Consider the following 453,064-nt stretch of genomic DNA (forward strand, 5'->3'; position numbering starts at 1 on the left):
GCGTGCGTCCGAGTACCTATTGTCCCATGCGATCGGGATTACGCTGAAAAATCGCGATCAGTACGGCGCTAAGCGCCATCATCGCGCCGAAAGCGAGTTTGCCCCACGGAAAATCGGGTGCCTTCCACAACAGCATGACCAGGGGAGCGACCGCGTTCATCGCCCCGTGGAAAATCACCGGCGCCCAGATCGAGCGCCCGCGATCGCGTAGCAGCGTCATGATCGGCGCCAGCAGCATGGTGGAGAGCGTGAAGAGAACAAGCGAGAACAGCATATGGCCGGGCGCGATATTGATTCCCCAGAAAACCATCACTGGCCAATGCCAGACGCCCCACGCAAAGCCGGTGGCGAGTGAGGAACGCCAGAACCCGAAACGCCGCCATTGCGCATAAAGATAGCCGCGCCAGCCTAACTCTTCGGGAATTGCAAACAGCGTGTAGGACGCGATGCTGGCTAGGAAGAGACCGGCAAAACCGAGATTGTGCACTTCCGTGAGGTGCTGCGGCGTGGCCTCGGCCTGTTGCGCGAGCTGTTCGAAACCAGCGAAGGAATAGGGCGACAGCGTTAGCATGGCGCCAATGCCGGCCGGCGCCAGGATAAAGGGCGCGACGAGCGCCACAAGCCACCACCAATTCGGCTGAAACTTAATCCCCAGCACTTCAACGCGCGCCCCTTTGTCAAACAGCGCCGCGCACACAATCGCGGAAAGAGCCGGGCTCAGCAAAAAGATCAGGGAGGCGGGGCCGCCGTGCATGATGTCGCGAACGCCGCTGAGCCACGCGATCGTGACGGGCGCCCAAGTCAGCGCAAGAATGAGCGCCAGGAATGCTCCGGCTTTTTTGGTTGCAGACACTTTAGTTCTCCCCACCCGCCTTTAGTTTTTCGATCTTGCGGCAACCCGATTTGATCCCCGCCTCGGCGTCCCGCCAAGCGTGGCCGAAAACCATCCGCGCCGCTCGCCGGCTTCCGTTGTTTGTCCGCGTGCCCGTGTTCGGCGCTTGATGCGACCAAACTGGACTGGGACTACTCAGCGTCTATCGACATTCGACCGCACTCTAGCTTGGCGAGTTCGAACCGCCTCCAATGCGGGATCACGTCCCTCGCGATAGGCCGCGAAGGTCCAGGGCACGACGATGTCGGGGTGGAGCGTGCGCACGCGCACCGGGTAGAGGTAGTTCAGCCAATAGCACGTATCCAAATTCCGACACGGGCCGTTATAGACATGGCGAGCGCGCGCGTACAGAACTGCAACGCGTGTGTTCGGCAAAGTATACATCCCAACCTCGGACCAGAAGTCCAGTCGGTCGCCGACGTCTTCGCCGACAATGATGATCTGGTTGCCGCCTTGATCCTTCAGCGCGGCGATCGTCGTGATCGCGGCCGAGAATGTCCAGGGCGAGGTCAGCACGTAGATGCGCGCACCGCGCGCAGCTTCGGGCAATGCGCGCGCGAACCCATATGTCCTCGTATAGTCGCCGCCATTATTCATCCGCATGTCGATGATGATGAAGGGCGGCTGCTTTTGTCGGACCTGAGTCAGTACACCATCGACAAATGTTTCAAGTCGCCGATCAATATTCTCCGTTAGCCGCACATAAAGGCCGTCATTGAAAGGGGCGGACCAGAACGTGGCGTCGCTGTTTTGCAGAGAAATCGGAAGTTCTCCGGTCGAAAGGCCGCGCATGTTAGAAACATGGTGTGGAAAGAGGAGCCGCGCCGTATCAAAAGGGAGCGGCGGGCGAACGCTCTGCTCTGCAACAAGACGACGCTCGAACGGCGTGCCATCGAGCAGAATGCCGGATATGACGATGCTGTCTTTGTTTTGCGCGATCCCAGCTGCTTCAAGCAGCGCGGGCGTTTCGAGCATGGGAGATAGCATGAGGCGGCGCCTGGCCGGCGTGCCGCCGCCCTGGTAGCGTAAAATGGCGGAATAAATGTCGTCGATCCCGCGACCTTCGATGCGGTCGATCTGCGCGCCAATTAGGTCGGCATTGTCCTCGTTCGCATAAAGAACGCGAAGTCCATCGGCAAAGAGATACATCCGCAGCGGAATTGACGGCACGCTAGGCGCTAAGGTCATCGATTGGGTGTGCGCATTGTCGGCCAGCGCGGCGATCTCGGAAACGCGGAGTATGAATTGCTCACGGCTCAACCCGCCCGCATCGGCGCGCAACCGCTCGGCCAACCGATGCGCCTGAGCGCGAGCGCGAGGCGAATAGGAGCGGTCATACTCTGGGAAATGTGTGAAATAAGCGGCGTCCGCAATCTGGCCGGCGCTCGCATTGGGTAAGCGCGCTGGCGCAGGCTGAGGCGGCGGATAATTGAAGCGCCGCTGCAGTTCAGACCGAAACGTTGCTTCGTCCATGCCGCGCACCATAACGGCAGGATCGGTAGCGCAAGCGCCAAGCATCGCGACGAGAAAAAGCACAATGATTCGCAATTTTTCTCTCCAGATCGAGGCTAATGGCTTGTCGCCCGCGCCCGCCTTTGCTCTATTGTGTCCTCCACTAGCCGCCTTGGACAGCATGGAGCGTCGCGCGCCAGGGATGTAGCGAACTTCGCAAGATCTGGCGAGTGCGTGGTGTTTCCTCATTGTGCGGGGCGCGCCTGCAAGGCGAACTCTTCACGGGCGCGATCCACGTCCGGCGAGCGGTACAGCGTTTCAGGGATCTCAGCCAACCTCGATGGATGCACCTGCGGCGTTAGTCCATAGAACTTTTGGAAACTCATAATCAGAGGCCGCCATTTATCGGGGTCAATGCGGTTGTCGAACCCGTCCATGAGAATATCCGCATGGACATGAACGCGGGTGACGCGCAGCTCGAAGGCGCCGACAAATCCACTCATCCCCTCCATATCCGCCATTACGGGGTGCTGCGCTACAAGGACCGCCTCAAGCTGCACCGGACATTCGGCTGCGCGCACGGCGTTCACCGTCTCCGCCGCGGTAGCGGTCATGCCAGCAGTCGTGAATTTATGCCGCTCGTGCGCATAACCCATATATTGCTTCACCGGCGGCACCGGATCGCTTCCCGTGAGCCGCGCAAGACGATCCACCGCGGCCGCCTGATGCACAGAGGGCAGATTGAGCACGCACTCACCGGTGCGGATCATGTTTTGCGGCGTCTTTGAATCCATGCCGAGACCGACAAAACAGCGCCAGCCCAGCCACCAGGCGGACGACATCGGTGCCAGATTATGTGACCCGTCTTCGTTTTGAGTGCTGATCAGCACCACGGGCGTACCTAAATACAAAATCGCAGGTTCAATTGTGACTGATTTCGTCGGCATAAGGTCTCCGGAGTCTTGCTGCGCACATGGATCTGCGCGGCTTCGCGAATGGAAACACTCCGGTTCTTATCTTGAAATTGGCGCGAGCCCCTACGCGACACAACCTCGGATTTGAAAGCAAAAAACGGAGTGCAGCACTAAGTCTGAGGCAATAAAATTCGCCCAACAGCCCTTTGCCCGACAAGACCCATGAGCACGACAAGCGAAAGTCGCGTCTCACTGAGAATTTGGAGCGATGCGACGATCTCCAACTCCGGGTGGGTCTGAGGCGCCAGCGCTGAACTTGATTAGAAAGTACGAGTCGGAATGCCACTCGTCAGGATCAGGATCAGGATTACGTCGGGGTTCAGGATGCAGAGGACGGACGTTGTGAACAGTCAAAACAAACAAGCTAGAGCGGTTCTCGCCGATACACGCTGGGCACGCATTGTCGCCCGCGACAAGACCGCCGACGGCGACTTCTGGTACTCAGTTAACACAACGGGCGTCTATTGCCGGCCCTCCTGCCCGTCGCGCGGCTGTAATCCCAAGAACGTCACCATTCACGACACTCTTGAAAGCGCGCAGCAGACCGGCTTCCGGGCCTGCAAGCGGTGCAAGCCCGACGGACCCGCCGCCGAGGTAGTGAACGCTGAGATCGTCACCAAGGCCTGTCGCATCATCGAGGCGAGCGAAACCGCGCCGTCGTTGACCGAACTCGCCAAAGCACTCGCACTTAGCCCCGGCTATTTTCACCGCATCTTCAAGGCACACACCGGCCTCACGCCAAAGAGCTATGCGGCCGCCGATCGCGCGAAGCGCGTGCGAGAGGCACTGGCCGGCGATAACAGCGTCACCGAGGCGATCTACGAGGCCGGCTTTAACTCGAACGGCCGCTTTTATGAAGCATCCAACGCCTTGCTCGGAATGACCCCTTCGAGCTTCCGCAAAGGCGGAGCGAAAGAGGATATCCGCTTCGCAATCGGCGAGACGACGCTCGGCTCCATCTTAGTTGCATTAAGCACCAAGGGCATTGCCGCCATCCTCCTCGGCGACGATCCCGATGCGCTGGTGCGCGACCTCCAGGATCGCTTTCCGAAGGCGACGCTGATCGGTGCCGATGCCAACTACGAGGCTATCGTCGCGAAAGTCGTCGGCTTCGTCGAGGCCCCGCAGGTCGGGCTCGATCTGCCGCTCGACGTGCGCGGCACGGCATTCCAGCAGCGAGTGTGGCAAGCACTGCGCGACATTCCGGTCGGGCAAACCTTATCCTACACCGATGTCGCCGAGCGCATCGGCGCACCGAGCGCGACGCGTGCGGTCGCGGGCGCATGCGCCGCAAACAAGCTGGCGATCGCGATCCCTTGCCATCGCGTCGTCCGTAACGACGCCGCTATCTCCGGCTACGCCTGGGGTGTCGAGCGCAAGCGCAAGCTCCTTGCCATGGAGAAGGCGCCATGACCATGACGCGCATCGAGGAGTTCGATTGGGCGGCAGTCACCTGCGACCTCGACCGGCAAGGCTGGGCGGTTCTGCCAAAGCTGCTGACGAAGGATCAGAGCGACGCCGTTGCCGACATGTATGGGGACACGCTCGCGTTCCGCAGCCACGTCGTCATGGCGCGGCACGGATTCGGGAAGGGTGAATACCGCTACTTCTCCTATCCCTTGCCCGACCTCGTGCAGGAGCTGAGAGCCGGGCTCTATCAACAACTCGCCCCCGTCGCGAACGCCTGGCACGAGCGCATGGGGATGGACGTGCGCTTCCCCGCTACCCATGCGGAATTCTTGGAGCGGTGCCACGCCACCGGGCAGCACCGCTCGACGCCGCTGCTGCTGCAATATGGCCCAGGCGACTATAACTGCCTTCATCAGGACCTCTACGGCGAGCATGTCTTCCCCTTGCAGGTGGCGACGCTGCTTTCCCAGCCGCATGAAGAGTTTGAGGGCGGAGAGTTCGTTCTAACCGAGCAGCGCCCGCGTATGCAGTCACGGCCCGCGGTAGTGCCGCTCGCCAAGGGCGACGCCGTGGTGTTCGCCGTCAATAGCCGGCCGCACCGTGGTACAAAGGGCGACTACCGGGTCATGCTGCGGCACGGTGTTAGCGAGTTGCGCTCTGGCCGCCGGCACACCGTAGGGATCATTTTCCATGATGCCACCTGAGGCGATGGTTTCGACGGAGCTGTTCGAGGAAGGGCGACGCGCCATGCCATTGCAACCAGGAGCCATGCTGCTGGGAAGCTTCGCCACCCCGGATGCGCATGCCCTGCTGGCCGATGTTCGCCGCATCGAGACCTCGACCCCCTTTCGTAACATGGTCACACCGGGTGGATGGCCGATGTCGGTCGCAATGACCAACTGCGGCAGCGTCGGTTGGGTGACGGACAGGACCGGCTACCGCTACGCTCCGCTCGATCCCCAGACAAGCAAGCCATGGCCAGCAATACCTGAAACGTTCCGGAGCCTCGCGGAGCGTGCGGCCGAAATAGCCGGCTATCCCGGATTTTTTCCCGACTCCTGCCTGGTGAATAGATACGAGCCCGGCTCCCGGCTCTCGCTCCACCAGGATCGTAACGAGCGCGACTTCGACGCGCCGATCGTCTCGGTGTCGCTGGGGCTGCCAGCGACGTTTCTGTGGGGCGGCGCGGCCCGTGGCGACAAGCCGATGCGAGTGCGCCTCTTTCACGGGGACGTGGTGGTCTGGGGTGGTCAGGCCAGGTTGACCTTCCACGGCGTCGATACGCTGCGCGGCGGCGACAGCCCGGCGGGCGAGTTTCGTTACAACTTGACCCTCCGGGTCGCCCGATGACGAACTGCGGAACGACCGTCAGAACAAAAAGGAGATGCAAGAAGTCGCATCCGGGACGTGGAGAATTTCCAGCGTCTAGTCTCGAACTTCCTCTCTGGCACTTCCGCTGCCGTCCGCAAACTGAGTAGACGATGTCATTCCACATTCTTCAGCTTCGCTACGTGATCGCAGCGGCAGATCATGGCAGCTTCTATCGAGCTGCCCGTGCGCTTGACGTCGAGCAGTCCACACTGAGCCGCGCCATCCTCAAACTTGAACGTGCCATCGGAATGCCAATCTTCGAGCGATCACGTGCGGGCGTTAGAGCCACTTTAGCCGGCACCGCCTTCATCCGCAGCGCAAAACCGATGCTTGCTAGCGCGGATAAACTTGTGACGATGATGCGAGCAGCCAGCCAAGGCCGCGCGGGTGGCCTGATAATTGGACATAACAGCTCCATCTCAGCTGGCAATCTCCGCGCAACGCTGATGAGTTGGGGCGATGCGCATCCTGATGTTGAACTGGAGTTCGTCGAAGCCGATCGCAGCGTGTTGCTCGCCGGACTCGACAGGGGCGAGATCGACATTGCTGTCCTGATAGGTGCGGTCAACCACGTGGACTTCCGCTGCGAGCCGTTTTGGAGCGAACGGATGCTCGTCGCACTGCCGGCATCCCATCCTCTCGCGGCACGCGACGTGGTCCATTGGACGGATCTTCGAGGAGAACGGTTTCTGTTGCCCGACGTCGATCCCGGCCCAGAAATACGAGACATGCTGCTGGGTCGTTTGGCGGTCTCTGGCGGCAAGCCCGACATCCGAATGCTCCAGGCCAGCCGCGAGACCGTTCTGAGCGTTATCGGCGGCGGCTCGGGCGTCAGTGTCGTTTGCGAGGGCTCGACTGGCGCGCGTTATCCAGATGTCGTCTATCGGCCGATAGACGGCGAACAGGGTCCGGCGCTCACCGGCTATTCCGGCTGCTGGCGCGACGACAATAGCAATCCGGCGCTGCGGCGTTTCCTTGGATTCATCAAGAATCGCTATGCGCTGTCTTTTGATTTTTCTCAGAAATTCCAGTAAATTAGACAGCCAGTTCTTGGAGTTAATCGTCATGTCGCAAGGCAAGACAATCATCGTCGTGCTCGTCACCTTGGTCATCGGCTTCGCAGGCGGATTCGTCTTGCGGCCGGTGATTTCTCCCATCCAGCAGACCGATACGATCGCTGCCACTACACCTGCGGCTCCGGTTTCGAGTGAGGCGCGCGGCACGCAGTATTTCGTAGCGCACACCGACGAGGCCCGTCAGGTCGTAGCGGGATGTCGCGACGGCTCGGTCCGTGGCGGCGAATGCGCTACCGCCGAGGAGGCGATCATCAGGGTGGAAGCAGCGGAGCGTCGGAAGCGGTTTCTCGGCAACTGACCCAAGCGGGCACGTTCAGTCTTTCGCGCCGCGCCGTCCGCGCGAGAAGCCTCGATCGCTCGCCATGAACCGGGCGAGCATCGGCGCAACCAGCTTCTCCGGTGTCACAGCTTCTCCGCCGGCCTCGGCTGCAAGCGCAGCGGCGTAAGCAGCAAGATCACGGTGAACTGACGCGGGCAGCTCCACTGTCAGCTTGACGGGCCGATCATCGGCGAGCGGCCCCAACTTCAACTTGGTCATCGCATTCCTCCGATGGGTTCGAGCACCAGGTCGCGGGTGATGACCACGCGCAGCGGATGGCCTGGCCGGATGGTGAGCGTCGGCTGAACATTGAGCTGCCGCCGCACAATCTGCTGGCCAGTCTGATTGATGGTGTCCTGACTGCCCCGCCGCAGAGCGCGGGTCAGGTCGTCCTCGCTGTCCGCGCCAAGCTCCGCCCCGACCCCGAGCAGCGTCGAGACGGCAGCCGCCTTGAGAAGATTGCCCCAATGCTGATTCACGCGATCCTGTAACCCCGCGAAGCCCGCACCGTCCGCGCCGGGCTGGCGCTCGAGAACGATCGAGCGGCCATCCGGCATGATGAGCCGATCCCAGGCAAGCAGCACGCGGGTCTGCCCGGCGGTGATCTCGCTGTCATATTCGCCGATCAGCCGGGCGCCTTGCGGGATTAGCAGGATGCGGCCCGTGGGGCTGTCATAGATGTTCTGCGTCACCTGCGCGGTGATCTGGCCGGGAAGATCGGAGCGGATGCCGGTGATGAGCGCAGCCGGGATGATGCTGCCGGCCTGCACGATGTTGGGCGAAGCTGGCGCTCGCAGGCGTTCGACGCTGATCGTTCGCTGGGACGACGCTTGCGCCATGAAGGCGCGCTTGGCGGCCTGGTCGCCTTGCGCTGTCTCGGTGGGCTGCGGAGGGGCGATAGCATCTGGCGCTCCCGCCGCGAGATTCGGCAGGGACGGCATTGCACTGGCCCCAGCGCTGCTGCCACCGAGGAATACGCCGCTCGTGCGGGCAGCGTCGCGCTCCTGCTGGGCGCGCTGGCGGGCGACTTCCTCGGCTTGTGCGCGTGGGTCAGGCTGCGCGCCGACCGGCGGCACGGGGACATTCTCGCCACGCTGCTGGGCGGCGGCGATGGGCCGGCCGAGATCGCCGGGGAGCGGCGGGCCGAGCTTGGGCGCCTGCGCATAATCGCGCGGCCCTGATGTGATGGTCTCGGCCGTGGCCCGGTTCTCGGTGTTGTAGAGTTCTCCCGCCTGTCGCTCGCCTGTGGGCTTGAGCGCGTAAATCAGCGAGCCGCCTATGCCGAGGCCGGCGGCGACGCCTATGACCGTCAACGCCTTGCGCGACAGACGCATGACGCGCGGCGGATCGCCTCGGAGCTGGAATGGCCTTGGATCGGCGGGGACCGCCTGCGGCGCGGCCGGTTCGGCGGGAGGAATATCGGTGCGATCGTTCACGGCCGCCGTTCCCGTCCATGGTTGCGCACGATGCGGACGCGCTGCTCGCTGCGCCGGTCGCCCAGGCGCAGTTCGACGGCGGCGAACAGGCGATCGACCACCATGTAGCGGCCCTGCACGCGATAATTCACCAGTTCGGCGTCGCCGGCCGCGCCAGTCACGAAGAGCGGCGGCATCTCACCCTGCGAGATCCCGGCCGGAAACTCGATGAACACCTGCCGGCCATCGTCGAAAGCCCGAACTGGCTTCCACGGCGCACGGTCGCCCTCGACACGGTATCGGAAATTGAGCGCGGACACGTCGATGCCGGACGCGACGGGCGCGGCCGAAGCTGCCGGCGCATTGGCGCTGCGCAGCGCAATGAGCTGGTCCTGCGGATAGACGAGCGCATCGGCGTGCCTCTTGTCGTGCAGCGTAATCATGTCGCCGGTGACATCCCAAGCCACCAGCGTCGAGCCCTGCTGCGCGCGCACGACTTGGAGCGAGGCGCGCGGGAGCGCGCCGCACTTTTCCCAGACATTGAGGATGAACGGCTTCGAGTGCGAGAGGACGATGACCTGCCCCACGGTGCCCGCGAGACGGTGAATTTCCTGCACGGTGTGCAGGGTGCGGTGCTCATCAAGGCTACTCATAGGATCGTCGATCACTGCAATCTTCTGCGCGAGCGCCTGGTCACGTTCGAGCGTGGCGAAGAAGAAGGCCAGCGCCAAGGTGTTGCGGTCGCCCGCACTCAGCGCGGTTCGGAAACTCGGTCCCTCGGCGGCGTTGAGCCCCACAGCGATATTGTTGATGAGCACGTTGTAGTTGGCGGCCGATCCGCCGCGATTGTTCACGGGGGCGACGTTGCCCAAGCGAAAGCCGGCGTTGAAACGACGCAGATAGTCGTTCACCGCGTCTTGGTAGGCCGGAAAGACGTTCTGGCGATATTGGTTCAGCGCCTCGCGGGCTTGGTCCCGCGCGGTCTCGGTCCGGCCCTTGTCGTCGCGCTCATCAACATAGGCGGTGCAGAGCGCGACGATGTCCGGCTGGTGCCGGGCCTCGACGGCGCGAAGCCGGGTCAGATCGCCGGCGAGCGCGGCGACGTTGGCCGCGCGCGCTTCTTCCTTGACGAGCGCCAGAGCATCGTTCGCCTGCACCAAGATAGCGGCGACGCGATCAAGGCCAACCCGCTGTTCCTCATAGGTCGCGACGGCGGCGCGCACGTCGTCGCCGAGCACCAAGGGCTCCAGCGGAGCGGCCTGCTTGGCTTTCAAACGCTCCATGATGCCGTCGCGGGCGGATTTCCAGGCGCGCGCAATTTCCGCGGTGTCGATCTGGATTGCGGGGACTTCGGTGAATGCCTGCCAAAATTCGCGGCGCTCGATCGCTTCGCGCACGGTGCGCTCGAAGGCGGCCGGCACGTCACCGGCATGGGTGGTCGTGAGGGCCTGGATGGCGTTGGCGATTTCGCGCTTCAAGTCGTTGTAGGCGTCTCCGAAATAGGCGCGGTAGTGCTCGATCACAGGGGAGCCGGCGAGATCCTGGGCGCAGAACGGACAGATCGCCGCGCCTGCCGCTGCGGCGTGGTCAGCGTGTGTCAGTCCGTCACCAATCCAGCGCTCCCCGCCACGGGCAAGCAGCGCGATATGGGCCTGCACCCGTTCGGCCGCAGCCTCTTCCAGACCCGGCAAATCGCGACCGAGAAGGCCGCCCAGGGCGTCGAGGTCAAATGTCGGCAAGGAGAGAGCTGGGAATATCGCCGCCGCCGCGACCGCCTCCGATGAACGGGCGGCGGCCAGTCGCTTTTCTGCGTCGGCCAATTCCCGGTCGAGATCGGGAATCGGCTGCAACGCGCAGAATGCTTCGGCGTCGAGTCCGCCGCGCCGCGCGGCGGGGATCGCATCGGCCTTGGCGCGGAGATCGCGGTTGTGCTGCTCGATCCGATCGACATGCGTCTGCACGGCGGCGTTCAGCGCGACACCTTGGCCCCCGACGATCAGCTCATGCAGGTTCTGGCGGAGGAGAAACCGGGCAGATTCTTCTTCTATCGGACTGATTCACTGGCATGTGCTGCCAAGAATGGTGTGATGCCAGCGAAAGACTCCATCTTGACAAAGTAATGTGATTTCCTTACATTCTGCGGGTGGAGGAGATTAGCCATGCCCGCGTTGCTCGAAGAGATCAGCACCATCACCGCCAAGGGCCAGACGACGATTCCGAAGTCCGTTCGCCAGGCGCTCGGCGTCGATTACGGCGGCAAGATCGCCTTTCGCGTCGATGAGCATGGGGTGTCGGTGCATCGCGCCGATGCCGAGCATGACGATCCGGCGATCGACAGCTTTCTGACGTTTCTGGCCGAGGACATTAAACGCCGGCCCGAGGCGTTGACCGCGCTCTCCCCGGCGCTCGCTGAACGCATCGCGACGCTAACCGAGGGCGTTAAGGTCGATCTCGATGCGCCGATCGACGGCGATGTCGATCTCTGATGACGGTCGTCAACGGGTGGCAGCTCATTGCCCACCCCCTGTTTCTCGATCAATTCGAGAAGCTGGGGGCGGTCGTCGCACTCCTGCGGGAGAAAGACCCGCGCGGCTGGCGCAAATCGGCCAATGCGAAGCTGCTGGAAGCGCTGCGCCAGCTCGTGTTCGAGATCATCCCGCAAGATCCCACGCGCCCGGAATATCGGCAGGGCGGCACGCTGGGGGACGACCGCAAGCACTGGTTCCGGGCGAAGTTCGGCGGTGGCCGGTTCCGGCTGTTCTTCCGCTACAGCACCAGCGCGAAGGTCATCGTCTTTGCCTGGGTGAACGACGAGACCACGTTGCGCACCTATGGATCGAAGTCGGACGCCTATGCGGTATTCCGCAAGATGCTCGACAAGGGCAATCCGCCCGACGATTGGGCAGCGTTGCTGACGGCTGCGAGCGAGTCGGAAGCGCAGGAGCGTTTGGGGGCGGCTTCGCCAGACCCGCCATGAGCCCTTATCTGCGCTACGCCCGGCCGGACCATTTGCGTCCTGCGCGGCCGCGCGGCAGCGTTGGGGCATGGTCCTGCCTCGCAAACGTCGTCCCCGCCACGCGCCGCGCGGCTGGTCGGAAGGTCTCGAAGACCTGCACGATTATATGCGCGCGCCGCCGAAGCGAGCCGCGCCCCGTGCGCGCGCCGTCAAGGATAACGGGCCGATCGTCGTCACGGACGACTGGCCCGAGCGGGTTCCGATCGGCGACACCGAGCTGCGCGCGATCGAAGGCCATTTGCGCAAGGAGCTGGACGACCTGTTCGGACCCTTGCCGTGAGATAAGGAGGATCACGCAATGACCGACGCCGCCCTTCGCGTCGAGGATACCCCGCCGGTCATGGCGACGGCCCGCGCCGCGCTCTATCTGCGCGTCTCTACCGGCCGCCAGGCCGAGAGCGATCTGTCGATTCCCGATCAGCGCCGCCAGATCGAAGGCTATTGCCTGTCGCGCGGCTGGGAGGTCACGGCCGAGTTCGTCGAGCCGGGCAACACCGCGACGGACGATCGTCGTCCCGCCTTCCAGGCGATGATCGACGCGGCGATGCAGAAGCCGTCGCCGTTCAACGTGATCCTCGTCCACAGCTTCTCGCGCTTCTTCCGCGATCAATTCCAGTTCGAGTTCTACGTCCGCAAGCTGGCGAAGAACGGCGTTCGGCTGATCTCGATCACGCAGGATTTGGGCGACGATCCGATGAGTGTGATGATGCGCCAGATCATGACGCTGTTCGACGAGTATCAGTCGAAGGAGAATGGCAAGCATACGCTGCGCGCCATGAACGAGAATGCCCGCCAGGGCTTTTGGAACGGCGCTCGCGCGCCGATCGGCTATAGGATCGTCGAGGCCGGGCAGCGCGGCGCGAAGGTCAAGAAGAAGCTGGAGATCGACCCGATCCAGGCCGAAACGGTGCGACGCATCTATCGCATGGCCCTGAATGGCGTCGATGATCGGGGGCCGATGGGGCTCAAAGCCATCGCAACTTGGCTCAACGAGAACAACCTCCGCACCCGCGACGGCGGGCGATGGGGTCTCGGCGCGGTGCATCAGGTGCTGACCCGCACGACCTATATCGGCCAGCATCGCTTTAACACGCGCGATCACAAGACCAGGACGTCGAAGCCCGAAAGCGAGCACGCCATTATGGAGGTGTCGGCGATCGTCACCGATGCGGAGTTCGAGGCTGTCCAGCGGTCGCTCAAGGCGCGCAGCCCCAAGATGATGCCGCCGATGGCGGTGGGCGGCCCGACGCTGCTGACGGGCATCTGCTTCTGCGCCTGCTGCGGCGGGGCGATGACCCTGCGCACAGGCACAAGCAGCGTCGGCCGCGAATATCGCTATTACACTTGTTCGACCAAAGCCCGGCAGGGCGCCAAGGGCTGCCCCGGCATCACCGTGCCGATGGATCGGCTGAATGAAGCCGTGATCGGCCATCTCGAATGGCGGCTGCTCGATCCGAAGCGGCTTGAAGACTTGATGGATCAAATTCTCGAACGTCGGGATCAATGGGCCAGTGAACGCCGGCTTCATGCCGCAGAGCTTGAGCGCCGGGCGACCGAGGCGGACGCCAAGCTCAGCCGGCTCTATGAGGCGATCGAGAATGGCGTGATCGACGTGAGCGACCCTTCGCTCAAGAATCGGATCGCCGAGCTGACGGCCACGCGCGACCAGGCCAGGGGCGATTCCGAGCGGGCGGTGGCGCATGTCGAGAAGATCGGCCCTGCGATCACGGCCGAGAGCCTCCGGGCTTTCGCGCTGGCGGCGCGCAGGAAGCTGCGCAACGACGACGGCTCATTCGCGCGCGATCATGTGCGGGCTGTCGCCCAGCGGGTCGAGGTGGTGAGCAAGACGGAGGTTCGCATCCGCGGCTTGCGAAGCGAGCTGCTCCGCACCCTCACCGCCGCCGCTGGCGTAGAGGCGGCGGTGCTAGGCGTTCGTAGTTTTGAACCGAAATGGCGCACCCGACGGGATTCGAACCCATGGCCCTCAGATTAGGAATCTGATGCTCTATCCTGCTGAGCTACGGGTGCCCGGTGACGGCTCTATGCTGCGTCGCAGGCGCGGTCAATTCTTCGCTTCGGGCGGCACGACCGGAAACAGCAGCGGAGCAACCTCCACGCCTTCCGATATGAGGGCGCGCGCTTCGTCGGGCGCCACTTCGCCGTGGATGCTGGCCCGATCCTTCTCACCATAATGCATAGCGCGGGCATGTTCGGCAAAGCCCCTGCCGACCCAGGTCGAATCTTCCAGAACCTTTGACTGCGCCTGGGCCAGCGCCTGCATCATCTCGCGCATCCGGACTTCGTCGCCCGCCATGGCTACCGGCGCGGTCGAGGTAGCAACTGGCGCTTCTGCCCTGCGGCTGTTTCCTTTGGCGGCAACAGCGGGCGCCATCAATGCCTTCGATACCTCCGCATCGCCGCACATGGGGCAGGACAGCAGGCCGCGAGCCACCTGATCCTCATAGTCCGCGCTCGATCCGAACCAGGCTTCGAACACATGGCCATGGGCGCCGCATTTGAGGTCGAAAACAATCACGAAATGGTCACGTCCGATGGAAGGTTACGCCGATTGGCAATCGCAGGCACGCGCCCGCGCACTTCCTCTACGCGCGACAGGTCGATCTCGGCAAGGGCTAGTCCCGCCTCCTCTCCCATGTCGAGCAAGACCTCACCCCAGGGATCGATGACCAGGCTATGGCCATAGGTTTCCCGTCCGTCCTCGTGGCTGCCGGTCTGCGCCGCCGCTACCACAAAGCACCCAGCTTCGATCGCACGGGCGCGCAGCAGGACATGCCAGTGCGCCTGCCCGGTCGGCACGGTAAAGGCGGCAGGCACCAGCAACATCGTGGCGCCCGCATTGGTCAGGGAACGATAAAGGTCGGGAAAGCGCATGTCGTAACAGACCGACAACCCCATCCTTGCCCAGGGCGTATCCACCGCCACCACCTCGTCCCCGGGCCGATATACCGATGATTCCCGCCAGCTTTCACCGGTCGCCAGATCGACATCGAACAGATGGATTTTGTCGTAGCGCGTCCGAATGCCGCCCCTGTCATCGATCATGAAGCTGCGGTTGACCCAACGGCCATCGCCGCCTTCTTCCTTGAGCGGCAAGGAACCAAGATGCACCCACAGTCCGTGCCGAGCCGCCGCCTCGCGAACGGCGTTCAGCACCGGATCGTCAGCCTCACTGCGCAGGGTATCCGCAGCCCGCGCCCGGTTCCGATCCAGATAACCCGCCATTTCGGGGGTAAAGAGCATATCCGCGCCCTGTTCGGCCGCGCGTCCCGCCATCTCGACGATGGCGGCCGCATTCGCGGCGGGGTCGATCCCGCTCGTCATCTGGAAGATCGCGGCCCGCATGGCGCTTACAGCCCCAGCAGCGGGTTCAGCTTGCCCTGACGATCCAGCGCCGCCATGTCGTCGCTGCCGCCTATATGCCTGCCGTCGATGAATATCTGCGGCACCGTGGTCCCGCCATTGGCGCGATCCAGCATTTCGCCGCGCTTCGGGCCGCCCATCGTGATGTCATATTCGTCGAAGGCCACGCCCTTGCCCTCCAGCAGCGCCTTTGCCCGCGCGCAATATCCGCACCATGCCTTCGTGTAGATTTCGACCTTCGCCATTCGATACTCCTTGGCGCTGAAATTGTGGCTGAACGGGGCTTTGTCAATCAGTCCCTTCCGCGCCTTCCGGCAAAGCCCGCGCCCAGCACAACAGATGAACGCTGGACGCCCCGCCACGTTTCAGCACCCGCGCGCAAGCCGCCGCAGTCGCGCCGCTGGTATGAACATCGTCGATCAGCAGCACCGCCTTGCCTTTGACGCCATGATCTTTCGCCAGTGCAAAGGCGCCCGCGACAGCCTTGGTCCGCTGCCGCGCATGCATGCCCCGCAGCGGCTGCGTCGCCCGGACGCGAAGCAGCGCATGCTTCTCTACCGCCAGCCCCGAAGCCCTGCCAAGATGATCCGCGATCAGCGCCACCTGATTGAAGCCCCGCCACCACAGGCGCCAGCGATGCAGCGGCACAGGCATGATCAACGGCGGTGCATCAAAGGCAGGCAAGCGCCGAGCCATATGCCGCGCGATCAGCCGCGCCAGACCGATGCGCCGCCCATATTTCAGCCGCAACGCTACCGTCCGCGCGACATCGCCATAGGCCAGCACCGCCCGCGCGCTGTCGAATGGCGGCGGATCGGCCAGGCAGGCACCGCACGCCGCGTCCCCGCCCCGATCATGCTCGAACGGCACGCCGCACCGCGCGCAGCATGGCTCGCCCAGAAAGCGCATCCCGCTCCAGCATGTGAGGCAAAAGGCATCGTCGGCATCAACGATGACGCCGCATCCAGGACAACGCGGCGGCAGTGCATAGTCGAGTGCCGGGCGAACGGCGCCCTTGAGAAGAGAGGCGAGATGCATGATCGCCCTTGTTCCCGCTCCGGCACCGATGCACAAGGCCCGCCATGACCCAGCCCGACATCTTCGACCGAACATTGCGCGCCAGGCGGCGGGACCGGATGATGCCGCACTTCGCGGAGCATGACTTTCTCTATCGCGCGATGCTGTACGAATTACTCGACCGGCTGGCGGATGTGCAACGTGACCTCCCCGAAGCCCTCGTCATCGGCTGCCCCGACGGCAGCGCCCGCGCCGCGCTCGAGGCCATGGGGAAGACAGTAATATGCAGCGACCCCGGCTTCGCAGCCGCGAGCGCGCAGGGCGGCGTGCAGGCGGAAGAGGATGCGCTCCCCTTCGCCGATGACAGTTTCGACCTCATCATCGCATGCGGCACACTGGACAGCGTGAACGACTTGCCCGGCGCGCTCATCCTCATGCGGCGCATCCTGCGGCCCGACGGCCTGCTGCTCGCGGCCTTTACCGGCGCAGGCACCCTGCCCCGTCTGCGCGCCGCACTGATGGCCGGAGAAGGCGACCGCCCCGCCCAGCACATCCATCCGCAAGTCGATGTGCGCGCGGCAGGCGACCTGCTCAGCCGCGCAGGCTTCGCCATGCCTGTGGCGGACAGCGAGACACTGACCGTACGCTATGGCGACATATTGCGCCTGATGCACGATCTGCGCGGCATGGGCGCGGGCAATGTTCTGGCGTCCCATCCCCCAGCCCTGCGCCGCGAGACACTGATCGAAGCAAGCCAGAACTTCGCCACCGCCGCCGATCCCGACGGCCGCACCGCCGAGGAAATGGCAATCCTGTATCTAAGTGGCTGGAAACCAGACCCCAGCCAGGCCAAGCCAGCCCGGCGAGGCAGCGCGACCGTGTCGCTGGCAGAAGCGCTCAAGCGGAAGGACTAGCCGCTCGTCCCTTTATCGGGTCGCGAACGGGGGGCAGCAAATTTTTGAAGCAGCCGCGTCGTTCTAAGCCGCCAGCCGCAGGAAAGGCACCGGCTCCGTCGATCGCAGCACAATCGGCTTGCCCTCCGAAGCCTCAAACAGCTCACCGTCCAAGATGACGCTGCTCCGGTCGCCCTCGATCCGGATGATATCGCCCTGTTCCAGATGCACGCCCTGCACCTGCGACTTGCCGACCCGCCGGGTGATGCTCGCCCACGCCAGCCGCAAAAGCGCGGCCAGGCTCTGGTCCACCGCCATCAGCTTCATGTTCCCGCGACGGCTGTCCCCCGCCTGCACGCCCAGCAGCAGCCGGTCGAGCGTCGTGACGATCAGCACGGCAAAGCGCCCCGCCAATTGCCCTTCCCGGATCAGCGAAATGCGCACCGGATGGCTGGATTGCGGCAGGAACCGCGCGCGAATGCCGAAAACCAACGACACCAGCACCGCTATCACGGTCAGGAAATGGCTAAGCCCATTGGACAGGCCAAGCGGATAAATCTGGTTACGGCAGTAAAGCATGTAATCGGCAAGCCCCGCGCCGCCCAGGAACATGCCCAGCACCGGCCGCGATTCCGCCCCTCCGTCGGACAACGCGATCAGCTCACGCGCCACGACATGATCGTCAACGCCCGCCTTGGCGATCTGAACGATCCGCTCCAGCGCCTTGATCGGATCGCCATGGATGCCAAGGTCGAGCGCGATCAAATTGGTCTTGCCATTGGGCAGCACCGCGATCGGCGGCACGCGGCCCTTGAAATGCTCACCCTGATACAGTTCCGTCAGCGCCGCCTGCACCGTCCCGTCGCCACCATTGATGACGATGACCACCGGATCGACGCGCGCGATGGTCTGCAACGCACGGCCGATCTGATCGACATGCTCCACCTCATAATGGAAGATGTCGGGATTGCTGGCGCAGTAGCTGCGCACGCGCGGAAGCGTCTGCCGGTTGCCCGTCGACTTGGGATTGGACAGAAGCGCGACCCGAACCATCAGAACTCACATATATTGAAGTTTAATGGTGATCCGCGTCACACCCGGACCAACCTTCACCGCGGCCTTTTCGACCGATGGCTTGCCCAGGTTGAAGATGCTGATCGACGGATTGTTGGAAAAACCGCCGCCATCGCGCGAAATGCTCGTCTTGCCATTGCCGTCCCGGTCGTGCCGAACCGCAATCGCATATCTGCCCGGTTCGGGCACCGGCATGCAGAATCGCATCCCGTCGCGGCCAGGGCGAACCGCCGTGTCGATCCGATTCAACCACGCACCCTTCGCCAGCCAGGCGCTTTTGGTCGCGGGATAGGATTGCACGCGGACCTTGCCCGTCGCGGCGGCAAAGCCCTGAACGTCGATCAGCAGCGCCGGACCCTTCGCGGACGGACCACAACGATCCAGCTCGTTCCCGATTTCCTGCCCGTGAGCCAAGGCCGGAATAGAGGCAAACACCGCCCCAGCCGACAAAAGGCCCATCGCAACTTTGAACATGACCATCCAACTCCGTGAAGCTATAGCCGCCCGATGAAACCGGACGGCGAGCCCCTGTTCGCCCCCGCGAACTTCATTTCCGTGACTCTGCTATGGGCGGGGTTTGCGGCCAAATCATGGTGATGGGACGACCACATAGAGAATGCTGACCGCCACCGACCGATATCTCGCCCGCCTGATAGCCTTGCCGATGCTCGGCACGCTGGTCATTTCCGCGATGCTGCTGGTGCTCGACAAGATGCTCAGCCTGTTCGACTTCGTGGCGGCGGAGGGCGGCCCCGTCAGCGTCGTGTGGCGGATGCTCGCCAACATGATGCCCGAATATCTGTCGCTTGGCATTCCGATCGGCCTGATGCTGGGCATATTGCTCGCATTCCGGAAGCTGGCCCTGTCATCGGAACTGGACGTCATGCGCGGCGTCGGCCTGTCCTACGGCCGCCTGCTGCGCGTCCCCTATATGTACGCGATCGCGCTCGCCCTCCTCAATTTCGGCATCGTCGGCTTCGTTCAGCCACTCTCCCGGCATGCCTATGAAGCGCTGCGCTTCGAACTGCGCTCGGGCGCGCTAGGCGCGTCGATCAAGGTGGGCGAGTTCACCAGCCTCGGCAAGCGCATGACCCTGCGCATCGAACGCAGCCTGGATGAGGGCCGCAATCTTCAGGGCATCTTCGTGCGCGCCATTGGAAAGGATGGTCAAACCGTCGCCGTCACCGCCGCGCAAGGCAGCTTCCTGGCCACGGACGATCCCGACACCATCATCTTCCGCCTGCGCGATGGGGTACTGGTCAACGACGCACCCAAATATAAGTCGCCGCGCATCCTTTCCTTCTCCAGCCACGATCTGCCGATCGACCTGCCGCAGATCGAGCGTTTCCGTGGACGTAGTGTCGATCGGGAAAAGACCATTCCCGAACTTGCCGTGATGGGTCATGACCCCGCGACGCCCGAAAAGCTGCGCTATGAAATCCGCTCCAACTTCCACTTCCGCTTGGTGGAGGTCGCGATGATGATGCTGCTACCGCTCGCGGCCCTCGCCTTTGCGATCCCACCCAAGCGCTCGACTTCGGCCCTCGGCGTCTTCCTCTCGATCGTCTTCATCGTGACCTATCACAAGATCAACGAATATGGCCAAGGCGTCGGCTCACTGGGCAAGGTTGATCCGATCATAGCGCTTTGGACGCCATTCCTGCTGACGGCCATACTGATCATGTGGATGTATCATGTCGTGGCGCACCGCCCGGGCGGCCAGCCGATAGGCGCCCTCGAATATGCCTTTGCAAAGCTCGGCAAGCAGATCGCGAAACTGCTTCGCTTCGGGCGAAAGCGGGTGACCACCGCGCAGGGAGCAGCCTGACCCATGCAATTCGATTTCTTCCCCTCGCCCCAGATCAGCTGGTACATGGCGCGCCTGTTCCTGACGCGGACCTTCGCCGTGCTGGCACTGCTGGTCGTCGTGCTGCAAACGCTCGACCTGCTGGGCGAATCAGGCGATATCCTGGCCTATGCCGGTAACGGCGATGCGCAGCTGTGGCATTATGTCGGCCTTCGCATACCGCAGATCATCGCGCGCTTCCTGCCCTTCTCGGTTCTTCTGGGCACGCTCATCATGCTCGCGGGCATGAACCAGAATAGCGAGATCGTATCGATGAAGGCGGCGGGCCTGTCCGCGCATCAGATATTGGCGCCGCTCATCGCCTCCGCTCTCGGCGTCGCCATCATCAGCTACGCCTTCAACGAACGCGTGGTAGCCCGCGCAACCGCATCGCTCAGCGCTTGGCAGGCCGTCGATTACGGCCCCATTCCCACCGACAGCGGCGTAAAGTCCAATCCCTGGGTCCGTGACGGCAACAACCTCGTCACCGCCGCGATCGTCGCGGGTCGAGGCAATAATGTGCAGCTACGCAAGGTCGAGATTTTCAACCGCCTCAACAACAGCCTGACAACCATCGTCCAGGCCCCCCGCGGCCATTATGACGCGGCGAGCAAGAGCTGGCTTCTGGAGGATGCCCGCCAGTTCGACGTTGCGCGGGGCACGGAACGGCAGGCTGGCACCGTCCGCTTCGGCCATGCGATCCGGCCCGACCAGTTTACCCTGGCAAAGGTCGATCCTGACGCGCTGACTTTCTCGGAACTGCGCGCCGCCATTGGTGATCTGCGCGATGCCGGACGTCCGACCGCAGAACTGGAGGGCAGCCTGTGGCACAAGCTGTCCGGCCCGCTTTCGGCCTTGCTGATGCCGATCCTGGGGTCCGTCGCCGCCTTCGGCCTTGCTCGCTCCGGCCAGTTGTTCGTGCGCGCAGTGATGGGGATGGCCCTCGGCTTTGCCTATTTCGTCGCGGACAATTTCTCGCTCGCCATGGGCAACCTCGGTGCTTACCCTCCCATCCTCGCGGCTTGGGCACCCTTCTTCCTGTTCTTGCTCGTAGGCGAGACCGTGCTGTTCAGGACAGAAGAATAGGCGTCGCCCTCATCCGTCATCCCAGCGTTGAAATGAGGCACGTGACTCATTTCAACTGGGATCTCAGGCCCAACGAGACGGCTCAGCGGCGAACCATCGTACTCCGCGCAATTTTCCCCACCAGCGGCCACATGCCCGCATAATTGCCGCGATGATAAGGCGAATCCTCGTCCAAGGCCGCGATCAACCGCGCATGTGCCTTGCCCAGCGCATGGTAGGGCACACTCGGCAGCAGATGGTGCAGCGCATGATAGCGCAGCCCCACCGGCGCCCAGATCGCGGCCAGCGGTGAAGGCGGCGGCACATTCACCGAATCCAGATATTGGGCCGTCACCGTCATCGCATCGCCCTCATTCTCCCAAAGATGCGCGACAAGCGTGCGCAGCTGGTTGATGACGGTCATGCCCGAATGCACGGCCATATAGACGAGCAATGGCTTCCATCCGAAGGCGAACACGCTGCCGATCAGGGCGAGTGCAAACAGCGAGGCTCCCGCCTCCTGCCAAAGCCAGCGGCGGCGAAACTCCCCTTCCGGCGCGCGGCGGCGATAGGCCGGGTTGATCGACAGCGCCGAAAACTCGGCGACAACCTTGCGCCGCAACGCGGGCACGAAGATGCTGAGCGGCGCCAACACGCCATAGCGCAGGATCAGGCCCACAGGCGCCAACGACGCGATCAGGATGAACAAAGGCAGCGACCACGGCTTCATCAACGCCAGCGGCAGATATTCCGGATCGTTCGCCGTCCCGTAGCGGGTGCGCGCATGATGCTGGGTATGCACATCCTCATACATGAAGGACGGGATCATCAGCGGAATGCCGACCAGCAGGTTCCACCCCAACCGGAAACCGGGAAGCGCGTACTTCCGAATATGGGTCAGCTCATGGATGAAGCTCGCCGCCCGATAAAGCGCCAGCATCGCCACCAGTCCGCACAACAGCGCCAACGCGAGATTGTTCGCCAGAATTGCCCCGGCAAGCGCCGCATAGCCGATCAGCGCCGACGCCAGCAGGTCCGGCCAGTAAATCCTAGGGTTCGCCACCGCAAATTCGCGCGACAGCTCCGCTGCGGCGCGCAGCATCGCGGCGTCATCCGGAATCGAGGCGCGCTTGACGGCCGCGCCCGCTATGATGGGATCATGCACAGTCATGCATGCGCTCCTAAATGGTAAATGCGCTGAAATCGTGGCAGCGGCATGACATATCCGCCTTGGTGCGTCATCAGGCGCGCACCGGATTGACAATCCCGTAACAAGCGCCGAACTGCTCCGATCCTTTAGCGAAAGCTCTGCCGTGGCTACTCCGAATCTGGTAATCACCCCCGTCACTTCCAAGGCCGACAAAAAGGCGTTCGTGGATCTGCCATGGCGCCTGTACGCCAATGACCCCAACTGGGTCCCGCCACTCAAGAGCGAAGTTTACGGCGTCATAGAGCCCAGCAAGAACCCCTATTTCGGCCATGCCGAGGCGCAATATTTCCTAGCCCGCCGCGACAATCGTGTCGTCGGCCGCATCTCTGCCCATGTCGATCATCTGGCACTCGCCCAGCCGGTCGAACAGGGCATGGGTCCGGGCACCGGCAATTTCGGCTTTTTCGAAGCGGAGGATGCCGAGACCGGCAAGGCGCTGATCGAAGCGGCGGAAAGCTGGCTCCGCGCCAAGGGCATGACCCGCGTGCTAGGCCCCATTTCGCTGTCGATCTGGGAAGAACCGGGTCTACTGATCGAAGGCCATGACCATCCGCCCACGGTGATGATGGGCCACAACAGCCCCGCCTATCAGGCGATGATCGAGGGCGCGGGCTACCAGCCCGTCAAGCAGCTCAAAACATATGAACTCGACATCACCATCCCGTTCCCCCCCCTCATCCAGCGGATCATATCCTCCGGCGAGAAGAGCGACCGCATCCGCATCCGCCAGGTGGACAAGTCGAAATTCGACGCCGAGGCGACGATCCTGCTCGGCATCCTCAACGACGCGTGGGGCAGGAATTGGGGCTTCGTCCCGATCACAGACGCCGAAGTCGCGCATACCGGCAAGAAGCTGAAGCCCATTGTGTTCGAAGACCTGATCATGATCGCCGAACTCGATGGCGAACCGGTCGCCTTCATGATGACCCTGCCCGACCTCAACGAAGCGACCGCGCCCTTGAACGGCTCGCTGCTGCCCTTCGGTTGGGCAAAGCTTCTCTGGTGGCTGCGCAAGCCGCAAGTCCGCACTATGCGCGTGCCCCTGATGGGCGTGGTCCAGCGGCTGCAATCGTCCCGCCTCGCCAGCCAACTCGCCTTCATGATGATCGAATATATCCGCCGCAACGCGGTCAGCCGCTATGGCGCGACGCGGGGTGAGATCGGCTGGGTGCTGGAGGACAATCAAGGTATGAACGCCATCGCCGAAGCCATCGATAGCAAGGTGAACAAGCTTTACCAGATCTACGAAAAGAACCTCGCCTGAAAGCCTAACCCGGTACGGCCACATCGATAGCGCCCGCCGCGACCTTCACCGTCGCGGGCGTCTTCGCGACCACCTCGCCGTCGATCGATATCCGCTGCCGAGGCTGCGTCTCAATCCGAAAAGATTGGCCCCGAAACTCCTCCGTCTGCGCATCCCTGTCACGCAGCTTGAAGAATTTAGCGTACCAGTCCCAGGCCAGCCGCGCATGGCTACGCCCCACCACCGCTTGAACCACAATCTCGCCGCTATCCACGTCAGCACGATCGGACAGTTCAACCCCGCCATGATAGGGGCCGTTTAATATCCGCACTTCCGTCGACCACATGCGCCGCTCAGTCTGGCCGTCATCGATCGTCAACCGGAACGCCCGGAACCCGACCGAACATTTCACCGCCCAGATCAGATAACCAACCCGCCCCAGATAGCGCTTCAGCTTATGCGGCACCGTTTTCCCGATCATCGGCGACAGCCCCAGCGAGGCCGCGTTGACGAAATAATCGTGATCGATCATCCCCAGGTCAATGCGCCGCCGCCTGCCCTGCGCAATCACCCGAACGGCCCCGTCCAGATCCAGCGGAATGCCCAGCGTCCTCGCAAAGCTGTTGGCCGTACCAAGCGGCAACACGCCAAAGACGCAATCCTTCCCCACCAACTCGTCCACTGTCCCGGACAAAGACCCATCGCCGCCACCCACGATGACCATCGGCGCCCCACTGCCCGCCGCCTCTCGCACCACATCCTGCAATCGCGCCGGATCGCGCACCGCATGGGCCGCAACCAAGCGCACCCCCGCCGCCTCCAGCTTCTCCCGCGCCTGTTGGAAAAGCGCCTCTCCCTTCCGGCTGTGAACATTGACGATCAGCGCCGCTTCGCGCGGCAGGGAGTTCGTTTCCATGCCCCAACAACTCGCCAGAACCCCATCGGCTCCTCACCGCAACAAATCCGCGTGAACAGTCGTTGGAAAGTCATGGCTCGCATCGCTCACCTGTCCGACATCCATTTCGGCGCCAACGATCCCAAAATAGTATCCGCCACCGAAGCCTGGCTGGAACGCAGCCAGCCCGACCTCGTCATCATCAGCGGCGATTTCACGCAGCGCGCCCGCGTCGATCAATTCCGCGCCGCCTCCGCCTGGCTCAATCGGCTACGCGCGGCGGGCATGCGCCTGCTCGTCATTCCGGGCAATCATGACGTGCCCCTTTATGATGTTTTCCGCCGCTTCGCCGCCCCCCTGGATCGCTACAAACGCTATATCAGCAATGAGCTTTGCCCCTGGTATGAGGATGAAAAGGTCGCGATCCTGGGCATCAACACCGCCCGTTCGCTGACGATCAAGGACGGGCGCATCAACCATGACCAGATGAAGATGATCGAAGAGCGCTTCGCCCCCGTTGCACCGGAAAAGACGCGCATCCTCGTCACACACCATCCCCTGTTCGCCATGCCCATCGGCAAGGGCGGCGAACTCAGCGAAGCCGTCGGGCGCCATGATGACGCGGTCGAAGCGGCGGCAGCAGCCGGAATCCACATCGCCCTCGCAGGCCATTTCCACCGCACCTATGCCGAAGCTGCGCAGAAGATGGTCGCCGACGCAGGCGGCGCGCTGGTCATTCAGGCGGGCACCGCCACATCGACCCGCCTCCGCAACGCCGAACCGCAAAGCTTCAACTGGCTCCACGTCCACCGCAACGACCGGATCGAACTGCAAGTCATCGTCTGGGACGGCGCCAGCTTTCAGCGCGGCCACCATGTCGAATATAGCCGGGACGCCGCCGGATGGCAGGCACATGAGCTGGACGACCCATCCGCGCAGCCCGGCATTCGCGTAGCCCAAGCCGCCCGCGCCTAGGCCTCAAGCTGTTCAGCCAATGGCAGGCGCAGCCAGTGCCAACGCATGATCGCGGATCGCCGCTGGCCATTCCGCGCAACACGCCTCGAATGCGGCCCTGTCCTTGGCATAAAGCGCGCGGATCGCCGCTTCATAGCCCGGCCGGTCGCCTGCCATCACCGTCAGGAAATGATAGGCAGCGTCCATTGCCGCGCGGGGACTGATCGATCCTGCCGAAGCCTTGCGCGCCTGCTCCACCAACTGCCGCAGCGTCGCCGACGCGCCGCCGGGCTGGGCCGCCAGCCATTCCCACTGACGCGGAAGCAGCGTGACCTCGCGCGATTGCACGCCCATTTTCGGACGGCCCGGCCCCCTCTGCTCTGGTACGGTGGACGCATGCAAGTCGATATCGACCTGACGCCCGGTGAGGTCGTCGAACAGCAAGACGGCCTGCGCATCGCCTCCCATGGCTTGCAGCGCCCGCCGCACTTCATCTTCTTCCCCTGCGGCAACCACATGCTCGCCTGCAAAAGCCGTAAGACAACGTGTCACATCGAATCTCCTTCGATGCGACAAATATTACCCGGATAATATCGAGTCAATTATCCCCGGGGTAATATTATTCCCTCAATTCAACCCATGTCGGCGCATGGTCGCTCGCCTTTTCCCGCCCGCGAAAATCCTTGTCCACTTGCGCGTCGATCAGGCGATCGGCCGCCGCCGGGCTCAGCAGCAGATGATCGATCCGGAAACCGGCGTCACGCGGCCAGGCGTTCATCTGATAATCCCAATAGGTCCACACCCCGCCCGCCGGGTGGCGGCTCGCAATCGCGTCGGTCCACCCGTCGCCCAGCAAGCGCCGGTACGCGGCCCGGCTTTCCGGCTGCATCAGCGCGTCGTCGGCCATGGCCTTCACCGAATAAACGTCCCGGTCGCGCGGGATGACATTATAGTCGCCTGCTAGAATGGCGGGCACTTCCTCCGCCCAAATCTCCGCCGCCCGGTCGCGCAGACGCTTCATCCAGCGCAGCTTGTAATCGAATTTCGGCCCCGGCTGCGGATTGCCATTGGGCAGGTAGATGCTGGCGACCCGGACGCCCTTCACATCGGCTTCGATATAGCGGCTATGTTCGTCCTCGGGCTCGCCCTCCAGCCCCCGGCGTACCTCGACCGGCGTCTCGCCGCGCGCCAGGATGGCAACGCCGTTAAAGCCCTTCTGCCCGTGCCAGATCGCCCCATAGCCGACATCCTCGATGTCCTTCAGCGGGAATGTCTCATCCGAAGTCTTGATTTCCTGAAGGCAGGCGACATCCGGCTGCGTCTCGCTCAGCCATTCCAGCAGGCGCGGCAATCGCGCCTTGATGCCGTTGATATTGAATGTCGCGATGCGCATGGGGCTGTTCTCCTCCCGCGCATCCCTAGAGAGAAGAGTCGCCCTTAGACAAGGTACGGCCCGTGATTAAATCGAAAAGCTCGACCCGCAACCGCAGCCAGCGGTGGCGTTGGGGTTCGTCACCTTGAACGCTGATCCGCCGAGGTCGGAAACAAAATCAACGGCGGCGCCCCGCACTAGATCCAGGCTCACATCATCGACGACCAGCGTTACGCCGTCCCGTTCGACGGCCACATCATCCGCCTCCACCGCATCGGCCAGTCCGAAACGATATTGAAAGCCTGAACATCCGCCACCCTCTACGGCCAGCCGCAGGATAGCGGGCTTGCCCTGCTTGGCGGCAATCGCGGCCACGCGGGCAGCGGCGGAAGGGGTAAGGTCGATGTCAGCCATGGCGCCTAGATAAGATCAAGCAAAAGGCTCGGCAACCCATCGGTGCCGAGCCTTTGCAAAGGATAAGCGGCGCAGCGCGGATTATTCCGCGTCATGCTCCTGCGCTTTCGTCGGGCCGCCCATGGCGATCGGCGGTTTCGTGTTCATCGCCACGAGAACATCGGGACCGACGACGAACGGCATCGGGTTGATCGCCTGGCCGTCCACGCGGACTTCATAATGCAGGTGGCTGCCGGTCGAACGCCCGGTCGATCCCATCAGGCCGATCAACTGGCCACGATGCACATAGCTGTTGGGAGCCGCGATCAGCTTCGACATATGGCCGTAACGGGTCTCAAGACCGCCGCCATGGGAAATCTGTACCAGATTGCCATAGCCGCTCGCCCAACCGGCGCGGCTCACAATGCCGTCTGCGGTCGCGTAGACGGGGGTTCCGACGGGGCCGGGAATATCGATGCCCTTGTGCATCCGCGCGCCGCCGTTGAACGGGTCGGAACGCACGCCAAAGTTGGACGTCAGCGACAGTCTTTCGACAGGCCGACCGGTCGGGATATTGTTGCTGGCCGCCTTTACGCCGCCGTCCAGCCGCTGAAGGCTGGAGAAAAGATTGGAAAAGCCCACATCTGCCGGGCCAAGCGCGCTGGTATTGATTTCCGTTGCATCGCCATAGGGATCGTCGGCGACCGCCTTGGCCTGCGCAGGCATTGCGGCGCACAATGCGCTCACTACGCCCATAGCCCCAATGGATTTACACGCAGACAGGAACCATCGCGCGCTACGCGCATTATTCGAACGAAGAAACAACATGCCGACCCCGACTTATCCTCCGGAGGCTTTTGAGCCTCTCGGCGCTCCCCGTGTTGACCAATTGCGACCTAAATCGCCACCCGCGTCATCAAAAGGACATTTCCCGCTTCATTGTGCAAGCGCGCCGTAAAAATCCAGCGTTAAACCGGCTTGTCGACGCGCCGAGTCGTTGAACGGCGGTTTCAGCGACCCGCGAAAATGGCGTTTTACAAGGATTTGGTAATGATTTGCGGGGGTCAGTCCCTCTCGGTTCGCCGCATGACCAAACCATCTTGTCCCGGCTCTGACATGGCGAATCTCGTCCGTCATAATGCGGCGCAACATGCGCGCGGATGCCTCGTCCCCTACGCCTTCAAACCGCGCGATCGTGGCGGGCGTGATATCCAGCGCACGGGCTTCCAGCACCATCGGAACGATGGCGAGCCGCGCCATGGCATCCCCTGCGGTTTCGGTCGCGGCCTGCCACAGCCCGTCATGGGCAGGCAGTTGGCCATAAAAGCTTCCCATCTGCCGCAGACGCCGGTCCAGCAGCGCGAAATGCATCGCCTCTTCCGCGCCGACCTGCATCCAGTCGTCGACGAAGGCTTGCGGAAACTCGTTCCCAAACCGGCCGATCAGGTCGAACGCCAGGTCGATCGCGACGAACTCGATATGCGCCAGGGCATGCAGCATGGCGGTCCGCGCCCGATCCGAACCGATCTTGCCGCGCTTGGGCATCTGATTGGCTGGCAGCAGGGCGGGAGCGTCGGGCCGCGCGGGCGTGTCGGGCATCGCGGCATCGAACCGATGCGCCAACCGGCCCTGCCTCCAGGCACGGGCCGCCGCGCGCGCAGCCATCAGCTTGTCCCGTGGCTCCGGCGTCATCAACACATGAGCGCAGGCCTGCCCCACACTATCAATCTCGATCGGCAAATTCAAAGCGCCTTCACGGCCTCCAGCACTTCGGCGGCATGGCCCTTCACCTTCACCTTGGGCCAGACGCGCAAAATCTTGCCCGTTCCATCCGCAAGGAAGGTCGCCCGTTCGATCCCCATATATTTCCGGCCATAGAGCGACTTTTCGACCCAGGTGCCGAAAGCCTCGCACGCCTCGCCCGGCTCGTCGGATGCGAGCGTCACGTTCAGGCCGTATTTGTCCGCAAATTTCTTGAGCTTCGCAGGCTTGTCCTTGGAAATGCCGACCACCGGCACGCCCAATGCCGCATAGTCTCCCGCCAGTTCGGTAAAGTCCTTGGCCTCATTGGTGCAGCCCGGCGTATCGGCCTTGGGGTAGAAATAGACGACGACCGGCTTCCCCTTGAACCGATCCAATGTGAAATCGACGCCGTCGGCATCCTTCAACGTCACGCTCGGCAGGGCATCACCGGCTTCCAGCATCTTCTTCCTCCGAATAGGGCGCGGACAGCGCTGCCCAGGCATCGCTCACCCTTTGCCGGGCCTGCGCATAGCTTTCAAGCAGCGCGTCCCAGCTTTCGACACCGCACGCGCGCGCAACGACGGGCCGGGTCGCTTCGGGCGGCTCGGTCGATTTGGGCGAAACCAGTCGCGATACGATCAGGAAACGTGTGATCAGATCATGCGCATCGATCAGGTCGGCTGGCAGATGACCCGCCTCGACCAGCTCGTCCAAAGCCGCGCGCAAGTCAGGACTGAACGCCATTTCATGCTTGAACTGCGACACGTGGATCAGGAACTCCAGATCCACCAGGCCCCCCGGCACCAGCTTGACGTCCAGCTCGCTGGCAGGCGGTTTGTGCGCGGCGATGTCGCGGCGCATCTTCACCGCCTGACGCGCCAGTTCCGGGAAATCGCGGGGCCGTTCCAAAGTCTCGGCCAATATCGCGCTCAAAGCAGCCCGTCCGTCTTGTGATCCGAAAACCGGCCGCGCGCGCGTCAGCGCAAGATGTTCCCAGGTCCACGCTTCCTCGCGTTGATATTTGGCGAAGCTGTCCAGACTGACCGCCAGCAACCCCTGCGCGCCCGAAGGCCGCAACCGCGTATCCACCTCATAAAGCGGCCCCGCCGCCGTCTGGACCGATAACGCATTGGTTATGCGTTGCCCCAGCCGGTTGAAATACTGCGTAGCCCCCAACGGCTTTCTTCCATCGGAATCCTTCATGAAATCGCCGGAAAAAAGATAGACCAGATCCAGATCCGAAGCATGCGTCAAAACGCCGCCGCCCAGTCGGCCAAGCGCAAGGATAAGCATCTCCCCACCCTGCACCCGTCCATGCACCGCTTCGAATTCCCGGACGGTCGCGCTCGCCAACGCCTCTATCGCCGCCTCCGCCACCCGCGAATAGCCACGCCCTGCTTCCAGCGGATCACCACCGCGAATGATCTGCGCACCCAGCGCAAAGCGCCGATCATTAACCCGCTGCCGCACCCGATCGAGCAGCGCCTGATAATCCTCGCCCACTTCCAGCTGCGCGAACTGAGCGGCCAATTGCTCCACGGCAGGCGGCGGATCAAAGGCAGACGTATCAATCAGCCCATCGAGCAGCTCAGCCCGCCTTCCCAACGCATCCGCCAGCGTCGGCGCATGACTGAGCAACTCCGCCATCAGCTCCGCAAGCCCCGGCCGCGCGGCAAGCAGCTTGAAGAAGTTGATCGCGCTCGGCAGCCTTCCGATCAAGTCATCAAGGCGGTTCAGCGCCCGTACCGGATCGGGCGCCGCCGCCAATGTGCGCATCAATCCCGGCAGCAAATCTTCCAGCGCTTCCCGCGAAGCCGTGCTGCGCAACGCCCTGATGCTGCCCGTGCGCCAGCGAGCGATCCGCGCAACCGGAGCCTGCGGATCAACAAAACCCATCTCGGCTAGCTGCGCCGCCAACCGGTCCTCATCATGCGAAAGCGACTCTGATTTTTCAGCAGGCGTCAGCTGATCATAATTGGCCCCCACCCATTCCACCTTCGGGCGCAGCAGTTCGATCAAGTCCCCGCCATTCTCCAGACCATGCAACCGCGCGACATTGTCCATCGCTTCGGCGGTCTTGGGCAGCTCATGCGTTTGCCGATCCTCGACCATCTGCAACCGATGCTCGATCGTGCGGAACAGCACATAGGCTTCGTCCAGCTTGCGCGACACTTCCGGATCAAAGACCCCTGCCGCCGCGAGTGCTCGGAGCGCCTCCCGCGTATTGCCCGATCTCAGCGCGGGATCCCGCCCACCATGGATCAACTGATGGGTCTGCGCGAAAAACTCGACCTCCCGAATGCCGCCGCGTCCCCGTTTCAGGTCATAGCCCGGCCCGAAAGCCTGACCTTGCGCATAATGGTCGCGAATTCGCCGCGATATGTCGGTGATCGCGTCGATCGCACCGAAATCCAGGCTCCGCCGCCAAACGAACGGACGGATCTGCTGCATGAAATAATCGCCTAGGCCAAGGTCGCCTGCCGCAGGACGCGCGCGGACGAAAGCGGCCTGCTCCCACCCCATCGCTGTCGATTCATAATAGCCGATTGCCGCCTCGACCGGCAGCGCAATGGGCGTGGCTTCGGGAGAGGGACGCAGCCGCAAGTCGACGCGAAAGACGTAGCCATCGCCGTCCCGCGCATTCAAAAGCTCGCTCACCCGCCTGCCGATCCGCACTGCCGCATCAGCCGGGTCTTCCCGCTCGCCATGCGGCAGGGTCGCCGGGTCATAGAGCAGGATAGGATCGATATCGGATGAGTAATTCAGCTCGCGGCTGCCATGCTTGCCCAATGCCAGCACGACAAACCCCTTCGGCTCCGCACCCGGATACCGCTCGGCAAAGGTGGCGCGCAGTGCTTCTTCCAAAGCCTGATCAGCAAAATCCGACAAGGTGCGCGTCACCCGATCCAGATCCCAGGCGCCCGACAAATCCGCCGCAGCCGTGACCAGCGCCAGTGCGCCCTTCCGCCGCCGCAGCGATCTGGCGATTCCCTCTTCCGCTCCCGACACGCCGTGTGCGGCCTTCAGCGCAGCCTCCACATCTCCGGCCGCCAATAGGTCAACCACTTCGGGAAACCTGTCCATCTGTCTGGCGAGGAAAGGCGAATGGGCACGCATCCGCGCCATTGCCGCCGTCCAGTCCGCCACCGCAATCTCTCCTGTCATACCCCAGCTATCGCCTGAGCCTGAAATGAATGCCAGAAACTTTTCCCGCTGCCGCCCGTTGTAGAAACATGGAAATGCAGCGTAAATCAGTGAGCCGATCTGGCAACGGGCGGAAGACCACTGATCGCAAGTTCCTGACAGTTGTCGTTCCTCAGCCCTATGAAGGCATCGGCAATGCGTTGCAGTCTACCTTCCGCGCCAAGCGTGATAGCTTGCCATCGGATATGATGGACCTGCTGAAAAAGCTGGACCGAAATTAGACCGGCTGCGCAGGATTTTATTTACCGAAAGCCCGTAGAAACAGCGCGTCTTTGGTTCAGGATGTGCCTGCATGCTCTACAAGGCTTTCGCCGCCATCACGTTGGTCAGCGCCCCAATAATCGTTCTGTTGGTTCAGGGCATCACGCCGCACCCTTCGGCGATACCATCAGCTCCGGTGGTTCAACCCATGGTTCCCCAGCCCCCGGTTCAACAGCCATTGCCCACCCAACAATCGGTCGTAGCGCCAGTGCCGATGGAGCAGACCCCTCCTGCCGTACCCTTTGGCCAGCCCATGCCGGAAGCGGGCAAGCCATTCCTCGCGCCAGGCAACGGCCTGCCCGGTGAACCGCCGACCGGCGCGGGCGAAGCCGGTAACAGCGATACTGCAACCAGTTCGGAAGCCCGCCCCCTCTGACAGCCTAAAGCGCTTTTTAGCCCGCCGCCCCGGCAAAAGCATCGCATTGCGCCGGGTCCCCGCTGTCCAGCCCCTTGCGCAGCCAGGTCATCCGCTGCTCGCTTGATCCATGGGTGAAGCTTTCCGGCACGGGACGCCGTCCTGCCGCCTTTTGCAATGTATCATCGCCGATGGATTGCGCGGCGGTCATGCCTTCTTCCAGATCGCCCGCTTCCATCAGCCCCGTGCGCTTCGCCCACACGCCTGCATAGCAATCCGCCTGCAGCTCGACGCGCACTTGCAGGGCATTACCTTGCTCTTCGCCCACACTGCGCTGACGCTGTTGCACCTGCCCCAACGTGCCTTCCAAATCCTGCACATGATGCCCGACCTCATGGGCGATCACATAGGCCTGGGCAAAGTCGCCCGGCGCGCCGAAGCGCTGGCGTAGTTCATTGAAAAAATCGGTATCCAGATACACCTTCTTGTCATTGGGGCAGTAAAAAGGACCCATTGCACTTTGCGCGGCGCCGCAGCCCGACGCGCCAGCCTGAGAGTAAAAGGACAGGACTGTCGGTTGATATTGCTGCCCCGATTGCTGGAAAATCTGGCCCCACACTTTCTCGGTCGATCCCAGCACTTTTAAAGACCAATGCTGAATTTCCGACAATTTCTGCGGATCGCGACTGACGGACGCATCCTGCTGCACGCCGCCTCCGCCACCGACCAAGCTCAGCGGATTGACGCCCATCACCATCAGGATGATGAGCGCGACGACGATCCCGCCGCAACCAAAACGGCTGCCGATGAATGGCAACAGCATGCCAAGGCCACCGCCCAGCCCGCCACCAAAGCCGCCACGGCCGCTTTGCACCTCGAAATTGGAGCTTTCCCGTTCGTCGTCCAACCGCATGACGCCCTCTCTTTCATCCCAAGCCTATCCGATCAGCGTGAAGGTTGGAACGGCTGCGATATAGAGTTGGTTGCTTTCATCTTATCGGATTGTTGCAGCACATTAAGTTGGCACCCGCGCGCTAGTCGTTATATTGCACTGCGACATGGCCGATATCGATCCTTCCATTCCGCGCCGGGCGAGCACGCCGCTCCCCTTGCCCCACGATGTTGCGCTGCTGCTTCAGGGCGGCGGCGCCCTTGGGTCTTTCCAGGCTGGGGTTTATCAGCGGCTCGATGAACTTGGCATCGATATAAGCTGGGTCGCGGGCATTTCGATCGGCGCGGTCAATGCCGCGATCATAGCGGGCAATCCGCCGCACCGCCGCATCAGCAGGATGAAGAAATTCTGGCTGACGGTTTCCGGCGGCCTTCCCAATATCGTCCTGCCCGAAATCGATCATATTCGGGAGGCCGCACATCTGATGGCAGCGGGAGCTGTTGCGACCTTCGGCGTGCCCGGCATGTTCCGCCCTCGCCTCTGGCCTTCCGTGATGATGCCCGAAGGCACGTCGGGGGCGATCAGCTTCTATGACAGCGCGCCCCTCAAGGAAACGCTCGACGCCTGTGTGGACTGGGATCTTCTGAACGACGGACCTGTCCGCCTCTCGGTCGGAGCGGTGGATGTAGAAAGCGGCAACTTCGCTTATTGGGACACGCGAGGCCCTGACGGGCGGACCCGCATCGACGCGCGCCACATCATGGCTTCCGGCGCGCTTCCCCCTGGCTTGCCCCCTGTGGAAATAGATGGGCGGCATTATTGGGACGGAGGTCTCGTTTCCAACACGCCCCTAGCGCACGTGCTGGAACATCAAAATGACGACATGCTCGTCTTTCAGGTCGATCTTTTCCCCGCCGAAGGTCCGATGCCGCGCCAGATGACGGACGTCTATTCCCGTGCCAAGGACATCCAATATTCCAGCCGGACGCGTCAGGTCACCGATCAATATCTACGCCTGCGCCGCGAACATAAGGCGATCAAGGCGCTGCTCGACAAACTGCCGCCGGACCTCAAGGACGCTGCCGACGCCCAGCGCCTGCGCGAATATCTCGACCGTGGCTCGGTCAACATCGTCCACCTCATCTACCGCAGTCGCGCCTGGGAAAGCGGCGCCCGCGACTTTGAATTTTCCCGTTCCACCATGCTGGACCATTGGAGCCAGGGCCGCGACGCCGTCGAAGAAGTGATGCACAAGGGCGACCTGATCGCTCGCAACATCACGAACGGCAAAAGCGCCGCCTTCGACCTCCAGGCGCCCGACACTCTCAAGGAGAAAAACGCATGACCAAGTCCCTCGCCGGAAAGACAGCGCTTATCACGGGCTCCACCTCCGGCATCGGCCTTGCTTATGCCAAGACCCTTGCTGCGGAGGGCGCGAACATCATCATCAACGGTTTCGGCGACAGCGCTGCGATTGAACAGGAACGGCAGGCGTTGGAGCAGGCGAGCGGCGCCAAGGCCCTCTACAGCGGGCACGACCTCACCAAGGCCGCCGAGATCGAAGCGATGATGCAGGAAGCGGCCAGCACATTCGGCGGCGTGGACATCCTCATCAACAATGCGGGCATGCAGCATGTCGCCCCGGTCGAGGATTTCCCGGTCGACAAATGGGACCTTATCATAGCGCTGAATCTGACCAGCGCCTTCCACACGTCCCGCCTCGCCATCCCTTATATGAAGTCGAAAAAGTGGGGGCGCATCATCCAGACGGCCAGCGCGCATTCGCTCACGGCGTCTCCTTTCAAGAGCGCCTATGTGACAGCCAAGCACGGCCTTGCCGGCTTCACCAAGACGCTGGGCCTCGAACTCGCAACATTCGGCATCACCGCCAACTGCATCTCACCCGGCTATGTCTGGACGCCGCTGGTCGAAAACCAGATTCCCGACACCATGAAGGCGCGCAATATGACGCGCGAGCAGGTGATGAATGATGTGCTGCTCGCTGGACAGCCGACCAAGCAATTCGTGACCGTCGATCAGGTTGCGGCCATGGCGCTGTTCCTGTGCAGTGATGCCGCGGCCAATATCACAGGCGCCAATATGAGTATCGACGGCGGCTGGACTGCCCAATAAGAGCTCGTTGCAATTTTACCACGCCGTTGAACCATCGGCCGGTTACCAGTGGGTCAACGGCAAGCAGGGCTGGCCGAACCGCAAGGACTGGATGTACGGCGTCGGCGTTGAAGTTGGCCCGAAGGACATCGGCCTTGGCGGCAACAGCGGCATTCGCCTGCGCTTCCAGACCGAAACCTATGATTTCGACAGCTTTCGTCCGACTGCGGGTGTGATCTTTCACTTCTGATCCCGTCGCGACAGATCATGACAGGCGCTCGTCCCTGAATGGACGGGCGCCTTTTCATATCTGCCACTTTCCTTGCGCCGCCAAATCTTCCTATGCTCCCATCCAACAGGGAGAATAGCCGATGCGTAACGCGTTAAGGGTCATCATGGCCGCTGCCACTCTTTCGTCTGCTGCCACGGCACAGACCGCCCCCGCTCCTGCATCTCCACAGGCACGGGAGATAGCCACCCAGATCGGCAGCGACATGAGCGACCTCATGACGCTTTACCGCGATCTCCATGCCCATCCCGAACTGTCGGAGCAGGAAACAGCGACCGCCGCAAAGCTTGCCCGCCGCCTCAAGGCGATGAAGTTCGAAGTCACCGAAAAGGTGGGCGGCACCGGCGTCGTCGCGGTCATGAAAAATGGCGAGGGACCGGTTCTCCTCATCCGCGCGGACATGGATGGCCTGCCCGTCACGGAGCAGACCGGCCTCCCCTTTGCCTCGAAAGTTCGTACCAAGACGGCTGAAGGCATCGAAACCGGTGTCATGCACGCCTGCGGCCACGACACGCACATGACGGCCTTTATCGAAACGGCCCAACTCCTGTCATCGAGGAAGGACGGCTGGCGCGGCACGCTGGTCATGATCCTCCAGCCAGCCGAGGAAGTCGGCCGGGGTGCGCGCATGATGCTGGACGGTGGTCTCTACACGCGCTTCCCCCGTCCCACACATGCCATCGCCTTCCATGACGCCGCCAATCTTCCTGCGGGCACGATCGGTTATACCCCCGGCTATGCGCTCGCCAATGTAGACAGCGTGGACATAGTCGTTCGAGGCACCGGCGGTCATGGCGCCTATCCTCAAACGGCCAAAGACCCCATCGTGCTCGGCGCACGGATCGTGGGGGCGCTGCAAACCCTCATCAGCCGCGAGCAAGACCCTCTGGACCCCGCAGTCGTCACGGTCGGCAGCTTCGTGGGCGGCGCCAAGCATAATATCATCCCCGATGAGGCGAAGCTGCTTCTCACCGTCCGCAGCTATTCCGACGAGACCCGCGAACGGCTGATCCACGGCATCGAACGTATCGCGCGGGGCGAGGCAATCGCGGCGGGCATTCCCGACGATCGGATGCCAATTGTCTCGGTAAAGGATGAATTCACGCCCGCCGCCTACAATCCGCCCGCCTTCGCCAACGAAATGGCCGAATTGCTCAAAGCGCATTTCCCCGAAGGACGCGTCATCGAAACGAAGCCGTCGATGGGCGGCGAGGATTTCGGCCGCTATTACCGGGCTGACAAAGGCATCAACAGCTTCATCTTCTGGGTCGGAGGAGTTCCCGCCGATCAGATGGCAAAAGCGGCCGCTGGCCAGTTCACCCTTCCCTCTCTTCACAGCCCCTTCTGGGCACCGGAGGCTGACAAGGTCATCGCCACGGCAAGCGAGGCCATGACGGTGCTCGCGTTGAACATATTGAAGCGATAAGCCGCAATAACCTCCCTCTGTCTCAACAGGATTCATGGCATGGCGGCAATCATAAGAACGGCTGTTGAGGACGATGCGCCTCACCTCGCGGCGATCTACGCCCCTTATGTTTTGAACACTGTAATCTCGTTCGAAAGCGTCCCTCCAGACGCTGAGGAATTCAGCTTTCGGATGGCCGATTGCTTAAAATATTACCCTTGGCTGATCGCCGAGGTGGATGGTCGGATAGTGGGATATGCCTATGCCGCCCCCCATAGCAGCCGGGCGGCCTATGATTGGTCGGCGAATATCTCCGTCTATCTGGCGGCTGATCATCATCGTCGCGGGATCGGGAGGCGTCTCTACGACATACTGGTCCAGATATTGCGGCATCAGGGCTATCACAGCCTCTTCGCGGGCATCACCCTTCCGAACAGTGCCAGCGTGGCCATTCACACTGCGTTGGGCATGAAAGAGGTGGGCATCTACAGGGAAGTCGGCTTCAAATTCGGTCAATGGCATGATGTGATGTGGATGGGGATGGCGATTTCCCCCTCTACCGAACCTGCTGGAAAGCCGACGCCTTTCCCCTTACTCGGCGATCTTCAGAACATTATTCCCGGCCTACAGCGCTAGGCGGGCCGGTGCCCTTTGCGCCACTTCGTCAGCAGATGACGGACCAGCATCATCGGCGGCATGCGCAGCCAGTGTGACCGGATGTAAAATGCAAAACGCAGCAGCTTGCGCCTTTCACGCCCCCAGCCGTCCCGAGCCAACAGACGCGCGATGAAAAGGCGGTCGCTCCATCTCGGGCGATAGTCCACCTGAATGGGCGAGCGAAGGGGCCGGACAGGAGTGCCAAACAGGAAGTTCGCCAGCCTCAGCGCGCGCAACACGACCGCATACAACTGATGCTCCGCCGCCCTTTCAAGCAAGCCAAGATCAAAATCCTGCTGGTTCTCCCCAAATTCGCGGCACAGGCAGTGGATATCCCACAGGTTGCGCAAACCACCCGCCAGATCGCCATCCGCAAACAAGTGCGCGGCGGAATGGCAGATCATATCCTCCGGCGACAAGACCGCTAACCGGTCAGTCACCTGCACCGCATCCGCCAGCATCGCCTCCGCGTTCGGCCTCGGCCGCGCGGTCAGCGGCAGGATCGTATGATGCACATCGATCATCCGGTCCCGCTCGCGATGGATCATCGGCGGCAGTTCATGCATCCATTGCCGGTAATAGGCGTCGTCATAGGCGTCTTCCTTGACCCACTCCCACCCCGCCGCGATCAACCTGTCCTCGACCTGCTTCAAACGGCCGCGCGGAACCAGGATATCGAGATCGCCGATAAACCTCCCCTCGCCTGCCTTGAAGCGAGAGGCCGCATAGGCAGTCCCCTTCAGCAGCAGCACCGGCTCTCCGAGCGCTTCAGCAGCCCGATCTGCTTCCCACAAAGCCTGCCGGGCTTCCCGCGCCGCATCCAGCCGAGCATCCGCCAGAATCGGCCGCACCGTGTCGGGCGCCGATCCTTCATCGATGACCATAGCCAGCGTTCCGATCAGCCGCTCAGCCCGAGCCGCCGCGATCAACGCATTCCACCCGACACTGTCCAGACACCTGACCGACTCCGGATCGCGTAGCGACCTGACCAAAAGCGCCGCGCTCATGCGAGTTCCCACAATCGCTCGACCATCGCGATGGCCTCGTCGCCCGAAGGAAAATCGATCGCCCGCGCGGGTACATGCTGAACGAACCGGGTTAGCGCACCGAACCCGGCCTCTCCCAATGCGACATAGTTGGTGGACGCCTGAGTAAGGCGCATGAAAACCTCACCCTGCCCCACCGGGCGAACGTCGGCGGCATGTCCGAAGCGCGGGAAAAGCAGCAGGGCGGGCTTTGCCGCTTCCGTCATCCGCCCGGCCGCATCGGGCCGAGGCATGAGGTGTCGAATGTCCCCCTTTGCCGTGCCAGCCATTAACGGCCCCATCCGCTGGGCCGAAACCTCACCCGTGATCACATCAATGGCACCGTTCTTGAGCGAAACGAGTCGAGGGAAAGGCAGTAATTCGCCGGTAGCCAGGTCCAGCAGAGCAAATTCATCACCCATGAGCCGCCAGCCACGTTCGCCAAGCTGGGCCGCGAGCGTCGACTTGCCCGACCCGGACTCCCCGGTCATCACAAGGGCGCGACCATCCTTCTCCACGCTCGACGCATGGAGCAGCAGGTGCCGCCGCCAACCCAGCGCCATTTGCAGGTTCATGCCCATTTCCGCCGCCAACAGCCCATGCGTCAAACTCATCGGCGCCGCGTCGGCCAGACCATGGTCGCCGGTGATGAAGATCGACGGCCTGACCCATCGCCGGACCATGCTCGTCGGCTCCAGCCGCACGGTGAAGTCGGCCACATCTTCCTTGGGCTGAGGATAGCCGTCGTACAGCCGCGCCAGCAATTCCAGCGGCTCTCGCCATGCTGAACCGATCCGAAATGACGCGGGGCCGATGGACAAGGAAAGCTGGTGCCTCATGAACAGCGCACCAGACCGAGCGCCGTCAGCCCTTCCAGATGAGTCTCGATCTCCGCAATCGCCTGCGCCCGCTCGCCCAGATCATAGTGGCGTTCCAGCCGCGCATACAGTTGCGCCGCTGTGGAGTCAGCTTCGTCATCCAGCGCCTCCAATATCTCTGGAGCAGGGCTGACCATCATATGCGTCTGGCCCGACGCGCGATGGTAAAGGACGATGATGTCCTCCAACACGCACGCGACGGCGTCCTTGTCTCTACGATAACGGCGTTCTGCGGTCACAAACTGCTCTCAAACTCACTGGCGGCGCTCCGCTGTAGCGCACAGGAGTAAGCAGGTGCCTAACGCGGCATTTGCAATGATGCGTAGCAGGTAAAGCCGCTGGTTCCGGACTGAAGGCGCCGGATATAGTTCAGATACGCCTGATTCTGCTCATAGCTTGTTCCCGGCAGCCTACCGCCGCGCAGAGCCTGCCGGACCTGCTCACCGCTATAGCTGCGCCCTTGCGCAGGCACGGCACCCGCGGTCCCTGCCGGTACAAGCTGGCCATTGGGCGCGATATATTTTCCCGCACGCGCCTGATCGGGAACCGGAATGGTGCAGTTCAGCACGGACGCGGCGGTGTTGGCCAGAGCCGGACGGATGGAAACAATCGCTGATGCAGCAACGGCGCCACCCATCAGCAACTGGCGGCGCGAAGGCGCGATCGAGTCGACGTCCCGCTCCGTGGCCTCTGAAGGCACGGAATCAGAAGCATGCTGTCCGGGCGATTGATCTTTCATACCGTCCTGATCCGCTATCGCGCTTGCCAAAGCGTAAAGAATCCACGCTATTGCGCCAGCCATTGCAGCAAAGCAGCCAATAATCCAGCGCGGTAACCATGAATCGACTGAGCATTTCCCAGATCACGGCGTCGCTCGCCATGCTGTTTCTGGCTACCGGAACCGCATTGCTGATGGGCGCGGCGCTCTCAGCCATCGCTCTTCCTGTGCTCGCGGGCATCGCCGTCCTGATCATCGCCGCCCAATCGCCCACGCCCCGCCCTGCCGCATCTCCCACGATCGAACCTGTCACCGACATATTAGAACATCCCGACTTCGCCGACATGATGGAGGCGATTGCGGACCCACTGATGCTGATCGAGCGGGGGCGTATCATTCGGGCCAACCGGGCGGCGCAACGCCTGCTCGGCGCCCATATCGAGGGTGAGGATGCTCGCATCGCCATCCGCCATCCCGCCGCCGCCGAGCGGCTTGCGAGCCTTGCGCCGATGAGCGAGGCCGTGATGCTGGAACTGGTGGGCCTCGGCACACGCGATCAACGCTGGCAGATGCGCATCGCACCGGTCGGCGATGACGCCGCAGTGCGTCGGCTGGTGCATCTTGCCGACCATAGCGGCGCCTATGCCGCCGAAAAGATGCGCGTCGATTTCGTGGCCAACGCCAGTCACGAGCTTCGCACGCCGCTCGCGGGAATTTTGGGCTTCATCGAAACGCTGGGTGATCCGGACCTTGGCCGCGACAATGATACGCGGCAACGCTTCCTGAAGATCATGGACGGTGAGGCGCGCCGAATGCAGCGGCTGATCGACGATCTCATTTCCCTGTCCCGCATCGAGGCGGAGAAATACCGCGTCCCTGACAGCCCCGTCGATCTTGGTTCCCTGGCTGCCGAGGTAGTGGGCGTTTTCCGGACGAGCCATGGAGACCGGGGTCGGGAAGTGGAGTTGGACGTCCCGCCCGGCCTGGCGGAAGTCGCGGGAGACAGGCCGCAACTGTCACAGCTGCTTCACAACCTGATCGGCAACTCGGTGAAATATGGAAAGGCCGGAACACCGATTCGCGTGAACCTGACGGAAGGCCCCGGCGGGATGACCCGGCTCGTCGTCGCTGACGAGGGCGAAGGGATCGGCCCGGATCACCTGCCCCGCCTGACCGAACGTTTCTACCGCGTCGATTCCGGGCGCAGCCGGGCCGTGGGTGGCACCGGCCTTGGCCTCGCCATCGTGAAGCATATCGTGGAGCGGCACCGTGGTCGGCTCGACATTGTAAGCGCGCCGGGAAAAGGGACCACGATCACGGTCCTGCTGCCGCCGATGCCCGCTGAAGAGAGGCTGTCAGTGTCCAAACATTGAATAAATTCTGCTCATCTTTTGAGCTTCCGGCCGCAATGTCATAAAAGTGCAATTGGACTGTCACAAAGGCGCGACGTACCGCGGCTACTGCGCGCCAAGGGGGGCAGGCGATTGCGAATCGCGGCCTTTGATAAAGGAGACTATCCGTGAAGCATTTCGCTCTGATGGCTGCTACCGCAGCGGCCGCTCTTACTCTTGCCGGTTGCGGCGACCAATCGGGCGGCAGCGCCGGTGGGACGCGTGACCAGATCCGCGCGGTCGGTTCCTCGACCGTTTATCCCTTCGCGACGGCGGTCGCCGAAATGTTCGTTCAGGGCAATCCCGGCATGAAGTCGCCGATCATCGAATCGACCGGCACCGGCGGCGGCATGAAGCTGTTCTGCGCGGGCGTCGGCGCACAGCATCCCGACATCGCCAATGCCTCGCGCCGCATGAAGAAGGCCGAGTTCGAGGACTGCCAGAAGAATGGCGTCAAGGACATCATCGAAGTCCAGGTGGGCGTCGATGGCCTCGCCTTCGCCGAGTCAAAGGATGGCCCGGGTTTCAAGCTGACGCCCAAGATCGTCTATGAAGCGCTCGCCGCCAACCCTTATGGCAAGGGTCCGAACAAGGCGGAAACCTGGAAGGACGTTGACCCGAGCCTGCCCGCAACCGCAATCAGCGTATTCGGTCCGCCTTCGACCAGCGGCACCCGCGATTCGCTAGCCGAACTGATCCTGACCAAGGGCTGCGAAACCGATCCGGCCATGAAGGCGCTCAAGGAAAAGAGCGAAGACGAGTTCAAGGCAACGTGCACCCGCATCCGCGAAGACGGCAAATATGTGGATTCTGGCGAAAACGACAATCTGATCGTCCAGAAACTCGCCGCGAACCCCAATGCTCTCGGCGTGTTCGGCTTCAGCTATCTTGAGGAAAACAAGGACAAGCTGAAGGACGTGTCGATCAACGGCGTCGAAGCGACCTATGAAACGGTATCGACCGGCAAATATCCGGGCGCTCGCCCCCTCTTCATCTATGTGAAGAAGGCGCACATGACCGCGATCCCGGGTCTTCAGGCCTATCTCAACACCTTCGCCGCAAACTGGGCACCCGACGGCGCGCTGACAAAGCGCGGCATGGTCGCTGCACCGGACGCTGTGCGCAAGGCGAGTGCCGAGACGATCAAGTCGCTGGCTGTTCTCGACGGTTCGCAGCTCAAGTAAGCGGAAAATATGACAGGTCCTGCAATCTTCCTGCTGCTGGCAGGCTTGGGCGCCATCGCCTGGGTCAGTGCCCGGACGCGCGCGCTGCGGCTGCAAACCGCCGCTCGCGCTTCGGGCCGCCGCGACGCCGTGCATAGCCTTCCTGGCTATCATGGCTGGTATGTCGCGCTCTGGACGCTCATCCCGGCGGCGATCTTTCTCGCCGTCTGGGCGAACGTCGCGCCCGGGCTCGTCACTCAGCAAGTGTTGAGCAGCCCGGCCGCGCACAGCCTGCCAGCAGATGATTTCTCGCGCTCGGCCATATTGGGCGAAGCGCGAGCGATCGCCAGCGGTTCGCAATCGGGAGCGTTCAACCCGATCTCGCAGGGCCTTGTCCAACCCTATAAGGACGCCATCGGCAAATATGGCATCGCGGGCGCAGCGCTCGCACTGGTGCTGGCCTTTGCCGGGGGCGCCTATGCCTTCACTCGCGTGCGGCCTGATTTTCGGGCGCGCACGCGGGTCGAACGGCTCGTGATGGCGGTGCTGCTTGTCGCATCACTCCTCGCGATCGTCACCACATTGGGCATCGTCGTGTCGCTGCTGTGGCAGAGCCTCCGCTTCTTCTCGATGGTGAACCCGTTCGATTTCCTCTTCGGCACCAAATGGAGCCCGCAATCGGCGGCACTCGGCTACGGCAATGACGATGCGTTCGGCGCTGTCCCGCTATTCTGGGGAACGATCTTCATCGGCGCGATCATCGCCATGGTCGTCGCCATCCCGCTCGGCCTGATGAGCGCCATTTATCTGACCCAATATGCCAGCCCCACGGTGCGCAAGTGGATGAAGCCCATCCTTGAGGTGCTCGCGGGCGTGCCAACCGTCGTCTACGGCTATTTCGCCGCATTGACAGTGGCCCCCGCATTGCGCGACCTCGCCGTGGCGATCGGTATCCAGGGCGCATCTTCGGAAAGCGCCTTGGCCGCTGGTCTGGTCATGGGCGTGATGATCATACCATTCGTATCCTCCATGGCGGACGACAGCATCGCGGCCGTGCCGCAATCCATGCGCGACGGCAGCCTCGCCATGGGCGCAACCACCAGCGAAACGATCCGCCGCGTACTGATCCCGGCCGCCCTTCCCGGCGTCGTCGGTGGCGTGCTGCTGGCCGTCAGCCGCGCCATCGGTGAGACGATGATCGTGGTGATGGCCGCCGGTCTGGCGGCGAACCTCACCCTGAACCCCTTCGCCAGCGTCACCACCGTGACGACGCAGATCGTTCAACTGCTGACCGGCGACCAGGAATTCGACAGCGCAAAGACGCTGGCGGCCTTCGCCCTCGGCCTCGTCCTCTTCGTGGTGACGCTGCTGCTCAACATCGTGGCCCTGCGGGTCGTGAAGAAATATCGCGAGGCTTACGAATAATGGCACCCGAACGCCTTCCCACCGACTGGAAGTCGGACGCGATGCGCAAGCGGATCGCCCGGCGCTATGCCTCCGAACGCCGCTTCAAGGCGGCTGGCCTTCTCGCCGTGGCACTGTCGGCCGCCTTTCTTGCCTTCCTTCTCTTCAACATGATGGGCAATGGCCTGCGCGGTTTCACGCGGACGGAAATAGCGGTCAAGATCGACTTCCCCGCGTCGCCGCTGCTGCTCGATCCGAATGCAATTACCGATCAGGCGCTTGCCAATGCGAACCTGCCGATGGTGACGGGCGACGTCGTGAAAAAGGCGCTGGGCGCGGATGCCGAGGAATGGGTGTCCCCCACTGCCTGGGTCGTTCTGCGTGACGCTATCAGGGCCGATCCCGGTATCCTTAGCCGCACCGAGACCATCAAACTGCCCGCATCGACCACCATCGATCTGGCGGCAAAGAGCGAGGGCTCGCCCGAGGCCGAAGCGGCTGTGGAGCGCCTCAACAAGGCAGGCCTGCTCACGACGGGCTTCAACATGAGCTTCCTGTCCGCCAGCGATGGCACCGACCCGACACAGGTCGGCATCTGGGGCGCGTTCAAGGGATCGCTTCTCACCATGCTGGTGACGCTGGTGCTCAGCTTCCCGATCGGCGTCGCGACAGCGGTCTATCTGGAAGAATATGCGCGCAAGAACTGGCTGACCGACATCATCGAAGTGTCGATCAACAATCTGGCCGCCGTCCCTTCGATCATCTTCGGCCTGCTGGGTCTATCGATCTTCCTCAATTTCCTGCACCTGCCGCGCTCGGCTGCACTGGTCGGCGGCATGACGCTGGCGCTCATGACCATGCCGGTCATTGTCATTGCGGGGCGCAACGCGATCAAGTCGGTGCCGCCCAGCATCCGCGACGCAGCGCTCGGCATCGGCGCTTCGCCCGTCCAGGTGGTCTTCCACCACGTCCTGCCGCTCGCCCTGCCCGGCATCCTCACCGGCACCATCATCGGCATGGCCCGCGCGCTCGGCGAAACCGCGCCGCTGCTGATGATCGGTATGCGCGCCTTCATCGCGACGCCGCCGGGCGGAATCACCGATCCGGCGACCGTCCTGCCGGTGCAGATTTTCCTGTGGTCCGACGAAGTCTCGAAGGGCTTTGTCGAAAAGACCTCCGCCGCCATCATCGTCCTGCTGGTCTTCCTGCTCGCGATGAACGGCCTCGCCATCTACCTGCGCAACAAGTTCGAAAAACGGTGGTAACAATGATGCACGAACCGCAAACACTGGTGCCCGCCACCCAAGTCAAGATGACCGCGCGCGACGTGAAGGTCTTCTATGGCGAAAAGCAGGCGATCAAAGGCGTCTCGATCGACGTCGACATGGACAATGTGACGGCCTTCATCGGCCCATCGGGCTGCGGCAAATCGACTTTTCTGCGGACGCTCAACCGCATGAACGACACCGTCGCTTCGGCCCGGGTCGAAGGCGCGATCACGCTCGACGGCGAGGACATCTACGCCCCCTCGATGGACGTGGTGCAACTACGTGCCCGCGTCGGCATGGTCTTTCAGAAGCCCAACCCTTTCCCCAAGTCGATCTATGAAAACATCGCCTACGGCCCGCGCATCCACGGCCTCGCCCATGCAAAGGCGGATCTTGACGTCATCGTGGAAAAATCGCTCCGCCGCGCTGGCCTTTGGGAAGAAGTGAAGGACCGCCTGCACGACAGCGGCACCGCGCTTTCGGGCGGCCAGCAGCAGCGCCTCTGCATCGGCCGCGCCATCGCGGTCGAGCCTGAAGTCATCCTGATGGACGAGCCCTGTTCGGCCCTCGACCCGATTGCCACCGCCAAGATCGAGGAACTGATCCACGAACTGCGCGGCCGCTACGCGATCGTCATCGTCACCCACAACATGCAACAGGCCGCCCGCGTTTCGCAGCGCACGGCCTTCTTCCATCTGGGCGAACTGGTCGAATATGGCGTGACGTCGGACATCTTCACCAATCCCCGCCAGGAACGCACCAAAGACTATATCACCGGTCGCTACGGCTGACCTGAGCGATTTCGAGCCAGATGGAACATCTGGCGGCTCGGAAATCGCGCAACAAGATCCAGCATCGATCAACGATCGATGCCCGCGGAGAGACGACATATGGCTGAACATACGATCAAGGCGTTCGACGAAGAAATCGACAAGCTGCGCGGCCTTATCGCCGAAATGGGCGGTCGTGCCGAAGCCGCCATCGAGAATGCGATGGTTGCCCTCCAGCGCCAGGACAAGACGCTCGCCGCGCAGGTGGTCGCCGACGACAAGCGCATCGACGCCATCGAGGCGGAAGTTGAAAAGCTGGTGATACAGGTCATCGCCCTGCGCGCCCCCATGGCCAACGACCTGCGCGACGTCATCGCCGCGCTGAAGATCGTCGGCGTGGTGGAACGCATTGGCGACTATGCCAAGAATATCGCAAAGCGCGTTCCCCTGATCGCCGCCAACCAGCGGACGCTGGAGCCCGTTTCGCTGCTGCCCTCAATGGGTCAGGTGGCGGCCGAAATGGTGCACGACGCGCTCAACGCCTTCGCCGCCCGCGACGCCGATCTGGCCACAGCCGTGATTGAGCGCGACACAGTGGTCGACGATTTCTACAACAGCGTCTTCCGCAGCCTCGTCACCTACATGGTCGAAAATCCCAAGACCATCAGCGAGTGCGCGCATCTGCTCTTCATCGCGAAGAACATCGAACGGATCGGCGACCACGCCACGAACGTCGCAGAGATGGTCTATTACGCCGCGACCGGCCAGATGGCCCCGGAACGCGAACGCGGCGGCACCCAGCCCCTGGAGGACTGAATATGGCGAGAGCCAAGATGCTTCTGGTTGAAGATGACGCGGCCCTCGCAGAACTTCTCATCTGGCATTTCAAGCGCGAGGATTTCGAGGTCGCCCACACCGTCGATGGCGAGGAAGCGCTGCTCCTCGCGCAGGAGAATGTGCCCGACATCGTCCTGCTCGACTGGATGGTCGAAAGCCTCTCCGGCATCGAAGTCTGCCGCCGCCTCCGCCGCATGAACGGCACGGCCAATGTGCCGATCATCATGCTGACAGCGCGCGGTGAGGAGGAAGATCGGGTTCGCGGCCTGGAAACCGGCGCCGACGATTATGTCACCAAGCCTTTCTCCCCCCGCGAACTGGTGGCGCGCGTTGGCGCAGTCCTCCGCCGCGTCCGCCCGGCGCTGGCTGGCGAGACTTTGACCTTCGCGGACGTCGAGATGGACACGGTCGGTCACAAGGTGCGTCGCGGCGGCCAGGTGATCCCCCTCGGCCCCACAGAATTTCGCCTGCTCAAGCATTTCCTTGAGCATCCCGGCTGGGTCTTCTCGCGCGAGCGGTTGCTCGACAGCGTCTGGGGTCAGGACAGCGACATCGAACTGCGCACGGTAGACGTCCACATCCGCCGTCTGCGCAAGGCAATCAACGCCGACGGCCAATATCGCGACATCATCCGTACCGTGCGTTCAGCCGGCTATGCTCTGGACACGGATGGGGTAGGATAAGGCCGAGCGTTCACATGCGTTCCCCCTCCCGTAAGCGGGAGGGGGCTAGGGGGTGGGCCAGCGCAACGATCGAGATGGTCTTACAAGCTCGTCACACTCACGCCTACCGCTAGCCCTCCACAGGCGTCCGAGCGACATTATCCAGGGCGTCTCAAGCCGCCTTGCGCGCCTTCACCAGCTTCTTCATCAACATGTCCCGCTTCAACCGCGACAGATGATCGATGAACAGCACGCCCTGCAAATGATCCATCTCGTGCTGCAAGCAGGTGGCCAGCAGGCCCTCCAACTGCTCCTCATGAATACGCCCTTCGCGATCCATCCAGCTCGCCCGGATCGTCGCGGGCCGCTCCACCTCGGCATATTGGTCCGGCACCGACAGGCAGCCCTCATTATAGACTGACAGGTCCGCCGAACCCTCCAAAATCTCCGGATTGATGAACACCATAGGCTTTTTCACCGAAGGCGCCCCTTCCTCGTCTGATTCGGGCTCCTGCAAATCCATCACCAGCACGCGCTTCGGAACGCCCACCTGGATCGCCGCAAGGCCTATGCCCGGGGCGTCATACATGGTCTCGAACATATCATCGATCAGGCGTTGCAGATCGTCATCGATCGCCTCCACCGGAGACGAAATGGTACGCAGGCGCGGGTCAGGCGCCTCAAGGATTGGAAGAATGGCCATGTGGTTAAAATAGCCGCAACGACGGGCTTTTTCAAGCGACCGCCAAATTCACCCAAGAGGCCGCCGCGCCCGCAAAGCCTGCGCCAATGTGCCCTCATCCAGATAATCGAGTTCACCGCCTACTGGTACACCATGGGCCAACTGCGTCAGCCGAACGGGAAAGCGCTCCAGCCGTTCTGCCAGATAATGCGCGGTGGTCTGCCCCTCCAGCGTGGCATTCATCGCCAGCACCACTTCATCAATGCCGCCCGCTTCGACTCGCGTCACCAGCGCATCGATGGAAAGGTCTTCCGGCCGTACCCCTTCCAGCGCCGACAATCGCCCACCTAATACATGAAAACGCCCCGGAAAAAGCCGCGACTTGTCGAGCGCCCACAGGTCCGCCACATCTTCCACCACGCACAGCGCGCGAGCGTCGCGGCGCGGGTCGGCACAAATGCCGCAGGGATCGACCGTATCGACATTGCCGCATAAACCGCAGGTAACCAGCCGGTCGTTCACCGCATCAAGCGCACGCAGCAGCGGTTCCAGCGCGCTTTCCCGCTTCTTCAGCAGGTGCAACACAGCACGCCGCGCCGAACGTGGGCCAAGGCCCGGCAGACGGGACAGCGCCTGCGTCAGCGCATCGATCTCGAGAGAAGCCATGGAACCGAGATAGGGGCTTGCAAGTCCGGGGTCAAAAGAGTTGAGAGGCGACTATGCGCATCATCTACATGGGAACCCCGGATTTCGCCGTGCCCGCCCTCGTGGCGCTGGCCAAGGTCGGGCACGAGATCGTGGCGGTATATAGCCAGCCACCCCGCCCCGCCGGGCGTGGGAAGGCGCTACGCCCCTCCCCCGTTCAGGCTCAGGCTGAGCAGATGGGCATCGAGGTTCGCACGCCAATTTCGCTCAAAGACGCGGAGGTGCAATCCGCCTTTGCCGCTCTCAATGCCGATGTCGCGGTGGTGGCCGCCTATGGCCTCATCCTGCCACGCGCTGTGCTGGACGCCCCCCGTTCCGGATGCCTCAACATCCACGCATCGCTCTTGCCTCGCTGGCGCGGCGCGGCACCGATCCAGCGCGCCATACTCTCGGGCGACAATGTGACCGGCGTCACGATCATGAACATGGAAGCGGGTCTCGACACCGGCCCGATGCGCGCCAAGCATGTGACGCCGATCGAGGATAAGACGGCTGGCGCGCTCACCGCAGAGCTGGCGAAGGCAGGCGCTGAATTGATGATCGAGGTCTTGGACGACCTCCCTGCACACCCGCCTGTGCCCCAACCAGAAGAGGGCGTCACCTACGCCGCCAAGGTCGACAAAAGCGAAGCCCGTCTCGACTTCACCCGCGACGCGCATCAGGTCGAACGGCAGATACGCGCCTTCAACCCCTTCCCCGGCGCATTCCTGGAATATCGCGGAGAACGCTTCCGCATCCTCGCCGCCCATGTCGAGGAGCATGAAGGTCCGCCCGGCGAACTGCTCGACAACAGCCTGCTCATCGGCTGCGGCCACGGCGCGATCCGGCCGACCCTGATCCAGCGCGCAGGCAAAGGCGCGATGTCGCCGGGCGAACTCCTCCGCGGCTACGACATGCCCGCAGGATCGCGCGTCGATGCCTAATCCCACTTCATCCTACAACCGTCATCCCGGCGAAAGCTGGGATCTCAGGAAACGGCATGCCACATGGCCCAAGATTCCAGCTTCCGCTGGGATGACGGCGCCAATATTTTCGCTGATATAACCCCCAATGACCCGCTTCGCCTTCACCGTAGAATTTGACGGCCGCCCTTTCATGGGCTGGCAACGGCAGGCGCACGGCCCCAGCGTCCAGCAGGCGCTGGAAGACGCCATCCATGCCGTGACTGGCGAGCGCTCCGTGATTCACGCAGCTGGCCGAACCGACGCCGGGGTCCACGGCCTTGCCATGCGCGCCCACGCCGACATCGAGAAGCCGATCGCGCCCTTCCGCCTGATGGAAGCGATGAACGCGCTCCTGCGCCCCGATCCCGTCGCAATCCTCGCCTGCGAAACCGTAGCCGATGACTGGCACGCCCGCTTTTCCTGCATCGGCCGCGCTTATGTCTACCGCATCGCCAACCGCCGCGCCCCGCTCACCTTCGAGAGCGGTCTGGTCTGGCGCGTCATCCAGCCGCTCGACACCGACGCCATGCAGGACGCGGCCCAACTGCTCGTCGGCCGCCACGACTTCACCACCTTCCGATCGGCCCATTGCCAGGCGGAAAGCCCGCTGAAGTCCCTCGACCGCCTCGACGTGCAGCGCGAAGGCGACCGCATCGCCATCCACGCCGAGGCGCGCTCCTTCCTCCACCACCAGGTGCGCTCGATGGTCGGTTGCCTGGCGTTGGTCGGCATGGGTCGCTGGTCGATCGAAGACATGCGCGCCGCCCGCGATGCAAAGGACAGAGCCGCGCTGGGCCTCAACGCGCCACCCGATGGGCTATATTTTGTTGAGGCGCGATACCCCGGCTGATGACCTAAAGCTGCGTCCGGAACGGCGTGAAATTCGTGCCCTCATCATAGACGTCCAGCCCCTCGGCCCGTTTCAGGCTGTTCACCACCAGATAGGTCAAAGGCGTTAAAACCGCTTCCCACGTCACCTTCAACATCCAGTTGGTGACCATCACCGTCAGCACCTGCGCATTGCTCCACACGCCAACAAAAGCCAGCGGATAGAAAAGCAGGCTGTCCACACCCTGCCCTACGATCGTAGACCCGATCGTCCGCATCCAAAGATGCTTGCCCTGCGTCAGCAGCTTCATCTTGGCCAGCACGAAACTGTTGGCAAACTCCCCCGCCCAGAATGCGGCCAGCGAGGCGAAGACGATGCGCCAGGTATTGCCGAAAACCGCTTCATAAGCCTTTTGGTCCGGCCAACCCTCCGCCGGAGGCAGCTTCACCACCACCCAGCTCATCAGCGCCATGAACAACATCGCGCCAAAGCCTGCCCAAACGCATCGGCGGGCGCGGGCATAGCCATAGACCTCCGTCAGCACGTCCCCCAGCACATAGCCGAGCGGAAAGAAAAGGATGCCAGCGCCGAAGGTGAACCCTCCAACCGTCGACAGCTTCGCCGCCCCGATCAGGTTCGACAGCAGCAATATGGCGACGAACGCCGCGATGAAGAAATCGAAATAGCGCATCGGCCGCCCAGAGAGCGCCTGCGCATCGATTTTCCGAACCCCCAAATCGGTCATGCGCCCTTGCATATCGGCCCGCCGCACAAATGCAATGGCAGGCATGATTGCGCGCGGGCACAAGCCCCGCTATCGAAGCGCCAATGCGGCCCCGTAGCTCAGCTGGATAGAGCATTCGCCTTCTAAGCGAATGGTCACAGGTTCGAATCCTGTCGGGGTCGCCATCTTCCCTTACAGACGCCAGCCGAGCAACAGCATCAGCAACCCGGCGATGAGTATCGCGACGGCCAGGAATCCCCAGCCAAAGTCGAGGCCGTTCCTATTCGCCATCGAGCGGACTGTCACCCGGCCGTCCTCGCATCAGCAAGTCGTCCGTCACGGTCATGGTGAAGATCGGGTCAGCATCAGCTGGCACTTCCGCGATCGCATCGACAAAGGCGGCGCGGGTCTCCGGTTCGTCATAGACCATCTTCTGGTCGAACGCGGCGCGCCAGGTCTCTTCGTCCGGCCACTCCGCATAGCCGACAAAGCGGCCTTCCCCATCAAGATGGAGCCGGGAGCCGAAGCTGCCATATCTTACGCGGATAAGGTCAGTCCCACGCCGCCACGCCGCCCGGAACTGATCTTCCTTCCCCGGATGCACCCGCCACCAATAGACCGCGACGAACATCGCACCTCTCCTTCATGAAGAGAATGATGCGAGAGCCGAGAGGTTGCGAACCAAGCGGAGAAAGCACGCCCCCTCCGTTCGGGCTGAGCTTGTCGAAGCCCTTTCCTTCGCATTTTCAGAAAAGGAAAGCCCTTCGACAGGCTCAGGGCGAACGGTGGAAGATGTCGTGAACCTTAAAGAACCGACTGCCCGGTCTTCTCCCAATCCGCCAGGAAGCCTGCAATTCCCTTGTCGGTCAGCACATGGTTGAACAGCGCCTTGATGACCGAAGGCGGCGCGGTCATCACGTCGGCGCCGATCTTCGCGCTTTCCAGCACATGGATAGGATGCCGAACGCTCGCCACCAGAATCTCGGTATCGAACGCGTAGTTATCGTAGATCAGGCGGATATCTTCGATCAGCTTCATGCCATCAAAGCCGTTATCGTCATGCCGCCCAACGAAAGGCGAAATGAAGCTCGCGCCCGCCTTGGCCGCCAGCAGCGCCTGATTGGCCGAGAAGCACAGCGTGACGTTCACCATCACGCCATCGCTGGTCAGCGCCTTGCAGGTCTTGAGGCCGTCGATGGTCAGCGGCACCTTGATGCAGACATTGTCCGCGATCTTCCGCAGGACGGCGGCTTCCTTCATCATCGTCTCATGGTCGAGCGCGACGACTTCGGCGGAAACCGGGCCATCAACGATGCCGCAAATTTCCTCGACCACTTCCACGAACTTGCGGCCTGATTTGTGGATCAGCGATGGATTGGTCGTCACGCCGTCGAGCAGGCCCGTGGCGGCAAGGTCGCGGATTTCGTTGGTGTCGGCGGTATCGACGAAGAACTTCATGGGTCTGCTCCGGGGCGGGATGTGCGAATCGGCTCCCCTTTAGCGGGTGATCCCCGGTTTAGCCATTATTGCCAGCGACAGGCTTTACGGAAACAGCTCCGTAACATTATGACGGCCGCACCTTTCCAAAGGACTGACCGATGCACCGCTATCTGCGCCCACGCCACATTTCGGGCGCACTCACCCTGTTGGCGGCATTCGCTGCTACGCCGGCCACCGCCGCAACGGAAGAATCGCAAGCCTGGATCACCGAATCGCTTGTCGTCACCGCCACCCCGGCGGACACGATCACGCTCGATCTCAGCCAGCGTTTCCGCCGCGATAGCTCCAATGGCGATCAGCAGACAGCCCGTATCCTGCTCGATCACCGCCTCGTCAAAGGCGTCCAGATCGGCGGCGGCATCGCCTACTTCCACTCTGGCCCGGAGCAGGAGCTACGCCTGTTCCAGCAGGCCACCTTCACGCGCGGCATCTTCCTGGCCCGCACCCGTATGGAACAGCGCTTCTTCGACACCGCCGACCGGGCAAGCTGGCGGCTGCGCCAACGGGTGCAGGCATCCATTCCGCTCGGCTCATCAAAAGCTCCTGTCCTGATCGCCGCGAACGAATTCTTCTTCCACCTCAACCGCGCCAAGCCCAGCGACAAGACCGGCCTCGCCGTCATGCGCCAGCAAATCGGCCTGCGCCAACCACTCAGCAAGTCGCTCGACGCGCAGCTGCTCTACATGCGCCAGCAGACCTTCCGCGACGACCGTCCGGATGCCGTAGCCCACATCCCCTGGCTGACGCTCAGCTGGAAAATCTGAACGCGCTGCCTTGCCTCTTGCCTCTCAGCCGATAGGGAGGGGCAGATGAGTTCGCGCGCCCGTGTCATCCTGCTGAACGCTGCCCTGGGGCCGCTCGACTATCGTGTGCCCCATGGCATGAACGTGCAGCCGGGCAGCATCATCGTAGCGCCGCTCGGCCCACGGCAAATAATCGGCGTGGTGTGGGATGAGGATAGCTTCCCCGATGTAGATAGCGTCGGCGACAACCGCCTGCGCAACATCGTGGAGCCAGTCGATGCACCCCCGATCCCTGAGAGCCTCCGCCGCCTGATCGAGTGGACGGCGGACTATTATCTCGCCCCTATCGCCTCGGTCCTGCGCATGACGCTGGCGTCCATGTCGGCGCTGGAGGGCGCCCGCACCGTCATCGAATATCGCGCGACCGGCGACCTGCCGGGCCAAGAACTTCAGGGGCGCATGACCGACCAACGCGCCCTGGCGATGGAGCGCATCGGCGATCGGCAGGGGCTGATCCGTGAACTGGCGCTGATCGGCGGGGTCAGCGATGCAGTTATCCGTGGCCTGGTGAAGGCAGGCGCGTTCGAAGCGGTGGAAGTCAGCATCGACACCCCGTTCCCCCGGCCTGACCCCGACCATGCACCGCCGCAACTATCCGACGGCCAGGCCAACGCCGCCGCCGAGTTCGTGGACGCAGTACGCCAACGCGACTTCGCCCCCTTCCTGCTCGACGGCGTCACCGGCTCCGGCAAGACCGAAGTCTATTTCGAAGCCATCGCCGCAGCCATCCGTGAAGGACGGCAAGTGCTGGTCCTCCTGCCCGAAATCGCCCTGACCGAACCCTTCCTCGAACGCTTCGAAAAGCGCTTCGGCACGGTGCCCATCAGCTGGCACAGCGGCCTGCGCCAATCCGAACGCCGTCGCGCCTGGCGCGCTATCGCATCAGGCGAAGCGGCCGTCGTCGTCGGCGCCCGCTCCGCCCTCTTCCTCCCCTATCCCAATCTCGGCCTCATCGTCGTCGATGAAGCACATGAGGCGAGCTTCAAGCAGGAAGACGGCGTCCATTACCACGCCCGCGACGTCGCGGTGATGCGCGGCCTCATGGAAAAATTCCCGGTCATCCTCGCGTCGGCCACGCCCGCCATCGAAACGCGGCATCAGGTCGAACTTGGCCGCTATCGCGAAATCAAGCTGCCTGCCCGCTTCGGCGGCGCGGAAATGCCTGGCATAGAGGGCATCAACCTCCTCACCGATCCGCCGGAACGCGGCCGCTGGATCGCCCCGCCCCTTATCAAGGCGATCGACGAGACGATGGAGAAGGGCGAACAGAGCCTCCTCTTTCTCAATCGCCGGGGCTACGCGCCGCTGACGCTGTGCCGCCATTGCGGCTATCGCTTCCAATGCCCCAATTGCACCGCCTGGATGGTCGAGCATCGCCTGACGAAGCGCCTCGCCTGCCATCATTGCGGCCACGTCATCCCCTCGCCCCGCTTCTGCCCGGAGTGCAAGGAAGAGGACAGCCTGGTCGCCTGCGGCCCCGGTGTCGAACGCATCGCGGACGAGGTAAAGGCGCTCTGGCCTCAGGCACGCACCGCCATCGTCACCTCTGACACGCTCTGGTCGCCCGCCAAGGCCGCCGAGTTCGTGAAGTCGGTCGAATCAGGCGCGGTCGACATCATCATCGGCACCCAGCTGGTGACGAAGGGCTATCACTTCCCCAACCTGACGCTGGTGGGGGTGATCGACGCCGACCTCGGCCTGGAAGGCGGCGACCTGCGCGCGTCCGAACGCACCTTCCAGCAAATCGTGCAGGTCGCAGGCCGCGCGGGCCGTGGGCAGAAACCGGGCCGCGTCTTCATCCAGACCCGGATGCCCGAAGCCGAAGTCATCAAGGCCCTCATCGCGGGCGATTCGGAACGCTTCTACGAGGTGGAGACGGAGAATCGCCGCCGCGCCAACGCCCCGCCCTTCGGCCGCTTCGCCGCTATCATCGTCTCCAGCGAGGATGCCGACGAAGCCGCGCAGGTCGCCCGCCTGATCGGCAAGTCCGCGCCGATGATAGACGGCATGCGCGTCTACGGCCCCGCCCCCGCGCCCCTCTCCGTCCTGCGCGGCCGCCACCGCCACCGCCTGCTGATCCACGCCAGCCGCCAGATCGACGTGCAGGCGGCAATCCGCGAGTGGCTGGACAACATCACCTGGAAGTCAGGAACGCGCGTTGCCGTGGATGTCGATCCATACAGCTTCATGTGATGGCCTGAACGCTTATGGAGAGCCCCTGCGTCAACATCTGCAAGCTGGACAAAGCAGGCCGCATCTGCACCGGCTGTGGCCGGACGGTTCAGGAAATCGCCCGCTGGCGCGGCATGAGCAAAGCGGAGCGACGCGCGATCATGGAACGGCTGAACCATTCCCCTCCCGCAAGCGGGAGGGGTTAGGGGTGGGCGCGAGCAAAGCGAGCTCCATGACTAGCCTTTGATGAACACCGCCAATGTTGCAGCCCCACCCCCGGCCCCTCCCGCTTGCGGGAGGGGAGAAGAAGGTCCGCAAGCCGCCACCCTCACTCGTCCCCACGCTCCCGCTCTAACAAAGCCTTTTTCCGCTCCAACCCATAGGCATAGCCACCAAGGCTACCATCGCTCCGCAACACCCGATGGCAGGGAATGACGACCGCCAACCCATTATCCCCGCAAGCCGTCCCCGCAGCCCGCACCGCCCCCGGCCTCCCAATCGCCGCCGCGATCTCGCCATAGCTCCGCGTCTCTCCCGCCGGAATCGCCCTCAACGCAGCCCAAACCGCTTGCTGGAAAGCCGTGCCATTCACATCCATCGGCAAATCCAAAGGCTCAGCCGGGTTCTCGATCAGCCGCACCACTTGCGCCGCCAGCGCATCCAGCAACGCATCTCCGGGCACGATTTCCGCCTTAGGAAAGCGCCACCGCAGATCGCCCTCATCCTCATCAAAGCTGATCCGGCAGAGCCCCTTGGCCGTCGCCGCGACCAGCACCGGCCCAAGGTTGCTCCCCACCACAACATATCGGATCGCAACGCCGCGCCCGCCATCCTTCCACGCACTCGGCGTCATGCCCAAATGCCGATCCGCATCGGCATAGGCCCGGCTCGGCGCACTATAGCCCGCATCATAAATCGCACTGGTTACGCTGCCCCCTCCCTCCAGAGCCGCCTTCAGCCGCTCGGCACGCAGCGATCGAGCATAAGCAGCAGGCGTCAGGCCCGTATCCCGCTTGAACAGCCGATGGAAATGATGCGGCGCATAGCCCGCATGCGCTGCCACCTCGTCCAACGAGGGCACCGCCTCGCACCCGGCAATGAAAGCCTTGGCCGCTTCAACCGCCAACCGATCCCGCCCGACCTCATCCGGCCGACAACGCAGACAAGCGCGAAAGCCCGCCGCCCTCGCGGAAGCAGGATCAGGCAAGAAGATCATATTCTCTCGCCGGGGATGCCGCGCCGCGCAGCTTGGCTTGCAATATATGCCGGTGGTCAGGACCGCGCCCACAAACTGCCCATCCACGTCCCGATCGCGCCGCAGGAACGCGTTCCAGCAGGCATCGTCATCCATCGGCAGCGGCGTCGAGGCGGAAACTTCGGTCATCTGGTTCATGCATATGGGATAACAGGCGCGATCGGGCCAGCCTTCCCGCCTCTTGCGCCCAAAGCATTTCCCGATTGCCTCAGCCAGACTTTACCATATGAATGCGCCGCACCATGGTCGAATTCTTCCGCCGCCTCTGCCTGTTGCTCGCCCTCGCCCTGCCCGCGACCGCGCGCGCCGAACAGCAGGACATCGCCGCCGCCGCGCGCGGCGTTGTCCGCATCGCCATCGTGGCGACGGACGGCAGTGAGGCTTATTTCGTCGGCCATGGCAGCGGCTTTGCCGTCGCGCCGGATAAGGTGCTGACCAATGCCCATGTCGTCGAACTGACCCGCGAGGAAAAAAACCTCGTCATCGGCGTCGTCCCTTCTGAAGGCCGCAAAAGCTATGGCGGCCGCGTCATCGCCTACTCCCCCGGCAACGATCTCGCGCTCATCCAGCTTGAGGAAGGCCACCTGCCGGTCAGCACCTTCTACGCCGGTGCCGTCAGCGATGGGCAGCATGTGACTGCGATCGGCTATCCCGGCACAGTCGATCGGGCGCAGGGCCTTGGCCTCAAGGAAATGGTAGAGCCGCTCGGCACGGTAAAGACCAGTGGCAACGTGTCGTCGGGCCGGTCAAGCCACAGCTTCGACACCATCCTCCACACCGCCCCCCTCGCCGCCGGCAACAGCGGCGGCCCGCTCGTCGACGATTGCGGCCGGGTGCTGGGCGTCAACAGCTTCGGGTCCATCTCGGACGGCAATGACGCGGAATTCGGTTTCGCCGTGTCCTGGCGAGAGGTCGCCTCTTTCCTCCGGCAGGCGGGCGTTTCCTCCCTGCGCACCGTCGTTCCCTGCCGCTCCATGGCCGAAGCCGAAGCCGCCGAAGCCGCCCTCACCCAGCGTGAAGCGCAACAGAGCGAACAGTCGGAGCGCGCCCGGGCCGACGCGCGCGAAGCCGCGCTGGGCAAGGCGCGCGACGCGGCGGAACGCGAAGTCATCTCTGGCCGCGAAAATGCGATGGCAGGCGCGGCCGTGCTTCTGGCGCTGGCGGTGCTTGGGCTCGGCGCGGGCGGCCTCTTCTACAGCCAGGGCCGCGAACGCCGCGCGACATGGTCGCTGGCGGGCGGCGGCCTGCTGCTGCTGGGCGCCTTCGCGCTGTTTCTGCTGCGGCCGAGCTTTTCCAGCGTGGATGAGCGCGTGAAACTGCCCGACGACGGCAGGGTGGCGGGCAACCATGCCTATGCGTGGGAAGGCGACAATGTCTGCGCGGTCGACCTCAACCGCAGCCGCCTCACCGTGTCGGAGGCCAACGACATTCCCTTCAACTGGACCGGCACCGGCTGCGCCAACGGCAACAGCCAATATGTCAGCGCAGGCAATGAATGGGAGCGCGCCACCGTCCCGGATTCGGGCAACTTCATCACCGTCAGCCGCTTCGACCCGGCGACCGGCACCTTGCGCGTCCAGCGCTGGCTGCCGGATGGCGATGCGATGGACAAGGCTCGCGCCTTGTTGAAGGACGGCCCGATCAAGGCGTGCGGAACCGATCCCGATCTGCTCGCCCGGATCGCCGCCGTGCGAAGCGATCTTGCGTCCCTGCTGCCCGCGCAACCCAACGAACGCCTGGTCTATCATTGCCGCAAGGGCCGCCTCGCTCCCCCCGACCCTGCAAACTGATCAAAATCGCGCGGCGGAAAGCGCCGTCCAATCGTCTCCGTTCCATCCTTGTGACGGAATCGCGTTCCATGACTTGCATAGTCATAAAGCCGCTGCTAACCGGCCGGGCGACAGGGGATCGGGACGGATAAGACCGCGCCCCTCTTTTTGCATGACCGGCAAATCAAGTGCCAGTGAACTCAATGGAGGACGGTAAGCGCGTGGAGACTACCGGCGGCATTCAGGCTAGCCTCAGCGGACGCTACGCGCTTGCGCTGTTCGATCTGGCTCGCGACGGCAACGCCCTCGACACCGTGGCGGCCAGCCTCGGTGCGATCAAGACGGCGATCGCCGAATCGGCTGATTTCAAAAGCCTCATCAACAATCCCGTGCTGAGCCGCGACGCGTCTGGAAAGACGATCGCAGCGGTGGCAGCATCCATCGGCATCGACGCGCTGACGACGAAGTTCCTTGGCGTCCTCGCCGCGAACCGCCGCCTGTCACAGCTGCCCGCCGTCATCCGCGCCTATGAAACGCTGCTATCGAATCACAAGGGCGAGGTGCGCGCGGAAGTAACCAGCGCGCATCCGCTCGATTCGAACCAGATCACCGCGCTTGCGCAAAACCTCCGCACCCGCGTCGGCCGCGACGTCGCGCTCGAAGCCAAGGTCGATCCCGCGATCCTGGGCGGGCTGGTCGTAAAGATCGGCAGCCAGATGATCGATTCCTCCATCCGCACCCGTTTGAATAGTCTCGCCCAGGCGATGAAAGGCTGAACATGGATATCAACGCCGCAGAAATTTCGAAGGTCATCAAGGACCAGATCGCCAATTTCGGCACCGAAGCGCAGGTGAGCGAAGTCGGTTCCGTGCTGACCGTGGGTGACGGCATCGCCCGCGTCCATGGGCTCGACAACGTCCAGGCGGGCGAAATGGTCGAGTTCGCCAATGGCGTGCAGGGCATGGCGCTCAACCTCGAAGCCGACAATGTCGGCGTCGTGATCTTCGGCTCTGACGCCGAAATCAAGGAAGGCGACACAGTCAAGCGTACCGGCACCATCGTGGACGTGCCCGTCGGCAAGGGCCTGCTGGGCCGCGTGGTCGATGGCCTCGGCAACCCGATCGATGGCAAGGGTCCGATCCAGTACACTGAGCGCAAGCGCGTTGAAGTGAAGGCTCCGGGCATCATCCCCCGCAAGTCGGTGCACGAGCCCGTGCAGACCGGCCTGAAGGCGATCGACGCCCTCGTCCCCGTCGGCCGTGGCCAGCGCGAACTGATCATTGGCGACCGTCAGACCGGCAAGACTGCTGTCGCGATCGATACCTTCATTAACCAGAAGGGCATCAACGCGGGCGACGATGAGGGCAAGAAGCTCTACTGCATCTACGTCGCGATCGGCCAGAAGCGCTCGACCGTTGCGCAGATCGTCAAGCAGCTCGAAGAAAATGGCGCGATGGAATATTCGATCGTCGTCGCCGCGACCGCTTCTGAGCCTGCTCCGCTCCAGTATCTGGCGCCCTACACCGGCGTCACCATGGGCGAATTCTTCCGCGACAACGGCATGCATGCCGTGATCGTCTATGACGACCTTTCCAAACAGGCCGTCGCCTATCGTCAGATGTCGCTGCTGCTGCGTCGTCCTCCGGGCCGCGAAGCCTATCCGGGCGACGTTTTCTATCTCCACAGCCGCCTGCTGGAGCGCGCTGCGAAGATGAACGACGCCAACGGCAATGGCTCGCTGACCGCGCTACCGATCATCGAAACGCAGGCGGGCGACGTGTCGGCCTATATTCCGACCAACGTGATCTCGATCACCGACGGCCAGATCTTCCTCGAAACCAATCTCTTCTATCAGGGCATCCGTCCGGCCATTAACGTGGGTCTGTCGGTGTCGCGCGTCGGTTCAGCCGCGCAGACCAAGGCGATGAAGAAGGTTTCGGGCTCGATCAAGCTGGAGCTGGCGCAGTACCGCGAAATGGCGGCCTTCGCCCAGTTCGGTTCGGACCTCGACGCTTCGACCCAGAAGCTGCTGAACCGTGGCGCGCGTCTGACCGAGTTGTTGAAGCAGGCCCAGTTCTCGCCCCTGCCCTTCGAAGAGCAGACCGCATCGATCTTCGCTGGCACCAACGGCTATCTCGACAGCGTGCCGGTCAAGGACGTCACGCGTTACGAAGAGCTGATGCTCGCCTATCTGCGCCACGACCATGCCGACGTGCTCGCCGCGATCCGCGACAGCAAGGACCTGGGCGACGAGCCCAAGGCCAAGCTGAAGGCCGCGCTCGACAGCTTCGGCAAGACCTTCGCCTAATATTTAGCCGTCACCCCAGCGAAAGCTGGGGTCTCAGGCCGGATAGGTCCGACCTGACGGCCTGAGATGCCAGCCGTCGCTGGCATGACGGAACAGGATTAAACGAGACGGTATATGGCCAGCCTCAAGGAACTGAAGATCCGCATCGGGTCGGTGAAATCGACCCAGAAGATCACCAAGGCGAAGCAGATGGTCGCCGCCGCGAAGTTGCGCAAGGCGCAGGCCGCCGCCGAAGCCGCGCGCCCCTATTCCAGCCGTCTGGAAGCCGTAGTCGCTTCGCTGGCGTCGAAGATCGCCGGCGGCTCGGGCGAAGGCGCCTCTCCGCTGCTCGCCGGCACCGGCAAGGATGACGTCCACCTGCTGGTCGTCGCCAACTCCGACCGTGGCCTTGCCGGCGCGTTCAACGCGAACATCGTCAAGGCCGCCCGCGCTAAGGCGGACGAGCTGATCCAGCAGGGCAAGACCGTCCGCTTCTACCTGATCGGCCGTAAGGGTCGTCCGGTCATCAACCGCACCTTCCCCGGCATGATTGTCGCGCAGTTTGAGACGACCGGTGCGAAGGAACCGGGCTACGCTCAGGCCGAAGCGGTCGCGCATGAGCTGACCGACATGTATCTGAACGGCAAGTTCGACGTAGCGCACCTCTTCTTCTCGCGCTTCAAATCGGCCCTCGCCCAGATTCCGACGGAGCAGCAGATCATCCCGGTCAAGATCCCCGAAGACGCGGATCGCAACGCTATCCCCGCGACGGTCGAATATGAACCAAGCGAAGAAGCGATCCTCGACGACCTGCTGCCGCGCAACATCACGGTGCAGATTTTCAAGGCGCTGCTGGAAAACAACGCGTCCGAACAGGGCGCATCGATGACCGCCATGGACAATGCGACCCGCAACGCAGGCGACCTCATCAACAAGCTCACCATTCAGTATAACCGCAGCCGCCAGGCCGCGATCACCACCGAACTGGTCGAAATCATCTCGGGCGCCGAAGCCCTCTAAGATCACGCACGCAAGGAAGCAGTCATGGCAACCACCAACAATGTAGGCCGCATCTCGCAGGTCATCGGCGCTGTCGTCGACGTGACCTTCCCCGATGCGCTCCCCGCGATTCTCTCGGCGCTGGAAACCAGCAACAACGGCAACCGCCTTGTTCTGGAAGTCGCCCAGCATCTGGGTGAAAACACCGTCCGCACCATCGCGATGGACTCGACCGACGGTCTGACCCGTGGTCAGGAAGTGACCGACACCGGCGCGCAGATCAGCGTTCCTGTCGGCCCGGCCACGCTCGGCCGCATCCTGAACGTCGTCGGCGAACCGATCGACGAGCGCGGCCCGGTAGCCACCACGCTGACCGCGCCAATTCACGCCAAAGCTCCTGAGTTCGTCGACCAGTCGACCGAAAGCTCGATCCTGGTCACCGGCATCAAGGTCATCGACCTTCTCGCTCCCTACGCAAAGGGCGGCAAGATCGGCCTGTTCGGCGGCGCGGGCGTTGGCAAGACGGTTCTCATTCAGGAACTGATCAACAACATCGCGAAGGGCCATGGCGGCACCTCGGTCTTCGCGGGCGTCGGTGAGCGTACCCGTGAAGGTAACGACCTTTATCACGAGTTCCTCGACGCGGGCGTTATCGCCAAGGATGCCGACGGCAACGCGATCAGCGAAGGCTCGAAGGTGGCTCTGGTTTACGGCCAGATGAACGAGCCCCCGGGCGCCCGCGCTCGCGTCGCCCTTTCGGGCCTGACTATCGCGGAATATTTCCGTGACCAGGAAGGCCAGGACGTGCTGTTCTTCGTCGACAACATCTTCCGCTTCACCCAGGCGGGCGCGGAAGTGTCCGCTCTGCTCGGCCGTATTCCTTCGGCCGTGGGCTATCAGCCGACCCTGTCGACCGACATGGGAGCGCTGCAGGAGCGCATCACCTCGACCAACAAGGGCTCGATCACCTCGGTGCAGGCCGTGTACGTCCCCGCGGACGACTTGACCGACCCGGCGCCCGCGACGTCGTTCGCGCACTTGGACGCTACCACCGTTCTCAACCGCGCCATTTCGGAACTCGGCATCTATCCGGCGGTCGATCCGCTGGATTCGACCAGCCGCGTTCTCGAACCCCGCACCGTGGGCCAGGAACATTACGACACGGCCCGCGCTGTCCAGTCGATCCTGCAGAAGTACAAGTCGCTTCAGGACATCATCGCGATCCTGGGCATGGACGAGCTGTCGGAAGAAGATAAGCTCACCGTCGCCCGCGCCCGCAAGATCCAGAAGTTCCTGTCGCAGCCCTTCCACGTCGCCGAAGTCTTCACCGGCATCTCGGGCAAGTTCGTCCAGATCGAAGACACGGTGAAGTCGTTCAAGGCCGTGGTCGAAGGCGAATATGACCATCTGCCCGAAAACGCCTTCTACATGGTCGGCGGCATCGACGAGGCCATCGAAAAGGCGAAGAAGCTGGCTGCGGAAGCGGCGTAAGCTTCACCATGTCCCCCTCCCGCAAGCGGGAGGGGTTAGGGGTGGGCCGCGAGCGGAGCGAGCCTCGGCCTATCCCGAAACGTTGCAGGCGATTGCTTGCGCAATCGCACCCACCCCCTGCCCCTCCCGCATGCGGGAGGGGGGAGAGTTATAGATGGCACTGCATTTCGAACTCGTGACCCCGGAAAAGCTCGTCCGCTCGGAAGAGGTCTATCAGGTCGTCGTCCCCGGCACCGATGGCGACTTCGGCGTGCTGGAAGGCCACGCGCCGTTCATGTCCACCGTTCGCGACGGCGCGATCCAGATTTTCGCGAGCGCGGGTGCCGCCCCCGAAATCATCCCCGTCCAGGGCGGCTTCGCTGAAGTCAACGAAAAGGGCCTGACCGTCCTCGCGGAGCATGCGGGCTGAAGCAGCCAAGGCAACCCCGCCAATAAATTAAAAGGCCGCCTCCCAGCAGGAGCGCGGCCTTTTCCCTATCTGGCACAGGCCCGCCACCGCCGGTCAGCAGGCCGCCCTCAGCACCATTAGCCATTTGTCAAAGTTTCCGCCTTATTCACCATTGCAGCCAATTCGGATCAGCCCGTTTCGGCAGGCGAATCCTACGGAATATCGCGGCGGAGAATTATGAGCGCGTTTGGACGGAAAAATGGACCTGCCGGCATCAAGCCGGGATTCGGTGTAGCCCGGCCAATGCAGGGCGGCGCCCCACGTGAGGAAGCACGAGGCGGCGACCAGTTCCCCCCGCTCGATATGGCTCCCCTGCCCGCCGCCGACAGCCCCATCGATCCGCTGTCCGCGCCCACCAGCCAGATGCAGCGCAACGCCGACGCATTGCAGCGCTTGTCCGATCGCGCCAACGCCGAACATGTAGCCGACACAGGCCCTCAAGGCTTCGAAGCCTCCGTCCACAAGATCAAGGAACAGGTCCTCCCCCGCCTGCTCGAACGCGTCGACCCCGAAGCCGCCGCGACGCTCAGCAAGGATGAACTGGCCGAGGAATTCCGCCCGATCATCATGGAGGTTCTGGCGGAGCTTAAACTCACCCTCAACCGGCGCGAGCAGTTCGCGCTGGAAAAGGTGCTGGTCGATGAACTGCTGGGCCTTGGCCCGCTAGAAGAGCTGCTGTCCGACCCGGAAGTGACCGACATCATGGTCAATGGCCCGGAGCAAACCTACATCGAAAAGAAGGGCAAGCTTCAGATCGCACCCATCAAATTCCGCGATGAAGAGCATCTGTTCCAGATCGCCCAGCGCATCGTGAACAAGGTCGGCCGCCGCGTCGATCAGACCACGCCGCTGGCCGACGCCCGCCTGCCCGACGGCAGCCGCGTCAACGTCATCGTGCCGCCGCTCTCGCTGCGCGGCACCGCCATCTCGATCCGTAAATTTTCCGCCAAACCGATCACCATCGACATGCTCGCCCAATGGGGTGCGATGAGCCCGAAGATGGCGACCGCGCTCAAGATCGCGGGCGCATCGCGGATGAACATCGTGATCTCGGGCGGCACCGGCTCGGGCAAGACCACCATGCTCAACGCCCTGTCGAAGATGATCGACCCGGGCGAGCGCGTCCTCACCATCGAGGACGCGGCCGAACTCCGTCTGCAACAGCCGCACTGGCTCCCCCTCGAAACCCGCCCGCCGAACCTTGAGGGCCAAGGCGCAATCACCATCGGCGATCTGGTCAAGAACGCCCTGCGTATGCGTCCTGACCGCATCATCTTGGGCGAAATTCGTGGCGCGGAGTGTTTCGACCTGCTCGCCGCAATGAACACGGGCCATGACGGCTCCATGTGCACGCTTCACAGCAACTCGCCCCGTGAATGCCTGGGGCGTATGGAAAACATGATCCTGATGGGCGACATCAAGATCCCGAAGGAAGCCATCTCCAAGCAGATCGCCGACTCCGTCGACCTCATCGTGCAGGTAAAGCGTCTGCGCGACGGTTCGCGCCGCGTCACCAACATCACTGAAGTCATCGGCATGGAGGGCGACGTCATCGTCACCCAGGAACTGTTCAAGTTCGAATATCATGACGAGGATGACAGCGGCAAGATCGTCGGCGAATACCGCTCCATGGGCCTGCGCCCCTACACGCTCGACAAGGCGCGCCAGTTCGGATTCGACCAGCCTTTCCTGGAAGCCTGCCTCTGATCTTGTCGGCAGGATAGCAGCGGAACGACCGACGCTACATTTTCCAAAGACGAGTCGATAATTATCATAGGGGTGGTTGCGTCATCCTGTCCGCCGGTTAAAGCGACCTGCGTGCAACCCCCTGCCCCCATCAGCCCGCCGGAAGAGCTTCCGCCACCACCATCGGCGCGTGACGAACATGCGCTGACAGGCATCGGCCTGCGTTTGCTGGCGATGTTGTTCATGGCGGTCATGTTTGCCCTCGGCAAGCTTGTCGGCACGCGAGGCGTCAGCTTGGTCGAGCTGATCTTCTACCGTCAGGCGCTTGCCCTGCCCCTTATCGTCACGTGGGTCGCGATGACCGATGGCCTTGCCTCGGTCCGCACGAACAGGCTGGGCGCGCATGTGAGCCGGACTGTCCTCGGCCTTACCGGCATGGTCCTCAATTTCGGCTCATATCTGCTTCTTCCCCTGACGGAAGCCACAGCGATCGGCTTCACCATGCCCATCTTCGCCACCCTGCTGTCGACCATCCTTTTACGCGAAGCGACCGGCCCCCACCGCTGGGCCGCCATCATGCTTGGCTTTGTCGGGATCATCGTCATGGTCCGCCCTGATGGCGCGCATTTCCCGCCGTTCGGCCTTGCCGTGGCGTTGTCCGCCGCCATCATCACGGCCTGCATCGGCTTGCTGTTGCGCGACCTTGGCCGCACCGAAAAGACAGGCGTCATCGTCTTCTGGTTCACCGTCCTGTCCGTGCCGCCGCTGGGAATCCTGATGCTGTTCGTCGGAAAGGCACATGACCCCATGACTTGGGTCATGCTCGTCGGCGTCGGGCTAACAGGCGGCATTGCGCAGCTCTGCATGACGGGCGCGCTACGCCACGCGCCTGTCTCCGTGGTGCTGCCGATGGATTACAGCACCATCATCTGGTCCACGCTGCTGGGCCTGTTGATCTGGGGCGAATGGCCGATGCACACCACCTGGGCAGGCGCAGCGCTCATCATCGCCAGCGGCCTCTACATTGCGTGGCGGGAGCATGTGCGCACCCGCCGTTTCGCTTCAGCCTAGCAATTCCGCGTCCAGGCTGATCTGCGCGTTCAGCAGTTTCGACACGGGGCAATTTTCCTTGGCCTTGGCGGCCAGCTCCTGAAATTTGGCGTCATCGGCACCGGGAATGGTCGCCTTCAGCGTCAGCCTGCTCGCCGTTATCGCAAAGCCGCTCTCCTGCTGCTCCAGCGTTACGACCGCGTTCGTTTCCATCTTCTCCGCCGTCAGCCCGGCCTCCCCCAAAATGAGAGATAGTGCCATGGTGAAGCAGGACGCATGGGCGGCGGCGATCAATTCTTCCGGATTGGACCCGGGCACCCCTTCGAACCGCATGGCATAGCCATAAGGATGCGCGTCCAAAGCGCCACTTTGCGTGGAAATCGCGCCCTTGCCTTCTTTCAGGCCGCCGCTCCATACCGCCGAACCACTGCGATTGATCTTCATATCATCCTCCTGCGTGAAGAGTGGGAACCCCGCTGATCCTGCTCGGTTTCATCGTCATAGCCTGATTCCTGTTCAGGAGGGTGACAATGACTGACTCGGTAGTGGAAAATCCCGGCGACCTGATCGCATCCGACCGGGTCGAAGGAACCGCCGTCTACAACCGCGAAGGCGAACGGTTGGGCCATATCTCCAACTTCATGGTGGAAAAGCGCAGCGGTCAGGTCCGTTACGCCCTGCTGTCCTTTGGCGGCTTTCTCGGCCTCGGCAATGATCACTACCCCATCCCATGGGCGATGCTGAATTATGACACGGGCAAGGGCGGCTATATCGTCGATCTGAGCAAGGAGATGCTGGACAGCGCCCCTCGTCATCTGGCGGACACGCGGCCGGAATATGACGAGGCCTATGGCCGCAACGTCTATTCCTATTACGGCCTCATATATCCTTGGTAACAGGCGAAGCTGTTGTCCTGACGACGCTCTTCCAATGCTGAACCTCAGACGAATCCAGTCGCCTAAATTTGGACACATTTGGTCGCTGAAGCATTGTCTACTTAAAGAATAGAATATACATCGCACATGTAATTGGACGAGGATCAAACCATGGACCGATTCGGACATCTGGGCGACGCGCGCAATCCTGTCGTGCTGACCATACCGGGTCTCAACAACAGCGGCCCCGGTCATTGGCAAACCCTTTGGGAGGGCATGCGCGGCGATTGCGAGCGTGTCGATCTGGGTAGTTGGGCCAGCCCAAACCGCAATGCATGGGTCACTCGACTTGATGCGGCGATCCGCGAAGTTGAAGGGCCGATCATCCTGGCGGCGCACAGCCTGGGTTGCCTCGCCGTCGCCTGGTGGGGGGCGTTGCAAAGCCAGGCTTATGGTTGGCCGGTGACCGGCGCATTGCTGGTCGCCCCGCCTGATTGCGACAGGATGGAAACGCCCGAAACGATCGGTGGCTTTGGGCCGACGCCGCGAGCACAGCTACCCTTCCCGTCGATCGTCGTCGCCAGCCGCAACGACCCCTATATCTTCTTCGAACGCGCCCACAGTATCGCCAAAAACTGGGGCAGCAGCTTTGTCGATGCAGGCTTTAGCGGACATATCAATGCTGAAGCCAATCTTGGCACATGGGATTTCGGCCAATCCCTGCTGGAGCGGCTGATCGACAACGCGCATGAACAGGCTTCGCTCATGCGGCAGATGCGGCCAGCCATTCCCCTTGCCCATCATCAACATGACCGCAAATTGGCGGCGATGCGGTTGATCGGCTGAATTTTAAAGGGGCGCGACAAGGCAAACTTGGGCGCCCTATATATTTGCTTTTTTGTCTATTGAATTAGTTGAGATAAAAGCGGGCCATGAGGTGCTTATGAGTGATAGCCGATCAACAGAACTAGCCCGCAATGGCCGCGCAGATGGCCAACGGGCGGACATTTCCGTCAGCATCGAAAAGGTTCGCGGCGTTCTTGAAGCACTGCGTTTCGGGTCGATCACATTGACCGTGCATGATGCGCGCGTCGTCCAGATCGACGTGACGGAAAAGACTCGTCTCACCGCCTGAAAAAAGCGGGGGCCTTTAAGGGTTGCAAAACCGAGCCGCCGGACAGGCGGTTAATGATAGGCGGCAGGGGGTGGGCCGCCAACTGTCCAATACCATTCCCAGACCATCGGTGTTGACCGGCCAACCGGAAACGCCGCGATCAACATTCACCGGACCTCCGGAAGGGGAATTTTTATGATTGCGCGTTCTTTGTTGCTCGCCGGTGTGGCGAGCGCATCCATCTTTGCGTCCAGCGTTCATGCCGAGGAAGTGCCTGTTCCAGCCGCCGACGCGGCCGAACAGCCCGCAAATCCTCGCGGCGACGTGATCATCGTCACTGCCCGCCGCCGCGCGGAAACGGCGCAGGAAGTGCCGCTGGCGATCTCCGTCATTCGTGGCGACAGCATCGAAGCGACCGGTAACTTCAACGTCGTGAAGCTCCAGCAGCTTGCGCCAACCTTGCAGGTCTACACGACCAATCCTCGTAACACCTCGGTCAATATCCGTGGTCTGGGTGTTCCGTTCGGCCTGACCAGCGACGGCTTTGAACAGGGCGTCGGCATCTATGTCGATGACGTGTACAATTCCCGCGTCGCCGCCGCGACCTTTGACTTTCTGGATGTGAACCAGGTCGAAGTGCTGCGTGGCCCCCAGGGTACGCTTTACGGCAAGAACACGACGGCTGGCGCGATCAACATCACGACCAACCAGCCGACCTTCGATTTTGAAGGCCGCGCGGAACTCAGCGTCGGCAACCTGAACTATCGCCAGGCAAAGGCCGCCATTTCCGGCCCACTCACCGACACGATCGCCGCCCGTCTCGCGGTCGCTGCGACCAGCCGCCGGGGCACGCTCTACAACGTCACTTCGCAGCGCTGGATCAACGAGCAGGACAATCTGGGCTTGCGCGGCCAGTTGCTGTTCCAACCCAATGACGATTTCAGCATCACGCTATCTGGCGACTATAGCGAGCAGGACCCGGAATGCTGCGGCACCACCTTCGTCCGCGTCGGCCGCACGCAGCGCCCGCTCACTCGTCAATATGATGCGCTGGCTGCCGCGCAGGGCTATGTCGTGCCCAGCCGCAATCCCTATGATCGCCTCACCGACCTCGACAGCAATCTGAACGCTGGCAACAAGATCGGCGGCGTTTCGGCGCGGGTGAAGTGGGATGTCGGCCCCGGCACGCTGACATCGGTCACAGCCTGGCGCTTCTGGGACTGGAAGCCGGAAAATGACCGTGACTTCACCGGCCTGCCGATTGTGTCCAAATCCCAGAACCCCTCGCAACAGAACCAGTACAGCCAGGAATTCCGCTACAATTACGAAAGCCAGAAGATCGACTTCGTCGTCGGCCTCTTCGGCTTCAAACAGCGGATCGACACACAGGGGACCGAGCAGCAGGGGGCAGCAGCCGCCAAGTGGAGCCTTGCACCCTCGGCCGATCCTTTGAATCCCGCCAACAACCCCGCGACGCTTGCCGGCCTCACCGCCAGCAACACGCAGTGGCTCAAGAGCGAGAGCGCCGCGCTGTTCGGCCAGCTTAGCTGGAAAGTCACCGATGCGCTGACGATCCAGCCCGGCCTCCGGCTCAACTATGACAAAAAGTCAGGCTTCTATCAGCGTGTCGTGACGAACGCGCAGGGTCAGACGATCAGTTGCACCACGCCACCGGCGCCCGGCACGATCGCGGGCACTTCCCAGCAGTGTGGCGTTTACCAGCCGCAGGTGAGCGCTCCGTCGGACAGCGCGTGGAACTTCACCTACGACTTCAACGTCAACTACAAGATCGCGCGGGACGTTCTCGCCTATGCGACCTACGCCAAGAGCTTCAAGACGCTGGGCATCAACCAGAACGGCTTACCGCTCAATCTGGACAATACGGTCAACTATGACGCCGCCACTGTGAAGCCAGAATCGGTCCAGCATTTCGAAGTCGGCCTCAAGACCCAGCTGTGGGATCGGCGCGCGACCTTCAACATCTCGGCTTTCCGCACCACGATCAAGGATTTCCAGGCGACCGTGAATGGCGGCCAATTCGGCACCGTGCGCGGTTATCTCGCCAACGCCGAAAAGGTCCGGTCACAGGGTATCGAGGCTGATTTCAAGGTGGTCGCGAGCGATCGTTTCACCGCTTATGCCAACGCGGCCTACACCGACGCCAAATATAAGAAGTTCACCAACGCACCTTGCCCGCCTGAATTGTCTGGTGGACCCTCGCAACCTTCTGGCGCCACGCCCGATTATTCGCAGCCGGGCGTTCCGGGCGCTGCGAGCCCTCGCCAGTGCGACATATCCGGCCAGGACCTGCCCGGCGTGTCGAAATGGGCCTTCTCCTTCGGCGCGGAATATAACATTCCGGTCACGCTGCTGGCGAAGGAAGGCCAGGTCTATCTCGGCGTTGACGGCAATTATCGCTCGCACTGGAACTCCAACGCCTCGCCGTCGCGCTATACGGACGTGAAGGGCTATGCCCTCACCAACTTCCGCGCTGGTTTCCGTGGTGAAGGGTTCGATGTCTTCGGCTGGGTCCGCAACGCCTTCGACGTCAACTATATCGAAAATCTGCAAGTCGCACCCGGCAACACGGGCCTCATCGCCGGTCAGGTTGGTGATCCGCGGACCTGGGGCGGAACGATCAAATTCTCGTTCTGATACCGTAACTTTATTCACCCCCTGCGGGAGCGGCACAGGCCTGCCGCTCCCGTTCTTTTTTGCAGGAGTCCGTCTTCCCAGCGAAAGCTGGGATCACGAATTAGCCCGATTTGCGCCCCCGGCCCCGCTGCTGTAGACCGCGCTGATGTCCACCACCTTCACGCTCGACACCTCCACCAGCCGCGCCAATCCCACGCCCGCGCCAATGAAGCGCCTGACCGTCCCCGCGATCCAGCGCCGGAAGGCTGAAGGCAAGACGGACGAGCCGCTGGTGATGCTGACCGCTTACACCGCCCGGCAGGCGCAGCTGCTCGATCCCCATTGCGACATGCTGCTGGTCGGCGATTCGCTCGGCCAGGTGATCTACGGCCTGCCCTCGACCCTTGCCGTCACGCTCGACATGATGATCGCCCATGGCGCCGCCGTCGTCCGGGGCAGCTATCACAGCCTCGTCCTCGTCGACATGCCCTTCGGCAGCTACGAAGCCTCCCCCGCCCATGCCTTCGCCAGCGCCAGCCGCGTCATGGCCGAAACCGGCTGCGCAGCCGTGAAGCTGGAAGGCGGTCAGGCTATGGCCGAAACCATCGCCTTCCTTACCCAGCGCGGCATCCCCGTCATGGCCCATGTCGGCCTCACCCCCCAGGCGGTCAACGCACTGGGCGGCTATGGCGCGCGCGGCAAAAGCCAGGAAGAACATGCCAAGATCATGGACGACGCCCGCGCCGTAGCGCAGGCCGGAGCCTTTGCCGTGGTGCTGGAAGGCGTGATGGAAGACCTCGCCGACGCCGTCACCGACAGCATCGACATCCCCGTCATCGGCATCGGCGCATCGGCCCATTGCGACGGTCAGGTGCTGGTCGCGGAGGACATGCTTGGCATGTTCGAACGTGTGCCGCGCTTCGTGAAACGGTACGAAAACATTGCCGAAACCATCAGCAATGCAGCCGAACGCTATGCCGCCGAAGTACGCAATCGCAGCTTTCCCACCGCAGATCAGGTCTATCGGCCTAAAAAGTGATTTGCGCTAAGCGCCACCGCCGCTATTGATCGCGCCTTCCGCGAGCTTTTTCTGACGCATATCTGGAGACCCACGTGGCCCTGACGCCGCAAAATAGCGAAGCATTCATGCGCGAGGTCGATGAGGCCGTGCGTCAGGACCAATTGCTGACCTTCTGGCAGCGCTTTGGCCGCTGGATCGTCGCGGCCGTGGTCATCGGCCTCGTTGCCTTTGCGGCATGGCTTTATTGGCAGCATTACAGCGCCACTCAATCGCAAGCCGTGTCCGAGGAAATGGACAAGGTCATCTCGGCCGCTGCGGGTGGCGGGACCCCGGATGCAAAGCAACTCGACACGCTGACCGACGCCAGTCAGCCCGGCTTCCGCGCGTCAGCCCTGCTCGTGAAGGCTGGTGTCGCCGCTCGCAAGGGCGACAACAAGGCTGCGATCGCCGCTTACAAGGCAATGGCAGCGGACAGCTCGCTTGATCAGCCCTATCGCGACCTCGCCCTTATCCGCCAGACCACGCTCGAGTTCGAAACGCTTCAGCCGCAACAGGTGGTCGATCGCCTCAAGCCCCTCGCCGTCGAAGGCGCGCCATGGTTCGGCAGCGCGGGCGAACTGGTCGCCATATCCTATATGAAGATGCGCAAGCCCGATCTTGCTGGCCCGCTGTTCGCAGCGATGGCAAAGGATGCCACCGTGCCTCAGTCGATCCGTTCACGCGCGCGACAGATGGCGGGCTTATTGGGCATAGATGCAGTCGAAACGCCGACCGTACCGGGACAGGGATGAAGATAAGCGCATGGGGATGCACAGCATGACGAAATTTGCGGGCACGCGCCGGGTCCTGACCGTCGCCGCGATGGTCGCGCTACTGGCGGGCTGCGGCGTCATCGGGGGCAAGAAGGGTGGACCCAAGACCCCCGTGGTCGGCAACCGCGTATCCATCCTGACGAACGAGCAAGGCGTCGAGGTCGATCCGACCCTGGCCGATGTGCCCGTGTCACTACCCGAAGCCTATGCCAACGACCAATGGTCGCAGCCGGGCGGCAACCCTGCCAAGGCGATGGGCAACCTTGCGCTGAGCACATCGCCCGCCACGGCCTGGACCAGCTCGATCGAAGGCAGCACGCCTCGCGCGCGCCTCGCCTCCTCACCCGTGATCGCCAACGGCAAGCTCTACGTCATTGACGCGGGCGCCCATGTCATCGCGTTCGACGCCACGACCGGCGCGAAGCTCTGGCAGACTGCCCTGCCCGCCGAAGGCAGCGGCCGCGCCTTGTTCGGCGGCGGCGTCAGCATCGTCGATGACAAGGTGTATGCGAGTACCGGCGTAGGCGACGTCGCTGCCCTCAGCGCCGCAAACGGCTCCATCCTGTGGAAGAAACGCCCCGGCGGGCCGCTCCGCGGCGCACCGACGCTTGCCAACGGCCATGTCTATGTCATGGGGCAGGACAATCAGATTTTCGCGCTCAACCAAAGCGATGGCGAAGTGCAGTGGACCGACAGCGGCACCTTGCAGGTGACCGGCGTGTTCGGCGTCGCCGCTCCCGCCGCCGCTCAGGGCACGGTGATCGCGGGCTATAGCTCGGGCGAGCTCACCGCCTACCGCTATGAAAATGGCCGCACGCTGTGGGGCGACGCCCTTTCGCGCACCAGCATATCGACAGCCGTCGCTTCCCTCACCGATATCGACGCCAATCCGGTGATCGACCGTGGCCGCGTCTTCGCCATTGGTCAGGGTGGCCGTATGGCCTCCTATGAACTGGTGAGCGGCCAGCGCCTGTGGGAAATCAATATCGCGGGCATCTCGACGCCGTGGGTCGCGGGCGAATGGGTATTCGTCGTGACCAGCGATGCCAAGCTGCTCTGCGTCGCCCGCGCGACCGGCAAGATTCGCTGGATCAGCCAGCTTCGTCGCTGGGAAAAGGAAAAGAAGAAGGCGAACACCATCCGTTGGACGGGTCCCGTTCTGGCAGGCGGCCGCCTGATCCTGGTATCCACCCATGGCGACCTCAACTATGTCGATCCGGCAACGGGCGCCGTTCAATCGGCGGTTGATATGGACAAGTCCATGTCGCTTTCCCCCGTTGTCGCCAACAACATGCTTTATATTCTTGCTGACAACGGCAAGCTGACGGCGCTTCGTTAACGCCCACGATAATGTTAGATAATCGTGCTCCTGCAAAGGCAGGAACCCAGTCGAAGCAGCGGAACTGGGCTCCTGCCTTTGCAGGAGCACCAGTGTTTTAAAGGAAACGGGCTATCATGCTGCCCACAGTTGCCATTGTAGGGCGGCCCAATGTGGGCAAGTCCACCCTCTTCAACCGGCTCGTCGGCAAGAAGCTCGCGCTGGTCGATGACCAGCCCGGCGTCACGCGCGATCGGCGGGAAGGGCAAGCGAACCTGCTCGGCGTCGATTTCACCATCATCGACACCGCCGGTTATGAGGACGAGGACCCCCAGACCCTCCCCGGCCGCATGCGAATGCAAACGCAGGCAGCGGTCGAAAGCGCCGACCTGGCGCTCTTCCTCGTGGACGCCCGTGCAGGCATCACCCCCCTCGACGAGGAAATCGGCCGCTGGCTGCGCGAAGGCGACGCCCCGGTCGTGCTGGTCGCCAACAAGGCGGAAGGCAGGCAGGGCGCGGACGGCGTCATGGAAGCATTCAGCCTGGGCCTGGGCGAGCCTGTCCCGCTCTCGGCCGAACATGGCCAGGGCATGGCCGACCTCTTCCAGGCGCTCCTTCCCTATATCGACCGTGAGGAAGAGGAAGAAGCAGAGGAAGGCGAACTAACCGAGGCGGACTTTGAAGCAGCCCCTCTAAAGCTGGCCATTGTGGGCCGTCCCAATGCGGGCAAATCGACGCTCATCAACCGCCTGCTCGGCGAAAACCGTCTGCTCACCGGCCCCGAAGCAGGCATTACTCGCGACAGTATCGCGGTGGACTGGACGTGGACAGACCCTCGCAATGAGGAGGCTGAACCCCGCCCCGTCCGCCTGATCGACACCGCTGGCATGCGCAAGCGCGCGAAGGTGCAGGACAAGCTCGAAAAGCTCGCGGTTTCGGACGGTCTGAACGCTGTGAACTTCGCCGAAGTCGTCGTGCTTCTGCTCGATTCCACGCGTGGGCTGGAAGCGCAGGACCTGCGCATCGCGGACAATGTTCTGGAGGAAGGTCGCGCCCTCGTCGTCGCGCTCAACAAATGGGACACGGTGGAACATGGCTCGGCCCTGTATCAGGGCATCAAGCAGGCGCTTTCCGATGGTCTGGCGCAGATACGCGGCGTGCCGATCATGACCGTATCCGGCGCGACCGGCAAGGGCTTGGACGACCTCATCCGCGTAGCCTTCGAAACGCGCACCGCCTGGTCACAGCGCGTTTCCACCGGCATTCTCAACCGCTGGTTCGAACGCGCGCTGGAAGCCAACCCGCCCCCTGCCCCCGGCGGCAAGCGGATCAAGCTGCGCTACATCACGCAGAACAAGACCCGTCCTCCCACCTTCGTGCTATTCGGCACGCGTTTGGACGAACTGCCGGAAAGCTATCGACGCTATCTCGTCAATGGCATTCGCAAGGAATTGGGCTTCGGCGCCGTGCCGGTGCGGCTGACGCTACGCAGCGCCAAAAATCCCTATGCCACCAAATGATCCCGTCCAAGTGAATGCCAGGGGAATGAAATGCCCCTGGCCCGCATTGCGCGCCGCCCGCGCGATGCGGTCGGCCAATGCGGTAACGGTCGAAGCGGACGACCCCAACGCCGCCCGCGAATTGGAGGCGCTTACCCGGCAGCATGGCTGGAATTTCTCCGCCGAGGCTGGCGATCGCTTTGAATTATCGCGTAAATCCTGACCCCACCCTTCTTCTGGCGCCTCCGCTTAACCTGCTGTTTACGCACGGCTTCTATTCTGAAGCGGAAACAGGGAGTGTGACAGGGTGTCGTATCAAGAGGCAGAACTGGTCAATCAGGCCGATCTGGCAAAGTCCCGGTCGGAACTGGGCAGCGCATTTCTCCGCATTCTCAGCTATTTTCGCGAGGATGGCGACAAGGCCATAAGCGCGATCGAGCAGGCGATCCGCGAACGCAATGCCATCGCACTTGTCACGCCCGCTCACACATTGAAAGGCGAATCGGCTCAATTTGGTGCCCATCGCTTGAGCAGCATGGCCGAACGCATCGAGATGGTCGCGCGCCGCTGCGTCGAAACACGCGAAGGACCTGACGAATTGATCGAGGTCGTCGTCAGTCTGCGGCCCTGCTTTACCGAGACAATGTCCCTCCTCGATCGCGACTCCAATCCGTTGGTCGCACGTCGCCCCGCCACATTCGGCCGCAGATCCGAACCACCGTCGCAGGGGTTCGGGCGAGTAGGCTGATCTGGGACGATATCTAGGTATTGAAATAAAACGGATCATCGCCCCATATCCGGGCAATGATCCGTTTTTCCGTTCTGGACCTCGTCCCCGTCATCGAAGGAAGCAACGTTGGCGAAGCCCTCGTCAACGCTGCGGCCTTCGCCGTTCATGCCGAACAACTCGGCTTTCATCGCTATTGGGTTGCCGAACATCACGGCATGCCGGGCATCGCGTCGGCCGCGACATCGGTGGTGCTGGCGCATATCGGACAGGCGACATCAACTATTCGCATAGGTTCCGGCGGCATCATGCTCCCCAACCATGCCCCCCTGCTGATAGCCGAACAGTTCGGTACGCTCGCAGCGCTTTTCCCCGGTCGAGTAGACCTTGGGCTAGGCCGCGCGCCCGGATCGGACCAGCGGGTAGCTCAAGCCATGCGCCGCACGCTTTCAGGCGGGCCGGATGAGTTCCCCCGCGACGTGCTGGAACTGCAGGCCTATTTTGCGGGTGACGGAAAGCTCGGCTTTCAGGCGACGCCCGGCGCTGGTGAAGATGTGCCACTCTGGATTCTCGGGTCCAGCCTCTACGGCGCTCAACTCGCCGCCGCGCTGGGCCTGCCCTATGCCTTCGCCTCTCATTTCGCTCCTGGCGCGCTTGAGGAAGCGATCGCGGTTTACCGTCGCGACTTCAGGCCATCGGCCCAGCTTGATCGCCCCTATGTGATGGCAGGCTATAATATATTCGCGGCGGACAGCATGGAAGAAGCGCGACTGCTCGCCACCTCCATGCAGCAGGCCTTCGTTCGTCTCCGCACGGGGCAGCCGGGCAAGTTGCAGCCACCCGTACCCGGCTATTTCGAACGCCTGCCACCCGGCGCGCAGGCGATGCTTTCGGATGTCCTAAGTGCCACGTCGATCGGCACACAGGACAAGGTCCAAGAGGATCTTGCCGCTTTCATAGAACGGACGGGTGTCGATGAATTGATCATCGGCGGTCAAATCCATGATTTCAGTGCCCGCAAGCGCAGCCTGGAAATCGCCATGGCCGCCGCCAAGGCGATTAGCTGACTGCCGAGGCTCCCTGCAAGCGTCCTCCACTCAGCACCTTGGCCAGTCCCGGCCAGGTACGGCTGAGGAGCGATCCCAACAGCAGGACCGCGATCAGGACCAGCAAGGGCTGGATCAGCAGATAAGCAGGATAGAAAGGCGAACCGAGCTTCCCGAACAAAACGCCCAGTAACGGCCCGCCCAGCCAGATCAGAATCAGATGCGAACAGAATAGCAGAAAGGCGAAAGGCTCGATCCTCAACAGCAGTCCCCGCACGGGGCTTCCCGCCAGCCCCCAGGACAACCGCCAGAAGCAGGTGGCCGCCGCAGCACGCACCGCAAGGTCAAGCAGGCCGACGCCGATGGCCGATCCCTGCGCCGCTTGCAGGGAAAAATGAAGCTGCACGGCCATCAGCAACAGGAAAGGCATGGCCGCTGCGGCCCAACCCAGTGCAGCGACCCGCTCCGCCAGCCCGGTTCGCCGGGCCATCATGCCCAGCACGAAGAAAAAAAGGATCGCTGGCCGCATCAGTACCGGCGGCCCCCATCCTGCAAGTTGAGCGACAGCTGCGACAGCAGCAACGCCAATCAGCATGCGATTGGGTAGGCGAAGCAGCAGCGGAGCAATGACCATGCACAGGAACAAGTCGCGCAGGAACGGCATCTGCACATTGATGTCCGGGTTCCGGGTGACGACGAACAGCTCCTGAAACAACCAGTCGAACGAGACCGGCACGGGCGCTGACAGGCCCAGCGACCAGGCCGCGCCGGATACCAGCAGGATGCCAAGGCCATTCCACAGGATCATCGGCAACAGGATCGTCCGCGCCTTTTGCAGTACATGACGGAACCAGTTCTGCGCGCGGGAGGATCCCGCCACCAGCCACCCCGAAATGACGCCCAGCAGCGGCACTGCGCTGCGCCCGAATATTTCCATGAGCAGCCAGCGCAGATTTTCCTGTGGAGTGCCGCGGGCGATTTCCAGGTCATGGCCGTTCAGCCCGGTCCAGGCATGCACATAGACCACGCCCAATATGCAGATCACCCGAGCTATGGAAATCGCATCGGATCGGCGCGCCGCATCGGCCGTCATCAACTGGGTCAAATGCATATCCTGATCTTACGGCAGTCAGCGGCCGATACGCATCGCGAACGATTCGCGCCATAGGAGCCGCCCGAACGCACGGCGGGATGTGGCGATAGCGGGGTTAACAGGGTCGCGCGATCGTCGGCACAAACGTCGGCGATAAGCCATTTCTTTACCTATGTACGGCTACACAGGCAGGCCGAATTCCGGCAGCGCGCGCCGGAAATCTGATTCAAGGGGGGTGTATGAGCCACATGCCGGGAGCTGCCGAATTCACGCACGGCCAAACGAAGCCTGCCGCAGCCAACGCCATGGGCGCGGTATTTCAGATAGCCGGTTCCAGTTCCAAGGTGCTGATCGACGCGGCCTCCATCGCAACCCTCGCACATGATAGCGACCCTTGCACGGCCATGGCGGGTCAAGTCGGCAGCCAGGTGAAAATGCGTGTCGGCAGTGCATGGCTCATCGCCAGCGTGCGCTCCATGGCGATGGATCGGCAGGACAGCGGCCTGATCATCGCTGACGTGGATTTTCTGGGCGAAGGTGACGAAGAACAGCTTACCGGCCGCATCCATCACTTCCGTCGCGGCGTCACCCGCTATCCTGCGCCGGGCACGGAAATTTTCCCCGTATCCAGCGCCGACATGCAGCAAATCTACGCCGCCGATGACCGGCCCCATGTGCAGATCGGCACCGTCTACCCCACGACAGACACACGTGCCGCCCTCTATGTCGATTCGATGCTGGGTAAACATTTCGCCCTGCTGGGTTCGACCGGTACGGGCAAATCCACCAGCGCCGCTCTCATTCTTCACCGCATTTGCGACCTGTCGCCCGAAGGCCATATCGTGATGGTCGATCCGCATGGCGAATATGGTGCGGCCTTTGCCCAGAATGGCGCGGTCTTCGACGTAGGCAACCTCGCGCTGCCCTACTGGCTGATGAATTTCGAAGAGCATTGCGAGGTTTTCGTCACCTCCGAAGGCTCCGATCGCACGGTCGATTGCGACATTCTGGCAAAATGCCTGCTCGCCGCGCGGCAGAAGAACCGGCTGGCGGAAAGCATCGGCAGGCTGACCGTCGATTCGCCGATCCCCTATTTGCTATCGGATCTCACCAACATCCTGCAAAATGAGATGGGGAAGTTGGACAAGGGCACGGGCGCCCTCCCCTATATGCGGCTCAAGACGAAGATCGACGAGATCAAGGCGGACCCGCGTTACAGCTTCATGTTCTCAGGCATGCTGGTCGCGGACACGATGCAGGAATTTCTGGCGAAGATTTTCCGCCTGCCGTCGGGCGGAAAGCCGATTTCGATCATCGACGTGTCGGCGATGCCGTCGGACATCACCTCTGTGGTGGTATCGGTACTGTCCCGCCTGGTCTTCGACTATGCCATCTGGGCGCGGGATGAGGCTCAGCGGCCGATCCTGCTCGTCTGTGAAGAAGCGCATCGCTATATTCCAAGCACGACCACCGGCACCGGTCAGGCCGTCCGCCGCATCCTGGAGCGCATAGCCAAGGAAGGCCGCAAATATGGCGTATCGCTCGGCCTCATCACGCAGCGGCCGTCAGACCTTGCCGAAGGCGTGCTGTCGCAGTGCGGCACCATCATTTCCATGCGCCTCAACAATGATCGCGACCAGGCATTCGTGAAGGCCGCCATGCCCGAAGGCGCGCGCGGCTTCCTCGACTCCATTCCCGCGCTGCGTAATCGAGAGGCGATCATCTGCGGTGAAGGTGTCGCAGTGCCCATCCGCGTCGCACTGGACAATCTGGAGGAGCATCGGCGGCCTGCGTCGGGCGATCCGAGCTTCACGGACCTTTGGCGTCAGTCCGGCGGAGAGGCAGACATTCTCGACCGCACCATCACCCGCTGGCGCAGCCAGGGAAGATAACCGTCAGCCCGCAGGCGCGAACCGGCCTGCGGGTTCGCTCTCCGCGCTGATGCTTTCCCGGCATTCTTCCTCATGGACGGGGACGAGCAGCGTCGCCTTGCGCCAGCCGCCCTGCAGATAGGCGAGACCCGCAATCAGAAGGGCCGATCCCGAACTCACAGGGAAGCTCAGCCACAGGGCATTGGCACCCAGATACGGATAGCCGAAATAATAAAAGCCGAGGCGGACGCCGAAAAGCGTGACGGTCAGGATCAACAGCGGCCTCACCACAACGCCATTCGCCCGCATCACCCCGAACAGGATCATCGTTGCGCCGAACAGCATATAACTCCAAGTCGCCAGCAACTGCATTTTCCAGGCCGCATCGATCGCAGCCCTGTTGTCGCCAAGGAAGAGCGAGAGCAGCGGCGCGTGAAACAACAGGATCACGCTAATCATCGCGCCTGTAATCAGCAGCAGATAACCCAGGCCATAGCCAGTAATCCGGCCAATCCGGTCCCAGCGGCCCGCGCCGATATTTTGCGCCGCCATGGCGCTGACCGCCGCACCCATGGCCATCGCAGGCATCTGCAAATAGGTCCATATCTGCTGCGCCGCGCCATAAGCCGCCGTAACGATTAGGCCTTCGCGGTTAACCAGACCGATGATCATCAGGCCAACCGCCGACATGACGATCATCTGAAGCCCCATCGGCAACCCTTTGCCCAGCAGGATACGCAGCTGGTCCGGAGCGGGGATCAGGTAGCGCAGCTCCCTCCCCCGCAAGCGCAGCGGCAGGTCCTTGGCATATACATAGAAGATCAGGCCAAGCAGGCTGGCGATGCCCGCCGCCGCCGTGGCCGCCGCCGATCCACCGATGCCCATTGCCGGAATCGGCCCCAGCCCAAGGATGAATACCGGGTTCAGCACCAGATCGATCCCGACGCTGACGAACATGAAGATCAACGGAGTGCGCGCGTCCCCCGCTCCCCGCAATCCCATCATCATCATGACGCTGATCAACGTTGCGGGCATCGCAATGAAAATCACGCGCAGATAGATCAGCGCCATGTCAAATGCTTCTGCAGGGGTTCCCAGCAGGTGCAACATAGCAGGCGATGCAACCCATCCGGCCGCAGCGACAACGGTGCCCAATATGGTGCAAAAGCCTGTCGCGGACCCGAAGGACCGGCGGGCGGCATCCATATCGCCCCGTCCCGCCGCCTGAGCGATCACCACGGTCGATGCCATGCCAAATCCGAACACGATGGAAAACATCAGGAACATGGTGATGTTCGCGTTGGCCGTGGCGGCAAGAGCCTGCGCGCCCAGAAAGCGGCCGACCCAGATCGCGTTGATTGATCCATTCAAAGACTGAAGCACGTTGGACGCCAGCGTCGGCACGGCAAAAACCAGCAAGGACGACGCGATAGGCCCGTTTACCAGGTCCCTTGTTTCACGCTTCCCTGCCGCCATTCCTGCCTCCCCCTAAGCGCTTCATCATTAACCGATCAGGCCAGACGATCCAGCGCTGCCGACAACCTTTCCGCCTCCGCGGTTTTCTCGGCATGATCTTCACGCGCCTTGGCCACCGCCTCTGGCTTGGCCTTTTCCACGAAACTCGGGTTGGAAAGACGCCCGGAAAGCGAATCCCGTTCCTTTTCCGCAGCGGCAAGGGCTTTTGCCAGCCTCGCCTTTTCCGCCGCGATGTCGATCACGCCCTCCAGCGGGAGGATGAAGGTCGCCTCATCGACAACGATCTGCGCCGCGCCACCAGCTACGCTATCGCCAAAGGACAGGCTCTCCACCCGCCCCAAACGCGCCAGGGCCGCGCCCTGCCGATCGATGCGGCGTCGTGTTTCTTCCGTCGCTTCGCTGACCACGACCTTCAGCTTTGCGCCCGGCGGCACGTTCAGTTCAGTCCGCGCCGTGCGCATCGCGCTGATCAAGCGGATCAACCAGTCAATCTCTGCCTGCGCCTCGCTATCGACCGCATAGAGCGCCTGCGGCCAGCGGGCGACGATCAATTCCGTCTCGCGCGTGCCGGTCAGGTTCCACAGCTCTTCGGTGATGAAGGGCATGAAGGGGTGGAGCATGACGAGGATCTGGTCGAACGCCCAGCCCGCGACCGCCTTTGTCTCCTCATCTATCGAACCTTTGGTGAGTTCGATGTACCAATCGCAAAACTGGTCCCAGACGAAATGATAGATGGCATTCGCGGCAGCGTCGAAGCGCAGCTCGGTCATGGAGGTGTCGATCGCCTGCACGGTCGCGACCGTCTCGGCAATGACCCAGCGATTGACCGGCGCAGCGGCGGCAGGCGCCTCATGGCTGGTCGATGCGGTAACGCCGTTGGATTGCAGGAAGCGCGCGGCGTTCCAAAGCTTGGTCGCGAAGTTGCGATACCCCTCAACCCGCTTCTCATCCATCTTCACGTCGCGGCCCTGGCTTTCCATGGCAGACATGAAGAAACGCAGCGCGTCGGCGCCGAACTTGTCGATCAGGCCCAGAGGATCGACGACATTGCCCTTGGACTTGGACATTTTCTGCCCGTCCGCCGCCCGCACCAACCCGTGGAGGTAGAGCTTGCGCCAAGGCACATCGCCCATGAACTCCATCCCCTGCATCGCCATGCGCGCATCCCAGAAAAACAGGATGTCGAAGCCGGAGATCAGCAGATCGTTGGGATAATGGCGCTGGAGCAAAGAGCCGGGACGAGGAACCAAGCCCCTCCCCTTCAGGGGAGGGGTTGGGGTGGGGGATTGCCCCAAGTGCTGCGTGTGATCGAGAGCCCCCACCCCCGGCCCCTCCCCTGAAGGGGAGGGGTGCGTGAGGTTATCCGGCCAGCCCAGCGTGCCGAAGGGCCAGAGCGCCGAGGAAAACCATGTGTCGAGCACATCGGGATCGCGAACCAGCCTTTTGTTGCCGGCAAGCGCCTGCGCTTCCTCCTCGCTTTCCGCGACATAGGGATTGCCATCCTCATCATACCAGGCGGGAATCTGATGCCCCCACCAAAGCTGGCGCGAGACGCACCAGGGCTGGATATTCTCCATCCAGTTGAAAAAAGTCTTCTCCCAGGTCTTGGGGACGATCTCGATCCGCCCGTCGCGCACGGCCTGCATAGGCGCTTGCGCCAGTTTCTCGGCATCGACATACCATTGGTCGGTCAGCCAGGGTTCGATCACCACGCCCGAACGATCGCCAAAAGGCGTCTGGATGGTGCGCGGCTCGAAATCGGCTTCGACCTCCTCGCCGTCCTTGTTCTTCGAAACATGCGGCACCAGCATGTCCAGCGCCTTCATTTCCGCCACGACCAGTTCGCGCGCGCCATCGACGCCATCGCGCTTAAAGCGATGCAGCCCCAAGAAGCGCTCCGGTATCAATCCATCCACCGTCTGCACGACATTGGCATCGGCATCGAACATGTTGAGCATCTCGGCAGCGCGGAAGCCCGCCCGCTTGCCCACCTCAAAATCGTTGAAGTCATGACCCGGCGTGATCTTGACCGCGCCAGACCCCAATTCCGGGTCGGCATAGTCGTCCGCGACCACCTTGAAGCGCCGCCCGGTGATCGGCTGGAGGATATCCTTGCCAATAACGTCCTTATAGCGCGGATCGTCAGGATGCACCGCCACCGCCATGTCGGCGAGCATCGTTTCGGGGCGGGTTGTCGCAACGACGATATGGTCCGCGCCGTTGGCCAGCTTCACGCCGTCCGCCAGCGGATAGCGGAAATGCCAGAAGCCGCCCTTCACTTCCTGCGTCTCGACCTCAAGGTCAGAAATCGCGGAGCGGAAACGCGGATCCCAATTCACCAGCCGCTTGTCGCGATAGAGCAGACCGCGCTCATGGAGTTCCACAAACACCTTGATGACGGCCTTCGAAAAGCCCTCATCCATGGTGAAGCGCTCATTGGCCCAGTCCATTGAGCAGCCAAGCCGCCGCAGCTGGCGCGTAATCGCGCCGCCGCTTTCGGCTTTCCACTCCCAAACCTTCTCAATGAACTGCTCGCGTGTATAGTTGGTTCGCTTGTCCTGCCGCGCCTCCATCTGCCGCTCGACCACCATCTGCGTCGCGATGCCCGCATGATCGGTGCCCACGACCCATAGCGCGTCCTTGCCACGCAGCCGTTCGTAGCGGATCACGATGTCCTGCAACGTATTATCGAGCGCATGGCCGATGTGCAGGCTGCCGGTCACATTCGGCGGCGGATTGACGATGGTGAAGGGTTCGGCGTCAGGGCGTTCCGGGCGGAACAAGCCCTTTTCTTCCCAATGGGCATACCAGCGGGACTCAATTTCGGCGGGGTCGAAGGTCTTGGGCAGTTCGGTCATGGAAAGGCGCCTTAAAGCCCCTTCCCTGACCATTCCAGCGCTTTTACCGCCTTGCAGGTGTCAACCGAGCCAATGCGCCATAAGTTGGAACGCGCAGAGCCTGCCAGATCAGCGGCCAGTGATGCGGGCAATTTCCTTTGCCACCATGTCTTCCACCAGCGCGGGAAGGCGGGCATCCAGCCATTCCTTCAACATCGGCTTCAACATGGACCGCACCAGACCGTCCAGCGTGTTATCCTCGCCGTCCTTAGGCGTTACCAGCATGGACGACAGCGCCGAAAGCGAATGCCGCGCGGCCACTTCGCTTTCAACCGAGAGGATTGAGTTTTCCTCCCCCGGCACTTCGACCTGCGTTGCACGGCCAGTCTTGTGGGCAGGCATCGGCTCCTCCGCTCCAACCTCGTCAGTCAGTTCCAGCACTTCCTCGACCGCAGGTTCGGCGGGTTCGGCGGCCTGCTTGGGTCCGGCATCGGCTTTGCCCCGGCGCGACACCGCCTGCGCAGCCTCCTCGCCTTCCTCAGCAATGATGCGCTTGATGGACGAAAGAATGTCCTCCATCGAGGGTTCCTTGCTCATGTCGCCCATGAATAACCCCTGTTAACCTTAAGGTTGTTGCGCCAAACCAGCAGGCACATTGGCATTTTGTGCAGGCGTGTCAACGGTTCTGGTCGCCTCTGGCTTGGGCGCGGGATCGAAATCCCAATCGAACCACTTGCCCTTGACCCGATCATAATTAACCATGGGATCATAAAGCGCGCCGGTTTCCAGGCTGAGGTCGTCCGCTTCCGCATGTCCCATAGCGGCCAGCAGGCTAAAGCCCGCAACATAGGCGTTGCGGCGCGCAGACACCAATTGCACCTTTGCGTTCAGCGCTTCCTGTTCCGCGTTCAATATGTCGAGGATGGTGCGGCTGCCGACAGAATTTTCCGCGCGCACACCTTCAAGCGACAGATTGGCCGCCTCGACCGCCTTCTGGTTGGATTCGATGCTTTGCAGCGATGCCTGCCAGCTCGCATAGGCTGATCGCGTTTGGGCGATGACGCCGCGCTCAACCTCAATCTCCTGCTCTATCGCCCGCGATTCGAGCGCTTGGTTCTGGCGCACCTGCGCACCGGGTCGGCCGCCCTGATAAAGCGGAAGGCGCAACGTCGCTCCCGCGACCACCTGCTTGTTCAGCTGTGACGGATCAGTCGGGTCGTCGAGCGATCCCAGATAATGGGTATAGCTGCCCTGCGCGAAACCGGATAGCGTCGGCAGGACGCCTGCCTTTGCCACCCGCACGTCATAACGAGCGGCTTCACGCGCCTTTTTCGCGGCGACAAGGTCGGGATTGTCGGCAAGGGCCACCTGCACCGCCGTTTCGGGCGTAGCAGGAAGGCCGGGAAGCGGCGGCGGCGGTTGCAGGTCATCCGGCGTGGCGCCGACCAGGGCGATGTAATTTTCGCGGCTGGTGATCAGGTTCGCCTGCGCCGTCTGAAGGTTGGATCGCGCCAGCGCGAGCCGCGATTCGGATTGGGCGACGTCTGTACGCGTCAGGTCGCCCACTTCGAATCGGTCGTTCGTTGCCTGCAAATTGACCCCGAGCGCGCTGACATTCGCCAGATTGAGCGACACGACCGCACTGTCGCGGATCACGTCCATATAGGCGGCGACAACCTGGGAGAAGATCGATGCCTCGGTCCCGCGCAGATTGGCCTGCCCGGCCTGCACGCGCACCTTGGCCGCCTTCACCCCGTTACGCACTGCGCCGCCCTGATAAATAGGGACATTCACCGTAGCCGTGCCGACGAGCGAACGATCAGGCGCGAGGAAGGAGCGCGCAGGCTTTACCAGCAACTCCTGATATTCGGTGGTGGTGCCGATATTGGGCCGTCCATCCGCCTTGCGGATCGGCACATTCTCATCCGTCGCCCGTTGCTGCGCCCGAGTGCCGGTGAGCGTGGGGTTTGAACGATAAGCCTGTGCCAGCGCACCTTGCAGGGTTTCCGCCTGCGCGATCCCAGCGTTGAGGAGCAGCAGAGCCGTGGCGGCTGAGTGCCGAAGAAACACCTGCTTTGCCGTCATGACTCCCCCAGCCGGTTAAAAGACGAAACGCTCCGGTGCAGCAAAACCGGGCAGGATGACCATCTCAAGATCGGTCAGGCTGACAAGACCCAGAATGCCGGAAACCACCCGCCCACTGCAAAGGCGTGTAACGCCGCGCTCGACAAGACCCGTCACCACGCGCGCGCCATCGGCAAGCTGCCCGACAAGCGTCGCGGGCACTTCCTGCACCGCGCCATCAATGAAGAGGACGTCGTAGGGCGCACCGTCGGGCGCTCCTGCTTGCAGCGGGCCGCGTACCACCGTGGCGCCATTACCTAACAATTGCGGACCATCTTCAGCCTCGACTGCCGTCACCTGGGCGCCAAGAGCGGCAAGAAGTGCCGCGCTATATCCCGTGGCCGCACCGATGAGCAGAACGCGATCGCCCTCCTCCACCTGCGCTTCCTTGAGCAGCCGTCCAGTGGCCAGCGGCGGATTGAGCGCGCGGCCGGAGGAAAGCGGAATCGACCGATCGACATAGGCCATCGCGCGCCGTTCAGCAGGCACGAAATCTTCCCGTGGCACGCGTGCCATCACGGCAATCACCCGTGGGTCATCGACATCGCTGGTGCGAAGCTGGCTTTCGACCATGGCGGCCCGCATCGATGAAAAATTCTGCTCGGTCACGATACTACCTCGATTGGCATAACTGTATTGGTATGGCAATACAGCGCTGACATTATCGGGACCTCTAGATCACGCGACAAGCAACGCCAAGCGGCTTTCCATGCCCGTGAACGATAATCTTGGGATCAGCGACCATGGCCGCGCTTGACTTTGCATCAAAAGCCGCACATTTGCGGCCACCCACGCCGAGGCCCGATGGCGGAGTGGTTACGCAGAGGACTGCAAATCCTTGCACGCCGGTTCGATTCCGGCTCGGGCCTCCAAATATTTCCGGCAACGCCTTGAAATTCCATTGATTTTTGGAAGCAATCGTCTGGCGCTCCCTCATTTGGGCCCTCATTTGATTGCGATTGGAGGCGAATGAGAGCGAACTGTGGCGGGAAGATCACTGCTGATAAATATTTGCGCAAAGATCTGATCCAGTCGCGGCGCGCCACGTCGCATCGCCATCAATCAGCGTGTCGCTGCTCCCGCTTCGTCAAATGCCAAAGTGGGCCTTTAGCAAAGGCTCAAGTGCGGCCCATGCTCCTGCTGCGCCCTGGACGGCGGCGGTTCCTGCCTGTGCAGCGCCGAATATTGCCTTGATCGTCCCGAGCTTACGCCCCTCAGGTTTGGCATTGGCCTGTTGCGATAGTGACGCGATTAACTCAAGAAGTTCATTCCGCGCGGCGGTGTTCGCTGCCTCATCGTGCAACACGGCGTTGGTCATTGAAGACAAGGCATCAGCAAGGGCGACATTCCCCTGTTCGACCATGGTTTTCATCTCGACCTGAATATCCTTGGCAGAGCCGAGGTTCAGTGCGCCCACGCTGCTGTTCGATATGGTGACATTCTGGTTGTTGTAGTGGATTGGGGGGATGGGAGCAGGCGGGATCGGCGTGATATTGCCCGCAATTCCGGTGATGCCCGCCATCTCCATTTCTGCTTGGTTCATAAGCGTCACGCTTTGAGCGAACACCATATACCGGCTTTGCTGCCATTGAAATTCGCAGCCGATGCAAACCGGCTTGTTTCCAAGCATCGTAATGGCGGGCTTACCACACTGGCTGCATGCGGGATCGTGATTCTGGGTCGTTGCCATTCCGGCACATTATCAGGGCGACGTGACACGCCAAGAGGCCAATGTAATGAGGTTCGGATCACACCTGATCCACCTGCAACGGTTACACACTACAACGGCTCATCATGGCGCGATCTGGGAAAGAGCCCCCAGGACAATAGGGACAATAGGGACAATAGATCGATGAAGCCAAAGGCAGACCCTAGCGCCTCAGTGGCATTGTCGTCGTGGATTCAAGAACAGCTTATTGGCCTTCAGTTCAAGCTGCCCACTGCGAAACGACTGGCCTTGGGGTGCTTCTCTGTCGTTTTGGAACACCACCGCGCGATAGCGATATTGGCCGATCGGGAAATGCATTCATCGGCATTCACGCTGCTACGACCCGCCTATGATGCATTAATGCGGGGGTATTGGTTTGAGGACCATGCCAGCGAAGAAGAGATCAAAAACGTGATGGGCGCTGGCGATCCGCCATCCACAAACAAAATCGTGGTGATGGTGGAGGGCCGTGGGCGAGTGCTTCCTCCCGGTTTTTCGGCTCGCCAACACAAGGCGGTCTGGGCCGCCCTATGCGACTTCACCCATGGCGGTATCAGGCAGATTGCCCGTCAGTTTTCTGCGGACGTGATCAAGCCAGCCTTCCCGGATCAGGAGGTCCGCCAGACATTATGGTATGCGGACACCTTCGCCTTTCTTGCTGGTGCAAGCGTAGCGGAAATTGGGGATCACGAGGCGGCTAAGCAGACGATCCTTGCCCGTGCAATGACAAGCGGTGCGGCATGAGGCTCACCCCGAACCAGCATTATGCCCTCGCCCAGCTTGGCAAATGGCGCGGTGATGGCCCAGTTACCGCCGCCTTCCTGGGCTGTAAAAAGACGCACTTGGACGCGCTGGTCAGCAAGGGCGCGGCGTTGGAAGCCGATCCGCCCGAAGACACCTTACCACTCATCAGAACCTCTTGGTATCGCATCACCGAGGCAGGGCGAGATTGGCTAGAGCGCCACCCCGACACGCCTCCTGCACCAGTCGAAGCATGGCGGCCGAAGCGGAAGAATAGAGTGTCAAAGCTCTGGGCTTCAAAGCGCGGCGGGTGACCGGAATGCGCCCGCTGTGGCTAACCATTAGGCCGTCGACAGCGCCAGGATCGATGCGATGAGCACAGCAAAGAGCAGAAAGCCGAAATCAGGCTTGGATGGGTCGCGATTGCGCGCGTCTTCAAGTTTGGAAGACCGGCCTGGATCATCAAGCGTTGGCACTGAAATCTCGTCCGCAGGCGGTGATTCGCAGCCGCAAGCGACGAGACGATCTCAGGCTGTCCTACACCCGATCCGCCATTTCGCACGCCTGCGCGACGAGTGGGCCGCTTCATCTCCGCGAAGTCACGAGCGATCCAAAAGCTGGCGCATTCTGCGTCGACACCGATCATATGCTTCGCCCACCGGCACTGAGCCGGGCGGGAGAAAAGTAATGCAGAACCAATTGTCTAAGCGTCAGAAGCTCTACCGACAGGGTCTCAGTGATAGGCAAATTGCTCGCATCCAGCGCGTCAGTGCGACGGCGGTGGGTTACTGGAGAAGACGGAGAGGTCTTCCGGCCAATGTGATGGCACAGAGGACCCCACACCCTGTTGGGCAGTGCCGCAGATTTCTCTACGACCTAGAGTGGCGGGACATGAGTATCGCGCAAGAGCAGCGTGTTTCGTCCGCAGCCGTGCGGGATTGGCGGAAGACCAACCACCTTCCAGCTAATCAGAACGATAGGTTGAAACGGAAGCGCGACCGCGTGCAGCAACTCCATGAACTGCAACATCGGATCATCAAAGCTGTCGGGACAGCCTTACCGCGCGACATTGCAGCCGATGCCGCCGCCGATCTGATGCTCGCCGTTGTCAGTGGCAGCGTGGCGGTCCGCGACATAGAGAAGCGAGCGCGATCGTTCGGCAACCGAGCGCTTCAGGAATTTGCAAACGCATACCTCTCGCGATCGCTGGATGAGGCAACTGCCGGGGACAGCGGCCTGCGACGGATGGATAGGCTGGTGGATGATTCATCCCGCTGTTGGCTGGAAGAGATGGGCGCTAGCTGGCACTGAAAGGCGGGGCGGAGGGATCCGCCCCATCCAATCGCCCCTATGGCTGCGCAGTAAGGCGACCTTTGAGCAACAGATCATTAATTGCGTGCGTTTATGATTCGCACCGGATACGGAGGGCGCATGGGCGTTCAACAGACCATTGAGAAAGATCCGCTTCTCGCTGGTTTCTACAGCGTACCGGACGCTGCGCGCCTACTTGGTGTGGGCAATACCGCAAAGCTGCGTGGGTGGATCAATGGTTGGCCCAGCAGCAAGACAGGACCGATTGTCGACCGCGACTTCAAGAGCGCGCCTACTGTCAGCTTCTTGGATTTGATGGAGCTGCGGTTCATTGAATATTTTCGTGCGCAGGGCGTATCTATGCCAACGCTGCGCCGCGCGGCCGAAATGGCGCGTAAGGACTGGAAAGTCTTGCATCCGTTTGCTCTGTCAAACGCGCACTATTTAACTGATCGCGTGAAGATCATCGCCCAGGCGGCGGACGAGGTAGGTGACAAGAAGACGTGGGAAATGGCGTCTGGACAATATCTCATGTGGGAAACCATCGAGGCTACGATTGCAAAGGGAGTTATGTTTGACCCTGCATCGCACCTTGCGGCCACATGGCGGCCACGCCCCGGCGATTTCCCAGACGTTGTGCTTGATCCAGCACGAGCTTTTGGACAGCCCGTAATCGACAGCGCAGGCATTCCCACTGAGGCCCTCTTCCGCCAGTGGAAGGCCGAGGAAGGAGATACTCCACGAGTGGCAAGGTGGTTCGGGGTGACTGACGAGCAGGTTCAGGCCGCCGTCGCGTTCGAGCTTGATCTGGCCAGTTGAGGATCAGGGCTGACGAGCACGTCGCGCAAGCGATCGTTGCGGCCATCAGGGACATTGCCCTGTCGCCCGGATGGGAACTGGATTCGGTCCGCAGCGCGGGACAGCAAGGTTCGTCCGATGTACATTGGATCACCTCGTTCATGCAGGATGGCGGCCATGCCATTCTCTCCGCAGATCGTGACTTTCTGGAAAATCCACCGCAAGTCGACGCCGTGTTCAGAACAGGAGCGAGGGTCATTCACCTTCCGCCAAAATGGGGGCAGGCGAAGGGGCGTCTCCAGGCCGCGCACATATTGATGTGGTGGGATCGCATCGAGAAATGTGTCGCTTCCATGCGTGAACGAGAATGCTATCGTCCACCTTGGAACGTCAACGAAACCGGGCAACTTCAGAAGGTCACAATTGACTTTCAGGCGGCACAGAAAAAGGTGAAGAAAGCGGCGCGAAAACCCCTGCTAGCTGATGCGCGAAGCGGGCGGAACTGAGTGATCCGCCGCGCGCCGCGCGGGGTAGGCGTCAGGCGGGACAGCCATTGGTCAGGGGAGACGCGGACTTTATGGGTAGGCACACGACGATCAGTGAAGCAGGTGCGCGGATCACCCATCTGATCGAGCGATGGAAACGAGGGGTATTCCTCATGCTGGCACTGGCGCTTTGCGCTGTTGGGTCAACGGTCGTCGTTGGAATACCCATGGCGATCATTGGCGCAGCCCTGAGCAGCCCGGCATGGTCAAGATGGCAGGCTATCGCGACCGTGGCGATGATCTTTGCCCTGCCCTTCTACCTTACCGCTGATGCCTTTTTGGACATGCTCGACGGGATTGTTAGGCGCGAGCGTGGAGATCGCAGGATGGAACGCCAGCGTAGATAGAGGGAAGCGAATGTCTTACGTCTGGGGAGCGCTCTGCCTCATATTCGTGATCATCTCCCTCAACGCGCTTGGCTTCTTGTTGCGGTCAATTTGGAAACGGAACTGGAAAGCGGCGGCCATCAGCGCCGCCTTTCCCGCACTGTTCGGCGGGCAGGCAGCCAGCTTCTACGAGGGCTCCCAAGGCGGGAAGGTGGCCGCAGAAGACCCTGAAGTACCCCGCTTTCGATAGTCAGATGAAAGGATGGGTCAATGATGTCACAATATTCCAAACGCGATGCCACGAGGTGGTCACATGAGGAGACGACAGGATTGGGAGTAACACGCCCCCTAGCCATGCGCCGGACGCAAGATGCTGAGCCCTAATCGCCTTGACGTTAGGCTTGAGTGTTTCGTCCCAGTCTTTGTGTGACTCGTCGATCGCTGCGATCGATTGCCTCAGTTTGTCGGGGTTTAGTTCTTCGGGCGCGCGCAGGATCATGTGAGCCCCTCGCAAGCGGTCAAAACGGGCTTTCGCGTACCCGGCTTTCAAAATCATCTCATTCTGGTGAGAGGCTAAACACACGCCCGCGCTGATCGCGCCGATCAGAAAGAAGACAACTGACCAAAACGCGACCTGCGACGAAAACCCTAGGGCGCGCGCCAGATCTCCGGAGCCGTTAAGCAGCCCCATCATTGCGACGATCGATGCGCCATTCAAGGCAACCAAACCAAACCGGATCTTGCTGGTTAGATCATCGCGCTGCTGGACCATCGCGGCCGCGTCAGCCGCCGATACCTCTCGCAGGTCAGATATGTAGACGCTAACCGAATCTATTGCAGCCTCGTTCGGTTTTCTCATCGTTGAAGTGCATTTCTAAGCAGCCGCCTCACTGCCTCAGCTCTTACCGGCTGATCTGCTTGAGCCTGAGCCCATTCATCCAGCGCCGCCAAGTCATCAGCCTGTAGGCGGACCCCTACCACGTGCCCCTTACCAGTAGGCTTCGGCCCGCGCCGTTTCTGTGTTAACGAAGTTTCTTGACCACTCATGAGAACCGCGTTAACACAGTAGCGACCTGAAGGAAAGGTTGCACCCTTTCCCCCAGGCCTAACCGCAACCCCTGCTGAAGAGGGATTGAAGCTATGTCCGAAGTATCAACTTCGCGGCGCGCTGTCATGCGCGCTCTCGCGATCCTGCCCGCCGTTATTGTTGCTCCGCAGACCGCGCAGGCTGCCGCGCAACTGGTTTGCGCACCGCAGACGCCCGTTAACGATGAGCGCTGGCGTGCGCTTCTTGCTGAGATGGCGCGCGCGAACGCCGCCCACAGCGAAGCGTTCGAAGCTTGGGACGCGGCAGAGACGCGCTATTATGAACTCAAGCCCGAAATGTGGAAGGCTATCCTGCGGCCCAACCGCATAGACGAGAACGGCGTCATATTCTTTGACCCGGACGTATACAATGCGGAGGTCGCGGCCTCTCGCAAAAAGCATCAGGAAGACGAAGCAGAGGCCCGCCGTATCTCTGGCTATGACCAGGCAGAGGCTTTCCAAAGCGCTGCACTCGACAGACTGACCGCATCGATCAAGGCGATCATCTCTTACCCGTCTCGCGATCCCGATATCATCGCGGCCAAGCTGCAACTCATCATCAGAGAGTACGGCGACGACAATGGAGACCTGGCCCCGCTGCTTTCCTCGATCACCGGGGAGGCCTGACCCATGCACACTGCGAACCACATTCAGGGGGCTTCGGCCCCCATCCCCGGCGCTTGCCTGTTCGATCCGGCTGCATGGCTGGCCCGCTATGTCGAACTGGGGGGCGGCTACACCGTCAACAATGACAGCGTGTGGCTGCACTGGTCGCTGACGATCACGGAAGCCGAACAGGCTGCCCTAGTCATCCACGAACGACCTTTGCGGAGCGACCTGGCAAAGCGGGAGGCGGTCAAATCCCTCCTGTTTGCCTCCAGCCCGATGGAGGCGCTGCCATGCTGAAGTACCGGCAGAACTATTCGGCCCTTGCCCATGCCCGAGCGCCGATCGAGCCCGACGCTGATCTGGAGTGGATCGACGCCTGCATTCGTGGCGAGGCTCCCGCAATGAGGGATGCCGAGCCGGAACCGTGCCATCAGGCGGCAAAGGCTCGGCTACCCAGCGCTAGGCCAACGCGGTCGACCAACTACGCCCCTCCAATTCTAATGGAAATTGAGCGGGCACTGAAGCGCACCGGCATGTCGGCAACCAGCTTCGGCAAAGAAGCGGTGGGTGACGGGCGGCTCGTTAGCGACCTGCGCAAGGGCCGCGATCCATCTTCCCGCGTTGCCGCGCGCGTCAGAGCGTTCATCCAGTCGGTTGAGAATGACCCCGCGACAATCAAGCCGAAGGCAGCGCCTGCCGACGACCTGTTGCCCTGCATCCATCGCGCTATGGGCGCACACGGCATGTCAGAGAGCCAGTTCGGCAAGCAGATGAGCAACGATCCGAACCTCCTGGTGCGGATCAGGTCTGGCGAGAACATCCGCTATGCAACACGGCAGAAGATCGTCGCCTTTCTGGCCAAGCTGGAAGGGAGGGCCTGATCATGGCAAGCAAAGCTCCACGGGTATCATCATACCAGCGCCGCCAAGGCCGGTTGCTGCGCCGCAGGGATAGGCGTCAGGCAAGCACCCGGCTGACACTTGCTGGCCTGCTATCGGTCATTCCAAGCCTTTCCCGCGCCGAGTTGGACAGCCTTGTGCAACAGATGATCGACCGCATGGACGACATGGACGGCGACACCGACCTGGAGCCCAACGGCGATGAGTTGGACGGCTCCTTGGGTGAGGACGATTTTTGCGACCATAACACCTACATGCCTGGCCCCGGGTGCCCCGTGAGTGATCCCGATTATGGTGGCGAGGAGCTTGGGGAGATCGATGACGGCGACATCGGCTTGTTCGCTGATCCTGAAGCCTACCGCGATCAGGTGCGCCGCATCAGACATAATCGCTGCATGCCCGTGAAGGGGCATTGGCGAGAGCGGGGCGTGATCAAAAGCCGCGTCCGATACCACAGGCTTTGTAGGCACCCCACTGTGCCAACGAAGCGGCATCTGCTGAAGCGAAAGCGAGGCGTTCCGCGCCACCCGCGTCACTAGCAACTTCTGCGCCCCGGCTCACAAGGATCGGGGCGCTTAGTTTAGGTCTTATTCGTTGCCCGAATAAATCTCCGGCTTCGACCCGCTTATGTGTTCGAACATCTTAGCTAGATCCTTGACCAGCCGCTCGGAAGCGGCCTCGTCGGAGGAGTCGTGGCTAAATATCCTCACCTGATTACCATCGCGCCGATCTTCAACTATGACGGTGAAGACCTTTTCCCCATTCGAATCGTCACGGAATCCGCGCCCCACTCGCCAGCCACTCTCAGTCATTTTGATGTTCTCCCCAAAGCGTAGGAACTTCGAAGGTCCTTTAGCTGATGCACGTTGCTTTGCCAGCCGCGATTGGAGGGACTCCTCGTGACGGCGTCCGGATTTTACCTGTCCCCGTCACTGCGCATTCGATTGCACCACCATCTTCGCAGCTTCCTGCATCCACGCTGGATCGCGATCGATCGCCGCCACGATCAGGCGCATGGCCGGAGTAGGGTTTGACACCCCCTGCTCCAGATCGCGGATCGTCCGCTGCCCAAGATTGTAGCGCTCGGCAAATCCCCGCTGCGTCAGCCGCAACCGGTTCCAGCGCAGATCATAGAGCCGGAGCGCGAACCCCGTCTTTCTCCGCGTAGGATCGAAGGTCCGCTGCTCATTCTCCATGATCTTCCTCCTTTTCGTTTGCACGCTTCCGGGCTCGCAAGATGCGCTCCCCGATGCTCAGTTCGATTGCCCCGCCGTCCGCGCCGGTCAGTTGCAGCGGCAGCAGCTTGGACGACAGCTTGTAAAACTCGGTCGGATTTTCCTGCGCCCAGCCCAGGAAATGGGCATTGTTGCCGCCATCCTTATCCTGGAGCCTCTCGAACACGTCTTCGATCGCGGCCTTCATCATGGCCGTTGTCTTGTTGGGGGTGCCCTTGGTGCGCCCGCCTGTTTTCGCGCGCGTCATCTACTTCCCTCTACTTTAGAGAGCCCGATCAGTCAGGCGCAGGCCAAATCCATGTTGGCCATCTGCTTAGCCACGGCGATGGCCTGTTCCCGAACACCGTCCACCTCGGCAGCATCCAGCATCTGCTCGATGATTAGGCTGGCATTCTCGACGTCGGCATCAGCCAGCAGATCGAGAATGGCAAGCGCATGTCCGGCTTTCTGCGCCCCCAGGTCTCGGTCTCCTGCCTGCAACACGAAGCTCGCTTGAAGGACCAGCACAGCAGCAAACTGTCGCAACCCCGCTTCCGAATGTTGGCACGCAGCTTGGCGCGCGAAGATCTCAGCCACGGTGAATTGCTGAACGGCCGTAAGAGACGGTTCCACCAGCGCCCGTTGCGATAATTCGACTTGCGCTGCAACGTCACCCCGGGCTGATCGCCGCAGCAGTTCGTTTTCAAACTCTTCATCCATGGTCAACTTCCTCCTTTGCAAGTATCACAAGCCCATGATCGGATGGGAACAGATCCTCGCCATCGCGCTTTCGACCGGCATCGCCGCCGCTTTGCGCGGCCATTGGGAGCGGAAGAAAGAGCGCGCCATCGCCGCAGATGCTGCCGCAGGAACAGATGCCAATCTGCGCCGGTGGAGACGATTGGACCTGTTCCTGATCGTCGGCTTGTTCGCCTTTTGCGCAATTGCTGGCGTCGCCGGGAACATCTGGCTCAGCCGCAATCTGCATATCGCGCCGCCTGAGATCAAAACCCACCAAGCAGATTGACGCCGCCAATGACAGCGGGAGCGCCAATAGCGCCGCCGAGCGCGCGCTTGTTGTAGATTACATCGCCAACTCTGCGGACCACCTCAGGCCGATCAGCGAGCATGCTGACGATCGCCCGCTGCCCTGTCTTTGTGCCTCCAAGGGCAGCCAGCCCAGCCAGCATGGCAAGGGTGCTGCCCCCGCCTGCCGCTGCGCCAGTCACGCCGCCCTCACTGCCCCCATAAGCTGCACCGCCGCCTGTGGCTGCTAGAGCCGCAGCAGGCAAAGCCAAGCGACCCGCCGTTCCACTGTCACCGACGCGACTGGGGAGCACATCCTGTCCTGCGGTCGCCAGCTCATAGAAGGGACGATCCGTGGTAGCTGCCCGACTTGCACCGCCAAACTTGTTCGTGTTCTGCGTAGCTGCGGTTAGAAGCTGCGACGGCATCACCACCGCATCGCCATCAGGGCCACGGAAATTGCGGGCGGCTTTCACTGCCTGATCGATGATGGCCTGATTGCGATAGATGCGGTTCCCCTGCTCCAGCGCGTCAACCGCTTCAGGTGCTTGACGGTGCACCATGCCGGTGAGCGCGTCCTCGACACCAGCCAGCGCATCGGAAAAGTCACCTGGGTGCATGGCAGCCATGCCTTGATTGTTTCCTGCGATCCGGAGCTGACGAACGGCATCCTGATAGTTGCGGCCGGACATCCCGCCACTGGCGTCAAAGTTGGGTCGAACGCGCGTGTTGACAACATAATCGAAGTCATCCGCTCTACCGGGAATCGATTGGCCACGCGAAGCTGCCGCTGCCATGTCGGACATGAGCGGCGCGTCGGCAGTCATGGACACGGCTTCAAGCGGCGCATAGGTGCGCGTCACAAGATCATCCAACTGCTCAGCTCCGCGCTCCCCGATGTTGGCGATTTGGGCACCCTCCGCCCCTTGGCGGAACATCGCACGGTTGAAGTCGACAAGTCCTTCTTCACGCCGATTGCCCACGATCCCGCCGATGATCGGGTATCCTGTTACCTGATCTTCCACCTGCTTGGCTGTTCTCCCGATCGCCTGACCGGCAGTGAGGCCTACGCCCTGCCCCCGAAGATAGCGAACAGCGGGATCGCTGATGCCGCGAACGACCCTTCCCGTTCCGCTCACAAGCCGCCGCCCAGCCTCTCCGCCTAGCAGGCCCGATATGCCACCGATGACAGCGCCCATACCGCCCTCACCTTCCTCCGCATTGCCATACCCCTGATATGCGCCGTAGGCGGTGTCAGCGATGCGCGACGCGCTGAGCGCAGAAAGGCCCGGAAGCGCACGCACCGCGCCAAATTCCAATGCGGCGGCAGCCGGGATGCCTCCGATCACTGAACCGGCGAAAGCGGCTCCAGGATATTGAGCCTTGAGCATTTCGAGGCGATCGGCACCTGCCGGATCGATGAGCCGCGTGGGCACCATTGCATTGCTGAAGCTGCCGATGAACGCACCGCCTGGTGTGGCCGCAGCGCCACCCAGCGCGCCCCCAGCGAATCCGCCATCCTCGAGCCCTGTCGCTTCTATGGGGAAGTTGGCACGCCCGCCCGCCCTGCGCGCTTCAATTGCCTTATCCAAGTCCGGACCGTAGGCAGGCCGTCCATATTTGCGCGCGATTGCATCCAATTCGTCGCGGCCCGCACCATTGTTGAACGCCCGCTGCGCCTCCTCCGCGATCAGCCGATCCTCTTCAGTAACAAACTGTCGGTCGCCACTAGGATCAGGAACGGCATCGCCCGGACCCGCAGGGCCGAGCGTCGAGGCAGGCATCCCGCCGTTGTCCAGCGGAATGATGTTGCCCGCTTCGTCCGGCCTGCCGCCGAGAATAGCGATCGAGCGAGCTTCCGCGTCATTCGCAAGCTGCTGAAGCCGCCGAATCTTGTCCAGGCGGGTCTGGTCCCTATCCCACGAGTCTGGGATGTAAGGACCAACAGCCATCTCGGCTTCCTTGACGCTGTTTAGCTGGCCACCTGTGAAGCCGAGCGCCTGCCCGACTAACCCCCGAACGGCCTGACCAGCCTTATCAAGCCGATCATTCGCAGTTGTGGGGAATAGGTCCTTCAGGCCCATCAGCCCCTTGGTCGATCCAGGGCCTTCCGTGTCGCGGTCCTGAATGTCCTGCACCAAGCGGCGGAGCTGCTGCGCGGTCTTATATCCGGCCACAGCCTCACCAAAGGCGGCGCTGGTCAGCTTTCGCCCGTTCGGCTTCGCTTCGGCAAGGTCCCGCTCCAGCTTGTCGTTCGCGAGCCGCTTACCGCGCAAATTTTCAGCATTGAGCGCCGGATCATATTCCGAGGCGGCTGCCTCATTCCGGCCCTTAGCGATCTTGCTGCCAAGCGTTGGATCAGGCGTGCCGATAGTGATTGCACCTGATCCGCTGTTTACCGGGCTCCAGACACCGCCGCGAAAAACAAGTTTCTGTCCGTTGGGGCCGGTGGCAGTCTGCCCTTCCTGATACTGCGCCATTATTTCAGTCCTTTCGTGCCGTTCCGGCCGAAGTAAGGGGCGTTGAGACCCCGCTGCTGAAGGTGAACATGCCCCCGGTGTATGAAGGCCTTGCCTTGCGGGAACATCTGACGAACCTCGCCTAGCAGTGCGGGCAGATCGGGGCCGTCGTAATCAACCGCATCTCCATCGACGTGCCAGCTGTTCGGCACACCGCCGACAAGTTGATTGCCTTGCACGGTGCGCCTGCCGCTGGTCATGCTGCCGTTGCGGAGCCTGGTCGGGGGACTAGCGAAAGGGACGCTGGCCAGAACCAGCGCCTCCTTCCGGCTTATCGACCGTGAACCCAGCTGGCAGTTCAGCGCTGGGCGGGGTGGTCGGCATTGGAATGCCGCCGATCGGCATTGGCATTCCGGTCATGGTGCCATCCCCGTTTTTTACCCACTGATACTCTGTCTTGGGCGTGGGATCCTTGAAGACGAGTTTGGGCTGGCCGTCTTGCCCGATCATATACTGGTCGCCGCTGTTGCTTTCGAAGTAGCGCGGCGAGAAGGTTTCAGGCCGCAAAGCCTTTTGGATCATGGCGCGCTTGTATTCGCGCTCAAGTTCATCATCGCCTTGTGCGCGCTGATCACGCATCGCAGCCATCGTAGCCGCGCCAAGAGGCGAGCCAGATGCCGCGCCGAGATAAGCGCCAAACTTTCCAATCGGATTCGTAGGGTTGATCAGTTCATTCGCGGCGGTGTTGATGCCGCCCATGATCCTGGTCAGCAGACTGGGGCCGTGAGAACCCGACGTTGGTTGGGGGAATTGCGATCGAGCCGCGCGTGGATCGGTCGCAGCTAGTTGGGTGAGTATCCCGGCCATGGGTGACCTCGAACAAGACAGGAAGGCCAACTTAGGGTTGCCTGTTGCCCGCCGTTCTTCGCTTCCGGCTGCGAGGGACACTTGAGGCAGTCCGCGCCTTCCCCTCTTCGGTCGGGGCTTCCGAGTGACCGTTGAGGCCGTCAGCGCCTAATAGGAAAGTGCCATATATCGGCACTGCGCGCAACCTATCCTGAAGCGATGCCAGCTATTTACAAGTATCCAAATCGCTGGAATTGAAGAACTAGGGGGATTTCATATGAGCCAAGCCACGACCGCAATTCTAGCGATAATCCTTCTATTGTCTCCGATTGCTGCGGTCGTCTTCGCAGTTCTGTGGCGTAAAGCTGCCATCCGCCACAAGGCCGCTGAAGCAGAGGCTGTCGCTGAAATTGATCGCCTCAAAGCGAGATTCGCCGGGATTACCGATGTAGACGCGGAAAAGGAGAGGGTTGAGACAGAGATTAGGTCGCTTGAAACCCAGACCACGGCGCTGCGCGATGGATATCAGGAGAAGAAGGAGGTCTATGACCGGCTCATGCGCGAGGTAGCGATTTTCGACGATCGGCTCGCCTTCGCTGAAATGGGAGTTTACGAGCCTCACTTCGATTACGGCGATAGCGACGCCTACAAGGCGGCTGTAGAAGCATGCCGGGAAAAGCAGAAGCGCATGATCTCCGAAAAGATTGCGGTCTTCTGCAATACGAACTGGAGCGTTGATGGCAGCCAGTCGAAGGGTCAGGTAATGACCAATCGGGGCATCAAGCTCACGTTACGGGCCTTCAACAATGAATGCGATGCGGCCATTGCCAACACGCGCTGGAACAATGTCAACGCGATGGAGAAACGGATCGTTCGGGCCTACGAACAGATCGACAAGCTGAACGCCTCCAACGCCATCTTCATCAGCAAAGATTTCTTGAGGCTGCGGCTAGAGGAACTGTACCTGACACACGAGTACCGGGAAAAGCAGAAGGCTGAGCGGGACGAAAAAGCTGAAGCTCTTCGCCTAGCGCGGGAAGAGCAGAAGCTCTTGCGGGATATGGAGGACGCTCAGGAAGAAGAAGCCCGGTACGCGCGCCTCCTGGAAAAAGCGAAAGCCGAGGCCGCAGCGGCGGTTGGACCCAAGCTGGAAGCATTCACGGCTCAGATCGAAATTCTGGAAAAAGATCTGGCGGAAGCCCACGCCAGATTTGAGCGCGCCCAAGCGATGGCGGAGCGGACGCGATCGGGGTATGTCTACATCATCTCCAACATTGGCTCCTTCGGCGAAGGCGTCGTGAAAATCGGCCTCACTCGTCGTCTGGACCCGATGGATCGCGTTCGGGAGTTGGGGGACGCCAGCGTGCCGTTCGTCTTTGACACCCATGCCATGATCTACAGCGACGATGCACCCGCGCTTGAACGTGCGCTCCATGCCGAATTTGAAAGTGCCCGGATCAACGCTCAGAATTTTCGTAAGGAGTTTTTCCGCGCGAACCTTGAGGATGTAGAGGAGGCGGTTCATCGGCTTGCGCCAGACGCTACATTCTTCAGAGATGTGGAGGCGCAGGAATTTCGCGAAACATTGGCGCGCCGAAACCAGATGCTCGTCAGCGAGGTGGAGTTGTTCCCAGCTGCCCTCTAGTGCAGGCGCTACCGCGACGCGTCTTCAGTCTGCTGGAAGACGCGCTGAACATCTAATCATTCTCGCCAGGCAGTCGCCACACAGGCGTGAAGGTTGCCGCGACCTGATCCAGGTAGCCGCTGGCAAAACGGCTCGTCCTGTCCGAGAAGCACCAACGGTAAGTGGCACAACTTTCGTCCATGGCGATAATCCGTCCACCATCCAATCGCCAGATCAAGCCGCCCAGATTGATCCCTTCTGCGCCACCGACAGGAAATCCGAACAGGTCGATCGTTGACCAGCCAAGAGCGGCGGCGCTCCTCCCAAAATCCGCGCTGAGGGTGTCGCAATCCCGAACAATGCGACGCCATCGGTCAGGAGCATAGCTCCCCAGAGGCCTATCGGGATCAAGGGAAGCCACTCCCCGGCCCCATTCGCTGAACAAATCTCGGGCCGATGATGGCGGGACATTAGAGACAATAGGGACATTAGCTCTGGTGGGGGGGCTATCGTCCCTAACGTCCCTATTGTCCCCGCCCCCTTTTTCCGTTCCCATGCTGTTGGCGAGGTCGAGCCAGCGTCCCATCACTTACCTCCGTGTACGGCAGGGTTGACTAGATAATCACCGCTCTTGCGACCTGCGGTCTCACCGTCTCGCCCGCCGACCTCGATCAGCCATCCGGCATCGCACAGGTATGACACAGCCTCGTCCATCGGTTGGGCGTTGCGCATCGTCGGCAGGTGACTCTTGTGGGGCGACCGCTTCAACTCGCGCTTGTTGATACGGTCCAGCTTGGTCTTCATGATATAGCGCGCGAGGATCGCGGCATTGCGTTCAACCAGCGGCAGAGAGGCGTCCCCATAAACGCGCTGCGCCATGGGCTTGGCATAGTCGTCCACCCATTCGGCAACCGCTGCGACTGTCTGCACGCTGATAGTTTCCGGCTCAGCGCCGCCGCGCGTCGCCCAGGCCATCAATTCGGCGGTGAGAGACAGTCGAAGAACCGCGCCCTCCAGCTTGCCGCAGAAGGACTTATACAGCGCAGCCGCATCCTCCATGCCCTCACTGTTGGACCGCCCCCAAACCTCGAACAGGTCTGACGCTTCCGGGGCCAGCGGGATGGTGATGGCGATGGGCTTGCCATCTGCGTCACGGCCCCACTCCAAGCCATCGAGGCGGCGATAGATCGCCTCCAGGCGGCTCACGTCCGCCAACTGTCGAGGGCGGCGGAACGGTACTGGATCAGGCCACGCCCACAAAAACCGGGCGACAAGACCATCGTCCACCGCGCCCAGCAGTGCACCCGCCATCTTCTCAGGCTGAATGCCGCCCAGCACCGACACGCCATTAAAGGGGATCGTCAGCGCCGTCTTGCTGCCCTTCCGGTCGATGACGAAAGGGCGACCGCCATAGGCTTCCAACCAAAATTCCCGACCGCCAGGCGAATAGCGGTCAAAGCTGGTGAGCCACCCCGCTAACTCGTCTCGGAAGTGCAGCGTGCCCATATGGTTGCTTGCGAGGATGGAGCCAACCGCTTCTGGCGTGGCGTCCATGATCATGGTGCGGCGGCGCTGCGGCTCCTCCGGTTCGACGGCAGCGGCGGGCATGGAGGGCGTGCCCATTCCATCCTTGTGGGCAGCTTCCACCGCCTTCTGCCAAGTTTGCTTCTCAACCTTCGCCCGCTCGACATCGGCGTAGTGGGCAAGCAGCCGGTTTTGATGGTCGAAGGCGTGGTCCGCCTCAATACCCCGCAACGGCGCGGTGATCGCGTCAAGTGCAGGCGACTTCTTTGCTGAAGGGTCCCCCACGGCACCTGCCCAAAGGATGCAAGGTTCTGACCATGGACTTTCCCGATAGGGGCGAACCCGCCGCTTGCCACCGATTAGACTGGCGCAGGCAGCCACAAAGCCGATGGCGGCATAATCCACCGGAGCGCCAGCACCCTCCGCTATATCGCTGACCAACTGCCAAGACTCCCCGAACATGTCGGCAGGCATCTGCGGAGCAGGACGGCGACCGGCCCGCAGCACGTCCACATCTGGCACCACTGGGAACGGCGCAACGCGCGCTCCACCGATCGCCGCACGGATCGCGGCGTCATCGCCCGCATCCGCAAAGTCCATTGCTACTTTACCCATTGTCATGTTCTCCCCGAGGCGGCAGCGCGACCCGCCCGCCGACAGCCAGGGCCGCAGCGGTCGCGGCTTCCAGGCCTACGTTCTTCTTGATTGTCGGATGGTCGATCAGGTGCGCGTCATCGTCGGCTAGGATCACCAGATCACAATCGGAGTAGCTTGCTTGCATCGCCAGCGCCGTGGCGGTCAGGTTCTTGGCAGAAAATGCTACTGCCACCGCGTATCCGGTTGCCCGCCGCGCCGCCGCACAGGTGGCGAAGCCTTCCCCGACCATCACCACAGCGTCAGGCTGACCGATCAAGCAAAACAGGCCAGATTGCCGCCCACCTTTGGCAAAGCGCTTCGACCCATCCGGCGCGATAGCTTGCAGGTTCCACAGTGCCCCTTCAGCATCGACCATCGGCACCAGCAGGCGATTACCCTCCTGTCGTAGCCCTTCGCCTGAAACCCGCTTGCGGATCAGATAAGGATGGAGGGGGTCAGCCCCTTTTGCATTGAGCCAGCGCACCCGGCACCGCTCCGCCGCACTCAGACGCTCAGCCGCCTTCGCGGCCTCCCGTTTCTGGCGGGCGGCTTCATGACGTTGACGCAACGCGCGCCGCTCAGCAGAAGGGAGGCGCTCGCCGCAGTGCGCCCGCCAATTTTCGCTGACCTGCAAGCGGTAATTGCCGAATGCTCCTGCTGGCCTGCCATCAAGATGCAGGACCGCCCAGCCATTGCGCTTGCCTGATCCGTCACCCTCACATGAGAAGCGGATCAGATCAGGGCCTAGGCGATCCGCGATAGGCTCTGCGGGACGCATCCCCGCCGCTTCCATGGCCGAGATGAAGGCCGCGACCGTGTCTTGTTCCATTGGAGCGGGACGATAAGGGCGTCGAGTTGGGTGGGAAAATTCCCTCATCTCTCAAACCCTCCCGCAACATGGGCTAGGATCGCAGCGGGAATATAGACCCCGGCTCTCCCATCCAATTCCTCCCTGTTCAGGCGGTGGGCGGCAGCAATTGCCACTTCCGCACATGAGAAGGTGGCGAAGTACCCCCAGCTATTACCGGAGCGGCTTTCATGCCCGATTTCGAAATGCTCGGGACCCTGCATCCAGATATGAATGGTCCCGCCTTCTGCTGGCTCCGGGAGCCCAGCGGATCGGAGGAAGGGGACGACCTCACCCATTGGCAACCTCCTTCGTGCGATAGGCGGGCAGAACCCACACGATGCTTGCGATGCCCGCATCGCTCTTGCGGCGCATACCGCTGTCCACGATCGCCTTCTTGATCCGCAGTTCACTTGTGCGAGGGCGGACGCGGAACCGCTCCCAGCCGAGCCGGGCAGCGATCTCGTCACCCGTCGCCCCTGCCTGGGCCACTTCGGCCAGAACGGTGAGGATTTGCTTCTGAAGATAAGGAACAGCGGGAGCGATGAAGTCCGCCGCTGCAATGGCGGTGTCTACGGGATAGGCCCCCGGATAATTAGGATAGTCAGCCATGTTCGACCTCCAATCCCGCGCGTTCCGCGAGTTGATGGAGCCATTTGGATTGAGCATCGCTCAGCGGCATGTCGCCATCCGCGCAAAGCTGGCCCAGAAATTGGCCGCTACGCCGCGTCAGGCGGGTCTGGCCGTCACGATGGGCGGTCAGAATGGCGAAAGCCATATCGGCGGGAACCATCATGCCGCGCCTCCTTCCGCCGTCTGATCGATGATCGCCCAGCCGTGCGCTGAATGGCGGGCATCGGCGCAAGCCTTGGCTCCGGCAAGGTTGCGAAATTCAAGACTGGGCCATGATATGGAACGAGGCGCAAAGCTGACCACGAAGCGGCCACCGATCGCGGCTTTGGTGATGATGATCTTATCAGGCATCGGCTTCCTCCCCGAAAAGAATGGAAGCGATCACGCGCGCATAAGGAACGGAAAGGCGATGGCGGTTGCGGAGAAGTTGCACCGGCCAGTCTGCGTCATTATACTGTGCGGAGATCATTGAACCAGATTGACGCCGCTCTGTCCCCACAGGGCGGCGTTTCTGTTTAGGGGTTTTCGGCTCCCCAGCCGTGGCCACCGGCATCAGGCAGCCACCTTGCCCTGATCTTCAAGGCGGCGGGCGACCAGCGCCTTGATGCTTGAGGTGGTGACGCGGGTGGCGCGTCCGATTTTGAAAGTTTCTAGCTCGCCAGCGGCGATCAGTTCATATCCCTTGGTGACGCCGACACCAATGCTGGCGAAGGCGACCTTTGGGGAGACGGCAAGAGGCTCCATGTGCTCAGTTCCTTTCGCTCATCGCTGCGGGGTGCAGCGAATGACAGCGAAAGAAAGCCGGAAGCTGCGGCGAATTACGGCCGACAACCGCCGCGAATTGCCGTGATATTAGTTCCCGGCGAGATGGTGGAATGTCTCATTGAAAGCAGCAACTGCATCTTGATAGGTCGTGCGCGGAAGGTCTCCACGCAGATGTTCGGGCAGTTCGTTCATCGCTATCTGATCTAGCTCCTTAAGAACCTCTTCGGTCCCGACTGCTGCAATCCCCGCTGCTGTATCATCGCGCCTGCTTACCCACACGGCCAACGCCACAGAAAACCGCGTCCACCCGGCCTTGTCTGGCCGACGCCCACCACCACCCCTTCGCGGCGGGTCCGTTGGTTCGCCGTCGATCGAAGCGTCTACGGCGGTGACTTTGGACTGCCCCTCAGGATCGGTTGTAGCCGCCAACGCTTCCCCGAAGATCGTACGGAAGTCGGCGGCAGCGCATTTGATACCTCTCAGCTTCACCCGGCGATTTCCGCGCTGCTCATTGGCATCCAAGGCGCTGCTCCGGTAGTCCACGTTGGGTTTGATTACGGATTGCCAGACCCAAACCGGCACTTGGTGCCCGTCATGAGTTGAGACGCTATCTCCGCTGAAGATCAGCGAGCGATCGGCTACTGCCCTGATCTCTCCATCCCGCAATGCGCTCAGCAACTTCTCCGAAGCATCCCATGGATAGGCATCGATCAGCGCTGCGTGACATTCCGATAGAGGCAGGAAGTCCCCGCCATCTGCTCCTTCTTCCATAACCCACTCCGCAGGTCGCTCCACCATTCAGAAAGAGAGGGCAACGCGGCGGAGTGTCGCGTCATTCGGGCCGTCGCCCTAGCCCCCTCTCCTTCAATCGCCCTTCCAGGCCAATTGAAGCTCCTAATCATCCGACTGCCAGGCGAACGACATTCGTCGGCACCGTCAGAAACTCTCCCCATGCGTCCAGCAAATCGCGCCGTAACTGGATGAATGTCGTCCGCTTGTAGGCAGCCACCACTTTGTCGGGGACGATGTGCGCCAGCGCCGCCTCTGCCACGGGATCAGGGATCGAAGGCATCCTTTCAGCAGCCCAGTCCCGGAAGGAGGACCGGAACCCATGCGGCACATACTCCAACCCCTTGTCGCGCATGATCTTGGAAATGGTCATGTCGCTCAGCGCCTGGCCCTTGCTGCCGGGGAAGACGGGCTTATCTGGATCCGCCCCGGTCAATTCCGCCGCGCGCTTGAGAACGGAAATCGCCTGATCATTGAGTGTGACGCTATGAGCCTTCGCCTTCCGCCCCTTCATGATCTCAGCGGGTCGGTTCCACAGCTTGCCGTCTAGGTCGATATGCGCCCATGTGGTTTTGCGGACCTCACCCGATCGCGCGGCAGTGAAGATCAGGAAACGGAGCGCCAGCTTGCCCATCGTCTCCGCATCGGCCTCCAGCCCAGCGACAAAGGCTGGCACCTCCTCAAAGGGCATCGCCGGGTAATTACCTCCGTTCGGACGCTCGCCCAGCATGAAGGACAAGGCGCGCAGCGGCGCTTCAGTCGAACGCCACCCTTCGCTGTTGGAATAGTTCAGGACTGCCGCGATCCGCTGGCGCAGCTTCCCTGCCGTTACGGGCATCGTCGTCCAGATCGGACCGAGGGCATCGCGCATAGCGGCGGCATCAATCTGATCCACCGGCTTTGCCCCGATGTGCGGATAAGCATGCTCCGTCAGGGAATTGATGAAGCGAGACGTGTGCGCCTTCGTCCAAGTGCCCGCCATGCTTTTCTTATAGGCCTCGGCGGCATCCTTGAATGTGCGACTGGCGCGGCGATCCTTGTCCCTCTCTGCCACTGGATCGCGCCCAGCCTTGGCGAGCCGCCGCAGAATGGCGGCCTTCTCGCGCGCCTCGGCTAAAGTGAGCAGCCGTCGCTCCAGAATAGGAATGTCATCAACCGGATCGCCGGATGTGATCTTTCTCGGTGCGAGATCAACCGAGCCCAAGCCAATATCACGGCGACTTCCGTCAAACTGGACACGCAGCAGCCAGGACCGACCGCCTGTAGGCCTCACCAGCAGGTAAAGCCCTTCGCCATCAGCGTGACGGCCCGGCTTCGCGTTCTTGACTGTGGTCGCTGTCAGCTTGCCCATGTGTCACCTCATTCGTTCCCTCATAATGAAGCGACTTTAGGCGAAGGTCAACGAACGCAAGCGGAACAGGTCGGACGATCATAAAGGGAACAGTGGCAGATTTCCGAAGAGTCGCGAAAGTGAGCGAAGGAAGGTTATAAGTTGGCTCGGGCCTCCAAAGCTGCCTCATCCTGCGATAAGGCGCCAGCCCACCAGAACCAGGATGATCGCCAGCAACGGCTGAAGCACGCGGTCTGATGCGCGCGTCGCCAGCAACGATCCGATGATGATGCCCGGGATCGACCCGATCAGCAGGTTGGCGAGCAGCATGCCGTTCACATTGCCGATCCAAAGATGGCCCAGCCCGGCGATCAGGGTAAGCGGCACGGCATGGACAATATCCGTCGCCACCAAACGTTGCAGCCGCATGCGGAGGGGATAGAGCGCAAGGAGCAAGGTCGCGCCGATCGCCCCCGCACCCACGGAGGTCAGTGTTACCATCGCCCCCAGCAGCGCACCCGCAGCAACCGTCAGCGGAGGCTGCCAACGCGTGAAGCGATCGGCGGTGCCAACGCGGCGGGCCAAGGCCCAACGGTGGAAATGTCCACGCAGCAGGGTTGCAACCGCCGTAATGATCAGGACGCCGCCCAGCGCGCTAGTGACAATGCCGCTCTTGATCTGCTGCACATGCGTCTGGGAAAGGATCAACAGCGTGATCAGCGCGGCGGGAAGGCTCCCCAGGCACAGGCGCTTCACCACCTGATAGTCCGGCCCGCCATCTGGCCCGCCGTGACGATGATGAATCGCACCGCCCACTGACTTGGTGATGGCCGCGAACCAGAGGTCGGTGCCGACCGCCGTCGCCGGCGCTACGCCGAACAGTAGGATGAGGATTGGCGCCATCAGCGACCCGCCGCCAACGCCAGTCATTCCGACCATGATTCCGACGAACAGGCCCGCTATTCCATGCAGCCAGTCCATAATTCCCCCACTTCCGCATTCAGTTCGCCGTTGCGCCATACGACGACGCCCATGATGCCGCCAAGCCCCGCGCAAAGTATTTTCTACCAAAATAATATAGAAAGCGACTCGAATGCGCCGTCCGGTTGCTCTCGACACCCCTTCCTTCGCCCGTCTAAAGAAGGGCGATGATGAAGCTATTCATAGGCAACAAGGCATATTCCAGCTGGTCTCTGCGCGGCTGGCTCGCCTGCAAGCTCAGCGGGTTGCCGTTCGAGGAAGTCGTGGTCCCGCTTTATGATGAAGCATGGGAAAAGCGGCGCGAAGGCGATGAATTCGCCCCTTCTTCAGGCAAGGTGCCCATATTGTGGGACGGCGACGACACCGTTGTCTGGGACAGCCTGGCGATTATCGAATATCTGAACGAGAAGGCTGGCGGCGACAAATTCTGGCCCACCGATACGGCGGCGCGGGCGATGGCCCGGTCCATGGCGGCGGAGATGCATTCCAGCTTCGCGGCGCTGCGGCGCGAGCACAGCATGAACATCCGCCAGATTTACGACGCCGTACCGCCCTCCGAGGCTGTCGCGCAGGACATCGCCCGCATCATGCAGCTATGGGCACAGGCCCGAGCTCGTTATGGTGGCGTGGGCGATTTCCTGTTCGGCGAATTTGGCGCGGTGGATGTGATGTTCGCCCCGGTCGTGACGCGCTTCATAACCTATCAGCTGCCCGTCGCACGTTTTGCCGAAGCCTATATGCAGGCGGTCGTCAATCATCCCTGGATGCAGGAATGGATCGGCGGCGCACAGGCTGAGGAATGGGTGATCGACCGATTCGAGGCGCCGCCGGTTTCCAATTGAGGCGTCGGCAGATTCGGTCTTGGAGGCCATTCCCTATCTCCTTCAGGGGTCTGCCAGAGGCGCATGACTCTGGCCGAGGTGCCGAGCGCAGCGAAGGCGGGAGAGGTGCCTGAAAGGCGAGATCGCTCACCTTCTCCCGCCCAAAACAAAAAAGGGCCGGCGGACTTGCGTCCCCGGCCCCTTTTTCATCCTGATCGATTAGATCAGCCGACGATTTCTTCGGGCTTGAAGAAATAGGCGATCTCGATCGCGGCATTTTCCTCGCTGTCCGAACCATGGACCGAGTTCGCTTCGATCGACTCGGCATAATCCTTGCGGATCGTGCCTTCGTCGGCGTTGGCCGGGTTGGTGGCGCCCATGATGTCGCGGTTGCGCTTCACGGCGTCTTCGCCTTCCAGAACCTGGACGACGACCGGGCCGGAAATCATGAAGGCAACCAGATCAGCGAAGAAAGGGCGTTCCTTGTGAACGGCATAGAAGCCTTCGGCCTGCTCGCGGCTCATGCGGATGCGCTTGGACGCGACGACGCGCAGGCCTGCTTCTTCCAGCTTCTTGGTCACGGCGCCGGTCAGGTTGCGGCGCGTGGCGTCAGGCTTGATGATCGAAAAGGTGCGGGTCACGGCCATGAGGCTCAAAAGCTCCGGATTGTTGGAATTGGCGCGCCCTTTAGACCGCGCCGCTCCGCACCGCAAGGGGGCGTGACCGCCCCACTCGCTCACGGACCCTGCACCCATTTCCCCTGCTCCTGCCGCCAGAAGCGGGGCGTCACCCCCTCCCGCTTCGACAGGGCGCGCCAGCTTTCTCGCGCACCGTCGACGGTCAGCGCGTCGAAAAAGTAGAAAGCCCGCTCGAAATCCAGCGCCTCTTCACGCCAGATGCCATCGGCTATGGCGACATGCCGGGCGCCGTTCGCAGGGCTGCAATCGTGCGCCAGAAGTACCGGCTGCATCGCCTCACTGCCCTCCCCCGCCCGACCGTGGGCAAGGAAGCTTTCCGGCGGCCCGTTCCACAGCCCGGCCGAAATGCGTTCAAGCTGCGCCTCGTCCTGCGCGACCACCAACAACCGTTCACCCAGGCCGAGTATGCGCGCGGCAATGGCGGGCAGCACCCGGTCCACAGGATCACGGCTAAGCTGGTAGAAATCGACCTGCATCAGCGCTCAAACTTGTCCGCCACCAGACGATCGATCAGGCGCACGCCATAGCCGGTCGCGCCCTTGTCCCAGGTTGCACCGGGCTTATCCGCCCAGACCATGCCCGCAATGTCGAGATGTGCCCACTTGACCCCATCATCGACGAATCGCTTGATGAACTGCGCGGCGGTGATCGATCCCGCATAGCGCGCACCCATATTCTTCATGTCGGCAATCGGGCTGTCGATTAGCTTGTTATAGGCATCGCCTAGCGGAAAGCGCCAAAGCTGGTCGCCTGCCGCCTTGCCAGCAGCGAGCAGATCCTCGGCAAGCCCTTCGTCATTGGCGAACAGTCCGGCATATTGATCGCCCAACGCCACGATCATCGCGCCGGTCAGTGTGGCAAGATCAATGACAACCTCGGGAGAATAGGTTTTCTGCGCCCAGGTGATGACGTCGCACAGCACCAGTCGACCTTCGGCATCGGTGTTGATGACCTCGATCGTCTGGCCCGACATGGAGGTCACGATGTCGCCGGGACGCTGCGCGTTGCCGTCCGGCATGTTTTCCACAAGGCCGCAAACGCCGATGACGCGTGCCTTCGCCTTGCGCCCCGCGAGCGCCTTCATCGCGCCCGCGACCGCGCCTGCGCCGCCCATGTCCCACTTCATGTCTTCCATGCCCGCGCCGGGCTTCAATGAAATGCCGCCGGTATCAAAGGTGACACCCTTGCCGACAAAGACGATGGGCTTGTCGCCCGCGCCGCCCGTGCCATCCCACTCCATCGCCAGCAGGCGTGGCTCGCGCACCGACCCCTGCGCAACGCCGAGCAATGCGCCCATGCCCAGTTCCGCCATCGCCGCCTTGTCGAGAACGGTGATCTTGACGCCCAGCTGTTCAAGATGACGGCAGCGTTCCACGAAGCTTTCCGGATACAGGATGTTCGCGGGTTCAGAGACCAGCTCGCGCGTGAAGGTGACGCCATCGGCCACCGCCGAAAGCCGCTGCCAATGCGCGTCCGCGTCATTCGCCACGACCGACAGCTTCATCAATGTGGGCTTCGTCTTTTCCGGCTGCCGGGTGCGGTAGGTATCTATCCGCCAGGCGCGCAGGGATGCGCCAAAGGCAAAATGGGCCGCCTTGTCGCCAGCCGCGCCGCCGAAAAATTCCACTGCGACATGGCTCGCCCCGCTCGTCAGCAGACGCGCGGTCAGCGCCGCGCCCGCTCGCTCATAATCCGCTTCGCTCCCGCTGCCGGTGCCGACCAGAACGATGCGCAGCACCTTGCCGCCCTCTTCGGCGAAGCTTTCAAAGCTTGCCCCCGCCTCACCCGTGAAGCGCGCCGCCGCCGCTCCCGCCGCCAGAGTAGGCGCCGCCGCGATCGGCAAGGCATCGAAACCGCCCTTGGGAACGGCAAAGACCAGCGTGTCGGCGTCGGGACGCACCGGGGTGAATGCGATTTCCATCAAGGGTCCTTCTTCTGCTTTTCTGATCGTGTGGCGCTAGGAACGCTCCATGCCAGATAATGTCGCTTGCCCCATCTGGCAAAGCCGTTCGACCGATTTCCCGTAAAAGAAGCGTGACGAAAGATTGCGGCGCGCGCAAAGCAATGCGATAGGCGGGCAACGAAGCGCCCCTGAAGAGGCACGATCCCCTTGCAGAATTTTTCCCGTTCCTCGCGTCTGAAACATATGCTGGCCGCAAGCGCGGCGCTCGCCTGCATGGGCGGGATGCCGCATGCCTTCGCACAGGAGTTGCAATCACCGCCGACGCCCGTCAGCGCGCCCGACGCTCCCGTGCCCGCGACCGACGAGCAAATCGGCTTTTCGGCCGATGCCCTGGAATATGACAATAATACGGAAATCGTGACGGCCACCGGCAACGTCCAGCTGCTCCGGCAAGGCAACCGGCTGCGCGCGGACAAGGTGGTGTGGAACCGGACCACGGGACAAGTGGAAGCGCGCGGCAATGTCTCGGCGACCGATCCCGAAGGCAATATCGCTTATGGCGACCGCTTCCAGGTGACCGACACGCTGAAGGACGGCACGGTCGAAAACATGCTGCTGGTGCTTCAGTCGGGCGGCCGATTGGCGGCCGTGCAGGGCGTTCGGGTGAACGGCGTCTATACGCTGCACAAGGCCGCCTATACCGGCTGCAGCGTAGTGGACAGCGACGGCTGCCCCAAGGAACCCACCTGGCAGATCAAGGCGGTAAAGGTCGTCTACGACCCCGTCGCCGCTCGCGTGCGATACCGTAACGCCAGCGTGGAAATATTCGGCCTGCCGCTCATTCCGCTGCCCGGCTTTTCACACCCGGTCGGCGACACGGGCGGCACCGGGCTGCTGGTGCCGAACCTCCGCTACGACCGGAACAATGGCGTCGAAGTCGCCCTGCCCTATTACATCAAGCTGGCGCCCAACCGCGACCTGACGATCACGCCGCACGTCTATTCCAAGACGCTGCCGATGCTGGAAACGAATTTCCGCCATCGCTGGGACCGTGGCGCCTATCAGATCACCGGATATGTCACCAATGCGCGGCGGATCGACGCGAGCAGTTCCCTGCCCGGCTCCACCGGCCCAGCGGGATCGGAAAAGGGCTTCCGCGGCTATGTCGATGCCAGCGGCGCTATGCAACTGACACCGGAATGGAGCGTCAACGGATCGCTCCGCGTGGCGAGCGACCGCACCTTCCTGCGCCGCTACGACATCAGTCGCGACGATCGGCTGCGTTCGACCCTGGGCGCCCAGCGCATCGGCGAGAACAGCTATTTCTCCATCGCGGGCTGGGCCGTCCAGACGCTGCGCCTCGGCGATCCGCAGGGGCAAACGCCGATCGCGCTGCCCGTGATCGACTATCGCCTGCGTCTGATGGACCCGCTGCTCGGCGGCCGGATTCAGTTTCAGGCGAACAGCCTCGCTATCACCCGCACCCACGGTCAGGATACGCAGCGCGCCTTCGCTGCCTTTGAATGGAACCTGCGCAAGCTGACGGGCATGGGTCAGGAGGTGAATTTCACCACCTATCTGCGCGGCGACGTCTATCACAGCAGTGACAATCTACAGAACAACATCGCCCGCTATGCCGGCGATCCCGGCTGGCAGGCGCGCGGCATCGCCGCAGCCGCGATCGATGTCCGCTGGCCCTTCATGGGTGAGGCGTTCGGCGGCGTGCAGCGGATCGCGCCCCGCGTGCAGATCGTAGCAGCGCCCCGGCTGGCAAATCTTTCGCTACCCAATGAAGACGCGCGCGCCATCGATCTGGAAGACAGCAACCTCTTCGCGCTCAATCGCTTCGCAGGCTATGACCGGTTCGAAGATTCGACCCGCATCACCTATGGTCTGGAATATAGCCTCTCCCTGCCAGGCTTTTCGCTGGAAAGCGTGGTCGGCCAAAGCTACCGCCTCAACAGTCGAGAAAGCATCCTGCCCGACGGCACCGGCCTTTCCGATCGCATGTCCGACATCGTCGGCCGCACGACCGTCCGTTTCCGGGATTTCGTCAGCCTCATCCACCGTTTCCGCCTGGACAAGGACGGGCTGGCGGTGCGCCGCAACGAAATCGACGCAACGATCGGCAGCCGCAAAACCTATGCCATGGTCGGCTATCTCCGGCTCAACCGGAACGCCGCGACGGGGCTTGAAGATTTGCAGGACCGCGAGGAACTGCGTTTCGGCGGCCGTGTGCAGTTTGCCCGCTTCTGGTCCGTTTTCGGGTCCACCGTCGTCGATCTGACCGACAGGAAAGAAGATCCGCTCAGCGTCTCCGACGGCTACGAACCCGTCCGTCACCGGCTCGGCATCGCTTATCAGGATGACTGCCTGACGCTGGGCCTGACGTGGCGTCGCGATTATCTGGCCGCCGGTGACGCGCGAAAGGGCAATAGCTTCCAACTACGGCTGGCTTTTCGGAATATCGGCATATAAGGATCAGCCTTCCCGTTCAGGACCGGTTCTGGCCGCTCAGGACCGGTTAAGGCGGACCGGCGCATCACGCGCTGGACCGTAATGGAGAGTTTTGTCGACGATGCAGCCTGTCGTTTCCCCGCCTTCCCGCCTTGGACAATCGCTTCGGACCAGCGCGCGCGCCCTGCTCCTGTCCTCTATCCTGTTGGGATCGATCGGCAGCCCTGTCGCCGCGCAGACCGTCAATGACGATGAAGGGGTTGCCGCGCAGCAGTTGAACCTGCCCAAGGACGTGACCGTCTTTGGCAAAAGCGATCCCAATGTCCGCAAGGCTACGGCCATCGTCAACGGCCGCATCATCACCGGCACCGATGTGGATCAGCGCCTGGCGCTCATCCTCGCGGCAAATGGCGGCAAGGTGTCGCCAGAGGAACGGGAGCGTCTGCGCGTGCAGGTGCTGCGCAACCTCATCGACGAGACGCTTCAGATTCAGGAAGCCGCCGCCCACGACATCAAGATCGACAAGTCGGAAATCGACCAGAGCTATGAACGTGTCGCGGCGAACTTCAAGCAGTCGCCCGCCCAGTTCGACCAATATCTGCGCACGCAGGGCAGCGCGCCCGCCAGCATCAGGCGCCAGATCGAAGGCGAGCTGGCGTGGAGCCGGCTGCTCCGCCGCAACATCCAGCCCTTCGTCAACGTTTCCGCCGATGAGGTGAAGTCGGTCGTCGATCGCATGAACGCGGCCAAGGGCAGCGACGAATATCGCATCGGTGAAATCTACCTGTCGGCAACGCCCGAAAATGAGGCGCAGATCGTCTCGAACGCCCGCAACATCATCGAACAGATCAAGCAGGGCGGCAGCTTCGCCGCCTACGCCCGGCAGTTTTCCGAAGCTTCGACGGCTGCTGTCGGCGGCGACCTCGGCTGGGTTCGCCCGGCGCAGTTGCCCGATGAACTGGCCAAGGCCGCCAATGAAATGCAGGTTGGGCAGCTCGCTGGTCCCATCCCCGTCCCGGGCGGCATCTCCGTCATCTATGTCATGGACAAGCGCAAGGTGCTGACCGCCGATCCACGCGACTCTCTGCTCAGCCTCAAGCAATTGTCGATCAGCTTCCCGCCCGGCACGACCAAGGAGCAGGCGAGTGCCAAGGCGGCCAGCTTCGCCGCGCAGATCAAGACGATCAAGGGATGCGGCCAGGCGAATGAACTGGGTGGCAAAATCGGCGCCGATGTCGTGGACAATGACAATGTGAAGGTGCGCGACCTGCCGCCGCAGTTGCAGGACATCCTCCTCGGCTTGCAAGTTGGTGAAGCGACCCCTCCCTTTGGCTCGGTCAATGACGGCGTGCGCGTTCTCGTCGTTTGCGGCCGCGATGAAGCCAGCAGCGCCGCCGCGCCGAACCCCGAACAGATCATGGCTCAGCTGGAGGAAGAACGGGTCAACAAACGCGCCCGCATCTATCTGCGTGACCTTCGCCGCGATGCCATCATCGACTATAACTGATCCAGCCTCGGCTCGACCGGAGCTGGCACCTTTTGCCGTCCCGCTGGGCGACCCGGCGGGGATCGGGCCGGAAATCGTAGCGAAAAGCTGGGTGATGCGCGAAGCACGCGGATTGCCCACTTTTTTCGCCGTGGGTGACGCGGCATCCTTGCGCCGGGTCTGGTCCGGCCCTGTTGCCCCCATCGCCACGCCGCAAGAGGCTGCGGCGCTGTTCGACACCGCGCTTCCCTGCCTCCAGGTTGCCGACGCCGGTGAAATCGTGCCGGGCTCCCCCAGCATAGACGGCGCGCGCACTGCGTTTCAGGCACTGGAAGCGGCAGTGGGCCTCGCCCGCACCGGATCGGCCGCCGGGATCGTCACCGCCCCTGTCGGCAAGGAGCAGCTTTACGGCGTCGGCTTCACCCATCCTGGCCAGACCGAATTCGTCGCCGAACGTTGCGGCGTAGCCCCCCACAATGCGGTGATGATGCTCGCCGGTCCTTCATTGAAGGTCGTTCCGGTCACCATCCATATTCCGCTGGCGGAGGTCGCCTCGGTCCTGACCATCGACCTGATCCGCGCCCGCGCCATGACCACGGTCAAAGGGCTACAGCGCAATTTCGGCATCCCGCGCCCACGCATCGTCGTCGCCGGACTCAACCCCCATGCGGGTGAGGGCGGCGCGCTGGGCCGGGAAGAAATCGAGATCATCAGCCCGGCGATCGAATCGCTGCGGGAAGAAGGCATGGACATTGTCGGCCCCCTTTCCGCCGATGGCCTGTTCCACGCCCGCGCCCGCGAAACATACGATGCGGTGCTGTGCATGTATCACGACCAGGCGCTGATCCCGCTCAAGACCCTGCATTTCGATGAGGGCGTAAACATCACGCTCGGCCTGCCGATCGTGCGCACCTCGCCCGACCATGGCACCGCCTTCGGCATTGCCGGAACGGACAGCGCAAACCCCGGCGCGATGATGGCCGCACTCAAGATGGCGGCCGAAGCTGCGCGATCGCGGTTGAGCCATGGGGGCTGATACACGGCGGGTCCTGCCGCCGTTGCGGGAAGTCATCGCTGCGCACGGCCTGCAAGCGAGCAAGGCGCTCGGCCAGAACTTCCTGCTTGATGAACAGTTGCTCGATCGCATTGCCGCCATCCCCGGGTCACTGAAAGATCAGCCCGCGTTTGAGGTCGGACCCGGCCCGGGCGGCCTGACCCGCGCGATCCTGCGAGCCGGAGCGCGGCTGGTCGCGGTCGAGCGGGATCACCGCTGCCTGCCCGCTCTAGCTGAATTGTCGGATGCCTTTCCCGGCCAGTTGCGCATCATATCCGGCGACGCCATGCAGGTGGACGCGCATGCCGAAGCTGGCGAACATGCCCACATCATAGCCAACCTGCCCTATAATGTCGGCACTGCCCTGCTGATCGGCTGGCTGTCTGTGGAATGGAACCCGCTGCCTTGGTGGTCCTCCCTGACGCTCATGTTCCAGATGGAAGTCGCCGAGCGCATCGTCGCGAAACCCGGTGGCGACCATTATGGCCGGTTGGCGGTCCTGTCCCAATCGCGCAGCGACGCCCGCATCGCCATGAAAGTTCACCGCAGCGCCTTCACCCCGCCGCCCAAGGTCATGTCCGCCGTGGTCCACATCACGCCCAAAGCAGCGCCAGAAGGCGTGCAGCTCAAACATCTCGAACGCCTCACCGCCGCCGCCTTCGGCCAACGCCGCAAGATGCTGCGCCAAAGCCTCAAAGGTCTACCGGGGGCGCTGGAGGCGCTGGATCAAGTAGGCATAGATTCCCAGCGACGAGCCGAAACGGTCAGCGTGGAGGAGTTTGTCGAACTGGCTCGGGTGATGGGAGCGCGCAGAGCCTAGGTCTGCTGTGGGCGGTCAGCGGACGTTGCGGGCACGTCCACCGGCGCGTTGCGGAAACACTAAAATGAGCAAAAGGATGGCGGCTGCTATAGCTGCGGTAGCCAACGGACGGCTGAACTCCAGACCACCCTTTGCGATAGGTTTGTCCAAAAAGTCGCCAACAGTCGCGCCTAAGGGACGAGTTAAGATGAATGCCGCCCAAAAGAGAAGCACGCGCGAAACCGAAGTCCAGACATATAAAGCGGCAACGAAAATGAGCAGCCCACCGAAGATCATCGCCGCGCCGCTATACCCAAGCGAGCCGTCAGCAACCCAGTCGCCGAGCGCAGTGCCGAGGGTCTGTGAAAAAGTGATGGTGATCCAATAGAAAGTTTCGACCCTGGCCGTTTCAACGCAATTGACGTCCACTGACCCCAAGGTGCGATGCCAACTGAACAGCGACGCAATCACTAACGAAAACAGAAGAAGTGATCCACCCGGATATCCGAGTCCCATGGATCGTGTCACATAGTCGGCAAACGTGGTCCCTGCGGTGGTTGAGGCAATGATTGTAGTCCAATAGAGCCACGGATTGAAACGCCGAGCCCTGATTTGCAGCCACACAAGCGCTACAAGTAGAAGACCGAAAATGGCGGTGCCGACAAGATAGCCATTCACACCGCCGCCGCCTGCATTCGGCGTCGTTTCGCCGAGCCAACTCATGCTGACAGCATCTCCGCCCGTTTCGCCAAGGGTTGTGGCGAACACCTTGATCACCCAAAAAATTAGGGTCGCAGCGGGGACTTTGCTGATCCCGGCACGGGGTGAATCAAGCATGCGTCATCTCACAGAACGTTATTGAGTCTCGACGATCTTAGGACAACACATTTTGTCCGCCAATGGCCGCTTGAATCTGGGCAACTTACCCGTCCCTATCCGGAACGCCACCTATGGAGCGCAGAGCCTCGCGATTAGCGCCGTCGATGGCTGGCGAGCGTGGATTTCAGTCATCCCCCCCCCCCCCCGCAAGCGGGAGGGGGCTAGGGGGTGGGCCAGCGCAACGCCCGACCTCATTCAACAGCACCCCAGCAGGCTCGCTCCGCTCGCGCCCCACCTTAACCCCTTCAAGACAGCCTCAAGGCGTCTCGGTCGTCGCCGCCTTCGGCACCACGACAGCATCTTTAGCACTCAGCACGGTCGCAGGCGGCCCCTTCTGGATCGCGGCGGCGAGCTTGCCGACGGCCGCGCAGTCCGACTTGCACGCGCTCTGCGCCTGGGCAAGATTTTCCTTTGCCTTGGCGATCGCACCCTTTTCGACCATCGCCTCGCCCTGCCCGACCAGCGCATGCACATCGTTCGGATCGAGCAGCAGCGCCTCGCGATAAAGGCGGATGGCCTTGCCCTGAAGGCCCTGCGCACGAGCTACTTCGGCCAGTTCGATGTAGGCCGAGCGATTGCGCGGATCGACCGCCAGCGCCGTTTCCAGCGCATCGTTCGCCGCATCGAAATGCCCCGCCCGACGCGCAGTGACGCCCGCCTGCTGCCATTCGATCGACAAAGGCGAAATCTGGGCATCCGGCCGCTGCGTCAGACCGGCGCTGGACACGGTGGTCAGCAGGACGGCAAGGGCGATCGAAGCAGGGGTAAAACGCATGCACAACTCCAGCCATGTTTCAGGCGTTGATTCTGCCCGAGTGTCGTCATTTTGGCAGGGCTTGTCCATCGCCTCTTTCATGCACCGCGCCGAAGCCGGGCGAAATAGAAACCGTCCGTCGCGTCATGGCCCGGCGTCAGCAAACGGCCATGACCATGCGCCCGCCCGGCCGCGATCGGGATCGCCTCAGCCATCCATCCCTCGTGGCGATCGAGAAGCGCCTCCACCTGCCCCGCCCCTTCCTGATCGGTCAGGGCGCAGGTCGCGTACACAAGCACCCCACCGGGCGCCACCAGCGGCGCCGCAAAGTCCAATATGCGCGCCTGTTCGCGCACCAGCCGTTCCAGCCGCGCGGGATTCAGGCGCCAGCGAGCCTCAGGATTGCGCCGCCAGGTCCCGGTCCCGGAACATGGCGCATCAACAAGCACGACCTCCGCTTGCCCCTGCAGGCTCTCCAGCCCCCGCGCCTCATGCCCCTGATCCAGCAGCAAAGTCTGAATGAAGGTCGCCCCTGCCCGCTCGGCTCGCGGGCTGAGCCGTGCGAGGCGCGAGCGGATCGTGTCCGCCGCGATCAGCGTCCCTTGTCCGGCCATCGCCGCCGCAAGCGCCAGCGTCTTGCCGCCCGCTCCCGCGCAGAGGTCGATGACGGTCATGCCGGGCGCAGCGCCGCAAGCCGCAGAGATGAGCTGGCTGCCCGCATCCTGCACCTCGACCAGCCCCTGCTTCCACGCATCGCTCTGTTCGACCGGCCAACCCTCCGGCAGGCGCAGCGCGTCAGGCAAGCCGTCGATCGGCACCGCTTCGGGAAATAGCGGCGCGGCATCCTCCGGCGTCGCTTTCAGCCGGTTCACCCGCAAATCCACAGGCGCCCGGCCCAGCAACTCCTCCTGCTCGACCGGCGCTGCAAACAGCGACTTGAGCCAAGCGGGCACGGCCCCCGCGATGGCACCCGCCTCATCGGCAACGATAGGCCCAGGCCCATGCGGCGATCCATCGAACAGGTCCGCGATATCCGACCTTTCCCGCGCCAGCCCAATCATCGCCGCACGGCCATTTTCCGGCCGTTCCGCAGCCCGGCGCACAGCATCATAAACATGATCGCGCACCGCCCGCCGGTCGCGCGAACCGGCATAGCGCCGTTCCTTGAAATAGCGTGCGATCAGCGTATCGGCAGCCGGTCCACCATCGCGCGCCGACGCTATGATGGCGTCGAGCAGCTCGATCGCGGCCTGAACACGCGCAGAGGGGGTCACCCCTTCCTACCCTCAGCGGGTGGGGTAGTTTGGCGCTTCCCGCGTGATGGTCACGTCATGGACATGGCTTTCGGACAGGCCCGCATTGGTGATCTGAACGAAGCGGGCGCGCTCCTGAAGATCTTTGATCGTGCGGCTGCCGGTGTAGCCCATCGCAGCCTTCACGCCGCCGACCAGCTGGTGGATCACATCCTTCGCAGGCCCCTTGAACGGCACCTGCCCCTCAATGCCTTCGGGCACCAGCTTCATCTGGTCCTTGATGTCCGCCTGAAAATAACGGTCGGCAGATCCCCGCGCCATCGCGCCGACGCTGCCCATACCGCGATAGCTCTTGTAAGCGCGACCCTGATAAAGGAAGGTTTCGCCCGGCGCTTCGGCCGTGCCCGCCAGCAGCGAACCGACCATGACGCAGCCCGCGCCCGCCGCCAGCGCCTTCGCCACATCGCCCGAGGTGCGAAGCCCGCCGTCAGCAATCACCGGGACGCCATGCTTTGCCGCTTCATTGGCGGAATCCATGACCGCGGTCAGCTGCGGCACGCCCACGCCCGCCACCACGCGCGTGGTGCAGATGGACCCAGGCCCGATCCCGACCTTCACGCAGTCGGCCCCGGCGTCGATCAAAGCCTTGGTCGCCTCAGCGGTCGCAACATTGCCCGCCACGACCTGAACATGGTTGGACAGACGCTTCACCGCCTCGACCGCAACCGCGACCTGCTTGCTATGGCCGTGCGCGGTGTCAATGACGATCAGGTCGCATTCGGCGTCGATCAGCGCCTCGCTGCGCTCCAGCCCCTTGTCGCCCACTGTCGTCGCCGCCGCCACACGCAGGCGGCCCGAACCGTCCTTGGTCGCCTGCGGATAGGTGACGGCCTTCTCGATATCCTTGACGGTGATGAGGCCAACGCAATGATAGTCATCATCGACCACCAGCAGCTTCTCGATCCGCCGCTGATGCAGCAGACGCTGCGCTTCATCCTGGCCCACGCCCGCCTTGACCGTGGCAAGATTTTCCCTGGTCATCAGTTCGCTGACGGGCTGATTGGGGTTTTCCGCAAAGCGCGTATCGCGGTGGGTCAGGATACCAGCCAGCTTGCCGGAGGCCTCGACCACCGGAATGCCGCTGATCTTGTGGCGAGCCATCAACATCTGCGCATCTGCGAGCGTAGCGTTAGGCGTGATCGTGATGGGATTGACCACCATGCCGCTTTCGAACCGCTTGACGGCACGCACCGCATCCGCCTGCTCTTCAACCGACAGGTTGCGGTGAAGGACGCCGATGCCGCCCAGCTGCGCCATGACGATCGCCATGTCGGCTTCCGTCACCGTGTCCATGGCGGAGGACAGGATCGGGATGTTCAGCTTGATCTGCTTGGTCACATAGGTGCTGGTGTCCGCCTGGCTGGGCAGCACATCGGACTCGCCGGGCTGCAACAGCACGTCGTCAAAGGTGAGGCCGAGGCGGATATCCATGTGAAAGCCACTTTCTATTTGCGCGATCTGGCGGGCATCGCTGGGGATTCGTGGCGGCCCATGTAACCATTAACCAGCGAAACGGCCAGACCTTAGGCGCATTTTGTTGCTGGGTGCGTCACACCTCCGAGGGACAGGCGCTTTTCAGGATTTGGCAGCGGCACCCACAAGCCGATCCAGCCATGCCTGCGCCTGCTTCGGCTCCCCGACCGCCTGGGAACTGACCGGGCCGCGCGACGCAAGAAACTCCTGTTGCAGCTCGAACGGCGGCATCAAAAGTTGCTCCCGCGCCTTGTCGATGGCTTCCCCGATTTCCGCCAACTGTTCGATGACCGGAGCGATCGCGGCGCGGCTTGCTCGGTCCTCCTTATGCCCGAACAGGCCCCATTTCCCCGAAGCGGTCACGCGCAATGCGTCGATGAGCTTGTCGGTATATTCCGCCTCCAGTTCCAGGCGGCGGGTGTCCAGGCGCTCCAGTCGGTCAGCTTTTGCCATGACGATCCCTATCTCACCATGGTTGGGAAGCAGCAAATAAAAAGGGCGCCGCCCGACGGCAGCGCCCCTTTCAAACCACAGACCGCAGATCAGATCCCGGCAGGCGAAGGATCGCCGAACGGCCCTTTGCGCTTGCGCGTCTTGGGGATGGACGAGCCCGCCGCAGGGACGACCGACGGCTTAATCGTCGTGCCATCGTCGCGGGTGATCTCACCCTTGTCGAGCAGCGTCTTGATCTCTTCACCCGACAGCGTCTCATATTCCAGCATGGCGTTGGCCAGCAGGTGCAGCTGGTCCTCATGACCCTTCAGCACTTCCTGCGCCCGCGTATAGCCCTGCTCGACCAGTCCACGAATTTCCTTGTCGATCAGCTTCGCCGTCTCGTCCGACATATGGACGCGCTGGCTCTGTGAGTAACCGAGGAAGGTTTCGCCCTGCTGCTCCTCATATTGCAGCGGCCCCAGCTTGTCCGACATGCCCCACTGAGTGACCATGTCGCGCGCGAGCTTTGTAGCATATTGGATGTCACCCGAAGCACCCGACGACACCTTGTCATAGCCGAAGATGATCTCCTCGGCGACGCGGCCACCCATGGCAACGGCCATGTTCGCGTGCATCTTGTCACGGTGATAGCTGTAGCTGTCCCGCTCCGGCAAGCGCATCACCATGCCCAGCGCACGGCCGCGCGGGATGATCGTCGCCTTGTGGATCGGGTCAGACGCCGGTTCATGAACCGCGACGATGGCATGGCCCGCCTCATGATAGGCGGTCATCTTTTTCTCGTCCTCGGTCATGACCATGGAGCGGCGCTCGCTGCCCATCATGACCTTGTCCTTGGCCGCCTCGAACTCGTCCATGGCAACCAGACGCTTGCCCCGCCGGGCGGCCATCAATGCCGCCTCGTTCACGAGGTTTGCAAGATCAGCACCGGAAAAGCCCGGCGTGCCACGCGCAATCGTGCGCGGATTAACGTCGGGCGCCAAAGGCACCTTCTTCATGTGGACGGCCAGAATCTTCTCGCGGCCTTCGATATCGGGGCGCGGCACCACGACCTGACGGTCGAAACGGCCTGGACGCAGCAGCGCGGGGTCCAGCACATCGGGGCGGTTGGTCGCCGCGACGATTATGATGCCCTCATTGGCTTCGAAACCGTCCATTTCGACCAGCAGCTGGTTCAGCGTCTGCTCGCGCTCGTCATTGCCGTTGCCCAGGCCCGCGCCACGATGGCGACCGACCGCGTCAATTTCATCGATGAAGACGATGCAGGGCGCGTTCTTCTTCGCCTGCTCGAACATGTCGCGGACACGGCTCGCGCCGACGCCTACGAACATTTCTACGAAGTCCGAACCCGAAATGGTGAAGAAAGGCACGCCCGCCTCACCCGCGATCGCACGCGCCAGCAACGTCTTACCGGTGCCCGGCGAACCAACCAGCAACGCGCCCTTGGGAATCTTGCCGCCCAGCCTTGCGAACTTGGTCGGGTCTTTCAGGAACTCGACGATTTCCTGCAATTCCTCGCGCGCTTCATCGATGCCCGCAACGTCATCAAACGTCACCTTGCCATGCTTTTCGGTCAGCAGCTTTGCCTTGGACTTGCCAAAGCCCATCGCACCGCCCGCGCCGCCGCCCTTCTGCATCTGACGCAGCACGAAGAAGGCGATGCCCAGGATCAGCAGGAACGGCAGCGACTGATACAGCATGATCTGCCAGAAGCTCGGCTGCTCCTCAGTCTGTCCGGAATATTTGACGTTATAATCGTCAAGCAGTCCGGTCAGCCCCGGATCATTCACGGGAACGGTGTTGAACCGCTGCCCGCTGCTCAGCGTGCCGGTAATCTTGTCGGTCGCGATCGCGACGTCCTTGACCTGCCCTTCCTGAACTTTCGAACGGAATTCGGAATAGGCGATGCCGCTACCCGCCTGCGAAGCGGAGCGGCTGTCGAACATCGAGACGAATAGCAGCAGAGCGACAATCACCCCCGCCCAAATCATCGCGCTCTTGATCCAGGGGTTACCCTGCGGGTCCTTCTCGTCGTTCATCATCACTCTCTTTCACCGGGCAAGATAGGATGCTCCGGCAAAATCGCAAGCTGGGTGCAACGGTCTGCTGACGTTATCCGCCCACGAACTGCGACAGGGCGATATAGGCCAGGATCATGGCCAGGCCCGCCGATACGCCGCACAGCAGATATCCGACATACAGCAGCAACGGCGGATGCGGGCGAGCCAGCTTCCGGTTACGTTGCGCCGCCGAAAGGATCACACTGGCGAGCACACCATAGGTCAACGCCGCAAATTCGAACATAAATGACTTTCCATGCCTGAGTGCCGACCCCAATACGCATGGAGGCTATTAAGGAAAGGTCATTGCGCTGCAACAATTCGACGGATCGAGGCGTCGGCGCGTTGATCCGTGGAACCTTTCCGTAACGATCAATTGAACGCTCGAAGTCGTTTCGACAGAGACTCATCATCGCGGCTATCGGTGGGCCTTCGCACCCGAGATCGATTCGGATTCAGCGTCGGGGTGGCGCCACGCTAACTCTCCAGACAGCGCCCCCTTTCAGCAATAATCCGCCAAGGCTCGCCTGCCCACCCCGCATTGCTACCGCAATGGCCCGGTCGAGCGTGTCGCCGCGCGGTTCCGCGCCGGGTTCCGCCTCGGCAATGATGCGCAGCAACAAACGCCGCAGCAGCTCCCGAGGCAAATCCGTGCGGGTCAGCAGCCAAGCCTCCCCTTCCTTGCGAACATGCGCCGCCGCGATATCCTCGACCGTCCAGTCCAGCGCTTCCTCACACTCCGCTAGCGCCGCCGCACTGCGGACGGCACTTTGCGGGTCGAGCCATTCGGCGCCCTTCAGATGCCGTCGAATCACTGCCCGATCAAATCGCGGATCGATGTTGGAAGGGTCGTTTACGAAGGGAAGCCCGCGCTCACCCGCATAGTCCAACAGTTGCGCGCGTCGCACGCCAAGCAGGGGCCGCAATACCCGCCCCTGCCGCGCGCGGATCCCGGCCAGACCATTGACGCCGGCGCCCCGGTTTAGCCGCATCAGCACGGTTTCCAGCTGATCATCGGCATGATGCGCGGTGAATATCCAGTCGATCCCGCGATCGACCCTCCATTGCTCCAGCGCCGCATAGCGTTGGGTCCTCGCCCACTGCTGGACATTGCCGGTAGGAGGCGTGACCGGATGCAGAACGGCATGCGCGACACCGTTGCCATGGCACCACTGCCCCACCATTGCGGCTTCTTCCGCGGACTCTGGCCTCAATCCATGATCAACGGTGGCCGCTTCCACCCTACCCGCGAAGGCATGTGCAGCCATGGCAAGCAAAGCCATGCTGTCGGGGCCGCCCGACACCGCCACGCCAAAACGCAGTGAGGCATCGTCCCCCACCAGCGCACCAACCGATAGCGTCAGCAGCGCTTCCAGGTCAGGCTGAGCCGAATGCGGCGCGGCCATGCGGGTGCCTTAGCTGCACTTCGCCTTGGCGCGGCCCTTGTCCATCATGCCGCGCTGGCTGGCCGACATGGTGGCGCCATAGACCTGTTCCAGCTCCGCATAGACCTTGCACGCGTCGGCGGGCTTCTTGAGCTGGATCAGCGCCTCACCCAGATAGGCAAGGCTGTCGGCAGCGCGATCCCCCTTGGGGCGCTTCTGATAATTGTCGTAAAAAGCGACCGAGGCCAACGCAGGCTTGCCATCATCCAGATAGGCCCGCCCCAGCAGGTTCGAAGCGCGGCTCGCGACCGAAGTCGTGCCATATTTATCCACCGTCGCCTTCAGCTGCGCCTGCGCCTCGGGATAGAATTTGGCATCCCACAGACGATAGCCATAGCTATAGGCGTCGGCCGCCGCATCGCCGGTCGCGGGCCGTTCGATCGCCGCCACGGCCGCCTTGCGCGCCTCGGTCGCGCCACCATTGGTGCCCGGTTTCGGCGCCGTCTGGGTTGCATTATCTGCGGGAACAACGGGGCGCACGGGCGGCGGAGCGACCACCTCCGCGCGGGTCTGCGCCTCGGCCTTATATTTGTTGAACGCCTCTTCCAGCTGACGGATCTTGAAGCTGTTTTCCTCAACCTGTCCGGTCATCGAGGCGAGCTGCGATTCCAGTGCCCCCACGCGCGCCGTCAGATCGGCGACGGGCGATGATGACGGCGTGCCGGGCGGGACGGTGGTCGTCACCGGACGGTTGATTTCCGCTTCCAGAGGAGTGCCTGCGGGAAAGACCTTGCGCTGTACCGCGCGCATTTCCTTTTCCAGCCGGTCAACACGCACATCCAGCGCCACATTCTGGGCGGCCGCTGCTGGCGCGAACGCAACCATAGCGGGCGCCCCCAGCAGCAGGGCGGTTGTCGCAAACAAGGCGTAACGCATGATGATCCCCGACTAAAACTTAAATTCACCGACGATACGGCCCACAAAGGCCGCGCTCCCCGCTCTTAACCATAAGGCCATATTCGCCGCCGTAAAGCGGCACGTGCGGCTCAAACAGGGATTGGCGACGCCTTAATCCGCCGTGGGTTGGACAGCTGGTGCGGGCTCCGCCGGGGTCGCAGGCACTACGCTCCCGGTCACGGGCCGCGCGGCGGGCGTTTGCACAGCCGATGGGGCAGCCACGGGGGCAGGCGACGCGGCCGGAGCAGCAGGCGCCAGAGCAGCCCGCGCCAGCAACGCCGCCGCCGAAACCGGCACATCGGAAATCGTGCGATCAGGTGCGCCAAGCGGTGCAATAGGCTTGCCACCGACCGTAACCGTCAACGCTTGCGGACGGCCGGTCAGGATCATGGGGTTGCGGGCAGTGGCAGGCAGGGTGAAGCTCTCACCCTTCTTCATGAGGCCATCCTTCAGCCGATCGCCAGCCTCGTCATAAATGCGCAACCACACATCGTCGTTGGCGGTGAACACAACCGTCTGCACCACCGGCGCGGCGGGACGCGCGCCCGGCGCCGGTTTCGCGGCAACGGCGGGCTCGGCCTGTTCGGCAGCGATCTCCTGCCCCGTCGGCGGGGTCAGCATCTGCGTACGCCAGATGGTGAAGCCAGCCACCAACACAATCACGATAGCCGCAGCCGTCCAGGCAAGGACGCGCGACGGCACACGGGCTGGATCGGCCGGTTCGAACGCCTCGTAACGATTGGCGCCCAGTTCGGAATTATGGACGGCATGGCGCACATCGGCGGCAATGGCCACCTCGTCCAGATCGACCGCGCGAGCATAGGCACGGGCAAAGCCGACCGCATAGGGAATACCCGGAAGCGCTGAATAGTCGTCCCGTTCGATCGCCTCCAACTGACGTTGCGCGATGCGCGTGCGCGTCGCCACGTCCTGGATCGACAGGCCATGCGCCTCGCGCGCCGCGCGCAGCTTTGCGCCGGGAGTGCCTAATTGCACGTCCGGCGCCGTCGCGCCGCTTTCCACTTCGGGTTGTTCTGCCATGCTGCTCCGCGATCTTATAAGCCGGTCTTGTCTCATTCCGGCACAGGGATTGTCAACGCCGCCGGGGTCGTGCCTGACCCATTTTCCGGTTCAATTCAGTTCGATGCCCCGCTCATCCGCCCATTGCGTCAGCGCGCCACGAATATCCACGATCCCGTCGTCCAGCAGCTTGCGCATCAACGCCTGCAATTCGGCGGCATCGATAGCCCGGATCATGGCCTTGACCGGACCAACCGACGCGGGCGTAATCGACAAACGCCGAACGCCCAGGCCAACCAGCGCCATCGCTTCCAGCGTCCGCCCACCCATTTCCCCACAGACGCCAACCGGCACCTGATATTCCTCGCAAGTCCGCACCACGCGGCTGAGGAAGCGCAAGATGGCGATGCTCAGCCAGTCATAACGTTCCGCCAGCTTGGGATGCGCCCGATCGGCCGCAAAGAGAAATTGCGTCAAATCGTTGGTGCCGATCGACAGGAAATCGAGCTTTGGCAGCAACAGGTCCAGAACCTCCGCCAGCGCAGGCACCTCCAGCATCGCGCCATAGCGTACCGCCGTCGGCACCTTCTTGCGCTGGGACAGCAGCCATTCGCGCTGATGCTCGACCAGCGCGCGCGCCTGCTCATACTCCCATGGCTCGGACACCATCGGGAACATGATGTTCAGCACCTTGCCCGCCGACGCTTCCAGCAACGCCCGCGCCTGCGCCTTCATCAACCCGTCGCGGTCCAGCGCCAGCCGCAGCGCGCGCCAGCCCATCGCCGGATTGTCCTCCAGCTCCTCATCCTCGTCACGCTGCATATATGGCAGCGCCTTGTCACCCCCGATATCGACGGTGCGGAAGATAACCGGCCGGTCGCCCGCCGCGTCCAGCACATCCTTGTAAAGCCGCTGCTGCTTTTCCCGCTGCGGCAAAGTCGCGGACACGAGGAACTGGAACTCCGTGCGGAACAGCCCGATGCCATCCGCGCCGACAAGGTCCAGCGCCTGCGCATCCTCACGCAGACCCGCATTCACCATCAACTCGATACGCTGCCCGTCCGCCGTCACCGACGGCAGATCGCGCATCGCGGCAAATTCGGCCCGGCGCTTCTGTGTGACGTGCAGCTTGTTCTCGAACGCCTCGTCCATGTCCGCCGTCGGACGGATCAACAGGTTGTTCGACACGACGTCCATCAGGATGAGGTCGCCCTCATTCACCTTATGCCGGATTTCACGAACGCGCCCCAACACCGGCACGCCCATGGCGCGCGCAACGATGGTGACATGCGCGGTCAGCGACCCTTCCTCCAGGATCACGCCTTTCAACCGCCGCCGATCATATTCCAGCAGTTCCGCCGGACCCAGATTACGCGCAATCAGGATGGCGTCCTGCCTGAGGCCCATGGTCGCAGCCGTACCCAGCTGGCCCGACACGATCCGCAACAGGCGGTTGGCCATGTCCTCCAGATCATGCATGCGATCCTGCAACAGGGCGTCATCGATCTGCCGCATGCGCATCCGGGTGCGCTGCTGCACGCGCTCGATCGCCGCCTCGGCGGTCAGGCCGCTGTCGATCGCCTCATTGATGCGCCGTATCCAGCCTTCGTCATAGGCGAACATCTTGTAGGTTTCGAGCACCTCCTGATGCTCGCCCTCCATCCCGAACTCGACAGCGCCCGTCATGCGGTCGATCTGTTCGCGCATCTTGGTGAAAGCGGAAATGACGCGCTGGCGCTCCGCCTCGGTATCCTCCGCGACCGTATGTTCGACATGAACACGCGGCTGGTGGAACACCGCATGACCCCGCGCCATGCCCATGACCAACTGCAAACCCTGCAACATGATCGTGCCGGTATCCTGCACCCGCGAATCCGCCGGACCGTCGTCCGCCAGTTCGGCATTGGCGATCAATTCAGACAGCACCATGGCAACCGTCTGTAACGCCTCAATCTCGACTTCTTCATAACGGCGCGGTTCCACATGCTGCACGCACAACACGCCGATCGCGCGCTCGCGCCGTACAATCGGCACACCTGCAAAGCTGTGGAACAATTCTTCGCCCGTTTCCGGCCGGTAGCTATAGTCGGGATGCGCCGCGGCTTCGTCCAGGTTCAGCGTTTCCACATTGGTGGCGATCAGGCCGACGAGTCCCTCGCCCATCGCCATACGGGTGACGTGGACGGCCTCCTGCTTCAAACCGCGCGTTGCGAACAGTTCCAGCAGCCCCTCGCGCACCAGATAGATGGAGCAAACCTCGCTCGACAGCGCCTGGCCGATAATGTCCACGACCTTGTTCAGCTTGGCCTGCGCGCTCGTTCGCGCAGCCATCACCTCCTGCAAACTGGTGAGGATGTGGCGGGCGGCTGCGGCGGGCGTCGTAGGCATGGTAAAGCGCTAACAGATCGCAGCCCCCCTTTCCAAGAGGAAGTCAGGGTTAATCTGGAGGGAGCCCCATCAAATCGTCAAAAAGGCAAGCACCGCCCCCCAAATCCTCCCCATCGCCAGAGGGGGAGGGGGACCGCCAAAGGTGGTGGAGGGGAAAATGCCCAACATCAGCCCACCCTCCCCGCCTCGCGACAGGGAGGAGGCCCCATCAAGCCGTCGCCGCCGAAGTCTCGCACAATTCCTTGAACTGCTGCGCCATCTGGTCCCACCCGGGATGAAACCCCATTTCCTCATGCCGCTTCAGCGCTTCCCCGCTCCAATGCCGCGCCGTCGCGGTAAAGCGAGTCCCCTCACCCTCTTGCGCAAAGCTCCAGATCGACGTCAGGAACGGCTCCTGCGGTATCCAGCCGGACGCGTAAGCATCGGTCGATACGACCCGTTCTCCGGGCACCACCTCAAGGAAAATGCCCTCCATCGGCCCGGTATCCTCGCCATCGGGACCGAACATGCGCACGGCGCTACGGCCACCAGCGCGCAAATCTTCCTCGATCACTTCGGCCCGCCACGGCTTGGGGCAAAACCATTGATCCTTCAGGTCAGTCCACACCTTCCACACGATCTCGCGCGGGGCGGCGATGTGACAGCTGACCGACAGCTCATGTTGCGCGCTGCTCATACCGTCGCTCCCTCGTAAGCCGCCTTCATTCGGGCAAGGTCCAGCTTCTGCATGGTCATCATCACCGCCATCATTGGCTGGATGCCGGGACCGCCCTTCCGGTGCATCTCCATCACCTCTTCGGGCACCAGCTGCCAGGACAGCCCATATTTGTCCTTCACCCACCCACAGGGACCGGGCGAGCCGCCATCGGCCGTCAGCACATCGAAATAGCGGTCCAGTTCCGCCTGATCCTCGCAGGAGACCGACAAGGACACCGCTTCGGTAAACGGAAATTTCGGCCCGCCGTTCAGGCCCTGATAGCTTTGCCCGAACAGGGTGAACTCCACCATCAGCACATCCCCTCCCTTGAAAGGCGCGGGGCTGGGAACATCATGAGGATAGCGGCTGATCGAATCCACCGATCCGCCAAAGACCGAGACATAGAAGCGCGCAGCTTCCTCGGCCTGTCCGTCGAACCACAGACAGGGTGAAATCTTGGACATCGTTCTTCTCCTTACGCTGCGGTCGAACGCATGCCGACCAGCGCGAACATAGCGCCTTGCGGGTCGGTAGCCTGGATGATCCACGCGCCGCCCGGCACTTCGGCAGGACCATTGAGCACAGTGCCGCCGCCCGACTTCACCTTCTCCACGCCCGCATCAATGTCGGGCACCACGAAGTAGAACAGCCATTGCGGCACGGGCATTTGCTCGGGCTTGCGCATCATGCCGCCCTCCATCGCGTTGAACTCGGTTCCGCCGGACATGGAGAAAAGCTGATAGCTTCCCATCGGCCCCATATCCATCGCCTCGCCCTTCCCCCAGCCGAACTGGGACGTGTAAAAAGCCAGGTCCGCGTCGAAATTGCCGCTGTAAAGCTCGTGCCAGCCGACATGGCCGTTCGCCATCGGCGGCGCGGCGTCCATGCCATCGGGGCTTGATCCCTTGAGCAGCATGAAGATCGCCCCGCCCGGATCGCTGATCACGGCAAAGCGGCCGACGCCGGGAATATCTTCCGGCGGCCGCTTCACGCTTGCCCCCGCGCCGCGCAAACGTTCGGCATCGGCATCGACATCAGCTGATCCAACATAGCCGCCCCACCAGGGGGACATGCCGCAATCCTTCGCTTCGGCCGGAATCCGCATGATGCCGCCTAGCGGCCCCGCACTGCCTGACACGACATTATAGGGGTCGTCCGTCCGCTCGCCGCCAAAGGGCTGCGCCGTCCAGCCTACAACGTCGCCGTAGAAGGCGATCGCTGCGTCAGGGTCGCTGGTCATCAGTTCATACCAGAAGAATTTACCGGTGAAATCGGTCATCATCCGTCTCCTCTAAAAGGAAGTTTCAGGCCTTTTGGTCGAGCATCACATCGAACCCGCCATAGATCATCCGCGCGCCGGAAAAGGGCTGTTCCCCATCTTCCTGCATGCGGGGATCGTTCATCACCTTTTCCTGCCCTGCATCCCGCGTTGCCTTGTCAGGCCATTCGATCCAGGAAAAGACGACGTCCTCGCCCTCTTCGGCGACCACGGACGTGCGGAAGTCATTGACCTTCCCTACAGGCACATCATTGCCCCAGCATTCCACCATGCGCAGCGCGCCATGCTCCAGGAAGATCGGCGCCGCGCGGGCCGCAAGCTCCTGATAGCGTTCCTTGTTGCCCTTGGGCACGGGAACCACGAAACCGTCGATATAGCTCATCATCTCTCTCCTTATATCTGTCAGGACGGAATCAGGCGGCCGTTACCGGCTTGTTGCCAGCCAGGGCTGCGTCCATATCCATCCACGCAAGTTCCCAGATATGGCCATCCAGATCGGCGAAATCGCGGCCGTACATGAAACCATGATCCTGCAACGGATTGGGTTCCGTCCCACCCGCCGCGAGCGCCCTGGCCATCGTGGCATCCACCGCCGCCCGGCTTTCCTCGCTGAGTGCGAGCAGCACCTGCGCCGTTTCATGCGCATTGGGAATGCGGCGCGCCGTGAAGCTGGAAAAGCGTTCATGCGTCAGCAGCATGACGTGGATCGTGTCGGAAAAGCTGACCATCTGCGCGCTGTCATCGGCAAAGTCATTGTTCCGCACGGCACCGACCGCTTCGTAAAAGGCGATGGAAGCGGACAAGTCCTTCACCGGCAGGTTGACGAAAATCATCTTGGGCGCGGGGGCATCGGGCATCACGCATCTCCTTGAGCTTCGCGGCAAGGAGCTATCGCTCTCGACTCACCGCCTTGAACTTTTTGGACCCATAGATTATCTTATGCAACACATAAGTTAGAAAAAATAACTAAGGACTCGCAATTGAAAAAGCGCGCCTATCAGGATGGCTGTGCAGTTGCCCATGCGCTGGACCTTGTCGGTGACCGCTGGGCCATGCCCATCATGCGGGAATTGATGCTGGGTCCCAAGCGCTTCACCGATCTGCGCGCCAGCCTGCCCGGAATCAGCGCCAATGTGCTGACGCAACGGCTGGAGGAACTGGAAGCCGCCAGCGTCCTCATCCGCCGCCGCCTGCCCCCACCCGCCGCCAGCCAGATTTACGAACTGACGCAATGGGGCCGCGAGTCGGAAATCCTTTTCCAAGTCCTCGGCCGCTGGGCCTGCCGCTCACCCACGATGCAGCCCGGCCAGCCCATGAGCAACGTCTCGGTCGTCCTGTCGATGCGCACGATGATCGACCGCAGCCGCATCGGCGATCTGGACGCCGTGATCGGCTTCCGCTTCGGCGAGGAAGAATTTCGCGCGCTGTTAAAGGACGGCGACTTCACCATCGATCGCGGCTTAACCCAGGATGCCGACGTGCTGTTCAGCGGCGATCAGAATGCCCTCGCCGCCGTCGTCTACGGCGCAACCAGCTTCAACGACGTCGCCGACGCGCTCCAGGTCCAGGGCGACCACGCGTTGGCGGAACGCTTCGTGCGCCTGTTCCCCCTGCCCGCCAAGGCCCCCGCGACCCACCCCTCCGCTTAGCGCGTAATCGGGAAAGGCGGCACATTCACGCGCGGCGCGGACGTCGCGCCCGGCACCAGCGCCTGCCCGCTTTCCTCACGCAACCTTGGCAGCGCGGGCGGCGGGACGAACCCCGCCCCAATCTCCGCAGGCGGCTTGGGCGGAGGCGGCAGAGGGGTGGGCGACACGATCACCGTCACAGTCCCGCCAAAGCGCGACTGCCACTCCGCCAGCCGCCGCAGATAGTCGGCATAGGCCTCGTAAAATGCCTGAAACGGCTGCTCAAGCGCGGTCAACGCCTCCGGAGCATAGCCCAGCAACTGGCTCGACGGCAGCGCAAGCACCTTCGCCCCGACCTCAATCGCCGCCTTGCAGAAGGTCGGCTGAACCGGCGGCAGCGAGAAGAAATTATAGACGACCGTATTCAGCAACTCGCGCGACTGAAGGCCCCCGCTCCCATAAGCGGCGGTGTAGTTGCGATCGACCGCAGCATTTGCGTCCCGAAGAACGTCCTTATGCACCCGCAATATCTGATTATATTGCACCCGCGCCGGTTCGTTCACGCCATGGCAGGACAGCGCGGCGACATTCAGCGCCATCCGGACATGCCAAAGCGCCGTATTGGCCGTCACCCCGCGATTGGGCGTCAGAAATTTGCCCTGCGGATCAACCTCGGGAATGCTCATATCCTCCACTGCGCCCATCGGCGGCAGCGGCTTGATCGTCCGAACGACGGGGGGTGGAGGCGTCGGCGGCGCCTTGGGCGTGGAGCAGCCTGCAACCAGCGCCAGGGCGCCCACCGAAGCAATTGTCCAGACGCGACATGAAACAGCACGCAGCGGCAACCCGATATTCCCCATGATAAATTGTCTGAGGAAAAACTCATGGCAAAGCCGCGCGTTCCTGGCGATCACCGCCCGGATCACTTCGTCCCTCAAGAGATTCGGCTCGTCCCGATATCGGGACCGGGCACGCCTCAGGCGCTGCGCCGCTCCAGCGCGACCGCCGCCTCGGCCATCAATTGCGTAATAATCTCCGCAACCGGCTCTTCCTTGGTGACCATGCCGACCGACTGGCCCGCCATCAGCGACCCGCCCTCGACATCACCGTCAATCACCGCGCGACGCAGGGCGCCTGCCCAATAATGTTCGATCTGCAACTGCGCCTCGCCCATATCGACGGAGCCGCTGTCGAGCAGGTTCGCAACTTCCCGCTGCTTGGCGGTGAAGGCTTCTGTCCCATTATTCTTGAGCGCGCGCACAGGGATGACGGGCAGGCGCGGGTCGATCTGGACACTCGCGATCGCATCACGAGCGGACGCGCGGAAGAAGGATTTCTTGAAATTCGGGTGCGCAATGCTCTCCGCCGCGCAGGCAAAACGGGTGCCCAGCTGCACGCCCGCCGCACCCATCTCCAGATAGCCCGCGATCAACTCGCCACGGCCAATCCCGCCAGCAACGAACACCGGAAGCTGCGCGGCCATTTCCGGCAGAATTTCCTGCGCCAGCACGCTGGTCGACACCGGGCCGATATGGCCCCCTGCTTCCATGCCCTCAATGACCAGCGCATCGACGCCGGAACGAACCAGCTTTTTCGCCAGGCTCAGCGCCGGAGCAAAGCAGATCAGCTTCGCACCCTTCGCCTTGATCGCCTCGATGCTGCCCTTGGGCGGCAGGCCACCTGCCAGCACCACATGGCCGACTTCATGACGGGCGCACACCTCGATCAGGTCGAACAACTGCGGATGCATGGTGATGAGGTTCACGCCGAAGGGCTTGTTCGTCAGCGCCTTGGTCGCCGCGATTTCCTTGTCGAGCAGCTCGGGCGTCATCGCGCCGCATGCGATCACGCCGAACCCGCCAGCATTGGAGATGGCCGCGACCAGGTTCCGCTCCGACACCCAACTCATCGCCCCGCACATGATCGCAACCTCGCAACCGAGAAATTCGGTGCCGCGAGCCATCAGGGAAGTGAGTTTGGCGTTGGTCATTAGGCAGGCCTTTGAATCAAACAGCCCCTCCCTTTTAAGGGAGGGGTTGGGGTGGGTGCGGCGCGCCAGCGCCGTTCCCTGCTATCTGTATAGGGCAGAGGCTCGCTAACGCTCGCACCCACCCCCCGACCCCTCCCTTAAAAGGGAGGGGAGATTAATGTGTCAAGCGACCGGCGCGTCCAGACCATAGGCCGTGTGCAGCACACGCACCGCCAGCTCCGTCTCATCCTCGTCGATCAGCACCGAAACCTTGATCTCGCTGGTTGAGATGGCGAGGATATTGATCCCACGCTCGGCCAGCGACTTGAACATGGTCGAAGCGACACCCGCATGGCTCTTCATGCCGACGCCCACGACGCTGATCTTCGCGACCTTCGTGTCAGGGATCACGCGGTTGAAACCGATCTCTTCCTTCTGGCTTTCCAGCACGTCCAGCGCGCGGGCCAGATCCGCGCCCGGCACGGTGAAGGTCACGTCCGTCTCACCCTTGTCGCGGCCGACATTCTGGATGATCATGTCGACGTTGATCGCCGCATCGGCCAGCGGGCCAAAGATGTGCGCCACCGCGCCCGGCCGATCCGGCACGCGGGTCAGGGTGATCTTCGCCTCATTCTTGTCATGGGCGATGCCGGTGATGAGCTGACGTTCCATCTTGTCTTCCTTGAGCTTGGCTTCCAGTTCCTCTTCGCTGACGATCAGCGTGCCGGGGAGGTCGGTCTGGGTGGGATCATCGAAGGAGGAAAGCACCTGCACGACCACGCCTTCCTTCATGGCGAGGCCGACCGAGCGGGTCTGGAGCACCTTGGCTCCGACCGAGGCCAGTTCCAGCATTTCCTCATAGGTGACGAGGTCGAGCTTGCGCGCCCGCGCCACGATACGCGGGTCGGTGGTGTAGACGCCATCGACGTCGGTATAAATGTCGCAACGGTCAGCCTTCAACGCCGCCGCCACGGCCACCGCCGAAGTGTCCGAACCACCACGGCCCAGGGTCGAGATGCGGCCATCCTCCATCATGCCCTGGAAACCGGGGATAACCGCCACGGTGCCGCCGCGCATGGACGAAAGCAGGTCGATCGTATCGATCTCACCAATTCGCGCCTTGGCATGGGCTTCGTTGGTGCGGATCGGCAGCTGCCAGCCGAGCCAGCTGCGCGCGTCCACGCCCATGGCCTTCAAAGTCATGGCGAGCAGACCGCTCGTAACCTGTTCGCCGCTCGCGACCACGACGTCATATTCGGCCGGATCGTAAAGCGCGGAGGCTTCCTTGCAGAAGCCCACCAGCCGGTCGGTCTCGCCCGCCATGGCCGACACGACGACTGCGACTTCATGACCCTGCTCGACGACATGTTTGACGCGCGCGGCCACGTTGCGAATTCGCTCCATCCCCGCCATGGAGGTGCCGCCGAATTTCATCACGATGCGCGCCATTTGCCTGTCGAACCTGTCTACTTAAAGAGAATATCCCCCTCCGGGGGAAAAACGGCGCCGCTATAGCAGCAGCGGCAAATATGGCAAGCAAGCCATCGGTGGAGCGGAACCCCGTGTCTTCACCACTCATTCCTTTCATGCAAAGAATGGAAGGAACAAGCCATGGACGGAATACTGTACGGGCTTATCACGATCGGAGGCCCAATTCTGTTCGCGGCCGTGCTGATCTATGTGATGATGAGCAATCGACGGCATAGAAGCCCCGAAGAATTGGCGAGGACGGAAGCGGCGACGCGCGACCTGCGCCGCCAGCTGGATGCCGAGGATAAATATCTCGACGGCGAAGGGCCGCCCCCGCGCAAGAAATAAATGCCCGTGGCGCGTCGGCGCGCAGCTTGGTAGTCAGGGCGCATGGCCAATTCAGCGACAAGCACGATCGACCCCCGCGAAGCCGCCCACTTCGGCGCGATGGCGGCCGACTGGTGGGATCCCAAGGGCAGCAGCGCCATGCTGCACAAACTCAATCCGGTAAGGCTGCGCTATATTCGCAGCGCCATCGATCGGCACTGGCTGTGCGAAGAAAGCAGCTTCCACCCGCTTGAAGGCAAATCTGCGCTGGATGTAGGATGCGGTGCGGGCCTGTTGTCCGAACCTCTGGCGCGGTTGGGCGCTGCCGTCACCGCGCTCGACGCGGCGGAAGAGAATATCGCCATCGCCCGCGCCCATGCGGACGGTCAGGGCCTCCTGATCGACTATCGCGCAACGCCGGTCGAACAGCTTAACGCCGGAAGCTTCGATCTCGTCACCTCCATGGAAGTCGTGGAACATGTCACCGACCCCGCCGCCTTCGTCCGTGCGCTGGCGGGCAAGCTCAGTCCCAACGGCCTGCTCATCATGTCCACGCCAAACCGCACCCCACTCTCACGCCTCGCGATGATCCGCATCGGCGAAGGGATCGGCGGCATTCCAAAGGGAACGCACGACTGGGACAAGTTCTTGACGCCCGATGAACTGACCGAGATGCTCGTCAAGGCCGGACTGGAGGTGACCGATGTCACCGGCCTCTCCTTCGATCCGCGCAAGGGCTTCACCCTCTCGTCCAACAAGGCCATCAACTATCTGCTGACCGCCCGCCACGCTGCGGGCTGACCCGCCCGGCAGACACTGCATTCATTTAAAGCTTCGTGCGTTTGATCTGAATTACTCACCCCCGTTCGGGCTGAGCTTGTCGAAGCCCTCTCCTTTCCAAAAGAGAAGTAGAGCCCTTCGACAGGCTCAGGGCGAACGGAAATAAGAGGCAGTGCCGATTTAAAGCCCGCACACTAAGAAGCGGCCGCCACCGGGCCTGGCGCCGACCGCTTCCCAGCCCCCCCGCTCAGGGGCTGTCTCGTCAGGCAGCTTGCGCCGCCTCTTCCGAAGCGGGCAGGCGGATAAGATAATCGAAGGCAGACAACGCCGCTATCGATCCTGCTCCCATGGCGATCACGATCTGCTTGTAGGGCACGGTCGTGCAATCGCCCGCAGCGAATATGCCTGGCTGACTCGTTTCGCCCCTGGCATCAATCTCGATCTCTCCGCGCGGCGACAGCGCGATCGCGTCCTTCAGCCATTCCGTGTTCGGGACCAGCCCGATCTGTACGAAAATGCCCTCCAGCTCGACATCATGCTCGGTGCCACTGTTACGGTCCTTGTAGGAAAGGCCCGTAACCCTGGTGCCGTCGCCGTCGACCTTGGTCGTGAGCGCCGAAGTGATGATCCGCACATTGGGCAGGCTGGCGAGCTTGCGCTGCAACACCGCGTCGGCGCGCAACTGGCTATCGAACTCGATCAGCGTCACATGGGCGACGATACCGGCGAGATCGATCGCCGCCTCGACACCACTGTTACCGCCACCGATCACCGCCACGCGCTTGCCCTTGAACAGCGGGCCATCGCAATGCGGGCAGTAGGCAACGCCCTTGTTGCGATATTCATCCTCGCCCGGCACGCCCATCTGCCGCCACCGCGCGCCCGTAGACAGGATCACGGTGCGCCCTTTCAGCGAAGCACCATTTTCCAACACGACCTCATGATAGCCGCCTTCACTCTGGGCCGGGATCAACTTGGCCGCCTTTTGTAGGTTCATGATCTCGACATCATAATCCTTCACATGCGCTTCCAGCTGCGCGGCAAGCTTCGGCCCCTCCGTGTGGCTTACCGAGATGAAATTCTCGATCGCCATCGTGTCGAGCACCTGCCCACCGAAACGTTCCGCCGCGACACCCGTGCGAATGCCCTTGCGCGCCGCATAGATGGCCGACGCAGCGCCAGCAGGGCCGCCGCCGACCACCAGCACCTCGAACGGCTCCTGACCCCGGATCTTCTCGGCCGCGCGATCCGCCGCGCCGCTGTCGATCTTGGCAACGATCTGCTCCAGTTCCATCCGCCCCGAGGCGAAGGGCTCGCCATTCAGGAACACGGTCGGCACCGCCATCACTTGACGCGCATCAACCTCTTCCTTGAACAGCGCGCCGTCGATGGCGACATGCTTGATCCGGGGATTGAGCACGCTCATCAGGTTTAGCGCCTGCACCACGTCCGGGCAGTTCTGGCACGACAGCGAGAAATAGGTTTCGAAACTGAAGTCGCCGTCCAGATCCTTGATCTGCTGGATCACATCCTGCGCCGCCTTGGACGGATGGCCGCCCACCTGCAACAGCGCGAGCACCAGCGAGGTGAACTCATGCCCCATCGGAATGCCCGCGAAGGTCACGCCGATATCGGTGCCCGCGCGCCGGATCATGAAGCTCGGCTTGCGCCTGTCATTGCCGGAGGTGACCGTCACCTTGTCCGACAGCTCGGCAATCTCGTTCAGCAGCCCTTCCAGCTCGCGCGACTTCGCACTTTCATCCAGCGACGCCACCAGCTCGATCGGCTGCGTGATGTTCGCCATATAGGTCTTCAGCTGACCCTTCAGATTTGCGTCCAACATCTATCGTAGCTCCATTGAATTGGCGCACCGCCCGGGGGGCACGCGGATCCGCTTGCCGGACGATACGACCCGAAGGTCCGACATGTCAGCGGTCAAATTGTCAGGTAAAACCCCCGCCGGGCCGGGGAGTTGCTCGACCCGGCCCGGCGAAAGATCAGATTTTGCTTAGATCTTGCCGACGAGGTCGAGCGAGGGAGCGAGTGTTTCTTCACCCTCTTCCCACTTGGCCGGGCACACTTCGCCGGGATGAGCGGCGACATATTGCGCAGCCTTGACCTTGCGGAGCAGCTCGGTCGCGTTGCGGCCGACGCCTTCTGAAGTGATCTCCATGAACTGGATCACGCCTTCGGGATCGACCAGGAAGGTCGCGCGATCGGCCAGCCCGACGCCCGGACGCATCACGTCGAAATTGTTGGTGATCTGGCCCGACTGGTCGCCCAGCATGTAATAGTTGATCTTGCTGATGGCGGGCGAGGTGTCGTGCCATGCCTTGTGGCTGAAGTGCGTGTCGGTCGAAACCGAATAGACTTCCACGTTCAGCGACTGCAGCGTCGGATAGATGCCCGCCAGGTCTTCCAGCTCCGTCGGACACACGAAGGTGAAGTCGGCAGGGTAGAAGAAGAAGATCGCCCACTTGCCCTTCACGTCCTCGTCGGTGACATCGACGAACTTGCCTTCCTTGAAAGCGGTCGCCTTGAACGGCTTGATGCTGGTATTGATGAGAGCCATGGGCTTTCCAGTTCCTTCTTAGGGTTGCTGTTGCCCGGCCTATGTAGGGAGGTAGCAGGATAAGGGGAAATTGCTTTTCTTCACACCACTGATTGAGAAAAGCGATCAACCCGCCACTCGTTGATCGACCGGCTCATCCCTTGGCTTCTGGATGACATAGGTCATCGCTTCCCTCGCCATCTCCAGGGCCTCATCGATAGTGAAGGTCGAGGAATCGAGGCACAACTCCAGCCACAGCCCATCCAGCATTGCGGTCAAACCAATCGCCGCGATCCGCGCAGCCGGACGCGGAATCTGCGGCGCCGCCTCGCGCAGCAACACCTCCAAGCGCTCACGCGATCCGCCATAGGTTTCCGCATGCGTGGCAGCGATCTCGGGACTGGTCTTCACCAGACTCCAGAAGGAAATCCACGTCGCCAGCAAATTGGGGTCCAGCACCGGCGGCTGCAAATTCGCCCTTATATAAGCCCACAGCCGGTCAAGCGGATCAGGCCCCGCCTCTGCCACGGCCTGCTCCAGCGCCGCCGCCACCTTCTTTCCAACATCGCGGTAGGTGGCGAGGATAAGGGCATCGACACCATCGAAATAATGGGTCAGCAATCCCGCCGACACGCCCGCCCGCGCGCAGATCGCCCGGACGGAAGTCGCGGCCACGCCCTTCTCCGCAAGGCACTGCGCCGTCGCTTCGATCAGCGCCTGACGCCTGACATCGGGTGTTTCCCTGACAAAGCGCGCGCGCCCCTGGATCCTGTCAACCTGTATCCTGCCAAGGCGGCCTGCAATCTTCTCCACGTCAATTTCCCGTCACCATGCCGCACCCCCTTGGAGCGGCACACCCCGCCCCCTTCCCGCAACAAGGATCACCGCGCCTTCGATCACCATTTAGGCCAGCAATGCAAGGGGAATTATGGCGCGCAGCCCCGTCAGGCAGGCTCGCTCAATTCTTCCAAAGCGGTAAATCGCTGCGACCACAACGCCCCGTAAATCGCCATCCATTGCACGACCGGAGCCAGGCCCTTCACCCGTGCCGCATAATAAGTCTCACGCCCCGCCCGGCGAGCCGTCACCAGACGCGCGCGCTTCAGCTTCCCCAGATGCCGCGACACCATCGGTTGCGATACATCGGAGACGGCCGTCAGGGCATGCACGCTCTGCTCCCCCTCCTTCACCAGATATTCCAGCAACGCCCGCCGCGTCCCGTCGGAAAGCGCCTTGAAAAGTTCGTCACATGCCGCCGAGCGGTCGCCACTTGAAACAGGATCATTCATTGCGAACTCATAACCAAATGATTATGAATAGATCAAGCGGAGACCGTTTTTGATGGGTCGAAGCGACGTTAACCAAAAAAAGTTGGCGGGGTCCAGCAGCTGAGTCTTTTGAGTCACACCACTTGATATTGAGTCCCTTGGCTAAATCGGGACTCAACATGTCGTGTCTACCTCTTTCGTTCTCACGCTGTTAACTTTTGCCTGAGGCTCAATGGCTAAGCCGTTGATCTTGACGCCGGACTCTCGACGACTCAACGCTGGTCCTCGAAACATATGGGGGTCACATAATGGGTGTCATGGAACGCGTCGCACCGCGGCGTAAAAGGGCGGTTGCGCCGATTGAAAAAGAGGCGGTCAACGTCCCGGCAAACTGCCTGCTGCGCGGCGACTGCATCGCCGAAATGGCCAAGCTGCCCGACGCCTGCATCGACATGATCTTCGCCGATCCGCCCTATAATCTTCAGCTGGGCGGCGACCTGTTCCGCCCCGAAGGCGGCCGGGTGGATGCCGTGGACAATGACTGGGACAAATTCGACACCCTCAGCAGCTATGACCGCTTTACGAAGGCATGGCTGGCGCAGGCCCGCCGCATCCTTAAGCCCAATGGCACCATCTGGGTCATTGGCAGCTATCACAATATCTTCCGCGTCGGCACGGCGCTCCAGGACGAAGGCTTCTGGATCCTCAACGACATCATCTGGCGCAAGTCCAACCCCATGCCCAATTTCAAGGGCACGCGTTTCACCAACGCGCATGAAACGCTGATCTGGGCCAGCCAGGGCGAGGACGCCAAATATACGTTCAACTATAAAGCGATGAAGACGCTCAATGACGAGCTTCAGATGCGCTCCGACTGGGTGCTGCCGATCTGCGGCGGGCAGGAACGGCTGAAGCGCAACGGGACCAAGGCGCACCCGACGCAAAAGCCTGAATCCTTGCTCTACCGCGTGCTGCTGGCCTGCACAAAGCCCGGCGACGTCGTACTCGATCCCTTCTTCGGCACCGGCACCACAGGCGCCGTCGCCAAGCGCCTCGGCCGCAAATGGATCGGCATCGAACGCGAAGACAGCTATATCGAAGTCGCGATCGAGCGCATCGAAGCCGCCCTGCCGCTGGACGAATCCGCGCTCACCATCATGCAGAGCGCGAAGAGCCAGCCCAAGGTCGCCTTCGGCACGCTTGTCGAAACCGGCTATCTCCAGCCCGGCTCGATCCTGACCGACGCCAAGCGCCGCTGGCAGGCCACCGTGCGCGCCGATGGCTCGCTTTGCATCGGCACGGATACGGGATCGATCCACAAGATCGGCGCAACCCTGCAAAATGCGCCCAGCTGCAATGGCTGGACTTTCTGGCACCATGAAGTCGACGGCGCCCTCAAGCCGATCGACACGCTGCGCCAGACTTATCTGCTGGCGAACGAGCCCTAGAGTCTTTCTGACTTAGATTGAGGCATATCCGGCTCCACGGATGTAATTGGCGCATTCTGCGGGCGGGAAGTGGTCGAGCAGTTTTCCGATGCGTCGCCATGTTGCCTCGACGGTGCGTTCGTTGGCCTTGCGGAGCAGACGCTTGAGCTTGGAGAACATCTCCTCGATGGGGTTCAGGTCGGGCGAGTAGGGCGGCAGGAAGAACAGCCTGATGCCCGCCGCCTTGAGCAATTTGCGCACGCGGCTGCCTTTGTGGCTGCCGAGATTGTCGACCACGATGATGCTGCCGGGTTCCAGCGCGGGGATCAGGAACTGCTCGACCCACGCGGTGAAGCTCTCGCCGTTTATCGGGCCATCGAGGACGCAAGGGGCCACGATGCCATCATGCCTGAGGCCAGCGATGAAGGTCAGCGTCTTCCAGTGGCCATGCGGCACCTTGTCGATCAGCGGCTCGCCCCGGTGATGCCAGCCATGGGTGCGGGTCATGTTGGTCTTCGCCCAGGTCTCGTCGATGAAGACCATGCGCTTGGGATCTACCCAGCGCTGGACCCAGCGCCAGCGGTTGCGGCGTCGGATGACGTCGGGCCGGTCCTGTTCCTTGGCGAAGAGCGTCTTTTTTTAAACGTCTTGCCCAAGCGGCCCATGAACCGCCACAGCGTGTCGCAGCAGACCACCACACCACGCTCTTCACGCAGCTGGGCCAGCAACTCGTGCAGCGTCAGGTCCTTCTTCTGCTCGATCCGCGCAAGCAACCACTCGCGCTCACGCGCCAGCAACGGGAGCATGTGACCGCCGACCTTGCCCGGCTCAACAGACCCGCGCGTTCGCCATGACTGCGCCCAGCGAACCCCCGTGGCCGGGCTCACCTCCAGCAACCGCGCAGCCCCCCGCGCCGACATGCCTCGATCCAGAGCCCGACAAAACCGAACCCGCAAATCCTGTGATAATGGCCTCATCCATGCTGGCCTCCTCACCAGTGGCCACCTTGAATCACACTTCCAACCGTCTGGAAATCCCCAACGATTCATTCAACATCGGAAAGACTCTAGGAAATATTCACAACCTCCGTTCAGGCTGAGCTTGTCGAAGCCCTCTCCTTCCTTGAAGAGAAGTGAAGCCCTTCGGCAAGCTCAGGACGAACGGAGTCGAGATGATCCTACCCACCCTTGCGCCTGACGCCCGGCTCTACCTGAAGCCCACATGGTTCGTCCCCTCCCCCATCGGCCTGCCCGATGGGTCAGCCGCGCGCATGGCCAACGGCCTCATCTGGTTCCAGGCCTATGAGCTAACCGCACTTCAAGGTTCCCAGCGCCTCGCCCGCACAACCATCCCGGTGGCGCAGTTCGCCGAAACCATCGCCACCCTCCCCGACGCGCTCGCCGAACAAGCCCAGCGGCTCGCAACAAACATCTCCGCCCAACGCCAGCCACTCGCGCTAGGCGATCGCACCATTCGCTTCGACGCGCCGCAGGTCATGGCGATCCTCAACGTCACACCCGACAGCTTCTCCGATGGCGGCAAGCATATGGACAACCCGCAAGCCGCAGCCGACGCTGGCTTCGCCATGGCGGCCGCAGGCGCAGCGCTGATCGACATAGGCGGCGAATCCACCCGCCCCAAAGCACCCAAGGTCTGGGAAGGCGACGAAATTGCCCGCGTCGTCCCCGTCATCGAAAAACTGGCCGCCGCAGGGACGCCGGTCTCCATCGACACGCGAAAGGCAGCCGTCATGGAAGCGGCTCTCGCAGCAGGTGCAAAGGTCATCAACGATGTCAGCGCCCTTGCCCATGACCCCCGCGCAATGGAAGTCGCGGCGCGCGCAGGCTGCCCCGTCATCCTGATGCATGCGCCTTCCTCCGGCGATGACCCGCACGACAATCCCGGCGGCTATGGCGATGTCGTCGCCGACGTGTTCGACACGCTCGAAAGCCGCATCGAAGCCTGCGCCGCCGCAGGCATCGCACGCGACAAGATCATGATCGATCCGGGCCTGGGATTCGGCAAATCGCTCGCCGACAATCTCGCGCTGGTTAACGGCCTAGCCACCTTTCAGGGCCTCGGCGTGCCACTCCTCTTCGCCGGAAGCCGCAAGCGTCTGATCGGCGCCCTGTCCAACGAAGCCCCCGCCCCCGACCGCCTCGGCGGCTCCATAGCCCTCGCCTTCCGCGCCGTGCAATCCGGCGCACAAATGGTGCGCGTCCATGATGTTAAGGAAAGCGTGCAGGCTTTGCATCTATGGCGCGGTCTTGCCGACGCCGGGCTCAGTGCAGTCTAGAACACTATCGCCCCTACCCATTCGCCCGAAGCCAATGCGTCTGAATTAAGGCTCCTTTTGCGTCACCCCGGGCTTGACCCGGGGTCCCGCTGTCTCGGCAGCGTCAGATTAGGGTGTGTGGGGATTCAGTTCAGGACGAGGCGAAAATGGTGAATTTCGAGAACCTCGAAGCGAGTCACGTGCCTCGCTTCGACGCAGCGTACTTCAGTACGTGAGCACCGGAAGCGCAGAAAGTCGCCATTTGCAGCCCGTCATGGGCTGAATCCCCACACACCCTAGAGCGGGACCCCGGATCAAGTCCGGGGTGACGATCACTCAACCTTGATCATATTTCAGTGGGGCGTGTTCCGGTTCCCCTCCCGTTTCAGGCTAAACGAAGTAGAATCCTTCAGCAGAGCGGAGTGAAGGCATTAACGCCGGGAAACCCACGCCTCTACGGCGACCACCGCCGCAACCTCGGCCGAAACACACTCGGATCAATCGCCAGCACAGGCACATCCCTAGCCGCCAATTCAACCTTCGCCTGCTCCACCACCGGCGTCTTGCCACCCGGCGTGAACGTGACCACTGCCGTCCCCGGATCATCCAGCACCAGCCGATCGAGCATCAACGCAGGCCCCAACGCATCCGCATTCACCCGAACCAGCGTCCCAAGCTGCGTCATCCCAAACAATGTCCGGGCAAAGGCAGTAGGCAATCTTATGCAACCATGGCTCGCCGGATAACCCGGATTCTGCCCCGCATGCAGCGCTACCCCATCCCATGTCAGCCTTTGCATGAACGGCATCGGCGCATTGCTGTAGAGATTGGACCGATGCCATTCCCGCTTTTGCAAGATCGTGAACTCGCCGGTCGGCGTCCGGTGCCCCGGCGTGCCCGTCGACACGCTCGCCACGCCCACCAGCCGGTCACCGCTATAGACATGCACCCTCTGCCGCTGAAGGCTGATGATCAGGTAAAGCGGCCCATCGAACGGCCCTTCCTCCAGCCAACGATAGCTGCCCGGCTGCACCACCTCACCATCCGGAATCGCTGGCGCAGCAGCAGCGTCACGCGTCGGCGAAAGAGAAGCTAGGGCGACAAGCGCCAACAGGAACGGCATCACGCGCATAAAGACTTTCTTAGCCATAATGCGCGGCTGCGCCAGCCGGGGAAGCGGTCTACTGCTCGCTATTCTTAATCCCATTGCGACACAGGTTAAGAATACTTATCTTTTCCGCATATGGCGCACAAGAACATTGCGCAGGCAACCGGCGCCTCTGCTGGCTCGGAAAATGCGGAAAACAAAGTAATAACTAATCGGCTGACGCCGGTAGAATCATGGGAAGGGCTGAGTCCCTCCTTGGGGATGGTCCAACCCGATCTGATCGTCGGATGCTTTAGCCGCTCGATTGGCAACCCGATCCTCTTCGATGCCAATGGGGATGAAGCGACCAAGCGCCGCACCGTCAATTTCGCCCTATCGATCCTATAGCAAGACCAGTTGCGCGACCGGGGCAAAGCTGCGGCGATGCAGCGGCGTCGGACCATGCTCTCGCAACGCCGCCAGATGCATCGGGCTGCCATAGCCCTTGTTGCTTTCCCAGCCATAATGCGGGTGCGCCGCCGCCGCCTCTATCATCATGCGGTCGCGCGCTTCCTTGGCCAATATCGACGCGGCGGCGATCGACAGGCATTTGGCGTCGCCCTCCACCACAGCCGTCGACGCCCACCGCCATTTCGGGCAACGATTGCCGTCCACCAGCACATGTGCGCAATCATGCGCCAGCGCCTCCACCGCGCGCGTCATCGCCAGCATCGTCGCCCACAGTATATTGATCTCGTCAATCTCTTCGACCGACGCGACCCCAATCCCCCAGCACAGCGCCCGCGCCTTGATCTCGACCTCCAGCACCGCGCGCCGCGCGGCGGTCAGCTGTTTGCTGTCGTTAAGACCATCCGGGCAATCCTCCTGCCGCAGGATGACGGCAGCGGCCACAACCGGCCCCGCAAGCGGCCCCCTGCCCGCTTCGTCAACGCCTGCGACCAGGCCCGGAAGATGCAACCTCTCATGCGCAAAATCAGGCATGTTGGTGAAACCCGAACGGCGCCCCCATAGGCCCATGACCCTGCCCCAGACCCGGCGCCAACATCAACGCTTCCCGAACATATTTACGAGCAAATTCAATAGCTTCTACTAGGCCTGAATCCTGCCCCAACCGAGCAGCAATGGCACTGGCCAAGGTACACCCGGTCCCATGCGTATGAATCGTTTCAATTCGCGCATTGCTCCATGACTTTACCAACCCCTGCGGCCCAATCAGCCGATCGGTCAGCATTGCCCCCTCGCCATGCCCACCCTTCGCCAGCACATGGGTATCGAACCGGATCGCAATCTCCTCGCCCCCCAACGCCTCCAGCTCCGGAATATTCGGCGTCACCAAAGTCGCCAGCGCCATCAACCGCTCAAACGCCGCAATCGTCGCCTCATCCGCCAGAACCGATCCACTGGTAGCGACCATCACCGGATCGAATATGATCGGAACATCGACCAATTCGGCCAATCGATCAGCAACGGCGTCCGCAGTCTCGGCCGAACCGATCATCCCGATCTTCACCGCATCCACGCCGATATCGCTGATGACACTATCCATCTGCCGCAGCACCATATCAGCGGAAACCGCATGCACGCCCTGCACCCCCAGCGTATTCTGCGCAGTGATCGCGGTGATCGCCGTCATCGCATGACCGCCCAACAGCGTGACGGTACGGATATCCGCCTGAATGCCAGCCCCCCCGCCACTGTCCGACCCGGCGATGATCAAAATGCGCGCGGGCTTCATCCCTTGTAGTGACGCTCGGTAGAGGCGGGATGGCGCGCAAGCGCATCGGCTGTGCGCGTCGGCCGGTCCATCAGTTCCCCGCCACAATTAGGGCAACGATCATCAAACGCCTCGGCACAGGCAGCGTAAAACGTACACTCGAACGAACAAACGAACGCACCCGGCTCCGCAGCTGGCAGATTCACGCCGCAGCGTTCGCAATCAGGACGCATGTCCAGCATTAGGCTGCCACCCTCGCCACCGCGTCACATATCCGATCGACAACGTCCTTCACCTGATCTTCCCGATCACCCTCGGCCATGACACGGATTACAGGCTCCGTGCCGGACGGACGAATGACCAATCGGCCGCAGCCATTGAGTTCTCTCTCCGCCTGCGCGATCACCCGCTTGACCTCCTCATGCTCCAGCGGCTTGCCTCCGGAAAAGCGGACATTCTTGAGTAGTTGCGGCACGGGATCGAATTGATGCAGAACTTCGCTGGCGGGCTTGCCCGCGCGGACAAGCGCAGCAAGCACCTGAAGCGCCGCTACGGTTCCATCGCCGGTCGTCGCATAATCGGACAGGATCATGTGCCCCGATTGTTCGCCGCCGACATTGAAGCCACCCTCACGCATTCGCTCCAGCACATAACGATCCCCAACCTTGGTACGCTCGAGATTAATGCCTTGCGCAGCCAGATAGCGCTCCAAACCGAGGTTGGACATAACCGTCGCAACCAATCCGCCGCCCCTCAGCAATCCGTCGCGTGCAAAATTACTCGCGATCAACGCCATGATCTGATCGCCATCAACGATCTGGCCTTTCTCATCCACGACGATCAGCCGGTCGGCATCGCCGTCAAGAGCGATCCCGATGTCCGCACCGGAGGAGACCACTGTTTCCTGGCACAGAAGCGGAGAGGTCGATCCGCAACCATCATTGATATTGATACCATTCGGCGTCACCCCAATCGCGATCACCTCTGCGCCCAATTCCCACAGAGCCGATGGCGCGACCTGATAAGCGGCGCCGTTCGCGCAATCGACGACGATCTTCAGCCCGTCGAGGCGAAGGTCGGCGGGAAAGCTGGACTTGACCGCATGGATGTAGCGGCCTCGGGCGTCTTCGACCCGGCGCGCACGTCCGATTTCCGATGATACTGCAAGCGGAATGTCCAGCTCCAACATTGCTTCAATCTTCAGCTCATCTTCATCGGACAGCTTGTAGCCATCGGGTCCGAACAGCTTGATCCCGTTGTCAGCATAGGGATTGTGGCTGGCCGAAATCATGACGCCCAAATCTGCCCGCATCGAATGAGCAAGCAGCGCCACGGCAGGCGTTGGAATCGGTCCGAACTGAACAACGTCCATTCCTACCGCAGTGAACCCCGCGACCAGCGCGTTTTCGACCATATAGCCGGACAGGCGCGTGTCCTTGCCGATCACAACCCGATGCCTATGGCTCCCCCGCTGAAAATGCTTTCCGGCGGCCATGCCGACCTTCATCGCCAGTTCCGCGGTCATCGGCCATTGGTTCGTACGGCCCCTGATCCCGTCGGTGCCGAAATAACGCCTGCTCATGATTTCTGTCCTGCAACGCGACCTAAGTTGCCGTCGTCCATAGCAATCTTTGTTCGACTTTCCACTGGCCAGCAGTCATCCCATAGCAGATGGACGGTTTCAATGCAGCGGTGGACGCGCTCTCAAGTGCGATCTTCTTCAAGGTGCCCGTCATGGGTGCCCGGATCGAACTGATCGTCCTCTATCTTGCGGTCCCGATGTTGTTTTTCACCATATGGCTAGGCTTTCCCAATGTCCGCGCAGTAGGACGGGCGCTACGGATATTGCGGACCCAGCCAGGCGCAGGCGAGGCCACGGGCGACGTCAGTCAGTGGGGCGCGTTGACCACGGCGCTCGCCGGGACGATCGGCCTTGGCAACATCGCCGGGGTCGCGGTTGCGTTGACCATGGGTGGGCCGGGCGCGATCTTGTGGATGTTCGTGATCGGCTGGTTCGCAATGACCGTGAAGATGGCCGAAGTGACACTCGGCCTCAAATACCGGACATTCGATCAGCGCGGCCATGTGCATGGCGGCCCCATGTATGTGCTCAGAGCCATCGGCACGGCGCGAGGCTGGCCCCGTCTTGGGCTTATGCTCGGCGGCCTTTACGCCTTCTTCGCCCTGTTTGGCGCGATCCCGATGGTGCAGGTTAACCAGAGCTTCGCGCAGGTGAAGGTTGTGACCGGTCTCTCTAACGGTTGGGCCTATGGCGTGCTTCTCGCCGCCGCCGTGGCGCTCGTGACACTGGGCGGCGCGGCATGGCTCGGCGAGGTCGCGAAACGGCTGACCCCACTCAAGGTGGCCGTCTATCTCATTGGTGTCGCTGCCGTCCTCATCATCCACGCGCCAGCTATACCCGACGCATTGGCCCAGATATGGCACGGCGCCTGGAATGGCAGCGCGGCCACGGGGGGCGCTGTCGGGGCCTTCGTCTCGGGAATGAGGCGAGCGGTCTTTGCGAGCGAGGCCGGTGTCGGCTCCGCGGTGATGGCCCACAGCCTAGCAAGGGTACGCCATCCGGTTTCAGAAGGGCTGGTGGCCCTGCTCGAACCGCTGCTTGGAACGATGATCGTCTGTTCGGTGGGTGGTCTGGCGCTGGTCGTCGCGGGCACTTGGACATCGGGACTGGAGGGCATCGCAATCACCTCTGCCGCCTTCGCGCAAGTGTTACCATGGTTTCCATGGCTGCTAGCCGTCGTCGTTGTGCTGTTCGCCTATTCCACGCTTGTCGCATGGGGCTTTTACGGCCTTCAGGCTTGGGGGTATCTGTTCGGTCATGGGCCAAAGGCGCAGTGGAGCTACAAAATCCTCTACATCGTCGCGCTGCCCCCTGCTGCTGCGATCGACCTAGGCCGGGTCGTGGACATCGTCGATAGCAGTTTCTTCCTGATGGCGATTCCCAATGTCATTGCGCTTTATCTCTGCGCGGGGGAACTGCGGCGAGATGTGCGGGCCTATCTGAGCGAAGCGGAAGAACATGCCTCACCAAGCGGACTTAAGGACTAACCGATAAGCGAAAGGCCCCACCAGTTGGCGAGGCCTCTCTTAAATCATATCGGATTAGGTTGGGTCAGATCTTGTCGCCAAGCGCACCTTTCACGGACCCTTTTATGTCCTGAGCGGTGCCCTTAGCCTTCTGCGCCTTTCCTTCTGCAACCAGATCAGCATCATTCTGGTGCCGACCTGCGGCTTCCTTTGCCGCTCCAGCAATCTTATTGCCTGCCGCTTTAACCTTGTCAGTCATTTCACCCATAACGTCCTCCTATCGAAAGCTACGATGGGTCAACAACTTGGAGTGACCGAAGGTTGCCACCGGTACGATTGCGCAACGGTTGCAGACAAAGAAAAAGGGGCCGGAAAACCGGCCCCTTCCAGAATGCTGGTAGCTGACGCTTAGCGCTTCGAGAACTGGAAGCTGCGGCGAGCCTTGGCGCGACCGTACTTCTTACGCTCGACGGTGCGGCTGTCGCGGGTCAGGAAGCCTTCGGCCTTGACCGCGCTGCGCAGCGCCGGTTCGTACTTCGACAGAGCCTGGGCGATGCCGTGCTTCACAGCGCCAGCTTGGCCCGAGAGACCACCGCCCTTGACGGTGGCGATCACGTCATACTGACCTTCACGCTCAGTGATGCCGAAGGGCTGGTTGATCACCAGACGCAAGGTCGGGCGAGCGAAATACACTTCCTGATCGCGGCCGTTGACCGTGATCTTGCCGGTGCCGGGCTTCACCCAGACGCGGGCGACGGCATCCTTACGGCGGCCGGTCGCATAAGCACGGCCAAGGCTGTCGATTTCCTGGGCGCGCAGGGGAGCTGAGGGCTGAACAGGAGCGATCGGCGCGTCGGCAGCGACGGTCTCTCCAGCAGCGGGCGCGGGAGCGTTGGTGGTCAGCGACGCGAGGTCGGACAGGGACTGGCGGTTATCAGACATTATGCACCCACCTTGTTCTTGCGGTTGCGCGATGCGAAATCGAGCACTTCGGGGCTCTGCGCTTCGTGCGGATGTTCAGCACCGGCGAAGATGCGCAGGTTGCGCATCTGCTGACGGCCGAGCGGACCACGGGGGATCATGCGCTCAACAGCCTTTTCCAGGACGCGCTCGGGGAAACGGCCTTCCAGGATCTTGGCGGGCGTGGTTTCCTTGATGCCGCCGGCATAGCCGGTGTGCTTGTAATAAACCTTGTCGGTCAGCTTGCGGCCGGTGAACTTCACCTTGTCCGCGTTGATGATGATGACATTGTCACCGCAATCAACGTGGGGCGTGAAGCTGGTCTTGTGCTTGCCGCGAAGGATGTTTGCGACGGTCGAGGCGAGGCGGCCGACGACGAGACCTTCCGCGTCGATCAGGATCCACTTCTTTTCGACCGTTGCCGGGGTTGCCGGCTTAGTGGTCTTCATCAGCGCCTTCATGGTGCCAATCTCCAGAATGAAATAGTGAATTGAACGCGTTTTGAGGGCGTTCAAAGATGGGCGCTAATGACCGGCGAGGTTCGAGAAGTCAAGAGATTCGGCGGGTTTCCTGACGGGTAAAATAATACCCGTCACTTCGTGATCTGTTCGGCCACCCATTTTGCGTAGCGTAAATCGGCGCTTTCCACCGGTAATGCGAGGATCGCGGGCACTTCATAGTCGTGAAGTTCCGCGATGCGCGCCATCAGGGCGTCGCGGCGCGAGGGCGTGGTCTTGAACAGCACCGGAAACTCCGCCGCGCTTTCCAGCACCCCGTTCCATTCATAGAGAGATGTCGCAGCCCCGAGCATGTTGGCGCAAGCAGCCAGCCCTTCCCCGATAAGCTGGCGCGCGACGCGGCCAGCGGCCTCCGCCGAGCCGAAGAGCGTGTAGACAAGCGCGACGCCGCTCACCCCCGGCGCGACCCGATCGCATGCGCACCCCAGGCGGCCGAAGCGACGACAAGCGCACCGACCGCCTGATGAAGCACAGCGAGGGGCAAGGCGATGCCGCTGACGACAGTGGCGATGCCCAGCGCGATCTGCGTGCCGACGGCGGCATTGATGCCGATCGAGGGACCGCGCCGCCCTGCCCGCTTTGCCTTACGCGCAAGGAGGATCAACATCGTAGCGGCAACCCATGCCCACCAGCGATGGATGAAATGGACGAGATAAGGGTCGCTGGACAAAGTCGCCCAAAGCGATCCCAGCCACGAAATCCCCTCCGGCACGAGATGGTCGTTCATGAGCGGCCATGTGTTCGAGACATAACCGGCATCGAGCCCAGCGGTGAACGCGCCGAACATCAGCTGGACCAACAGCACCAGCAGGGCGACCAGCGCAAAAGGCCTTAGCGCAGCCGGACGGGCGGCAGGGTTCCGCGCCAAGCCAAACAGATCAAGCGCGGTCCAGATGAGGCCACCCATGATAAAGAGTGCCGTCAGCAAATGAACCGCGAGCCGGTAGTGGCTGACATCGGTGCGCACGGACAGGCCAGAAGTCACCATCCACCAACCAATCGCACCCTGAAGTCCGCCGAGCGCCAGCAAAGCCACCAGACGCCAGCCATAGCCGTAGGGGATAGCACGGCGAAAGGCGAACCACAGGAGCGGCAGGGCGAAGGCGAGGCCTATCAATCGTCCAAGCAGTCGATGCACCCATTCCCAGAAGAAGATGAACTGGAAATCGGACAGGGTCATGCCCTGCCGCAATTGCTGATATTCGGGGATTTGCTGATAGAGGCGAAACGCGTCCATCCACTGATCATGGGTCAGCGGCGGGATGGCGCCGGTAATCGGTTTCCACTGCGTTATCGACAGGCCCGATTCGGTAAGACGGGTGATGCCGCCCACCACCACCATGCAAAAAACGAGCGCTGCCACCGTGATCAGCCAGCGGGCGATCACGACGGGACGGGAAACATCCATGGCCGGGCGAAGGGCAAGTTCAGTCATGGCGCCGATCCATGCGCCGATGCCCGGATTGTTGCAAGAGGGCGACCATAGGACAAAAGGTCGCAACGCTCCGTAACGACCGGATACAAATCACCGGACAGGCGTATCCCGTCTATGCACTTCTTAACAGAGGATAATCGATGAGCACGTCGGCGACCGACATCGCCGGGATGATCGCTGCACATGGTCCGATCGGGGGTCTGACGGCGCACATCGGCGACGGGTCCCCTCTGGGGCCGGTCGATCAATGGTCGCCTGCGCTGATATCCACGGTGCGGCTGATGCTGTCGTCGAAAGCGGAGATCGTGCTGTTCTGGGGGTCGGACCTCTGCGCGCTCTATAATGAAGCCTATGCGCCGACGATCGGCGACAAGCATCCGGGGGCATTGGGCCGTCCGGCGCGGGAGAGTTGGGCCGAACTATGGGACGATCTGGAACCGTTGCTGCTGTCGGTAATCGAAAAGGGCGAGACGGTGCATGCCAAGGATCGCCCCTTTTACATCGAGCGGGACAGTGGCCGTGGCGAGGAAGTCTATTTCGACATCAGCTATTCCCCCGTGTTCGAAGCGGACGGGTCGATTGGCGGGGCGCTGTGCATCGTCAATGAGACGACGCAGCGCGTCCGAACCGAGCGGGAGATGCTGGCGGATCGGAACCGATTATGGACGCTGGCCCGCGACCCTTTTCTGATCGCCGACATGGACGGCACATGGCTGTCCGCCAGCCCCGCATGGACGGACATATTGGGATGGAGCCAGGAGGAGCTGATCGGCCGCACGTCGGAATGGATGGAGCATCCTGATGATGTCGCGCGCGTCCGGAACGAGGTTTATACGCTCCAGCAAGGCGTTCCCACGACACGCTTCGAAAACAGGTTCCGAACAAAGGATGGCGATTATCGCAACTTCAGTTGGACGGCGGTGCCCGACAACGGATTAATCTATTGCGTGGCGCGGGATGTCACCGAACAGCGCGCCCATGCCCGCGCGCTTGCCGAAGCGGAGGCGGCGTTGCGGCAGGCGCAGAAGATGGAGACGCTGGGCCAGTTGACCGGCGGCGTCGCCCATGACTTCAACAACCTGCTACAGGTCGTGACGGGCAATCTTGAACTGCTTCAGCGCGGCCTCAAAGATAATGAGCGGATGCGCCGGGCGGCGGATAATGCGATGGCGGGTGCGGAACGCGCGGCCATGCTGACGCAGCGATTGCTCGCCTTTTCCCGCCGCCAGCCACTGGCGCCCGAACGCGTAGACCCCAATCGGCTGGTGAGCCGCATGTCGGAGCTATTGAGCCGCACTTTGGGCGAGCGGATCGAGGTGGAGACGATCCAGACCGCGCGGGCCTGGCCGATCGAGGTCGATCTTAATCAGATGGAAAATGCGCTATTGAACCTGGCGGTCAATGCGCGGGACGCAATGCCCGATGGCGGCAAGCTGACCATCGAGGTCGCCAATACGCATATCGATGACCGTTACGCGGCGCAGGAAGAGGATGTGAAGCCCGGGCAATATGTGCTGATCAGCCTGTCGGACACGGGACAGGGCATGGATGCGGAGACGTTGAGCCACGCGATCGAGCCGTTCTTCACCACCAAGGAGGTGGGCCGGGGCACCGGGCTGGGGCTGTCCATGGTCTATGGCTTCATCAAGCAGTCAGGCGGCCATATCCGGGTTTATTCGGAGGTCGGCGAGGGGACGAGCGTCAAGATTTACCTCCCCCGTTTCCATGGCATGGTGCCAGCAAATGATCAGTTGGAGGAGGCGCCGCGCCCGGTCGTGAGCGGGGGCGATGAGACGGTTCTGGTGTGCGAGGATGACGATAAGGTCCGCGCTTATGCGGTCGAGGTGCTGAACGAACTGGGATATCGGGTGATCGAGGCCAGTAACGGAGCGGCGGCGCTGGACGCGCTGGAGCAGGCCCCGGTGCCGGTCGATCTGCTGTTCACCGATGTGGTGCTGCCCGGTGGGATGACGGGCGCGGACGTTGCGCGGGAAGCGGCGGCGAGGCGGCCGGAGCTTAAAATCCTTTTTGCGACCGGATATGCACGCAACGCGATATTCCACCATGGGCGGTTGGACCCGGGGGTGGAGTTGCTGACCAAGCCTTTCACTTATGCGGAGCTGGCGGGGAAAGTGCGTGAGGTATTGGACCGGCGGGAAGAGCAGAGGGTGGGGTAAGGTTGAGCTTTGGAGTGGCTTCGCTTCGCTCGGCCTGAACGGGGGTGAGGGAGTTTAGTCCCGTCAAAGCCTAGCCCCGATCCAATCACTCTAAATCCGTTCGGGCTAAGCTTGTCGAAGCCCTCTCCTCTCTTGAGAAGGAAGTGGAGCCCTTCGACAGGCTCAGGGCGAACGGAGATAGGGGTTAGCGCACTTAGCCAAGCGCGCGCCATGCGGCGATCAACGTTTTAGCGCGTTCTGCTACCGTCGCGACATTGTCGCCGGGGCGGTATAGGGCGCCGCCGACGCCGATGCCTTCGCAGCCTGCGCCAAGCCATTGGCCGATCGTGTCGGCGCCAGTGCCGCCCACTGCCCAGAGGCCGACATGGCGCGGCAGCACTTCCTTGATGCCCTTTATATAGGCGGGACCGAGGCTGGCTGCCGGGAACAGCTTCAGGCGGCGGGCACCTGCGCGGACGGCGGCGAAGCCTTCGCTAGGGGTCATGAAGCCGGGCAGCATGTCGAAGCCATATTGCGCACCCCGGGCGATGACGGCCGGGTCGGTGTTGGGCGTGACCATGATGCGTCCGCCGGTGCGGCGCAGATCGTCCACCGCTTCGACCGTCAGCACTGTGCCACCGCCGATCAGGGCGGTCGCGCCGAACGCTTGCTGGAGCGCGGTGATGCTTTCGAAGGGTTCGGGCGAGTTCAGCGGTACTTCGATGATGCGGATACCCGCATCGATGAGGGCGGCGCCGATCTCCACCGCCTCTTCGGGGCGAAGGCCGCGCAGGATAGCGGCGATGGGGGGTTCTCCGGCGGCGAGAAGGGAATCGAGGGTCATGCGGCATTCTCCGGAAGGGTGAGGCCAGCGAGGACGCAATCGTCGCCGCTTAAGGATCGGGAAGGCAGGCCCTGCGCCGCCATCGCCTCTGCATAACGGGTGCAAAGACGCTGGTCGCCGATGAGGGTGATGCCGCTCACTTCGCCAAGCATGGCGCGCACTTCGGCGATTTCGCAGCCGATGAGCAGGCCGGAGAGATAGCCAGCGGCCCAATCGGGGGACCGTCCGTCGCGCAGGCGTTTGGCGCGGGCGGCGAAGAGGTTGGTGAGGAGGCGGCCCTCCCCTGCCCGTTCGAGCCCTTCGGCGAAACCTTCCGCTTCCTGGGCAGCGTCGGCGGGGGCGGCTTTCGGGCCGAGGGTGGAGTGATCGCGCAGCAGGGCGAAGAGTTCGCCGGTGGGCACGGTGCGGAAGCTGAAGATGCGGCCATCCTCGACCAGCGACCATTTATTGTGCGTGCCGGGCAGCACGATGAGGTGGCGGCCCTGCGCAAGGTCGGGATTCCGGTGCATTGCGCCGAAGATTTGGGTTTCTTCGCCGCGCATGACGTCGGGCACGCCGTCCTTGTCGGTGCAGGCCAGGCCTGCGAGGATCGTGACGGGCGTGCCTTGCCAGTCGAAGCGCATGGCGGCGGCGCGCCATTGCTGCGCGGTGGCGGGGCAGTCCGCATAGGGTGCCTCCACCCAGCCATCGCGCGCGCCCGCCATGCCGCACAGGCGGATGGTGCCGGGGGTGCCATCTTCCAGCCAAGGCGCGATGGTTTGCGCGAAGGCTTCGGCGGCATTCGCGCCCGCTTCGGCAATGCCGGGGCCTTCACGGCGGGCGGTGACTTGCCCGTGCTCCATGCGGAAAAGGCGCAGGCGGCTGGTGCCCCAGTCGCCGACGACGTCATAGCTGCTCATGCCGAAGTCATTTCCGTTCTTGTCTGCTTATTTGTATGAGTATATGCAACGGCCGATAGCGTCAATGCGTCGCTCAGCTTTGCTTTCAGGAATTCCCATGGCCGCTTCGTCTCAGCCCGACCGGAAATTGCGCAGCCGCGCCTGGTTCGACAATCCCGACAATATCGACATGACGGCGCTCTATGTGGAGCGTTATCTGAACTTCGGGCTGAGCCTGGAGGAGCTGCGTAGTGGCAAGCCGATCATCGGCATCGCGCAGACGGGGAGCGACCTGTCGCCCTGTAACCGGCATCATCTGGTGTTGGCCGAGCGGATTCGCGAAGGGATTCGCGAGATGGGCGGGATCGCGCTGGAGTTTCCGGTGCATCCGATCCAGGAGACGGGCAAGCGGCCGACGGCGGGGCTGGACCGTAACCTTGCCTATCTGGGGCTGGTCGAGGCTTTGTATGGCTATCCGATCGATGGGGTGGTGCTGACGACGGGGTGCGACAAAACGACGCCTGCGCTGCTGATGGCGGCGGCGACGGTGAATATTCCCGCGATCGCGCTGTCGGTCGGGCCGATGCTGAACGGCTGGCACAAGGGGCAGCGGACGGGGTCGGGCACGATCGTCTGGCATGCGCGGCAATTGCTGGCGGCGGGGAAGATCGATGATGAGGGCTTTATCAAGCTGGTGGCTTCGTCGGCGCCCTCTACCGGATATTGCAACACGATGGGGACGGCGACGACGATGAACTCGCTGGCCGAGGCGCTGGGCATGATGCTGCCGGGATCGGCGGCGATCCCTGCGCCCTATCGCGATCGGCAGGAGGCCGCCTGGCGCACCGGCAAGCGGATCGTGGAGATGGTGGCGGAGGATTTGAAGCCGTCCGACATATTGACGCTGGATGCCTTTCATAACGCGATCTTGGTGAACTCCGCCATCGGGGGATCGACCAATGCGCCGATCCATCTGGCGGCGATCGCCCGGCATGTCGGCGTCGAACTGCCGCTGAAGGATTGGGAGACGGTGGGGCATGACGTGCCGCTGCTGGTGAACCTGCAACCGGCGGGCGAATATCTGGGCGAGGATTATTATCATGCCGGGGGCGTGCCTGCAGTGGTGGGCCAGCTGATCGCGCAGGGCCTGATCCGCGAGGGCGCGATGACGGTCAACGGGCGGACGATGGGAGAAAATTGCCGCCACGTCACGATCGAGGATGAGAATGTCATCCGTCCCTTTGCACAGCCGTTGAAGGAGGAAGCGGGCTTCCTGGTGCTGTCGGGCAATTTGTTCGACGCCGCGATCATGAAGACGAGCGTTATCAGCGAGGAATTCCGCCAGCGATACCTGTCGAACCCCGCCGATCCCAACGCCTTTGAAGGACCGGCTGTCGTGTTCGACGGGCCGGAGGATTATCATGCGCGGATCGATGATCCGGCGGTGGGCATCACGCCCGAAACGCTAATGTTCATGCGCGGCGCGGGGCCGATTGGCTATCCAGGCGCGGCGGAGGTCGTGAACATGCGGCCGCCCGCTTACCTGATCACCGAAGGCGTGTCCGCCCTGCCCTGCATCGGCGACGGGCGGCAGTCGGGGACGTCGGGAAGCCCTTCGATCCTCAACGCTTCGCCAGAGGCTGCGGCGATGGGTGGGCTGGCGCTGCTGAAAACCGGCGACCGGGTGCGGATGGATTTGGAGGCGCGGACGGTGAATGTGCTTATTCCTGACGAGGAGCTGGAGGCCCGGCGGGCGGCATTGCGGGCAGAGGGGGGCTATGCTTATCCCGCATCGCAGACGCCGTGGCAGGAGATTCAGCGCGCGCTGGTGGGGCAGTTGGACAAGGGCGCGATCCTGGAGGGTGCGGAGAAATTCCAGCGGATTGCCCAGACTCAGGGCCTGCCGCGCGACAATCATTAATAGATAAGGGAAGCGGCATGAGCGGCATCATCAAGGCGGGGCTGGTTGGCTTGGGCAAGATCGCCCGCGACCAGCATCTGCCCGCTATCGAACACACAAGCGGCATCGACCTGATTGCGGTCGCCAGCCGGAATGCGCGGGCGGATGGGGTGAACAATTATCCTACGCTCGACACGATGTTGGCGGGTGAGCCGGACATGAATGCCGTGATCCTGTGCCAGCCGCCGCAAGTGCGGTACGAAGCCGCGCGCAAGGCCATATTGGCGGGCAAGCATGTGTTTCTGGAGAAGCCCCCCGGCGCGACGGTGACCGAGGTCGAAGCGCTCATCGCCCTGGCGAAGGCGCAGGGCGTGACGCTTTATGCGAGTTGGCACAGTCGCCATGCCGCCGCCGTGGCGCAGGCAAAGGCATGGCTCGCCGTGCGCAAGGTCACGCGCGTGTCGATCGAGTGGCGGGAAGATGTGCGGCACTGGCATCCGGGCCAGCCGTGGATTTGGGAAGCGGGCGGCTTTGGCGTGTTCGACCCCGGCATCAACGCGCTGTCGATCCTGACCGAAATCATGCCGGAGCCGGTGACGATGCTGTCCGCCAGCCTGGAGGTTCCTGCCAATAAAGACGCCCCCATCGCCGCCGCCCTGAAGATGGCAAGCGCGTCGGGCGCGCCGATCGATGCAGCGTTCGACTGGCGGCAGACAGGTCCGCAGACATGGGACATTGCGGTCGAGACAGACGATGGCGCGCTGATCCTGTCAGAAGGCGGGAACCGCCTGACGCTGAACGGGGACGTCATGGTGCAGGCACCCGACCATGAATATCCCGATATGTACCGCCTGTTCGTCGAGCTGGTGGGCCAGGGCGCGATCGATGCGGATACCAGCCCCCTGCGACTGGTGGCTGACGCCTTCCTTTGCGGCAAGCATTGCCCTACGGCGGCGTTCGACGATTAGACAAAAGGAGCATGGCATTGGGGAGGGAAGACCGGCATCCAGCTGAACGGAAGTTCGGACATGAGGAAGGCGGGCTTCGCATCCATCAGGCCATCGCCCGGCAGTTGGGCACAGCCATCGTCGCGGGAGTCCATAAGCCCGGCGACGTTTTCGACGGCGAGATCGAGGCCGCCGAACGGCTGGGCGTGTCCCGCACCGCCTATCGGGAAGCGGTGCGCATTCTGGTGGCCAAGGGCATGCTGGAAAGCCGACCCAAGGCGGGCACCCGCGTCTTGCCGCGCAGCCGCTGGAATGTGCTGGACCCCGAAATGCTCGCCTGGATGTTCGCGGGAGAACCCGACCCGGACTTCGTCCGCGATCTGTTTGAATTGCGTGGCGTGATCGAACCGGCAGCGGCGGAACTGGCAGCGCGACGGCGCACGGATGCGCAGCTTTTTGCCATGGAACAGGCGCTGATGAGCATGCGCGATCATGGCCTTTCGTCCGAAGAAGGGCGCGCGGCCGACCAGCGTTTTCACCACGCCATCCTTGCCGCGACGCAAAATGACGCTCTGGCTGCGCTGGCAAGTTCGGTGGGCGCGGCGGTCAGCTGGACCACGACATTCAAGCAGCGGAAGAAGTCGTCGCCGCGCGATCCTTTCGCGGATCATCGCGCGGTGTTCGATGCGATCGCCTCGCAGGATGCGAACGAGGCGCGATTGGCGATGGCGGAGCTGCTGCGGCTGGCGCTTGCGGATATGGATGTTGCGCTTTCCGGGCCGGGGATGGGTTCTGGATAGGCGCTATCGGGAGCGCCAACTGCATTTTTGCGATCGTGAGCTTTTGCAAACTTCCGTCATCCCAGCGAAGGCTGGGATCTGGGGCGAGATGGCGCTGCACCTCCTGAGATCCCAGCTTTCGCTGGGATGACGACGCATTGCTGTGCGCTTTTGGAGGGCCGGATTAGCATGCCAACCAATCAGCTTTGATCGATCAGGTCGCGTAGGCGGCTTGCCAGTTCCTGTAATGTGAACGGTTTTGCGAGCAGGGAGATGTCCGGGTCCAGCTTTCCGTCGCGCAGGAAGCCATCGCGTGTGTAGCCGCTGGTATAGAGGATCTTGAGATCAGGCCTTAATATGCGGGCCTTTTCGCTCAACTCCTTGCCGGACATTCCCGGCATAACCACATCGGTGAAAAGCAGGTCGATCGGCTGATCCTCCGCTTCGATCAGACGCAGTGCAGCATTGCCGTCGGCTGCCTCCAGAGCCCGGTAGCCAAGTTCGCGCAGAGTCTCGACGGAATAGGCGCGCACGCCATCGTCATCTTCGACCACCAATATGGTTTCGCCATTGGCTGACAGGTCGTGCGGGGCGGCCTTTTCATCCTGCGCCTCATCCGCCTCTCCGATAAAGCGCGGCAGGTAGATTTTTACCGTGGTCCCCTGCCCCTGTTTCGACAGCACTTCGACATGGCCGCCCGACTGCTTGACGAAACCGTAGACCTGACTGAGGCCGAGCCCCGTGCCCCGGCCGATTTCCTTGGTGGTGAAAAAGGGTTCGAAGATGCGCGTCAGCACGAGGGGCGCCATGCCCGTGCCGGTATCGCTGACCGCAACCATCACATAATTGCCGGGCGTCACATCGCCGCAAGCGGCGGCATAGCCGCTGTCCAGATGCGCGTTGCCGGTTTCGATCGTCAGAGTCCCGCCGTCCGCCATGGCATCGCGGGCATTGACCGCGAGGTTCAGCAGCGTACTTTCGATCTGGTTGGGGTCGGCCTCTACCAGCCATAGATGCGGGCCGCTCACCGTTTTCAGCTCGATAAGTTCGCCCAAGGCCCGCTTCAGCAGGTCCGAAAGTCCGTCCACCACCCGGTCCAGGTACAGCGGCTTGGGCGACAAGGGTTGCCGCCGGGAAAAGGCGAGCAGCCGCTGGGTGAGCGACGCCGCACGCTCCGCCCCCTGCCGCGCATTGGCGATCGCCCGGCTGATCTTGGCCGGGTCCGTTCCCTTTTCCAGATTGCGCTGCGCCAATTCGATATTGCCGTTGATGACGGTCAGCAGATTGTTGAAATCATGCGCGATGCCGCCGGTGAGTTGTCCCACCGCCTCCATCTTCTGCGCCTGACGCAGCTGTTCCTCGACCGCCCGCTTTTCGGTGAGGTCGCGCGTCACCTTTGCAAAGCCGATCAGACGGCCCTGATCGTCATGAATGGCGTCGACGATGATACTGGCCCAGAATTCGGACCCGTCCTTGCGCACCCGCCAGCCTTCAGCCTCAAACCGCCCGGCGCTGGCCGCAACCTGAAGGGTGCGAACTGGCATGCCCGCTTGCTGGTCCGGATCAGTGTAGAAGCAGGAGAAGTGCCGCCCGACGATTTCATGGGCTGTATAGCCCTTGATCCGTTCCGCCCCGGCATTCCAGTTGGTGATCGTGCCGTTCGCATCCAGCATGCACATGGCGTAATCGGTCACGCCCTGAACCAACAGGCCGAAGCGCCGCTCGCTTTGTTCCAGTTCGCGGAAGGCGGCGCGGATCTGCTCGGTACGCTGTTCGATCCGCTGTTCCAGTGTGGCGTTCAGCTGGCGCAATTCTCCTTCCGCCACCGTTCGCGCCGCGATTTCCCGCTGCGCCTTATGGTGGAGGCGGGCATTGTCGATGGCGATCGACGCGTGCCCGGCTACACCGGCCATGATCTTTTCATGTTCGGCGGTGAAGCGACCGGGCAGATGATGACCGAAAAAGAGGCCGCCCTGCACTTCGCCGCTTTGCGAGATGACCGGCACAGCGAGATAGCTGGTGACGGGCAAGTGACCGGGCGGCATGCCCTTGTGCGGGGCGTTGTGGCCGTAACGGGCGTCCTGCCGTATATTGTCGGACCGGACGATGCCCTCCCCCAGGAACGTGGGCGCGAAAACGGCCGTGTTGCGCGGCATGGGAAAGTCGGCGAATGCTTCCCTTGGAACGCCCGAAAGGCTGTAGAGCATGTAGCTCTCACCGTGCTGATCGATCAGATTATAGAAAAAGGCGCCAAATTCAGCGCCGGTCAGTTCCACGGCGGCGTCGGTGATCGTCTGAACGACTATGTCCAGATTCGGCTCGGCAGCGACGGCGGCGCCTATGCGATTGATGATCTCGAACGAGGTCTGCAACGACACGTTGCGCACGGCGGCCCCAACAAGCCGGGCAAGCTGGCCGAGCAATTCGACCGAAAAATCGTCCGGCGCATTTGCCCGCGACCAATAGGCACCAATCGCCATCGGCTGCGATCCGGTGTCGACCGGCGTCATCACCATGCTGCGGACGAAGGTGTCCGCGTACAGATGATGGGGAACGCGCGCGTCGGCGAAAATATCGGGGATGACCGCCGCCTCCCCATGCGCCATCACCCAGCCGGAAACACAGGCCGAACGCGGGAATCTTTGCCCCTTCCACAGCGGTTCGACCGCATCTTCGGCGACGTAGAGGCAGTCATCGCCGTCCGCCAGCACGACCGTGATGCCCTGCGCCCCCGCGATGACCCGCGCCGCCGTCCGCACGACTTCCACCACGTCCTCCAGCGAACGGGCGTTCGCCAGACGCTCCGCTGCCGCGAACAATGGCGTCCATCGGTGAGGAGCGTCTTGAGCAGGCAGCAACATGTCCAATAGAACAGCCTTCGGGAAATGGGCCGGTGCAGCATAACGCTTTGTTTTTGAACCGCCAACCACCCGAATGCCCGGAAGAAGGTGAAAAGCTCTTAACCCTTGTTGCATAATCAGGGGTTGATGAAGGTCAGGTCGGGAAGGCGAGCAATCGGTTATGATTACGCCGGGGCAGAACGAGCGATTCGCGTCGTTCCGCAAAATGGCCGGGAGGCAGCATAGTGGCATGGATCGTCTGCGCCAGATGCCCGCCTAGGTTTCGATGATAAAGGGAAAGCGCATCCCGGACAGCCGCGTGCTCGTGCAGTTAGCCCGTAGCCGTCCGGGATGACCTCATCGCCATTCAGAGAATGACAACGCTGTCTTTCTTTAGACATTTGACGTGATCGATCAAGTCCCTTTTTGCCTTGGAAGCCGAAATCCGGCGCGATCCTTGGCTCCGTGCGCCTCAGCCTTGTGCTGGGCGGCATTTCCGTGCCAAGGCCGGAAAGATGCAATGGGGCTGTCACACAGGATTGGGCGCAATTCGCCGGGATTTTCATGGCCAGCATCCATGACGTGGCGGCACTGGCGCGCGTGTCGATCAAGACGGTCTCGCGCGTGGTCAACAAGGCGCCCAATGTCAGCGAGGAACTGCGGGAACGGGTGACCGCGGCGATAGCGGAGCTGGACTATCGCCCGAACCAGTCCGCGCGGAGGCTGGCTGGCGGTCGGTCGTTCATGATCGCTTTCCTCTACAATAATCCGGTGGCAAGCTACATCAGCGGCATTCAGGCAGGCGCCGTCAACCGGTGCCGGGAACTGGGCTATCATCTGGTGGTCGAGCTGATCCCGCTGGCGGGTGAGGAGCGGTTCGACATATTGGAGGGGCTTGCGGCGGCGCTGCGTCCGGATGGCGTATTCCTGGCGCCGCCGCTGTCCGACGATCCCGCCGTGCTGGAATGGCTGGCCCGCAAGAAGCTGCCCTGCGCCCGGATAGCGGGGCCGAATGGGGCGCAGAGCCTGAATATCGTGACGCCGGAATGGGCTGCCGGACGGATGGTGGCCGATCATCTGCTTGGCCTGGGTCATCGCCGGATCGGCGTCATCACGCCGCCGTCCGGCCACGAGGCGGCGACGCATCGGGTCGATGGGTTTCGCGAGGGGCTGGCGGCAGCGGGGCTGGCGGAGGAGCGTGAATTGTTCGTCGAGGGCGGGTTCGACTATCCGTCGGGGATCGCGGCGGGCGAGATGCTGTTGGGCCTGGCCAAGCCGCCGACCGCGATCTTTGCGACCAACGACGACATGGCGCTGGGCGTTCTGCAACTGGCGCGGCAGCGGGGCCTGAGGGTGCCGGATGATCTTTCGGTGGTGGGGTTCGACGACACGCCCGCCAGCGCGACCGCCTGGCCGCCGCTCACGACCGTGCGGCAACCGCTGGCGCAGATGGGCGCGGCCGTGATCGACGCGCTGATCAACCGGCCCGCCAAGGCGCCGCAGTTCGATTTCGAGTTGGTGCGGCGGGAAAGTTCCGCGCCGCCAGCTGCCTAGCCTGCGTAGAGCGGCGTCGGCATGCCCTTCACGCCGGCATCGACCTCAAATAGGCCGCCATCATAGTCGCTGTCGGGCAATCCGACGGCCGCCGAACTCACGAACATGCGATCCAGCGCGGCACCTGCAAAGCAGATGTTCGTCACCTGCTGCGCGGGCAAGGCGATGGCGCGGTCCAGCTTTCCATCCGGGGTGAAGCGGCTGATGCGGCTGCCGCCCCAATGTGCGATCCATAGGTGCCCCTCAGCATCCACGGTCATGCCGTCGGGATAGCCGTCCGCGTCGCCGAACTGGATGAAGATTTCTCGCGCGGAAAGGCCGCCGCCTTCGCTGCGGGCGAAGCGGTAGACGATTCGGCGTGCGCTGTCGGTGTGATAAAGCCAGTTGCCGCAAGGGGAAAAGGCAGGGCCGTTGGGCACGCGATAGCCGCTGTCCATCTGCGTCCAGCGGCCATCCGGGTCCAGCCTGTAGAAGGCCCCGCTAGCCTCCTCCTCCGCCATGTCCATCGTGCCGCACCAGATGCGTCCTTCGGCATCCGCCTTGCCATCGTTCATGCGGTTGCCGGGCAAATGCTGTTCAGGGTCGCCGAACGGCTCGATCGTCAGCGGATGGAGGGAGAGCCGCGCAAAACCGCTCTGCAATCCGGCAATGAAGCCGCCGCCCTGCCGCTCGGCAACCCAGCCGATCGGCTCCGGCATGACCCACCGGTCGATGCGGCCATCCGTCAGCGACAGGCGATTGAGCGCGGGGGCGATGATGTCGGTCCAATAAACCGCATTGTCGCGCGCGGACCAGAGAGTGCCCTCGCCCAGCATGTCGCGCATATCGCGCTTGATGAGTTGCCATTGCGCCATGGGTCAGCGCTTTACCGAGAGGCGATAGATCATGACGTGGCGATAGGGCTTTCCGGGATCGACCCGAGCCGAAGGGAAGTTTGCATGGTTGGGCGCGTCAGGGAAATTCTGCGGCTCAAGCGCGAAGCCGTCGCCCATGCGATAGAGATGACTGTTTTTACCAAGGAATGTCCCGTCGAGAAAATTGCCGGAGTAGAATTGAAGTCCAGGTTCCGTGCTCAGCACTTCAAGCACGCGTCCTGACCCAGGGTCCTCAAGACGCGCAGCCAGTTCCGGCGTCGCCGTCTGCCCCTTGTCCAGCACCCAATTATGATCATAGCCCCGCCCGAAACTGATTTGCTGATCCCTGCCGTCGCGCACGGCATCATCGACGCGGCGAGGGACGCGGAAGTCGAACGGCGTTCCCGCGACCGGCCTGATCTCGCCGGTGGGAATGAGGCCCGCATCGACGGGCGTGTAGGCTTTGGCGGGTATCGTCAGCAAATGGCCAAGGGCGCCGCCCGGTGCGCCCTCGCCCGCCAGATTGAATATGGCATGGTTGGTGAGGTTGACGATCGTGGGCTTGCTCGCCTTCGCCTCGAAACTGATGGTCAGGCCGCCGCTTTCGTCCAGTGCGTAGCTGATGCGGGTGTCAAGCTGGCCAGGATAGCCCGCCTCCCCGTCCGGGCTGCTGTAGGAGAGGACGACTTCGGGCCGTGGTTCGCGGCGAACCGACACCACCTTCCAGACCTGCTTGTCGAACCCCTTGCCGCCGCCGTGCAACGTATTGCCATTGTCATTGAGGGGCAGCTGGTAGGTCTGACCATCCAGAGTGAACCGGCCATGCCCGATACGGTTGGCATAGCGGCCGACGGTCCCGCCAAAGTAATCGGGCCGGGCCAGATAACCTGCCAGATCATCATAGCCGAGCAGTATATCGGCCTGCTTGCCGTCACGATCCGGCCCGCTGAATGACTGCAAGGTCGCGCCATAGGTGAGGATGCGAGCCGAAACGCCATGATCGTTGGAAAGCGTGATCGCTTCGACCGCCGTGCCGTCTGGAAGCTGGCCTGCGGGAGCGCGGCTGGCTTCACCCGCCCATGCTGACGTGCTTGCCATCAGACACGCAAAATAATAGGACGGCAATGTTCGAAAAGCATGGCTGATCCAGCCCCTCTGCATACGATCCCCTTACCGCCGGGGTATATTGACGCCCGACCGGCAGCTATATACTCGGACAAATTGAAGCAGCACAAGCCTGTTGGCGCCTGTTGGAGAAGATGAATGCCTGCACCTCCCTCATCATCAGCCACTCTGACGGCTGGCGACCACCCCGCCACCCGGTACGGGCCTGCCCTGACGCTGCTGGCTAGCCTGTTCTTCATGTGGGGCTTTATCACCGTCATCAACAACACGTTGCTGCCGCATCTGCGCAGCGTGTTCGAACTGAACTATACCCAGACAACGTTGATCGAGTCCGTCTGGTTCATCGCCTATTTCGTGGCATCCATCCCCTCGGCCAAGCTGATCGAACGCGTCGGCTATCAAAAGTCGCTCGTGATCGGGCTGCTGATCATGGCGGCGGGATCATTGGGCATGATGCTGGCGGCCAGCCTGCCATCCTATGGCGTCACGCTAACCATGCTGTTCATCATCGCCAGCGGCATCACGCTGTTGCAGGTGGCCGCAAATCCCTATGTGGCGGTCGTCGGCAAGCCAGAGACGGCCTCTTCGCGCCTCAATCTGGTGCAGGCGATGAACTCGGCCGGTACGATGCTCGCGCCACTGTTCGGCGCCTATCTGATCCTTGGCCGTTCAAAGGGCGGCACGTCGAGCGCGGACATCGTCCTGACCCAGGCGGAACGGCTGGCGGATGCGCAATCGGTTATCCTTCCTTATGGTCTGGTTGCCGCGGTCCTGCTGGTCCTGGCGGTCGTGATCGCCCGCTTTCCGCTGCCCGCCATGGGTTCGTCCACCGCGCGTCTGGCGAAGAAGGACCGCAAGAACCACTCGCTCTGGGCGCATCGCAACCTGGTGTTCGGCGTCCCCGCCATCTTCATTTACCTGATCGCGGAAATCGGCGTCGCCAACCTTTTCGTGAACTTTGTCAGCCAGCCTGACATCGCCAACCTGACCCATGAACAGGCAGGCCGCTATCTGAGCTTCCTGTGGGGCGGCATGATGGTCGGCCGTTTCGTGGGATCGGCGATCATGCAGAAGGTGGACGCGGGCAAGGTGCTGGCGGCCTTCGCGACCGGGTCGTTCATCGTGATGCTTGTCGCGGTCTTCAGCCACGGGCCGGTCGCCATGTGGGCGTTGATCCTGGTAGGCCTGGGCCATTCGATCATGTTCCCGACCATCTTCACCCTGGGTATCCGTGGCCTGGGGCCGCTGACCGAGGAAGGATCGGGACTGCTGATCATGGCGATCGCTGGCGGGTCGCTGGTGGTGGTACAGGGATGGCTGGCCGACAATTATGGCCTGCAGAACAGCTTCCTGCTGACGGCCGTCTGCGAACTCTACATCCTCTTCTATGCCCTTTGGGGTTCAAGGCCCACGCACGCGCTGCCTGATCAGCATCTGGAATGATGCGCGCATAGCGGTATCAAGCGAAGGCCGGGGTGCAGGTAGCACTCCGGCCTTTTGCATATCTGCCTATTCAGCGGCGAGCGGATAGGCGGCGCGTGGCGCTTCGCTGGCCAGCGCGTCGATCAAGGATCTGATGGCCAACTGAACCCTTGGCAGGCCGGGGCCGGGATTGTCCAGCGCGGCATCGAGATAGAGGCTGCGGTCGACCTCCACCTGCAAAGCGTAGAAGTCATGGGCCGGATGCCCATGGCGTTCGATCATATGGTCGCCCGCATAGGGATGATTCTGCGCCACCGTCAGCCCATGCCCCTCCAGCACATCGGCCGCCAGCGTCATGAGCCGCGCCGACGCAGCCCGGCCGAAGCGATCCCCGAGCACCACGCTGGGCGCAGGCTGTCCGGCAGCAGCAGCGGGGAGCGGCGGCATCGAATGGAGATCGATCAGCACGGCGTGGCCATGGACTTCCCGCGCCGCCCGCATCATGCGGGTCAATGTGTCATGGTAGGGCCGATGGATCGTGTCGATCCGCCGACGGACTTCGTCCCACCCTACCGGCCGCTGCCACAGTTCATAGGCGCCCGGCAGGCGCCGGGGTAGAAGGCCAAGGCCGCCGCGCAGCTTCGCGCTGCTCTGAAGGGGGACGTCGCGGGGCAGGCCCGTCACCATCGCGGGATCGATTTCCCGTTCATGGCGATTGAGGTCGATCATCGCACGCGGGGCGCGCGCGACAAGCACATGATAGCCTCGCTCAATCAACGGATGAGCAAGCAGGTCGGCCCAGCGATCCTCCAGCCGCCGCAATATGTCCGGCGCGACTCTGGCGGTGCCCAGCAGAGCGGGGGCATATTCGCGCCCGGCATGGGGCACCGAAATAACCACCGGAGCGATCGGCCGATCCGGTCCGTAAAGATCATGAGAGGCTGTGGATTGGGCCGGAGCGCGCGGTGCGGGATAGCTCAAATCATCTCCTTCCACAGGGCGCGGCAAAAATGGTTACCCGGCTGGATATATATGCTGGTTGTCGCATATAATGGCATACAGCGCCACCCGCGAGGGGTGCCGCACGAGATCGGCCGACACCGGCCAGAGACGAGATTGATCCAAGCGATGGTTCGAATTTTGCTGGCCGAGGATGATGACAGCATGCGCGTCTATCTCGCCCGCGCGCTGGAGCGGTCGGGATATGAGGTGGTGGCGGTCGCCACCGGCGCGCAGGCCGTGCCGCATATCGACGACGATCATTTCGACCTGTTGCTGACCGACATCGTCATGCCCGAGATGGACGGCATCGAACTTGCCCAGCATGCGGCCACGGTCGCACCCGACATGCGGATCATGTTCATCACGGGCTTTGCCGCCGTGACGTTGAAGGCCGGTAAAGCGGTGCCTCAGGCGAAGGTGCTGTCCAAGCCGTTCCACCTGCGCGATCTGGTGCTGGAGATCGACCGGCTCTTCGGCAGCACCAGCTTGAGCGAGCTGAACTGAAAGCCGCTTAGCCGGGAACGACTTCTTCCATGTCGGGGGTCGGAGGCAGTGCTTGTCCTGCCATGGCAGCCGCGAATCGATCGCGGTCGAGCCCCCTCTCCCACGCCGACACGACCACCGTCGCGACTGCATTGCCAACGAAGTTGGTGAGGCTGCGGCATTCGCTCATGAAACGATCGACGCCGAGGATCAAGGTCATGCCCGCGACCGGCACGGACGGGACGATCGAGAGCGTGGCGGCGAGCGTGATGAAGCCCGCGCCCGTGACGCCCGCCGCGCCCTTACTGGACAGCATGGCGACCAGCAGCAGCAGGATCTGGTCGCCGATGCTCAAATGGACGTTGGTCGCCTGAGCTATGAACAATGCCGCCAAGGTCATGTAGATGTTCGTGCCGTCGAGGTTGAAGCTGTATCCTGTCGGCACCACCAGCCCGACCACGGACTTGCGGCACCCTGCCCGCTCCATTTTCTCGATGAGACTGGGGAGTGCGGCTTCCGATGAAGATGTGCCGAGGACGAGCAGCAATTCCGCCTTCAGATAGCGGATGAGGTGCAGGATATTGAAGCCGATCAGCTTGGCGACAAGGCCCAGCACGACCAGCACGAACAACAATGATGTGAGGTAGAAGGTCGCGACCAATTCCGCGAGGTTCGCCAGTGCGCCCACGCCATATTTGCCGATGGTGAAGGCCATGGCGCCAAGCGCGCCTGCAGGGGCGGCCTTCATCAGGATCGACACGAGCTTGAAAATGGCGTGGCTGGCCGATTCCAGTATCTGCATGAGCGGGTCCGCCCTCTCACCGATCAGGGTCAGGGCGATGCCGAACAATATGGCCACGAACAGCACCTGAAGGATGTTGTGACCATCCGCGACGGCGGAGATCAGCGTGGCGGGGATGATGTCCATGAGGAAGCCGGTGAGCGACCGGTCATGCGCCTGCTGCTGATATTCCGCGACCTTGCCCGCGTCGAGCGTCGCCGGGTCGATGTTCAACCCCGCGCCCGGATGCACGACATTGGCGACGATCAGCCCGACGATCAGCGCAAGGGTGGAAAAGGTGAGGAAGTAAGCGAAGGCCTTTGCCGCCACCCGCCCGATCGCGCCCAGCTCCTTCATGCCCGCGATGCCGGTCACGATGGTGAGGAAGATGACCGGCGCGATGATCATCTTCACCAGCTTGATGAAGGCGTCGCCGAGTGGCTGGAGCGCAACGCCCGTTTGCGGGAAGAAATGGCCGATCAGGACCCCGATCGCGATGGCGGCAAGCACCTGCACGTAAAGCTGGCGGTAAAAGGGCAGCGGCATCGTCGCTCCGCCCGCCGCGTTGTGGATGTCCTTCATGCCGTCGGCGCCCCCTGTTTTCCCCGCACAATATGGGCTGCGCTCCCTCTGTCCAGAGAATTAGCTTTTAAGCAAATTTCGCGCTTGCACACCCCACCACCCCCCGCTATTGGCGCAACTCCCGTGGGCGTGTAGCTCAGTGGTAGAGCACTGTGTTGACATCGCAGGGGTCGCAAGTTCAATCCTTGCCACGCCCACCATCGAAAACCCCGTAAAACCAACGGTTTTGCGGGGTTTTTGTTTGCCTGAAGAAGGCGTTGAGCCCTGCCGTGCCCACGACTTTTCTGGGCAAATTTTGGGCAAATTCCACCTTGTTTGGGCAAATTCTGGGCATGAAAATGCCGGGCGAACGCAGCGAAATCCCGATTCGTTGGTGCCTCCCGGACCTGCTTGCGCAAAGCCGCGTGATGCCCCGCGGTCGACCGACGGACAGGTCGTTTCTGCAGCTGCGCATGAGACGCATATTACGCCATCGAAACGGTGCCATGTCGTCGCAACGCGGCCAATCTCACCTGAAGGCAAAAGACGAAGCACTGCCTTCAGCGCCCATAGAGCCCGCGCTCCCCCCGAACCGCACAAGCCCCTTCAAGGTCCAGTGGCACTCCTTCCCGGCCAAGCATGGCCGACGCCGTGCGTGCACCGGAATGTGCCACACCTTCACGAAACATGGCGTGTCTCGCCTTCAGGAATGCGGGTAAATCCGCGCGACGGAGGCGCGACATCACATCCGACTGGAAAAGATCACATGCTTTCAATCCGTACCCGTGGGAAGAAAGGTATCTACTATATTCGAGGTTCGGTCTCGCTTGGCGACAAGCATATCGAGGTCCAAGAGTTCAGCCTGAGAACAACCGATCGCGATGCGGCGGCCCATCTGATGGCTGAACATGAAACGAAGCTGCGCCACCAGCTCATGTTCGGTCCCGCTGCGCTCGTCGCTCAAGGAACCATCGCCGACGCATTCGATAGCTATCTGTCGAAGGCCAAGCCTCCTTGCGCGTCCGACATCCTGCGCATCGGCAAACTGAATGGCATCATCGGCGACTTCAGCCTGCGCGAACCCAAACAAGCATGGGAGCATTTTCGCCGCGCTTACCTGACCGGCCATGACCCGGGTGGTCAGGATCGTTATCGGTCGGTGTTTCAGGCAGCGATCAATGTCCATTACGATCTGCACGATCTTCCGCCGCTGCGGATCAAGGCGATCCCGTTCAACAATGAGCGGGTCCGCTTCCTCAGCAAGGAAGACCGCGATCGGCTGATCGCCGCCTATTCGCCCCACATCCAGCCGATTATCACCATGTTGGCTTTCCAGGGTCCACGTATCCAGACAGCCTTGCAGATACACTGGGGCGTCCATGGGATCGACATGAAGGAAAGATCGATCCGGCTCAATCACAGCAAGAACGCAGTCATCAAGTCTGTGCCCATGCATCCTCGCCTGTTCGATGTGCTCTGGCCGATCTGGAAAAAACGAGGACAGCCGACCAAGGGCCACGTCTTCCTCAACCGCTTCGGAAAACCCTATCAGGACACGCGCAAGGCGGCGATCCCGGGCGGCAATCCGATCAGGACCCAGCACGCCACCGCCTGCAAGCGCGCTGACATCGAGGATTTCACCGTCCATGACTGGCGCCACCATTGGGCATCCCACTGCGTGATGGCGGGCATCGACCTTATCACCATCATGAACATGGGCGGCTGGAAGTCACTGCGGATGGTCCAGCGCTATTCCAGTGTCAGCGTGGATCACATGCGCGAATCTATCAATAAGCTGAGTTGAAGCGGGTTACGCAAGACGAGAAGGATTTGGGCACGCCGCAGGGTCTACTCCATCCTTTTCGCATCAGACGATGGCTTCGTCCAGCAGTTATATGAGAGGTCGGGCGGTGCCTCGAAACGCTTCAAGTAAGTAGGCTTTGGGGAGATAGAAGCACATGCGACGTGAGCGAATTTCGGTGCGCCGCGGGGTGGCTCTGCCCGCGAGTATCTTAGATTATATCAACGCCACCAAACCGATTGAAGCGCAGAGAACACCGGCCAAATGATCGGCCAAAAAAGACGGATGCCAAGCGTCATACCCAGGAAAGTCCGTCAGCCCCCTTAGGCGCCGTCTGCATTCATCGTATCCAGATCATGGCACAGGCGAGATGGACGAAGCCCATGAAGGCGGCGAGAGTTTTCTCGCAGCGTAGAGCGATCCTTCTGAAACGTTTGAGTTTGTTGAAGAAGCATTCGACCTGATGGCGCTCCTTGTAGAGCTTCCAGTCGATCGGTGGGGCCGTGGCCCGGCTGGGGTTTGCCTTGATCTGGGCGGTTGCGCCGAGGTCATCAGCAATGAAGGTGCGTAGCGGATCGGCATCGTAGGCGGCAGTCGCCATATTGTCCTGGCGTTGGATGAATGCGCAGCGGCAAGCCGATCGCATCGACGGCGGCGTGCAGCTTGGTCGTCAGTCCACCGCGTGAACGACCGATGGCGGCAGCTTCAGCCCCCCTTTGGCGCCCGCTGCGTCGGCATGAACCTTCGAGATCGTGCTGTCGATCATGACATATTCAAAGTCCGGCGTATCGGCCATGGCATGGAAAAGACCTTCCCATACGCCATTACGAGACCAGCGGCGGAAGCGCGCATGAACTGCGGTCCATTTGCCAAACGCCTCCGGCAGATCGCGCCATGTGCCGCATTGCCCGCCATCCAAAGGATCGCTTCAACGAACAAACGGTTATCGACCCCGCTCCGCCCCGGCGTCCCAGCTCGTCCAGGCAGATAGCCCTCAATCCGACGCCATTGCTCGTCCGTCAGCGTCCGTCTGCTCAAAAATCGTCTCCTTCGACGACCTTGAATCAGAACTAAGTAGAAAAGGGAATCCCCTGAATGCAGACAGCGCCTAGTTCATGAGCTCGCTAAGATCGGCCAAATGCCTGATGAAAGCCCTAGGCGCATCAATGAAGCTGAAGGCCACACGCCAGCTTCATTGGTATATGCTCGACCTTCGCTCGAGCCCTGGCGCGCGGCAAAACCGGGCTCGCGGTCACAACGCCTTGAGTTGCGTCACGGATCACGATGGCCCGGAAATATCTGGAATCGCCCGGCGGAGGGGGCCGGAAGCCGCACCATCCAGAAGCACTTCCCGAAGCATTGAATGTCCTTTTCCGAAGCGATGTTCGACAGTGGCCACCTCAAGGGCGAGCTATCCTTGGCAGGGCAACCTTGCAAATCTCAAAAATAAATTGAATTATGCAGGGATGATCGAACGCCATATTAAGCAGGAACTTATTGATAGGCTGGACGAGGCTCCGGCAGTAGCGCTGCTGGGACCGCGACAGGTCGGCAAGACCACTCTTGCCCAGGAGGTGGGGGACATTCGTCCTTCCATCTACCTCGACCTCGAATCCGATGCAGACCGAGCGAAGCTAACCGAACCCGAACTTTATCTCGGTTCGCACGAAGACAAGCTGGTCATCCTCGATGAGGTTCACCGTCTGCCGGACCTTTTTCAGAATCTACGGGGGCTCATCGACCGGGGCCGACGCAATGGCGTAAGGACCGGCAGGTTCTTGCTATTGGGTTCGGCGTCCATCGATCTGCTGGCACAGTCCGGCGAGAGTCTTGCTGGTCGGATCAGTTACCTGGAAATGGGACCGTTCAATGCACTGGAAATAGCCTCAGACGATATTGAACATCTGTGGATCCGGGGAGGTTTCCCTGACAGTTATCTGGCCGACTCCGATCGCGCCAGCCAGCGTTGGCGGCAGGACTTCATACGGACCTATCTTGAACGCGACATTCCCATGATGGGACCGCGCATACCCGCCGAAACGCTTCGGCGGTTTTGGACGATGCTGGCCCATCACCAGTCCGGTCTCCTGAACGCCTCGGAATTTGGCCGCAGCCTTGGCGTCACATCCCAAACAGTTGCGAACTATCTGGACCTACTTGTCGACCTGCTTCTCGTTCGGCGCCTTGCCCCATGGCACAGCAACGGCAATAAGCGGCTGGTCAAATCGCCCCGGATCTATGTCCGGGATAGCGGGCTCGTTCACACTCTCCTGGGCCTTGCGAACCGGGAGGCCGTTCTGGGACACCCTGTTGCAGGCGCCAGTTGGGAAGGCTTTGTAATCGAGAACCTTGTGACGGCAGCGCCGGAAGGCACGGAAGCATATTTTTATCGAACCTCTGCCGGAGCCGAGATCGACCTTCTGTTGCGGTTCCCAGATGGCCTGTTCTGGGTTTTCGAAATCAAGCGCAGCCTGTCGCCCAAGGTCGAGCGCGGTTTCCATAGCGCCTGCCATGATCTACAGCCCGACCGCAAGATCCTCGTATATCCCGGGTCTGAGCCTTACCCTTTGGGAGGTGGTATTGAAGTTATGCCGCTTTCCGCTGCGGTCCAGTCGATCAAGCCGTAACTCTTCCCTGGCGTACAGGCTCTCGCCACCGCCGCCAAGAATCGCACCGTCTGTGAGAAGAAGGCATTCACCGGAACCGTTGGCTGTGCCAAACAAAATATAAGCCTTCGGCTGAGGTATTGGGTTGGACGGCCGCTGAAAGGCTACATCTTCCTCGACCGGTTCTGCCTACCTTATTCGGACACTCGAAAGGCGAAGATAACCGGCGGCAATCCGATCAAGAACCAGCACGCCACCGCCTGCAAGCGCGCTGCAATTGAGAATTTCGCCGTGCATGACTGGCGGTGTCACTGGGCGCCTCATCGCGTGATGGCGGGGATCGATCTCATCACCATTATCAACAGGGCGGCTGGAAGTCGCTGCCGATGGTCCAGCGCCCTTCCACCGGCAGCATGACCATATGCGCGAGTCCATCAACAAGCTAAGCTGGGTGCATCCTGCAGCGAAGCGAGATGTCGCGGAACCCCTGGACATTGCGGCGACGGTGGCCTTTCTTGCCTCAGACGGCGCGGGATGCATCGCCGGACAGCAGATCACTGTCGATGGCGGCATGACACGCCAGATGATCTACGCACATTAGCTCGCGAGGGAATTCTATGCGGGCCACGCCGCATAACCAACGACCTTGATGCGCCACCTCACCGCTTGGACAACTGCTACTAGGTAGCAACAGACGCATGGATGTGATTGCTCGACCGAAGAAGGCGAGCTAAGGGCTAATGCGAGTTGTTCGCATTCTTCTGGAACCGACGTGACAAGCCATTCCATCCGCAGTTGGTTCCTGATCCACAAGTGGACGAGCCTCATTTGCACCCTGTTCCTTATGATGTTGTGCGTCACTGGCCTGCCGCTGATCTTCCATGATGAGATCGACCCGCTGACGGAAAGCGCTCCGCCGCTCGGCATGCCGGGCGTGGGGTCTTCCACACAGGCGCCGGGCCTGCTTCCGCTCGACACCATCCTCGCCAAGGCTCTCGCGCAAAAGCCGGGCGAGGTGCCGGTGTTCATGGCGTTCGACAATGATCAACCATCGATGACCGTCACCACCGCCCCTGCCCCCGACGCCGCGCCCGGCACGATGTCGATCCAATTGTGGGATCGCTCGACCGGGAAACAGGTCGGCCATGTGGATGAAAGCGGCGTGATGCACTTCCTGTTGCAGCTTCATACGGACATGTTTTTGGGACTGCCGGGCATGCTTTTCTTGGGCGCGATGGGCGTACTGTTCCTGGTCGCCATCGTTTCCGGCGTGGTTCTGTATGCGCCCTTCATGCGCAAGCTGCCCTTCGGCACGGTGCGGGCTTCGCGCTCTTCGCGGTTGAAGTGGCTCGATTATCATAATCTTCTCGGCATCACCGCCTTAGCCTGGACCATTGTTGTGGGCGCTACCGGCGTCATAAACGCGCTGGCGACGCCGATCATGCAGCTATGGCAGCGGACTGAACTGGCAGAGATGACGCGCGAATATGCGCACAAGGGCGCTGTGCCGCCGTCACGCTATGGTTCGATCGACAAGGCGATGGCGGCGGCGCGCAAGGCGCTGCCGGGCAACAATCCGCAGTTCATTGCATTTCCTGGCGGCAGCTACAGCTCCAAGCAACATTATGCCGTCTTCTTCCAGGGCGACACGCCGCTGACGCAGCGGCTTTTGACGCCCGCGCTGATCGATGCGGAAACGGGTGCGTTCGTCGCTTCCCGCCCGATGCCGTGGTACAACAAGGCGCTTTCGCTGTCGCAGCCGTTGCATTTCGGCGACTATGGCGGTCTGCCGCTCAAGATCCTCTGGGCGCTGTTGACGCTTTTCACGACGATCGTACTGGGCTCCGGCGTTTATCTTTGGCTAGGCAAGCGGCGAACATCCACCGACGCCCATGTTCGGGAGGTCGAAACTGGTGGCCTCGCGGTTCCGGCCGAATGAAGCACCGCCTGTCTCTGCGCCGCGTCTTCGCGCTGCCCTTGGCTATCGCCATCTTGAGTTCTGCGGGGCTGGTCAGCGCGCTCACGGGCGATGGCTGGCGCGATGGTCTTTCCTGGCTCGGCCTCGCCGCGCCGGTGCTTTCGTTCGCCTGGGCCATCAAGATCCGGCGCACCTGAATATATATGATCAATCATTGGGGGATATCAGATGAACAGGAATATTCGCGTAGCGCTACAGGCTGCATCGGCCTTGGCAGCTATCGTTGCGACAGCGCCGGCTCAGGCGCAGGAAGCAGGGAGCGAGGAGCGCGACAGCATCATCGTCACGGCGCAGCAGTCCAACCAGACCACGGTGGTGCGCGGCGGCAATGTCGGCATATGGGGCGACAAGCCCGCGTCCGACGTGCCGTTCAACGTGCGGTCCTACAATGAAGCGCTCATCCTGAACCAGCAGCCGGATTCGCTGGGCGAGGTGCTGGAGAACGACCCGACGATCCGCACGACCCTGGGCTTTGGCATCGCAGGCGAAATCTTCGTCATTCGCGGTTTCGAACTCGCCTCGGATGATGTCGGCTTCGAGGGTTTGTACGGCATTACGCCGCGCCAGCTCGTTGCGCCGGAGCTGTTTTCCTCGGTGCAGGTGATCAATGGCGCGAGCGCGTTCCTCAACGGCGCAGCGCCGGGCGGCTCGGGCATCGGCGGCAGCGTCAACCTGGTAACAAAAAAAGCCGATCGCATGCTCAGCCGAGCCACGGTGGGATATACGTCGAACGCGCACTTCTCCGGCGCCTTCGACATCGCACGTCGGTTTGGCGCCAATGACGAATGGGGACTGCGCATCAACGGTTCGGCGCGTCGGGGCGACATAGCGATCGATGACGAGTTTCACTCCAGCTATGTGCTTGGCGGCACGCTCGACTATAACAGCGGTCCGCTGCGCATGGCGCTGAACGTCAATTATCAGCGCCTGCGGCAATCGAACTGGCGGCCGAAGGTGGCAATCAGCACGTTCATCCCCCGCGTGCCGCAGGCCGATGCCAATTATTCCCAACCCTGGAGCCTGATCAAGACAAGGGACATTTTCGGTGCTTTCAGCATCGAATATGACCTCGCCGAAAACGCCCTCCTCTACGCGCGGGTCGGCGCACGCGACGGGCGGGAAGATCAAGTGACGTCGAGCATCACCGTGCTTGATTCAGTCACGGGGGCCGCGAATGGCACGGGATCGTACACCCCCCGCACAGATAATAATGAATCCGCGACCGCTGGGCTGCGGGTCAAGCTGAACGGCGGTGGCATCAGCCATGAGGTCAATTTCGGCGGACAGATCAGCTGGCAGGTGAACCGCAACGCCATCGACTTTTTCGGTGGCTTTGATTCAAACTTCGCTCAGATATCGTTTCCCACCAATTTGTACGACGCTCCTACCGTAGCCCGTCCGGCTTCCGTTCCCGGAGCTCAGTTCGGCGACATCACCGACCCCTTCCCGATCAGCCGTATCCGGACCGCCAGCATGTTCGCTTCCGATACCGTGGGATTCTGGGATGACCGCGTGCTGATCACGGGTGGCTTGCGCCTTCAGCAGATCAAAACGAAATCCTACGCCTATTTTGGAGGCGCGCTCGCTGGCATCTATAAAAAGGATGCCGTCACGCCGGTGGTCGGCGTGGTCATAAAGCCAGTAGAAGGCTTGTCATTCTATGCCAACCGGATCGAAGGCATAGCGCAGGGATCGACGGCAGGACTTGCCGCGACCGACCCGAATGGCAACACGATCCCGGTCTCCAACGCTGGCGAGGTGCTTCCCCCGACAAAATCGGTTCAGTATGAAGTCGGCGGGAAGCTGAGCTTTGGCCGGTTCAACGCCGGAATTGCCGTCTTCCAGATTGATCGGCCCAGCGCTTTCTATCGGGCCGACGCCACCAATTCCGGCTTTGCCGAATATGGCAATTTCGGCGAACAGCGCAACCGTGGCATCGAACTCACGTTCGATGGCGAACCGGCTGAAGGCCTGCGCATCATCGCGGGCCTGTCCCTCAACGACGCCAAGTTGCGCCGCACCGCCAATGGTGTGGACGAAGGCAACGATGCTCCCGGCGTGCCGGATGTTCTGGCCAACGCCAATGTCGAATGGGACTTGCCCTTCCTGCGTCAGCTGACGGTGACGGGCCGTGCGGTCTACACTGGCGAGCAGGCCGCCAACCGCGCCAACTCGCTGACGCTTGAGGATTGGACCCGCTTCGACCTCGGCCTGCGCTATGTCGCGCTGGTCGCGAATCGTCCGCTGACGCTGCGCTTCAACGTCGATAATGTCGCCAACAAGCGCTATTGGGCTTCGGCCTTCAGCTCGTTCGGAACCCAGCTGCTTCAGGGGACGCCCCGCACCTTCAAGGCTTCGGCTTCGATCGACTTCTGATCTCGTCCTGCAACAGCCCTCGGCAGGCGAGGGCTGTTGCGGCTAGGGAGGGCCTGATCCTGCGCAAGAGCGTCTCAAAAAACCTGCTTCACGATTATCTCCGATGGCGGCATGATAAGGGGTCACTACTTCAATTAGCGGGTGAGCTGTCCATGACGAGCGACTTGACCATCTGGACGCTGGACTGGGTGCCCGAGGGTCCCCGGGGCTATGTGCGGGACTTGAGGCTGCGGTGGGCTTGCGAGGAAGCCGGTCTGTCCTACGACGTGCGCACCATTGCGTTCGACGATCGCGCAACCAACCATCTCGATCGCCAGCCCTTTGGGCAGGTTCCATTTCTTGACGATGGCGGCATCAAGATCTTCGAAAGCGGAGCCGCGCTGCTTCACATCGCGCGAAAGAGCGAGATGTTGATGCCGTCCGATCCTGGTGGGTCGGCGGAAACCTTGCAATGGGTGATCGCCGCGCTCAATTCGATCGAAATGGCGAGCGTGCCCTGGTGGTTCCTGACCATATCCGGCGAACCGGATAACAAGTTGACAGGATGGTTGGAACAGCGCCTCGACCATATGGAGCGGGTGCTTGGCGAACGGGAGTGGTTGGCCGCCAACCGCTTTACGGTGGCGGACCTGCTGATGGCCGATGTGCTGAGAATAGCCGAGGTCCGTTCACTCGGTGATCGGCCGGTTACCGAGGCATATGTGAGCCGAGTAACCAACAGGGCGGCATTCAAGAAGGCATACGCCGACCAACTCAGCTTGTTCAAGGCAGCCGACGAAAAGAGATCGGGGAAGTCGCCGGGTTGATTGCTGTCTATCGCGACTTGGTGAGAAACCTGCGAGGGCAACAGACTAGGCTCAGGACTCATTGATTGAGCCAGAAGAGGACGGTTGCTGCGATGCAGATGGCGGACATGAAGGTGTGGGCGCAACGGTCGTAGCGAGTGTGTACGCGCCGCCAATCCTTGAGTCGGCCGAACATGTTCTCGATCCTGTGCCGCTGGCGATAGAGCACGGCATCGTGCGGGATCGTGACCTTTCGGTTTTTCTTTGACGGGATGCAGGCGGTGATGTTGCGTTCGGCGAGCGCCTTGCGGAACCAGTCGGCGTCATAACCTCGATCACCGAGTAGAGCTTTGGCCCGAGGCAAGGCGTCGAGCATCAGGGCGGCCCCCTTATAGTCGCTCATCTGTCCCTCGCTCAGCAGCATGACCAATGGCCTGCCCTTGCCATCGCACACAGCGTGGAGCTTCGAGTTCAGGCCGCCCTTGGTGCGTCCGATATGTCTGGGAACAGCCCCTTTTTGAGCAGGCTGGCCGCCGTCCGGTGTGCCTTGAGGTGCGTCGCGTCAATCATCAACTGATCGGGCTTCCCGCCCTTCGCTGAAAGGGCAGAGAAGATCTTGTTGAACACCCCGAGCCGGCTCCACCGGATGAAACGATTATAGATCGTCTTTGGCGGACCATAGTCGGCGGGCGCATCGCGCCATCGCAAGCCGTTCCTGATGACGAAGATGATACCGCTGATGATCCGACGATCATCCACCCGCGGCACGCCGTGGGACAGCGGAAAATATGGCTCGATCCGGCGCATCTGCGCCTCCGACAACCAGATCAGATCACTCATGACAACGCCTCCTTGCGCCGCCATTGAATCAACCGATCTGCATCCCTGCAAGCAATTTAATAGGTCCTGAGCCTAGGTTGATGTCTGACATCGACCTCATCACCATCATGAACTTGGGCGCTTGGAAATCGTTCCGGATGGCTCAGCGAGGGGAGCGGGTTTGGAGAAACCCCCTCCACCTAACTCACATATTGAGATGTCCAAATCGCGGCAGTTCCAAGAAAGCATTCGTCCCAGCTACGAAGCGGCTATGCGCTGCTTTACGCACAGGCTGCTCGAACAATCGAAATTGAGACGATGTCCGAGCAGCTTTCAAGGCGCTGCAATAAGCTGTGATCGCCCTAGAATTTTGCGCCAAGTTCGACGCCGTAGGTGCGGCCCCGATCATAAGCGGTAACCAGCTGAAGTACGGATACGCCATAGGGGTTGAAGCGCTTGTTGAAGATGTTCTGGCCGAACGCGGACAGGCTCACTTTGCCCCCGCCGACGGGAACATCCATCAAGCCCAGCCGCGCGTCCACAACCGTCCGGGCGGGCACACCATCATATTGTTCAAGAGGCGAGATCGCACCGGTTGCAGCTTCGCGGATTGAGCGCTGCAGGAAGTAGTGCTTGCTCTTGTAGGTCACATCGACCCGCGCGTTGATATAGCTGCCGTTCGTGAACTCCGGCGCAGAATAGTTCACCGACCCTCTAGCAGTCCACTTCGAAAAAAAGACGGGCCTCGACTCGTCGGCGATATCGACACCGTTGATGATGAACTCCTTATAGTCGAAGTCAGTATAGCTCGCATTCCCGCTCAGGGTCAGGCCAGCGAAGGGAACGATCTCCATCTCGGCCTCGATGCCCTTTATCGTTGCCTTTCCGGCATTGTCGAACCGCTGCCGACCGTTGACGAACTGTTGCACCTGCAAGCCGCGATATTTATTGTAGAAGCCTGCAAAATTTGCACGCATCTTGTTATCGAACAAAATAGTCTTCAGTCCGACTTCAAAAGATTGCAGCGTTTCAGGTTCGTACGGGATGCCGCTCAAGATACCGCCCGACACATATCCCGTGGCGACCTTAGCATAGGCGGTCAGTCGGCTGGATGGGCGCCAGTTTGCGATGGCGGTGTAGTTCAGCTTTTCATAAGAGGCCTTGTACCGGCCAACGCCAAGACTGCCGCCCTGCCCTCCAGTGATTGCCTTGATGTCGAGTTCGCGGTCGTCGATCGTGTAGCGTAGCCCGCCCGTCAGATCAAAAGTTGGCGTGACATGCCAGGTCAGCTGACCATAGCCCGCCATGGAATCGTTGATAGCGACCGTGCTGGTCAGGCCGTTGCCGAATGGGCCGTCCAGTCCGGGGAGTGGAATGACGACGCCGTCATCGACTGGCTGGAAGGTCCCCAACACGTCCTTCGCCGGCGACTTTTCATGAAAATAGAACAGGCCAGCCGTCAGATCGAACAGGTCCGTGGTCACCTGAAACTGCACTTCCTGGCTGAACTGCTTCTGCTGCGTCGTGCGGGCAGTGAGCAGCGAGAAGAAGCTGTCATTGGGGCCGGGCGCGTTGGCCGGATTCAGCACGCCTGCAACGTTCCGGCCCAGCAAGGCGCTAAGTTGCGCGAAAGTGAAGCGGTTGCCGCCCGTTCCCCCAAGGTCGTAGATATAGGGCTTTTGATCCAGCTCACGATAGGCGGAGATGCTCTTTACGGAGAAATTGTCGGTCGCCTGAAGGGCCAAGGTGAGGCTGTGCCCTTGGGTTATGACATGTTCCTTGCTGCTGGCGTTGGCCACCGCATCCAGGCGGCGGGGCGACATATTCGTAATGCCGCCAAATAGAGGCTGGAAAGCAATAATCCCCGACAACAGGGCACCCGTCGAATCCGGTATGACGCCGAAGGTCTGTATCGCACGGCCCAAGGATTGGCTGTCCGTATAGTCGAATCGATAGGTTGCGACCAAATCGCCGAAGTTGCCCTTGACGCTCGCCTGCACGCCATCGACATTCGTCATGCCCAAATCTTTGCCGTAACGGAAGACCCCGAAACTCGGTTCCCTTAGCCTAAGATCAATAGTGCGCCCTGCGAGAAGATTTTCGACATCGCCGTCAATCTGATCGTGCAGATAGGAAAGCCTTACAGAGAAAGGTCCAAAGGAAGGAAGGTCGAGCGTGATTTTACCCCGGAAAGCATTATAGTTTCCGTAGGATAGATTGGCATTAACCCCCCATTCGCCCTTGGGATCGGCCGTCGTGATGTTGAGTGCGCCGCTCGTGGCATTGCGGCCGAACAAGGTCCCCTGCGGACCGCGCAACACCTCCACCCGCTGGATGTCAGCCAAATCGAACAGTGAACCGACAGAGCGGCCGACATAAACGCCATCGACATAGATGCCGACTTTGGGATCGACGGAGTTGTTGGCAACCCCTGACGTGATCCCGCGGATTGCCACTGTGACGCTCGATTGCTGGCCTCGCGTCGTCACCTGCAGCCCCGGCGCCAGAGCATCGAGCCTGCGCACATTGGTGATGCGCAACTGTTCAAGCTGCTCCGTGCCGAACGCGGTCACTGCGACTGGTACGCTCTGAAGGCTCTCTTCGCGCCGCTGCGCCGTGACGACAATGTCGTTGAGTCCAGCCTCCTGCTGCAGGTCGCCCTCCTGCGCGAATGCGGGCGTAGCCATGGCCAGGACGCTAGATGCCATCAAGAAATGACGAATATGAAGAAGATTCTTCAAAGACCTATCCCCTCTATGTTCTAATTTATCTTATAATGCGCGATGAGCACGGCGTTGTTTGCAGAGACACGCCTCTGACCCAGAGCCAGCATCTTGCGGATCTGAAGAAGAGCGCCCCAAGTCAGTTGGATTGTCTTAGAAAATGGGGAATGTGGCCGCTTACCCTATTTTAGGTAAAATGCATGGCCCTGGGGAATATTCCAGCCCCACGGCTATCCTTGCCCAACCAGATAAGGCGAAAGACGCCCAAATCCTGTGGAAACATTGGCCGCACCGATCAGACCAGAATACGTCGGATCAGTTCGGACTGGCGATGCACACCCACCTTGCCAAACATGGAACGCAGGTGCACACGCACCGTGGCGAGCTTTATGCCCAGGTCAACCGCAGCATCTTCAAGGCTGCTTCCCTCGCTCAGGCTGATAGCGAGGCGTATCTCGGTCTGGGTAAAATCGAACAGTTTCTTGAGGACTTTAGGATCCATGGTCGCGCGCTGCGCGGTATCGCGAAGGAATATGCCCACCTCAGGCAGTCCACCATCGTTGCGTCCATCATGCTGAGGATTGGCGATGATCATGACCGACATGTCATGTTCGCCATGTGGACGAGACAGACTTGCGGCATATGTCGTGTCAGGATCCTCCCGCGCCGATTTCACCGCCGCCCATAATCTGGTCGTATCCGCCTGCCAGCAACAGCGAAGCTGGTTGTTGATCAGACGGACGCCATCCTCCTCCGCCAGCATCCTGCGCGCCCGCTGGTTCAGCCATACCACCTGGTCGTCGCTTGACACTATGATCAGGCCGACATTGACACGGTTCAGCGCCATGTCGTGAAAGGAGAGATTGTGCTGTAGGCGGCAAACTTGGCTGGCCACCTTCATCGCTTCAGAGATATGGAAAGCCAAAGCCTGGAGCTGCACAGCATCGGATGGCAGAAAGGGCTTTTCACCCGCCCGGTAGAGCCTCAGCTTCGCCAGATCATCGCCGATGAAAAAGTCGATGCCGAGCAAGTTCATGGTCGCGGATGACCTGGCGGGCTGATTCGCATCCTGATCATGGCAGAAGGCCGCTTCGCCCTGCGCCAATCCTTTCAGCCGATCCACTCGTCCATCTGGCTTGAATGCCTCACGCTTTCCGGAGCGGGCATCCACAGTCATGCAGTGTCTATCCTGGCCCTTCCTGGAAAAGATGGAAACAGCCTTCTCAAGACCATAATATTCGCACAGAGCGTCCAGCACATCATACCAGGGTGTCGGAGATCGTGCTGCGCCGTAGATTGACGAAACCAGCCGGTTCTCCTGGCCGACATCGCCAGCCGCGGAGCCGCCGATCCTATCAACCACATTCATTGACAATCCACTCCTGATCTTCTTATTCTTCGCTGACTGCATGAGCCGCAGCCAGAACTAGATCATGCATTGCGACCTTGCTCAAGCGATTCGCAAGCACCTGTGGCCAAGTGATACACTGTTCGTGCGTTTCCGAAGTCGCAGCCGCTGTCCGATCGCGATCCAGCACATCGCAGATGTCACCGCTGCAGCGATCTTTTGAGGCCGTTGTCCAGAACGGCCCGTCACTAGGGAGGTTCGATTGATCACGACGCAGCATACAGAAACCGTCGTCGAAGGCTTGTTTTTGCCCGAATGCCCGCGATGGTTTGGAGGCGCGCTCTACTTCTCAGACATTCGGCGAGGCCGGATATATAGGCTTAAGGAAGCTGAAACCCCGGAGATTCTGTTTGAAACGGCGGAGGACTTCGTCGGCGGACTCGGGTTTCTCGAAGATGGGGGCCTAATCGCCGTGCTGTCGAAGGGGCGCAGAATTGTTCGTATCGATCCGGATGGCGCCGTCGAACATGCAGACTTGAGCGGGCTCTGCCGCTTCGTCCTCAATGACATGATATCGGCGAGCAGCCGCGCCTATGTGAGCCAGCCGGGCCGTGATGTGTGGGCAAGCGAGCAACAAGGCATGCCAGAGCCGACCGAACTGCTGATGGTGGACGTCGATGGAAAGTCCATGATCGTCGCGCGGCAGATGATGGGGCCAAACGGTGTCGCAGTCAGCCCGGATGGCGAAACGCTCTATGTTGCAGAAAGTTCGGCGATGCGGGTGTCCGCCTTCACCATTGATAGGGCATCTGGTTTACTTTCGGACCAGCGCGTCTTCGCCACTCTCCCGCATGGCGCGATCCCAGATGGGATATGCCTGGACGAGTCAGGTGCGGTGTGGGCGGCAGCGCCGGTGTCGTTCGACGCTGGCATGGTAAGCAGCGGGCCGGGTGTGCTGCGCATTGACCAGGAAGGACGGACAACGCACCGCGTGCCGATGCAGCCAGGAAGGCGAGCCCTCGCCTGCGCTTTCGGCGGCTCGGACCGATCAAGCCTCTATATCTGCACTGTCCCCGATTTCGAAGGTTCAGCCGTCGGCAGCGAGGGTGAAGGTCGGATTGAAAAGGTGACCCTCAATTTCTCGGGTGCGGGCAGCCCCTGAGACAGCCGGGCTAGCCCATCAATACTGGATGCCCAAACCGCCATCATGGCAAAATGCCGCTCCGGTTACGAAGCGCGCCTCGTCCGATGCGAGATAGACGAACAGGTGCGCTGCGTCCTCAGGCTGTCCCGCGATCTTCAACGGGTTGCGCCCGGCAATTTCCTCGATTGCGCTGTCTACGGACGAGAACATGCCGCTCTGGGTATATTCCTGCAGCCCTTCGCGCACTAGTGGCGTAACGGTCAGGCCCGGATGCACTGAATTGACGCGTATCCGCTGGGGACCAAATTCCTCTGCCCCGCACATGGTGAGCATGCGGGCGGCCGCCTTCGATACATGATAGCCTATATTGTGACTGCTCGTCTTGTAGGTCGCCATTGAACAATTGTTGATGATCGAACCGCCGCCCTCGAAGCGCTCGACCGAGCCTTCCAGCGCGGGGGCGCAATATTTCATTCCAAGGAAGAGGGCGTCATGATTGACCGCCATCACTTTGCGCACATCGTCCAGGCTGCTGTTCTTGATGCCACCATGAATGGAAATTCCGGCATTGTTCACCAGGATGTCTAGCCCACCGAACTCCGCGACGACGTCCGACACCAGCTTCTCCCATTGCGCCGCGTTTGTGACGTCATGCGCGATCAGTTTGAAGCTACCTGGAGCCTTCAGTTGGCTGATCCGCGCCGCTATGGCTTCGCCTTCATCAGCGCGCAGATCAGTCCCAATGACCGCCATGGCGCCTTCGCGCAGGAAGGCCTCGCAAATCGCCAGACCGATATTGCCGATCCGCCCGGCTCCAGTCACGATGGCTACTTTACCCTTGAGCCGATCCATCCTAAATTCCCTTTCTCCGCCAGGCTATGCACAGCAGCTCATGGCTGTTCATCATCAAAGCGCCACGATCCTCAGTGCGCGGCCGAGCGACCGTCACTTTCGCCGGGAACTACAAACACCGATTTGGCGAACCATACCGCGACCAGCGCAGTAACCACATAGGCGGCACTCAACAGCACATAGCCTTGGCTGATCGAAGATCCCGAGCGGGTCAGCGCCGTCATGCTGAAGGGCACCACGAAGTTTCCGAGATAAAGGGCCATCATCGCGATCCCGGTGGCGCGGCCGCGATGCTGCGGCAGGCAGTAATGCAGCAGCATGTCCGTCGAAGCGGGAATGAACAGGCCCATGCCCAAGGCCGTGAGGACGAGACCCACCCCGACCAAAGTTGCTTCACCGGCCCCTGACAGCGTAGCGCACCCCGCCGCCATGAGCAGGAAGGACAGGATCATCAGCGTGCGTCCACTCAATCGCCGGGATATGAGGGGGAACAGCAGCGAGGCCGCAACGGTCGTGAAGGCAGCGACCCCAGACAAAGTGCCTGCCAGCTTGGGTGTGTGAATCCCCATCTCCTTCAGAAGGAAGGCGGAATAGACGAACAGAGCGGCGATGCCGGTGCCATAGACGAAGTTCAGGCCATAGATCGCCCATAGCTGCCGAGGCTGCTTGCCCGTTGACGAGGACGCGACGATGGTCAGGGAACGGGGAACGAAGAACAGCACCAGCAGCAACGGAAGAGCGGCAAACAGATAAAGAAGATAGGCTGTACGCCAGCCATATTGTGCTGCCCAGCCTCCACACATCGCCAGCAGCATCGATGACAAGCCGATAAATGCGACCCGGCCACTAATCATGGCGCGCCTGCGCCCTGCCAGGAAGCCTGCGGCAATTAGTGGCGTGCCACAGACCGCGAGGGCGGATTCAGCGATGCCGAACAGGAAGCGCACGCCAATGATGGCGTACAGCGATTCCAGCCAATAAGGCAGTATGCCGATCATCATGTAAGCGACCATCGACCAGAGCAGCAGCGGACGAACGCCGATGCGGTCGCCAAGCGCGCCCATAAAGGGAGCGCAGAGGGCGATCATCAACCCCGGCAGCGTCACCACCATGGGAACGAGAATATCAGCCTGGGCGACTCCGGCAAACTCGGCCTGCATCAACGGCAGGGACGGCGCCACGAAATGCATGCCAGCAGGGGAAAGCATGCTCTCGGCGAAGACGGCCAAGATCAGTCCCAACGAGCCGCCGACGGCCCCGGCAGCGGCCGGAGAAACCTTGCCGGACGGCTGCTCCTTTTCAGGCGCCACTCCGCCTACTGCCATGTCCGGCGTCGCTATCCTCACCGACGAATCTGCCAAGTCGATCATCCCCTCCATTGGCGCGCTTCTTTAAGCCAGCGCTGCCAAGCTCATTCATGATGACGGGGGTGGTTCTCAAGAAACGCCGCGCCGCCCGCCCAACGGCTACCGATCCTTGACGGAGGAAGCGAAAGCCAGCGAAATCCGGCCCGGATCCATATATTCGCGCACCTTCACAATCTTCCCGTCACGCAAGACATGAAGGATATGATAGGTGTTGGCATAGTCTACGCCATCGACCGTCACGCCCTGTGACGTCGCCTCCATGGCAACGCGATCCTCCTCCTCCGTCATGATGCCCGGCGTCACGCGCACACCGGCCTTGGTGCTCGCGGCGATGCCGACGAACATCGGAGCGCATTGTTCCTTGGTGTAGGTGCCGGACACGCCACCCAGATCACCGGCAACCCACCAGGTCGCATCATCATGCAGAAGATCAAGCGCTTCGTCGAAGCGGCAGTCTGAAAAAGCGCTCCAGAACTGTGCCACGATCGCCTTGTTGTCTGATTGTTGAGACATTCTCAGTCGCCCTTATCGATAGTTGTAGGGAATCTAGGCAGCGGCGCCGAAATGACCAGCAGGCGCGTCGGCGACTGCCGTGTCATCGCGGATCCAGCGAACCATGCGCCGGACAGGTTCGATGCCGTCCTGGGGGCCGCCGAAGCCCCCTAGCGTCGCCGTGCCAAGGGAGGTGAGCCGCTGGCCGCCGCGAAGCGCGCATTTATCCCGGATCTCACTCTTCAGCGCGTCAGGGTAGATGCCGATGGTCTGGGTGTGGATGGTAAGCCGATTGACGGCCTCGTCTATCGCATCGACCGGGATGATGTTAGCCACACGGCAATCCAGCCTGTCCGCGAAGTCCACGCCGTCGGGGTATTGCGAAACGATGATCCCACCCTCGGACGATCTTCCGCCATACACGCGGAATATGCCGGAATGGCGGACGCCCTCTATTTCCTCGCGGAGGGTGGTGTCGAAGGCAGGGTGCGCGCTGCTGAGATGGGAGGGCAGCTTCTGCATCGCGTCGAACACCGCCCGGCCGAAATCATTGGCGCGCCTGATCCCGTCAGCGTCGGTGCCGGATTCGATGTAGAGGGTACGGGCATTGATGCATCCGGCCTGATTCAGATAGCCGATATCGCGGGCCGCCATTTCAGCCGCCTCCGCCATGGACGCTTCGGTCGCGAACGCCGCCCGCCCGATGATCGAGGCGCTGCTCTTGGGATCGAGCGCCACGAGATCGAGGCCGGGGCCAAGATAATTGCGAATGCTTTCCATCGAGGAGAAGCCGCCCCAGGCTACGATCTTCTCCAGGTTGATCGGCCGATAGAGCGCCCTTTCCACAGCCTCGTCCCCGCCCTTCCAATAGGCGACGCTGACATGCTTGGTCACGGGGTGATCCGGCGCCATTTCGATCATGGTCTGAACGACCGCGAGACAGAAATAGAGGTCGTTCGACGGTATCTTGATAATGGCGTCGCTGCGCGTGAAGGCGTTTACCAGCAAGGTTTGCAGGGCAATGACCCAGCCATTGCCTGCGATCACGTGAACGGCACGAGCGCCAAAGGCCCGGATGGCATAGTCGCGGCCGCCTGCGGTACCCGGCACCCACCCTTCCAGATATTCGCGGCCGATGCTGTTGTTGATCTGCTCCTCGATCGCGGGGCGGCTGAGCAGCATCGGGATCAGGCCATATTGGAAGCGGAGCATCTCTTCGCTGAAGCTCGACGTCCCGATGCTCATCTCGAGCGCCTTTTGTACATAGACATTGCTGTCTAGCGCGAGACACTGCCCCAGTTCGACGAAATAGTCGATGATCTCGTCCAGCGAAATCTGATAAAGATCATTCTGCTGCCAGGGGTCTGACAGAACGAGCTGATCGATATATTGGGTAACGTCGGGGGACTGGAAAGTGAACTTCCCGCCCCGGGTGGAATAGGTCTTCAGCTTCTCGGTTATGATCTTGCCGCGAATGACGAGCGGCACAATGGGATCGGACATATTTGCTTCCAATTAGGACTGTGCGAATAGCGCGCTCGTTCAAGCGGTCAGTGTCAGGTCTGTCGCACGCTCATAAGCGCCGGCGGACACTGCGCAGGTGATCTTGTCGTCATCCTTGAGGCTGCTGTAGCGCGCGATGTCGGGGCTCATTTGCGGCCCCTTGCGACCGCAGCCGCACTCGCCGCTGAACTGCACCGTGACCCTGTCGCCCGAAATGCAGCCACCCCAATAGCTCTGCGGCAATAGATCGAACAGGGCCAACCGGCCAACGACTTCACCCTCGCGCGCCAGCGGAACGCCGGTATCAGGGTCAAGGACCGACATGAACACCCAGGGCGGGAAGTGGAACTGGCCATGGCTACACAGGCGCGCGACGGCATTGATCTCCGACATGCCGTACACCTCATTGATGCGATGAGGAATGCGGCGCCGGACAGTGTCCATCCAGTCGTCGGGGAAAGCAGTGCCGCGCAGGCCCGATCCGCCGCCTGCCTGAATGTAGCTGTCTGGGGTCAGGTTGATAGCCAGGTCACGCTTCTCGCTTTCGAGCGCGATCGAATAGAGCTGGGGCGCCGCCGCCATGACGAACACGCGTTGGTCGGCATGGCCGACCACCAGCTCGTTCAGAAACGCGTCCCATTCCGCTTCCTTGTTCTGAAGCTCGCGCTCGCGCACCTGACGCAGCCGCTCGCGTAACTCCGCCTGACTGGGGTCTAATTGCAGCGTTTCACCCCGGTTTGCCGCCGCCTGCAGCTTGGCCGACAACCAGTGCATGTCGAGGTCCCAATGACCATCTCCCACCGTATAGACATGCTTTCCGGGACGCCCGGCATAATGAAAGTCGCGCAAGATGCGGAAGGCCGTCGGCAGGTTGTGATGACCGCTGGCGACTGGCCAGGGGCAGAAGAAATCAACCTCACCGGTCTGGAGACCCGAGTCATCCTCATTCCGGAAACCGCTGTTGCCGAACATATAGCCGTAGTGGGAGAACAGCTGTTCGTCCGTGCTCTTGGGGAAGAAGGAAATCTTGCCGCTGGTGCCAGAGGAGCACATCGGCCGGATCGGCGTATCCCGCTCCAGAACCGAAATCCATTCTTCCATCGACTGGCAGCTGCCGGTGTCGGTGGACTTGAGATCATGCGTCGTGAAGGCGGACAGCCAGTTGGTGAGCTTGCCGAACTCCTTATTCTCGATGAACTTTTCGGTGTAGGACTTGTAGGTCGTGTGCGGGAAGCAAAGCGCGGTGATGTCGCCCACGCCACGAATTTCCGTGATGCCGATATCCTCGGCAAGATTGTTGAGGATGCCGAGCCTGTCACGCAGATCGGAGAAGCGCTTTGCGATGGTCGATAGCTGAAATGCCTCGACGTCGGCATAGTCGATCGACCAAAGCCTTTCGGTACCGATGTCCATCATGGTCGATGGATCGTTCAATACTGTCTCAAGATCTGAGATGCTGCTCATATTCCAACCTTTGTATCTTGCCGCTCTTGTTCAGCAGCTTTGTCGTCATCGATGATGAATTAGAGCGTGCACTGATCCAGCTGATCAATTGACGCTCGCCACAATGTCGATGGCTAAGACCTTGCGATGCCATCCGCTTACCCCGAATGAGGTAAATCAGCGCATTAGGGCGCCGCCGTTCACATGATAGACTTGGCCGTTCATCCAGCGGCCGTCATCCGACAGCAGCATTGCAACCATCGCCGCAATGTCGGCAGGATCACCCAGTCGCGGCGATGGCGTCTGCGCGCCCATGTGAGACAGCAACTCAGATGTCATGGCGCCGCCCGCGGCCATTTCCGGCGTGATCACATATCCGGGTGCCACGCAGTTGGCCGTGATGCCTCTCCGGCCCCATTTCGCGGCAACATGGCGCATCAACGCGTTCAGCCCACCCTTGGACGCGGCGTAGGCTGGCCGAAGCGGATCGCCCATGTCGGCAGCCGCAGAGCTGGTGTAGGCGATCGCGCCGCCGCCGCGGGCCAACAAGTGCGGCAGCACGGCACGGGTGCAGAGCAGATGCCCTCGCAGATTGACCGTCAATGTCCTGTCGAAAACCTCCAACTCTTCGGCAAGTGCATCGCTGTCCTGCATGATGGCGCGCATGTCCGCGGCGTTAACATGCGCTCCATCGAGGCCGCCAAGGCGCTCGGCGGCGGTTTCGATCGCTTTTGTAACCGATGGTTCATCGGCCAGGTCGATAAAGGTGGCAAAGGCCTCCCCGCCTTCAGCCGCGATCTCCTCTGCCACGGCCGATGCCGCCGCCAGATTGACGTCAGCCAGACATAGCCGTGCGCCTTCAGCAGCCAGGCGGCGCGCGGTGGCTGCGCCTATTCCGGTGCCCGACCCAATCACGATCAACGCTTTCCCGTTTAGTCGGCCCTGCATCTCAATTTGGCCCTTCTGATCGTCCAGATAGCAGGCACCCGCCAGCGATCTTCGGGCCGACAGACCGCTCAGGCAGCATTTGACGGACCTGATCGCTCAGCACCGGAGCATTGCCGCTGCCCAGAAATTCGATGCGCGTGTCGATCAGGAGCTTGAGGAGGTCAGGATGGGTTGAGACCCAGAATGCGTTCGCGGCGATCTGACCAAGGATTTTCTCGCACGCCTCTGGCAGTTCCATGCCATAATCCTGCATCCGCAGCCGCATCGCGTCCCTGTAGGGATGCGCGGCGTCACCTTCCCCAGCGCCAGCTTCACGATCGAAGATCCGCGTCTTCACCATCCCTGGAAGAACGCTCGCCACATGGATCGGAGCGTCCATATATTCCATTTCCAGATACAGGCCTTCGCTGAAGGACTGGATGGCATGCTTGGACATAACATAGGCGATGTTGGCGGGCATCATCCCGAAAGCCGCGCCCGAGGCGACATTGGCGATCCAGCATTCCTCGCCGCTCGCGATCATTCTGGGGACGAAGGCTCTTGCCCCGTGCACCACCCCATGGATGTTGACGTTCAGCGTGGTTTCCCATCGCTCGGCGGGAATTTCCCAGGAACATCCCATGGTTTCGATGCCTGCATTGTTGACCAGCAGCCGAACGGAGCCATGGTGGGCGAAGACGGCTTCCGCCATCCTGTCGATGTCTTCATAGCGTGACACATCGACGGTCATCGCCTCGGCCAAGCCACCTTCGTCGCGGATATCCTGAGCAACCTGCTCGGCCCGTTCACCGGCGAGATCAGCAACGACAACCGTCATCCCAACCTTCGCAGCGCGCTTGGCCAGGCCCATGCCGATACCCGACCCGGCACCCGTGATGACCGCCACGCCGCCGCTGAATTTACGTTCTTCTTCCGTCATTAATCATACCTTGTTGATGCTTGTTCAGGCCGGATCACTGTTGAAGCGGCGGCGCAGGAAAGCGCATGCGTCATCCATTGACTGCCGCGCGCCTGCGACCGCACCGACATAGGCCATGAAGCCATGGGTCATCCCGGCGTAGCGATGGATTTCCGTTTCGACGCCCGCCGCGCGGAGCAGATGGCCATAGGCTTCGGTCTCATCACGAGCGGGATCGCACTCCGCCGTCGCGATGAAAGCCGGGGGCAAGCCCACAAGATCTTTGGCGCGTGCGGGGCTGGCGCGGAAATCGGCATATTGCGCCTCATCCTCCAGATAGAGTTCCCAGAAATAGTGCACATCGGAGAGTCGGAGCCCCGGCCCCTCACCGAACTCGCGCGTCGACTCGCTGTCGCGCAAAGGATGGTCGCCCGGACCATACCAATTAAGCTGCGCCGTCAGATGAGGCCCTCCAGCATCCCGCGCCAATATCGCGGTGACGCAGGCCAGGACGCCGCCTGCGCTGTCTCCCGCGACGGCGACGCGCGCCTGGTCCCCCTGCAACGCGTCTGCATTGGCTGCGGCCCACTGCACAGCGGTCCAGGCATCTTCCGGGGCAGCGGGAAATTTATGCTCGGGCGCCAGCCGATAGTCGACCGACATCACAACGCTATCCGATCCTGCGGCCAGTGAGCGGGGGATGACATCCTGCGTATCGAGGTCGCCGACAACGAAGCCGCCGCCATGAAAATAGACGATGATCGGGAAAGGCCCGGTCCCCAAAGGCGTATAAATCCGCACCCCCATCGGCCCTGCCGGCCCTGGGATGGCCCGATCCTCGACGGAAGCGAGGCTGACCCCCGCACGGGGACGCGCGGCAGCGCTGTCCCGTAAGGATTTCCGCAGAAACTCCACCGGTATGTCACGCAGTGGAGGATATGGCGGGGCGTCCGCAACCATTTTCGCAAAATATGGGTCGAGCGGCATGAGCCCTCCTCTCTTATCTGATCGGCGGTCCGCTCTTGTGACGGCCTCGCCACGCCGAGATCGGCTGGAATAGGTTACATGGACAAACGGATCGCGGGCTGCGCCTGATCATCCTCAACATCGGCCTTCCGCTTGATCTCGAAATCTTCGGCGCGCGGCGACCGGGTGTCGTGCCAGATATGGGAATTGTGGCGGGCGATGCCGATCACCACCTTCTTCCCCTGATCCCGATAATAGCCATGCGCGTCGCCGCTGTTAGCCCACACGGTACCGCTGAGTTCGGCATCGACCTCAGACACGAACCTGTCGGCCGCTTCGCGCGATACTTCGAGCGACGCAAGCTGTTCATCCACCATCCATTGCAGCAGTTCGATCGTGTAGTGGACCTGCTGCTCGCTGACGACCGCATGATTGGCGACCAGGTGACTATAGGGCCCGCCCAGATAGACCATGTTGGGAAAGCCCGGGACCAGAAGGCCGAGATAGGAGAAGGGGTAGGGATCGAACGCTTCCCGCAAGCTGCCGTTGCGCCCCCTGATGTCGAACTGGCGCCCGAACATCAGCTTGTAGCCGGTAGCAAGCAGGATAGCATCGCACTCCAGCCTGCGCCCGTCAGCCAATATAACGGCATTCTCATCAGCGCGCTTCATCGCCCCCGACAACAGACGCACATGCCGCTTCTTCACCGTGTCGAAGAACCCGCAATCATGGATGATGCGCTTGGCAAAGGGCGGGTAGCTGGGCGTCAGTTCCGCCTTCATGGCAGGATCATCGCCAAAATGGCTTTCCAGATACTCCATCGCCTGACGCTTGATCATGTCGCTGAGCGGCGAAGCGCCGCCGGTGCGGGCACGATAGTCCTCATCGATCACCGCAAGCCCGCGCAAATCCTGGTAGGACAGCGCCGCAGCCTGGAAACGCAGCCATTGGTGGACAAAGGGTATGTTCTCCAGCGCCCAACGCTCGAGCGCATCAACGGCCGTGTGGGCCAGAGGATTGGGAACGATATATTCCGGCTGCCTCTGAACGATGGTGAGATCACCGACCTGATCGGCGATGGCGGTCGCCACCTGAACCCCGCTGCATGCGCTGCCGACCAGCACGACCTTCTTGCCCGCCAGATCGACGTCCGGATCCCAGCGCGCGGTGTGCATGACCGGTCCTTTGAACCTGTCCAGATCCTCCACATCGGGGAAATTCGGGGCGTTGTTGGGTCCTACCGCCCAGATGACGAAATCGGCCTCATACCGCTCGGCCTTGTCCCCTCGCTGGGCTTCGACTACCCACCTGTTGCGTGCTTCATCCCAATCAGCGCCTTTCACGGCGATGTTGAACTGAATATGCGGGCACAAGCGGTATTTGTCCGTGATGTCCTGGATATACCGCAGAAACTCAGGGCCCGTCGGGTAGAAGCGCGTCCAGTTAGGGTTCGGGTCGAAGGAATAGGAGTAGCTGCGGCTCGGCGTATCGACGGCAGCGCCGGGATAGCGTGTTTCGAGCCAATTGCCCCCCACATCCCCATGCTTTTCGAGAATCTCGAAGTTGAAACCAGCCTGCTGCAGCTTCACCCCGGCGTTGATGCCCATCATGCCCGCCCCGATGACCAGCACCTTGAAATCCGGCGAAGGCGCATTCTGCGGCAGACGGACACGTGTATCCGTGGCGAAACCGCTATGCTGATAAGCAGGGCCGACAGACACGTCCGGCAGCGGTCGGCCCGCGGCAAGTTCTGCCATCTTGCGGAACAGCGGGATATCCAGCGAAGGCAGCAACGGCTTGGCACCCGCCTTCATTTCGGCGACCAGCATGGAGCGCACCTGGGCGGCGGCCTGCTCGTAACCTTCCTCACCGCCCTCCTCGGCCCGGCGCTCACCTGTAAACATCGTCTGGTTCTTGTCTCCTGGCCGGAGGCGCAGCGCAGGCCCGTATTCTTCCAGAAGCGACCGATCACCGCTTATCTGAACCAAGGCCAGCAGGCTGATCACGGGGTCTAAATTGGCAACGCTAGCTTCCAGCATATCCATGCTCGGCATTTTCCTTTGGGTGGCTATATCGGGACGATCATCCTGAAAGATCGTCAACCCGGTATAATTGGGCACGATCTTAAGTAACAACAGAGGGTCGCGTGAACGAAACGGGAAAGCCGCTGGGGTGCTTAGATGCCGTCATGACCGTGGGCCGACCACGGCAACTCATTCTCTGCAGAGACACCCGCGTTCCTCTCGACAAAATTAGGTTGTTATCCATGCACCTCATGAGCGAGCATCGTCTGCGGGCGAACAAGAAATCCCATTGTTCCAAAATCGCAGAACTATTCTCGTGCCTGAGGCTTAGCCGGATCGAAGCGGTGCGGCTTACCATAATTATGGTAGTTTGAGGGCGAGGCACCGAGAAAGCGCATGGAGCCCCAGCAGCGATCCGAGGCAGCCCCGCTTGTTGGTGAAGTGACAGAGCAGTGCGTCTCCTGATCGCAATTGATGGCCGCTGAATTCGTGAGGTCTCGCTGGTGCCTATGTACTTTTCAGGAGCGCTGCGCGTCGGCTGGGTTATCGGCTGGCAGGGCTGCAAGCTCATCGCGGGCTTCGACTACGGTGACATTGGACATAGCGCCGCCCACGAAAGAATTATCTCGCATCTCACATGCGTGAAAATTCCGCGCAAAGGAGAGTGGAGACGGATCGGCACCTTAAATCGGCATGCTGCTTGGCGCATTATGCCGCGAAGGCGACCTCTGAATGATGCAGCACCGCAAGATTCATCCACTCATTCAAGCGCTTCGAGGACCTCAACAATTACCAGCATCACGATCGCCTCGGCCCAGGGGGCGATCAACACTCACGCGATCCGCCGGGATGGTTGAAGTAGGAGCAATTCTGCCCTTGCCGCCTAGGTGCGGATAAGTTATAACCGCCGTATGAACAGCGCTCTCAAGATCACAAAGATTGGTAATAGCGCGGGCGTCATACTACCCCGCGATCTTTTGGCGCACCTCAATGTCGAGGTGGGTGAAACCCTTTCAGTGGTTACCACGCCCCGGGGCATAGAATTGAGTGCGGCTGCTTCCGATTTTGAAGCCCAGATGGCGACGGCGCGCGAGGTAATGCTTCGGCGCAAGCGCGCGCTCCGTGAACTTGCCAAATAACCAATGCAGGGTTGGATATGGGTTACATCTGCAGTCGCCATCGCCGCTCATGCCGAGCAGGTGGCCGAACATGGCGGGGACGGCGGGATACGGGACGAGGGCCTACTTGATAGCGCCTTGGCCCGTCCTATGAACCTCGCGGGATACGGCCGCCCCGATGCCGCAGATTTAGCTGCAGCCTATGCCTTCGGCATCGCGCGGAACCATCCTTTTGTCGACGGCAACAAAAGGACCGCAGCAGTGGTGAGCGAAACATTTCTCATGCTCAATGGAAGCCAGCTGACCGCCACGGATGCCGAATTGGTGGTGGCTTTCGTCGCACTCGCGGGTGGCGAACTGTCAGAAGAAGAAATGGCTGACTGGTTCCGCCAGCACACCCGGTAGGTTCCAATAGCGATCGAGATCGGTTTGCGGTGAGGCTCCCGCTCAGTTCACGATTTACAGACGCGCCTACATGAGCGCTGGTCGATACTTCCGTCTCAACCAATCATTTTCCTCATGACGATCCCGCCCTTTCCTGATTACTTTAACCAACGGCAGGCCCTCTGCAATCCCTTCGTCATCGCGAGTTGGCGCTGGGCAGCCTTCGGTAACGAAATCTCATCTGGGGACCGGTTCGCGGATTGCCGTTAGCTCTCGTCCCCTACGATGAAGAGGTCCATGCCTTCACCTTCGCCTTTGCTCAGGCAGCAGAATAGAAATCGGTCAATCTTGATATTATGTACAGATATTATACATACGTGGTAAGAAGGAGATTGGCTAATGGCGACAACAGCCCACGTCGGCACCCAAGCCACAGCACATAGCCGCAAGGATCTCACAGGTCCGGCACTGCGCACATTCTTCCGCATTGCGGAGGCGTGGAGCCTCAAGGAAGCTGAGCAGATGAAACTTCTCGGGCTCGATAACCGCTCCACTTTTCAGACTTGGAAGCGCGGGGCGGTCGCAGCCATTCCCAAGGATGCGCTGGAGCGAATTTCGTATGTCTTGGGCATCTACAAGGGCCTGAAGATACTCCTCCCCCGCACCGCTCACGAGTGGGTACGCAAGCCCAACGAGGCTCCGCTGTTCGCCGGACGCCCAGCGATCGAACGGATGACCTCGGGCAATGTCGCAGATCTCTATGTCGTGCGCCAATATATCGACGCGCAGCGCGGCTGATGAATGCCATTCCTACGGCGCTGGTGCGCTGGCAGCCGTGCTACCGGGTCGTCGCAAGCCGCTTCCCGCCCATATCGCTGTTCGAGGATGTGGCCGACCCAGCCGATCTTGAAGCGGTGTACGCGATCGAAGCAATGACTAACGATCGGCTGCGGGACGAGGTCGGCGACCTGACGCTCGTGCCCCTGGTTGATCGTGTCTCGGGGCCGGGCACCTCTGCGATCATGGCCGCCTTCACGCATCTCAATCCGGACGGAAGCCGGTTTTCCGATGGCAGCTTCGGCCTGTTCTATGCCGCCAGGGAAATCGAGACTGCGGTCGCCGAAACCAGCTATCACCGCGCGCGGTTCATGGCATACACCCGGGAACCTGCGCAGGAACTCGACATGCGCGTATATGCCGCCGACCTCGATGCGCTGCTGCACGATATCCGCAACCTACGAGAGGAGCATGCTGTCCTCTATGCGTCGGACAGCTATGCCGCCAGCCAAGCTCTTGCGATGGAACTGCTCAGCCAAGGTTCGGACGGCATCGCCTACCTAAGCGTGCGCCACGACGGCGGCGAATGCGCAGCGGTTTTCCGCCCTCGCCTGCTCGCCAATTGCCGCCAAGAGCGGCACCTTTGTTACGTGTGGGATGGGCGGGCGATCGTCACCGTCTACGAGAAGAAGGCGTTTACCTGAAGTTGGGAGAAATTAGTGCGATGCCGGTCAGCTTACAGACCAGTCTACCGCTACCTTTTGATAACAATTGCTTGGGCTGTACCAAGAACGAAGGGCGCTTCCGGTTTGTCTGCAAAGAACTCATCCACCGCTTTGCGAGCCCCGGCACAGGATGCAAACCCATAATCATCAAAAATGATCACGCCGCGCGGCTGGAGCCTTGGATAGACGAAAGCCAAGGCGTCGAGAATAGATTGGTGAAGATCAAGGTCGATGTGCACAAAACAAAACTTCAGATCTTCAAGACCGGCGAAGCTTTGCGGTATCCACCCCTTGTGAAACACCACTGCTGCGTCGTGGCCGTCTGAGCCGGTGATAAAGTTCTGTACGTACTGAAGTGAGGTGTCGCTAAAGTCCCCTGCTTCATGGCGGTCCAAAGCTGCATCGGCTTCGGCCATTCCCTCGAACGAATCGAATAGGTGAAGGTGCTTTTCAGGGGCTATCTCTCGGATCTTTTCGTATAAGAGCTTGGCCGATCCTCCGCGCCAAACGCCGCACTCCATCACGTCCCCTCCAAGCCACAGTACTTCTTCGAGAAAGTGTAGGAGCGTATAGATACTCTCCGCCTTCAGACATGTATTCCCACGCACAGCCTCTGCGCCGCGCCGGAAATCAGGCTCAAGCCATGGCGAGTAATGCGGCTTGTAGGCAGATTTATCTGGAATATTTTTCACAATGATCGCTTGATACGCCGCATGGTAAATTACCGGCGGAATCAGCGATTTAATGGCAGCGACCGTCCTAGATGTATTGATATTCAAAGTGGCGAATTTCATCGAACCAAGCCCCACGCTCCGACATCGAACACGCCACCACTTTCATTCATCAAGTCTGCTGACAAGCATATTTCGCGTTCACCTGTTGTTAGCCATATTTCCATAAGGGTTTAGCGGTTAAAGGTCAGGGGGCGTACGGGCAAAGGGGCTTGCATCATGGCATCGGCAGCGCTGAACAGAACAGCGCCAAAATCTTTGTTTTCGGGTGACATCCCGCCTGCCGTCCTGGTTACGGCATTCTTGCTGTTTCTGGCCAACATTCTCGCATCGGGACTGCTGGCACCCCTCTGGCTCGATGAAAATTTCAGCGCCACCATCGCAGCACAGCCGAGCTGGAGGGGGCTGATTGATTGGTGCCTTAATGAACTGAGCGGGCCCCTTTATTATTCTCTGCTTTGGGCCTGGGAAAAGCTCGCCGGCGACGCCAATGCGGCCTTGAGAATTCCCAGCCTCTTTTTTTCGATAGCGGCGCCTGCCGTCATTCTCTGGCGAGGCCATAAGGATCGAACCGTCCGGCATCTATGGGCGCTCAGCGTCGCCTTATGGCAACCGGGCTTCGGCATCGCCACGGAGGCTCGCCCCTACTCCTTGATGCTGCTCCTGGGATGTACGCAGGCGATCTGTTATCTTCGTCTCATCGAAGCCCCTACGACAAAACGCGCGGCTATTTGGGCGGGCATATCCTCTCTTGCGGTCTTAACCCACTATCACGCCGCGGTGATCTCCGGCATTCAAGGCCTGGCTTATCTCATCATCTGGCGACGCAGAGCAGTCGATACATGGCCCGCACTATTCGTATTGCTGCCCATGGGCGGCTGGATGTACTGGCATCTGCACTTTGTCCTGAATTACGCGGTTTCGGGGAACAGCTGGTATCAACTGTTAAGCTGGAAAGAAGCGCTATTTGCGCCTGTGTTTCTGTGCGGATCAGTAGTCACCCTGATTGCGCTAGGCCTGACGAGCCCGTTGTGGGCTTATGTCCATTTTAGCGAAGCTCGGAAGCGGGCGTCGTCAAGGCGCTTATCGCCTGAGATGATACTCGTCGGCACAGGGCTGCTGTCCACAGCTTGCGTCGTAGCGATCGGCTTTGTGCGGCCAAGCTTTTCGATGCGTTACCTGCTTCCCTATATTGGGGCGGTTTCCCTGTTGATGCCGATCGTTCTCCGCGATGTAAAGCAACTGGTTCCGTCAGGCCTTCTGGCCATCATTTTGCTGCTCGTAGGATCCGCACTACCACCGCTCGCGAAGCGGATTGCCGAGCCTTTGAATGATCACCGCTATGGCTTCAATTTCGAGCAACCCTCAGATTGGATCATCCGCAGCAGCACTACCCGAAGGCTCGTCTTTCTCTGGGACAATCCCACCGCTCTGATGGGCGAGCCGGGCAAGCTGGCTGAGGTCGGTGGATACTTTTTTCGCCGTCACGGCAGGCAGATCGACGTTCTGATACCGCGCTATGCGCTGAACGCCGATCCTAACCCGGCTGTGCTACAGCTTGCAAGAGGGCGGCCAGAGACGGCGATCATTTGGGCTTATGATCGGGGCGTCCCGAATACCAGTGCCTTGATGCATCCTCCCGGGCTTGCCGAAGACAGGGAATGGAGGTGTCGGAATTTCGGATTGGGCTCGATCACTGTACTGACATGCATACCAGCGTCCCCTCATACAAATTTTCATAGCAGCAAGCTTGACGCGCCGTTAGGATGAAGGGGAGCAGAGGGAGCATGGACGACGCGGGGAAGGTCCGGTCCTTGGACTAAGATGCGCTTGAAGTGCAAGAATGGCATCGCGGGGGTAAGTTGATGCAAGCAGTTATTCTTGCGGGGGGATTAGGGACTCGATTAGGCGAGGAAACGTCCGTCCGCCCGAAACCGATGGTCGAAATCGGCGGTATGCCGATCATCTGGCATATCATGAAAATCTATTCGGCCGCCGGTGTGAACGACTTTATCGTCTGCCTTGGCTACAAGGGATATATGATAAAGGAGTATTTCGCGAACTACTTCCTTCATACCGCAGACGTAACGATCGATCTTAAGAACAATAGCATCGAGGTTCATCAGAACTGGAGCGAACCGTGGCGGATCACGCTGGTTGACACCGGAGCGGACACGCAGACCGGCGGACGGCTCAAGGCCGTCTCTAATCATCTTGCCGACGGGGAGCCCTTCTGCTTCACCTATGGCGACGGCGTCGCCGATATCGATATTGGCCACCTTATCGATTTTCATCGCGATCATGGGAAAAGTGCCACGATTACGGCGGTCGCGCCTCCGGGCCGGTTCGGCGCAATCGAATTTGACGGCGAATTGGTGCGCAGCTTCCGAGAAAAGCCGGCAGGCGATGGTGGCCTGATCAATGGGGGCTTCTTCGTCGCGGACCGGTCCGTGATCGAGTTGATCGACGGACCCGAGACGATTTGGGAGCAAAAGCCCCTGGAACAGCTTGCGGCCACTGGCGAACTGGTCGCCTATCGTCACGACAGTTTCTGGCACCCGATGGATACGCTGCGTGACAAGCTCTACCTGGAATCGCTTTGGAACCAGGGTGCACCTTGGAAAAGATGGTGAACGCCGCGTTCTGGGAAGGTCGGCGAGTATTCGTGACCGGCCATACCGGTTTCAAGGGCGGATGGCTTTCGCTTTGGTTGCATCGATTGGGAGCCCATGTAACTGGCCTGTCTCTGCCAGCACCTACCAACCCCAGCTTCTTCGAGCAGACACGTCTCAAAGACCTCATCGACCATTTAGAAGGCGACATTCGCAACGAACGGACAGTGGCTGATGCCCTTGAGGCCGCGCAACCGGAAATAGTGTTCCATCTCGCTGCCCAGCCTCTGGTACGCTATTCCTACGATAATCCGGTTGAGACCTATGCGACCAACGTGATGGGGACGGTACATGTGCTTGAGGCATGTCGCAGAAACGACAGCGTCCGAGCGACAGTCTGCGTCACCACCGACAAATGCTATGAGAATCGGGAGTGGGTGTGGCCCTACCGTGAAAACGATCCGATGGGGGGCCACGATCCATACAGCAGCAGCAAAGGGGCGGCAGAACTCGCCATAGCCGCTTATCGGCGTTCTTACCCCGATAAGAACCAGATCGCGTCCGCTCGCGCAGGCAACGTGATCGGCGGAGGAGATTGGGCAGAAGATCGCCTGATCCCTGACATCATACGCGCGCTCGTTGCGGGTGAACGGCCGGTAATTCGCAACCCGGCATCGATCCGACCTTGGCAGCATGTTCTTGAGGCGCTGTCAGGCTATCTCGCGGTCGGAGAACGATTGCTCGAAGGCCATCATGAGATGGCGGCGGCATGGAATTTCGGTCCGTCAGATGATGACAGCCAACCTGTGAGCTGGATCGTTGATCAGATACTTGCCGCATGGGGAGTCGAAGGCGCTTGGGAGCGGCCGTCTGCTCCTCAACCGCACGAAGCCGTCCTGCTGCGGCTCGATTCCAGCAAGGCGCGCAGCGAATTGGGTTGGCGGCCGAAGCTCAACCTAAACGAAGCATTAACCAAAATAGTGGATTGGCATAAGGATGTGGCGCGAGGCGGAGATGCCCGCGCAATCAGTCTGCGTCAGATTGACGAATATATGGCGAGGCGTGCTGGGGTGAGCGAGGATCAATGGGCGTGAACGATATTCCTGGAGCCGCGCAGTTGCAGGCTCTTGCCGAACAATCGGATGAAGCGCAGTTGCGCACTCTCATCCTGGATTTGGTCGGGGAATATGCGCGCCGCCATCATGCTCCTCATACCTTCGTACCTGGAGAAAGCCCGGTGCCGGTTTCCGGCAAGGTTTATGGTGCGGAGGACATGCAGGCCCTTGTCGATTCATCGCTGGATTTCTGGCTGACAACGGGACGGTTCAATGCCGCTTTCGAGAAAAGGCTAGCAACGCGCATCGGTGTTGAGCATGCGCTCACGACTAATTCGGGCTCTTCGGCTAACCTGCTGGCGCTCTCTTCGCTCTGCTCGCATTATCTTAGAGGAGACGCGCTCAAACCAGGCGATGAGGTGATTACGGTCGCTACGGGTTTCCCGACCACGGTCAATCCCGCGCTTCAATATGGATTGGTCCCGGTCTTCGTTGATGTCGATATTCCGACCTACAACATCAAGCCGGACGCGATCGAGGCGGCTGTGTCCACCCGGACTCGCGCCATCATGATCGCTCACACGCTCGGCAATCCTTTCGACCTTGGCGAGGTGATGCGGGTCGCAGAGAAATATGATCTCTGGGTGGTCGAAGACTGCTGCGATGCACTCGGCGCCACATATGGCGGTCAGAATGTGGGGACGTTCGGCGACATCGGCACCTTGAGCTTCTACCCTGCCCATCACATCACCATGGGCGAAGGGGGAGCGGTCTTCACTGATAAGCCGCGGCTCAAGCGCGTCATCGAATCCATGCGCGACTGGGGCCGAGACTGTTGGTGCGCTCCGGGCATGGACAACACCTGCGGCAAGCGCTTCTGCCGCAAGCTCGGCGATCTGCCGATGGGCTATGATCATAAATATACCTACAGCCATTGCGGCTATAATCTGAAGATCACCGACATGCAGGCGGCGGTCGGTCTCGCGCAACTCGATCGGCTCGACGGCTTCATCGCGGCCCGACAGCGCAATTTCGATCTTTTGACGCAGCTGCTGAGGCCATTTGAGGATGTGTTCATCCTGCCCAAGGCCACGCCGAACAGCGAGCCTTCCTGGTTCGGATATCCAATCTCCATCCGCGAAGGCGCACCTTTCGCGCGCGACGATCTGGTCCGGCATCTTGATGCGCACCGCATCGGAACGCGGCTCCTGTTCGGCGGCAATCTGATCCGCCAACCCTATATGCGGGGGCGTAACTATCGTATCGTCGGCCCTCTCGACAATGCTGATTTCGTGACAGAAAGGACCTTCTGGATCGGCCTTTATCCGGGGCTGGGCGCGCTTCATCTGGAATATGTGGCCGAAACATTAGAGGGTTTTTTAACGAACTATGTTAATCACTAGGCCCTGCGACTGTGAAAGCGGTCGCTCGGCGCGGGGGAATTTCGGTGACTGAATCCATTTTCGAAGACCTGTTCGTGCTCGAACTGGCCAATAATCATTGGGGGAAGCTGGAGCGGGGGCTGAAGATCATCCGCGATTTTTCCCGCGTGGTGAAATTCAACAACGTGCACGCCGCGATTAAGCTGCAGTTTCGCGATGTCGATAACTTCATCCATCCCGCGTTCCGTGATCGCGCTGATATCCGCTACATCAAGAAGACCCTCGACACCCAGATGCCGTGGGAGAATTTGCGGTTGATGGTAGAGACGGTGCGCGACTGCGGCATGGTCACGATGGTCACGCCATTTGATGAAGTTTCCGTGGATAAATGCGTGGAATTTGGCGTCGAGATTCTGAAGATCGCGAGCTCCGATGTGCGCGACAAGACCCTGCTGCAGAAGATGGCCTCGACCGGACTTCCAGTCATCGCATCGACTGGCGGCGCGAGCCTTGAACACATCGACGAGCTTGTCGCGTTCTTCACCTCGCGCCACATCCCCTTCGCGTTGAATCACTGCGTGTCGCTCTACCCGTCCGAGGACGGCGATCTTGAACTCGATCAGATCGATTTCCTGAAGGAGCGCTATCCCGACATCGTGATAGGCTATTCGACCCACGAATATCGTGACTGGTGGGACTCCACATTGATCGCCTATGGAAAGGGCGCGCGCACCTTCGAGCGCCACATCGACATTGACTATGAAGGTGTGCCGGTCAGCCCCTATTGCACCAAGCCTGAGCAGGCCAACACCTGGTTCCGCGCCATGAAGAAAGCCCAGGAAATGTGTGGTGGCGGCTCCGCCGAGAGGCGCGCGGTTCCAGAAGGTGAGCGCCGTTATCTGGATGCCCTGGTGCGCGGTGTTTACGCCAAGCGCAATCTTGCCGCAGGTGAGGTGTTGACGGTGGACGACGTGTTTTTCGCGGTTCCTTTGCTCAAGGGGCAGCTCTCCACCCGCGAATTTACAGGGGGCGAGCGTCTGATGAGCGCCATTACCGCCAATGCGCCACTCGATGTTCAAAGCGTTGACGCACCGGCACTTCGTGATCCCGCGCTGGCCGATCTGATCCTTGATCGGGGGCTCGACATCTCGACGGCTCGAGCGGCGATCGCTTCCTGACATGGGCGAGATGGCGCGAGCAGGCGAATTTGAACTGGGGCAGGAGCCGATGATGGCCAACGCCCGCATGCGGCTGGCGGACTATGTTGCCCACCGGATCGCGGAACATGGCATTCGCCATGTGTTCATGCTGACTGGCGGCGGGGCCATGCACCTCAACGACGCGCTCGGCCGCGCTGAGGGTTTGCATTATGTCTGCTGCCATCATGAGCAGGCGGCAGCCATGGCCGCTGAAAGCTATGCTCGTCTTTCAGGGCGCATGGCGGCGGTCAATGTGACCACCGGGCCCGGAGGGATTAACGCCCTCAACGGCGTCCATGGAGCCTATACGGATTCCATTCCGATGCTCGTGATTTCAGGCCAGGTGAAACGGGAGACGCTGCGGCACAACGCCACCGTCCTCGTCCGCCAGCTCGGGGATCAAGAGGCCGACACCAGCGACATGGTGAAATCCATCACCAAATTCGCGGTGACCGTTTCTAGTCCCCTTGACATCCGCTACCTGCTGGAAAAAGCGCTCTGGCTCGCTGAAAGCGGCCGCCCTGGCCCGGTGTGGCTAGACATTCCGATCGATATTCAATCGGCGCTCATCGACCCGTCCCAATTGCACGGGTTTGATCCCGTGGCTGAGGGCTATGGGAAGGCCTATGCGGTCCCCGGCGAATATGGCTGGCTGACCGACGCAGATCTGGAACGGGCCGCGCTGGACGTCGTCTCCGCCCTTCGTCAGGCGCGTCGTCCGGTCCTGATGCCGGGCACGGGCATTCGCCTGGCGGGCATGTACGAGCCCTTCCTTGAACTGGCCGACAAGCTTGGCATCGCCGTCGCTCCGGCCTGGAACGCGCAGGACCTCGTTCCCGACGATCACCCTCTTTACGTCGGCCGGCCCGGCACCGTTGGCGACCGGTCGGGCAATTTCGCCGTCCAGTGCAGCGATCTTCTGCTGATACTGGGCTGCCGTCTCAATATCCGCCAGATCAGCTACAATTATGCCGGGTTCGCGCCCAACGCCAAGAAGATCATGGTCGATGTTGATGCGCCCGAGTTGTTCAAGCCGACGATATCGATCGACATGCCCATCCACGCCGACCTGCGAACCTTTGTACCGGCCTTGATCAAGATGCTGGACGGCTATGAAGCCCCCTCTTCCCATCGCACCTATGTCGATTGGGCCATGGAGCGCCGTCGCCGCTATCCTGCTGTACTGCCCGAATATTGGGAAACGCAGGGCGTCGTGAATCCCTATTGCTTTACCGAAAGTCTGTTCGAGCAACTTGAACCCGACGAGGTCATCGTGATGGCGGACGCTACCGCAGCCGTGGTCACGGTGCAGGCGGCAAAGCTCAAAAAGGGCCAGCGGCTTTATTCCAATTCTGGCGCAGCCTCGATGGGCTATGACTTGCCGGCGACGATCGGCGCCTGGCATGGGATGTCACCCTCTTCCCAGCGGATCATCTGCCTGGCGGGTGATGGAAGCATCATGCAAAATCTGCAGGAGTTGCAGACGATCATCGGCCAAGGCATTCCAGCGAAGATCTTCCTTTATAACAATTCCGGCTATCACTCGATCCGGCAGACGCAACAGGCCTATTTTGACGGTCATTCCGTCGGTTGCGGCCCGGACTCAGGCGTTACCTTTCCCGATTTCGGCAAGGTCGCGCAAGCCTTCGGCTTTGCCTATACGCGCACGTCCGAACATAGCGACATGTCCAGGGCTATCGCAGAAACTTTCGCGGCCCCTGGTGCCGCCATCTGCGAAATCTTCATCGACAAAGGTCAGAATTTCGCGCCGAAGGTGTCATCGCGCCGCCTGGAGGACGGCAGCATGGTGACCGCCCCGCTGCACGATCTTGCCCCCTTCCTTCCAAGGGATGAACTGGCCGAAGCTTTACGAGTACCCGAATAATGAGTCAGGTACAGAACATCATCTTCGATCTCGATGGCACGCTCGTCGATAGCGCGCCTGTATTCGTGGAAATTCTGAACGACATGCTGCGAGAACGCGGCAGTTCGCGCTCCATAGGGCTTTCCGAGGTCCGGCAGTTTGCAAGTTTGGGCGGCCCTGCCCTTGTCGGCGGTGTTCTCGCGCAGGAATGTGGCGATCTGCGACAGGAAGTCGCCGACTTTCGCGCGCGTTACGCCCTATGCCCTACGCCTCTGGAATCCCTGTACGAAGGCGTTGCCGGGGGCGTGCGGGAGCTCACTGAGCATGGATACAGGTTGGCGATTTGTTCCAACAAGCCACAGCAGCTTTGCGAGAAGGTAATCGCCGATCTGAACCTCAACGCGCATTTTCCTGTCGTTGTCGGAAGTTCTCCCGATCGCATGGCCAAGCCAGCGCCTGATCTGATGGAACTTGTCATGGCGCAGCTCGGGACCAGCGTCCGCGAGTGCCTTTATGTCGGCGACAGCGAAATCGATCATGCCTTGGCTAAGGCAACGGGTATCCGTTTCGCCTTTGTGACTTACGGCTACGCCATCGAACAATTCACGGCTGACCCGCATGAGGAGTTCAGCCATTTTTCTGACCTTGTGCGGTTGCTCAAGGAAGAGCGTGCGCCTTTCTTCTCGAAACGCGGGGCCGCGTAGAAAGGTCCGGGCGAAGGTGAAGTTTACCGCTCACGTTGCAGCGGCATTGCGGCAGAGCGAGCACCGCGTCGTCCTGACCGGCGCCAGCGGATGGCTGGGACGTTCGACATTGGAACTGCTGCACGACGCACTTAGGGAGCAATTTGCAGAGCGGGTCTTCTGCTTTGGATCAACTCAGGCTGATGTGCACCTGTCCAGCACTCGAATTGTGACCCAGCGCCCGCTGGTTGAGCTGGCCAACCTCTCCCGCCATCCAACGCTACTGCTCCATTTCGCCTTTCTGACAAAAGACCGTGCTGAGACCATGCGGGAGTCAGATTACCGTTCAGCCAATCAGGCGATCCGGCAATTGGTTCTCGACGCGCTCGAACCCATTGGCGTGGAGGCGGTATTTCTGGCCTCTTCGGGGGCGGCCCACTTTGCAGATGATCTGCTCGCCACGCCCGCCATGCGGCTATATGGCGAGCTTAAGCGGGAAGACGAAGCGGCTTTCACGACTTGGTCTGAGGCCCGAGACAGAAGGCTCATCATAGCGCGGATCTTTAATCTGTCTGGTCCGCACATCAACAAATTGCCGGGCTATGCGCTTTCATCGTTCATCCTCGACGCCTTGACGGGGGGACCGGTGGTCGTGAAGGCACGCAATGAAGTGCGGCGTGGCTATGTTGCGATACGAGAGCTCATGTCGCTAGCCTTTGCACTGCTGCTCGATCAGGCGCGTGGAGTGACGCAATTCGACAGTGGCGGGCAAGATGTCGAACTTGGAGAACTTGCCTCCCTGATCGCATCTTCGATGAACTGCCCCGTCGAGCGTCCTCTAAGCGGCGTCGGTCGCGCGGACATCTATCTTGGCGACGACCGCGCCTACCGGCGCCTGCTCGACCGCTACGGCATAGAAGGCGTGTCGCTCACCGACCAGATCAGCGAGACCTTCGCCTTCTTGAAAGGCGCCGCTACTCCCGAACCCCTGCAGGATACACATGCTTAAGCCCTCCGCGACACCTGAGATTTCGGTCGTCATCCCCTGCCTCAATGAGGAGGAGAATGCAGCAGCGATTGCTAACGCCGTGATCGAGCAACTAGAGACACTGACCGACAGCTTCGAGATCATTTTCATCGACAACGGCTCCACCGACGGGACAGTAGCCATTGTCCGGGCCATGTGCGCAGGCAATGCTAGAATCCGACTGATTATCAACACACGCAACTTCGGTCAGTTGCGATCCCCTGCTCACGCGCTTTTCCAAGCCAAAGGTCGCGCCATCATCGGCATCGCCGCTGACTTCCAAGATCCGCCCGAACTCATTCCCGAGCTCGTCAAGCGGTGGCGAGCGGGAACAGAGATCGTTCTGGGCGTCAGCGAGACGAAAAAAAGCTCACCCGTCTACTCAAGCTTGCGGAAGCTGTCCTACGATCTGCAGCGCAAGTTCGGCGATTACCCGATCATCCCCAATGCCACAGGCTTCGGCATCTACGATGCGAAGGTGATTCGCGCGATCGCAGAGCTAAATGAGCCCGAACCTTTCGTTCGCGGCCTGCTAGTGGAAACAGGCTATTCGATTGAAACCGTGACATTCAAGCGGCCGGATCGTGCCGCCGGCCGCTCCAAAAACGGCTTTTTCGCGCTTCTCGATTTCGCACTGTCCGCCCTCGCCTACTCTTCGAAGGGTCTGCTCCGAGCGCCCCTATACTTCAGCTTCATTGCCTTTGCGGCAACGATAGTCAGCATGTTGGGTGCGGCATGGTCGATCGCTTGGGCGCAGAATCCCAGAATGTGGCTGTTCGCCGCGCTGCTGGAATTTCAATTCGGACTCCTGTTTCTGTTCCTCGGCATCCTCGGTGTTCAGATCCGCCTGATTTCCGATCGAACCCGGGGAATGCCGCTCGTTATCGAGCGGGAGCGCGTCAACTTCGCTCTCCAGGACTGACCCATGGCCCCGCTTTCTTCTGCGTCGATACCGCGGGTCTGGCGCTATTATATGGTTGGGGCAGCCAACACACTGTTCGGTTACAGCGTGTATGCGTTGCTGTTGTTGATCGGCCTGCAGATGTACGTTGCCCAGATCACTGGGCACATCATAGGGGTGATTTTCAATTATTTTACTTACAGTCGACACGTTTTTCAGGCCGCACCCGCCTCGAAGCTGCGCTTTTTGCTCTCTTACCTGCTGAACTATCTCGTCGGCCTGACCAGCCTAGCACTCGCCGCCACAGTCATCGCGTCGCCCTATCTCGCGGGGCTACTGGCCATGTTGGTCACCTCGATCATCAATTTCATGGTTTTGCGCCGCCATGTATTTGCACCCGGCGGGCCGAAAGCCCCGCTGACGCAGCCAGCCGTACGCCGAGAGGAGGTCGATCATGCCTCGCTCTAACAGTCCTGAAGGACAAGGCAGTCTCATCCTTTACGGGCTGGGATCCGTAGGTCAGTCTATCGCCGATGACTTACTGGCTGAAGGATGGGACATAGAATTCATACTTGATCGCGGCAAACGTGGTCAAAGCTATCGCGATATCCCGGTTCTGGCTCTTGAGGATGCCGTGGACGGCCGACTTCTGGGCAAAACGATTATGGTTGGTTTGCATAATCATTATGTGGACATAAATCGACTTCACGCCGAGCTTGATAGTGCCGGTGCCGCCCACATACTGACCCCGGTCAATTTGCCTCAACTGATCGCTAACGGACGAACGCGGCCGGGCTATTGGCTTGATCCGGACTTCAGCTATGCGGACCATAAGGCGGACTTCGCCCAAATGCGCAGCCTGCTTGCGGACGAGACCAGCCGCGACCTCTTCGACGCCATTCTGGCATACCGCCAGAGCGGAAACATTGCCGACTGCCCCTCGCCGAGCCTGGAAGATGAATATACCCCCGGTGATCTGCCCCGTTTTGCAGAGCCGTTGAAGATCATCGACTGCGGTGCATTTACTGGCGTCGCTATCCACAAATTTCTGAAGGCTGGTTACGACATAGCCAGCTTCATCGCTTTCGAGCCTGACCCGAACAATTTCGCCCTGCTCGCATCGCGTAATTTCCCAATCGAGCGGCAGATTTGCCTGCCGCTAGGTACTTGGTCAACAACCCGCCAACTGAAATTCTCAAGCGAGGGATCCATGGCGAGCCAATTGAGCGAGGCCGGCACTGCCGTTGTTCAGTGCGTGGCCGTTGATGAGATTCTTGGCGGCGAACAGGTGAACCTCATCAAAATGGATGTCGAAGGAGCGGAAATCGAGACTCTGAAGGGCATGAAAAAAATCATTGCAGAGCAGAGACCTAATCTACTCCTGTCCGTATATCATACACCAGATCACCTGTTCAGTATTGCTGAACTGATTGAATCATGGGACCTGGGATATGAATTTCACTTGAGAGTTCACGAGTTCAACACATTCGGAACCGTCATTTACGCCTTCCCGCACAGGCACACCTAAACGGATTCCGGCAGAGCCCTCTCGATACCGGCAAAGCTACCTGTTACCTCAGGCCAATCGGCAGGCCGCCTGCAGGATATGTACCTTTCTCCCCGCAACTTCCGTCATAAGGATGTTTGTATCTACGATCTTCAGACCGCAATTCTTAAGCAGGGCGGCCATTGACGATGGTGAGTAGAAATTTACATGCTCATGCCAATGTCGCTTTTCCTTTTCCCGCCCTTCGACGTCACGCCGCATAATCTCTTCATAAGGAACTTCTATGTAAAGAATTGATCCCTGGTCCATTGCTTGTCGAACGACAAGTAAAAGGTCAGAGGGATAGGGAATATGCTCTAAGATCTGCGAACAAACGATCAAGCGATATTTGGATGACGTTGCCTGTTCCCGCGTGACCGCCTTGGCGTCGCCATCTACCTCCTTGCCACTGATATCAAAGATGTCGAGGCTGACGCGCCGGTTTTCGAAAGGCGTGTTTGCTCCCGTGTCGCCTCCCCAATCTAGGACCGTCAGGGGGTCGCTGACATGAGGCGCCAGGAATTCCTCCACCTCGCCCTTGTATGAAACCGCTTCAACTAGCGCGCTGTTGCGTTCGTGATAGCCAGGTTCATAATGTTCTCGTAGCGTCACATAGGCCTCTTCCCGATATCCCGCATAAATGGCGTCCATCTCTTGTTCTGAGAAGCGGATATCACAGAACAAATGTTCACACCGACGGCATCGCAACGACTTGCAAATGGAATAAGCATTTCCATTCTGGATAGTTTTCAGTCCCCAACTATCGTCTATCACCACAGGACTCCAACCGAAGGCCCGGTCAGCCACAAAGGGCATCAGAATAGCCGACGACCTTGCCAGATCATCGGCACCGCAGCATACACAGGCCGAGGCCAGCCGCTGCCGCCCCTGGCCCGTAGGTAGAATATCATAATTCACAGTCATCTTATCCCCGCTATCTATTTGCTGTGATACAGAAGTTTTCTTAGCAGATTGTTTCACAACCCATGATGGGCTTCGAGGCCTCTTGTTGTGGTGTCACGTGTGGGACTTTGATGACCCCTCGTGCTCCGGAAGCAAAAAACCCGCAAATGCTTCCAACCCGACAGGCGATCCATACTCGTGCGACAACGCGATTGCCACTTCGTCCCTTGCGGACAGCAAAAAAGCGGGCGCCCCTCAAAGGCTGATCACCTGCCTGACGAGGGAGGCAACGGAACTCGATTGCCTGCCAGTCCCGTCGAAGGATACTCTCGCCGCTACGCTATGGCTGCTGTCTGCCAGAAGCATCGCCTCCGAACAATTCTTCGCTTATATCCTCCATCCTCCGGGTGCCTTACCGATCAACCTCGTTGGGACATTTTGGCCGGATAGTCTTGCGGCGCTGCCATCAGGTCCGACGGACGATAATAGGGCACCCATTTGTTCAGGCTCGACTCCGATCTTAGCGTCCAGCGATCCATGGAGAAGTAGCGGTGAACGGCTTCATCGCAGCGTTAAGCAGAATTTTAATTGTCCGGATTAATTGCTATTGATGAGCCGCGAATTCGGATTACTTCCCCGGTTTCGCTCGGTCGAGAGCAAGGGAGGAACGTCTCCAAACCTTTCCTCTCTCGCTCCGGCCGATATGTTCAACACCGGACTGGATCCCGTTACGCCATGAGCAGATGGGGGTAGAGCTTAGCATAAAGCTCCTCGCGACTCTTCACGTTCAGCTTCTTGTGTATTCGCCGGATATGCGTGCGAACCGTCTCGATCGACACCCCGATCCGGAAGGCGGACTGTTCGGCATTGTTGCCTCTCATCAACGCCGTCAACACGACGCATTCCGCCCGTGTAAGGCCGTACAGTACGGTTAGGTCCTCGGAAAGCCGGACAAACGCGTTATCTTCTTGGCGGAAGATACGCAGGCCCAAGCGATCATTTGCTTCAAACGGATTGATCACCCGGCCGCGCAAGAACAGCCCCCCCTTCCCTTCTTCTCCAGGCAAGTTGAGCACGGCAGTTTGGACGCCGAGAGAACCGGCGAAAGAGTCCATCATCGCTTGATGTTGTAGCGTTCGCGCACAAAGGCAACCATCACGGTTTTCCAGGATGGCACATGGAAAAAAACCCTCGGCGAATACGTTATTGTTCCATTCGATCCTAAGATTTCTATCGGTGATGAGATGCGGCACTTGTTCTGTTTCAATCCACTGCCTGATTAACGAATGAGCCATAACATCGGCATTTTCGAACACCCTTTTGCCTCCTGTTCACCCGCACCTTGTGGGTAGGCATTTCCTATCCGGCCTTTACGTGGCGAATGAAAACCCAGATTCTATAGTAATAAAGAAAAACATAACTTTCGACAGAGATATTGTGCCATTTCTGAACATATAACATTAACCATATTTTCTTCTCTGGCCGCAAAATCTATGCAAAACCGGATGGAAACTAGCCGTGAGACGAGAATTTTGCCTCTTCGGCGTACCCCGGAGCAGGTGCTCAGGAAATTAATACTCAAAAGTGGGTATTAACTTTCGGTAGATGGCTGATATTACCTTCGCTCAGTTTCGGGGTACGAAGATTAGAGTCGCGCTCGCCCTGGAGCCGTGGTCGAGGTCGATCCCAGTGGAGACGGGACCGGTTTCGATTTCTCTTCTGAACTGAACGGGGAAGTAATCCATGAAAAAGTTGTTCCTTGCCACTACGGCGGCAATGCTTGTCGCTGGTCCGGCTTTCGCCGACAGCTCTGCGACCGATAGCTTCCAAATCAATGCGTCGATTCCCGACACGTGCACGATGGAAAATGTCAACGACGTCAATCTGGGCCAGCTGACGGTCTCGACCACGGCGGGTAATGGCGCACTGCTGCTGAGCAGCGACAAGAGCGGCAACACCAACCAGTTCTGGGTCAGCTGCAACAAGCAGAACTCGATGACGCTGGCTGGCCCGGCTTCGCTGCAGAACGAAACCCGCACCTATCAGCCGGGTGTCGACGACACCGGCTTCACCGACAAGCTGAAGTACCGCGTCGCCGCACTCAACTATCTGACCAGCGGCACGCAGCCCAGCCTGGCGAATGGTGCAACCACAGTTCAGTCTGACTCGCGCGGCCCTGTTCATCGTCGCGTGCAGCTGCAGGCCCAGGTTCTGTCTGCCGACAATGCAGATCGTCCGCTGGCAGGCAACTACAAGGGCACTGTGACGGTCACGGTTCAGACCGCCATTTGATTGTCGATGTCGGCTGTGTCGCGCCAATGGCCGACCGGTCTTGACGCTCTATTGAGCAAACATCGCATCCCAAATTTGAGGAAATCACTATGAAGAAGCTCCTTCTCGCCGCGACGGCCACCGCCGTCATGCTGTCCAGCGCCCCGGCCTTCGCCGCCAACAACGACAGCGACACGTTCGACATCAACGCATCGGTCGCCAAGACCTGCACGATGGAAAACATCAATGATATCAGCCTCGGCACGCTGGACATCAACACCAATGCCGGCAACAGCGCGCTCTATCTCACCGACATCAAGACCGCCGGCACCAACTCCTTCTACGTGTCGTGCAATGACACCAACAGCATGACCATCTCGTCGGCCAATGCCGGTCAGTTGAAGACCACCACGCCGCTGACCGGCGCGGACGCGGGCTTCAAGAACACGCTGAACTATTCGCTGGGTGCCGAAAACTACCGCAATGGCGGTCAGCTGCAGCAGCCGGGCTTCCGCCGCACCCTGTTCGGCCTACTCCAGCTCAACAATGGTGCGTCGCGCGGCGCGCTGCATCGCCAGGTTAAGTTCAACGCACTGATCGATCCGCTGAACAACCTGGACGCGCGCCCGGTTGCTGGCACCTATACCGACACGATCACCGTGACCGTCACGGCCAGCTGATCTGTTGGAATATCGGCTCTGAGAAATTGGAGGGGCGAGACTCGCTCCTCCAATTTCATATGGTGACTTGGGGGTAAGATGATGTTCACGAAATTGCTGCGGCACGGCCTGCCTTTTCTGGCGCTTGCCAGCTTCGGCATGGGCGCCCAGGCGGCGCGCGTGACGCCGATGTCGGTCGATCTGGAACCCACCGGCAGCCGGTCTTCGGCGCGGCTGGAAGTCACCAACAACGAAGATCGCCAACTGCCGATGGAGGTCCGCATGTATCGCGGTACGATCGGCGAACGGGGCGAACTCGACCTGCAACCCGCAGACGAAAAGTTCATGGTTTTCCCGCCACAAACGCTGATGGCACCGAACAGCCAGCAGGTTTTCCGCGTCCAGTATCTGCCGGATACGCCGCCGACCCAATCGGAAGTCTATTATGCATCGATCAGCCAGATTCCGGTCCAGCTGCCATCCGATCAGTCGCGCATTCAGGTGGTGATGCGCTTCAATGTCCTGGTGAATGTCGTTCCCAACGGCGCGACGTCCGACCCTGCGGTTGCCGGGATCACACCGATCACGCGTGAGGTGGAGTTGGGACCGGACGAGAAGAAGCCCGAAGAAAAGGACGTCAAGAAGACGCGGATCGAAAACGGCCTGGAGGTGAGCATCGAAAATAAGGGCACGCGTTATTTCGCGGCTGGGCGGTCTGGCTGGACCATCAAAGGCACCGATGCCACCGGAAAGCCCTATTCCGCCGACTATGATGCCGCGCAGATGGGTGAGATGATCGGCATGGGCATCGTCGCGCCGGGACGGACGCGCATCTTCTTCGTGCCCACGCCCACCAAGCTGGCGGTTGGAGCAACGGTCACGCTGAAGCGCTGAGCTGATCAGCAATCTGCCGGGGGGCGATGTGAAGCGTTTATTTCTGGGCATTGCGGCCGTAACGTTGGTAGAATATCCAGCGATGCTGGTCGCGCAAACGGTCCTGCCAAGCCGGGACAGCGTGCAGACCCAGCCCTTGGCCGCGCCGCCCTCGGTGCCTGCGGTGCCTGCGCAGAAGACCAATCGACGCGGCATGCAGATGACGCTGCCCTTGCTTCGCCAGGGCGTGCTTTACGGCGACCTTGGGGCAGAGGTTTTTACCGACGGCACGGTAATGCTGGACCGTCAATCGCTGATTGAGCGCCTCTCACCTATCCTGGCCCCCGCTGCGCAGCCGCAATTTGTCGCAGCCCTGCCTTCGATCCCCGCAGTTAGCTTGGCGGATATCGAAAAGGCCGGTGTGACCCTACGCTACGATCCTTCCCGCCTGGAGATACTGGTGGAGCGGATCGATCCGCGCATGGTAGCCGCGCAGTCGCTGGGCGACCCAGTGCGCTTCACCGAACCGGCGATCACCATGCAGCCGGAAAAGTTCAGCGCTTATCTGAACGTCATCGGCGATTTCCGCATGGCGGATTTCAGTGATTTCGAAAAGCCTGCGGCCATCCTGCAAGGCGCCATCCGCTATAATGGCGTCGTTCTGGAAATGGACGGTGGCTATGACAAGGAACTGACTGGCGGCAGCGGCTTTTACCGTCGCCAGGCGCGCATGGTCTACGACGAATATGACAAGCAGCGGCGCTGGACGGCGGGCGATCTTCAACAGAATGGCTTGGGCATCACTTCGGGCACTTTGTTGGGCGGCATCGGCGTCGAAAAGGGCCGCCGAATATTCACCGGTAGTTCGCCGCTCATGCAATTGGGCGCCCAACAGGTTCTGCTGGATCGCGATGCCACGGTTGACATTCTTGTCGAAGGGCAACAGGTCGAACGCTTCCAACTGAATGCCGGCACCTATGACCTGTCTCGCCTTCAGGCCCAATATGGTGGCCGCAACGCGCAGCTGTTCGTCACCGATGTCAGCGGCCGACGGCAGATCGCCTCCTTCGACACCTATTTCAATCCGTCGGACCTGATCGCCGGCGAAACCGAATATGGTGCAGCAGTCGGCTTTGTCCCGGTCAACTTCCGGGCACAGCCCATTTATGGTGGTCCGCCGACGCTTTCCGCCTATTACAGGCGCGGCATCACCAACCGACTGCTGCTGGGCGGCGCGGTCCAGGCAGGTGAAAACACCCAACTTGCCGCTGTCGAGGTCATCGCTTCCCCGAAGAATATCCCCGGCCGTTTCGAATTGTCAGGCGCAGTCAGCACTGGGCAGGGCATGGGTTATTCCCTTCGGGGTGCCTATATATTGCAACTAGGCTATGGGTTGCAGGGTAAGCAATTCTCCATCAGCGGCGATTATCGCAGCCATAATTATTCGACGCTGTCCGACCAGATCGGCTTCGGCCGGTTCGAAAGCTTTTCGCTAACCGCGAATTACAGCCAGGCCCTGAGCGAACGGACCACCCTGATCGTCGGCGGCAACTGGTTCGATCGCGAAGGATTGCGGGGAACCAAGCTCGCCTTTGTCGATGTCATGCACCGCACATCCCGCCTGCGACTGACTGGTGGTTTAGAATATGGCCGCGACACATTCGGCCGAACAATCGGCGCACGCGCGACATTGGTAGTACCCTTCGGGGCTCGGACCAGGGCGGAGGCCGCCTATAACAGCCGACGCGATGATACGCGACTGTCTCTCACGCGCAATTATGACGATACGGTCGGCTCATTCGGCTATGACATATCCGCACGCAATTCGGATGGCCTGGCGTCGGTCGATGGTTCGGCCACCTATGTCGGCAACCGCCTCTATTCCCGCTTCACGACGATCAGTTCGGGCACAGGCATTTCCCATTTGGGCGACCGCCAGGATAGCCGCCTGCAAGTAGGCACCTCCATCGGCTTTGCGGGGGGAAGTATGGCGATCGGCCGACCAATTGGGGATTCGTTCCTGATCGCCAAGCCCCATGCCGCGTTGGACGAGCAGCAGGTCGTTGTCGGACAGTCGGTCGATAACGGCAAGGTTGAAGCCGAAAGCGGCGCGTTCGGTCCGGCGCTCGACGGCCGGGTCAACAGCTATAATCGCCAGAACGTCCAGTATGACCTTAAAAACGGCACCGAAGGATATGATATCGGCACTGGCGTCCAGACGATCAATCCGCCCTACAAGAGCGGCTACAAGCTCGTCGTGGGTACAGATGCCAGCGTCAGCGCCTATGGCTTCCTGGTGTATGGAGGAGAACGGGCGGCCCTGCTGGGCGGGACCATCAGTGGCGTCGATGATAGGGACTTCGCGCCACAACCCTTCTTCACTAATTCGGTCGGCCGCTTTGCTGCACAGGGGTTACGTCCTGGCAAGACTTATCGCGTGCAATTGAGCAATCCGCAATTGCAGTTCCTGATCCGCGTTCCGACCGATACAAAATCTCTGCTGTCCATGGGTGAGGTCTCCGCCACGCCCGCGGCAGCGACACAGGAGTAAGATTATGCGCCGATTACCGATTTGCATGATTGCATTGGCAAGCGTCGTGCCGGGCATCGCGCATGCGGACTGTCGCCCCAGCTTCGTCAATGGCGCCACTGAAGTGCGTCTCGCAGCTGGAGATAGCATGGATGATCGGCAGCTGACGGATCGCTTCCAAATCTTCCTGCGAAACGACGGTAACAGCGAATGTAGGCTGAGATTGCGGGTTACACGGGATCTGGGCGCGTCGGACCCCGATTTTCCGAATTACAGCTTGATGGGACCGGGGGGCAATGTTCCGATCAGTTCCTCATCACCCACCGACGTATCAACCGGTTCGCTACTGGTGCTGCAACCGGGCGGACGATCACCCGTATCCTACGGCATCCGAATTCCGGTTGGCTGGGGCATGAAGAGCGGCGATTACCGTCAGATGCTGGTATTCTCGCTTTCAGAGGACCGCGGCGACGTGCCGCTCGCGACCCAGCAGGTCCAGCTTTGGCTGGGTATTCCCGCAACGGCACGCATTCACTTCGCGGGGGCGAACGGCGGCGGCGGTGGAGCCCGGATCGACCTGGGTCAGCTGTCGATGACCGCACGAACGGTCTCCTCTCCTTTCGCAGTCAGAATTCTCAGCACCGCTGGCTATCAGCTGCGGTTCGCTTCGCAAAATGGCGGAGCGCTACGACGCACGGACGGGCCGGAGACGATTGCCTATAATCTGTTTGTCGATGGACGACCCTTTAACATGGTGACCGGCGATGAAGTGGAAGTGGGCCATCACACGAGTTCGACCGGCGACGTCCATAATGTGTCGATCACCGTCGAGCCTAACGCCAATTGGCACGCAGGAAACTACAGCGACCGTGTCACTGTTACGGTCACGCCGATCTGATGCGCGGGTTACAAGGCGGCCCAATCCGATGGCGGAGCGGCTCTCTGTCCATCAAAAATAGGTGATCGTCAGATTGATGGCTAAAGGTGCCTCCAGTGCAGCATATTGCACACCGATTGGGCGAAGTCCGAATTTTGCACCCATCCGGTTCGCCACCGGCGTCCATCCCGACCGGCTCAAGCGCCGCGAGACGCCCGCATAGTTGAGGTTCACCTGCTCCGCTTGTGTCAGTTCCCGATAGGAGGCTGCGACCTGGAAGCCGTCTGGAGCGTTGCAAATCTCCATGACACTTCCGACCTGATATCCTTCGCTGCCCTGAAGGACGATCGCGTCACTGTTGATCTCGCAATAGACGGGAACGACGGCGCGAATGCCGAAGGAGCCATGGGCTGTGTCGTCAGCCAATGCAGGGCCGCCAATGAAAATCCCTGGGGCGATGACCGCAAATGTGCTGCACAGACGATAGGCTTTCATGTTCAAACCCCTTTGTTGTGCAACGACATTACCGATGGGTCCTAACGATTCCTGAAATCAACATGCTTGACGCGCGTTAATCATGCTCAACATCCGTTTAACCTCAAGCTTGCGAAATCGATGTCCAAAAAGGACGCGATTTTGTCCTTTGGGACGAACCTTCCACGTCCCGACAGACTCAGACGGCGCGATATTAATTATCGAATCTCCGTTTCAGCCGGTTAAGTAGTCGCATGCACCGCCAGGAAGGGATGAAGTGGAACTTGAACGCGCGCGGTCTAACATCATGAGATTGTCGGTCCCGATCGACCGCGCTGGAACTGCCAATCAATGCCGTTCACGCGCATGATCCCGTACGCTACCTTCCCGATATTGCGTTCGAGCACATCGCGCCACGGCACCAGCGTGAAATCCCGCGCGCGCTCGACCACCGCATATGGCCCATTCTCAAGGTCCAAACGCCGCTCAATGACACCCTCTACGCGCTCGACCACATTGATTGACTCAAATCGCTTGCCAAGTTCCTTGCCAAGACTCTCGCCAACATCGCGAAGCTCGCGCACGCGGAGGGCATCCAATGCGCCGCGCCGCAACTGGAAAGCCTGGCCTTCGCCATCGGCCAATTGCTGTTCGACGAGCCATTGACGCCTGGCCGACATTGCGTCGCGCACTTCGCGACCAAAGCCCGCATCGCGGACAGCGCTCGGCGCACCTGATGCCAGTTCGCGATCGAGCCAGGTCGGCGCCTCCCTTGTCGGCAGGTCGGCGACAGGTGTTCGCGAGAGGATCGAGACCGCCACCGGCCGGTCACGTTTCTGTCGCTGGGCATAGACCTCGGCACGGGCGAGGTGATCGTCGGGAATGACCCAGCTCCCATCCTCTGATCGCTCCGGCCCGGCCCCGGCCCATCGCATAGCTTCCAGTCGCCGGACATGGCTCGCGGCATAAGCTTCGCTGGCCCGAGCATCGTGCGCCAGATGTAGGTCGACCGAATAGCGTCCACCGTTGGCGCGAGCGACAGCATCGACGGTACGATCCGCCCGCATCACGCTCGCCCTTGTCGGCTCTATCCGCACGGTCGCATTCTCTGGAACCGACGGTACAGCATCGCCCCGGCCAATGTCTATATAATGGACCCGGCCATCGACACCGTCGAGCATCGCGTAATGACGGTCGTGATGCTCGTCGGAGAAGCCTCTATGGATCCACCGGCCAATAATGGATTGGTGGATCTCTGTCGTTATCACCTGCTCGACGCCCGCACGGTCCAGCCGACGTGCCGTGAGTTCGCGCTGCATGAGGCGGATGATGTCGCCGCGCTCTCCCATGCGCCGCAGCGTGTCCTCCATTCCATCGACCAGCTGATAGCGCCCGTCGCCGATATCTTCGGCAAGTTCCATCGCCTTCAATTTGCGAAGCCGACCGGCCGCCACCGATTGCTGGAAGGGCTCGTTGTCGGCGGGCGATACGATCCGATCGGCATCCATCCTCCGCAGCAGGCGACGGTCGATCGCGGTCAGCCGCTCCTGCTCGACATCATGGCGCAGGCGGGCTTCGATTTCGTGATCGGTCCGCGGCCCCAGGTCGAGCGTCACCAGTTCGGACGCGCGCTCCCGTAGCCCGTGTGAAATATACTCGCGCGCAATGATGAGATTGTCGCCGCGATCATCGACGCCGCGCAGCACGATATGGGTGTGCGGGCGTTCGGTGTTGAAATGATCGACCGCGACCCAGTCGAGCTTGGTGCAGAGGTCCTGTTCGACCTGAGTCATGAGCCGCCGGACATAGGGCTTGAGGTCGGGATATTCTGCCCCATCTTCGGCAGAGATTATGAAGCGGAATTGGTGGCGATCACCAGCCGTGCGCTTCAGGAAATCGTCGCCATCCGCGCGGTCGGTCGCCGGGCCGTAAAGCTCCCCCGGCAAGCCCTCGCGCGTGACGCCGTCGCGCTGGATGTAGCGCAAATGGGCGCGGGCTGCCTGACCAGCCTTGCCACCGAGCCGGATGAGGCTCGCCTTCACCACCGCGCGGCGTCCACGGAAGCCGACCAACCTGTCGCGACTGGCGAGAAGCCGTCCCATGCTCGCGCCCCGGCCGATCCGGCTGCCATCGAAACGCCGCGACCTTTTGCCGGTCTTGTTACCAGCCAGCCGCGTCGCCGCGAGGATGCGCCCGCCATATTTGACGGTGCGCTTGCCATCATTGCTCCTCATCCTGCCGAGCCTGGGGGTGAGGTCATCGTCAGACATGGTAACGCCGCCCCATCTCGCGATTTCGGCCAGAAACTGGCGGATTACCGCCGTTCACGTCCGACGGGTCTCGCGTCAGCGCCGATCTGTCTCGTGAAAAAAGGATGTGCAGACAAGCACTTAGACTGGGTCGCGAGACACTGCCTTTATCTTGTTTCCCCTTCACCCACTTTCCCTCACCACTTCGCCCCAGCAAAAGGGGAAGGACAGCACCCGACCGACGCTGCCCTTCCCCTTCCATCCCCGCATCCTCAGCGCGCGCCGGCCATCGCCTGTTGTGCAGATTTTCGGCTGCCGCATACCCGATGCGCGATGGTTCCCTGCGGCATTCCCTCGCCATCAACCAGCATGATTGCCATGAACCAGCGGCCATCGAGCCTGCCCCAGATCGCGATCCTATCGAGCTCTCCATCATCAGATCCAAGCCCTTCATAGGCACCCAGCCAACGCTCGTCGGCCCTCGCATCCCACAGGAAATCACTCTCCTCTGCCTCGAGAAATCGCTGCGCCAAAGCCTTGCCGGCACTGCGGCCAAATTCGATTTCCAGTCCCGCGACCAGCGCCGCCATAATGTGATCCGACGCCGTTCCGATGCTCTGAACCATGCCCATGATGATCTCCATTCGCTTCGCGTTCTCACCGTCGAGAACGGCGTCATGGAGATGGGCGGCGGAGCGGCTGTCAGGGCCGCGGCGCGAAGCGCAGCGCCGCGAAGCGGACGTGGGGGGAACCGATTTGCGCAGCAAATTGGGGGGCACCCGCGGGCCTTGATAACCGCTCCGCCTCCCGTCATGCTGGGTCTATCGAGACGAGCCTCCTCCCTATCGGCGATGCGGGACGACACCTCAAGGGACATGATTGCGCACCGCGAAGAGCGACGAGTGTGATGGTTCGACAGTCTTGTCCCGGCTCTCTCCAGAGACCTGGCGCTGGATTGCGAACAGCCCCGCAGGCTCGGATTCTGGCGGCGAATCCGGAGCGCCCGTCGCCGAGCCCGTCTCCTTGCCAAGATAGGCGATGGTCTCGCCTGGCAGCTTCCGCCCGGTTGCGAGATGCGCGGCATAGCGGCCCGGGCCGGCATTATAGGCGGCGAACAGACCGGGGTAACCGAAGCGATCATACATCTGCCTAAGATAGCAGCTGCCCGCCATGATATTGTCGCGGGGATCGTCGGGATTGCTACCCAATCCAAGGGTTCGGCGCATATCTTCCCAAGTGCCCGGCATCAATTGCAGGAGCCCCATCGCCCCGGCACGGCTACGAATGGGCCGACCGCCAAGCATCGTCTCGCCATTGCTTTCCGCGCGCATCACGCGCCCGATCCAGTTGGCGGGTACACCGCACCGGACCGACGCCTCGCTGATATGAGTCCGCCAGCGGGCGGACAGCTGTGCTGACGATGGAGCGGCGATGGCAATGGCCAGCGCGGCGCAGGTGAGCCTCAGCGCCGCCACAGGAGCCTCGCCTTGCCGATCACATCCTCACCCTCGCTCACCCCGAAATAGCGGCCATCGAAGGAGCGGCTATTGTTAATGAGGAGGAATAGCTGGCGTCCGCGAAGGCGCGTGCATCCCTCCCAGAGTGGCATGGATCGCCCCCGAAGATCGGTGCGTTGCCGATCGGCAATCCAGCGGCCGTTGACGGTGATTTCAGTACCCCTCGCGCAGACCTCATCGCCAGCACTGGCCGCAACGCGCTTTACCAGCGGCACATTCATGGGGAGGTAACGGCGCTCGTCGGCAAGTAGACGATAGCGCCAGGGCACCCTGGCGATCACCATGTCACCGACGCCGGGCACCGCGACAGGCGAGACGATATAGAGGCCGGTGGGCGCGCTGGCGCTCGCGTTCCAGACAAGCCGCGGCGCAGGCGGAAAGACGGCGGAAACGAGCAGCAGCGCGAGACCCGCGCCGCCGAATGCGAAGCGACAAACGCGCCTTTTGCGATGCAGCTTCCGGGCGCGAAGTTCATCACCCCAGGCCAGGAGCGGCGCCTCCCCGCCGACCTTGCGAGCCCGCCTCATGCGCCGATCTCCCGGCCAGAATGCTCGGCCGACCATGTATCGAGGTCGTCGATATGATATTGGACGAAGCGGCTGTGGCGGCGGAAGACAGGGCCTTTCCCATCGCGGCGCAGACGTTTGAGGAGTCGGCTCGAAAGCTTCAGGTAAGCGGCCGCCTGGTCGGTATTGAGAAAGGGCGAGCCGCGTTTGGCGCGATTGGCGCGCGCAATGTCGTCATCGGTGTGCATGGAGCGCTATCCTGTGGCTGCGAACCGCAAAAGCGCGATCGCTGCCCTCAGGATGGCGGCCAGGACACCGCAGCATCAGTGTCGAAAATCATCGCCTTGCATTCGACACCCCGGGGAAAGCCCCGCACCGGTTGGCGCGGGGCGCCTGGATCAGCGGGACCAGATGAGCTTGTGCTCGCCGTCATCGCCTTGGGTGAGCGTCGCGTAGATGGGCGCGGGGAAGGACGGATCATCAAGCTTGAGGCTCAAATATTCCGCCCCCGTTTCGCGCGCAGCCTTGGTCCATCCTGCGCCGAACTCGACGGCCCCCGCGCTCACGCGGTGGTCGGGCGCCTTGTCATGCTCGCGATCGACGGGCCGGATCGTGGCCTTGACGCGAAGCGTAAGGGTACGGATTTCGCCCGTGTAGACGCCATCCTCGTTGCGGGTGAAGCTGCCGATCTGTGCCATGGGAATTGTCCTTTTGCCTGCTCGAATGCCGCCCTTTGCGGCCTCGATGGCAGTCGATCAGGCGCAGGTACGACGCCGTGCACCGTAGGCCGGAGCGCCAGCGAAGGACGGCCAGAGCCGGGTTTCTTGGTCCGCGAGGAGCCCGCAGGGCGGGGAAGAAAATCGGCGAAGCCGTTGCACGGACAAGTCGTGCCTGCGCCAGACCTGCGATTAGGAGAGGCCACAGGGCGCTGTTGCGCAGGCCAGCGGGAAATTTCCGTGTCTGGATCGATTAGTCGCTTACGCACCGGTAGTTGCCTCTACCATCTACAAAACACGACATCAGCTTCACCGCGTCGAGCGGCTTCACATTAGGCGATCGCGCTATGGTCAATAGGTGGATCAGGTCCATGGCAGCCCGCATAGCTTCGCGGGCAAGGCACGACCGTGCGAACCTCCGGCATTGGCACCCGCGTGCCTGTTTTGCTTCACGAAGACCGATCTCGGCAAAGCCGCTGCGCCCTGGACGATGTCCGTTTGGGCTTTGTCCCACCATTGAAAAAACGCCGCGCGCTTCCGCCGTCCCGGCTTCGGCGCGCGGCCATTTTCTTCGCCCGCAAGCGCGGGCGGGATCAATCCCGCCCGCTCTAAATTCACGCAGCCTGCGCGAGCGGCTCGGGCTGCTCATCGGGTTCCGGTCCAGTGACCGGCACGCGCGCTGCAATCAGCCTCGCATGAGCCATGACTGTGCCGACCCCGCCCCGCTGCGTGTAAGCGCTCGGCGGGAACTGCATCCAGCGAGGCACCCAGCGCTCGGTTTTCGCCCGCCCCTCGGCGCCGTTCAGATGATCGGAGATGATCCGCTCCAGGGTCTTGGACGTCTCGCCTGCATTGGCGGTCGCGACCGTTTCGCCCGCCACTTCCGCAACCATCCGGCCGAGCAGTTGGCGGTCGCGGATCAGGGTGAACAAGGCTTCATCCGCCTGCCACCAGTCGGCCATGTCGATGCCGATCTCGGCGCCCACCGCCTCGACGGCGGCGCTGCCAGCGGCAAGCGTTTCCCCCATGACGATCGCGATCACCTCCATGATCGCAGGATCGGGAAGCTCCAACAGGCGGAGGAACAAGGCCACAAGACCATGGTCATCGCCATTGCCGCCGGTGACCGTGTGCTCCTGGGAGGAGAAGTCCAGCAGGTCGAGAACGGCGCGGCGGCGCTCGTCGAAGACCGTCTCGCCCCGCGCTGTCTCCACGCTTTCGCGCACATCATCATGGCGGGCTGTCTGTGGCTCCGGCCGCACGGTCCAGAGCGGCGATCCGGTGATGGCATGGGCCACCATGAGCCGGAGCGCGATGCCGGGATGCCCCAGCAGCGCGGCGCGAACGGCGGCGTGGCGGTGCAGATCGACATAGGTCTGCAAGGTCGAGGTGAGTTCAGGACGCTCCGGCTTGGCCGTGTCGGCCACCTCGCCGCGCTCGGCCCTCCGGGCTTCCTTTCGCGTGACATAGCCTTCGTGGAAGATGACCTCGCCGGTCGGGCGGACATCGGCATAGACGCGCCCGCCCTTCCTCTTGGCCGCCTTTTCATATTCCCAACTGTGGAAATGCTCGGATGGAGGCACGATGACCACATCGCTCCAGCCCTGCTCGAGATAGGCTTCCTTCGCTGTCTCGATAGCTTCATTCTGCGCGGCCCAGAAGGCGTCGGCATCGGCGAAATAGCGGTCTTCGCCGAACAGGTCGGCTATGGTCGCGCCTTTGAAATCGTCGAGACTGAAGAGGGCGAAGCGCGCTGGAATGGACTGGCCGCCAAACAGCCACGCCTTCAACTGATGCCCGGTCGGCACATAGCTGTCGGGATCATCATGAAGCGCAAGCCACGCCTTTTGCTGGCTCTTGCTGGCGAGGGTCAGGTGCCGGACGGTCGCGCGGTCGATCTGCTCGGCGCGGTAGAGCCCGCGAATGCGGGGCAGGAGATTGCCAAGCGCAAGAACGCGGCGGATGGTGAGGTCTGGCAGGCCGAAGGTCGCGGCGATGTCATCCAACACCCGCCCCTCCTTCACCAGCCGGGTGAAGGTTTCCCATTGCGTCACTTCGTCCGCATCGAGACGGGCAAGATTCTCGATCATGGACGCCTCGATCGCGGCAGCATCGTCGGTTTCGGAGAGGATGCGGCAGGGCAGCGGCTCGGCCTCGCCTGTTTCCTGTGCCACGATGCGGGCCGCATGGAAGCGCCGCGCGCCCGCTACAATCTCGAAATAGCCCTCGGCGCCATTGGGCCGGACGAGGAGCGTCTGGATGACCCCGCGCTTGCGTATGGTCGGCAGGATATCGCTGACATCGGGCGCCATTCGGCCATATCGCATGTTCATCTTGCTCACGCAGAGCTTGTCTTGATCAATAAAAACGAGTGTCATGGCGTTGCTCCTTTGGAGGGTTCGGGAGCCACCCGGCTCCCTCACGGCCCCACACGCTTCGCGGCGTCGGGGGGCCGGTTTTCACTGGGGTGGCGGCGTGACGTGCCGCCTTCACGTCATCCCTTGTCCGGATCGGACGAGGGAGAATCGGGGAGCGCGCCCGTTTGGGCGGCGCGGCGGATCAGGGTTTCGGCCCAGAGGATGGAGCCAGCGCGGCGGGCCTCTTCCGCCCAGACGGAGAGTGGCAATTTGCTCTCGAAGCCGAGGTCGCGCTCGATGGAGAGGCCATAGGGAAGACGAACAGCGGCGATTTCTGCCAGGCTGAAATAGCCGAGTTCGGGACAGCCGAAGCCAAGGTCGGCCAGCCCGAACAAAGCATCGCCATCCTCCGCCAGTTCGGTCGCGAGCCATGTCGCGGCGCCTACCGGATTGAACAGCTTGATGACGGGCGGCGGATCGAAGCGCTCGCCCTTCGCTGCATGGGCGCGGCGAGCGATGTCATTGGCGCGGAGCGCAAAGCGCAGTTCGGGAGTGAGGAGCTTCATGCCGCCAACCTCCCCTGTTCACGCGCGGCCTGCGCCTCGTTGTGGCGGGCCAGCAGCCAGTCCGCCGCCTTGCTGGCTGCGCTGGCCGCGCGAAAGATCGCACGCCCTCGCGGCCCGGCAGTCCCCCGGACTGCCGGGTCATCGCTCAGGTCTTCGCGCAGCACCTCCAGCCACGCGCCGATGTAGTCGGCATGGCGGACGGTGGGCACTATGCCGAGCGCCGCGCAGAGGAAGGCCGATCCCATCTCGGCGACCAGTTCCTCGCGGGCGTAGTCCTTGCTGCCGAAAGCGTTGAGGAGATTGCGGCCCAGCCGCTTGTCGTGGCCGGTCGCATGGGTAAGTTCGTGGAGGCAGGTCCGGTAATAATTGACCTGATCGAAGAAGGCGGGCTGCGGCGGCACAGCCACGAAATCCGGGCCGGGCGCATAGAAGGCCTCGCTCCCGCCGATACGGAATTCGACGCCCGACGCGGCGATCACCTCTTCGGCCACCGGCACGATCTCGCGCTCGGGCAAGGGGACCGGATCACCGGCAAGCCCTGCCCGCAGACCCTCGCACTGCGCGACATTGAAGACCGTGAAGCGTTTGAGGAACGGTACGGCCTTGGAATCGCCGCCCTCTCGGGACGCCCTCTCCTTCTCCGCTTCCGGGGTAAAGCGATCGGCATAGACGACCGTCACGCCCCGTTCGCCCTTGCGGACGCAACCCCCTGCCTCCTGCGCCTGCCGGAAGGTGAGCCAGCTTTGCGAGGGCCAGCCATGCTCGATCACGGCTCCCCAGAGAATCAGCACATTAACGCCGGAATAGGGTCGCGCCGTCAGCGCATTGCGCGGCAGGCCGGGACTGGTCGCGCCGTCCTTCCCCCAAGGCTGGACCCACGGCAGTCGCCCGGCCTCCAGTTCAGTGATGATGCGGGCGGTTACCTCGTCATAGAGGCTGGCCCGGCTGTCTTCCTGACGATCCTCGCAAGCGCCCTTTCGATGGGCACGGCGGCTAGAGGGTTCACGCATGCTCTGTCTCCTGCGCCACCCCAAAAAGACATAAGGCCTCCCCGCAAAGGCGGGGGTGGGCGGCATAAGCGACCAAGAGGCCCGGCTCCAGCGGCCGGGGGCACCTCCAGGGCGGAACGGGAGTGGAGCACCCCAAGCGCAGCGCCGGGGTTGCCCCGGGCCGCGACGGGCCTAGCCGGGAGCGCCGCCCGCACCCGCCGATACGGGAAAGGCCAAAACAGCGCCGCCGCGCACAAGCGCGGCGTCCGCAAACGCGCCAGCGATCGTTACCGGCAGGCCGAGACCCGCAGGGGCTCGGCGGCGACCGCAGCGAGCCGTAGAGCGCGGCTGCGCTTCAGCGCGAGGGCGCCTGCTGTGCTTACAGGGCAAAATGGTCCGAAGACGAAAGCCCTTCCCAAGCCTCCTCCAGCAATATCGCTGCCACCGGCCTTCAAAGGCGCAACCGGAGCCTGTTGCGCCGCTATCAGCTGAACGTCTTCCAATCGCCAAGAGCTGCATGCTAGCGGTTGCGTTGACCCGATAAAGCCATATTGCTGCCTCCTTCACGGGGGGAAATAGATGAATATTCGGGGCTTTTTCGCTGTTGGTCTTTTTGGTGCGCTTCTCCCTCCGCAACTGTGCGCAGCGGCAGAAGGCGGTCGAGACGATGGCGTGTCCCAGATTATCGTGACCGGAGAAAAGAAGCCACGCTCCCTCCAGGACACAGCCGCCAGCGTAGCCGTGACGACCGCAAGGTCCATCCTCGACCAGAATCTTCTTAGTATGTACGACTTGCTCGATCGGACGGCTAATCTCGCCGTCGATGCTAACCGGACGAGTTTCTCCATTCGGGGCATTGACGCTTCGGACGTATCTGGAGGCGGATATGGCTCACTCGCCAGCGTCTATGTGGATGGCGCGGTTTTACCGCAGAAGGCGCTCAGCGCTGGCCCCCTCGACCTCTTCGATGTGTCACAGATCGAAGTTTTCCGCGGTCCTCAATCAACCATACAGGGCCGCAACGCCCTGGCCGGCGCGATCATCATCCGCACCAATGATCCGAGCTATCGCTGGTCAGGACAGGCGCGGCTGCTGATGACGGACAAGGACGGGCAGCGACGGGCAGCGGGGGCCGTCGGCGGTCCATTGATCGATGGACAGATTGCATTTCGCGTCGCAGCCGAACGCGCACGATCCGACGGCCTGATCCGGAATGTCACAGCGAATATGGAGGGTGACCAGCGCTTGGCGGAAACAGTGCGGACAAAGCTTCTTGTCACCCCGCACGCGGTTCCAGCTTTGCAGCTGCTCGCCACCTACAGCCGCGGCCGCTACCGGCGAGGCACTTTATTCAGCGACTTCAGCCCGCCCTACAAGCCTCAGGATCGCGTCTCAACGGAAGATGTGCGCAGCAGCCAGCAGGTGAAAAGCGACATTGGCTCGCTCGAGATCGGCTATGCCGTCCATCCTGGGCTGCAATTAAGCTCAATCACCAACTACAACCGCATAGGCTCCCTGAACATCAGTGATCCCGATCGTTCACCGGCGCCGGGACAAAGCAGTCGGCTCATGGACCCGACGAAGACGTTTCAGCAGGAACTGCGCCTCAACATCGATCTCCCATGGGTTCAGGGTGTCATGGGAGGCTATTATCTCAAGGAGGATAATCAGGGCTACACCTTCGATTCATTCCAGGATCTGAGCCTGAGGAGCCTTGGCATCGACCGTCAGCTGCGAGGGCTTGGCCTCTCTCAAGCAATGGTCGACGCCGTCCTCAGTCTTTACGGGGGCGTCGTGCCCATTCGCAACGTCCTGGCGCAGCCACTGCTGACGAGCAATCATGCCGGCTTTGCCGACTTTACCATGCCGCTCACCGGAGACCTCCAGATCCTGGCGGGCATCCGATTTGACCGTGAACAGCAGATGCGTGGCGCCATGCAGACGGTAGAGATCAGCCGAACCCTGCCCGATCCATCCGCCGTCCCCTTCGCCCAGCTCAGGCCAATCATCGCCCAGCTGAACAGTTTCCTGCAGGCTACCGCCGCCGGCGCGAGCAGCGTCGAACCTGCTCGCAGGGTGACCTACCAGGCCTGGCTGCCGAAAGTCGGCATCTCCTATCATGTCGGTCATAATGTTGCTGTCAGTGCCACAGCGCGGCGCGGCTATCGCGCTGGCGGGACAGGCCTCAATCAGCAGCGTGCCCAAGCCTATGAATTCAAGCCTGAGTTCGTGTGGAATTACGAACTCGCACTCCGCTCGCATTGGTTTGATCGGCAACTCACCGTGAACGCCAACCTTTACCGGCTCGACTGGAAGGATCAGCAGATTTCGGTCCAGCTGACCCCGGGGGCCGTGTTCGACCGTCAAGTCGTCAATGCCGGGAGATCGCGCCTCTTCGGGTTCGAACTGGACCTACAGGCCCGTCCGGCGCGCTCTCTCACCTTCGCTGCGGGGATCGGTTACGCGCGTACCCGATTCCGGCATTTCGATGTCGCTACCGATGCCATTATCCAAGGGTCGGCAGCGGGGAATGAATTTGCTCGCGCTCCACGCTGGACGCTGTCTGGGGCAGCCACATACCGGCACAGCAGCGGTCTCTTGGCCAATATCAATGCAAATGGCCGCAGCGCCTCTTTCCAGGACGCGGTTGAACAGTCGCGCCGGGACATCCCTGGCCGCAGGTCGGTGAATGGAAAATGGGGGTGGCAAGGCCAGAATTTCGGTACGTATCTGGTCGCCACCAATATCTTCAACGTACAAAAGCCCACGCAACGCTTTACGGACCTGGATGGCCGTGTGAGGGGCACCTTGAGCGACCCCCGTATTCTAGGGGTGCTTCTTGAAGGGCAGTTTTGACGACGTCAGATCAACCTCTCGCCCGCTTCCGCAATCTGTCGTTCGGCTGCGGCTCTTTTTTTCTGTCCGTCGATCGGACCGAAATATCCCGGCCTACACCCCCACCTGCAAAGTGGCACACTCCTTCCGTGTGAGGAGAAGCGCAAAGGGGCGCAAATGCGGACATGGCAACAAGAGCAAGAATAATCATTGTAACCCTTTCAATCTGTAACCGTGCGGGCGACTGTCTCGATTGCGACGGTCCCGCGCGAACTCGCCAGCATGCAAAGATGATCGCGCATGCGCTGCTTATAGGGTGGCGTTAGGCGAACATGCTGTCGGCGGGCGTCAAGAGCGTCCGGCATGCGCTCTATCACTGCTCGGTCATGGAGCATCTTGAGGTATCGGAGCGCCGTCGTGTTGGGAACGCCAGACCCGATACAAGCGCTGCTGATGGATATCTGTTTTCCTTCGAATTCAGACGCGAACAAGTCCAGAAGAATATGCCAGACCGGGTCGGAGAAGGTCTCCAGCGGCATGATGGAATCGCGCGCCGCGCTTTCTTTCAAGATTGTCCGCGCCAAAGCCGCGAGAGCCGTATCGTCGAGATGCTCGATGGCCTCGCATGCATCGCCCTCCTTCTTTTTTCTTTCCTCAGCCAGAGAGTGAATGGCTTTCGTCAGCCTGGCCAAGTCCCTCTCTATCGTCATAAGATCCGTGTAAGCGGGCGATGTGACCCGCTGTCCGATCAATGCCGTCATCAAATGTCCCTGATGGAGTTCTTCGCCTTCGCCGCACGCTGATCAAGAGCGGTTCCGATCGTCATGACAAGCAGGATCGGGACACCCCAGACCGTGATCATCCTGTAGTATACCGCACTCACGATCGTCGGGGCGAGCCAAGCAACAAGGTGCGAACACACGCCATTGAATTGAAGCGCGGATGCCCAGATCGGCCACCATCTTGAAGACGCCAACGCCAGGTAGATGAACCCTGCAAGCAGCAGAATGTCGCCGATAAAGATCGGGATGTTCAAACTGCCGTAGGGAGTGGCGCCCCCCTGACCGATGAAGGTGATCGCCGAGGCGGCAAGGACGAGCAGTGCTCCGACCTTGCCGACCCAGCCGCCTTGTATCCAGATATAAGCGACGACGCATATCAGCGCTGCATTGAAGGCGATGGGCAGTTCCATAACGTGCCCGAAATAAGATATTGAATTCTCAAGCGACAGCGGAAAGTGAAACCCTCCGTGGCGCCGTCGGCTTTTTGACACGGTCGGCCTTCGCACCCCGCGGGCAGCCGAACATGTCTTCATCAGCCATTTCAGACAGCTTACGGAAGCGGTGGGCCTTTTTGTGAGCGGCAACCAGGCTCTCGCGCCCTTCCAATATCGCGTTCGCGCAGCGGCCCAGATCAGCGTAGATCTGCTGCCCGCTGAGCGGATCGAGGCCCATTGACCGGCCTACATCAATCATATTGGCACTCGCACGCAGCGTATGGGCGAGGACATCATCAATTTGGGCGTAAGCCTTGTTAAGATCTACGACCACCGCTTGGGCAGCATCCTTCGTCAGGGGCATACGGCGTTCAGTTCCGTTGGACATAGCTTCTCCTTTGCGACCGCAGTCGCCTCTAAGCAAAATGTGGGATTGGGTCGCAGCCTAGTGAAAAAAGGACATGATCCACAGGCCGGCTGCGACGAGAGCGGCCAGGGTGCCGCCGAGCATGAGCGCAATAGTGAGGATCAGCTTTATACGTTGATCAACGTCTAGGTCATTCTCTCGGCCTCCCAAAGGTGGGATCCGCGGCGCTGCTTCCTGTGCTTGAGCAGGGAGTTCGTCCACCGATCCGGCGCTCTCAACAAGAGCCGTTTCGAGGCGTTCATCAACCCCTTCCGATTGATATATCAAAGGCTGATATGTGTGGCGGCCTTCGGCGTCAGCGAGAATTCGCGCCGCCTCGAAGCGATCTGCCACCTCCAGGACGCGCAGCGCTTGCCTTATTCTTTGATCCACCGTGTGATCGGATCTCTCGATGCGCCGAGCTATCTGTTTGGTGTTGAGGTTCTGAGCGACGAGCCGCAGGCACTCCTTTTGTTTTTCGGTAAGCCCCGAAACATTCTTCACCCTGTCGTGCCCCTGCGTTGGAATCGCGTCGATCAGTGCCCTGATCAGTTACCTTCGAGTTCGGAATGCCCCGCAGCGCCCCGCCAGCCGGACATGTGGTGCTGCTGGAGCAGGTCCAGTCCCATCTGAAGATGACAGGCAGCCAAATCCAATCCGGCGTTCTCGGCCGATAAGATCGCCTTTTGGGCATGACTGATCGCCATCAGGCATTCATCAGCTAGCCTTTCCCCATCTGCCGCTCTCAGGAAATCTCTGGGCACGCCAAAATGCCGCGCGAGCCGATCCTGATCGGCAGCGCTCAACGCGGTAGGGACGCCGCGCTTGATATATTGCTGGATATACGCTGCGTTCTTGCCCAGCACGTGCGATACCTTGGCATAGTTCTCGCCTCGCTCCTCGATGAGCCAGTCGAGAAGGGCCCGCGCTTTTTCCGGCATTGCATGCTCCCATCATGATTCGGCCACTCTATATCTAGGCATATACCTATTTTTCCAGCAGCATCGGCACTCATGGTTAACGCGTCGTTATTTCGGACGCAAAACCATTGCTTTAAAATTAACCGCACGAAAGATTAGGCAGCGAGGCAAGCAGCCCACACCGGATACTCAACGCGAGACAGGGTGGCTCGTGATCTTCGGCGTTTAACAACGGTCGCGCTCAGCGTCAGCGGAGCAAGCCTGCTAGCCCATCCTCATGCTGCGTAGCGTGTGTTTACAGATAACAGCCGCAATGCCGGCGGCTGAAAGTGAAAAACCCGTCGCTGAGCGAATATGTGAGGAGTGAGGCGACCTCCCCGACTGTGCGATAGCGATGCAACGCTTCGATGAAGGCCTGGCTATCGTGAAGCGATCCATTGGTGTGGCACTTTGACAGCAGCAAGAGGCGCTGCGCTCACTCGCTGAGGTCGTTGCTCCTACAGCGCCTGATTGGAATTCCCTGTTCTACAATGATATTGCGAGCGCGGCGGTGAGCCACTGGTCAGTTCTGCACGTCCCACCACGCCATGAGATACCGCCCTCAGCCCCGCGGACCTGCCCATCATCTTCGAAACAGGTGATCAGCTCATGCTTGGCGATGGGTCCGCTACAGGCTCAGCAGCCATGTCCCTGCATTCCAAAGCGCCATGCCGAAGCTGGTCAGCAGAACAGCGCCCGTCAAAAATGCTTCTATGAGGAAGGCGGCGCGCCTCACCGGCAATCCCTCGCCAGCAGCCCGCCATTGTCCCACTTGGCGACATAGCGGGCCTGCCCGCGCCTGACCTGTTCGCAGGCGACATTCCGCCCGCCAACATAGACCTGCGCCAGCGTGCGTCCATAGCGATCCTGCCCGACGCGCTGAACGCTGACCTTGCCGCCCATCATTGCCTCCAGGCTGCGCTTGCTGGCCTGCCCGTCGCCGGGAACGCATATTCTGCCCTGTCGGCATCCATGGATCTCTGGCGCATCAATGCCCAGAAGCCGGATGCGTTCACCGTCAATGCGGATGGTGTCGCCGTCAACGACCATGACAGCGGCGGCAAGAAGGACGGAAAAAGCCATGGCCTTAAGTGGCCATGATGTTGCGACGATGCAACAACTTTGCAGCAAAGAAGCTGTTGTCCGATCCATACTATGCCTTTGAATTCGAGCCGCTAAACGCCTCCTCGCCTCACAAGGCCTATCAAACAGGGGGTTTACTCGTGAAAAAGATTTTGATCGCCACTGCCGCTCTTGCCGCTGTTTCGGCTCCCGCTTTCGCGCAGGAAGCTTCCAACTTCGGCGGCGCAAAGGTCGGCGCGGTTATCGGCTATGACAAAGTCCGCCTTGAAGTGGAAGACCTCGGCAATGGCTCCAAGGACGGCTTCCTCTATGGCGTTACCGCGGGTTATGACTTTGACCTCGGCACTGCCGTGATCGGCGTCGAAGGCGAATTTGCCGACGCAACCACCAAGGAAACCGTCGGCGACCTCGCTGTAGACGGCATCGAAGGTTCGCTCCGCGCCGAGCGCGATCTTTATATTGGCGCTCGCCTGGGCTTCCCCGTCAACCCGAACGTCATGCTCTATGCAAAGGGCGGCTACACCAACGCCAAGTTCAAGGCCTCCGTCACTGATGGCGTTGACACCCTGACCGGCAGCGACGAGCTGGACGGCTACCGCATCGGCGGTGGTGTCGAGTACACCAATGGCCAGGCATTCGGCCGCATCGAATATCGATACAGCGACTACGGCAAGTACAAGATCGACGGCGAAGACACCGGCATCCGTGCATCGCGCCATCAGGTTGCTGTCGTCGGCGGCTGGCGTTTCTGAGCGATCATCCTAAGCAATCACAGTTGCGCTGCTTAGGGTCCTCGCTGGGGTGGGAGAGCGATCTTCCACCCCTTTTTTCTTGCCCGCACCGGCCGGGCAGCCGCTATATCGATCGCCCTTCAACCTGGTCGATGTTAGCGAGGCGGAGCCCATAGACTGCAAATACAGTAGGTAAAATCTCCCACCGTCATCGTCTGGCCGGAAGCCCTGTGATGTGGATCACTGCGAAAGTCTGCCATCATGGCTCTCACTCCGGTCCGTTGGGGCGAGCGCGGCGGCGGCGCTGACGTCCAGCGGGGCAACAACGGGCAGCTCACCCTCAGCGATACTGGCGTGAAGGACGTCTCCTGCCTTGAAGGTCGCATTGCCACCCTTGTTGAGCAGTCCCAGAAGACCAAAGCCCAGCACGCCCAGGACCACTCCCCCGATATTCGCATCGCCCTCGGCGCCTTTGGTGCCGGCAAGCCGTACCGGTCCCCATGCGGTATCGACGTTGACGAGACGCAGGCTGAGCTGGCCCTTTCCGCCAGCCGCTCCTGTTCCCTTGGCGGAGATGACCTCCCCCCAGGCAGCGGAGCCGATGGGGATCACCGTAGCTCCGTCCAGGACCACCGGAGCGTTGACGCGCAGCCTGAACCGGTCACCGGCCTTGGCGGACCGGCTGTTCACCTCCCGGACCACCATCAGCTCCACGTCCGTCCCCTGCACCCAGCGAGGTGACGAAGTGCCGATCGCAGATGCCGGGGGCGGAGCTGTGGTGACGGCATCCTGAGCGGCGGCCGTTATATTCGCACAGATAAGGACGGCGGCCAGCGCTGCGCGGAGCATCGCTGTCAGTTGACCCCAGGAGCGGCAGCTGCTGCCGGTACGCTGCCAGTCGGCAGAAAACGGATCGCAACACCGGTCGCGTTTGTCTTGCCCCAGCTGAATGCCGACACGTGCGCATCGCCATACTGGGCCTTGATCACGGCGTCTGCACCAAGTTTCTTCCCACGCTCCCAGAGCTCGCTATAGATCTTGTCCTGCGAGGAGGACTTGCTGAAGATCGTGGCCTTGCGGACCCCGGCCTTTACCTCACCAAGGACCTCATATGGCCGATCGGTGATGTCATAGGGAAATACCGGCACGCCGATTTCCTCATTGACCAGCTGCTGCGTCGGCGCGGGCTGGGCAAAAGCGGGAGCAGCGACGGCGAGCGCCAAGGCAGCAGACAGAATGATACGCATGATCTTGGTCCTTTTCGAATAGGCGGATTACCGGGCCGCTGCAGCTGGAGCGGCGACCGGCTGCACCGCAGCAGGCGCAGACGCGGCTGCAGCGACAGGAACGGTCATGGCCGGGGCCGTCACGGCTTCGGCGAACAGCAGAGGCACGTCCTCACCTATGAAACCCTTTACCTGTGAACCTGCGGCGATCTTCGCGCTGGTTCCGGTCGTGAAGAAGCCGACGACAGGGACGAACGCCACTGCAGCGACCACGCCTGCGGTCCCGGTCACACCCTTGTCATCGAAGGTGCCACTTAGCCGGATCTGGCGACCGTTGACGCTGACATGAAGGAGCGAGGCGGTAAGGTGCCCCGACTTGCCCCACATCCCCTTGTTACGAACCTCGGTCACCTCTCCCATCGCGGGCGCGCCCACGGGGATGACAATCTGACCGCCAACAGTGACCGGTTCGATCACGGACAGGCGAAAATGCTGACCAACCCGCAGCTTCTTGCCCTGGGTTGTCAGCGGCTCTTCCATCTTCAGCTGGATTTCGGTGCCCGTGCGCAGGATGTTCGTTGCCGCAGGTCCTACCGCCAGCGTGGGCGACGCCGGGACCGTTACCTGCGCTCCGGCCAGAGTCGGCGCGGCAGCTGCGCACAGCAGTGCAACATGGATCAATCTCATTGAATTCCCCCCCTTTTTGACCTTCCCCAAGGTCATGCCTGGATGTCGCCTGCGACCAGAACGATGTCAAGTCACCTGTCCGGTGCCGCTGACCCCAGTTCTACTGCACGGCGCCGGGACGAAGAGTCTGATCCATCTTCAGAGCCACCCACTTCCAGAACAGGACACCCTCATGGTCTCCGGCAACGGCCAGCTCGCCGATCCGCGCTGCCACGCTGACGGGCGCCAGATCCCATGCCGCCTCAGCAGCATCATGGCTGCTCCCAGCGCGACGTCATCTTCGGTCATCTTCATGGGTGCGGTCCGATACCCAGTGCCTCGAGGCGCTCGAGGATGATCGTACGCGCGATGACCCCCATTGTCTCAAGCGACCAGAAGCCGGTCTTCTTCATCGCCGCTTTCGTATGTTTCCAGACCCGCCCGTCACGGATGGTGTCGAGATAGTCGTGTCCTGACCATGTCAGCCGGACCGCAACCCAGCGCCTCCCGTCGGAGGAAACATGGGCGGCAGAGGCAAGGCCGGCTTCCACCAGCAGCCTGAAGTGATGATCGATCTCATGCCGGGGATATCCCTGCACATCCGGCACCAGCAGAAGCTCGGCGCCCTCTGCGGCTTCAAGTGCAAGCATGAGATCGCGAATCAGATCCGGGTTGCGTTTCATGTGAACACCAGAACAAAAGCGGATCAAATAGGACAGCAGAAAATCTGCTGTCCGGTGCTCGCCGGCACCCGGCCTGTCCCCTGTCGCAGCAGCAGGTCGGCAATCTCGCGCAGGCTGGCGCCGGACCTCCGTGGTGGCGGCACCCCCAACCGTTCTGCGTTGAAACTCAGACATCAATCTACCTGTCGCCGTTGTTGCGAAGGGCGCCACCGCCCTCGACCGTCACGGCGGCAACGGGAAGAAGGGCAGAGATCATGTGAGCCCAATGCATTCAGATATTGCGTCTATCCAACAACGTTCAGTGAAACCTACGCGTGTCTCGACATGAGGGGGGGACGCGGCGGGATTGAGCGCGCCATGAGGGTTACGCGACGCGGGACTTGTTCGCTGCCGCTGCAATCACGATGGGTCGTCCGTTGAGCCCAGGACAAGTTCACGATCGGACCGGTGAACAATTCGCACCTTCAGCAGTGCACATAATGCCTCGGCGAATGCCTCTTGCCGACCGGTTCGAAAACTACCCCCAATCAACCGAGAGCCAGTCCGCGGATCGGCTAATTTGACCTTCTGCGTGGAATAGCGGTTTGCCTCGATGATCGCATCAGAAGCACTGGTACCGGAAAACTCCATCCGGTTGTCCCTCCAGGCGGTTTCCCCTTGAATGTCCGCAAGCTTTTGGATTTTGGATTGCCCGTTCGACCTCAGCATAAATTTCTGCCCCGGCTCCAGCATCCTGCGCTGGATCGGCCGACCCTTCATGCCGCCGAGGGTATCCACCGCGACCCTCCCTTTCAAAAGCGTCACCATCTGCTTGTTTGAGGCAACGGAAACAACAAATTCCGTACCCACGGCGGTCACCATCATTTCACCGCTGGAAACTTTGAAAGGGCGTGCAACATCATGCGCTACCGCGAAATTGGCGCGTCCCTTGAGGAGCTTCACATGCCGCTCGTCATCCGCGAAGGACACAGCTATTGCGCTGTCCGTGTCCAAGGTGGCTTCCGATCCATCGGAGAGTTGAATGCGTTTCGTCTGGCCGACTGCAGTGGCGAACGTTTCACGTTCAAACCGTGGCTGAAAACTGTAGGTTGCAAAAAAGGCAAGCATGCTCGCCGTTATGATCCCTGCAATAGCGCCTTTGGGCCACCACCATTCCGCGAGGTTCCGGCGCGTAGCTTGCAGGCGTTCCCGTCCGGCCATGTAGCGTCGGGTTTGGAAAATGGTCTTACTGTCGCGCAGCGCGTCAATGATCAGCCAGACTTGCTCATCCCGATGTGCGCTATGACGCGGATCGCTGCCGTTCATTTCTCGCATAGATCCTCCGCTTCATCAAGGCGAGCACGACAATGTGCCAGCGCCCGGCGAATATGTTTTTCAACCATGGATATGCTGATGTTCAATCGCTCAGCAATTTCAGCATGACTGATGCGATCGAAACGATGCATAACCACGGCCGCGCGTTGCTTGGCAGATAGCTCCGCAAGAGCCTTCTCCACGATCGCCAATTGCTGGCGGGCTATAATCTCGCGCTCTATTGACGGTGAAAGAGACGGAAGAAATTTGACATTTGCATCCCCCGCTTCCACGCGCTGGCGCACTTTGCGAGCACGTTCACGATCGCACACGACGCTTCTTGCCGCTTTATGCAAAAAACCGCTCGTGTCGCGAATCATTACCCGATCAGCTGACTGTGACAGTCGCAAATAGGCGTCTTGCACGACATCGTCGGCTTCCAGGCCAAGACGGAACCTAGCCCTGACGAACCGCATCAACCGAGCATAATGGTGCGCCGAATCTGTAATAGCTCGGTCGGGCGTAGAGGGATCATCCCCCGCCACCTTCAAACGATAATCGCGTTTCATCCGGCCCCGCCCTTCCGCTACGGGGCGCAACACCAAAACCCAATGCGTTCGTCAATCCGATTAAGAATTATTTTACAGCCATGGTGCGGGTCGAGCCACATCGTACGTCATCCACTCGCTACTTAGTGCGCGAGCGAATGTTCGCACAAACGTCCGGGGGGATGTGTGAGGTTTGTTGCCAAAATGGCGGTTGGTGCCAGTCTCATGTCTGGCATGTCCATGCTCCTCGCAGCCCCGTCGGCGATGGCGCATGCGGCCCAGACAAGCAGGCGCTACGCAATTGAGGCGCAACCTTTAGGCAGGGCACTTCAGTTGTTTGCCCGTCAGTCTGGGATTCAGATCCTCTTTGTGGGTGATGACGTGGCGGGCAAGCGCTCGCGACCGCTCAGGGGTACGATGAAGGCTGCAGAAGCCCTCAACCGTCTTATAGCGGACAGTGGACTGCGCCCCGTTTCCATCAGTGCGAACGTAATCGTGTTGCAACGCGGCGGCAACATGACGGACCGATCTCGGCCGGATGCCGCGACCGCTCAAAAGTCGTCTTCAGCGAGGTCGTTGCATCTCCGCCCCAACGATCGCATCGCTATGCCGCCGCCTGCAGATATCGTGGTGACAGGATCGTTGATCCCTCAACAATCGCAGCCTGTTCCCGTCAGCATAATCACTGACGAAGCCATCGCTGAGCGAGCGATCACGAGCCCATCAGAACTGACCCGGCTGATCACAGCCAATTCCGGTTCAGAAACTCAGGTTGATCAGCTTAACCAGCCTCTCACGGCCGGGACTGCTCAGTTCAACCTGCACAATTTGGGGCTGGGGTCCACGCTCATCCTTATTAACGGTCGCCGCCAAACGTTGAGCGCCGTTGCTGCAATTGATGGCAGCACATTTACCGACATCAACTCCCTAATGCCCCTGATTGCTTTGAAGAGGCTGGAGGTGGCAAAGGACGGCGCCGCTGCCACCTATGGTTCCGATGCCGTCGCAGGCGTCGTCAATTTCATAACTCGAGACGCAGTAGACAGTCCGGAGATACGCACGCGTATCAATTTCATGGACGGCGCCCGTCAGATCGATATAGGAGGCATTGCCGGAGCAAAACTCGCAAGTGGCGAATTGATGATCGCTGCCTCTTACTACGGAAGCACACGCTTAGCTGCCTTTGAGCGTAGTTTCGCGCGCGCGCAAACGTTCGACCGTCCCTCGTGGCATTCGGATTCGACATTCGGGCAGCCGGGGTCGTATTTTATTCCCAGTCAACAAGAGTTCGTACCTGACCCCGATTGCGCCAACCCTGCATTCCCTAACAGCTATCTAAACAGGCCGGCGGATACCTTCTGCCACTTCGACTTCTCGGAATATTATGATCTGGTGCCGAAAGAAAGCAGAACACAGCTGTTCAGCACATATAATGTACACATCGGGGATAGCGTAAAGCTGAACCTCGAGATGGGCTACGCGAATACCAGTTTAACAGTGACATCCTCTCCGTCCTATCCGATTCTAGCCGTCGCGCCGGTGGTACCATCCTCCCACCCAGACAATCCATTTGGAGAGGATGTGCTCTTTCGCGGCCGTCTCCTCGGCAGCAATTCGGGGCCTTCGACCAGCAGCTTCAACTATGACACATTTCGTGCAGCTGGCGGATTGAGCGGCGCGTTGGGTGGCAATCGACGCTGGGCTGTAGATATGACCTACAGCCAGCAGACGGTGCGCTACAATAAGCCGGACACGATGGCATCGGCGCTTCAGAGCGCCCTTAACGGACTGGGAGGCGCCGACTGCAACCCTGTCACAGCCGTTCCTGGTGTGGGATCCTGTCAATATTACAACCCCTTTGGATCCGCGGCGCTCGGGACGGGCACGGTCAACAGCACGGCTTTGATTGACAGCATGATCGGGACGACAGACCTGCGTGGCCGAGCATCGCTGCTTACGATCGATAGTCTGGTAACGGGTGACGCGTTCAGGTTTTTGGGCGAGATGGCGCAGGGCGCACTGGGCACGCAATATCGGCGGCGCACATTTCGGCACGACTGGGGTCCGCTCGTCAATGCAGGAGAACTCATCACGTTGGGAAAGGCGCCGGACTTTCAGGGCACGCAGGAAAACATCTCGATTTTTGGCGAACTGAAACTGCCGTTCGGCAAGACTGTACAAGCCCAAATATCGGGCCGTTTCGAACAATATCTTCATAGCTTCGCTAACTTCAGCCCTAAAGTTGCCCTACTCATCCGTCCAAGCGCATCCGTCTTAATACATGGGTCTTATAGCGAGGCCTTCCGCTCGCCTTCAGTTTACCAGCAGATCGCCGTCCAAAATTCACAGCCAGCCATCAACGATGGCGGGACGTTCGTCTTCGTAAACGCCCAGACCTTCGGCAATCCCCGCCTGCGGCCGGAAAAGTCGATGAGCTACAATATCGGAGCAACGGTGCGCCCCATCGAGGGGCTGGAGCTGAATGTCGATTTCTACAGCTTCGACTACGAGAACCTCATTGTCAAAGAAAGTCCGCAGCCGATAGTCGATCAAGCGGCCGCCGACACAAGGGCTGGGCTCATCAACACAGCGGCCCAACAGCGGATAACGCGCGATGTAAATGGGACAGTGAACCTTATTCAGCTAGGCTTTATCAACGCCTCATCCGTGAAAACGCAAAGTGTTGATTTCTCGGCGCGCTATATTTGGCAGACCAGAATGGGAAAGGTCGAGGCAAAAGCCGCTTCAACTTATGTCAGAAAATATGACATTCGCTTATCTGCTGTCGAACAAACATTGAGCGGCGTCAATAGCGTCAACTTCAACAACCTGGCACGGTCCCTGCCGAAATACCGATCGGATTACAGCATCTCGCTACAATCTGGACCACATAGGCTGGCGTTCTTCGGCCATTATATATGCGCCTATTCCAACGATAGAACCGGGATAAGCAACTCCCGCATTAAAGCCCAGCATATGTTCGATGTCGATTATGCAGTTTCGTTAGACACATTAATCGGAAAACCTGGCATGCAGCTCAGCGCCGGAATCCTCAATATAACGAACCGGGCGCCGCCTCTCGCGGAACTCAATCTTGGGTATGATCCAATAATATATGATCCGCGGGGGCGGATGATCACGCTTGGCCTACAGGCAGAGCTTTGATGGGATCGCGTAAGGGCATGTTCACTCGTACGCTCGACGCGTCCTCGCTCGAGCAGCCCAAGAACAGTTCGAAGCTGGACAGGCTGTACCTATGTACAGGGCAGTTCCCCCATCTATTTCGCGTTATACTACCACGCCGAACAATCCACGATAATCGCTTGATCCTACCACGAACAAGTAAATCATTCAAAACAGTTGAAGGCTTTGAGCGTTCATGAATTCCTATACAGACCTCGCCCGGACAATTATTGCACGGCTGGAAGAATATTGTGTAACAATCATCCCCAGGGCGAATGGAACAATATCCTTCTTTGTGCCATCCCCCGGTTTCCTGGACAGGCCGAGCGTTGATAGTGAATATATTCAGGGAACGCAGGACGGATCGATCCGCGAACTGCAATTTTTGATAAGGTCCTCCCCTCAGCTAAAACAAGCGGTTATTGATATGATTTCCTGTATAAGCGACACGTCCATGAAGAGTGGTATTACATTATAGATATTAAGCAGATAAGCATTACCCACTCACCAATTGCAGAGTTCGTGTAAATATACGTCTCATATAGCCTCATCGATCATACCGATAATTGGAAATACTTGGATTATATCGCTGCGGTGGATCGTGACGCCAACATTGTTCCGGTACTGCAGCAGGGTGATGACGTTGCGATCTCGCATCTTCAGGCGGCCCGTTGTCCAAACCGACATTCGCGTTTCTTCGCGCAGGTTGACCAGGACATCCATTCCAAGGGAGGCTGGTTTGACCCTATCGAGGATCACCCTTTCTCCAGCGCGGAACCGAGGTTCCATCGCTTCGCTTGGAATGAAAACAGCGAAATAGCGGTTTGCCTCTCCCACAAGATAAGGGGCCGCCATGTAAGCAACTGGCCGGGTAAGATCGCATTCCCAAAGCTCGAGCTCACGAAGATTGGAAACCTCCGCCTCCTCTGTAAAGAGCAAAGTGGTTGCATATACTGGAATTTGGTGGCGCGAAGGGAGAGAAAGCGGAGCTGGGTGTTCTTGTCCCGCGCCATGAACCGGAACATTTCCCATTTGGTTTCTATCGATCTCAAAAAGGGAAATCAGTTGGGGAAAGGCCTCCCTAATCTTGGCGATACTACGCGGCGAGAGCGAATAACCAACTGAAGGCGTCGGATACATGCGCGTGAGGGTGGAGGGCGCCAAACCAGCGCGGCGGGCAATTTCGGTAGGCGAAAGCCCCGCCTGCGAGACAAGGCAGGCAATGAGGCTTCGAGCTTTTTGCTGATCCCAATCATTATCGAAAGACATTTATCGCGCGCCCCTTTGAGCCATTGGCTTCTTGTTTATTGACGCGAGCGACCCTCGCGCATTTTTGTATCGGCGCCTAACGTATCCCGCCGTTATGAGAGCGAAAAGCCTCTTGCGCAAAAGAGTGTGTCGAAATGGCATGCCCCCATCCCGCGTCAGAGCGGGCCAGATACACCGGCATCCCTTTTAAGCAAGATGATCGCCCTCCCCGTCCCCGGCAAGGTCCTTCAATGAGTTTGCAAATCCTAAACGACATTTGGCGGATGGAGAGCACTTTGGACCCTGACCACGCCCCTCCCCGTGAACGGGTGGGTGGCACGAGGGGCTAAGAGGTTCGGCCAGACACCGCCAGGGCATGGCCCAAGTGAGCGCATGGAAGGCGGGGCGAAAGGGGGTTGGCTTCGCCCGCGACGGACCCAGCCGGAGCCCCGCTCGCAATCACCACAGTGGGAGAGGCAGAAACTGCGCCGCTACGCAGGGCCGCGGCGTCTACAGACGGGCCAGCAATCGTCACCGCGAGACTGAGATCCCAAGGGCTGGGCAGCGTGTGCAGGGAGCCGTAGAGCGATCGCGCGCCAGCGCGAGGCGTCGATCCTGCTAGTTATTCTCGCTGTCCGAAAGCCAGAATCGCACTCCCCAATCCGTCCCCGACGATCCACCGAGCCCGTTCTAAATGCGAGGTCCAACATTCCTCGGCGCCGATAGCTGCGGGATCGATGCCCATCAGGGTTCGAGCCGCATCCGCCCAACCCAGTCCGGCCTTTTCGGCGTCGAGCAAGGCGGCGTACAGCGATAGATGCGAGCGATCATAACTGACCACATTGCCAATCGGCGCTCGATGTAAAAGTTCAGTCCTCATCTGACTCTCAGATCACGATTGCACTGTATACAGTGTAGCGAAATACAGTGCAATCGTGTCGCTGGAGGTTATGTCCAGCCGAGACAATTTAGCGCGAAATCTTCGTCGTTTAAGGGCTGCTCGCGGCATGTCTCAAGAGGCCCTTGCCCACGAGGCGGGCATTCATCGCACCTATGTTAGCGCGCTGGAGCGCTGTGAATACAGCGCTAGCGTCGATCGCCTAGACCGGCTCGCTATCCAGTTGAATGTTCCAACTTATGTGCTTCTGATGGATGAGCTGCCGCCTGATGTAGTTAAGTCCGATATTAGCTGACCTCTTCCAGTCATCTCAATGCGGCCCCCGGCCCCGCCTTCACCATCGCTTCCCCTGTTGCCACCAGCCGCCGCGCGCGAGACTTCCGGTGCTCACCATCGCCTGGCCAATCCCCTGCCCCCAAAATCAGATCGGCAATGTCGCGCAAGCTAGCGCCTGATCTCCGGGCGTCCAGTGCCCACAGGCCATGCAAGGCGCGAGCGTGCCGTTCACTGGGAAGGCTTGGCGTAAGAGCATCCGAGACAAAATTGGCAAGCGCCAGAGCCGCCCTGGTCTGCGCTTGCAGGGCGGGTCCAACCACCAATTCAATCCTGACCGATACAGGCCCAGCGGCGAGCGTGCCCTCAACAGCGTCAAGACGGATGACATGGCCCGCATGATCGATGCGCACATGCTCGGTCGCCGAGCCCTGCACGATCCGCGACACATGCCGTCGCAATTCAAGGCCTTGATCACCGCTACGGCGGCCGGGCTGCGCACGAGCCACAAGAACGCGCGGATCGACGCCCGCCGACCAGACTGGCAGGACATGGGCGCAGGAGTGCGCCGGATTTTCAGGGAAAGTGCAACCCCCAACGGGCGGCAAAAGCCGGAGAAGCCGCAATCGGCCGCTCCGGCTTCAGCGCCAGCGCCTTGAATGCCTCACGGTAGGCCAGGTCGCGGCGGAGCACCTCCCAGGACAGCGCTGAGCGGCCAAGCCGCCTGACCGCGGCATACGCCTCGGGATCGACAGGCGATGCAGCAATCATGTCATCCCATCTCGCCAAGTTGCCCGCAAAGGAAGGCGGCCACCGCCTCTTCCTGATCGGGCCGCAATGCGTCGATCGCCGGGATATGATCGGGAATATCGCCCCGCAACAGGATTGAGGGACACTGGCCCTCGACATTGCCGAGGTTCGGCCGGTGCTGCGCGTAACCCACGAGTGTAGCGAGTTCGCGCGAGAAGCGCCGCGCGATGGCGGGCGGGTACACAAGCCATTGAAGCTCGAACGGCTTGAGCCAGCCCAGGCAGTAGCTGATGATGATGCCGCGCCGGGGCACGGCGGTCTCGTTCCCGCCGCCGCCGTGAAGCGTCGATCCCAGGAACAGCAGCGCGTCGCCCGGTTCCACCAGTGGTACGACCGCCTCTTCCTCGCGCAGCAGGGCAGCGTGCTGCTGGAGGTGACTGCCGGTCCAGAGGCGCGTTCCGCCATTTTCCCGCGTGAAGGCCGTCAACGGCCACATCACATTGACAAGATATTCGACCGAGCCCTTGGACCCCTGCCACATATCCTGGTCGCGGTGGGGCAGTTGCGGCAGGGCGCCAGCATGTATTTCGATCGCCTGGGTGAGATTGAGGTTGAAACGCTCGCACCAGGGCAGCAGCATCTTGCTCACGACATCGAGGACCAGCGGATGCATGACCAGGCGCTCGGCCAGTGGTGATCGAGCGAGCAGGCCGCCAAAGCGCCGGGTCCGTTCGCCATAAAATGGGCCTTGGCAAAGCGGCGTAGCGGCAAAGACTGGTTCGAGGTCGGCCTGCAGGGCGTTCAACGCTGAGGCGTCCAGCGCATGGCGAATCACGCACCACCCATCGCGGCGGAGCGTCGCAGCCTTGTGATCGACAAGCGCGCTCATGCCGTCACCTCTGGCTTCTGGGGAACGTAGGTGCCGGTCCATCCGAGACGCAGCGGCGTGTCTTGCTCGATGTGGACCATGAAGGCGCCGACCGCACCGCCGGACATCGGCACGGAAGGACCCAAGGGTTCTGCTCGCCAGCCCATCGCGAGGACCTCCTTGCGGAACGCTTCGGGAATGACGCCGGTGTAGCAGTCGATTCCCCGCTCCAGCCCACAGTCCACCATGGCGGAGATGAGCTGGTTGCGTAAGGACCTCCGCCGCTCCGCCCCATGACGCTGCGGCAGGCAGAGGCGCGTGCTCTCCCAGATCCCGTCACCGGCGGGAACGCCAGCTGGGCAGAGGTGCTGGAAAATCGTTCCGAGCATGTGCGGGCGATTGGTGGGCAGAAGCCGCAGCGAGGCGGCATGCTGCCCGTCCTCACCGGTCAGGATCATGTAGACGGCGCCATGGGTGTCGAACTGGTCCAGTTCATATCGTCCGTCGACCACGGGCACGTCCCATCCGAAGAGATCGACGAAGAGTCGTTTGCGGTCTGTGAACATGGAATTGAGGAGCGGCTGGCAACCGGCCGCCAGATGATTGTCAATTATATGGAGCATGAGGGCTTCCCCGGATCGTAACTGACGCATCCAAAGGAAGCAGGAGGGAGAGAGTCCCGACAGCCCGGGTAATTACTCGGGTTGACGTGGCTCCAATTCGTGAAAGCCGACTTCTCCGGCGAGAACGGCGCTGACAACCAGTCCCGTCCGGTCGTGCACCTCGAACAGGCGGCGGGCATCGGTCAGATAAGGGCAATGACCTGATCGGCGACTTCAGCCTGCGAGAGGCCAAGCAGGAGTGGGAACATTTCCGCCGCGCTCATCTGACCGGTCACGACGCGGCTGGGCAAAATCGGTATCGCGCAGTGTTTCAGGCGGGCGGCTGAAAGTCCTCTCTGCATGGTCCAGCGGCATTCCAGCATCAGCATCGACCACATGTGGGGCAGCTATAAACAAGCTGGAATGAAAAGGGCCTAGATGGTGCGTAAAGGCGGCGATACTGGGCCTCGCGTTTTGATATTGACGGGAGCCGTGAAAAAATGGCAGGGCGCTGGGCCTGCGGGCGGGTATAGCTCAATGGTAGAGCACTAGCCTTCCAAGCTTGTGATGCGGGTTCGATCCCCGCTACCCGCTCCAGCAGCCCGGTCTACAATAATCTTCGGCATCGGCCAGACACGCTGCCTTAAGACAGAAGGCTGCGAAGATAGCGACCGTGGTCGGACTTGCCGAGCCTCGCTATAGCCCACTCGAGTTCAGCATCTCACAAGGCGCTGTGATCATCTGTTCTCAGCCCAGCGGTGCTATGCTTGGATTACGGTCGCGGATGGTGCCTTTGCCTGATCGAGCACTCTCGACATCATACCGGCCGGTGAACTGACCTATGTCACGCGCGTCCGGCCTCCCAACCGTCGGTGTTCGCTCGCAGCGACAATCGTTCTCATGAAGGGCTGACTATTCACGATCGCTCAAAGCAGCATCTACCATGAATCGCCAAATATTCGCCGCATCATTCAAAAAAGCGTCATTCGATTCATCCGGGCTAATGTGGCGGACGATCTCAGCACCGGATTGGATCATGATTTCATCGGGATCGCGAAGGGCAGAAATCGCAACACGGGCGTTTTCCCGATACATGCGCCGCAGGAGTTCCGCGTCCGGATCGTCCCAATCCCACTCGGGTTGGACAGCATCATACATAGCCTTGGCGGCGCGTTCGATCGGCGTCATGAGCGGACCATAACATAGGTAGCCGGCAGCGCATGAGTGAATTCCCCTCGGGACCCGAATCACCTGTGCATCAAAGCCGTGCCCGTTTGACGGCCGGCAGTCTTCACTTTGAGCGCGTCGATTGGGAGCATCTCGCGCCTCCCACCACAATCAGTGCTCAAGCGCCATAATATCCATCCGCCGTTCGGCCCTTCGTCAGAAAAGTCCCGCCGGTTGGCCTGCCAGCATCGATAGCAGCAGTTCGGCGATCGTCCTTCCAGCTACGTGTCAGACAAAACACCGCGTAAATAACGGGCGTAATCGGATTTACCTAGTTTGCCGATGGCTTTCTCAAAATCTACAGCACCGATGAATCCTTGGCGGAAAGCAATCTCCTCAGGGCTTGCGATCTTGAAGCCTTGGCGTTTCTCAAGCACCCGGACGAATTCCGCCGCGTCGAGCAGACTATCGGGCGTCCCAGTGTCGAGCCAAGCAAAGCCGCGGCCCATGATCTCGACATTGAGCTGCCCCCGCGCCAGATAAACGCGGTTGACGTCGGTGATCTCCAGCTCGCCGCGTGGTGAAGGCTCCAGGTTCGCGGCGATGTCCACCACCTGCTCGTCATAGAAATAGAGCCCGGTGACCGCCCAGTTGGACTGGGGCTGCGCTGGCTTTTCCTCGATCGACATGGCCTTCATGGACGCGTCGAAGCTCACCACGCCATATCGCTCAGGATCGTTCACATGATAGGCGAAGACACTCGCCCCAGTCTTCCGGGACGAAGCGCTAGCGAGCAGTTCAGGGAGACCGTGGCCATGATAGATATTGTCGCCTAGGATCAGGGCCGACCGCTGCCCCGCGACGAAATCGGCGCCGATGATATAGGCCTGCGCCAAGCCATCGGGGCTCGGCTGCTCGGCATATTCGAACGACATGCCCCATTGCGATCCGTCGCCCAGCAGCGCCTGGAAGGCAGGCAAATCGCGCGGGGTGGAGATGATCAGCACCTCGCGGATGCCCGCCAGCATCAGCGTGCTCAGCGGATAATAGATCATCGGCTTGTCATAGACCGACATCAGCTGCTTCGAAGTCGCCAGCGTCATCGGGTAAAGGCGAGTGCCGCTGCCACCGGCGAGGATGATACCCTTCATGCGTCGTCGTTCCTTTTCGGTGGGGAGTCAGTCTGCCGCAGGCTGGAGCCGAGCCATCACGTTGTCCAGCGACCCGTGCCAGTCGGGCAGGGCCACGCCATGCACTTGGCGGATCAAGCCGCAGTCGAGCCGGCTATTGGCTGGCCGGGTGGCCGGGGTCGGATAGTCGGCGGTGGTGATCCGCTTAACCCGCACCGAAGGCCCGCCCCGCGCGGCGGATGCAGCGAAGATCGCCTCGGCAAAGTCGGCCCAGCTCGCCTCGCCACTCGCGGTCATGTGGAAGGTGCCGCGCAATTCAGGATCGCTATCGGCTACCAGATTGGTAACGACCCGGATGATGCCGTCGGCAATGTCTAGCGCGCTGGTCGGATTGCCCTGCTGGTCGGCGACCACGGACACCTCGTTCCGGTCCCCGGCGAGGCGCAGCATCGTCTTCACGAAATTCGCGCCGAAGGGGCTATAGACCCACGCCACGCGCAGCACCGCGCTGTTGTCGCCATGGGCGGCCAATACCGCCTGCTCGCCCGCCAGCTTGGACGCGCCATAGACGCCGGTCGGCCCGGTCGGATCACTCTCGACATAGGGGCGACTGAGCGTGCCGTCGAAGACATAGTCGGTTGAGACATGGACCAGCGGCACGCCCAGCGCCTTCGCTGCCGCCGCCACTGCGCCGGCGCCGGCGCCGTTCACCGCATGGGCGAGGTCGCTCTCGCTCTCCGCCTTGTCGACCGCAGTATAGGCCGCCGCCGAGACGATGGCGTCGGGCGCGGCCGCCTCCAGCACGCGAATCACCGAAGCCGGATCGGCCAGGTCCAGCTCAGGCCGGCCCAGCGCGATCACCTCATGCCCGGCGGCGGTGCCACGCTCGATCAGGCTGGTGACGACCTGCCCCGCCTTGCCGGTGACGGCAATCCTCACGCAGTCACTCCGGAGGCAGCAGGAGCAGCGTTCAGCCCCAGCCTCTGGCCGTCATAACGGTCGCGCAGCGGGCGCCACCACCATTCATTCTCCAGATACCAGCGCACCGTCTTCTCGATGCCGCTGTCGAAATTCTCCTGCGCGCGCCATCCCAGTTCCGTCTCCAGCCTGGTCGCGTCGATAGCATAGCGCGCGTCATGGCCGGGACGGTCGGTGACGAACTCGATCAGCCCTTCGCGCGGGGCGTCGGCGGGGACCAGTTCATCCAGCACCGCGCAGATCCGCCGCACCACGTCGATATTGCGCCGTTCGTTGCGCCCGCCGACATTATAGGTCTCGCCGGGAACGCCCTTTTCGATGATGAGGTCGAGCGCGCGGGCATGGTCGTCGACATAGAGCCAGTCGCGCACATTCTCGCCCTTGCCATAGACGGGCAGCGCCCGGCCCGCGAGCGCGTTGAGGATGGTGAGCGGGATCAGCTTTTCGGGGAAATGGTAGGGGCCGTAATTGTTCGAGCAGTTCGACACCACCACCGGCAGCCCATAGGTCCGCTGCCAGGCTTTGGCGAGATGATCGGACGCGGCCTTGGACGCCGAATAGGGCGAACTGGGGTCATAGGGCGTGCTCTCCTCGAACAACCCTTCGTCGCCCAGCGAGCCATAGACCTCGTCGGTCGAGACATGGAGGAAGCGGAAGGCGTCCTTCGCTTCGCCCGTGAGGCCATTCCAGTATCGGCGCGCGGCCTCCAGCAGGGTGAAGGTGCCCACGACATTGGTCTGGATGAAGTCGGCCGCGCCGGTGATCGAGCGGTCGACATGGCTTTCCGCCGCCAGATGCATGATGCGGTCGGGCCGGAAGCCGGCGATCGCCTCGTCCATCGCCGCGCGGTCGCGGATATCGGCCTTTAGAAAGCGGTGGCTGGCCTTGCCCACGACGGCCTTGAGCGACGCCTCGCACCCGGCATAAGTCAGGGCATCGACGGTCAGGACGTCATAGCCCTTTTCCAGCACCAGATAGCGAACAAGGGCCGAGCCGATAAAGCCGGCCCCGCCGGTAACGATCACGCGCATGAATTATTCGCTCCAGGTGAAATAGGCGGGAAGATCGGCGAGCAGCGGCTGCTCGCGATCCTTCGGCGAAAGTGTATCGGGATCAGCCACATCGGGCCAGCTAATGCCGATCGCCGGGTCGTCCCAGCGCAGCCCCTTGTCGCACTCGGCGCTGTAATAGCCGGTTACCTTGTAGCAGATAACCGTATTGGGCTCGATCGAGCAGAAGCCATGGGCAAAGCCTGGCGGAATCCAGAGCTGCTTGCCATTGTCGGGCGTCAGCGTCTCGGCCACCCACTGGCCATAAGTGGGAGAGCCCCGACGGACATCCACAGCGGCATCGAATAGTGCGCCAGCGGTGCACCGCACAAGCTTGCCTTGGGCATGCGGCTCGCTCTGGAAATGCAGGCCGCGAATAGTGCCCGGACGGACACTGCGGGATTCGTTGTCCTGGACGAAGATCCAATTGCCGCAATGCGCGGCGAACAGATCAGCTCGAAAGGTTTCCGCGAAATAGCCTCGCTCGTCCCCAATATGGCGCGGGGTGAGCAGTCTGACGCCGGCAATATCGAAGGATTTGATCTCCATCATCCCACTTTCGAACAGAAAAGCAGGCGACCATTGTGGCGTCGCCGGCAAGAGCCTCAGTTACTGTTTCACCGCCTGCACCGCTGCGGTAACGGTCAAGATCGGAGAAAACAGCTGGCTGATCAGCTGAATAAGTTTGCTAGGCTGGTTTGCCGCCGCATTGCCGAAATAGAGCACGTCCTTGTCCCGCATGGCGAAGCGCTGAGCGAGGAAATAGGAACCCGTTTTCATCATGTTGAGATGATAGACCTTCGGCACCTCATCGCCCTGCGCATCACGGACATAGCGGAATACAAAGATTGCCGCAGCATTGCCGACACCAGGATTGACGCCACCCGCATTGGCAACCGCCTCTGCCAGCGAAACCGTCGAACGGCTGAATGGAACTTCCTCGACCCGGCCCGGAGCGCCCAGCACCGAATAGGTGCGAGGATTGTTGATCAGCGTCAGCCGGTCGCCTGGATAGGCCCGCACATCGAGCCTGGGATTATCGACAAGGTCGTTGATACGCACATCGACGCTCTGCTGGCCCCGCACGATCCGCAGCAGCAGATCCTTAGCGTTGCCTCGATAGCCGCCCGCCAGTGCAATTACGTCGGACAGGGTTTCCCGGTTGGTCTGCAACACGAGCCGGCCCGGCTTGGCCACCTCGCCTCCTACGATAATCGAATTAGTGATGGCCTGGTTCAGCGTGACGATCACCTGAGGGTTCTGTGAGAGGCGCGCCAGCGAATTGCGGATCATCGCCTCGACCTCACCGGTCGTGATCCCTGCCACATGAAGCGTGCCAGCATAGGGAATAGTGATGTCACCCAGATCATCGACCCGCGTCGGCGGCAGCTTCTGCACCTGTACGCCGGGGTTGGCGACAATCTGGCTCATCCCCCCACCACCACCGCTGGCGCCAGAGAAGAGGGTGACCCCCGCTTCGTAGATATTGATGTCCAACACATCACCCGGACCGATCATGTCAGTCGGCGGGGGCGCCAAATCGGGCAGCAACCCCGTCGCTACAGCACTTGGTCCCGGCACATCCGCGATCGTGTGGATCGGCACGACCTGGATCGGCATCATCCCATCTTTGGGAGCAGCAGCCGATTTTTCGATCTGCCCTCCAGTAGGGCCGCTGGACGGCAGCGTGGCACACCCCGCAAGTCCGGCGAGCAGGGATAAATAAACGATTTTCTTGACTTGCATCGCTAATGAACTCGGAGGCTTGCGGGCTCGATGGGCCGACGCCTTAGCATCAGGATTCGGCGATGGACAATAGTTCCTCTCGCGATTGCGTCAGCAAAACGCGCTTGACCTTGCGCGCCGCCCCATGTTGGCCTAGCGCGAGGATGATTTGGTTCTCTCGAGGCGCTGCAAGATTTTATGAACGTCAATCCATCGTTCCCAATCGACGCCGACGCACCCGTCCAGCATTCCGCCGTAGTTCATTGGCTCAAAAAACGGCGGTGGTTCCTGCTGATGGTGGCGCTGCCCACCCTTGTGGCGGTGCTATATTATGGCCTGCTTGCTTCTGACGTCTATGTCTCGGAATCCCGCTTCGTCATCAAGAGCCCTGACCAGAAACGGTCACAGATGTCGACGCTGGCCAATTTAGTGCAAACGACCGGCTTGTCGGGCGGGCAGGAACAGACGAACGAGGTCCTGACCTATGTCCGCTCCCGCGACGCGCTCAAAGCGCTGGAGAAGACCGTTCACATCCGCGACAAATTCTCGACCTCGCAGGCGGATTTCCTAAGCCGCTTCCCGCAGCCATTCGCTGACAACAGCTTTGAAAGCCTGTTCAAATATTATGGCAGGCGGGTCGATGCGCGCTTTGATGTTGAAGCGGGCACTGCGATCATCAAGGTCGAGGCCTTCACCCCGCAGGACGCCTATGTCGTCAACCGCCAGTTGCTGGACCTGAGCGAGGGGCTGGTCAACCGGCTTAACACCCGCGCGCAAAGCAAGGGCATAGCCGAGGCTCAGAAGCAGGTCGACGTCGCGACCCAGCGGGCCAGAAATGCCCGTATCGCGCTGGCGCAATATCGCAACTCCCAGGCACTGATCGATCCGACCAAGCAGGCCGGTGGCGTGCTAGAAATCGCCAACAACATGATCGCGGAACAGGCCGCGCTTCAGGCGCAGTTGGATCTGATGCAGCGCCTCACCCCCGCCAATCCCTCGATCCCGGCGCTACGCAACCGCATTGGGGCGATCTCCGTGCAGATCGCATCGCAGAACGGCCGGGTCGTAGGCACCGGCAGCGGCATCGCATCAAAGATGGGCGGTTATGAAGATCTGTTGGTCGAGGAGAAATTCGCGACGGAAAGCCTGACCGCAGCCAACGCTGCCCTAGTCCAGGCGCGCGCCGAAGCTCTACGCCAACAATTTTATCTGGAGCGTGTGGTCGATCCCAACACGCCCGACACACCCATGCTTCCCAAGCGCTTCCTCAACATCCTGATCGTTTTCGCTGCATCCGTATGCCTCTATTTCATCGCCTGGATGTTCATGATCGGCGTTCTAGAGCATGCGCCAGAAGACTGATCATGGAGAAAAGCGCGTTACATAGACTACGCGATAGCTGGGCTGTCCAGGTACGCGTCATTCATGCCTTGATGATCCGCGAACTCATAACCCGCTTCGGGCGGGAAAATATCGGCTTCCTCTGGATCATGGCAGAACCCCTGCTGTTCGCAGGATTGGTCGGGGTGCTCTGGCATTTCACCCACGGCTCTACCGAACATGGGGTGAGCGTGGTTGCGTTTGTAGCCACAGGCTATATCCCGATCACTTTGTTCCGGCATGGCGTATCGCGCAGCGTAGCCATTTTCACCGTCAATCAGAGCCTGCTCTATCACCGGCAGATCAAAATCGTCGATTTCATCTTAGCGCGGTTCATCATCGAATTGCTCGGCGGCATGATGGCCTATCTTTTCATGGCGGTCGTTCTGATCGGCGCCGGTGAATTCCCCATCCCCGCAGATCTCGGCCTCCTGATTGCGGGTTGGCTGCTGTATGCCTTTTTCTGCTTTTCACTATGCCTCATCATCGCCCCGCTTTCGGAAGTGTCCGAGGCCATGGAAAAATTCATCCCTGTCACGACGTATATCATGATCCCATTTTCAGGGCTGTTCTACATGGTGTCTTGGATGACTCCGGGCACCAGGGAATTCCTGCTGCTATCTCCATTCGTGAATGGTATGGAAATGATGCGGAAGGGGATTTGGGGCGATCAGGTGACGGCCTATTATAATGTCTGGAACCCCATCATCTGCTCAGCGATCGCGACCTTGATCGGCCTCATCCTCTGCCGCCGTATTCGCCGGAAGTTGACCGTTGAATGATTATCTGCAGCGACATCACTAAATCATATTCTCACGGCGGCAGGCATAAGCGGGTTCTGAACGGCGCCAACCTTGTTATTGACCGGGGTGACCGAGTGGGCCTTCTAGGCCGCAACGGGGCTGGCAAAAGCACACTGATTAAATTGATCGGTGGGGTAGAAATGCCGACCTCCGGTAAAATCATCCGCAAAATGTCTGTGTCTTGGCCACTAGGCTTCGCCGGAGGATTTCAGGGCAGTCTGACGGGTTTCGATAATGCCCGTTTCATCGCACGGATATATCAGCGAGAATATGCTGTTGTTCGGCGCTTTGTGGAAGACTTTACTGAGTTGGGCAATCAGTTGCGCATGCCAGTAAAGACCTACTCATCCGGCATGCGCGCGCGTCTCGCTTTCGCGCTGTCGCTGGCGATCGAATTTGATTGTTATCTAATTGACGAAATAATTTTGGTTGGTGACCAGAATTTTCAGCGAAAATGCCAAGTCGAGATGTTCGAAAAGCGTCAGGACAGGACGATGCTTGTAGCATCGCACAGCCCTGAATTCATAAGAAATTTCTGCAATAAAGCCATCATTATTCATCATGGGCAGGCAACCATGTTTGACGATGTTACTGAAGCTGTCGCTCAATACGACCAATTGTAATTTATCTGATCGGACTACCCGATGTGCGGCGAGAAATTCGTTCCAATGCATAAATAAATGACGCGGAAGTTCAATCAACCGCTACAACATCTTGCAGTTCTGCGGGTTAGCAGAACCGAACGCCAGCCAAGCTTCGCGCACAAGTCGAGCATGTGTTCGCTGGCAACAGCGCTAAATGGGCCTGATCGTACGCACCACGGAATCGCCCGCCACCATCAAGATCGGGAAGCGAACCTGACCCATAACTTCCAGCGCCTGATCCGGCTCGAGGGCGAACTGCGCCTGCGGATACGAAACTGGCTGAAAAAAGCCACCTTTGTCAGCAAATCATCCGATTAACGCATTGAAAGCGCAGCTTCTTACTCCTGGCTCTAACCGCGCGTTACTTTCACCCCGAATTACCCGGTCCGTCGAAGTATCCAGTTTACCTGCGCACCGCTACCGGATTGCCTTCATCGTCCGTGCTGATGTCATCACCGCGATCAGACTGGATCATGATCCACGCGTTCCGGCATGTTTCGAACCATCCGGTATCGTCCATATCTTCTAGCCCGGGCGACGTAGATAAATGCCGCACACAGCTTTCGTATAACCCGTCTTCTTGCAACCTCACAGTTCCCGCAGAATTAAGTTCTGAGGACTGCTTGACGACAAGAAGCGTCGCATCGCCAACTGCCCGTAGCCGGTTCAACATCGATCGCAGCAATTCGAGCGACAGTTCGGTGTTACTTCTCACCACATATATTTTAAGGCATAATTTCAATTCAGAGATGAACTGTCCACCAAGTAATTGAGTTTTGCGTGCTCTTGCTCGATAATCGGCAGGCGCTCTTCTCCCGGCTGGAGAAATATCAGCTTTCCATTTTCAGCGCCGATCTTCACGGTGGTGTGCCAGCGCAAACCAAATCTTGCGTCTTGAACCATGGTTCCATCGGAGGGAGTCAGATTACCACTTTGGTACATTCCTTCAAAATTGCCGTCGAGCGCTGCGATCAGCTCAGCGAAGTCTAGGATAATACTTCACTTGAATAGTCCGCCTGTGGAGACGCCTGATCTTTCCAGAATGAAGCCAAACTCACAGTTGCTCTTCAAACTTTCAAAGTGTGCATGTGCCTCGGCACGTCAGTCTCCCGACTCAATGTTCTGCGTTAAATGCCTTCTCAGGTCGGCAAGCCTTAGCGTCTGCTGACCCATCAAATGAACGCAAACATTTTCCCCCAATGCCTTGGATAGCGCCGGCGCTCATCCGAGTGCACTGGCTTTGCTCAGCCGCTGAAGCGTCGGCCCAGCAGTCGGAGACCGAGTTGGCGCTGTTTGTGAGGTTGCACAACCTTCGCCAGTTCCAATTCGTTCCTCATGTGCTCCAGCTCAGCCTTCGCACCTTCTAGTTCATCGATCGTGGCCGCATGCTGGCGTTGAAGATCAAGGATTTCATAGGCCTTCGTCTGCTCGAGCTCCCGCGTCAGCCGCTTGACCGTCTGGCGCGCTTCTAGCGCCTGATGGGCTTGGATTGCGACCGCGCGCTCCATCTGCCCCTGCATTGCGGACAGGACATGCCCTACTGCGGGCCCGCCGGTCAGCGATGCGAAGTGCTGGTACTGTTCGAGCCGGTCAAATTTGTAATCGTGTAGCGCGGGCGGCTGAACATCCGTGCCCTTGCCGTCGAGGATGCGGTTGAGCTGCTCGCCCATGACTTTGAGCGAATGATGCTTCCTAAACCAGTCGACTGCTACGCGGGAATCTCGCGCCAGGCGATCGGCAGTCACCGTGGCGATGGCGTCTTCGAATTCCTTCGCATTCCGCCAGGTCAGAACCGTAGGGTACATGACATCGACGCCACCGTGGAACCGCGACATGTCGCTGCGATGCGCAAGGATGGGCGTGCCGGACCCCATCGCCTCGACCGTGGCCAGCCCACCGCTGAGGGGGAAGGACGAGATGTAGAGATCGACATTGCGCTCCACCAGCGTAGTCCACACGCTTTCGACCCAGGGAATGTGAATGAACCTGTCCGGCTCGATGTCGGCCGCCTTCAGGATCGCGCGCAGGCGCTCCAGTTCCTGCGGTGGGATGCCGCCGATGTGCAGGTGGTTGCCGGCATCGGCCTTGAACCGCAGGATCATCAGGTCGATGTACTGGAAAGCATAGCGACCGGAAAACTTGTTATAGCTCCCCGACGAACAGGTCAGCAGAACACCCTTCGCCTTGAACTTAAAGTTTTCGGCGCGGAACGCCTTGTCCTTGATCGAAAGGGGAAGATAGACGTTGTCCTTGATGCCCTCGTGATCGCGGCAGCATTCGAAACCGATGTTATGCAGATCCACGTGAACCGCGCCGGGCAGGTTCGCGCCATAGCACAGATTGGTATCGGCATGGTGGATGAAGAAGACCGATGAGCGTTGCAGCCAGTGCGCCATGGCTGCGATCATAACCGCATCTTCGTGGTGATTGAACAGCAGGATGTTGCGAGGGCAAAGTTCGGCCAGTTGTTCCGACAGCCATTGCAGCTTGGCAGGCAAGGGACCACGCGGCGCGGAGCGGAACTCGCAGGTCCGTTCAAACCGCGTGCGAAGCGTTTCCACATCCGCATGATTGAACAGATCCGTCAACAGGATGACGCGCCGGGTCGTCGCATCAGCCCTCACCGCGCTTTCTAGCACATGCGTATGGCCGCCATGACCCGCCAGATGGCTTGCGACGTAGACCGATACTTCCCTGGTGCCCGTGTCCGAAGACCTCTCGCCCATGGCGGCACGACCAATTTCGAGGCACAGTTCGTCCAGACGGGCGGAACCGAACAGGCGTGTCAGGGTGCCGGGATCATGCCAGCGGGCCTGAGCGTAGACCACCAACATGTTGAGCGCCGTTTCTATCTCGCCGCGCGCGATGCAGGTACGAATCGTCAGTTCAAGCTGATCGAGATCCGTCGCGGCATGCCGGGCGCTGTCGGCGGCGACATCTGGGACGAAGCCGGCCGGCAGGCGCTCCATCGTCATATGGATGCGCTGGCGGACGGATGGGGCGTGCAGATCGGCCAGACCAAGGACCGAAATGATGCGGTCCTTGTAGTCGAAGCCCTTGGCGACCAGGCGGTTGCAGCGTGCCACGATCTCCATCCGCTCAGCCGGATGATCGAGGTAATACTTGCACAGTTCATGCAGGTGCGAAATGTCCCGATAAGTCAGCACCGGGCAATCGTCGCCGAATATCCGGTAGAGATCGGAATCTTCCTGGTGCCTCGTGATCAAGAGCGCGTTGGACGCCATCGCCTCGATCACGCGGCCGCCGACCGAAGTCCTGTTCTGGATGTTCGGCGTATCGATGGTGATGAGCGAGCTTTGATAAGCCTTCAGCAGTTCGGGCTGGGTGTTCAGCTTGCTGTCGTACTGGAACATCTTTTCCGCGTCCCGCAGCAGAACGAGCGGAATGATCCAGTCATTCTTGCCGAACACCGCGATACCCAGATCCCGCAAGCTTACCACAGCTTCCAGACGGTCGCGGGTCGTGATGAGATCGGACAAGACGCGCTTGAAGTCATCCGGGCGCATGCCGATCTGCTCGATACTGTCAGCCACATCGTACTTTGCCAGCGCTTGGCGGATGTCCAACTGATGATCGACCATCAGGTCCCTGGTGATGCTTTCGATCGCCAGCGGGCCATGACTGCCTTTGGCTCCGAGATGCTGCAGAAGGTGCAGCGCCGGGCTGACATCCAGATAACTTCCGATGAACGAAATGTTATGCCGCGGGTTGGGGGCCATGGCATTGAACAGATCGATGGACGTAGCGTGCGGCAGGAAAACCGGCTTTTTCCGCAGCTGCGGGCAGGCTTCCCCGACCTTGCGCGCCAGCTCCGAATTGTAGCAGACGACAAGATCTTCCGGGTCGAACGAATTCTGCCAGGTTCCGAAGCTTTCATGAACGAAATAATGTTCGACATCGTCGAACAACCACCTGACTACCGGGACCATTAAATAATCGCGGACAGTCTTGGTCATCCCGTGGTTGTTGATCGATATGACCATGTCGGGCTGCAATTCCGCAATCCGATTGATGATGTGCTGCTCAGTGGAAGACGATCTGACCTTGGTCATGTCTTCGCCGACTATGTCCGAGCCCACCATGACGTGAAGCGGAATGCCGAGCGTCTCGAACGCATCGATCATCCCGTTCCAGGGTGAACTGAAGTTCAGGGATGCGTCGCACTTTGGGAAGATCGCAAGGACTGTCATGATCTGCTGTTACCGATTGTTAGGAGAATGACGCGAATGATGGGATGGGCATTCCGATTGGAAATACGTCCTCGATCCCCTACCGTGGCCCTCTGTCATAATAGAACGATCGGAACAAAGGCGGCAGAAAGTTTTTATGCGAATAGCAGCCGCCATCTAGCGGAGCGGCAACCCGCCTGCAACCGGTCATTGCGAATGAGGCCGTTAACTACCTGAAAAGAGCCGCAAGCTGACCGAAAGCGACTGGACAGCGCGCACCGTTAAGTTTCAGGCATGCTTCCTCGCCCTGCCGGACACGGCACAAGTCGGCCCGCAATCGATGACGGATCGCGTTTTCGCATTGTACAACGAGAAATGCACTGCATCGGTTCGAGGCCCCTTGATATCCGCGCGGGCGGGGACTGGGGCAGTGCCGGGCCGCGATCGGCGCCGGTGGTGCTGAGAACTGCCCCGTCGGGCATGCGCCGGTCCTTACGAGTCAAACCCACGCATCGCGCCCCTAACTTATGGAAAAGGTCGGCTCGCGCCCCTCGTGCCGTCCATACTTCACGAAATGGTAGACAGGATCGACCCCCTCCCGCGCCACATCGGGATTGCGGGACAAATAGGCGTCGCCGTCGAATTCAAGGCGGACGTATCGCTGGCTGACGGTCTCATACAGTTGCCTTTCCTCAGGCGTAAGGCGCTTTACGGCCCTCAGCATCTTGCGGCCCGGCGACTTTGCGTTTCGCTTTGCGCCCCACAGGCCAAGGATCATCCTGAGTCCGGCCAGCGCGCGGGCAAAGTAACCCACAGAGGTCGCCTTACTGAATTCCCCAGCGGCGGCGGCAGACGCAACGGCCTGCCGCGTGGCCGGGGAGGGGGAGCTTGGAGCGACATCGAAGACGAACCGCTCGATCGTCGCCTGGACGCGCAGCCGTACATTCGGGGTTTGCAGATGCGCCATATCAAGAACCGCTCTGATCCGGTCCTTGTAGTCAAAGCCCTGAGCGACCAGGCTGTTGCAGCGCGCCACGATCTCCATCCGCTCGTCGGGATGTTCGAGGTAATGCTTGCACAGGCTATGCAGGTGCGGAATGTCCCTATACGTCAGCACTGGGCAATCATCGCCAAATATCCGATAAAGATCGGAATCTTCCTGATATTTGGTGATGAGAAGCGCGTTGGACGCCATCGCTTCGATCACGCGCCCCCCGATCGCCTTCCTGTTCTGTATGTTCGGCGTATCGATGGTGATAAGCGAGCTTTGATAAGCCTTCAGCAATTCGGCTTGGGTGTCCAGCCTGCCGTCGTACTGGAACACCTCCCCTGCGCCTTGAAGCAAGGTAAGCGGCGTAATCCAGTCCTTGTTTCCGAACACGGCGATACCAAGATCCCTGAGGCTTGCCACCGCCTCAAGCCGATCGCGGCTCGTTATCAGGTCGGACAGGACGCGCTTGAAGTCATCCGGCCGCATGCCGATCTGTTCGAGATCGTCAGCGAAATCGTACTTTGTCAGTGCCGCTCTGATGTCCAGCTGATGATCGGCCGCCAGATCCCTGGCGATATTCTCGATCGCCAAAGGACCTTGCCGGCCTTGAGCGCCGAAATGCCGCAGAAGGTGAAGCGCACCGCCAACATCCAAATAACTGCCGATGAACGAAATGTTATGCTGCGGATTAGGCGCGATGGCGTTGGCCAGATCGACCGATGTCGCATGTGGCAGAAAGACCGGCTTTTGCCGCAAATATGGGCAGGCTTGCTCAATTTTCTGCCGAAGTTCAGTATTGTAGCAGACTACAATATCCCGTTCATCGAACGAATTCTGCCAGCTCCCAAAGCTTTCATGGACGAAATAATGTTCGACATCATCGAACAACCACCGGACCACCGGGACTTTTATATAGTTCCGGATAGTCTGGGTCATTCCATGGCTATTGACCGAAATCACCAGATTAGGCTTTAATCTCGCAATCCGCTTCATGATGAGCTGCTCGGTGGCAGGCGACCTGATCTTCGTCATATTTTCGCCGACTAAATCGAAACCCACCATGACATGAAGCGGAATGCCCAGCACTTCAAACGCATTGATCATCCCGCTCCAGGGAGAACTGAACTTTGAAGATTCATCGCACTTTGGAAAGATCGCAAGGATTGTCATGATCTGCTTTTGCCGATTGCTAAGGGTATGGTCGGATAAAGGGAATCAGTATTCCGAATGAAAATCAAGTTATGTCACATCTTCAAGCCCAACGAATGCGCCAACTATTTCGGATCGTGCGCTATGAACCGGAAGTAGTAGAAAACGCTCTAGAATTCGAAAGGAGGGGTGTACGCCCCCATATCTCGAAGCCACCGCCTCACCTCCGCACCTGACACGGCTCGCCTTGCGCATGCTCACCAGCAATGACGATCCGCCGATCATGGCGAAAGAGGATCCGCAGCAATGGCGAACAGCGCTCGGGCCGTTTCGCCGCAGCGATCATTGATGATCTTCGCCGTTTCGGGTTCCACGAAGGCTTGGTGTCTGCCGACCGAAGCCGCGCTGAGCTGGCCCCCATAGAGATCCGTGTTCCAAGGATCGCCTTCGACCCTTGAGTTTACCCAAGTACTTTGCGTCAATCCGTCGGGGCAAAGATCGTCGAACCCGAACGCTGCCAGACGGTCAAATTCTTCACCGGCCACCAAAGCATTGTAGGATACGAGGATCAACCTGTCGCCCAGATGCCGCCAATGCTGGATCAATTCGGCGTAAGCGCCATTGTATTCCGCACAGGCGTATTCGATGTCCGCCGGCCCCGGTTTGACGCTTCTCGATTTTTCCATCACCTCCAACCTCGATGAAACCGCATCCAGAGGATCGCGTATCATCACCGCGAACCTGGCTTCCGGCAGCAAGTAGGCTAAGATATAGAACGATGCCGTGAGGCACGGATCCTTGAGAACCAGCGCTTCACTGCTGCCCAGAAATCTGCGGAACCGCGACAGAACCTGGCGCAGGACGTCCGCGTGCAAACCACACATGTCCTCAACACCATCGAAATAATCGTGCGTGTGCACCTCCCACGCATCCAGCGCACGACGGTACGGCTCCATGAACGCGGTCAGGTAACTGCATTCCGCGATATAGCCGTTGGTGCGTGGCGATGTGCAGATCAGCCCTTGAAGCAGCGTCGTGCCCGTACGCGGCGCCCCGCCAACGAAGATCAGCGTATTCGACCTGCGTCGTAACGCCTGCCGGTCGCGCGTGAGGTCCGATACGGTTTGATGCAGCCGCGCGTTCTCCTGCTGCACAGCCAGCAGCCGGTCCGCATCACTGATGTGAGGGTCGCCATACTTCCTGCGCCAGCGATGATAAGTCTGCTCGGTGACCCCGATGCGAAGGCATGCTTCCCGCACCGCGCCGCCCTGTGATAAAACCAGCTCCGCCTGCCGCAGCTTAGCGACGATTTCTTCCGGCTTGTGGTTCCTGGCCATTCGTTTGCTCCTTGCCAACCTTCTGTAGGAGCTTCACGAGAAATTAGACAAGGCGGAATCAATTGCTTCGGATACATCCCGGGTGACCACCCCCCGTTCCTGAGCGGGTTCGCATTTATGCCCGCGTCCGCCCGGCAGGCCTGTCCGAAGAGACTTGACGCCCTGTACGCCCCGGTCTAGCTGCAATAAATTCAGGCAATTGGAACTTGTGCGGCGGCATGGCCATTAACAACATGAAAAAGTGGCATAAAATCAACTTTGCCCGGATCACCGACGAACGCGGCTGCCTGAGTGTGGTCGAGGGCGGGAAGGACATCGATTTCAACATCGCGCGCGTATACTTCCTGTATGACCTGACGGAAGACGCCGTACGCGCCGCGCACGCCCATCGCGAATTGCATCAGGTCTATCTGGCTATGAGCGGAAGCTTCGACGTCCACCTAACGGACGGGCAGGTTTCCGAGACGGTGAGGCTGGACAAACCCGATTGCGGGCTGGTGATCCGCCCCGGTGTCTGGCGCGAGATCGACAATTTCTCGCCGGGCGCAGTCTGTTTCGTGCTGGCCTCGGAAGTCTATCGCGAGGAAGATTACATACGCGATTACGATGATTTCGTGAAGTATGCGGCGGAACAGCTGGTAGGGGGGTAACGCTCAGCTGCAGATCGTTACTTCCGCACGCCGGAATGCAAGCGCAGCGCCGATCCGGGCAGAAGTGAGGGCGATCTACGAATGCAATCCGTTACGCCCCTGGTCAGCGCACTCGTAACAACGTTCAATCACGAAACGTTCATCGCGCACGCCATCGAAAGCCTGCTAGATCAGACGTATCCAACGGTAGAGATCATCGTCGTCGATGATGGCTCCCTAGACAGCACGTTCGACCTTGCCTGCAGCTATCGCAGCCGCGGAGTGCGCGTGTTGCGCGGGCCTCGCAAAGGCCCGAGCAGCGCCATGAACATGGCGATGGCCGAAGCGAAAGGCGATGTCTTTCTGCTGCAGTCGGGCGATGACATGTCCCATCAGACCCGCGCCGAAGTGCAGGTCCGTGCGCTTGCCGACTGCGATCTGCATGCCGGTTTGCCGACTCTGATCGATGGTCACGGACGATCGCGGCCGGATGGCGATTTCCCGGTCTTCTTCCGGGAAGCACCTGCAGATATGAAGCAGGTGTTCAAGTCGCTGTATGAAAGCGGTAACTTCCTGTGCGCATCGGCCGTCGCGATGAAGCGGACGGCATGGGAAAGGATCGGCGGCTTCCATCCAGGCCTGTTGCAGTTGCAGGATTACGAATACTGGCTGCGCGCGCTGACTGCCGGCCTTGTCCTGACGGTTGCTCGGGACAGGCTTGCTTCCTACCGGATTCACGACAACAATCTGTCCGTTTCGCGCCACGACGTTCGCATGCATCGCGAACTTGGCACGATCTTTCGGTTCCTGGGGCCCCGCATCCCGACCGAGTTCATGAATGCCATCCTTTATGACGGGTCGTTCGATGGCCTGGGCTCGGATCATGTCGATCGGGACATCCTCACGGCGCTGCTGTTTCTGCGCCATCCAGTCGAAGCCGTGCGGCAGATCGGGATCGATGGCCTGATACAGTCGCTGGGGGACGCTCGTCTGGCAGCGGATCTGGAGCATCAGCTCGGCCTGTCCTTCCGGACGGTTTTCGATCTGCTGCTGGTGCGCGCCTGACTTGCGCCTTTAGGGCCTGCAATCGCAGCCTTAAAGAAGCTGGACCCTGCACAGATGGCCCGGGTCCATCGTTACGATGCGGATGCCTTCCAAAGGACTTTCCGCCAGATGGCGACGCATCGCCGGTGCAGCCATCGTATCGACCAGTAGGCTGATTCCGGATGGCGGCACATCCGGCCGGCGCGCTACGGCCCGCACTATCGTTTCCTTCAAATCTGAAATGCATTGGGCGGAACCGGGGTTGCATCCCAGCGCCGTCACTGCGTTGCGGATCATGGGGGAAACGGCATAGCGCACCCGAAATGCCCGGTAGCGCCCTGGCTGTGCGCCGTCCCCGTCCGGCAGGTGTACGCTGATACCGCTGAACTGTTCGCGGCTTCCCCCCAACAGGACAGCACTGGCGCCGGGAGCGGGCCTTTCCTCCGGTGCCGCCACTTTTGCGAAAATCCATCGGGGCGTTGCCGGGGAAAAGAACGAGCTGGCATCAACGCCCGAAATCATTCGATCAAGCGTAGTATAGTATGGGATATACCCTAGCAGATCGTCAACCTCATACGTGGCGGACACGTCCGGATCGAAGACGTGCTTCTCTGCATACGCTGGATCGCACCAGGAATTGGGCAAACGCCCTTCGTGTCTGCCCCACTCTAAATAGTGCCGATACAGATCGAGGCCCGCCCCGCGCACATCCGCGTTGGTTTCCAGATACCAGCGGCTGTCGAAAAACGGCGATGGACTGCGCCCGTCTACCGAGTTTGACTGCAGGAAATGGTCGAGCGGATCGACCGACGCCGCGCCGGGATAAGCCGCCCGATACCAGCCACTGTCGAACAGGGGATTAGGTTCCAACCCAAGCGTGTCGCGATGCGCGCAGAAATGCTGCCAGGCGGATTCCTCTCCCACAAGGCCATGGCGACGCGCGTACCACGCCGGATCGAACAGCACGCGCCTGTCAAGCCTGGCTATCTTCGGTTTCGATCGGAACACGGCGTGACCATTTCCTTGGGCGAGCCGGGCATCGTCCGGCTCGCAGGGTTCAGAAGGCGTTGATCGCGTCCGCGACCTGCCTGACTTGATCGGCCGTGATGTCCGGCCACATCGGCAGGGACAGCGCGGTCTCGGCAAGCCGGTCCGCTACAGGCTGCGGCGCGATCGCCAGATCGGCATAGGCCGCCGATGCTCCCGGGGTAATGGGATAGTGGATGAGAGAGGCGCATCCCGCAGTCTTGAGATGCTCCATGAGATCGTCTCTGCGCTCCGTCGTAACCACAAAGAGATGGTAGACGTGCCGGGTCCAGTCAGCTTCCAGCGGAAGGACGATCTTGTCGTTCCCGCCAAGCAGTTCACGATACAATGCGGCTGCGGCGCGCCGACGATCGTTTTCAGCTCTCAGCGATCGCAGCTTCACGCGGAGGACGGCGGCCTGCATCTCGTCCAGACGGGAATTGAAACCCACTTCGTCATGATGGTATTTGCGGGTAGAGCCATAATTGCGCAGGCGACGGACATTGTCCGCGATCCTGTCATCATTCGTCGTCACCGCCCCGCCATCACCCAGCGCGCCAAGGTTCTTGGTCGGGTAAAAACTGAAACCTGACGCGTGTCCCACGGTGCCGGCAAGTCGGCCCTTGTATTGCGCGCCATGTGCCTGTGCCGCGTCTTCGAGCACGAAGAGATCGCGGCGGGCGGAAATATCCATGATTGCGTCCATGTCTGCCATGTGGCCGAACAGATGCACCGGCATGATGGCGCGCGTCCGATCGGTCAAGGCAGGTTCGATGCGATCGGGGTCAAGCGTGTAGGTCCGGGGATCGATCTCCACCGGCACCGGTATCGCGCCGACATGCGACACCGCGAGCCAGGAGGCGATGAACGTCTGCGACGGCACGATCACTTCGTCGCCCGGCCCGATGCCTGCCGCGCGCAAGGTCAGGCTCAATGCGTCTAGGCCGTTGCCGACGCCTACGCAGTGCCGCGCATCACAGAAACTGGCAAATTCGCCTTCGAACGCAGACGTCTCGGATCCCAGAATGACATTCCCGCTGTCCACCACGCGCGCCACCGCATCGAGAATGTCCTGTCGGTTGGCCCGAATGGCGTTCTTGAAATCGACGAAGGGAACGTTCATGCGCGCAAAATTCCTTATCAACCACTGTTACGATGTCGCGTCTCATCCACACGCACAAGCAAGCAGGCAATAACTCGCCTGTCCGGGCCTCTGAAAGCTCACGGCGCTCAGGCGCGGATTAGATACACGGCTCGGATTTATCAAGCTGATAGCCATCTCATCCTGCGCGAACGGAACGGTGACTGCCTACGGCGTTCACCGGTCCCTGTTAACCGCCTTTCCCAGGATTTCTCCGACCGAAGCGGAATAGCCTGGTTCTTCACCACGGCACCGGACCGAAGCCGCGCGCGCATGCACACCCGGACTTTCAACCGCACTTATGCCCCCCCCTTAGACGCTGAGGGCGGCACGGCCTGTTCACGTCACTTTCTGATCTTTTTCTGCCGAACCGAATTGAAGCCCTCGGTGGAGAGAACGACCTTCGAAGGCGCTTTGTACGGCGTCAGATGCGCAAGGCAGGCCGCACGGATGCGCTTTTTTAGCGAATCGACATCCTCCGGCTCGGTGACGCGGACCTTGGCGACGACGATCTGGCCGAGGATGTTGTGGGCTTCACCGAAGACGGCGGCGTCCTCAATGTTGTCGAGGCCCATGATGACGTTCTCAACTTCCACCGGATAGACCTTCTGCCCCCCGACGTTGATGATGTCCGTGACGCGGCCAAGAATCTTGAACCATTCTCCTTCGACGACGACTTCATCCTGCGTATTGAACCAGCCATTTTCATCGAACCCGCTGGGAGCGTTCAGATAGCCTTCCATCCGGTATTCCGACTTGATCCACAGGATGTTGTCGCGCACCTCCGTTTCGAAGCCCTGCCCGCCGATGCGCAGCCACAGTGAGCCGTCGGGGCGGGACTGCGATTGCAGCACGCCGACTTCCGAAAGGCCATAGGTCTGCTGCAGCACCGCGCCGGGGAACGCCTTCTGCAAGCGGTCCAGCGTCCCCTGTGGCATGACCTCGGTTCCATAGGTGATGCGCTTGATGGACGAGAGATCGTGCGTTTCGTGACCACGCAGCATTAGCAGCAGGTTGAGGAACGAGGGCGTGACTGGCAGCAGTTCGACCTTGTACGTCTCGATGGCCTTGCATAACATCGGAATTGACCGGTCATCGATGGTGACCAGCGTGCCTAGGCTCGACGTGATCGCCAGAATCGTGTTGATCCCGCCGAAATGGTCGATCATCAGGAACGGTATCGTGATGAGCGGTCGGCGCTGCTTGCGAAACTTCTCTGCTACGCGGTCGAAGTCATGCAGGATCGCCTTGGGAGCGCCCGTCGATCCCGAGCTGAACAGGATCAGCCCCGCATGACCCTTGGCAATGAAGGTGTCCAGCAACGCGTTTTGAACCGAGATTGTCTTGGGGGCGATGTCGAAGGAGCGGCCTTGTTCGTCGAAAGAGACGATCCAGTCCGAACCGCAGACCTGCAGTGCGACATCTTCCTCGACCACCGACTGGCGGCTGAGCGGGATAACCATGCACCGCGCGATCGCCAAGGAGACGAGCATACAGAACACTTCCGGCGAGTAATCTCCGACGACGACCACCTTCTGCCCGGCCGCGATCTTCTCGGCCTCAAGACGGGCCGAGAAGGTCTCCACCAGCGCGCAGACCTCGCCGTAGCTGACTTTTCGTCCGTTGTGCACGAACGCAACGGTTTCGCTGTGCTCGCGAAACCGTTCGACGAGCCACTTCATGCCTTGCCCTCGAGCAGTTCCTTCATCACCAGCTTGATGAGTGCATAGGATGTCAGATCACCGGCCTCTTCATCCGGAACCGAGACGCCGAATTCTTCCTCAAGCGAAAGGATCAGGTCCATGTGCTTGATGGAATCCCACGCCTCTATCGTATCCATGCTCGAATTTCCATCGATCTCGGTCGGTTCGATCTCCAGAACAGTGGCGATAACCGACTTTAGCTTCGTTTCATCCAACACTGGTCACCTTTATCCATGGGGATTTTTGAGTTTCAAGCTGATCGACGCCCAGAATATAGGCCCGCTTCTGCGCTACTTTGTCCTCGGCTTCGATCTGGAAGCCGAGACGATCATAGAACCGTTCGACCAAGGCATTCTTGGGCGTCTTGATGTAATGGCCGCGGATGGTGCCGACGCCGCGCGCGGCGGCATCTGCGGCGATAGTAGACCAGATCGCTTCCTCAACGCCGCGGCCGATTACCCGACAACTCATCAGGAAGGCCTCGACCTCGGCCGTATTGCCTGAGAAATTCACTACCACAACGGCGGTCAGGCCGGCGCTGCCGAACTTGTCCTCGACCACTACGGAGTAAACGCAGCGATCGGGCGATGCCATCGCTGCGGCGATTTCGCCGGGCGTGTACCTGCGCGTTGTCACATTGAACTGGTTGGACTTCTGGGTCAGCTCGCTAATGCGTGGCTGATCGGCCTCGGAATCGCGAGTGATCTGTATCCGCAGATCAAGCGAGGCCAGATACTCTTCCTGCGAGGCGAACTGGGCGCGGGTCCGTTCGGCAGACAGTTTTTGCTTGTACTGCTGCGACTTGGCCAGGCTTTCCGCGCTGACCCCGCCGGATACAAACAGCGCCTTGATCTGCTCCACGACCGCCAGATATTCGCTGATGTTCGGCGGCACCTGGAATGTGCGGACGCTGGGCACCTGCGAGCGGACGCCTTCCAGCTCGTAGGAGGAATCGTCGAGAAATACGATGCTATCCAGTCCGACGTTCAGTTCGCTGGCGATCGCGCGCAGGTTACTGGACTTGTCATCCCAGTTGATCTTGCAGATCGTGAGATGTTCCGCCCCGATCGGCATGTTGGGATGCGAGGCCAGGACCTCCTCGACGTCGGCCGGGTTGTTCTTGGTGCACAAGCACAGCACTGTGCCCGCCTGCTGAAGCGCCAAGATTTCCTGCTGCACCCGCCAGAACACGTTTCCCGGATAATCGAACGGCGAAAGCTTTATGCCCTGCAGCAGATCCTCGCCGATTACCCCGCCCCACAGCGTGTTGTCGCAATCGAGCGCCAGAACCTTGTAGTAATACTGCCCGTAGCCGCGGGTGGCGGCGGCGATGCCGCGCCCGATCTCGTTCAGCATCGCCAGCGAATAGGGCGCCTTGGCCTGCGCGTAGAAACGCCGATCGATCAGGCCGCGCAAGCCCACGTTCGCGGCGAAGGCCTGGAAATCGACGGTCTGCGCACTAGAGAACCCGGCGACGACATCCCCTATCGTCGTGCGGAACCGATCCAGCGTGTCTGCTACGGGATCCGGGCCGATCAGCCGTACCTGCGGCCAGGCGCGGTGCATACCCCCGACGAGGATCTGCGGCACATTCGGGCAACGGGACAGGGCAATCTGATACTGGTCGGCCAGATCGCCGCATACCTGATCGACGATCGCAGCATCCATGCCGGCGCCTAGGCGAGCTTCGAAAGCCGGCAACAGGTTGTCGAAGAACGGAATGGCCAGCACGTAATCGACGCCGGACTGTGCGAACGTCGTGAAATCCGGGACCAGGGTGTCATACCCGCCAACGACCACCTTGAGGCGTACGCCCGCCAGCAGGGCATGGCGGCGCAGGTAGATCGCCAGACGGTCCACTTGGACGTTCGACGACAGGCCGATGGTGCGGTCCACAAGCGTTTCGTCGCCCTTCTCCCACTGGGACACAGCCTTCTGGACCTGCAGAAAGCTTGCTTCCGTATCGGCTAGGGTGGCGCGTAAAGGGCCAATATCGAATGGCACGCCCATCACATCGAAGACCCGCCGTTCACGGACAAGGTATGCCCGTTGATGAAGGCTGCACCGTCCGAGGCAAGAAACGCAACAGCGGCGGCCACGTCAGCCGGTGTCGAAAGGCGGCGCAGAGGTGTCTGGCGGGCGATCATCAGCTGCATCTTTTCGGAAATGTCGCCGATGAGCGATGTTTCCGTCATTCCGGGGGCGATGCTGTTCACCGTCACGCCGGCGGGGCCGTACTCGGCGGCCATCTGGCGCGACATCGCCGCCAGCGCGGACTTCGCAATCGTGTATGCGGCCCAACCGGGGGTGGGGTTGGATTCCACCACCTGCGAGGTGATGTTGATGATCCGACCGGCACCCGCCGCGCTCATGTGCGCGAAACAGGCAGATGCCATTTCGAAGGCACCGCGCAACTGCACGTCCAGATGCTTCTGGACATCTGCCCAGTCAACGGACGGGAGCGACTTCGATCCGATGGGCGGCGAGGCGTTGTTCACTAGGACGCTGACGCCGCCGAACGCGTTCAGGCACGCCTTCAGCACCGCTTCCCCGGTGCTGGCGCTGCCCGCGTCCGCCTGCACCGCCAAGGCCTTGCCTCCGGCGGCCTGAAGCTCTGCCACGAGCCGGTCCGCCCGATCGCGCGAGCGGGCATAGGTGATGACGACGGCATAGCCCTCTGCGCTGAGACGGCGGCTTATCGCCGCGCCGATCCCGCCGGCCCCGCCGGTCACGATGGCAACTTTCGCGACGGGAGCGGCGACCGGCTCGGCTACGGTCTTGGCGACGAGCACCTTCACCTTCGCCCGGCCGGAAAGGATGACCTCGTCGTTCTGGTTGGTAATCGTGGTGTCAAGTTCGAGCAGACGATCCCGGTCGTGCTTCTTCAGGACGGTGCAGGAAACCAAAAGATCGTCGCCAAGCCGCACCGGCCTGCGAAATTCAATGTTCTGCGAAACCCACAGGGCGCCGGGGCCGGGCAGCTTCGTGCCGATCACCGTCGAAATGAAGCTGGCGCCCAGCATCCCGTGGACGACGATTTCCTTGAACGGTGTCGTCTGGGCATAGTCGCGATCGACGTGCAAGGGATTGTCGTCGCCAGTCAGATCGACAAACCGCCGTACATCCTCTTCGCTGATATGCTTCGTCAGCGTGCGCACATCACCAACGGAGATGGATTCAAAATCGGCAAACATGCTCAAACCGCCTTAGCGCTGGAGACGTTGGACCAGCGCCAGACACTGGCGCCAAAGTTGAAGCCGGCACCTACTGCGGCAATGACAACATTGTCGCCCTCTTTCATCTTGCCGTTCTGCACTGCTTCGCTGAGGGCGATCGGCACCGATGCCGCGCCCGAATTGCCGATGCGCTCGACGTTCGTGTAGGTCGATGCCATATCGCGACCCAGCTTGCGCACTAGGTATTCGATCAGCTTAAGGTTCGCCTGGTGGAAGATAAAAAAGTCCGCCGTTTTTGCTTCAATGCCGGATTTGTCGCAGGCTGCCTTGACGACCTTAGGGAGGTGCGTGATCGCCTGTTTCCAAGTCGCGATGCCGTTCAGTTCCATCGTGTCGATCGCGGGATCGAAGAGCCGGTCGGGCTGCGCCCATGTCGAGCCGCCGCCACGCACGCGCACCGCTTCGTAATTCGAACTGTCCGTGTGGAACGCGGATGCGACGATGCCGGCGCCCGGCCGACGCCCTAGGATCACCGCGCCGGCCCCGTCGCTATGGTAGATGGCGGCATCCGAGTTGGAGCGCGAAATGAAGCGGCTGTTCATTTCCACGCCGATGACCAGGGCGTTGCGGATTTCGGGGTCTAGCCGCATGCGGTCGCTGGCGACCGTCAGCCCAGTGACGAAACCGGCGCAATTCGCCTGCACATCGAGCATCTGGCCGCCGCGAACGCCCAGGTCTGCGTGGATCTTGGCCGCCAAGGCGGGGAACCGATAGTCGGCGGAGAACGTGCAGCAAACAATGATGTCGATGTCCGAGGCATCAATGCCGGCGCTTGCCATGGCATCCCGGGCCGCGCTGAGCGACAGGCCCGAGGCCGTTTCGTCGGCCGCGGCGAGATAGCGGCGTTCGATGCCCGTCTTCTCCACGATCCATTCAGGCGTGATGTCCAGATTGGCACACAAGGTCTCGTTGTCTTCGACCACGGAACCCAATTTGTGCCCGACGCCGATGATGGCGACGCCGCTATAACCATTGATCATCGTACCGTTATCGGCAGACGGACGAATCTCATTACCATCGGTCACAATCACAAATCCTAAGCTGACAAGTTTTATCCAGATCGAAAAGCGCCGGCTTATCGGTTCATTGACAGGTTTGCAGGTTGAGAAAGTCCTGCAAGGCGCGATTGTCGGAACGGATCGCGCCGAACGGGGACGTTCGCCCATGACCGGGACATATCAAGGTATCGTCCGGGATCTCGTCCAGCACTGCCTTTAAGCTTGCCCGCAGCAGTTCAGGGTCTTCCCCGGGGGTCTTGGAAAGGCCAATGCCCGAAGCGTAGAGACTGTCGCCGGTGAAGCATGCATCGCCGATATGAATAAAACAGCTGCCGGGCGTGTGTCCGGGAACGTGCCTATACCGCACCGTAACATCATCCACCGCGAACACCCCCGATTCACCTTCGAAAAAAACAAAGCGGGGCATCCTGACACGCGACTTCAGCTTGAATGCCATGAGCAGGAAATTAGCCGCCTTCGCAATTTTCTGGTCCTGCACATGCATATGGACCTCAAGACCGAAACGATCTTGAAATACCGCCGCCGAGCCCATGTGGTCGAAGTGACCGTGCGTGCATACGACAGCCTTCAGCCGTCCGCCGATACCGTCCAAGGCATCGGACAGGGCGTCCGCATCCAAGCCGGTATCAATCAGAATCAGATTACCGGTAGCGGCGTCACGCCAGAAATAGCTGTTCGACGGAAATTCGCCGGCGTGAACCTGCCAGATACTGTCGGTGATCTGACGCAGGGACATTCAGTTGACCCCACCGATGAACACGGTCTGCGCGGTGATGTACGAGCTGCGTTCCGCGACGAAGAAATCGATGACGTTCAGAATATCGTCGATCTTCGCGAAGCGGGGGACGGGCAGACCGGCGATGATCTCCTCGATCTTGTCACGCGGAAGCTGCGCCAACATGTCGCTGTCAATCGCGGTGATGCCCACGGTGTTGCAGGTCACGTTAAACGAGCCGAACTCCTTCGCCATGACATTGGCGATGGTGCTCAGCCCAGCCTTGGTAGCGGCATAGATCGAATCCCCCATCGGTTCCAGGCTAGCGGCCATGGATCCGATGTTAACGATACGGCCCCACTTCGTCTTCCGCATGAATTTCGCGGCTTCGCGCGAAACGAAGAACGGTGCGAGCAGGTTCACGTTGACCATCGCCTGCGCCGCTGCGGGCGGCATTATCATCGCGTATTGCGAGGTGAGCACCGCCGCATTGTTCACGACGATATCAATCACGCTGGTATGCTTGCGGATCTGCGCGAAAATCGCCGTCACCGCCGATGCATCGGCTAGGTCCACGCTGAAATGCGCGTACTTCGGATGATCGATGCTGGCTTCGCCACGGGCCAAACCCAGAACGCTGCCACCCTGATCAAGGATATGAAGCGCAATATCGCGGCCCACGCCGCGCGTACACCCCGTTACGATCGCGGTCTTATCGAGATAAGCGGTCATCGTTTACTCTTGCAGAAGTTCGGTGATGTAGTCGATCAGCGTACCCACAGTGTCGAACGGCGAGGGCTGGCGGCTCATTGCACGGTCGTCGGTCAGGGCTATGGGTGCATCGAACTCGCTGCCGACTTCGGTTTCCACATCGACGATGACCGAAACAAGAGAAAGGGAATCAACCGTTGAATCGTCGCCAAACAATACTGACGCCCTGTCGAGCACTATCTGGTTGCCATCCGGTTGCTCCTCATTCAGATTTTTGAGCGCACCGAAGACAATTACTTGAACTTTACTTTCGAGGTCCATTTTTTTTCAAACTCCATCTCGCCAGCACGCGGCGAGCCTTCCAGATGGGCAAATTAACCCTATGAAAATGTATCCATTTTTCTGTCGGTGGCCATCAGGTCGACCGGCCCATCGCCATTAGAGCACGGGCGCGCGGGATAAAAACGGAGAGATACTCGGCCCGTAGTATTCCTAAGACGACAGCGTCCTGCGCGCCACCTTCCGTTCTGTAATGCTCCCTTAGCCGCCCTTCCTCGACCATCCCCAAATACTTCTGCCATTTGACCATCAGCGTATTGTCGGCGGAAATCATCCCGTGGAGACGATTAAGGCTTAACGTGTTGAAAGCAAAGTCGTAAACCAGCCCCATCGCTTCAACAGCAGCGGGCACGCCCTTAGCCTTCTCCTCGTCGCCGATTAGAAAGCGTCCGGTTTCTGCGCGGCTGTTTCGTTCGTCAATGTCGACCAACGAAAGCATCCCGATGGGCGAGCCGTCCTTGAGCTGGATTATCCAGTTGTGTTCGCTGCTGGGCCGACTGGAAATCCAGTTCGCCTGCTGTTCGACCGAAGCCGCCCCCGCGTTCAGATACCTGGCGCGATTGCTCTGTCGCCACTGAAGAGTGATTTCGGCATCATCAGGCGTAAGCGGTCGCAGATCGACATATCGACCAACTAGGGTCTGATCTTGACGGTTCATTGGTGTCCCCGAAAGGGTTGTTTACATAGGCGCGCCTTAAAAGCTTCCATACGCAGTTGCAACTTACTTGCACGGACCGATATCGCCGGAGGGATGCTAACGCGGTATCGCAAGCGTCCTGCCAAAAATCCGATCATAGCGGACCGGCCTATGACGGTTTGCCAAGTGCAAAGTCTGGTTTCTCTCGAGAGGTCCGCCGGCCCTTGCGCCAGTGTCTCATGTGGCCTGTAGGTCGGGCTTAGTGGTCAACGGCGATACCACGCTCTTTCCTCAGGCTCCGCGACCAGATCCATGCGGCTGCGCGAAAGAGCAGGATGCGACGCAGGGTCATCATCGAGCCAGCGGGACCAGCGCGAAAGAAACAGGGCAACCTCTTCGCCGGGCGGATTGCTTCGTCCGCGCGACGCTTTTTCGGTGTGAATAAATTGTGCATCCGGATTATAGACGATTCGATAGCCCAGATTGCGGATACGCAGGCACAGGTCCACGTCGTTGAATTCCAAGCTGAAACGCTCTTCAAAACCGTTGACCTGATCGAGGATCGAGCGACGTGTCGCGAATATCGCTCCTGTCACTGCGGACCATTCGCGCTGGGCGAAGGCCCAATCCTGATAAGTCTTTGCATGCGCAGGCCACCCCAGCCAAGCGTGAGCGATCGTGCGCAGCGTCGGAAACATGCCGGCATGCTGGATGCTGCCGTCTTCATAATAGAGGCGCGCGCCCACGCCTCCCACGCTGCGGTCCACAGCAAGGCCAATGAGAGCTTTCAGCCAACCCGAATCACAGGGGATCGCATCATCGTTCATGAAAACGATCTGTTCGTCTCCAGCCTCGCGCCACAGACGATTCATTTTGGCCGCGTAATTGAAGCGCTCTTCGGACGCCCGCAGTGTCTCGATCCGCGTCAATTTAAAGGGCCAAGTCCTCTTGATCCATTCAGGTTCTCCGGCAATATCATCGCCGACGATCACCGTCAGCAGGTCCATAGGCCAATCAGTTTCAGATAATCGCTCAAGGAGATGCTCGACATAGCTCTGCCGTGATCCAGGCCTGAGCGTTCGCCGCGTGGGAATGGCGAGCGTTACGGCGGGGTAGTCGCCGTCCGCGAACCGACAGCGTTGTACCAGCAAACCAGGGACATCAATACTGTCGAATAGCTCGACTTGTGAAAACCCCTTTCGAGCCACCAGCGCAGCGCGGCGATCCGCGGTGCCAGCGAACGGTCGGGTTCCGTTGAAACCGACCAGTACCTCAGGAATACGCGTGATCGCTCCGCCCACATCGGCAACTTTCAGCACCAAATCGTAGAGAGCCGCCGTTCCGCGCACGGGGTTCAGGCCGCCGACATGGTCATAGGCCTTGCGGCGCACAATAACTGGCGCCCCGATGTAGTCCTGCGCGACAAGCAGCGTCCGGTCGAAATCAGGCTTGAGCCGGACACGGTCCGAAGCGTCTCCGGCAGTAGCAACATCGTCGGCGTAGAACAGGGCAACGTCCGGCCGACTCGTAGATGCCGCTAGAATTAATTTGCCCGCTTCTGGCGAAATGCATGAACTGCCCGGAGCGAAGACGAGCCAGTCGCCAGGCCGACCAACGGGTAAGGCATCCCCACTCCAGGAAAGGTCGTCGTTCACCGCCACGGGAACCAGGCCCTCCTGACCAGTGAACTCCGCGAATTTCGGAGCATGGTTAAGATTTACTTCAATCTCGGGCACCGTGGGCATGATGAAAGGTGCACGCGACGTGGGCGTCGAAACCCGGTCGCCGCTGTCAGTGATCAGGTCGGCGAAACTGGCGTGAATGGCCTTAGCCACGGTCTCGTAGGACAGCAGGTCAGCGATCCGCGCCCGGCCTGCCGCAGCCACTGTATCATTACCCGCGTCTACTACCTGAGCTACTTCACAGAGGGTAGCAGCCAATTCGTCCTCGTCGATCCTCGCCCAGCTATGCCCGGCTAGATAGTGGCCATGGCTCTGTTCCAACGTCCATGGCTCCGCAGCGACCGGATAGCCGGAAGCGGCATCCACGAAGTCACGAGTTCCTGCAAAGTCGGTGACTACTACCGGCACCCCTACCGCCATCGCTTCGGCGACGGTTAACCCGAACCCCTCCGAACAGTGCGGCGAGGCATATATATCGACCGCCGCCAGAAGGCTGGTCACTTCGTCTGCGTAGAGCGACACTTCGACGATCATCACGCCCGTAGTACACTCTACCAGATCGGTCAGCGCCCTGCCCACGTCCGGGCGGTTATGCAGGTGCTTGGTCTTGAGCAGAAGAACCCAGCCCTGCGCTGCAAGCCCAGAGGCGGCAAAGGCGCGGATCAACGCTTCGGGGTTTTTGCGGACGAGGTAGCTGGCGCCGTCGAAGATATAGAGGATAACACGGTTCTTGGGGTCTACGCCGAATCGGCGCAGCACGCTTTCGCGATTTGCGCCGATTCGTGCGGGGAGCCGCACGGGGTGATGCACCACATCAACTGGCAGGCAGGCCTGCGCGGCGAAAATGTTCGCACAGTAGGAACTGGGCGCCCAGATGCGGTCGACCGAATGTAGATCATGCTGCCAGCTTTCCGGGATCGTATCGGTTTCCCAAACCCAGTAGCCGATACGCATCTTGGCTGACCGGATGATCCGCCGTTGCTCTTCGGTAAGCACATTCCAGGAGTCAGGGTTCAGGTGGATAATCGCGATGTCTGGGCGGCCTTGAAAATCGAGTGTTTCAACGGCAGGACATATTAGTCGGTGGATATTGAACGGCTTGATGACGGGGTAGCAGTTCATCTGCACGTCCGTGTGCCGCAGCGCACAGAGTATCTCCCTGCTGGCAGCGCCCAAGCCGCTGTCGTAGTTCCAAGGGCCGAAATACGCGATCCTTAGCTGATGATCAGTGGAGATCGCATCATACCGGTGTGCGTCGATCAGTAGCGCATTACCGCCGCCTGCAGGTAGCGAAGATATTTCAGCAGCGCGCAGTGACGCCCGTACAAGATCGATGTCGAAACCCGCCTTTTCGAGAACTTGCGGCCAGGTTTCCTGTAACTCGCGAAGCACCTCGTGCTGATCGGTGACAGCCGCAAACTGCTTTCGCAGTATCAGCAGCTTAATGAACGGAAAACCCTCCTCTATCAGTTCGCGCCAACTGAAAAAAGTTGGATTGGCAGAGTACGCACCCGCGAACAGCGCTTCGACTGTCAGCCCCCCTGCCTGCATCCGCGAGGCGAAAGGCACCTCGAGTGTGCGGATCACCTCATCCTTATCGTCGATTAAAGGCATGTCGCGCATGAAGTGCTGGAACGGCCAGGAACTCAGCGCTTTAGGCTTGAAAGCCAGGAAGTAGCTTTGAACATGCCAGCCATACTCATGGTTCGCGGTGAGGGCTGCGATGTCTGCCCGGCACGTACGGACGCGGTCCATCATTGCACGAAACACTTCGGTATTGGCCGTAGGCACAACGCTATCGTTCGTCATCACCAGTAAACCTGCGCCATACAAAGTTGGGTATAACTGAAAGGCGTGCGCCCAGGCTCCGAAATCATATCCGGCATTGTCACGCACAATGATGCCGGCAACGGCATTCACTTCCTTGTCGAGCAGTTCCAGCGGTTGATCGGCAATGGCGACGAGCAGAACAGACAAACCCGTGCCAGAAAGTTGCTCGACATAGGGCAACACATGGGGCTTCAGTCTGCCTGCCGGCGCATGGGTGACAAGGATAGCCGCATCATTGCCCGGTGCGAGAGTCAGTTCCTTTACGATGACATGACGCAAACCTTTGGGCTGACCCGCATAATAAAAGCCAGCCCTCGTGCACTGGCGCCCTTCGGCACGGCCATGTAGGATATAATGCAAAAGTGGATTGAGCCCGGACACGCCGACATCCGGGTAGGCCGTCAGGTAAAATCGCGTGTCAAAATTAGGTCCCGGATCACGTCCCTCTTTGTATCCGTGATGCAAGTAATGAAAAATCGCCGTCTGCCCCTCAGAGATGATATCGGGGTAGGTCTTCTCATACCAAACTGCATCAAACAGGCCATCTTCCCGATTGGCATTCGTAGCAATCAACGCGCACAGCTTTTCAAAAGCTTGCCGCTTCTTGTTCCTTCTTCTCTTCTTGATGCCAGAAAATAGGAACTTCTTGATCTTTTTACCAACGCTCATCGTGAAGAATGTCCTAAATAAAATTCTGGCGTTAAATACTTTTGACCTTCATCTGATTATCCGCTTAAAAAATCGATCCAATCGTGAAGACCGACGATCGATCTCGACCAATGCCTGATCTTGCACTATCTCACCAAGATAACGGCTTGGTCGGCTCAACCCATCATTAATTGCTCTCAGATACCGTATATTCAGCTTCCCAATTGCCTCGTCGGAGAAAGCCGGCGTATAATAGATGCAGTCCTCAAAATAATAATGCGTCACCTGGGACCAGCGCGTTATGCATGGGTTGGTCTGCCGACTACCGCCATGCAGCAGGTTTGCGCACCAGATTAGAGCCTGTCCCTTGCGCGGCAGGAACACTTCTTCCTGCGCACCATGAGCATGACACAGCGCCTGCCACGCCGGACCATAGGGATCCTGCGCCGAGCGAAGCTCGCTGCCATAGCCGCGGCGCCTGATTAGGCTGTTAGTTACGATCGGCCAGCGATGCGATCGGGGATAATAGAAGAGCGGCCCGGCGTCGGGTCCGATATCCTCCATCGCCAGCCACACTCCACACATGAACCGTTCGGGCAGGCTGGAAAAATGGACCGAATCAGAATGCGCCTCCTGCTGCGTGCCAACAGGAAAGTTCAGCGTCTGGAAGGGGAAGGCGCGGCGTCCATAAAGCTTACTGAGCAGATCCAGGACGGCCTCATTCGTAGCAATAGCGCGCACATCCTCGTCGAACATCCACGCATCCTGGATACGACGCTCCCCCGTCGTTTTGTCACCCTCCGGATTGCCGAAATCAATCCCATAGCGAGGCGAGAGGTTGCGCTTGATGCGGTCAATCCGGGCATCCAGATCGGCATCGGGAAAGTCGAATATCGCATAACCCTTTTCATATAGGCTGGTGCCGATCCGATCTTCCTCGACGGTCAGCCCCTGCAACGCCTTGACCGAAGGAAACAAAGGGGACTCGATCAGCGGCATACCGGGGAAAAGATTGGACACAGCCTATCGAGCCTTTCTGTCAGACGATTGAGAGATAGCGAGGCATGTACCGCCTTTTGCCCTGCCAAAGCGATGTTTCATATGATCGGCCACCATTCGGATCACGCGCATCCACCCGCCAGGGCCGTGCCTTACATCCTTCAGGATGCTTGAAAAATCATGCTTTAACGTTCCACGGTCATCAAGGTCGCGATAAACGCGCCAGAAAGCTTCGGTACCGATGGCACGGGGCATGTTCCATACGCCGTGATAGCCAAAGCTGGTTTGCAGATCGCCTGTTCGCTCGGTCGCAAATAGGTCCGCAAGCTCGGAGGAAGCAAAAAGCATCCCCCTTCCCTCCAGCCATTTGCGATTTGTCCGTCCTATGGCAATGTCTTCGGGATGCGACGCCTGGAATTGCAGGTCGCGACCCGCCTCCATCAGCCGGCGGCTGCGCAGGGAAAAGCCGCCATTGCCGACATCATGACCATCATCGAACTGCGGCCAAGTCGCGCCGATATAGTCATAGTCAAGGAATTCGGGCCGCCATCGCCCCGCATCGAGCACATGGCCGTCCCATTGCGCCACCAGGCAATGGGGCGTGTCGACATGATCTACCATCCGCGTCAGCAGAAATTCTGAATAGGCGGCAGAGGAACCGAGCCGGGAGATCGGCACGATCGAAATAGCGGGATTCTCGGGTTCAATGGGCGCGTCTGTGAACAACTTGCACGCCCCAAAATCGATTTGGGCCATACTGGCCTCCAATGCCCGCAACGTCGCTTTAACATTCACTGATGTCGCAGCGCATAGGGTCACCTGTGGCAAGGCGAGGCGATCGGAGGCTGGGGTTTTGCGGCGGGCCACCGTGATGCGTCCCTAAAGCCTGATCACGAAGCGTTCGCTGGCACGGCTCAGCTCAGGATGATGAAATGGGTCGATTGCCCCCTCTGTGCTCCACAACTGCTGAAGCGCGGCCAACTCCCCTGCAAATCGTGCCGCTCCTATGGGGTCGCGATCGAACCCGCGTGAAACGGATTCATGGTGGATCAACGTAGCACGAGGTTCGTAAAGCGATTGCCAGCCCCGCTGGTTCAAGCGCAAGCACAGGTCCACATCGTTGAAGGCGACTGAAAAGTTACGCTCATCCAGGCCACCAACGGCCAGGAAACGATCGCGCATCACCACCAAACAGGCGGCGGTGACGGCAGAGGCGAATTGTGGCAAGGCATGGCGCCGGAAATAGCCCTCTTCATCCGGATGGAGGAAGCGGTGAGCGTGGCCCGCTCCTCCGCCCATACCGATTACGACCCCGGCATGCTGTATGCGCCCACCTGGATAGAGAAGGCGTGCGCCGACCGCACCAACATCGTCGCGCACAGCTTGAACAGCCATAGCGGCAAGCCAGTTCGACTCCATCACCTCGATATCGTTGTTCAACAAACATAACAGACGGCCCTGCGATTGTGCGACGGCGTGATTGTTGATTGCCGAATAGTTGAATGCGCCTGCATAGCGTAAGACGCGATATCGCCTCGGATCGAGGCCAGCCAAAAAGTTCAGTGTCTGGAGATCGTCGCTGTCATTGTCGACGATGATCACTTCGATGTCGGGATAATCCGTTATGGCGATGCCCTCCAGACATGTGCGCAGCAGGTCCACACGATTGCGCGTAGGGATAATAATGCTGACAGGAGGCAGATCCCGCGCCTGCATAGCGGCGGCTGTCGGCGCCTGTGGTTTGGGGCGCTTGCGGCGGTGGTGCAGTATCTTCCTTAGGTGCCACGGCGCGTTCTTCCCCACCGCTTCACGGACAAGCGCCCGAAACCAGTCATCCGTCGGCGCCAGAGCTACCATCTCCTGCCTTGTTGTCCGCAGGATGCAGGCACCCGACAGATAGTCGAAATAGCGAAAAAGTTCGCTGTTCCAGTCAGGTTTGAAATGTGGCGCACAGCGTCGATCCGCCTTGTCCAGCAGGTCGTCATCGGCATAGACCAGATGGGCATCGGTCTCGCGGACCGCCGCCCGATAGGCGGCAGCCGCTCCCGGTGCGACCCGGTCCCCTGCGGTGATCGGCATCAGCCAAGGATCTTTGCTCCAATCGATCTGCCGGGCGATTTCAATCGCGGCGGACAAATCATCCGGGTCTATCAGTAGCGCCGCCATACCTTCGGCCGCCAGGCTGTTCAGGGTTTCCTGCAACCTGCCCTGCTCTACCCTGCCATCAACCAGAGCAATGATTGGCGGTGCAGCTTCTCTGCCATCTTCGCTAGATGGCGTGACATTTTCCTGTAACAGCCACAGTTCATAGGCCCTTTTGGAATGACCCAGCAAACGGGCAAACTGGCTGTGTGAACGCAGCTTTTTACGGCGAAGGCGCCACCACAGGGCTTCGAGATAGGCTCGGGGAGACCAACAGAAGGCATCGCAGTGGACAGATAAGTTCAACGACAATTTCAAACGTCTCGCGGAATATTGATCTGTCTGAACCTGTTTCATGGCGAACTGCGACTAGCGGATTGCAGGAAATCGAAAAAGGAAAAACGTCGGTCACCAATCCGATGGCATAGAGTCAACGCCCCTTCTACTAGCTGACCTACCTCCCGCTGCATCCCTTGATTTAGATGTAGAGCCCGTCACTCTAGAGAGCAGACGATTGAGGAAAGAGCCGTTTCATTGAGGATCGGATTATCGGCATGAGCAAGGAGCAAGAACCGGGGCTCCCACGGCCGAGGTCTGCGGCAAGCATGGGCTGAGCCCAGCAATGTTCTACAAGCTGAAGGCGAAGTATGGCCGTCTGGAGGTGTCCGATGACCGGGGGCTGCGCCAACTCGAGCACGTAAGCTCAAGCGGCTGCTGGCCGAGAGCGTGGTTGACGACGCGATCCCGAAGTCCCGCTGCGGCCAAATGACCGCTGGTCGATGGACTTGGTTGCCGAAACGTTCGGCGCTTGCCGCCGGCTGCGCTTCCTCGCGATCAATGAGGACTTTGACTCCCGGCGTAAGCTGGCTCTTTGGAGACACGACTACAACAACGTCATACCGCACTCGTTTGTGGCGAAACCGAACACCGGCACGAATACCAAACCAGCAAACTCTCGTCATGCCTGCGGGACCAGCGGGGAGGGGGCAGCCGAAGGTTGGGCTCATGATCCCGCATCATTCTCGCCATCCGCTTGCGCATCTCAACGGGCCTACTTGACCAGCCATGCTGCAACTGCGACTCTAAGTGGAAGGAGGTATCCCAATGGTTGATCTGAGCGAATATTGGGCAAGCGATTCCAGGCATTCCGATAAGGCGCTGATCCAAAAGGAAGAACTTCCCCTAACCCGCCGCCTTGACATCGCCAAGGCGCTCAGACCACAGTGGACGCACATCGAGGCATCAGAAGCTGGCGGCGCGACCAACACGCCACAGATAGATGGCGTGGAAGCATCGTGCGCATTGGTCACGCCCTCTGCTATTCGGCAGGATGGGGCAGATGGAGCACCTCCAGGGAAGGGCAGGATCGGCTCGACCGACACGCTCCTGACGCCGCACAACGTTCTCGACCGGTTCCGCATGACCACTGCGGAGCAGGCGAAATGGATGCGGCGCGCCTTCAAGAAACATGGTCTGCCATTCATGCATGCGTGCGGTCAGATCCGCCCGACGGAGACAATATAGGGTTGGCTCTCCTGGAAAAGATCACAGGTTCTCCGTCCGCACCCGTGGCACGAATATAAGCGAGCGCTTCCACCAGATCGTCTCCCACTAAAGCGCTCACATTTTATAATCGATCTTGAATTACAGATGGCATTGGTAATCGTTTTCGCATCACGCTATGCGTTCTCGCATGAGCGAGGGTATAAGTGACCACCGGGCTATGTTGGGCCATATGTGGCTGCGGGCGGCGTTCGCACCGCAAAGTCCGCCGCCCTATACAGAAAGCTATCTCGTCGCGGGTGCGCGGCGCACCGAAATGATCGCTGGGCGCATCGTCGAATTCTACCCGCGCTCCTATGCTACCGGTGACGATATCGTCGCCAACCTGCGCTTTGCCCTGCGATATGAACCTCTGGATCTGGGCGTGCTGGCCGCGGTTTTCGCCGCCATGGACACCGAGGTCGTCGCGGCATGGGTACGCGCTGAACCAAGCGGCAGCTATGCCCGCCGCGCCTGGTTCTTCTGTGAGTATCTGACGGGCGAACGGCTCGACGTACCGGATGCCGTCGCCGGCAACTATGTCGAGGCGCTCGATTCGCACAAACATGTCGTCGGGGCGCGGCGGAACTCGTCGCGGCACCGCGTCATCGACAATCTGCTCGGCACGCCGGACCTGTGTCCTACGGTTCGCCGCACAGCGAAGCTGGAAGGGCAGATCGGGGTTCATATCGACGCCGAAGCACGCGCGATCATCGAGCGTTACGACCCGGCGGTGCTCGCCCGGGCGGTCCGATATCTCTTCACCAAGGAGACGCGCTCGTCCTTCGCGATCGAGGGCGAGGCGCCCAGCCCGGATCGAACCGAACGGTTCGTCGCGGCGCTGCGCTCAGCCTCCAGCTTCGACACGGACGACAAGGACGCAATGGTGCGGCTGCAGAATTCGATCGTCGATCGCCGCTATGCCGCTACCGACTGGCGCAATTTCCAGAATTTCGTCGGCGAGACGACCGTCGATTTCCGCGAGGAGATACATTTTATCTGCCCCCGGCCCGAAGACGTCCCATCGCTGATGACCGGCTGGATGGCGCTGACGGCACGGATCCTCACCGACAACATCGAGCCTGTCGTTGCGGCGGCGGTCGCGGCCTTCGCCTTCGTCTTCATCCACCCCTTCGAGGACGGCAACGGCCGCATCCACCGCTTCATCGTCCATCATGTGCTGAGCAAGACCGGTTTCAGCCCGGACACCATGATCTTCCCGGTATCGGCTGCCATCGTCCGCGATCAACGCAGCTATGATGCGGTGTTGGAAAGCTTCTCCCGGCCCCTGTTCAGCGCGATCGAATGGGGCTGGACCAGCGACCGCGAGATCGCGGTCCGCAACGACACCGCGCGGCTCTATCGCTTCTTCGACGCCACGTCGGTCGCCGAGTATCTCTATGACCGCGTGGTCGATACCGTCCGCACGGACCTACGCGAGGAACTGGGCTTCCTGGCGGTGTTCGACCGCGCAATGGAAGGAGTGCGCGCAATTGTCGATATGCCAGACCGCCGCGCCGCGCTGCTGATCCGCCTGATGCTTCAGAATGGTGGACGGCTTTCCAACAGCAAACGCGATCGCTTCGACGAACTGACCGATGCCGAGATCGCCGCGATGGAGCAGGCGGTACAGCGAGCGCTGGCCACGACACCTGACGTGTGAGATCGATTATCGATCTGTGAAAATAATTAAATATCAGGCACCCGATCGAGATTCGGTTACAGGGAAGCTGTAAGCCTTTAAAGCTGCGCCTCCGAGCTGCAGGAAAGCCGGTCTCGCGCCGGTCAGGTAGCGGATCGATCCACCCGCGACTTGGGTGACGTCATTTGATCGGGGTCGGTCTGCTTGGGCCGCCAAGCGACCAACCTATTCATGTCGCATGCCAATTGATTATCCGCGGCAACAATGCGACTCTCCATCTAAGGAGGCAATTTCGATGACCCAATTGGGCAAATACTGGGCAAGCGCCCCCGCCAACCTTGCCAACCGCATGGAAAACGGGCCAGAAATCCTAACCAACCCCTGTGTTGACATCGCAGGGGTCGCAAGTTCAATCCTTGCCACGCCCACCATCGAAAATCCCGTGAAACCAACGATTTGGCGGGGTTTTGTTTGCATGAAGAAACGCGGTGGACTTGGCCTAGCCCCCAATTTTTCTGGGCAATTTTGGGGAAATTCCACCCTAGTTAGACAAATTCCGAGCATGCAAATGCGGGGCGAACCCAGCGAAATCCCGATTCGTTTGCGCCGTGTAGATGTGGTCGCGCAAAGCCGCATGATGCCCCATCATCGATCGATGGACGGGTCGTGCCCACCGTTGCGCATGCGACGCATATTACGCCAGCGAAACGGCATGGACTTGTAACGGTTTTGCGCCGGTCACCTATCTCATTATGCCACCTTGGCTTCGAAGGCGAGCGGGCTGATGCCGCCCAGATATGAATGGCGGCGACGGGTGTTGCAGAAACCATTGATGTACTGGAATATGGCGGCTTCCGCCTGACGCCGCGTTGGCCAGCGCTGCCGCCAGATGAGTTCCGCTTTCAGGGATTTGAAAAACGTCTCGACGGAGGCATTGTCGTAACAATTACCCTTGCCGCTCATCGATGGACGCAGGCCATAGGCCTGCAATTTCTTCTGATAGTCGTAAGAACAATATTGGCTACCGCGATCCGAATGGAAAAGGCAGCCCTCTGGTGGCTGGCGCAGGCGCACCGCCAGGTCCTTCTTCATCCTGTCGCTGACAGCCCAGCCCACGACGCGGCGGCTGTGCAGGTCGAGAATGACGGCTAGGTAGAGCCAGCCTTCTGACGTCCAGATATAGGTGATGTCCCCGGCCCATTTACGGTTGGGGGCATCGGCGGGAAAATCACCGTCCAGCCAGTTTGCCGCGACGCCGAGACGATGGTGGCTGTCCGTCGTAACCTTATGCTTGCGTGTACGAACCGGCTTTATTCCGTTGATGTTGGCTACGCCGCCCTTCGGGTCATCAGGCGTCCGACCCGGCGCTCACCAACATCGAGCCCCACCTCTTTCAACTCCATCGTCATCCTCGGACGACCATAGCTGCCCAAGGCTCAGGCTATACTGCTCCCTGATATGGGCCAGCACCTTCATGTCCGTCCGCTCCCGATGACTGATCGGACGCGAACGCCAGGAACGATAGCCGCGCTCGCTCACCTGAAGGACACGGCACATCAGCTCCACCGGCCAACGATGCCGCCAGCTGTGCACAAAGGCGAACCTCACGGCCTTTGGCTCGCGAAGAACTGGGTGGCCTTCCTAAGAAACAGCCATATCGAGCTCCGGTGGCAGTTCCTGGAGCGAGAAGCCGAAAGCCTTGGCGCGGCGCTGAAGATTGCCGATCACCCGGCTGCGATACCGTTCTTCATATTGGGTGGCGCCGGGATCATGATATGTCATGCCGTGGCGCAGGCTGTTGTAAAACAGCACAGCGATCTTGCGGGCGGTGGCTGTGACCGCCTTCGCCTTTCCTGCACGCGCTGACAACCGCCGATAAAACGCGCCCAGTGCGGTGTCGCTGCGGCCCAAGGTGGTTGCGGCCAGGCGGAGAAGTGCCGCCGCCCGGCTCGATGATCGCCGGGTTTTCGAGGAGAGCAGTTGCCACCCGATATCTTGTTGCCGGGCGCCAAGCATAGCCATGACGTAAAATGCTTTGAGCTGGGCCATGCCGCCAGGTCAGTGCCACACTCCCCGACCAGCTTGAGCGCCAGAGATGGGCCGATTCCGTGGATCTGCGTCAGGTCCACCCCCAACACGCGATAGAGCGTGGACCGGACCTCGAAGTCAGGTGCGTTCACCTGCCGCTTTTTGGTCCGGACTTTGGGGAGGTTCCGCACATCGTACCCTTTGCCGACCTCAAGCGCCTTGAGCGCGACCTCCAGCTTCCGATCACATTCGAGGATTTTAGTCTGGTAAAAGTCGTACAGAGCCAGGGACTGACAAAGGGCGAAGATGTGCTCGTCCCGCCAGTTCCCCGACAAAGCCGCACAGATTTTCTCCACCGACGCATGGCAACGGACGTCGCGCATTTCCGCCAGTGTGACAGGCGTACGTTCCCCGGCCACAATGGCCCTGATAATCCGCATACCCGTGACACCGGTGATGTCGGAGACGACATGATGGAGTTGCACATTCATCTCCATCAGCGCCTTCTGCATGTGCTGGATATGCGAGGCGGCATATTCGATCAGCCGCTCGCGCTGCCGGAGATAGGCACGCATGGTCGCCACGCCTGCCTCGGGTCGGAAGCTCCCCCGCAACAACCCATAGCTGTGGAGGCGTTGCAGCCAGGCTGCATCGCTGACATCGGTCTTTCGGCCCGGGACGTTCTTGGCGTAACGCGCGTTGAGAGCATGACGTGAAAGCCGTGCGCCTCCAGCACTTCATAAGCAGGAATCCAGTACACGCCGGTGGATTCCATCGCCACGCTGGTGACGCCGCTGGCCCTGAACCAACGGGCCATATCATGCAGGTCGCCGGTGAATGTGCCAAATGCCCGTACGGGATTGCCGTCAGCCTGCGGATTGATGGCCGCCATGTGCATGGTTGAGCCGATATCGATGGCGGCAGCGCCAGGGTTGACCATCGACAATGCGCCCAAGCCCGGTGATTTTGCTCCTGTCATTCCACGTCCTCCTTCAAAGCGGAGGGTATGGGCTATGCCAACCGTCATCTTCCTAACCGGGATCGCCGCAGCACGACGTCACCACTCTCAAGTACGCAAATGCCCACGGACCACGTTTTTTAACGGGGTATCACGCCTCCAATAAGCAAACGGCCGCGACCCTCCTGGCGAACACCATAGCATGGCCCGTTTCTACCGCGCACAGGCGGGCTCAGCCGGGGACCGTTTTTTAGCACTTCCCTCTCCTCCCGGAGCACGCGGTTCTCAAGGCGAAGACGTTCATTCTCGCGGGCCAGATCTGCCTGCGGCGCTGAAACCAGATCACTGGGCCGATACTGCGACACCCACTTGTTCAGCGTCGACTTGCCGACCCCCAAATCTGACGCGACACGCTCCCGCGGCAACCCGCTGGTCAGCGCAATGCGAACCGCCTCCTGCTTGAACTCTTCGCCATGCTTGATCATCTCGTCGGTCTCCTTGAACGAGCTTTAAACTCTCAAGTGACCGGCGCAAAACCGTTACAAGTCCACACCACTGGTGGCCGAACTGGAAGAATGGATGCGGAACAACCGGTCGAAGCTCTCGAAGAACAGCGATGTGGCCGAAGCCATGGATTATTTGCTCAAGGCATGGCCCGCCTTCACCGCCTTCCTCGGTGACGGCCGCATCTGCCTTCCCAACAACGCGTCGGAACGCGCGCTCAGAGGCATCGCATTGGGCAGAAAATCCTGGCTCTTCGCTGCTTCGGACCGCGGCGGTCAGCGCACGGCCTTCATGCTGAGCCTCATTGGCACGGCGAAGCTCAATGACATCGATCCGCAGGCCTAGCTTGCCGACGTCCTTGCCCGCATCACGGACATCCCTCAGAACCGTCTGCACGAACTACTTCCCTGGAACTGGGACGGTACGGCGGATCAGCGCGAAGCCGCCTGATCCGCGGCCTTCACCGAAAGCATACCCTAACCGGGAATTTTTCACCAAATTCGGACCAGTCTCCAGCGAGCAGGTCAATCGCTTACCTGGGACGGGTATGGAAGGCGCCGTTTGCGCGATGGCTTTCATCATTATGCCCTGATCCCTCGCCGAGCGAAGGCCGCAGCTATGCACAACATGCCGGACGTATCTGTCCAATGGGATGCAGATACAGACTGGTATTCGGTAGACAGAATAGGTCCCTTGATGGTGACATTCACGCACCCGTGACGAAAGATTTGGCACCGTCACCAGGATTAGGGATATGCCAGTGTAATGCCGAACCAGCTGTCGCTGGTATCTTATTCGGAATGCGCCACATGGATCACAAAATCACCGTGAATGGCCGGAGCATATCGGTCGAGGCGGACGAAGAGACCCCCTTGCTGTGGACGTTGCGGGAGCAACTTTCATTGCGGGGTACCAAATTTGGATGCGGGCTGGGCCAGTGCGGCGCGTGTACGGTGCTGGTCGATGACAGCCCTAGTCGCTCATGCGTAACGCCAACAGCCTCCATCGGGGACACGAACATAGTCACGATCGAGGGCGCGGCTGCGGATGCCGTGGGGCGGAGAGTGCAGTCTGCATGGGAAAGACTGGCCGTCGTGCAATGCGGATATTGCCAGAGCGGCCAGATAATGGCTGCCATCGCACTGCTGAAGTCCACGCCCCGGCCGACTGACGCCGATATCGACGCAGCGATGACCAACTTATGCCGCTGCGGCACCTATCCCCGTATCCGGGCGGCGATCCATCTTGCAGCGAAGACCGATAATCATGGATGATGCATCCCGCCCCGCTTTCGGCCGACGGCACTTTCTCGGTGCGAGTGTGATGGCCGGGGCGGCCCTGGTGATCCCGGTGCGATTACTGGCGAAGGTCACAGCGATGCCGGGAGAAACCGGATTCGCGCCCAATGCGTGGGTCACGATTCTTGCCGACGGGTCGGTCGAGATCACGATGGCACATATTGAAATGGGTCAGGGTGCTCAGACCGGACTTGCAATGCTGGTCGCGGAGGAGTTGGACGTCGCCATGAACGCAGTGCGCCTTCGGCAGGCTCCGGCGGACGAAGAACGCTACGGGCCGCAGATAACGGGCGGTTCCCAGTCGATCCGAAGCGGCTGGCTCCCAATGCGGCATGCCGGAGCGACGGCGCGAGCGATGTTGGTCGCCGCAGCTGCCGCGCGATGGTCCGTAGAGCCGGAAAGCTGCTCGACCGCCAACGGGGTCGTGCGCCACGACGCAAGTGGCCGCAGCGTCAGCTATGTGGCCTTGATCCCTGATGCGGCGAAGCTGCCCGTGCCCAGTGATGTACCGTTGAAGAAACCGGCGGATTTCAAGCTGATCGGACGCTCCAGCCCCCGCGTGGAGAGTATCGCGAAAATTCGGGGCGAAGCCGTATTCGGCATCGACGCGGCCGTGCCAGGTGCACGCATTGCGACACTGATCCAGTCCCCGGCGTTTGGCGGCAAGCTGGTGCAGCTGGACGATGCGGCCGCCAAGGCGTCACCGGGCGTCAGCCAGATTGTGCGGCTGGACGATGCTGTTGCAGTCATCGCCGATACCATGCCGCACGCGCGGCAGGCGGCAGCTTTGCTGAAACCGCAATGGGACAATGGGCCGTCCGCGGCGATCAATAGCGCCGCGATCCGGGCGTCGTTGCTCGCGGCGCTTGAGGCGCCGGGAGCCGTCGCCAGCAGCGTGGGAACACCGGGTGCGGTGCCGGGCCGACGCATAGCGGCGACCTATGAGCAGCCGTTTCTTGCCCATGCACCGATGGAACCGATGAACTGCACCGTTCAGGTCACGAACGAACGATGTGACATCTGGACCGGCACGCAGGTGGCGACCGTAGCGCGCAAGGTCGTCGCCGGTCAGCTTGGCCTGCCGGTCACCAGCGTCATGCTGAACGTGTATCTCATGGGTGGCGGATTCGGCCGTCGGCTTGAGATCGATGGCGTCCTTCGGGCCGTGCAGATCGGCCGTCAGGTGGCCGGACCCGTCCAGATAATCTGGTCACGGGAGGAGGATATGCAGCACGACATGTACCGGCCCGCTTATGCGGATCGTATTGAAGCGGTCCTTGACGATCACGGTCGGCCGGTCGACTGGATGCATCGCATCGCCGGTTCCTCGATCGTAGCGCGCCTGTATCCACAACTGTTCAAGGGCGTGGACAGCGACGCAGTGGAATGCGCTGCAAAGCCGCTTTACGATCTGCCCAACCTCAAGGTCGAGTTTCAGCGTGTCGAATCCGGGATTCCCACATCCTGGTGGCGCGGAGTCGGCGCCACCCGCAGCCTATTCGTCGTGGAAAGCTTCATCGACGAACTCGCATTTGCGGCGAAGGCAAAGCCGATCGCCTATCGCCGTGCCATGCTCAGTGACCAACGTGCGCTGGCTGTTCTGGACCGGCTCGAAGCCATGATGACCGCGCCAGCCAACAGGACCTCCGCTGGCGCATGGGGGGTGTCGCTGTTCCATGCGTTCGGAAGCTATTGCGGACTGGCAGCCCATGTGTCCCAGGAGCAGGGTGGTATAAGGGTACGCAAGGTGCTGGCGGCGCTTGATTGCGGGAGGGTGATAAATCCCGACCTGGTCAAGGCGCAGATTGAAGGCGGATGCATCTTCGGCGCTGGGGCGGCGCTGTCTGGCGAGATCACTATTGCCGGTGGTGCTGTCGAGCAGAGCAATTTCGCTGATTTTCCGATGATGACGATGGCGACGGCACCGCAAGTGGACGTCGAGATTCTGGCGAGCGAAGCTGATCCCGGCGGGGTGGGCGAGGTCGGGACCGCCGGTATCGCACCCGCCATCACCAACGCCATTTTCGCGTTGGGTGGCAAAAGGGTCCGCCGCCTGCCGGTGTCGCCGACAATGCCGGTCTGGTCTGCATGAGCGTTCAACGAATGAGGTATGTCAGGGTGATGCATAAGAAATTACTGGCTATAGGTGTGACCATGATCATGTCGTCGGCGGGAGCGGCCGCTCAACCTGCGGCTGCGGGCGCAGCAACGTTCAAGCAGCGGTGCATGATGTGTCATACGGTCGCACCCGGCGCGAAAGGCGCAGGGGGACCTAATCTGGGCGGGGTCGGCAATAGACCGGCTGCCAGTACCGCTTTCGCCTATTCCCCTGCGTTGAAGCAATCAAAGGTGAAGTGGACGGCCGAAAATCTCGACAGGTTCCTGACGGCACCAAGCAAGATGGTGCCGGGCACGCGTATGTTCGTCGGAATTCCAGACCCCAAGAAGCGTGCGGAGGTCGTGGCCTATCTCCTCTCGCTCAAATGATGAGGGGTTCCGCGGGCACCGATGACCGCGGCGGAATACGCCGCGATCGCGCAACGTCTGCCGCTGCTCCACGGACCCGACTTCCTGGATTACGCTCGTTTCAGCCTGACGCAAAAGCGCGTTGTCAAGCACGCCCCGCTACAGCATAATCGGTCGCCCAAGTGGCTTCGCGATGTTGTTGTTATGCGATGGGGGGAAGCTGCAACAGCTTCGAGGGCTGGATTATGAACCAAAAGATCGACACCGAGGCATCGTTGCGCCTGGTGCGTTCGCAAAAGGCATCCATCCCACCTTTTGCGGCGCTCAGGGCGTTTGAGGCGGTCGGGGTCTGCGGAGGGATCAGGCGCGCGGCTGCTGCCTTGTCGGTGGATCATGCCGCCGTCAGCCGTCATTTACAGGCGCTAGAACATTGGACCGGCATGACGCTGATAGAAAGGGTCGGCGGAGCTTATGGCACATTGACGCCGCAGGGGCGGATTTATCATCAACGGATCAGCGCGGCGTTGGCTGAAGTGGCGCGTGCGACCCAGGATCTGATGCGCCGCGACGATGATTCCCGCCTGCGCTTGTGGGTGGCGCCCGGACTTGCGTCGGAATGGCTGACGGGCAAGATCGGCGAATTCATCAAGCGCCATGCCAAGATAGACCTGGAACTGCAACCTTCGGAACATACACCAGATTTCGGCGCAAATGAAGCCGATGCATATCTGCACTATGTTGCGGACGGGGCTATCGATCCAGCCTTGCCGTCATTGCGTTCGGTCGAGATCGCCAGACCGCCGATCCTGGCGGTCGCCAGCCCGCAATTTGTCGAACTGACGGGCGTGATCCGTACCCCGGCGGCGCTCGTCGGCCAGACGCTGCTTCATGAGACAAGCCACGATCAATGGCGAAAATGGTTTGCGCTGCACGGTCTGGCCGAGATCGGGCCGCTGACTGGACCCAAATTCTTCCAAGGGCACCTTACCTTGTCGGCCGCGCGGCAGGGGCAGGGAATTGCATTGGCCAATGCATTGCTCGTCGGCAATGATATAGCCAACGGCCGCCTCGTGTCCGTAGGGCAGTTTCCCGAGGTATTCCTCGGAAGCTATAATTTCACGGCGCGCCGGGATTGCTGGCGGACTACTTCAATCGCCAGCTTCAGGCGTTGGCTCGAAAACGCCATTGCGGAAACGTGGTGCGGTGATTCCTAAACACCGGAGATCGGGATTTTATCATCTGGCGGCTTGCAACGCACTCCTTACTCTTGGAGCCACGATGAGGGGCATGGTTGTGACTAACGCCGAGACGATTCTTGAACGACAATTTGTGTGAAGTTCCGATGGATCGGCGAACGCTGTTGACCTCGGTCCTTGGCATGACCGCCTTGAGCGCGTGCGGCGGGCGCATCCGGGATCCGAATGAAGTGATTATCGGCTCTTCGCCGACCGGCGTTCCATTCAGCTTCGTCGATCCGGCCACGAACGCGCTAACGGGATCGATCGTCGAAATCGCGCAGGCCGTCACCGATAACCTGTCTCTTCAAGCGGAAATGCGGATCACGCCCTTTTCGGCGTTGCTGCCTTCCCTCCTGGCCCGCAAGATCGACGTCATCGCCGCAGCCATGCTGCGCACGCCCGAGCGGGAGAAGGTCGTGGCGTTCAGCGATCCGGTTTACGCCTATTCCGCCGCGCTGGTCGTACCTGCGGCCGACCGCCGCATGTATCGCGACCTGCACGCCATCCGGGATCTGCGTGTCGGCGCGCAGGTCGGGACGCGTTTCGTTGACCAGTTACGCGACGCAGGCGTGCAGAATGTCTCGACCTATGACGGCCTGTTCGACATCCTCCGCGATCTCGACAATGGCCGTATAGATGCCGGTTACGGCGATGAACCCATATTGCGCTATCAACTTCGGGTAGGCCCAAGGCGCGCCGTCAGGCTGGTGTCCGGCTTTCAGGCGCCCGCGCGCGAAGAACTCTGCCTGATATTACGCAAGGACGACCCCCTGCTTCATCGCGTGAATTCGGCGATCGAGCATATGAAGAATGGGCGATTTCTCGATATTGCGCGACGCTGGAAGCTGGAGGGTTGATTTGAGGGAATTTCTTCCGGACGCTGTGCAGTTCATGCCGCTGTTGCTGCGTGGACTTGGGACGACAATCTTGCTGACGCTGTGCGCGTTGGGATTGAGCCTGATGCTGGGGATGATCTGGGCGCTGATGGCGCTTTCATCGTCCAAACTGTTACGCCTGATCAGCGTTACGATCGTCCAGATCGTGCGCGGCATCCCGATTATCGTTCAGCTGTTCTGCGTCTATTTCGTGCTTCCCGAATTCGGCATCGATCTGCCGCCTTTCATGGCAGGCGTGGTCGGACTGGGCGTCGCCTATTCGGTGTATCAGGCCGAGAATTTTCGCGGAGGGTTCGGATCGGTCGATCCTCTATTGGTCGAGGCCGGATTGTCCCTAGGCATGAGCAACGGCCTTGCTTTTCGCCGGATCGTGTTTCCGCTGGGACTGCGAACCGCCCTCCCCTCCCTCGGCAATACCACGGTGATGCTGCTGAAGGATTCGTCGATCGCATCGACCATAACGATCGCGGAATTGACCCGGGCGGGCCAGCTTCTGGCTATATCCACGTTCAAGAATGAAACGGTTTATCTGTTAGTTGCTCTGCTGTATCTGGCTGCAAGCCTGCCCCTTGCGGCTCTGGTCCGCCTGTTCGAACGCCGGATGGCTCGCGCATGATCCGCCTCTCTCAGGTGACCAAGCATTTTGGTGCGAACCACGTTCTCCGGGACGTCAGCTTCACGATCCCACAGGGGCAAGTGGCCTGTCTCATCGGTCCTTCGGGTTCGGGAAAATCGACCGTATTGCGCTGCATCAACGGTCTGGAGCGTCATGACGGCGGCGAAATCGACGTTCTGGGGCATCCGGTCACGGTGGCAAATTATCCCAGCATTCGCCGCCAGGTGGGAATGGTGTTTCAACGCTTCAATCTGTTGCCGCATCGAACCGTTCTGGAAAACATCATTGAAGGGCCGGTTCAGGTACTCAAGGAAGAACCGGCTCAAGCAAAAGACCATGCGATGGCTCTGCTGGAACAGGTCGGTCTGGCCGACCGGCATGGGGCAATGCCAAGCCAGCTTTCCGGGGGACAGCAGCAACGCGTGGGCATTGCGCGGGCATTGGCGATGCGCCCGAAAGCCATATTGTTCGACGAACCGACCTCCGCCCTCGACCCGGAGCGGGTGGGTGAAGTCCTTCAGGTGATGAAGTCGCTGGCGGAAAGCGGCATGACGATGATCGTCGTGACGCATGAAATTGCTTTTGCCCGGGAAGTTGCCGATCGCGCCATTTTCATGGCAGACGGGATCGTGGTGGAGGATGGGCCGGCGCGACAGGTTCTGGAAAATCCGCAAGCGGCGCGGACCCGGCAATTTCTGGATCGGGTCATCAACCCTTTTTAAGTATCGACCAGAACCCGACGCGAAGCTTCAAACCCGCACGACATCGTGTTTCGGGAATGCTGAACTCGTGACTGCCTGATCCGGTCATAATGATTTCCGTAATATTGGGTCCAATCTCCTTTGGGGAAGGAGGTGAACGGCCCCCATGCGGTTTGGATCAACAGATTTCGTGCCCATCGTGCTCGCATGGTGATTGGTGCTCACCGGTATCGAAGCAATACACAACTGTCACGCGAGGGACGGAGGGGGCATCGTTCAGCGACATCAAAATACGGATATCGCCTAATGCCAGCTGTCTTGTTCGATCCGAAGACCCTTCTCGATACGGCAGGACCGTCGAAAATCATTACGCCCCGACTGTCCGATACCGTCCTACGGGCTCGTTCGGCGTCGATAACTTCCGGTTCCAATCCCTCGCACCGTTTTGGCGTATGGGAGTGCAGCCCAGGCCGTTGGCGCCGGGAAGTGCGGCAGGCTGAATTCTGTCATTTTCTCAGCGGGCGCGCCACGTTCACACCAGACGACGGACCTCCACTGGAAATCGCTGCAGGAGACGTGGTCCATTTTTCTGCATCGACGCAGGGTGTCTGGGAAACACATGATGTCTGCGTCAAGCTATTCATCGTCTATGACGAGGGCATCGGACAGTGACCAAGTCGCGCGCCGTTTCCAATAGCTCGGAAATTCAAACGATCACAGGCGACTATTGGCTGTCTACATCTGGCGATGATCTGAAAGTGCGTCCCGCATTAGAGGGTGACGCTCTTGTCGATGTTGCTATTTTGGGTGGCGGATTTTCCGGTCTGTGGACCGCCTTTTTTCTACTGACCGAGAATCCCAGCCTCCGTGTTGCAATCGTCGAAAAGCATTTCTGTGGCTATGGGGCATCGGGCCGCAACGGCGGCTGGTGCTCTCCGCGCTTTCCGGTGGATGCTGGCCCCCTTATCCGGCGATATGGCATTGACCTGGCGCGTCAGACGATCCTTGCTCAACAATGCTGCGTCCAGGATTTCCCTGAACTCCTCGCCAGGGCTGCTATCGATGCCGATTTTCGCCGAACCGGGCTGCTAAGCCTTGCGCGAAGCCCGGGGCAGATGGCGTCGCTTGTCTCGACCTTCGAAACTTTCGCTAAGCTCGGACTTTCGGCTGACAGCCAGCTGCTGGGTGCCGATGAAGCTTATGAAAAGGTTCATGTCACGAAATTGTCGGGCGCGTTGCGATCGATTCACGGGGCAAGCATCCATCCCGGCAAGCTGGTGCGCGGGCTGGCGCGGGCGGTCGAGCGAATGGGAGCGACAATCTTCGAACAGACACGCGCCTTGACGATCCGGGGTGGAGACGATGCGGCGATCGTCACGGAGCGTGGCGCCGTTCGCGCCCGGCGTGCGGTCGTGACGGCAGGGGAGGCGTATATGACGGATATGCCCCAATATCACCGTGATGTGCTGCCGATGTCCTCGATGATCGTGCTGACGGCACCGCTGACGACGGCGCAGTGGGACGCTATCGGCTGGACCGAAGGTGAGTGTCTGAGTTCGCAGGTCCATACCAAGAATTACCTGACACGTACGCGCGATGGCCGGATACTCTATGGCAGCCGAGGTGCGCCGTATCGCTTCGCATCGGACATGGCGGAACGCGCGTTGCAGGACGAGGAAACCTTCGCATGGATGCGGTCCAGCTTGAAGGAATGGTGGCCCGCTCTGCACGACATATCGTTCACCCATTCGTGGGGAGGCTATCTTGGCATTCCGCGCGACTGGATGCCTTCGGTCAATTTCGATCCCGTCAGCCGGATCGGGCGGCTATATGGCTATACGGGTCGCGGCGTCGCAACGAGTGCGATGTGCGCGCGCCTGCTGGCGGGACGGATCGGGGGATGGACCACGGGCCTGGAGGGCCTGCCGTTCCATCGACGACAGGCGCCGCGCTGGGAACGGGAGCCGCTGCGGTGGGCAGGCGTTCGATATACGCAGAACGCGCTGGGGCGGGTCGATGAGGCGGACGATCAGGGTCGAGCACCGCCGCTCGATGCACGGCTCGCCGAATATCTGACCTCGCAATGATCGCGGGAAGGGGCGCCGCTCATGCGGGGGGCTTGATCCTGCAGATCATTTTTATGTTCAGAAATTCATCGATCCCCTAACGCGAAGCTTCGCGCCAAGCCGGATTCCTTTACGCCACCGAATAGCGCCATCTCTGCCGAGATAGGGCCTGTGTTCAACCCGGTCATGCCAATTCCAGCGCCGGGATGCCCCGGTCCTCCGGGCGCCGTCACGACTAAGGACAAGCTATCGCTTGTCTGACGACCCAGCGTGTACGCCAGCTCGGTAGAGGGCGCCCGCCCTCTACCGCCCAATCCCACTGATCAGATGCGTGTGCCCCATGGCCATTCATGGAGCGCCTGCATCACATCCGTCACAATTTCGTTTACGGCCCGATGCGCTTGATCGAATGCCGCCTGGGTGAGGCAGATCGCGCCCGCATCGGAATTGGCGATTGCAATTCGGCCGACACGTTTCCGGCCGACGACCCACGGCCGATCTTCGGGCGCCCAGTCCGGGTCATATAGTGAATTGGCGCAGGCGGCGTAGCCGTGGGGATGACGGTTGACGGTGATCGAAACGATATCCCGATCAACGTCGAAACCGACCGGCCCGAACGCGGTACGGAACAGATCGCGCGTCGCCGCCTCGATCGTTTCGATATCCGTCGCCAGCAGTTCCGCGCGCCCTGCCCGGAACTGGTCCTTCGCGTTCAAACCCGGGCTGGTGGGAACCTTTGAAAGATGAATCGGCATGGGATCAAAAGGCGTCTCGGCGGGCCGATATCCCCCAACCTTGGAGGGCCAATCCACACCGATCGTGTCCCACCAGAAAGTGTTGCCGGGACAGCTGACGGAACCGATGCCCAGCTTGGCCAGCATTTCCCAATTGCGGACGACGGCCGTCCCGTACACCAACGGCATCCGCACCGCATTGTGCAGCGCCGCTTTCTGAGGCTCCGGTATTTCCGGAGCGATATAGGGGATGATCGCGTTGTAACAGGCCATGACGACGGCATCTGCACGCACCATTTGCGCTTTGCCGTTACGGATGTAACTAATCTCCACGCCGGTCGACTTTTCCGGGGTTCCGCTGTGTACCACGCGCCCGACGGTGCTGCTCAACCTTATCCGAACGTCATGTTCCGGCCGGTCCAGCTGGCTGTAATCGGTGCGGGTGAGCACCGAATCCTCTTGCGTGCTGCCAGGCAGCGCCGAGGGGATCAGCCACCTTATCAGCAATTTTGCCAGCCCGTGATTTCCATCCGGGAAATGAATGTCGTCGCCCTCGCCTTCAGGTAGCCAGCTTTGCGGCCTAGGCATCTCGATCCCCAGCTTGGCGAAACCGGGCAAGCCACGCTCGAATGCGTGCATGGCACTGATCGTATCAATACCGGCTGCCCCGTTGACGCCACTGTGGATCTCCTTGATCATCATGGTGATGACTTCCGGGTTCACCTTCACATAGCGGGTGAGATAGTCGGCATAGCTAGTCTTTTGCAGCAAGGCGGCCTTTTCGGTCGCCGACATGCCCGCAAGATAATCCACCGGCCGCGTATTCAAACGAAGCAAGTCGTCCTTTGTACGCTGAGACAATGGAGCCTTGGCCAAAAAGGCGGACCATGCCTTAGGGTTCGATCGATCTGCGCCCTCAGGAATATTGACCACCAGCTTGTCGACGCCGAATGTGGCCTTGTCGAACAACACGGCCCGTTTAAGGTTGAATGCCGTATCGAGGCCGCGCCAGACGCTGCGAGGTCCCGCCGCCGCCCGAAAACGTTTAATATCTACGCCTACATCCGTCAGCAGCTGGCGTCCCTCGGCCGTGTATGCGTGAGGGCTGAGGATGTACATCGTCCCGCCATAACCGAGCACGGTACGCCCATCGACATCCGTCTCGTTACGGCGGGCATGGCCACCAAAGTCATCGTGATTGTCGAGGATCAGGATCTTCGCTTTGGGAAACTTCTTTTTCATGAAGTAGGCCGAAGCCAGTCCGCTCATCCCGGCGCCGACGACGACAAGGTCATAACGCTCGCCAATGTCGGGCGCTCCCTTGAGTGCAGAGCCATCGCGAATGGCATGGGCCGCTTCGAACGAACCAGGGTGGCTGCCACGCATTCCCGTCAGCGTTGGTGGGTAATAGGTGCCCGTTGGCAACGGCGACAACGATGCGGGCGGCTCCGTTGCCGCCTGCGCGATCGTGCTGATCCCGGTGCCGCTGAGGATGGATGCTCCCCCAACAAGAAATCCGGCACCGCCAACCAATTGGCGGCGGGACAAACCCCGCTCACGGCCATCTTCATGTTGATCGTCGTTCATGATCGCATCCTTGGCTCTGTAAAAATTGACTTCTTGTTGACAGCGTCAGTCACGGTTTGGCGGGCCGGACGGGGCGTGGTTCATGATCGCTCCAGGCCCTGATCTTGCCGTCAACCACCACGAAAACCCCTGTCACATGGAACGGGATCTGCTCTCCCGTTGTCAGCAAGGACGTGTCTTCACGATCATTTACGACGACATTGCCGCTCTCATAGGCGCTATGGACGCTGATCCGGTAGCGCTGGCCGTGAGCGAACAGCCCGCGCAGCTTCTGGGTGACAGCGGGTTTGCCGCGCCCGGGATCGTCAAATTCACCGAAACTCACGACCGCGTCATCTGCGAACAGATCGGCCAGGCTATCAACATTGGGGTGGGGCGATGCCACACCCGCCAGCAATGCGTCCACAACCGTTCGAGCGGGCACAACCGGCGTATCGGCCTTTGCAGGCAGAGTTCCCGCGAGGGCGATCAAACCCGCCAATCCTGCCAGGCTCGGCGATGAGAATGCGAAGATGAGCCTGCCCCGAATTGGCTTCGCCTTCATTCGGCGCCGAAAAAGTCGACAGACATGTACCCGGAAGGTCATTGTTTGAATATCGCTTGCAAAATGAAGGCACGGGGCCGCCAGGACGTGCCAGAAAATACGGGCCAGCCCTGACTGGGACGGGTACGAGTGAGAAGCTCGCTGGAATTGAGCAGATTGTCGATATAGAAGGAAAGACTGAAGCGCCCGACTGTCGTGCCTATGCGGGCCGTCACATAGTCCCGCGCGGGAGGCTTCGTCAAAGCGGGGTCATAAGATGTCGTTGCGGGATCCAACTGAGCGGTAAGACCAGCGAAAGTATCGATATGCTGGTAATCGACGCGCGCGAAGCTCTTGTTGCCCAACGCCTCGAAATTATACTGTCCCCCGACGGCCAATGTCCACTCGGGAGCGCCCAGAGATTGCCCGCGGCTGACGATCAGCGCTGGCCCGCTCGGTGGTGCGATCGCCTTCGTCAGGCGTGCATCGGTGTAGGCCGCCGCCAAATTGACGTCGAAATCATTGCCGATCGTGGTTTGAAGTTGTAGGTCAAAACCCTTGCTGCGCGCTTCGCCCAGATTGTCAATGTAGCGGAAACCGCAGACCGGTAGCGATATAGCCTGCTGAATGCCTGTCCATTTCACATAGTAAACACTGGTGGAAACGCTGACATCGCCCAATTTGTTCTTTGATCCAACTTCGTAATTCCATGTTACGTCCCCATCATAGGATGAGGGCGCCTGGTTCAATCCCAATTGCGCCAGATCGGATGCGCATGGCGTCACCGGGATCGGCGCATTGGCGCCACCGATGCGAAAGCCCTTGGAGGCGGTGGCGTACACCATGTTGTCAGGATCGATCTGGAAAGCAAGGCTGGCGCGGGGAGTGAAGGGCTTTTCGGACTGTTGGCCGGTCGATCCGGTCGGACCACCATTAAGGGGGCCGCCTTGGTCATTCTGGAACTTGATCTTCACCTTCGCATAGCGCGCGCCGAGCGTGAGTTTCAATCTGTCCACAAATTCCCAGGTCGCCTCGCCAAATATGGCGAGCTGGGTATCCTTGACGCTATTGGTTCCGAAATAGTTCAGGTCTCCTACAAGGGATGAACCGTAATAATCCTCGTAGCTGATGCCATATAACGCCTGGATGAGACGCTCACCCATGGGATCGACAATTTCTTCATAATTTTTATATCGGTTATTGCTGTAAAAGCCCCCAACTACCCAGTTCAAGCGTGAATCAGTGGCTGACTGAACGCGAACTTCCTGAACGAAATTATTCTGACTGTTGTTGATGTGGGCTTCGGAAAAATAGTCGCCTATCGGAAGCCTGATCCCCATCGGCGTGCCCAGCGAGCCAAAGTCATTGAGCGTCGGAAGGCCCACCGAGTCATAGAAGCGCGCCAGATAGTCGGTTCCGCTATAGCCGGTGCGCTGTCGGCGTCTGAACCAGGAAGTATTGGAAAGAACAGTGACTGCGCCAAGGTTCAGCTCTGCCTTGATGGTCGGCAGATACCAGCTGTCGCGGTTGGGCACGACGGTCGCGTCGGTAGTTCGAAAATCGCCCCCGCTGATATCGGATGCCGCGATATTGAAATAATTCTCTCGCTCCTTCGTATATTGATATTGAAGCGAAGGCGTGATTTCCAGATCGCCGAAAGCAAAACGAACGGCGCCGCGCAAGGACACTGTCTTGCGGGAATTGGCGTCTTTCTCATCGACTTGGTATGTTCGCCAATCGAGTTGGTCGATCCAGCCGCCATCGCGCCGCGCGAAGGCGCTGACGCGTACAGCGACCTTGTCCTCAACGACCGGTATATTGAGCGCGACGCCTGTCTCTGCGTCGAAATCACCTTTCGTAATGGCGCCGATTTCGCTGCGGGCGTAAATCTTCGTCGAAGACAGGGAGGGTTGGGGCGTGATGTACCGTACGACGCCGCCCTGTGCGCCAGCGCCGAACAAGGTTCCTTGCGGACCACGCAGCACTTCGATGCGATCCAGATCAAAGACCGTTGGCAAGGCATTTTGCGAGAGGATACCAATATTCAGAAGCTGAAACGGCGTGTCATCAATGTAGACACCTGTCGTTGGAGCACCCGCGGACGAACTGATCCCCCGCACCGCTACGGTGCGCGTATCGACATCTATGGTGACGCCGGGTAGTTGGCGCTGGAGATCGTTGAAAGTCTTGATACCCTGCTGATCAAGCTTGGCCTGACCATAAGCGCTGATGCTGATCGGAACTTTGGAGGCGCGCATTTCCTGCCGCGTCGCTGTGACGACAATATCATTGCCGCTGTCGTTTATACGAGCATCAGACGGCGACGTTGACTGCTCGGCAGGTTGACTATCACCTTGGAGTGGGGCGCTCTGAACCGATGCAGAAGCCAAACCTAAACCCGCTACTGCCACACTTGTGAACAAGCGCAGACGATGTCTTGTAAGCTTCATCTGAATCCCCTCTGCAAGTCGAAGTCTCGCTGAGAGGTCATTCCTCTTCAGGACACTTGTTCCGCCCTAGACGATACGATCCACGGTCTGCGTGCAACAGATTTTTGTACGCTTTTCTCCGGTTAGGGCATGCAGATATGCAGCGAAGCGTCATTTCTTCGCTGATATTTTTTTCCTTTAAATACAAAATGGTTTTACCAAAAAGATCGCGACATGCCGGGCGAAGCATCTGCAACTTACGACAGGACCAGTGATATTCCGACACCACCTGGGTAGCCGTTTACACCATCATATGGCGAGGCCGAGGGATAGAAGAAAAATTGCATCTTGCGATCAAAAGGCGCCGGATGACAGAAGCTATTGCCCGCGAGAGAAATGAGCTCGAAATCTTATGTCGTGCCATTTTTTCCGGCCGGATATCGTACTATTCAGAAAGGCCAGCGAAAACCATTTTGGTGTCGAAACGGGCGATGAATATAAAAGGACAGGGAACGGGCATGAAAAACCGCAATTGGGTAGGGTTAAGTGGATCGGCCTTGGTGTGGTTACTGTCCACATCGCCTGTTTTTGCAGAACAAACCTACGCCGATCTTATCGTTACCAACGGCAAGATCGTTACAGTTGATCCAAAGGACAGTATCGTTAGCAGCGTCGCCGTCGTGGGCAACCGGATCGTCGCCGTCAGCGACGACGTCCAGGCGTGGCGTGGCCCTGCGACCAAGGTGGTCGATCTGCGGGGGAGAACTATGCTGCCCGGCTTCATCGATGCGCATTCGCATGTCGAAGGCATGGCCAATGTCGAGGCCAACTTCATCAATATCCAGGCGCCACCACTGAAGGATGGCAAGGCGATCATCGCCAAGCTCAAGGAAGCGCAGGCCAAACTGCCGCCGGGCGCATGGCTGGTCGGCCAGGGAACCTATATGCAGGTCATGCCCTCGCGAGCGGAACTCGATGCGGCTTTTCCGGATAATCCCGTACGCCTCGACTGGAGCGCGCACGACAAGCTCATCAATCACAAAGCTGCGGTTGCGATGGGGATGGACAAGAACTGGCCGGAGCCCCCGGCGAGTTCGGGCGGCCGCTATGAACGCAATGCGCAGGGTGAAGTGGTGATCGTGCGGGATGCTCCGGCCCCGTGGCCCAAAAACCATGAGTTCACCTATCCCGAGATGAAGGAAGGCGTGCGAAAGATATTGGAGGATTTCTACCTTAAAAAAGGCGTCACCACTGTCTCCGACATGTCTCCCCCGAAAACCTATCTCGCTTATCAGGAATTGCGCAAGGAAGGCCGGTTGCCGACCCGCGTGCGTGTGAACTATGTACTCCGAAATCCGAATGCCACGACTTCCCCTCTAGAAGGGGCAATTACCGCAGACCAGCTCTTGTCGACCGGTATCACGACCGGGATGGGGGACGACTGGATCCGTGTCGGAGCGATCAAGCTATTCATGGATGGTGCTTGGGGAACGACCGTGGCGCTCTATCGGCCGCAATGGAAAGGTGCTGGTACGACCTGGGTGCCCAACAATTACGGCACACCCATGATGGATCAGAGCCAACTCAATGACATCGTTCTAAAGGTCCGGCAGGCTGGCTGGCAGATTCAAATCCATGCGAATGGCGATCGCGCGCAGGATATGACGCTTACGGCCTACGAAAACGCCAACCGATTGTTTCCCAAAGCCGACGCGAGGGACCGGATCGAGCATTTTGGTCACTATCTAACGATCGACCCTCAACGCACGCAGGAACGATTGGCGCGTTTGCAGCGCGACCATGTCATCCCCTCCCCCCAAGTCGCCTTCCTGTGGCGATTGACGGACATCGGCATGAAAGAACCGAACGTCAAATTTTTCGCGATGAAAACGCTGATTGATCTCGGCCTGCATCCTCCTGGCGGAGTCGATACCGTGGGCACGCAGAATTTTGCGACATATCCGCTATTTTCCATCGAGCGAGCCGTTCATCGCGACACGAAGTACGGAAAGATCGTGCAGCCGGAGGAAGCGATCAGCGTGATGGACGGCATCCGTATGTTTACGATCTGGTCGGCCGAAGCGAATTCCATGGAAAAACAGCTCGGTTCGATCGAAACGGGCAAACTCGCTGATTTCGTCGTGCTTGCGCAGGACCCGCTGACGATCAACGTCGACAAACTCAGCGACATTCCTGTCGATATGACAATCCTGGATGGCAAAGTCGTTTATCAGCGCTGAATGGCCATTTTTAAGTAACTTCCGGCTCACATCGACAGACGACTGGGTAAGCAGATGTCAATCTGCGCGCAACCACAATTCCTGATCGGCATCGAATGGAATTTGAAGCGGAAACGGGCAGCCAAAGGAGATGAGTATGACCGCCAAGGACCGGCTTAAGCGGGAGGCGCTGACCCGTGAACGGATGGCAACCGTGCGGGATCCCATAAATATGCTGCGGATCGGCGCTGATCGTTCGCCTTCCCATGATGCCATGGTTTATTTCAGAAACGCTGAAGATCCTTCACCGGTTCGCTATGATTATGCCACACTTGCCGAACAGGCGGCCCGGCTGGGCGCGGCCTTGCAGTGGGCGCGGATCGGACCCGATCATGTGGTGGCCATTATCGCCCCATCGATCCCCGAATGCATGATCGCTATCATCGCGGCGTCCTCCGTGGCCGTCGCTTTCCCGGTAAATCTCCTCCTTGGCCCCGAAGCAATGGCGAGCCAATTTGCCTTGGCTAATGTGCGTGCCGTCATCGCCTTTGGGGCGAATGAGTATTCTACGCTGGATGAAACCGTGGCGAATGCCATCGCCCTGACGGGAGGGGTGGAACTGGTCGTCGAAATCGACGGCGGTGCGGGCCGCTCCGGCGCATTGCAGCGCTGTGCGGCGCAATATGCCTGGTGGCCGGATCTTTTAGGATCGGCGGACCCGGCCGCCGTCAGGATCATTCATGGAGATCGTTCCGCGGCATTGTTTCATACCGGAGGGACCACAGGCGCTCCTAAACTGGCTGATTTGAGCCTTGATGGTCTGATGGCGTCCATCCATGCGAGCGCAGCCGGAATCGGCTGGCGCTCGGACGACCGCGTGTTGCAACTGCTTCCCTTTTTTCATGTGGGCGGCGGTGTGGTCGTGGGAATGGCGCTATTCTCCACCGGATCGACATTATTAAATTGCGGCCTTGCCGGAGCGCGCGATCGTCAAACCGTCAACGCGATCTGGGAAATTTCCGCCCAGGAAAAAGTCACCGTCATCGCTCTGGTGCCCCCGACCTGGTCGCAAGTCGCCGAACTCGGCAAGCCTGCCCTTTGGCCCGAACTGCGCGCCGTTATGACGGGAGCGACCTCCATCGGCCCCTCATTGGCGCGCCGCATCACGGAACTGACCGGCATTCCGCTTTCCCAAGTCCTCGGCATGACCGAATTGTCAGGTGCGGGGGGCAACCAACCTCTCGACGGAATCGAATATCAGCCAGCAATCGGAACGCCCGCCCCCCTGGTCGAAACCCAGTTGGTCCCGATCGTGCCCGGCGGCCCTGACGAACTGTATGTTCGGGGACCCATGCTGTTCCGGGGCTATCGGACGGTGGAAGGTTTGATCGAGCATCCGAAAGAGAAATGGCATGCGACCGGCGACTTGGCCGAGATGACGTCAGATGGCCAGATCCGGCTGATTGGCCGCAGCAAGGACGTCATCATCCGCAGCGGCCACAATATCGACCCGCAGACGATCGAGGAAACAATATGTCACCATCCGGCCGTTGCCATGGCGGCGGCGGTGGGGATGCCGGATGCTTATGCGGGGCAGGTTCCCGTGCTCTTCGTCACCCGAAAGCCCGGCGCTTTGGTCGAAGAAGAAGAACTGATTTCCTTTGTAACGCAGCATATCGAGGAGCCGCCCGCCAGGCCGAAACGGATATTGTTTGTTAACAGCTTGCCACTGACCGCCGTCGGCAAGATTGCCCGCTTTCAGCTGCGTCAACAGGCCGTGACCATACGCGCCGTTGAAGAGTTGGCGTGCATGTCCAAAGTATTGGCCATTTCATGTACCGACATAGGGGCAAGAAACGTAACGGTGATCTGGTCCGCCGATCCCGATGACAAGGAAAAACGCGAAGCGGAAAATTTGCTGGCGCCCCTTGAATTGAACGCGGATCATAAAATCATATAGGCCAGCAGATGATAAGGACCAGTAACAGTTTGTTTTCGTCCATGCGCCTTCCCATTATTGGCGCGCCGATGTTCATCATATCCAATCCCGCTCTTGTCATCGCGCAATGCAAAGCGGGCATTATCGGATCGTTCCCTGCTCTCAACGCCCGGCCGCAGGCCTTACTGGACGAATGGCTGCATCAAATTACCGAAGAACTCGCAGTGTGGGACAGGGACAATCCCGACCGTCCATCCGCGCCGTTCGCCGTCAATCAAATCGTGCACCGATCGAACGACAGACTTGGCGCAGACATGGATATGTGCGCCAAGTGGAAGGTGCCGCTCATCATTACTTCTCTCGGCTCACGCGAAGATGTGAATGTGGAGGTGAAAGGATGGGGCGGGATTACCTTGCATGATGTGGTCGATGATCGCTTTGCACGCAAAGCCGTCGAAAATGGCGCGGACGGATTGATTGCGGTCGCGGCGGGAGCGGGCGGTCATGCTGGCCGACTTTCCCCCTTCGCGCTCATTCAGGAAATTCGCCAGTGGTTCGACGGGCCGCTTGCACTTTCGGGCGCCATGGCGACGGGCCAAAGGGATACTTGCGGCTCAAGCCATGGGCGCCGATTTCGCTTATATCGGCTCGGCCTTTATCGCCACGCCTGAGGCAAATGCCGTCCAAAGCTATAAGGATGCGGTCATCGAAGGGTGTGCCCAAGACATCGTCTATTCAAACTATTTCACGGGTGTGCACGGCAATTATTTGAAAAGTTCGATCATTGCCGCCGGATTTGATCCAGAAGATCTGCCGGTCGGAGACCGTACGGCGATGAATTTCGGGGGCGACGCCGCAGCCAAGGCATGGAGAGACATTTGGGGCGCTGGACAGGGCATCGGCGCAATTTCAAACGTCGAGCCTGTATCGCAAGTTATCGCGCGATGGCAGGCAGAATATAATACCGGCCTCTCGCGCCTGAAAAAACTGAAATAACCTTGATTTGGTCTTGAAAGCCTTTCGTGGTCGCTGGCCACAGCATCCATTCTCTTCCTTCTGTTTTTCCTGGCAGTCTCGCGGTCCATTTTGCGCACTCATCATTTATTGTTCGAGGGCCGCTTGCGGGCTGAACAAATTTCAGCGGATCGGGAGAGCGCGCGGGCCGCTGCGGATGTCCGGGTTAGCGCTAGCTAGCTAAAGCAGCAGTTCGATCAGGTAATTGCCCGCCTTTGCGCGGCGTGAAATTGCCGCCCGGCCTTAGCCGCCTATGCCATTCTGCTGCCGTTCCGACTTGCTTTTCCCACTGCGGGGGAAACTATTCTCCGGTTTGTCCATGCGGGCGCCGCGATCCCAGTGGGTTCCGGCGATTCCCGTTGCTGAAAGAAGATTGAAAGCACGACCAGCGTTGCTCTGGAGAGAAACTCGGTCTGCCAACTCTGGAGGGAGGGATCGATCCGGCTTAATCACAGCAAGAATGCGATCATCAAGTCGATGCCGATGCATCCTCGCATGTTCGATGAACTCCGCCCGATCTGGGAAAAGAACGAAGGCGGCCGACAAATGGCCATGTCTTCCTCAACCGGTTTGGCAAGCCTTATTCGGACACACGCAAGGCGAAGATCCCCGGCGGCAACCCGATCAAGAACCAGCACGCGGGCGCCTGCACGCGCGCGGCGATCGAGGATTTCCACCGTCCATGACCGGCGGCATCACTGGGCATCCCACTACATGATGGCGGGCATCGATTTCATCACCATCATGAACATGGGCGGCTGGAGTCGCTATGGATGGTTCAGCGATATTCCAGTGTGAGCGTGGATCGCATGCGGGAATCCATTAACAAGTTGAGCTGAAAGGTGCCGCCACACCGAAAGGAGCTGAGCCCTCGTGCAATCATGCTCGCAAAGGAATAGCGGCATGAGAAGGTGCTCGTCGAGGGCTCGCCTCCCCGACCGCACCAATTTCGGCGGAATTAGGAAGCATCGACACGCATATTGTTCCGGCGCAAGGTTAGCAGCTCGGGCGCTCACAAAGCAGCGCCAGTGGCATCGAGGCTCCAGTCAATCGAGCAAAAGCTCATTTGGGATGCCGCAGGCCTCTACCGTGCGTAAAAAGGCGTGACGTCGTATCAGACCAATGTAAGTCGGCCGCCGGTTCTGCCTTCACATGAGAGCGGGATTTGCAGATCACACAGCGACGCTATCGACTTGGCTGATGAGACGCAAGAAGGCCACTTCATCTTCATCGTGGGGCGTTCCATCCGGATCGAAAATGTCGTGAAACCACCGGTCCTTGAGGCCTTCAAGATTGGGATTCTCCCACTTGTCCCATGGCAAGTGCGTCTGCGTTTTGCCCCGGACCAGGCCCCAGCAAAAGGTGCCGACTTCATGCTCCTTGGCCACGGGCAGGATCGTTTGAAACGTGCTGCCTGCGGGTCGCGCCATATATTCAGTGCATAGCAGAGGTCTTCCCATCGCCTTCAACCATTTCACACGCTGTGCAAAATCGTCGGCAATGCCGTAATTATGGAAGGAGATGACATCCGAACTCCCCGTTTGGGCGCGCTGGATGGGACTGAGCAGATCGGGCGCGGACCAGTCGCCAAGCCAGATGCCGCTGGTGAGCGGTTGGGTAGGTTTCATCTCGCGCGACCACGCGAATGCGGCCAACAGCAAGGGCACCACCAGATCGGCCTTCGCCTTGAGCGCTACCGGATCGCACAGGGCGACTTCCGGGCCATTGTCCGGCTCATTCCAGATATCCCAGGCAATAACGCGGGGGTCATGAGCAAAGCGGCCGACAACGCCCCGGACATAGTCTTCGAGCCGGTGATGTTCGTCTATATTCCGGAGCGCGGTGATTCCGGGCGACTGGACCCAACCGCTGTTGTGCACGCCTTCGCGCGGATGGGGTTGAGGCCCAAGCTCGGGTTCAGGGTGCCAGCAGGAATCGAAAAGCACCAGCATTGCGCGAATCCCGTGCCGAGCCGCGACAGCGAGAAAGGCGTCGATCCGCTCGAGGAAATTCTGAGGATCCTCAAGCCAAAGGAGATCGTGTAGATAGACGCGAACCGCGTTCATGCCCACCGAAGCGGCGAGGGCCAATTCCCGATCGATCATGGACAGATCGAAAGTACTCGCTTGCCACATCTCCAGCTGATTAATCGCATTGGACGGAGTGAAATTACACCCGACCAACCAAGGTTGAGCCTTGAACCACGCATGCGCCGCTTCCGGCGACCAACGTTCTACCATATCCGACCCGCTCACCGATACTCGCCCTTTCCCCGACCTGCCGCGGCCCCTTAAGGATGAGATTAATATAGAGCAAGCCACTTAACATGATGTGACCGGCGTATACATTAGGAACCGTCAATGATCCCAATATTCATTACGGAATCGTTCTCTTTCGACTTCGCAACAATTACGGAAATCTGCGGACTATATCTGCTGTTCTGAAAGGAAATAAGATGGGATCTGTATAACCGATTACGATCATGAAATAACGCAATCCAATTGCCGTTGGTGGTGCAACGCGAAATGATCCAGAGCAGACTCCAGCGCAGGCAAGTCTGCGCCACGGCGGCTCGCCAACGCGACATTTCTCGGCCGCTCGGCCTGCCAGCGGAAGGAGGCGTGGGGAATGCCGTGCACAAGGTCGAAATCATATCCACAACTGCTCGCGACACGCCGCGCAAAATCCGCCCAGGAAAGGGGTTCCCCGTTGGTGAGATGCCAGCAGCCGCTTTCCCCATCGATCAGCAGGTCAAGTACCGTCGACACCAAATGCGGCACGTAAGTGGGGGTAATGAGCAGGTCGTCCGCTGCCTGAAACACCTCGCCGCGCGCAAGCGACCTCACGACTGCCGCGGCGAAATTGAAGCTGTCGTCCGGGGAGAAGAAGGCCGCCGTGCGGATCACCAGATGCTGGCCCGACAAATCTGCAAGTCCCGCCTCCATCTGCGCCTTGCTATGGCCGTAGCTATTACGCGGGGATGGATCATCGGTTTCCACATAGGGTGATCCCTTGCCGCCATCGAACACCAGATCGCTGGAGAAGGAAACGGACGGCAGCCCCCGGCGCTCGCACGCCTGTGCCAGGGCAATCGCGCCATGGGCATTCGCGATCAGACAGTTATCCGGCTGGCCCTCGGCTTCATCGACCCGGACCCAGCCGGCGGCGTTAACCACCGCCCACGGGCCGACCCGATCGATGGCCGCATCGATGCTGACGCGATCGGCAAGGTCGAGGTCGCTACGCGACGTGAGCACAAAGGGAATATTGCGCAGCGTGCAGGCGCGCGCCATTGCCTGCCCCAGCGTGCCCGTGGCGCCACATATCATCAGCGGTCGAGCCGGGAAGCGCAGGCGTGCCCCTGCCAAATGCTCGGCCATGGGCGCAGGACGCGCGACCGTGGGGTGCGCCATCCTGACCGGGCGTTGCCACCATCCGGCACCAGCCGCCAGAGGCGGACGCACGCCATGGCCCGCCAACGCCTTCAACAGAGACGCAAGTGCGGTCGGCCTCGGATGGCCGCTGCTAACATCCCATGCGCCCGGTTCGTAAAAGCCCGGCCGTGTCAGCAACGTATTCCACCCCTTGCTTCCCAGGAGCGACCAAATCGTCACGGCTTCTACACGAACGCCCTCCCCGTCCAGGCGCAACGCCGTGTCCCACGCCTGTGCCACCCATCGCAGCTGCTCCTCTCGGGTGGAACCATTATGCACCTCCGTGAGCGCGAGCGGCACGCCGTACCGCTCCCACGCCTCGCGCATCGCCCCTTCCATACCCTGTGATGAGGGCGCGAGCACCCGAACCGCCTCGACATCGGCGTAAACCTGCTGTTCGCTCCCGCCATGATTATGCCGTGGATAACGATGCAGCCTGTGATCGAGGAAGCGGTCGCTCGTCAGATAATGGTTGATGCCGATCACATCGGGCGGACAGGGGTCATCCGCCATCGCCAGCAACCGACGTTCAAAACCAAAGGCGCACAGCCGGTCCCAAAATGGATGGTCGCGCGTCATCCGGCCGCATAGAAGGTCCCATCCGGCCCAACGGCGCAGATTGTCGAACCCTGCCTGGGTTCGCAGCGAGGCGGTGGCATAGGTCCGGCCCAGATCGTCGGTCTGGATCAACCGAGCGGCTGGGTTGACGCGCCGAACAGCCCGCATCGAAAGGCGGGTCGCATCGATCTGGTTCAGCAGGGCCAGCCAGAATGCCTGTTCGGAACGCTGGTGTGGGTACCAGTGGCCGTAAAGCGCTGAAAAACGCGCCGTGGTCAGCGGTTCGTTGACGGGGGTCCAATCGGTGATCCAGGGGTAGCGTTCTGCGGCACCCTGGGCGTGGCGGGCGAGTCCATTAGCAAAACCTTCGTCCAGTAGGTTGGTGTAGCGTGGGCCGCTGCCATGGTGGATAAGTCCGGCAATGACCGCAATGTCCAGTTGGCGCAGGCGCCCAAGCCGCTCGTCCGTCCAGCGCCAGTCGCATTGTTCAGGGCTGTCGGGGCTAACCCTCTCCCATAAAACGGGATAGCGGATCGCACGGATACCCGACTGCGCAATCTTGTCGAGGTCCTCGATCCGGTCGTGGTGCCCGCTGGCGCAGATTTGATCGCCATAGCGGTCTTGCACACGGTTCACCGTACACTCCAGACCGCCCCAAAGCTGCGGGCGCGTTGGCATCCTGTATCCTTTCTCGCTTGTCAGAAGCTCAACGTTGCTCAAGCGGATTATTTCGCAAGCACAATCCTATGCAAGTCCGATTCATGTAATTGCGACATGACGCCAACCTGTATCAGCTGATGCACCGGAACAAGTCCCAGCAACAGGCAGTTTGCAAACTGTTCATTCCCGAGAAAGGTTTCCGCACATGGTCCCGGTCCGTTCGTCCGACATCTCGCAACCTGGATCAAACTCCAACGCCGTCGCCCATACTCTCATCTGCTTTAGTCATCTTCGCTGGAACTTTGTGTTTCAAAGACCCCAGCATTTGATGAGCCGCTTCGCTAAACAGAGCCGGGTCATCTTTTGGGAAGAGCCATGTTTTTCGGCAGAGATTAAAGCAGCCGACCTGCGGTTCGAGACATGCGCCTTCACAGGTGTCAGTGTGGTGACGCCGCAGTTGCCCGAGAGCGCGCGCGGGCAAGATTGCGAGATGCTCAAACGGTTGCTCGACCTCTATCTGGCGGGCGAGAGCGGTCCCTATATCCGTTGGTACTATACGCCCATGATGCTGCCCTTTTCGGAGCATGTTGCGGCGGATTGCATCGTCTATGACTGCATGGACGAGCTTGCCAATTTCAGGGGCGCCCCGCCCGAACTGCTGCCGCTCGAGCAACGGCTTCTATCGTGCGCCGATCTGGTCTTCACTGGCGGATATAGCCTCTACGAGGCGAAGAAAGACAAGCACGCCCATGTCGTCCCTTTTCCCTCAAGCGTTGACGTCCACCATTTCGCCGCGGCACGTTCTGCTGCGAAGACCAAAGGAAATCCGGCCAGCCGCCCCTGCCTTGGCTTTTACGGCGTTGTTGACGAGCGGATGGATCTCGACCTGCTCGCCCGGCTGGCCGACGCGCGGCCCGGCTGGGACGTGGAGATCATCGGCCCGGTCGTAAAGATCAGCAGCGACGATCTGCCCAGACGACCCAATCTCCATTTTCTTGGCGGGCGGCCCTACGAAGACCTGCCCGCCTGCATCGCCGGATGGGATGTGGCGCTAATGCCTTTCGCCATCAATGATGCGACACGATTCATCAGCCCCACCAAGACCCCCGAATATCTGGCGGCCGGGAAGCCCGTCGTTTCGACCCCTATTACCGACGTCGTGCGACATTATGGCGATATGGAAGCCGTGTGGATCGCGGACGGCGCGGAAGCCTTCGTCACTGCCTGCGAAGAAGCGCTGGCGCTGCCCCGTCCAGGCGGCAACTGGCTGTCGCAGGCGGACCAGTTGCTGGCAGGCATGTCCTGGGACAAGAGCTTCCAGCAAATGAGTACCCTGATTAGCGATGCAGTTTCACACAGCGTCCATGCCCATCCGATCGTATCGCCAACTAGCTGGAACAACGACCGGCCCCAGCATTATGACGTGATGGTGGTCGGCGCGGGCTTCGCTGGCGCGGTCATGGCCGAACGGCTGGCGGCCGATGGCGGCAAGAAAGTGCTGGTGGTCGATCGACGCCACCATGTCGGGGGCAACGCCTATGATGAACTCGACGAAGCGGGGGTGCTGATCCACCGTTACGGCCCGCATATCTTCCACACCAATTCGGCGGAGATTTTCACCTACCTCTCGCGCTTTACCAAATGGCGGCCTTATGAGCATCGGGTGCTTGCGGCGGTCGATGATATGCTGGTGCCAATGCCGATAAACCGGACGACGCTCAACTTGCTCTACGGGTTGAGCCTTCAAACCGAAGAGGACGCCGCGGCCTTCCTCGCCGCGCAGGCCGAGCCGGTGGCAGTCGTGCGCACATCGGAAGACGTCGTGGTCTCCGCCGTGGGTCGAGAATTGTATGAAAAATTCTTCCAGGGCTATACGCGCAAGCAATGGGGTCTCGACCCATCCGAACTCGACAAGGCTGTAACATCACGGGTGCCAACGCGCACCAACGTCGATGATCGCTACTTTACAGACAAATTCCAGGCGATGCCGTTGGAAGGCTATACGCGCATGTTTGAGCGGATGCTCGATCATCCCAACATCGACGTGCTGCTGGGGGTCGACTATTGCGAGGCTGGCGATGCCTATCCGCACGATCACCTGGTGTTCACCGGCCCGATCGACGAATATTTCGGTTATCGCTTCGGCAAATTGCCTTATCGGTCGCTGCGGTTCCAGCATGAACAGCACAGCGTGGAACAGTTCCAGCCGGTCGCCGTGGTCAACTATCCCTCACCCGATGTGCCCTATACGCGCATTACCGAATATAAGCATCTGACCGGCCAACAGGTGGATTTCACCAGCATCACCTATGAATTTCCGACAGCAGAGGGCGATCCCTATTACCCAATCCCAAGGCCTGAAAACCAAGCACTGTTCAAGCGTTATGAAGCGCTCTCCATGGTCCAGACGAACGTGACCTTCGTGGGGCGGCTGGCGACCTATCGCTATTATAATATGGATCAGGTGGTCGGCCAGGCCTTAGCAACGTACCGGCGCATGTCGCAGCGCAAGGCTCGCGCCTCCGTGGCTCCGCCGAACGTGGTGACCCACGCTTCTTCGGGAGTCGCATAAAGCGACCCTGCCGTCATCGTGATCATCGGGGCCTTTGCCCCTACAGCGAACGGGCACAGCAACTTCGGCGCCTGCGCCAAGTGATTATAGGCACTTAAAAAACTCGGCGCCCGCCGACACCACAGGGGAGAGCGCCGATCAGTCACGGATCCCAAGGCGTCGGCCCGGCGTTGTCGCATCACATGTTCGAGCGGGAGAAGGCTGATCGCCACTTTCATGTTCGCCACGGGCGTCGAGAACAGCGTGCCTACGATCGACAACGGCAGGACTCGGGTCGATGAAATGGAAAGCTGCGGTCATTATGCCCGCTGGCGAGAGGATTTCGCACTCATTCAAGAGATGGGCATCTCCTATCTGCGTTATGGCTCGCCCGTCCACAAGACCTGGACAGGCCCCGGACATTATGACTGGGAATTTGCGGACCAGAGCTTTTCGGAACTGAAGCGCCTCAATCTCGTCCCCATCGTCGATCTTTGTCATTTTGGAGTCCCTGACTGGATCGGAAATTTCCAAAACCCTGACTTCCCCGAGCAGTTCGGCATCTATGCCCGCGCCTTTGCGGAGCGCTTCCCTTGGGTACAACTATATACGCCGGTCAACGAGATGTTCATCTGCGCCACCTTCTCGGCGCGTTATGGCTGGTGGAACGAGCAGCTGGCCAGTGATCAGGCATTCGTCAATGCACTGAAAAATATTGTTCGCGCCAACGTTCTGGCCATGCGTCGAATATTGGAAGTGCGGCCCGACGCCATCTTCATCCAAAGTGAATCTTCGGAATATTATCATGCCGAAGCTCCGGGTGCGATCCGGGGTGCCGAGCTGATGAATTCGCAGCGCTTTCTCTCGCTGGACCTCAACTATGGGCGTCGCGTCGATTCCGAGATGTACGAATATCTCATGGATAACGGGATGACGCGCGATGAATATCACTTCTTCCTCGACAATCGCCTGAAACAGCACTGCATCATGGGGAATGACTATTACATCACCAACGAACATCGCGTCGCGCTGGATGGAACGACCCGGCCTTCTGGTGAAATTTTTGGCTACAGCGAGATCACCCGCCAATACCATCAGCGTTACCGCTTGCCGGTGATGCACACGGAAACCAACCTGTCACAAGGTCCGCTGGGGACCGAAGCGGTCGACTGGCTCTGGAAGCAATGGGCCAACGTCCTCCGGGTGCGAAATGATGGCGTACCTATCGTCGGCTTCACCTGGTATTCCTTGACGGATCAGGTCGATTGGGACAGCGCGCTGCGCATCAGGAACGGGAACGTCAATCCGCTCGGCCTCTATGATCTCGATCGCAAGATCCGGCCGGTGGGCGAAGCCTATAAGCGCCTGATCCAGCAATGGCGCGACGTCCTTCCGACCCAAAGCTTGTGTCTTACGGTGCCGGTCGTGTTGCCGAGCGACGTCAACCGTGGCTTCGCCACGGAGCAGCGAGAGCGGGCAAAGCGGATGATCAAGGCACCCGCGACAGGCCCGGCTGTGCAGGAGGAAGCATGATGAAGCAGCGCTTCGAGGATAAGGTGGCGATCGTCACAGGCGCGGCGGGCGGGATCGGCGCTGCGATCGCCGCAAAACTGTATGCCGAGGGGGCGGCTGTCCTCATTGCCGATCTCAAGCAAGACCAGGCCCAGGCGACTGCGGCCAGCCTTGGAGCCAAGGCGATGGGCTTCGGCTGCGACGTCGGATCGGAGGAACAGGTGGAAGCCTGCGTAAAGGCGGCGATCGACCATTTCGGCAGGGTGGACATCATCGTCAACAATGCCGGCCTCATGTCATTCAAGACACTTGCCCAGTGGTCAGGCGATGATTGGCTGGACATATTGCGGGTGGATCTGTTGGGCGCCGCATTCTTTACGAAGCGGGGATTCCTCTCCTTCGGCGACAAAGGGGGTGTAATCGTTAACATCGCCAGCGTCCATGCTATGGAGACCAGTGCGAACGTAGCACCCTATGCCGCGGCTAAGGCGGGCATACTCTCGCTGACCCGCAGCACCGCTATTGAGGGACGCGACGTAAAGATCCGAGCGAACGCTGTACTACCCGGTGCGATAGATACGCCGATGCTCTGGAATAATCCCAATGTGCAATCGGGTGCCGAGACGATCGTCAACCGTGACGTGGGAACCCCCGAAGATATCGCTGCGGCCGTGGCATTTCTCGCTAGCGATGACGCGGCATTCATCACCGGGGCTACACTTGCGGTGGATGGTGGGCGGCTGGCCCGCCTTTGATGGCTCCATCAAGTTTGATCCCCGGCGTGGTTGGCCTTCAGCAGCGCTCGAAGATGCCCTCGTTTATCCGAAATACCGATCCGACTAGGGTTTCCGGACCACCCCTCAGCTGCTTATCCATCGTCAGGCCAGTTTTAGACCTTCCTGATTCATCCGCCGCGTAAGGCGGCCGGTTGCGCCGTCGTCGAGTGCCTGACGCAGGCGAGGGAAAAGTTCCTGTTCTTCCTGTTTCATGTGCCCTTCGATGTCGGCGCGGAACTTTGCCAGCTTCTCCTGAAAGGCCGGATTAGCGTCCAGCAGGTCCGACAGCTCATAAAGATACTGCTTCACATACCCATGCTCGCCGTTGAGGGCGTCGGCTTCCGCCTTCATCCCATGTTCGCGCATCGCGGGGTAAATGGCGTTCTCCTCCTCAAGCGCGTGCTTCCCTAAAGCATGTTTGAGCTGCATCAGCATTAGTCGGCGTTTGCCGCTGGCGGCATCGTCAGTTGCGGCGAGGCCATCGAACAAAGCGAGCGCTGCCTTATGCTCCGCTGCAAGCGCCTTGTCCCAGTCGCCAGCAAGCATGGTCGGCGCCTGAACCATCAACTTGCGCCCGGCAAGACCAAGGACGGCAAGGCCCGCGCCGAGCAGCAGGCTTTGAGATCGTGAGGGGTAATGGGCGTGAAGCGCCATGGGCTTTCTCCCTTTGACTGATGGCCGGTCAACGATGGCTTGCCACACATGTTCCGCAGTCCGGCGCACGAGCGCCAGAAGCGCTAACCTATATTATCTGGGGCTGTTTTTGCACGGGTCACTCGTGAAAAGAGGGAACGTGGGCAACGGCTGCGGGTTGCGCCATGATCACTTCAGGAGGCTCAGCATGGCCGACAACAAGGCGTCGTTCCCGAGCGACGATGCACCGCTTACCACGAGCAAGGAAGATCGCGGCGAACAGGCGCGCGAGGAACTGATCGATCCCCAAGGCTATGCGTTGGTCGGCAAGACGGTAACCATCAATCGCCCGAGGGCCGAGCTCTATGCCTTCTGGCGGGACTTCGGCAACCTGCCACGTTTTATGGAGAATGTGGTGTCGGTTGAGCCGGTGGCGGAAGGGCGCACCCACTGGACGGTGAAGGCACCCGCCGGGAAAACGGTTGAATGGATTTCTGCCATCACCGAGGACAGGCCCGACGAGACGATCGCCTGGACTTCAGAGGAAGGGGCGGACGTTCCCAATAGCGGCCAGGTAGATTTCCGCGATGCGCCGGGCGGTCGGGGGACGCGGGTGAGCGTGACGATCCTTTATGATCCCCCGGCCGGGATCATCGGCAAGGCGATCGCCAAAATGTTTCAACGAGAACCGGCGATTCAGGCGCGGCGGGATTTGCGGCGCTTCAAGCAACTCATGGAGACGGGCGAAATCGCGACGTCGGCCTGGACGCGCCGGCAACAGGAGGAGGAAGTCTGATGCGGGCGCTGACATGGCACGGCAAGCATGATGTTCGGGTTGATACGGTGGATGACCCGGAGATCATTAATCCACGTGATGCGATCATCCGGATAACTTCCACGGCGATTTGCGGGTCTGACCTCCATCTTTATGACGGATATATCCCGACGATGAAGTCGGGCGATATATTGGGCCATGAATTCATGGGCGAGGTGGTCGAGACAGGACTGAAATCGACGCTACAAAAGGGACAGCGGGTTGTCGTTCCTTTCACCATTGCATGCGGTGGATGCTTCCATTGCAGCAAGCATCAATATTCCGCATGCGACAATGGACTGCCCGCCGACAATCAGGACATCGCTCAGGCCATCTACGGCCAGCCCATGTCAGGGCTGTTTGGCTATAGCCACATGACCGGCGGCTATGCGGGAGGTCAGGCAGAATATGTCCGCGTGCCATTCTCCGACGTCGGCCCGATCGTTATTCCGGATGGGGTAGAAGACGATAAGGTTCTGTTTCTCTCTGATATCCTTCCCACCGGATGGATGGCTGCTGAGAATGCCGGGATCGAACCGGGAGACACCGTCGCGGTCTGGGGTTGCGGGCCGGTCGGGTTGTTCGCAGTCCAGTCGGCTTTCCTGATGGGAGCGGAGCGGGTCATTGCCATCGACCATTTTCCGCGAAGATTGGAACTCGCGGCACGTTTTGGTGCCCAGACGATCAATTATGAGCAGACCAAAACGTACGAGGCGTTGATGGAAATGACCGGTGGCATCGGGCCGGACGCCTGCATCGACGCAGTGGGGTTGGAGGCGCACGGCTTCTTTGCCGACAATGTGTGGGACCAGATCAAGGTATCGACCTTTCTGGGCACAGATCGGACGCACTCCATCCGCCAAGCTATTCTCGCTTGCCGCAAGGGTGGGCGAGTGTCGATGCCCGCCGTTTATGGCGGCTTCGTCGATAAATTTCCTCTGGGCGCCTTCATGGAGAAGGGTCTGACGCTCAAGACCGGGCAGACCCATGTTCAGCATTATATGCCCGCCCTGCTCAATGCGATCATGGAGGGCAAGATCGACACGACTTTCCTCATCAGCCACCGCCTGCCGCTGGAGGAAGCGGCGGAGGGATATCGCATGTTCCACGATCATCAGAATGAAGTCACCAAGGTCGTGCTGAAACCGGGCATGGCGGCAAGCCAGAAAGAGGAGAACCGCCGTGGCAGCCTGCATCCTGGCTGAGCAGCATCGCAAGATGGCTGAGCCCGGCACAGCATAGGAGAATGACGATGAGTGAACGCGAAGGGCAGCATAAGCCGGACAATGCCGAAACGCCGCGCGGCCCGATGAGTGACGCGCTGCCGGGACGGGAGAAGGAAGACCCCCGGACGGGCGGCGGCCAACGGCAGGAGGAGGTCGAGGACCGCCCTAATGTCGGCACGGTTAAGCCGGAGGATTATCCGGAAAAGGATCGACGGGATTCCCGTCCTTGAAAGCCACAGCGAGGTGATCCGTGGAATGGGAACCGCTCAGTCCAGATTCGGTTGATGGATATCGGGGCGACGACCTACCGGCCTATGTGGCTAACGGCCTTGTGGGTCTTCGCGTGCGCGAGATTCCAATGTTGCCCGGTTCCGCCATCGTTAACGGCGTGGTGGGCCTGCACGACGAGGAATCGGTCGAGGCTACCGTCCCAATTCCCTATCCGCTGGCCGCCGACATGGGTATCTGGGAAACTTGGCTGACCGAACAGCCATGGCTAATCAGCGATGCGACACAGCGATATGATTTCGCCGCCGGGGAGCTATTCAGTGGATTTACGTTCATGTGGGCGAAGTTGCGCTCCGCGTGGAAGTACTGACCTTTGCCAGCCGTAGTGATCCTGCGCTGGTGCTGCAGCGCATCGAACTGACGGCGGACACGGCCTGCACGGTTCGGCTGCGCGCGGGGATTGTGACGGCAGGTTCGCGCGGGCGCGCGGAAGAGCGGAAGGTGGGGAAGCAAGCGGCATCGGGCGAAGGCGCGATGCTTTGGGTGCCGGAGGGCGCGTTCAGTTGCTGCGGCATCGCTTTTCATAGCGAATGCCCGGAAGCCAAGGACGAGCCCTGCTTTCGGGAGAAGCACGGCTCGGGATCGCTGACGGCCGAATATTCGATCGAGTTGAAGCGCGGCAGAACGGTACGGCTGGAGCAGATCGCCGCCCTCGTTCCCTCCCTTGTCCATCATCGCCCCATGGACGAGGCCGTCCGGCGCCTTGCTAAGGGCACGGAGCTGGGTTTCGACCACTTGCGAGACCTTAATCGGGAAAGCTGGCGGCAGCTGTGGCAAAGCCGGATAATGGTCGATGGGGCGAGCGCGGATCATCAACGTCTGATCGACGCGGGATTCTTCTATCTGAACAGCTCCGCGCGCACGTCATCGCCCGCTGCGACTTCGATGTTCGGGCTCGCAAGCTGGCCCAATTACAATTATTATTTCGGACATGTGATGTGGGACATTGACGCCTTCTGCGTTCCTCCCCTTTTACTCGTCCAGCCCACGGCGGCGCGCAGCCTGCTCGGCTTTCGCGCTCGGCATATCGACGCCGCGCGCATGTATGCGATGCTCGACAACAAGGATGGACTTCGTTTCCCGTGGGAGGCGGCGCCGCGTTCGGGCGAGGAAGCGACGCCCGGCCCCGGATCGGGCGCGGCGCATGCGGCCCATGTCTCACTGCATGTCGCGCGCGCCTTCGCGCTCCAAGCCGAGGCGGAGCGCGATATGCGTTATCTGCGAGCTACGGGTTGGCCCATATTATCAGGCGTAGCGGACTGGCTGGCGTCCCGCCTGACGCAGACGACACGCGGTTTTGAGCTGTTACGGGCGACAGGACCGGCCGAAGTGCCTGAGCCGCCCGATAATGACAGCTTCACGTTGATGACGGCCTATGACCTGCTACGCCGTACGATCCGCATCGGCCTCTCGATTGGGGCGGAGATACCTTCCATCTGGCGCGACATAGCGGACAATCTCCAGTTGCCGGTTCGCGGTGACGGCGTCATCGCATCGCATGAGGAGTTCCGCATCAGCGAGCCCAAGGGTGCGACCCCTTCTCCACTCGCCGGCCTGTTCCCGATGCACTATCCAGCGACCGCCCGACAAGAGCAGGCGACCTTAGACCTCTTTCTGTCGCACTGGCCGGACTATGTGGGATCGCCGATGCTGCCAGCCCTTTATCCGGTCTGGGCAGCGATGCGGGGGGACCGGACGCTGACGCTGAAACTGTTTGAAGAAGGCTATGCCGCCTATGACAAGGGGCGATTTCACCAGTGTCTGGAATATCGGGAGGATCATGCGGATTCCAAGGTGCCTGCCGGCCCCTTCATGGCGAATATCGGCGGGACGCTGATGACGATGCTGCTGGGCCTGCCGGGAATCGAGATTTCGGATGCCGATCCCTCGGATTGGGGACGGCGGCCTGTGACCCTGCCTTCTGGGTGGAAAGCATTATGGTGGATCGGCTGTGGGTCAGGGGGACGCCGATGCGGATGGAAGCGATGCACGGGGCGGCACGAGCAAGACTTTTTGAGGCATAAGGGCTCTGCCTGCGAAGCGCATCGACGGATACTACCGCTGCGCGCTCAATTGCCCAGGATATAGGTTGGTGGGAAGTCAGCGCACGGAACAGCCGTACGATGCAGCGGGTTTGTATGAGGTGCCATTTCGGCACGAGAGGATCCTCAAATGGCAAATCAGAACCAAGACAATCAGATGGGCAACCAACAAGGCGGCCAGACCCAGAATCCCGGCCAGCAGAACCAGCAGGATTCCGGTCGCACCCAGCAAGGTGGCGGGCAGCAAGGAGGTCAGCAGGAGCGCAATCCTGGTCAACAAAATCAGCAAGACGACCAACGCCGCCAGCAGGGTGGCGCGGATCAGCAGGAACGCCGCGACGATCGTTCGGGTGGTCAGCAACAGTAATCGGCTGATTATTGTACCGAGGGCCGCCCTTATTGGCGGCCCTTTCCAAAGTCCGGACCAGTGATGGAATTCTTGGCGGGCTGCGCCTCAAAACCCGGTGGGGAGGCGGCGCGCCCAGCCATGGTGCAGGAGGTCAGCAATGCCCAGGAACTAGGCGATGTCGTATGCCTGCTCGGCCAAGAGGCGGAAAAGGCCGCGCGCAAGAAGCTGGCCGCAATGCTGAAACGTGATCCTCCCGACACTTCCTCACGCAAGCTGTCGCTCAGCATTTCCTCGGCGACCGGATGAAATTCCATCTGTTGGCACGCTATAATCAGCTTGCCGTGTCCCCGCCACGCTGAAGCTTGGGCAGACCATCCGGGTGCCGGGATCCGGCCAAAGGAGGCGCGCCCGGCACCGTCCCGGCCTCGACCCGAACCCACTCCCGCCCCTGCCCCTCCCCCCAAAGCCCTCGCCCTCCGCCACAACGCCCGCTCCGTCGCCTGTGCCGCATCCTCGCCGCGCTGCCCGGTTGCGCTCCGCTGGCCTTACGGCTCTCAATAAGGGGCAGGTAGGCAATGCGGTTAGGCTGCTCGGTCAAGCCCTCCGCCTAGATCCCGACAATGCGCTAATCGAGCGCGATCTGGACCGGCGCCAGGAAGGCTCCTGCTTGCCGCGTCGGGCCTGCTGGCGCTCGGCACCGGGTAAACTTCGTGGTGCAGCGGGAAACGATGGTCATGCAGGACATGGCCCTCACCTCGGGCTCCTCCATTGCATCCTTCGTCGCTCGCAACGCGGCGCTCCATGTTGCCGAAAATGCTGGCAGACCGGCCGCTCAGCAGGATTGGACGCCTTTGCAGGCCTTTACCGTCGCCGCCGTCGGCGATCCCAGCTTTCGCAATCTGGTCATCGCGGACGAACAAAATGTCATCCGCGCGTCCAGCGATACCCGGTTGCTCGGCACCTGTTACCGACATGCGGCATCGGCCGAAGCGCCATTGCCCACGACCGCAGGCTCTGCGGTTACCCAGACACAGGGGGGCATCCGCTTCGTGCAACCCGTGCGCTATGCAGGGGTTCCGTTCGGCAAGGTGGATGTCGTGACCGAACGTGGCCCTCTCGATCAGGCGCAGCGCACCGCCAGACTGCTCTTTGCCGGGTTCGCGATCTTCGTGACGCTGGTCCTTGGCATATGCAGCGCGACCAGCGTGCGCATCTGGAGCCGTCCTCTCCGGCGGCTGCAACGGGCGCTGGATGACGTTACGGCTGGCAACCTGTCCTTCCGCATCTCGCACCGGCGCAAGGATGAAATTGGCCATCTGTTCGACGCGATGAACCATATGGTCGCGTCTATGGCTGACCGGCAGCACTATGTCGCGACCGCACTTGCCGACGCGGAGCAGGCGATGCTGATGACCCGGATCGATTCTGGGGCAGAAATCGATCCCGCCCGGCGGAAAAGGAAGAGCTGATGTACATCTTCCGATTGTTCAACAAGGATGACGCGCTCACTCCGATCGATGCCCGCTTTCTCGCCGACGGGGTCCTCACTGTCGGACGCGACCCTGCTTCCGATTGGGTGATGATCGATCCCGACCGGGAAATTTCGCGATCGCATCTGACCATGCGGGTCGAAAATGGGCAGATTCTGCTTCACTGCACTGGCGCGAACGGCGTGTTCGATGCCGCGACCGAGGACCGCTTGCCCATCATCGGCGAGGATATTCCGCTCACCTTGCCCCAGTCCTTCTGCTCGGCCGCTACCACCTTACCGCCGATTACGCGCCGCAAGCTTCCGCTGCCGGATCGCCGGAGAATGGCACCCTTCTGATGACACCTCCACTCGGCCATTGCAGGTATAGCCAACTGGGTCTGGCACGCTCAACATTGACGTTCGATTCAGCGAATGACTGGCCGGCTTCGCATATCTCTTCTGTTTTGTGTGAAATTAGCTGCTCACCTGGTTCAACGTATCGGCTAGTAAATCAACTGTTACCGCCAGCCGCTCGTCTAGCAATGCGAGGAGTTGTGTCCAACCGAGCATATCGTTCAGTTCTCCTGGACCGTCGGATATGCCGCGCAGCCCCATCAGGGGAACAGCGAAGCGCTGGCAGGCTCGGGTGATGGCGAAGGTTTCCATATCGACCATATCGGCGTCTATAAGTGCATATTCCTCGCCGCCCACAATGTTTGCGCCGGTTGAAAGGCGCGCCGCGGGAATGTCTAGAGGTGCGTGCAGCGGTAGATTGACGGGGTGATCTATGAACGGAGTCACTCCCTTTGCGAAACCAAGGCGGGATGCGTCCATGTCGCGCCAGGAGACGCTTGCCACCTGATAGACCTCCCCCGGCTGACAGGCGCGGGAGCCCGCTGAGCCCAGTGACACAACAAGGTCGGGTAGAGCATCATGCTGGTGAAGGTGCTGAAGTGCCAAGCTGGTTGTGATCGCGGCTTCGATGGGGCCAACGCCAGTCATCAGCGGCGTGAAGCGGGAACGGAGATGTGGGCCGTATTCATCCTCGATCGCCATTAGGAAGAGGATGCGTTTTCCGGCGATTGTTTCGCACTTTGGTTGGTGGGGGAAATTCATGAAGGAAACCGTTAATTGCCGGGGAATTTGAGGAGGGCGGCGGTGGCGATGCCGTCGGCTTCGAGGGCGGAGCGGCCGCCGAGGTCTGGGAGGTCGATGGCGAAGAGCGCGAGGAGCAAGGTGGCGCCTTGTTCGCGGAGGAGCTGCGCGGCGGCGAGAGCGGTGCCGCCTGTGGCGATGAGGTCGTCGACCAACAAGACGCGGGCACCCTGCCCTATCTGTCCTTCATGCAATTCGAGGCGGTCGGTGCCATATTCCAGCACATAGTCGATGCCGACGGTCTTGCCGGGTAGCTTGCCCGACTTGCGGATCGGAACGAAGCCGAGACCGAGCGCATGGGCGAGTGCCGATCCAAGCACGAAACCGCGCGCCTCGATCCCGACGACTATGTCAGCGTCGAGCGGACGCGCGATCGCGGCAAGCCCGCTGACAAGCGCCGAGAAGCCTTCAGCGTCGGCGAGCAAAGTCGTGATGTCGCGGAACAGGATGCCGGGCTTTGGAAAGTCGGGGATGGTCCGGACCAGCGCGGCGAGTTCATCTAGATCCATGCAAACTCCCAATGAAAAAGGGGCGCGGTGTCGTGATGACGCCGCGCCCCTTCCTATCCATTCCCTTGGCCAAGTGGCGGTCAGGCGGCCTTTTTCTTGTCGGCCCAGATATTCTGGTAGGACATGTAGGCCAGCGCCGTCGCAATCAGCAGGAAGACGATGGTCGCCAGACCCGCACGACGGCGGTTCTCAAGCTTGGGTTCGGCGGTCCAGGTCAGGAAGGCCGAAACGTCCTGCGCCATCTGATCGACCGTCGCCTTGGTGCCGTCGCCATAGGTCACCTGACCATCGGCCGTCAGCGGCGGCGCCATGGCGAGGTTCAGGTTAGCGAAATAGGGGTTGTAGTGCAGCCCCTGCGGCGTTTTGGCATCCGGGAAGTGCTTGAGCAATTCGGCCGGCTGGTTCTGGAACCCGGTCAGCAGCGAATAGACATAAGCCGATCCGTCATGACGCGCCTTGGTCATCAGCGAGAGATCCGGCGGGATCGCATTGTTGTTTGCCGCAGCCGCCGCAACATTGTTGGCGAAGGGCTTGGGGAAGTAATCAGCCGGAACCGGCTCGCGGGTCGAAGCCTCACCCGTCTTGGGATCGACGTCAGGCGTCTTGATCGCCCACTGCTTGGCGATCGCCTTGATCTCCGCCTCGTTATAGCCAATGCCCTTGAGGTCGCGGAAAGCGACGAACTTCAGGCTGTGGCAGGCCGAGCAGACTTCCTTGAACACCTGGAAGCCGCGCTGCAGCTGCGCCTGGTCGAACTTGCCGAACGGGCCGTTAAAGGAGAAGTCCACTTCCTTGGGATGCTTGTGGAATTCATGCTCCACCGTCGCAGCGGGCGGCTCAGAGACATAGGCCACAGCGCCCACAAGGAAGGAGATCAGCAGCCAGCCAGCAAAGAAGAGGCCGACGAGAAATGCGCCGATGCGAACCATGTTGATCTTGTCCCCTATTAGCCGGCGTTCGACGGCTGCGGATCCGCGCCCATGCCGGGAAGCGCATCCTGTTCGCCCTTGATGTTATAGCGGTTGAGCACCGATTCCGTAATCGAGCCCGGCAGCGGCAGCGGCCGTTCAAAGCGCGAGATCAGCGGCAGGATGATCAGGAAGTGGGCGAAATAATAGGCGCCCGCAATCTGAGAGATCATCACATAGGGTTCAGCAGCAGGCGCGCCGCCGCAATAACCCAGGATCAGCACGTCGATGATCAGGATCCAGAAGAACTTCTTGAAGGTCGGGCGATAATTGCCCGAACGCACCGGCGAGGTATCCAGCCAGGGCAGGAAGAAGAGCATCAGGATCGAGCTGAACATCGCCAGCACGCCCAGCAGCTTTGCAGGTACGAAGAAGAAGTCGACCGTGAAAGCGCGCAGGATCGCGTAGAAGGGCCAGAAATACCATTCCGGCACGATGTGCGCAGGCGTCGAAAGCGGATTCGCTTCGATATAGTTGTCCGGGTGGCCGAGATAATTCGGCGCGAAGAACAACAGGATCGCGAAGAGGATCAGGAACACGCCAGCCCCGAAGCCGTCCTTGGCCGTGTAGTAAGGATGGAATGGAACGGTGTCCTGCGGACCCTTCACTTCCACGCCGGTCGGGTTCGACGAACCCGGAATGTGCAGCGCCCAGATGTGCAGGATGATGACCGCAGCGATCACGAAGGGCAGCAGGAAGTGCAGCGAGAAGAAGCGGTTGAGCGACGCGTTGCCAGGCGCAAAGCCGCCAAGCAGCCAGGTCTGGATCGGCTCACCCACGACCGGGATCGCGCCGAACAGGCCGGTGATCACCTTGGCGCCCCAATAGGACATCTGCCCCCAGGGAAGCACATAGCCCATGAAGGCAGTCGCCATCATGAGGAGGAAGATGACGATGCCGAGCAGCCAGACCATTTCACGCGGCGCCTTATAGGAACCGTAGAAAAGGCCGCGGAAGATGTGGAGATAGACGACGATGAAGAAGAAGCTGGCGCCGTTGGCATGCGCATAGCGCATCAGCCAGCCCGCGTTCACGTCGCGCATCGTCTGTTCAACGGTGCTGAATGCGACCAGCGTGTTGGCGCCATAATGCATCGCCATGATCACGCCGGTGACGATCTGGATCACCAGCGCGAGGCCGGCCAGAACACCGAAGTTCCAGAAATAGTTGAGGTTGCGAGGCACCGGATAACCGGCGCCGATCGCGTTGTAGACGAGGCGCGGAAGCGGCAGCTTCTCGTCGATCCACTGCATCGCGGGATGCTTGGGAGTATAATGCTCAGCCCAGGGAAAGCTCATGGTTTCTTACCTCAGCCTACGAGAATGGCAGTGTCGGAAGTGAAGCTGAACTTCGGCACTTCCAGGTTCTTGGGCGCAGGGCCTTTGCGGATGCGGGCCGCGGTGTCGTAGGACGAACCGTGGCAGGGGCAGAAATAGCCGCCGAACTCACCGCGATTCTCGCCCTCGCCCGCGCCCAGCGGCACGCAGCCCAGATGGGTGCAGACGCCCATGGTGATCAGCCACTGCTTCTTGCCATCCACGGTGCGCTGTTCCAGCGTCTGCGGGTCGCGCAGGCTGGATACGTCCACCTTGTCGGCTTCCGCGATTTCCTTGTCCGTCAGGTGACGAACGAAAAGCGGCTGCGAGCGGAAGGTCGTCTTGATCGCCTGGCCCGGCTGGATCGACGAGATGTCCACCTCAGTCGAAGCGAGCGCCAGCACGTCCGCGCTGGGGTTCATCTGATCCACGAGCGGAATGACGACGGCGACAGCCCCGACCCCCGCGAAGCTTACTGCGGCGATATTGATGAAGTCGCGACGACGCACTCCACCTTCGCCGGATAGACCTTGGCTGTCCGTATGTTCAACGCTCGCCATGCACCTCAACCCTTGCAAAGACGTCCCTGTTACCCGCCGCATTGCCGTCACCGGCCCTGATTATCGAGAGAGTAGCGCCGCCCACGGAAATGGGCCTCGCCTTTCCCCCTGGCGTGGTTCGGGGGCCTGATAGACCCACTGTGGCTTCTTTGCCAACAGCAATTTGGCGATGGCTATGACAATTTGCCCCGCTGCTTTATGCGCGGGCCATGCGTATTGCTCTTTACCAACCCGAGATCGCGGGAAATGTCGGCGCCATATTGCGGCTGGCCGCCTGTTTTTCCGTGCCCGTGGACATCATCATGCCGATGGGATTCGCCTTTTCCGACGCCAAGTTGAAGCGCGCCGCCATGGATTATGGCGCAGCGGCGGAGGTGACTCGGCACGCCAATTTCGAGGCATTTGACGAGGTCCGGCGTGCCGAAGGTCGCCGCCTGGTGCTGATGAGCAGCCATGCTTCGCAGCCCCTGCCGGAGGTGCGTTTTGACGGGAATGATGTGCTGCTGATGGGATCGGAAGGCGCGGGCGTACCCGACGCGGTGCGGGACATGGCCGACCTGCGCGTCCGAATCCCCATGGCTGCGGGCTTCCGGTCCTTGAACATTGCCGTTTCCACGGGCATCGCGGTTGCCGAAGCCCTTCGCCAGACTGGACAATTCCCGCAATGACCCTTTCTCTCGACCCAAAACAGCAAGCCGCCCGCACCTGGTTCGAATCGCTGCGCGACCGCATCTGCGCCGAGTTCGAAGCGATCGAGCGCGAGGCGGGCAGCGATGCCTCCTTCGTCTACACGCCTTGGGACCGCGAAGCACCGGGCCTGACGCCGGGCGAAGGCGGCGGCGGCGTGCGCGGGGTCATGAAGGGCAAGATATTCGAGAAGGTCGGGGTCAATGTCTCGACCGTCTCGGGCGAGTTCGCGCCGGATTTTTCCAAAACCATCCATGGCGCGGGGGAAAATCCGGCCTTTTTCGCAACCGGGATCAGCCTGGTCGCGCATATGGCCAATCCGCATGTGCCAGCCGTGCATATGAACACGCGCTATCTGATCACGTCCAAAAGCTGGTTTGGCGGTGGCGCGGACCTTAACCCTCCGCTGCCCCGGGATGAGGACACGGCGAGCTTCCATGCCGCGTTCAAGGACGCGTGCGATGCGCACGATGCGGCTTATTATCCCCGCTTCAAGGCGTGGGCCGACGACTATTTCTTCATTCCGCACCGGGGCGTTCATCGCGGCGTCGGCGGCATTTTCTACGACCATCTGGAGTGCGAGGATGATGCAGGGTTTGAAACGAATTTCGCCTTTACCCGGTCGGTGGGCGAAGCGTTCCTGACGGCCTTTCCCCCGATTGTCCGGCGGCGGATGGGCGAAAGCTGGAGCGAGGAAGATTACGCCAGGATGCTGGAGTGGCGCGGCCGTTATGCGGAGTTCAACCTGGTGCATGACCGGGGCACGCTGTTCGGGTTGAAGACCGGCGGCAATGTCGACGCGATCTTGATGAGCCTGCCACCGATGGCGAGTTGGAGCTGAACCCATGTCGCTGACGCCGGTCGCCAATGATCAGATTGCGACGATCGTGACCTATCTGGAAATGAAGGAGCGGCCCCGGCCCGCGCCGATTCCGCCTGCTCCGTTGCGGCTGGTGCCGTGGAAGGCGCCAGCGCTGGACGCCTATCGCGCGCTGTTCCGGCGTGTGGGGGAGCCGTGGCTCTGGTTTTCGCGCCTTGTCATGAGTGACGCGGAATTGACGGCGATCATCCATGATCCGGCGGTGCAGATCTTTGCGATCACCGATCCGCGCGGCGTGGAGGTGGGCTTGCTGGAGCTGGATTTCCGGGCGCTGCCGGACTGTGAACTGAGCTTCCTTGGCCTTATACCCGAGCTGACTGGCAAGGGGTTTGGCGCATGGCTGATGGCGCAGGCGAAATCGCTGGCATGGCGCAAGGAGGTGCGCCGTTTCTGGGTGCATAACTGCACGCTGGACAGTCCGGGGGCGCTCAGCTTCTATCAGCGGGCGGGATTTGTGCCCTATAAGCGGGAGGTTGAGGTTTTCGCTGATCCTCGGCTGGTCGGTTTATTGAGCGCCGATGCGGCGCCGCATGTGCCGATACTGGGTCAGCCCGCCTCCGCCTGACGATAGAGCCGGGCGAGCATGACGAGCATATAGACCTGCACCACGGTCGAGACGACGGCCGCTGCGACGCCGCCGATAAGCCGCGCGCCTTCCGCCCCGGCGATCAGGCGACCGAACAGGCCGAAGATGACTTGCGCGGCCGACCCCACGATGGCCGAGAGCAGCGTCAGCACCAGGATGAAGCCGAGCAGCCGCCAGAAATGGCCGCGTGTCAGCGCCCAGCTGTGCCGGAGCGAGGCCATGACGCCTTCATGGCCGTCGATTACTACGGGATTGAGCAGCATGAGCCGCACGCTGGCGAAGAGCATGACGGCGCCGCCAGCGGCCACCAGCAACGCGGCGAGGGCGGCAGCAACCGGCTTTGCCACCATGGAGAAGGCGACGACGACGATCATGCCAACGATGGCTATGCCAAGCAGCACGCCGATGACGACAAGAGCGGTGCCCAGCAGCACGGGCAGGCGGGAGAGGCTGAGCCGCAATGCTTCGCCGACGCTGATGCCGGGCCGCAACGCCAGTGCGAACAGGGCGAGCGATCCGAACCAGATGATGATGACGCCGATCAGCGTGGACAGGATGAAACTGGGCAGGATGTCGGGCATGGCGCCCTTTTCCATCGTCCAGGTGGCGAGTTCGGGCGGCGTCATCTCCTGAAGGATAAGGCCGGGCAGCGCGACGAAGAGCAAGGCGACGGGGAACAGCAGGCTGCGTTCGCGCGCGACGAAGGCGACCGCTTCTTCCCATGCCTTGCCGATCGACATCGCCGCCATATCTTCGCCTTTTCCCGTACTTAAAATCGGGGAGGAGACTTGATCGCTCCCCTCGCCCAAGTCAAGGAAGTGCCATGTCATCCTCTGCCCCTTCGCCTGCCGTGGCCGACCAGATCGAATGGCGGGTCGATTCCGCTCCGGTGGACTATCCGCACGCGCTCGCCGACATGGAGGCGCGGGCGGCGGCGATCTATGAGGGGGAGGCGGGCGAGCGGGTGTGGCTGCTCGAACATCCGCCGCTTTATACGGCGGGGACGAGCGCCGATCCGGCCGAGCTGATCGACCCGCGCTTTCCGGTGCATGATGCGGGGCGCGGCGGGCGCTATACCTATCATGGGCCGGGGCAGCGGATCGGCTATCTCAATCTCGACCTGCGGGAACGGGGCAAGGATGTACGCAACTTCGTCCATCATCTGGAAGGATGGATGATCGATGCGATGGGCGACCTTGGCATCGCGGCGCGGCGGGCTGACGGGCGGATCGGCATCTGGACCGATGACCTTGACGGGCGCGAGGCTAAGATCGGCGCATTAGGCATCCGGGTTCGGCGGTGGGTGACGCTGCATGGCTTTTCGATCAATGTGGACCCCGACCTGTCCCATTTTGGCGGCATCGTGCCGTGCGGGCTTGCGGAATATCCGGTCACCAGCATCGCGGCCCTGGGCAAGAATGGCTCGATGGCCGATCTGGATGCGGCTTTGAAGGCGCATTTCCCTGCCTTTCTGGGCCGCTTGCGCCGCTGTGGCGCGGGGGTTGAGCAATGCGGATCAGGCGGCTAGGGTCTGCGCCTTCGCCGGGTGGGGGCCGCCGGGCATCACATGTTTGGGAGACCCGGATGCGCTGCAAAGCGAGGATGATCTTTACCGCCTTGCTGCTGACCGGCTGCACCGCGCTGGCGGCGTGCGGCAAGGACGACAAGGCGGGCAACACGGTTCAGATGAAGGATCTGGAGGTTGTCGATGGCACGACCACCGACGCCATGACGGACCTGGACGGGGTGCAGAGCGAAGCGCCATCGGCGGCCCTGCCCTCCGCTGGAGGGAATAGCAGCGCCGCTGCCGCGCCTCAGCCGGAGCCTGCCGCGGCCAACGCGACGCAGGGCGAGGCAGAGATACTGTCGGATCAATAGACGGAGCAAGACGTTCAGGCGCAATACAGGCGCCGGGCGCAAGGCATATCATAAGAGAAGCCCTGCCCGATCGCCATTCATAAAGGCCGCCATTCTTAAAGGGGAAGTCATGACATCCTGTTCCACGCTGCGCCGGGTCTGTGCCGGGTTAATGATTGCCGCCGCGCCGCTGCTGGCTCAACCGGCCGCAGCCCAGTTTTTCTGGTCGCCGCCCGACTTTTCCAGCCCGCCGCTGACGGACGCGGACGCGGCGACCGCGCTCGGCCTGCCCGGCGCCACGGCGGAGGAGGTCCGCGCGGGTCTGGTCTGGAACCTGCGCGCGGCGCTCAACGTCGCGGCGCTTCAGTGCCAGTTCGAACCGACGCTGCTGTCGATCAGCAATTACAACGCGATGATCGCGCATCATGACGCGGAGATGGACTCGGCGCAGTCCGTCCTGCTTGGCTATTTCCAGCGCACCGTTGGCAAGGGCAAGCCGGGTCAGGCCGCGTCCGATAAATATGGCACGCGCATCTATTCGGGCTATTCGACGGTACAGGCGCAGCGCGGCTTCTGCCAGGCGGCGGGTCAGGTCGGGCGGCAGGCGATCTTCGCCAATCGCGGTTCGCTGCATGAAGTGGCGCGCACCGGCCTTGGATCGATCAAGAAGTCGCTGGTGTTGGCGGGTGAGCAATTTTACGGCGATCCGGGGCGGAGCTATGCGCTGACCCTGCCCTCGTTCGACAAGAAATGCTGGAAAAAGGACAAGCTGCGGCCGGAATGCCAGGTGGCTTATGAGCAAAAGGTGGCGGCTAAGTAAGGTGGGATGAGCGGGGTCCTTGAGGCCCTGCCTTTTCAGTCTTTTTGGTGAGCACAATTTAACCCGTTCGGGCTGAGCCTGTCGAAGCCCCTAACTTCCTCCAAGAAGTAGAGCCCTTCGACAAGCTCAGGGCGAACGGAGGAGAGGGTGGGTTGGGGCGGCGCTCCTCAGCGCAGCCCCAGATATTTATGCGATTGAAGGCTTAGCCGCCATTTCGGCCGCGCCATGACCAGATCGATCGCCGCCTGCATGTTCGCCGCCGCCTCCGCGCTGTCGAGCGGCTGGATCAGCAGGTTATCGAAAGCCCAGCCTTCCATCGCCTCCACATCGGCGATGCTGTGGCCCCTGCCCGGCTGCGGCCAGACCAGTTTCAGTTCATTGCCGCTGCGTTGCACGACGTCGCTGCCTGCTTTGGGGCTGATGCAGACCCAATCGATCCCGGGATGGGCCGCGATCGTGCCGTTGCTTTCGATGGCGATGGTGAAGCCATGGGCATGGAGCGCGTCGATCAGGGCGTCATCGACCTGCAACATGGGCTCCCCGCCCGTCATCACGATGTAGCGGCCTTCTTCGCCCGTCCCCCAGAAGGCGAGCGCCGCGTCGGCGAGCGCCTGTGCATCGGCGAACTTGCCACCCCCGTCACCATCGGTGCCGACGAAATCAGTGTCGCAAAACTGGCACACAGCCTTGCGCCGATCCTCTTCGCGGCCGGTCCAGAGGTTGCACCCGGCAAAGCGCATGAAGACGGCGCGGCGGCCGCTATGGACGCCTTCGCCCTGAAGCGTCAGGAACATCTCCTTGACGGCATAGCTCATCCGCGTGTCCTTTATGGCTTGGCTGCGTAGCGGGTTGGATCGGGCAGGCCCGCTTCCTCAAAACCCCTGGAGCGAAGGCGGCAGCTGTCGCAAAGCCCGCAATGCTGATCACCCGGCGCGGGATCGTAGCAGGACCAGCTCATCCCGGCATCCAGCCCCAGCCGGTTCGCCTCTCGCGCGATGTCGGCCTTGCTCATATGCTGAAGCGGCGCGTTGATCCGCACGGGATGCCCTTCCACCCCCGCCTTGGTCGCGAGCGCCGCCATGTTCTGGAAGGCGTCGATGAACTCGGGACGGCAATCGGGATAACCCGAATAGTCGAGCGCGTTGACGCCGATGAAGATGTCGTTCGCGCCCGACACTTCGGCAAGGCCAAGCGTCAGCGACAGGAAGATGGTGTTGCGCGCGGGCACATAGGTGTTGGGAATGCCCGGTCCCACCCCGTCCTTGGGCACCGCGATATCCGCGGTCAGCGCCGATCCGCCAAAGGCGGTGAGATCGAGCGGAAGGACGATATGCCGCCGGACCTCAAGAACAGCGGCGATGCGCGCGGCCGCGTTCAATTCGACGCGATGCCGCTGATTATAATCAATCGTCAGCGCGACCAGTTCATAGCCCGCCTCGCGCGCGAGGCCGCCCACGACCATCGAATCCAGCCCGCCCGACAGCAGGACGACAGCGATTTTCCCATCATTGGCAATCATGGGCGCTCCGCTACCGCCACCCGCGCGCTGGCGCAAGCGGTGCGGTCAATGGCAGGCGCCGATGCGCCGTCCTTCCATGCTGAAGGAAAAGGGCGCGCCGCCCGCAATCCCCTGAGAGTGGATCTGTACCAGCCGGGACGTTTCGAAGCGCAGATCGGTGCGCCCGCCCCCTGCCCCCGCGCAATCATAGCTGACCGTCAGCCGTTTGGCGCTTTCATCGATCGTCAGCCTTTTGCAGTTGTTGCGGCCATGGCGAAGCTGGATCAACTGGCGAATATCGGCAAGGCAGATGCGGCGTATATCGCCCTTCCCGCCTTCCTCCGGCCGTTCGCGCAATTCCCATTCGCCCGGTTCCAGGCCCCTTAGCGGCGTTTCGGAAAGCGCCTGCGACCCGACCGGTGATGCAGCGATCAGCATCGCAATAGCCGCGCTCAAGACGTGCAGACCTGACGTCATTCGATAGCCCCCGTATTTCATCCCGAACTCCGGAGCGGCTCGCCGCGTGCATGGCGGCACGGCCTTCATGCACCCAAATCCGGCGGGTGGATAGCGCCAGCCCCCGCTAGCGCCCCAACCTGTTCCGAAGTCGCAATAAATTCGTGTCAGCCTTGCGCGAAACTGTCCAGCGAAACTGGAAACAGACGCGAACAAAAGGCGCAATCTACCCCAATGACCCCGTTTTCATCAGCCATATGGGCACGTTCTTCAGAGGGGAAACGGCCGATCACGCTGCGGATATGGGCCAGATCGCAGCGGCAGCCCTTGGTCAGGTCGATCGGGTCAGTGACGCGCACCACCTCTTCCTCATGAAACAGGCGCCAGACGATATCGGTCAGCGGCAGTGCTTCGTCTGTGAGTTCATTATCGCTGAGCGTGACGGCCAGCGCCTGAACATGTTCCCATTCGGGATGATCGTGCCGCGTGTGGAGACGTTCGCGCCCCACTTCGCCTTCGGGCAGATGCTGGAGCAGCATACCCGCCGCAAAGCAGCCCTGCCCCGCTTCGTGGCGCACGGCAATCTGGACGACGCTGGGAATTTGTTCGGACTGGAAGAAATAATGTTCGGCCGCCTGCGCGAGCGAATCGCCGTCGAGTGGGACGATGCCCTGATAGCGCTCTCCGGTCACCGCCTGGTCGAAGGTGATGGCGAGATAGCCCTTGCCGAACAGGCCGAAGAGCGTCGGGTCAGGCCCCAGCTCCGCCAACCGATCGGCATCGAACTTGGCATAGCCGCGCACTTCGCCGCCCTTGTAATCGGCGACGAGCAGGCTGACGACGCCATGTTCGTTATGCGCTTGCAGCGTCAGCTGTCCACCTGCGTCCTTGAGCGTCGAGCCGAGCAGCGCGGCGAGGACGAGCGCGGAGGCAAGCAGCCTTTCGACTGGCGGGGGATAGGCGTGGGCGGCAAGCACCTGGTCCAGCACCGGCCCAAGGCGAAGGATACGCCCGCGCGCGTGGCGCGATGGAATGGTGAAGCCCAGGGCCTGATCGATATCGGATGCGTTCAAGACAAGCTCCGTTAGTCCCAGTGCAGGGCGGGAATATAGCGGCGGCCGAGCGTCAGCGCCCGGCCGGTTCGCAGCTAGATAGGAACATGTTCGGCAAACTCAACCAAGACGGCCCGCCGCCCAGAGCAGCACGGATTTTTGCGCATGGATGCGGTTTTCCGCTTCGTCCCAGATCAGCGATTGTGGGCCGTCGATGACTTCCGGCACAACCTCTTCGCCCCGATGGGCAGGCAGGCAGTGCAGGAATTTCGCGCTGGGCTTTGCTTTTGCCATCAGGTCTTGCGTGACCTGATAAGGCATCATCGCCTTCAGCTTTTCGTCCGCATGCGCCTGACCCATGGAAATCCATGTGTCGGTGACGACCGCGTCGGCCCCCGCGACCGCCTCGACGGGATCGCGGGTGAGCGTGATGCCAGCGCCCAAAGCCTGCGCCTCCTTGATGAAGGCGTGATCGGGCTCATAGCCTTGAGGCACGGCGATGCGGACGTCGAATTTGAAAAGGCCTGCCGCCTCGATGATCGAGTGGAGGACATTATTGCCGTCGCCGAGCCACGCCCACTGGCTGCCGGGCAAGGCGACGCCATGTTCGACCAGCGTCAGCAGGTCAGCCGTGATCTGGCAGGGGTGCGACAGGTCGGTGAGGCCGTTGATCACCGGGACGGTGGCATAGCGGGCCATTTCCTCGATCTTGGCATGATCGTCGGTGCGGATCATGATCATGTCGCACATGCGGCTGAGCACGCGGGCCGTGTCCGCCACGGTTTCGCCCCGGCCGAGCTGGCTGGTCGCGCCATCGAGGATCAGCGAGGTGCCGCCGAGCTGGCGGATCGCCATGTCGAAACTGACGCGGGTGCGGGTGCTGTTCTTTTCGAAGATCATCGCCAGCGTATGGCCAGCGAGCGGCGCGTCGGCGTCGGCTTGCCCCTTTGGCAGGGTCTTGCGCGCGGCTTTCCGATCGATGGCGTCGGACAGCATGGCGGCGAGCGCGTTGGCGCCAGCGTCGGAGAGATTCAGGAAATGTCTGGTCATAGGGAGCAAACCTCCGACCCGTTCGGGCTGAGCCTGTCGAAGCCTTTTCTTTTTAAGAAAGGAGAGCCCTTCGACAGGCTCAGGGCGAACGGTGGTTAGTGTCTAAGCCGCTTGTGCCCCCGCGAAACTGCGGGCGCCAGCGGACAGCTTTTCGATGCATTCGGCGACATGGCTTTCGTCAATGATGAGCGGCGGCAGGATGCGGACGACATTCTGTCCTGCCGACACCACCAGCAGTCCGTGATCGTCGCGCAGATGCGCCACGAAATCGCGCGCGTCGCTGCTGTGCTTCAATTTGACGCCGAGCATCAGGCCAAGGCCGCGCACATCCTCGAACATGTCGTGGTTCGGGATGAGCTGCTCCAGCGCCGAACGCAGGCGCGCGCCGATGCTGTTCACATGATCGAGGAAGCCTTCGCCCAGCACTTCGTCCAGCACGGCCATGCCCACCGCCATGGCGAGCGGATTGCCGCCATAGGTGGAGCCATGGGTGCCGAACACCATGCCTTTGGCTGCTTCTTCCGTCGCGAGGCAGGCACCGAGCGGGAAGCCCGCGCCGATGCCCTTGGCGACGGCCATGATGTCCGGCTTCAGGCCATATTGCTCGTGGGCGAAGAAGGTGCCGGTGCGCGCATAGCCGCACTGCACTTCGTCCAGGATCAGCAGCATGCCCTTTTCGTCGCATAGCTTGCGCAGGCCGACGAGGAACTCTTGGGTCGCGGGCGTGACGCCGCCTTCGCCCTGCACGGTTTCGACGAGGAAACCGGCGGTATTGTCATCGACCGCGGCGGCGGCAGCTTCCAGATCGTTGAACGGCACGACGGTGAAGCCGGGGAGCAGCGGTTCGAAGCCGTCACGCATCTTGGGCTGACTGGTCGCGGAGATCGTGCCCAGCGTCCGCCCATGGAAGGCATTATCGAAGCTGATGATCTTGTGGCGGTGCGCCTCGCCATTGGCATAGTGGTAACGGCGCGCGGTCTTGATCGCGCACTCGACCGCCTCGGCGCCTGAATTGGTGAAGAAGACCGTGTCGGCGAAGGTCGAATCGACCAGCCGCTGCGCGAACTTCTCGCCGAGCGGCATGCCGTAGAGGTTCGACGTGTGCATCAGCGTCGCGGCCTGATCCGCGATCGCCTTCACCAGCTTCGGGTGGCCATGGCCGAGCAGGTTGACCGCAATGCCGCTGGCGAAGTCGAGATAACGTTCGCCACGCTCGCCGATCAGGTAGCAGCCCTCGCCTCGCACCGGGCGGACATCGCACCGGGGGTAAACGGGCATGAGCGGCGTAATCGACATGGTGGCCCTCCCTTCGCTGGGGCTGATGTAAAAAGTCTCAAAACGCAAAAAGGCGGCCCCCGCCGGGCCGCCCTTTGCGAGCGCTGCCTATACTAGGGGCGCTGGAGTGGTGCAAGCCATTCCAGAAGCGTCATCCCAGCGGACGCTGGGATGTAGATTCACGTTTGAAGTGCAACATTTGAGTTGAAGTGGGAGAATGCCTCGGCGGGAGTAAGGAAGTCGAGGCATTTTCTTGGGGTGTGGTTGTAGTGATCTGCGGCGTGTCGGATGAGGGCGTGATCGATGGCGTCGAGGTTGGTTTTGCGAGGCAGAGTGCGCCGCAAGCGTCCGATGGCATTTTCGACGCCGCCTTTTTGCCAGGGTGACCGGACATCGCAGAAGAAGGTCTGGATGCCGGTCTGCCTTGCGAGTTGATGATGTAGGGCGAACTCGGGCCCGTTGTCGAAGGCGATGGTCCGCCGCATGGGGCGCGGTAGTGTGTCGAGCATGTCGGCGAGATGATTGGCGGTTCGCCTGGCCTTTCGATCCTGTGGCCTGTGGATGATGATGAAGCGGGAAGCGCGTTCATGAGCGACCAGGATGGAGTGGCCATATTGGGCGAAGAGCATGAAATCGGCTTCCCAATGACCGGGGCTGTGCCGGTCATCAGCCTCAAGGGGCCGTTCGCTCAAGGGGCGGCGATGCTTGATGATGTCGATCATGCTGCCGCCGAAACGGGCATGGCGACCGCGCCTGTGCTTGGCGCGAGGGAGCAGGCGATGCCAATAATCCTTCTGCGCCGAGCGGTGGTAGATGAAGCGGTAGATTGACTCATGGCTGATGAGGGTGCGACCATGCTCGCGCGTCAGCCGACCGACGATCTGTTCGGGGGACCATCCCATCGCAAGGCGGGTCCTCACCAGATCGCGCAGGTCCGGTTGGCGTTCCAGCTTGAAGCGGCAGTCCCAGCGCCGCCGCCGCTCGGCAAGATGCTGGGCGCGAACAGGCTCGTAGCCACCAGGCCAAACCTTTGTTCTGACGCTGTTGCGCCGCAGCTCGCGGCTGATCGTGGACGCCGCGCGCCCCAGATGCACCGCTATGGCTCTTCGAGATATACCGGCTGCATGCAGCCGGTATATCTCGATCCGCTCCTCAAGGCTGAGCTGGCCGTGATCGTCTCCCATCGCAACACCATCCTAGCAGGTGTTGCACTTGTTCCGTGAACTTAGGGGATCTCGGTCGCAAGTGCACGGCGCCGCCTCACAAGATCCCAGCTTTCCGCCGGGATGACGGACATTACAAAAATAGTCAGCCGATCTGGTTCCAGGCGTCGGCAATCTCCGCGATGATGTCGCGGGCCTGCTCGGCATGATCGGCAGAACGTTCCTTGGCGCTGAGCAGCAGCAGGCGGCGCGCTTCGCGGTAGATTTGGGCGAGGCCCATGGCGATGTCGCCGCCCTTGTCGAAGTCGAGGCTGGATTCGAGCGCGATCAGGATCGACATGGCGCGGGCCTGTTTGTCGGAAACCTTCAGGCGATCATTGTTGCGCTCCGCAAGCGCGGTCGCTTCAAGGGCGATCAGCAGTTCGTCGAACAGCACCTTCACCAAAGCATGGGGCGTGGCGCCTTCGATCCGGCTGCCCGAATGCACGGCCGCATAGCCGCGCGCCGCGCGATTGCCTGCATAGCCCTGTTGAGAGTAGAACATCTTACCTGACCCCTGTTATCAATTATCGCTCTTGGTCCACATGGCGACCTGCTGTTCCAGATAGTTCTGCGTCGCCTTGAAGGCCGCCAGACGCTTGTCCATCTCCGAATAAACCTTCGAAAGCTGCGCCTGATAGTCGGTCATCTGGTCGTTCAGCTTTTCCAGCTGCGCGGTCAGCGCCTCGCCCAGCTTTTCATATTTGCTCTTCGCCGTGACCAGCGGCCCGTCCGTTTGCTGGATCTTGTCGCGCACGCTGTCCATCAGACCGGCAAGGCCGGGCTTCGTGTCCGACTTGACCGCCGGGTTCAGCATCTGGGTGATTCCGGCGGGGTCGGCGAGAAGCGCCTTGTCGAGCGCGGCGGTGTCCAGCTTCAGCGTGCCGTCCCGATTGGTGCTGACACCGATGGACGACAGCGTCGTGTAGGTTCCGGTGGGCGCGAGCACGGCCGACGTCATCTGCGACAACTGCCGCTTCATGTCGCGGATCGATGCCTCGCCGTTCAAGGCGCCCGCGCTCGACGAATTGCCCCCGGCCGCGGTGGCGGTATTCAGCGCCTTCATCAGCGTATTATAGGCGTCGATGAACTCGACCATCAGGTCGCGCATCGACGTGGTCGGCTCGGTCGTAGCCAGCGTGACGTTGGTGCCCGGCGCGGCCTTGTTCAGGTCGATGCGCAGGTTGGCGATGGCGGTGTCGATCGTGTTGCTGCTGTAATGCTGCTCGACGCCGTCCAGAAAGATGATCGAATCCTTGGCCTGAACCTGACGCGTCATCCCGCCGGTCGCGCCATCCCACGTGAAGGCGTCGAGCGCCGCGTTTGCAGGCGAAGATGTGTTGGTGAAGGTAAAGCTGTTCGCGTCGCCCGTGGCGCCCTTCATCACCAGGCGCGTGCCCTGATTGTCGGTGATGACGCTGGCGCTGACGCTTGTCCCGGCTGCGTTGATCGCTGCGGCAAGATCGGCATAGGTCGCACCGGCGCCGAGCGTGATGGGGACGGCGGCGCCGCTACCGACTGTCAGCGAGAAGCTGCCCGCGCCAAGCACGGTGGCGGCGGTTGCGCCGGAAACGGGCGCGGACGCAATCGTCTGCGCAGAGGCAAGCTGCTGGACCTGAAGCTGCGCCGGCAGCTTTGGCACGCCACCCGGCAGCAGGCTTACCGCGGCGATGCTGGGATCATTCGAGGCGGGCGAACCCGCGAAACCCGTTCCGGCGAGCAGACTGTTCAGCGCGTTGGCAAAAGTGTCGAGCGAACCGGAGGCCGATGCGAGCGCCGAAATCCTTGCATTGTTGGTGCTCTGGCGATCGGTGATGACCTTTTGCTTCGGGTCGCGGGCGGCGCTCACCAGGCTGGTGACCAGCGCTCCGGTGTCGATGCCGGACCCAATGCCGAGCGCTGTTGAAATGCTGCTGCTTACCGAGGTCATCGTCCGTCCTTTCGAGGATGAGAACGGCTCTAGGATGAAGACCTTTAGGAATGATTTTCACGGGCGAAGGAAGATCGCGCGCGGCGATCTTTCCTCAACCGTCGATTGAAAGCAGCTGATCCACCGTGCCACGGCGCAGATGCGCCTGCGCGGCATGGGCATAGCTTGCCTGTTCGGCGATGCGTTTGCCCAAGGTGACGGCGCTTTCGACCACTTCCTTCGATGCAGGCGGCAAGGGCACCAGGATCATCGGCGCGGGCAGCAGCGATTGAATTTCGGCCTCCGCCCCTTCAACCGTGGGTCCGACCGAGGCCGATCGCAGTTGCGCGAGGATGTCAGCCACGCGGGCATGCACCTTGGCATATTCCGCCGCGCTGGCGAGATCATCTTCGGACAGAGTGGGGTGCGGATCGCCGCTTTGGGGCTTGCCCGCATGCGGATCGACGCCCTGCTGCGCTGCAATCGGCTGGACTGCGGGCACGGCCGAAGGCGTTCGGGATGACACCCGATCAACCTGCGTTAAGTCGCTCCGCGAAACATATTCGTTCATGACGCACCATCCTAATGCGTCCCCATGAATATATTACGGCCAGCAATGCCTAAGATTTAGTTCACCGTGCCGATTTTTTTCTAAAGCTTCTGGCCATCGGCGTCGAAGCGTAGATCGTCGGGCACGCTGATGAAGGGCCGATCGATCTCGCTCGCCATCCGGTTTTCCACGCGGAAGACGAAGGCGAGGACGGTCGCGACCGCCATGTACAGCCCTTCATTGACGATCTGCCCGGCGCGCGAGGTGAAGTAGATGGCGCGGGCGAGGTCGGGATATTGCAGCACCGTGACGCCATTCTGGTCAGCCAGCTCGCGAATGGCGGCGGCGATCGCGTCGCATCCCTTGGCGACCACGACCGGCGCGGCGTCCTGCCCCGGCTTGTAGCGCAGGGCGACGGCGAAGTGGGTCGGGTTGGTGATGATCACGCTGGCTTCGGCCACCGCCTGGCGCGTCGATCCGCTCAGCACCTCGAACTGGCGGCGGCGGATATGCCCTTTCAGCTCCGGCGAGCCTTCGCTTTCCTTATGCTCGTCCTTGATGTCCTGCTTGCTCATGCCGAGTCGCTTGGACCGCTGCATGATCTGCGCCGGGACGTCGATGCCCGCAATCAGGAACAGGCCGCCCGCCATGACGAGGCAGGTCATGATAAACATGTTGCCAAGCTCCGACATGGCCGGGGCGAGGCCCGACGAGCCAAGGCCGATGATCGCGGTCAGCCGGTCCCAGATCAGCCACACGCCGATGGAGCCGAGCAGCGCGACCTTGGCGACCGATTTCATCAGTTCGATGAGGCCCTGCATGCCGAAGATGCGCTTGAGGCCCGCTGCTGGATTGAGCTTCGACGCCTTGGGCGCGAAGGCGCCGGGGCGGAAGCCGAGGGAGCCCAGGATCGCCGGTCCCGCAATCGCCGCGAGCGTCGTCGCCAGCAATATGCCGCCGACCGGCAAAGCGATGCCGGTGAGCAAGCTCATGCCGCGCGCGGCAGGCGCGAAATCGGTAATGTCCTCGCGGCGGAAGCGCAGCGCCTCGATCAGCATCTGCGACAGCGATTCGACGACGGACGGTCCCGTCACCGCGATCCAGCCGATCCCGGCCATCACGACAAGCGCGGTCGCCAGTTCCTTCGACTGGAGGATGTCGCCCTTCTTGGCGGCGTCCTGCAATTTCTTTTGGGTCGGTTTCTCGGTCTTTTCGCCGCCGCCATTACCGCCTGACATATCAGCGGCCCTCCGATATCGACTGGGCCTGATCCAGCCCGGCCTTGAGCGCGGCGGTCAGCCCCTCGCCCATCACCGGCGCGGCGATGGCGAGCAGGATCAGGCCAGCCATGACGGCGACCGGCATGCCTACGGCGAACAGGTTGAGCGAGGGCGCGCTGCGGGCGAGCATGCCCATGATGATCTGCACCATGATCAGCGCGAAGCCGACCGGCAGCGCGACGGTGACGCCTGCGCCGAGCAGCGATCCGCCAAACTGGACGAGATGCCAGACCGCGTCATTGCTCAGCATCGCGTCACCCGGCGGCAACGCCTTGTAGCTTTGCACGACGAAGCTGGCGAGCATCAGGTGGCCGTCCATGCCGAGCAGCAGGAAGGTGGCGAGGATCGACAGGAACGTACCGATCGCCTGCGTGTGCTGGCCCGAGGAGGGATCGACCATGGCCGCGAAGTTGAGGCCCATGGCGTTGCCGATCGTCTCCCCCGCGACAAAGGCGGCGGCGTAGCCGATCTGCACCGCGAATCCCATGGCGAGTCCGGCCAGCACCTCGCCCATGACCAGCATCACGCCTGCGAAGCTGGCTACACCGTCCTGCGGCAGCTGGATCGTGACGCTGTTGAGCGCGGCCATGCCAAGCGCGAGGGAAAGGATGAAGCGCAGCGGCAGCGGCACGGAAGGCGCGCCGAACACGGGCGCCGCGATGAAGGCCGCGCCCGGACGGATCATGGCGATCAGCCAGATCCAGAGCTGCGTCTCCACATTCGCGAAGCCCGGCGCGATCATTGCAGCAGGTCCGGGATGCGTTCGAATATTTCTCGGGTGAAATCGGCGATCAGGACCAGGATCGACCCACCGAACAGCACCAGCATCGCGCCGACGACGATGATCTTGGGAATGAAGCTCAGCGTCTGTTCGTTGATGGAGGTCGCCGCCTGCACCATGCCGATGAGGACGCCCGCGATCAGCGCGGGGATCAGGATCGGGGCGGCTGCAAGCGCCGTGATCCAGAGCGCTTGTTGGGCCAGACCCATGAAGAAGTCGGCGTTGTCCATGACGCCTACTCCCCGCTCCGTGGGCGCAAAAATCCCATCACGTCGCGAACGACCCAGCCAGCGACCCCATGGTCAGCGCCCAGCCGTCCACCAGCACGAACAGCAGCAGCTTGAACGGCATGGAGATGATCGTGGGCGACAACATCATCATGCCGAGCGCCATCAGCGTGGAGGCAACCACAAGATCGATGATGAGAAAGGGCAGAAAGATCATGAAGCCGATCTGGAACGCCGTCTTCAGTTCCGACGTCACGAAGGCGGGCAGCAGGATCGAGAAGGGAATATCGGCGGGCGAGCGGAAGGCGGGCGCTTCGGCGAGGTTGGCGAACAGCTTGAGGTCCGTCTCGCGCGTCTGCTTGGTCATAAAGCCGTGCAGCACCTTGCCGGAGCGGCCGACCGCTTCCTCAATACTGATCTGGCCCTTGCCATAGGGGTCGAAGGCTTGCGCGTTGATCTGATCGATCGCGGGGCGCATCACAAAGAGGGAGAGGAAGAGCGACAGCCCCACCAGCACCTGGTTGGGCGGCGTCTGCTGCAACCCCAGCGCCTGGCGCAGCAGCGACAGGACGATGATGATGCGGGTGAAGCTGGTCATCATGAGCACGAGCGACGGCAGAACCGACAGCAGGCTCATGAGGACGAGGATTTGCAGCGATAGCGACAGCGAACGGCCGTCGCCCGAAATCGCGCCCATGGCCTTGGTCAGAGCGCCGCCATTATCGACCGGCGCTGCGGGTGCGGCCTGTGCGACCGCCTGCGCGAGGGCGGGCTCGGCCAGCAATAGGCCAACCGTCAGCGCCAGCCCACCAATGAGCAGCGCCCTAGCGCGCACGATATGGGTCGCCTTCCGCGATCTTTTCGATCCGGCCGCGGGTGACGGACAGCAGGATCTTCTTGCCCTCAAACTCGACGACGGCGAGCTTGCCGAATGTGCCGAGCGGCAGCGCCTCCAGCATCTTCAGGGACCGGCCATCCTGCCCGACCATCAGGCCGGGCTGATATTTGCGCCACAGCCAGAGCGCGCCGAATGCCATGCCGCCGACCAGCGGCAGGAGGATCAGCAGTTTGACGAAGTACCAGAACATGGGGCGCGGTCCGCTATCATGGTTAATTGCCTTTCCGAATCAGAAAGATCGGCGCGCAGCAAGAGAAAAAGGCATTGAGCGCGATCAGCCGCGCCGTTCGACCCCGGCCAGACGGCTTTCGGCGGCGGCGATATCGACGATGCGGATGCCGTAGCGGCCGTTCACGGTCACCACCTCACCCTTCGCGATCAGGGCGCCGTTGACCATGATGTCGAGCAGGTCGTCGGCCTGGCGGTCCAGTTCGACAATGCTGCCCTCGGCCAGGTCCATGACCTCCGCCAGACGCAGCGAAGTGGAACCCACCTCCACCGACATGCGGACGGGAATGTCCGCCAGCAGGCGGAACTGCCGGTTATTGGCCATCCGGCTCAGCCCTTCTTCACCAAGACCCTCGATCCGGGGCGCGTCGCTCATGTCACTCATTGTTCAGGTCCCTGTGCTATCTTTTCGATCTGGAATGCGGCGCGGCCGTCCTGCTCGCCGATCGATCCATGGGCGACGATGCGGTCGCCCACGATCAGTGGCAGGCTGCGGCTGATGTTGACTGGAATGATGTCGCCGGTCTTCAACTGCATGAGGTCGGCGAGCGAGAGGTTGGGGCGCGCCAGCACGGTACGCGCGGGCAGGCGGATGTCGCGCATGCGGTTGGCGATGCGCGCCTGCCATACGGGATCGATGCGTTCTTCATCAACGGTGGCCTTGGCGCCCATGAGCGGCTCCACCGCGCGTAGCGACGACAGCGGAAACAGCAGGTCGATCGGCCATTCCTGATCGCGCGCGATGCTGAGCATGAAGCGTTGCAGCACCATCTGTTCGCCAGGCTGCGCGGCCGACGCGAAGCCGATGCCCGCTTCACGGATGATGAGGCCAATTTCCAGTGGCAGAATATCAGTCCAGCTTTCGACGAGACGCCCGATCACGCCTTCGGAAATGCGGCTAATCAGGCGGTCTTCGGTCGGCGTGAACTCGCCGCGTGCAGGCAGCGGGCGATTGCCGGGGCCGCCATAGAAGCAATCCACCAGCGTCGAGATCATGGCCGCGTCCATGCGCAGCAGCATCTGCCCTTTCAGCGGGGTGATGCGATAAACGCCGATGCTGGAAAAGGCGGGCACTTCCGCCGACCATTCGCCGAAATCGAGCACCCGCGCGTCAAGCATCGCGATGTGCGGCCGCACTCCGGAAATCGGCTCGATCAAGGCACGCAAACGTCGGCCGAGCTTTTCGCCCAGCCGGTCTAGTCCGGACAGCAGCTGTGGTGTCTGCGATTCCCCGCGCCCGAGGGCGTAGGTCTGAACGTCGGTCATGATAGTCCCCTGCCCTAGTGGACGGGGGACTTCCCGACCTTTCAGGCACCCCTATTGAATAACGAAATTGGTAAAATAAACGTTATCTATGCCGCCATAACCCGTCTTTTGCTTCAAAATATCGTTTATGACGCCCTTTATGCGCCCCTGGAGCTGGCGCTTGCCCTCCGGCGTCGCCAGCATCGTTTCTGGCTGCTGCGCGAGCATCATCAGAACCTGGCTGCGAATCGCCATCTCGTGGGTCTTGATCGCCTCGATCACGCGCAGGTCGTAATAGGTCGATACAGCGACGGAAATCTGGGCGAAGGCGTCCGTGTCCGCCATGTTGGAGGTGAAGGGCGCCTGCAACTGGAAATAGGTCGCCTGATAGGCCGCCGGATTGGCGGGCGTGGGCAGATCGATGCCCTTGCCCGGATGCGCGGGCGCATGCGTGCTACCGCCGCCGCCGCCGCCGCCGCCTTCACCGTGCCCTTCGCCGCCAGCCATGCCATGGGCCTTGGCGATTTCCTCGGCGCTCTCGCCCGCGAGGACGAGGACAGGCTTGTTGGGGTCTTCCTTCGGGCCTTCTTCCTTGGCGCTGAAGAAACCGGCGGCATAAAGCCCGCCAGCCGTTCCCGCGCCACCCAGAACGAGCGCGGCGGCGACGAGGAGGATCATCTTCTTGCCCCCGCCCTTTTTCTTCTTCGCCTTCGCCTCGTCGCTCATCTGCCGGTCCCCCGAATATCCTTAAATCCTATGCGTACCGCGCGCGCGCCCTGTCATGGGCGGCAGGCTGCGCGTCTGCATGGTTAAGAACGGCAGGATCGCCGGAGCCTTTAGGGCCAAAGCCGTTATTTTCGCGCCCCTGCCAGCGATTTTGCTGACCCTGGGGCTGGCCCATATTCTGGCCACTATTCTGCGCCCAGGCGGACGTTTGAGAGCCCTGCTGCGACTGTTGCTGCTGCTGAGACGAGGACTGATTGGCCGTTTCGGCGCGATGCGCTTCGGCGACCGCGGGCGCGCGTTCGACCTTCACTTCGGCGATGCGCACGGCGGCCAGCCCTGCGTCGAGCTTCAGCCGGTCGCTATCCTGGCGCAAGGCCATTTCCGCCGCCTCGCTGGCAACCGTCAGGCTGACAGCCGCGCCATCCGTATCATGGCGGATGTCCACCTGCACGGCGCCCAGATGGTGTGTATCGATCTGGAAGCGGCCCTGCGCGCCATTGGCGGACAGCCTAGCGATGTCGCGGGCGAGCCCGTCGATCCACTGGCCCGATACGCCCATATCGACGACCTGGGTGCCAAGGCTGGCGGACAGGTCAGGCGATGGCGAAGCGATTGGCAAGGACGGCGTGGTGCCCTGCGGCGCAGAGGCGGCAGGGACAGCCGGAGCTGCGTCGGAGGGCGGTGGAAGGATGGAGGGATCGAACGCCGTGTCAACAGGACGAGCCGACGCATCGGCTTTGGCATGAGCGGCGGCCGAAACCTGTTCGCCAACCCGCACGGATGCGCCAGTCTGGCGCGCGGCCACCTGTTCACGCACGATTTGCAGCAGGGAGATCGCTTCTGCCTTCACTGGCTTGCCATTGAGAACCGGCGCTGCTGCCACGGTGAGTTCGGGCGCCGGGCTTTCGTTTCCGGCAGTCGCAACGGGTGCATCGGAAACCGCTGACGGGACCTCGCCCTCGCTGCGTGCGGCCCGCTTGTCAGGAGCGATCCCTTCAGGTTCGGGCGGCAGCGGCGAGCGGCCTTTCGGCGGCGGTGGCATCGCCCCCGTCATCGCGGTCATGTTTGACATGGCGGCGGTGGCTTGCGGGTTGTCCGCCGACACCTGTTCTGCGGCGAGTGGCACCGAAACAACCGGCGGGACATCCGCAGCCGCCGCGACGGGTTGCGGCGCTGGCGCCACAGTAACGGCATCCTGCTGCGGCAGTTCAGTCTTCGCCTTTTCCTTGCGCGAAGATTTTGTGGGGGCCGGAGGAGCGTCCTGTACTACCGGACTGACCACTTCCGGCGCAACGTCGTCCTTACGGATGTCCGGGCGCGGCTTGGGCAAGTGAAGGGGTTCGGCCACTTGTTCCGGTTGTTCCGGCGATGCGGCGTCAGGCTGAATGGGCGCTTCGTTCGGCAAGCCTGCCTCAGGCTGCACGGGGAGACCGGCAGGCTCGACCGGTGCCTGCTCATCGACTGGCGCATCAGCAGCCTGCTTGATGAGACCCAGCACTCGGCCGGGCGGCAATGATGACGGCAAATCCTTGCCAGCGGCAACCGCTATGGCAAGCCCGTGCGGCACATGGCCATGCTCGGGCGCGGCCTCTGGCTGACCGATGTTCATAGGAAGAATTGGGGCGGTGGTGGCAGCATCCTGTCCCTCGACGCCGGAAATCTCGGGCACGGCGACCGCGGCATCCGGCCCGTCAATCTCCGGCAGGGCTGGAGACGCAACAGTCTCTTTAGCCATGGTGCCATTGAGCAGCGCGGCGAAGTCCGCCGTTTCGCCCGGTGCGGTAGGCTGCGACGCAGCCGTGCCCGGCGACGCCGAGGAAAAGAGCAGTGCCTTCAGGCTGGAAAGCATGTTCATGTCAGACATCTCCTGTCCGCTGCATCCGGCGGTAGCGCGGCAAGGCCGCCAGCTTGTTCTCTCGCCATTCCTCCAGGTCCGCGCGGGCGCGATCCTTGAGCTTTTCGGCGATTTCGCGATCCCGATTGGCCACAAGGGTGAGGCCTTCTTTCGCCTCAACCTTGCGGCGCGCATCGTAGAGCGCACCATCCAGCTGACGGCCAGCCTGCTCCAGCCGACCAGCAAGTTCCTGCATCGCTGCAAAATTCGCGCCAATTGCCATGCCGGGGTCGGAAAAAAGATCGCTCCGTACCTTGCGCAGCCTGTCAGCATTCCGCTCGATGCCGTCCGCCTCGTCCTGGGCGCGGGCGGTTTCGGCAACGGCCATGGCGTGTTGCACATGGCGGACGCGCAGCACGCGCTGGCGGGTTTTGAGCGGACCCTTCACGCGCCAAACTCAGCGATCAGGGCACCAGCGCTCGTGTCGAGGTCGATCCGGCTTTTTTGATCCTGCCGGATGAAGTCGAGGATTTCCTGGCGGCGCTGCACGGCTTCATCGATCACCGGATCATTGCCGGGACGGTAGGCGCCCATCAGGATCAGGTCGCGATTTTCCTCATAGGCGGCCCAGAGGCGGCGGTAGGAGGCTGCGGCCATGCGATGTTCGTCCGGCACAACATCCGCCATGACGCGCGAGAGCGACTTGCCGATGTCGATGGCGGGGAAGATCGCCTGTTCCGACAGATGGCGTGAGAGGACGAAGTGGCCGTCCACGATAGCACGAGCGGCGTCCACGATTGGATCATCGGTATCGTCGCCGTCTGCCAGCACGGTGTAAAGCGCGGTGATGGAGCCACCGGTGCGGGCATCGACGCCAGCACGTTCCACCAAGCGCGGGATCAGCGCGAGGGCCGAGGGCGGATAGCCCTTCATCGCGGGCGGCTCGCCCAGCGCGAGGCCAATCTCGCGCTGGGCGTGGGCGCAGCGGGTCAGGCTGTCGATCAGCAGCAGCACCTTCTTGCCCCGCGCGCGGAAATATTCGGCGATGGCGGTGGCGCGCGCGGCGGCGCGCAGGCGCAGCACCGGGGGATGATCGGCGGGCACTGCTACCACGATGCTCTTGTGCATCGAATTTTTGAGCTTGGTTTCGAGGAAGTCGCTGACTTCGCGGCCACGTTCGCCAATCAGGCCCACGACGACGATGTCGGCTTCGGCCCCGGCGATCATCTGGCCCATGAGGACCGACTTGCCGACGCCAGAGCCCGCAATGATGGCGATACGCTGGCCGCGCCCGGCGGTGAGCAACGCGTTGACCGCGCGGACGCCCAAGTCGAAGGGTTCGGTGACACGGCCCCGGTCGAGCACATTGCCCTTGACGCCGTTGAGCGGCCAGGAGCCGCCCGCGATGATCGGCCCCTTACGGTCGAGCGGCTGGCCCATGGCGTCGATGACGCGGCCGATCAGCCCCTCGCCCACCTGCACCATATTCGCCTGACTATCCGGTTCGACGCGCGCACCATTTTCCAGCGGCACATCATTGTCGAGCGGCACGAGCAAGGTCTTATCACCACGAAAGCCGATGACTTCGGCCCGGCAGACTGTGCCGTCCGATGCGATCACCCGCGCGCCCGCGCCGATCGGCTTGCGGAAGCCTGTGACGTCCAGCATGCCTGCGTCGTGGCTGACCAGTCGGCCAACATGGCGGGGTGCACGGTTCTGAACCTGAAGATGGTCGAACAGGCTTTCGGCCTGGGCAAGCGCGGCCTTGATCATGCCCAAATTCCCTTCATGAACGGCCTTCCATATCGTCCATCAGCGCGCGCAGGCGCGACAGGCGCACATCCGGTCCGTCCTCGACCCAGCCATCGGCAGTTTCGAGACGTACGCAGCCACGATGCATGGCGGGGTCGCCGATCAGCTTCAGCCCGATCGCTTCGCCTTCCAGCATCGCCGCATCTTCGGGATGCAGGTGCAGTGCGCTCTTGTCCTGATTATCCTGGATGAAGGCAGCAACAGTGTCACAACGCTGGACCAGCCGTTCGATGTCGATCTCCACCTCGCCCACGATCTGCTCGACCAGGCGAATGACCGCAGCGGACAACATGGTGGACAGCATGCCACTGGGCGCGGGCGTCAGCAGTTCCAGCGCTTCAGCAAGGCGAGCCCGCGCTTCGGCATCGGCGGCGGAGGCGTCCCCGACCACCCGGCATCCTTCATCGAAGCCGAGGGTGAAGGCTTCCATCCGTGCCTGCTCCAGCAGGTCTTCGTCGGTCATCGCGGGCATGGCGTTGTGCATCGTCATGCCGGGCGCAGCCGCCCCATCGCCATAAAGGCTGCGAAAGCTTCCGCTTTTCACCTGCCCCATACCGCCCAGCGGAATGCTGGAGGCGTCCTGGCAGCTGCCCGCGTCCCAGACCTTAAACAAAGTCGTTCCCCTTGCCACCCAGCATGATGGTGCCAGCGTCGGCCATGCGGCGCGCGGTGGCGATAATCAGCTTTTGCGCCTCCATCACCTCGGCAAGGCGGATGGGGCCCCGTTCCTCGATCTCGTCGGCGATCGCCTGAGCCGCACGGGCGGACATGGCGCCGAAGATCTTCCCCTTCAGCATCTCGTTCGCGCCCTTCAGCGCCACGACCAGCACGCTGCTGTCGATGGTGCGCATCAGCGTGCCCATATTCTTGTCATCCATGTCGATCAGGTTATCGAACACGAACATCTCTTCCTCGATGGTCTGGGCGATCATCTTGTCGCGCTTGGCGACGGCCTTCATGATCCGCTGTTCATTGTCCTTGCGGACGTTGTTCATGATCGCGGCGGCTTCGATCGTCCCGCCGCGTTGCGATGCCGCGCCCTGCTTCTTCGACGTCGAACCGCGCAGCAGCAGTTGCTCCAGGTCATCCAGCGCTTCGTTCGACACGGGGCCGAGCGTGGCGATGCGATAGACGATCTCTTCCTGATATTCTGCCGGAAGCAGTTGCAGGACGTCAGCGGCGACCGGCGCTTCCAGATGAGCGAGCACAATCGCCATGATCTGCGGATGCTCCGCCTCGATCAGCGAAGCCACTTCCTTGGCGTCCATCCACTTCAGCATTTCCAGCTGGGTGGAGCGGGTCGGCGGGGTGATGCGCGCCAGGATGGTCTCGGCGCGTTCTTCGCCCAGTGCCTTGGTCATGGCACCCCGGATGTGTCGGGTCGCGCCATAACCGATGGTGGTGCGCTTCTTCGCCTTGGTCACGAAATGGTCGAGTGCTTCGTTGACTTCCTCGACCGCGACATCGGCGACGTCATACATGGCATAGCCAAGCTGGCGGACTTCGTCGGGTTCCAGGCGCGAGAGGATCTGCGCGGCTTCATCCTCATCGAACAGCATCAGCAGGACGGCGGCGGCAGCGCTGCCTTTGATCGCGCCAAGACCATTTGGGGCTTCCATGGCTTCAGCCATTGTCCTTCTTCCCTTCCTTCAGGAGGTCGCGGACGACAAGGGCGGCACGATCAGGGTCCTGCTTCACGAAGTTGCGAATGAGGTCGGCGCGCTGCGCATAGTCATAAGTGGAGGAGATCATGTCGAGCGTCACCGCCTGACCTCCGGCCGGTGCCACGCTGACCTGCCGACCAATCTCGGTCGAGATTTCGCGGCCGATCTTTTGGCCCTGCGCGGCCATGTTGGCAGCGGCGGCTTCCTGAGCAGCGGCGCGGCGCTTCAGCAGCGGACGACCGATCCCGAAGATGACGAGCAGCGCGACGGCGAGAGCGGACAGGTTGCGCACCAGCGGCGAGACCCAATCGGCCTCATACCAGGGCGCTTTCACTTCCTCGGCCTTCACGAAGCTGCGTGAGGACAAGGCGACCACGTCGCCGCGAGCCTGATCGAAACCCACCGCGCCCTTCACCAGTGCTTCCAGCGCAGCGATTTCCTGCGCCGAGCGGGGCTTGCCATCTGCGCCGTTGTCGAGCGCGACGGCGACCGACAGGCGCTTGACGGTGCCAACCGCGTCACGAGTTACGGACACTTCCCGGCCAAGCTCAAAGCTGCGGTTGAAGGTTTCTTCGGTCTTCAGCGGCGCGCTGGCGGGGGTAGCGGGCTGGTTGGCCTGCGTCCCCTGGCTGACGGCCTGGCCGTTGGGGTTGGTCTGCGTGACGGTCGGGTTGACCGGCGCCTGATTGCTCAAAGCGCCCGGAACGCCGCTGGCTTCACCGCCTGCACCCTGACCGCGCGGGTCGGATGCCCAGCTGCCGGTTTCGGTGCGCAGGCGCGCTTCGTCCTGCGGATAGGTTTCGCGGGTCGCCTGACGTTCGGCAAAGTTCAGTTCGGCGCGGACTTCAGTGGAAAACTTGCCCTCGCCCAAGATGGGGGTCAGCAGCGCGATCACCGACTGGCGGTAGCGGTCCTCGATCTTGCCCTGAACAGCCAGCTGGCGGTCATCGGCGGCGTTACCGTCATTGTTGCTGAGCAGGCGGCCGTTCTGGTCCACCAGCGAAATCTGATCGGGGCTGAGTTCGGGCACCGACGAGGCGACGAGGTGGACGATCGCGCTCACCTGCGCATCGGTCAGCGTGCGGCCCGAAGCGAGGCGGAGCATGATCGATGCCGAAGGCTTGGCGCGATCCCGCAGGAACACGCTGGGCGGTTCGACGGCGAGATGGACCTTGGCGCTTTCGACACTGTCGATCGCCTCGATCGTGCGGGCAAGGTCCATCTCGCGGGCGGAACGGAGCTTCTCGCCCTCGACCGCGCGGCTGGCGCCCATCGGCAGGCTGTCGATCATGCTGTTGCCGTCGGGCGCACTTTTGGGCAGGCCCTGTGCGGCCAGCATCATCTTCGCCTTGAAATAATCGTCTTCGGCCACGGTCATCGCGCCCGACTTGTCGAAGTCATAGGCCAAGCCGCTCTGGTCCAGAACCTGCGCAACCGCTGATTTGTCGGCATCGGGCAGGCTGCGGAACAGGTCGCGCTGCGGCGGTTCGCGCAGCGCCAGCCAAGCGGCTCCTGCCGTGGCGACGACGCCCAGCAGGCCGAGCAGCGGCAGGCTTTTCGCTACTGCAGGCTGCTTAATGAAGCCGGTGAAGCGCGCCTTGAGCGCATCGGCCCCCTTTGCGCCGCCGAAAGCGGAGCTGGTGGAGGGGAGAGCAGCGCCAGCGCCGCCATCGAGTGTGAGTGCGTTCTCGCTCATATTACACCGGCATGCTCATAATGTCCTTGTAGGCGGACAGGAGTTTGTTGCGGACCTGGAGGGTCGCTTCGAAGCTGACCGACGCCTGCTGCTTGGCCAGCATGACGGCGGCGATGTCAGTCGTTTCGCCCCGTTCGAAGGCAGAAGCCGCCTCCCCCGCCTGGCTCTGAAGCCCGTTGACCTGCTGGAGCGCGGAGTTCAGCGCCTCGGTAAAGCCGCCGGGCTTGGTGCCCTGCGCGCCGCCCACATCCACGCCGCCGCCGACCGTGCCGGTCTGGGCAACGTCGCGCAGAGCGGCGTTCTTCTGGAGGATGGCGCTGCGGATGGCCATCACGCTGTCAGTCGGGGAAATGCCGGTCATGCCCTACCTCCCTCAAGCCGCTGCAAGTTCGCGCATTTCGGCAAGCCGGTAGCGCAGGGTACGTTCAGAGATACCGAGCTTGCGCGCGGCGGCGGCACGGTGGCCGTCCGTCTCACGCAGCGCGGCGCGGACCGCCTCCAGTTTCGACTGGTGGGCGACGTCGCGTAGGCGGACCGGCTCGGCCGGGGCAGGCGCGCCGACGACGCGCAGTTGCGGCGCTCCGGCGATGTGCAGGTCTTCGGCCTCGATCCGGTCGCCCTCACGCAGCACGATGGCGCGCTGAAGAACGTTGCCAAGTTCGCGAGCATTGCCGGGCCAGACATAGGCGGCGAGCTTTTCCAGCGCGGCGGCGGTCGGCCATACGAAATCCTGATGGCGCAGCAGCATGGCTGCGGCGATCGCGGTCACATCGCCAGCGCGCTCGGCCAGCGGGCGCAGCTCCAGCGGCATGACGTTGAGGCGCCAGTAAAGGTCTTCACGGAAGCGCCCAGCGGCGACTTCGGCGGCGAGGTCACGGTTGCAGGCGGCGATGATGCGGACATTGACCGGCACTGGATGGGTTGCGCCGACGGGCAAGATTTCGCCTTCCTGAAGAGCGCGGAGCAGCTTCGCCTGAAGCGGCAGCGGCAGTTCGGCGATCTCGTCGAGGAACAGCGTGCCGCCATCAGCGGCGAGGAACAGACCATCCGAAGCGTTGGCCGCACCAGTGAAGCTGCCCTTTTTGTGACCGAAGAGCATTGCTTCCATCATGGTTTCAGGAAGCGCGGCACAATTGACGGCAATGAAGTCGTGGGAAATGCGGCCCGACTGCGCATGAAGGAAGCGCGCCATGCCTTCCTTGCCGGTGCCGGTGTCGCCCTGGATCAGGACGGTGGCATCGCTGCGCGCCACGCGGCCCGCTAGCGTCATCAGGCGGGTGCTGGCAGCGTCGCCCACCGCCGGGATGCTTGCCGGGCGTGCCAGCTCGGCGATCAGGGCGAAGGAGAAGGCCATGTCTTCAAGGCCGAACGCCACGCGTGCGGGCAGGCCGTTGGCGGCAGGCACCAGCGAAGGCTGGCCGTCGACCAGGTTGATCAGGATGTCGCGATGGGTGGCATGGCCGATCTCCGTCGCCAGCAGCACACGGCGGTCATCCCGTTCACGCGGGCTCTGCGCATCGACGATCCGTACCATGTAGAAGGCATTTTCCAGCCAGTGCTGCAAGCCCGGAACGAGGGCGCAGACTCCTCGGCTGACGTCTAACGATGCCATGAAAGTCCCCAATCATTTTGGTTGGATTGTGCCCCCGCACGTTCCAACCCCCTTCGATGCTCTGACAAATGCCCTTCGCATGGTTATCATCTGGTTAATGCGGCAATAACCTTGCCGGTTGGCGGCAATTTTCTTCCGCTTTCCGGCCGCCCGAAGTCGGCTTCTATAGGACGCGCCCGCGTGAAAGCCTTGATTTCCGGGCTTTTTCAACTTTTCTCAAAAAAATCGCGCTCAGCCCTAAAAGCTTTTTTCCGCGTGCCGTTATCCCCTTTCGAGGCCGCAAGCAGCCTGATGGCAGCGACCTGATAGGACATAGAAAGGGAATATCATGACTGTTATCGGAACCAACTCTTCTGCTCTGCGCGCCGCCAATGCTTCGGCTCTCGCCGGCAAGGCACTGAGCACGGCGATGGAGCGCCTGTCGAGCGGCAAGCGCATCAACAGCGCCAAGGACGACGCAGCCGGTCTGGCAATCGCCTCGCAGATGACCTCGCAGATCAAGGGCATGACCCAGGGCATCCGCAACGCCAACGACGGCATCAGCCTTGCGCAGACCGCTGAAGGCGCGCTGGGCGAAGTCGCCAACATGCTGCAGCGTATCCGCGAACTGGCCGTCCAGTCGAAGTCGGAAACCTACTCGGCGACCGACCGCACCAACCTGAACGCTGAAGCGACCGCGCTGAAGACGCAGATCACCAGCGTCCTCGCCACGACAGAATTCAACGGCGTCCGCATCTTCAACAGCGCGGCTGGCGCAACCTACACCGCCAAGGCTGGCGACGTCGATATCCAGGCTGGTGCAAATTCCGGCGACGTGGTGAACATCGCCTTCGCCGCCCTGACCAACCTTGCTTCTTCGGACGTCAGCACGACGACCGGCGCTGCCACGGCCCTGACCGATGTTGACACCATGCTGAAGGACGTAGCCACGACCCGCGCTTCGCTCGGCGCTGCGCAGAACCAGCTGGAATCGACGGTCAATGGCCTGACCAACAACATCACCAACCTCTCCGACGCCAAGAGCCGCATCGAAGACGCCGATTTCTCGGCTGAAACGACCGCCCTCGCCAAGGCGCAGATCCTGAACCAGGCTTCGACCGCGATGCTCGCCCAGGCGAACCAGAGCCAGCAGAACGTCCTGAAGCTGATCCAGTAATCCGGTTCAGTACCTCAAATTGACAGGCGGGGTATTGGTCACCTGACAGCCAGTCACGGGAACCCGGCGCATCAACAGTCCCCACCGCGTCGGGCAACCAACCTTCGATCGAACGGCCAGCATATCGAAGCCTCCGTCCCCCCGGGCGGAGGCTTCACCGCATTTTGGGTGGCTTAGGCTTGCAATGTGCGGCCATGCGCCCATCATTACGGCCATGATGAAGATTGACCGGCGCGCGATGATCGCCGCCTCAGGCGCCACGCTTCTCCTGCCCGGATCGGCCCTTGCCCAGGGTCGCGAGCGCTTTTCATGGGAAATGGTGATCGCCCGCGCCCAGCGCCTCGCGCGGCAGCCTTATAGGGAAACGCCGCATCATCCCGGCGCCCGGAAGGTCGACTATGATGCCCTCTACAAGGCGCGCTTCCGGGAAGACCGGACCATCTGGGGCAATTTGCCCGGCGACACCGGGGTGCAGCTTTTCCCGCTCAGCGCCTCGGCCGAACAGCCGGTGGAAATCGAGCTGATCGAAAATGGCCGCGCCGTCCCCCTGCGTTATGATCCAACGATGTTCGACGCGCCTGCCGACAATGCGGTGCAACAGCTTGGGCCGGACGCAGGCTATGCCGGGTTCCGCGTCATGAATGCGGCGCGCAATGGCGACTGGCTGTCCTTCCTCGGGGCAAGCTATTTCCGCTCCCCCGGCGCGACCAAGCAGTTCGGCCTGTCCGCCCGTGCGATCGCCATCAACACCAGCATCCAGGGCAAGGAGGAGTTCCCCCGCTTCACCCATTTCTGGCTGGAACGCACCGGCCGCAGCAGCATCACCATCTATGCCCTGCTTGATGGCGCCTCCATTACCGGCGCCTATCGCTTCGTAAGCGAGCTGACCCCACAGGGCGTGCGGCAGGATGTGGACACCGCGCTTTTCCCCCGCCGCGCGATTGCCGAACTGGGACTGATGCCGATGACCAGCATGTTCTGGTATGATCAGGCAAGCCGCGCGTCCCGCACCGACTGGCGCCCGGAAATCCATGATTCCGACCTGCTCGCGATCGGCAGCGCTGATGGGACGACCCATGCGCGTCCGCTTATCAATCCGTCCGCCCCGCGCGTCGACGCCTTTGCCGAACGCAATCCTCAAGGCTTCGGCCTGATGCAGCGGGACCGGAATTTCGACCATTATCAGGATGACGGCGTTTTCTACGAGCGCCGTCCCTCGCTATGGGCGTCTTCGCGCAAACCATTGGGTGCCGGGCAAGTGCGGCTCTACGAATTTCCCACTACCAGCGAATATGTCGATAATGTCTGCGCCTATTGGACCCCGGCGGCGGCAGTGCGCGCGGGCAGCAGGATCGACGCCAGCTACCGGCTGGACTGGTCATCCACGAGTGGACCGGCAAAGAGCGGCGCGGTGCTCGCCAATATCTGGACCGGACAGGCTAATGAAGCGGGCGTGGACCGCCTGATCCTCGACTTTTCCGGCGTCCAACAAGATGCGCGGCCGGACATCTGGGTCGATACGGCAGGCGCCGTGTTGGTCAGGAAAGGAGGTTATCCCGTCCTGCATCAGCCCGGCCTCTTCCGTGTCGCCCTCGATCTGCGGCGGGATGGCGGCAAAGCGGCCGATATCCGGGTCCAGCTTCGCTCCGGCAATACCGCGCTCAGCGAATATGTGCATTATCCGCTAGGCGCGTGAAGAAACCGGCGGAGACTGGGCGCATTGCGTCCGTTACGATGACAGAACGGAAACACAGGATGGCAATCAGTGGCGGGCAGACGAGCGGCGAAGCGGCGCAAGCCCTTGCGCGCGGGTTCGAGCATGTGCCCGCCGAAATGCCCCTCGCCATGCCGGAACAGGATTTCCGGAAGCGTCCGCGTGACTTCCCCCATCGGCCGCTGAATATCGACCAATGGGCGCGGCGCATGCTGGTCGTGCTGCTGGCTTTGCTTCCCGCCTCCATTGCGGCTCATGAGATGCGGCGGTCGATTGGTCTGGACGGCATTTCGCTATGGGAAGGCGTCTATCTTGCCCTCTTCATTCCGCTGTTCGCGTGGATCGCCTTCGGCTTTGCGACCAGCCTGATTGGCTTCCTCACGCTGACCTTGGGCAAGGGTCCGGGCGCCCAACCCCATCGCGCGCTGTTCGCTAGTCCGATCCGGGGCCGCACGGCCGTGCTTCTACCCGTCTGTAATGAGGATTTCCTGGGCGTCATGGGCCGCCTTTCGTTCATGGAACGCTCGCTGGCGCAGGTCATGGGTCATGAACGCTTCGAATTCTTCATCCTGAGCGATTCCAACCCCGCCAATGGAGAGATTGAGCGCCAGGCCTATATGGAAATGCGCAAGGGCTTCTCGCGCCCCGTCCATTATCGCCGACGCGCGCTGAATATCGGTCGCAAGCCGGGCAATATCGCCGAATGGGTTCAGCGTTTCGGCGGCGGCTACGACTATATGATCGTGCTGGACGCGGACAGCGTGATGAGCGGCCAGACCATGGCGCGTCTGGCGCTCGACATGGAACGGCACCCGCATGTCGGCCTTATCCAGACCGTGCCCACGCTTGTAGGCGCGACCACCTTCTTCGCGCGCTGGCAACAGTTCGCCAGCCGTCTGTTCGGCCCCATTTCCGCTGCGGGCATGATCTGGTGGGCGGGATCGGAAGGCATGTTCTGGGGGCATAATGCCATCCTGCGCACCAAGGCCTTCGCGCAAAGCTGCGGCCTTCCCGAACTGCCGGGACGCGCGCCATTTGGCGGCCATATCATGAGCCATGACATGATCGAGGCCGCGCTGCTGCGGAGGCGCGGCTGGGACGTTCACATGGTCATGGCCGACGACAGTTTCGAGGAGTTTCCCCCTTCCCTGCCCGACCTCGCGACCCGCGATCGGCGCTGGTGCCAGGGCAATATCCAGCATGTGCCGCTCATCCCCAAGATCAGGGGACTGCATCTGGTCAGCCGCTTCCAGCTGCTGGTCGGCGCTTCGGCCTATTGCACGTCACCGCTCTGGCTCGCGCTGATGCTGGTGGTGCTGGGCGGCGCGCTGGCTGGCGTGTGGCCGCCCAGCGCCATCCTGCCATCGGGCGGCCTTCTGGCGCTGACGGCGGTGCTGCTGTTTGGTCCAAAGCTGCTGGCGATGGGATGGGCAATGGCCGATCCCGCCCGCCGCATCGGCTTTGGCGGAGCGGCCCGCATGAGCCGGGGCGTCATCGCCGACATCGCGCTTTCCATCCTGATGGCGCCCGTCAGTATGTTGACCCAGACGATCAACCTGTTCGGCATATTGATGGGCCGGAAAAGCAGCTGGAGCGGGCAAATCCGGGACCGCGACGGCATGTCGATCACCAGCGCCATCTGGCTGTTCAAATATCATATCATGCTTGGCGGCCTGCTGACCGTGCTGGCGATCAGGGGCGGCACATCGGTTGGATGGATCATGCCGGTCGTCGCGGGCCTCGTGCTTGCCCCCGTCCTTGCTGCCGTCACCGCCCGCAAGGATCTGGGGCAAAAGGCCGAACGCAGCGGGCTGTTCCAGGTGGCCGAGCCATGGTGGCGACCACAAAGCTATCGTCCGCCCCACTATCCCGAGCAGGTCCGAGGGGCGGCTCCGCTTCAGCAGGCAGTCGCGAACGATCGTTAGGGAACACCGTCATGCCAGCGGACGCTGGCATCTCGGGCGAGAGCAAGCGACATAGCCTCACGAGATTCCAGCTTTCGCTGGGATGACGCATCGGTCAGTCCCACTCGCGTAATTTCTCGCGCAGCTTATCCAATGCAGCCTTCTTAATCTGACACACCCGCGCCGCGCCAATGTCGAGCGCCTGGCCGATTTCCTCCAGGTTCAATTCCTCGACAAAATAGAGCTGCAACACCAGCGCCTCACGCTGCGGCAGTTCGCCGATGCACCCGGCGAGCGCTGCCTTGAGCGACTCCCGCTCCATCACGTCATCCGCGCGGTCTTCCACATCGGCAAACCACATGGACTGATCGGAATAGACCTCATCCATGCTGGTGTGCTGCACCATCTCGCAGCTGTCGGCGAGTTCGCGATAGGCGGCCGCCTCCATGCCCATTTCGCTCGCCATTTCGGCTTCGAGGGGGGCGCGGCGCAATTGCTGCTCCAGCCGGTTGCGCACTGCGGCCAGCTGCTTGCGGTTCGCCATGGCTGACCGGGCGATCGTCGCGCCTCGCCGCAGATGATCAATCATCGCGCCCCGCACGCGCATCTGCGCATAGGAGGCGAAGCCAAAGCCGCGATCCTCAAAACCATTGGCCGCCTCGACCAGTGCGACCATGCCGATTTGCAACAAATCCTCGACCTCGACCGCGCTCGACACCCGGCCATGCACATGCCAGGCGATCTTGCGCACCAGCGGCATATAGCGGCGGGCGAGTTGTTCGGGGCTATTGTTCGACCGGCCGTAGGTATTGGCATCGGAACCGGCGACGACCTTTTTCATGAACATGGGTCAGGCTCCTTTAGGCCACGCGTTCGCGTGCAGGCAGCGGATCGTGGCGCGGCGCGGGCCGCTGATCGCCGCCGACGACGGCGACGACTTCCACGCCCTTCCCATCCGGAATTTCCAGGAAGGACAGCACCGGCGTTTCGGGCAGATGCGGCTTGAACAGGCGGGCCAGCGCACGGCGGGCGACCGGCGAGGTGACGATGGCGAAGTTGCGCGCCTGCCCCATGATGGGCCGTGCCGCTTGCACCACCGCCTCGATAATGCGGTTGGCGAGCGCGGGTTCGATCGGATGCTTGGCATCGCCCGCAACGCGCATCGCTTGGGCAAGCAGTGCTTCCAGATCGCCGTCCAGCGTGATGACCGGCAGCGGCATCTTCACGGGCACAAGGCCCTGTATGATGAGCGCGCCAATACGCTGACGGACGGCTTCGACCAGTTGCTCATGGCTCATGTCGGGCCGTGCGGCATCGACCATCGCCTCGCAGATGCGGCGGAAGTCCTTGAGCGCGATCCCTTCGGACAGCAGCGCACGGCAGAGCGCCGAAATCTGCGTAAGGCTTAGCGTGCCGGGGGTCAGGCCATCGACCAGCTGCGGCGCGGCGTCCTTCAGATTGTCGAGCAGCTTGCGCGCTTCGTCCAGGCCGAACATCTCAGCTGCATTCATGGCGATCAGCTGGTTGAGGTGCGTCGCGACGACCGTCGGCGGATCGACAACCGTATAGCCGCAGACCACCGCTTCGCTGCGCTTGGCGGCAGAAATCCACACCGCGTCCAGACCGAAGGTCGGATCCTTGGCTTCGCGGCCGGACACCACGCCTTCCAGCGCGCCACTGTCGAGCGCCAGCAGATCCTCGGGGAAGATTTCGTCCTCGCCAACAACGACGCCAGCGATGGTGATGCGATATTGATTAGGCTCCAGCGCCAGATTGTCCTTCACGCGGACCATCGGCACGACGAACCCCAGCTCCTTCGACAACTGGCGACGGATGCCGGTGATGCGGGCCATCAGCGGCGCGCCCTTGCGCTCATCGACCAGCGAAATGAGGCCATAGCCGATTTCGAGGCCGAGGATCGCGCCGTCGGACACATCATTCCATTCGATCAGCGCCGGGTTGGCCGGTTCCGGCATGGGCGCGGGCTCTGCCGCCTTCGCCTTCGCGGTCTTGCGCAAGTGCCAGGCGATATAGCCCGCGATCGCTGCGGCGGGCAGGATGATCATGTGCGGCATGCCGGGCAGGATGCCGAGGAAAGTCAGGATCGCGGCGACCGGCGCCCAAGCCTTGCTCGATCCGAACTGGCCGGTGATCTGGTCGGATAGCTCCTGCTCGCTGCCGACGCGCGTCACAATGGCGGCGGCGGCGATGGAGAGCAAAAGCGCCGGAACCTGCGCCACCAGAGCGTCGCCGATGGCAAGGACGATATAGGTCTGCGCGGCCTCGCCCATCGACAGGCCATGGCTGACCACGCCCAGGATGATGCCGCCGACGATGTTGATCGCCAGGATCAGGATGCCCGCAACCGCGTCACCCTTCACGAACTTGGACGCACCGTCCATCGAACCGTAGAAATCCGCTTCGGTCGCGACTTCGCGACGGCGGACCTTGGCTTCTTCAGGCGTCAGCAGACCCGCGTTGAGGTCGGCGTCGATCGCCATCTGCTTGCCCGGCAGGGCGTCCAGGGTGAAACGCGCGCTGACTTCCGACACGCGGCCTGCGCCCTTGGTGATGACGACCAGATTGATGATCATCAGGATCGCGAAGACGAAGATGCCGACGACATAGTCGCCGCCGATCAAGAAGTGGCCGAAAGCCTCGATGACATGCCCCGCGGCGTCCGATCCTTCATGCCCCTGCACCAGCACCACACGGGTCGAGGCGACGTTCAGCGCGAGGCGCAACAATGTCGCGAACAGCAGCACCGTCGGAAAGCTGGAAAAGTCGAGCGGCTTGGCGGCGTTCAGCGCCACCATCAGCACCGCAAGACTGATCATGATATTGGTGATGAAGCCAACGTCCAGCATGAACGCGGGCACCGGCACCATCATGAACAGCACGACCATCAGCGTCGCGATGGGCAGCACGGCTCCCTTGGCGGCGCTCATCCAGATCTTCGCTTTGACTTGGGCAGGAGTCATGAGTGGCCGTTACCTTCCGAGGGTGGCGAGCATGAGATAGGCGAGACGCGCGGTTTCCGGCTGCGGCTTGATGCTGACATCGGTCGCATTGGCGAGGCGCTGGGTTTCGATCCGCACATAATCGGCGGGCTGCACCGTCTTTGCCCCATCGGGCAGCGAGGCGGCGGCATATTGGATGGGGCCGGTGTCGATCGAATCGACGCCGCGCTGAAGCTTCGACGCGAACCGATCGCGTATTTCCGCAAAGCTGCGCGGACTGCCGGAGCGATCGTAGAAGATGGAGCGGTTCGCGCGTGCAGCCGCCGGGAACATCGACGCGGCAGTCGCATTGGGCGCGCGATCGTGAACGGACAGGAACTTGCTCGCGCCACCGACGCCCAGGAAATGGGCAAGGTAAAGATCGACCGGCTCGGCTTCCCGGCCAAGCCGCTGTTCCAGATAGGCTTTGTTGTCGGCGGCATGCTGCGCGGCCATGACGGACGCGGTTTCAGGATGGTTGCGCAGGTCCAGTATCTGCTGCCGCATGTTCGGATCAGCGACATAATAGCGGCCATTCTGGCCCCGGCTGATCATGTCGGCTGCCCAGCCCAGCCCATATTCGCTGCCATGCTTGTCGACGACGGCGAGCCAGCTCTGATCGACAAATTGATACAGACCCCGCGCCGACGAAGTGCTCGCCCGCGCCGTGGGATTAAGGCTGCTTTCAATCTTGGCCTGGCCCAACAGATAGGCGAAGTCCACGCCCGTCCTGCGGCTCGCCATGGCGATCGCGTTCGTCACGCGGTTGCCGGTCGAAGCGCCTGTCGCTGATATGTCTGCAAAAGCCGACAAATGAAAAATCCCCGTTGGTACCGGGGACCATTAGAGCAAGGGTTATGCCAAGATTTGGTTAACGCGCGCTCCATAAATATTGATGGCGTGTTCAGCATGCAAAGAAAAAGGCGCCACATGGGCGCCCTGTTTCTTGCTAATCTTACTCCTGCGAAGGCTGGAATCTACCGCCCGTAAACCAAAGGCGCCTGCGTCGATCCATGCGCCGCCAGCAACGACAACCGCTGCCCCGCATGATCGGTCAACACATTGATTCGCACCCGCGCCGCTTCAATCATCGGCAGCAGCGCTGTAACCTTTTCACGAATCGCCTCGTCCGCGCGCCATGCGCCGATCGCGCGCACTGCGGCGGCGCTCTTGCTTACATGAGATGCGGCGGCATCGATTGCCGCCACGTCGGTGCCATCAAGCGCCGCGCGCAGCTCATCAAAAGCGGAGAAGAGGTCATCCAGCGCTGCAAGCCCGAGCGGCATCGGCAATCTTACCCGTTAACCGGCAGGTCGAGCGCGAGCATCTTGTCAGCGATCGCAGCCGCATCGACCGGATAATTGCCCGACGCAATGGCCGCCTTGATCGCGGCGACGCGGTCCATATCGACCGGCGCACCTTCCGCAGCCATGCGCGCAGCCGGGCTGGCCGATGCTGAAAAGGATGACACGTTTGACGACCCCTTGTCGGAAGCGCTGCGCGCCTTGCCGCTGTCCCGCAAGCGGGAAGCCTCTATGGCGGCGCTCATATTCTGGCCGACAGATTTGATCATGGCTTACAATCCTTCACTCGTCCCGCCCTATCTATAACGGCCGGGTTCAAAAATCATTAAATCCCGGAATGCGCACCGTGCCCATTTCCACGACCTGCGCCAATACGGGCGCTGCTTTCTTGTCCTCCCGCACGCGGATGGTGTCACCCACGGCGCCATCTTCATCCGCAATCATCACGCGCGACACGCTGAAACTCGCATTGCCAGCGATCAGCTGGACGGGGTCGCCGCGCTTTACCACCATGTCGCGCTGCGCCGGGCGAGCAGCCGCCGCGCCATAGCGGGCGACCGGCGCCACAGTAGCAGCACCAGCGCCACCGCCGCTCAGCGGCACGCGTATGCGCCAGCCAAGGGAGTCGCACTTCACGATCGCCGCGCCGAAAGTCGGCCCTTCGACGCTGGGCGTCACCGGGCAAGCCGCCAACCGCAGCCGCCGATCGACCGGCGCTACAGGTCCGCCCGGTTCGCCGATATTGGCGCCCACGGTCATCGCGACCAGCCCGTCCAGGCGATCGAGATTCTCGAATTTCTGCTGCGCCAGCGCGGGCTGAGCAGCCGCTGCGGCCAGCGCCATGGCGGCAATGAAGGGCAGCTTGTTCACAGCATATCTCCGGATGCAGGCAGATTCATGCCACGCATTAAGCATCCGACATGGCTAACAAGTCGTTAACGCCGCCCGGCGGCTTCACCGATGCGGATCACCTGCCCCTTGCCCGTGCCGCCATCCATCTGATCAAGGCCCCGAATGCGCAGCCGATCGTCGGCCAGCCCCTGCGCCTTCAACTCCCGCGCCACCGCGCCCAGTCGTGCCGCAGCCAGATCCCATGGGTCGAACCGCCGCCGCGCTGGGTCAGTGCCCAAACTGCTGATGTCGATCCTGCCCGTTCCTCGCCGCAAACCAGCGCCGACCCTGGCGACCACCGCCCTGCCCCGATCGGACAACAAGGCCTCATCCGGCAGGAAAAGCTCCGCCGCGCGCAGCTCCATGTCCTTGGCCACGGCCCGCCCGCCAAATTGCTGCCGTACCTGCGCCAGCATGGCGTCGCGCTTCTGCCCGCTCGCCTGAAGCAAGATGAAGAAGCCGAGCAGCAGCAAGAGCAGGTCGGCGAAACTGACCGCCCACCGATTACGCCGGGCCTGAGATGCGGCAGCGGTCATTATGCAACCTCGCGGATGGACGCCCGCAGCGTCGTCACATTTTCGCGCCGGGCGATGGCGACCATGCGGGTGACCGCTTCCTTCTGCCATGCCAGTTCACGCTCCGACAAGTCGGCAAGACGGCTCGCTATGGGAGCGGCAATGACATTGGCGATCACCACGCCATACAGCGTCGTAAGCAGCGCCAGCGCCATGGACGGACCCAACTTTGCCGGATCATCCATCGCCGCGAACATGCCGATCAGGCCCAATATCGTGCCCGCCATGCCAAGCGCAGGAGCGGTGTCCGCGATCGACAGCCAGACGTTACGCGCACCAGCATGCCTGCGCGCCCGGTCGGCCAGTGCCTGTGCTGCCCAGATCTCGAACTGCTCGGTCTTTTCGCTGTTGGCAAGCCGCCGCGCGGCTTCAGCGAGGAAGGGATTGGCCGTCTTCACCCGGTCGGTGCAGGCAAGGCCGCGCAGTTGCGCGACCTGATCGATCTTCAGCAATGCCGCGCGGGCCGTCGCCTGATCCTTGTCCGGATCGGCGCGCAGCAGCGGCACCAATGCCGCGCACCCCCGCCCGATCGCCGGGCCGCCATTCTGGAACAGCGCCACCGCGCCCACGCCCGCGATCATGATTGCCAGCGTCAGGGGATCGAAGAGTTGCGCGAAAATCCCGATCATCAACAAATCCCCCAATCACCCGGATCACCAGCGGCAAAGCCTTGCCCAGGACCGGCAAAATCTTGCCGCCCCTGCCGCCGCCTTCATCCAAACCCAAGGATTTCCGCCGTTTCAGCACATGCCGATGCGTCACCCACGCAAATTGGCACGGCTCTTGCGAATACCCGTTCGGATCACCCGTGGTTCACGCCATCAGGCTTCAGAACGGCGCACGGTCCACAACTTTTAGGCCCCCCGGGGCAAAAAGACGGAAAGACGGAAATGTCGCTCGAAGACGGATTGTTCGGAGTACATGGAAAGGCGCTGGCGCTTCGCTCGCAACGCCTGTCCCTGCTTGCATCCAACATCGCGAACGCCTCGACCCCCGGGTACAAGGCGCGCGACATCGACTTCGACGCCGCGCTCAAGGAAGCAACGACGCGCCAGCAGGGCAGCTCGATCGCCGACGTGTCCGAGGCCGTTGACGACAGCATGGGCTATCGCGTGCCGCTGCAACCCAGCCTCGACGGCAACACCGTCGAACTCAGCACCGAACAGACGCTGTTTGCCGAAAACGCCGTCAAATATCGCACGACCCTCTCCTTCCTTGAGGGCCGCATCAACACCATCACTCGCGCCTTGAAGGGAGAATGAGCATGAGCGGTTCTGGCCCCATGAACGTCTTCGACATCGCCGGCCGCGCCATGAGCGCGCAGTTGGTGCGATTGAACGCCACCGCTTCCAACATGGCCAATGCGGGCAATGTCACCGGCAGCGAGGCGTCCGCCTATCGCGCCATCAAGCCCGTTTTCGAATCGGTCACCGACAAACCCGGCGTGTCCACGGTCAAGGTCGCCAGCGTCCTTACCACCGACGCCAAGCCGACCAAACGCCACGACCCCAATCACCCGCTCGCCGACAAGAATGGCGACGTCTGGGAATCGGCCGTGGATAGCAGCGCGGAGCTGGTCGACATGATCGAGACCGCCCGCATGTACCAGAACAATGTGCAGGTGCTGAACACCGCCAAATCCCTCATGCTCGAAACCATAAGGATCGGCAAATGAGCACGACCTCAACCGTCACCGACAGCGCAGGCCTTACCGCCTATAATCCGTACAAGAATGTCGGCACCGGCAAGGCGGAAATGGGCCAGGCGGATTTCCTGCGCCTGCTCACCGCGCAGATGCAGACGCAGGACCCGTTCGCGCCGATGGATAACGCACAGATGGTGGCCCAAATGGCGACCATCACCAACTCCAGCGGCATCGCGGAAATGAACCAGACGCTGAAGGGTCTGGCCTCGCAGTTGACCGGCTCGCGCCTGGGCGATGCCGCCAGCTGGATCGGCAAGTCGATGCTGGTGCAAAGCAACATTGTCGCCCCTGATGCCGCTGGCCAGTATATCGGCCAGGTCACGTTCGCCGACGCCACCAGCGGCGCAAGCGTCGATCTGATGGACGGCAACGGCAATGTCGTGAAGACCATCGACCTTGGCAACCGATCCGCAGGCGACGTCAACTTCTACTGGGACGGCAAGGACGAAGCCGGAAACAGGGTCGCCACCGACGCGCTCAAGATCCGCGTCAACGGCGCAACGCCTTCCCGTGTCGCCAGCTGGGCCACCATCGCCGCCGTCCAGTCACCCGCCGACGGCAGCGCATCCAAACTCATCACCGCATTGGGCAGCTACAGCCCGTCAGACGCCATTTCACTCTCCTAACCTCATCACCCAAATCCTTTTCACCCAAGGAGTAACGCCATGTCCTTCTACATCTCACTTTCCGGCCTGAAGGCCGCACAGACCGATCTGGCCACCATCGCCAACAATGTGTCGAACGTGAATTCCACCGCCTTCAAGAAGAGCAAGGCCGTGTTCGGTGACATCTTCGCCGCCGCCCCGATGCAGACGACCACGCAGGTCGCTGGTCAGGGCGCGCGCGTGCAGGGCATCACCCAGCAGTTCACTCAAGGGACGATCGAAGGCACCGACAAGACGCTGGACCTCGCCATCACTGGCGAAGGCTTCTTCACCGTCAAGCGCACCGGCGACAGCCAAGTCAGCTTCACGCGTAACGGCGCCCTGTCGCTGACGGAGGACCGCTTCGTCGTCGACACGACCGGCGCCCGCGTGCAGGTGATCCCCGTTGACCCTGCCACTGGCCAGCCCAGCGCCGCGATCGCCGCTGGCCTTGCCGCCGGCACGCTGACCTCCGCTGACCTTGCCGATCTTCAGGTTCCCACCAACTGGCCCGCTGGCGGCACCGGTAATCAGCTGAACAGCGTCGGCGTAGGCAAGGACGGGCAAATCTCCGGCGTCTATGCCGATGGTTCGACCGTCTATCTCGGCACCACCGCCATGGCGGCTTTCAACAGCCAGGACGGCCTGCGCCAGCAGGGCGACGCGCACTGGACCTCCACCTCGGCCAGCGGCGCGCCGCGCTTCGGCACCGGCAACAGCGGCCTTTATGGCTCGGTTCGCTCGGGCGCCCTCGAACGCGCCAACGTGGACATCACGGAAGAACTGGTCGCCCTGATCTCGGCCCAGCGCAACTTCCAGGCGAACTCGAAGGCGATCGAAGCGGCCAACACGCTCTCGACCACCATCGTCAACATGCGCACCTGATAGCGGATAGGGATTTGTGCTCCTGCGAAGGCAGGAGCCCAGTCCCAACGCTCGATCTAGGCTCCTGCCTTCGCAGGAGCACGCTGCGACTTACCACGGACAGGAACCCTTCCCATGGACCGGCTCGTCAACACGGCACTCACCGCAATGCGCGGCGCGATGGCGCGGCAGGCGTCGATCTCCAACAATCTCGCGAACGTCAACACGGTTGGCTTCCGCGCGGAGATCGCCAATGCCGAGACGCGCTGGATCAAGGGCGATGGTTTCGACACACGGGCGCAAGCATCCGAACAGGTGATCGCGTCCGACATGGCGCAGGGCGCGGTCGTCGAAACCGGAAATCCGCTGGACGTGGCCATGAACGGCGATGCACTGCTCGCCGTTCAGGCCTCGGACGGCAGCGAAGCTTATACGCGCCGCGGCGACCTTAAACTCTCCGACAGCGGCCTCCTCACGACCGGCGACGGCTTGCCCGTCCTCGGCGAAGGCGGCCCTATCACCTTGCCGCAGATGGACAGCGTCTCCATCTCACAGGACGGCAGCATCTGGGGCGTTCCCCAGGGCGGCGACCCGGCCAACCCGCAGCGCGTCGATGGGCTGAAGCTCGTCCGTGCGGTAGGCTCCAGCATCGCCAAGGGCACGGACGGTCTGTTCCGCGAAACCAACGGCGGTGCCCTGCCGCAAGACCCCCTCGCGACCGTCACGGGTGGTTCGATCGAAGGCTCCAACGTCAACGCAACCTCCGCGCTCGTCGATATGATCGAAGCGAGCCGGGCGTGGGAAACGCAGGTGAAGCTGATCGACACGGCCAAGCAGCTGGATGACGGCGGCGCGTCTCTCATGCGACTTGATGGTTAATTTGGCACGAACCTTGCTTTTCGCTGTGCAAGCCTGACGGCATCACGGAGTTAGACTATGACCAACGCAGCCCTTCACGTCGCCCGCACCGGCCTCGACGCGCAGAATACGAAGATGCGCGTGATCGCCAACAACCTGGCGAACGTCAACACGACCGCCTTCAAGCGCGACCGTGCCGATTTCGAAACCCTCGCCTACCAGCAGATGGTCGCGGCAGGCGCCAATTCGGACAGCGAAAACAAGTTCGCCACCGGCCTCAATCTGGGTTCGGGTGTCGCGATGCAGGGCACCAGCAAGATCAACACGCAGGGCACGCTGCAGCAGACCGGCAACGCGCTCGACATGGCGATCGAAGGCTCCGGCTTCTTCCAGGTCCAGCGCCCGGACGGCACCACCGCCTACACCCGCGCGGGCAATTTCAGCACCACGGCCGAAGGCGCGATCGTCACCAGCGACGGCCTGCCCCTCATCCCGCAGATCACCGTGCCCCAAGGCGCGACCGGCATCACCATCGGCAATGACGGCACCGTGACCGCGACGCTTCAGGGCCAGACCGAACCGACCCAGCTTGGTCAGGTGGAGCTTGCCAGCTTCATGAACCCGGCGGGCCTTCAGCCCATCGGCGGCAACCTGCTGACCGAAAGCGCCGCCAGCGGGACCCCGCAGGTCGGCGTCGCTGGCCTCGACGGTCGCGGCATGATCCGCTCGGGCAATCTCGAAACCTCGAACGTCAATGTGGTCGAAGAACTGGTCGACATGATCGAAACGCAGCGCGCCTATGAGGTGAACAGCAAGATGATCAAGGCGACGGACGAAATGCTCCAGTACGTCAATCAGCAGCTGTGAGCCGAATGATGCGCCTCGCTTCCTCCTCGATCCTCGCGCTGTCACTGGTGGCCCTCACCGCCACCCCGGCAATGGCCGGCAAAAAGCGCGATGCCGAGCGGCAATTTTTTGCCCCCACCATCGTTGCCGCCCCTGCCGCCCCTGTGGCGAACGGCTCGATCTTTCAGGCATCGATGGGCTACACCCCGCTTACCAGCGGCGCGCGGGCGCAGAGCGTCGGCGACATCATCACCATCGTGCTGGTCGAACGCACGCAGGCGACCAAGACCAATTCGGCCGATACCAGCCGCAGCGGCAGCATCGGCCTGACGCCGCCCAGCACGGGCCTGTTCTCGAAGCTCTTCTCGCCCAGCGACGTCGCCGCCAGCGGCGATCAGGGCTTCACCGGCAAGGGCAACGCGACGCAGTCGAACGCCCTCAACGGCGAAATCACCGTGACGATCGCGGCGGTCTATCCCAACGGCACGATGCTGGTGAAGGGCGAAAAGGCGCTGACGCTCAATCGCGGCGACGAGTATATCCAGATCAGCGGCCTTGTTCGCCAGGCGGACATCACCCCTGACAACCGCATCGCATCGACCCGCGTCGCCGACGCCAAGATCATCTACACCGGCAAGGGCGAAATCGCCCGCGCAAGCCGCCAGGGCTGGCTGCAGCGCTTCTTCTCGATGATCAGCCCCTTCTGATGGAGACCGGCCGAGCCATGACCCGCCTGTTCCGCTTTCTGCTTGCCGCTCTCGCACTGGCTGCGGCGCCCGCTGCCCATGCCGAACGGATCAAGGACCTGGGCACCTTTCAGGGCGTCCGCCCCAACCAGCTGACCGGCTACGGCATCGTCGTCGGCCTCGCTGGCACGGGCGACGACAGCCTCGATTATGCGACGCAGGGCGTGAAGGGCATGGTCTCGCGCTTCGGCCTCACATTGCCGCAGGGCATCAACCCCGCGCTCAAGAATGCCGCCGCCGTGCTGGTGACAGCCGATCTCCCCGCCTTCGCCAAGCCCGGCCAGCGCCTCGACGTCACCGTCTCGGCACTCGGCAAGGCCAAGTCGCTGCGCGGCGGGACGCTGATCATGACGCCCCTGCGCGGTGCGGATAACGAAATCTACGCCATGTCGCAGGGCAATCTGGCGGTGGGCGGCCTTGGCGTATCGGGTGCGGACGGCAGCCAGGTCTCGGTCAACATTCCCTCGGCGGGCCGCATTCCCGGCGGGGCGACGGTCGAGCGCGCGGTCGCCACCGGTTTCGACACCGCGCCGACCCTCACCTTCAACCTCGCCGAAGCCGACCTCACCACCGCATTGCGCGTAGCGGATGGCATCAACCGCACCTTCGGCGACCAGCGCGCGCGCGCCACCGACGCGGTTTCGGTGAACATCGACGCCGCGCCCGGCGCGACCGACCGCATCATGATGATGGGCATGATCGAGAATATCGAGATCAAGCCCGCCGATGCCCCCGCAAAGGTCATCGTCAATGCCCGCACTGGCACGGTCGTCATCAACGGCGCGGTCAGGATTCATCCGGCCGCCGTTGCGCACGGAAAACTCACCGTCAGCGTCAACGAAAGCCCCCGCATCGTCCAGCCCGCCCCCTTCTCGCAAGGGCGCACCGCCTTGGAGCCTTCCAGCTCGATTTCGATCGATCAGGAAAAGAAACCAATGATTAATTTTAAAGGTGGAGCATCGCTGGCCGATATAGTGAAGGCGGTGAATGCCATTGGAGCCTCTCCCGCAGACATGGTCGCGATCCTCGAAGCCTTGAAACAGGCGGGCGCGATGAAGGCTGAACTGGTGGTGTTGTGATGCAGATAAACTCGATTTCCACGGGGGTTCAGCCCAGCGCATCGCCCGAAAAGGCGCAGCTGGAGAAGACCGCCAAGCAGTTCGAGGCCATCTTCCTGCGCCAGATGATCGGCACCATGCGTCAGTCGGGCGGCGGCGAAGGCATCTTCGATTCAAGCGCCACCGAACAGTTTCGCGACATGTCGGACGCCCGCACCGCCGATACGATGGCGGAAAAGGGCGCGCTCGGCATCGCGGAGATGCTGCTGCGCCAATATGAAGCCCGCCAGCCGGTCGCGCCTGCCGCCACCGCGCAGGATAAGGGCGAATGAGCGACCTCTTCATCATCGGGGCTTCGGGCACCAAGGCCTATCGCCAGGCGATGGCCGCGATCTCGGAAAATATCGCGAACGCCAGCACCGAAGGCTATTCGCGTCGTTCGCTGACGACCGTCGAGTCCGGCTCGTCCACCGCGACGATGGCGACCTACATCGCCCGCGCCAATTTCGGCGGCACCGAAGTGGCGGGCGTCGCCCGCGCGGCCGATCCCTATCTTGATGCCGCCGTCCGCTCCAGCGGCATGGCGCTCAGCAATTCCACCGCCCGGCTGCGCTGGATGAGCGATATGGAAGGCGCGCTCAACGACACGGACACCGGCATCGGCAAGCTGATGACCGGCATGTTCCAGAATATCGACAAGCTCGCCGCCAGCCCCAGCGACCGATCGCTGCGCGTCACGACGCTCGACAGCATCAATCGTGTCGCCGAAGCGTTTCAGCGCACCTCGGCCGACCTCTCGCAGGTATCCAGTGGCATCGCCACCGAAGCGACCGCGTCCGTCGAAACCATCAACCGATCGCTGTCCCAGCTGGCGGGCATCAACAACAGCCTGCTGCGCGCGCAGCCCGGCACGTCAGCCTATGCGCAGCTACTCGACGGCCGCGACGCGGCGTTGAACACGCTGTCGGCCAATCTGAATGTCGATATCAGCTTCGGCGCGCATGACGTGGCAACGGTCAATTATAATGGCACCACGATCGTGCAGGGCGACAACGCAACGACGCTGGCACTGACCGTCAATGCCAACGGCACGCTGGCGCTCGCCACCGCTGGCGGCACGGCGCTGACCGCACCCTCCAACGGGACGCTGGGCGGCCTCTTTTCCTCGGCTGACATAACGACGCAGCGCCGCACCAGCCTGGACACGCTGGCGCAGCAGTTCGTGACGAACATGAACGCCTGGCACGCGCAGGGCCGTACCGACGCGAATGTGGCAGGCGCCGCGCTCCTCTCCGGTACGACGGCGGCGACCGTCACCGCGCTGATCACCGATCCTGCGGCGCTGGCGACCAAATCCACGGACGGAAGGCTCAACGGCAACCTGCTGGACGCGGGCACCGTCCTGCGCGGCAATGGCAGCGTCGAACAAGGCTGGACATCGATCATCGCGACGCAGGCGAACCTGCTCGCGTCCATCAAAGCCGAACAAACGACCGCGCAGGGCCGCAGCGACCAGGCGATCGCCGCACGCGAAGCGGTCAGCGGCGTCGATCTCGACATGGAAGCGGCGGAACTTCTGCGTTTGCAGCAGGCCTATTCCGGCTCGGCGAAAATCCTTCAGATCGCGAAGGAAACCGTCGATGCCATTCTGCAGATCATCTGAAAGGGCTGACCCATGGTAGGCATCACCAACAAGACGCTGATCGCCGAAATCCGCCGTCAGCAGCAGCTATCGCAGGGCATCATCGAAGGGCAGACCGCCATTTCGACCGGGATCACGTTGACCAAGCCATCGGACAATGCGCTGGCCTGGGTTCAGGTGTCGGAAATCGGTAAGGCGCAGGCGCAGCAATCATCCTGGCAGGCCAATGTCAGCTATGGTCAGGGCCGCGCAGCCAACGCCGAATCGAATCTCGAAGAGATCAACACCCTCCTCATCAGCGCGCAGGAACTGGTGACCTCCGCCCGCAACGGATCGCTCAACGATGCGCAACGCACCGCGATCTACGAAGATGTGAAGGGCATTCGCGAAGCTATCGGTTCGCTGCTTAATCAGACCGACTATCAGGGCGTGCCGGTATTCGACGATACGCAGAGCGTATTGGTTCCAGTGAGCCGGGGGCTCAATCTGGCAGTGGTCGGCACCCGGCAGGAGGTTTCGGAAGGAATCGACGTCGGCGGAACGCCCATGACGCTGGACGGCATATTGGCCCAGGCGCTCACCGCCTTGCAGGGCGGCACAGACGCTGACCTCCAATCGGCGCTGACCGCGATCAAGGCGGGACAAAGCCACATCACGATCGAACAGGCCAAGCAAGGCGTCCGTAGCGACCGGCTGGACGTGACCGGCAACCGGCTGACCAGCGTCGATCTGGACCTGAAGGAACGCCGTCAGGGCCTCGAATCGACCGACCTGTCCGAAGTCATCTCGTCGGTGAAGAGCAAGCTGCTCCAGCTCGAAGCCGCGCAATCGGCCTTCGCACGCATCAATCAGCAGACGCTGTTCGACCTGATCCGCTAAGCGTCAACACCGCCCTCCCCTGTTCGTCATCCCAGCGAAAGCTGGGATCTCAGGAGAGGGCGCGCAACCCGGCCCGAGATCCCAGCTTCCGTTGGGACGACGATAAGAAACCGAAACGGCAGAAAAAACCTCCCATCCTAAACCTCCCGCTAACCATTGGGCGTTTAACCATCTGACGAAAGCGCATCTTGCGTCGTCGGGTGAAAGCCCGGCGGGCAGAATTTTCAGGGGTACTCATGTTCGCAATCATTGGCCTGGTCGTGCTGCTCGCCATGGTATTTGGCGGCTTCATCTTCACGGGCGGCGACATCGGTCCCGTTCTCCACGCCCTGCCCCATGAAATGCTCATAATCGGCGGCGCCGCTGTCGGCGCGCTGATCATCGGCAATTCGGGCGCGGACCTGAAGGCGCTGGGCGGCGGCGTTGGCAAGGTGTTCAAAGGCCCCAAATATAAGAAGCAGGATTTTCTCGACTGCATCTTCCTCGTCTCGCGCCTGATGAAGACGCTGCGCGTCGAAGGCCCCGTGGCGCTGGAGCCGCATATCGAGGACCCCGCCAGCTCGACGATCTTCTCCGAATATCCCCGCCTGATGGCCGATAAGACGCTGATCCACCTGATGAGCGATACGCTGCGTCTGGTGGTCGTCTCGTCAGGCACGCTCGATCCGCATGCGGTCGAAGAGGTCATGGATAATGCCCTCAAGACGCATCATCATGAAGCGTTGAAGCCCGCCGACAATCTTCAGGGCCTGGCCGACGCCCTCCCCGCCCTCGGCATCGTCGCGGCGGTTCTGGGCGTCGTAAAGACCATGGGATCGATCGACCAGCCCCCGGCAATCCTGGGCGGCATGATCGGTTCTGCGCTCGTCGGAACCTTCCTTGGCGTGTTGCTCGCCTATGGCATGGTCGGTCCCTTCGCCAATCGCTGCCGCGCGGTGATCGAGGCGGACGGCGCCATGTACCATGTGGTAAAGCAGATCATCATCGCCTCGCTCCACGGCCATCCCCAGCCGCTCGTCATCGAAGCGGCCCGCTCCAGCCTGACCCATGCGAACCAGCCGGCCTTCGCCGAAGTGTTCGACGGCATGCGGGGCAAATAAGCCATGGCCGAAAAGAAGCGCGGCGGAAACGAACCCGAACCCCGGCCGATCATCGTCAAGAAGATCATCGTCGATGGCCATGGCGGTCATCATGGCGGTGCGTGGAAGGTCGCCTATGCCGACTTCGTGACGGCGATGATGGCGTTTTTCCTGCTGATGTGGCTGCTCGGCGCAACCACCGAAAAGCAGCGCAAGGGCCTTGCCGATTATTTCACCCCGACGCTGGTCGAACTGAAAATGTCCTCGGCCGGGTCAAGCGGCCTGTTCGGCGGCGATAGCATGGTGAGCAAGGAAAATTATCCCACGACCGGCGGTCAGGGCAACCTTGCCATCACCATCCCGCGCGACGCGACCGGCACGAAGGATCAGGGCGGCAAAGCCACCCGCGCCGCCGACCGCGCCAAGTTCGAAGCGGTGAAGAAAGAACTGGAAGCCCGCATGTCCCGCAAGAAGGGCATGGACAAGCTGCGCCGCAACGTCCGCTTCACCGAAACCCGCGAGGGGCTGCGCATCGACCTCATCGACGAATCCAATTTCGCGATGTTCGCCATGGGCACCGACCGCCTGCTGCCACAGGCCCGCGACCTGGTGAGCGAAGTCGCTGGCGTCGTACGCGGCATGCCCAATCCGCTGATCGTGCGCGGTCATACCGACGGCCTGCCCTACAGTTCGGGCCAGAGCATGAACAACTGGATGCTCTCCTCCGCCCGCGCCGAAGCCACGCGCAAGACGCTGGCGGCCAGCGGCATCGGCAACGACCGCTTCGCCCGCATCGAAGGCGTCGCCGACCGCGAACCCTTCGCCAAGGGCAATGTCTACGACCCGCGCAACCGCCGCATGTCGATCATCCTGGGCTGGACCCGTGGCAGCGACAGCAGCGACGATCAGGGACAGGACGAGGAAACCAAGGCCGCCATCAAGGAACGCGACAACCCGGCACGGATAGCGCGCGAAGAGGTGACCAGGATCGACATGGGCGGCACCGGATTGCCTAGCGGGGTGCAGTTGCTCAACCCAACAGCGCCGGGCACGTCGAGCAAACCGGGCAAGCACTGATCGACTGGATTGCGAATCTGCTCCCCTCCCGCAGGCGGGAGGGGTTGGGGGGTGGGCCAGCGCAACGCCGGACTTGTTCTTAACGGCTAACCCGGAAGCTCGCTGCGCTCACGCCCACCCCTAGCCCCTCCCGCCTACGGGAGGGGAATTTGTATCTGCCACCATCCCCGCTCAAACCGGCAACACCAAACTCGCCTCCAGCCCGCCACCAGTCCGGTTCACCAGCCTCAGCGCGCCTCCATGCTCCGCCATGATCGCGCGCACCAGCGCCAGTCCCAGCCCAGCCCCGCCAGTCTCCCGGTTCCGCGACCCTTCCAGCCGGGTGAAGGGCTCCATCATCTCCTCCATCCGATCTTCGCTGATACCCGGCCCATCATCCGCCACGACCAGCCGGATCGCGCCAGCCTCGCGCACCACGGACACATGCGCCCGCTCGCCATAGACGATCGCATTCTCGATCAAATTGCGCAGCGCCCGCCTGATCTGCTGCGGCCTGACCGAAGCCACCGCCCGCACACTATCCGCCATCTCCGCAGGCGATCCCAGCTCAATGAAATCCTCCACGACAGCATCAGCCAGCGCGGAAAGATCAACCTTCTGCGCCGCCTCGGTGCTCCGCCCGGCCCGCGCCAGCGACAGAATATCCTCCAGCATCCGATTCATCTCATCGATCGTCTGCGACATGCGCGCCCGCTCGCCCTCATCCTCCACCGACTCCGCCCGCACCCGGAGCGACGCCAGCGGCGTCCGCAAATCATGGCCGATCGCGCCCAGCATCCGGTCCTTTTCATCCAGCATCGCAAAGATGCGGCCGCGCATCGCGTTGAATGCGGTGGTCAGCTCCCGCACATCCCCCGGCCCGCGCTCCTCCACGGCATCGGCCGATCCCGTACGCGCGAACTGCTGCGCCGACCGCGTCAACTGCCCCAAAGGCCGCGCCAGCCGTCGCCCGACCCACAGCAGCGGCAACAGCACGATCACATAAAGGATCAGCGTCTGCCAGGCGAGCCAGCCGCCAAAGCGCGGCGCCCGGTTGCCCGCCCGCGTCTGGGTCACGACCCATTGTCCCGGCGCATATTCGGCCGCCATCGTCAGCCGCCCGCCCCGCCCCGCGCCACGCATGTCGCCCACGGCGCGCATCCTGATGCGGTCCATGCGGCGCATCGGCGCAGGCTGGTCCTGCTCGACCACCTGCACGGATCGCATGGGCAGCCCGACATCGGCGAACATCGCCAGCGCCCGCCGCTCGACCTCCGGCCGCCGCTCGCCCGTCAGCACAGGAGCCGCATCGAAGAAGCGCGCACGCGGCGGCCGGTTGCGCGCAGGCGGCTCGCCCCGGCTGTCCAGCGCATCGACGATGCGATAGACCCCCGGCGCCGTCTGCGCGGTCAGCGTCAACCGGTTGCGCTCCTGCAGCAGCAGCCCGAAGTTGATCGCCTGCGCCACGAACAGCGCGATCGCCACCAGGACGATGATCTGCCCGACCAGGCTCTGCGGCCAAAGGCGAAAGCGCCTCACAGCTTTCTCACGTCTGCGGACAATGTATAGCCGCCGCCCCACACCGTTTTGATCAGCGTCGGGTTCTTAGGGTCCGGCTCGATCTTCTTGCGGAGCCGACTGATCTGATTGTCTATCGCCCGGTCGAACGCATTGGCCTCGCGCCCCTGCGTGATGTCGAGCAGTTGGTCCCGGCTCAACACCTGATTGGGCCGCGTCGCAAAGGCCATCATCAGATTATATTCGGCCGTCGACAGCGGCAGCGCCACGCCTTCCTGATCCACCAGAACCCGCTCCTGCGACTTGAGCAGCCAGCCCGCAAAGGCATAGGTCGCCCCGTCGGGCGCGGTCACTCGCTGGCCGCCCGTCGCCACGCGGCGAAAGATCACCTTGATCCGCGCCACCAGTTCGCGCGGGGAAAAGGGCTTCAGCACATAATCATCCGCCCCCATCTCCAGCCCGACGATGCGGTCGGTCTCCTCCGACTTGGCGGTCAGCAGGATCACCGGAATCTCGCTCGTCTCGCGGATATGGCGGCATAGCGACAGCCCGTCCTCGCCGGGCATCATGATGTCCAGAATCACCAGGTCGATCGCATTGGCGTTGAGCCGCAGCCGCGCCTCCGCCGCACTTTCGACGGCGGTCACACGAAACCCGTTGCGCGACAAATATTGCGCAAGCGGCTCGCGGATCGAACGCTCGTCATCAACGAGCAGCAGATGGGGTTTTTCACTCATGGGGAATATCTGTCACGACTATCAGCAGCTTGGAAGGGTGAAGGACGCGCCCCACCCTTCCCGTATGATCAGTTCTTCGGCGCCGCGTCCACACCACGGCGGGCCTGCCAGGCTTCACGCATCGCCTGGCGCGCGGCCTTCATTTCATCCGCCGTTACAAAGCCGTCCTTGTTGCTATCGGCCTTGTCGAACATCGCCATCGGCCGGGCCATGAACTCGGCGCGGGTGAGGACGCCGTCCTTCATCGCCTCGCCCCGCATTCCGCCACGTCCATGGAACATCATGCCGCCGCCATGACCACCATGACCGCGCCCGCCAAAGCGGTGGCCTTCGCGCCCGTCCCGGCCCTCGCGGCCAAAGCGGTCCTGATGCCCGGCGGCAAATTCCGCCTTGCTGATCTGGCCATTGCGGTCGGTGTCCAACGCGGCAAAGCGCTGGTCAAGCCGCGCCTGACGGCGAATGTCGCGATCTTCCTTCGTCAACTTGCCGTCGCGATTGGCATCCATCTTGACGAAGCGCGCGTCGAGTGCGGCGGTCAACTCAGCCTTGCTGATCTTGCCGTCCTTGTTCGCGTCGGCCATCGCCATCATGCCGCCATGACGGCCACCGGGATCAGCATCGCCCGGCTGCGCCATCGCCAGATGCGACGCCGCGAGCCCGCCAACGAACAGCGATCCAACCGCGACCGTGCCCAAAAATTTGCGGATCATTTCCTGTCTTCCTTCCAAGAGGTGCCGAACGGCCATCGCCGTCCTTGGAACCGCTTATGAGGCAGACTTGTCCCGCAACCTTGTCATGTCACGGCCGAATTTGTCGCAATTTGTAATGAGGCTTCTCCCCTCCCCTTCAGGGGAGGGGCCGGGGGTGGGGGTTCCCCCACAAAACAGCATCTGAGGCACGCCCCCACCCCAACCCCTCCCCTCAAGGGGAGGGGCTATTAGCAGCATCAGCCGTCCCGCCGGCCCAACAACCGCAACCGAAGCGCATTCAGCTTGATAAAGCCCGCCGCATCCCGCTGGTCATAGGCGCCCGCATCATCCTCGAACGTCACCACCTTCTCGCTGTAGAGCGAATAAGGCGACTTGCGCCCAACGACCTGAACGCCGCCCTTGTACAGCTTCAGCCGAACCGTGCCCGTCACCTTCTCCTGGCTATGGTCGATCGCCGCCTGCAACATCTCGCGCTCAGGTGAGAACCAGAAGCCGTTGTAGATCAGCTCGGCATAGCGCGGCGCCAACTCATCCTTCAGATGCGCCGCGCCGCGATCCAGCGTCAGCTGCTCGATACCGCGATGCGCCAGATGATAGATGGTGCCGCCCGGCGTTTCATACATGCCGCGCGACTTCATGCCGACGAAGCGGTTTTCGACCAGATCGAGCCGGCCGATGCCATGCTTGCGGCCATATTCGTTCAACGTTTCCAGCAAAGTCGCAGGGCTCATGCCCACGCCATTGATCGCCACGCCGTCGCCACGTTCGAAATCGACCGTGATATATTCCGGCGCGTCGGGCGCGTCCTCCGGGTTCACCGTGCGCGAGAAGACATAGTCCGGCACTTCTTCCCACGGATCTTCCAGCACCTTGCCCTCGGACGAAGTGTGCAGCATGTTCGCATCGGTCGAAAACGGGCTTTCGCCACGCTTGTCGCGGGGGATCGGAATCTGATGCTGCTCGGCAAATTCGATCAGCTTGGTGCGGCTGGCAAGGTCCCACTCACGCCACGGCGCGATCACCTTGATGTCGGGTGACAACGCATAATAGCCCAGCTCGAAGCGCACCTGGTCATTGCCCTTGCCGGTCGCGCCATGGCTGACCGCATCCGCGCCCACCATCTTCGCGATCTCGATCTGCCGCTTGGCGATCAGCGGGCGGGCGATCGACGTGCCCAGCAGATAGAGCCCCTCATACATCGCGTTGCCGCGCATCATCGGGAAGACATAATCCTTCACGAACTCTTCGCGCAGGTCGTCGATGAAGATATGCTCATCCTTGACGCCCATCAGCTTGGCCTTCTGCCGCGCGGGCTCCAGCTCCTCGCCCTGACCCAGATCGGCGGTGAAGGTCACAACCTCACACTGATAGGTCTGCTGCAACCATTTCAGGATCACGCTGGTGTCGAGCCCTCCCGAGAAGGCCAGGACAATGCGGTTGATCTTATCGGACATGGGTGGAGCGACCTTCCTTCAAACTTGGCCTGCAAAACTGGCGCGAAATTACCGGCGCGCCGGTATCAGGGGTCGGCCCGAAGTGCAACCGAATCGACGTGCGCAGGTCATGCAAACGGGGCGGCACCGTGCGATGCCGCCCCTGTCTGGCTGATAGTCCGGTGACTTAGCGCGTTTGCGGCTTGAATGTCATCCGGCGACTCCGATCCGCGCCCATCCGATACACTGTCTGCACCTGCGGTTCGGCATGGATGGTCTGCGGCGGCACATGGGCAGGCGCATCGGTAAAGGATGCTCGTTCGCCCTTCTGCTGTTGCGCGAGCAGGAACCGCGCTCGGGCCAACCGCTTACGGTGCGTGCGGAAAGGATTCTCCGCGCTCGGGACGGCGGCGACCATCGCCTCCAGACTGGAGCCGTAAGCAGCCCCGGCCGCAAGGGGCGCGCGCATCGGCGCACGCTCAGCCACTGGCTCCACAAAGGCGGGCGCGACCGCGACAGGCGGTTCGACCATCGGAGTGACCGGGGCCGCAAGGACCTCCTCGTCAATCTCCGCAAAGTTACGGCGGCGCCGAACGGCGGCAGCCCCGCCCAGCCCCGCAAGCAGCAGCACGCCACCGCCCAAGGCCCACAGAAGCGATTCCTTTGTGCCAGTATCGGCAGCACCAACCTCACGCGCCTCAGCGGCAGGAGGTGTGGCGGGCGCAGCCTCGCTCACGACAGGCGGCGGAACAACGGCAGCTTCACGCTCAGGCGCCACCGCCGAAGGCCGCGCCTCCGCCCGTTCAACCGACTGCGAAGCAGCAGGCCGCTCAACTTGCGCCCGCGGTGCAGTTCGAACCGGCGTGGAAGCCACTCGCGCGCTCTGTCGGCTCGCCGCAGGCTTCACCGCCGGCTCGGCCTCCGATGCAGCCACCGCAGCATCCAGCCGTTCCTCAACCGAAGCGGTCGGCTGAACCATCGGCTGCGGGAGCGACGCAGCAGGCGCCACCACCGGCGGCGGCACGACAACAGGCGGCGAGACCGCGTCAGGAACAGTTTCCTGCGCAAAAGAACAGGTTGAACCAAGGGCCAGAACAGCGGCAATCGCGGCACCAGCCGGGCGAGCAGATTGAATATATCCTCTCATAGCCCAAGCTGAACCAACGAACTTTTCAATTGACCGCAGACATGGCCACAGATTCACGATGAGTTGATTTTCCCAAGAGACGAATTGTTGTAGACGCGAGAGAGATGAACATCCATTCATCTCATTATACCTAAAAAGTCGTAAGAAACTGCTTGTCGGCCTTAACTCTATTCAACCGGATCGACGTCACCGTCCCGCCGACTGCCGTCCAACAGCCGATCCTGCCGCGCCTCCTCAATCCGCCGCACCTCACGCTCAGCCTTGGTCTGGCCAAACTTCGCCCGATTTGCAGCGGCCACCTGCTCCTTATCCTTCCGCATCTTGGCCTTGCGCACCTGCCGCAGATTGATGATGTCCGCCATAGCTGCTCAAAACCCTATCTGTTCGCGCCTTTTGATCGAAACCCGAGACTAGGCCAGCACATGCCGACTTGCCAGGACAATGCCCCGGCCGCTCCTTCGGAACCGGGTCATGGCATCTTGTAAACATGCAGAAACCATCTAAGGGCTCAAATGCGAGGCAGGCCGCTCGGGATCGGCAATAAGGGAACTGCTATCTCGCATCTGCTTGGGAGCAGTGGTTTGCGCATAGGTTTCCTGTTCAATCATGATCAGATACACCAGATTGCCCACAGCCTTCCTGTCGCCATAGCGATGGCCAAAGGCGGTTTTCCTGGCGAAATCATCGTAGCCACGACCAACCCCCGTTTGTCAGCGGAAGTCCAGCGGCTAGCCGGGGAATGGCTGGGGACGTGCATCCAGCATGTCGAATTGAAGCTGGCGCCGCGCTCCATGCGCTTGTCCCGAATGTTCGGCCGCCTAGTTCCCGCCTCCAAACTCCTCGTCTATCGCGACAATCTCCCCTTCTTTCGCAGCCTCGACATGCTGATCGTGGCGGAAAAGACATCTCTTCTGCTGAAATCGCGGTACGGTCTCAAAGACCTTTTCATGGTGCACACCCGACATGGCGCCGGGGACCGCGCCATCGGGTTTGATAAGGCCAGCGCCGGTTTCGATCACGTCCTTTGTTCGGGCGAGAAAATTCGCCGACGCCTGATAACCGAGGCACAAGTCGACCCCGCCAGGATCAGCATCGTAGGCTATCCCAAATTCGACATGGTGCCTCAACAGGGCACAAGCCACCCCCTGAGCCGAGGCAGGCCGGTGGTCCTCTACAATCCCCACCCCTCCCCGCATCTGTCATCCTGGTATCTGCATGGGCGGGACATCCTCGACTATTTTCGCGAGAGGGACGACCGCGAACTCCTGTTCGCCCCGCACGTCATGCTCTTTGAACGGCCATTCGTAGTGACGATCGACCGTCTGAGCGTGAACCGGGCCGGGACGATCGGGAATCGCTATCTTCATGGTGACAACATCCATGTGGATCTGGGCAGCAAAGCCTCGACCGACATGAGCTATACGATGGCGGGAGACATTTATCTGGGCGATGCCAGCAGTCAGGTCTATGAATTTCTGTTGCGCCCCCGGCCCTGCATCTTCCTGAACAGCCACGGCATCGACTGGGAGGGCGATCCCAATTTCGCGCATTGGCGGGCGGGTGAGGTCATAACGCATCCATCCCAACTGCATGATGCCCTATCCCGCGCGGACCAGTTGCACACCAGCCGATATCGTGAGGTTCAGGAGCAGATGTTCAAGGACAGCTTCGATCTCGACGGCCGCCCGTCATCGCAGCGCGCGGCGGAGGTCATCGCGACGCTGGCAGATCGGCGCGGCGCGACCACGGGCAGTTCAAAGGCGACCCAGACGGCGTGACCATGATGCTCACCATTATTCTGCCCTTTTTCAACGAAGAAGGGTGGATTGGCCCGACCGTGGCAAGCCTCGCGGCCCAAAGCGATGACCGTTTCCGCGTCCTATTGGTCGACAATGGTTCGACCGATGGCGGCGCGGACGAAGCGGCTTCACACGCTGCTGCTCTGGAAGGTCGCTTCGAAATCCTGTCCTGTCCGACACCGGGCAAAATCCATGCGCTGCAGGCCGGACTTGCGCTTGTGGAAACGCCGCTGGTCACAACGTACGATGCCGATACCCACTATCCACCTGATTACGTCAACCGGATTATCACCTTGTTCGAGAGTGACGATCAGGCAGCGGCCATTATGGCGATTGATCTTTACGTGCCCCAATGGGGTATGAACTGGTATTTCTATAACTTCCTCGGGCGCAGGCTTGCCGCTCGCAACAGCTTAGGCATTGCTTTGCGGGGAAAACAATGGTGTTCAGCGGCTAAATGATGGCACCTGCGGGCATTACCAAACGCATCTTCAAAGGCATGGGCCTGGTCCTGGGCGGCAAGGCCGGTGCCGGGATCATCAGCCTTGTTTACCTGGTCATCGCGGCCCGGGCACTGGGGCCGCGCGACTATGGGCTGCTCGTCCTGGTCCATGGCTATGTCACGGCGGTCTGCGGCATCATAGAATTTCCAGCGTGGCAGGCCATCGTCCGCTATGGTGCGGAAGTCGGCGAGGAAAGCGCAATGCCCCGTCTGGCGCGACTGCTGCGCTTCGGAACCGTGACGGAGTTGACAGGAGGCGTCGCCGCAATCGTTGCGGCGATGGTGCTCGCGCCCTTTGTCGGGCCGCGCCTGGGGTGGCCGCCAGAAACCGTCGCCTTTGCCATTCCCTACAGCTTTGCCGTGTTGGGCTCCGTTCGCTCCGCCCCCGCGGGCTACCTCCAGTTGATCAACCGATTTGACCTGCTCGCCCTTCATAATCTGGTGCAGCCTGCGGTTCGCCTGATGGGCGCCAGCCTCGTCTTGTTGTTCGGCTGGGGCCTCAAAGGTTTCCTCGCGGCATGGCTCATCGCCGCGCTGGCGGAATTCGCGGTCCTTTGGGCGATGGGCATCTGGCAGGCCTATCGGCGGCTTGGCCGGGCCTTGTTTCAACCGGGACCGGGGAGCGCCCGCCTGGAAAATCCCGGCATATGGCGGTTCATGATCGCCAGCAATGCCGACATCACCTTGAATGAACTGACCGGACGGATCGCGCCTCTCATCATCGGCTGGTTCCTCGGCCCCGCCATGGCGGGCCTGTTCGCAATCGCTCAACGGGCAACCGTCATTATCGCGCAACCCGCACAAATCCTCGGCAACACGGCCTATGCCGAACTCGCCAGGATGATAGCGGCGGGCGAAGGCGGCCGATTGCTCCGCAGGACACTCACACGCGTAATCCTCATCGCTCTGGCGGCGGCGGCTCCGGTCGTGTTCATCGTGGCCTTGTTCCCCACCTCGATCATCACCCTGCTCGCCGGTCCCGCCTTTGCCGCAGCGGGCAGTGTCATGATCGTGCTCGTCGCCGCGCGCGCCATAGCGATCGTCGGCCCGCCATGCAGCTCCGCCCTCTCCGCAATGGGCTATCCCGCGCTCTCCATGAGCGCCAATCTCCTTGCCGGGCTGCTTTTTCTGCCCGTCCTCCCCTGGTTACTCCATCAATGGGGATTGATGGGCGCGGGCATCCAGGCCCTTGGGCAAGCATTGTTGGCCAGTGGCCTTCTCGCTGGCCTGACATGGCGCAGGAGCCTCGCGCATTGAGCGCGATGCGGATCGCCTATGTGATCAACTCGGTCGAGGGCGGCGGCGCCTCTCGACCGGTTCCGGCTATCACCCGCGTCCTGCGTGATCAGGGAGCCACGGTGCGGGTGTTCGCGCTAACGCCGCGCGACCGGCGCGGGGCGCCCGCGATGGTCGAAGCGGGCCTCGACCCGCTCATCCGGAATGGCGGAACGGGCGACCATCTTGCCGCGGCCTTGTGGTTGAAGCGGCAGTTGCAGGATTGGGGCGCGACCCACATCTGGACCTCTCTTTCACGCGCCACGATCCTTGGCCTCCTGCTCGGGCCATTGCTCGGCCTGCCCGTGATCAGCTGGCAACACGCCGCTTTCCTGAAGCCGTGGAACAGGCGGCTCATGCGACGGCTGCAAAGCCGGGCGCTCCTTTGGATCGGAGATTCGCGATCCGTCACCGCCCTGACCGCAGAGCGCCTGAACGTGCCTGAAAATCGCCTGATGTGCTGGCCGATTTTCGCGGCCGACCCAGCCCACCCCCATGCAACGGCCTGGTCCCCCGGCGAAACGCTCCGCATCGGCTCACTCGGGCGGCTTCATCCCGTAAAGGGCTATGATGTCCTGATTGCCGCCCTGGCCAAGTTGCAGTCGGAAGGTTTTTCAGCGCCCTGCCCCTTCGAAATTTCCATCGTAGGCGATGGCGCGGAGCGGGACAGGCTGGAAAGCCTTGCCGGACAGACCGGAATATCGAACCTGTCATTTTCCGGCTACACGGCCAGTCCGCAGACCTTCCTCTCGCACCTTCATCTTTACGTTCAGCCGTCCCGTTCCGAAGGTTTCTGCATCGCCGCGCATGAAGCGATGACCGCCGGGCTGCCGGTGATCGCTTCGGCGGTAGGGGAATTGCCCTGGTCCATCGAACAGGGGCAGACCGGCTTTACCGTGCCGCCCGCAAACCCGGACGCGCTGGCCGCCTCCTTGCGCGACATGCTGGGCGACCCAGCCAGGCTAAGCGCGATGGGCGAGCGGGCGCGCGGCGTTATGCTGGATCGTTATTCCTGGGAGAAGTTCGCGGCGACGGGAGCCCTCATCCTTGATCATATTCGCCAAGCTTCCGGCGAAGATCAAGGGCAAGGCCGCGCAGCGAAGTATCGACGCGTTTGACATCGAATAATGTAATGTCACCACAGGCGCTCAACGTGTGCATACCATCTTGATACGCGCCCGCTGATCCGGGAAGACCCAGCGCATCGCCAGCCTCCGCCTCAAACTCTGTCTCGTTCAAACGCGTGATCCAAAGGGGCCGGATGCCCCCACCATAGGTTGTGGTGCAATCCTGAACAGGCAGCATAATCCTGGCTCCGATCATCACAGGCGTGCCGCCAGGACGCGCCGACGCGCGATCAATCCGAACCGGATTGCCCGGATGGGGGGTCCAGGGTCCACATAGACTGTCCGCCCAGGCCACATGAAGGTGCGACTGCTTCGTCGCTCGGCTCGTTGCAGGCGAATAGAAAAGCCACCAACGCTGACCGTCGTGAAAAATGCTGGCGTCGACAGCCACGCAGTCGAGTTCGATGTCGCATTCCGCGCGCCAGTCGGTCAGCCCGCCTTTGTCCCGGTACAGGATCAGCCGCCCGGATCGGTGCGCTTCCGGAAGCATCCACACAGCACCCTCCGCGCTGAATATCTGCGGGTAGGAAAGGTGCCAGGGCTCCTTCAGGCAGGGATGGCGGGAAACCAGTCGCATCTTGTCATCGAAGACCCTCGCTTCGATCGTGCCATGTCGCGTTCTATAGTCGTAATGTTCCACAAACACGTGAAGATGACCGCCTTCGTCCCGCCATCCAAAAGGGTCTGCGATAAATTGAAAGTCGGGTTCCTCCGCCAACCAGGTGACAGGACTCTCGATGCGCCCTTTTGACAGGACAATGTCGATTGGCTCCGTCACCAATCCACATCTCCAGATATCCTTGCGGCGGGGCATATCGTCGCTATTCCCGCTTCTCGCTGGAATGCCAAGCATGATCTTATCGATTGAGGATTTTCACCCAAATCGCGATGGGCCTCACGTCTCCTCAGTTTGACATCGCCTGAACCGACGCCCGAAAATATCCCGCTTAACCCGGCGTCCCAATTGCACTATCACCGCCGCATGGCCACGCCTTCCCTGCGTCAACTCGACATTTTTGCGCAGATGGTGGCGGCGGGCAGCATGTCGTGCTGCGCCCGCGATCTGGGCGTCCCGGTCGAAGACATCGCGCGCGCAATCGCCTCTCTGGAAATGCGTCTTGGCTATCGTCTGTTCGAAGGTCCGCCTGATCAGCAACGGCTGACTGCGGCGGGGCGCAAGACCGCCGAGGCGATGACCCTGTTGTCGCAGGATCAGTCCGACAGCTGGGCGCCGGACGAAACGGCCCCCGCTTCCCCTCCGTCCGTCGCTCCAGAAGCCGCGCCTGCAGAGCCTTCCCCCGCACCAGCGCGGCAGGCGATCACCCTTGCCGCCCCCGCGCCCGTTTTCGGCCACTTCCAGGAAGCGCTCGCCGCGTTCGAGGCCGCGAATGAGGATATCGCGATCACGCTCGACCTCTCCATCCACCTCGCAGATGAGGCACGTGCGGCACTGGAGCAGGGCCGCGTCGATATCGCCTATTTCTACGCATTGGGGGAACAGTCGGGCTTCGCATCCCGCTATGGCTGGTCGGAACAGATCAACCTTTACGCCGGGGCGGATCATCCGCTCGCCCGGCGCGACATCGTCACGACCGACGATCTCCGGATCAGCCCCACGCTCGCCATGGAGCCGAATAACGGCCTGCGTCGCATCATCGATGAAGCGCTCGACCGGGAAGGCATCAACATGGGCGCGCCGGTGCTCGAAACCGACAATATGTTCGATATCATGACCATATTGCGCGAAGGCGCGGGCTGTTTCGCCGCCTTCGGCCCTCTCGCCCGAGACCTCGGCCGCATGAACGGCATCCGCCGCCTGCCCCTCGAACGCCCCCTCCCCTCCATCGAGGTCCGACGAGCCCTGCGCGCCCGCGCCGACGCAGACTCGCCAGTGAGCGCGCTCGCGGAATTTCTCTTCCTCTGATCTTTCATTCCGGGTGCGCGATCTATCTCGGTAGTTGGTCGCCAGGCCTGTCGTCGATCGTCGATCCCTAGCAGCCGACACCTTCCGCTGCCTCCAGTCACATATCCGTGATAGCTGATCCTTAGAGCCTGATCCTTAGAGCCTGATCCTGCTAGACTGATCGTCACCCCGGACTTGCTCCGGGGTCCCGCTCCTCTCCTGAAGCTGCCGAGGCAGCGAATTCCCAGCCGAGTCCCGGAGTGACGGAAAATCAGCCTTAATTCCGATGCCTCCGTGTAACACGATCACGCTGCAATCACCGGTAATTGCCCGCCCATCCAGGTCACTTACCTACGATTACGCCCGCTTGGCCGCTAACCCCTTCCCCGTCCTCGATAATCCGCCCCACCCCATTGATACGTTATAACATTTAAGATAGAGGCGCCTCACAAACCGTTTCAATTAAGGGTTTCCTTCATGAATTCCCCCCTGCCGCTCCTCCGCGCCAGCTGCGCCCTCACCGCAATCTGCCTCGCTTCTCCCAGCCTCGCCCAATCGCCATCAATCCAGCCCGGCACCTATCATGATGATCAGCCCAACATCGTCGTCACCGCCATCATCCCCCGCCGCCAGGGTGACATATTGTCCGGCACCTCGGTCCTCTCCGGTGCCGAGCTGACACGAGACCTGCGGACCACCATCGGCGAAACCCTCGCCCATCAACCCGGCGTCTCCGCCACCTCCTTCGGCCCCAACGCCTCACGCCCGATCCTGCGCGGCCTTCAGGGCGAACGGGTGCGCATCCTCACCGATGGCGTCGGCAGCTTCGACGTATCCAACACCTCGGTCGATCACGCCGTCGCAATCAATCCCCTGACCGCCGACCGCATCGAAGTGCTGCGCGGCCCCGCCGCCCTTCTTTACGGCTCCTCCGCAATCGGCGGGGTCGTCAATGTGATCGACAGCCGCATCCCCCGCCGCGTGCCCGACGAGCCCGTCCACATCGATGGCATCGCGACTTATGGCAGCGCCGCCAACGAACGCAGTGGCTCAGGCGAAATCGAAGCACCGCTGACGGACAAGATCGTCGTCCACTTCGACGGCAGCTATTCGAAGAGCGGCGATCTCGACACGGGCTCTTATATCCTCACCCCCGCCCTGCGCGCCCAGGCCGCAGCAAGCGGAGACCCCGCCATCACGCCCCTGGCCGATCTGCGCGGCAAGCTGCCCAACAGCGCCGCGCGCACCTGGGAAGTAGCGGGCGGGGCGGCGCTGGTGACCGACGGCGGCAACCTCGGTTTCTCGATCGCCCACACGGACAATCTCTACGGAGTCCCCGTCCGCTATTCGGTCGAACCGGGGTCGGAGGGCGAACAGGTTCACCTCCACATGAAGCAGGACCGCGCCGACATGCGCGCCGAACTGCCCGTCAACGGCGGCATCCTCGATTCCATCCGCCTCCGCGCGGGCTTTGCCGATTACCAGCATCAGGAGATCGAACCGTCCGGGGACGTTGGCACCACCTTCTATAACCAGTCGATCGAATCGCGGCTGGAACTGGTGCAGGCCAAGCGCGGCGGATGGGATGGGGCCGTGGGCGCCCAATTCTTCGCCCGCAATTTCCATGTCGAGGGTGAAGAGAAATTCCTGCCCCGCAACCGGACGGAGCAACTCGGCTTCTTCACGCTTCAATCCTTCGACTTTGGCAGCAGCCGGATCGAACTGGGCGGCCGCTATGAACATAATAAGGTGGGGGCGGACGCGGACGCGACCTTGTTCAATCCCGCCTATCAGCGCAGCTTCGACGCGTTTTCCGGGTCGATCGGCGCCAGCCAGGAAATCCGTCCCGGCTGGCGGGTCGGCCTGAACCTCGCCCGCACCGAACGCGCACCCTCGGCCGAAGAGCTGTTCGCGCGTGGCAATCACGCCGGGACGCAAGCATTCGAGCTTGGCAATCCGAACTTCGACCTGGAAAAAAGCTGGGGCGTAGAAGCCACGCTGCGCGGTGAAGGCCCCGGCTACACAATGTCGCTGTCGGCCTATCACAATTGGTTCAACGGCTACATCTACGATGCGCTGGTCGATGACAGCGCCTGCATGGCGGTGAATGGCGGAAAGCCGCTGGATTTCCCCTGCTTCCAATATAATCAGGCTGATGCGCGCTATCTCGGCTTTGAAGCGGAGGCATCGGTAAAGCTCGGGGAAGTCGGCGGATACAAGGTCAATCTGGATGGCCTCGCCGACTATGTCCGCGCAACCATCACCGGCTCAGGCCCTGCGCCACGCATCCCCCCGCTCCGCCTGCTCGGAGGGATCGAATTGCAGGGCGACCGCCTGAGCTTCCGTGGCGAGGTCGAACATAGCTTTGCGCAGGACAGGATCGCCTCGACCGAAACCCGCACCGACGGCTTCACGCTCGTCAACGCATCGCTGTCCTTCAAGCCGCTGAAAGGGAATGACCGGACCACCATCAGCCTGTCGGCGAACAATATATTCGATGTCGAGGCGCGGCGACACGCCAGCTTTCTCAAGGATTATGCACCGCTTGCCGGACGGGATATCCGCCTGACGGCTCGACTATCCATCTGACCAACCTAGTTCATTGCGCAATGTGACGGTTTGGTTACAAGGCGCGTATGGATGAGGGGCGTTTTATGGCTAAGATTGAGGGGGCGGACTGGTAATGCGCCAGATCGCCGCCCTTCCCTATGCCGCCGACCCTGATGGATCGATGCGCATCCTGCTGATCACCTCACGCGAAACCCGCCGTTGGGTGATCCCGAAGGGCAACCGCATCAAGGGGATGGCAGGCCACCGCGCCGCCGAACTCGAAGCCTATGAGGAAGCGGGCATTCACGGCATCGCCTGCCCCGCTCCTTTGGGCCGCTACCGATATGACAAGCGCCGACGCAAGGGCGACACACGCGAAGCCACGGTTGAAGTTTTCCCCCTTGCAGTGACCGGCCAGTTGTCGCAATGGCCCGAGCAGGGGCAGAGGGAGCTGCGCTGGTTTCCGGTCGCAGAGGCCGCGAAAGCGGTCGAGGAACCCGATCTTCAAACGATTATCGCGGCCTTTCGCGAACCGCCGCGCGATCCGGGCTGGTTCATCCGAACGCTGCTGCGGATCAAGGAATGGCAAAGCGAAAGGACTGGAATGCTGCGGTGGTTTCACGCGCTGATGCCCAAACAGGGGCGCTTCTTCGAACAGTTTGAGGATCATGCGGTGACGCTCGTCGCCGGGGCCGATGCGCTCGCCAAGCTGCTGAAGGGCGGCCCAGACATGGACGCGCATATCGAAGAAATCTCCGCGCGCGAACACGAAGCGGACGACATCATCCGCGAAGTGCTGCAGGATGTCCGCCGCATTTTCGTGACACCCTTCGACCGCAGCGCAATCACCGGCCTGATCGGCGTGATGGACGACGCGATCGACCAGATGAACCAGACCGCCAAGGCAATCGCCCTGTTTGAGGTCAAGGAGTTCGCGCCTCAGATGCAGGATATGAGCGCTCTTATCGTGGAGTGCGCCCGCATCACAGCCGAAGCCATGCCGCTGCTGCGTTCGCTAAACCTCAATTCGGTGCGGCTGCATGATCTGACCGAGCGGCTGGTTAAGCTGGAGGGGCATGCCGATATATTGCATGAGGCGGGCCTTAAGGCGCTGTATAATCAGGCACGGCAAGGCAATCCCATGGACTTCGTCGTCGGGAACGAAATCTACGCCCATCTGGAGAAGGTGACCGACCGGTTCGAGGACGTCGCCAACGAAATCTCCGGGCTGGTCATCGACCACGCCTGATCCTTAGCTCCATTCGAGTCTCAATCTGATGGAAGCCCATCTCGCCTTTCCGCTGCTCGTCGCTCTGGTCGGCATTGCGCTCGCCTTCGACTTCCTGAACGGCCTGCATGATGCCGCCAATTCGATCGCGACCATCGTATCGACGCGCGTGTTGAAGCCGCAATATGCGGTGGCCTGGGCGGCCTTCTTCAACTTCATCGCTTTCCTCTTCTTCGGCCTGCATGTGGCCGAAACGGTGGGCAAGGGCATTGTCGATGCCAGCATCATTGACCCGCAAGTGATCTTCGGCGCGCTGATGGGCGCCATTGCCTGGAACCTCATCACTTGGGGCCTCGGCATCCCCTCCTCCAGCAGCCATGCGCTGATCGGCGGACTGCTGGGCGCGGGCACGGCCAAGGCAGGCCTCGGCGCTGTCGTATGGAGCGGCGTCTTCAAGACCAGCGCCGCCATCGTCATGTCCCCTGCCATCGGCCTCATCCTGGCGCTGCTGCTGGTCCTGATCATCAGCTGGATATTCCGCCGCTTCACGCCCCAGGGCGCGGATCGGGTCTTCCGCAAGCTCCAGCTCGTATCGGCGTCCCTTTACTCGCTCGGCCATGGTGGCAATGATGCTCAAAAGACGATGGGGATCATCGCGGTCCTGCTCTATTCGCAGGGCATGCTGACGGGCGGCTTCCACGTTCCTTTCTGGGTGGTGATTTCTTGCCAGGCGGCGATGGGCCTCGGCACTCTGCTCGGCGGCTGGAAGATCGTCCACACGATGGGGTCAAAGATTACGCGCCTTACTCCGGCTCAAGGCTTCTGCGCCGAAACGGGCGGAGCAATGACGCTATTCCTGGCGACGCATCTGGGCGTGCCCGTTTCCACCACGCACACCATCACTGGCGCGATTGTCGGCGTCGGCGCTTCCCGCCGCTTGTCGGCCGTCCGGTGGAACGTCGCCTCCAGCATCGTGATCGCCTGGGTGGTGACGCTGCCCGCCGCTGCCCTGATCGGCGCAGGCTTCTATGGCCTGACACGATTGTTCTGATCCTCCGAAGCGATCGATTCACGATCGTTATTGAGACAATGCACCCTTCACAAAGGCGCGCACGGTCACTATAAGGCGTTTTGAAAATCCGGTTCCTGCAAGCCTTCCAGCAAGCATGAACCGTCCCCTGGATCGCCCGGGGACCGGTTTCGAATAGCGCGCGAAACCGGCGGGATTGGGCGACATTTGGTGGGTCACAAGGTGCTGACAGTGCGGATCGGACAGTCCCGGCCCGCACTTTTTTGCGTGGCGGCAGAAGGGCGAATCACCCCTTTCGCCCGTCTCGTCAGGCTGAATTTCGCTGCGATGCGAAAAAATGCGACGAATTACAGGCAGGAAACGCAATGGCGACCAAAGCTCTCCCCACGATCAGCAATACCGGCGCGAAGAAGCGTATCAGAAAGGTATTCGGCGACATCCACGAAGTGGTGCAGATGCCGAACCTGATCGAAGTCCAGCGGGAGAGCTATGAGCAGTTCCTGCGTTCGGACCCGTCGATCGGCTATGTGTCGGGCCTCGAAAAGACCCTGCGCTCGGTCTTCCCGATCCGCGACTTCGCCGGCACCGCCGAAATGGACTTCGTGCATTACGAGCTGGAAGAGCCCAAATACGACGTCGAGGAATGCCGTCAGCGCGGCATCACCTATGCAGCGCCGATGCGCGTCACGCTGCGCCTGATCGTGTTCGAAGTCGACCAGGACACCGAAACCCGCTCCGTGCTCGATATCAAGGAGCAGGACGTCTACATGGGCGACATGCCGCTCATGACGGGCAACGGCACCTTCATCGTCAATGGCACCGAGCGCGTTATCGTGTCGCAGATGCACCGTTCGCCGGGCGTTCTGTTCGACCATGATCGTGGCAAGACCCACTCGTCGGGCAAATATCTCTTCGCCGCGCGCGTCATTCCCTATCGTGGTTCGTGGCTCGACTTCGAATTCGACGCCAAGGACATCGTCAACGTCCGTATCGACCGCAAGCGCAAGCTGCCGGTGACCGCGCTGCTCTATGCGCTCGGCCTGACCGCCGAAGACATGCTCGGCTTCTTCTACAACAAGGTCGTGTTCGTCCGTGGCGAAGGCGGCTGGCAGATTCCCTATCTCGCCGAAGCATGGCGCGGCCAGAAGCCCGCTTTCGACATCGTCGATGCCAAGTCGGGCGAAGTCGTGTTCGCCGCCGGTCACAAGATTTCGCCGCGCGCCGCCAACAAGGCGGAGAAGGACGGTCTTGAAACCCTGCTGATCCCGACCGAGGAAGTCTATGGCCGCTACAGCGCCTACGACCTCATCAACGAGAAGACCGGCGAGATCTACATCGAAGCCGGTGACGAAGTCAGTCCTGAAAACCTCGAAAAGCTGGACAAGGCGGGCATCGACCGTCTCGAACTGCTCGACATCGACCATGTCACCACCGGCCCCTGGATTCGCAACACGCTGAAGGCTGACAAGGCCGAAGAGCGCGACCAGGCCCTGTCCGACATCTACCGCGTCATGCGTCCCGGCGAACCGCCGACGAAGGAAACCGCCGAATCGCTGTTCGCCGGCCTCTTCTTCGATCCGGAGCGCTATGACCTCTCGGCCGTGGGCCGCGTGAAGCTCAACATGCGCCTCGACCTCGATGCTGAGGACACCGTCACCACCCTGCGCGTCGAGGACATCCTCGCCGTCGTCAAGGAACTGGTGAACCTGAAGGACGGCAAGGGCGAGATCGACGACATCGACAATCTCGGCAACCGCCGCGTCCGTTCGGTGGGCGAACTTCTGGAAAACCAGTATCGCGTCGGCCTGCTGCGCATGGAACGTGCGGTCAAGGAGCGCATGTCGTCCGTCGATGTCTCGACGGTCATGCCCAACGACCTCATCAACGCGAAGCCCGCCGTGGCTGCCGTGCGTGAGTTCTTCGGCTCCTCGCAGCTGTCGCAGTTCATGGACCAGACCAATCCGCTCTCGGAAGTCACCCACAAGCGCCGCGTGTCGGCGCTTGGGCCGGGCGGTCTGACGCGTGAACGCGCAGGCTTCGAAGTCCGCGACGTTCACCCGACCCATTATGGCCGTATCTGCCCGATTGAAACGCCGGAAGGCCCGAACATCGGTCTGATCAACTCGCTCGCCACCTTCAGCCGCGTGAACAAGTACGGCTTCATCGAGACGCCCTACCGCAAGGTGATCGACACCAAGGTGACCAATGAGGTCGTTTATCTGTCGGCAATGGAAGAAGCCAAGCACACGATCGCGCAGGCGAACGCTGAGCTGAACGCCGACGGCACGCTGGCCGAAGACCTGATCTCGGCGCGTGAAGCGGGCGAATTCCTGATGGCGCCCAAGGACCACATCACCCTGATGGACGTCAGCCCCAAGCAGCTGGTGTCGGTCGCGGCCTCGCTCATTCCGTTCCTGGAAAACGATGACGCCAACCGCGCGCTCATGGGATCGAACATGCAGCGTCAGGCCGTGCCGCTGGTCAATGCCGAAGCGCCGTTCGTCGGCACCGGCATGGAAGGCACGGTTGCGCGCGATTCCGGCGCGGCCATTGCCGCCAAGCGTCCGGGCATTGTCGATCAGGTCGATGCGACCCGTATCGTCATCCGCGCCACCGGCGATATCGAACCCGGCCAGTCGGGCGTCGATATCTACACGCTGCAGAAGTTCCAGCGGTCGAACCAGGACACCTGCATCAACCAGCGTCCGCTGGTGAAGGTGGGCGACCTGATCGAAGGCGGCGACGTGATCGCCGACGGCCCGTCAACCGAGTTCGGCGAGCTGGCGCTGGGCCGGAACACGCTCGTCGCGTTCATGCCTTGGAACGGCTACAACTACGAAGACTCCATCCTGATCTCCGAGCGGATCGTGAAGGATGACGTCTTCACCTCGATCCATATCGAGGAGTTCGAGGTCATGGCCCGCGACACCAAGCTTGGGCCGGAAGACATCACCCGCGACATTCCGAACGTCGGTGAAGAAGCCCTGCGCAACCTCGACGAGGCGGGCATCGTGTACATCGGCGCCGAAGTGGAGCCGGGCGATATCCTGGTCGGCAAGATCACCCCCAAGGGTGAATCGCCGATGACCCCGGAAGAAAAGCTGCTCCGCGCGATCTTCGGTGAAAAGGCAAGTGACGTGCGCGACACCTCGCTGCGTCTGCCGCCGGGCGTTGCTGGAACGGTCGTCGAAGTCCGCGTCTTCAACCGCCACGGCATCGACAAGGACGAGCGCGCCATGGCGATCGAGCGGGAGGAAATCGACCGTCTCGCCAAGGACCGCGAGGACGAACGCGCCATTCTCAACCGCGCGACCTTCAACCGCCTCCAGGAAATGCTGCTCGGCCAGACCGCTGCCGCTGCTCCGAAGGGCATCAAGAAGGGCGTCGAGATCGACGAGGCCCTGCTGGCCGAAGTCGAGCGTCATGAGTGGTGGAAATTCGCCGTTGCGGACGACACCCGTCAGGCAGGCATCGAGGCCGTCAAGGCGCAGTATGATGAAGCGGTGAAGCTGATCGTCGAAAAGTTCGAAGATCGCGTCGACAAGCTGCAGCGCGGTGACGAGCTGCCCCCGGGCGTGCTGAAGATGGTCAAGGTCTTCGTCGCGGTGAAGCGCAAGCTGCAGCCGGGCGACAAGATGGCCGGCCGTCACGGTAACAAGGGTGTCATCTCGCGCATCCTGCCGATCGAGGACATGCCGTTCCTTGAAGATGGCACCCATGTCGATATCGTGCTGAATCCGCTGGGCGTTCCGTCGCGTATGAACGTCGGTCAGATCTTCGAAACGCATCTGGGCTGGGCTGCCCGTGGCCTGGGCCAGCAGCTCAAGCACGCGCTGGAAGACTGGCGTGAAGCCAATCCGAACCCGCAGCCGGGCGCCATGCCCGACGCGGTCAAGGAGCGGCTGCTTGCATCCTACGGCCCGCAATATGCCGATCAGATCGAAGGCCGCACGGCCGAGCAGATCATCGACCTGGCCGAGCATCTGCAGCGCGGCATTCCGATGGCGACCCCGGTATTCGACGGTGCCCGCGAAGCCGACGTGTCGGCGATGCTGGAGCTGGCGGGCCTGCACTCCTCGGGTCAGTCGGACCTGTTCGACGGCCGCACGGGTGATCGTTTCGACCGTAAGGTGACTGTCGGCATCATCTACATGCTGAAACTGCACCACTTGGTCGATGACAAGATCCACGCACGTTCCATCGGCCCCTACAGCCTCGTCACCCAGCAGCCGTTGGGCGGTAAGGCGCAGTTCGGCGGCCAGCGCTTCGGTGAAATGGAGGTGTGGGCGCTCCAGGCCTACGGCGCCGCCTACACTCTGCAGGAAATGCTGACGGTGAAGTCGGACGACGTGGTCGGCCGTACCAAGGTCTACGAAGCGATCGTCAAGGGCGACGACACGTTCGAGGCCGGGATCCCCGAAAGCTTCAACGTGCTGGTCAAGGAAATGCGCTCGCTGGGCCTCAACGTCGAACTCGCCGCGATGGACGAGGTCGAGGACGACGACGGCTTCGCGCAGGCGGCGGAATAAAGGGATTATTGAGCGTTGCCCTCCGAAGGCAACGCTCTCCCCTTCCTTCGCCCCGAAAAATTTACCCTCTAGAGGGATTTGAATTATGAACGAACTGACGAACTTCGCGAACCCGGTCCAGAAGGCCGAAACCTTCGACCAGATCCAGATCGGCCTCGCCTCACCTGAGCGCATCCGGTCGTGGTCCTTCGGCGAAATCAAGAAGCCGGAAACCATCAACTATCGCACGTTCAAGCCCGAGCGTGACGGCCTGTTCTGCGCGCGCATCTTCGGTCCGATCAAGGACTATGAGTGCCTGTGCGGCAAGTATAAGCGCATGAAATACAAGGGCATCGTCTGCGAAAAGTGCGGTGTCGAAGTCACTGTGTCGAAGGTCCGCCGCGAGCGCATGGGCCATATCGAACTGGCCGCCCCTGTCGCGCACATCTGGTTCCTGAAGTCGCTGCCCTCGCGCATCGGCCTGCTGCTCGACATGCAGCTCAAGCAGCTTGAGCGCGTGCTGTATTTCGAAAGCTACATCGTCACCGAGCCGGGCCTGACCCCGCTTGAGAAGTTCCAGCTTCTGAACGAAGATGAACTGCTCGACGCGCAGGACGAATATGGCGAAGACGCCTTCTCCGCCGGGATTGGCGCGGAAGCGGTCAAGCAGATGCTGATGGACCTCGACCTCGAGGGCGAGAAGCAGGCGCTGCTCGACGAGCTGGCCGTCACCAAGTCGGAACTCAAGCCCAAGAAGATCATCAAGCGCCTCAAGGTCGTCGAGAGCTTCCTGGAATCGGGCAACCGTCCCGAATGGATGATCCTGGACGTCGTGCCGGTCATCCCGCCGGAACTGCGCCCGCTGGTGCCGCTGGACGGCGGCCGCTTCGCGACCTCGGACCTGAACGATCTCTATCGCCGCGTCATCAACCGCAACAACCGCCTGAAGCGGCTGATGGAACTGCGCGCGCCGGACATCATCGTCCGCAACGAAAAGCGCATGTTGCAGGAAGCCGTCGACGCCCTGTTCGACAATGGTCGTCGTGGCCGCGTCATCACCGGCGCCAACAAGCGTCCGCTCAAGTCGCTGTCCGACATGCTCAAGGGCAAGCAGGGCCGCTTCCGTCAGAACCTCCTCGGCAAGCGCGTCGATTATTCGGGCCGTTCGGTCATCGTGACCGGCCCGGAACTCAAGCTGCACCAGTGCGGCCTGCCCAAGAAGATGGCGCTCGAACTGTTCAAGCCCTTCATCTACGCCCGCCTCGACGCCAAGGGTCTGTCCATGACCCTGAAGCAGGCCAAGAAGTGGGTTGAGAAGGAGCGCAAGGAAGTCTGGGACATCCTGGACGAGGTGATCCGCGAGCACCCGGTCATGCTGAACCGCGCGCCGACGCTTCACCGCTTGGGCATCCAAGCGTTCGAGCCGGTGCTGATCGAAGGCAAGGCGATCCAGCTGCACCCGCTCGTCTGCTCGGCCTTCAACGCCGACTTCGACGGTGACCAGATGGCCGTCCACGTTCCGCTGAGCCTTGAAGCCCAGCTGGAAGCGCGCGTGCTGATGATGTCGACCAACAACATCCTCTCGCCCGCGAACGGCAAGCCGATCATCGTCCCCTCGCAGGACATGGTGCTGGGTATCTATTACCTGTCCATGGAACGCGAAGGCGAGCCCGGTGAAGGCATGCTGCTGGCCGACATGCAGGAGGTCCACCAGGCTCTCTATGCCAAGGCTGTGACCCTGCACTCGAAGATCATCAGCCGTGTGCCGCAGACCGACGAAGCCGGTCAGCAGTATATGAAGCGGTTCGAGACCACGCCGGGCCGCATGCTGCTGGGCGAATGTCTGCCCAAGTCGCACAAGGTCCCCTTCGACGTCGTCAACCGCCTTCTCACCAAGAAGGAAATCGGGGACGTCATCGATCAGGTCTATCGTCATACCGGCCAGAAGGACACGGTGCTGTTCGCCGACGCCATCATGGCGCTGGGATTCCGCCACGCGTTCCAGGCCGGCATTTCGTTCGGCAAGGACGACATGGTCATTCCGGACTCAAAGGAAGGCACCGTCGCCGAAACCAAGGCGCTGGTGGCTGACTATGAGCAGCAATATCAGGACGGCCTGATCACGCAGCAGGAAAAGTACAACAAGGTTATCGACGCCTGGAGCCGTTGCGGCGACGTGGTGGCGAACGCCATGATGGACGAGATCCGCGCCCAGCCCAAGGACCCGCAGACCGGCCGCATGGCCCAGATCAACTCGATCTACATGATGGCGCACTCCGGTGCCCGTGGTTCGCAAGCCCAGATGAAGCAGCTCGCCGGTATGCGCGGCCTGATGGCCAAGCCTTCGGGCGAGATCATCGAAACGCCGATCATCTCGAACTTCAAGGAAGGTCTGACCGTCCTTGAGTACTTCAACTCCACCCACGGCGCCCGTAAGGGTCTGGCCGACACCGCGCTCAAGACGGCAAACTCAGGTTACCTGACCCGCCGTCTGGTCGACGTCAGCCAAGACTGCACCATCGTCGAGGAAGATTGCGGCACCGAAAAGGCGCTGGAGATGAAGGCCATCGTTCAGGGCGGCTCGGTCATCGCTTCGCTGGGTGAACGCATCCTGGGCCGCACCACGGCGCAGGACATTGTCGACAGCAAGGATGGCAGCATCGTCATCCCGATCGGCACCCTGCTCGACGAGCCCATGATCGCACAGATCGAGGCTATCGGCACCCAGGCGGTGAAGATCCGCAGCCCGCTGATCTGCGAAAGCCGGATGGGCGTGTGCGGCAAATGCTACGGCCGTGACCTCGCCCGTGGTACGCCGGTCAATATCGGTGAAGCGGTCGGCGTCATCGCGGCGCAGTCCATCGGTGAACCGGGCACGCAGCTCACCATGCGTACCTTCCACATCGGCGGCGCGGCGAACTTTAACGAAACGTCGAACCTGGAAGCCCTGTCGGACGGCACGATCGAGCTGCGCGACATGCCGACCATCACCGACAAGAACGGTCGTCGCCTGTCGCTCGCCCGCAATGGCGAGATCGCGATCATCGACTCCGAAGGTCGCGAACGCGAAACGCACCGTCTGCCTTACGGCGCCACCATCCTGTTCGCGGATGGCGACACCGTGAAAAAGGGTGAGCGCTTTGCCGAGTGGGATCCGTTCACCATGCCGGTGATCACGGAAAAGCCGGGCATCGTGAAATATGTCGACCTGATCGACAACAAGACGCTGACCGAGCAAACCGACGAAGCCACCGGCATCGCCCAGCGCGTCGTCATCGAGCATCGCGGTTCCGCCCGTACCAAGGAAGATCTGCGTCCGCGCCTCACCCTGCTCGACGATCAGTCGGGCGAAGCCGCTCGCTACATGCTGGCGGTGGGTGCGACCCTGTCGGTCGATGACGGCGCGCAGGTTCAGGCCGGTGACGTGCTGGCGCGTGTTTCTCGCGAAGCTGCGAAGACCCGCGACATCACCGGCGGTCTGCCGCGCGTCGCCGAACTGTTCGAAGCTCGCAAGCCCAAGGACAATGCGATCATTGCCAAGGTGTCGGGCCGCGTTCAGTTCCTCAAGGATTACAAGGCGAAGCGCAAGATCGCCATCAATCCCGAGGATGGCGGCGAGCCAGTCGAATATCTGATCCCCAAGAGCAAGGTCATCGACGTTCAGGAAGGCGACTTCGTGAAGCGCGGCGATAACCTGATCGGCGGTTCGCCCGATCCGCATGACATTCTGGAAGTTCTCGGCATCGAACCGCTGGCCGAATATCTGGTCGCGGAAATCCAGGAAGTCTATCGCTTGCAGGGCGTGAAGATCAACGACAAGCACATCGAAACGATCGTTCGTCAGATGCTGCAAAAGGTCGAGATCATCGAGTCCGGCGACACCACCCTGCTGGTGGGCGAGCAGATCGACCGCGAGGAAATGGACGAGATCAACGCCAAGCTCCAGCCCGGCTTCGCACCCGCTGCTGGCAAGCCGGTGCTACTCGGCATCACCAAGGCCTCGCTGCAGACGCGTTCGTTCATCTCGGCGGCCTCCTTCCAGGAAACCACCCGCGTCCTCACGGAAGCGGCAGTTCAGGGCAAGAAGGACACGCTGGTTGGCCTCAAGGAAAACGTCATCGTCGGCCGCCTCATCCCGGCGGGTACTGGTGCGGGCATGAACCGCATGCGCGTTGCCGCCTCGTCGCGTGACGCGGCGATGCGCGCCGCCCTGCGGGCGTCGAGCCAGGTTGACCTGATCGCCCCCAAGACGGCCGCTGCCGAGCATGCCGCCGAACTGGCACAGGGTCCGGAAGCCGCCATCGGCGACGATCCGCTTGCCGTGGTCCAGGGTGAGGATTTCACCACCCAGGATCTCGACTGAAGCTTTGAAATGAAGGGAGCTGCTTCCTATATCAGAAGCGGCTCCCAAGCCTGTCTACCCCGCAAGGGATGATGAATGAGCCCGCCGGACGAATATGCGACCGGCGGGCTTTTCCTAACCGAAGTATGCGGCATTTTCCGGCGCAAGCCCCTTGACCAGCCGATCCAACCAGCTTATTTGCGCGCTTCCGATGCGGGCTACACCCGCCTTGGTGCCCGATCCTCTAATGGTAAGAGAGCGGACTCTGACTCCGTCAATCAAGGTTCGAATCCTTGTCGGGCATCCAAACATTCGGCAATCTAGAAAATTTAAGCCATATATGAACTTGGCCATCGCTGGTGCTCGGCGGAGGCATTGGGCTTGATGACTGATCGTGGTCGAAGCAAATGGTCGAGGGGTGCCTGACGCGATCCCTCCATCTGGCGACAAGGGAGCATCATCAGTGGCATCACAATCAAGCGAGCAAGCCGCTCTTCCTGTTCACGAAATATCAGAAACTGACTTCTACGCGGACCTGAGACATTGGCGCACCAACATCCGGCCATGTCACCGGCCGGAAAATGTCCGCGTCATCTCACTGGACGGCCTGGCACTCATCGGACCCGATGATCAAGGCAATGCGTATCTGAATGGGCAACGCCTATATACAGCACGCCGCTTCGCTTGGCAGGAACGGTTGATTGCAGGATTGCTCGCGCTGTCGGCTATCGTCGGCGCTGTCGCCGCCTCCTGCACAGCCTGGGCAGACTTGCATCCACTTTAATCTCCTGATGTGGGGCCGCGGCCAAGAGCTCCTGCTCCCGGCCCCACGCTATACCGTCACGCAGCCGGGCGAAGCCCTCTCACCTCTTCGGGAGTGATGGTCTTGGCAAGATTGATCAGAGATTTCACGGCAAAGGCCTTGAGCTGCGGCATCTTGGCCTCCCACGGCTTGCCATATCCCGCCAATATCGTTGACCCTTCGATCGACGTGTTGATGAACAGGGTCACGATGTCGACTTCCTCCGTGGAAAGCGCCGGGTTGAGTTCGGCGACATAGGAAGCCATCAGATTGTGCATATACTGATTGACCATCTCGACCCGTTCCGCGACGAACTGATTGTGGTTCGCCATCGCCCACAATTCGGTAAACAGGTGGGTCATCTTCTTCGTCTTCGTTTCGTCGAAGGTACCCCCAATGACCAGCGCGAGCGCTTCTTCGGCAGGTAAGCCCTTATTGGTAAGGCTGACTCTCGCCTCGCCCACGGTTGGGCTGAGCAGTTCGTCAAGTAGCACCTGAACCAGCATTTCCTTACGCGGGAAATGACGGCTCACATTTCCAACCTTCATCCCACATTCGGCGGCAATCCGGCGAAGGGTGAACGCCGACGCGCCCTCATCGACGAGAACGTGCAACGCGGCCTTGAGAATTGCATCGACCGTGTCGGAACCCCGGGAATATACTCCCGGGCGAGGAGGAGCGACAAGCTTGGCCTTTTTCACCTTAAGATCAGTCATACTCCCCCGTAGCGCTGGTTTGAATTGATGAAAAGTTCTGCTCGCATGCCATCTGCGGAAAGCCCCCGGGCAACCATGATCAATAGTAACCGCAGAACATAATGGTCCGAAGCGCGATCCTGCGATCTTCGCCCCATCAGGACGTTGACATACGACAACTTTTAGTCAAGCGTTTCCGGTGAGCTGCGGCGATAAGTCTGCGCGCAATCCATTTCGTTGCAAAGGACACTTAAAGACATGACGCTCAACCGGGAAACCGATACGGCCCTCGACCCTTTGTTTCTAAATCGCTGGTCGCCGCGCGCCTTTGATGGCTCCGTCATGCCCGCTGACGATCTGCGCACCATATTGGATGCCGGACGCTGGGCGCCCTCTTCCTTCAATTATCAGCCCTGGCGCTTTCTCTATGCGACGCGTGACGATGCCGCCAATTGGGCGCGCTTCCTTGATCTGCTGATTCCGTTCAACGCGATCTGGGCCAAGGAAGCCTCGGTACTTCTGTTCATCCTGAGCGAAACGACGATGGGATCACCGGACAAGCCCAGCCATTCGCACAGCTTTGACGCTGGCGCCGCCTGGTCGGCCATAGCGCTGCAATCGACCCTGATTGGCTATCACGCCCATGGCATGGTCGGGATCGATATGGACAAAACCAGGACGGAGCTGGGCGTTCCGGACGGGTTCCGGATAGAGGCCGCCGTAGCGATTGGCCGGATGGGTGACCCCGCGTCTCTTCCTGAAAAGCTGCAATCGCGCGAAGAACCCAGCAACCGCAAGCCTCTCGAAGAAATTGCCTATTCCGGCAACTTCCGCGGCTGACTTGAAACTGCGGCGCCGGTCATTGATCGACAAGCGCCGTTATGAAAGTTGGGGGAGGCACCATGTACCTCCCCCTTCCACCTGATCCGGACGCCTTCAGGCGCTGGATGTCACGAGATGATCGCTCACATTTGCACGCGTGATGACCACGCGCCTCACATGAGTTGGACGACCTCGATCAAATTGCCTTCGACGTCTTTGACGAAGGCTACGTGTACGCCATGTTCGGGCTCCGGATGAGCAGCCACGACCACAACACCACCTGCGGCGGCGGCGCTTTCCACGAACCGGTGGATATCATCGGCGATGAACCCCAGGATAACCGACTCTGTGGCCGATTTTTCAACGTCGAGGAATTTCGTCAGGGTGAAGTTCCCCGTGCCCGGCGGATTTGACCTGAAGTACAGTTCCCGAATGGGACGCCCTGCGATTTCCGCATCGGCCTGCGCTTCCTCGATCAGGCCGCATACGGCGCCATAGAACGCCGCAACCTTGTCAAGATCCTGCACGATCAGCTTGGTGAAACCTAAAGGAACTACATTATTCACATCTGACATATTCATCGCTCTTCATTTTTAAGCATATTCAACCCTTCGGAACTTCAAGTCATTTTCCGAATGAGTAACGTAGACGAACCCCGTACATTCTGGGTTCGCCGTATAATGTCGCAGTAAAGAACTGGCTGTTATAGGTGTTGCTGTTGCTGACACGATACAGCTTGTTCGTCAGGTTGGTGGCGTAGAAGCCTACGTCCACACGGCTACCTGCAACATTCCGCCAGTCCAGCGACAGGTTCAGCGTTCCGAATGGTTCAAGCCGCTCGCCCGGCTGATCCCCAGGCAAGCTGGTCCCCGCCGTATGCTGCGCCGAGGTGTGTGAATAGTTGACGAACATCGCAAGTGTGCCGAGATCGCCGCCAAGCGGCTGCTCGGCGGACACGTGGAAGCTGTAGATGTACGGCGACACATATTGGAACGGTATGCAGGTCAGGTTCACAGTCGCCGGAGCACTGATGATGTTGCCGGTGCAGTCCTCGGTCGGGCTGCTCGGTGCGAACTCATATTTCTTATATTTGGCATCTGTATAGCTGAACGTACCGCCGATCTCGACACCCGGAATCGGTCGCAGAGACGCTTCCGCCTCTATACCCTGGATGCGCGCATCTGCGGAAAGAACCCTTGCGCCAGCTGCACCGGTGGTGGGATTGAAGTCGCCGGTCGCGCGCTGAATGCCCTTATAGGTCAGATAATAATAGGTAGCGTTTAGCCGAAGCGGCATGCCCGCCAGTCGCACATCCGACTTAAAGCCCGCTTCATAGGATGTGACGAACTCCGGCGGGAAAGTACGAGTGGTGGTAAACACCGCATTGGCGTTTATCCCACCGGCCTTGTAGCCACGGCTAATCTTGCCGTAGACAAGAAGCTCAGGCGAGAATCTGTAATCTACACCAATGTTCCAGGTCGGCTCATTGGTCTTCAGATTCGCATCAAATGAGCAACCGGCAGCGTCTGGTGCGATTGTATTGTCGGCAAAGCAGAAGAATGCCCCTGGAGCGATTACCTGATACAAACCCGCCGAGCCGCTGACCCTATCCCAAGTGTACCGAATACCGCCAGTGACTTTGAGGTTCTGCAATGCAAGCGAAACCAATCCCAAATCCAGCGTCGACTGCGCGTATAGTGCTTTCGACGTATTGGTGATCGCATATCTTATGTCATACACGCCGCAAACCAATGGGTTACCCGTGAACAAAGCTGGACAGAAACCAGTTGCCCCCGCCCCCTGAGTCCCGGCCGGACGCTGATCATAGTAGAATGCGCCTGCGGTAAAGGTGAGCAGCTTGTCAAACAAATCACCCTGAAGCTGCAATTCCTCGGTGAAAACCTTGATATCATCTCGCGGCAGGCGCGTCGGCGAAGCATTGTCGTAGATGATCGGAGTACCGTCACCGGGCAAAGTAACTACGCCGGGAGCCGGATAGCTTCTTGGATCGCCATCATCGAACTGGAAGATGGTGCCATCACTGTCGACGCTATATGTCGTCTTGAAGCGTTGATAACTGATGATGTTACGCAGCGTCAGTTCTTCGTTCAAATTGAGCGTGGAAGTATTGGTGACACCCCAGGTCTTCGTCCTTTGAAACGAATTGGTGCCATGCGCTGTTTGTCTGGGTCCACGGGCGGCTGCTTCCGCGCTAGCCGCCCTGTAGACGTCGCACGATGCGCTAAAGCCGGGGATTGTCGGTCCTTCAACGCAGAAAGGAAGGCCGACAAAGCTCGTGGCCGCGAGTCCCGCAACGTTGAGATGCGTGTTGACCGTGCCGGTCCCATGGGTCCGGGAATTAGCCCCATAGGCCATGGTGTAATTTTCGAAATTCTCGGTCGGCCGCAGAGTCAGTCCAACGCGCCCTGAATACCAGTGCAAATTATCGCGATCGGTGTTCCAGACGACATCCCGCGTGTAGCCATCACGATCCTGATAGGCTCCGGCCACCCGCAGCAGAACCTTGTCATCCACGATCGGGACGTTGATCGCGCCTTCAAGCTCCTTGTTGTCGTAATTGCCGAACTTGCCCTGAACATAGCCTTCAAAGTCGTTTGTCGGCTTTTTGGGGACCAGCAGCACCGCGCCACCAGTCGTGTTACGTCCAAACAAGGTTCCTTGCGGGCCGTTCAGGACCTGGACATTCTCCAGATCTACGAAATTACCGGCACCGCCTTGTTGAGGAATTGAAATCGGTGCGGGCAGCGGCACTTCGTTCAGATAAACGACCACGCCCGGCGACGCCTGGAAGGTCGCACCCTGCCCTCGGATCGTAAAGCTTTGCGCTTCACGTGAGGGATTGCCGTTGTTGCCGACCACCAGCGACGGAACCGTCGCCTGCAAATTTTGCGGCTGCGTTATGCCTTGCTGCTGGAGACGCTCTGGCGAAAATGCCGTAATCGCGATGGGAACGTCCTGCGCGCGCTCGTCACGGCGCTGCGCGGTAACGACGATTTCATCCGGGCCTGAGTTCGCGCTCGAACCAGCGCCCGATTGGGCCTGGGCTTGCGCGGCACCGGCGATCCAAAGCGCCGTCATCCCGGACGCGTACAGAATCTTCATTCCATGTTGAACTGTTCGCATCATTGCTACTCCCCTTTTTGTAGCAATGTCCCTATCCAGCAGGACATCGCGGTAACAGGCACTGTAATATTTACCGGTTCGTCGGCGATCGGGATTTATGTTCTTCCGATCAGCGCATTGGCTGACCGATCCCAATTCGGCCATGCGCGATAGTTGACGCATTTCAACCATTGTCAAGACGAAATCCTGGCGATCCGATCCGACGGAAAATTGCATTTACGGCTGGCATCATGGACGGCACGCAGCATCGCATGCCCCGAAACGCAAATGGCGAGCCGTTCCCGGCCCGCCATTCGTTTGTACCTTATGATGTGCTGACGATCCGCTATCAGGCGGCGAGCGGCGCCTCGTTCATGTCAGCCGGAATGTTCGCCGGACCGTTCACGGCGAACACCTGGCTGAGCATGCCGATGAACGCGCGATCAGTCATCGGATCAGTGGGCGTTTCGAACTGAGCGCCACGGTTGCGGGCTTCGTCCATCAGCATGTTCAAAGCCTGGTCGTGCGTGATGTCGTCCGTGTGGTCGAACGTCCGCTTCAGGTCGGCCATATCCATGAACACTCGCGCGCCCCAGTGAACCAACAGGCGCACTTCATCTGCCGGCAGCTGCTGATTGACCACGCCGTTGGTCTCGATCCGCCAACCGCCATCGACCGTCGGATCGGGTGCCATCACGCTGCTGATATCCAGACCTTCGGAACGACGCATCGCAAGCGGGCCGGTCGCCTGAGCATGGTGGAACATCATTTCGTTCTCGGCAACGACCGCGCGACCCCACATAGGCGCGGTGATCTGCTTGGGCTCCCCACGCGGACCATCCGGCCAATAGTTGAATCCGCCGCCGATATTGCCCTTATAATACCAGCCGGTGACCTGCATCTTCTTGCTGCGCCATTGTTCGAACATGCGAGACTTGGCCATCGTCAATAGAAGCCAGAGCGGCGCGTTTTCCATGGTCATTCCGCGGAAGACCGTGCCATCGAGATGCGGCGGCCCACCGATGAGGGTCGGCCCCTGAATGTTGATCAGAAACGTCTCTGGCTCGGCATATTTGGCGCCCCAATAGTTGCGCGACATTTCGAGGAACTTGGAGTTATAATAGCAGTCGTTCAGTTCAGGATAGAAGCATACACCCTGACGGGCGATATACCCCCGGAACGTCCCGCTGCCTTGCAGGATCATATCCCAGGTCAGCGTGAACCCTTCAGGAATGGTGCCGCCGGTCGTGGCTATGACTTCTTCGGGAGACTTGAAGTTTTCGGCGAGAATGAGCGGCCATGGGCCATTCTCCCGCACAACCTTGAATATCCGCTGACGCTGATCTTCCGTATAGGCGTTTTCGATTACGTAAGGCGGCGCTACCGGACGGAACTGGTCGGCAAAATCGGTAGTCATCAGGCACTCCATTGATAAACTGGACGTCGCCTCACTCCAATCGCCCGGAAATGCCGTTGGCCCGCCGCGATTCGAGGGGATGCGCAACCAGATGTTGGACCATAAGTTGACGATCGTCAACTGTATCGAAAATTAGAAATATGTAATGATCGCGCCATTATTCCGCCTGAGCGGAAATGGCCGAAATGCTTGGCTATCGTCAACATAGGTGAGACGAAATGGCGAGGTTGGGTCCTGCCCTATCGGCCCCTCGGCCCTGTTGATCGCGGGCTCAGCGCATCGCGCATCGCGACGCTTGAGTTGATGCGCGCCACGCCCGGCATCCGGGACAGGATTTCGCTATGGATGATTTCATAGGCGGCAACACTTTCCGTTTCGACGCGCAGCCAATAATCCGTCCCGCCCGTCATCAGGAAGCATTCGCGGATTTCCGGGCATTGCCTGACGGCATGTTCAAAACGTGCCAGATAATCTTCGGTCTGCCTGTCGAGCGTCACCTGCACCAATATGTTCACGCTATTCTCACCGACCCGCAAGGGGCTGGTCAGCACCGTATAGCCGCGAATGACCCCCGCATCTTCCAACAGCTTGATCCGTCGGTGACAGCTTGACGGCGACAGCCCGACTTCCTCGGCAATCTCGGAATTGGGACGTCTTGCATTGAGCCTTAGCAAGCGCAGAATCGCGCGGTCAGTCTGATCCAGTCCCACGGCCATTGCATCCAATTCCTTCGCACATTCTTTCACGAATATCGAATTTGTAAAACATACTTCGTCACTTTGGGAGAAAAAGGCGCAAATCCACCTTTAGAAAATGCGTGAGGGGGATCGCTATGGGATCGCTGGATTGCGCGGGCGCGGTGTTACGCATCGATTTGGACGCCCTTGTGGAAAACTACCGCATCATCGCACGCCGCGTGGCACCTGCGGAGGTGGCTGGCGTCGTCAAGGCTGATGCCTATGGCACTGGCGCTTCGGCGGTAGCATCTGCTTTGCTAGACGCGGGTTGCCGCCGCTTCTTCGTGGCGCAACTAAGTGAGGCCCTGGCGCTCAAACCTGACCTCCCCGACCCGGTCCAGCTTTTCGTGCTCAACGGCCTTCAGCCCGGAGCCGAACGGCAGTGCCGGGACGCGGGCGCGACGCCCGTTCTCAATTCCCTCGATCAGATCAGGCGCTGGTCCAGCCTCGCACGGGCGGCAGGCCGCACCCTCCCCGCAGCGCTTCAGATCGACAGTGGCATGTCACGGCTCGGCCTTTCTCCGGACGAAGCGAAGGCGATTCTTGCTGACCGATCGCTCCTGAACGGCATCGACCTCGTGCTCATCATGAGCCACCTCGCCTGCGCCGACGATCCCTCTTCCGCCTTCAATGACAAGCAGGTCGTGGCCTTCAACGACTTTGCCCGCCATTTCCCCGGCGTTCCGCGTTCGTTGGATAATAGCGGCGGCAGTTTTCTCGATCATTCCCATTATGAGGTCGTGCGCGCCGGGATCGGGCTTTACGGCGGAGCGCCGCAGAACGGGTTCAATCCCATGCGCCCGGTCGTCTCGCTAGAGGCGCGGATCGCGCAGCTACGCACTGTCACTCCCGGAACAGGCGTCGGATATGGCCTCTCCCACACGGCAGAGCGCGTATCGCACATCGCGACCATCCCGGTCGGCTACGCGGACGGCTGGCCACGCCATCTCAGCAACCGTGGCGCGGCCTTCATCGGCAATATCAGGGTGCCGATCGTCGGCAGGGTGTCGATGGACAGCATCACGCTCGACGTGACGGACGTTCCCGACATGCTGCTCTATCCCGGTGCGCCTGTCGAACTGCTCGGCCACCATCAGTCGATCGACGATGTCGCGGCCGACGCGGGCACCATTTCCTACGAAATCCTCACCCAGCTCGGCCACCGATACGCTCGTGAATATCACGCCGCGCAGGCCATCGAGCAAAAGCGGAGTATGACAGCATGAAGGTCGCCATTCTGGGCAGCGGGGTCATCGGCGTAACTTCCGCCTGGTATCTCGCCAAGGCGGGCCATGAAGTCGTCGTGATCGACCGGCAGTCCGGCCCCGCGTTGGAAACCAGCTTCGGCAATGCCGGAGAGATTTCGCCGGGCTATGCTTCCCCCTGGGCCGCGCCGGGCATACCGATGAAGGCGCTGCGCTGGCTGTTCATGCAGCACGCACCGCTCATCCTTCGCCCGACATTCGACGCCGCCATGTGGCGCTGGATGGTGGCCATGCTCGGCAACTGCACGGAAAAGGCTTATGCGGTGAACAAGAGCCGCATGGTGCGCCTGGCCGAGTTCAGCCGCGATCAGCTCATCGCGCTCCGCCACGAAACGGGCATTGCCTATGATGAGCGGACACAGGGCACGCTCCAGCTGTTTCGGGAACAGAAGCAAATGGATGGCATCGGCAAGGATGTAGCCGTGCTGAAGGCCGATGGCGTTCCCTTCGAAATACTCGACCGGGCAGGCTGCATCGCGGCCGAACCGGGCCTTGCGAACAGCCAGTCGCCGATCGTGGGCGGCCTGCGCCTGCCCAATGACGAAACCGGCGACTGCTTCAAGTTCACCAACGCTCTTGCCGTCATGGCAGAGGAGGCAGGGGTCACATTCCTGCACGATCACAAGATCGAACGGCTCGTTACGGACAAGGGCGCGATCGATCATGTCGAAACCGACAAAGGACCGATCAAGGCGGATGCGTTCATCGTCGCGCTGGGCAGCTATTCCCCGCTGCTGGTGGCGCCGCTTGGGATCAAGCTGCCGGTCTATCCGGTAAAGGGCTATTCGATAACCGTTCCCATCACTGATGCGGAACGTGCGCCTGTTTCCACATTGCTGGATGAAAGCTTCAAGGTCGCGATCACCCGGCTTGGCGACCGCATCCGGGTTGGGGGAATGGCCGAGCTTTCAGGCTTCTCGACAAACCTGCCCGACAAGCGTCGCGACACGCTGGAATATTCGGTGGAGTCCCTATTCCCGGCGTCCGGCAATCTTGGCGACGCCAGCTTCTGGTCGGGCCTGCGTCCCATGACGCCAGATGGCACACCCGTCATCGGCCCTACGCATATGCCGAACCTCTATCTCAACACTGGCCACGGCACGCTTGGTTGGACCATGGCCTGTGGGTCCGGACATGTGATCGCGGACATTATTTCCAACCGGAAACCGGCAATCGAAACCGCCGATCTTGCCATAGCGCGATATCGCTAACGTCCGCGCGGGCATAGGACATGGCGCCGTCGTCTCGCATATCTACGCGACGACGGCGCCCATGCCCTAAAGATCGCTGGCCCGGCCCAATCTTTACGCAGCCGCAGCGGCGCTGTGCTGCCCTGCAATCCAGGCGAATACCATAGCCGGACCTAACGTCGCGCCCGCGCCGGGATAGGTCCTGCCCATAACCGGGGCCGCGCAGTTGCCTGCCGCGTAAAGCCCTTCGATGACGCTGCCGTCCGCGCGCAGCACCCGCGCATGTTCGTCGGCCATCAGTCCCCCCTTGGTGCTCAGGTCACCGGGGTAAAAGCGGGTCGCGTAAAATGGCGCCTTGTCGATGGGGCCGAAGGACGGGTTCGGCTGATTGCCGGGATCGCCATAATATTGGTCGTACACATTATCGCCACGACCGAAATCCTCATCGACGCCGGTTTTAGCCATGGCGTTCACGCGCTCGACCGTCCGGTTGAGGCCCGCCGCATCGATCCCGATTTTCGCGGCAAGCTGGTCAAGCGTTGGCGCCTTGATGAAGAAGCCTTTTTTCACCAGTTCTCCGTTCATCCCCGGCGGAGTGCCTCCGAAGAAATAGCGGCTGCGATAGCGGGCATCGAAGATCAGCCAGCTCGGCACCGCCGACACGGTCTTGTCACGGTCCAGCATGGCCCGCCCGGCGTTGACATAGGATGCCGCCTCGTTCGTGTAGCGCTGCCCCGAAGAATCGACGATGATCGATCCGGGCAAGGTGCGTTCCCAGATGCCGACATTGATGGTGCCATTCGGCAGGATCGACACGGGATACCATGTGGCAGCGTCCATCAGGGCGAGTTCAGCGCCGACCTCCGCGCCGATCTGGTGCGCATCGCCGGTATCGCCGGGGCTGGCCGGGCTCCATTCGCCGCTGACCTCCTGAAACTGCTTGCGATACTGGCTGTTCTTAGCGAATCCGCCGGTGGTCAGCAGCACGCCGCGCGGCGCCATGATCCGCCGTTCGGCTTCCCCCTCGCCGATCACGACGCCCACCACTTTATCGCCGTCCTGGATCAGCGACTTGAGCGGGCTGTCGAGAAGGACGGGTATGCCCAGACGCTGAACAATGACCATCAGCTGCCCCATCAACGTCCCGCCCAGGCACAACGGTTCGCGCCCGCGTACACGCCAGGCGGCCGTGCGCGCGATGATACCCATGAACCTGGAGAACGCCTTTAACGACCGCAACATCACCGGTATCACGGGCGCGTCATCGGTGCCCATCACCATCGCTGGGATGTCAGACCTACGCATCGTCTTGAGCCAGTCGCCCAGCTTTTTGCCGTCGAAGTTCACGCCTTCCAGCGTCCGGCCCACGCGCGCGCCCGGCTGATCCTGATGATAGTCGGGGTATCTTGGCGCCCGTACCCAGCCGAGGCCCTGCTGTTCCAGAGCCAGCACCATCTGCGGACCAACATTCAGATAGGCGACCTTGCGCTCTTTACTGCTCGCCGGGCCCACATCCCCGATGGTCGCTTCCATATAGGCAAGCGCTGCCTCGAAACTGTCTTCCACGCCGTCCCGCTCCATCAGCGGATTATTGGGTATCCAGACCCCGCCGCCAGAAAGCGCGCTCGTCCCGCCCCAACGGTCGGTCTTCTCGATAACTAGCGGATTGAGGCCGTTCAGCTTGGCGGCAATCGCGCCGACCAGGCCGCCCGCCCCACTTCCCACGACAATGAAATCAGCCTGATAATCGCGCAACGCTTTGCCCCTGTTTGTGTATTCGCCCAGGATTCCGCTGCAAAGCGACGCTTCCCGACATGCAGCGTCTATAGCTATCCGACGACGCAAGGGAAGCGTACGGGATAAATGGCGCCGGTGGACTTCCACAGGAGCGTCAATATAATCGCTGATGCCTGTTCGTCAGGTCTGCCCGCCCAACATGTCCAATAAATTGCAGGAGAGTGAGAATGTCCGACGACCGGCTGAACGGAAGGGTGGCTGTGATAACCGGCGGGGGCGATGGCATTGGCCTCGGCGTCGCTCGACGTTTTGCGCGCGCGGGCGCGGCGGTGATCATCGCCGAATTCGATGCAGGCAAGGGAACGGCTGCGGCAGATGCGATTGTCGCAGAGGGCGGCCGGGCGCGCTTCGTGCGCACCGACGTCACGGATCGCGCGCAGATGGAGGCGGCCGTGGATGCAGCTGTCGATCAGTTCGGCAGCATCGATATATTGGTCAACAACGCCTATCGCGGCCGGGGCTTTGCCCGCGCCGAAGCGATGGGCGACGAATATTTCCATGAATCCTTCGACATCAACCTGTTCGGTCCCAAATGGGCGATGATGCGCGCCTTTCCTCATATGAAAGCGAACGGCTGGGGGCGGATCATCAGCCTCTGTTCCCTGAACGGCGTCAACGCGCATATGGGGACTGCCGGTTATAATGTGGGCAAGGAAGCGCTTCGCACCCTTACCCGCACCGTGGCGCGGGAATGGGCCGGTTTTGGCATTTGCGCCAACATCATTTGCCCGGGCGCCGCATCCGCCTCGTTCAACCATTTCAAAGCACTTCAGCCCGAACTCGCCGCCGATGCCGAGCGAGCCAATCCGATGGGACGCATGGGCGACCCGGAAAAGGACATTGGCGGCGCAGCCTTGTTCCTGGCCAGTGAGGACGCGCGCTATGTCACCGGCAACACGCTGTTCGTGGACGGCGGAGGTCACATCAACGGCGTCAACTGGGTGCCCGATCTGCCCTGAGGCGCCAGGATGGATCGACCCTGCCTGCCCGCCGACTGACGCCCAGTCGCGAATGCAGAGTAGAATAATCCAAATTCTGTGAGATCATGGTCGGCATGGGGATGAACCGCAGGCGGAGGGGAAGAATGAAGGCGGTGCTCGCGATCGATCAGGGGACCACATCCACCCGGTCGCTGCTGATCGATGAAACAGCTACCGTGCGGAGCGCCGCGCAGATCGACTTGAAACAATATTATCCGGCCGACGGATGGGTCGAACATGATCCCGAAGCGATATGGCGCGACGTCGTGGCGACCGCGCGTAAGGCGTTGGACGAGGCGCATCGCACGGGGCTGGATGTCGCCGCCATCGGGATCGCCAACCAGCGTGAAACCTGCCTGCTGTGGGACCGTGAAAGCGGCCAGCCCATCCATCCGGCCATCGTCTGGCAGGACAGGCGCGGCGCGGACCTTTGCAGCCGGTTCATCGCGGATGGATATGAACCTGACGTCACGAGCCGCACCGGCCTTCTGCTCGATTCCTATTTTACGGCCAGCAAGCTTGCCTGGCTGCTCGAAACAATCCCCGGCGCGCGCGATCGCGCCGAAAAGGGGCAACTGGCCTTCGGCACCATCGACTGTTTCCTGCTGTGGCGCCTGACAGCGGGAAAGGTGCACGCGACAGACGCAACCAACGCCAGCCGCACCTTGCTGTTCGATATCGCCCGGATGACATGGTGCCCGGACCTGTGCCGAATGTTCGGCATCCCGATGCAGATATTGCCTGAAGTGCGTGAGAATGACTGCCTCTTCGGGACATCGGACAAGAATATCCTGGGTGTATCGCTGCCAATCGCTGGAATGGTCGGGGATCAACAGGCCGCATTGATCGGCCAGGGGTGCCTGAACAGAGGCGGCGCAAAGGTCACGCTGGGAACGGGCGGGTTCGCGATGCTCAACACAGGCGGGCAGATTTGCCGATCGGGGCACCGGATGCTGTCCACCGTCGCCTGCTATTCCAATAGAAGCGTCAGCTACGCGATCGAAGGCGCTTTCTTCGTTGCGGGTGCAGCCGTCAGATGGACGCGGGACAAGCTAGGCCTTGTCGCCACGGCCGCCGAGACCGAATCCATGGCGCGGTCCTTGCCCGATAATGGCGGCGTCTATCTCGTCCCCGCCTTTGTCGGCTTGGGCGCTCCGCACTGGAACCCACATGTAAGGGCGATGCTGACGGGAATGACCTTCGCCACGGGTCCTGAACATATCGTGCGTGCGGCGCTGGAATGCGTCGCCTACCAGAGCGCGGACCTGCTGAACGCCATGGCGCTCGACAGCGCCGTGCAGCCTGACGAGCTTAAAGTGGATGGCGGAATGGTGGCCAACGACTGGTTGTGCCAATTCCTCGCCGACATACTGGATCTCACGATCATCAGGCCCGCCAACATCGAAACCACGGCACTGGGCGCCGCCTTTCTCGCCGGAGCGGCAACGGGCGTCTGGACGGCGCTCCCCGAAGCCGTGTCGCGTGTAACGCCCGACCGGCGGTTTAGCGCCACACTGCCCGCTGTTCAGAGAGATCAGCTTATCGCCGGTTGGCGCGCCGCGGTTGGCCAGGCCATCTACCGCTGAGGAAGACAGATGTCGGCCACCTACCATCTGAGCAACGCCAGCAAAGCGCCCTCCCACTGAACGCGAACACCCGCCGCGCCGATCGGCGCACCCGTGCCATCGACGACGATCACGCCGCCCGCCGCTGGAACCACGCCATGGGGCGCGATCGGCCCGAGCGACATTGCCGCCGATCGAACAGGCGATCTGGCTCGATGGATCAGGCGCATAAAAGAAAACCCGATCCTCGACCGCTCTAGTGATGGCGAGAGCTCAACTGTCATCGATTTGAAACTCGATCGTCATAGGGAAGACCCATGCAGGGCTTCACTGTCGGGACCGACCATTGTCGCTGAACCTATTGATTGTCGAGGATGACGAGGAACTCGCGACGCAGTTGCGCGAGCAACTCAGCGCGTTCGGCCATGACTCCACAATTGTCGGAGACGGTCGATGCGCCAACCAGATGGTGGCCGCGCAGCATTTCGACGCTATCATCCTTGATCGGATATTGCCGATGATCGACGGCGTGACACTGCTCAAAGGATTGCGCGAACATAATATTCTGACCCCCGTCATCATGATGACGGCGCTCGGCCAATCACGGCAAAAGGTGGAGGGGCTGGAGAACGGGGCTGACGATTATGTCGTGAAGCCCGTCGATCCGGCCGAATTGAACGCCAGGCTCAACGCGCTGGTGCGAGCAAGGGAATGGACGGACAAGGGCGCCAACGAAACGCTGCGCGCGGGCGATCTCGTGGTCAGCCCCTCCCGCCACAGCGCCTGGCGCGATGGTCAGGCGCTGCGGTTACAAAAGACCGAATTCAAGGTGCTGGTGGAATTGGTCCGTCATGCGGGTACGCCTGTTACCCGCGCCATGATGCTGGAACGGGTGTGGAATTATGATTTCGAACCGGCCACCAATCTGGTTGAAGCCCATATTCGCCGCCTGCGCGTTAAGTTGATGGAATTTGGCGGTGACGATCCCATCGTGACTATTCGCGGACTGGGTTATATGATCCCGGGGTGATTTCCCGGTCCTTGCGTACACTGACGCTCGTCTTTCTGTTCTTCTTTGTCCTCGCCACGTTGACCACGGGCTTTGGCATTTACTTGGCGACGCTGCGAACCATCGACCATATGGTGGTGCAGCGCATCACAGGCATGAGCGAAACTTTGGCGCCCGAGGGCGGAGGGCTGACCGCCAGCGGGATCAGCCGCCGCATCCGCGTCGCGGCACATGACCGCGACACCGCCGATCTTGGCTTCATCCTGATAGAAAATGGACGGCAAATCGCAGGCAATGTGCGCGTGTCGCGGCCCCTGCCCCTCGGCATCTCCAAGGTTGATCTGGCGGATGATATCAAGGGCCTTTCCCACGGCCGCGTCGTAGTCCGGGATTTGGGAGGCGGATTGAAGCTGGCGGTGATCGCCGAAACGGAACCTTTTGATAATTACAACGCGGCCCGCAAGCGCATCTACATATTGGGTTTCGGCTCGATCATCCTGATCGCGCTGGCGGCAGCGACGACTTTCACGCTGATCATCCGCCGCAGGATCATCGAAATGCGCCGCACCGTCGATGCGATTTTTGAAGGCGACCTGTCGCAGCGGGTGCCCGGAAGCGATTCTCATACCGCTTTCGGGCAGCAAGCGCAGGCTTTCAATCGCATGCTGGACCGCATCAATCATCTGATGGAAGAAATTCGCAACGTCACCAATGGGGTGGCGCATGAATTGCGGACGCCGCTGGCGCGCCTGCGCAACCAGCTGAACCTTATCGCCCATGACCCGAAAGCCGCGCCCGTGCGCGACAGGATCGATGAAGCACAGGCCGAGGCCGACGGATTGCTGAACCTCTTTTCGGCGCTCCTGCGTATCGCCGAAATCGACAGCGGGGCACGGCGCGAGAATTTCGCGGCTATCAACCTTTCCGATCTCGTCGCCGAATGCGTCGAGGCGCTGGATGCCGTGCTGGATGACAGCGGGCATCCGATGGCGGCACTCAGCCTGGAGCCTGTCATCGTCCACGGCGACGCCCAGCTATTATCGCAGATGATCGTCAATCTCGTGGAAAACGCGATCCGCCACACCCCGGTGGGCTCGGAAATATACATCACCCTATCAGGCGCGTCGGCTGGCTGGGCAACCCTGATCGTGTCCGACCACGGTCCCGGCATCGCGCCTGCGGATCGTACGAAAGCACTGGATCGTTTCGGCCGCTTGTCCGGCGGCGGCGATGACAAGGGGCACGGCTTCGGCCTGCCGCTGGTCGCATCGATCGCGCGGCTGCATGGCGGCTCGATCGAACTGGGCGATGCGCAGCCCGGCCTCCAGGTTTCGATTATTCTGCCAACCGCATAAAAAATGGCGCGCCGCGAAAGGGCGGCGCGCCACATCAGGTTGCGAAGATCAGATGATCAGAACTTCACAGACGCTTCGATGCCGAAGGTGCGCGGCGCGTTGAAGTTGCCATAGTCACCCAGCACGTTTTTGATGTCGCCGGTGGTCGTGCTGTTCGTCGGAGCAGCCGGCAGGCTGTTCGACGGATCGCGGCGGAAGACATGCTGTTCGTTGAACAGGTTGCGACCCCACAGGCTGAGCGTCAGGTTGCGGCCATTGCCGGTCCCGATGTCCGCCAGCGAGATGCGGCCGTTGAAGATCAGCGAGCTGTCATTCTTGGTCGCGAACTGGTCGAAGGCCTGGGTAGCCTGCGAATAGTTGCCATCGAAGTGGAACTTCAGCTTCGTGTCTTCGCTGCCGATCGGAAGGCTGTAGTCGATCGAACCGCTCGCGGCGTTGCGCGGCGTGAACACGATGTAGAAGTTCTGATAGACGCCCGTCGCGTTGATGAACACCGGCGGGATCTTCGTGTAAGTATAGGCGTAGGATGCATTCAGCGTCAGGCCCTCGACCGGGTTCAGCGTCAGGTCCGCCTCGATCCCGCGGATCTTGGTGGTGCCGGGCGCGTTGATCGTGACCAGATTGTTGAAGCTGGTGTTGCCGACAAACTGGATCGAGCTGATATCGACCTGGCTGTCCTTGCGGTCCATGATGTAACCGGCCAGGTTGAAACGGGCGCGGTTGTTCCAGAAGTCCGACTTCAGGCCGACTTCGTAGGACTTCACATCTTCAGGATCAAACGCCTGATAGTTGGACGTGCGCGAGCTGGCGCCGCCAGCACGATAACCGGTCGCATATTTCGCGTAGACGTGCAGGTCGTTGCTGACGTCATAGGCGATCGTCGCCATCGGGTTGAAACGGTTCCAGCTTGCATCCAGCGGCTGGTAGCCGACGCTGGGAGCGGGCGGGTTGGTGTCATAATTCACGTTGCGCGAATAATGCAGCACGCCCTTCTTTTCATCATGCGTGTAGCGGCCGCCGACCGTGATGTGCAGGGCGTCGGTCGCGTTCCAGGTCAGCTGACCATAGGCGGCATAGCTCTTCGACCAGACTTCCGAAGCGCGGTCGATCGAGCAGCCGTTGACGGCCTGGCCAACGAACCCCGGGGTCGATGCGGTGCAGAAGGGAATGGTGACGTAATTATAGCCTGTGATCGCGCCAGCCCCGTTTCGGATGGCGACCGCTCCCATGGAGCTGGGCGTAGCGGCATCGTCGCTGACATGTTCGTTAAAGTAGAACAGGCCCGCGACATAGTCGATCGAACCGACGGTGCCGACCGCCTGGATTTCCTGGCTGAACTGGCGCTGGCGCAGGTCGGCAAGGCTGTAGCGGCTGAATGCGCAGGGTGCGGCCGTGGTGCAGCCAGCGGCAGTGCTGCCGAGCGGCGGGTTTACCAGTGGCGGACGGTGCGCGCCGCCCGAATTGTCCCACTGGGTCGCATCGACGCCGCGCCATGCGGTGATCGAACGCAGCTCCAGTTCGTCGCCGAGGTTCCACTTCAGCGTGTTGGTGAAGCCGTGGGTCTTGTCGACGCTAACCTGCTGCGGCACGCCGATGTCGGCCTGACCCATGCGAGTGTCGCCGTTCACGACGACGCCGGGCAGCAGGGGCTTGACGGGGCCGCCTGTCAGGTTGGTGTAAGCCGTGCCGGGCAGGGTGCAGGCGGGCTGCGATGCCTGGGTGCCGTTGGCGCAACCATTGGGATTATAGTTCAGCAGCTGGCTGTAGAAGGGCGTATTCTCGTCCTTCGCGACGTCATAGGCGAAGTCGTTGGTGATGGTGTCGGTCGGCTGCCAGCGCACGGCGGCGCGCACGCCCTTGCGGTTGTAATAGTTCCAGCCGACCTGGCCCGCGAGCGGGTTTTCGGTGGTGGCGTCCTGATGCTGGATCACGCCATCAATCTTGACCGAAAAGCCCGCGACCTTGGGCAGGTCCAAGTGGAAGTCGGCAGTCCGGTTACCATAATTGCCAGCGCCCGCTTCGATCCGGCCGCCCCATTCACCGGTCGGCGCCTTGCTGACGATGCTGAGCGCGCCGCCTTCGGTGTTGCGGCCGAACAGCGTGCCCTGCGGACCCTTGAGCACTTCGACGCGCTCGATGTCGAACAGTGCGGCGTTGAGGCCGTGCTGGCGGCCCATATAGACGCCATCGACATAGATGCCGACGCCCTGTTCACGGGCGGGCTGGTTGGCATCGAGGGGAACGATGCCGCGAATGCCGATGGTGAGCGCCGACTGGCGCGCTTCGAAAGTCGCGACGCGCAACGACGGCACTGCGCCGTCGGCGAAGTCGTACATGCTCTGCACATGCCTGTTTTCGAGCGCCTGCGTATCGACGACCGCCATGGAAATCGGCGTTTCCTGCAAATCGGTTTCCCGCTTGGTGGCGGTGACAACGATAGCGGCCATGCCCTCGCTGTCCGCCGTGTCGGCGGCGGGAGCAGAGGCGGTCGCCTCGGCCGTTGTCGCACTGGCGAGCGCGGGAGCGGAAACAGATCCCAGCAACAACGCACTCATCGAAGTCCGAAGCAGGATAGTGGAAGAGCGACTCATGATTACCCCTTTAAAAATCCATCAAGTGGATGCTTTGCGGGGTCGCCATTAAGAGGCCATCACAACATTTTTGTGACAAACACTGTCATATAAAAACAAATGCGATTTCATATTCGCGTCATTTTAAATATATTTAATGTAATTACTGAGTTATATTGAATAATATGAATTAATATTTATATTTACGGTGTAAAAATTGTATAATTTTCGCCGATTATTCATGAAAATATTGACAATTAAATTAATATTACGATGAGGATATACTGGAAAGCCGACCATAAATGGCGTTGGTATCTACTCGATCCGCAGGAGGATTTTGAGAGCGGCCTATGCCTCAGGGCGCCCTTTTATTAAGGAGCAGCCTGATAGCTGGACTCTTGGCGGCGGCGTCTCCGTAGCCTCATTGCTCCACGTTCAGCGAGTGCATCTTTGCACCATTAAAGCAGACAGAAATCGCGGAATGGCGCGGATTCCGCATATTTTTCAACAACCCCAGCGCAAAAGCAATGGCGCGCTCACGTCACTCGAATATGTGACCCCAGCCGCTGGGGCCGGTTGCGGATCATTATGAAACTGCTTCACATGTTGGTGATCCGACCGGCCCTGCCTTTATCTTAGAATTTGAAGTTGCCCGTCAATCCAAACTCGCGTGGATTGGTCACGTTCACCGTGCGGTAGCCCGAGTCATAGTCCACGCCGCTGGACGTGCCGATTACCGCGTTGCCCTGGCTGATGTTGGCGATCCGCTTCTGGTTCAGCACATTCTTCGCAAACAAGGTGAATTCCCATTTGCTATCCTCGGCACGAAGGCCAACGAACAGGTTGAGCATTTCACGGCTACGATAATCATAATCGATCCGGTCAGAATAGAAGCCGGGCCGGTACGTAAACAACCCGCGCAGGAACGGCGTAACGCTGTCCATCGGGAAACGGATTTCCGTGTTGGCGGTCAGGCTGAAATCAGGCGTCTCGCCGATGCGGCCATTGCTGGCGCAGAAGCTGACATTGCCCGGCCCCGTAACGGTCGCCGTTCCATCCCGGTTAGGGCGGCCAGTTCCTGCGAAGTCGTTGCACGGCAGCAGGGCGTTGCGATAACGGGCGCGAGTATAGGCAGCGCTGACGCCGAAGTCCCAGTCTCTCGTGATCCGTCCATCCAGCGATCCTTCGACCCCCTTGATCCGTGCGTCGCCATTATAGTTGAAATCGAAATAGCCGGTGGGCGGCGCGGCTACGGCGGACTCATAATAGATGCCGCTGAAACGGTTCAGGAAGTTATCGAGCTTCTGATAATAGACCGACACCGCATAATGCAGGCGCCGCCCAGCGAAGCTGCCTTTAACGCCTGCTTCGATCGAATCCGTCTTTTCCGGCTGGGTCAGGATCAGGTCGTCGCTCAGTCCATCGGGCAGGCCGGGGCTGACGCTGCCGGCGCGGAAGGAGTGGCCGTAGGAAGCGAAGATATTGATGGACGGCATTAACTGGTAGCTGATCGTCAGTCCGCCCGTGATCGGCTTGTCAGACGTATTGCGCAGGTTGGCCGGAATGATGTCCGTTGCCGGGTAGGACGCCGGTAAGCAGCCAAACGAGACAGCATCAACAATTGGATCGCCGGTGCACAGCAAGCTGTTCCCCGGCGTGCTCAAGCTCAGTCGGCTGACGTTCACCGACTTGATGATCGAGTAACGCAGACCGCCTTCGATCGCCAGGCCGCCTCTACGAAAGTTAAGATTGGCGTTGAACGACCAAATCCTCCGATCTACCGGGACGGTAATTTGGGTGGCGATGGGCAGATAGGGCAGTGCGCCCAGGGTGTTCAGGCTATCATTCTGTTCAAACGGGAAAATGAAGCTGTCGCCTGGCTGAAAGATACGCGTCGTTCCTCCAATCTTACTGTAGAAGACGCCAATGCCTCCGCCCAGGCCGTCCTTGTTATTCGTAGCCAAGCGCATTTCGGCCGTGTCGTATACGAAGGGAGTTGGACCAAAGGAGTTGGAGATGTAATTGGGCACTGCATTGCCGACATCCAGATCACGCTGGCCCTTAAGACGTGAGTCCTGATGCGCCCCTACAAACGACAATGTTGCCGGACCCAAGTCCCAGTCAATCGCCAGGTTAATGATGTGGCTTTCATTGATATTGCGGCTCGTACCCTCTGCGACGGCGGCATAGTCATCGACACCCAGCGCTGGGCCAGAACGCGTTGATAAGTTGGGAACCAGAACACCGCCCAGGAATGGACCAGCTTCGAAAGTCGACGTGTTGCCTGATCCGATGACCTGCTGCATCTGCCTATTGTCCGCATACAGATACTGATAGGTAATATAGGCAGTGAGATTGTCCGTTGGACGAAGGCCCAGGGTCAAGCGGGCGCTTTCAGTACGGCTGCGCGACCGTTCGCCGGTGTTGACATTGCGGACGTTGTTCAGGCGATTGCCGTCGACCAGTGCCGCAACGCGCAGGGCGATCTTGTCAGAGAAAGGCAGGGATACCCCGCCCTGCACATTGTAGCCCCCGCGCGTGGTAGCGGTAGTCTGCGCATAGCCTTCGATCTCATCGAAACCGGGGCGCGCCGTGGAAATGGTGATCGCACCTGCGGGGGCGGAGATACCGCGCAGCAAGCCTTGGGGACCGCGCAGCACTTCGATCTGCTTGATATCGTAAAGGGCCGTGTAGACCGTCTGCGCATCGGTCGGAATTTCGTTGAAATAGACCTGGACCGCCGGGTCGGTGCCCTGGTCGGGATCGAACGAGATACCGCGCAGCGTCGTCGAATTGTTACGGCCCGTGGTGTTCGTCATTTCCAGGCCCGGAGCGAGCTGCTGAACGTCCTTGGCATCGAAAATGTTCAGCTTCTGCAACTGCTCGCCAGTCGCCACATTGACGCTCATAGGCACTGATTGAAGCGATCGGGCTTCGCGCGTCGCCGTGACGACGATCTCGCCTCCACCATCGGCCGCATCCTGCGCCCAGGCAGCGGTCGGCACGATCATCGCTGCACCGCACAACAATGCAGAAAGACTCTTTCCCTGTTTCATGACAGCGTTCCTTTTCTTGGCAGAAGCCAGCCCCACAATGTTGACAACTGCTAACGATCGCGCAGGCGCCCTGCAACCCTCGCTGTCATATTTTTGTAAGTTTTGGCCCGCCGACCTACTATTTAGCGACTGATTTCTTTATATATCCAATATCTGCGTGTCATATGGAGGATTTTCATGCGCAGTACATTGATCATATAATTCATCTCAGAGGATGTGGTCACAGCAGCTAGAGGGCAAAAGGACCGAAAACGCGCTAGACAATCTGTCTCGTCCAAGGGACAGAGAGATGGGCCGAAAAATGCCGACGCACATCACCGCCAGAACGGATTTGCTGCGCTTGCTAACAAATCACTGAGACCGGAAGAAAGGTCGCGCCCCGCAGCAAAGGATGTCAGAGCCGGAGGCTTGTGGAGGTAATTTGGAGTGAGGCTCGCATCGGCCAGATGGACGCGCGGCCCCGCTGACGCATCCCGGACGGGCAGATTGGACAAATTCCGACGCCGACCATGCCACCTTGGTCAGAGCAGCTACTCGATGACACACGATCAATTTTCTCAAACCGTTCACACTGTGACGCCGGCTACTCGACAAACGCCAGCTTACCCCCATGCAGCTGCTCAACGTTCATTTCTGCCGTTAGATGCTTGGCATAGAAACGATCGATCATCTCGACGCTGGTACGGGCGTTCCTCGCCAACGTCAGCAGGTCGATGGCATCACCGCTGATGAGCCTGAACATGATGGCCGTATGCCGTAAGGAATAGATGGTTCTCGCTTCCCCGCTCGCCGACACTGATAGCCCAGCAGATTCCACCACCACCCGGAACTGCCGACGCAGCATCTCCAAGGCAAAATTCCGACCCGTATATTGTGGCAGGAACAGGAAATCGTCCGGACCCCCGAAGCCGTTTGCCCTCTGCTCGTCCAATATCTCTTGATATACCTCCACCGCTCCCGGCATTGAGATTATCGGCGTGGCAACGGTCTTGCTGAAATCCGTGGAAATCCGAAGATATTGCGTCCTGTTCGTCCGCACGATCTCGATATGCCGATGGCGCAGTAGCTTGGCATCGCTGGGCCTTAAAAACGTATCGACCATGAACAGGATGAACCGGCGCAATTCCTGCCCTGTGATCTGCGAACGAACCTTGGTTTTTGCAGCTGCATGATCAGCACAGGATTTCAGTAGCCGGTCAAATTCCAATTCCGAGAACCAGCCGCGTGTACCTTGCTTGAGACTGACTTCCGGCATCATCGGCACATGAGTCAGAGCCCCTGCCCGCACCGCCGTCTTCAACGTCTTGCTGACCATGACCATGATCCGCTTGATCGATGCAGATTTCAGCTCAAGATCGGTCAGCTCGTCCACCACCTCCTGCATCCGCTGGTAATCCAGCTTGCGAATGTCGATAGAGCCGATCCGGTCCGTCAGATGCTTCTTGAGAATCCATTCATTGAAGCTGACGACCGTTGGAGCCCGCTCACCCCGCTTCACCTTCTTCCGATCTGCCTCGATGGTATCAGCAGCGAATCTGTTGAAGCTATAGTCGGTCTTCTCACGGGTTTTTCGATAGCCGAGCTTCGCCGCGATCGCTTCCGCCTGCTGACGGGCGTCGTGGACATCCTTCGTCTTCAGCGATCTAGTGACCTGTCGTCCATCCTTGCGAAAGCGGTCGTAGTAGAATGGCGAATAGGATGGTGTCGCCCGGAACAATCGCCTTGGACGCCGTCAGGGAGGACCGCTTCCCATTGGCTGATGCTGTCACCATCAGCCATGCGGTAAAATGATCCGGAGGGTAGCCAGAGCATCGGCCCGGCTCCGAGAGACTGAAGGAAATCGCGAAGCGCGCGTTCAGATTCCGCGCCCGCAGCACGGAAGCCGATTATGCCTTCGGGACGACCGCGCCGACACGATTACGCGGGTTGGATACAAAATGGTCCAATGCTGAAGGCAGCGAGTATCTTTCGAGCCATGCGTCCACGCCTACAGCGGGGACAAGGGACAAGGATTTCAGTGGAACGAGGGTTAAGCCGAACTCTGCCCAATGGCTTATGTCCACCGGAGGGGCGGCACTCGATGATGTCTTTGGTGTCTCCGACTGAGCCGCAAAGGCGTCAGCGTGCTTGAACAGGCAGCATCGCTATGGCTGTGGATAGTTCACTGCTCGCCCCTCACGCCTGGAGAGCGACCTTCGGCTTCAACCTTGCGTCGCCCTATGTACCTCTCGGAGCGACGGCCGAAGCCGGATGTTAGGAACCTAGCCACTAAAGCAGGCGCACGCCCCTTTATCGGCGAACCGACTGGACATGCGCGCATGCCACCCGGCCTCCAAAATCTGGCGACCGAGTTCTAGTGGCAGGGATTCCTACGCCCCACCCTCCGGCTTTCACGGAAGGCAGAGCTTTTTTGGCGGGATTAGAGCAGCTTCGCAATAGACGTTTGTATCCGCCTGTTCATATAAGATGGCGGATTTTCCGCGATACTCGGTTGTTATTCAGCCGTATCGACTGCTAGCGAACGCACCCATGACGATTCCTGACTATCAGAAGTTGATGCTGCGGGTGCTGACGATCGCAGCCGAAGGCGAAACGCGCGTCCCCATTGCGGCCGAAAAGGTGGCTGACGCCTTGGGTCTGTCCGATGCAGAGCGGGAGGAGATGCTGCCCAGCGGGAAGCAACGGCTGCTGCACAACCGCATCCATTGGGCAAAGTTTTATATGACAAAGGCTGGCCTGATCGATGCCCCTAAGCGGGGGGTATTCGTGGCGAGTGAGGCGGGAAAGGCGCTGCTTGAAACCAAGCCACAACACATCGACGTCGAAACGCTAAAGAGCTATCCAGCATTTGTCGAATTTTACGGGGCGACAGCCGCATCCGCCTCCCCGAGCGAAGTTCCCGCCGCCCAAGCATCGACCACCTCTACCGTCACACCGGAGGAACAGATTGATGCTGCCCACTCGGTTCTAACCTCCGCCCTGAAGGCAGACTTGCTTTCGAGGATTCTGGAGCAGACCCCCAGTTTCTTTGAGCGTGTCATCGTCGATCTTCTGGTCGCGATGGGCTATGGTGGATCACATGAAAATGCGGCCATGCGGCTGGGCAAGTCCGGCGATGGCGGTATTGACGGCGTGGTCGATGAAGACCGGCTGGGCCTTGATCGGATTTATGTACAAGCCAAGCGCTATGCTCCGCATGTGAGCGTCGGACGCCCAGAAATTCAGGGCTTCGTCGGCAGCTTAGTCGGACTTGGGGCAACCAAAGGCGTTTTCGTCACGACTTCCAGCTTCAGTACTCCGGCCGTGGAGTTCGCCCGAGGCCTTCAACAACGTGTCATCCTGATCGATGGTGCCCGCTTGACCGAACTGATGATCGAATTTGGTGTCGGCGTCAGGGTCAGTCGCGTGATCAAGGTTAAGCGGCTGGACGAAGACTTCTTTGCGGACGAATGAAATGATGAGTACGCCGGAAACAGCAAAGCGAGCGGCATATGTCCGGAAGGTTTTTGAGACCGTCCGATTCTTCTGGGAAATGTGGGAGGAAGGCTCGGAGGGGGACACTCGCGTCATCGAATTGCACGCCCCCGTAAAAATATCGAACGGGTCAATCCGAAATTTGGTGCTCGGTGATTTCTATAGGCAACGAGGGCTGTCCTTATATCAGGCTGCGGTCGAGCTAGCGAAATGGCTGGCGTTGAATCATGCCGCACCTGCCCTCGACACAGCAATGAATGCGGATTTAGCAATTCTCTGCGAGGACGCGGCAAGGGCCTTCCAGCCGGTGAGCGACACCGAGACGATTATCCAGCGCTCCTTCATTCGCCTTGTTCGATACCTACAGCAAACCCGCCTCGCTAAGGAGGGCGCGCATTCGCGGTGTTTCGAGTTCTTCGTGGCTGCCGCGCATGTGCCGACGGGCCACGGCAAGAAAGGTGGCAGGCATCCTGAGCATGTTGTGCCGTGCGCCTTCCTTCGTGATCGATGCATAGCTAGACTTGAAGAGGGAGCTTCGGTTGAGGAGGTCGCGCATGAAATACGGCCGTTCTTGGCCATCATTATGATTACCGACGATGAGTACAAATATCTCGACAACCGCCCAGCCATTGGTGGCTTGGGGCTAAAAGACGCCATGCCAGCCAACTGGAGCTCCGAGACAGGAGACATTTTCGAACGCCTTCATGCCGCCGGAATTGCGTTTGAGCCGCCGATCATGGAGCCCGCGGCCTTGCTTAGGTCATCCGTCGCACAGAGTATGAGCGCCAACATTTTGGCCGCGAGTTAGAGGAAAGCGTATGAACGGCTACCTGGACGAACTCGACGACCTGCTGATTAACCAGTTCGATGAAGGCATGTTGCTGTCGGAGTTAGACGGCTTTCTTACCGGCATCATCGTCAGCCCCGACATGGTGCCACCTTCGGTTTGGTTGAAACATGTGTGCGGTCCAGACACGCCAAAATTCGACGCAGAGGAATTGCAGCACTTTTTCGACCTTGTAATGCGGCATTATAATGAGATTCTTGCCAGCCTTGACGAGCCGGACGGGTTTGCGCCGATCCTGGAAGTCGACACCAGAAGCAATGAAACGCTTTGGGAGCTGTGGATTGAAGGCTTCTCCAAGGCCATGAAGCTGGCCCCTTGGGGATGGAACCGGATAAAGGCAAGTGACGACGAGGGACCGAAAGCTGCGATCGCGGGGATCACCGAGCTTGCAGCCTTCGCGGAGGGCCGACATCAGCTCACCGACGAGGAAGGGGATCGCTGGGACCGCGAAGCACCGGACCTGATCCCCATTTGGGTCTTGATGCTCCACGAATGGCGACTGGAAAATGATCAAAACCGGCCCACGTCGGCAACAGGCGGAAAGGTCGGCCGCAATGATCCATGTCCCTGTGGATCGGGCAAGAAATACAAGAAGTGCTGCGGATTGAACTGAGAGGTCTTTCCTTCAGTATCGCCGAATCATGACCCCAAAGAACTTGCCACGGGGCATCCACAACGCTCCCCGTTTCCGTCCCACGCTTCACCCACTGGGTTGCTAGGGATCAACCCAAAAGCACATAAATAAGACAATCCCTCGGCCATAAGCCGAAAGGCACTTTCGCTAGGTATTTCAGGGATTTCCTACTGAAGTACTGGTGCGCTTACGTACTCGAATAGTGCCTTGATTTAGCTGATTTTTCGTCTTTTTGAAAAGTCAAGTTGACCGACACCCCCGCACTTACCCCCGGACCTTTTTGGCGGTTTTCGGCGCGTACTCGAGTCACAATTCACCGCAAAGCTAGGAATGACTGCTCCCCTGATTCGCGCAAACCTTGTCCAAGGTGGGACCTCCGGGCAGGCGCTCAATGTCCTCTGCGGCCGGTTTGTTGACTGGCCGCTCAGCGCCGAAAACCGATATAAGCTGCCATTCCTTGTATACGACGGCTCGACCTGCGGCCCGCCCGTCGCCGGGACGAAACAAGGGTGCACATTACCACCGCCGCAAACGCCCACTTGGCCGGGCTTTGCGCCCGGCCAAATTCAATCAATCAGAAGCGATAGCTCACGGTGCCCATGACGTTGGGGAGCACCCATGAAGCAGTCGCCGCGCGCAAGGCAGGATGCGTAGAATTTATTGTTCAGCAGGTTCGTCGCATTGATTGCGAGGCACCAACTCTGCCAGTTGATCGCCGCCAAAGCTTCAACGGTGGTGCGGGACGGCGTCACGACCGTATAGAGGGTGTCGGCCGGAATGGCGGGATTGGAGCCATAGGGATCGAAGGCACTGGTCGATTTGCTCTTGCCGTTATAGACAACGCCAGCGCCCAGGCGCAGCCGTGCGCCGTCGGACACTCCAAAGCTCTTGATGGACCAGATCGTGAGACAGGTGAAGCGGCTCGGCGCCTTGCGTCTTTATGAAGCCAAAAATTGCCCATGGAGGGACCACCTGCGGATACTCGCACTATGTGCCTAGCGATGCCAAAATTTGGAGCTAAACGATGGGGGTGCACCCGGGTTTGTTAATGGCCGGTCTGCGAACCGCTTCGACATGAGACTGCCGACGAAAATGCCTCGCCAAATCAAGCTGCTGCTGATCGGGCTTGTCCTAGGCTCAGGACTCATTGATTGAGCCAGAAGAGGACGGTTGCTGCGATGCAGATGGCGGACATGAAGGTGTGGGCGCAACGGTCGTAGCGAGTGTGTACGCGCCGCCAATCCTTGAGTCGGCCGAACATGTTCTCGATCCTGTGCCGCTGGCGATAGAGCACGGCATCGTGCGGGATCGTGACCTTTCGGTTTTTCTTTGACGGGATGCAGGCGGTGATGTTGCGTTCGGCGAGCGCCTTGCGGAACCAGTCGGCGTCATAACCTCGATCACCGAGTAGAGCTTTGGCCCGAGGCAAGGCGTCGAGCATCAGGGCGGCCCCCTTATAGTCGCTCATCTGTCCCTCGCTCAGCAGCATGACCAATGGCCTGCCCTTGCCATCGCACACAGCGTGGAGCTTCGAGTTCAGGCCGCCCTTGGTGCGTCCGATATGTCTGGGAACAGCCCCTTTTTGAGCAGGCTGGCCGCCGTCCGGTGTGCCTTGAGGTGCGTCGCGTCAATCATCAACTGATCGGGCTTCCCGCCCTTCGCTGAAAGGGCAGAGAAGATCTTGTTGAACACCCCGAGCCGGCTCCACCGGATGAAACGATTATAGATCGTCTTTGGCGGACCATAGTCGGCGGGCGCATCGCGCCATCGCAAGCCGTTCCTGATGACGAAGATGATACCGCTGATGATCCGACGATCATCCACCCGCGGCACGCCGTGGGACAGCGGAAAATATGGCTCGATCCGGCGCATCTGCGCCTCCGACAACCAGATCAGATCACTCATGACAACGCCTCCTTGCGCCGCCATTGAATCAACCGATCTGCATCCCTGCAAGCAATTTAATAGGTCCTGAGCCTAGCTGACGGCACCGCTAGCCTGTTGAGTTGCTCTACTGCGTCATGCTTGTCAGCGAGCGTGGTTATCGTCCCTGGCGCTCGCGACCGATCAGTCGATGGGAGCGGACGGACATGAAAGTGCTGGCCCACATCCGGGAACAGTACAGCCTTAGCCTGGGCAGCTATGGTCGTCCGAGGATGACGATGGAGTTGAAAGAGGTGGGACTCGATGTTGGTGAGCGCCGGGTCGGACACCTGATGACCCGAAGGGCGGCGTAGCCAACATCAACGGAATAAAGCCGGTTCGCACACGCAAGCATAAGGTTACGACGGACAGCCACCATCGTCTCGGCGTCGCAGCAAACTGGCTGGACGGTGATTTTGCCGCTGATGCCCCCACGCAGTTAGACGATCGTTACAAGTCCACGGGGCTTTTCGTCCTACGCATGTTCATCTGCCATATTTTTATGAGTTGGTTCATCCTGATCTTCCTGATAGCATGCTTGCATATGATTACCTAACGCATCAACATAGATGGAAGGTCAATATTATTATGGTGCACAAGCCTTGGGGGCGGCTCAACCAAATCGCCTATGTGGTGTCCGACTTGAACGAGGCGATCGATTGGTGGGCCGAGGCGATGGGCGTGGGTCCCTTTTTCATCTTTCCCGCTTTCGAGATGGTTCGAGGCGATTATCGCGGCGAAGAGCATTTCGCACAGTACGGCGCGGCGATCGCATTTTCCGGGGACCTGATGATCGAACTTATCGAACCGCGAGGCCCGTCGATCTTCCAAGAGTTTTTGGATGTCGGCCGTAAAGGCGTCCAGCACTTATGCGCTTTCTCCGACAGCATGGAAGATGCGGAAGCTTGGGTCGCTGAACACGGCGGCACGCGACTGCAGGGAGCTGAGTTCGCAGACGGGTCTCAGATCGCCTATTTCGCGATGGATGCTGAGGAAAACAACATCCTCGAGATCGGCGTGTTGAAGCCCGAGGTCCAGAGCCTTTTCGACATGATTCAGCAGGCTGGCGCCAACTGGGATGGCAAGGCGAAGATCTTCAGCCCGACGGCGGGCTGAGGATTATTGGGCGGGTGGCACTGACAAGCGAGTCAGCCATCCGACATATCAGTCGCCGGCGAAGTTCAGCTCCACACGCACGCCATTGGGATCGATGGCGAAGATTTGGCGTAGCCCGATCGATTCGACGATGACATCATGGGGCATGCCCATCCCCGCCGATGCCTGCGTAATGGGGGCATAGCCATGGCAGTCGAACGCGACATGATGGAGCTAGGCTCTATTTGGGTCGTGTCTCTAGCGTATCGAATGCTAGCACATCACCTACTTGCCGACGGAGAGACTAATGCCGAATGCAGTCGAAACTTTACTCGCGATCGAGGAAATAAAGCGGCTGAAGGCGCGCTATTTCCGGCTGATGGATACGAAGGACTGGCGCAGATTTGCAGAGTTATTTACCGAGGATGCCATATTCGACGTGCGCGGAGCGTTCGAGGAAATTCCTGGGCCGGATCAAGAGCCGATCATCGGTCGTCCCGCGATTGTTGAATATGTCAGCAGCGGTATCGACCCGATCAACAGTGCCCATTACGGGCACATGCCAGAAATCGACATCTTGTCAGAGGACGCCGCTACTGGAATCTGGGCGTTGGCGGACATATTGCGGATGCCGTCCGGCGCGCCTTTCGAACGCTTCTACGGATATGGGCATTACCATGAAAGCTATCGTCGCATCGACGGCGCGTGGAAGATTGCATCGCTCAGGATCAGTCGACTGCTGGTGGAGACATACTGACGCCCGACAGGCGCACTCGGTAGAATAGGAAAAACAGCCCATTCAGCGCGAAGATCGATAGTGCAGTAGAACGTTCGAATGGCACCAACCTGTTGCATATGGTGCCGACGAGCGGACCGACGCCGACCAAGAATGCGCTCTGAAGCACATAGATTTCATGGAGGATCGATGTCTTACGTCGTTTAGACAAAAGATGATGAGCCATGCCATTTCGCTTCTAGCAGAGTTAGCGAAGTGCCGCTATGAGTTTGCAAGCATACGATATTTGTGCATACCTAAGTTCATGATCGCGGCCAGATCAGCTTTGCGAATAATCCGCCGCCGGAGCAGTGGTCCAATTCGAGAAAGTGAACGCCATGCTGAAACTGTTCCACGCTCCGACCACGCGCTCCCTCCGCATTAAGTGGCTGCTGAACGAGCTGTGCCTCCCGTACGAAACGGTCACGCTCGATTTCTATGGCTATGACCGCCACGATCCCGCGTATCGCCAGATCAACCCCATGGGGTCGCTGCCGGCAATGTTGGATGGCGCTCTCGCGATCACCGAATCTGGCGCAATGATCAACCACATCCTCCGCCGCCACGGCGACGGTCGCTTTACCGTCCCCGAAGGCAGCGATGAGCGCGTGCTAGTCGATGAATGGATGTTCTGGGCGGAAGGCTTGTTTGCTGTGCACCAGCGCATCTACTGGGACCACTGTGCACCGCCACCCGGCTGTCTTATCAAAACGGTTCCCGCAGTCGGTCTCGAGGGCAAGCGCCAGGCGGTGCGTTATGCGCGAATGCTCGAAAACCACCTGCGCGAAACCGGCTGGGTCATTGGTGATGAACTGACCGGGGCCGATTTCATGTTGAGCTTCCCGCTCTTCCTCGCCAATCTTGATAATTGGTTCGAGGGTATGCCAAAAATTCGGGCCTACATCGGCCGGATGACCGCGCGTCCCGCGTTCCAGGAGGCTACCGCTGACACACTGGAAGCACTTCAGGCGATGGCCACGACTACACCCAAATTGCCGAGCTTTCGCAGCACTGAACCAGATTGTGAGCCCGCGAATGCGATGATGTGAAGCGCCCCGGCTTTTCAGGAGGCTCCAACTTGTGAGAAGGAGCATCCGTGATGAGCAAGACGACAAACAAATTTTCTCCTGAAGTCCGCGCGCGCGGTCCGTATGGTCGCGGAGCAGCGAGCTGAATATGGCTCGGAATGGGAAGTGATGAAGTCGATCGCTGCGAAGATCGGCTGCTCGCTGGAGATGCTGCGCCGCTGGTGCCGCGAGGAGGCGAGCCGACGAGCGGGATCAGCGGCGCTGGCTGCCGATGACCGTGAGCGGCTGAGGCTGCTTGATCGCGAAGTGAAGGAACTGCGCCGCGCCAACGAGATTTTGCGCAAGGCGTCAGCGTATTTTGCGATGGCGGAGCACGACCACCCCGGGAGATGATGATGGCGTTCATCGACGCCCATCGCTAGGATTTGGGGATCGAGCCGATCTGCCGCGAACTGGCGATCGCCCCTTCCTCCTACCATGAACATGCTGCTCGCCGTGCCGATCCCGGGAGGCGTCCGGCACGTGCCCGGCGCGATGAGGAGATCAGGGACAGATCAAGCGTGTCCATGAGGCCAGCTTTGGCCTCTATGGCGCACGCAAGGTCTGGCACCAGATGCGGCGTGACGGCATCACGGTGGCGAAATGCACGGTGGAACGATTGATGCGCGCCATGGGACTGGCGGGCTTCCGGTGTGGAAAGAAGACAGTCACCACTGTCAGCAACCCGAAGGCGCCGTGTCCGCTGGACAAGGTCAATCGGGAGTTTCGCGTCAGCCGACCCAACGCTCTGTGGGTTGTCGATTTCACCTACGTGCATACTTGGGCGGGCTTCGTCTACGTCGCCTTTGTGATTGACGCTTTTGCTCGACGGATTGTGGGGTGGAAGGTCAGCACTTCAGCCACTGCAGGATTCGTTCTGTGAGATGGTGCTGGAAATTTGGACAGGGTGTTAAGCTACTCCCGACCTGAGGAATGGACGGGAATGAAGACGACAAGGAAGCGGTATTCGGCTGAGTTCAAGGCGAAGGTGGCGCTGGAAGCGATCGGTGGTGATCTGACGTTGGCGGAGCTGGCAGCCAAGTATGGCATCCACCACACGATGATCGCGAGCTGGAAGAAGCAGGCGGTCGAGGGGATGTCGGCGACATTTTCCGGGGCGAGCGAGGCGGTGAAGGCGTCCAGCGAGGCGGACCTCGACAAGCTGCACGCGAAGATCGGCCAGCTTGTCGTGGAACGCGATTTTTTTGCCAAAGCCTTCGGTCGATGAGCGTGGATCGGAGGCGATCGATGATCGAGCCTGCTCACGATCGGTTGTCGATCTCGGCGCAGTGCCGACTGCTGTCGATCAGCCGGTCATCCTATTATTACGCGCGGGTGCCGTAGACCGAGGAGACGCTGGCGCTGATGCGCGTGATCGACGCGGCGTTCCTCGACATGCCCTGGTATGGCAGCCGCCAGATGGTCCGGCACCTACGCCGTCTGGGTCATGATGTCGGCCGCCGTCGTGTGCGGCGGCTGATGGGCAAGATGGGCCTGTCGCCGATTTACCAGCGGCCACGAACCAGCGATCCGCACCCGCAGCATCGGGTCTATCCCTATTTGCTGCGCAAGCTGGTGATCGAGCGCCCCAACCACGTCTGGTGTGCGGACATCACCTACATCCCGATGCGGCGGGGCTGCCTGTACCTGGTGGCGATCATGGACTGGGCGACCAGGAAGGTGCTGGCGTGGAAGTTGTCCAATACGATGGATGCCGGCTTCTGCGTTGAGGCATTGAAGGAAGCGCTGACGCGCTTCGGGAAACCCGAAATCTTCAACACAGACCAGGGCAGCCAGTTCACCAGCTTCGACTTATACCAAGGCGCGCTGAGGCTGACTCACGTACGGGATTCCCAAGCTGCTAAAATTCTGATTCGATGTTGCAAGCACGAGGAGGCTTGTGATGGCAGCAGCGGTTGGTGTTCGCTCTGACTACACATCGGCGGATTTGCGTGGGGCGGCGCGGCGAAGTGGAGACGCGGATCAAGTCCGTCGCCTCCTCGCCATTGCGGTGATCCTGGACGGCGGAAGCCGAAGCGAAGCGGCGAAGTTTGCCGGCGTGACGCTACAAATCGTGCGCGACTGGGTTATGCGGTTCAACGAGGGCGGCCCTGATGGCTTGGCCACGCGCAAGGCGCGGGGCCGGTCCTCTATCCTGAACGAGGAGCAGCGCAGCCGGCTAGCGGCGGTGGTCGAGGCGGGACCGATCCCTGCGGCGCACGGTGTAGTGCGCTGGCGGCTTGTCGATCTGGCGCGGTGGATCAGGGAAGAGTTCGCGCTCTCTGTCACGCGCCACACACTCGGACGCGAGTTGCGTGCAATGGGCTACCGCAAGCTCTCGGCGCGCCCGCGCCATCGTGGTCAGAAGCCTGACGACATTGCCGATTTTAAAAAAGCTTTGCCTCCCGTCTGGCGCAGATCAGGCGGAAGCTCCCGAGAGGAACGCCGGTAGAGCTGTGGTGGCAGGACGAGGCCCGCGTCGGTCAGCAGACTAAACTCACCCGACGCTGGGCCAGGCGCGGCACTCGACCCTCGGCACCCAAGGATCAGCGGCGGTCCTCTGCATGGTTGTTCGGCGCGATCTGTCCCGCTGAAGGCAAGGCCGCTGGCGTCGTCATGCCCAGATGCAACAGCCAGGCAATGAGCATGCATCTCCAGGAGATCGCCTTCCACATAGCACCGGGTGCACATGCCGTCCTGCTGCTCGATCAGGCCGGATGGCACGGATCAGCTGAGTTGATCGTGCCTCGCAACATCACGCTGATGCCGCTGCCGCCCCGGTGCCCCGAACTCAACCCAGTCGAGAACGTTTGGCAGTTCATGCGCGACAACTGGCTGTCGAACCGCATCTTCAAATCTTATGACGACATAGTCGAACACTGCTGCTTCGCCTGGAACCAGCTCGTCGAGCAGCCTTGGCGCATCATGTCCCTCGGCCTACGCTCATGGGCTCATGGGTTCTGATCAATGCGCCTCGGTATTAATCGCCGTGCTGAAGAACGCCGCGATCAGGATCAGCATGGACGGGCGGGGCCGCTGGATGGACAACGTCTTCATCGAGCGGCTGTGATGGTCACTCAAATATGAGTGCGTCTACCTGCACGCCTTCGAGACCGGCTCCGAACTGCGCGCTGGCCTCGGCAGGTGGATCACCTATTACAACACGCAGCGACCGCACTCGGGCCTGGCCGGGCGAACCCTGTGGAGGCCTATCGGCGGATCGGCGCTTCATTATCGGGGGGATGCCCCCCGAGATAATGATCACCAAAATGGCGGCCTAACGAAACCCGGGATGAGCTTAACTTCGCCGCCAAACTGTCCAAAAAGGCGGGACCACCTCACTACCGCTGGCCAACACGAAAGTGTTCAGCAAGTTCCGCTAAACTCTTTCGCAATGCTTCTTCCCTCTCAGCACCCAAAACTGACCGGATTTCGTCATTGAGGACATCACCTTCGGCACGTAGCGGCGCACACACTTCGCGGCCTTTGGCTGTAAGCCTCACGCGCACCTGCCGCGCGTCAACCTCAAAAATGCTTCGTTCAACGAGACCTCGCTGCTCCAACCGCTTGAGCGTTTGTGCTACTGTCGCATGCGCTATCGAGAGCCGTTTGGTCAGTTCGGAATGCGAAAGAGGCTCTTCCTGATACAGTTCAAGGAGAAGGAAGGCCGCAGCCTGACTCACATCGGCTTCGGCGGTCCTGACAGCATAAAGATGAGACTGGAGGCGAGCCACCATCGTAATGAGATAAGGTGTGGTGAGCTTGGCGTCGAATTCCGAGGGCGCGACCCGCTTCTGGTCAAATCCTGTCCGCACCGGGGGCCGCTCGCGATATCTGGGTGATTGCTTCATCCGCTGTCCTTATGGGAGAGTCGTCATAAAGCCACATAAAAAATTGCACTTGTCATCCCGGAACAACAACGAGAGCCTGCTCGCGGCTCTCCCATCTAAAGCCGGTGAGACACAAGCCTCTGGCCTCATTCCCGAGTCATCGATGTGATCTACATCGCTACTCAGATTACCTTCCCCGCGCGTCGCAAAGGCCGTCGAGCGACCGACTTCCTTTAGATGAGAAGCGGCAGAGTCAGACACGTCCCACGAAGGTAGCGTTAAGTCGAATCAGTGCCATGGTTCGACCGGCTTGTCCCTTCGCTCGCAGGATATTACAGGATGAAGGCGGCCGACACTGTCGACCGCCGCCATCACCATATGTCTGAAGTTCAGAACTTGAATATCAGCTCAGCACCATAGGTGCGCGGTGCGCCCGGAGCACTCGAAAAGGCTGACCCCGAGGCTATGGCATAATAGTTGATGTTGAACTTTTCACCCGTGACGTTCTTCATCCAGAAGCGGAGGGTCAGCTGCTCCGCGGCGCCTGGCGTGAAGGAAACAGAGCCATCCAGGAGGAGGTGCGAGGGTTCCTGTATGACGTTGTCGGCATCCCAACTGAATTTATCCGACCAGTTTGCATTCACGTCCAGAGTGATCTTGCTGTCGTCGGCGAGGTTGTGATCGTAACTGAACCCGCCACTAAATTTCCATTTTGATGCGTAGGGCATGTAATTGCCGGAAGCATCCACAACGATGGTGTTTAGATTACCCGGAGCAAGCGGCAGGTTAGGAGTGAGCGCCTGACAGGTGACCGCATCCACCTGAGGGTTAGGGCAATAGGAAGGAGCGTCCGGGAAGTCCCGGAACTTGGCGATCAAATATGTACCAGCCAATCGAAGCGTCAGGCCTTCGGCCGCGACGGCGGTCAGGTCCAACTCGGCACCCTTAGTCCGCGCGGAACCGGCATTTTTGAGAAAAACCAAACCATTTCTCTGCGCCTGCACCTGGGGATTGCTAATGTCGTTCCAGAACAGGGCACCGTTGAGGCGAATACGACGGTCAGCCAGTTCCGTCTTGAACCCGATTTCATAGGCATCGACCATTTCAGGCGATAACGGCTCCGCCTGGTCCAGCGGCAGCGTGTTGAACGTGCCAGCTTTGTAGCCACGGCTGTAGTTGGCATAAACCATTATATCGTCGTTGAACTTATGATCAATCGAAGCCTTCCACGTCCACTTCTTGAACGTTTTGCGCGCAACACCGCCCCCCGGCACATTATTCACTGGCATCTGGGCGCCAGACACAATGGCATTAGCTGTCGCTGCGTCGAAGACGGTTCCGGCCGGTGCACCGAATGCACCCGCGACCGCAGGGACATTCTGAAGCAGGTACGGCAGCTCCGGAATGAACAGTGTCGTGGTTGTCCCAAGGCCAGCAACCTTGTCGATCGTGTAACGCAGGCCGCTCGTCACATTGGTGTTATCGGTGATGGGATAGGTCAGCTGGCCAAAGGCTGCATAGGATTTGACGTTCTGCTCGCCCCGGATGTTGATTGAATCTACCAGCAGTGCCTGTAAACCCGGCCCGTAAATCGTAGTCGGGTCGAAACCGCCATCCGCGTTCAGATAGTAGAGGCCGGCGATCCAGTTGACGGGCGAACCCGCCTTGGACTTGAGCTGAAACTCCTGGGAGAACTGATTGTCTACAATATTTAGATTGTAACGTGCCCAGTCGTAGGGCGAGAAATTTCCCGCAGAGGCGTAAAGCTCGTCATTCTTACGATAGGCAGTGATACTGACAATATCGGCGAACCCTAGTTCAAAGTCGAGACGGCCGGAGAAGCCATAGCCTTCCGACTTGTCGTACATCTTTTGTGTGGCGCCCAAAGCGACATCATAGAAGCCGAGCGGCGGCAGTTCCTGCGACGGGACCGGAAAGTTGCCCGAATTGCCAAAACCAGCATGCACCGGGTCAGGTGACCCGCCCACCGTCCCAGGAAAAGGACGTGCGTAGATGCCGATCTGGTTCCAGCTATTCTGATAATAGCCAATCAACTTGACAGAAAGGCTATCGACAGGTTCCCACAGGACCTTTCCGCGTGCACTGAAGCTGCGGCCTTTCCAATAATCGTCATTGCTCGGCAAATGTCCGAGAGACGTATTGAACGGATCCGCAAGGCTCCGATTTTTACCCCAGCCTTTATCCTGATTGTGATAGCTGGCGGAAATATTAGCTGCCAGATTTTCCGTGATCGGCAGGTTTAAATAAAATTTCGCATCCATGGTCTGATAGTTGGCATAACCCAGACGCGCCTCAAGCTCAGCATTTTGACTCGGGTCCTTCGTATAAATAGAGATCACGCCACCCGATGCGTTGCGCCCGAACAGTGTTCCCTGCGGCCCTTTGAGAACCTCGACGCGTTCCACGCTGGCGAGGTCGAAAAAAGGCGCCGCAGCGCGGATAAAGTAGACGTCGTCGATATAGACCGGCACACTTGCTTCGTTGCCGGCTGTAGTGACAGGGTTGCCAATTCCTCGAATGAAGGTGGTTACGGTGCCTGCAGCCTGGCCAATTTGCAAAGCGGGATCGATGCGATTAAGTTCTTGGACGGTAGCGATGCCAACGGAAGCGAGTTGATCACCTGAAACCGCAGTCACAGAGAGCGGCGTATCCTGAACATTCTGAGCCCGCTTTTGTGCGGTGACGACAATGTCCTGAAGCTGATTTTCCTGAGCGTGAGCCATAGCGCAAAACATAGTCGTACCACCGATGGCCGCGCAGGAAAGAAGCTGAACCAAGCGCGATTTTCGACTCGAATGGACTAAAAAGTTGGACGTCTTGAACATTTGAATCCTCCCCGTTTCAATAGAGACCATCACTTCGATACGGCCCTGAATATTTCCTTGAGGTCATTAACGATTGAAATAAACTATGAGACTAACGCAATATGGCGCGTGAGGTATTTTCGCTCCATCGTCCAAAACTACCGACGACATCGTCTACCATTGCCGCTTCGCCTCGCAGAAATTCATCGACCAGCAATTGTGTACCGTCTCACTAGACGCGCCAATGGGCGCATGGGTTTTGACCAATATATGTTGATATCAACGATGGAGAGATGGGTAGCACACTTCCACAATCTCATGGTTGCGTAGCGCGCTTTGGCTCCAGCTACTTAAGGCAGGGGTCCCCGATCCAAATACTCCATCAAAGTTTTATGGAGGAAGCGAATGCGGACCTCCTGATAACGGCTTAACATCACGTCCTTCACCCCACCTGCCTTGAGACCTTGCTGTTGCAACGCCAGATTTTGACAGTCCTGATCGTAGATCAATCCGTGCCACGGCTGAAAAGCGCCGCTGTCCGCATAAGTATCGTCAGGGCCAAGGTCGATCTGATTGACCTCTGGAAAATCGGACCCGTCTTGCGGCTTTGGCCGGAAGATCATGAAATCGAAGCGGGTCCGATCCGGACTATTGTCGATCGGTATGAACCGATAGGCGAATGGATAAGGCAATCCCTTGAATAGGAGGAAGTTGGGGAACAGCGAATATTGGATGGGATCACATGCTTCTGCGTCTGTCAGATGGCTGAAGTCCTGTCCGTAGATCTTGCCCAGTTCGGTACGGTTCATGTCTGCCAAATAAGCCCGCGCAGTCTTGCCTTCCGGCAGTGGCGGGGCGTTATCGGCATCGCCAGTCACGGCGCCGAATGTTGCTTTCCATATCTCGGCTTCGGTGATCGGCTGGGGGTACTGGTCGCTTGGAATTCCCGTGGGAGCACAAAAACGACTAACATGACCATTGTCGGCCCAGACGTCATATTGCGTGCTGGCGTCGCCACCAAAAGGTAGAGCTTGCGAATGGAGTTCCGCGACATGGAATGCTTCGATAAACCCTTCCATGCAGCACTTC

At 61.0% G+C, this 453,064-nt stretch carries 437 protein-coding genes, 6 tRNA genes, 13 pseudogenes and 1 other annotated feature (1 of these 457 cut by a window edge); of the genes and pseudogenes, 207 read left to right on the top strand and 249 right to left on the bottom strand.

Annotation, left to right across the window (positions count from 1 at the left end):
• Nucleotides 1–16 precede the first annotated feature (16 nt).
• The 3 genes from ACZ5YV_RS06770 to ACZ5YV_RS06780 all read right to left on the bottom strand — a co-directional run bounded on the left by ACZ5YV_RS06770 (nt 17) and on the right by ACZ5YV_RS06780 (nt 3,291).
• Nucleotides 17–853 (bottom strand): lysostaphin resistance A-like protein, encoded by an 837-nt coding sequence (locus ACZ5YV_RS06770; RefSeq protein ID WP_464786946.1) that lies wholly within the window; start codon nt 851–853, stop codon nt 17–19.
• A gap of 174 nt (nt 854–1,027) precedes the next feature.
• Nucleotides 1,028–2,527 (bottom strand): S41 family peptidase, encoded by a 1,500-nt coding sequence (locus tag ACZ5YV_RS06775; RefSeq protein ID WP_464786947.1) that lies wholly within the window; start codon nt 2,525–2,527, stop codon nt 1,028–1,030.
• A gap of 62 nt (nt 2,528–2,589) precedes the next feature.
• Nucleotides 2,590–3,291: a flavin reductase family protein gene (locus tag ACZ5YV_RS06780; protein ID WP_464786948.1), complete on the bottom strand. Its 702-nt coding sequence runs from the start codon at nt 3,289–3,291 to the stop codon at nt 2,590–2,592.
• Between the two features lie 369 nt (nt 3,292–3,660).
• Here ACZ5YV_RS06780 and ada (ACZ5YV_RS06785) point away from each other — a divergent pair, with 369 nt between their 5' ends.
• The 5 genes from ada (ACZ5YV_RS06785) to ACZ5YV_RS06805 all read left to right on the top strand — a co-directional run bounded on the left by ada (ACZ5YV_RS06785) (nt 3,661) and on the right by ACZ5YV_RS06805 (nt 7,473).
• On the top strand, nt 3,661–4,731 hold the full coding sequence (gene ada, locus ACZ5YV_RS06785) for a bifunctional DNA-binding transcriptional regulator/O6-methylguanine-DNA methyltransferase Ada (RefSeq protein WP_464786949.1): 1,071 nt from the start codon (nt 3,661–3,663) through the stop codon (nt 4,729–4,731).
• Nucleotides 4,728–5,432, top strand: a complete 705-nt coding sequence (locus ACZ5YV_RS06790) for a 2OG-Fe(II) oxygenase (RefSeq protein ID WP_464786950.1) — start codon at nt 4,728–4,730, stop codon at nt 5,430–5,432. The genes ada (ACZ5YV_RS06785) and ACZ5YV_RS06790 overlap by 4 nt, the downstream gene beginning before the upstream one ends.
• Nucleotides 5,419–6,078 carry a DNA oxidative demethylase AlkB gene (gene alkB / locus ACZ5YV_RS06795; protein WP_464786951.1) on the top strand — a complete coding sequence of 220 codons (660 nt, stop codon included), beginning with the start codon at nt 5,419–5,421 and terminating at the stop codon, nt 6,076–6,078. The genes ACZ5YV_RS06790 and alkB overlap by 14 nt, the downstream gene beginning before the upstream one ends.
• A gap of 131 nt (nt 6,079–6,209) precedes the next feature.
• Nucleotides 6,210–7,133 carry a LysR family transcriptional regulator gene (locus ACZ5YV_RS06800; RefSeq protein ID WP_464786952.1) on the top strand — a complete coding sequence of 308 codons (924 nt, stop codon included), beginning with the start codon at nt 6,210–6,212 and terminating at the stop codon, nt 7,131–7,133.
• Between the two features lie 31 nt (nt 7,134–7,164).
• Nucleotides 7,165–7,473 (top strand): EexN family lipoprotein, encoded by a 309-nt coding sequence (locus tag ACZ5YV_RS06805; protein WP_464786953.1) that lies wholly within the window; start codon nt 7,165–7,167, stop codon nt 7,471–7,473.
• A 15-nt stretch (nt 7,474–7,488) separates the two neighbouring features.
• On the opposite strand, the gene ACZ5YV_RS06810 is transcribed toward ACZ5YV_RS06805, so the two are convergent.
• The 4 genes and pseudogenes from ACZ5YV_RS06810 to ACZ5YV_RS06825 all read right to left on the bottom strand — a co-directional run.
• Nucleotides 7,489–7,713 (bottom strand): DUF2274 domain-containing protein, encoded by a 225-nt coding sequence (locus ACZ5YV_RS06810; protein ID WP_464786954.1) that lies wholly within the window; start codon nt 7,711–7,713, stop codon nt 7,489–7,491.
• Complete coding sequence (locus ACZ5YV_RS06815) at nt 7,710–8,930, bottom strand: TraB/TrbI/VirB10 family type IV secretion system protein (RefSeq protein ID WP_464786955.1); 1,221 nt, start codon at nt 8,928–8,930, stop codon at nt 7,710–7,712. The genes ACZ5YV_RS06810 and ACZ5YV_RS06815 overlap by 4 nt, the downstream gene beginning before the upstream one ends.
• Nucleotides 8,927–9,310: pseudogene (locus tag ACZ5YV_RS06820) on the bottom strand (TrbG/VirB9 family P-type conjugative transfer protein); the annotation flags it as partial. The pseudogene ACZ5YV_RS06820 and the gene ACZ5YV_RS06815, both read right to left, overlap by 4 nt.
• A gap of 147 nt (nt 9,311–9,457) precedes the next feature.
• Nucleotides 9,458–10,870, bottom strand: a pseudogene (locus tag ACZ5YV_RS06825) (AAA family ATPase); the annotation flags it as partial.
• Between the two features lie 198 nt (nt 10,871–11,068).
• Here ACZ5YV_RS06825 and ACZ5YV_RS06830 point away from each other — a divergent pair.
• The 3 genes from ACZ5YV_RS06830 (at nt 11,069) to ACZ5YV_RS06840 (ending at nt 13,918) form a co-directional block, all read left to right on the top strand.
• Entirely contained in the window at nt 11,069–11,395 is a 327-nt protein-coding gene (locus ACZ5YV_RS06830; RefSeq protein WP_464786956.1) for a type II toxin-antitoxin system PrlF family antitoxin, read from the top strand.
• Nucleotides 11,395–11,886, top strand: a complete 492-nt coding sequence (locus ACZ5YV_RS06835) for a type II toxin-antitoxin system YhaV family toxin (protein WP_464786957.1) — start codon at nt 11,395–11,397, stop codon at nt 11,884–11,886. The genes ACZ5YV_RS06830 and ACZ5YV_RS06835 overlap by 1 nt, the downstream gene beginning before the upstream one ends.
• Before the next feature lie 379 nt (nt 11,887–12,265).
• The gene (locus ACZ5YV_RS06840; RefSeq protein ID WP_464789171.1) at nt 12,266–13,918 is read left to right on the top strand and encodes a recombinase family protein; all 1,653 of its coding nucleotides are present in this window, start codon (nt 12,266–12,268) and stop codon (nt 13,916–13,918) included.
• Here the strand turns inward: ACZ5YV_RS06840 and ACZ5YV_RS06845 are convergent.
• From ACZ5YV_RS06845 to ACZ5YV_RS06865, 5 genes are all read right to left on the bottom strand, one after another.
• Nucleotides 13,877–13,953, bottom strand: a tRNA-Arg gene (locus tag ACZ5YV_RS06845). The genes ACZ5YV_RS06840 and ACZ5YV_RS06845 overlap by 42 nt on opposite strands.
• Nucleotides 13,954–13,987: 34 nt before the next feature.
• The gene (locus ACZ5YV_RS06850; RefSeq protein ID WP_464786958.1) at nt 13,988–14,461 is read right to left on the bottom strand and encodes a DUF1178 family protein; all 474 of its coding nucleotides are present in this window, start codon (nt 14,459–14,461) and stop codon (nt 13,988–13,990) included.
• On the bottom strand, nt 14,458–15,288 hold the full coding sequence (locus ACZ5YV_RS06855) for a carbon-nitrogen hydrolase family protein (RefSeq protein ID WP_464786959.1): 831 nt from the start codon (nt 15,286–15,288) through the stop codon (nt 14,458–14,460). The genes ACZ5YV_RS06850 and ACZ5YV_RS06855 overlap by 4 nt, the downstream gene beginning before the upstream one ends.
• A gap of 5 nt (nt 15,289–15,293) precedes the next feature.
• A complete protein-coding gene (gene grxC / locus ACZ5YV_RS06860) occupies nt 15,294–15,551 on the bottom strand; it encodes a glutaredoxin 3 (protein WP_449473447.1) in 258 nt (85 codons plus the stop codon).
• A gap of 43 nt (nt 15,552–15,594) precedes the next feature.
• Nucleotides 15,595–16,344 carry a double zinc ribbon domain-containing protein gene (locus ACZ5YV_RS06865; RefSeq protein WP_464786960.1) on the bottom strand — a complete coding sequence of 250 codons (750 nt, stop codon included), beginning with the start codon at nt 16,342–16,344 and terminating at the stop codon, nt 15,595–15,597.
• A 44-nt stretch (nt 16,345–16,388) separates the two neighbouring features.
• Here ACZ5YV_RS06865 and ACZ5YV_RS06870 point away from each other — a divergent pair, with 44 nt between their 5' ends.
• Nucleotides 16,389–17,237: a class I SAM-dependent methyltransferase gene (locus ACZ5YV_RS06870; protein WP_464786961.1), complete on the top strand. Its 849-nt coding sequence runs from the start codon at nt 16,389–16,391 to the stop codon at nt 17,235–17,237.
• A 63-nt stretch (nt 17,238–17,300) separates the two neighbouring features.
• On the opposite strand, the gene ACZ5YV_RS06875 is transcribed toward ACZ5YV_RS06870, so the two are convergent.
• A complete protein-coding gene (locus tag ACZ5YV_RS06875; RefSeq protein WP_449473449.1) occupies nt 17,301–18,269 on the bottom strand; it encodes an acylglycerol kinase family protein in 969 nt (322 codons plus the stop codon).
• Between the two features lie 6 nt (nt 18,270–18,275).
• The gene (locus ACZ5YV_RS06880; protein WP_464786962.1) at nt 18,276–18,770 is read right to left on the bottom strand and encodes a DUF2141 domain-containing protein; all 495 of its coding nucleotides are present in this window, start codon (nt 18,768–18,770) and stop codon (nt 18,276–18,278) included.
• A gap of 136 nt (nt 18,771–18,906) precedes the next feature.
• Between ACZ5YV_RS06880 and lptF the strand changes: the two genes are divergently transcribed.
• Both lptF and lptG read left to right on the top strand, forming a co-directional pair.
• A complete protein-coding gene (gene lptF, locus ACZ5YV_RS06885) occupies nt 18,907–20,118 on the top strand; it encodes an LPS export ABC transporter permease LptF (protein WP_464786963.1) in 1,212 nt (403 codons plus the stop codon).
• Nucleotides 20,119–20,121: 3 nt separating this feature from the next.
• Entirely contained in the window at nt 20,122–21,222 is a 1,101-nt protein-coding gene (gene lptG, locus ACZ5YV_RS06890) for an LPS export ABC transporter permease LptG (protein WP_464786964.1), read from the top strand.
• A gap of 82 nt (nt 21,223–21,304) precedes the next feature.
• On the opposite strand, the gene ACZ5YV_RS06895 is transcribed toward lptG, so the two are convergent.
• On the bottom strand, nt 21,305–22,372 hold the full coding sequence (locus tag ACZ5YV_RS06895; RefSeq protein WP_464786965.1) for a fatty acid desaturase family protein: 1,068 nt from the start codon (nt 22,370–22,372) through the stop codon (nt 21,305–21,307).
• 142 nt (nt 22,373–22,514) lie between these two features.
• Between ACZ5YV_RS06895 and ACZ5YV_RS06900 the strand changes: the two genes are divergently transcribed.
• The gene (locus tag ACZ5YV_RS06900; protein ID WP_464786966.1) at nt 22,515–23,675 is read left to right on the top strand and encodes an N-acetyltransferase; all 1,161 of its coding nucleotides are present in this window, start codon (nt 22,515–22,517) and stop codon (nt 23,673–23,675) included.
• 4 nt (nt 23,676–23,679) lie between these two features.
• Here the strand turns inward: ACZ5YV_RS06900 and ACZ5YV_RS06905 are convergent, their stop codons facing one another.
• Nucleotides 23,680–24,570, bottom strand: a complete 891-nt coding sequence (locus ACZ5YV_RS06905) for a diacylglycerol/lipid kinase family protein (RefSeq protein WP_464786967.1) — start codon at nt 24,568–24,570, stop codon at nt 23,680–23,682.
• A 72-nt stretch (nt 24,571–24,642) separates the two neighbouring features.
• On the opposite strand from ACZ5YV_RS06905, the gene ACZ5YV_RS06910 reads away from it, so the two are divergent.
• Nucleotides 24,643–25,524 carry a metallophosphoesterase family protein gene (locus ACZ5YV_RS06910; protein ID WP_464786968.1) on the top strand — a complete coding sequence of 294 codons (882 nt, stop codon included), beginning with the start codon at nt 24,643–24,645 and terminating at the stop codon, nt 25,522–25,524.
• Between the two features lie 12 nt (nt 25,525–25,536).
• Here the strand turns inward: ACZ5YV_RS06910 and ACZ5YV_RS06915 are convergent, their stop codons facing one another.
• The 7 genes from ACZ5YV_RS06915 to ACZ5YV_RS06945 all read right to left on the bottom strand — a co-directional run bounded on the left by ACZ5YV_RS06915 (nt 25,537) and on the right by ACZ5YV_RS06945 (nt 32,176).
• Nucleotides 25,537–26,055 (bottom strand): DUF2239 family protein, encoded by a 519-nt coding sequence (locus tag ACZ5YV_RS06915; RefSeq protein WP_464786969.1) that lies wholly within the window; start codon nt 26,053–26,055, stop codon nt 25,537–25,539.
• Nucleotides 26,056–26,122: 67 nt separating this feature from the next.
• Complete coding sequence (gene xth / locus ACZ5YV_RS06920; protein ID WP_464786970.1) at nt 26,123–26,896, bottom strand: exodeoxyribonuclease III; 774 nt, start codon at nt 26,894–26,896, stop codon at nt 26,123–26,125.
• Nucleotides 26,897–26,962: 66 nt separating this feature from the next.
• Nucleotides 26,963–27,289, bottom strand: a complete 327-nt coding sequence (erpA, locus tag ACZ5YV_RS06925; protein ID WP_464786971.1) for an iron-sulfur cluster insertion protein ErpA — start codon at nt 27,287–27,289, stop codon at nt 26,963–26,965.
• Nucleotides 27,290–27,370: 81 nt separating this feature from the next.
• A complete protein-coding gene (locus tag ACZ5YV_RS06930) occupies nt 27,371–28,096 on the bottom strand; it encodes a M23 family metallopeptidase (protein ID WP_464786972.1) in 726 nt (241 codons plus the stop codon).
• A gap of 108 nt (nt 28,097–28,204) precedes the next feature.
• Entirely contained in the window at nt 28,205–29,014 is an 810-nt protein-coding gene (locus ACZ5YV_RS06935) for a ferritin-like domain-containing protein (protein WP_464786973.1), read from the bottom strand.
• The gene (gene bcp, locus ACZ5YV_RS06940; protein ID WP_464786974.1) at nt 29,011–29,472 is read right to left on the bottom strand and encodes a thioredoxin-dependent thiol peroxidase; all 462 of its coding nucleotides are present in this window, start codon (nt 29,470–29,472) and stop codon (nt 29,011–29,013) included. The genes ACZ5YV_RS06935 and bcp overlap by 4 nt, the downstream gene beginning before the upstream one ends.
• Nucleotides 29,456–32,176: a bifunctional [glutamine synthetase] adenylyltransferase/[glutamine synthetase]-adenylyl-L-tyrosine phosphorylase gene (locus ACZ5YV_RS06945; RefSeq protein ID WP_464786975.1), complete on the bottom strand. Its 2,721-nt coding sequence runs from the start codon at nt 32,174–32,176 to the stop codon at nt 29,456–29,458. The genes bcp and ACZ5YV_RS06945 overlap by 17 nt, the downstream gene beginning before the upstream one ends.
• Before the next feature lie 29 nt (nt 32,177–32,205).
• Here ACZ5YV_RS06945 and ACZ5YV_RS06950 point away from each other — a divergent pair, with 29 nt between their 5' ends.
• The gene (locus tag ACZ5YV_RS06950; RefSeq protein WP_464786976.1) at nt 32,206–32,436 is read left to right on the top strand and encodes a hypothetical protein; all 231 of its coding nucleotides are present in this window, start codon (nt 32,206–32,208) and stop codon (nt 32,434–32,436) included.
• Between the two features lie 71 nt (nt 32,437–32,507).
• Entirely contained in the window at nt 32,508–32,852 is a 345-nt protein-coding gene (locus tag ACZ5YV_RS06955; RefSeq protein WP_464786977.1) for a hypothetical protein, read from the top strand.
• Between the two features lie 16 nt (nt 32,853–32,868).
• Here the strand turns inward: ACZ5YV_RS06955 and ypfJ are convergent, their stop codons facing one another.
• Nucleotides 32,869–33,744: a KPN_02809 family neutral zinc metallopeptidase gene (gene ypfJ, locus ACZ5YV_RS06960; protein WP_464786978.1), complete on the bottom strand. Its 876-nt coding sequence runs from the start codon at nt 33,742–33,744 to the stop codon at nt 32,869–32,871.
• A 145-nt stretch (nt 33,745–33,889) separates the two neighbouring features.
• Between ypfJ and ACZ5YV_RS06965 the strand changes: the two genes are divergently transcribed.
• The 5 genes and pseudogenes from ACZ5YV_RS06965 (at nt 33,890) to ACZ5YV_RS06985 (ending at nt 38,165) form a co-directional block, all read left to right on the top strand.
• Complete coding sequence (locus ACZ5YV_RS06965) at nt 33,890–35,068, top strand: patatin-like phospholipase family protein (protein ID WP_464786979.1); 1,179 nt, start codon at nt 33,890–33,892, stop codon at nt 35,066–35,068.
• A complete protein-coding gene (locus ACZ5YV_RS06970; protein ID WP_464786980.1) occupies nt 35,065–35,856 on the top strand; it encodes a 3-hydroxybutyrate dehydrogenase in 792 nt (263 codons plus the stop codon). Before ACZ5YV_RS06965 ends, ACZ5YV_RS06970 begins: the two co-directional genes overlap by 4 nt.
• Nucleotides 35,857–35,890: 34 nt before the next feature.
• Nucleotides 35,891–36,085: pseudogene (locus ACZ5YV_RS06975) on the top strand (opacity protein); the annotation flags it as partial.
• 121 nt (nt 36,086–36,206) lie between these two features.
• The gene (locus ACZ5YV_RS06980) at nt 36,207–37,550 is read left to right on the top strand and encodes an amidohydrolase (RefSeq protein ID WP_464786981.1); all 1,344 of its coding nucleotides are present in this window, start codon (nt 36,207–36,209) and stop codon (nt 37,548–37,550) included.
• 39 nt (nt 37,551–37,589) lie between these two features.
• On the top strand, nt 37,590–38,165 hold the full coding sequence (locus tag ACZ5YV_RS06985; protein WP_464786982.1) for an arsinothricin resistance N-acetyltransferase ArsN1 family B: 576 nt from the start codon (nt 37,590–37,592) through the stop codon (nt 38,163–38,165).
• On the opposite strand, the gene ACZ5YV_RS06990 is transcribed toward ACZ5YV_RS06985, so the two are convergent.
• The 4 genes from ACZ5YV_RS06990 to ACZ5YV_RS07005 are packed head-to-tail and all read right to left on the bottom strand — an operon-like array spanning nt 38,162 to nt 40,828.
• Entirely contained in the window at nt 38,162–39,193 is a 1,032-nt protein-coding gene (locus tag ACZ5YV_RS06990) for a nucleotidyltransferase domain-containing protein (protein ID WP_464786983.1), read from the bottom strand. The genes ACZ5YV_RS06985 and ACZ5YV_RS06990 overlap by 4 nt on opposite strands.
• Nucleotides 39,190–40,050 carry an HprK-related kinase A gene (locus tag ACZ5YV_RS06995; protein ID WP_464786984.1) on the bottom strand — a complete coding sequence of 287 codons (861 nt, stop codon included), beginning with the start codon at nt 40,048–40,050 and terminating at the stop codon, nt 39,190–39,192. Before ACZ5YV_RS06995 ends, ACZ5YV_RS06990 begins: the two co-directional genes overlap by 4 nt.
• Entirely contained in the window at nt 40,047–40,328 is a 282-nt protein-coding gene (locus tag ACZ5YV_RS07000) for an HPr-rel-A system PqqD family peptide chaperone (RefSeq protein ID WP_464786985.1), read from the bottom strand. Before ACZ5YV_RS07000 ends, ACZ5YV_RS06995 begins: the two co-directional genes overlap by 4 nt.
• 59 nt (nt 40,329–40,387) lie before the next feature.
• Complete coding sequence (locus ACZ5YV_RS07005; protein WP_464786986.1) at nt 40,388–40,828, bottom strand: hypothetical protein; 441 nt, start codon at nt 40,826–40,828, stop codon at nt 40,388–40,390.
• Nucleotides 40,829–40,926: 98 nt separating this feature from the next.
• On the opposite strand from ACZ5YV_RS07005, the gene ACZ5YV_RS07010 reads away from it, so the two are divergent.
• The 7 genes from ACZ5YV_RS07010 (at nt 40,927) to phoB (ending at nt 48,323) form a co-directional block, all read left to right on the top strand.
• Nucleotides 40,927–42,180: an ATP-binding protein gene (locus ACZ5YV_RS07010; RefSeq protein WP_464786987.1), complete on the top strand. Its 1,254-nt coding sequence runs from the start codon at nt 40,927–40,929 to the stop codon at nt 42,178–42,180.
• Between the two features lie 146 nt (nt 42,181–42,326).
• Nucleotides 42,327–43,382, top strand: a complete 1,056-nt coding sequence (locus tag ACZ5YV_RS07015; RefSeq protein WP_464786988.1) for a substrate-binding domain-containing protein — start codon at nt 42,327–42,329, stop codon at nt 43,380–43,382.
• Nucleotides 43,383–43,391: 9 nt separating this feature from the next.
• Nucleotides 43,392–44,786 carry a phosphate ABC transporter permease subunit PstC gene (gene pstC, locus ACZ5YV_RS07020; protein WP_464786989.1) on the top strand — a complete coding sequence of 465 codons (1,395 nt, stop codon included), beginning with the start codon at nt 43,392–43,394 and terminating at the stop codon, nt 44,784–44,786.
• Nucleotides 44,786–46,030: a phosphate ABC transporter permease PstA gene (pstA, locus tag ACZ5YV_RS07025; RefSeq protein WP_464786990.1), complete on the top strand. Its 1,245-nt coding sequence runs from the start codon at nt 44,786–44,788 to the stop codon at nt 46,028–46,030. The genes pstC and pstA overlap by 1 nt, the downstream gene beginning before the upstream one ends.
• A gap of 5 nt (nt 46,031–46,035) precedes the next feature.
• Nucleotides 46,036–46,824 carry a phosphate ABC transporter ATP-binding protein PstB gene (pstB, locus tag ACZ5YV_RS07030; protein WP_449474654.1) on the top strand — a complete coding sequence of 263 codons (789 nt, stop codon included), beginning with the start codon at nt 46,036–46,038 and terminating at the stop codon, nt 46,822–46,824.
• A gap of 99 nt (nt 46,825–46,923) precedes the next feature.
• Complete coding sequence (phoU, locus tag ACZ5YV_RS07035) at nt 46,924–47,619, top strand: phosphate signaling complex protein PhoU (protein ID WP_196224145.1); 696 nt, start codon at nt 46,924–46,926, stop codon at nt 47,617–47,619.
• A 2-nt stretch (nt 47,620–47,621) separates the two neighbouring features.
• On the top strand, nt 47,622–48,323 hold the full coding sequence (gene phoB, locus ACZ5YV_RS07040; protein ID WP_460986193.1) for a phosphate regulon transcriptional regulator PhoB: 702 nt from the start codon (nt 47,622–47,624) through the stop codon (nt 48,321–48,323).
• A gap of 151 nt (nt 48,324–48,474) precedes the next feature.
• Here phoB and def read toward each other — a convergent pair whose 3' ends face one another.
• Nucleotides 48,475–49,005 carry a peptide deformylase gene (gene def, locus ACZ5YV_RS07045; protein WP_449473490.1) on the bottom strand — a complete coding sequence of 177 codons (531 nt, stop codon included), beginning with the start codon at nt 49,003–49,005 and terminating at the stop codon, nt 48,475–48,477.
• A 48-nt stretch (nt 49,006–49,053) separates the two neighbouring features.
• Entirely contained in the window at nt 49,054–49,650 is a 597-nt protein-coding gene (gene recR, locus ACZ5YV_RS07050; RefSeq protein WP_460986194.1) for a recombination mediator RecR, read from the bottom strand.
• Nucleotides 49,651–49,703: 53 nt separating this feature from the next.
• Between recR and fmt the strand changes: the two genes are divergently transcribed.
• Both fmt and truA read left to right on the top strand, forming a co-directional pair.
• Nucleotides 49,704–50,612 carry a methionyl-tRNA formyltransferase gene (gene fmt, locus ACZ5YV_RS07055; RefSeq protein ID WP_464786991.1) on the top strand — a complete coding sequence of 303 codons (909 nt, stop codon included), beginning with the start codon at nt 49,704–49,706 and terminating at the stop codon, nt 50,610–50,612.
• Nucleotides 50,613–50,739: 127 nt separating this feature from the next.
• Complete coding sequence (gene truA, locus ACZ5YV_RS07060) at nt 50,740–51,483, top strand: tRNA pseudouridine(38-40) synthase TruA (RefSeq protein ID WP_464786992.1); 744 nt, start codon at nt 50,740–50,742, stop codon at nt 51,481–51,483.
• Between the two features lie 4 nt (nt 51,484–51,487).
• Here truA and ACZ5YV_RS07065 read toward each other — a convergent pair whose 3' ends face one another.
• Nucleotides 51,488–52,207: a queuosine precursor transporter gene (locus ACZ5YV_RS07065; protein ID WP_464786993.1), complete on the bottom strand. Its 720-nt coding sequence runs from the start codon at nt 52,205–52,207 to the stop codon at nt 51,488–51,490.
• An 87-nt stretch (nt 52,208–52,294) separates the two neighbouring features.
• Between ACZ5YV_RS07065 and ACZ5YV_RS07070 the strand changes: the two genes are divergently transcribed.
• Nucleotides 52,295–52,371: transfer RNA gene (locus ACZ5YV_RS07070), tRNA-Arg, on the top strand.
• 95 nt (nt 52,372–52,466) lie between these two features.
• Here the strand turns inward: ACZ5YV_RS07070 and ACZ5YV_RS07075 are convergent.
• The gene (locus ACZ5YV_RS07075) at nt 52,467–52,817 is read right to left on the bottom strand and encodes an antibiotic biosynthesis monooxygenase family protein (RefSeq protein ID WP_464786994.1); all 351 of its coding nucleotides are present in this window, start codon (nt 52,815–52,817) and stop codon (nt 52,467–52,469) included.
• Nucleotides 52,818–52,990: 173 nt separating this feature from the next.
• Nucleotides 52,991–53,644 carry a fructose-6-phosphate aldolase gene (fsa, locus tag ACZ5YV_RS07080; protein WP_464786995.1) on the bottom strand — a complete coding sequence of 218 codons (654 nt, stop codon included), beginning with the start codon at nt 53,642–53,644 and terminating at the stop codon, nt 52,991–52,993.
• Between the two features lie 140 nt (nt 53,645–53,784).
• Between fsa and ACZ5YV_RS07085 the strand changes: the two genes are divergently transcribed.
• Genes ACZ5YV_RS07085 through ACZ5YV_RS07095 form a run of 3 tightly spaced genes read left to right on the top strand, consistent with a single transcriptional unit; the run spans nt 53,785 to nt 56,867 of the window.
• Entirely contained in the window at nt 53,785–54,450 is a 666-nt protein-coding gene (locus tag ACZ5YV_RS07085) for a DUF2490 domain-containing protein (protein ID WP_464786996.1), read from the top strand.
• A gap of 45 nt (nt 54,451–54,495) precedes the next feature.
• Nucleotides 54,496–56,682 carry a primosomal protein N' gene (locus tag ACZ5YV_RS07090; RefSeq protein ID WP_464786997.1) on the top strand — a complete coding sequence of 729 codons (2,187 nt, stop codon included), beginning with the start codon at nt 54,496–54,498 and terminating at the stop codon, nt 56,680–56,682.
• 14 nt (nt 56,683–56,696) lie between these two features.
• Nucleotides 56,697–56,867: a DUF1289 domain-containing protein gene (locus tag ACZ5YV_RS07095; protein ID WP_464786998.1), complete on the top strand. Its 171-nt coding sequence runs from the start codon at nt 56,697–56,699 to the stop codon at nt 56,865–56,867.
• A 122-nt stretch (nt 56,868–56,989) separates the two neighbouring features.
• On the opposite strand, the gene ada (ACZ5YV_RS07100) is transcribed toward ACZ5YV_RS07095, so the two are convergent.
• The gene (gene ada, locus ACZ5YV_RS07100) at nt 56,990–58,054 is read right to left on the bottom strand and encodes a bifunctional DNA-binding transcriptional regulator/O6-methylguanine-DNA methyltransferase Ada (protein ID WP_464786999.1); all 1,065 of its coding nucleotides are present in this window, start codon (nt 58,052–58,054) and stop codon (nt 56,990–56,992) included.
• A gap of 104 nt (nt 58,055–58,158) precedes the next feature.
• Between ada (ACZ5YV_RS07100) and ACZ5YV_RS07105 the strand changes: the two genes are divergently transcribed.
• The 8 genes from ACZ5YV_RS07105 to ACZ5YV_RS07140 all read left to right on the top strand — a co-directional run bounded on the left by ACZ5YV_RS07105 (nt 58,159) and on the right by ACZ5YV_RS07140 (nt 67,667).
• Nucleotides 58,159–59,706 carry a S1C family serine protease gene (locus tag ACZ5YV_RS07105; RefSeq protein WP_464789172.1) on the top strand — a complete coding sequence of 516 codons (1,548 nt, stop codon included), beginning with the start codon at nt 58,159–58,161 and terminating at the stop codon, nt 59,704–59,706.
• A 200-nt stretch (nt 59,707–59,906) separates the two neighbouring features.
• On the top strand, nt 59,907–60,461 hold the full coding sequence (locus tag ACZ5YV_RS07110; RefSeq protein ID WP_464787000.1) for a F0F1 ATP synthase subunit delta: 555 nt from the start codon (nt 59,907–59,909) through the stop codon (nt 60,459–60,461).
• Nucleotides 60,462–60,463: 2 nt separating this feature from the next.
• Complete coding sequence (gene atpA, locus ACZ5YV_RS07115) at nt 60,464–61,993, top strand: F0F1 ATP synthase subunit alpha (RefSeq protein WP_464787001.1); 1,530 nt, start codon at nt 60,464–60,466, stop codon at nt 61,991–61,993.
• Between the two features lie 114 nt (nt 61,994–62,107).
• Complete coding sequence (locus tag ACZ5YV_RS07120) at nt 62,108–62,992, top strand: F0F1 ATP synthase subunit gamma (protein ID WP_464787002.1); 885 nt, start codon at nt 62,108–62,110, stop codon at nt 62,990–62,992.
• Between the two features lie 24 nt (nt 62,993–63,016).
• Entirely contained in the window at nt 63,017–64,462 is a 1,446-nt protein-coding gene (atpD, locus tag ACZ5YV_RS07125) for a F0F1 ATP synthase subunit beta (protein WP_464777811.1), read from the top strand.
• 154 nt (nt 64,463–64,616) lie between these two features.
• Nucleotides 64,617–64,871, top strand: a complete 255-nt coding sequence (locus tag ACZ5YV_RS07130; RefSeq protein WP_449473518.1) for an ATP synthase F1 subunit epsilon — start codon at nt 64,617–64,619, stop codon at nt 64,869–64,871.
• Between the two features lie 216 nt (nt 64,872–65,087).
• Nucleotides 65,088–66,617, top strand: coding sequence for a CpaF family protein (locus ACZ5YV_RS07135; protein ID WP_464787003.1), 1,530 nt, complete (start codon nt 65,088–65,090; stop codon nt 66,615–66,617).
• 111 nt (nt 66,618–66,728) lie between these two features.
• Entirely contained in the window at nt 66,729–67,667 is a 939-nt protein-coding gene (locus tag ACZ5YV_RS07140; RefSeq protein WP_464787004.1) for a DMT family transporter, read from the top strand.
• On the opposite strand, the gene ACZ5YV_RS07145 is transcribed toward ACZ5YV_RS07140, so the two are convergent.
• Nucleotides 67,659–68,090, bottom strand: a complete 432-nt coding sequence (locus tag ACZ5YV_RS07145; RefSeq protein ID WP_464787005.1) for an OsmC family protein — start codon at nt 68,088–68,090, stop codon at nt 67,659–67,661. The genes ACZ5YV_RS07140 and ACZ5YV_RS07145 overlap by 9 nt on opposite strands.
• 86 nt (nt 68,091–68,176) lie before the next feature.
• Here ACZ5YV_RS07145 and ACZ5YV_RS07150 point away from each other — a divergent pair, with 86 nt between their 5' ends.
• The 11 genes from ACZ5YV_RS07150 to ACZ5YV_RS07200 all read left to right on the top strand — a co-directional run bounded on the left by ACZ5YV_RS07150 (nt 68,177) and on the right by ACZ5YV_RS07200 (nt 78,713).
• Entirely contained in the window at nt 68,177–68,542 is a 366-nt protein-coding gene (locus tag ACZ5YV_RS07150; protein ID WP_464787006.1) for a PRC-barrel domain-containing protein, read from the top strand.
• 150 nt (nt 68,543–68,692) lie between these two features.
• The gene (locus ACZ5YV_RS07155; RefSeq protein ID WP_464787007.1) at nt 68,693–69,367 is read left to right on the top strand and encodes an RBBP9/YdeN family alpha/beta hydrolase; all 675 of its coding nucleotides are present in this window, start codon (nt 68,693–68,695) and stop codon (nt 69,365–69,367) included.
• A 97-nt stretch (nt 69,368–69,464) separates the two neighbouring features.
• Complete coding sequence (locus ACZ5YV_RS07160) at nt 69,465–69,656, top strand: YezD family protein (protein WP_464787008.1); 192 nt, start codon at nt 69,465–69,467, stop codon at nt 69,654–69,656.
• A 174-nt stretch (nt 69,657–69,830) separates the two neighbouring features.
• Nucleotides 69,831–72,290 carry a TonB-dependent receptor gene (locus tag ACZ5YV_RS07165; RefSeq protein ID WP_464787009.1) on the top strand — a complete coding sequence of 820 codons (2,460 nt, stop codon included), beginning with the start codon at nt 69,831–69,833 and terminating at the stop codon, nt 72,288–72,290.
• Between the two features lie 145 nt (nt 72,291–72,435).
• Nucleotides 72,436–73,308 (top strand): 3-methyl-2-oxobutanoate hydroxymethyltransferase, encoded by an 873-nt coding sequence (gene panB, locus ACZ5YV_RS07170; RefSeq protein ID WP_464787010.1) that lies wholly within the window; start codon nt 72,436–72,438, stop codon nt 73,306–73,308.
• A 74-nt stretch (nt 73,309–73,382) separates the two neighbouring features.
• Nucleotides 73,383–74,081 carry a tetratricopeptide repeat protein gene (locus ACZ5YV_RS07175; protein WP_460986213.1) on the top strand — a complete coding sequence of 233 codons (699 nt, stop codon included), beginning with the start codon at nt 73,383–73,385 and terminating at the stop codon, nt 74,079–74,081.
• Nucleotides 74,082–74,091: 10 nt separating this feature from the next.
• Nucleotides 74,092–75,441 carry a PQQ-binding-like beta-propeller repeat protein gene (locus ACZ5YV_RS07180; protein WP_464787011.1) on the top strand — a complete coding sequence of 450 codons (1,350 nt, stop codon included), beginning with the start codon at nt 74,092–74,094 and terminating at the stop codon, nt 75,439–75,441.
• 116 nt (nt 75,442–75,557) lie between these two features.
• Entirely contained in the window at nt 75,558–76,940 is a 1,383-nt protein-coding gene (der, locus tag ACZ5YV_RS07185) for a ribosome biogenesis GTPase Der (protein WP_464787012.1), read from the top strand.
• Nucleotides 76,927–77,142 (top strand): sulfurtransferase TusA family protein, encoded by a 216-nt coding sequence (locus ACZ5YV_RS07190; protein ID WP_464787013.1) that lies wholly within the window; start codon nt 76,927–76,929, stop codon nt 77,140–77,142. Before der ends, ACZ5YV_RS07190 begins: the two co-directional genes overlap by 14 nt.
• An 84-nt stretch (nt 77,143–77,226) precedes the next feature.
• Nucleotides 77,227–77,667: an Hpt domain-containing protein gene (locus ACZ5YV_RS07195; protein ID WP_464787014.1), complete on the top strand. Its 441-nt coding sequence runs from the start codon at nt 77,227–77,229 to the stop codon at nt 77,665–77,667.
• Nucleotides 77,668–77,723: 56 nt separating this feature from the next.
• A complete protein-coding gene (locus ACZ5YV_RS07200; protein WP_464787015.1) occupies nt 77,724–78,713 on the top strand; it encodes an LLM class flavin-dependent oxidoreductase in 990 nt (329 codons plus the stop codon).
• On the opposite strand, the gene ACZ5YV_RS07205 is transcribed toward ACZ5YV_RS07200, so the two are convergent.
• On the bottom strand, nt 78,706–79,797 hold the full coding sequence (locus ACZ5YV_RS07205; protein ID WP_464787016.1) for an acyltransferase family protein: 1,092 nt from the start codon (nt 79,795–79,797) through the stop codon (nt 78,706–78,708). The two genes, ACZ5YV_RS07200 and ACZ5YV_RS07205, sit on opposite strands and share 8 nt — an antisense overlap.
• 227 nt (nt 79,798–80,024) lie before the next feature.
• Between ACZ5YV_RS07205 and ACZ5YV_RS07210 the strand changes: the two genes are divergently transcribed.
• On the top strand, nt 80,025–81,677 hold the full coding sequence (locus ACZ5YV_RS07210; protein ID WP_464787017.1) for an ATP-binding protein: 1,653 nt from the start codon (nt 80,025–80,027) through the stop codon (nt 81,675–81,677).
• Between the two features lie 3 nt (nt 81,678–81,680).
• On the opposite strand, the gene ACZ5YV_RS07215 is transcribed toward ACZ5YV_RS07210, so the two are convergent.
• From ACZ5YV_RS07215 to ACZ5YV_RS07235, 5 genes are all read right to left on the bottom strand, one after another.
• On the bottom strand, nt 81,681–83,132 hold the full coding sequence (locus ACZ5YV_RS07215) for an MATE family efflux transporter (protein ID WP_464787018.1): 1,452 nt from the start codon (nt 83,130–83,132) through the stop codon (nt 81,681–81,683).
• 35 nt (nt 83,133–83,167) lie between these two features.
• Nucleotides 83,168–85,990 carry a valine--tRNA ligase gene (locus tag ACZ5YV_RS07220; protein WP_464787019.1) on the bottom strand — a complete coding sequence of 941 codons (2,823 nt, stop codon included), beginning with the start codon at nt 85,988–85,990 and terminating at the stop codon, nt 83,168–83,170.
• A 108-nt stretch (nt 85,991–86,098) separates the two neighbouring features.
• Entirely contained in the window at nt 86,099–86,575 is a 477-nt protein-coding gene (locus ACZ5YV_RS07225) for a DUF2497 domain-containing protein (protein ID WP_464787020.1), read from the bottom strand.
• Nucleotides 86,576–86,593: 18 nt separating this feature from the next.
• Nucleotides 86,594–88,054: a TolC family outer membrane protein gene (locus ACZ5YV_RS07230; protein WP_464787021.1), complete on the bottom strand. Its 1,461-nt coding sequence runs from the start codon at nt 88,052–88,054 to the stop codon at nt 86,594–86,596.
• A gap of 15 nt (nt 88,055–88,069) precedes the next feature.
• Nucleotides 88,070–88,702: a protein-L-isoaspartate O-methyltransferase family protein gene (locus tag ACZ5YV_RS07235; RefSeq protein ID WP_464787022.1), complete on the bottom strand. Its 633-nt coding sequence runs from the start codon at nt 88,700–88,702 to the stop codon at nt 88,070–88,072.
• Between the two features lie 189 nt (nt 88,703–88,891).
• On the opposite strand from ACZ5YV_RS07235, the gene ACZ5YV_RS07240 reads away from it, so the two are divergent.
• Nucleotides 88,892–88,965 (top strand) — tRNA-Cys (locus ACZ5YV_RS07240).
• Nucleotides 88,966–89,180: 215 nt separating this feature from the next.
• Here the strand turns inward: ACZ5YV_RS07240 and ACZ5YV_RS07245 are convergent.
• The gene (locus tag ACZ5YV_RS07245; protein ID WP_464787023.1) at nt 89,181–89,783 is read right to left on the bottom strand and encodes a hypothetical protein; all 603 of its coding nucleotides are present in this window, start codon (nt 89,781–89,783) and stop codon (nt 89,181–89,183) included.
• Nucleotides 89,784–89,945: 162 nt separating this feature from the next.
• Here ACZ5YV_RS07245 and ACZ5YV_RS07250 point away from each other — a divergent pair, with 162 nt between their 5' ends.
• The 7 genes from ACZ5YV_RS07250 (at nt 89,946) to ACZ5YV_RS07280 (ending at nt 93,772) form a co-directional block, all read left to right on the top strand.
• The gene (locus ACZ5YV_RS07250; protein WP_464787024.1) at nt 89,946–90,545 is read left to right on the top strand and encodes a DUF6988 family protein; all 600 of its coding nucleotides are present in this window, start codon (nt 89,946–89,948) and stop codon (nt 90,543–90,545) included.
• Nucleotides 90,542–90,856 carry a hypothetical protein gene (locus ACZ5YV_RS07255; protein ID WP_464787025.1) on the top strand — a complete coding sequence of 105 codons (315 nt, stop codon included), beginning with the start codon at nt 90,542–90,544 and terminating at the stop codon, nt 90,854–90,856. The genes ACZ5YV_RS07250 and ACZ5YV_RS07255 overlap by 4 nt, the downstream gene beginning before the upstream one ends.
• A gap of 688 nt (nt 90,857–91,544) precedes the next feature.
• Entirely contained in the window at nt 91,545–91,853 is a 309-nt protein-coding gene (locus tag ACZ5YV_RS07260; protein WP_464787026.1) for a hypothetical protein, read from the top strand.
• A 120-nt stretch (nt 91,854–91,973) separates the two neighbouring features.
• The gene (locus tag ACZ5YV_RS07265) at nt 91,974–92,672 is read left to right on the top strand and encodes a DUF433 domain-containing protein (protein ID WP_464787027.1); all 699 of its coding nucleotides are present in this window, start codon (nt 91,974–91,976) and stop codon (nt 92,670–92,672) included.
• On the top strand, nt 92,669–93,157 hold the full coding sequence (locus tag ACZ5YV_RS07270; RefSeq protein WP_464787028.1) for a PIN-like domain-containing protein: 489 nt from the start codon (nt 92,669–92,671) through the stop codon (nt 93,155–93,157). Before ACZ5YV_RS07265 ends, ACZ5YV_RS07270 begins: the two co-directional genes overlap by 4 nt.
• Before the next feature lie 71 nt (nt 93,158–93,228).
• Nucleotides 93,229–93,543 (top strand): hypothetical protein, encoded by a 315-nt coding sequence (locus ACZ5YV_RS07275; RefSeq protein ID WP_464787029.1) that lies wholly within the window; start codon nt 93,229–93,231, stop codon nt 93,541–93,543.
• Nucleotides 93,544–93,553: 10 nt separating this feature from the next.
• Entirely contained in the window at nt 93,554–93,772 is a 219-nt protein-coding gene (locus ACZ5YV_RS07280; RefSeq protein WP_464787030.1) for a hypothetical protein, read from the top strand.
• Here ACZ5YV_RS07280 and ACZ5YV_RS07285 read toward each other — a convergent pair whose 3' ends face one another.
• Entirely contained in the window at nt 93,773–94,294 is a 522-nt protein-coding gene (locus ACZ5YV_RS07285) for a hypothetical protein (RefSeq protein WP_464787031.1), read from the bottom strand. It lies immediately after the preceding gene.
• Nucleotides 94,295–94,662: 368 nt separating this feature from the next.
• On the opposite strand from ACZ5YV_RS07285, the gene ACZ5YV_RS07290 reads away from it, so the two are divergent.
• The 4 genes from ACZ5YV_RS07290 to ACZ5YV_RS07305 are packed head-to-tail and all read left to right on the top strand — an operon-like array spanning nt 94,663 to nt 96,655.
• Nucleotides 94,663–95,235, top strand: coding sequence for a hypothetical protein (locus ACZ5YV_RS07290; RefSeq protein WP_464787032.1), 573 nt, complete (start codon nt 94,663–94,665; stop codon nt 95,233–95,235).
• A 3-nt stretch (nt 95,236–95,238) separates the two neighbouring features.
• Entirely contained in the window at nt 95,239–95,514 is a 276-nt protein-coding gene (locus ACZ5YV_RS07295) for a hypothetical protein (protein ID WP_464787033.1), read from the top strand.
• Nucleotides 95,508–96,098 carry a hypothetical protein gene (locus ACZ5YV_RS07300; protein WP_464787034.1) on the top strand — a complete coding sequence of 197 codons (591 nt, stop codon included), beginning with the start codon at nt 95,508–95,510 and terminating at the stop codon, nt 96,096–96,098. Before ACZ5YV_RS07295 ends, ACZ5YV_RS07300 begins: the two co-directional genes overlap by 7 nt.
• Before the next feature lie 2 nt (nt 96,099–96,100).
• Nucleotides 96,101–96,655 carry a hypothetical protein gene (locus ACZ5YV_RS07305; RefSeq protein ID WP_464787035.1) on the top strand — a complete coding sequence of 185 codons (555 nt, stop codon included), beginning with the start codon at nt 96,101–96,103 and terminating at the stop codon, nt 96,653–96,655.
• A gap of 48 nt (nt 96,656–96,703) precedes the next feature.
• Here the strand turns inward: ACZ5YV_RS07305 and ACZ5YV_RS07310 are convergent, their stop codons facing one another.
• The 4 genes from ACZ5YV_RS07310 to ACZ5YV_RS07325 all read right to left on the bottom strand — a co-directional run bounded on the left by ACZ5YV_RS07310 (nt 96,704) and on the right by ACZ5YV_RS07325 (nt 98,050).
• The gene (locus ACZ5YV_RS07310; RefSeq protein ID WP_464787036.1) at nt 96,704–96,928 is read right to left on the bottom strand and encodes a hypothetical protein; all 225 of its coding nucleotides are present in this window, start codon (nt 96,926–96,928) and stop codon (nt 96,704–96,706) included.
• A gap of 117 nt (nt 96,929–97,045) precedes the next feature.
• A complete protein-coding gene (locus ACZ5YV_RS07315; protein ID WP_464787037.1) occupies nt 97,046–97,312 on the bottom strand; it encodes a helix-turn-helix domain-containing protein in 267 nt (88 codons plus the stop codon).
• Complete coding sequence (locus ACZ5YV_RS07320) at nt 97,302–97,598, bottom strand: hypothetical protein (protein ID WP_464787038.1); 297 nt, start codon at nt 97,596–97,598, stop codon at nt 97,302–97,304. The genes ACZ5YV_RS07315 and ACZ5YV_RS07320 overlap by 11 nt, the downstream gene beginning before the upstream one ends.
• A 32-nt stretch (nt 97,599–97,630) precedes the next feature.
• Nucleotides 97,631–98,050, bottom strand: a complete 420-nt coding sequence (locus tag ACZ5YV_RS07325) for a hypothetical protein (protein ID WP_464787039.1) — start codon at nt 98,048–98,050, stop codon at nt 97,631–97,633.
• Nucleotides 98,051–98,084: 34 nt separating this feature from the next.
• Here ACZ5YV_RS07325 and ACZ5YV_RS07330 point away from each other — a divergent pair, with 34 nt between their 5' ends.
• Entirely contained in the window at nt 98,085–98,357 is a 273-nt protein-coding gene (locus tag ACZ5YV_RS07330; RefSeq protein ID WP_464787040.1) for a hypothetical protein, read from the top strand.
• Here ACZ5YV_RS07330 and ACZ5YV_RS07335 read toward each other — a convergent pair.
• From ACZ5YV_RS07335 to ACZ5YV_RS07345, 3 genes are read right to left on the bottom strand one after another with little or no spacing between them, the layout of a single operon-like run.
• A complete protein-coding gene (locus ACZ5YV_RS07335; RefSeq protein ID WP_464787041.1) occupies nt 98,335–100,836 on the bottom strand; it encodes a hypothetical protein in 2,502 nt (833 codons plus the stop codon). The genes ACZ5YV_RS07330 and ACZ5YV_RS07335 overlap by 23 nt on opposite strands.
• Nucleotides 100,836–101,075, bottom strand: coding sequence for a D-Ala-D-Ala carboxypeptidase family metallohydrolase (locus ACZ5YV_RS07340; protein ID WP_464787042.1), 240 nt, complete (start codon nt 101,073–101,075; stop codon nt 100,836–100,838). Before ACZ5YV_RS07340 ends, ACZ5YV_RS07335 begins: the two co-directional genes overlap by 1 nt.
• Nucleotides 101,076–101,103: 28 nt before the next feature.
• A complete protein-coding gene (locus ACZ5YV_RS07345; RefSeq protein ID WP_464787043.1) occupies nt 101,104–101,574 on the bottom strand; it encodes a hypothetical protein in 471 nt (156 codons plus the stop codon).
• Nucleotides 101,575–101,938: 364 nt separating this feature from the next.
• On the opposite strand from ACZ5YV_RS07345, the gene ACZ5YV_RS07350 reads away from it, so the two are divergent.
• Complete coding sequence (locus tag ACZ5YV_RS07350; protein ID WP_464787044.1) at nt 101,939–103,306, top strand: SNIPE associated domain-containing protein; 1,368 nt, start codon at nt 101,939–101,941, stop codon at nt 103,304–103,306.
• 52 nt (nt 103,307–103,358) lie between these two features.
• On the opposite strand, the gene ACZ5YV_RS07355 is transcribed toward ACZ5YV_RS07350, so the two are convergent.
• The 11 genes from ACZ5YV_RS07355 to ACZ5YV_RS07405 all read right to left on the bottom strand — a co-directional run bounded on the left by ACZ5YV_RS07355 (nt 103,359) and on the right by ACZ5YV_RS07405 (nt 110,790).
• Complete coding sequence (locus ACZ5YV_RS07355; RefSeq protein WP_464787045.1) at nt 103,359–103,706, bottom strand: hypothetical protein; 348 nt, start codon at nt 103,704–103,706, stop codon at nt 103,359–103,361.
• Between the two features lie 164 nt (nt 103,707–103,870).
• Nucleotides 103,871–105,424: a DUF3987 domain-containing protein gene (locus tag ACZ5YV_RS07360; RefSeq protein WP_464787046.1), complete on the bottom strand. Its 1,554-nt coding sequence runs from the start codon at nt 105,422–105,424 to the stop codon at nt 103,871–103,873.
• Nucleotides 105,417–106,274, bottom strand: a complete 858-nt coding sequence (locus ACZ5YV_RS07365; RefSeq protein ID WP_464787047.1) for a toprim domain-containing protein — start codon at nt 106,272–106,274, stop codon at nt 105,417–105,419. The genes ACZ5YV_RS07360 and ACZ5YV_RS07365 overlap by 8 nt, the downstream gene beginning before the upstream one ends.
• A gap of 309 nt (nt 106,275–106,583) precedes the next feature.
• A complete protein-coding gene (locus ACZ5YV_RS07370; RefSeq protein WP_464787048.1) occupies nt 106,584–106,904 on the bottom strand; it encodes a hypothetical protein in 321 nt (106 codons plus the stop codon).
• Nucleotides 106,897–107,088 (bottom strand): hypothetical protein, encoded by a 192-nt coding sequence (locus ACZ5YV_RS07375; protein ID WP_464787049.1) that lies wholly within the window; start codon nt 107,086–107,088, stop codon nt 106,897–106,899. Before ACZ5YV_RS07375 ends, ACZ5YV_RS07370 begins: the two co-directional genes overlap by 8 nt.
• On the bottom strand, nt 107,085–107,276 hold the full coding sequence (locus ACZ5YV_RS07380) for a hypothetical protein (protein WP_464787050.1): 192 nt from the start codon (nt 107,274–107,276) through the stop codon (nt 107,085–107,087). The genes ACZ5YV_RS07375 and ACZ5YV_RS07380 overlap by 4 nt, the downstream gene beginning before the upstream one ends.
• The gene (locus ACZ5YV_RS07385; protein WP_464787051.1) at nt 107,269–107,394 is read right to left on the bottom strand and encodes a hypothetical protein; all 126 of its coding nucleotides are present in this window, start codon (nt 107,392–107,394) and stop codon (nt 107,269–107,271) included. Before ACZ5YV_RS07385 ends, ACZ5YV_RS07380 begins: the two co-directional genes overlap by 8 nt.
• Before the next feature lie 83 nt (nt 107,395–107,477).
• Nucleotides 107,478–107,669: an excisionase gene (locus tag ACZ5YV_RS07390; protein WP_464787052.1), complete on the bottom strand. Its 192-nt coding sequence runs from the start codon at nt 107,667–107,669 to the stop codon at nt 107,478–107,480.
• A 108-nt stretch (nt 107,670–107,777) separates the two neighbouring features.
• A complete protein-coding gene (locus ACZ5YV_RS07395) occupies nt 107,778–108,461 on the bottom strand; it encodes a hypothetical protein (protein WP_464787053.1) in 684 nt (227 codons plus the stop codon).
• A 127-nt stretch (nt 108,462–108,588) separates the two neighbouring features.
• Nucleotides 108,589–109,830 carry a tyrosine-type recombinase/integrase gene (locus tag ACZ5YV_RS07400; RefSeq protein WP_464787054.1) on the bottom strand — a complete coding sequence of 414 codons (1,242 nt, stop codon included), beginning with the start codon at nt 109,828–109,830 and terminating at the stop codon, nt 108,589–108,591.
• Nucleotides 109,831–109,995: 165 nt separating this feature from the next.
• Nucleotides 109,996–110,790, bottom strand: a complete 795-nt coding sequence (locus ACZ5YV_RS07405) for a sulfite exporter TauE/SafE family protein (RefSeq protein ID WP_464787055.1) — start codon at nt 110,788–110,790, stop codon at nt 109,996–109,998.
• Between the two features lie 167 nt (nt 110,791–110,957).
• On the opposite strand from ACZ5YV_RS07405, the gene ACZ5YV_RS07410 reads away from it, so the two are divergent.
• Entirely contained in the window at nt 110,958–111,632 is a 675-nt protein-coding gene (locus tag ACZ5YV_RS07410; RefSeq protein ID WP_464787056.1) for a glutathione S-transferase family protein, read from the top strand.
• Between the two features lie 203 nt (nt 111,633–111,835).
• Here ACZ5YV_RS07410 and ndk read toward each other — a convergent pair whose 3' ends face one another.
• From ndk to ACZ5YV_RS07425, 3 genes are all read right to left on the bottom strand, one after another.
• Entirely contained in the window at nt 111,836–112,258 is a 423-nt protein-coding gene (gene ndk / locus ACZ5YV_RS07415) for a nucleoside-diphosphate kinase (protein WP_009820765.1), read from the bottom strand.
• A gap of 89 nt (nt 112,259–112,347) precedes the next feature.
• Entirely contained in the window at nt 112,348–112,785 is a 438-nt protein-coding gene (locus tag ACZ5YV_RS07420; protein WP_464787057.1) for a DNA polymerase III subunit chi, read from the bottom strand.
• On the bottom strand, nt 112,785–114,230 hold the full coding sequence (locus ACZ5YV_RS07425; protein ID WP_464787058.1) for a leucyl aminopeptidase: 1,446 nt from the start codon (nt 114,228–114,230) through the stop codon (nt 112,785–112,787). Before ACZ5YV_RS07425 ends, ACZ5YV_RS07420 begins: the two co-directional genes overlap by 1 nt.
• A 255-nt stretch (nt 114,231–114,485) precedes the next feature.
• Here ACZ5YV_RS07425 and ACZ5YV_RS07430 point away from each other — a divergent pair, with 255 nt between their 5' ends.
• The 4 genes from ACZ5YV_RS07430 (at nt 114,486) to rsmA (ending at nt 120,029) form a co-directional block, all read left to right on the top strand.
• Entirely contained in the window at nt 114,486–116,690 is a 2,205-nt protein-coding gene (locus tag ACZ5YV_RS07430) for an LPS-assembly protein LptD (protein WP_464789173.1), read from the top strand.
• A 100-nt stretch (nt 116,691–116,790) separates the two neighbouring features.
• The gene (locus ACZ5YV_RS07435; protein WP_464787059.1) at nt 116,791–118,176 is read left to right on the top strand and encodes a peptidylprolyl isomerase; all 1,386 of its coding nucleotides are present in this window, start codon (nt 116,791–116,793) and stop codon (nt 118,174–118,176) included.
• Nucleotides 118,154–119,191, top strand: a complete 1,038-nt coding sequence (gene pdxA, locus ACZ5YV_RS07440) for a 4-hydroxythreonine-4-phosphate dehydrogenase PdxA (RefSeq protein ID WP_464787060.1) — start codon at nt 118,154–118,156, stop codon at nt 119,189–119,191. The genes ACZ5YV_RS07435 and pdxA overlap by 23 nt, the downstream gene beginning before the upstream one ends.
• Entirely contained in the window at nt 119,181–120,029 is an 849-nt protein-coding gene (gene rsmA, locus ACZ5YV_RS07445; RefSeq protein WP_464787061.1) for a 16S rRNA (adenine(1518)-N(6)/adenine(1519)-N(6))-dimethyltransferase RsmA, read from the top strand. Before pdxA ends, rsmA begins: the two co-directional genes overlap by 11 nt.
• Nucleotides 120,030–120,044: 15 nt before the next feature.
• Here rsmA and ACZ5YV_RS07450 read toward each other — a convergent pair whose 3' ends face one another.
• The 16 genes from ACZ5YV_RS07450 to ACZ5YV_RS07525 form a co-directional block, all read right to left on the bottom strand.
• A complete protein-coding gene (locus ACZ5YV_RS07450) occupies nt 120,045–120,845 on the bottom strand; it encodes a COG4705 family protein (RefSeq protein WP_464787062.1) in 801 nt (266 codons plus the stop codon).
• A 298-nt stretch (nt 120,846–121,143) separates the two neighbouring features.
• Entirely contained in the window at nt 121,144–121,662 is a 519-nt protein-coding gene (locus tag ACZ5YV_RS07455) for a tetratricopeptide repeat protein (RefSeq protein WP_464787063.1), read from the bottom strand.
• Between the two features lie 77 nt (nt 121,663–121,739).
• The gene (locus ACZ5YV_RS07460; RefSeq protein ID WP_464787064.1) at nt 121,740–122,915 is read right to left on the bottom strand and encodes an RsmB/NOP family class I SAM-dependent RNA methyltransferase; all 1,176 of its coding nucleotides are present in this window, start codon (nt 122,913–122,915) and stop codon (nt 121,740–121,742) included.
• Nucleotides 122,916–122,927: 12 nt separating this feature from the next.
• On the bottom strand, nt 122,928–124,385 hold the full coding sequence (guaB, locus tag ACZ5YV_RS07465) for an IMP dehydrogenase (RefSeq protein WP_464787065.1): 1,458 nt from the start codon (nt 124,383–124,385) through the stop codon (nt 122,928–122,930).
• 144 nt (nt 124,386–124,529) lie between these two features.
• Nucleotides 124,530–124,880, bottom strand: a complete 351-nt coding sequence (locus tag ACZ5YV_RS07470; RefSeq protein WP_464787066.1) for a hypothetical protein — start codon at nt 124,878–124,880, stop codon at nt 124,530–124,532.
• Between the two features lie 89 nt (nt 124,881–124,969).
• Entirely contained in the window at nt 124,970–126,919 is a 1,950-nt protein-coding gene (gene ftsH / locus ACZ5YV_RS07475; protein WP_464787067.1) for an ATP-dependent zinc metalloprotease FtsH, read from the bottom strand.
• 73 nt (nt 126,920–126,992) lie between these two features.
• Entirely contained in the window at nt 126,993–127,184 is a 192-nt protein-coding gene (locus tag ACZ5YV_RS07480; protein WP_196224194.1) for a hypothetical protein, read from the bottom strand.
• Nucleotides 127,185–127,395: 211 nt separating this feature from the next.
• Nucleotides 127,396–128,346, bottom strand: a complete 951-nt coding sequence (gene tilS / locus ACZ5YV_RS07485) for a tRNA lysidine(34) synthetase TilS (protein WP_464787068.1) — start codon at nt 128,344–128,346, stop codon at nt 127,396–127,398.
• A 9-nt stretch (nt 128,347–128,355) separates the two neighbouring features.
• A complete protein-coding gene (locus ACZ5YV_RS07490) occupies nt 128,356–129,261 on the bottom strand; it encodes a tetratricopeptide repeat protein (RefSeq protein WP_464787069.1) in 906 nt (301 codons plus the stop codon).
• A 132-nt stretch (nt 129,262–129,393) separates the two neighbouring features.
• Nucleotides 129,394–130,323: a helix-turn-helix domain-containing protein gene (locus ACZ5YV_RS07495; protein WP_464787070.1), complete on the bottom strand. Its 930-nt coding sequence runs from the start codon at nt 130,321–130,323 to the stop codon at nt 129,394–129,396.
• Between the two features lie 90 nt (nt 130,324–130,413).
• Nucleotides 130,414–132,690: a phosphoenolpyruvate--protein phosphotransferase gene (gene ptsP, locus ACZ5YV_RS07500; protein WP_464787071.1), complete on the bottom strand. Its 2,277-nt coding sequence runs from the start codon at nt 132,688–132,690 to the stop codon at nt 130,414–130,416.
• Between the two features lie 208 nt (nt 132,691–132,898).
• Nucleotides 132,899–133,366 (bottom strand): SRPBCC family protein, encoded by a 468-nt coding sequence (locus ACZ5YV_RS07505; RefSeq protein WP_464787072.1) that lies wholly within the window; start codon nt 133,364–133,366, stop codon nt 132,899–132,901.
• Nucleotides 133,363–133,851 (bottom strand): VOC family protein, encoded by a 489-nt coding sequence (locus tag ACZ5YV_RS07510; protein WP_449473575.1) that lies wholly within the window; start codon nt 133,849–133,851, stop codon nt 133,363–133,365. Before ACZ5YV_RS07510 ends, ACZ5YV_RS07505 begins: the two co-directional genes overlap by 4 nt.
• Before the next feature lie 11 nt (nt 133,852–133,862).
• Nucleotides 133,863–134,666 carry a VOC family protein gene (locus ACZ5YV_RS07515; protein ID WP_464787073.1) on the bottom strand — a complete coding sequence of 268 codons (804 nt, stop codon included), beginning with the start codon at nt 134,664–134,666 and terminating at the stop codon, nt 133,863–133,865.
• A gap of 25 nt (nt 134,667–134,691) precedes the next feature.
• On the bottom strand, nt 134,692–135,048 hold the full coding sequence (locus tag ACZ5YV_RS07520) for a DUF1428 domain-containing protein (protein ID WP_464787074.1): 357 nt from the start codon (nt 135,046–135,048) through the stop codon (nt 134,692–134,694).
• Nucleotides 135,049–135,079: 31 nt separating this feature from the next.
• Complete coding sequence (locus ACZ5YV_RS07525) at nt 135,080–135,523, bottom strand: VOC family protein (protein ID WP_464787075.1); 444 nt, start codon at nt 135,521–135,523, stop codon at nt 135,080–135,082.
• Nucleotides 135,524–135,646: 123 nt separating this feature from the next.
• On the opposite strand from ACZ5YV_RS07525, the gene ACZ5YV_RS07530 reads away from it, so the two are divergent.
• On the top strand, nt 135,647–136,315 hold the full coding sequence (locus ACZ5YV_RS07530) for a winged helix-turn-helix transcriptional regulator (RefSeq protein WP_464787076.1): 669 nt from the start codon (nt 135,647–135,649) through the stop codon (nt 136,313–136,315).
• On the opposite strand, the gene ACZ5YV_RS07535 is transcribed toward ACZ5YV_RS07530, so the two are convergent.
• From ACZ5YV_RS07535 to ACZ5YV_RS07545, 3 genes are all read right to left on the bottom strand, one after another.
• A complete protein-coding gene (locus ACZ5YV_RS07535; protein WP_464787077.1) occupies nt 136,312–137,094 on the bottom strand; it encodes a hypothetical protein in 783 nt (260 codons plus the stop codon). The genes ACZ5YV_RS07530 and ACZ5YV_RS07535 overlap by 4 nt on opposite strands.
• 176 nt (nt 137,095–137,270) lie before the next feature.
• Nucleotides 137,271–138,284 carry an NAD(P)H-dependent flavin oxidoreductase gene (locus ACZ5YV_RS07540; RefSeq protein ID WP_464787078.1) on the bottom strand — a complete coding sequence of 338 codons (1,014 nt, stop codon included), beginning with the start codon at nt 138,282–138,284 and terminating at the stop codon, nt 137,271–137,273.
• 162 nt (nt 138,285–138,446) lie between these two features.
• Entirely contained in the window at nt 138,447–139,712 is a 1,266-nt protein-coding gene (locus ACZ5YV_RS07545) for an aspartate kinase (RefSeq protein ID WP_196224203.1), read from the bottom strand.
• Nucleotides 139,713–139,874: 162 nt separating this feature from the next.
• Between ACZ5YV_RS07545 and ACZ5YV_RS07550 the strand changes: the two genes are divergently transcribed.
• Complete coding sequence (locus ACZ5YV_RS07550) at nt 139,875–140,081, top strand: hypothetical protein (protein ID WP_464787079.1); 207 nt, start codon at nt 139,875–139,877, stop codon at nt 140,079–140,081.
• Between the two features lie 42 nt (nt 140,082–140,123).
• Complete coding sequence (ubiG, locus tag ACZ5YV_RS07555) at nt 140,124–140,861, top strand: bifunctional 2-polyprenyl-6-hydroxyphenol methylase/3-demethylubiquinol 3-O-methyltransferase UbiG (RefSeq protein WP_464787080.1); 738 nt, start codon at nt 140,124–140,126, stop codon at nt 140,859–140,861.
• Nucleotides 140,862–141,102: 241 nt separating this feature from the next.
• Here ubiG and ahpF read toward each other — a convergent pair whose 3' ends face one another.
• The 4 genes from ahpF to ACZ5YV_RS07575 all read right to left on the bottom strand — a co-directional run bounded on the left by ahpF (nt 141,103) and on the right by ACZ5YV_RS07575 (nt 144,680).
• On the bottom strand, nt 141,103–142,683 hold the full coding sequence (ahpF, locus tag ACZ5YV_RS07560) for an alkyl hydroperoxide reductase subunit F (protein ID WP_464787081.1): 1,581 nt from the start codon (nt 142,681–142,683) through the stop codon (nt 141,103–141,105).
• Nucleotides 142,684–142,848: 165 nt separating this feature from the next.
• Nucleotides 142,849–143,412, bottom strand: coding sequence for an alkyl hydroperoxide reductase subunit C (gene ahpC / locus ACZ5YV_RS07565; protein WP_460986266.1), 564 nt, complete (start codon nt 143,410–143,412; stop codon nt 142,849–142,851).
• A gap of 105 nt (nt 143,413–143,517) precedes the next feature.
• Nucleotides 143,518–144,210: a transcriptional regulator BetI gene (gene betI, locus ACZ5YV_RS07570; RefSeq protein ID WP_464789174.1), complete on the bottom strand. Its 693-nt coding sequence runs from the start codon at nt 144,208–144,210 to the stop codon at nt 143,518–143,520.
• A 125-nt stretch (nt 144,211–144,335) separates the two neighbouring features.
• A complete protein-coding gene (locus ACZ5YV_RS07575) occupies nt 144,336–144,680 on the bottom strand; it encodes an ArsR/SmtB family transcription factor (RefSeq protein WP_449473592.1) in 345 nt (114 codons plus the stop codon).
• Between the two features lie 287 nt (nt 144,681–144,967).
• Here ACZ5YV_RS07575 and ACZ5YV_RS07580 point away from each other — a divergent pair, with 287 nt between their 5' ends.
• Nucleotides 144,968–146,107 (top strand): DNA methyltransferase, encoded by a 1,140-nt coding sequence (locus ACZ5YV_RS07580; RefSeq protein WP_464787082.1) that lies wholly within the window; start codon nt 144,968–144,970, stop codon nt 146,105–146,107.
• A gap of 12 nt (nt 146,108–146,119) precedes the next feature.
• Here the strand turns inward: ACZ5YV_RS07580 and ACZ5YV_RS07585 are convergent.
• Nucleotides 146,120–147,063, bottom strand: a protein-coding gene (locus ACZ5YV_RS07585; RefSeq protein ID WP_464786945.1) for an IS630 family transposase whose coding sequence is annotated in 2 segments (ribosomal slippage) — nt 146,120–146,725 and nt 146,728–147,063 — 942 coding nt in all. Because the reading frame shifts where the segments join, the coding sequence is not laid out codon by codon here.
• A 194-nt stretch (nt 147,064–147,257) separates the two neighbouring features.
• Between ACZ5YV_RS07585 and folP the strand changes: the two genes are divergently transcribed.
• Entirely contained in the window at nt 147,258–148,382 is a 1,125-nt protein-coding gene (gene folP / locus ACZ5YV_RS07590) for a dihydropteroate synthase (protein WP_464787083.1), read from the top strand.
• Between the two features lie 433 nt (nt 148,383–148,815).
• Here the strand turns inward: folP and ACZ5YV_RS07595 are convergent, their stop codons facing one another.
• A complete protein-coding gene (locus tag ACZ5YV_RS07595) occupies nt 148,816–149,484 on the bottom strand; it encodes a L,D-transpeptidase family protein (protein WP_464789175.1) in 669 nt (222 codons plus the stop codon).
• A gap of 120 nt (nt 149,485–149,604) precedes the next feature.
• On the opposite strand from ACZ5YV_RS07595, the gene ACZ5YV_RS07600 reads away from it, so the two are divergent.
• Nucleotides 149,605–149,856 (top strand): hypothetical protein, encoded by a 252-nt coding sequence (locus ACZ5YV_RS07600; protein WP_464787084.1) that lies wholly within the window; start codon nt 149,605–149,607, stop codon nt 149,854–149,856.
• Here ACZ5YV_RS07600 and ACZ5YV_RS07605 read toward each other — a convergent pair.
• Genes ACZ5YV_RS07605 through glmM form a run of 4 tightly spaced genes read right to left on the bottom strand, consistent with a single transcriptional unit; the run spans nt 149,851 to nt 152,765 of the window.
• Nucleotides 149,851–150,450: a ribonuclease HII gene (locus tag ACZ5YV_RS07605; protein WP_464787085.1), complete on the bottom strand. Its 600-nt coding sequence runs from the start codon at nt 150,448–150,450 to the stop codon at nt 149,851–149,853. The two genes, ACZ5YV_RS07600 and ACZ5YV_RS07605, sit on opposite strands and share 6 nt — an antisense overlap.
• Nucleotides 150,443–151,204, bottom strand: coding sequence for a bifunctional hydroxymethylpyrimidine kinase/phosphomethylpyrimidine kinase (gene thiD / locus ACZ5YV_RS07610; protein WP_464787086.1), 762 nt, complete (start codon nt 151,202–151,204; stop codon nt 150,443–150,445). Before thiD ends, ACZ5YV_RS07605 begins: the two co-directional genes overlap by 8 nt.
• The gene (locus tag ACZ5YV_RS07615; RefSeq protein ID WP_464787087.1) at nt 151,201–151,425 is read right to left on the bottom strand and encodes a DUF1272 domain-containing protein; all 225 of its coding nucleotides are present in this window, start codon (nt 151,423–151,425) and stop codon (nt 151,201–151,203) included. The genes thiD and ACZ5YV_RS07615 overlap by 4 nt, the downstream gene beginning before the upstream one ends.
• On the bottom strand, nt 151,425–152,765 hold the full coding sequence (glmM, locus tag ACZ5YV_RS07620; protein ID WP_464787088.1) for a phosphoglucosamine mutase: 1,341 nt from the start codon (nt 152,763–152,765) through the stop codon (nt 151,425–151,427). Before glmM ends, ACZ5YV_RS07615 begins: the two co-directional genes overlap by 1 nt.
• An 89-nt stretch (nt 152,766–152,854) precedes the next feature.
• Between glmM and ACZ5YV_RS07625 the strand changes: the two genes are divergently transcribed.
• Nucleotides 152,855–154,252 (top strand): alanine/glycine:cation symporter family protein, encoded by a 1,398-nt coding sequence (locus tag ACZ5YV_RS07625; protein WP_464787089.1) that lies wholly within the window; start codon nt 152,855–152,857, stop codon nt 154,250–154,252.
• 64 nt (nt 154,253–154,316) lie between these two features.
• On the opposite strand, the gene ACZ5YV_RS07630 is transcribed toward ACZ5YV_RS07625, so the two are convergent.
• The 5 genes from ACZ5YV_RS07630 to ACZ5YV_RS07650 form a co-directional block, all read right to left on the bottom strand.
• A complete protein-coding gene (locus tag ACZ5YV_RS07630; RefSeq protein WP_464787090.1) occupies nt 154,317–154,499 on the bottom strand; it encodes a CsbD family protein in 183 nt (60 codons plus the stop codon).
• A 140-nt stretch (nt 154,500–154,639) separates the two neighbouring features.
• Entirely contained in the window at nt 154,640–155,173 is a 534-nt protein-coding gene (rpsI, locus tag ACZ5YV_RS07635; RefSeq protein ID WP_464787091.1) for a 30S ribosomal protein S9, read from the bottom strand.
• Complete coding sequence (gene rplM / locus ACZ5YV_RS07640; protein ID WP_464787092.1) at nt 155,173–155,652, bottom strand: 50S ribosomal protein L13; 480 nt, start codon at nt 155,650–155,652, stop codon at nt 155,173–155,175. The genes rpsI and rplM overlap by 1 nt, the downstream gene beginning before the upstream one ends.
• A 131-nt stretch (nt 155,653–155,783) precedes the next feature.
• The gene (gene cutA / locus ACZ5YV_RS07645) at nt 155,784–156,104 is read right to left on the bottom strand and encodes a divalent-cation tolerance protein CutA (protein WP_464787093.1); all 321 of its coding nucleotides are present in this window, start codon (nt 156,102–156,104) and stop codon (nt 155,784–155,786) included.
• A complete protein-coding gene (locus tag ACZ5YV_RS07650; RefSeq protein ID WP_464787094.1) occupies nt 156,101–157,144 on the bottom strand; it encodes a COX15/CtaA family protein in 1,044 nt (347 codons plus the stop codon). The genes cutA and ACZ5YV_RS07650 overlap by 4 nt, the downstream gene beginning before the upstream one ends.
• 140 nt (nt 157,145–157,284) lie before the next feature.
• Here ACZ5YV_RS07650 and ACZ5YV_RS07655 point away from each other — a divergent pair, with 140 nt between their 5' ends.
• The gene (locus tag ACZ5YV_RS07655; protein WP_464787095.1) at nt 157,285–159,321 is read left to right on the top strand and encodes a hybrid sensor histidine kinase/response regulator; all 2,037 of its coding nucleotides are present in this window, start codon (nt 157,285–157,287) and stop codon (nt 159,319–159,321) included.
• 193 nt (nt 159,322–159,514) lie between these two features.
• On the opposite strand, the gene ACZ5YV_RS07660 is transcribed toward ACZ5YV_RS07655, so the two are convergent.
• Together ACZ5YV_RS07660 and ACZ5YV_RS07665 are read right to left on the bottom strand one after the other, a co-directional pair.
• Nucleotides 159,515–160,144 (bottom strand): 2-dehydro-3-deoxy-6-phosphogalactonate aldolase, encoded by a 630-nt coding sequence (locus tag ACZ5YV_RS07660; RefSeq protein WP_464787096.1) that lies wholly within the window; start codon nt 160,142–160,144, stop codon nt 159,515–159,517.
• Complete coding sequence (locus ACZ5YV_RS07665) at nt 160,141–161,043, bottom strand: 2-dehydro-3-deoxygalactonokinase (protein WP_464787097.1); 903 nt, start codon at nt 161,041–161,043, stop codon at nt 160,141–160,143. The genes ACZ5YV_RS07660 and ACZ5YV_RS07665 overlap by 4 nt, the downstream gene beginning before the upstream one ends.
• A 97-nt stretch (nt 161,044–161,140) precedes the next feature.
• Here ACZ5YV_RS07665 and ACZ5YV_RS07670 point away from each other — a divergent pair, with 97 nt between their 5' ends.
• From ACZ5YV_RS07670 to ACZ5YV_RS07680, 3 genes are read left to right on the top strand one after another with little or no spacing between them, the layout of a single operon-like run.
• Nucleotides 161,141–162,943 (top strand): IlvD/Edd family dehydratase, encoded by a 1,803-nt coding sequence (locus ACZ5YV_RS07670; protein WP_464787098.1) that lies wholly within the window; start codon nt 161,141–161,143, stop codon nt 162,941–162,943.
• Nucleotides 162,944–162,960: 17 nt separating this feature from the next.
• Nucleotides 162,961–163,890: a Gfo/Idh/MocA family protein gene (locus tag ACZ5YV_RS07675; protein ID WP_464787099.1), complete on the top strand. Its 930-nt coding sequence runs from the start codon at nt 162,961–162,963 to the stop codon at nt 163,888–163,890.
• A gap of 11 nt (nt 163,891–163,901) precedes the next feature.
• Nucleotides 163,902–164,669, top strand: coding sequence for a FadR/GntR family transcriptional regulator (locus tag ACZ5YV_RS07680; protein ID WP_464787100.1), 768 nt, complete (start codon nt 163,902–163,904; stop codon nt 164,667–164,669).
• A gap of 179 nt (nt 164,670–164,848) precedes the next feature.
• On the opposite strand, the gene ACZ5YV_RS07685 is transcribed toward ACZ5YV_RS07680, so the two are convergent.
• Nucleotides 164,849–167,509 carry a GAF domain-containing hybrid sensor histidine kinase/response regulator gene (locus ACZ5YV_RS07685; RefSeq protein ID WP_464787101.1) on the bottom strand — a complete coding sequence of 887 codons (2,661 nt, stop codon included), beginning with the start codon at nt 167,507–167,509 and terminating at the stop codon, nt 164,849–164,851.
• A gap of 543 nt (nt 167,510–168,052) precedes the next feature.
• On the opposite strand from ACZ5YV_RS07685, the gene ACZ5YV_RS07690 reads away from it, so the two are divergent.
• The gene (locus ACZ5YV_RS07690; protein ID WP_464789176.1) at nt 168,053–169,042 is read left to right on the top strand and encodes a LacI family DNA-binding transcriptional regulator; all 990 of its coding nucleotides are present in this window, start codon (nt 168,053–168,055) and stop codon (nt 169,040–169,042) included.
• On the opposite strand, the gene ACZ5YV_RS07695 is transcribed toward ACZ5YV_RS07690, so the two are convergent.
• Nucleotides 169,039–169,896 (bottom strand): SMP-30/gluconolactonase/LRE family protein, encoded by an 858-nt coding sequence (locus ACZ5YV_RS07695; protein ID WP_464787102.1) that lies wholly within the window; start codon nt 169,894–169,896, stop codon nt 169,039–169,041. The genes ACZ5YV_RS07690 and ACZ5YV_RS07695 overlap by 4 nt on opposite strands.
• A gap of 3 nt (nt 169,897–169,899) precedes the next feature.
• Nucleotides 169,900–170,994, bottom strand: a complete 1,095-nt coding sequence (locus tag ACZ5YV_RS07700; RefSeq protein ID WP_464787103.1) for an aldose epimerase family protein — start codon at nt 170,992–170,994, stop codon at nt 169,900–169,902.
• Nucleotides 170,995–171,159: 165 nt separating this feature from the next.
• Here ACZ5YV_RS07700 and ACZ5YV_RS07705 point away from each other — a divergent pair, with 165 nt between their 5' ends.
• Nucleotides 171,160–172,464: a sugar MFS transporter gene (locus ACZ5YV_RS07705; RefSeq protein ID WP_464787104.1), complete on the top strand. Its 1,305-nt coding sequence runs from the start codon at nt 171,160–171,162 to the stop codon at nt 172,462–172,464.
• Nucleotides 172,465–172,530: 66 nt separating this feature from the next.
• On the opposite strand, the gene ACZ5YV_RS07710 is transcribed toward ACZ5YV_RS07705, so the two are convergent.
• The gene (locus ACZ5YV_RS07710) at nt 172,531–173,424 is read right to left on the bottom strand and encodes an N-formylglutamate amidohydrolase (RefSeq protein ID WP_464787105.1); all 894 of its coding nucleotides are present in this window, start codon (nt 173,422–173,424) and stop codon (nt 172,531–172,533) included.
• A 147-nt stretch (nt 173,425–173,571) separates the two neighbouring features.
• Between ACZ5YV_RS07710 and cpdR the strand changes: the two genes are divergently transcribed.
• Nucleotides 173,572–173,949 carry a cell cycle two-component system response regulator CpdR gene (cpdR, locus tag ACZ5YV_RS07715; RefSeq protein ID WP_464787106.1) on the top strand — a complete coding sequence of 126 codons (378 nt, stop codon included), beginning with the start codon at nt 173,572–173,574 and terminating at the stop codon, nt 173,947–173,949.
• 7 nt (nt 173,950–173,956) lie between these two features.
• On the opposite strand, the gene ACZ5YV_RS07720 is transcribed toward cpdR, so the two are convergent.
• Entirely contained in the window at nt 173,957–175,291 is a 1,335-nt protein-coding gene (locus ACZ5YV_RS07720; protein WP_464787107.1) for a dicarboxylate/amino acid:cation symporter, read from the bottom strand.
• 125 nt (nt 175,292–175,416) lie between these two features.
• Here ACZ5YV_RS07720 and ACZ5YV_RS07725 point away from each other — a divergent pair.
• Together ACZ5YV_RS07725 and ACZ5YV_RS07730 are read left to right on the top strand one after the other, a co-directional pair.
• Nucleotides 175,417–175,491: transfer RNA gene (locus tag ACZ5YV_RS07725), tRNA-Val, on the top strand.
• Nucleotides 175,492–176,036: 545 nt separating this feature from the next.
• Nucleotides 176,037–177,074 carry a tyrosine-type recombinase/integrase gene (locus ACZ5YV_RS07730; RefSeq protein ID WP_464787108.1) on the top strand — a complete coding sequence of 346 codons (1,038 nt, stop codon included), beginning with the start codon at nt 176,037–176,039 and terminating at the stop codon, nt 177,072–177,074.
• Nucleotides 177,075–177,411: 337 nt separating this feature from the next.
• On the opposite strand, the pseudogene ACZ5YV_RS07735 reads toward ACZ5YV_RS07730, so the two are convergent.
• Nucleotides 177,412–178,109 (bottom strand): annotated as a pseudogene (locus tag ACZ5YV_RS07735) (IS5 family transposase).
• Nucleotides 178,110–178,237: 128 nt separating this feature from the next.
• Here ACZ5YV_RS07735 and ACZ5YV_RS07740 point away from each other — a divergent pair.
• The 6 genes from ACZ5YV_RS07740 to ACZ5YV_RS07765 all read left to right on the top strand — a co-directional run bounded on the left by ACZ5YV_RS07740 (nt 178,238) and on the right by ACZ5YV_RS07765 (nt 184,837).
• The gene (locus tag ACZ5YV_RS07740) at nt 178,238–179,698 is read left to right on the top strand and encodes an ATP-binding protein (RefSeq protein ID WP_464787109.1); all 1,461 of its coding nucleotides are present in this window, start codon (nt 178,238–178,240) and stop codon (nt 179,696–179,698) included.
• Nucleotides 179,699–180,098: 400 nt separating this feature from the next.
• Nucleotides 180,099–180,278: an SDR family oxidoreductase gene (locus ACZ5YV_RS07745; RefSeq protein WP_464787110.1), complete on the top strand. Its 180-nt coding sequence runs from the start codon at nt 180,099–180,101 to the stop codon at nt 180,276–180,278.
• 171 nt (nt 180,279–180,449) lie between these two features.
• Complete coding sequence (locus ACZ5YV_RS07750; protein WP_464787111.1) at nt 180,450–181,616, top strand: PepSY-associated TM helix domain-containing protein; 1,167 nt, start codon at nt 180,450–180,452, stop codon at nt 181,614–181,616.
• A complete protein-coding gene (locus ACZ5YV_RS07755) occupies nt 181,613–181,792 on the top strand; it encodes a hypothetical protein (RefSeq protein WP_464787112.1) in 180 nt (59 codons plus the stop codon). The genes ACZ5YV_RS07750 and ACZ5YV_RS07755 overlap by 4 nt, the downstream gene beginning before the upstream one ends.
• Before the next feature lie 31 nt (nt 181,793–181,823).
• Complete coding sequence (locus ACZ5YV_RS07760) at nt 181,824–184,031, top strand: TonB-dependent receptor (RefSeq protein ID WP_464787113.1); 2,208 nt, start codon at nt 181,824–181,826, stop codon at nt 184,029–184,031.
• Nucleotides 184,032–184,183: 152 nt separating this feature from the next.
• Nucleotides 184,184–184,837 carry a glutathione S-transferase family protein gene (locus tag ACZ5YV_RS07765; RefSeq protein WP_464787114.1) on the top strand — a complete coding sequence of 218 codons (654 nt, stop codon included), beginning with the start codon at nt 184,184–184,186 and terminating at the stop codon, nt 184,835–184,837.
• 58 nt (nt 184,838–184,895) lie between these two features.
• Here the strand turns inward: ACZ5YV_RS07765 and ACZ5YV_RS07770 are convergent.
• The 3 genes from ACZ5YV_RS07770 to ACZ5YV_RS07780 form a co-directional block, all read right to left on the bottom strand.
• Nucleotides 184,896–185,656 (bottom strand): IS5 family transposase gene (locus ACZ5YV_RS07770; protein WP_464787115.1). Its coding sequence is split into 2 segments (ribosomal slippage): nt 184,896–185,323 and nt 185,323–185,656, totalling 762 coding nucleotides; the frame shifts between segments, so codons are not numbered across the junction.
• Nucleotides 185,657–185,997: 341 nt separating this feature from the next.
• Nucleotides 185,998–188,322: a TonB-dependent receptor gene (locus ACZ5YV_RS07775; protein ID WP_464787116.1), complete on the bottom strand. Its 2,325-nt coding sequence runs from the start codon at nt 188,320–188,322 to the stop codon at nt 185,998–186,000.
• Between the two features lie 331 nt (nt 188,323–188,653).
• A complete protein-coding gene (locus ACZ5YV_RS07780; protein WP_464787117.1) occupies nt 188,654–189,727 on the bottom strand; it encodes a helix-turn-helix transcriptional regulator in 1,074 nt (357 codons plus the stop codon).
• Between the two features lie 241 nt (nt 189,728–189,968).
• On the opposite strand from ACZ5YV_RS07780, the gene ACZ5YV_RS07785 reads away from it, so the two are divergent.
• On the top strand, nt 189,969–190,868 hold the full coding sequence (locus tag ACZ5YV_RS07785; protein ID WP_464787118.1) for an SMP-30/gluconolactonase/LRE family protein: 900 nt from the start codon (nt 189,969–189,971) through the stop codon (nt 190,866–190,868).
• Nucleotides 190,869–190,886: 18 nt separating this feature from the next.
• Here the strand turns inward: ACZ5YV_RS07785 and ACZ5YV_RS07790 are convergent, their stop codons facing one another.
• From ACZ5YV_RS07790 to ACZ5YV_RS07830, 9 genes are all read right to left on the bottom strand, one after another.
• Complete coding sequence (locus ACZ5YV_RS07790) at nt 190,887–191,702, bottom strand: SDR family NAD(P)-dependent oxidoreductase (RefSeq protein ID WP_464787119.1); 816 nt, start codon at nt 191,700–191,702, stop codon at nt 190,887–190,889.
• Between the two features lie 71 nt (nt 191,703–191,773).
• Nucleotides 191,774–193,072, bottom strand: a complete 1,299-nt coding sequence (locus tag ACZ5YV_RS07795) for an MFS transporter (RefSeq protein WP_464787120.1) — start codon at nt 193,070–193,072, stop codon at nt 191,774–191,776.
• A 96-nt stretch (nt 193,073–193,168) separates the two neighbouring features.
• The gene (locus ACZ5YV_RS07800; protein ID WP_464787121.1) at nt 193,169–193,582 is read right to left on the bottom strand and encodes a nuclear transport factor 2 family protein; all 414 of its coding nucleotides are present in this window, start codon (nt 193,580–193,582) and stop codon (nt 193,169–193,171) included.
• Between the two features lie 33 nt (nt 193,583–193,615).
• Nucleotides 193,616–195,064: an acyl-CoA reductase gene (locus ACZ5YV_RS07805; RefSeq protein WP_464787122.1), complete on the bottom strand. Its 1,449-nt coding sequence runs from the start codon at nt 195,062–195,064 to the stop codon at nt 193,616–193,618.
• Nucleotides 195,065–195,103: 39 nt separating this feature from the next.
• The gene (locus ACZ5YV_RS07810) at nt 195,104–196,528 is read right to left on the bottom strand and encodes a hypothetical protein (RefSeq protein WP_464787123.1); all 1,425 of its coding nucleotides are present in this window, start codon (nt 196,526–196,528) and stop codon (nt 195,104–195,106) included.
• Between the two features lie 156 nt (nt 196,529–196,684).
• Nucleotides 196,685–197,455: an SDR family NAD(P)-dependent oxidoreductase gene (locus ACZ5YV_RS07815; RefSeq protein WP_464787124.1), complete on the bottom strand. Its 771-nt coding sequence runs from the start codon at nt 197,453–197,455 to the stop codon at nt 196,685–196,687.
• A gap of 1 nt (nt 197,456) precedes the next feature.
• Nucleotides 197,457–198,374, bottom strand: a complete 918-nt coding sequence (locus ACZ5YV_RS07820; protein ID WP_464787125.1) for an SDR family NAD(P)-dependent oxidoreductase — start codon at nt 198,372–198,374, stop codon at nt 197,457–197,459.
• Between the two features lie 24 nt (nt 198,375–198,398).
• Nucleotides 198,399–199,340: an alpha/beta hydrolase gene (locus ACZ5YV_RS07825; RefSeq protein ID WP_464787126.1), complete on the bottom strand. Its 942-nt coding sequence runs from the start codon at nt 199,338–199,340 to the stop codon at nt 198,399–198,401.
• A gap of 74 nt (nt 199,341–199,414) precedes the next feature.
• Nucleotides 199,415–201,364: a flavin-containing monooxygenase gene (locus ACZ5YV_RS07830; protein WP_464787127.1), complete on the bottom strand. Its 1,950-nt coding sequence runs from the start codon at nt 201,362–201,364 to the stop codon at nt 199,415–199,417.
• Between the two features lie 890 nt (nt 201,365–202,254).
• On the opposite strand from ACZ5YV_RS07830, the gene ACZ5YV_RS07835 reads away from it, so the two are divergent.
• The 4 genes from ACZ5YV_RS07835 (at nt 202,255) to ACZ5YV_RS07850 (ending at nt 204,326) form a co-directional block, all read left to right on the top strand.
• A complete protein-coding gene (locus ACZ5YV_RS07835) occupies nt 202,255–202,482 on the top strand; it encodes an AbrB/MazE/SpoVT family DNA-binding domain-containing protein (RefSeq protein WP_464787128.1) in 228 nt (75 codons plus the stop codon).
• A gap of 3 nt (nt 202,483–202,485) precedes the next feature.
• Nucleotides 202,486–202,866 (top strand): type II toxin-antitoxin system death-on-curing family toxin, encoded by a 381-nt coding sequence (locus tag ACZ5YV_RS07840; protein ID WP_464787129.1) that lies wholly within the window; start codon nt 202,486–202,488, stop codon nt 202,864–202,866.
• A 378-nt stretch (nt 202,867–203,244) separates the two neighbouring features.
• Nucleotides 203,245–203,643 carry an MbcA/ParS/Xre antitoxin family protein gene (locus tag ACZ5YV_RS07845; protein ID WP_464787130.1) on the top strand — a complete coding sequence of 133 codons (399 nt, stop codon included), beginning with the start codon at nt 203,245–203,247 and terminating at the stop codon, nt 203,641–203,643.
• Entirely contained in the window at nt 203,643–204,326 is a 684-nt protein-coding gene (locus tag ACZ5YV_RS07850) for an RES family NAD+ phosphorylase (protein ID WP_464787131.1), read from the top strand. Before ACZ5YV_RS07845 ends, ACZ5YV_RS07850 begins: the two co-directional genes overlap by 1 nt.
• Before the next feature lie 50 nt (nt 204,327–204,376).
• On the opposite strand, the gene ACZ5YV_RS07855 is transcribed toward ACZ5YV_RS07850, so the two are convergent.
• Entirely contained in the window at nt 204,377–205,141 is a 765-nt protein-coding gene (locus ACZ5YV_RS07855; RefSeq protein ID WP_464787132.1) for a TylF/MycF/NovP-related O-methyltransferase, read from the bottom strand.
• A 156-nt stretch (nt 205,142–205,297) separates the two neighbouring features.
• Between ACZ5YV_RS07855 and ACZ5YV_RS07860 the strand changes: the two genes are divergently transcribed.
• The 11 genes from ACZ5YV_RS07860 to ACZ5YV_RS07910 all read left to right on the top strand — a co-directional run bounded on the left by ACZ5YV_RS07860 (nt 205,298) and on the right by ACZ5YV_RS07910 (nt 217,329).
• Nucleotides 205,298–206,848 carry a hypothetical protein gene (locus ACZ5YV_RS07860; RefSeq protein ID WP_464787133.1) on the top strand — a complete coding sequence of 517 codons (1,551 nt, stop codon included), beginning with the start codon at nt 205,298–205,300 and terminating at the stop codon, nt 206,846–206,848.
• 95 nt (nt 206,849–206,943) lie between these two features.
• The gene (rfbF, locus tag ACZ5YV_RS07865; protein ID WP_464787134.1) at nt 206,944–207,711 is read left to right on the top strand and encodes a glucose-1-phosphate cytidylyltransferase; all 768 of its coding nucleotides are present in this window, start codon (nt 206,944–206,946) and stop codon (nt 207,709–207,711) included.
• Nucleotides 207,705–208,784: a CDP-glucose 4,6-dehydratase gene (gene rfbG, locus ACZ5YV_RS07870; RefSeq protein WP_464789177.1), complete on the top strand. Its 1,080-nt coding sequence runs from the start codon at nt 207,705–207,707 to the stop codon at nt 208,782–208,784. The genes rfbF and rfbG overlap by 7 nt, the downstream gene beginning before the upstream one ends.
• Complete coding sequence (gene rfbH / locus ACZ5YV_RS07875) at nt 208,781–210,148, top strand: lipopolysaccharide biosynthesis protein RfbH (protein ID WP_464787135.1); 1,368 nt, start codon at nt 208,781–208,783, stop codon at nt 210,146–210,148. The genes rfbG and rfbH overlap by 4 nt, the downstream gene beginning before the upstream one ends.
• Before the next feature lie 44 nt (nt 210,149–210,192).
• Entirely contained in the window at nt 210,193–211,305 is a 1,113-nt protein-coding gene (locus tag ACZ5YV_RS07880; protein ID WP_464787136.1) for an N-acetylneuraminate synthase family protein, read from the top strand.
• A 1-nt stretch (nt 211,306) separates the two neighbouring features.
• Nucleotides 211,307–213,211 (top strand): thiamine pyrophosphate-binding protein, encoded by a 1,905-nt coding sequence (locus tag ACZ5YV_RS07885; RefSeq protein WP_464787137.1) that lies wholly within the window; start codon nt 211,307–211,309, stop codon nt 213,209–213,211.
• Nucleotides 213,211–213,894: an HAD family hydrolase gene (locus ACZ5YV_RS07890; protein WP_460989515.1), complete on the top strand. Its 684-nt coding sequence runs from the start codon at nt 213,211–213,213 to the stop codon at nt 213,892–213,894. Before ACZ5YV_RS07885 ends, ACZ5YV_RS07890 begins: the two co-directional genes overlap by 1 nt.
• 16 nt (nt 213,895–213,910) lie before the next feature.
• A complete protein-coding gene (locus tag ACZ5YV_RS07895) occupies nt 213,911–214,882 on the top strand; it encodes an NAD-dependent epimerase/dehydratase family protein (RefSeq protein WP_460989514.1) in 972 nt (323 codons plus the stop codon).
• Complete coding sequence (locus ACZ5YV_RS07900) at nt 214,875–215,822, top strand: glycosyltransferase family 2 protein (RefSeq protein WP_460989513.1); 948 nt, start codon at nt 214,875–214,877, stop codon at nt 215,820–215,822. Before ACZ5YV_RS07895 ends, ACZ5YV_RS07900 begins: the two co-directional genes overlap by 8 nt.
• A 3-nt stretch (nt 215,823–215,825) precedes the next feature.
• Nucleotides 215,826–216,269: a GtrA family protein gene (locus ACZ5YV_RS07905; protein ID WP_460989512.1), complete on the top strand. Its 444-nt coding sequence runs from the start codon at nt 215,826–215,828 to the stop codon at nt 216,267–216,269.
• Nucleotides 216,256–217,329: an FkbM family methyltransferase gene (locus tag ACZ5YV_RS07910; RefSeq protein WP_460989511.1), complete on the top strand. Its 1,074-nt coding sequence runs from the start codon at nt 216,256–216,258 to the stop codon at nt 217,327–217,329. The genes ACZ5YV_RS07905 and ACZ5YV_RS07910 overlap by 14 nt, the downstream gene beginning before the upstream one ends.
• A 48-nt stretch (nt 217,330–217,377) precedes the next feature.
• Here the strand turns inward: ACZ5YV_RS07910 and ACZ5YV_RS07915 are convergent, their stop codons facing one another.
• Nucleotides 217,378–218,271 carry a class I SAM-dependent methyltransferase gene (locus ACZ5YV_RS07915; RefSeq protein WP_460989510.1) on the bottom strand — a complete coding sequence of 298 codons (894 nt, stop codon included), beginning with the start codon at nt 218,269–218,271 and terminating at the stop codon, nt 217,378–217,380.
• 707 nt (nt 218,272–218,978) lie between these two features.
• Nucleotides 218,979–219,566, bottom strand: a complete 588-nt coding sequence (locus ACZ5YV_RS07920) for a helix-turn-helix transcriptional regulator (protein ID WP_460989509.1) — start codon at nt 219,564–219,566, stop codon at nt 218,979–218,981.
• 427 nt (nt 219,567–219,993) lie between these two features.
• Between ACZ5YV_RS07920 and ACZ5YV_RS07925 the strand changes: the two genes are divergently transcribed.
• The 5 genes from ACZ5YV_RS07925 to ACZ5YV_RS07945 all read left to right on the top strand — a co-directional run bounded on the left by ACZ5YV_RS07925 (nt 219,994) and on the right by ACZ5YV_RS07945 (nt 225,481).
• Nucleotides 219,994–220,542 (top strand): hypothetical protein, encoded by a 549-nt coding sequence (locus tag ACZ5YV_RS07925; protein ID WP_464787138.1) that lies wholly within the window; start codon nt 219,994–219,996, stop codon nt 220,540–220,542.
• An 89-nt stretch (nt 220,543–220,631) separates the two neighbouring features.
• Complete coding sequence (locus ACZ5YV_RS07930) at nt 220,632–221,201, top strand: spore coat protein U domain-containing protein (RefSeq protein WP_460989507.1); 570 nt, start codon at nt 220,632–220,634, stop codon at nt 221,199–221,201.
• 78 nt (nt 221,202–221,279) lie between these two features.
• Nucleotides 221,280–222,074, top strand: a complete 795-nt coding sequence (locus ACZ5YV_RS07935) for a fimbrial biogenesis chaperone (RefSeq protein ID WP_464787139.1) — start codon at nt 221,280–221,282, stop codon at nt 222,072–222,074.
• A gap of 28 nt (nt 222,075–222,102) precedes the next feature.
• The gene (locus tag ACZ5YV_RS07940) at nt 222,103–224,604 is read left to right on the top strand and encodes a fimbria/pilus outer membrane usher protein (protein WP_460989505.1); all 2,502 of its coding nucleotides are present in this window, start codon (nt 222,103–222,105) and stop codon (nt 224,602–224,604) included.
• 25 nt (nt 224,605–224,629) lie between these two features.
• Nucleotides 224,630–225,481, top strand: a complete 852-nt coding sequence (locus ACZ5YV_RS07945) for a spore coat protein U domain-containing protein (protein WP_464787140.1) — start codon at nt 224,630–224,632, stop codon at nt 225,479–225,481.
• A 51-nt stretch (nt 225,482–225,532) separates the two neighbouring features.
• Here the strand turns inward: ACZ5YV_RS07945 and ACZ5YV_RS07950 are convergent, their stop codons facing one another.
• From ACZ5YV_RS07950 to ACZ5YV_RS07995, 10 genes are all read right to left on the bottom strand, one after another.
• Nucleotides 225,533–225,955, bottom strand: coding sequence for a hypothetical protein (locus ACZ5YV_RS07950; RefSeq protein ID WP_460989503.1), 423 nt, complete (start codon nt 225,953–225,955; stop codon nt 225,533–225,535).
• A 284-nt stretch (nt 225,956–226,239) separates the two neighbouring features.
• The gene (rlxS, locus tag ACZ5YV_RS07955; protein WP_464787141.1) at nt 226,240–228,204 is read right to left on the bottom strand and encodes a relaxase/mobilization nuclease RlxS; all 1,965 of its coding nucleotides are present in this window, start codon (nt 228,202–228,204) and stop codon (nt 226,240–226,242) included.
• A gap of 251 nt (nt 228,205–228,455) precedes the next feature.
• Nucleotides 228,456–228,827 carry a hypothetical protein gene (locus tag ACZ5YV_RS07960; RefSeq protein ID WP_464787142.1) on the bottom strand — a complete coding sequence of 124 codons (372 nt, stop codon included), beginning with the start codon at nt 228,825–228,827 and terminating at the stop codon, nt 228,456–228,458.
• Nucleotides 228,828–229,049: 222 nt separating this feature from the next.
• Complete coding sequence (locus tag ACZ5YV_RS07965; RefSeq protein WP_464787143.1) at nt 229,050–229,658, bottom strand: lytic transglycosylase domain-containing protein; 609 nt, start codon at nt 229,656–229,658, stop codon at nt 229,050–229,052.
• Complete coding sequence (locus tag ACZ5YV_RS07970) at nt 229,646–230,227, bottom strand: S26 family signal peptidase (RefSeq protein ID WP_464787144.1); 582 nt, start codon at nt 230,225–230,227, stop codon at nt 229,646–229,648. The genes ACZ5YV_RS07965 and ACZ5YV_RS07970 overlap by 13 nt, the downstream gene beginning before the upstream one ends.
• Nucleotides 230,224–230,454: a helix-turn-helix domain-containing protein gene (locus ACZ5YV_RS07975; protein WP_464787145.1), complete on the bottom strand. Its 231-nt coding sequence runs from the start codon at nt 230,452–230,454 to the stop codon at nt 230,224–230,226. Before ACZ5YV_RS07975 ends, ACZ5YV_RS07970 begins: the two co-directional genes overlap by 4 nt.
• A 150-nt stretch (nt 230,455–230,604) precedes the next feature.
• On the bottom strand, nt 230,605–230,904 hold the full coding sequence (locus tag ACZ5YV_RS07980) for a DUF736 domain-containing protein (protein ID WP_062118080.1): 300 nt from the start codon (nt 230,902–230,904) through the stop codon (nt 230,605–230,607).
• A gap of 632 nt (nt 230,905–231,536) precedes the next feature.
• The gene (locus ACZ5YV_RS07985) at nt 231,537–233,300 is read right to left on the bottom strand and encodes a ParB/RepB/Spo0J family partition protein (protein ID WP_464787146.1); all 1,764 of its coding nucleotides are present in this window, start codon (nt 233,298–233,300) and stop codon (nt 231,537–231,539) included.
• A 116-nt stretch (nt 233,301–233,416) separates the two neighbouring features.
• Nucleotides 233,417–233,845, bottom strand: a complete 429-nt coding sequence (locus ACZ5YV_RS07990) for a DUF2958 domain-containing protein (protein ID WP_464787147.1) — start codon at nt 233,843–233,845, stop codon at nt 233,417–233,419.
• Nucleotides 233,842–234,855, bottom strand: a complete 1,014-nt coding sequence (locus ACZ5YV_RS07995; protein WP_464787148.1) for an ArdC family protein — start codon at nt 234,853–234,855, stop codon at nt 233,842–233,844. The genes ACZ5YV_RS07990 and ACZ5YV_RS07995 overlap by 4 nt, the downstream gene beginning before the upstream one ends.
• A gap of 558 nt (nt 234,856–235,413) precedes the next feature.
• On the opposite strand from ACZ5YV_RS07995, the gene ACZ5YV_RS08000 reads away from it, so the two are divergent.
• Nucleotides 235,414–237,690 (top strand): TonB-dependent receptor, encoded by a 2,277-nt coding sequence (locus tag ACZ5YV_RS08000; protein ID WP_464787149.1) that lies wholly within the window; start codon nt 235,414–235,416, stop codon nt 237,688–237,690.
• A 200-nt stretch (nt 237,691–237,890) separates the two neighbouring features.
• On the opposite strand, the gene ACZ5YV_RS08005 is transcribed toward ACZ5YV_RS08000, so the two are convergent.
• The 6 genes from ACZ5YV_RS08005 to ACZ5YV_RS08030 form a co-directional block, all read right to left on the bottom strand.
• Nucleotides 237,891–238,430 carry a hypothetical protein gene (locus ACZ5YV_RS08005; protein WP_464787150.1) on the bottom strand — a complete coding sequence of 180 codons (540 nt, stop codon included), beginning with the start codon at nt 238,428–238,430 and terminating at the stop codon, nt 237,891–237,893.
• On the bottom strand, nt 238,430–238,861 hold the full coding sequence (locus ACZ5YV_RS08010; protein WP_464787151.1) for a hypothetical protein: 432 nt from the start codon (nt 238,859–238,861) through the stop codon (nt 238,430–238,432). Before ACZ5YV_RS08010 ends, ACZ5YV_RS08005 begins: the two co-directional genes overlap by 1 nt.
• 28 nt (nt 238,862–238,889) lie before the next feature.
• Nucleotides 238,890–239,273 carry a hypothetical protein gene (locus ACZ5YV_RS08015; RefSeq protein ID WP_464787152.1) on the bottom strand — a complete coding sequence of 128 codons (384 nt, stop codon included), beginning with the start codon at nt 239,271–239,273 and terminating at the stop codon, nt 238,890–238,892.
• Between the two features lie 57 nt (nt 239,274–239,330).
• Nucleotides 239,331–239,795 carry a LuxR C-terminal-related transcriptional regulator gene (locus ACZ5YV_RS08020; protein WP_464787153.1) on the bottom strand — a complete coding sequence of 155 codons (465 nt, stop codon included), beginning with the start codon at nt 239,793–239,795 and terminating at the stop codon, nt 239,331–239,333.
• Nucleotides 239,796–239,839: 44 nt separating this feature from the next.
• Complete coding sequence (locus tag ACZ5YV_RS08025; protein ID WP_464787154.1) at nt 239,840–240,232, bottom strand: hypothetical protein; 393 nt, start codon at nt 240,230–240,232, stop codon at nt 239,840–239,842.
• 750 nt (nt 240,233–240,982) lie between these two features.
• On the bottom strand, nt 240,983–241,333 hold the full coding sequence (locus tag ACZ5YV_RS08030) for a thermonuclease family protein (protein ID WP_464787155.1): 351 nt from the start codon (nt 241,331–241,333) through the stop codon (nt 240,983–240,985).
• A 14-nt stretch (nt 241,334–241,347) separates the two neighbouring features.
• Between ACZ5YV_RS08030 and ACZ5YV_RS08035 the strand changes: the two genes are divergently transcribed.
• Nucleotides 241,348–242,085: an outer membrane protein gene (locus ACZ5YV_RS08035; RefSeq protein ID WP_464789178.1), complete on the top strand. Its 738-nt coding sequence runs from the start codon at nt 241,348–241,350 to the stop codon at nt 242,083–242,085.
• Between the two features lie 219 nt (nt 242,086–242,304).
• On the opposite strand, the gene ACZ5YV_RS08040 is transcribed toward ACZ5YV_RS08035, so the two are convergent.
• The 6 genes from ACZ5YV_RS08040 to ACZ5YV_RS08065 all read right to left on the bottom strand — a co-directional run bounded on the left by ACZ5YV_RS08040 (nt 242,305) and on the right by ACZ5YV_RS08065 (nt 246,501).
• Nucleotides 242,305–242,913 carry a hypothetical protein gene (locus ACZ5YV_RS08040; RefSeq protein ID WP_464787156.1) on the bottom strand — a complete coding sequence of 203 codons (609 nt, stop codon included), beginning with the start codon at nt 242,911–242,913 and terminating at the stop codon, nt 242,305–242,307.
• 5 nt (nt 242,914–242,918) lie between these two features.
• Nucleotides 242,919–243,311 carry a hypothetical protein gene (locus tag ACZ5YV_RS08045; RefSeq protein WP_464787157.1) on the bottom strand — a complete coding sequence of 131 codons (393 nt, stop codon included), beginning with the start codon at nt 243,309–243,311 and terminating at the stop codon, nt 242,919–242,921.
• Between the two features lie 27 nt (nt 243,312–243,338).
• Complete coding sequence (locus ACZ5YV_RS08050; RefSeq protein WP_464787158.1) at nt 243,339–243,977, bottom strand: hypothetical protein; 639 nt, start codon at nt 243,975–243,977, stop codon at nt 243,339–243,341.
• A 290-nt stretch (nt 243,978–244,267) separates the two neighbouring features.
• Complete coding sequence (locus ACZ5YV_RS08055) at nt 244,268–244,813, bottom strand: DUF2513 domain-containing protein (RefSeq protein ID WP_464787159.1); 546 nt, start codon at nt 244,811–244,813, stop codon at nt 244,268–244,270.
• A gap of 225 nt (nt 244,814–245,038) precedes the next feature.
• Complete coding sequence (locus ACZ5YV_RS08060) at nt 245,039–245,944, bottom strand: FecR family protein (RefSeq protein ID WP_464787160.1); 906 nt, start codon at nt 245,942–245,944, stop codon at nt 245,039–245,041.
• Complete coding sequence (locus tag ACZ5YV_RS08065; protein WP_464787161.1) at nt 245,941–246,501, bottom strand: RNA polymerase sigma factor; 561 nt, start codon at nt 246,499–246,501, stop codon at nt 245,941–245,943. Before ACZ5YV_RS08065 ends, ACZ5YV_RS08060 begins: the two co-directional genes overlap by 4 nt.
• Before the next feature lie 213 nt (nt 246,502–246,714).
• On the opposite strand from ACZ5YV_RS08065, the gene ACZ5YV_RS08070 reads away from it, so the two are divergent.
• Entirely contained in the window at nt 246,715–249,645 is a 2,931-nt protein-coding gene (locus ACZ5YV_RS08070; RefSeq protein WP_464787162.1) for a TonB-dependent receptor, read from the top strand.
• Between the two features lie 555 nt (nt 249,646–250,200).
• Here the strand turns inward: ACZ5YV_RS08070 and ACZ5YV_RS08075 are convergent.
• A complete protein-coding gene (locus ACZ5YV_RS08075) occupies nt 250,201–250,932 on the bottom strand; it encodes a S24/S26 family peptidase (protein WP_464787163.1) in 732 nt (243 codons plus the stop codon).
• Between the two features lie 986 nt (nt 250,933–251,918).
• On the opposite strand from ACZ5YV_RS08075, the gene ACZ5YV_RS08080 reads away from it, so the two are divergent.
• Entirely contained in the window at nt 251,919–252,104 is a 186-nt protein-coding gene (locus tag ACZ5YV_RS08080) for a helix-turn-helix domain-containing protein (RefSeq protein ID WP_464787164.1), read from the top strand.
• A gap of 10 nt (nt 252,105–252,114) precedes the next feature.
• On the opposite strand, the gene ACZ5YV_RS08085 is transcribed toward ACZ5YV_RS08080, so the two are convergent.
• The 5 genes from ACZ5YV_RS08085 to ACZ5YV_RS08105 form a co-directional block, all read right to left on the bottom strand.
• Nucleotides 252,115–252,543: a DNA -binding domain-containing protein gene (locus ACZ5YV_RS08085; protein ID WP_464787165.1), complete on the bottom strand. Its 429-nt coding sequence runs from the start codon at nt 252,541–252,543 to the stop codon at nt 252,115–252,117.
• Between the two features lie 115 nt (nt 252,544–252,658).
• Nucleotides 252,659–252,853 carry a transcriptional regulator domain-containing protein gene (locus ACZ5YV_RS08090; RefSeq protein WP_464787166.1) on the bottom strand — a complete coding sequence of 65 codons (195 nt, stop codon included), beginning with the start codon at nt 252,851–252,853 and terminating at the stop codon, nt 252,659–252,661.
• Nucleotide 252,854: 1 nt separating this feature from the next.
• Entirely contained in the window at nt 252,855–253,721 is an 867-nt protein-coding gene (locus ACZ5YV_RS08095; protein ID WP_464787167.1) for a phytanoyl-CoA dioxygenase family protein, read from the bottom strand.
• Nucleotides 253,718–254,323, bottom strand: coding sequence for an acyl-homoserine-lactone synthase (locus tag ACZ5YV_RS08100; RefSeq protein WP_464787168.1), 606 nt, complete (start codon nt 254,321–254,323; stop codon nt 253,718–253,720). The genes ACZ5YV_RS08095 and ACZ5YV_RS08100 overlap by 4 nt, the downstream gene beginning before the upstream one ends.
• A gap of 182 nt (nt 254,324–254,505) precedes the next feature.
• Nucleotides 254,506–254,691: a hypothetical protein gene (locus tag ACZ5YV_RS08105; RefSeq protein ID WP_464787169.1), complete on the bottom strand. Its 186-nt coding sequence runs from the start codon at nt 254,689–254,691 to the stop codon at nt 254,506–254,508.
• A gap of 134 nt (nt 254,692–254,825) precedes the next feature.
• Between ACZ5YV_RS08105 and ACZ5YV_RS08110 the strand changes: the two genes are divergently transcribed.
• Nucleotides 254,826–254,899 (top strand) — tRNA-Gly (locus ACZ5YV_RS08110).
• Nucleotides 254,900–255,214: 315 nt separating this feature from the next.
• Here the strand turns inward: ACZ5YV_RS08110 and ACZ5YV_RS08115 are convergent.
• The 6 genes from ACZ5YV_RS08115 to ACZ5YV_RS08140 form a co-directional block, all read right to left on the bottom strand.
• Nucleotides 255,215–255,490 carry a hypothetical protein gene (locus tag ACZ5YV_RS08115; RefSeq protein WP_464787170.1) on the bottom strand — a complete coding sequence of 92 codons (276 nt, stop codon included), beginning with the start codon at nt 255,488–255,490 and terminating at the stop codon, nt 255,215–255,217.
• 260 nt (nt 255,491–255,750) lie between these two features.
• Nucleotides 255,751–256,620, bottom strand: a complete 870-nt coding sequence (rfbA, locus tag ACZ5YV_RS08120; RefSeq protein ID WP_464787171.1) for a glucose-1-phosphate thymidylyltransferase RfbA — start codon at nt 256,618–256,620, stop codon at nt 255,751–255,753.
• A gap of 27 nt (nt 256,621–256,647) precedes the next feature.
• Nucleotides 256,648–257,538, bottom strand: a complete 891-nt coding sequence (gene rfbD, locus ACZ5YV_RS08125) for a dTDP-4-dehydrorhamnose reductase (protein WP_464787172.1) — start codon at nt 257,536–257,538, stop codon at nt 256,648–256,650.
• Nucleotides 257,535–258,608, bottom strand: a complete 1,074-nt coding sequence (gene rfbB, locus ACZ5YV_RS08130; RefSeq protein WP_464787173.1) for a dTDP-glucose 4,6-dehydratase — start codon at nt 258,606–258,608, stop codon at nt 257,535–257,537. Before rfbB ends, rfbD begins: the two co-directional genes overlap by 4 nt.
• Nucleotides 258,609–258,611: 3 nt before the next feature.
• Nucleotides 258,612–259,175, bottom strand: a complete 564-nt coding sequence (gene rfbC, locus ACZ5YV_RS08135) for a dTDP-4-dehydrorhamnose 3,5-epimerase (protein ID WP_464787174.1) — start codon at nt 259,173–259,175, stop codon at nt 258,612–258,614.
• A 60-nt stretch (nt 259,176–259,235) separates the two neighbouring features.
• On the bottom strand, nt 259,236–260,372 hold the full coding sequence (locus tag ACZ5YV_RS08140) for a polysaccharide biosynthesis/export family protein (RefSeq protein ID WP_464787175.1): 1,137 nt from the start codon (nt 260,370–260,372) through the stop codon (nt 259,236–259,238).
• A 177-nt stretch (nt 260,373–260,549) separates the two neighbouring features.
• On the opposite strand from ACZ5YV_RS08140, the gene ACZ5YV_RS08145 reads away from it, so the two are divergent.
• From ACZ5YV_RS08145 to ACZ5YV_RS08160, 4 genes are all read left to right on the top strand, one after another.
• Nucleotides 260,550–261,713, top strand: a complete 1,164-nt coding sequence (locus tag ACZ5YV_RS08145) for a KpsE/RkpR family capsule polysaccharide export protein (RefSeq protein ID WP_464787176.1) — start codon at nt 260,550–260,552, stop codon at nt 261,711–261,713.
• 71 nt (nt 261,714–261,784) lie between these two features.
• The gene (locus tag ACZ5YV_RS08150; protein ID WP_464787177.1) at nt 261,785–262,513 is read left to right on the top strand and encodes an ABC transporter permease; all 729 of its coding nucleotides are present in this window, start codon (nt 261,785–261,787) and stop codon (nt 262,511–262,513) included.
• Nucleotides 262,510–263,157 (top strand): ABC transporter ATP-binding protein, encoded by a 648-nt coding sequence (locus ACZ5YV_RS08155; protein WP_464787178.1) that lies wholly within the window; start codon nt 262,510–262,512, stop codon nt 263,155–263,157. Before ACZ5YV_RS08150 ends, ACZ5YV_RS08155 begins: the two co-directional genes overlap by 4 nt.
• 57 nt (nt 263,158–263,214) lie before the next feature.
• Nucleotides 263,215–263,496 (top strand): hypothetical protein, encoded by a 282-nt coding sequence (locus ACZ5YV_RS08160; RefSeq protein WP_464787179.1) that lies wholly within the window; start codon nt 263,215–263,217, stop codon nt 263,494–263,496.
• Between the two features lie 420 nt (nt 263,497–263,916).
• Here ACZ5YV_RS08160 and ACZ5YV_RS08165 read toward each other — a convergent pair whose 3' ends face one another.
• From ACZ5YV_RS08165 to ACZ5YV_RS08180, 4 genes are all read right to left on the bottom strand, one after another.
• The gene (locus tag ACZ5YV_RS08165) at nt 263,917–264,120 is read right to left on the bottom strand and encodes a hypothetical protein (protein ID WP_464787180.1); all 204 of its coding nucleotides are present in this window, start codon (nt 264,118–264,120) and stop codon (nt 263,917–263,919) included.
• A gap of 302 nt (nt 264,121–264,422) precedes the next feature.
• Complete coding sequence (locus tag ACZ5YV_RS08170) at nt 264,423–267,389, bottom strand: glycosyltransferase family protein (protein ID WP_464787181.1); 2,967 nt, start codon at nt 267,387–267,389, stop codon at nt 264,423–264,425.
• A 499-nt stretch (nt 267,390–267,888) separates the two neighbouring features.
• Nucleotides 267,889–269,463 carry a glycosyltransferase family protein gene (locus ACZ5YV_RS08175; RefSeq protein ID WP_464787182.1) on the bottom strand — a complete coding sequence of 525 codons (1,575 nt, stop codon included), beginning with the start codon at nt 269,461–269,463 and terminating at the stop codon, nt 267,889–267,891.
• 326 nt (nt 269,464–269,789) lie between these two features.
• On the bottom strand, nt 269,790–270,845 hold the full coding sequence (locus tag ACZ5YV_RS08180) for a sulfotransferase (RefSeq protein ID WP_464787183.1): 1,056 nt from the start codon (nt 270,843–270,845) through the stop codon (nt 269,790–269,792).
• A 218-nt stretch (nt 270,846–271,063) separates the two neighbouring features.
• On the opposite strand from ACZ5YV_RS08180, the gene ACZ5YV_RS08185 reads away from it, so the two are divergent.
• On the top strand, nt 271,064–271,495 hold the full coding sequence (locus tag ACZ5YV_RS08185) for a sugar 3,4-ketoisomerase (RefSeq protein ID WP_464787184.1): 432 nt from the start codon (nt 271,064–271,066) through the stop codon (nt 271,493–271,495).
• An 81-nt stretch (nt 271,496–271,576) separates the two neighbouring features.
• Entirely contained in the window at nt 271,577–272,539 is a 963-nt protein-coding gene (locus tag ACZ5YV_RS08190; RefSeq protein WP_464787185.1) for a glycosyltransferase family 2 protein, read from the top strand.
• Between the two features lie 30 nt (nt 272,540–272,569).
• On the opposite strand, the gene ACZ5YV_RS08195 is transcribed toward ACZ5YV_RS08190, so the two are convergent.
• The 15 genes from ACZ5YV_RS08195 to ACZ5YV_RS08265 all read right to left on the bottom strand — a co-directional run bounded on the left by ACZ5YV_RS08195 (nt 272,570) and on the right by ACZ5YV_RS08265 (nt 290,703).
• Nucleotides 272,570–273,484, bottom strand: coding sequence for a hypothetical protein (locus tag ACZ5YV_RS08195; RefSeq protein WP_464787186.1), 915 nt, complete (start codon nt 273,482–273,484; stop codon nt 272,570–272,572).
• 91 nt (nt 273,485–273,575) lie between these two features.
• Nucleotides 273,576–274,667, bottom strand: coding sequence for a DegT/DnrJ/EryC1/StrS family aminotransferase (locus tag ACZ5YV_RS08200; RefSeq protein ID WP_464787187.1), 1,092 nt, complete (start codon nt 274,665–274,667; stop codon nt 273,576–273,578).
• A 362-nt stretch (nt 274,668–275,029) separates the two neighbouring features.
• Nucleotides 275,030–276,367, bottom strand: coding sequence for a class I adenylate-forming enzyme family protein (locus tag ACZ5YV_RS08205; protein ID WP_464787188.1), 1,338 nt, complete (start codon nt 276,365–276,367; stop codon nt 275,030–275,032).
• Nucleotides 276,364–276,603, bottom strand: coding sequence for an acyl carrier protein (locus ACZ5YV_RS08210; protein ID WP_464787189.1), 240 nt, complete (start codon nt 276,601–276,603; stop codon nt 276,364–276,366). The genes ACZ5YV_RS08205 and ACZ5YV_RS08210 overlap by 4 nt, the downstream gene beginning before the upstream one ends.
• Nucleotides 276,596–278,398 carry an HAD-IIIC family phosphatase gene (locus tag ACZ5YV_RS08215; RefSeq protein ID WP_464787190.1) on the bottom strand — a complete coding sequence of 601 codons (1,803 nt, stop codon included), beginning with the start codon at nt 278,396–278,398 and terminating at the stop codon, nt 276,596–276,598. Before ACZ5YV_RS08215 ends, ACZ5YV_RS08210 begins: the two co-directional genes overlap by 8 nt.
• On the bottom strand, nt 278,398–279,582 hold the full coding sequence (locus tag ACZ5YV_RS08220; RefSeq protein WP_464787191.1) for an SDR family oxidoreductase: 1,185 nt from the start codon (nt 279,580–279,582) through the stop codon (nt 278,398–278,400). The genes ACZ5YV_RS08215 and ACZ5YV_RS08220 overlap by 1 nt, the downstream gene beginning before the upstream one ends.
• A 2-nt stretch (nt 279,583–279,584) precedes the next feature.
• Nucleotides 279,585–280,649 carry a 3-oxoacyl-ACP synthase III family protein gene (locus ACZ5YV_RS08225; protein WP_464787192.1) on the bottom strand — a complete coding sequence of 355 codons (1,065 nt, stop codon included), beginning with the start codon at nt 280,647–280,649 and terminating at the stop codon, nt 279,585–279,587.
• 58 nt (nt 280,650–280,707) lie between these two features.
• Nucleotides 280,708–281,379, bottom strand: a complete 672-nt coding sequence (locus ACZ5YV_RS08230) for an MBL fold metallo-hydrolase (RefSeq protein WP_464787193.1) — start codon at nt 281,377–281,379, stop codon at nt 280,708–280,710.
• Nucleotides 281,380–282,090 (bottom strand): SDR family NAD(P)-dependent oxidoreductase, encoded by a 711-nt coding sequence (locus tag ACZ5YV_RS08235; protein WP_464787194.1) that lies wholly within the window; start codon nt 282,088–282,090, stop codon nt 281,380–281,382.
• Between the two features lie 3 nt (nt 282,091–282,093).
• Nucleotides 282,094–282,390, bottom strand: a complete 297-nt coding sequence (locus tag ACZ5YV_RS08240; protein ID WP_464787195.1) for a hypothetical protein — start codon at nt 282,388–282,390, stop codon at nt 282,094–282,096.
• A 94-nt stretch (nt 282,391–282,484) separates the two neighbouring features.
• A complete protein-coding gene (locus ACZ5YV_RS08245; protein ID WP_464787196.1) occupies nt 282,485–283,066 on the bottom strand; it encodes a GNAT family N-acetyltransferase in 582 nt (193 codons plus the stop codon).
• A gap of 245 nt (nt 283,067–283,311) precedes the next feature.
• Nucleotides 283,312–287,226 carry a rhamnan synthesis F family protein gene (locus ACZ5YV_RS08250; RefSeq protein WP_464787197.1) on the bottom strand — a complete coding sequence of 1,305 codons (3,915 nt, stop codon included), beginning with the start codon at nt 287,224–287,226 and terminating at the stop codon, nt 283,312–283,314.
• 48 nt (nt 287,227–287,274) lie between these two features.
• Nucleotides 287,275–288,225 carry a phytanoyl-CoA dioxygenase family protein gene (locus ACZ5YV_RS08255; RefSeq protein ID WP_464787198.1) on the bottom strand — a complete coding sequence of 317 codons (951 nt, stop codon included), beginning with the start codon at nt 288,223–288,225 and terminating at the stop codon, nt 287,275–287,277.
• A 3-nt stretch (nt 288,226–288,228) separates the two neighbouring features.
• Entirely contained in the window at nt 288,229–288,960 is a 732-nt protein-coding gene (locus ACZ5YV_RS08260) for a DUF5672 family protein (protein ID WP_464787199.1), read from the bottom strand.
• A gap of 123 nt (nt 288,961–289,083) precedes the next feature.
• Nucleotides 289,084–290,703, bottom strand: coding sequence for a glycosyltransferase family 2 protein (locus ACZ5YV_RS08265; RefSeq protein WP_464787200.1), 1,620 nt, complete (start codon nt 290,701–290,703; stop codon nt 289,084–289,086).
• Nucleotides 290,704–290,900: 197 nt separating this feature from the next.
• Here ACZ5YV_RS08265 and ACZ5YV_RS08270 point away from each other — a divergent pair.
• The 4 genes and pseudogenes from ACZ5YV_RS08270 to ACZ5YV_RS08285 form a co-directional block, all read left to right on the top strand.
• Nucleotides 290,901–291,111, top strand: a pseudogene (locus ACZ5YV_RS08270) (transposase); the annotation flags it as partial.
• Nucleotides 291,112–291,450: 339 nt separating this feature from the next.
• Nucleotides 291,451–291,870 carry a hypothetical protein gene (locus ACZ5YV_RS08275; protein ID WP_464787201.1) on the top strand — a complete coding sequence of 140 codons (420 nt, stop codon included), beginning with the start codon at nt 291,451–291,453 and terminating at the stop codon, nt 291,868–291,870.
• A gap of 211 nt (nt 291,871–292,081) precedes the next feature.
• A complete protein-coding gene (locus ACZ5YV_RS08280; RefSeq protein WP_464787202.1) occupies nt 292,082–293,551 on the top strand; it encodes a Fic family protein in 1,470 nt (489 codons plus the stop codon).
• A 274-nt stretch (nt 293,552–293,825) separates the two neighbouring features.
• Nucleotides 293,826–294,254: a hypothetical protein gene (locus ACZ5YV_RS08285; RefSeq protein WP_464787203.1), complete on the top strand. Its 429-nt coding sequence runs from the start codon at nt 293,826–293,828 to the stop codon at nt 294,252–294,254.
• A gap of 26 nt (nt 294,255–294,280) precedes the next feature.
• Here ACZ5YV_RS08285 and ACZ5YV_RS08290 read toward each other — a convergent pair.
• The 5 genes and pseudogenes from ACZ5YV_RS08290 to ACZ5YV_RS08310 all read right to left on the bottom strand — a co-directional run.
• Nucleotides 294,281–295,171: pseudogene (locus ACZ5YV_RS08290) on the bottom strand (IS3 family transposase); the annotation flags it as partial.
• Nucleotides 295,172–295,312 (bottom strand): hypothetical protein, encoded by a 141-nt coding sequence (locus tag ACZ5YV_RS08295; RefSeq protein ID WP_464787204.1) that lies wholly within the window; start codon nt 295,310–295,312, stop codon nt 295,172–295,174.
• Complete coding sequence (locus ACZ5YV_RS08300; protein ID WP_464787205.1) at nt 295,309–296,133, bottom strand: transposase; 825 nt, start codon at nt 296,131–296,133, stop codon at nt 295,309–295,311. Before ACZ5YV_RS08300 ends, ACZ5YV_RS08295 begins: the two co-directional genes overlap by 4 nt.
• On the bottom strand, nt 296,100–296,537 hold the full coding sequence (locus ACZ5YV_RS08305; protein ID WP_464787206.1) for an IS110 family transposase: 438 nt from the start codon (nt 296,535–296,537) through the stop codon (nt 296,100–296,102). Before ACZ5YV_RS08305 ends, ACZ5YV_RS08300 begins: the two co-directional genes overlap by 34 nt.
• Nucleotides 296,538–296,758: 221 nt before the next feature.
• Nucleotides 296,759–297,001: pseudogene (locus tag ACZ5YV_RS08310) on the bottom strand (transposase); the annotation flags it as partial.
• A gap of 61 nt (nt 297,002–297,062) precedes the next feature.
• Between ACZ5YV_RS08310 and ACZ5YV_RS08315 the strand changes: the two are divergent.
• From ACZ5YV_RS08315 to ACZ5YV_RS08360, 10 genes and pseudogenes are all read left to right on the top strand, one after another.
• Nucleotides 297,063–297,470: pseudogene (locus tag ACZ5YV_RS08315) on the top strand (IS66 family transposase); the annotation flags it as partial.
• Nucleotides 297,471–297,829: 359 nt separating this feature from the next.
• Nucleotides 297,830–298,294 carry a (2Fe-2S)-binding protein gene (locus tag ACZ5YV_RS08320; protein WP_464787207.1) on the top strand — a complete coding sequence of 155 codons (465 nt, stop codon included), beginning with the start codon at nt 297,830–297,832 and terminating at the stop codon, nt 298,292–298,294.
• Nucleotides 298,287–300,410 (top strand): xanthine dehydrogenase family protein molybdopterin-binding subunit, encoded by a 2,124-nt coding sequence (locus ACZ5YV_RS08325; protein ID WP_464787208.1) that lies wholly within the window; start codon nt 298,287–298,289, stop codon nt 300,408–300,410. Before ACZ5YV_RS08320 ends, ACZ5YV_RS08325 begins: the two co-directional genes overlap by 8 nt.
• A gap of 62 nt (nt 300,411–300,472) precedes the next feature.
• Complete coding sequence (locus ACZ5YV_RS08330) at nt 300,473–300,805, top strand: c-type cytochrome (RefSeq protein WP_464787209.1); 333 nt, start codon at nt 300,473–300,475, stop codon at nt 300,803–300,805.
• 224 nt (nt 300,806–301,029) lie between these two features.
• Nucleotides 301,030–301,998 carry a LysR substrate-binding domain-containing protein gene (locus tag ACZ5YV_RS08335; RefSeq protein WP_464787210.1) on the top strand — a complete coding sequence of 323 codons (969 nt, stop codon included), beginning with the start codon at nt 301,030–301,032 and terminating at the stop codon, nt 301,996–301,998.
• Between the two features lie 164 nt (nt 301,999–302,162).
• On the top strand, nt 302,163–302,879 hold the full coding sequence (locus tag ACZ5YV_RS08340) for a substrate-binding periplasmic protein (RefSeq protein ID WP_464787211.1): 717 nt from the start codon (nt 302,163–302,165) through the stop codon (nt 302,877–302,879).
• Between the two features lies 1 nt (nt 302,880).
• A complete protein-coding gene (locus ACZ5YV_RS08345) occupies nt 302,881–303,534 on the top strand; it encodes an amino acid ABC transporter permease (RefSeq protein WP_464787212.1) in 654 nt (217 codons plus the stop codon).
• Nucleotides 303,531–304,256: an amino acid ABC transporter ATP-binding protein gene (locus ACZ5YV_RS08350; protein ID WP_464787213.1), complete on the top strand. Its 726-nt coding sequence runs from the start codon at nt 303,531–303,533 to the stop codon at nt 304,254–304,256. Before ACZ5YV_RS08345 ends, ACZ5YV_RS08350 begins: the two co-directional genes overlap by 4 nt.
• Nucleotides 304,257–304,541: 285 nt before the next feature.
• Complete coding sequence (locus tag ACZ5YV_RS08355) at nt 304,542–304,907, top strand: cupin domain-containing protein (RefSeq protein WP_464787214.1); 366 nt, start codon at nt 304,542–304,544, stop codon at nt 304,905–304,907.
• Nucleotides 304,904–306,322, top strand: a complete 1,419-nt coding sequence (locus ACZ5YV_RS08360) for an NAD(P)/FAD-dependent oxidoreductase (protein ID WP_464787215.1) — start codon at nt 304,904–304,906, stop codon at nt 306,320–306,322. The genes ACZ5YV_RS08355 and ACZ5YV_RS08360 overlap by 4 nt, the downstream gene beginning before the upstream one ends.
• Nucleotides 306,323–306,624: 302 nt before the next feature.
• Here the strand turns inward: ACZ5YV_RS08360 and ACZ5YV_RS08365 are convergent, their stop codons facing one another.
• Genes ACZ5YV_RS08365 through ACZ5YV_RS08375 form a run of 3 tightly spaced genes read right to left on the bottom strand, consistent with a single transcriptional unit; the run spans nt 306,625 to nt 311,403 of the window.
• The gene (locus ACZ5YV_RS08365) at nt 306,625–308,622 is read right to left on the bottom strand and encodes an NAD(P)-binding protein (protein ID WP_464787216.1); all 1,998 of its coding nucleotides are present in this window, start codon (nt 308,620–308,622) and stop codon (nt 306,625–306,627) included.
• Between the two features lie 49 nt (nt 308,623–308,671).
• Nucleotides 308,672–309,166: a nuclear transport factor 2 family protein gene (locus ACZ5YV_RS08370; protein ID WP_464787217.1), complete on the bottom strand. Its 495-nt coding sequence runs from the start codon at nt 309,164–309,166 to the stop codon at nt 308,672–308,674.
• A gap of 38 nt (nt 309,167–309,204) precedes the next feature.
• The gene (locus tag ACZ5YV_RS08375; protein WP_464787218.1) at nt 309,205–311,403 is read right to left on the bottom strand and encodes a TonB-dependent receptor; all 2,199 of its coding nucleotides are present in this window, start codon (nt 311,401–311,403) and stop codon (nt 309,205–309,207) included.
• Between the two features lie 539 nt (nt 311,404–311,942).
• Between ACZ5YV_RS08375 and ACZ5YV_RS08380 the strand changes: the two genes are divergently transcribed.
• The 3 genes and pseudogenes from ACZ5YV_RS08380 to ACZ5YV_RS08390 all read left to right on the top strand — a co-directional run bounded on the left by ACZ5YV_RS08380 (nt 311,943) and on the right by ACZ5YV_RS08390 (nt 316,728).
• Nucleotides 311,943–313,814 carry an amidohydrolase gene (locus ACZ5YV_RS08380; RefSeq protein WP_464787219.1) on the top strand — a complete coding sequence of 624 codons (1,872 nt, stop codon included), beginning with the start codon at nt 311,943–311,945 and terminating at the stop codon, nt 313,812–313,814.
• Between the two features lie 136 nt (nt 313,815–313,950).
• A complete protein-coding gene (locus ACZ5YV_RS08385; RefSeq protein WP_464787220.1) occupies nt 313,951–315,753 on the top strand; it encodes an AMP-binding protein in 1,803 nt (600 codons plus the stop codon).
• An 8-nt stretch (nt 315,754–315,761) separates the two neighbouring features.
• Nucleotides 315,762–316,728 (top strand): annotated as a pseudogene (locus tag ACZ5YV_RS08390) (NAD(P)H-dependent flavin oxidoreductase).
• Between the two features lie 269 nt (nt 316,729–316,997).
• Here the strand turns inward: ACZ5YV_RS08390 and ACZ5YV_RS08395 are convergent.
• Nucleotides 316,998–317,129, bottom strand: coding sequence for a hypothetical protein (locus ACZ5YV_RS08395; RefSeq protein WP_464787221.1), 132 nt, complete (start codon nt 317,127–317,129; stop codon nt 316,998–317,000).
• Between the two features lie 112 nt (nt 317,130–317,241).
• Between ACZ5YV_RS08395 and ACZ5YV_RS08400 the strand changes: the two genes are divergently transcribed.
• Nucleotides 317,242–317,544 carry a tyrosine-type recombinase/integrase gene (locus ACZ5YV_RS08400; RefSeq protein WP_464787222.1) on the top strand — a complete coding sequence of 101 codons (303 nt, stop codon included), beginning with the start codon at nt 317,242–317,244 and terminating at the stop codon, nt 317,542–317,544.
• Between the two features lie 374 nt (nt 317,545–317,918).
• On the opposite strand, the gene ACZ5YV_RS08405 is transcribed toward ACZ5YV_RS08400, so the two are convergent.
• Complete coding sequence (locus ACZ5YV_RS08405; RefSeq protein WP_464787223.1) at nt 317,919–319,001, bottom strand: cellulase family glycosylhydrolase; 1,083 nt, start codon at nt 318,999–319,001, stop codon at nt 317,919–317,921.
• A 225-nt stretch (nt 319,002–319,226) separates the two neighbouring features.
• Nucleotides 319,227–321,416 carry a sugar nucleotide-binding protein gene (locus ACZ5YV_RS08410; RefSeq protein ID WP_464787224.1) on the bottom strand — a complete coding sequence of 730 codons (2,190 nt, stop codon included), beginning with the start codon at nt 321,414–321,416 and terminating at the stop codon, nt 319,227–319,229.
• A 310-nt stretch (nt 321,417–321,726) separates the two neighbouring features.
• On the opposite strand from ACZ5YV_RS08410, the gene glf reads away from it, so the two are divergent.
• From glf to ACZ5YV_RS08425, 3 genes are all read left to right on the top strand, one after another.
• The gene (glf, locus tag ACZ5YV_RS08415) at nt 321,727–323,970 is read left to right on the top strand and encodes a UDP-galactopyranose mutase (protein ID WP_464787225.1); all 2,244 of its coding nucleotides are present in this window, start codon (nt 321,727–321,729) and stop codon (nt 323,968–323,970) included.
• Nucleotides 323,971–324,186: 216 nt separating this feature from the next.
• A complete protein-coding gene (locus ACZ5YV_RS08420; protein WP_464787226.1) occupies nt 324,187–325,482 on the top strand; it encodes a family 1 glycosylhydrolase in 1,296 nt (431 codons plus the stop codon).
• Nucleotides 325,479–326,216, top strand: a complete 738-nt coding sequence (locus ACZ5YV_RS08425; protein ID WP_464787227.1) for an SDR family NAD(P)-dependent oxidoreductase — start codon at nt 325,479–325,481, stop codon at nt 326,214–326,216. Before ACZ5YV_RS08420 ends, ACZ5YV_RS08425 begins: the two co-directional genes overlap by 4 nt.
• 123 nt (nt 326,217–326,339) lie before the next feature.
• Here the strand turns inward: ACZ5YV_RS08425 and ACZ5YV_RS08430 are convergent, their stop codons facing one another.
• Nucleotides 326,340–326,891, bottom strand: coding sequence for a hemerythrin domain-containing protein (locus tag ACZ5YV_RS08430; RefSeq protein ID WP_464787228.1), 552 nt, complete (start codon nt 326,889–326,891; stop codon nt 326,340–326,342).
• 187 nt (nt 326,892–327,078) lie between these two features.
• Between ACZ5YV_RS08430 and ACZ5YV_RS08435 the strand changes: the two genes are divergently transcribed.
• From ACZ5YV_RS08435 to ACZ5YV_RS08455, 5 genes are all read left to right on the top strand, one after another.
• Nucleotides 327,079–327,666 (top strand): SRPBCC family protein, encoded by a 588-nt coding sequence (locus ACZ5YV_RS08435; RefSeq protein ID WP_464789179.1) that lies wholly within the window; start codon nt 327,079–327,081, stop codon nt 327,664–327,666.
• Nucleotides 327,666–328,889 (top strand): zinc-dependent alcohol dehydrogenase, encoded by a 1,224-nt coding sequence (locus ACZ5YV_RS08440; RefSeq protein ID WP_464787229.1) that lies wholly within the window; start codon nt 327,666–327,668, stop codon nt 328,887–328,889. The genes ACZ5YV_RS08435 and ACZ5YV_RS08440 overlap by 1 nt, the downstream gene beginning before the upstream one ends.
• Before the next feature lie 47 nt (nt 328,890–328,936).
• A complete protein-coding gene (locus ACZ5YV_RS08445; protein ID WP_464787230.1) occupies nt 328,937–329,140 on the top strand; it encodes a hypothetical protein in 204 nt (67 codons plus the stop codon).
• Nucleotides 329,141–329,253: 113 nt separating this feature from the next.
• Nucleotides 329,254–329,508, top strand: a complete 255-nt coding sequence (locus tag ACZ5YV_RS08450; RefSeq protein ID WP_464787231.1) for a hypothetical protein — start codon at nt 329,254–329,256, stop codon at nt 329,506–329,508.
• The gene (locus ACZ5YV_RS08455) at nt 329,475–331,286 is read left to right on the top strand and encodes a glycoside hydrolase family 65 protein (RefSeq protein ID WP_464787232.1); all 1,812 of its coding nucleotides are present in this window, start codon (nt 329,475–329,477) and stop codon (nt 331,284–331,286) included. Before ACZ5YV_RS08450 ends, ACZ5YV_RS08455 begins: the two co-directional genes overlap by 34 nt.
• 12 nt (nt 331,287–331,298) lie before the next feature.
• Here the strand turns inward: ACZ5YV_RS08455 and ACZ5YV_RS08460 are convergent, their stop codons facing one another.
• Nucleotides 331,299–331,601, bottom strand: coding sequence for a hypothetical protein (locus ACZ5YV_RS08460; RefSeq protein WP_464787233.1), 303 nt, complete (start codon nt 331,599–331,601; stop codon nt 331,299–331,301).
• Nucleotides 331,602–331,667: 66 nt separating this feature from the next.
• Between ACZ5YV_RS08460 and ACZ5YV_RS08465 the strand changes: the two genes are divergently transcribed.
• The 3 genes from ACZ5YV_RS08465 to ACZ5YV_RS08475 all read left to right on the top strand — a co-directional run bounded on the left by ACZ5YV_RS08465 (nt 331,668) and on the right by ACZ5YV_RS08475 (nt 333,417).
• Entirely contained in the window at nt 331,668–331,895 is a 228-nt protein-coding gene (locus tag ACZ5YV_RS08465; protein ID WP_464787234.1) for a hypothetical protein, read from the top strand.
• A 404-nt stretch (nt 331,896–332,299) separates the two neighbouring features.
• On the top strand, nt 332,300–333,058 hold the full coding sequence (locus tag ACZ5YV_RS08470) for a HAMP domain-containing protein (RefSeq protein ID WP_464787235.1): 759 nt from the start codon (nt 332,300–332,302) through the stop codon (nt 333,056–333,058).
• Entirely contained in the window at nt 333,058–333,417 is a 360-nt protein-coding gene (locus ACZ5YV_RS08475; protein WP_464787236.1) for an FHA domain-containing protein, read from the top strand. The genes ACZ5YV_RS08470 and ACZ5YV_RS08475 overlap by 1 nt, the downstream gene beginning before the upstream one ends.
• A gap of 117 nt (nt 333,418–333,534) precedes the next feature.
• On the opposite strand, the gene ACZ5YV_RS08480 is transcribed toward ACZ5YV_RS08475, so the two are convergent.
• The 5 genes from ACZ5YV_RS08480 to petA form a co-directional block, all read right to left on the bottom strand.
• Nucleotides 333,535–334,176, bottom strand: a complete 642-nt coding sequence (locus ACZ5YV_RS08480) for a 5'-methylthioadenosine/S-adenosylhomocysteine nucleosidase (RefSeq protein ID WP_464787237.1) — start codon at nt 334,174–334,176, stop codon at nt 333,535–333,537.
• Nucleotides 334,177–334,187: 11 nt separating this feature from the next.
• Nucleotides 334,188–334,724: an adenine phosphoribosyltransferase gene (locus ACZ5YV_RS08485; protein WP_464787238.1), complete on the bottom strand. Its 537-nt coding sequence runs from the start codon at nt 334,722–334,724 to the stop codon at nt 334,188–334,190.
• An 80-nt stretch (nt 334,725–334,804) separates the two neighbouring features.
• A complete protein-coding gene (locus tag ACZ5YV_RS08490) occupies nt 334,805–335,653 on the bottom strand; it encodes a cytochrome c1 (protein ID WP_464787239.1) in 849 nt (282 codons plus the stop codon).
• 17 nt (nt 335,654–335,670) lie between these two features.
• On the bottom strand, nt 335,671–336,990 hold the full coding sequence (locus ACZ5YV_RS08495) for a cytochrome b (protein WP_464787240.1): 1,320 nt from the start codon (nt 336,988–336,990) through the stop codon (nt 335,671–335,673).
• An 11-nt stretch (nt 336,991–337,001) separates the two neighbouring features.
• Nucleotides 337,002–337,568 (bottom strand): ubiquinol-cytochrome c reductase iron-sulfur subunit, encoded by a 567-nt coding sequence (gene petA / locus ACZ5YV_RS08500; protein WP_464787241.1) that lies wholly within the window; start codon nt 337,566–337,568, stop codon nt 337,002–337,004.
• A gap of 209 nt (nt 337,569–337,777) precedes the next feature.
• Between petA and ACZ5YV_RS08505 the strand changes: the two genes are divergently transcribed.
• From ACZ5YV_RS08505 to ACZ5YV_RS08515, 3 genes are read left to right on the top strand one after another with little or no spacing between them, the layout of a single operon-like run.
• Entirely contained in the window at nt 337,778–338,236 is a 459-nt protein-coding gene (locus ACZ5YV_RS08505; RefSeq protein WP_464787242.1) for a tRNA (cytidine(34)-2'-O)-methyltransferase, read from the top strand.
• Nucleotides 338,233–339,096: an oxygen-dependent coproporphyrinogen oxidase gene (hemF, locus tag ACZ5YV_RS08510; protein WP_464787243.1), complete on the top strand. Its 864-nt coding sequence runs from the start codon at nt 338,233–338,235 to the stop codon at nt 339,094–339,096. Before ACZ5YV_RS08505 ends, hemF begins: the two co-directional genes overlap by 4 nt.
• Before the next feature lie 4 nt (nt 339,097–339,100).
• Nucleotides 339,101–339,700: a GNAT family N-acetyltransferase gene (locus ACZ5YV_RS08515; RefSeq protein WP_464787244.1), complete on the top strand. Its 600-nt coding sequence runs from the start codon at nt 339,101–339,103 to the stop codon at nt 339,698–339,700.
• Here ACZ5YV_RS08515 and ACZ5YV_RS08520 read toward each other — a convergent pair.
• The gene (locus ACZ5YV_RS08520) at nt 339,682–340,470 is read right to left on the bottom strand and encodes a DUF7847 domain-containing protein (protein WP_464787245.1); all 789 of its coding nucleotides are present in this window, start codon (nt 340,468–340,470) and stop codon (nt 339,682–339,684) included. The two genes, ACZ5YV_RS08515 and ACZ5YV_RS08520, sit on opposite strands and share 19 nt — an antisense overlap.
• A gap of 74 nt (nt 340,471–340,544) precedes the next feature.
• Between ACZ5YV_RS08520 and lipB the strand changes: the two genes are divergently transcribed.
• The 3 genes from lipB (at nt 340,545) to ACZ5YV_RS08535 (ending at nt 342,398) form a co-directional block, all read left to right on the top strand.
• Nucleotides 340,545–341,249: a lipoyl(octanoyl) transferase LipB gene (lipB, locus tag ACZ5YV_RS08525; protein WP_464787246.1), complete on the top strand. Its 705-nt coding sequence runs from the start codon at nt 340,545–340,547 to the stop codon at nt 341,247–341,249.
• A 74-nt stretch (nt 341,250–341,323) separates the two neighbouring features.
• On the top strand, nt 341,324–341,599 hold the full coding sequence (locus ACZ5YV_RS08530; RefSeq protein WP_464787247.1) for a hypothetical protein: 276 nt from the start codon (nt 341,324–341,326) through the stop codon (nt 341,597–341,599).
• Nucleotides 341,600–341,708: 109 nt separating this feature from the next.
• Nucleotides 341,709–342,398: a hypothetical protein gene (locus ACZ5YV_RS08535; RefSeq protein ID WP_464787248.1), complete on the top strand. Its 690-nt coding sequence runs from the start codon at nt 341,709–341,711 to the stop codon at nt 342,396–342,398.
• 167 nt (nt 342,399–342,565) lie between these two features.
• Here ACZ5YV_RS08535 and queE read toward each other — a convergent pair whose 3' ends face one another.
• From queE to ACZ5YV_RS08665, 26 genes are all read right to left on the bottom strand, one after another.
• Nucleotides 342,566–343,213, bottom strand: coding sequence for a 7-carboxy-7-deazaguanine synthase (queE, locus tag ACZ5YV_RS08540; protein WP_464787249.1), 648 nt, complete (start codon nt 343,211–343,213; stop codon nt 342,566–342,568).
• An 11-nt stretch (nt 343,214–343,224) separates the two neighbouring features.
• Complete coding sequence (gene queC / locus ACZ5YV_RS08545) at nt 343,225–343,917, bottom strand: 7-cyano-7-deazaguanine synthase QueC (RefSeq protein ID WP_464787250.1); 693 nt, start codon at nt 343,915–343,917, stop codon at nt 343,225–343,227.
• 45 nt (nt 343,918–343,962) lie between these two features.
• Complete coding sequence (locus ACZ5YV_RS08550; protein WP_464787251.1) at nt 343,963–344,394, bottom strand: DUF3617 domain-containing protein; 432 nt, start codon at nt 344,392–344,394, stop codon at nt 343,963–343,965.
• A gap of 125 nt (nt 344,395–344,519) precedes the next feature.
• Nucleotides 344,520–345,425, bottom strand: a complete 906-nt coding sequence (hslO, locus tag ACZ5YV_RS08555) for an Hsp33 family molecular chaperone HslO (protein ID WP_464787252.1) — start codon at nt 345,423–345,425, stop codon at nt 344,520–344,522.
• Between the two features lie 99 nt (nt 345,426–345,524).
• On the bottom strand, nt 345,525–346,454 hold the full coding sequence (argF, locus tag ACZ5YV_RS08560; protein WP_464787253.1) for an ornithine carbamoyltransferase: 930 nt from the start codon (nt 346,452–346,454) through the stop codon (nt 345,525–345,527).
• A 102-nt stretch (nt 346,455–346,556) separates the two neighbouring features.
• Nucleotides 346,557–347,750, bottom strand: a complete 1,194-nt coding sequence (locus ACZ5YV_RS08565; protein WP_464787254.1) for an acetylornithine transaminase — start codon at nt 347,748–347,750, stop codon at nt 346,557–346,559.
• Between the two features lie 158 nt (nt 347,751–347,908).
• Nucleotides 347,909–348,913, bottom strand: a complete 1,005-nt coding sequence (locus ACZ5YV_RS08570; RefSeq protein WP_464787255.1) for an IS30 family transposase — start codon at nt 348,911–348,913, stop codon at nt 347,909–347,911.
• 124 nt (nt 348,914–349,037) lie between these two features.
• Nucleotides 349,038–349,436: a flagellar export chaperone FliS gene (locus tag ACZ5YV_RS08575; protein WP_196224308.1), complete on the bottom strand. Its 399-nt coding sequence runs from the start codon at nt 349,434–349,436 to the stop codon at nt 349,038–349,040.
• An 18-nt stretch (nt 349,437–349,454) separates the two neighbouring features.
• Entirely contained in the window at nt 349,455–350,861 is a 1,407-nt protein-coding gene (gene fliD / locus ACZ5YV_RS08580) for a flagellar filament capping protein FliD (protein ID WP_464787256.1), read from the bottom strand.
• 94 nt (nt 350,862–350,955) lie between these two features.
• Entirely contained in the window at nt 350,956–351,411 is a 456-nt protein-coding gene (locus tag ACZ5YV_RS08585; protein ID WP_464787257.1) for a hypothetical protein, read from the bottom strand.
• A gap of 80 nt (nt 351,412–351,491) precedes the next feature.
• Nucleotides 351,492–352,628, bottom strand: a complete 1,137-nt coding sequence (gene flhB / locus ACZ5YV_RS08590) for a flagellar type III secretion system protein FlhB (RefSeq protein WP_464787258.1) — start codon at nt 352,626–352,628, stop codon at nt 351,492–351,494.
• Between the two features lies 1 nt (nt 352,629).
• Nucleotides 352,630–353,412, bottom strand: coding sequence for a flagellar biosynthetic protein FliR (gene fliR / locus ACZ5YV_RS08595; protein ID WP_464787259.1), 783 nt, complete (start codon nt 353,410–353,412; stop codon nt 352,630–352,632).
• Nucleotides 353,409–353,681, bottom strand: coding sequence for a flagellar biosynthesis protein FliQ (gene fliQ, locus ACZ5YV_RS08600; RefSeq protein ID WP_066527003.1), 273 nt, complete (start codon nt 353,679–353,681; stop codon nt 353,409–353,411). The genes fliR and fliQ overlap by 4 nt, the downstream gene beginning before the upstream one ends.
• A 37-nt stretch (nt 353,682–353,718) precedes the next feature.
• Nucleotides 353,719–354,513 (bottom strand): flagellar type III secretion system pore protein FliP, encoded by a 795-nt coding sequence (gene fliP, locus ACZ5YV_RS08605; RefSeq protein WP_464787260.1) that lies wholly within the window; start codon nt 354,511–354,513, stop codon nt 353,719–353,721.
• Nucleotides 354,503–354,766, bottom strand: a complete 264-nt coding sequence (locus tag ACZ5YV_RS08610; RefSeq protein ID WP_167302144.1) for a FliO/MopB family protein — start codon at nt 354,764–354,766, stop codon at nt 354,503–354,505. Before ACZ5YV_RS08610 ends, fliP begins: the two co-directional genes overlap by 11 nt.
• Before the next feature lie 84 nt (nt 354,767–354,850).
• Nucleotides 354,851–355,189 carry a flagellar motor switch protein FliN gene (gene fliN, locus ACZ5YV_RS08615; RefSeq protein WP_464787261.1) on the bottom strand — a complete coding sequence of 113 codons (339 nt, stop codon included), beginning with the start codon at nt 355,187–355,189 and terminating at the stop codon, nt 354,851–354,853.
• Nucleotides 355,186–356,070, bottom strand: a complete 885-nt coding sequence (locus ACZ5YV_RS08620) for a flagellar motor switch protein FliM (RefSeq protein ID WP_464787262.1) — start codon at nt 356,068–356,070, stop codon at nt 355,186–355,188. The genes fliN and ACZ5YV_RS08620 overlap by 4 nt, the downstream gene beginning before the upstream one ends.
• Before the next feature lie 51 nt (nt 356,071–356,121).
• Complete coding sequence (locus ACZ5YV_RS08625; RefSeq protein ID WP_464787263.1) at nt 356,122–356,775, bottom strand: flagellar basal body-associated FliL family protein; 654 nt, start codon at nt 356,773–356,775, stop codon at nt 356,122–356,124.
• Between the two features lie 28 nt (nt 356,776–356,803).
• A complete protein-coding gene (locus ACZ5YV_RS08630) occupies nt 356,804–358,630 on the bottom strand; it encodes a flagellar hook-length control protein FliK (RefSeq protein ID WP_464787264.1) in 1,827 nt (608 codons plus the stop codon).
• A gap of 1 nt (nt 358,631) precedes the next feature.
• Nucleotides 358,632–358,997, bottom strand: coding sequence for a hypothetical protein (locus tag ACZ5YV_RS08635; protein ID WP_464789180.1), 366 nt, complete (start codon nt 358,995–358,997; stop codon nt 358,632–358,634).
• A 56-nt stretch (nt 358,998–359,053) separates the two neighbouring features.
• The gene (locus ACZ5YV_RS08640) at nt 359,054–360,382 is read right to left on the bottom strand and encodes a FliI/YscN family ATPase (RefSeq protein WP_464787265.1); all 1,329 of its coding nucleotides are present in this window, start codon (nt 360,380–360,382) and stop codon (nt 359,054–359,056) included.
• A 13-nt stretch (nt 360,383–360,395) separates the two neighbouring features.
• Nucleotides 360,396–361,034 (bottom strand): FliH/SctL family protein, encoded by a 639-nt coding sequence (locus tag ACZ5YV_RS08645; protein ID WP_464787266.1) that lies wholly within the window; start codon nt 361,032–361,034, stop codon nt 360,396–360,398.
• Nucleotides 361,027–362,052 carry a flagellar motor switch protein FliG gene (gene fliG / locus ACZ5YV_RS08650; RefSeq protein ID WP_464787267.1) on the bottom strand — a complete coding sequence of 342 codons (1,026 nt, stop codon included), beginning with the start codon at nt 362,050–362,052 and terminating at the stop codon, nt 361,027–361,029. The genes ACZ5YV_RS08645 and fliG overlap by 8 nt, the downstream gene beginning before the upstream one ends.
• The gene (gene fliF / locus ACZ5YV_RS08655) at nt 362,045–363,781 is read right to left on the bottom strand and encodes a flagellar basal-body MS-ring/collar protein FliF (protein ID WP_464787268.1); all 1,737 of its coding nucleotides are present in this window, start codon (nt 363,779–363,781) and stop codon (nt 362,045–362,047) included. The genes fliG and fliF overlap by 8 nt, the downstream gene beginning before the upstream one ends.
• A 1-nt stretch (nt 363,782) precedes the next feature.
• Nucleotides 363,783–364,142, bottom strand: coding sequence for a flagellar hook-basal body complex protein FliE (gene fliE / locus ACZ5YV_RS08660; protein ID WP_464787269.1), 360 nt, complete (start codon nt 364,140–364,142; stop codon nt 363,783–363,785).
• A 12-nt stretch (nt 364,143–364,154) separates the two neighbouring features.
• Complete coding sequence (locus tag ACZ5YV_RS08665; RefSeq protein WP_464787270.1) at nt 364,155–365,393, bottom strand: sigma-54 interaction domain-containing protein; 1,239 nt, start codon at nt 365,391–365,393, stop codon at nt 364,155–364,157.
• Nucleotides 365,394–365,721: 328 nt separating this feature from the next.
• Here ACZ5YV_RS08665 and ACZ5YV_RS08670 point away from each other — a divergent pair, with 328 nt between their 5' ends.
• The 3 genes from ACZ5YV_RS08670 (at nt 365,722) to mdoH (ending at nt 370,188) form a co-directional block, all read left to right on the top strand.
• Entirely contained in the window at nt 365,722–366,549 is an 828-nt protein-coding gene (locus ACZ5YV_RS08670; RefSeq protein ID WP_464787271.1) for a flagellin N-terminal helical domain-containing protein, read from the top strand.
• Between the two features lie 214 nt (nt 366,550–366,763).
• Nucleotides 366,764–368,245, top strand: coding sequence for an OpgD/OpgG family glucan biosynthesis protein (locus tag ACZ5YV_RS08675; RefSeq protein ID WP_464787272.1), 1,482 nt, complete (start codon nt 366,764–366,766; stop codon nt 368,243–368,245).
• A 59-nt stretch (nt 368,246–368,304) separates the two neighbouring features.
• Nucleotides 368,305–370,188, top strand: a complete 1,884-nt coding sequence (gene mdoH / locus ACZ5YV_RS08680; protein WP_464787273.1) for a glucans biosynthesis glucosyltransferase MdoH — start codon at nt 368,305–368,307, stop codon at nt 370,186–370,188.
• Between the two features lie 94 nt (nt 370,189–370,282).
• Here mdoH and ACZ5YV_RS08685 read toward each other — a convergent pair whose 3' ends face one another.
• The 8 genes from ACZ5YV_RS08685 to ACZ5YV_RS08720 all read right to left on the bottom strand — a co-directional run bounded on the left by ACZ5YV_RS08685 (nt 370,283) and on the right by ACZ5YV_RS08720 (nt 376,565).
• The gene (locus ACZ5YV_RS08685; protein ID WP_449473846.1) at nt 370,283–371,014 is read right to left on the bottom strand and encodes a sigma-70 family RNA polymerase sigma factor; all 732 of its coding nucleotides are present in this window, start codon (nt 371,012–371,014) and stop codon (nt 370,283–370,285) included.
• 13 nt (nt 371,015–371,027) lie between these two features.
• Nucleotides 371,028–373,148, bottom strand: coding sequence for a flagellar biosynthesis protein FlhA (flhA, locus tag ACZ5YV_RS08690; protein ID WP_464787274.1), 2,121 nt, complete (start codon nt 373,146–373,148; stop codon nt 371,028–371,030).
• 9 nt (nt 373,149–373,157) lie between these two features.
• Complete coding sequence (locus ACZ5YV_RS08695; RefSeq protein ID WP_464787275.1) at nt 373,158–373,979, bottom strand: lytic transglycosylase domain-containing protein; 822 nt, start codon at nt 373,977–373,979, stop codon at nt 373,158–373,160.
• Nucleotides 373,980–374,143: 164 nt separating this feature from the next.
• Entirely contained in the window at nt 374,144–374,452 is a 309-nt protein-coding gene (locus ACZ5YV_RS08700) for a hypothetical protein (protein ID WP_464787276.1), read from the bottom strand.
• 8 nt (nt 374,453–374,460) lie between these two features.
• Complete coding sequence (gene flgM / locus ACZ5YV_RS08705; RefSeq protein WP_464787277.1) at nt 374,461–374,739, bottom strand: flagellar biosynthesis anti-sigma factor FlgM; 279 nt, start codon at nt 374,737–374,739, stop codon at nt 374,461–374,463.
• 46 nt (nt 374,740–374,785) lie between these two features.
• Nucleotides 374,786–375,313, bottom strand: coding sequence for a flagella basal body P-ring formation protein FlgA (locus tag ACZ5YV_RS08710; RefSeq protein ID WP_464789181.1), 528 nt, complete (start codon nt 375,311–375,313; stop codon nt 374,786–374,788).
• A gap of 92 nt (nt 375,314–375,405) precedes the next feature.
• Nucleotides 375,406–375,897, bottom strand: a complete 492-nt coding sequence (locus ACZ5YV_RS08715; protein ID WP_464787278.1) for a flagellar motor protein MotB — start codon at nt 375,895–375,897, stop codon at nt 375,406–375,408.
• The gene (locus ACZ5YV_RS08720) at nt 375,897–376,565 is read right to left on the bottom strand and encodes a MotA/TolQ/ExbB proton channel family protein (protein ID WP_464787279.1); all 669 of its coding nucleotides are present in this window, start codon (nt 376,563–376,565) and stop codon (nt 375,897–375,899) included. The genes ACZ5YV_RS08715 and ACZ5YV_RS08720 overlap by 1 nt, the downstream gene beginning before the upstream one ends.
• 261 nt (nt 376,566–376,826) lie before the next feature.
• Here ACZ5YV_RS08720 and flgB point away from each other — a divergent pair, with 261 nt between their 5' ends.
• From flgB to ACZ5YV_RS08785, 13 genes are all read left to right on the top strand, one after another.
• A complete protein-coding gene (gene flgB, locus ACZ5YV_RS08725; RefSeq protein ID WP_464787280.1) occupies nt 376,827–377,198 on the top strand; it encodes a flagellar basal body rod protein FlgB in 372 nt (123 codons plus the stop codon).
• A 2-nt stretch (nt 377,199–377,200) separates the two neighbouring features.
• Nucleotides 377,201–377,611 carry a flagellar basal body rod protein FlgC gene (gene flgC, locus ACZ5YV_RS08730; protein WP_449473860.1) on the top strand — a complete coding sequence of 137 codons (411 nt, stop codon included), beginning with the start codon at nt 377,201–377,203 and terminating at the stop codon, nt 377,609–377,611.
• Nucleotides 377,608–378,267: a flagellar hook assembly protein FlgD gene (locus ACZ5YV_RS08735; protein WP_464787281.1), complete on the top strand. Its 660-nt coding sequence runs from the start codon at nt 377,608–377,610 to the stop codon at nt 378,265–378,267. Before flgC ends, ACZ5YV_RS08735 begins: the two co-directional genes overlap by 4 nt.
• Nucleotides 378,268–378,306: 39 nt before the next feature.
• Nucleotides 378,307–379,170, top strand: coding sequence for a flagellar hook-basal body complex protein (locus ACZ5YV_RS08740; RefSeq protein ID WP_464787282.1), 864 nt, complete (start codon nt 378,307–378,309; stop codon nt 379,168–379,170).
• A 114-nt stretch (nt 379,171–379,284) separates the two neighbouring features.
• Entirely contained in the window at nt 379,285–380,028 is a 744-nt protein-coding gene (locus ACZ5YV_RS08745; protein WP_464787283.1) for a flagellar basal body rod protein FlgF, read from the top strand.
• A gap of 57 nt (nt 380,029–380,085) precedes the next feature.
• Nucleotides 380,086–380,874 carry a flagellar basal-body rod protein FlgG gene (flgG, locus tag ACZ5YV_RS08750; protein WP_449473868.1) on the top strand — a complete coding sequence of 263 codons (789 nt, stop codon included), beginning with the start codon at nt 380,086–380,088 and terminating at the stop codon, nt 380,872–380,874.
• An 8-nt stretch (nt 380,875–380,882) separates the two neighbouring features.
• Complete coding sequence (locus tag ACZ5YV_RS08755; protein WP_464789182.1) at nt 380,883–381,560, top strand: flagellar basal body L-ring protein FlgH; 678 nt, start codon at nt 380,883–380,885, stop codon at nt 381,558–381,560.
• Between the two features lie 17 nt (nt 381,561–381,577).
• Complete coding sequence (locus ACZ5YV_RS08760) at nt 381,578–382,678, top strand: flagellar basal body P-ring protein FlgI (protein WP_464787284.1); 1,101 nt, start codon at nt 381,578–381,580, stop codon at nt 382,676–382,678.
• A complete protein-coding gene (locus tag ACZ5YV_RS08765) occupies nt 382,678–382,989 on the top strand; it encodes a rod-binding protein (RefSeq protein WP_464787285.1) in 312 nt (103 codons plus the stop codon). The genes ACZ5YV_RS08760 and ACZ5YV_RS08765 overlap by 1 nt, the downstream gene beginning before the upstream one ends.
• Nucleotides 382,986–384,320, top strand: coding sequence for a flagellar hook-associated protein FlgK (gene flgK / locus ACZ5YV_RS08770; RefSeq protein ID WP_464787286.1), 1,335 nt, complete (start codon nt 382,986–382,988; stop codon nt 384,318–384,320). The genes ACZ5YV_RS08765 and flgK overlap by 4 nt, the downstream gene beginning before the upstream one ends.
• 12 nt (nt 384,321–384,332) lie before the next feature.
• Nucleotides 384,333–385,178, top strand: coding sequence for a flagellin (locus ACZ5YV_RS08775; RefSeq protein ID WP_464787287.1), 846 nt, complete (start codon nt 384,333–384,335; stop codon nt 385,176–385,178).
• A 236-nt stretch (nt 385,179–385,414) separates the two neighbouring features.
• Nucleotides 385,415–386,278 (top strand): flagellar motor stator protein MotA, encoded by an 864-nt coding sequence (gene motA, locus ACZ5YV_RS08780; protein ID WP_464787288.1) that lies wholly within the window; start codon nt 385,415–385,417, stop codon nt 386,276–386,278.
• 3 nt (nt 386,279–386,281) lie between these two features.
• Nucleotides 386,282–387,334 (top strand): flagellar motor protein MotB, encoded by a 1,053-nt coding sequence (locus tag ACZ5YV_RS08785; protein WP_464787289.1) that lies wholly within the window; start codon nt 386,282–386,284, stop codon nt 387,332–387,334.
• 171 nt (nt 387,335–387,505) lie between these two features.
• Here the strand turns inward: ACZ5YV_RS08785 and ACZ5YV_RS08790 are convergent, their stop codons facing one another.
• From ACZ5YV_RS08790 to ACZ5YV_RS08815, 6 genes are all read right to left on the bottom strand, one after another.
• Complete coding sequence (locus ACZ5YV_RS08790) at nt 387,506–388,852, bottom strand: sensor histidine kinase (RefSeq protein ID WP_464787290.1); 1,347 nt, start codon at nt 388,850–388,852, stop codon at nt 387,506–387,508.
• A complete protein-coding gene (locus tag ACZ5YV_RS08795; RefSeq protein ID WP_464787291.1) occupies nt 388,849–389,568 on the bottom strand; it encodes a response regulator in 720 nt (239 codons plus the stop codon). The genes ACZ5YV_RS08790 and ACZ5YV_RS08795 overlap by 4 nt, the downstream gene beginning before the upstream one ends.
• A 68-nt stretch (nt 389,569–389,636) precedes the next feature.
• Nucleotides 389,637–390,278, bottom strand: coding sequence for an EF-hand domain-containing protein (locus tag ACZ5YV_RS08800; RefSeq protein WP_464787292.1), 642 nt, complete (start codon nt 390,276–390,278; stop codon nt 389,637–389,639).
• 236 nt (nt 390,279–390,514) lie between these two features.
• A complete protein-coding gene (locus ACZ5YV_RS08805) occupies nt 390,515–391,732 on the bottom strand; it encodes an argininosuccinate synthase (RefSeq protein WP_464787293.1) in 1,218 nt (405 codons plus the stop codon).
• 166 nt (nt 391,733–391,898) lie between these two features.
• Nucleotides 391,899–392,858 carry an LPXTG cell wall anchor domain-containing protein gene (locus ACZ5YV_RS08810; RefSeq protein WP_464787294.1) on the bottom strand — a complete coding sequence of 320 codons (960 nt, stop codon included), beginning with the start codon at nt 392,856–392,858 and terminating at the stop codon, nt 391,899–391,901.
• A 167-nt stretch (nt 392,859–393,025) separates the two neighbouring features.
• The gene (locus ACZ5YV_RS08815; protein ID WP_464787295.1) at nt 393,026–393,220 is read right to left on the bottom strand and encodes a DUF4169 family protein; all 195 of its coding nucleotides are present in this window, start codon (nt 393,218–393,220) and stop codon (nt 393,026–393,028) included.
• A gap of 219 nt (nt 393,221–393,439) precedes the next feature.
• On the opposite strand from ACZ5YV_RS08815, the gene ACZ5YV_RS08820 reads away from it, so the two are divergent.
• The 4 genes from ACZ5YV_RS08820 to ACZ5YV_RS08835 are packed head-to-tail and all read left to right on the top strand — an operon-like array spanning nt 393,440 to nt 397,552.
• Nucleotides 393,440–394,636: a hypothetical protein gene (locus tag ACZ5YV_RS08820; protein ID WP_464787296.1), complete on the top strand. Its 1,197-nt coding sequence runs from the start codon at nt 393,440–393,442 to the stop codon at nt 394,634–394,636.
• Nucleotides 394,637–394,638: 2 nt separating this feature from the next.
• Nucleotides 394,639–395,118 carry a glycosyltransferase gene (locus tag ACZ5YV_RS08825; RefSeq protein ID WP_464787297.1) on the top strand — a complete coding sequence of 160 codons (480 nt, stop codon included), beginning with the start codon at nt 394,639–394,641 and terminating at the stop codon, nt 395,116–395,118.
• The gene (locus ACZ5YV_RS08830) at nt 395,115–396,416 is read left to right on the top strand and encodes a lipopolysaccharide biosynthesis protein (protein ID WP_464787298.1); all 1,302 of its coding nucleotides are present in this window, start codon (nt 395,115–395,117) and stop codon (nt 396,414–396,416) included. The genes ACZ5YV_RS08825 and ACZ5YV_RS08830 overlap by 4 nt, the downstream gene beginning before the upstream one ends.
• Nucleotides 396,392–397,552, top strand: a complete 1,161-nt coding sequence (locus ACZ5YV_RS08835) for a glycosyltransferase family 4 protein (protein WP_464787299.1) — start codon at nt 396,392–396,394, stop codon at nt 397,550–397,552. Before ACZ5YV_RS08830 ends, ACZ5YV_RS08835 begins: the two co-directional genes overlap by 25 nt.
• On the opposite strand, the gene ACZ5YV_RS08840 is transcribed toward ACZ5YV_RS08835, so the two are convergent.
• A complete protein-coding gene (locus ACZ5YV_RS08840; RefSeq protein ID WP_464787300.1) occupies nt 397,476–398,375 on the bottom strand; it encodes a glucosamine inositolphosphorylceramide transferase family protein in 900 nt (299 codons plus the stop codon). The genes ACZ5YV_RS08835 and ACZ5YV_RS08840 overlap by 77 nt on opposite strands.
• Nucleotides 398,376–398,543: 168 nt before the next feature.
• Between ACZ5YV_RS08840 and ACZ5YV_RS08845 the strand changes: the two genes are divergently transcribed.
• The 8 genes from ACZ5YV_RS08845 (at nt 398,544) to ACZ5YV_RS08880 (ending at nt 413,906) form a co-directional block, all read left to right on the top strand.
• Nucleotides 398,544–399,485 (top strand): LysR substrate-binding domain-containing protein, encoded by a 942-nt coding sequence (locus tag ACZ5YV_RS08845; protein ID WP_464787301.1) that lies wholly within the window; start codon nt 398,544–398,546, stop codon nt 399,483–399,485.
• A gap of 456 nt (nt 399,486–399,941) precedes the next feature.
• Entirely contained in the window at nt 399,942–402,053 is a 2,112-nt protein-coding gene (locus tag ACZ5YV_RS08850; RefSeq protein WP_464787302.1) for a TonB-dependent receptor, read from the top strand.
• A 94-nt stretch (nt 402,054–402,147) separates the two neighbouring features.
• A complete protein-coding gene (locus ACZ5YV_RS08855) occupies nt 402,148–403,263 on the top strand; it encodes a DUF47 family protein (protein ID WP_464787303.1) in 1,116 nt (371 codons plus the stop codon).
• Between the two features lie 28 nt (nt 403,264–403,291).
• Nucleotides 403,292–404,293 carry an inorganic phosphate transporter gene (locus tag ACZ5YV_RS08860; protein ID WP_449473903.1) on the top strand — a complete coding sequence of 334 codons (1,002 nt, stop codon included), beginning with the start codon at nt 403,292–403,294 and terminating at the stop codon, nt 404,291–404,293.
• A gap of 344 nt (nt 404,294–404,637) precedes the next feature.
• Nucleotides 404,638–408,801, top strand: a complete 4,164-nt coding sequence (rpoB, locus tag ACZ5YV_RS08865; protein ID WP_464787304.1) for a DNA-directed RNA polymerase subunit beta — start codon at nt 404,638–404,640, stop codon at nt 408,799–408,801.
• Nucleotides 408,802–408,886: 85 nt separating this feature from the next.
• A complete protein-coding gene (gene rpoC / locus ACZ5YV_RS08870; protein WP_464787305.1) occupies nt 408,887–413,143 on the top strand; it encodes a DNA-directed RNA polymerase subunit beta' in 4,257 nt (1,418 codons plus the stop codon).
• 212 nt (nt 413,144–413,355) lie between these two features.
• Nucleotides 413,356–413,429, top strand: a tRNA-Gln gene (locus ACZ5YV_RS08875).
• An 87-nt stretch (nt 413,430–413,516) separates the two neighbouring features.
• Nucleotides 413,517–413,906, top strand: a complete 390-nt coding sequence (locus ACZ5YV_RS08880) for a hypothetical protein (protein ID WP_464787306.1) — start codon at nt 413,517–413,519, stop codon at nt 413,904–413,906.
• Nucleotides 413,907–413,962: 56 nt separating this feature from the next.
• On the opposite strand, the gene ACZ5YV_RS08885 is transcribed toward ACZ5YV_RS08880, so the two are convergent.
• Entirely contained in the window at nt 413,963–414,640 is a 678-nt protein-coding gene (locus ACZ5YV_RS08885) for a TetR/AcrR family transcriptional regulator (protein ID WP_449473910.1), read from the bottom strand.
• Nucleotides 414,641–414,877: 237 nt separating this feature from the next.
• Here ACZ5YV_RS08885 and ACZ5YV_RS08890 point away from each other — a divergent pair, with 237 nt between their 5' ends.
• Nucleotides 414,878–415,459: a nitroreductase family protein gene (locus ACZ5YV_RS08890; RefSeq protein ID WP_464787307.1), complete on the top strand. Its 582-nt coding sequence runs from the start codon at nt 414,878–414,880 to the stop codon at nt 415,457–415,459.
• A gap of 155 nt (nt 415,460–415,614) precedes the next feature.
• Here ACZ5YV_RS08890 and ACZ5YV_RS08895 read toward each other — a convergent pair whose 3' ends face one another.
• The 4 genes from ACZ5YV_RS08895 to ACZ5YV_RS08910 form a co-directional block, all read right to left on the bottom strand.
• Nucleotides 415,615–416,016: a VOC family protein gene (locus tag ACZ5YV_RS08895; protein ID WP_464787308.1), complete on the bottom strand. Its 402-nt coding sequence runs from the start codon at nt 416,014–416,016 to the stop codon at nt 415,615–415,617.
• A 49-nt stretch (nt 416,017–416,065) separates the two neighbouring features.
• Nucleotides 416,066–418,801: a TonB-dependent receptor gene (locus tag ACZ5YV_RS08900; protein ID WP_464787309.1), complete on the bottom strand. Its 2,736-nt coding sequence runs from the start codon at nt 418,799–418,801 to the stop codon at nt 416,066–416,068.
• A 112-nt stretch (nt 418,802–418,913) separates the two neighbouring features.
• The gene (locus ACZ5YV_RS08905; protein WP_464787310.1) at nt 418,914–419,981 is read right to left on the bottom strand and encodes a hypothetical protein; all 1,068 of its coding nucleotides are present in this window, start codon (nt 419,979–419,981) and stop codon (nt 418,914–418,916) included.
• A 239-nt stretch (nt 419,982–420,220) separates the two neighbouring features.
• A complete protein-coding gene (locus tag ACZ5YV_RS08910; protein ID WP_449473921.1) occupies nt 420,221–420,697 on the bottom strand; it encodes an Lrp/AsnC family transcriptional regulator in 477 nt (158 codons plus the stop codon).
• A gap of 116 nt (nt 420,698–420,813) precedes the next feature.
• Here ACZ5YV_RS08910 and alr point away from each other — a divergent pair, with 116 nt between their 5' ends.
• The gene (gene alr / locus ACZ5YV_RS08915; protein ID WP_464787311.1) at nt 420,814–421,944 is read left to right on the top strand and encodes an alanine racemase; all 1,131 of its coding nucleotides are present in this window, start codon (nt 420,814–420,816) and stop codon (nt 421,942–421,944) included.
• Nucleotides 421,941–423,194 carry a D-amino acid dehydrogenase gene (locus ACZ5YV_RS08920; protein ID WP_464787312.1) on the top strand — a complete coding sequence of 418 codons (1,254 nt, stop codon included), beginning with the start codon at nt 421,941–421,943 and terminating at the stop codon, nt 423,192–423,194. The genes alr and ACZ5YV_RS08920 overlap by 4 nt, the downstream gene beginning before the upstream one ends.
• 93 nt (nt 423,195–423,287) lie before the next feature.
• Here the strand turns inward: ACZ5YV_RS08920 and ACZ5YV_RS08925 are convergent, their stop codons facing one another.
• Complete coding sequence (locus tag ACZ5YV_RS08925; protein WP_464787313.1) at nt 423,288–424,928, bottom strand: FAD-binding protein; 1,641 nt, start codon at nt 424,926–424,928, stop codon at nt 423,288–423,290.
• Nucleotides 424,929–425,137: 209 nt separating this feature from the next.
• Here ACZ5YV_RS08925 and ACZ5YV_RS08930 point away from each other — a divergent pair, with 209 nt between their 5' ends.
• Both ACZ5YV_RS08930 and glpK read left to right on the top strand, forming a co-directional pair.
• Nucleotides 425,138–425,929 (top strand): SDR family NAD(P)-dependent oxidoreductase, encoded by a 792-nt coding sequence (locus ACZ5YV_RS08930; RefSeq protein WP_464787314.1) that lies wholly within the window; start codon nt 425,138–425,140, stop codon nt 425,927–425,929.
• A 125-nt stretch (nt 425,930–426,054) separates the two neighbouring features.
• Nucleotides 426,055–427,536, top strand: a complete 1,482-nt coding sequence (glpK, locus tag ACZ5YV_RS08935; RefSeq protein WP_464787315.1) for a glycerol kinase GlpK — start codon at nt 426,055–426,057, stop codon at nt 427,534–427,536.
• A 20-nt stretch (nt 427,537–427,556) separates the two neighbouring features.
• On the opposite strand, the gene ACZ5YV_RS08940 is transcribed toward glpK, so the two are convergent.
• The gene (locus ACZ5YV_RS08940; protein ID WP_464787316.1) at nt 427,557–427,700 is read right to left on the bottom strand and encodes a hypothetical protein; all 144 of its coding nucleotides are present in this window, start codon (nt 427,698–427,700) and stop codon (nt 427,557–427,559) included.
• Nucleotides 427,701–427,861: 161 nt separating this feature from the next.
• On the opposite strand from ACZ5YV_RS08940, the gene ACZ5YV_RS08945 reads away from it, so the two are divergent.
• Nucleotides 427,862–428,545, top strand: a complete 684-nt coding sequence (locus ACZ5YV_RS08945) for a response regulator transcription factor (protein WP_464787317.1) — start codon at nt 427,862–427,864, stop codon at nt 428,543–428,545.
• An 11-nt stretch (nt 428,546–428,556) separates the two neighbouring features.
• A complete protein-coding gene (locus ACZ5YV_RS08950) occupies nt 428,557–429,879 on the top strand; it encodes a HAMP domain-containing sensor histidine kinase (RefSeq protein WP_464787318.1) in 1,323 nt (440 codons plus the stop codon).
• Nucleotides 429,880–429,935: 56 nt separating this feature from the next.
• Here the strand turns inward: ACZ5YV_RS08950 and ACZ5YV_RS08955 are convergent, their stop codons facing one another.
• The 3 genes from ACZ5YV_RS08955 to ACZ5YV_RS08965 all read right to left on the bottom strand — a co-directional run bounded on the left by ACZ5YV_RS08955 (nt 429,936) and on the right by ACZ5YV_RS08965 (nt 437,222).
• Entirely contained in the window at nt 429,936–432,470 is a 2,535-nt protein-coding gene (locus ACZ5YV_RS08955; protein ID WP_464787319.1) for a TonB-dependent receptor, read from the bottom strand.
• A 614-nt stretch (nt 432,471–433,084) separates the two neighbouring features.
• Complete coding sequence (locus ACZ5YV_RS08960) at nt 433,085–435,505, bottom strand: TonB-dependent receptor (RefSeq protein ID WP_464787320.1); 2,421 nt, start codon at nt 435,503–435,505, stop codon at nt 433,085–433,087.
• 583 nt (nt 435,506–436,088) lie between these two features.
• Entirely contained in the window at nt 436,089–437,222 is a 1,134-nt protein-coding gene (locus tag ACZ5YV_RS08965) for a hypothetical protein (protein WP_464787321.1), read from the bottom strand.
• 749 nt (nt 437,223–437,971) lie between these two features.
• Between ACZ5YV_RS08965 and ACZ5YV_RS08970 the strand changes: the two genes are divergently transcribed.
• The 3 genes from ACZ5YV_RS08970 to ACZ5YV_RS08980 are packed head-to-tail and all read left to right on the top strand — an operon-like array spanning nt 437,972 to nt 440,439.
• Nucleotides 437,972–438,958 (top strand): restriction endonuclease, encoded by a 987-nt coding sequence (locus ACZ5YV_RS08970; protein ID WP_464787322.1) that lies wholly within the window; start codon nt 437,972–437,974, stop codon nt 438,956–438,958.
• A gap of 1 nt (nt 438,959) precedes the next feature.
• Nucleotides 438,960–439,787: a hypothetical protein gene (locus tag ACZ5YV_RS08975; protein ID WP_464787323.1), complete on the top strand. Its 828-nt coding sequence runs from the start codon at nt 438,960–438,962 to the stop codon at nt 439,785–439,787.
• Between the two features lie 10 nt (nt 439,788–439,797).
• Entirely contained in the window at nt 439,798–440,439 is a 642-nt protein-coding gene (locus tag ACZ5YV_RS08980; protein ID WP_464787324.1) for a UPF0149 family protein, read from the top strand.
• 587 nt (nt 440,440–441,026) lie between these two features.
• Here the strand turns inward: ACZ5YV_RS08980 and ACZ5YV_RS08985 are convergent.
• Entirely contained in the window at nt 441,027–441,338 is a 312-nt protein-coding gene (locus ACZ5YV_RS08985) for a hypothetical protein (protein WP_464787325.1), read from the bottom strand.
• Nucleotides 441,339–441,604: 266 nt separating this feature from the next.
• Nucleotides 441,605–442,365 (bottom strand): IS5 family transposase gene (locus ACZ5YV_RS08990; protein WP_464787115.1). Its coding sequence is split into 2 segments (ribosomal slippage): nt 441,605–442,032 and nt 442,032–442,365, totalling 762 coding nucleotides; the frame shifts between segments, so codons are not numbered across the junction.
• Nucleotides 442,366–442,457: 92 nt separating this feature from the next.
• On the opposite strand from ACZ5YV_RS08990, the pseudogene ACZ5YV_RS08995 reads away from it, so the two are divergent.
• The 8 genes and pseudogenes from ACZ5YV_RS08995 to ACZ5YV_RS09030 form a co-directional block, all read left to right on the top strand.
• Nucleotides 442,458–442,822 (top strand): annotated as a pseudogene (locus ACZ5YV_RS08995) (IS3 family transposase); the annotation flags it as partial.
• Nucleotides 442,823–442,971: 149 nt separating this feature from the next.
• Nucleotides 442,972–443,499 carry a VOC family protein gene (locus tag ACZ5YV_RS09000; RefSeq protein WP_464787326.1) on the top strand — a complete coding sequence of 176 codons (528 nt, stop codon included), beginning with the start codon at nt 442,972–442,974 and terminating at the stop codon, nt 443,497–443,499.
• 286 nt (nt 443,500–443,785) lie between these two features.
• On the top strand, nt 443,786–444,235 hold the full coding sequence (locus ACZ5YV_RS09005) for a nuclear transport factor 2 family protein (RefSeq protein WP_464787327.1): 450 nt from the start codon (nt 443,786–443,788) through the stop codon (nt 444,233–444,235).
• Nucleotides 444,236–444,591: 356 nt separating this feature from the next.
• The gene (locus ACZ5YV_RS09010) at nt 444,592–445,302 is read left to right on the top strand and encodes a glutathione S-transferase family protein (RefSeq protein ID WP_464787328.1); all 711 of its coding nucleotides are present in this window, start codon (nt 444,592–444,594) and stop codon (nt 445,300–445,302) included.
• A gap of 50 nt (nt 445,303–445,352) precedes the next feature.
• A pseudogene (locus ACZ5YV_RS09015) lies at nt 445,353–446,200 on the top strand (IS3 family transposase); the annotation flags it as partial.
• Nucleotides 445,632–445,748 (top strand) — a sequence feature (AL1L pseudoknot). Its footprint overlaps the pseudogene before it by 117 nt.
• 63 nt (nt 446,201–446,263) lie before the next feature.
• A pseudogene (locus ACZ5YV_RS09020) lies at nt 446,264–447,174 on the top strand (IS3 family transposase); the annotation flags it as partial.
• A gap of 49 nt (nt 447,175–447,223) precedes the next feature.
• Nucleotides 447,224–448,284, top strand: a protein-coding gene (locus ACZ5YV_RS09025; RefSeq protein WP_464787329.1) for an IS630 family transposase whose coding sequence is annotated in 2 segments (ribosomal slippage) — nt 447,224–447,754 and nt 447,757–448,284 — 1,059 coding nt in all. Because the reading frame shifts where the segments join, the coding sequence is not laid out codon by codon here.
• Nucleotides 448,285–448,321: 37 nt separating this feature from the next.
• Nucleotides 448,322–448,519 (top strand): annotated as a pseudogene (locus ACZ5YV_RS09030) (integrase core domain-containing protein); the annotation flags it as partial.
• 142 nt (nt 448,520–448,661) lie between these two features.
• Here ACZ5YV_RS09030 and ACZ5YV_RS09035 read toward each other — a convergent pair.
• The 3 genes from ACZ5YV_RS09035 to ACZ5YV_RS09045 all read right to left on the bottom strand — a co-directional run.
• The gene (locus tag ACZ5YV_RS09035) at nt 448,662–449,171 is read right to left on the bottom strand and encodes a MarR family winged helix-turn-helix transcriptional regulator (RefSeq protein ID WP_464787330.1); all 510 of its coding nucleotides are present in this window, start codon (nt 449,169–449,171) and stop codon (nt 448,662–448,664) included.
• Between the two features lie 368 nt (nt 449,172–449,539).
• Nucleotides 449,540–451,996, bottom strand: coding sequence for a TonB-dependent receptor (locus ACZ5YV_RS09040; RefSeq protein WP_464787331.1), 2,457 nt, complete (start codon nt 451,994–451,996; stop codon nt 449,540–449,542).
• A gap of 329 nt (nt 451,997–452,325) precedes the next feature.
• Nucleotides 452,326–453,064: the 3' portion of an aromatic ring-hydroxylating oxygenase subunit alpha gene (locus ACZ5YV_RS09045; protein WP_464787332.1), read on the bottom strand. 659 nt of this gene lie beyond the right edge of the window; 739 of the gene's 1,398 nt are visible here — the last part of the coding sequence; its start codon lies beyond the right edge, outside the window; it ends in the stop codon at nt 452,326–452,328.

The organism is Sphingobium sp. TomTYG46 (genome assembly GCF_055396345.1).

Bases quoted from the DNA above. Each gene is read 5' to 3' on its own strand.
- ACZ5YV_RS08320 (WP_464787207.1), top strand. From the start codon at position 297,830: ATGGATCACAAAATCACCGTGAATGGCCGGAGCATATCGGTCGAGGCG.
- ACZ5YV_RS07845 (WP_464787130.1), top strand. From the start codon at position 203,245: ATGGCGACAACAGCCCACGTCGGCACCCAAGCCACAGCACATAGCCGC.
- ACZ5YV_RS08490 (WP_464787239.1), bottom strand. From the start codon at position 335,653: ATGGTTCGCATCGGCGCATTTCTCGTCGGCCTCTTCTTTGCTGGCTGG.
- ACZ5YV_RS08535 (WP_464787248.1), top strand. From the start codon at position 341,709: ATGACATCCTGTTCCACGCTGCGCCGGGTCTGTGCCGGGTTAATGATT.
- ACZ5YV_RS07095 (WP_464786998.1), top strand. From the start codon at position 56,697: ATGGAGAGCCCCTGCGTCAACATCTGCAAGCTGGACAAAGCAGGCCGC.
- ACZ5YV_RS07310 (WP_464787036.1), bottom strand. From the start codon at position 96,928: ATGACTGAGAGTGGCTGGCGAGTGGGGCGCGGATTCCGTGACGATTCG.
- ACZ5YV_RS07120 (WP_464787002.1), top strand. From the start codon at position 62,108: ATGGCCAGCCTCAAGGAACTGAAGATCCGCATCGGGTCGGTGAAATCG.
- ACZ5YV_RS06880 (WP_464786962.1), bottom strand. From the start codon at position 18,770: ATGGTCATGTTCAAAGTTGCGATGGGCCTTTTGTCGGCTGGGGCGGTG.
- ACZ5YV_RS07945 (WP_464787140.1), top strand. From the start codon at position 224,630: ATGATTGCATTGGCAAGCGTCGTGCCGGGCATCGCGCATGCGGACTGT.
- ACZ5YV_RS07840 (WP_464787129.1), top strand. From the start codon at position 202,486: ATGCAGGGTTGGATATGGGTTACATCTGCAGTCGCCATCGCCGCTCAT.
- ACZ5YV_RS07325 (WP_464787039.1), bottom strand. From the start codon at position 98,050: ATGGATGAAGAGTTTGAAAACGAACTGCTGCGGCGATCAGCCCGGGGT.
- ACZ5YV_RS07960 (WP_464787142.1), bottom strand. From the start codon at position 228,827: ATGGAGATCATCATGGGCATGGTTCAGAGCATCGGAACGGCGTCGGAT.
- ACZ5YV_RS07150 (WP_464787006.1), top strand. From the start codon at position 68,177: ATGACTGACTCGGTAGTGGAAAATCCCGGCGACCTGATCGCATCCGAC.
- ACZ5YV_RS07315 (WP_464787037.1), bottom strand. From the start codon at position 97,312: ATGGAGAATGAGCAGCGGACCTTCGATCCTACGCGGAGAAAGACGGGG.
- ACZ5YV_RS07390 (WP_464787052.1), bottom strand. From the start codon at position 107,669: ATGGAGCCTCTTGCCGTCTCCCCAAAGGTCGCCTTCGCCAGCATTGGT.
- ACZ5YV_RS08050 (WP_464787158.1), bottom strand. From the start codon at position 243,977: ATGAGATTGATCCATGTTGCACTGCTGTGCGCAGCTGCCGCGCCGACT.
- ACZ5YV_RS07200 (WP_464787015.1), top strand. From the start codon at position 77,724: ATGATCCGTTTTTCCGTTCTGGACCTCGTCCCCGTCATCGAAGGAAGC.
- ACZ5YV_RS07780 (WP_464787117.1), bottom strand. From the start codon at position 189,727: ATGAATGTGGTTGATAGGATCGGCGGCTCCGCGGCTGGCGATGTCGGC.
- ACZ5YV_RS07730 (WP_464787108.1), top strand. From the start codon at position 176,037: ATGCTTTCAATCCGTACCCGTGGGAAGAAAGGTATCTACTATATTCGA.
- ACZ5YV_RS06905 (WP_464786967.1), bottom strand. From the start codon at position 24,570: ATGGAAACGAACTCCCTGCCGCGCGAAGCGGCGCTGATCGTCAATGTT.
- ACZ5YV_RS08885 (WP_449473910.1), bottom strand. From the start codon at position 414,640: ATGACTGATCTTAAGGTGAAAAAGGCCAAGCTTGTCGCTCCTCCTCGC.
- ACZ5YV_RS07405 (WP_464787055.1), bottom strand. From the start codon at position 110,790: ATGGACTGGCTGCATGGAATAGCGGGCCTGTTCGTCGGAATCATGGTC.
- ACZ5YV_RS06895 (WP_464786965.1), bottom strand. From the start codon at position 22,372: ATGACTGTGCATGATCCCATCATAGCGGGCGCGGCCGTCAAGCGCGCC.
- ACZ5YV_RS06945 (WP_464786975.1), bottom strand. From the start codon at position 32,176: ATGACAGGAGAGATTGCGGTGGCGGACTGGACGGCGGCAATGGCGCGG.
- ACZ5YV_RS07250 (WP_464787024.1), top strand. From the start codon at position 89,946: ATGAAGCCAAAGGCAGACCCTAGCGCCTCAGTGGCATTGTCGTCGTGG.
- ACZ5YV_RS07495 (WP_464787070.1), bottom strand. From the start codon at position 130,323: ATGGCAGAACAACCCGAAGTGGAAAGCGGCGCGACGGCGCCGGACGTG.
- truA (WP_464786992.1), top strand. From the start codon at position 50,740: ATGACCCGCTTCGCCTTCACCGTAGAATTTGACGGCCGCCCTTTCATG.
- ftsH (WP_464787067.1), bottom strand. From the start codon at position 126,919: ATGAACGACGAGAAGGACCCGCAGGGTAACCCCTGGATCAAGAGCGCG.
- ahpF (WP_464787081.1), bottom strand. From the start codon at position 142,683: ATGTTGGACGCAAATCTGAAGGGTCAGCTGAAGACCTATATGGCGAAC.
- ACZ5YV_RS07630 (WP_464787090.1), bottom strand. From the start codon at position 154,499: ATGGGTGAAATGACTGACAAGGTTAAAGCGGCAGGCAATAAGATTGCT.
- ACZ5YV_RS07905 (WP_460989512.1), top strand. From the start codon at position 215,826: ATGGCCCCGCTTTCTTCTGCGTCGATACCGCGGGTCTGGCGCTATTAT.
- ACZ5YV_RS08425 (WP_464787227.1), top strand. From the start codon at position 325,479: ATGATGAAGCAGCGCTTCGAGGATAAGGTGGCGATCGTCACAGGCGCG.
- ACZ5YV_RS06800 (WP_464786952.1), top strand. From the start codon at position 6,210: ATGTCATTCCACATTCTTCAGCTTCGCTACGTGATCGCAGCGGCAGAT.
- ACZ5YV_RS06990 (WP_464786983.1), bottom strand. From the start codon at position 39,193: ATGAGCGCGGCGCTTTTGGTCAGGTCGCTACGCGATCCGGAGTCGGTC.
- ACZ5YV_RS07505 (WP_464787072.1), bottom strand. From the start codon at position 133,366: ATGAGCAGCGCGCAACATGAGCTGTCGGTCAGCTGTCACATCGCCGCC.
- ACZ5YV_RS07575 (WP_449473592.1), bottom strand. From the start codon at position 144,680: ATGAATGATCCTGTTTCAAGTGGCGACCGCTCGGCGGCATGTGACGAA.
- ACZ5YV_RS08805 (WP_464787293.1), bottom strand. From the start codon at position 391,732: ATGTCCGATAAGATCAACCGCATTGTCCTGGCCTTCTCGGGAGGGCTC.
- ACZ5YV_RS08565 (WP_464787254.1), bottom strand. From the start codon at position 347,750: ATGTCGATTACGCCGCTCATGCCCGTTTACCCCCGGTGCGATGTCCGC.
- ACZ5YV_RS06835 (WP_464786957.1), top strand. From the start codon at position 11,395: ATGACGGTCGTCAACGGGTGGCAGCTCATTGCCCACCCCCTGTTTCTC.
- ACZ5YV_RS07855 (WP_464787132.1), bottom strand. From the start codon at position 205,141: ATGAAATTCGCCACTTTGAATATCAATACATCTAGGACGGTCGCTGCC.
- ACZ5YV_RS08150 (WP_464787177.1), top strand. From the start codon at position 261,785: ATGATCCGCGAACTCATAACCCGCTTCGGGCGGGAAAATATCGGCTTC.
- ACZ5YV_RS07275 (WP_464787029.1), top strand. From the start codon at position 93,229: ATGGGTAGGCACACGACGATCAGTGAAGCAGGTGCGCGGATCACCCAT.
- ACZ5YV_RS08045 (WP_464787157.1), bottom strand. From the start codon at position 243,311: ATGCGTATCATTCTGTCTGCTGCCTTGGCGCTCGCCGTCGCTGCTCCC.
- fliR (WP_464787259.1), bottom strand. From the start codon at position 353,412: ATGATCGCGCCGGGCTTCGCGAATGTGGAGACGCAGCTCTGGATCTGG.
- ACZ5YV_RS08675 (WP_464787272.1), top strand. From the start codon at position 366,764: ATGATGAAGATTGACCGGCGCGCGATGATCGCCGCCTCAGGCGCCACG.
- ACZ5YV_RS07910 (WP_460989511.1), top strand. From the start codon at position 216,256: ATGCCTCGCTCTAACAGTCCTGAAGGACAAGGCAGTCTCATCCTTTAC.
- ACZ5YV_RS07425 (WP_464787058.1), bottom strand. From the start codon at position 114,230: ATGGAAATCGCATTCACCCCGGTGCGTCCCGACGCCGACACGCTGGTC.
- ACZ5YV_RS07490 (WP_464787069.1), bottom strand. From the start codon at position 129,261: ATGCGTTACGCCTTGTTTGCGACAACCGCCCTGCTGCTGGGGGCGCCC.
- fsa (WP_464786995.1), bottom strand. From the start codon at position 53,644: ATGAAGTTCTTCGTCGATACCGCCGACACCAACGAAATCCGCGACCTT.
- ACZ5YV_RS07615 (WP_464787087.1), bottom strand. From the start codon at position 151,425: ATGCTGGACATGCGTCCTGATTGCGAACGCTGCGGCGTGAATCTGCCA.
- ACZ5YV_RS08445 (WP_464787230.1), top strand. From the start codon at position 328,937: ATGAGTGAACGCGAAGGGCAGCATAAGCCGGACAATGCCGAAACGCCG.
- ACZ5YV_RS08430 (WP_464787228.1), bottom strand. From the start codon at position 326,891: ATGGCGCTTCACGCCCATTACCCCTCACGATCTCAAAGCCTGCTGCTC.
- ACZ5YV_RS08970 (WP_464787322.1), top strand. From the start codon at position 437,972: ATGGCGGATTTTCCGCGATACTCGGTTGTTATTCAGCCGTATCGACTG.
- ACZ5YV_RS08720 (WP_464787279.1), bottom strand. From the start codon at position 376,565: ATGATCGGGATTTTCGCGCAACTCTTCGATCCCCTGACGCTGGCAATC.
- ACZ5YV_RS07890 (WP_460989515.1), top strand. From the start codon at position 213,211: ATGAGTCAGGTACAGAACATCATCTTCGATCTCGATGGCACGCTCGTC.
- rpoC (WP_464787305.1), top strand. From the start codon at position 408,887: ATGAACGAACTGACGAACTTCGCGAACCCGGTCCAGAAGGCCGAAACC.
- flgK (WP_464787286.1), top strand. From the start codon at position 382,986: ATGAGCGACCTCTTCATCATCGGGGCTTCGGGCACCAAGGCCTATCGC.
- ACZ5YV_RS07290 (WP_464787032.1), top strand. From the start codon at position 94,663: ATGTCCGAAGTATCAACTTCGCGGCGCGCTGTCATGCGCGCTCTCGCG.
- fliE (WP_464787269.1), bottom strand. From the start codon at position 364,142: ATGACCGGCATTTCCCCGACTGACAGCGTGATGGCCATCCGCAGCGCC.
- fliQ (WP_066527003.1), bottom strand. From the start codon at position 353,681: ATGGACAACGCCGACTTCTTCATGGGTCTGGCCCAACAAGCGCTCTGG.
- ACZ5YV_RS07885 (WP_464787137.1), top strand. From the start codon at position 211,307: ATGGGCGAGATGGCGCGAGCAGGCGAATTTGAACTGGGGCAGGAGCCG.
- petA (WP_464787241.1), bottom strand. From the start codon at position 337,568: ATGGCGAGCGTTGAACATACGGACAGCCAAGGTCTATCCGGCGAAGGT.
- ACZ5YV_RS06830 (WP_464786956.1), top strand. From the start codon at position 11,069: ATGCCCGCGTTGCTCGAAGAGATCAGCACCATCACCGCCAAGGGCCAG.
- ACZ5YV_RS08755 (WP_464789182.1), top strand. From the start codon at position 380,883: ATGCGCCTCGCTTCCTCCTCGATCCTCGCGCTGTCACTGGTGGCCCTC.
- ACZ5YV_RS07085 (WP_464786996.1), top strand. From the start codon at position 53,785: ATGCACCGCTATCTGCGCCCACGCCACATTTCGGGCGCACTCACCCTG.
- ACZ5YV_RS08715 (WP_464787278.1), bottom strand. From the start codon at position 375,897: ATGACCGCTGCCGCATCTCAGGCCCGGCGTAATCGGTGGGCGGTCAGT.
- ACZ5YV_RS08410 (WP_464787224.1), bottom strand. From the start codon at position 321,416: ATGCCAACGCGCCCGCAGCTTTGGGGCGGTCTGGAGTGTACGGTGAAC.
- ACZ5YV_RS07145 (WP_464787005.1), bottom strand. From the start codon at position 68,090: ATGAAGATCAATCGCAGTGGTTCGGCGGTATGGAGCGGCGGCCTGAAA.
- ACZ5YV_RS08795 (WP_464787291.1), bottom strand. From the start codon at position 389,568: ATGAGTGAAAAACCCCATCTGCTGCTCGTTGATGACGAGCGTTCGATC.
- ACZ5YV_RS08145 (WP_464787176.1), top strand. From the start codon at position 260,550: ATGAACGTCAATCCATCGTTCCCAATCGACGCCGACGCACCCGTCCAG.
- xth (WP_464786970.1), bottom strand. From the start codon at position 26,896: ATGCGCATCGCGACATTCAATATCAACGGCATCAAGGCGCGATTGCCG.
- ACZ5YV_RS07765 (WP_464787114.1), top strand. From the start codon at position 184,184: ATGACGAGCGACTTGACCATCTGGACGCTGGACTGGGTGCCCGAGGGT.
- lptF (WP_464786963.1), top strand. From the start codon at position 18,907: ATGCTGACCGCCACCGACCGATATCTCGCCCGCCTGATAGCCTTGCCG.
- ACZ5YV_RS06910 (WP_464786968.1), top strand. From the start codon at position 24,643: ATGGCTCGCATCGCTCACCTGTCCGACATCCATTTCGGCGCCAACGAT.
- ACZ5YV_RS08520 (WP_464787245.1), bottom strand. From the start codon at position 340,470: ATGGCGGCGATGTCGATCGGCAAGGCATGGGAAGAAGCGGTCGCCTTC.
- fliD (WP_464787256.1), bottom strand. From the start codon at position 350,861: ATGACCTCGGTAAGCAGCAGCATTTCAACAGCGCTCGGCATTGGGTCC.
- ACZ5YV_RS06840 (WP_464789171.1), top strand. From the start codon at position 12,266: ATGGCGACGGCCCGCGCCGCGCTCTATCTGCGCGTCTCTACCGGCCGC.
- ACZ5YV_RS08710 (WP_464789181.1), bottom strand. From the start codon at position 375,313: ATGGCGCTGGCCGCAGCGGCTGCTCAGCCCGCGCTGGCGCAGCAGAAA.
- ACZ5YV_RS08620 (WP_464787262.1), bottom strand. From the start codon at position 356,070: ATGACCGACGTTCAGACCTACGCCCTCGGGCGCGGGGAATCGCAGACA.
- ACZ5YV_RS08075 (WP_464787163.1), bottom strand. From the start codon at position 250,932: ATGTCTTTCGATAATGATTGGGATCAGCAAAAAGCTCGAAGCCTCATT.
- ACZ5YV_RS07755 (WP_464787112.1), top strand. From the start codon at position 181,613: ATGAAGCACCGCCTGTCTCTGCGCCGCGTCTTCGCGCTGCCCTTGGCT.
- rfbG (WP_464789177.1), top strand. From the start codon at position 207,705: ATGGTGAACGCCGCGTTCTGGGAAGGTCGGCGAGTATTCGTGACCGGC.
- ACZ5YV_RS07815 (WP_464787124.1), bottom strand. From the start codon at position 197,455: ATGCAGGGCCGACTAAACGGGAAAGCGTTGATCGTGATTGGGTCGGGC.
- ACZ5YV_RS07700 (WP_464787103.1), bottom strand. From the start codon at position 170,994: ATGGCAAGCACGTCAGCATGGGCGGGTGAAGCCAGCCGCGCTCCCGCA.
- ACZ5YV_RS07470 (WP_464787066.1), bottom strand. From the start codon at position 124,880: ATGGCAAAAGCTGACCGACTGGAGCGCCTGGACACCCGCCGCCTGGAA.
- ACZ5YV_RS07510 (WP_449473575.1), bottom strand. From the start codon at position 133,851: ATGTCCAAGATTTCACCCTGTCTGTGGTTCGACGGACAGGCCGAGGAA.
- ACZ5YV_RS06930 (WP_464786972.1), bottom strand. From the start codon at position 28,096: ATGTTGTTTCTTCGTTCGAATAATGCGCGTAGCGCGCGATGGTTCCTG.
- ACZ5YV_RS08010 (WP_464787151.1), bottom strand. From the start codon at position 238,861: ATGGAACTGCCCATCGCCTTCAATGCAGCGCTGATATGCGTCGTCGCT.
- ACZ5YV_RS08835 (WP_464787299.1), top strand. From the start codon at position 396,392: ATGGCGCAGGAGCCTCGCGCATTGAGCGCGATGCGGATCGCCTATGTG.
- ACZ5YV_RS08170 (WP_464787181.1), bottom strand. From the start codon at position 267,389: ATGACAGTCCTTGCGATCTTCCCAAAGTGCGACGCATCCCTGAACTTC.
- ACZ5YV_RS06955 (WP_464786977.1), top strand. From the start codon at position 32,508: ATGCTCTACAAGGCTTTCGCCGCCATCACGTTGGTCAGCGCCCCAATA.
- ACZ5YV_RS07800 (WP_464787121.1), bottom strand. From the start codon at position 193,582: ATGTCTCAACAATCAGACAACAAGGCGATCGTGGCACAGTTCTGGAGC.
- ACZ5YV_RS07835 (WP_464787128.1), top strand. From the start codon at position 202,255: ATGAACAGCGCTCTCAAGATCACAAAGATTGGTAATAGCGCGGGCGTC.
- tilS (WP_464787068.1), bottom strand. From the start codon at position 128,346: ATGGCCGCGCCGCATTCGGCTCAGCCTGACCTGGAAGCGCTGCTGACG.
- ACZ5YV_RS08810 (WP_464787294.1), bottom strand. From the start codon at position 392,858: ATGAGAGGATATATTCAATCTGCTCGCCCGGCTGGTGCCGCGATTGCC.
- rfbB (WP_464787173.1), bottom strand. From the start codon at position 258,608: ATGCGCGTGATCGTTACCGGCGGGGCCGGCTTTATCGGCTCGGCCCTT.
- flgB (WP_464787280.1), top strand. From the start codon at position 376,827: ATGTCGCTCGAAGACGGATTGTTCGGAGTACATGGAAAGGCGCTGGCG.
- ACZ5YV_RS08850 (WP_464787302.1), top strand. From the start codon at position 399,942: ATGAATTCCCCCCTGCCGCTCCTCCGCGCCAGCTGCGCCCTCACCGCA.
- ACZ5YV_RS07810 (WP_464787123.1), bottom strand. From the start codon at position 196,528: ATGAGCAGCATCTCAGATCTTGAGACAGTATTGAACGATCCATCGACC.
- ACZ5YV_RS08160 (WP_464787179.1), top strand. From the start codon at position 263,215: ATGACGCGGAAGTTCAATCAACCGCTACAACATCTTGCAGTTCTGCGG.
- ACZ5YV_RS08250 (WP_464787197.1), bottom strand. From the start codon at position 287,226: ATGAGCGTTGGTAAAAAGATCAAGAAGTTCCTATTTTCTGGCATCAAG.
- ACZ5YV_RS08245 (WP_464787196.1), bottom strand. From the start codon at position 283,066: ATGAACCGTCAAGATCAGACCCTAGTTGGTCGATATGTCGATCTGCGA.
- erpA (WP_464786971.1), bottom strand. From the start codon at position 27,289: ATGGCTGACATCGACCTTACCCCTTCCGCCGCTGCCCGCGTGGCCGCG.
- ACZ5YV_RS08975 (WP_464787323.1), top strand. From the start codon at position 438,960: ATGATGAGTACGCCGGAAACAGCAAAGCGAGCGGCATATGTCCGGAAG.
- ACZ5YV_RS08900 (WP_464787309.1), bottom strand. From the start codon at position 418,801: ATGCAATTTTCCGTCGGATCGGATCGCCAGGATTTCGTCTTGACAATG.
- ACZ5YV_RS08485 (WP_464787238.1), bottom strand. From the start codon at position 334,724: ATGGATCTAGATGAACTCGCCGCGCTGGTCCGGACCATCCCCGACTTT.
- ACZ5YV_RS08240 (WP_464787195.1), bottom strand. From the start codon at position 282,390: ATGGACCTCGAAAGTAAAGTTCAAGTAATTGTCTTCGGTGCGCTCAAA.
- ACZ5YV_RS06980 (WP_464786981.1), top strand. From the start codon at position 36,207: ATGCGTAACGCGTTAAGGGTCATCATGGCCGCTGCCACTCTTTCGTCT.
- der (WP_464787012.1), top strand. From the start codon at position 75,558: ATGCTGCCCACAGTTGCCATTGTAGGGCGGCCCAATGTGGGCAAGTCC.
- ACZ5YV_RS08505 (WP_464787242.1), top strand. From the start codon at position 337,778: ATGCGTATTGCTCTTTACCAACCCGAGATCGCGGGAAATGTCGGCGCC.
- ACZ5YV_RS07105 (WP_464789172.1), top strand. From the start codon at position 58,159: ATGGTCGAATTCTTCCGCCGCCTCTGCCTGTTGCTCGCCCTCGCCCTG.
- ACZ5YV_RS07975 (WP_464787145.1), bottom strand. From the start codon at position 230,454: ATGCACACCGATGACGACATTGCGCGCGCCAATCGCGCCAAACGCGGC.
- ACZ5YV_RS07005 (WP_464786986.1), bottom strand. From the start codon at position 40,828: ATGAAAGATCAATCGCCCGGACAGCATGCTTCTGATTCCGTGCCTTCA.
- ACZ5YV_RS08575 (WP_196224308.1), bottom strand. From the start codon at position 349,436: ATGTTCTACTCTCAACAGGGCTATGCAGGCAATCGCGCGGCGCGCGGC.
- ACZ5YV_RS07925 (WP_464787138.1), top strand. From the start codon at position 219,994: ATGAAAAAGTTGTTCCTTGCCACTACGGCGGCAATGCTTGTCGCTGGT.
- ACZ5YV_RS07995 (WP_464787148.1), bottom strand. From the start codon at position 234,855: ATGCGTGAACCCTCTAGCCGCCGTGCCCATCGAAAGGGCGCTTGCGAG.
- ACZ5YV_RS07685 (WP_464787101.1), bottom strand. From the start codon at position 167,509: ATGTTGCTGCCTGCTCAAGACGCTCCTCACCGATGGACGCCATTGTTC.
- ACZ5YV_RS07720 (WP_464787107.1), bottom strand. From the start codon at position 175,291: ATGAAGGACATCCACAACGCGGCGGGCGGAGCGACGATGCCGCTGCCC.
- pstA (WP_464786990.1), top strand. From the start codon at position 44,786: ATGGCACCCGAACGCCTTCCCACCGACTGGAAGTCGGACGCGATGCGC.
- ACZ5YV_RS07365 (WP_464787047.1), bottom strand. From the start codon at position 106,274: ATGGAACAAGACACGGTCGCGGCCTTCATCTCGGCCATGGAAGCGGCG.
- ACZ5YV_RS07340 (WP_464787042.1), bottom strand. From the start codon at position 101,075: ATGACCAGCGGCAGGCGCACCGTGCAAGGCAATCAACTTGTCGGCGGT.
- mdoH (WP_464787273.1), top strand. From the start codon at position 368,305: ATGGCAATCAGTGGCGGGCAGACGAGCGGCGAAGCGGCGCAAGCCCTT.
- ACZ5YV_RS08815 (WP_464787295.1), bottom strand. From the start codon at position 393,220: ATGGCGGACATCATCAATCTGCGGCAGGTGCGCAAGGCCAAGATGCGG.
- ACZ5YV_RS07320 (WP_464787038.1), bottom strand. From the start codon at position 97,598: ATGACGCGCGCGAAAACAGGCGGGCGCACCAAGGGCACCCCCAACAAG.
- ACZ5YV_RS07410 (WP_464787056.1), top strand. From the start codon at position 110,958: ATGATGAAGCTATTCATAGGCAACAAGGCATATTCCAGCTGGTCTCTG.
- ACZ5YV_RS07285 (WP_464787031.1), bottom strand. From the start codon at position 94,294: ATGGTCCAGCAGCGCGATGATCTAACCAGCAAGATCCGGTTTGGTTTG.
- ACZ5YV_RS07705 (WP_464787104.1), top strand. From the start codon at position 171,160: ATGCCTGCACCTCCCTCATCATCAGCCACTCTGACGGCTGGCGACCAC.
- ACZ5YV_RS08895 (WP_464787308.1), bottom strand. From the start codon at position 416,016: ATGTCAGATGTGAATAATGTAGTTCCTTTAGGTTTCACCAAGCTGATC.
- ACZ5YV_RS08065 (WP_464787161.1), bottom strand. From the start codon at position 246,501: ATGAAACGCGATTATCGTTTGAAGGTGGCGGGGGATGATCCCTCTACG.
- grxC (WP_449473447.1), bottom strand. From the start codon at position 15,551: ATGGCGAAGGTCGAAATCTACACGAAGGCATGGTGCGGATATTGCGCG.
- ACZ5YV_RS07990 (WP_464787147.1), bottom strand. From the start codon at position 233,845: ATGAAGCTCCTCACTCCCGAACTGCGCTTTGCGCTCCGCGCCAATGAC.
- ACZ5YV_RS07300 (WP_464787034.1), top strand. From the start codon at position 95,508: ATGCTGAAGTACCGGCAGAACTATTCGGCCCTTGCCCATGCCCGAGCG.
- ACZ5YV_RS08860 (WP_449473903.1), top strand. From the start codon at position 403,292: ATGGAAGCCCATCTCGCCTTTCCGCTGCTCGTCGCTCTGGTCGGCATT.
- ACZ5YV_RS08635 (WP_464789180.1), bottom strand. From the start codon at position 358,997: ATGGCCGTTGCCGAAACCGCCCGCGCCCAGGACGAGGCGGACGGCATC.
- ACZ5YV_RS07540 (WP_464787078.1), bottom strand. From the start codon at position 138,284: ATGACCAACGCCAAACTCACTTCCCTGATGGCTCGCGGCACCGAATTT.
- phoB (WP_460986193.1), top strand. From the start codon at position 47,622: ATGGCGAGAGCCAAGATGCTTCTGGTTGAAGATGACGCGGCCCTCGCA.
- flgC (WP_449473860.1), top strand. From the start codon at position 377,201: ATGAGCGGTTCTGGCCCCATGAACGTCTTCGACATCGCCGGCCGCGCC.
- ACZ5YV_RS08175 (WP_464787182.1), bottom strand. From the start codon at position 269,463: ATGATCAATGCGTTTGAAGTGCTGGGCATTCCGCTTCATGTCATGGTG.
- ACZ5YV_RS08495 (WP_464787240.1), bottom strand. From the start codon at position 336,990: ATGAGCTTTCCCTGGGCTGAGCATTATACTCCCAAGCATCCCGCGATG.
- ACZ5YV_RS07860 (WP_464787133.1), top strand. From the start codon at position 205,298: ATGGCATCGGCAGCGCTGAACAGAACAGCGCCAAAATCTTTGTTTTCG.
- ACZ5YV_RS07520 (WP_464787074.1), bottom strand. From the start codon at position 135,048: ATGAGCTATATCGACGGTTTCGTGGTTCCCGTGCCCAAGGGCAACAAG.
- cpdR (WP_464787106.1), top strand. From the start codon at position 173,572: ATGGTTCGAATTTTGCTGGCCGAGGATGATGACAGCATGCGCGTCTAT.
- ACZ5YV_RS07215 (WP_464787018.1), bottom strand. From the start codon at position 83,132: ATGGCGGCAGGGAAGCGTGAAACAAGGGACCTGGTAAACGGGCCTATC.
- ACZ5YV_RS08930 (WP_464787314.1), top strand. From the start codon at position 425,138: ATGTCCGACGACCGGCTGAACGGAAGGGTGGCTGTGATAACCGGCGGG.
- ACZ5YV_RS07675 (WP_464787099.1), top strand. From the start codon at position 162,961: ATGAGCGGCATCATCAAGGCGGGGCTGGTTGGCTTGGGCAAGATCGCC.
- ACZ5YV_RS07795 (WP_464787120.1), bottom strand. From the start codon at position 193,072: ATGATCGACTTGGCAGATTCGTCGGTGAGGATAGCGACGCCGGACATG.
- lipB (WP_464787246.1), top strand. From the start codon at position 340,545: ATGTCATCCTCTGCCCCTTCGCCTGCCGTGGCCGACCAGATCGAATGG.
- ACZ5YV_RS08760 (WP_464787284.1), top strand. From the start codon at position 381,578: ATGACCCGCCTGTTCCGCTTTCTGCTTGCCGCTCTCGCACTGGCTGCG.
- ACZ5YV_RS08400 (WP_464787222.1), top strand. From the start codon at position 317,242: ATGTTCGATGAACTCCGCCCGATCTGGGAAAAGAACGAAGGCGGCCGA.
- ACZ5YV_RS06810 (WP_464786954.1), bottom strand. From the start codon at position 7,713: ATGACCAAGTTGAAGTTGGGGCCGCTCGCCGATGATCGGCCCGTCAAG.
- ACZ5YV_RS07330 (WP_464787040.1), top strand. From the start codon at position 98,085: ATGATCGGATGGGAACAGATCCTCGCCATCGCGCTTTCGACCGGCATC.
- fliG (WP_464787267.1), bottom strand. From the start codon at position 362,052: ATGGCTGAAGCCATGGAAGCCCCAAATGGTCTTGGCGCGATCAAAGGC.
- ACZ5YV_RS07255 (WP_464787025.1), top strand. From the start codon at position 90,542: ATGAGGCTCACCCCGAACCAGCATTATGCCCTCGCCCAGCTTGGCAAA.
- ACZ5YV_RS08265 (WP_464787200.1), bottom strand. From the start codon at position 290,703: ATGAAACAGGTTCAGACAGATCAATATTCCGCGAGACGTTTGAAATTG.
- ACZ5YV_RS07135 (WP_464787003.1), top strand. From the start codon at position 65,088: ATGAGCGCGTTTGGACGGAAAAATGGACCTGCCGGCATCAAGCCGGGA.
- ACZ5YV_RS08980 (WP_464787324.1), top strand. From the start codon at position 439,798: ATGAACGGCTACCTGGACGAACTCGACGACCTGCTGATTAACCAGTTC.
- rfbA (WP_464787171.1), bottom strand. From the start codon at position 256,620: ATGAAGGGTATCATCCTCGCCGGTGGCAGCGGCACTCGCCTTTACCCG.
- ACZ5YV_RS07805 (WP_464787122.1), bottom strand. From the start codon at position 195,064: ATGTCCGATCCCATTGTGCCGCTCGTCATTCGCGGCAAGATCATAACC.
- ACZ5YV_RS07385 (WP_464787051.1), bottom strand. From the start codon at position 107,394: ATGATCTCCGCACAGTATAATGACGCAGACTGGCCGGTGCAACTTCTC.
- ACZ5YV_RS08335 (WP_464787210.1), top strand. From the start codon at position 301,030: ATGAACCAAAAGATCGACACCGAGGCATCGTTGCGCCTGGTGCGTTCG.
- ACZ5YV_RS07400 (WP_464787054.1), bottom strand. From the start codon at position 109,830: ATGGGCAAGCTGACAGCGACCACAGTCAAGAACGCGAAGCCGGGCCGT.
- ACZ5YV_RS08205 (WP_464787188.1), bottom strand. From the start codon at position 276,367: ATGAAGTGGCTCGTCGAACGGTTTCGCGAGCACAGCGAAACCGTTGCG.
- ACZ5YV_RS07245 (WP_464787023.1), bottom strand. From the start codon at position 89,783: ATGGCAACGACCCAGAATCACGATCCCGCATGCAGCCAGTGTGGTAAG.
- ACZ5YV_RS07360 (WP_464787046.1), bottom strand. From the start codon at position 105,424: ATGGGTAAAGTAGCAATGGACTTTGCGGATGCGGGCGATGACGCCGCG.
- ACZ5YV_RS07595 (WP_464789175.1), bottom strand. From the start codon at position 149,484: ATGCCGTTCCTGTTGGCGCTTGTCGCCCTAGCTTCTCTTTCGCCGACG.
- glf (WP_464787225.1), top strand. From the start codon at position 321,727: ATGAGCCGCTTCGCTAAACAGAGCCGGGTCATCTTTTGGGAAGAGCCA.
- ACZ5YV_RS07660 (WP_464787096.1), bottom strand. From the start codon at position 160,144: ATGACCCTCGATTCCCTTCTCGCCGCCGGAGAACCCCCCATCGCCGCT.
- ACZ5YV_RS08030 (WP_464787155.1), bottom strand. From the start codon at position 241,333: ATGGCTTTTTCCGTCCTTCTTGCCGCCGCTGTCATGGTCGTTGACGGC.
- ACZ5YV_RS07850 (WP_464787131.1), top strand. From the start codon at position 203,643: ATGAATGCCATTCCTACGGCGCTGGTGCGCTGGCAGCCGTGCTACCGG.
- ACZ5YV_RS08830 (WP_464787298.1), top strand. From the start codon at position 395,115: ATGATGGCACCTGCGGGCATTACCAAACGCATCTTCAAAGGCATGGGC.
- ACZ5YV_RS08435 (WP_464789179.1), top strand. From the start codon at position 327,079: ATGGCCGACAACAAGGCGTCGTTCCCGAGCGACGATGCACCGCTTACC.
- fmt (WP_464786991.1), top strand. From the start codon at position 49,704: ATGCGCATCATCTACATGGGAACCCCGGATTTCGCCGTGCCCGCCCTC.
- folP (WP_464787083.1), top strand. From the start codon at position 147,258: ATGATCCTACCCACCCTTGCGCCTGACGCCCGGCTCTACCTGAAGCCC.
- ACZ5YV_RS08190 (WP_464787185.1), top strand. From the start codon at position 271,577: ATGCAATCCGTTACGCCCCTGGTCAGCGCACTCGTAACAACGTTCAAT.
- ACZ5YV_RS08055 (WP_464787159.1), bottom strand. From the start codon at position 244,813: ATGTCTGAGTTTCAACGCAGAACGGTTGGGGGTGCCGCCACCACGGAG.
- ACZ5YV_RS07760 (WP_464787113.1), top strand. From the start codon at position 181,824: ATGAACAGGAATATTCGCGTAGCGCTACAGGCTGCATCGGCCTTGGCA.
- ACZ5YV_RS08800 (WP_464787292.1), bottom strand. From the start codon at position 390,278: ATGATCCGCAAATTTTTGGGCACGGTCGCGGTTGGATCGCTGTTCGTT.
- ACZ5YV_RS08550 (WP_464787251.1), bottom strand. From the start codon at position 344,394: ATGAAATACGGGGGCTATCGAATGACGTCAGGTCTGCACGTCTTGAGC.
- ACZ5YV_RS08440 (WP_464787229.1), top strand. From the start codon at position 327,666: ATGCGGGCGCTGACATGGCACGGCAAGCATGATGTTCGGGTTGATACG.
- ACZ5YV_RS08025 (WP_464787154.1), bottom strand. From the start codon at position 240,232: ATGCCGGAAAAAGCGCGGGCCCTTCTCGACTGGCTCATCGAGGAGCGA.
- ACZ5YV_RS08585 (WP_464787257.1), bottom strand. From the start codon at position 351,411: ATGAACGAATATGTTTCGCGGAGCGACTTAACGCAGGTTGATCGGGTG.
- ACZ5YV_RS07155 (WP_464787007.1), top strand. From the start codon at position 68,693: ATGGACCGATTCGGACATCTGGGCGACGCGCGCAATCCTGTCGTGCTG.
- ACZ5YV_RS07930 (WP_460989507.1), top strand. From the start codon at position 220,632: ATGAAGAAGCTCCTTCTCGCCGCGACGGCCACCGCCGTCATGCTGTCC.
- ACZ5YV_RS06870 (WP_464786961.1), top strand. From the start codon at position 16,389: ATGACCCAGCCCGACATCTTCGACCGAACATTGCGCGCCAGGCGGCGG.
- def (WP_449473490.1), bottom strand. From the start codon at position 49,005: ATGGCCATTCTTCCAATCCTTGAGGCGCCTGACCCGCGCCTGCGTACC.
- ACZ5YV_RS08230 (WP_464787193.1), bottom strand. From the start codon at position 281,379: ATGTCCCTGCGTCAGATCACCGACAGTATCTGGCAGGTTCACGCCGGC.
- ACZ5YV_RS08015 (WP_464787152.1), bottom strand. From the start codon at position 239,273: ATGTCCAACGGAACTGAACGCCGTATGCCCCTGACGAAGGATGCTGCC.
- ACZ5YV_RS08140 (WP_464787175.1), bottom strand. From the start codon at position 260,372: ATGCAAGTCAAGAAAATCGTTTATTTATCCCTGCTCGCCGGACTTGCG.
- ACZ5YV_RS08105 (WP_464787169.1), bottom strand. From the start codon at position 254,691: ATGCTGATGCTGGAATGCCGCTGGACCATGCAGAGAGGACTTTCAGCC.
- ACZ5YV_RS08000 (WP_464787149.1), top strand. From the start codon at position 235,414: ATGAATATTCGGGGCTTTTTCGCTGTTGGTCTTTTTGGTGCGCTTCTC.
- atpD (WP_464777811.1), top strand. From the start codon at position 63,017: ATGGCAACCACCAACAATGTAGGCCGCATCTCGCAGGTCATCGGCGCT.
- ACZ5YV_RS07010 (WP_464786987.1), top strand. From the start codon at position 40,927: ATGAATCGACTGAGCATTTCCCAGATCACGGCGTCGCTCGCCATGCTG.
- ACZ5YV_RS08740 (WP_464787282.1), top strand. From the start codon at position 378,307: ATGTCCTTCTACATCTCACTTTCCGGCCTGAAGGCCGCACAGACCGAT.
- ACZ5YV_RS06865 (WP_464786960.1), bottom strand. From the start codon at position 16,344: ATGCATCTCGCCTCTCTTCTCAAGGGCGCCGTTCGCCCGGCACTCGAC.
- ACZ5YV_RS07190 (WP_464787013.1), top strand. From the start codon at position 76,927: ATGCCACCAAATGATCCCGTCCAAGTGAATGCCAGGGGAATGAAATGC.
- ACZ5YV_RS07605 (WP_464787085.1), bottom strand. From the start codon at position 150,450: ATGCCTGATTTTGCGCATGAGAGGTTGCATCTTCCGGGCCTGGTCGCA.
- ada (WP_464786999.1), bottom strand. From the start codon at position 58,054: ATGAACCAGATGACCGAAGTTTCCGCCTCGACGCCGCTGCCGATGGAT.
- ACZ5YV_RS07915 (WP_460989510.1), bottom strand. From the start codon at position 218,271: ATGACTGTGAATTATGATATTCTACCTACGGGCCAGGGGCGGCAGCGG.
- panB (WP_464787010.1), top strand. From the start codon at position 72,436: ATGTCCACCACCTTCACGCTCGACACCTCCACCAGCCGCGCCAATCCC.
- ACZ5YV_RS08700 (WP_464787276.1), bottom strand. From the start codon at position 374,452: ATGCCGCTCGGGCTTGCAGCGCTGGATGACCTCTTCTCCGCTTTTGAT.
- ACZ5YV_RS07900 (WP_460989513.1), top strand. From the start codon at position 214,875: ATGCTTAAGCCCTCCGCGACACCTGAGATTTCGGTCGTCATCCCCTGC.
- ACZ5YV_RS07480 (WP_196224194.1), bottom strand. From the start codon at position 127,184: ATGTTCGAATTTGCGGCGTTGACCTATGGTGTGCTCGCCAGTGTGATC.
- ACZ5YV_RS08035 (WP_464789178.1), top strand. From the start codon at position 241,348: ATGATGTTGCGACGATGCAACAACTTTGCAGCAAAGAAGCTGTTGTCC.
- ACZ5YV_RS06950 (WP_464786976.1), top strand. From the start codon at position 32,206: ATGCCAGAAACTTTTCCCGCTGCCGCCCGTTGTAGAAACATGGAAATG.
- ACZ5YV_RS07265 (WP_464787027.1), top strand. From the start codon at position 91,974: ATGGGCGTTCAACAGACCATTGAGAAAGATCCGCTTCTCGCTGGTTTC.
- ACZ5YV_RS09000 (WP_464787326.1), top strand. From the start codon at position 442,972: ATGGTGCACAAGCCTTGGGGGCGGCTCAACCAAATCGCCTATGTGGTG.
- ACZ5YV_RS08185 (WP_464787184.1), top strand. From the start codon at position 271,064: ATGGCCATTAACAACATGAAAAAGTGGCATAAAATCAACTTTGCCCGG.
- ACZ5YV_RS07695 (WP_464787102.1), bottom strand. From the start codon at position 169,896: ATGGCGCAATGGCAACTCATCAAGCGCGATATGCGCGACATGCTGGGC.
- ACZ5YV_RS07370 (WP_464787048.1), bottom strand. From the start codon at position 106,904: ATGGCTGACTATCCTAATTATCCGGGGGCCTATCCCGTAGACACCGCC.
- ACZ5YV_RS07335 (WP_464787041.1), bottom strand. From the start codon at position 100,836: ATGGCGCAGTATCAGGAAGGGCAGACTGCCACCGGCCCCAACGGACAG.
- ACZ5YV_RS08365 (WP_464787216.1), bottom strand. From the start codon at position 308,622: ATGAACGACGATCAACATGAAGATGGCCGTGAGCGGGGTTTGTCCCGC.
- ACZ5YV_RS07625 (WP_464787089.1), top strand. From the start codon at position 152,855: ATGGACGGTTTCAATGCAGCGGTGGACGCGCTCTCAAGTGCGATCTTC.
- ACZ5YV_RS08330 (WP_464787209.1), top strand. From the start codon at position 300,473: ATGATCATGTCGTCGGCGGGAGCGGCCGCTCAACCTGCGGCTGCGGGC.
- ACZ5YV_RS07950 (WP_460989503.1), bottom strand. From the start codon at position 225,955: ATGAAAGCCTATCGTCTGTGCAGCACATTTGCGGTCATCGCCCCAGGG.
- alr (WP_464787311.1), top strand. From the start codon at position 420,814: ATGGGATCGCTGGATTGCGCGGGCGCGGTGTTACGCATCGATTTGGAC.
- ACZ5YV_RS07985 (WP_464787146.1), bottom strand. From the start codon at position 233,300: ATGACACTCGTTTTTATTGATCAAGACAAGCTCTGCGTGAGCAAGATG.
- ACZ5YV_RS08670 (WP_464787271.1), top strand. From the start codon at position 365,722: ATGACTGTTATCGGAACCAACTCTTCTGCTCTGCGCGCCGCCAATGCT.
- ACZ5YV_RS07680 (WP_464787100.1), top strand. From the start codon at position 163,902: ATGGCATTGGGGAGGGAAGACCGGCATCCAGCTGAACGGAAGTTCGGA.
- ACZ5YV_RS08285 (WP_464787203.1), top strand. From the start codon at position 293,826: ATGACCCAATTGGGCAAATACTGGGCAAGCGCCCCCGCCAACCTTGCC.
- rfbC (WP_464787174.1), bottom strand. From the start codon at position 259,175: ATGGAGATCAAATCCTTCGATATTGCCGGCGTCAGACTGCTCACCCCG.
- ACZ5YV_RS07515 (WP_464787073.1), bottom strand. From the start codon at position 134,666: ATGACCGATTTCACCGGTAAATTCTTCTGGTATGAACTGATGACCAGC.
- pstB (WP_449474654.1), top strand. From the start codon at position 46,036: ATGCACGAACCGCAAACACTGGTGCCCGCCACCCAAGTCAAGATGACC.
- ACZ5YV_RS08785 (WP_464787289.1), top strand. From the start codon at position 386,282: ATGGCCGAAAAGAAGCGCGGCGGAAACGAACCCGAACCCCGGCCGATC.
- ACZ5YV_RS08380 (WP_464787219.1), top strand. From the start codon at position 311,943: ATGACAGAAGCTATTGCCCGCGAGAGAAATGAGCTCGAAATCTTATGT.
- ACZ5YV_RS06985 (WP_464786982.1), top strand. From the start codon at position 37,590: ATGGCGGCAATCATAAGAACGGCTGTTGAGGACGATGCGCCTCACCTC.
- ACZ5YV_RS08260 (WP_464787199.1), bottom strand. From the start codon at position 288,960: ATGGCCCAAATCGATTTTGGGGCGTGCAAGTTGTTCACAGACGCGCCC.
- ACZ5YV_RS07375 (WP_464787049.1), bottom strand. From the start codon at position 107,088: ATGATGGTTCCCGCCGATATGGCTTTCGCCATTCTGACCGCCCATCGT.
- ACZ5YV_RS08955 (WP_464787319.1), bottom strand. From the start codon at position 432,470: ATGAGTCGCTCTTCCACTATCCTGCTTCGGACTTCGATGAGTGCGTTG.
- ACZ5YV_RS07180 (WP_464787011.1), top strand. From the start codon at position 74,092: ATGGGGATGCACAGCATGACGAAATTTGCGGGCACGCGCCGGGTCCTG.
- ACZ5YV_RS07790 (WP_464787119.1), bottom strand. From the start codon at position 191,702: ATGGATCGGCTCAAGGGTAAAGTAGCCATCGTGACTGGAGCCGGGCGG.
- ACZ5YV_RS08775 (WP_464787287.1), top strand. From the start codon at position 384,333: ATGGTAGGCATCACCAACAAGACGCTGATCGCCGAAATCCGCCGTCAG.
- ACZ5YV_RS08165 (WP_464787180.1), bottom strand. From the start codon at position 264,120: ATGTACCAAAGTGGTAATCTGACTCCCTCCGATGGAACCATGGTTCAA.
- ACZ5YV_RS08960 (WP_464787320.1), bottom strand. From the start codon at position 435,505: ATGAAACAGGGAAAGAGTCTTTCTGCATTGTTGTGCGGTGCAGCGATG.
- ACZ5YV_RS07295 (WP_464787033.1), top strand. From the start codon at position 95,239: ATGCACACTGCGAACCACATTCAGGGGGCTTCGGCCCCCATCCCCGGC.
- ACZ5YV_RS08275 (WP_464787201.1), top strand. From the start codon at position 291,451: ATGGTTGATCTGAGCGAATATTGGGCAAGCGATTCCAGGCATTCCGAT.
- ypfJ (WP_464786978.1), bottom strand. From the start codon at position 33,744: ATGCGGTTGGACGACGAACGGGAAAGCTCCAATTTCGAGGTGCAAAGC.
- ACZ5YV_RS08350 (WP_464787213.1), top strand. From the start codon at position 303,531: ATGATCCGCCTCTCTCAGGTGACCAAGCATTTTGGTGCGAACCACGTT.
- ACZ5YV_RS07600 (WP_464787084.1), top strand. From the start codon at position 149,605: ATGGCGCACAAGAACATTGCGCAGGCAACCGGCGCCTCTGCTGGCTCG.
- ACZ5YV_RS08420 (WP_464787226.1), top strand. From the start codon at position 324,187: ATGTTCGCCACGGGCGTCGAGAACAGCGTGCCTACGATCGACAACGGC.
- recR (WP_460986194.1), bottom strand. From the start codon at position 49,650: ATGGCTTCTCTCGAGATCGATGCGCTGACGCAGGCGCTGTCCCGTCTG.
- ACZ5YV_RS08095 (WP_464787167.1), bottom strand. From the start codon at position 253,721: ATGAGCGCGCTTGTCGATCACAAGGCTGCGACGCTCCGCCGCGATGGG.
- glmM (WP_464787088.1), bottom strand. From the start codon at position 152,765: ATGAGCAGGCGTTATTTCGGCACCGACGGGATCAGGGGCCGTACGAAC.
- ACZ5YV_RS08040 (WP_464787156.1), bottom strand. From the start codon at position 242,913: ATGCTCCGCGCAGCGCTGGCCGCCGTCCTTATCTGTGCGAATATAACG.
- ACZ5YV_RS07075 (WP_464786994.1), bottom strand. From the start codon at position 52,817: ATGTTCGTCGCGGTCTATTGGTGGCGGGTGCATCCGGGGAAGGAAGAT.
- ACZ5YV_RS08845 (WP_464787301.1), top strand. From the start codon at position 398,544: ATGGCCACGCCTTCCCTGCGTCAACTCGACATTTTTGCGCAGATGGTG.
- ACZ5YV_RS08060 (WP_464787160.1), bottom strand. From the start codon at position 245,944: ATGAACGGCAGCGATCCGCGTCATAGCGCACATCGGGATGAGCAAGTC.
- flhB (WP_464787258.1), bottom strand. From the start codon at position 352,628: ATGTCAGGCGGTAATGGCGGCGGCGAAAAGACCGAGAAACCGACCCAA.
- ACZ5YV_RS07825 (WP_464787126.1), bottom strand. From the start codon at position 199,340: ATGCCGCTCGACCCATATTTTGCGAAAATGGTTGCGGACGCCCCGCCA.
- ACZ5YV_RS07690 (WP_464789176.1), top strand. From the start codon at position 168,053: ATGGCCAGCATCCATGACGTGGCGGCACTGGCGCGCGTGTCGATCAAG.
- ACZ5YV_RS07580 (WP_464787082.1), top strand. From the start codon at position 144,968: ATGGGTGTCATGGAACGCGTCGCACCGCGGCGTAAAAGGGCGGTTGCG.
- ACZ5YV_RS08685 (WP_449473846.1), bottom strand. From the start codon at position 371,014: ATGTTCATGAAAAAGGTCGTCGCCGGTTCCGATGCCAATACCTACGGC.
- ACZ5YV_RS07430 (WP_464789173.1), top strand. From the start codon at position 114,486: ATGGGCGGGATGCCGCATGCCTTCGCACAGGAGTTGCAATCACCGCCG.
- hemF (WP_464787243.1), top strand. From the start codon at position 338,233: ATGACCCTTTCTCTCGACCCAAAACAGCAAGCCGCCCGCACCTGGTTC.
- ACZ5YV_RS07820 (WP_464787125.1), bottom strand. From the start codon at position 198,374: ATGACGGAAGAAGAACGTAAATTCAGCGGCGGCGTGGCGGTCATCACG.
- ACZ5YV_RS08220 (WP_464787191.1), bottom strand. From the start codon at position 279,582: ATGTTTGCCGATTTTGAATCCATCTCCGTTGGTGATGTGCGCACGCTG.
- ACZ5YV_RS06965 (WP_464786979.1), top strand. From the start codon at position 33,890: ATGGCCGATATCGATCCTTCCATTCCGCGCCGGGCGAGCACGCCGCTC.
- ACZ5YV_RS08180 (WP_464787183.1), bottom strand. From the start codon at position 270,845: ATGGCCAGGAACCACAAGCCGGAAGAAATCGTCGCTAAGCTGCGGCAG.
- ACZ5YV_RS06790 (WP_464786950.1), top strand. From the start codon at position 4,728: ATGACCATGACGCGCATCGAGGAGTTCGATTGGGCGGCAGTCACCTGC.
- ndk (WP_009820765.1), bottom strand. From the start codon at position 112,258: ATGGCCGTGACCCGCACCTTTTCGATCATCAAGCCTGACGCCACGCGC.
- ACZ5YV_RS07455 (WP_464787063.1), bottom strand. From the start codon at position 121,662: ATGCGTTTTACCCCTGCTTCGATCGCCCTTGCCGTCCTGCTGACCACC.
- ACZ5YV_RS08940 (WP_464787316.1), bottom strand. From the start codon at position 427,700: ATGTCGCTCGGGCCGATCGCGCCCCATGGCGTGGTTCCAGCGGCGGGC.
- rplM (WP_464787092.1), bottom strand. From the start codon at position 155,652: ATGAAGGCGCTGATGAAGACCACTAAGCCGGCAACCCCGGCAACGGTC.
- ACZ5YV_RS08475 (WP_464787236.1), top strand. From the start codon at position 333,058: ATGTACATCTTCCGATTGTTCAACAAGGATGACGCGCTCACTCCGATC.
- rsmA (WP_464787061.1), top strand. From the start codon at position 119,181: ATGGGGGCTGATACACGGCGGGTCCTGCCGCCGTTGCGGGAAGTCATC.
- ACZ5YV_RS07775 (WP_464787116.1), bottom strand. From the start codon at position 188,322: ATGGCTACGCCCGCATTCGCGCAGGAGGGCGACCTGCAGCAGGAGGCT.
- flgM (WP_464787277.1), bottom strand. From the start codon at position 374,739: ATGATCAAATCTGTCGGCCAGAATATGAGCGCCGCCATAGAGGCTTCC.
- ACZ5YV_RS06775 (WP_464786947.1), bottom strand. From the start codon at position 2,527: ATGCTGTCCAAGGCGGCTAGTGGAGGACACAATAGAGCAAAGGCGGGC.
- ACZ5YV_RS09040 (WP_464787331.1), bottom strand. From the start codon at position 451,996: ATGTTCAAGACGTCCAACTTTTTAGTCCATTCGAGTCGAAAATCGCGC.
- ACZ5YV_RS08855 (WP_464787303.1), top strand. From the start codon at position 402,148: ATGCGCCAGATCGCCGCCCTTCCCTATGCCGCCGACCCTGATGGATCG.
- ACZ5YV_RS07220 (WP_464787019.1), bottom strand. From the start codon at position 85,990: ATGACCGAACTGCCCAAGACCTTCGACCCCGCCGAAATTGAGTCCCGC.
- ACZ5YV_RS08340 (WP_464787211.1), top strand. From the start codon at position 302,163: ATGACCGCCTTGAGCGCGTGCGGCGGGCGCATCCGGGATCCGAATGAA.
- ACZ5YV_RS06780 (WP_464786948.1), bottom strand. From the start codon at position 3,291: ATGCCGACGAAATCAGTCACAATTGAACCTGCGATTTTGTATTTAGGT.
- ACZ5YV_RS08370 (WP_464787217.1), bottom strand. From the start codon at position 309,166: ATGAAGGCGAAGCCAATTCGGGGCAGGCTCATCTTCGCATTCTCATCG.
- ACZ5YV_RS07745 (WP_464787110.1), top strand. From the start codon at position 180,099: ATGCGCGAGTCCATCAACAAGCTAAGCTGGGTGCATCCTGCAGCGAAG.
- ACZ5YV_RS07305 (WP_464787035.1), top strand. From the start codon at position 96,101: ATGGCAAGCAAAGCTCCACGGGTATCATCATACCAGCGCCGCCAAGGC.
- ACZ5YV_RS08235 (WP_464787194.1), bottom strand. From the start codon at position 282,090: ATGACCGCTTATCTCGATAAGACCGCGATCGTAACGGGGTGTACGCGC.
- fliF (WP_464787268.1), bottom strand. From the start codon at position 363,781: ATGAGCGAGAACGCACTCACACTCGATGGCGGCGCTGGCGCTGCTCTC.
- ACZ5YV_RS08905 (WP_464787310.1), bottom strand. From the start codon at position 419,981: ATGACTACCGATTTTGCCGACCAGTTCCGTCCGGTAGCGCCGCCTTAC.
- ACZ5YV_RS09035 (WP_464787330.1), bottom strand. From the start codon at position 449,171: ATGAAGCAATCACCCAGATATCGCGAGCGGCCCCCGGTGCGGACAGGA.
- ACZ5YV_RS07160 (WP_464787008.1), top strand. From the start codon at position 69,465: ATGAGTGATAGCCGATCAACAGAACTAGCCCGCAATGGCCGCGCAGAT.
- ACZ5YV_RS07230 (WP_464787021.1), bottom strand. From the start codon at position 88,054: ATGACGGCAAAGCAGGTGTTTCTTCGGCACTCAGCCGCCACGGCTCTG.
- atpA (WP_464787001.1), top strand. From the start codon at position 60,464: ATGGATATCAACGCCGCAGAAATTTCGAAGGTCATCAAGGACCAGATC.
- glpK (WP_464787315.1), top strand. From the start codon at position 426,055: ATGAAGGCGGTGCTCGCGATCGATCAGGGGACCACATCCACCCGGTCG.
- ACZ5YV_RS08100 (WP_464787168.1), bottom strand. From the start codon at position 254,323: ATGCTCCATATAATTGACAATCATCTGGCGGCCGGTTGCCAGCCGCTC.
- ACZ5YV_RS08305 (WP_464787206.1), bottom strand. From the start codon at position 296,537: ATGACAGGAGCAAAATCACCGGGCTTGGGCGCATTGTCGATGGTCAAC.
- ACZ5YV_RS08355 (WP_464787214.1), top strand. From the start codon at position 304,542: ATGCCAGCTGTCTTGTTCGATCCGAAGACCCTTCTCGATACGGCAGGA.
- ACZ5YV_RS08280 (WP_464787202.1), top strand. From the start codon at position 292,082: ATGTGGCTGCGGGCGGCGTTCGCACCGCAAAGTCCGCCGCCCTATACA.
- guaB (WP_464787065.1), bottom strand. From the start codon at position 124,385: ATGGATATCCGCCTCGGCCTCACCTTTGACGACGTGCTGTTGCAGCCC.
- ACZ5YV_RS08300 (WP_464787205.1), bottom strand. From the start codon at position 296,133: ATGCGTGCCTATCTCCGGCAGCGCGAGCGGCTGATCGAATATGCCGCC.
- pdxA (WP_464787060.1), top strand. From the start codon at position 118,154: ATGCCATCATCGACTATAACTGATCCAGCCTCGGCTCGACCGGAGCTG.
- ACZ5YV_RS08745 (WP_464787283.1), top strand. From the start codon at position 379,285: ATGGACCGGCTCGTCAACACGGCACTCACCGCAATGCGCGGCGCGATG.
- ACZ5YV_RS06995 (WP_464786984.1), bottom strand. From the start codon at position 40,050: ATGAGGCACCAGCTTTCCTTGTCCATCGGCCCCGCGTCATTTCGGATC.
- ACZ5YV_RS08570 (WP_464787255.1), bottom strand. From the start codon at position 348,913: ATGGGAGACGATCACGGCCAGCTCAGCCTTGAGGAGCGGATCGAGATA.
- ACZ5YV_RS08890 (WP_464787307.1), top strand. From the start codon at position 414,878: ATGACGCTCAACCGGGAAACCGATACGGCCCTCGACCCTTTGTTTCTA.
- ACZ5YV_RS08200 (WP_464787187.1), bottom strand. From the start codon at position 274,667: ATGAACGTTCCCTTCGTCGATTTCAAGAACGCCATTCGGGCCAACCGA.
- ACZ5YV_RS07970 (WP_464787144.1), bottom strand. From the start codon at position 230,227: ATGAGGCGGGCTCGCAAGGTCGGCGGGGAGGCGCCGCTCCTGGCCTGG.
- ACZ5YV_RS07830 (WP_464787127.1), bottom strand. From the start codon at position 201,364: ATGGATATGCTGGAAGCTAGCGTTGCCAATTTAGACCCCGTGATCAGC.
- ACZ5YV_RS08515 (WP_464787244.1), top strand. From the start codon at position 339,101: ATGTCGCTGACGCCGGTCGCCAATGATCAGATTGCGACGATCGTGACC.
- ptsP (WP_464787071.1), bottom strand. From the start codon at position 132,690: ATGCCTACGACGCCCGCCGCAGCCGCCCGCCACATCCTCACCAGTTTG.
- ACZ5YV_RS08910 (WP_449473921.1), bottom strand. From the start codon at position 420,697: ATGGCCGTGGGACTGGATCAGACTGACCGCGCGATTCTGCGCTTGCTA.
- ACZ5YV_RS07130 (WP_449473518.1), top strand. From the start codon at position 64,617: ATGGCACTGCATTTCGAACTCGTGACCCCGGAAAAGCTCGTCCGCTCG.
- ACZ5YV_RS07395 (WP_464787053.1), bottom strand. From the start codon at position 108,461: ATGGAAGAAGGAGCAGATGGCGGGGACTTCCTGCCTCTATCGGAATGT.
- ACZ5YV_RS07450 (WP_464787062.1), bottom strand. From the start codon at position 120,845: ATGCTTGATTCACCCCGTGCCGGGATCAGCAAAGTCCCCGCTGCGACC.
- pstC (WP_464786989.1), top strand. From the start codon at position 43,392: ATGACAGGTCCTGCAATCTTCCTGCTGCTGGCAGGCTTGGGCGCCATC.
- ACZ5YV_RS08630 (WP_464787264.1), bottom strand. From the start codon at position 358,630: ATGAACATGCTTTCCAGCCTGAAGGCACTGCTCTTTTCCTCGGCGTCG.
- ACZ5YV_RS06855 (WP_464786959.1), bottom strand. From the start codon at position 15,288: ATGCGGGCCGCGATCTTCCAGATGACGAGCGGGATCGACCCCGCCGCG.
- ACZ5YV_RS08480 (WP_464787237.1), bottom strand. From the start codon at position 334,176: ATGAATTTCCCCCACCAACCAAAGTGCGAAACAATCGCCGGAAAACGC.
- rpsI (WP_464787091.1), bottom strand. From the start codon at position 155,173: ATGTCTGATAACCGCCAGTCCCTGTCCGACCTCGCGTCGCTGACCACC.
- fliN (WP_464787261.1), bottom strand. From the start codon at position 355,189: ATGAGTGACATGAGCGACGCGCCCCGGATCGAGGGTCTTGGTGAAGAA.
- ACZ5YV_RS08155 (WP_464787178.1), top strand. From the start codon at position 262,510: ATGATTATCTGCAGCGACATCACTAAATCATATTCTCACGGCGGCAGG.
- flhA (WP_464787274.1), bottom strand. From the start codon at position 373,148: ATGACTCCTGCCCAAGTCAAAGCGAAGATCTGGATGAGCGCCGCCAAG.
- ACZ5YV_RS07280 (WP_464787030.1), top strand. From the start codon at position 93,554: ATGTCTTACGTCTGGGGAGCGCTCTGCCTCATATTCGTGATCATCTCC.
- ACZ5YV_RS08825 (WP_464787297.1), top strand. From the start codon at position 394,639: ATGATGCTCACCATTATTCTGCCCTTTTTCAACGAAGAAGGGTGGATT.
- rfbF (WP_464787134.1), top strand. From the start codon at position 206,944: ATGCAAGCAGTTATTCTTGCGGGGGGATTAGGGACTCGATTAGGCGAG.
- ACZ5YV_RS08735 (WP_464787281.1), top strand. From the start codon at position 377,608: ATGAGCACGACCTCAACCGTCACCGACAGCGCAGGCCTTACCGCCTAT.
- ACZ5YV_RS07655 (WP_464787095.1), top strand. From the start codon at position 157,285: ATGAGCACGTCGGCGACCGACATCGCCGGGATGATCGCTGCACATGGT.
- ACZ5YV_RS08625 (WP_464787263.1), bottom strand. From the start codon at position 356,775: ATGAGCGACGAGGCGAAGGCGAAGAAGAAAAAGGGCGGGGGCAAGAAG.
- ACZ5YV_RS08090 (WP_464787166.1), bottom strand. From the start codon at position 252,853: ATGATTGCTGCATCGCCTGTCGATCCCGAGGCGTATGCCGCGGTCAGG.
- ACZ5YV_RS09005 (WP_464787327.1), top strand. From the start codon at position 443,786: ATGCCGAATGCAGTCGAAACTTTACTCGCGATCGAGGAAATAAAGCGG.
- alkB (WP_464786951.1), top strand. From the start codon at position 5,419: ATGATGCCACCTGAGGCGATGGTTTCGACGGAGCTGTTCGAGGAAGGG.
- lptG (WP_464786964.1), top strand. From the start codon at position 20,122: ATGCAATTCGATTTCTTCCCCTCGCCCCAGATCAGCTGGTACATGGCG.
- ACZ5YV_RS07165 (WP_464787009.1), top strand. From the start codon at position 69,831: ATGATTGCGCGTTCTTTGTTGCTCGCCGGTGTGGCGAGCGCATCCATC.
- ACZ5YV_RS07065 (WP_464786993.1), bottom strand. From the start codon at position 52,207: ATGACCGATTTGGGGGTTCGGAAAATCGATGCGCAGGCGCTCTCTGGG.
- ACZ5YV_RS08610 (WP_167302144.1), bottom strand. From the start codon at position 354,766: ATGTTCTGGTACTTCGTCAAACTGCTGATCCTCCTGCCGCTGGTCGGC.
- ACZ5YV_RS08665 (WP_464787270.1), bottom strand. From the start codon at position 365,393: ATGGCATCGTTAGACGTCAGCCGAGGAGTCTGCGCCCTCGTTCCGGGC.
- ACZ5YV_RS07090 (WP_464786997.1), top strand. From the start codon at position 54,496: ATGAGTTCGCGCGCCCGTGTCATCCTGCTGAACGCTGCCCTGGGGCCG.
- ACZ5YV_RS07350 (WP_464787044.1), top strand. From the start codon at position 101,939: ATGAGCCAAGCCACGACCGCAATTCTAGCGATAATCCTTCTATTGTCT.
- ACZ5YV_RS07420 (WP_464787057.1), bottom strand. From the start codon at position 112,785: ATGCAGGTCGATTTCTACCAGCTTAGCCGTGATCCTGTGGACCGGGTG.
- rpoB (WP_464787304.1), top strand. From the start codon at position 404,638: ATGGCGACCAAAGCTCTCCCCACGATCAGCAATACCGGCGCGAAGAAG.
- ACZ5YV_RS07545 (WP_196224203.1), bottom strand. From the start codon at position 139,712: ATGGCGCGCATCGTGATGAAATTCGGCGGCACCTCCATGGCGGGGATG.
- flgG (WP_449473868.1), top strand. From the start codon at position 380,086: ATGACCAACGCAGCCCTTCACGTCGCCCGCACCGGCCTCGACGCGCAG.
- ahpC (WP_460986266.1), bottom strand. From the start codon at position 143,412: ATGGCTCTCATCAATACCAGCATCAAGCCGTTCAAGGCGACCGCTTTC.
- ACZ5YV_RS08530 (WP_464787247.1), top strand. From the start codon at position 341,324: ATGATCTTTACCGCCTTGCTGCTGACCGGCTGCACCGCGCTGGCGGCG.
- queE (WP_464787249.1), bottom strand. From the start codon at position 343,213: ATGAGCTATGCCGTCAAGGAGATGTTCCTGACGCTTCAGGGCGAAGGC.
- phoU (WP_196224145.1), top strand. From the start codon at position 46,924: ATGGCTGAACATACGATCAAGGCGTTCGACGAAGAAATCGACAAGCTG.
- ACZ5YV_RS07670 (WP_464787098.1), top strand. From the start codon at position 161,141: ATGGCCGCTTCGTCTCAGCCCGACCGGAAATTGCGCAGCCGCGCCTGG.
- ACZ5YV_RS08295 (WP_464787204.1), bottom strand. From the start codon at position 295,312: ATGACATATCATGATCCCGGCGCCACCCAATATGAAGAACGGTATCGC.
- ACZ5YV_RS08070 (WP_464787162.1), top strand. From the start codon at position 246,715: ATGTCCATGCTCCTCGCAGCCCCGTCGGCGATGGCGCATGCGGCCCAG.
- ACZ5YV_RS07210 (WP_464787017.1), top strand. From the start codon at position 80,025: ATGAGCCACATGCCGGGAGCTGCCGAATTCACGCACGGCCAAACGAAG.
- ACZ5YV_RS08375 (WP_464787218.1), bottom strand. From the start codon at position 311,403: ATGCGCGCCTCCAAAGTTCCGATCAGCATCAGCGCTTATGGTCAGGCC.
- ACZ5YV_RS09010 (WP_464787328.1), top strand. From the start codon at position 444,592: ATGCTGAAACTGTTCCACGCTCCGACCACGCGCTCCCTCCGCATTAAG.
- ACZ5YV_RS07435 (WP_464787059.1), top strand. From the start codon at position 116,791: ATGCAGCCTGTCGTTTCCCCGCCTTCCCGCCTTGGACAATCGCTTCGG.
- ACZ5YV_RS07525 (WP_464787075.1), bottom strand. From the start codon at position 135,523: ATGCCCGATGCCCCCGCGCCCAAGATGATTTTCGTCAACCTGCCGGTG.
- ACZ5YV_RS07550 (WP_464787079.1), top strand. From the start codon at position 139,875: ATGGACGGAATACTGTACGGGCTTATCACGATCGGAGGCCCAATTCTG.
- ACZ5YV_RS08215 (WP_464787190.1), bottom strand. From the start codon at position 278,398: ATGGGCGTGCCATTCGATATTGGCCCTTTACGCGCCACCCTAGCCGAT.
- ACZ5YV_RS08765 (WP_464787285.1), top strand. From the start codon at position 382,678: ATGCAGATAAACTCGATTTCCACGGGGGTTCAGCCCAGCGCATCGCCC.
- ACZ5YV_RS08640 (WP_464787265.1), bottom strand. From the start codon at position 360,382: ATGATCAAGGCCGCGCTTGCCCAGGCCGAAAGCCTGTTCGACCATCTT.
- ACZ5YV_RS06875 (WP_449473449.1), bottom strand. From the start codon at position 18,269: ATGGTTCGGGTCGCGCTTCTGTCCAATCCCAAGTCGACGGGCAACCGG.
- ACZ5YV_RS06805 (WP_464786953.1), top strand. From the start codon at position 7,165: ATGTCGCAAGGCAAGACAATCATCGTCGTGCTCGTCACCTTGGTCATC.
- ACZ5YV_RS06970 (WP_464786980.1), top strand. From the start codon at position 35,065: ATGACCAAGTCCCTCGCCGGAAAGACAGCGCTTATCACGGGCTCCACC.
- ACZ5YV_RS07980 (WP_062118080.1), bottom strand. From the start codon at position 230,904: ATGGCACAGATCGGCAGCTTCACCCGCAACGAGGATGGCGTCTACACG.
- argF (WP_464787253.1), bottom strand. From the start codon at position 346,454: ATGACCAGACATTTCCTGAATCTCTCCGACGCTGGCGCCAACGCGCTC.
- motA (WP_464787288.1), top strand. From the start codon at position 385,415: ATGTTCGCAATCATTGGCCTGGTCGTGCTGCTCGCCATGGTATTTGGC.
- ACZ5YV_RS08115 (WP_464787170.1), bottom strand. From the start codon at position 255,490: ATGACGCCGATCGAACGCGCCGCCAAGGCTATGTATGATGCTGTCCAA.
- ACZ5YV_RS07650 (WP_464787094.1), bottom strand. From the start codon at position 157,144: ATGACTGAACTTGCCCTTCGCCCGGCCATGGATGTTTCCCGTCCCGTC.
- ubiG (WP_464787080.1), top strand. From the start codon at position 140,124: ATGGCCAATTCAGCGACAAGCACGATCGACCCCCGCGAAGCCGCCCAC.
- thiD (WP_464787086.1), bottom strand. From the start codon at position 151,204: ATGAAGCCCGCGCGCATTTTGATCATCGCCGGGTCGGACAGTGGCGGG.
- ACZ5YV_RS07380 (WP_464787050.1), bottom strand. From the start codon at position 107,276: ATGCCTGATAAGATCATCATCACCAAAGCCGCGATCGGTGGCCGCTTC.
- bcp (WP_464786974.1), bottom strand. From the start codon at position 29,472: ATGCTGGAAGCCGGTGATGCCCTGCCGAGCGTGACGTTGAAGGATGCC.
- ACZ5YV_RS07225 (WP_464787020.1), bottom strand. From the start codon at position 86,575: ATGGGCGACATGAGCAAGGAACCCTCGATGGAGGACATTCTTTCGTCC.
- ACZ5YV_RS08840 (WP_464787300.1), bottom strand. From the start codon at position 398,375: ATGCCCCGCCGCAAGGATATCTGGAGATGTGGATTGGTGACGGAGCCA.
- ACZ5YV_RS08005 (WP_464787150.1), bottom strand. From the start codon at position 238,430: ATGACGGCATTGATCGGACAGCGGGTCACATCGCCCGCTTACACGGAT.
- ACZ5YV_RS07665 (WP_464787097.1), bottom strand. From the start codon at position 161,043: ATGAGCAGCTATGACGTCGTCGGCGACTGGGGCACCAGCCGCCTGCGC.
- ACZ5YV_RS07740 (WP_464787109.1), top strand. From the start codon at position 178,238: ATGAAGCTGAAGGCCACACGCCAGCTTCATTGGTATATGCTCGACCTT.
- rlxS (WP_464787141.1), bottom strand. From the start codon at position 228,204: ATGTCTGACGATGACCTCACCCCCAGGCTCGGCAGGATGAGGAGCAAT.
- queC (WP_464787250.1), bottom strand. From the start codon at position 343,917: ATGATTGCCAATGATGGGAAAATCGCTGTCGTCCTGCTGTCGGGCGGG.
- ACZ5YV_RS08920 (WP_464787312.1), top strand. From the start codon at position 421,941: ATGAAGGTCGCCATTCTGGGCAGCGGGGTCATCGGCGTAACTTCCGCC.
- ACZ5YV_RS08385 (WP_464787220.1), top strand. From the start codon at position 313,951: ATGACCGCCAAGGACCGGCTTAAGCGGGAGGCGCTGACCCGTGAACGG.
- ACZ5YV_RS07345 (WP_464787043.1), bottom strand. From the start codon at position 101,574: ATGGGCGGCATCAACACCGCCGCGAATGAACTGATCAACCCTACGAAT.
- ACZ5YV_RS07935 (WP_464787139.1), top strand. From the start codon at position 221,280: ATGATGTTCACGAAATTGCTGCGGCACGGCCTGCCTTTTCTGGCGCTT.
- ACZ5YV_RS08325 (WP_464787208.1), top strand. From the start codon at position 298,287: ATGGATGATGCATCCCGCCCCGCTTTCGGCCGACGGCACTTTCTCGGT.
- ACZ5YV_RS08080 (WP_464787164.1), top strand. From the start codon at position 251,919: ATGTCTCAAGAGGCCCTTGCCCACGAGGCGGGCATTCATCGCACCTAT.